Here is a 441,958-nt window from a genome sequence, read left to right as displayed (position 1 = left end):
CTCGGTGCCGACAGCATCGCGGCGCTGGTGGCGCGGCTCGAAGGCGGCGCGGTGTCGGCGCGCGACGTCATGGCGCTGATCGTCGCGGGGCTCCGGGGCGGCGGCTGGCCCGGCCGGGCCGCCGATCTGGTGGCGGCCGAGATCGAGGGCGGGCCGGTCGAGGCGGCGCGCCTTGCCGCGCTCTTGGTGGCGCGCGCCTTCGGGGAGATCGGCTGATGCGGCTCGACTGGGCGGCGATGATGCGGGCGGGGATCGGCGGGCTCGGGCTCAGGCCGTCCGAGTTCTGGGCGCTGACCCCGGCCGAGCTGCGGCTGATGCTGGGCCCGCCCGGGCCCGCGCCGATGGACCGGGCCCGCTTCGAGGCGCTGTGCCGCGAGCATCCTGACGGGGAGAGGACATGACCGAGGACGAGTTCGAGGCGCTGGAACGCGCCATGGAGGAGGCGGGCGGCGTCGCCGAGAGCTTCTCGCGCGAGCTGGAGCGGATGCGCGCCGGGCTGAGCGAGACGACGCGCGATCTCGGCCGGCTGGAGCGCGGCATTTCCGGCGGCATCCGCCGCGCCATCGACGGCGTGCTGTTCGAGGGCCGCTCGGTCGGCGGCGCGCTCAAGGGGCTGGCGGGGAGCATGTCGGGCACCGTCTACGGCAACGCGATGCGGCCCGTGACCGACCGGCTCGGCGGGATGCTGGCGCAGGGGGTGAACGGGCTGGTGGCGGGGCTGATGCCCTTCGCCGAGGGCGGTGCCTTCGCGGGCGGGCGGGTCACGCCATTCGCCCGTGGCGGCGTGGTCTCGGGGCCGGTGGCCTTTCCGATGCGCGGCGGCGCCGGGCTGATGGGCGAGGCGGGGCCGGAGGCGATCCTGCCGCTGGCGCGCGGCGCCGACGGCCGGCTCGGCGTCGCCGCGGGCGGCGGCGGCGGCGGCGGCGCGGCGCAGGTCACGGTCAACATATCCACGCCCGACATCGAGGGGTTCCGCCGCTCGCGCGGGCAGGTGGCGGCGCAGATCGCCCGCGCGGTCGATCGCGGCCGCCGCGACAGGTGAGGGAGGCGAATATGGGGTTCCACGATGTGAGATTTCCCGTGGCGCTGAGCTTCGGTGCCTTCGGCGGGCCGGAGCGGCGCTGCGAGATCGTCACCCTCGCCAATGGTTTCGAGGAGCGCAACAGCCCCTGGGCGCATGCGCGGCGGCGCTACGATGCCGGGCTTGGGCTGCGCGCGCTCGAGGATGTCGAGACGGTGATGGGCTTCTTCGAGGCGCGGCGCGGCCCGCTCTTCGGGTTTCGCTGGAAGGATTGGCTCGACTTCCGCTCGGCCCCGGCGGCGCGGCCGGTCGAACCGCTCGACCAGCAGATCGGCTTCGGCGACGACACCACGACGGCGTTCCAGCTGGTCAAGCGCTATGGCGACGGCCCGAGCCCCTATCTGCGCCCCATCGCCAAGCCGATCGCGGGCAGCGTCCGGGTCGCGGTGGGCGGCGACGAGATCGGCCCGGGCGAGGGGGTCGAGGTGGATCACGCCACGGGGCTGGTGCGCTTCGCGGTGCCGCCCGCCATGGGCGAGATCGTCACCGCCGGGTTCGAGTTCGACGTGCCGGCGCGGTTCGACACCGAGACGCTGTCGGGATCGGTCGCGGGGTTCCGGGCCGGGACGGTGCCGGAGATCCCGGTGGTGGAGATCCGGCTGTGAGCGGGCTCGAGGGCCATCTCGCGAGCGGGGTGACGACGCTCTGCCGCGCCTGGGCGCTCAGGCGCGCCGACGGGCTGGAGCGCGGCTTTACCGATCACGACCGGGCGCTGTCCTTCGAGGGCATCGCGTTCCGCCCCGAGACGGGGATGAGCGCCAGCGCGCTGGTGCAGGGCGCGGGGCTCGCGGCCGATACCGGCGAGGCGCTGGGCGCGATCTCGGATGCGGGGATCACCGAGGCCGAGATCGCCGAAGGCCGGCTCGACGGGGCCGAGCTGCGGCTCTGGCGGGTCAACTGGGCGGCGCCCGAGCAGCGGCTGCTGGAGTTCCGGGGGCGCCTGGGCGAGATCCGCCGCGACGGCACGCTGTTCCGGGCCGAGCTGCGCGGGCTCTCGGACCTGCTGAACCAACCGCTGGGCCGGGTCTACCAGCCGCGCTGCGACGCCTGCCTCGGCGATGCGCGCTGCGGGGTCGATCTCGACCAGCCCGGTGTTTCGGTGGCGCGCCCGCTCGGCGCGGCGGAGGGCGCCCGGCTGCGCCTCGACTGGCCCGACGGGCCGGTGGCGGGCTGGTTCGCCCATGGCCGGGTCGAGGTGCTGGACGGGCCCGGCGCCGGGCTCGCGGCGGCGATCCGCGAGGACCGGATCGAGGCGGGCGCGCGGATCCTCGACCTGTGGCGGCCCGTCGGCGCCGACCTCGCGCCCGGCACGGCGCTGCGCCTCGTCGCGGGCTGCGACAAGCGGGGCGAGACCTGTCGTCTGAAATTCGACAATTTCCTGAATTTCCGAGGCTTCCCGCATCTGCCGGGGGCGGACTGGCTGATGGCGGTGCCACGGGCGGGCGGCGCGTGAGGCGGGTCACTACGAAGGCGTGCGGGGAAGGCGTGCCGAAGGCGTGCGGGGAAGGCGTGCCAGTGGCAGGCGCAGGCGTTTCGCCATGTGCAGAGGTCTTGCCCGGTTCAGGCAGGGAAATCCTGCCGAACGCGCGTAAGAAATCCTCGCCAAGGGCGGGCGCGGGATCGCTGCCGGGGGCGGGCGACCGGATCGTGGCCGCGGCGCGGCTCTGGATCGGCACGCCCTATCTGCACGGGGCCGCGCGGCGCGGCGCGGGTTGCGACTGCCTCGGGCTGGTGCGCGGCGTCTGGGTGGCGCTGGCGGGCGCCGAGCCCGAGCCCGTGCCCGCCTATCCGCGCCACGAGGCGCGGGGCGGCGAGGTGCTGCGCGACGCGGCGCGGCGGCATCTGCGCGAGATCCCGTTCGCCGAGGCCCGGCCCGGCGACCTGCTGCTGTTCCGGCTGCGGGCCGGGATGGCGGCGCGGCATCTGGGGCTGCTCTCGGGGCCGCCCGAGGCCCCGCGCTTCATCCACGCCTATGAGGGGCATGGCGTGGTCGAGAGCCCGCTGACCCCGCCATGGCGGCGGCGCATCGCCGCCGGTTTCGCATTGACGGAAAGGATCGGCTGATGGCGACCATCGTGTTCGGAGCGGCGGGGATGGCCCTTGGCGGCGCCGTCGGCGGCAGCCTCATGGGGTTGTCGGGCGCAGTGCTGGGCCGCGCGGGCGGCGCGGCGCTGGGCCGGGCGATCGACGCGCGGCTCCTGGGATCGGGGGCCGATCCGGTCGAGACCGGGCGGGTCGACCGGTTCCGCCTCACCGGCGCGGGCGAGGGCGAGCCGATCGCCCGGCTCTGGGGCCGGATGCGGATCGGCGGGCAGGTGATCTGGGCCTCTGATTTCGAAGAGCGCCGCGCCAGTTCGGGCGGCGGCAAGGGCGCGCCGCGCCCGGAGGTGGTCGAGTATTCCTATACGGTGAGCCTCGCCATCGGGCTCTGCGAGGGGCCGGTGCGCCGGGTGGCGCGGATCTGGGCCGACGGGGTCGAGCTGGGCCGCGACGAGATCACGTGGCGGCTGCACGAGGGCCGCGAGGACCAGCGGCCGGATGCGAAGATCGAGGCGGTCGAGGGCATCGGCCGCGCGCCCGCCTATCGCGGGCTGGCCTATGTGGTGATCGAGGATCTCGACCTCGCGCGCTTCGGCAACCGGGTGCCGCAGTTCTCCTTCGAGGTGCTGCGCCCCGCCGACGTGTCGGACCCCGCCCGGGCCGAGGACATCGCCCGTCTCGTGCGCGGCGTCGCGGTGATCCCCGGCACCGGCGAATACGCGCGGGCGACGAGCCCGGTGCATGTCGCCTCGGGCTTTGCCGAGCGGAGGCCCGCCAACCTGCACGGGCCCTCGGGGCCGAGCGACGCCGAGGCCGCGCTCGACGATCTGGTCGAGGAGCTGCCCGAATGCCGCGCCGCCTCGCTGGTGGTGTCGTGGTTCGGCGATGACCTGCGCGCCGGGCATTGCACGATCCGCCCCAAGGTCGAGCGCCGCGAGACCGAGGGCGAGGAGATGCCGTGGCGGGTCTCGGGGCTGGACCGCGCGGGCGCGATGGCGGTGCCGCGCGTCGAGGACCGGCCGGTCTATGGCGGCACGCCCTCGGACCTCTCGGTGATCGGGGCGATCCGGGCGATGGCGGCGCGCGGGCTGGAGGTGACCTATTACCCCTTCATCCTGATGGACCAGCTGCCGGGCAACGGCCTGCCCGATCCGTGGGGCGGGACCGAGCAGGCCGCCTTGCCGTGGCGCGGCCGGATCAGCACCGCGCGCGCGCCGGGGCAGCCGGGAACCACCGACCGGACGGCGGCGGCCGAGGCCGAGGTCGCGGCCTTCTTCGGCGCGGCGCGGGCCTCGGATTTCACGATCACGCCGGACGGGCCGGTCTATGAGGGCCCCGAGGATTGGGGGCTCAGGCGCTTCGTGCTGCATCAGGCGCATCTGTGCGCCATGGCGGGCGGGGTCGAGGCGTTCTGCATCGGCTCGGAGCTGGTGGCGCTCACCACGATCCGGGGGGCGGGCGACAGCTACCCCGCCGTGGAGGCGCTGCGCGATCTGGCGGCCGAGCTGCGCGGCATCCTGGGGCGGGACGTGAAGCTCTCCTACGCCGCCGACTGGACCGAATATCACGGCCACCAGCCCGGCGGGGCGACCAAGCGGTTCCACCTCGACCCGCTCTGGGCCGACCCGGAGATCGATTTCATCGGCATCGACAACTACATGCCGCTCTCGGACTGGCGCGACGGCACCGATCACCTCGACGCGGCGCGGCACCGCTCGATCTACGATCTCGACTATCTCGCGGGCAATGTCGCGGGCGGCGAGGGCCATGACTGGTACTACCATTCGCCCGAGGCCCGCGTGGCCCAGATCCGCACGCCGATCACCGATGGCCACGGCGAGCCGTGGGTCTGGCGCTACAAGGACCTCAAGGGCTGGTGGGGCAACCCGCATCACGAGCGGATCGACGGGGTGCGGCAGTCGCAGCCCACCGCGTGGCGGCCGGGATCGAAGCCCATTCGCTTCACCGAGCTGGGCTGCGCCGCCGTGGACCGGGGCAGCAACCAGCCCAACAAGTTCATCGATCCGAAATCCTCCGAATCGGCGCTGCCCTACCATTCGCGCGGCCATCGCGACGAGCGGATCCAGATGCAGTATCTGCGCGCCGTGCATCGGCATTTCGCCGATCCGGGGGCGAACCCGGTCTCGGAGATCTACGGCGCGCCGATGCTCGACACCGACCGGATGCTGGTCTGGGCCTGGGACCTGCGGCCCTATCCCTGGTTTCCGGGGCTGTCGGAGATCTGGAGCGACGGCGCGAACTGGGCGCGCGGCCACTGGATCACCGGGCGCACCGCGCATCGCGACCTCGCCTCGGTGGTGGCGGACATCTGCGCCGAGGCGGGGGTGAGCGAGATCGACACCTCGCGGTTGCACGGGCTGGTGCGCGGCTATCTCGCCCGGAGCCAGCAGAGCGCGCGGGCGATGTTGCAGCCCTTGATGCTGGCGCATGGCTTCGACGCGGTCGAACGCGAGGGGCGGCTGGTGTTCCGCAGCCGCGACGGGCTGGCGGACGCCGCGCTCGATCCCGCGGGGCTGGTGCGCGTGTCGCCGGAGATGCCGGTTCTGGAGATCGCGCGCGAGGCCGGCGCGGCGCTGCCCGACCGGGTGCGGCTGGGCTATGTCGCGGCCGAAACCGGGGCCACGGGCAGCGTCGAGGCGGCGCCGCCGGGCGACGCGGCGCGCCATGTCGAGGCGGCCGAGCTGCCGATGGTTCTGACCCGGGCCGAGGCGCAGGCCATGGCCGCGCGCTGGCTGGCGGAGATGCGGCTCGGGCGCGAGCGCGCCGAGTTCGCGTTGCCGCCCTCGGCGCATGGCCTCGGCCCCGGCGATGTGGTCGAGATCGCGGGCGAGGATGGCGGAGAGGGCGGCGCCTGGCGGATCGAGCGGCTGGAGCGGACGCGTTTTGCCGCGATCGAGGCGGTGCGCACCGCGCCGGGGCTCTACCTGCCGCAGCCCGCCGAGGACGAGGCCGGGGCCCCCGGCGCCCATGTCCCGCCGGTGCCGGTGGAGGGGGTGTTCCTCGACCTGCCGCTGCTCACCGGGGAGGAGGTGCCGCACGCGCCGCATTTCGCGGCCACGGCGCGGCCATGGCCCGGCGCGGTGGCGCTGGTCTCGGGCGTCGAGGATGCCGATCACCGGCTCGACCTGACGCAGCCCCTGGCCGCCACCATCGGCACGACATTGACGCCGCTCGCCGCCGCGCCTGCCGGGCTGTGGGATCGCGGCCCGGCGCTGCGGCTGCGGCTGGCGCAGGGGCAGCTGACCGGGGCCAGCCGGGCGGCGGTGCTGGCGGGGGCCAACCTCATGGCGATCGGCGATGGCGAGAGTGATCACTGGGAGTTGCTGCAATTCCTGCGGGCCGATCCGCTGGAGCCGGGGGTCTTCGAGGTCTCGATGCGGCTCAGGGGGCAGGCGGGGACCGACGCGGTGATGCCCGACATCTGGCCCGCGGGCAGCCGCGTCGTGCTGCTCGACGGCGTGCCGCGCCAAGTCGCGCTGCCGGACGCGGCGCGCGGGCTGACCCGCCATTACCGCTATGGCCCGGCGCGGCGGCCGCTGACCGATCCGAGCTGGCTGCACGCGGCGCGGGCCTTTTCGGGCGTCGGGCTCAGGCCCTGGGCGCCGGTGCATCTGCGGGCGCGGCAAACCGGCGGCGATCTCGCGATCTCTTGGATCCGGCGGGCGCGGATCGGCGGCGATGGCTGGGCGGGGCGCGAGGTGCCGCTGGGCGAGGCGCGCGAGGCCTACCTGCTGCGCATCTCGGCCAATGGCGTGTTGCTGCGCGAGGCGGAGCTCGGCGCGCCGGGCTACGCCTACACGGCGGCGATGCGCATGGCCGACGGCGCGGCCGGGCCGCTCGTGGTGCAGGTGGCGCAGATCTCGGAGGCGTTCGGGCCGGGCCCCTTCGCCGACATCGCGGTGGCGGGATGAGGCCGATCCTGCCGGGATGCCTCGACCGGGCGGTGGCGGCGCTGCTCGCCGCGCCGCCCGAGGGGCGCGCGGGGCTGGCGCTGCGGATCGTGTCGGAGGCGCGCGCCGCCGATGCCTGGCGCAAGCGGCGCGGCCGGGCGCATCCGCTCTGGGGCGACGGTTCGCTGATGTCGGCGGCGCTGCGGCACCCGGCGCGGCCGCTGCCGCCATCGCTGGGCCGCGAGGCGCGGGCGGCGCTGCGGCAGGTGCTCGATGCACTTGACGGCTCCTCCGGCCTTTGATCTTGGCCGGGAGGCCCTATCTGGGCTAGACAGGACGCGGCATCAGGAGGCCATGGCGATGGCGAAACCACAGGCGCAGCTGGCCGAGATCGATCCGGTCTGGAGCCGCATTCGCAGCGAGGCCGAGGAGGCGATCGCGGCCGAGCCGCTGATGGGCGGGCTGATCCATTCGAGCGTGCTGCATCACCAGAGCTTTGCCTGTGCGCTGGCCTACCGGCTGTCGCTGAAGCTCGCCTCGGACGAGATGCCGGCGCAGATCCTGCGCGAGATCATCGACGGCGCCTATGGCGCCGAGCCGGAGCTGGTGGTCTCGGCCCGCGCCGATCTCGTCGCCACATACGAGCGCGACCCGGCCTGCCACCGCTTTTTGCAGCCGCTCTTGTACTTCAAGGGCTACCAGGCGATCCAGGCCTACCGGCTCGGCCATTGGCTCTGGCAGGAGGGACGGCTCGACCTCGCCTATTTCGTGCAGATGCGCGTCTCCGAGACCTTCGGCGTCGACATCCACCCGGCGGCGCGGATCGGGCGCGGCGTGATGATCGATCACGCCCATTCGGTGGTGATCGGCGAGACGGCGGTGGTCGGCGACAACGTGTCGATGCTGCATTCGGTGACGCTTGGCGGCACCGGCAAGGAAGAGCAGGATCGCCACCCCAAGATCGGCAACGGCGTGCTGATCGGCGCGGGCGCCAAGGTGCTGGGCAACATCCGCATCGGCGACTGCTCGCGGATCGCCGCCGGTTCGGTGGTGCTGATCGACATCCCGGCCTGCAAGACCGTGGCGGGCGTGCCCGCGCGGATCGTCGGCGAGGCGGGCTGCGCCCAGCCCTCGGTGTCGATGGACCAGACCTTCAAGGGCGACGAACGGGGCTGAGCGCCATGGGCGGCCTTCGGGGCCGCCCGCCGCCTCAGCCCTCTGAGGGCAGCGGCGCCTGCGGGCGGCGTACCGGCCAGACCTCCAGCACCCCGGCGCAGAGCACCAGCGCCCCGCCCGCGAGCTCCAGCGGCCCCAGATGCTCGCCCGCGAGCCACGCGGCCGATAGCGCGCCGACCAATACTTCGGACATCAAAAGGATGCCGGTGCGCGCCGGTTCCAGCCGGGTGGTGGCCCACATCAGCCCGGCCATGAAGACCCCCCACCACAGCCCGCCGGTGACGCCCGACCACAGGAGGGCCGGGGCGATCTCGACCCCGGGACCGGGAAGCGGCCCGAACAGCGGCGCGATCGCCAGCGCGCCCGCGCTCGCGCCCGTGGCGAAGACGAAGGCGGCCTCGGGCGGCGCCAGCGCCGGGCGCAGCCGGATGCCGGTGGTCGAGACCGACCACATGAGGCCCGAGGCCAGCGCCAGCCATTCGCCGGCACCGCGCGGCAGCGGCCATTCGCCGTCAGCGCCGAGCATCACCGCCAGTCCCGCCAGCCCCGCCGCGATCGCCACAAGCCGCAGCCTCGGCGTGTGCCAGCCAAGCAGGCGGCCGATCAGCGTGCTCCAGACCGGGGTGAGGAAGAACAGCAGGATGATGATCGCGACCCGGCCATAGACGAAGCCCACCGAGTAGAGCATGAAGGCCGCGCCGCCGAGCGCCACCGAGGCCAGGGCCCAGGGGTCGGCATGGCGCAGCCGCCCGCGCGCCAGCGCGGCGGGCGCGAGCAGCACCGTCGCGGCCAGCGTGATCGCGAAGGTGCCCCAGGCGCCCGAGAGGCCGATCTCCTCGAGCCTTCGGACCGGTAGCCAGTAAAAGCCCCAGAGCACGCCCGAGGCGACCACGAGCAGGCTGGCGACGCGGCGGGTGGTCTCATCGGTCAAGGGCGCGGCTCTCCCGGCAGGACGGGATCGGCATCGCGACGGGCGGGTCGGACGCGTTCCGACCGTGGCAGGCGGCCGGATCCGCCCGGCGCGTGCCTTGCGACGGCCATGGGGTCAGTCCTCCAGCATCGGCAGCGCGAAGGTGATCAACTGGTCGCCGACCTGCGGCTTGAGGATCGGGTTGCCGCCGGCGACGAAGCTCACATATTGCCGCCCCTCATGCTCGTAGACCGCCGGGATGGCGACGGCCGGCGCCTCGACCCGCCATTTCCACAGCTCCTCGCCCGAGGCGGCCGAGAGCGCGCGGACATGCGCGTCCATCGAGGCGCCGATGAAGATCACGCCGCCCGCCGTCACCGCCGGGCCGCCCAGCGTCGGGCTGCCCCAATCCTCGGGCGCGTAGAAGCCCCATTGCTGGGTCTGGCCGAAGGGCCGCTCCCAGAGCTGCTCGCCGGTGTCGAGGTCATAGGCGAGGATCGTGCCGAAGGGCGGCTTCCAGCAGGGCAGGCCCAGAGGCGTCAGGAAATTCGTCAACTCGAACCCGTAGGGCACGCCCTCCTGCGGGTAGAAGCCCTGCTCGGCGCCGCTTTCGCCCGCGATCTCCTCGTATTCCTCGCGCGGGATCATCCGCAGGATCTGCGCCACCTTCTGGGTGTTCACGTAGAAGGTGTTGCTCTCGGGATCGAGCGCGCCGCCGCCCCACTGCATGCCGCCCGCCGTGCCCGGATACATCAGCGTGCCCTTGCCTTCGGCGGTGGGCGGCGTGAACAGCCCCTCGTAGCGCAGCTCTTCGAGGGTGCGCGAGCAATAGCCGAAGCTCGCCAGATCGGCGAGCCACCAGATGCCGGGCCATGTGTCGTAGGTATTGGTGGGCTTCGGCACGTCGTAGAAGGGCTGCGTCGGCGCCGCCTCTTCGCCCGGCAGGTCCGAGGCGGGGACGGGCCGTTCCTCCATGCCGAAGACCGGCTCGCCGGTCTCGCGGTTCAGCACGTAGAGCATGCCCTGCTTGGAGGTCTGGATCAGCGCCGGGATGACCTCGCCGTCCCGCTCGATGTCGACGAGGGTGGGGGCGGCGCCTGTGTCGTAATCCCAGATGTCGTGATGCACGAGCTGGCGCGACCAGATGATCTCGCCCGAATTGGTGTCCACCGCGGTCACGCTCGTCGCCAGTGGCAGCTCCTCGGTGCGGTTGCCGCCGTAATAGTTGGGCGAGGGCGAGGAGACCGGCATGTAGATGATGTCGCGCTCGGGATCGACGGTCATGTGGGTCCAGACATTGGCGGTGCCGGTGCGGTCCCAGAGCTCCTTGGGGATGAAGTTCACGGTCCAGTCGAGCTCGCCGGTCTTCGCGTCCACCGCGAAGACGGTGCCCGGAGGGGCCTGCGCGCTTTCCCAGTCCTTGCCGGCCCAGCCGATGAACAGGCGGCCCTCATGGGCCACCGGCGGCTGCAACAGCGACAGCGGCCAGCGGTCGTTGGTGTCGTTCCACTGGTTCACGTCGAGCACGCCGCCCTCGGCGAAGTCCTCGCAGGGCTGGCCGGTATCGGCGTCGACGGCGTGCAGCTTGGCGTCCATCGTGCCGATATAGACGCGCTTGGCGCAGGTGCCGCTGGCGCCCGGCTCCTCCCAATAGGTGACGCCGCGGTTCTTCAGCGCGGGCTGGGTGAGGGCTTCGAGCCGGGCCTGGCTGTCATAGGACCAGAGCTCCTCGCCGGTGGCGGGGTCGAGGGCGAGGATGCGGTAAAAGGGGGTGCCGACATAGAGCGTCTCGTTGGCATAGACCGGGGTGGCGGACCAGACGGTCTGCGGCAGATCGCCCGAGCCGTCAGAGACGTCGCCGGTCTCGACCTCCCAGACCGGCTCCAGCAGGTGCACGTTGGCGGCGGTGATCTCGGTCAGCGGGCTGTACTTGCGCGCCTGCAGGTCGCCGTGAAAGCCGGGCCAGTCCTGCGCGCGCGCCTCGGGCGCATGGGCGAGGGGCAGGGCCAGCAGCACCAGAGCGGCGGTTCGGCGGTCGTGGCCCTTGCGGGAGACGAGGTTCCAGATGGCGCCGATGGTGGCGAGGATCATCGACCACATCGCGATGTCCTGCATCAGGAAATAGGCGGCCAGCGCCGTCAGCGCCGCGCCCAGAAGCGTGAGCCATTTCAGCGTGAGGTTCAGCCAGTAGGGCATCCATTTGAACAGGACCAGCGCCGAGGCCACCGCGACCGCCAGCGCCCCGAACAGCGCCAGCCCGGCGCCGACGCTGCCCGCGACGCCGCTCTCGGGCCGGAAATAGGCGATCGCCAGCGCCACGCTCGCGACGATGGCGGCGATCAGGGTCAGGCCGATGCCCGGCTGCTTGTCACGATAGGTCATTCGGTTCCCTCACTTTTACCTCAGGGAAACGCGAGGTCGGGCGGCGGGTTCCTGCCTGCGCCGAGGGAACGAGGGAACGACGGCGCATCGCCCATGAAGAAGGAAGGTCGCGCCGAAGGAAGGCAACGCGCCGGGGTTCATGATGCTGGACGACTAGGGCGCAGCAACGGCTCCAAGTGCATCGCGCACCAATACGTGGTAGACTCGTGAACAGACTCGCGGAAATTTTCGGCCTTCGCCGAAAACATCTTGGCGACTGGCCCTGATCCGACATCTTCAGAAGCTCATGGGAGGATACGCCATGAAACGCATGATGATGGCCATCGCGGTCGCATGCGCCGGGGGGATGGCCGGCGCACAGGAGGCCCAGGAGGCGATGCCCGACGCATCGGGCGACCAGGGACCCCCGGAATTCTTCCGCAGCATCTATCCCGAACATGCCTTCGACGAGGCGATGGCACTCTACAGTGCCCTTGGCGGCGAGGGGGCGGAACTCGACGCCAAGACCCGCGAGCTTGTCGCGCTCGCGGTCGCCGCGCAGATCCCCTGCGATTACTGCGTCTATGCCCACAAGAAGAATGCGATGAGCGCGGGCGCGACGGAAGCCGAGGTCCGGGAGGCGGTGGCGACCGCCGCCAATGTCCGCATGTGGAGCACGATGCTCAACGGGATGGATTACGACTTCGAGGCGTACAAGGCCGAGCATGACGAGAGGATGCCGCCGACCAACTGAGGCGACCGATCGAACTGGCCGACCGCTGCGACACGGACGCGAAACGCAAAGGGGCCGCACCCTTGTGGTGCGGCCCCTTCGAACGGCGTGACGCGACCTGTCAGGCCAGCATCATCATCGGGTTTTCCAGCGCCTCGGCGATTTGTTTGAGCAGTTCCGCCCCCAGCGCGCCGTCGATCACCCGGTGATCGACCGAGAGCGTCACCGACATCACCGTCGCCACCTCGATCTCGCCCGCGTCGTTGACCACCGGCTTCTTCACGCCGGCGCCGACCGCGAGGATCGCGCCGTGCGGCGGGTTGATGACGGCGTCGAAATTGTCGATGCCGAACATGCCGAGGTTGGAGATCGCGAAGCTGCCGCCCTGATATTCATGCGGCGCGAGCTTCTTGTCGCGGGCCCGCTTGGCGAGGTCCTTCATCTGGCTCGACAGCGACGAGAGCGAGCGGCTTTCGGCGTCGCGCAGCACCGGGGTGAAGAGACCGCCTTCGATCGCCACGGCCACCGCCACGTCGGACGGCTTGAGCTTCAGCACCCGGTCGCCGGCCCAGACGGCGTTGGCGTCCGGCACCGCCTGCAGCGCGAGGGCCGAGGCCTTGATGATGAAGTCGTTGACCGAGAGCTTCACGCCGCGGGCTTCGAGCTGCTTGTTCAGCTGCGAGCGGAATTTCAGCAGCGCGTCGAGCTTGATGTCGCGGCGCAGGTAGAAATGCGGGATGGTCTGCTTGGCCTCGGTGAGACGCGCCGCGATGGTGCGACGCATGCCGTCGAGCTTGACCTCCTCGAACTCGCGATCCGCGTACATCTTGCGGATCTGCTCGGCCTGCACGCCGGGGGCGGCGGGGGCCGCCACCGGGGCCTTGTCGGCCTTGTCGGCCTGCGCGGCGGGGGCCTTTTCGGCCTCGGCCGCGGCGGGCTTCTGGCCGGGCTTGGCGCTTTCGACATCGGCCTTGACGATGCGGCCGTTCGGGCCCGAGCCCTTGATCTGGCTCAGGTCGAGGCCCTTGTCGGCCGCGATCCGCCGCGCCAGCGGCGAGGCGAAGACGCGATCGCCGGAGGCGCCCGACGAGGCCGGGGCGGCGTCGCCACCCTTGGCCTGCTGCGCGGCACCGGCATCGTCGCCATAGCCCTTGGCGGGCGAGGTCTCGGCCTTGGGCGTGGCGGGTTCGGCGTGGCTGTCGGCGTCGCCCTTCTTGGGTTCGGTCGAGGCGTCGATGTCGTCGGCGCTCTCGCCATCCTCGAGCAGCACGGCGATGGGGGTGTTGACCTTCACCCCCTCGGTGCCCTCGGCGATCAGGATCTTGCCGACGACGCCCTCGTCGACGGCCTCGAACTCCATCGTCGCCTTGTCGGTCTCGATCTCGGCCAGAAGGTCGCCGGAGGAGACGTTGTCACCCTCCTTGACCAGCCATTTCGCGAGCGTGCCTTCCTCCATGGTCGGCGACAGCGCGGGCATCAGGATTTCCGTTGGCATGTCTCGCGCCCCTTACTTGTAGGTCACTTTGCGCACCGCCTCGACGACCTCGTCGGTCGTCACCAGCGCGTGCTTCTCGAGGTTGGCCGCATAGGGCATCGGCACGTCCTTGCCGGTGCAGTTGATGACCGGCGCGTCGAGATGGTCGAAGGCCTCCTGCATCAGCACGTTCGAGATGTAGCCGCCGACCGAACCCTGCGGCCAGCCTTCCTCGACGGTGACGCAGCGGTTGGTCTTCTTGACGCTCTCGATGATCGCGTCGGTGTCCATCGGCCGGATCGTGCGCAGGTCGATCACCTCGGCCTCGATCCCGTCCTGGGCCAGCTTCTCGGCCGCCTCCAGCGCATAGGTCATGCCGATGCCGAACGACACGATGGTGACGTCCGTGCCCTCGCGGGCGATGCGCGCCTTGCCCAGCGGAATGGTGAAATCGTCCAGCACCGGCACCTCGAAGGAACGGCCGTAGAGGATCTCGTTCTCGAGGAAGATCACCGGGTTGGGGTCGCGGATCGCGCTCTTGAGCAGGCCCTTCGCGTCGGCGGCGGAGTAGGGCATCACCACCTTGAGGCCGGGGATCTGCATGAACCAGGCGGCGAAGTCCTGGCTGTGCTGCGCGGCGACGCGGGCGGCGGCGCCGTTCGGGCCGCGGAACACCATCGGCGCGCCCATCTGGCCGCCCGACATGTAGAGCGTCTTGGCGGCCGAGTTGATGATCTGGTCCATCGCCTGAAGCGCGAAGTTGAAGGTCATGAACTCGACGATCGGGCGCAGCCCGCCGAAGGCGGCGCCGACCGCGATGCCGGTGAAGCCGTGCTCGGTGATCGGCGTGTCGACCACGCGCTTGGGGCCGAACTCGTCGAGGAGGCCCTGGCTGATCTTGTAGGCGCCCTGGTACTCGCCGACTTCCTCGCCCATCAGGAAGACGTTGTCGGCGCGGCGCATCTCCTCGGCCATCGCGTCGCGCAGCGCTTCGCGGACCGTGGTGGTCTTGGTCTCGGTGCCCTCGGGCCAGTCCGGGGTGCGCGGCGGCTTCGGCGCGGCGGCGGCGGGCGAGGCGGCGGCGGGGGTGTCGGAGGGCAGGGTGTCCTTGGCCTTGGTCTCCTCCTTGACCTGCGTCTTGGCGTCGTCGCCCTTGTTGGCGCCGGCGCTCTCGGCGGCGGAGGCGTCCTCGCCCTCCTCGAGCAGCACCGCGATCGGGGTGTTCACCTTCACGCCCTCGGTGCCCTCGGCGATCAGGATCTTGCCGACGGTGCCCTCGTCGACGGCCTCGAACTCCATCGTGGCCTTGTCGGTCTCGATCTCGGCCAGGATGTCGCCGGAGGAGACGGTGTCGCCCTCCTTCACGAGCCACTTGGCGAGCGTGCCTTCCTCCATGGTCGGGGAGAGGGCGGGCATCAGAATTTCGGTCGCCATGGATCAGGCCTCCTGCGGGGCTTCTTTAGCGTAGATGTCGGTCCAGAGTTCCTCGAGCGCGGGCTCTGGGCTCTCCTTGGAGAACTCGGCGGACTCGTTGACGATCTCCTTGATCTCCTTGTCGATCGCCTTGAGGTCGTCCTCGGTCGCGTGCTGGCCCGAGAGCAGCACCTGCCGGATCTGCTCGATCGGGTCGCGCTCGTCGCGCATCTTCTGCACTTCCTCGCGCGAGCGGTACTTCGCGGGGTCGGACATCGAGTGGCCGCGGTAGCGGTAGGTCTTGATCTCGAGGATGTAGGGACCCTTGCCCTCGCGGCAGTGGCCCACGGCGCGCTCGCCGGCTTCCTTCACCGCCAGCACGTCCATGCCGTCGACTTCCTCGCCCTTGATGCCGTAGGCGGCGCCGCGCTCCCACAGGGAGGGGGACTTGGTCGAGCGCTGGACGCTCGTGCCCATCGCGTACTGGTTGTTCTCGATCACGAAGACGACCGGAAGCTCCCACAGCTGCGCCATGTTGTAGGTCTCGTAGACCTGGCCCTGGTTCGCAGCGCCGTCGCCGAAATAGGCGAAGGTCACGCGGCCGTTCTCGAGATACTTGTCGGCGAAGGCGAGGCCGGCGCCGATCGGCACCTGCGCGCCGACGATGCCGTGGCCGCCATAGAAGTGCTTTTCCTTCGAGAACATGTGCATGCTCCCGCCCTTGCCCTTCGAGTAGCCGCCCTCGCGGCCCGTGAGCTCGGCCATCACCCCCTTGGGGTCCATGCCGCAGGCCAGCATGTGGCCGTGGTCGCGATACGAGGTGACCCGCTTGTCGCCTTCCTCGGCCGCGGCCTCGAGCCCGACCACCACGGCCTCCTGGCCGATATAGAGGTGGCAGAAGCCGCCGATCAGACCCATGCCGTAGAGCTGGCCCGCCTTCTCCTCGAAGCGCCGGATCAGCAGCATTTCGCGGTAGTAGTGCTTCAGCTCTTCTGCGGGGATGTTGGAGCCCTTGGGGGCAGGATTGGAACCCTTGGCGGGGCCTGTGTCGGAGGTCTTCCGGGTCGCCATGGCGTCTCCCTTCGCGCTGTGACGGATAGTTTAGCCTTGAACTATCACTTACAGAAGTTGGGCCGGATGCAACAGGGCAATTCGGCCATGCGCGGAATGACGGCGGCCGCGCCCGGATTTCCCGGCGCGGCGCAGCAAAACAAGGCAGCCGGGGCTGCCGCAGGGTCAGCGGATGACGATCTCGTCGGCGCGGATCATGCCGAGCACCTCGCGGGCGCGGGCGTCGAGCAGGTCGAGATCGAGATAGCGGTCGGAGAGTCGGCGGGTCAGATTCTCCATCCGCGCCACTTCCTCGCGCAGGCTGGCGAGTTCCTTCTCCAGGCCCCGGGCCTCGGCCTCGACCTCGGCCCGGCGGAACACGCCGTAATCGCCCTGAACGGCGGCAAAGGTGAAGTAGAGACCGATCAGCAGCATGCCGATCAGGTAGAGGGCGGGGCCCAGAGAAGGGGTGCGTTTCAACATCACTCGTGCCTCGTGTGCCACCTCTTGGGTCGGGCGGCTGCGACCAGTATGCCACGAAAAAGGCGGCGGAAACATCGCGTTTCCGCCGCCTTGGCGCCTTATTGCCGGAGACCGTGACCGGATTGCCGCTTTGGCGCAGTCGATCCGGTCAGGCTGTCCCTCAGGCCTTGCCCAGATAGATGTCCTGCAGCTTGCCGAGCATCTCCAGCGCCTCGGCGCGCGGACGCTGGAACGAGTTGCGGCCGATGATCGAGCCGTTGCCGCCGCCGTCGCGGATCGCGCGGGCGTCGTCATAGACCGAATCCGCGCCCTTCTTGGCGCCGCCCGAGAACACCATCAGACGGCGGCCGCCGAAGGCCGACTGCACGCAGTGGCGTACCCGCGTCGCCTGGGTCGAGATGTCGATGTTCTCGGCCTCGTAGACCTTCTTGGCCTCGGGCAGCGACAGGTGATCGGTCGAGAGCTTGATCTTGATGACATGGGCGCCGATCAGCGCCGCGATCTGCGCGGCATAGGCGGCGATGTCGATCGCAGTCTCGCCGTCCTTGTCGAGCGCCTCGCCGCGCGGGTAGGACCAGATCACGGTGGCCACGCCCTTGGCGGCGGCCTCCTTGCGCATCTCGACGATCTCCTCGAACATCTCGAGCGCGCAGTCCGAGCCCGGGTAGATCGTGAAGCCGATCGCCGAGCAGCCCAGCCGCAGCGCGTCATCGACCGAGGCGGTGACGGCCTGGTTCTTGCCGGCGGTGCCGGACATCAGCGAGTTGGCGCTGTTGCATTTCAGGATGGTCGGGATCTGGCCGGCGAAGCTGTCGGCGCCCGCCTCGATCATGCCCAGGGGCGCGGCATAGGCGTTGAGCCCGGCATCGATGGCGAGCTGGTAGTGGTAATGCGGGTCGTAGCCCTCGGGGTTGGGCGCGAAGCTGCGGGCCGGGCCGTGCTCGAAGCCCTGATCGACCGGCAGGATGATCATCTTGCCGGTGCCGCCCAGCTTGCCCGCCATCAGCATCCGGGCGAGGTTGGCCTTCACGCCGGGGGTCTCGCCCTCGTAGTTGCGAAGGATGTCGCGGACGGTTTCGGTGGTCTGCATGGGGAGCCTTTCGGTTTGCGGTTGCGGCAAACCTAGGGCTCCGCCCGGCGGCTCACAATCCTGTTAGCGCCACCGGGCGGCACTGTTAGCGCCACCAAACCCCCGTGATCGCACGGGGTTTCGGGATCAGCCCCGGCCGTAGGCGCGGCCCGCGATCCGCGCGGTCAGGCCGCGCGGCAGCACCCGCCCGGCAAGCGCCGCGATCCGCGTCATGCCGCCGGGAACCACGGTCTGGCGCCCCGCCAGCATCGCCTCCCAGCCGGCCTGCGCCACGTCGCGGGCCCGCGCCGGGCGCATCGGGCCCGAGGGACCGCCCGCCGCCATGCCGGCCGCCTCGAAGAAGCCGGTATCGACCGGGCCGGGGCAGAGCGCGGTGACCGTGACGTCGATCTCCTCGCCCGAGAGCTCGCTCGACACGGCGTCCGAGAGCGACAGCAGGTAGGCCTTGGTGGCGTGGTAGACCGCCATGCCGGGGCCGGGGATGAAGGCCGCGACCGAGGCCACGTTCATGATGTGGCCGGCGCCCTCCTTGCGCATATGCGCGACGGCGGCCTGCATCAGCACGGTGGCGGCCGAGACGTTGACCGCGACGAGGGTCTCGACCTCCTCGGTGCCGCCATCGCCGAAGCGGCGCTGCAGCCCGAGGCCCGCATTGTTGACGAGGATCTCGATGCGACGGCCCTCGGAGGCCTCGCGCCACAGCCGCTCGGCGGCGCCGGGGCGGGCGAGATCGGCGGGGATCACCACCACCTCGACGCGCTCGCGCAGTTCGGTGGCCAGCGTCTCGAGCTTGTCCTCGGAGCGGGCCGAGAGGATCAGCCGGCGGCCGCCGCGCGCGGCGATGCGGGCGAATTCGACGCCGAGACCGGAGGAGGCGCCGGTGATCAGCGTCCAGCCGCGGCTTTGCGGGACCAGGTCGGTGCGGGCGTGGTTCATCTGCGTGCTCCCGCTCATGCGCCCAGCGCCTTCACGCCCGGAAGCACCTTGCCTTCCATCCATTCGAGGAAGGCGCCGCCCGCCGTCGAGACGTAGGAGAAGTCCTGCGCCACCCCCGCGGCGTTGAGCGCGGCCACGGTGTCGCCGCCGCCCGCGACCGAGACCAGCTTGCCGGCCTTGGTCAGCTCGGCCGCCTTCTTCGCCGCCGCGACGGTGCCGCGGTCGAAGGGCTCGATCTCGAAGGCGCCCAGCGGCCCGTTCCAGACCAGCGTCTTGGCGTTCTCGAGCGCCATCTCGACATGCGCGACGCTGTCGGGGCCGGCGTCGAGGATCATCGCGTCGGCGGGCGTGTCCTCGGCCTTGACCGTCTCGCTCGCGGCGCCGGCCTTGAACTCGCGCGCCACCACGACATCGCGCGGCAGCAGGATGGTGCAGCCCTTGTCGGCGGCCTTCTGCGCGATCTCCTTCGCGGTCCCGGTCAGGTCGTGCTCGCACAGCGACTTGCCGACATCGAGCCCCTGGGCCGCGAGGAAGGTGTTGGCCATGCCGCCGCCGATCACCAGCGTGTCGACCTTCTCGACGAGGTTCGACAGCAGGTCGAGCTTGGTCGAGACCTTGGCGCCGCCGACCACGGCGACGACGGGGCGTTCGGGGTTGCCCAGCGCCTTGTCGAGCGCGGAAAGCTCCTCGGCCATCAGCCGGCCGGCGCAGGCGGGCAGCAGCCGCGCCAGCGCCTCGGTCGAGGCATGGGCGCGATGCGCCGCCGAGAAGGCGTCGTTGACGTAGAGATCGCCCAGATGCGCGAGCTTCTCGGCGAATTCCAGCTCGTTCTTTTCCTCGCCGGGGTGGAAGCGGGTGTTCTCGAGCAGCAGCACCTCGCCGTCGCTCAGCGCGTCGACCGCCGCCTGCGCCGCGTCGCCCACGCAATCCTCGGCGAAGGCGACCTTGCGGCCGAGCTTTTCCTCGAGCGTCGGCACGATCTGCTTCAGGGACATCTCGGGCACCACGCGGCCCTTGGGCCGGTCGAAATGCGCCAGCAGGATCACCCGGCCGCCCTTGTCCGCGATGTCGTTCACGGTGGGCAGGATGCGCTCGATCCGGGTCGCGTCGGTGACGCGGCCCGCTTCGACCGGCACGTTCACGTCCACCCTCACGAGGGCCCGCTTGCCCGCGAGGTCCATCTCGTCGATCGTCTTCCAGCCCATGCGGCGTCCTTTCCGTTTCGCGTTGGCGAATAGGTAGCGCCGGGGGCCCGGGCTCTCAAGCCATTGGCTTAGTCGTCGCACGGCCTTATGTCGGGAGCAAAGCAGCAGGAGGACCGGCGATGGCCGAGATCAAGGACCCCGAGAACACCATCATCATCGAGCTGAAGGACGGCCGCGTGGTGATCGAGCTTCTGCCCGACGTGGCGCCGAAGCACGCCGAGCGCATGAAGGAGCTGGCCCGCGCCGGCGCCTATGACAACGTCGCCTTCCACCGCGTGATCGACGGCTTCATGGCGCAGACCGGCGACGTGCAGCACGCCAACATGGAAAAGGACTACAACCCGCGCCGCGCCGGCACCGGCGGCTCGGACAAGCCGGACCTGCCGGCCGAATTCTCCAAGCTGCCGCATGACCGCGGCACGCTGGGCGCGGCGCGCTCGGCCAACCCGAACTCGGCCAACTCGCAGTTCTTCATCAACTTCAAGGACAACCACTTCCTCAACGGCCAGTACACCGTCTATGGCCGGGTGATCGAGGGGATGGAGCATGTCGACGCCATCACCAAGGGCGAGCCGCCGGCGAATCCCGACCGGATGATCAGCGTGAAGGTGGCCGCCGATGCGTAAGCTCGCCGTTCTGCTGGCGCTCACCGCCGGCCCCGCCGCCGCCACCGGGCTCGAGATCGACGTCGCGGGGCAGGCCAATGGCACGATCAAGATCGACCTGCTCGAAGAGGTCGCGCCGAACCACGTGGAGCAGATCACCGCGCTGGCGCGCGAGGGCGCCTATGACGGGGTGATGTTCCACCGCGTGATCGACGGCTTCATGGCGCAGACCGGCGACGTCGAGTTCGGCGGCGAGGGCGGCGACGCCGCCATGGCCGGCATGGGCGGCTCCGAACGCGACGATCTGGAGGCCGAGTTCTCGGACATCCCGTTCGAGCGCGGCACCGTCGGCATGGCGCGCAGCCAGGACCCGAACTCGGCCAACAGCCAGTTCTTCATCATGTTCGCCCCGGGCGATTTCCTCAACGGCCAGTACACGGTCGTGGGGCAGGTCACCGAAGGTCTCGAGGTGCTCGACGCGATCAAGCGCGGCGAGGGTCCGAACGGCGCGGTGATCGGCGAGCCCGACGTGATGCGCGAGGTGCGCGTCACCGAGTGACGCGCGCCGGCGTCGCGGCCCCATGCGCGGGCCGCGGCGCTTCGCTAGTCGTGAGGCAGCAGCCGCGGTGCCGGAAAGCGCACCTCGATCGCGGTGCCGCCCGCGCCGCTTTCGCGGCGGATCTCGCCGTTGATCCGGGCCACCGAGGCATCGATGATCTGCCGGCCGAGGCCACTGCCGCCCCCGGGTTCGGCCCGCAGGCTGTCGCTGCCGACGCCGTCATCGGCAACCGTGAGCCGACCCATCGCCCCGTTCAGCTCAAGCGTCACCGTGATCCGTCCCGCGCGCGCCTGCGGAAAGGCGTGCTTGGCGGCGTTGGTGATCGCTTCGCTGACCAGCAGCGCCAGCGAGGTCGCGACCTCGGAGCGCACCAGCATCGGCACGAGGCTGTGCGAGATCACCACGTTGTCGGGCAGGCTGTTGTCGAGATGGCGGAAGATGTCGGGCAGGAACTGGTGCAGCGCGATCTCGTTGCGGGCCGAGACCTTGTGCAGCTCGGCATGCAGGAGCGCGATCGCCGAAAGCCGGTCGATCGTCACCGCGAGCGCGTCGCGGGTCTCGTCGCTCTGCGCCTGCGCGCGCTGGATCCGCACCATTGCGGTGACCATCTGCAGCGAATTCTTGACCCGGTGGTCGACCTCGTTGGCCAGCGTCTCCTGCACCGCCAGCGCCCGGCGCAGCTCCATGCGCCGCGTCACCTGACGGGCGAGGATCACCAGCAGGCGCTTGGTCTCATCGGACAGGCGGCGCGGCTTGCGGTCGAGGATGCACAGGGCGCCGATCGGCGTGACGTCGTTCAGCTTGAGGATGGCGCCGCCATAGTAGCGGATCGCCTCGGGGCCGGTGACCAGCGGGTTGTCGCAGGTGCGCGGATCGGTGGCGGTGTCCTCGATCTCGAGGAAATCGGGCCCGGTGAGGCCGTGCGAGCAGATCGACTCGTCCATGCTGTAGTCGCGCTGCTCGGTGCCGAAGGCGGATTTCGCCCATTGCCGGTCGGTGCTCACCAGCGTGACCAGCGAGATCGGCGCGCCGCAGATCTCGGCCGCATAGGCGGTGATCTCGTCGAAATCCGCCTCGTCCTCGCTGTCCATGATCCCGAGCGAGCGGATCGCGTCCGCCCGCCGCTCGGCCGAGTGATCGGAAACGTCTTTCACAGGCGGCCTCTTGGTCGGGACCGGCATGGATCGGCGGGTCCTGTCGGAAAAATGGCGAATGATCCGGTCGCTTTTACGTGCCACAGAAAGTTTTGTCGACCTTTTCGTGTTCCTGCGGTGGCGCTACGTAACGTTCCGCCAGCGCCGGATCCGGGTCGAATGGCCGGGTCACGACACCCAGCATTTCGTGGAACGGAGCGTGATCGCCGGCCATGGCGGCGGTGATCGCGGCCTCGATCCGGTGCAGACGCGGCACGACCACCGGGTTGGCAGCGGCCGCGATGCCGAAATCGGGCCCGCGCGCGCGCCACCGGGCGATCCACTCGGGGGAGGCGCCGGTACGTTCCGGCGCATCCTCGGCCAGTGCCCGGAAGCCATTGGTGAAATCGGTCTCGGCGCCGGTCATGGCCGTGAGCAGCCCCTCGATCAGAGGGCGATCCTCGGGGCGCGGGTCCGGCAGGCCGAGCTTGGCCCCGAACCGGGCAATCCACGCCTCCTGGTAGAGATCCGCGAAGCGGTTGATGATCGCGGTGAAGTCGTCGACAGCGCGTTGCTGGTCCGGCATCAGCGGCACCAACGCGGTGGCGAACTGCGCGATGTTCCACAGCGCCACCTGCGGCTGATTGCCGTAGGCATAGCGGCCATAGGCGTCGATCGAGGAAAAGACGCGGCCCGGGTGGTAGGCATCCATGAAGGCGCAGGGGCCGTAATCGATGGTCTCGCCGGCGACCGAGCAGTTGTCGGTGTTCATCACGCCGTGGATGAAGCCGAGGCTCATCCACTGCGCGATCAGATCGGCCTGCCGCGCCACCATCTGCGCCAGCATCTCGGGCACCGAACCCGCCTCGGGGTAATGCCGCGCCATGGCGTGATCGGCCAGCGCGCGCAGCCCCTCCAGATCGCCGCGCGCCGTGAGGATCTGGAAGGTGCCGACACGGATATGGCTTTGCGCCACGCGGGTCAGCACCGCGCCGGGCAGGGCGGTTTCCCGGATCACCTCCTCGCCGGTGGTGACGGCGGCGAGCGCGCGGGTGGTCGGCACGCCGAGCGCGTGCATCGCCTCGCTCATCAGATATTCGCGGATCACCGGGCCGATCCAGGCACGGCCGTCGCCCATGCGGGAATAGGGCGTGCGCCCCGATCCCTTGAGCGCGATGTCGCGGCGGATGCCGTCCGGGCCCACCACCTCGCCCAGAAGGATCGCGCGCCCGTCGCCCAGCTGCGGGTTCCAGTTGCCGAACTGGTGCCCGGCATAGAGCTGGGCCAGCGGCGCCGCGCCCTCGGGCACGGCGTTGCCCGAGAACATCGCCAACCCTTCCTCGGAACGCAGCGCGTCCGCATCGAGCCCGAGCTCGCGAGCGAGCCCGTCATTGAGGGCGATCCAGCCCGGTGCCGCCACGGGGACCGGCGCCTGCCGCGTGAACAGGCGGTCGGGCAGGCGGTCATAGGAATTGTCGAAGGCGATGTGCAGGCTCATGCACCCGATCTATGCCGTCGCGCCGCCGAACCAAGCGGAGCGCCGCCGATTTTGGCGTCGCGGGCCACTTTGTTCCTCAAATACGCATGGCGGCCGGGTGGTGGCAGGCGCGCCAGAGGTCGGTCAGAGCCGCCCGATCCGCTCGGTCAACAGTTCGAAGAAGCCGTCGCGATCGACATCGCCGATGAACAGCGCGTTCGCGGGCCGGTCGGTGACGCCCCACCAATCGGCCACGGTCATGCCCAGCGTCAGCTCCGAGCCGGTCTCGATCTCGACATTGATCTCGCGGCCCTTGAAGAGCTCGGGGCGCAGCAGCCAGGCGATGACGCAGGGGTCGTGCAGCGGCGCGCCCTCCGAGCCGTATTTCGCCACGTCGAAACGTTCGAAGAAATTGGTCCAGCTCGCCACCACCTCTCCGATCCGGCCCATGCCGCGCATCGTGGCGATCCAGTCTCTGGAGGTCAGCGCCTTGTGCGTCGCATCGAGCGGCAGCACGGTGATGGGGCGGCCGCAGCCGAAGACGATCTTCGCGGCTTCGGGGTCGACATAGATGTTGAACTCGGCCGCGGGGGTGATGTTGCCGCCCTCGAAACAGCCGCCGCCCATCAGCACGATGCGCCGTACCCGCTCAACGATGTCGGGCGCGCGTTGGAACGCCGTGGCGATGTTGGTGAGCGGCCCGAGCGGGCAGAGCGTGACGCTGTCCGGGGCCTCGCGGCGCAGCGTCTCGATGATGAAATCGACGCCGTGCTGCGCTTGCAGGGGCAGGGTCGGCTCGGGCAGGGCGATGCCGTCGAGGCCGGTCTTGCCATGCACGTGCTCGGCGGTGACGAGAGGGCGCGCGAGCGGTGCGTCGCATCCGGCGAAGACGGGGGTGTCGCGGCCCGCGAGCTCCACCACCTGCCGCGCGTTGCGCTGGGTCAGGTCGAGCGGCACGTTGCCGGCGACGGCGGTGATCCCCAGCAGGTCGATCTCGGGCGAGGCCAGCGCCAGCAGGATTGCCACGGCGTCGTCCTGGCCGGGATCGGTGTCGATGATGATCTTCTGCGCCATGCGGTCCTCCGTCGCTCAGGCCCACAGCAAGGCAGGAACGCCGCGCGGGGGCAAGCCTCGCGCGGCGTCAGCGTGTCCGCGCAGGTTTCAGACGCGCGCCTCGGGGCCGCGCGACAGGGCGGCGACGCCGGTGCGGGCCAGCTCGGTGAGGCCCAGGGGCCGCATCAGATCGGCGAAGGCGTCGATCTTGTCCGGGGTGCCGGTGATCTCGAAGACGAAGCTTTCGAGCGTTGAGTCGACCACGTTGGCGCGGAAGATGTCGGCGAGGCGCAGCGCCTCGACCCGGTGCTCGCCCTCGCCGCGCACCTTGAACAGCGCCAGCTCGCGCTCGACCGTGGGGCCCTCGACGGTGAGGTCGTGCACCTCGTGCACCGGCACGATGCGCCCCAGCTGCGCCTTGATCTGTTCGATTACCTGCGGCGTGCCGGAGGTGACGAGGGTGATCCGCGACATGTGACCGGTATGGTCGATCTCGGCCACGGTGAGGCTTTCGATGTTGTAGCCGCGGCCCGAGAACAGGCCGATCACGCGGGCCAGCACGCCGGGCTCGTTCTCGACGATCACCGCAAGGGTGTGGCGCTCCTCAACGTCGGAGAAGGTGGAGCGCAGATTGTAGGCGGAGTGGCTGGTCGAGCCTTCCTTGATGTTCAGCATGGCATTAAGTGCCTTTCGTTTTATTGATCAAACTAGCGATAAATATCCCTAGAAGAACGTATCCACTCAGAGCGGAAATAACGGATAAGTGGCGACACCATCCAACCGGCACCACATCGCCGTATACCAATGTCGTAAAAGAAGAATAGGAGAAGTATATGATGTCCCAAGGCGAAACCATCGTTCCTGCCTTAAAGCACGACCCATACAAGTCCATCGTCAGATACAAGTGACAGAAGCTCATGGGTGCAGCTACTAGAGCCGTAGCTGCAAGAATTATTGGTGTGCCATCGCCAGTGTCCTCACGCATCAGGGTTACGCTCCCGAGAACGCAAAACCCCAATGCTAAAAGACTAAGCAGCCCCGCAGGCCAGTCAATCCATGGTGATATTCTTCCGTTTGCGGCATCGTTAGCAAACCGAAAGTAATTCGCAAACGAAAGAAAAACCAAGGACAGCGCGAAATACTTTGCGATACGAGGGTCGCTCAAGTCCATTTTACACCAGCACCGCGCCGCCGGCTTCGATGGCGTGGGCGGTGGACACCTCGCCCATCAGCATCTCGTTATGAGCCTTGCCTGAGGGGATCATCGGGAAGCAGTTCTCGTGCTTCTCGACAAGGCAGTCGAAGATGACCGGGCCGTCATGATCGAGCATCTCCATGATCGCGTCGTCGAGATCGGCGGGATCCTTGCACAGGATGCCCTTGGCGCCGAAGGCCTCGGCGAGCTTGACGAAATCGGGCAGCGCCTCGGACCAGCTCTGGGAATAGCGCTCGCCATGCAGCAGCTCCTGCCACTGGCGCACCATGCCCAGACGCTCGTTGTTGAGGATGAACTGCTTGACCGGCAGGCGATACTGCACCGCGGTGCCCATCTCCTGCATGTTCATCAGCCATGACGCCTCGCCGGCGACGTTGATGACGAGGCTGTCGGGATGCGCCATCTGCACGCCGACCGAGGCCGGGAAGCCGTAGCCCATCGTGCCGAGGCCACCAGAGGTCATCCAGCGGTTCGGATCCTCGAAGCCCAGATATTGCGCGGCCCACATCTGGTGCTGGCCGACCTCGGTGGTGATGTAGCGGTCGCGGTCCTTGGTCAGCGCCTCGAGCCGCTGCAAAGCGTATTGCGGCTTGATCACCTTGTCGGAGTTGCGGAAGGCGAGGCAGTCCTTGGATCGCCATTCGCCGATCTGCGCCTGCCATTGCGCCAGCGCCTCGCGATCGGTCTTGCGGCCGCCCGCCGACCACGCCTCGAGCAGATCCTTCAGCACGTGGGCGACGTCGCCGATGATCGGGATGTCGGTGCGGATCACCTTGTTGAGCGAGGAGGGGTCGATGTCGATATGGGCGCGGATCGAGTTCGGCGAGAAGGCGTCGATGCGGCCGGTGATCCGGTCGTCGAAGCGTGCGCCGATGCAGATCAGCAGGTCGCAGCCATGCATCGCCATGTTGGCCTCGTAGAGACCGTGCATGCCGAGCATGCCGAGCCACTGCTCGCCCGAGGCCGGGTAGGCGCCGAGACCCATCAGGGTCGAGGTGATCGGGAAGCCGGTCGCCGCGACCAGCTCGCGCAGCAGCTTCGAGGCCTCGGGCCCGGAGTTGATGACGCCGCCGCCGGTGTAGAAGACCGGGCGTTTGGCGGTCTCCATGGCCCGCGCCAGCGCCTCGATCGCGGCGCGGTCGCCCTTGACGGCGGGCGCGTAGCGGGTCGAGCGGGTTTCCTTGCCGCCATAGCTGCCGGTGGCGAACTGCACGTCCTTGGGGATGTCGACCAGCACCGGGCCGGGACGGCCGGCGGTGGCGACGTGGAACGCTTCGTGCAGCGTTTGGCCCAGCCGGTCGGTCTCCTTCACCAGCCAGTTGTGCTTGGTGCAGGGGCGGGTGATGCCGACCGTGTCGGCCTCCTGGAACGCGTCTGAGCCGATCATGAAGGTCGGGACCTGGCCCGACAGCACGACGATCGGGATCGAATCCAAGAGCGCGTCGGTCAGGCCGGTGACGGCGTTGGTGGCGCCGGGGCCGGAGGTGACGATCGCGACGCCGGGCTTGCCGGTCGAGCGGGCATAGCCTTCGGCGGCGTGGATCGCGCCCTGTTCGTGGCGCACCAGCACGTGGCGGATGTCGTTTTGCTGGAACAGCTCGTCATAGATCGGCAGCACCGCGCCGCCGGGATAGCCGAACACCGTGTCGACGCCCTGATCCTTCAGCGCCTGCACGACCATCTTCGCGCCCGTCATCTGCCTGCCGGTCTGCGCCGATTGCGTCTGCCCTGTCATCGTGCCGTTTCCCTGTCTGTCTGTCGCGCCCTGCGCACAAAAAAGCCCCCGGTGATCCGGGGGCGCATGGTCGACCGTCATGGTCCCTGCCGTTACCGGCCCACGCGCCCTGCCTCACCGATTACAAGAAGGAGATCCATCTTCTCCGGTCCTTTCCGTTCCGCCCGCGCAGATATGCACGGGCGGGCGCGGGGGTCAACCGCAAACGGCGGAGAAAATGTCGCGGACCGCACAGCGCGAGAAACTTTCTTAACGCTTCGCGGTCATTCAGGGTCGATCCGCAAAGGATTCAGCTCTGCGCGGCGGGTTTTCCGGCCTCGGCCTTGGCATCTTCCATGAGGGGGTCGTTCCTGGCGTCCTCGGGCTGCGGGTCGTGCTTGGCCTGACGCTCCATCTCGCTGTCGAACTCGGCGCCCATCAGCACGATGAAGGAGGACAGCCAGAGCCACATCAGCAGCACGATCACCCCGCCCAGCGCGCCGAACGTCTCGTTGTAGCCGCCGAAGTTGCGGACGTAGAAGGCGAAGCCCAGCGATCCCACCAGCCACAGCAGGCAGGCCAGCGCGGCGCCCGGCGTGATCCAGCGCCATTTCTTCTCGCCCCGGTCGGGGCCGTAGCGGTAGAGGATGGCCAGCCCCAGCGCCACGAAGACCAGCAGCACGGGCCAGCGCACGATGTTGATGATCAGCTCGGTCGTGGCGCCCCAGGGCAGCACGCCCAGCACGGCGGGCAGCAGCGCGGCCACCGCGACGATCAGCAGGAAGCCGAGGATCATGCCCAGCGTCAGCGCCAGCTTCACGAGGTTGAACTTCACCAGCCCGCGGCTCTCCTCGGCCTCGAAGGCGACGTTGAGCCCCTCCATCAGCGACTGCACGCCCTTGGAGGCCGAATAGATCGCGACGAGGATGCCGAAGACCGCGGCGAGGCCGAGACCGCCTTCCTCGGAGCCCGCGACCTCCTGCGCCTGACCCAGCACGATCTCGGCGGCCTGCTGCGGCAGGAATCCGGAGAGGCTTTCGAGCTGGTTCACCACGGTCGAGGGTTCGAAGAACAGCCCGGCGATGGCCATGGCGGCGACGATGCCGGGAAAGATCGCGAGCAGGCCGTAGAAGGCGCAGCCGGCGGCGATCAGGCTGACATGGTCGTCGCCGATCTCGGAATAGACCCGCTTGAGGGTGGCGAACCAGCCCGGCTTGTTGATGTCGCCCGGATGGGCATCTGGGTTCTTCGCGTGCGCCATGTCGGGCCTCCGATGATGTCTGTCGACACGTCAACGTGAAAGCACCGGGGCCGTTCCCGCGGGTTCCCGCCGAAACCGACCTTGATACAAAACTCTCACAAAACCGTCGCATCCCCTTCAAGGCCGGGCACTAGCAGGGCGGCACAAGCCGTCCGGCAACAAGGGGACATGCCATGAAGCGCTTCAACATCAACAAGATTAGCTGGGACGAGCTCGACGAGCTGCGCCGGCCGACGCCCGAGACCACCGATTTCGACCGCGTCGTCGCGGGCGCGGTGTCGCGTCGCGGCTTCCTGTCGGGTCTGGTGGCCTTCGGCTCGGGTGCCGCCGTGATGGGCTCGGGCATGCTCAGGGGATCGACGGCGCTGGCGCAGGGGGGCTCGCGCTTCGCCTTCACCCCGATCGCGGCGCAGACCGATTTCACCATCCACGTCCCCGAGGGCTACGAGTGGAAGACCGTGGCGAGCTGGGGCGACCCGCTGTTCTCGGACGCGCCCGCCTTCGACCCGCAGACCGGCACCACGGTCGAGGGCCAGGCCCGCGCCTTCGGCGAGAACACCGACGGCATGGAGCTGTTCTCGATCGATGGCCGCGAGGTGATCGCGGTGAACCACGAATACGCCAATCTCGACATCAACCTGCCGCAGAACGACGAGGGCGCGCCGGTCTCCGCCGATGACGTGCGCAAGATCCAGGACGCGCAGGGCGTGGCGGTGTTCGAGGTGGCCGAGGGCGAGAACGGCTGGGAGATCGTGGTCGACAGCCCCTACAACCGCCGCATCACCCACAACACGCCGATGCGCATCGCGGGCCCCGCCGCCGGTCACGACCTGCTCAAGACCGAGGCCGATCCCACGGGCACCGAGGCGCTGGGGACTTTCAACAACTGCGGCGCCGGCCGCACGCCCTGGGGCACCTACCTGACCTGCGAAGAGAACTTCAACGGCTATTTCGGCTCGACCGATGCGGCGTTCGAGCGCCCCGAGGGCTTCGACCGCTACGGCATCGAGCTGGAATCGGGCTACGACTACGAGATGTTCGACGCCCGCTTCGACATCTCGAAGACCCCCAACGAGCCGAACCGCGCCGGCTACGTGGTCGAGATCGACCCCGCCGACGCCAGCTCGACCCCGGTGAAGCGCACCGCGCTGGGCCGCTTCAAGCACGAGAACGCCGAGGTGACGCTGGCCGCCGACAACCGCGTGGTGGTCTATCTGGGCGATGACGAGCGCGGCGAGTTCCTCTACCGCTACGTCTCGAACGGCACCTACGAGGAGGGCGGCGACACCTCGACGCTGCTCGATGACGGCCAGCTCTACGTGGCCCGGTTCCACGAGGACGGCACCGGCGAATGGCTGGCGCTGACCCCCGAGGCCACCCGCATGGATCGCGCGATGATCCACATCCACACCCGTCAGGCCGCCTCGGCCGTGGGGGCCACCACCATGGACCGCCCCGAATGGGTCGCGGTGAACCCGGCGAAGGCCGAGGCCTACTGCGCGCTCACCAACAACAAGAACCGCGCCGTGAAGCCCAATGCGGGCGGCGACGAGACCCCGGCCACCGGGCCGAACCCGCGGGCCGAGAACAATTACGGCCAGATCGTCCGCTGGCGCCCGACCGGTGAGGATCACGCCGCCGATGGCTTCGACTGGGATCTCTACGTGATGGCCGGCAACCCCGAGGTGCATGACGACGCCTATGCGGGCTCGGACAACGTCACGCCGGGCAACATGTTCAATTCGCCCGACGGGATGAAGTTCGACAGCAAGGGCATGCTGTGGATCCAGACCGACGGCGACGACAGCAACGAGGGCGACTTTGCCGGCATGGGCAACAACCAGATGCTCTGCGGCGACCCGGAGACGGGCGAGATCGCGCGCTTCATGACCGGGCCGAACGGCTCCGAGGTCACCGGCGCGACCTTCTCCACCGACCGGAAGACCATGTTCGTGGGCATCCAGCACCCGATGAACTTCCCCGACCCCGAGGCGCTGCCGCGCTCCTCGATCGTCGCGATCCGCCGCACCGACGGCGCCGTGATCGGCTGATCGATCCGCCGATCGGCGAGGTGGGGGCGGCCCGGAGCGATCCGGGCCGCCCTTTTCGCAGCCGCTCTCGCCGGGGCGGGCGCGCGGCCTAACTGGCGTGGAAAGGGAGGCCGCGATGATCGACCTGTGGTACAAGAACGCCGTGATCTACTGTCTCGATGTCGAGACCTTCATGGATGCCAATGGCGACGGCATCGGCGATTTCAGGGGCCTGGCCGACCGGCTCGATCATATCGAGGGCCTGGGCGCCACGGCGATCTGGCTCAACCCGTTCTACCCGACGCCGAACCGCGACAACGGCTACGACATCACCGATTTCTACGGCATCGATCCGCGATCGGGCAATGCGGGCGACTTCGTGGGCTTCGCCCGCGCCGCCGCCGATCGCGGGCTCAAGGTGATCGTCGATCTGGTGGTCAACCACTGCTCGATCGATCACCCGTGGTTCCAGTCGGCCCGCTCCGACCCCGACAGCCCCTATCGCGACTGGTTCGTCTGGTCCGAGGAGAAGCCCGAGGACATCACCGACGGCATCATCTTTCCCGGTGTGCAGGAGGCGGTCTGGACCTGGGACGAGCAGGCCGGGGCGTGGTACCTGCACCGCTTCTACGAGCATCAGGCCGATTTCAACATCGCCAACCCGGCGGTGCGCGAGGAGATCCTGAAGATCATGGGCTACTGGCTCGAGCTGGGGGTCTGGGGCTTCCGGATCGACGCGGTGCCGTTCCTGGTCGAGTACAAGGGTCTTGAAGAGGAGCCTGACCGCGACCCGCTGCTGCTATTGTCGGAGATGCGCGACTTCCTGTCATGGCGGCGCGCCGGGGCGATCATGCTGGCCGAGGCCAACATCACCCGCGACAAGGCGCCCGAGTATTTCGGCGGCCGCGAGTTCGGCACCGACGAGCGGATGCACCTGATCCTCGACTTTCCGCTGAACCAGGCGCTGTTCCTGGCGCTGGCCCGGTCGCAGGCGGCGCCAATCGTCGAGGCGCTGGGCTCGCGCCCCAAAGAGGCGCCCGATCAGGCGCAATGGGCCACCTTCCTGCGCAACCACGACGAGCTGTCGCTCGACAAGCTCTCGGAGGCGGAACGGCAGGAGGTGTTCGACGCCTTCGGCCCCGACGAGGAGATGCAGCTCTATGGGCGCGGGCTGCGGCGCCGCCTCGCGCCGATGCTGGGCGACATCGACCGGGTGGCGCTGGCGCAGTCGCTCCTGTTCGCGCTGCCGGGCACGCCGGTGATGTGGTATGGCGACGAGATCGGGCAGGGCGAGGACCTGTCGCTGTCCGAGCGCAACGCCGTGCGCACGCCGATGCAATGGGCCGACGAGCATCGGGCCGGGTTCTCGCGCGCGGATTGCGACCCGGTGCGGCCGCTGGTCGAGGACGGGCCGTTCGGCTTTCACGAGACCTCGGTCGCGGCGCAGCGCGGTCGCCCCGGCAGCCTGCTGACCCGGGTGCAGCAGCTGGTGCGCTGCCGTCGCGCCTGTCCCGAGATCGGCTGGGGCGACACGGCGGTCATCGACGGCCTGCCCGAGGCGGTGCTGGGGCTGGTGTCGTCCTGGCGCGGCTCGCGGGTGCTGACGCTGCACAACCTGTCGGATGAGGCCGTGACCTGCGCTCCGAAGATCGAGGGGGCGAGCCATCTCGTGGCGCTGCTCGGCGGGCCGGACGAGGCGACCGGCGACCCGCTCGCGCCCGGTGACGAGATCGCGCTGCCGGGCCATGGCTATCGCTGGTTCAGGATCGACGGCGAGCGGGCCTGAGGCCCCGTCCGCCGAGCGGGCCCAAGGCCCCGCCCGCGACGCGGCAGTTCAGCCGCTGGTGACCGGGCGGGTGTCGGGCAGGGTGATGCGCGCCACCTGCTCGGAGATCGGCGCCACCGAGAGCGGATGCGTCTCGGCGGAATAATCGTCGCGGTCGCCCATCGGCTGCCAGCGGCCGCCCCGGTAGAGTTCCAGCGCCGCGAAGCGCGCCTTGTAATCCATCTTCGGGCTGCCGGGCACCCAGTAGCCGAGATAGACGTAGGGCAGCCCCATCTCCTGGGCGATGCGCACGTGGTCGAGGATCACATGGGTGCCGAGCGAGCGGCGGTCCTCGGCCGGGTCGAAGAAGGAATACACCATCGACAGCCCGTCATCGAGGATGTCGGTCAGGCAGACCGCGCGCAGCCCGTGGCGCGCGTCATGCGCGGCCTCGGGATCGGTGTATTCCACCAGCCGCGAGCGCACCGGCGTCTCCTCGACCATCGCGGCGAATTCGAACATGTCCATGTCGGCCATGCCGCCGGTCGCGTGGCGGCTGTCGAGATAGTCGCGAAACAGCGCGTATTGCTCCTCGGTGGCCCAGGGCGAGGTGGCGCGGCGCGCGAGGTCGCGGTTGCGCTTGAGCACGCGGCTCTGGCTGCGCGACGGGGTGAAGCGGTTCACGTCGATCCGGGCCGAGAGGCAGGCGGTGCATTCGGCGCAGGAGGGGCGGTAGAGCACGTTCTGGCTGCGCCGGAAGCCCTGCTTCGACAGCGCGTCGTTGAGCTTCTCGGCCTGCTCGCCTTGCAGCGCGGTGAACAGCTTCCGTTCCATCCTGTCCGCCAGATAGGGGCAGGGCTGTGGGGCCGTCACGTAGAACTGCGGCGCGAAGGGCAGTGAATGGCGCATAAAAAGGGCTCGGGCTCCTTGTCCCGAGCAAAGCTAGCGCCCGACCGGGCACCTGCCAAGTCCCCGAAGGGACATGACGCGCGGTTGCCCGCACGGCTTGTCCGGCCGGGTTGTCCGGCCGGACCCCGTGATGTCAGCGGCGGCGGCGCAGCGCCGTGGTGGCCAGCACGCTGTCGGACAGGCCCTGACCATGCGGCGTCAGCAGCATCATCGCCATCGAGACCAGCTGCAGCGGGAACACCATCATCGACACGGCATAACCGGTGGTGTGCAGGAAGGCCTGCGTGGTGTCGAGCGGTCGGTCGTCGCCGTCGCGCAGTTCGATCGCCATCAGCCGCATGCCCCAGGTGGCCGAGCCCGAGGCGATCGTGGCGACCCGATAGACGAAGCCCACCACCATCATCATCAGCGGAAAGAAGAACAGCCCGACAAAGGCGGTGAGCGGCACCAGAAGCGCGGAGATCACCGCGATCACGGTAACGTCGACGAGCCAGGCGATGCCGCGCTTGAGCGCGACGCCGTCATAGCATTCGGGGCTCGTCTCGGGGTCGGGCAGGCCGCGCAGTCGGGCGGCGAATGTCGGGGTGGCGGTCATGTCGCGATCCTCTCATGCGGGGCGGGTCGGTGGCAAGGGTGGCGGCCCCCGAAGGGGCCGCGCGGGGCTGGCGTCGCGGTCAGGCCGCGTCCTTGTCGCCATTGCCGTTCTCGTCGTCCTCGCGGGCGGTTCGGGCCTTGGCGGCGCGGTCTTCCATGAACTGGTCGAACTCGGCCTTGTCCTTGGCCTCGCGCAGCCGCTCGAGGAAGCTCTCGAAGGCGCGCTGCTCCTCTTCGAGCCGGCGCAGCGTCTCGGCCTTGTAGGCGTCGAAGGCGGTGTTGCCCGAGGAGCGCATGGCGGTGAAGGGCGAGACGCGGGCACCGCGGCTGCGGCAGGTTTTGCTGAACATGCGTTTGCTCCAGATCATGTAGGCGAGGATGGCGAGGCCCAGGGGCCAGAAGGCGATGAAGCCAAGCACCATGGCGGCGATCCAGGCGGGCTTGCCACGGGCGTCGAGCCAGTTCTCGGCGCGGACGAGCCAGTCCTTGAACCCGGGGCGCCCGACGTGGCGTGACAGGGGCATGTCGGTCGTGGACATCGAGGAACTCCTTCGTGGAAGGGGCCCGTCTGCCGGGCCGGTGGAATGTGAATGTGCTTCACATTACCGCAGATGGGCGGGGCGAAGCGCCACTTCAAGGGGTGATGTGAACAAGATTAACATTTTTCGCGCGGGCCCGGCGCGGCTGGCCGATTGACGGCCCCCGCGCGGCGCGCCACGGTCCGGTCATGACCGATCTCGCCTCGCGCCTGCGCCGCGCCCCGCGCCCCTTCGATTCCGACATGGCCGCCGAGGCCCGGCAGCAATGCGGCTGGGCCGACCCGGCCACGGCCGAGCTGATCGGCGGCACCGCCGGGTGCAGCCCCTATCTCGCCGGGCTGATCTCGCGCGAGGCGGGCTGGCTCGAGGCCGCCTGCGCCGATCCCGAAGCGGCGGTGGCGGCCGAGCTGGCCGATCTCGGGGGCCGCGACGCCACGGCGCTTGGGCCGAGGCTGCGGCAGGCGAAGCGGCGCGTGGCGCTGATCGCGGCGCTGGCCGATCTCGGCGGTGCCTGGCCGCTCGAAGAGGTGACCGGCAGCCTGACCCGGCTTGCCGACGCGGCGCTGCAGGCCGGGCTCGAGGCGCTGATCGCGCCCGAGATCGCGCGCGGCAAGCTGCCCGGCATGGGCGAGGCCGATATCGAGAGCGGCGCCGGCATGGCGCTCTTCGCGATGGGCAAGATGGGCGCGTTCGAGCTGAACTATTCCTCGGATATCGACCTGATCTGCCTTTACGACGAGACCCGCTACGAGGGCAGCGACCAGCACGAGGCGCGTGCCGTTCTGGTGCGGGTGACGCGCAAGCTCGCGGCGCTGATCGGCGACATCACCGGTGAGGGCTACGTGTTCCGCACCGACCTGCGGCTGCGTCCCGACGCGGCGGTCACGCCGGTCTGCCTGTCGATGGCCGCGGCCGAGCAGTATTACGAGAGCGTCGGCCGGACTTGGGAGCGCGCCGCCTGGATCAAGGCCCGGCCCTGCGCCGGCGATCTCTCGGCGGGGGCCGGTTTCGTCGAGACGCTGCGCCCCTTCGTCTGGCGTCGGCATCTCGATTTCCACGCGATCCGCGACGCGCATGACATGCGGCTGAAGATACGCGATCACAAGGGGTTGGGCGGCGCTCTGAGCCTGCCGGGCCACGACATGAAGCTCGGGCGCGGCGGCATTCGCGAGATCGAGTTCTTCACCCAGACGCGACAGCTGATCTCGGGCGGGCGCGATCCGAGCCTACGGGTGCGCGGCACCGTCGAGGGGCTCGACCGGCTGGCCGCGGCGGGCTGGATCGAGCGCGACACGGCCGAGGCCCTGACCCGTCATTACCGCTTTCACCGCGAGATCGAGCATCGGGTGCAGATGGTGGGCGACCAGCAGACCCACATGCTGCCCGCCTCCGAGGAGGGCTTCGCGCGGCTCGCGGCCTTCATGGACCGCGATCTCGACGATCTGCAATCCGACCTGACCGAGCGGCTGGAGCAGGTCCACGCGCTGACCGAGGATTTCTTCGCCCCCGGTCATGCCAGCTCGGAGGTGCCCGATTTCGGGCAGGAGGTGACGGCGCGCTGGCCCGGCTACCCGGCGCTGCGCTCGGACCGGGCAGTCGAGATCTTCGACCGGCTGCGCCCCGAGATCCTCAAGACCCTGTCGGAGGCCGCCCGTCCCGAGGAGGCGCTGGCGCAGTTCGACGCGTTTCTGGCGGGGCTGCCCGCCGGCGTGCAGCTGTTCTCGCTGTTCGAGGCCAACCCGCAGCTGACCCGACTTCTGGTGGACATCTGCGCCACCGCGCCGGGGCTGGCGCAGTACCTGTCGCGCAATTCGGGCGTGCTCGACGCGGTGATCGGCGGCGGGTTCTTCGCCGACTGGCCCGGCACCGAGGCGCTGCGCTCGGAGCTGGCCGACCGGCTGGCGCGCCAGCCCGACCACGAGGCGCGGCTGGGCGCGGCGCGGATCTGGGCCAAGGAGATCCATTTCCGGATCGGCGTGCACCATCTGCGCGGGCTGATCGACGCGGAGCGGGCGGGGCGCGAATATGCCGAGCTGGCCGAGGCGGTGGTCGCGGCGCTGGTGCCCGTGGTGATCGACGAGATCTCGCGCCGCCACGGCCCGCCGCCCGGGCGCGGCCTCTCGGTGCTGGCGATGGGTTCGCTCGGCGCCGGGCGGCTGGGATCGTCATCGGATCTCGACCTGATCGTGATCTACGACGCCGAGGGGGTCGAGTCCTCGGACGGCCCGCGCCCGCTCGCGGCGCGGACATGGTATGCGCGTTTCACCCAGGGGCTGATCACCGCGCTCACCGCGCCGATGCCCGACGGCAAGCTCTACGAGGTCGACATGCGGCTGCGCCCCTCGGGGCGGCAGGGCCCGGTGGCGACGGCGTTGCCGGCATTCAAATCCTACCAGCAGGACGAGGCCTGGACCTGGGAGCATCTGGCGCTGACCCGGGCGCGCCCGGTGGCGGGAGAGCCCAGCCTCGGCGCGGAGATCGAGGCGTTCCGGCGCGAGCTGATCGCGGCCAAGGCCGGGGGCGAGACCGTGCTCGCCGATCTCGCGGCGATGCGGGCGCGGCTGGCCGAGGCGCGGCCCGCCAGCGGTGGCTGGAACCTGCGCGACGGGGCGGGGCAGCTGCAGGATGTCGAGCTCTTCGCCCAGAGCCTCGCGCTGCGCGCCGGCTCGCCCGCGCGCGAGGTGCAGGCGCAGATCGCCGCCGGGCGCGATGCCGGGCTGATCGACGAGGAGGCCGAGGCGGTGCTGCGCGAGACCGCCGGGCTGCTGCGGCGGGTGCAATGCGTGGCGCGGCTGCTCACCGGCGGCGGCACGCTGCCCGAGGAGCCGGCCGAGGGCGGCGCGCGGCTGTTGCTGCGCGAAAGCGGCTGCGAGGATCTGGCGGATCTCAAGCGCGCCCTTGACGCGGCCGCCGCGCGGGCAGAGGGGGTGATCTCGGAAGCCCTGAAGGGCGTGGAGCCGGGAGAGGCGCGATGACGGACGGGATCGACCCCAAGGGGCTGGTGCGCGAGGCCTACAGGATCGAGGGCATCAGCATCGAGGAATGCCGCTCGATCTTTCTCGACTGGGCGCTGTCGCTGCCCGAGGGGCAGGAGAGCGGCATGGCGATCCGGCGGCTGCTGGAGCGCCACGCCACCGCGCCCGAGGGGCACCCGATGACCCGGGTGCTGACCGAGGGGCTCGACGTTTCGCCCGAACCGCGCAGGCGCGGCGGGCGCGCGGGCCGCGCGGCGGGCTGAGCCGCCGCGCGTCGGGCGTCTCAGCGGGCGAGCTGCGCCGCCTCGGCGGCGAGCCGGGTGATCCCGGCCCAGTCGCCGGAATTGACCATGTCCTTGGGCGCGACCCAGCTGCCGCCGACGCAGAGCGTGTTGGGCAGCGCGAGGTATTCGGGCGCGTTCTTCAGGCTGACGCCGCCGGTGGGGCAGAACTTGACCTGCGGGATCGGCGCGCCGATCGCCTTGAGCGCGGGCACGCCGCCATTCACCTCGGCCGGGAAGAACTTCTGCACGCTGTAGCCGCGATCGAGCAGGCGCAGCACCTCGGACGCCGTGGCGGCGGCGGGCAGCAGCGGCAGGTCGTTGGCCTCGCAGGCGTCGAGGATGCGGTCGGTGGCGCCGGGGCAGACGCCGAAGGTGGCGCCGGCGTCCTTGGCCGCCTCGACATCCTTCGGCGACAGCAGCGTGCCGGCGCCGACGACGCCGCCCTCGACCGAGGCCATCTCGCGGATCACGTCGAGCGCCGAGGGGGTGCGCAGCGTCACCTCGAGCGCGGGCAGCCCGCCCTCGACCAGCGCCCGGGCGAGATCGGCGGCGCGGCCGGCATCCTCGACCACCAGCACCGGGATCACCGGGGCGAGGGCGCAGACCTTGGCGGTCAGTTCGGAGGCATGTTCGGGAGTCATGATGCGGTCCTATCGCTTTTAGGATGAATTCGAATGAATCTGTTCGCCGTTAACGTGTGGTTAACCCTTTGGCGGCAGACTGGGGTGGCTGGAGGAGGAAGGCAATGGCGCGCGGCGGTTTGAGGGGTCTTGCGGGTGCCCTCACGAGCGCCATCACTCTTGCCGGATGCGGCGGCGGCGGGTCCGAGGCACACCTGCCGTCGTCGCAGTTCGATCGTGCGGCCTTCGGCCGCCTGTCGGCGCTGCCCTCCGCCACCGACCTGCCGCAGAGCGGCAGCGCGCGCTACGATGGCGGCTTCGTCGCCGATATCCGGCAGGGCGACGTCACACCCAGCGGACGGATCGAGGGCGGCGTGACGATCACGCTCGACTTTGCCGAAGCGCCCGCGACGTTGCCGATCCGTGGGGAATTGCACGACATCACCGGCAGTTTCCTCGGAGAAGACCTGCGGATCGACGCGCTGGGGATGGTGCCGGGCGGCGGCCGCCTGATGCTGGAACGGCAGGGCGGGGCGGTCGCGGCGGGGTTCGGCGCGGAGCTGCCGCTCGCGGGCGCGGCGCGCCGCCTCGACATCGGCCTCGAAAGCCCGCTGCGCGGTGCGCGCGGCCGGGTGCTGGCGGGGCCGGTGTCGGGCACGATCCTCACCGCGCCCTTCACCGATCAGCCGCATGTCCTGACGGGCCAGTTCCATGCGACCACCGATTGATCAGACCACCACCGCGGCGCCGTAAGCCGCGCCGCCCACGTTCTTGCGGAAGGTCTCGAACAGCTCGCGGCCGACGCCGTTGCCATTGCCGGCCAGATCGGCCGGGGCGGGCTCGCGGCCATCGAGGCTGTCGAGCACTTCGAGCGTGCCCGCCGGCGCGTCGAGCCGGACCATGTCGCCGTCGCGGATCAGCGCGATCGCACCGCCATCGGCGGCCTCCGGCGTGACGTGGATCGCCGCCGGCACCTTGCCGCTCGCACCCGACATCCGGCCATCGGTGACCAGCGCCACCTTGAGCCCGCGATCCTGCAGCACCGCGAGGGTCGGGGTCAGGTTGTGCAGCTCGGGCATGCCGTTCGATTTCGGGCCCTGGTAGCGGACAACGACGATCGTGTCCTCCTTGAACTCGTCGTTGCGGAACGCCTCCTTGACCGCCGCCTGATCGTGGAAGACGCGGGCGCGGGCCTCGATCACATGGCGCTCCGGCGACACGGCCGAGGTCTTGATCACGGCGCGGCCGATATTGCCGGTCAGCTGGCGCAGCCCGCCGGTCTTCTGGAACGGGTCAGAGACCGGGCGCAGGATCTTGTCGTTGAGCGTCTCGCGGGTGCCCGGCGCATAGGCGACGCGGCCCTCCTGCAGCTTCGGCTCCTGCGTGTAGAGTTCGAGCCCTTCGCCCGCGACGGTGCGGGTGTCGGGATGCAGCAGCCCGGCGTTCAAGAGTTCGCCGATCATGTAGCCAAGCCCGCCGGCGGCGTGGAAATGGTTCACGTCCGCGAGCCCGTTGGGGTAGACCTTGGCCATCAGCGGGGTGATCGCCGAAAGCTCGGCGAAATCCTCGAGATCGAGGATCACGCCCGCCGCCTTGGCCATGGCGGGCAGGTGCAGCACGAGGTTGGTCGAGCCGCCCGTCGCCATCAGCCCAACGATGCCGTTCACGAAGGCGCGCTCGTCGAGCACGTCCGAGACCGGCGTGAACTCGTTGCCGAGCGCGGTGATCTGCGCCGCCCGCTCGGTGCCGGCGACGGTCAGCGCGTCGCGCAGTGGCGTGTTCGGGTTGACGAAGCTGGCGCCGGGCAGGTGCAGCCCCATGAACTCCATCAGCATCTGGTTCGAGTTGGCGGTGCCGTAGAAGGTGCAGGTGCCCGGCCCGTGATAGGAGGCCATCTCGGCCGCCATCAGCGCGTCGCGGCCGACCTCGCCGGAGGCGAATTGCTGGCGCACCCGCGCCTTCTCGTCATTGGGCAGGCCCGAGGTCATCGGGCCGGCGGGCAGGAACACCGCCGGGATATAGCCGAAGGTCGCGGCGGCCATCACGAGGCCCGGCACGATCTTGTCGCAGACGCCCAGATAGACCGAGCTGTCGAACACGTTGTGCGACATGCCCACCGCCGCGGCGAGCGCGATCACGTCGCGCGAGAACAGCGACAGCTCCATCCCGGTCTGGCCTTGGGTCACGCCGTCGCACATCGCCGGCACGCCGCCCGCGACCTGCGCCGTGGCGCCGGCCTTGCGCGCCGCCTCGCGGATCAGCGCCGGGTAGGTCTCGAAGGGCTGATGCGCCGAGAGCATGTCGTTATATGCGGTGATGATGCCGATATTGGGTACCCGTCCCTCGGCCAGCGCGTCCTTGTCGGGGCCGGTGGCGGCATAGGCATGGGCCTGGTTGCCGCAGGTCAGATGCGCGCGGCGCGGGCCTTCGGCGGCGGCGGCGGCCATGGTGTCGAGATAGGTCCGGCGCGGGCCTTCGCTGCGGGCACGGATGCGGTCGGTGACGGCTTCGAGCGTGCGGTTGAGGGCCATCTGGCAGCTCCTGTCGGTAATCGGGTTGCCGCGCAGTTAGCACGGATCGTTAGCGCTAACAACCTGTCCCGCTGGTCTGGTCCAGCGGGACCGGCGGCGCCTGAAGGAAAAACCCGCCCATGGGCGGCCCGGTTTCGTGCGGTGCGGCTTTTCGTGGACCGGCGCTCGGGGTAGGAGAGCGCATGACACCCTTTCCGCACCTCCCGCCCTATCCCACCGTCCGGCTGATGCCCAAGGCCGATGCCCGCGCGATCCGCCACGGCTTTCCTTGGGTCTTCGCCAACGAAATGGTTCTCGACCGCCGCACCAAGGCGCTCGCCCCCGGCGCGCTGGCGATCCTCGAGGATGCCGAGCGCCGGCCGATGGCCGTGGTCACGGTCAATCCCGGCTCCAAGATCGCGGCCCGCGTGCTGGACCGCGACCCGGAGGCGGTGATCGACGGCGACTGGATCGCCGCCAAGCTGGTGCGCGCGCTGCGCCACCGCGAGGCGCTGTTCGATCAGCCTTTCTACCGGCTGGTCCATGCCGAGGCCGACGGGCTGCCGGGCGTGGTGATCGACCGCTTCGGCGACATCGCTGTGCTGCAGCCCAATGCGGCCTGGGCCGATACCGGGGCCGAGACCATCGCCGACGCGCTTCTGGCCGCGACCGGCATCCGCCGCGTCGTGCTCAACGGTTCGGGCCGGGCGCGCGGGCTCGAGGGACTGGGCGAGGAACTACGGATGCTGCGCGGCGAGGCGCCCGAGGGGCCGGTCGAGGTGCCGATGAACGGCGCCACCTACATGGCCGATCTGATGGGTGGCCAGAAGACCGGGCTGTTCTACGACCAGCGCCCGAACCACGCCTTCACCGCCGGGCTGTCCAAGGATGCGCGCGTGCTCGACGTGTTCAGCCATGTCGGCGGCTTCGGCCTCGCGGCGCTGGCGCAGGGCGCGGCCTCGGCGCTGGCCGTGGACGGCTCGGCCCCGGCGCTGGACCTGGCACGCAAGGGGGCGGAGGCCTCGGGCGTGGCCGAGCGGTTCGAGACCCGGCAGGGCGACGCCTTCGACACGCTGGCGGCGCTCGACAAGGAGGGCCGCCGCTTCGAGGTGGTGGTCTGCGACCCGCCCGCCTTCGCGCCGTCGAAGCAGGCCTTGGAGCCGGGGCTTCGGGCCTATGAGCGGATCGCCCGGCTCGCGGCGCCGCTGGTCGAGGAGGGCGGCTACCTCGTGCTGTGCTCGTGTTCCCACGCGGCCGACCTGTCGAAGTTCCGCGCCGCCTCGGCGCGCGGCATCGGCAAGGCGGGCCGGAAGGGCGCGATCTGCTACACCGGTTTCGCCGGAGCCGACCACCCGGTGCTGCCGCAACTGGCCGAGGGCGGCTATCTCAAGGCGCTCGTGTTCCGGCTGTGAGGGTCCTGCTCGACGCCTGCGTCCTGTATCCCACGGTGATGCGCGAACTGCTGCTCGGCTGCGCCGGGCGGGGGCTCTACGAGCCGCGCTGGAGCGCGCGGATCTCGGAGGAATGGGCGCGGGCGGCGGCGCGGCTGGGGCCGGGGGGCGAGGCGATCGCGCGCGGCGAGATCGCGCTGCTGGGCGCGCGGTTCCCGCGCGCCGAGGTCGCCGTGGCCACGGATCTGGAGCGCCGGCTCTGGCTGCCCGACCCGGACGACGTCCACGTGCTGGCCAGCGCGGTCGCAGGGCATTGCGACGTGATCGTCACCATGAACGCCAAGGATTTCCCGCGCGACGTCCTCGCCGAGGAAGGGCTGTCGCGCGCCGATCCGGACAATTTCCTGCTGGGGCTGTTCGAGGCGAACCCGGGCCCGGTGGGCGAGGTGGTGGCCGGCGTGGTGTCCGAGGCGAGCCGCCTCTCGGGCGAGGAATGGACGCCGCGCCGCCTGTTGAAGAAGGCGCGGCTGAACCGGTTCGGCAAGTCTGTCGAGGCGGCGGGCTAAGCGCCGAGCCACTTCGCCTCGTTGGTCTCGATCGCCTTCAGCCGCGCCTCGGTCTTGGGGTGGCTCATCAGCCAGGCCGGGGTGGCGCCGCCGGCGCCCGCCAGCCTGTCGAGCTTGGACAGCAACGATTTCTGCGGTCCGGTGCCGAAGCCCGCCTTGATCATCAGCGCCGAGGCGTAGGCGTCGGCTTCGTATTCGTCGACCCGGCTGATCCGCGCCGCCACGAGCCGCGCCAGACCGCTGGCGATCAGGCCGCCGATACCGGGAATGATGCGCGACAGGAGCGCCGCAAGCGCGGTGCGCAGCGCGTTCTGCGCCGAGAAATCGACCATGCGACGACGCGAGTGACCCAGCGCCACGTGGCCCAACTCATGCGCGATGACCGAGGCGATCTCCTCGGCGGTGACCTCGCCCGCGGTGAATTTCTGCAGAAAGCCGCGGGTCAGGAAAATCCGCCCGTCCGGCGCGGCCAGCCCGTTGACCGGCGCGATCTCGTAGACATGCACCTTGATCCGGGGCAGCTCGAGCGCGCGGGCCAGCTTCTCGCATGCCGCGCGCAGCCGCGGTTCGGCCAGCTCGGTCGATTGGCTGTCGAGCGCACGGCGGGTGCGCCAGACCGAAACCTGGTAGACGGCGAACCCGTAGAGCAGGGCCAAGATGAGCGGCGAGAGCTTCAGCATCTGGCGAATATGGTGGTGGGAACGAGGCGCCGCAAGCACCGTCTCTTGCGGATCACATGCGGCTGATACGCCACAGATTGCGTCAAGTGTGATTAACCCTTCGGGAACCAAATCCGGGCTAATGCTATTGTCACCATGTCAGGGGGGTTGTCCAACTGAACGAGGCAACCATGAATTTCGAGCAATTCGACCAGAAGATACGCGACGCGGCGTTGCAGCGGGCCTTTCCGCTCGAACAGGACGTCCCCGATCGCCTGAGCCAGCTGCTTCGGCAGTTGCAGGCGCGCGGCCAGGGGCAGGACAAGCGCCGCGAGGACCGGGCCGGCTGATCCCCGGCACGATCCCGTGTGTCTCAGCCGGCGAGCCGGCTCACGAGCAGAAGCAGGAACAGCCCCACGACGCCGAGCGCGACACCATGCGCGGCTCCCCATTGCGCCATGTCGGCGGCGCCGCCGCCATGACGGCGCGCGCGCCATGCGCCGAGGATGGCGCCGATCACGAGGCCGGTCAGGGGAAGGATCATCGCAAGCTCTCCGCGCGGGACGCGGCCGGACCTGACCGCGACGCCGTCCCTAGCCTGCGCAAGAGGCGCCTGTCCAGCACCCGCGCCGCGTCGCAGCGTCGCGGCGAGCTGCCGTATCGTCATTTTCATCCCACGGATGAGACACGTTATGTTGCAAACAAGTAACACGGGCAGGGTGTTTTGGCATGACGAATTTGTGAAACGCCTGATTTTAAAGCCGCAGTCGCCGTTGCCGCCGCGACACGGCGGTGCAGAAACAGGGGTGACAGGAGGTGACGCAGGGAGTAGGACGGCGGCATAAGGGGTACGCCGGTAGCGGGGTGATTGGGGACCCGGCGCTGGCCCTTCAACGGGAGCAGACATGAAAGCCGAGTCCTTTCTTTCCGACACCTACCGGCCCGCCGAGGACGAGCCGTTCATGAACGAGCGGCAGCTCGAATATTTCCGTCGCAAACTCTTGGCATGGAAGGCAGAACTGCTGTCGGACAGCCGCGACACCATCGAGGGGATGAAGGACGCGACGCGTAACATTCCCGACATCGCCGACCGCGCCAGCGAAGAGACCGACCGGGCTCTGGAGCTGCGTACCCGGGATCGTCAGCGCAAGCTGGTCTCGAAGATCGACGCCGCGCTGCGGCGGATCGACGAGGGCGAGTACGGCTACTGCGAGATCACCGGGGAGCCGATCTCGCTGCGCCGCCTCGACGCTCGTCCGATCGCCACGATGAGCCTTGAGGCGCAGGAGCGCCACGAACGCCGCGAGCGCGTGCACCGCGACGATTGATCCGGTGAATCCCGGCCCCTCCCGGCGGATCGCCGTCGCGGGCGCCGGGATCGGCGGCCTGACCGCCGCGCTTTGCCTCGCGCGCGCGGGGCATGAAGTCGACATCTTCGAACGCGCACCGGCGCTGCGAGAGATCGGCGCCGGGTTGCAGATCACGCCCAACGGCGCCGCGGTGCTCGAGCGGCTGGGCCTCGGTCCGGCGCTCGATGCCGCCTCGGCCCGCGCCGAGGCGGTGCAGCCCATGGATGGCCGTTCCGGTCGCGCCATTGCCCGCTTCGCGCTCGATCGTGGCGCATATCCCTATCGTTTCCTGCATCGCGCCGCGCTCGTCGATCTCTTGGCCGAGGCCGCACGTCAGGCCGGTATCCGCATTATCACCGGACGGACGGTCACGGGGGCCGAGCCGCATGCGGGGCAGCTTCATTTCGAACAGGGGGCTTCGACCGCGGCCGATCTGATCGTCGCGGCCGACGGGCTGCGTTCGGCGCTGCGGCCCCTCGTCGCTCCCGGCAGCGAGGCCGTCTTCACCGGCCAAGTGGCATGGCGCATGGTGATCGACGCGCCAGGCGCGGCCCCGCTGGCACGGATCTGGATGCTGCCGGGGCGGCACGTGGTGACCTATCCCTTGCCCGGCGGGCGGCTCAACATGGTGGCGGTACGCGAACAGCCGGGCTGGGCGCCCGAGGGCTGGGACCATGAGGACGATCCGGCGCGGCTGCGCGCCATTTTCTCGGACGCCGCGCCGGAGCTGCGGGCACTGCTGGAGCGGGTCGAGGCGGTGCGGCTCTGGGGGCTGTTCCGGCACCCGGTGCCCGAGCGCTGGCATAGTGGCCGGCTGGTGCTCTTGGGCGACGCGGCGCATCCGACGCTGCCTTTTCTCGCGCAGGGTGCCAATCTGGCAATCGAGGATGGCTGGGTGCTGGCCCGCGCGCTCGAGGCGGAGACCGATCTCGACGCGGCGTTGGATCTCTATGCCAAGACGCGGGGGCCACGGGTGCGGCGCGCCATCGCGGCGGCCGAGGCCAATGCGCGCAACTATCATCTTTCGGGTCCCGCGCGGTGGCTGGCCCATGCGGGGCTCGGCGCGATCGGTCGGCTGGCGCCGGATCGGTTCACCGCGCGGATGGCATGGCTCCATGCGCATGACGTGACACGGGAAAGGCCCGCCATCGCGTAGATGACGGGCCCGTTCTCCACTGGAGCAGAGAAGGGGGCTTGGCGCCCCCGAAGCGCGATCAGTTCTGAACGCGCAGTTCGCGCGTCGCGGTGACCTGGCCGTCGGCGTCGTAGAGGACGGCGATCACGTTGTCGCGGTAGGGGCGGTGGATCAGCTGCACGCGCACGTCGGTCTCGAGCCCGGCGCGGACATCTTCGGAGCCCAGCAGCACGCCGGTCTCGATGCTGGAACCGTCGAGGATCTCGACATAGCCGCCGGTGGCGCTGGTCACGCGGTCAAGCTCGACATGGCCGGCATCGGCGACGGCACGCTGGGCGCCGAGGTTGTCGGTCAGGGCGGCGGCGGGCAGGGCGGCAGTCAGGGCAGCAGCGACGGCGGCGGCGAAGGTCAGGGTTTTCATGGTGTCTTCCTTTCGAAATGCCCCGGGGAGGTGGGGCGATGATGTGTACCGGTGGCGACCGCGGATTGCGGCGCGCCTTGCAAGTTCGGATATCGCGCCCCTGGCGGCGCATGACCAACACGGCTTTGTCGCGAGCTGTCGCAGGCGGCGGTGCCGTTACAGGCGGCGACAAACTCGGGCTGAAAGCTCTCGTCTGCCTCGCGGAATGTCCTTTTCGGATCATGCCGCGCGCCTTGGTCTTGGTGTCGTTCGGGGTGTCTCCAGTGTCTTGCGATGAGGGAGAGATAGGGCTTCCATCCTGTAAACTGAACAGTTTAGTATGTGCATTCGTGAAGTTCTCTTTGTGCGGCAGGGCGGCATTGTCTTCGCGCTGCCGATGCGGGGAGGGGGCGCCGATATGCGAAAGGGGCGCGCGGCTTTCACCGCGCGCCCCCTTTGCGTGTTGTGGTTCGGGGTCAGGCGTCGAGTTCGACCCAGACCGGGACATGGTCCGAGGGCTTGTCACGGCCCCGCACCTCGCGGTCGATCCAGGCGTCGCGCAGCAGATCCGCCGCCTGCGGCGACAGCAGCAGGTGGTCGATGCGGATGCCGTTGTTCCGTTCCCAGGAATTGGCCTGGTAGTCCCAGAAGGAATAGTGCCCGGCGCCGCGCACCCGGGCGCGGAACGCGTCGGTGAAGCCCAGCGTCTCGATCCGGCGATAGGCGGCGCGGGTCTCGGGGCGGAACAGCGCGTCCTCGACCCAGGCCTCCGGCCGGGCCGCGTCCTCGGCCTGCGGGATCACGTTCCAGTCGCCGGCGAGCAGCGCCGGCTCCTCGAGCGCCAGCAGCGCCCGGGCGCGGTCCCGCAGCCGTTCCATCCAAGCCAGCTTGTAGTCGTATTTCGGCCCCGGCGCCGGGTTGCCGTTGGGCAGGTAGAGGCAGCCCATCCGCACCGGCCGCGTCTCGCCGATCACCGTCGCCTCGATGTAGCGCGCCTGCTCGTCGGTCTCGTCCCCCGGCAGGCCGCGGCTGATGTCCTCGAGCGGCAGCCGCGACAGGATCGCCACCCCGTTGAACCCCTTCTGGCCATGGGTCTCGACGGTGTAGCCCATCTCCTCGAAATGCTGTCGCGGAAACTGCTCGTCGACGGATTTGATCTCCTGCAGCAGCGCCACGTCGGGCTTTTGCTCCTGCAGCCAGTCCGAAAGCGCGCCGATCCGCGCCTTGACGCCGTTGATGTTGAAGGTGGCGAGTTTCATGCGGGCATCCTTTGGCGGGGTCCCGGGGCTTGTAGCAGGCGGGGCCGGGCGGGCAAGGCTAGCGGGTGCAGAGCTTGCGCGGGCCGGAATAGGGCTGGAAGGTGCAGTCCGAGGCGCGGAACGAGCGGTAGGCCCGCGAACAGGCGCGCACGTCGCATTGCGGCTGGCCCTGCGCCGCCGCCCGCCGCCGCAGCCGGTCGGCGCGGGTGGTTTCGACCTGTGTGCCGCGGCGTACCCGCACCGGCGTCTGGCTCTCGGCGCTGGGCGCCTGCGCCGCGCTCGCGCCGCCCGCCGCCTGCACCACCTCGCGCCAGATCTCGGCCGGAAGGCTGCCGCCGGTGAGCTGGTCCATCGGCGAGTTGTCGTCATTGCCGATCCAGACGCCGACCACCAGCTTGTCGGTGAAGCCGATGAACCAGGCGTCGCGGCTGTTCTGGCTGGTGCCGGTCTTGCCGGCGGCAAAGCCGGGGATCTGCGCCCGCTTGCCGGTGCCGTCGGTGACCACGGCGCGCAGCATCGACAGCATCGGGTCGCGGGTGCGGTTGAGCTGCACCGCGTTGGGGTCCGAGCCCGAGACCGACAGGGCGACGCCGGTATCGCCCAGCTTCAGGCTGGCGATGCCGGTGGCCTTGATCGGCGCGCGCCCGGCGAGGATCGCGGCATAGGCCTCGGTCATGTCGAGCAGGGATACCTCGGAGGTGCCCAGCGCGAGGCTCGGCGTCGGTGTCAGCTCGCCCTCGATGCCGAGTTGGCGCGATACCTCGATCACCTGGTCGATGCCGACCTCCTGGGCCAGCCGCACCGTGGCGGCGTTGAGCGAGCGTGCGAAGGCCTCGCGCAGCGTCACCACACCGGCATACTGGCCGTTGAAGTTCTCGGGCTTGTAGCCGTTGATGTCGATCGGCTCGTCCGGCAGGCGGGTCTCGGGGTCGGCACCCATGACGAGGGCTGCGAGGAACACCGGCAGCTTGAAGGTCGAGCCGGGCTGGCGCAGCGCGTCGGTGGCGCGGTTGAACTGGCTTTCGCCGTAATCGACGCCGCCGACCATGGCGCGGACCCGCCCGTCTGGGGTCATGGCGACGATCGCGCCCTGGCTCGCACCGGCCTGCGCGCCGGGGCCGGACATGGCGTTGCGCAGGATCTCCTCGGCCTTGGCCTGCAACTCCATGTCGAGCGTCGCGGTAACGGTGAGCGGGCCGTCGACGGCGCCCGACAGCTCCTGCGCCTCGCCCAGCACCCAGTCGGCAAAGTAGCTGCCGGCGCGGGCGGGGGGCGGCGAGGGCTCGATCGTGGCCATCTCGGCGCTGGCGGTCTCGAAGGCGGCATCGTCGATGCGGCCGAGATCGCGCATCACCGACAGCACCACCAGACCGCGCTCGCGGGCGCGCTCCAGATCGGCCTCGGGGTTGATCACCGAGGGCGCGCGGATCGTCGCGGCGAGGATCGCGGACTGCGCGAGGCTCAGCTCCTGCACCGGCTTGTCGAAATAGAGCTGCGCCGCGGCGGGCATGCCCCAGGCACCGGCGCCGAGATAGGTGGAGTTCAGGTAGAGCTCCATGATCCGGTCCTTGCCGAGCTGGCGCTCCAGCCCCAGCGCGAGGACCATCTCCTGCAGCTTGCGTTTGTAGGTGCGGTCGGGGTCGAGATAGAGCACCTTCACGAGCTGCTGGGTGATGGTCGAGCCGCCCTCGACCACGCCACCGGAGGAGAAATTGCGCCACATCGCCCGGCCGATGCCCTCGATGTCGACGCCCGGATGATCCCAGAAGCGCCGGTCCTCGATCGCCGAGACCGCCTGCGGCAGGTGCTCCGGCATCTGGTCGAGCGGCACGTAGCCCGCGCGATAGGCGCCGCGGGTGAACAGCGTGTCCCCCGCCTCGTCCTGCACGGTGAGCGTGGGCTCCTCGAGCGGCGGCAGCATGTCGGCCAGCGGCAGGTCCCGCACCGCCCAGACCAGCACGCCGCCCGCCAGCACGATGCCGAGCAGCAGCAGGAAGGCGAGGCCGAAGACGGTGCGCCAGATCCAGCGCGTCGCCCGCACCGTGGCGGCCGGGTGCAGCTTGCGCTCGTCGAGCCGGGCACGGCGGCGCGCCGAGGCGTCGCGCCAGCCCTGCGCCGCGCGGGCGGCGAGCGAACGGCGCGGCGCGGCCTCGGTGTCCGGCGCGGTCGGGCCGGTGTCCGTATTGGAGGCGGTCCGAGGTTCGGGTCGGTCACGACGGGCGCGCAGCCGTTCCGCCGCGACGGCACCGCCCTGCGCCGCCTTGGCCGAGAGGCCGCTCAGGGCCTTGTTCCCATGGCCGATCCCGGCGGTCGCCGCGCGGCCGAGGCCACGCCCGCCGCGCCCCAGCGCCCGCATCAGCGCGGCCCAGAAGGCGCGCGCGGCCTGCGCGAGATCGGTCTCGGGCGGGGTCCCGGGCGCGTGCGCGCGCGGTTCGGCAAGAGGCTCCGGGCCAGTCCCCTCAGCGGCATGTTCGGGGCGGTCGGGCATCTTGTCGTCTGTCATGATCTTGAAATTCCGGTGCTGTCAGTCCCGGAGGGTAGGCGAGGGCCGGGCCGCGTCAAGCGGCCGCGGCCCGCCCGAAAGCGATCAGATGGAAAAGCTGGTGCCGCAGCCGCAGGAGCTGGTGGCGTTGGGGTTCTCGATCACGAAGCGCGCGCCGATCAGCTCGTCGGCGAAATCGATCACCGCGTCGGCGAGGAAGGGCAGCGACACGCTGTCGACCACGACCTTTTCGCCCGCGCCTTCGAGCACGAGGTCGTCCTCCTTGGGCTCGTCGAGCGCGATCTCGTATTGAAAGCCCGAACAGCCGCCGCCCTCGACCGCGACGCGCAGCGCCTTGCCCTGGGCCTGCGCGCCGATCTCGGCGAGGCGTTCCCAGGCGCGGGGGGTGACCTTGGGGGGCAGCGTCAGCATGTGGAACCTATCCATGGGCAGGGTCATTGACCGGGTCCGGGCGCGGGAATCCGTGCGAATTCCCTGTCCGGGCGGCTTCCCGACCCATATAGGTAAGGTGAATAGTGACGACAAGCTGGCGGATCAGATGACGGCTCCCTACGCCTCCGACCCGCGCGACACGCGCGGCAGGCTCCACCCCGAGGAAGAGAGCGCCTTCCGCTCGCCATTCCAGCGCGACCGCGACCGCATCATCCATGCGAGCGCGTTCCGGCGCCTGAAGCACAAGACGCAGGTCTTCATCGAGCACGAGGGCGATTATTTCCGCACCCGGCTGACCCACTCGATCGAGGTGGCTCAGGTGGCGCGGACCATATCCGGCGTGCTCGGGCTCAACACCGAGCTGACCGAAGCGGTGGCGCTGGCGCATGACCTCGGCCACCCGCCCTTCGGCCATACCGGCGAGGACGCGCTGAACGCGCTGATGGCGCCCTATGGCGGTTTCGATCACAACGCGCAGGCGATCCGCATCGTCACCTCGCTGGAGCGGCACTACGCCGATTTCGACGGGCTGAACCTGACATGGGAGACGCTGGAGGGCATCGCCAAGCACAACGGGCCGGTGACCGGCGACATCCCTTACGCGCTGGCCGACTACGTGGCACTGCACGACCTGGAGCTGCATACCCATGCCAGCGCCGAGGCGCAGGTCGCGGCGCTGGCCGACGACATCGCCTACAGCCATCACGACCTGCATGACGGGCTCAGGGCCGAGCTGTTCTCGACCGACGAGCTGGCCGAGCTGCCGATCCTCGACGCCTGCTTCTCGGAGGTCGACCGGCTCTATCCGGGGCTGAACTACTACCGCCGCCGCCACGAGGCGCTGCGCCGTTTCTTCGGGGTGCTGGTCGAGGACGTGATCGGCGTGGCGCGGGCCAATCTCGCAGAGGCCAACCCGAAATCGGCGCGTGAGGTGCGCGAGGCGGGGCGGATGATGGTCCGCTTCACGCCCGGTCTCTGGTCCGATCTGAAGGTGCTGCGCAAGTTCCTGTTCCATCGCATGTACCGCGCCCCCGAGGTGGTGGTGATGCGCGAGCGGGTGACCGGCGTGATCCACGACCTGTTCCCGCTGTTCATGGCGCATCCCGAGAACCTGCCGAAGCAATGGCGCAAGGATGTGGCCGAGGCTTCGGACGAAACCGCCTTGGCACGGATCGTGGCGGACTACATTGCCGGGATGACCGACCGTTTCGCGCTGCAGGAACATGCGCGGCTGACCGGCTCGGACATCCTTGAGAAGACGAACGTTGCGGGGGCCTGGAGTGGAAATTGAAATGACGGCAGAACATGCCGCCGGGTTGACCCCGATCATGGCCTTCGCATTGGTGGGGGCCATCGGCGTCGGCTCGCAATGGCTGGCATGGCGGCTGCGGCTGCCGGCGATCGTGCTGATGCTGGCGGCGGGCCTCGTCATCGGACCGGGCCTCGGCTGGTTCGTGCCGGCGCGCGACATCGGCGATCTGGTCAAGCCGATGATCTCGATCGCGGTGGCGATCATCCTGTTCGAGGGCGGCCTGACGCTTAACTTCCGCAGCTTGCGCGACGAGGCCAAGGGGGTGAGCCGGCTGGTCTTCATCGGCGCGCCGCTGGGCTGGCTGTTCTCGACGCTGGCGCTGCGCTACGGCGCGGGGCTGAGCTGGGAAAGCTCGGCGGTGTTCGGCGGCATCATGATCGTCACCGGTCCCACGGTGATCGCGCCGCTCTTGCGCACCGCGCGGCTGGCGCGCCGCCCGGCCTCGCTCCTGCAATGGGAGGCGATCGTCAACGACCCGATCGGGGCGCTGGCCGCGGTGCTGGCCTTCGAGGTGGTGCTGGTGCTGCGCACCGCGGTCACCGTCGGCAGCGCCGTGTGGGAGCTGGCGCTGGGCATCGTCGTGGCGCTGGCGCTGGGCGCGGCCGGCGCGGCGGTGGTGGCCTGGGGCTTCCGCAAGGGGCGGGTGCCGGAATACATGAAGGTGCCGGTGCTGTTCTCGCTGCTGCTGGCGGTCTTCGCGGTCTCCGACACGGTGCTGCACGAGAGCGGCCTGCTGGCGGTGACGGTGATGGGCATCGGCATCGCCAATGCCGATCTGCCCTCCTATGCCGAGCTGCGCCGCTTCAAGGAGCACGCGACGATCCTGCTGGTCTCGGGGGTGTTCATCCTGCTCGCCGCCGCGATCGAGTTCGAGACGCTGGCCGCGCTCGACTGGCGCGCGGTGGTCTTCGTGCTGGCGGTGGTGCTGGTGGTGCGGCCCCTGACCGTCTGGCTGTCGCTGCTGGGCGCCGGCGTGCCGTGGCGCGAGCAGCTTCTGGTGGCGCTGACCGGACCGCGCGGCGTCGTGCTCGTCGCGGTCGCGGGTCTCTTCGGCGAACGACTTGCCGATCTCGGCGTGCCGGACGGCCATGTCGTGGCGCCGCTGGCCTTCGTTCTGGTGGCATTCACGGTGGTGGTGCACGGCTTCACGCTGGTGCCCTTCGCGCGGGCGCTCGGCCTGTCGGGCGGCGCCGTGCCGGGCGTGCTGCTGATCGGCGGCTCGCGCTTCACCCGCGGTCTGGCCGAGGCGCTTCGCAAGATCGAGGTGCCGGTGCTGATGGCCGATCCGAACCACAACAACCTGCGCGCCGCGCGCTCGGAGGGCATCCCGACCTATTCCGGCGACATCCTGTCGGAATCGGCCGAGCATTTCCTCGAGCTGGTGAGCTACGACGTGGTCGTCGCCGCGACCGAGAACGACGCCTACAACACGCTGGTCGCCACCGATCTCGGCCCGGAATTCGGCCGCGACAACGTCTACCAGATCACCCGGCAGAAGAACGAGAGCGCGCGGCACGCGCTGTCCTCCAGCCTGACGGGCCGCGAATTCGGCCCCGAGGAGGGCTATAACGGGCTCGAGAAGCTGATGCAGGAGGGCTGGAGCTTCCGCGTCACCCGGCTGACCGAGGAATACGGTCTCGAGGAGTGGCGCGCCAAGCGGCCGCACGCCAAGGTCGTGGCCCGGGTCGGACCGCAGGGCACCACCGAGTTCATCCGCGAGGACGAGGACATCCGCCCCGCGCCCGACGTGCGGATCATCTCGCTGCTGCCGCCGGGCGAGGAGAAGGGCACCGATCCCGAGGCCGGACACGAGATCGCCAAGCAGGCCGCGAAGAACCACGGCAAGGGCAATGGCAAGCCCCCGGGCAAGAGCGGCAGCATGGCCGGCGTCAAGGCATGGGGCCCGAAACCCGGCAGCCTGTGGCGGCCCGGCGGCGCAAAGCCCGGCGCCAAGCCGCGCAAACCGGATGGCAAGCCGCCTCGCGCGGCATGAGGCGCGGCATGACGCGCGGCGGCTGAGACCGGTCCGATACGGCGCGCGCCGCGTTGACGCGCGGCGCCGCCGTGGTAAAGGGTCGCGGGCCGATCTCGCGGCACGACTGGCCGAAAGGACTGCGCATGAACCTCTTCACCGACATCCGGGCGCTTGTGCTCGACACGCTGGACGCGATGGCGCGCGACGGTGCGATCCCCGAGGGGATGCAGACCGGCGCCGTGACGGTGGAGCCGCCGCGCGACGCGGCGCATGGGGACATGGCGACCAACGCCGCGATGGTGCTGGCCAAGCCCGCGGGCAAGAAGCCGCGCGACATCGCGGTGGATCTGGCCGAGCGGCTCGGCGCCGACGACCGCATCGCCTCCGCCGAGGTGGCGGGGCCGGGCTTCATCAACCTCCGCCTCGCGCCGTCGCTGTGGCAGGGCATCGTGCGCGCCGCCCTGACCGAAGAGGGCTTCGGCCGCTCGACCATGGGGCAGGGCGAGAAGGTCAACGTCGAATACGTCTCGGCCAACCCCACCGGGCCGATGCATGTGGGCCACGCCCGTGGCGCGGTGTTCGGCGACGCGCTGGCGCGGCTGCTGGACTATGCGGGCCACGACGTGACCAAGGAATACTACGTCAATGACGGCGGCGCGCAGGTCGACGTGCTGGCGCGCTCGTCCTTCGAGCGCTACCGCGAGGCCTGCGGCATGACGCCCGAGATCGGCGAGGGGCTCTATCCGGGCGACTACCTCGTGCCGGTGGGCGAGAAGCTCAAGGAGGTCTGGGGCGAGGGCAAGCTCAACGCCCCCGAGGAGGACTGGCTCGAGGAGGCGCGCGAGATCGCCACCGAGGCGATGATGGAGATGATCCGCGCCGACCTCGCGGCGCTGGGCGTCACCATGGACGTGTTCTTCTCCGAGAAGTCGCTCTACGGCACCGGCCGGATCGAGGAGGCGATCGAGAGCCTGCGCGCCAAGGGGCTGATCTATCGCGGCACGCTGGAGCCGCCCAAGGGCAAGACCCCCGAGGACTGGGAGCCGCGCGAGCAGACGCTGTTCCGCTCCACCGCGCATGGCGACGACGTCGACCGGCCGATCATGAAATCGGACGGCGCCTGGACCTATTTCGCGCCCGACATCGCCTATCACCACGACAAGGTGGCGCGCGGCTTCACCCAGCTGATCGACGTGTTCGGCGCCGATCACGGCGGCTACGTCAAGCGGATGAAGGCGGCTGTCTCTGCGCTCTCCGAGGGCAAGGTGCCGCTCGACGTCAAGCTGATCCAGCTGGTCAAGCTGTGGAAGAACGGCGAGCCGTTCAAGATGTCCAAGCGCGCCGGCAACTTCGTGACGCTGCGCGATCTGGTCGATCAGGTCGGCCCGGACGCGGTGCGGTTCCACATGCTGACGCGCAAGAACGACGCGCCGCTCGATTTCGACTTCGACAAGGTGCTCGAGCAGAGCCGCGAGAACCCGGTCTTCTACGTGCAATACGCCAATGCGCGGATCAACTCGGTGCTGCGCAAGGCCGATGCCATGGGCATCGCCGTGGATGACGCGACGCTGGCCGAGGCCGATCTCTCGGCGCTCGACCACGAGGCGGAGCTGTCGCTGATGCGCGCGCTCGCCGAGTGGCCGCGGCTGGTGGAGATCGCCGCCAAGGGCCACGAGCCGCACCGCGTCGCCTTCTACCTCTATGATCTCGCCTCGGCCTTCCACGCGCTGTGGAACCGTGGCAATGACGAGCCCGCGCTGCGCTTCGTGCAGGAGGGCGAGACGGCCACGACCCAGGGCAAGATTTCGCTCGCCCGCGCCGTCGGCGTTGTGATCGGGGAAGGGCTTGGTATCCTTGGCGTCACCCCGGTCGAAGAGATGCGCTGAGCGCGATCGGGCGGTCGGACAAGGCCACGGGGACGCGCGATCCCCGAGACAAATCGAGCGGCAGAGAGGCTGAGATGGCACAACCGAGCGATCCGCAGGGGCCGGGCCGGCTGGCGGCGGTGACGGCATTGGCGTTCCGCTACGCGGGGGCGATCCTGTCGCTGACGCTGGTGCTGGGCCTCGCGATCTGGGGCTACAAGCTGTGGATGCGCGACGTCACCGGCATCCCGGTGGTGCGCGCCATGCAGGGGCCGATGCGCGAGGCGCCGAAGAATCCGGGCGGCGAGATCGCGCTGCATACCGGTCTCGCGGTGAACGACATCGCCGCGATGGGCGAGGCGGCCGGTCCCGAGGAACGGCTGGTGCTGGCGCCGCAGGGGCCGGGCCTGACCGAGGAGGACCTGATGGTCCAGCCCACCGCCGAGGCGGGCGAGCTGCGGCCCGGCGAGGATCTCGCCGGCGCGGCGCCGGTCTTCGACCCGAACCGGCCGATGTCGGTGGACGACGTCGCCGATCTCGCCGACCGCATCGTCGCCGGCACGGTGCCGCTGGCCACCGCCGAGGCGCCCGCCCCGGGCACCGTGGCCGGTCCCGACCCTTCGGTGATCGCCGCCGCGGATCCGGCGCTCGCGGCACCCGGTGCCGCCGCCGGGCCGGTGCCGCCGGCGCGCCCGGCGCTGCGGCCCACCGCGCTGCGCCCGGCCACCGCCATGGCCGCCGCCGCCGCATCCGCGCCCGAGCCCGAGATCGCCCCGGTGGCGGTCAACACGCGCGAGATCGCGCCCGGCACCAGCCTCGTGCAGCTCGGCGCCTTCGAAAGCCCCGAGGTCGCGGGGCAGGAATGGGCGCGCCTCACCTCCCGCTTCGGCGAACTGCTGTCGGGCCGCGAGCGGCTGGTGCAGGAGGCGATGAGCGGCGGGCGCACCTTCTTCCGGCTGCGCGCCACCGGTTTCGCCAATCTGGCCGAGGCGCGGCGCTTCTGCTCGGCGCTGGTAGCCGAGGACGCGGCCTGCATCCCGGTGGTGGTGCGATGACCTCCGCGTCGATTCTCGGCCCCGAAGCCGCGCGTCTGGACCGCGACGAGGCGGCGTTCTTCCGCGACGCCGATCCGTGGGGCTTCATCCTCTTCGCCCGCAACGTCGAGAACCCGGCGCAGCTGCGCCGCCTCACCGCCGAATTGCGTGACGCGGTGGGCCGCGAGGCGCCGATCCTGATCGATCAGGAGGGCGGGCGCGTGCAGCGGATGCGGCCGCCGCATTGGCATGCCTACCTGCCGGCGCTGGACCAGATGCGCCGCGCCAGCGACCCGCTGCGCGCGCAATGGCTGCGGCATCGGCTGATCGCGGCCGAGCTGCACGAGGTCGGCATCGACGTGAACTGCGCGCCGCTGGCCGATCTGGTGGAGCCGCAGACGCATCACATCCTGCGCAACCGGCTCTATGGCGACACGGTCGATGGCGTGGTCGCCGCCGCCCGCGCCGCCGCCGACGGGCTTCTCGCGGGCGGCGTGCTGCCGGTGCTCAAGCACATCCCCGGCTATGGCCGCGCCAGCGTCGACAGCCACAAGGCGCTGCCGCGCGTCTCGGTGCCGCTTGGCGATCTGCGCGACCGCGACTTCGCGCCCTTCGTGGCGCTCAACGACATGGTGATGGGCATGACCGCGCATATCGTGCTCGACGCCGTCGACCCCGAGCGGCCCGCCACCACCTCGTCCAAGGCGATGCGGATGATCCGCGAGGAGATCGGCTTCGACGGGCTGGTGATGACCGACGACCTGTCGATGGAGGCGCTTTCGGGCGAGATCGACGCGCGCGCCGCCGCCAGCATCGCGGCGGGCTGCGACGTGGTGCTGCATTGCAACGGCGATCGCGACGAGATGGAAGCGGTGGTCGCGGCCTGCGGCGCGATGGGCGCGGAGACGATCCGCCGTGCCGAGGCGGCGCTGGCGCAGCGCCGTGCGCCCGAAGAGGCCGATCTCGAGGCGCTGCGCGACGAGCTCGGCGCGCTCACCGGGGAAGACGCCTGATGGATGGCGGGCAGGATTTCGCGGCCCGGCAGGGCCATGCCTCGGTCGAGGAGCGCCGCGCCGCCGAGGCGCTGATCGTCGACGTGGCGGGCTTCGAGGGGCCGCTCGACCTGCTTCTGGTGCTGTCGCGCACCCAGAAGGTCGATCTGCGGCAGATCTCGATCCTCGCCTTGGCCGAGCAGTATCTCGGCTTCGTCGAGAAGGCGCGCGAGCTGCGCATCGAGCTGGCCGCCGATTACCTCGTCATGGCGGCGTGGCTCGCCTTCCTGAAGTCGCGGCTGCTGCTGCCGCCCGACCCGCAGGGCGAGGAGCCCTCGGGCGAGGATCTCGCGGCGCATCTGGCGTTCCAGCTGGAGCGGCTGCAGGCAATGCGCGAGGCCTCGGCGCAGCTGATGGCGCGGCCGCGGCTGGGTCGCGAGGTCTTCGCGCGCGGCGCCGCCGAGGCGGTGACGGTGCATCGCTCGACCGTGCACCACGCCTCGCTGCTCGACCTCATGCAGGCCTATGCCCGGGTCAAGACGCGCGACGAGTTCCGCCCCTTCGTGATGGACCGGCGCGACCTGATGACCATGGAGCAGGCGCTCGACCGGCTGCGCGCCATGGTCGGCGAGGCCGCCGACTGGGCCGACATCTCGGCCTATTTTCCCGAGGATTGGCGCGCCGCGCCCAAGCGCCGCCGCTCCGCCACCGCCGCGACCTTCGCGGCCTCGCTCGAACTGGCCAAGGAGGGCCGGATCGAGATCCGTCAGGGCGAGAGCTTCGCCCCCATCGAGATTCGCCGGAAGGACCGCGCATGACCGAGATCCCCGAGACCGCCCAGTTCGACGCGCCGTCGCGTGAAGAGGCCGAGCGGATGCTCGAGGCGATGCTGTTCGCCAGCGCCGAGCCGCTGGCCTCAGCCGAGATGGCGCGGCGGCTGCCGGAGGGCACCGACGTGGCGGGCGCGCTCGAGGCGCTGCGGGCCCGATACGAGGGGCGCGGCGTCGAGCTGCGCCGGACCGGCGATGCCTGGGCGTTTCGCACCGCCGCCGATCTCGGCCACCTGCTTGAGCGCCACGCGGTCGAAACCCGCAAGCTCAGCCGTGCCGCCACCGAGACGCTGGCGATCATCGCCTATCACCAGCCGGTGACCCGCGCCGAGATCGAGGAGGTGCGCGGCGTGACGGTGAGCCGCGGCACCATCGACCAGCTGATCGATATGGGCTGGGTGCGACTGGGGCGGCGCAAGATGACCCCGGGCCGGCCGGTGACCTTCGTGGTGACCGAGGGCTTCCTCGATCATTTCGGCCTGCAAAGCGCCCGCGACCTGCCGGGGCTGCGCGAGCTGCGCGCCGCGGGCCTGCTCGACAACCGGCCGCCGCCGGGCGCGGGCGGCGAGGACGAGGGGACCGCGGACGAGGCGCAGGACAGCCTGTTCGGCACCTGACGGCCGCTGGCCCCGCGCGAGGGTCAGGCCACGCGCGCCTCGCATCGACCGCCCGGAGGCTGTCAGGGCGCGCGGAACTGCTTCGACAGCTTGAGCCCCTGACCCTGGTAGTTCGAGGCGATGCCCGCGCCGTAGAGCTGGTCCGGGATCTCGGCCATCCGCTCATAGACCAGACGGCCCACCACCTGCCCGTGCTCGAGCACGAAGGGCGCCTCGTGGCAGCGCACCTCGAGCACCCCGCGCGAGCCCTTGCCCTGCGCCGCCGCGTGGCCGAAGCCCGGATCGAAGAAGCCCGCGTAATGCACCCGGAACTCGCCCGCCATGGCGAGGTAGGGCGCCATTTCGGCGGCATAGGCTGGCGGTATGGTCACCGCCTCGCGGCTGACAAGGATATAGAAGGCACCGGGGTCGAGGATGATGCTGCCGCGCGGGCTGGGCACCACCTCCCAGAACTCGGCCGGGTCGTAATGGCCGATCCGGTCGAGATCGATCACCCCGGCATGGGGCTTGGCGCGAAAGCCCGCGCAGGCGGCCAAGGCGGGCGAGAGATCGACCGAGAAGCCCAGACCCTCGGAGATCAGCGCCTCGCCATCGACCAGCGGCTCCTGCACGTGCAGTGCCGTCAGGGCGGCGTCGTCGAGCACCGCTTGCCCGGCGCGGAACCGGATCTGGTTCAGCCGCATCCCCGGGCGCACCAGCACCGAGAAGCTGCGCGGGCAGATCTCGGCATAGAGCGGCCCGTCATGGCCCGGCGCGATGCGGTCGAACTCGGTGCCGCCATCGGCGATCAGCCGGGTCAGCAGGTCGAGCCGGCCCGTGGAACTCTTGGCGTTGGCCACGGCCTGGATGCCGTCGGGCAGGGCGAGCCGTTCCATCAGCGGCACCACGTAGACGCAGCCCTTTTCCAGCACCGCGCCCTGGTCGAGATCGATGCGATGCATCTCGAACTCGGCCAGCCGATCCTCGACCCTGCGACCGTCGCCGGCGAGGAAGGAGGCGCGCACCCGATAGGCGACGCGGCCAAGCCTGAGATCGAGGCTGGCGGGCTGGATCTGCTCGGAAGCGATGGGTTGATTGGCGGTGATCGCACCGCTCTCGATCAGCTGGGCGATGCCCTGACGGGGCAGAACTCCGATCACTCTTTAGCCTCCTGCTGACATGACGACGCCCGCCGCTTTGGAGCGGCGGGCGGTCATGATTGGTCGGGCTAGCAGGACTCGAACCTGCGACCTTCCGTCCCCCAGACGGACGCGCTACCAGGCTGCGCTATAGCCCGACTGAGGCTGCTAATGCCCGAACTGGCGGGCGGGGGCAAGCCGATTTGCGGAAAAAATTCGCCCGATCAGCGCTTGCCGTCGCGGGCGGCGACCATGCGGCCGCGCAGGCTTTCGAGCCGCGCGACGAGCGGTGCGATGCGGGCGGCGCGGGTCTCGAGGAAGGCGGGTCCGGCGGCGTGCAGCAGCGCCAGCGGCGCGCATGACGCGGTCTCGGCGGGGGCCGGGGGGGCGCTGCGGCGTTGCAGCAGCTGCGCCAGATCGGTGACGGGGTCGAGCACGAGGACCGCGTCCTCGGCCTGCGACGAATCCGGCCGGGTCCGGCGCTCCGGCGCGCTGCGCGCTTCCGGTTCGGCGACCAGATCGCGGCCCTGATCGGCCACGTGACGCACGCCCTTTTCGCGCAGCAGCTTCTGGACGCCCTTGATGGTCATGCCCTGATCGTGCAGCAGCGCCTTGATGCCGCCGAGCAGGTCGAGATCCTCGGGGCGGTAATAGCGCCGCCCGCCGGCGCGCTTCACCGGGCGCACCTGCGCGAATTTGCTTTCCCAGAATCGCAACACGTGCGCGGGCGTATTCAACGCCTCGGACACCTCGCCGATCGTGCGGAACGCGTGAGCCGATTTCGCCATCAGGCCCGCCTCAGCTTCTGTTGCCCGAGGCGACCTTGTCCTTCATCAGGTGCGAAGAGCGGAAGGTCAGGACCCGCCGCGGATGAATCGGCACCTCTTCACCGGTCTTGGGATTGCGGCCGATCCGCGCCGCCTTGTCGCGCACCGAGAAGGTGCCGAAGGAGCTGATCTTGACCTGCTCACCGGCGACGAGCGCATCGGAGATATGCCCCAATACCGCCTCGACCAGCTCGGCGCTGTCGTTGCGGGAGAGTCCCAGCTCCTCATGCACAGCCTCGGCGAGATCCATCCGCGTCAATGTCTTGTCCGCCATCTTGATCTCCCTGCTCTGTCGCAACCTTAAGGGCAGCGGCAATTTCAAGTCAATCTCAAGAAGATGGATGGCACAGTTGCAGCGCGGACACTGGCCTACCAGCGCAGGACCACGGAGCCCCAGGCGAGGCCGCCGCCGATCGCTTCGGTGACCACGAGGTCGCCTTCGCGAATCTGGCCGTTGGCGCGCCCGACCGAGAGCGCCAGCGGAATCGAGGCGGCCGAGGTGTTGCCGTGGTCCTGAACCGTGGTCACCACCTTGTCCATCGGCAGGCCCAGCTTCTTGGCGGTGCCCTGGATGATCCGGATATTGGCCTGGTGCGGCACCACCCAGTCGACGTCCTCGGCGGTGAGGCCCGCCTTCTCGAGCGACAGATGCGCGGTCTGGGCCAGCTTCTCGACCGCGTGGCGGAACACCTCGCGGCCTTCCATGCGCAGATGGCCGGTGGTCCCGGTCGAGACGCCGCCATCGACGTGCAGGATGTCCTTGTGGCGCCCATCCGAGTTAAGATCCGCCGCGAGGATGCCGCGATCCGAGGACCGCCCTTCGCCTTCGGCCGCCTCGAGCACAAGCGCGCCGGCGCCGTCGCCGAACAGCACGCAGGTGGCGCGGTCGGTCCAGTCGATGATCCGGCTGAAGGTCTCGGCGCCGATCACCAGCACCCGCTTGGCCTGACCGGTCAGGATCATCGCGTTGGCGGTGGTCAGGGCATAGATGAAACCGGCGCAGACCGCCTGGACGTCGAAGGCGAAGCCATGCGTCATGCCCAGTTCGCGCTGCACCATGGTCGCGGCGGAGGGGAAGGTGAAATCGGGGGTCGAGGTGGCGAGGATGATCGCGTCGATCCCCCCGGGCTCGATCCCGGCATCGGCCAGCGCGGCGCGGGCGGCGCGGGTGGCGAGATCCGAGGTGGTCTGGCCTTCGGCGGCGATATGGCGCCTCTCGATGCCGGAACGGGTGCGGATCCATTCGTCGGAGGTGTCGACGAGCGCCTCGAACTCCACGTTCTCCATCACCCGTTCGGGAAGGTAGTGGCCCACGCCCCTGACGACCGCGCGAATGGTCATGCCTTGATCTCCTTGGGTGCGTCCTGATGCAGGGCCGAGACGCCGGCGATGCGATGCGCCAGCCGTTCGGAAAAATCGGAGCGCGCGAGGCGCGCGGCGAGGCTGAGCGCGGCGCAGACGCCGGTGGCATCGGCCGAGCCGTGGCTTTTCACCACAAGGCCGCCCAGCCCGAGAAACACGCCGCCATTGACCTGGCGCGGATCGATCCGGGCCTTGAGCCCGGCCATGGCGCCGCGCGTCAGCAGCGCCGCGATCTTCGAGGCGATCGAGGAGAGGAAGGCCTCGCGCATGAGCCCCGAGATCAGCGTGGCGGTGCCTTCGCCGGTCTTCAGGGCGACATTGCCGGTGAAGCCGTCGGTGACGATGACATCGACCCGGTCCGAGGGGATGTCGCCGCCCTCGACGAAGCCGACATAGTCGAAATCGCCCTTGTCGGCGGCGGCGCCGATCATCTCGGCCGCGACCTTCAGCTCGGCGCGGCCCTTGTGTTCCTCGGTGCCGACATTGAGCAGCCCGACGCGCGGGCGCGCCAGCCCGAGCCCGTTGCGCGCATAGGAGGCGCCCATCATCGCATAGGCGAGCAGGTCGTCCTGATCGGCGCGGATATCGGCGCCGACATCGAGCATGACGTTGAAGCCCTGCGGGTTGCGCGAGGGCCAGAGGCAGGCGATGGCGGGGCGGTTGACGCCCTCGGCCTTGCGCAGCCGGATCATCGACACCGCCATCAGGGCGCCGGTGTTGCCGCAGCTCACGCAGGCATCGGCGCGGCGATCGCGCAGCGCATCCACGGCCGACCACATCGAGGTCGACTTGCCGCCGCGCATCACGTGGCTGGGCTTGTCGGTCATCGCGACCACGCCCTCGGCATGGATGATCTCGAGGCGGTCGGCCAGAACCGAGCCCGAGAAGATCGGCTCGAGCTTGTCGCGCTGGCCGTGCAGCAGCACGCGCGCGGTCGGATCGGACTGGAGAAAGCGTTTCACGCCGGCGGCCACGACGGCCGGGCCCTGATCGCCGCCCATGGCGTCGACGGAAAGCGTGATGGATCTGTCTTGGGACAAGCCCGTCATCGCGGCCCCGATGCTTGGGCGCGGTCGTCTGACGCGCGCCGGTCTCGCTGCGGCAGACATCCGGGCTCGCCCCGAGGGGCGGCGCGGTCCGGGACCATGCCCGTCCCGCGCCAAAGCCCGGTCACGGACTTACGCCGCGTCGTCGTCCAGATCGGTCTCGGCGGCACGCGCGATCACTTCGCGATCGGCGTAGTTGCCACAGGACGGGCAGACGTGGTGCGGGCGCTTGAGCTCCCCGCAGCTGGGGCATTCATTGGGGTTCGCGCCGGTCAGGCCGTCATGGGCCCGACGCTGGTTGCGGCGCGACTTGGAGATCTTGTTCTGCGGAACGGCCATGTCACAACCTCGAAGTAATACTGGCTCTAGTCTCAATGGGCGCGGAACGGGTCCGGCCCGGCTGGCGGGTGGGCGCATGGCCCCGGTCAGGGGATCCATCCCGCGACGTCCGGCCGCTCTTAGGCGATAAGAACCGGGCTGTCGAGCCGTGGAATGGAAAGAGGCCGCGAAAATACTGCGGTCGCGGCGAAAAGCAAGAGGAAGGTGCTATTCCTCGCCGTCTTCGTCGCCTTTCAGGCGCTCGCGCAGCCCCTTGAGGGCGGAAAACGGCTTCACGTCCTCGTCGGTGAGCGGCTCGGCCCCGGGCTCGGTCACGCTGACGTCACCGGTTCCGGCCCCCTCGGCGCGCGGATAGTCGGGCAGCGCCAACGCCAGCGCCTCGATCATCACCGCGGCGAGGTCCAGCGCCGAGGGCAGCGGCTCGATCGTGTCGTCCTCGGGCATCTCGACCTCGGCGCCCTCGGGTTCCGTCACGTCGGCGAGGTAGCGCCGCATCACCGTCTCGTCGATCCGCGTCACCACCGGTTCGAGCGTCACCACGCAATCCTGCACCACGGTGGCGCCGAGATCGCCATCGAGCCGCCAGCCATCGCGGCCCTCTGGCGACAGGCGCGCGCGAAAGCGCAGCTTGCGCACGCCGCGGATATCGAGCGCCTCCGCCACGGCGGCGCGTCCGGCGGCGTCGGGTTCGATCACCATCTCGGTGGCGCGGCGCTGCGACAGATCGCCCAGGCGGATCACCTGTCGCGGGAGAGGGGTCGCGTCGACCATGGTCCGCTTCCTTCCTTGAAGATATGCATGGGGTTGTTGTAAGCGGCTTTAGAAGCCGCAAGGGCTTGAGGCAAGAGCAGGGGCAGTCGCAGATGGGCATGGAAACCGGCCGTGACAGGACCGGCCGCGGGGTTCGCCGCGGCGCAGCCATTCTGGGACTCGCGGGGCTGGCGGCCTGCAGTCCGACCGAGCGGTTCCACGGCTACGTGCCGGCCGAGGCGGTGCTGTCGACGATCTCGCTCGGCGAGGACCGCGCCTCGGTGATCGAGAAGGCCGGTCCGCCGACCACCAGCGGGGTGCTCGGCGAGAACGACATCTTCTACATCCGCTCGGTGTTCCGCCATTACGGGTTCTTCGCCCCCGAGGAGGTGAGCCGCGAGGTGGTCGCGATCAGCTTTGCTCCCAGTGGCGGCGTCAGCAATGTCGAGCGCTTCGATCTCAGCGATGGCCGCATCGTGCCGCTGACCCGCCGGGTCACCGAGGACAGCGTCCAGAACGGCACCTTCCTGCGGCAACTGGCGGGGGCTGCGGGCAATTTCGACCCGAGCATGTTGATCGACGACGAATGAGCCCGGTTTCAGGCCGCGCTCTCGTCGGAGGTCGCCGGTTTGAACTCGAGCGCCACGCCGTTCATGCAGTAGCGCAGGCCCGTCGGGGCCGGCCCGTCCGGAAAGACGTGGCCAAGATGCGATTCGCAGGCCGCGCAATGCACCTCGGTGCGCTTCATGAAGAAGCTGCGATCGGTCTTCTCGCCCACCGCCTCATCGCTGATCGGGGCGTAGAAGCTGGGCCAGCCGGTGCCGCTGTCGAACTTGGTCTCGGCCGAGAACAGCGGTCGGCCGCAGCCCTTGCAGGCGAAGGTGCCGGGCTCTTTCGGAAAATCGTCATGGGTGAAGGCGCGCTCGGTACCGTGCTTGCGCATCACCTTGTATTCGAGCTCGGACAGCTCCTCGCGCCACTGCGCGTCGGTCTTGGTGATCTTGTCCATTGGGTCCTCCGTGATCTCGTCCACCTATGTAGTCAGCACCGCGCCGGATGCCAGCGGGGCCCGGCATGGGCGTGATCCTGCGGCGTGGCCGGCTGGTCGCGCGTACGGCGCAGGGCGAAGCGCTGGCTCGCGCGATGGCGCTGCGCGCGCGCTGCTTCGTCGATCTGGGCGGGGCGCTGCGCGACGCCGACGGGCATGACGCGCGGGCCCGGCACCTGCTGGTCGAGGACGCGACGGGCCGAGCGCTCTGCACGCTGCGCTGGCGCGTCCTCGCGCCCGGCGAGATCGGGCAGGCCGCGAGCGCCGAGAGCTACGATCTCGGTCCGCTGGCGGCGCGGCCGGGGCGGGCGATGGAGATCGGCCGCTTCTGCACCGCGCCCGAGGCCCGCGACGGCGAGGCGCTCAGGCTGGCGCTGGGGGCGCTGACCCGGCTGGTGCTGCGCGAAAGGGTCGAGCTGCTGTTCGGCTGCGCCTCGTTTCCCGGCACCGACCCGCGCCCGCACCGCGCGGCGCTGTCCTGGCTCGGCGCGCGGCACGCCGCCCCTACCGGGCTGCGGCCCGGACGACGCGGGGCGGTGGAGGTGCTGGATCTCGCCGGGCCGGTCGGTGCGCCCGACGCCGCGCCGGCGGGGCTGCCGCCGCTGCTGCGCAGCTATCTCGGCATGGGCGCCGTGGTCAGCGACCACGCGGTGGTGGATCGGGTGATGAACACCATCCACGTGCTGTGCATGCTCGATGTCGCGGCGATCCCGGCGGCCCGCGCCCGGGCGCTGCGCGCCCTCGCATTCGGCCCTTGATAAGCCGCGCGGCGCCCTCTAGCTGGCGATCATGGCACGCGCACCCCTTCTCCAGCTCACCGATATTTCCCTCACCTTCGGCGGCGATCCCGTCTTCGACGGGCTGTCGCTCGCGGTCCAGCAGGGCGACCGCGTCGCCCTCGTGGGCCGCAACGGCTCCGGCAAGTCCACCTTGATGAAGGTGATGGCCGGCCTCGTCGAGCCCGATCGCGGCACCCGCGCGGTGCCCCCCGCGACCTCCGTGGGCTACATGGAGCAGGACCCCGATTTCTCAGGCTTCGCGACCTTGGGCGAATGGGCGGCGCAAAACCTCGACATGGGCGAGGAATACAAGCTCGACGTGGTGGCCGAGGGGCTCAAGTTCGATCCGCATCGTGACCCGGCGACCGCCTCGGGCGGCGAACGGCGCCGCGCGGCGCTGGCGCGGCTGATGGCCGAGGCGCCGGAGCTGATGCTGCTCGACGAGCCCACGAACCACCTCGACATCGAGGCGATCGCCTGGCTCGAAGCGGAGCTGCGCCAGACCCGCGCGGCCTTCGTGCTGATTTCCCACGACCGCGCCTTTCTCAAGGCGCTGACCCGCGCGACGCTGTGGATCGACCGCGGCGCTGTGCGCCGCCAGGAAACCGGCTTCGAGGGCTTCGAGGCCTGGCGCGACAAGACGTGGGAAGACGAGGACATGGCGCGCCACAAGCTCGATCGCAAGATCAAGTCCGAGGCGCGTTGGGCGGTCGAGGGGATCTCGGCCCGCCGCAAGCGCAACCAGGGCCGGGTGCGGGCGTTGCAGGATCTGCGCGCCGAACGGGCGAACCAGATCCGCCGCCAGGGCACCGCGGCGATGGCGCTTGGCGAGGGTCCGACCTCGGGCAAGAAGGTCATCGAGGCCTTTGGTTTGAGCAAGGAATACGCCGGCAAGCGCATCGTCTCGGGCTTCGACCTGACGGTGATGCGCGGCGACCGGATCGCCTTCGTCGGCCCGAACGGCGTCGGAAAGACCACGCTGATCAAGATGTTGCTGGGCGAAGTTGAACCTGACGAGGGCAGCGTCAAGCATGGCACCAACCTCGAGATCGCGGTGTTCGACCAGGCACGCGCCCGGCTCGATCCCGAGGCGACGCTCTGGGACAGCCTGACCAACGACCCGCTGATGGCGGTCTCGGGCAGCTCGGACCAGGTGATGGTGCGCGGCACCCCCAAGCACGTGGTGGGCTATCTCAAGGAATTCCTGTTCGACGAGGGGCAGGCCCGCGCGCCGGTCAAGTCGCTCTCGGGGGGCGAGAAGGCGCGGCTCCTGCTGGCGCGGATCATGGCGCAGACCTCGAACGTGCTGGTGCTCGACGAACCGACCAACGATCTCGACATCGAGACGCTGGACCTGCTGCAGGACCTGCTGGGCGATTACGATGGCACGGTGCTGCTGGTGAGCCACGACCGCGATTTCCTCGACCGGGTGGCGAGCACGACCATCGCCATGGAGGGCGACGGCCGCGCGACGCTCTATGCCGGCGGCTGGAGCGACTACCAGAGCCAGCGGAAATTCAACGAGACGCCAGCGCCGGCGCAGGCCCCCGCGCCGCGGGGAAGCGCGCCGAGCCCGACGCCGAGCGCGCCGAAGCCGAAACCCGCCGCGCCGAAACCCGGCCTCAGCTTCACCGAGAAACACCGGCTGGAGGAATTGCCGAAGGTGATCGACCGGCTCACCGCCGAGATCGCCAAGCTCGAGGAGCTGCTCGCCGATCCCGAGCTGTTCACCCGAGAACCGGTGAAGTTCCGCAAGGCGACCGAGGCGATGGCGGAGCGTCAGGCGGCGCTCGACGCGGCCGAAACCGAGTGGCTGGAACTCGAGGAGAAGGCCGGGGCCTGAATTTCAAGCCACTGTTCGAAAACAAAAAAGCCCGCCTTCGGAACGAAGGCGGGCTTTTCTTTCGCTCTGGGCGAGATCAGCCGTCGAAGTTCACTTCTTCCATGATCCGCAGCGCGGTGGCGCGGTGGTCGGCGATGGTCGGCAGGTCGGTCTCGTCGGCGGTGAACTCACCCCAGCCCTTGACCAGTTCCGAGGCTTCGGCACCTTCGAGCACCGGGTATTCGTAGTTCGCCTCGGCATAGATTTCCTGCGCCTCGGGCGAGACGAGGTACTCCATGAACTGAACCGCCTCTTCCTTGTTCGGCGCGGCCTGGGTCAGCGCGACGCCGGAGACGTTCACATGGGTGCCGCCATTCTCGAAGGTCGGGAAGACGATGCGCACGGACTCGGCCCATTCGGTCTGCTCGGGATCCTCGAGCATCTTGCCCATGTAGTAGGTGTTGCCGAGCGAGATGTCGCATTCACCGGCCCAGATCGCCTTGACCTGCGCGCGGTCGTTGCCCTCGGGCTTGCGCGCGAGGTTGTCCTTCACGCCCTGCGCCCATTCCTTGGCGTATTCTTCGCCGTGATGCGCGACGATCGCCGAGACGAGGGCGAGGTTGTAGTTGTGCAGGCCCGAACGGGTGCAGATCCGGCCTTCCCACTTGTCCGAGGCGAGATCCTCGTAGGTGGTGACTTCACCGTCCTCGACCCGCTCCTGGCTGGCATAGACGATGCGGGCGCGGGTGGTGACGCCGAACCACTCGCCGTTCTCGCCGCGCAGGTTGGCGGGCACGGCTTCCATCAGCACGTCGCTTTCGACCGGCTGGGTGACGCCGGCATCGACGATCTGGCGCAGGTTGGCGATGTCGACGGTCATCACGAGATCGGCGGGCGAGCGCTGCGCCTCGGCCTCGAGCCGCTCGACGATGCCGTCCTCGACGAAGGCGAGGTTGACGGCGATGCCGGTCTCTTCGGTGAAGGCATCGACCACCGGCTGGATCAGCTCGGGCTGACGGGTGGTGTAGACGTTGACGTCGGCCAGAGCGGAGGTGCCGGCCAGCGCGGCGGCGATGGTGAGGACAGGGCGAAGGGTCATGTAGCGCTCCAAATCAGCGTTTTCGTTGGTGGCGCTTAAATCCGAGCAATTTGCTCAGGTCAATACCCGACTTTTTCAGTCGACGTTTTTTTCCGCTCTTCGGATCTCGTTCCACAAAGCATCCATCTCGGTCAGGTCGCTTTCGACCGGACGCTTGCCGCGCTTGTGAAGTTCGTCCTCTATGTACTTGAATCGACGTGCGAACTTGTCGTTGGAGCGGCGCAGGGCCACCTCGGGGTCGACACCGAGATGCCGCGACAGGTTGGCCATGACGAACAGGAGGTCGCCCATCTCGGCCTCGATCTCGTCGGGGCTCAGACGGTCGCGCGCCTCGACCAGCTCATGTGCCTCCTCGACCAGCTTGTCGAGAACCTGCGCCGTTTGCGGCCAATCGAATCCCACCCGCGCGGCGCGCTTCTGCAGCTTGGCCGCGCGCATCAGCGCCGGCAGGCCGAGCGCGACGCCGTCGAGCACGCCGGTTTCGGCACGGCCCGCGCGTTCGGCCGCCTTGATCGCCTCCCAGGCGTGGGTCTGCTCTTCGGCGGTGCGGTCGCGATCCTCTTCGCCGAAGACATGCGGGTGACGCGCGATCATCTTGTCCGAGATCGCGCGCGCCACCGCCGCGAGATCGAAATGCCCGGCCTCGCGCGCCATCTGCGCGTGGTAGACCGATTGCAGCAGCAGGTCGCCCAGCTCGCCCCGAAGCTCTGGCCAGTCCTCGCGGGCGATGGCATCGGCCACCTCGTAGGCTTCCTCGATCGTGTAGGGGGCGATCGAGGCGAAGTCCTGCTCGATATCCCATGGGCAGCCGTGATCGGGATCGCGCAGCGCCCGCATGATCGCGGACAGCCGCGCGATCTCGCGGGCGGCGTCCAGGTCGGTGTCGCGGATCTCGGGCTCGGTCTGGGGCATTGCGCAGGGCTCCTGTCGATGGCAAGCCGCAGGCTAGGATTTCAAAGCCCGGAGCGCCAGACATGCCCGTCATCAACCGCATCGCCGATTTCGCCGAGGAGATGAAGGGCTGGCGTCACCAGCTTCACGCCGCGCCCGAGATCGGCTTCGACTGCCACGAAACGGCCGGCTTCATCACGGCGCGGCTGCGCGAATTCGGCGTCGACGAGATCCACGAGGGCATCGCGACATCCGGGGTGGTGGCGCTGATCCGGGGCCGGGGCGAGGGCCCGGTAATCGGCCTGCGCGCCGACATGGATGCGCTGCCGATGGACGAGCAGACCGGGCTGCCGCATGCCTCGGCGAACAAGGGCCGGATGCATGCCTGCGGACATGACGGCCACACCACGATGCTGCTGGGGGCCGCGAAATACCTCGCCGAGACGCGCAATTTCGCGGGCACCGTGGCGCTGATCTTCCAGCCCGCCGAAGAGGGCGGCGGCGGTGCCGGTGTGATGGTCGAGGAAGGGGTGATGGAGCGGTTCGGCATCGATGAGGTCTTTGCCCTGCACAACGAGCCGGGTCTGCCGGTGGGGCGGTTCCGCACCGCGCCGGGACCGATCATGGCGGCGGTGGATGATTTCACCATCACCGTGACCGGCAAGGGCGGGCATGGCGCGATGCCGCATGATGCGACCGATCCGGTGGTCGCGGCCTGTGGCATCGTCACCGCGATCCAGACCATCGTCAGTCGCAACCACGACGCGCGGCAGGATCTGGTGATCTCGGTCACGCAGATTCATACCGGCAGCGCCGACAACGTGATCCCGGCCACCGCCTGGATCAACGGCACGGTGCGCAGCTTCGACAAGAATGTGCAGGCAATGGTGATGCGGCGGATGCGCGAGATCTGCGAGGGGCAGGCCATGGCCTACGGCGTGCGCGCCGATCTCGACTACAATCTCGGTTACCCGGCCACGGTGAACGACGCCGGGAAGGCCGGATTCGCCGCTGGCGTGGCCGAGGAGGTCGGGCTCGGCTGCGATGCCGACAGCCCGCGCGCCATGGGGGCCGAGGATTTCTCCTTCATGCTCGAGGCGCGCCCCGGCGCCTATCTGTTCATCGGCAACGGCGAGACGGCGGGCGTGCACCACCCCGAATACGACTTCAACGACGAGACGGCGCCCTATGGCGCGTCGTTTTTCGCCCGGCTGGTCGAACGCGCGCAGCCCGCGCGCGGTTGAACCTGAGGCGAAGTTGAAAAAACAGCGGTCAGGTATTTGAAAAAGATGGGAATAATGGCCCTGGCGACCGCGGCATCTTTGGCGGTGCCACTGGTCTGGATACGTGTCGCGCCGGCGGATGTGGCGCGCTGGCACGTCGATCCCATGGAGGTCGAACGGGTGCCGCAGGCGCCGCGCCGTGGCGGCTGGCTGCTGCGCACGGGGCCTGCCAATGCCGCGCCGCCGGTCTTCGACACCGACCCGGCCACGCTGCTCTCGGCCTTCGACGAGATCGCGCGGGCGACGCCGCGCACCCGGGTCCTGTTCGAAAGCCCGGCCGAGGGGCGCGTGACCTATGTCAGCCGCTCGGCCGTCCTCGGCTTTCCCGACTATACCAGCGTCAAGGCGGTCCCCGAGGCCGGCGGCGCCGCCTTGATGATCTGGGCGCGGCAGCGTTTCGGGGTCGCCGACATGGGCGTGAACCGCAAGCGGGTCGAGGCGTGGATGGCGGCGCTCGAAGATCGGCTGCCGCGCCGCTGAGCGTCACTTGACGCCTAAGTGGCGATGGAGGATGGGTGATCCATGATCGCACAGGACAAGATCGACCAGATCACCGCCCGCTTCGAGTTTCTCGAGGCGAAGATGTCGTCGGGCGCCTCGGGGGGCGAGATCGCCGAGCTGGGCCGCGAATACGCGGAACTCAAGCCGGTGGTCGAGACCGCCGCCCAGCATGCCCGCCTCGAAGCCGAGATCGCCGAGGCGCAGGCGATGCTGCGCGACCCCGAGATGCGTGATCTCGCCGAGGAAGAGCTGCCCGGCCTGCGGGAACGGCTGGAGGCCGCCGAAACGGCGCTGCGCCTCGCGCTGTTGCCCAAGGACGCCGCCGATGCGCGTCCGGCGATGATCGAGATCCGGCCCGGCACCGGGGGCGACGAGGCCGCGCTCTTCGCGGCCGACCTGCTGCGCATGTACATGCGCTATGCCGATGCGCGCGGCTGGCGCTTCGAGATCATCGAGGAGCAGGCGACCGAGCTGGGCGGCATCAAGGAGGTCGTGGCGCGGATCGAGGGCGAGGGCGTCTTCGCCCGGATGAAATACGAATCCGGCGTGCACCGGGTGCAGCGCGTGCCCGAGACCGAGAGCGGCGGCCGCATCCACACCTCGGCGGCCACCGTGGCGGTGCTGCCCGAGGCCGAGGCAGTGGACGTGAAGATCGACCCCGCCGATATCCGCATCGACACGATGCGGGCGAGCGGCGCCGGCGGCCAGCACGTCAACACCACCGACTCGGCGGTGCGGATCACCCATATCCCGAGCGGCATCGTCGTCACGTCGAGCCAGAAATCGCAGCACCGCAACCGCGAATTGGCGATGGAGGTGCTGCGCTCGCGGCTCTTCGACGCCGAGCGGATGCGGGTCGAGGGCGCGCGCTCGGCCGACCGTCGCGCGCAGGTGGGATCGGGCGACCGGTCCGAGCGCATCCGCACCTACAACTTCCCGCAGGGACGCCTGACCGATCACCGCATCAACCTGACGCTCTACAAGCTCGACGCTGTGATGGGCGGCGATCTCGACGAGATCATCGACGCGTTGACGGCGGAGGCGCAGGCGGCGCTGCTGGCGGAGATGGAGGCATGAGCCCGCTGCCATCAGGTCCGCTGACCGGCGCCGCGGCACTGGTCTCGGCCACGCGCCTGCTGGCCGAGGCGGGGGTGCCCGATCCGGGCCGCGACGCGCGGCGGCTGTTCAGCCACGCGATCGGCGTCGATCCGGGGCGGTTGACGCTGGTGCTGCCCGAGCCGGTCGATGGCGGGAAACTGGCCGAGTTCGAGGCGCTGATCGAACGGCGCGCGGCGCGCGAACCCGTGTCGCACCTGACCGGCAGCCGTGCCTTCTATGGGCGCCGCTTCAAGGTGACGCGCGACGTGCTCGACCCGCGCCCCGAGACCGAGATGCTGGTCGAGGCGGCCCTGTCCGAACCGTTCGGCCACGTGCTCGATCTTGGCGTCGGTTCGGGCTGCATCCTGCTGACGCTGCTGGCGGAAATGCCGGATGCGCGCGGCGTCGGCGTCGACCTGTCGGAGGCCGCCTGCGCCGTGGCGCGCGAGAACGCCGTGACGCTGGGGCTTGCCGACCGGGTGCATATCCAGGTGTCCGATTGGGTCAGCCGGGTCGAGGGGATGTTCGACCTCGTGGTGTCGAACCCGCCCTATATCGCGCGCGCCGAAATGGAAGGGCTCGCCCCGGAAGTGCGCGACTGGGAGCCCGCGGGCGCGCTGACCGACGGCGCCGACGGGCTGTCGTGCTACCGCGCGATCCTCGACGGGGCGACCGAGGTTCTGGCGCCGGGCGGGCGGCTGGTGATGGAGCTGGGCGTGGGGCAGGCCGAGGCGGTGGGAAGCCTCGCCGTGGCCCGCGGCTTCGCCCCCGTCGCGCTCATTCCCGATCTCGACGGGCGCGACCGGGTGATCGTGCTGGGACTGCCGCAATCGGGCTTCTGAGCGCGAAAAACACCGCTCTTTCGGCCAGGATCGCAGTTTCCGCTTGTCACCGGGCGGTCCGCATGGTTAGTCCTTGGCATCGGACGGAGGAAGGCGCACGCGCCCTCCCGCCCCGACACGCTGCCAGATCATCGCAGGCCCCGACGTCGCAGCAGCGCGCATCGCGCGCGCAGACCGGGTCAAAGCGCAACGCCTGAGCCAGGCCGGAACCGAAGAATCACATGAGATCATCGAAGTCACGCTCGCGCGGCAACAAGAACCGCAACAACAACCGTCCTTCGGGCGGCAACATCGTCAATCGCGTGTTCGACAGCTCGGGCCCCGATGGCAAGGTGCGCGGTACGCCCCAGCAGATCATCGAGAAATACACCCAGCTGCACCGTGACGCCCAGCTTTCGGGCGACCGGGTCGCGGCCGAGAACTTCGCCCAGCACGCCGAGCATTACCTGAGAATGCTGGCCGAGGCGCAGAAGGAAATCGAGGCCAAGCGCGAGGAAGCCGAGGCCCAGAACCGCGAGCGTCAGGCCGAGCGCGACCGCCAGGCCGAGCGCGACCGCGAGCGCGCGGCCCGCCTGCGGGCGCAGGAAGAGGCGGCAGCGGCGCAGCACCAGCAGCCCGAACCGCAGCGCGAGCCCCGTCACGAGGAGCGGCACGAGGCGCGGCAGGCCGAGGAGCCCGCCAGCGATCTGGTCGAGACCCCGGAGAACCGCGAGCCCGCGCGCGAGATCCCGGCGCAGCCCGCGGAGGCCCAGCCCGGCGCCGAGGCGCCCAAGGCCGAGGACAAGCCCAAGCGGCCGCGCAAGCCGCGCGTGAAGCGCGACACGCCCGAGGGCGAAAAGCCCGCGCCGCGTCCGCGCCGCGCCAAGCCCGCCGCCAAGGCGGAGAGCGGATCGGCCGAAGCGGCCGAGTAGGCCCGCTCCGACAGGATGAAGAAAAGGCGGCGCCCGTATCCGGGCGCCGCCTTTTTCGTCACTGCGCTGCGGCCACCGACCGGGCCAGCGCGCACCACGCCTCGAGCCCGACCTGCTCGGCCCGCTCGGTCGGCGGGATGCCGGCGGCGGCGAGGTGATCCTCGATCCCCGGCGCCACCCCCTTGAGCGAGGCGCGCAGCATCTTGCGTCGCTGGTTGAACCCGGCCGCCACGACGCGGCTCAGCACCGCCGGATCGGCCGGAAAGCGCGGCGCGGGCAGGGCGGTGAGATGGACCACCGCCGAGGACACCTTGGGCGCGGGCACGAAGGCCTGCGGCGGCAGGTCGAGCACGATGCGCGCGCTGGCGCGCCACTGCGCGAGGATCGCGAGCCGGCCATAGGCCTTGGAGCCCGGCGCGGCGACGATCCGCTCGGCCACCTCGCGCTGGAACATCAGCGTCAGGCTCTCCCAGAAGGGCGGCCACTCTTTCGGCGTCAGCCAGCGCACCAGAAGCTCGGTGCCGACATTGTAGGGCAGGTTCGCCGCGACCCGGATCGGCGGCGTCAGATGCGTCAGCGGATCGATCTCGAGCGCGTCGCCCTCGATCACCTGCAACCGACCGGGATAGCGCGCGGCGATCTCCTCGAGCGCGGGCATGCAGCGCGCGTCCTTCTCGATCGCGAGGACCCTGCGCGCGCCCTCGGCCAGCAGGCCGCGCGTCAGCCCGCCCGGGCCCGGCCCGATCTCGAGAATGTCCGATCCCGCCAGGTCGCCCGCCGCCCGCGCGATCCGCGCGGTGAGGTTGAGGTCGAGCAGGAAGTTCTGGCCCAGCGTCTTCTTGGCGCGCAGGCCGTGGGTCTCGATCACCTCGCGCAGGGGCGGCAGATCGTCGATAGCGGCCATGGGGGCGATCCCTCGTTCATCTTTCCGAAAATACGCATGGCGCTCCGCCGGGGACCGCCGCGCCGTTCCCTTAGCGCGCGCCGCGCGCCTGCGCCATATCGGCGGCCATGCGGATCGCGGCGATCATCGAGGACGGGTCCGCGAGCCCCTGTCCGGCGATGCCGAAGGCGGTGCCGTGATCGGGCGAGGTGCGGATGAAGGGCAGGCCGAGCGTGACGTTGACCCCGCCCGAGAAATCGATGGTCTTGATCGGGATCAGCGCCTGGTCGTGATACATGCAGATCGCCGCGTCGTAGCCCGCGCGCGCACCCGCATGGAACATCGTGTCGGCCGACATCGGTCCGCGCAAATCGAAGCCCTCGTCGCCCAGCCGCGCCATCAGCGGTGCGATCATGGCGATCTCCTCGTGGCCCATCTTGCCGTCCTCGCCCGCATGCGGATTCAGCCCGGCGACGGCGATGCGCGGCGCCTCGATCCCGAAATCGCGGATCAGCGCGTCGCGGGTGATGCGGATCGTGGCCTCGAGCAATTCTGGCGTGAGCCGCTCGGGCACCTGCGACAGCGGGATGTGGATGGTGGCGGGCACGACGCGCAGCGCGTCGCAGGCAAGCATCATCACGACCTCGTCCACGCCCGCCAGCGCCGCGAGATACTCGGTATGGCCCGGATAGGCGAAACTCGCGCCGTCGATCAGCGCGGCCTTGTGGATCGGCGCGGTGCACAGCGCCGAACAGGCCCCCGAGCGCACGAGGTCGACGCCGTCGCGGATCGCGTCGATCACGCCCTGCGCATGGGCCGGATCGGGTCGTCCCGGTACGGCCGGCGGGCCGAAATCTCGCGCCAGCACCGGCAGCGCGGTTCCGCTCAGATCCGCCGCCTCGGAGGCCCCGCTCACCGTCTGCCATGGCAGCGCCTCGGGCAGGTGGCGCGGATCTCCGAGCCAGAGGAGCGGGATCTCGCCGCGCAGCTTCTCCCAGGCGCGGGCCGCGATCTCCGGGCCGATGCCCGCGGGCTCTCCGCAGGAGATCGCGACCGGCTTCACTGGCCGATACGCGCCTGTGCGCGCAGCTCGGCGAGCAGGATGTCGGCGCGGGCCGAGAGCTTCTGGCTCAGGAGCCTGTTTCGCACGGACTCGCGATCGACGCCCTCGGCCGCCACGGGCGTGCGCGAGCACAGCATGGTGAAGAACAGCGTGCCGTCCTGGCTCAGGTTCCACGAGGCCTCATTGGGGTCGAGCCGCGCCAGTTCCAGCCCGAGATCCTGCGGCAGCGCCGCGGGCGCGACGCTCTGGCGCACCAGTCGCTCCTCGGGCAGGCCCTTGGCGACGCCGTAGAGATCGTCGCAGGTGTCGACGAGACCGTCGATCCGCGCCGCCTCGGCCAGCGCCTGCGCCTGCGCGGTGCCGGCGCCGGGGATCGCGAATTGCGCGTAGTCGATCTCGGCGATCGCGGCCGGGGCCTGCGGCGCCTCGCGGATGTCGCGCAGCTGGAACAGCGCGACGCCGTTGCGGATCGGGATCGGCGGCGTCACCTCGCCCGGCTCGAGCGACAGAAGCAGCCCGTGCAGCCCGGCCGGGTAATCGCTCAGCGCGGCCCAGTCGAGACGGCCCCCCTGGGCGCGCGAGGGCAGGGCCGAAACCGCGCGGGCCTCGGCCTCGAAGGCGGCGGTGGAGCGCAGCTTCGAGATCGCCTCGGCGCGGGCCATCGCCGCGGCGGCGCGCGGCGGCGGCGCCGGGATGATGATCTCGGAGAGCAGCAGCTCGACCGATTCCGGCCCGCCGGTCCGCGCCAGCGCCGCATCGATCTCGGCCTCGGAGACATCGACGCCCGAGCCGTAGCGGCGGCGGATATAGTCGCGCCACGAGGCGTTGACCCGCACGAAATCGCGCAGCGTCTCGCGCGCCACGCCCTGCGTGGCGAGCTGCGCGAGAAAGGCGTCGAGCGACAGGTTCGCGCGTTGCGCGAACTCGGCCATCGCGGCCTCGAGACCTTCCTCGGTGAGCTGCATCCCGGCGCTGTTCAGCTCCTGGAGCTTGAGCTTTTCCTCGACCAGCTGCTTGCGGGCCTCCGCGCCGAGATCGCCCGGCGTGTTGAACGCGGCCAGCAGCTTGGCGCGCTGGTCGAGTTCGTAATTGGTGACGGCGCTGCCGTTCACCGTGACCGCCGGGGCGAACAGCCCCTGCGCGGCGGCGCCCACCGGCGCGGCCAGGGCGGTGGCGAGCGCCACGGCCTTTACGACATCAAAAGCCCGCATTCCGGCTCCCATCCTCGTCCGATCGTTCCGTCTCAGCCCTCGCAGCTCCGCGCCGCGGGCAGGGCCGTCTGACCGGTTGAAAAACCGGCAAGATTGACCGAGAGCCCGAAGCTCGTGGAGGGGTCCACGTCATCGGTATCGGTGTAGCGGCGCGATGCCGAAAGGTCCACCGTGACGCATTCGTTGCGCCAGCCGGCGCCGATCTCGGCGCGCACCGGTTCGTCGGCGGCGATGTCGTAGCGCGCCTCGGCCGAGAGGCTCCAGCGCGGGCCCAGATTCAGCACCGTGTCGAACGCGATCTCGGAGATCCGGGGCTGGTCCTCGGCCGGTCCCTCCTCGAGCCACAGATAGGCGGCGGTGAAATCGAAGCTCTCGCGGTCGAAACCGAGCCGCGCCTCGGCGGTGGAGATGCCGAAATCGTCATCGAAGGTGGTCGATGCCTCGAGCCCGAGATCCTGTCCGAGATCGAGCCTCGTCGAGATCAGCCAGTCGGAGCGGGTCGAGGTCAGCCCGGTGATGTCGTCGATTCCCTGCAGCGCCTCGTCGCGCAGCAGCCGCCCGCCCAGCACCGACAGGCTCCGACCATCGGCGCCGAGCAGGCTCCAGCGCAGGCCGAGACCGGCGTTGAGACCGGTTTCCTGCAGATCCTCGCCCGGCAGCCGGTCGAGCGCGAAGAGCGAGGCCGCGTCGAACTCGGCCAGCCGCGAATCCTCGTTGGGCACGTCGCCGCCCTGCGTCGCCACGCCGGCGAGGCTCGCCACCGGCTCGATGATCTGGGCGGTGCCGTCATCACCGCGCCGCAGCAGCGGCCAGCGCAGGGTCACCCCGGCCGATTGCGCCGCCCGCAGGACCGTGTCGTCGAATTCGGGGTCGTCGTCGATGGCATAGGCGTCGAGCCGGCCGCGCAGCTCGGTGGTGAACTGCAGGCCGGGGCCGAAGATGAGATCCCCGTACCAATCGCCCGAGACGCCGCCGCGGGTGACGTCGCGCGTCGCCTCCGGGTCGCCCGGGTCGCCGTCGCGCCAAAGCGCGTCGGCGTCGGCGCGCAGGCGCAGCCGGCCGCCCAGCGGAGCCGGGCGCAGCACCGCCTCGCGCTCGATCCGGGCCACCAGCGGCGGCAGCGAGGCGCTGGATTCGTCCTCCCGCAGGCTTTCGTAATAGGCGATCTCGGCCAGCGCGTATCCGTCGTCGCGCAGCCGGTAGGCGCGCAGGCTGCTGTCGAGCCGATCCTGGTCGGAGAGGTCGTAATCGAGCAGGAAGGCCTCGTCCGACACGGCTTCGAGATCGAATTCGAGCCGGATGTCGCGCGGCAGCGCGAAGGCGCCCTCGGCGAAGAGCGCGTAGCGCAGCGAGACCGCGCCGTCATCCTCGGCGAGATGCGTCTCGATCTGGGTCCAGCCGCTGCGGAAGGCCTGCCGGTAGCGCAGTTCGAGATTGCGCGCCCCGGTGGCGATCCACGGCGTCACGGTCAGGTCGCGGCGGCCGCCGAGGCGGATGAAATAGGGCAGCTTCAGCCCGAAGCCGAGCGCATCCGAGGAGAAGAGCTGCGGCACCAAGAGCCCCGAGGCGCGCTCCAGCGTCGGGTCCGGAAGGCGCATCCGCGGCAGCCAGAACACCGGCACGCCGGCGACGCGAAAGCTCGCATCGTCGAAATAGAGCTGCTGGCCGATCTCGTCATGCACGACCCGCGCGGCGCGGATCTCCCAAAGCGGCGTCTCGTCGCCGCAGACCCGGCACGAGGTCGCCGCCGTGCGGGTGAGCGCGGTCAGCCCGGTGCCGGTGCGGTCGATCCGCGCCGCCGAGACCTGAAGCTGCCGATCCAGCACCAGCCGCGCGCCGCGCAGCAGCCCGGCTTCGAGCCGCGGATCGATCTCGGCGGCCTCGGCGGTGAACACCTCGCCATCGGGGGTGGTGATCAGGATCGGCCCGGCGACGGTAAGCCGGTCGGCGGCGCGGTCATAGGTAATCGCGGAGGCGCTGAGCCGGGTGCCGTCGTAGAAGGCCTCGACATTGCCGCGCGCCACCAGCACCTCCTGCGCGGTGACGGTGACGCTGTCGGCCACGAGCTGGGCGAGACCCTGCGCGGCGAGGGGCAGCGGCGTCATGGCGGGCATCAGCCCCAGCAGGGCCGCGAGCAGGCGTCGGGTCATCCATCCTCCAGATGTAGCAGCAGACCGAGCGACGACAGGATCGCCGCGACGGGCGGGGCCCAGGCCGCGAGCGCGGGCGGGATCTGTCCGTTCTCGCCCAGGATCTGCGCGAAGTTGCGCAGGAAGTACACGCCGAAGCTCAGCAAAATCGCGCCCAGCACCATGACGCCGACCCGGCCGCCGCGCTGGTGGCGCATGGTGAAGCCGGCGCCGATCAGCAGCATCGCGGTCAGGAAAGCGGGCTGCGCCAGCTCGGTCTGCAGGAACACCTGGTGGCGCCGCGCGGTGAAGCCCGCGGCCTGCAGCCGGTCGATGAAGCCCGGCAGCTTCCACACCGAGATCGCCGCGGGATCGCCGAAGCTGTCGCGGATCTGGGTGGCGGTGAGCGACGAGGCCAGCGTCATCTGCGGCAGCCGCTCGGCGGCGGTCTCGGGGTTCTCGGCCGAGAGCGGCCAGCGCTTGACCCCGCGCAGCAGCCAGTGGCCGGTCTGCAGCTCGGCCAGGCTCGCCTCGACCCGCTCGCGCGGGCGGCCCTCGGTGTCGAAGGTCAGGAAGCTCGCCTCGCGCAGCACGGTGCCGTCGAGATTGCTGCTCTTGGCGCGGATCACCGTCTGCGCCTCGCTGTCGCCCTGACGCAGCCAGAGCCCATCATCGGATAGGGTGATCACCCGTTCCTCGCCCTTGAGGCTGTCGGTGCGGGCCTCGTAGGCGCGGGTGGTCGCGGCGACCAGCGGGTTGATCAGTGCCACGGCGGCGACGCCGAGGAGCAGCGTCACCACGACCGGAGCGATCAGCGCCGCGAGCGCCGAGCGGCCGGCGGCGCGGGTGACCACCAGCTCCGAGGAGCGGGCAAGGCCGAGAAACAGCGCGATGCCCGAGATGATCACGATCAGCGGCAGGATCTCGTAGAGCTGGGCCGGGGCGTTGAGCATGCTCACGGCCAGAAGTTCGCCGATGCCGGTGGTGCCGCCGAAGCGCCGCGCCTGCTCGACGAAATCGATCATCGTCAGCATCGCGAAGAAGATGCCGAGCGTGCCGAGAAACGCCATGATGTAGCGGCGGGCGAAATAGCGGTGCAGGATCATGCCGGGACGCCCCTTCGGTACTTGCGGCGCGGCCGGCCCGCCAGCACCAGCTCGACGGCGACGATGGCCAGGGCCGCGATGGCGGGAACATAGACCAGCGGCCAGCGCGAGGGATCGCCGCGCAGCGCCGAGGCGACCACGGATTCCAGCGACTGCACGAGGATGATCAGCCCGATCGCGCCGAGGATCTGGCGCCAGACGCCAAAGCGCGAGAAGCCCCCGATCAGCAGGGTGGCGAAGCCGATCAGCGGCGCCGCCACCGACAGGAGCGCCGCCGCGACGCGGTCATGCGCCTCCACCGCGAGCTGCGCCGCGTTGCGGTCGGTCGCCTCAAGGGTCTCGGGCGTCGGACGCAGCAGCTCCAGCGTCGAGACCTCGCGGGTGCGCCTGCGACCGCTGTCGGAGGCGCGGGTCAGCGGCTCCAGATCATAGGCGAAATCCTCGAAGCGGGTGGTCGAAAGCCGCGCCGCCTCGGGCTGCAGCACCTGCACCAGCCCGTCGATCATCACCAGCTGCGGCGCCGTCGCGGTTTCCACCAGATAGGCGCTGGAGGCGGTGTAGGTCACGGTCTCCTTAGGGTCGCGGCTGTCGGATATCAGCAGGTCGCGCAGCTCGCCCTCGGGGGTGATGTCGCGGATGTAGAGGGTGATGCCCGAGATCGGCGAGAGGAACTCGCCCTCCTGCAGCAGCCGTGCCGTGGCGCTGCGCGCGATCTCGGCCTGCCGGTCGGCGAGCCTCGCATTGGCGAGCGGGTTGATCACCAAGGTCAGCGCGCCGGTGAGCAGCCCGGCCACGATGCCGAAGGCCAGCACCGGCCGCGCCAGCCGGAACGGCGAGAAGCCGGTGGCCTGCATCACGGTGAGCTCGCTGTCCGAGCTCAGCCGGTTGGTGACGTAGAGCGCCGCGGCAAAGCCCGCGATCGGCAGCACCAGCCGGATCAGCGAGGGCAGAGTGAGCATGGTGAGTTCGAGGAAGACCGAGAGGTTCTGCCCGTCGGCCACCAGCTGGTCGAACAGCTGCACGGCGCTGTTGACCCAGTAGACCAGCACCAGCACCAGCGCGAAAAAGCCGAACAGCATCATCAGCTGCGACAGCATGTACCTGTCGAATCGCGCCACCGGTCCCTCGTCCATCCATGGCCGCCGAGGTGGCCGCCCGTCTTCGCGCATCCTAGCCGAGGGTGCGGGCAGGTTGAACCGTGATCTGGCCTTTGCCGGTCTCGGCGGCTAGGCTCCGCCGCCAGAGCCAATGATCCCCGACAACGACCCAAGGAGCCGGCATGTCCCGCACCCCCCGCATCGATTTCCTTCCCCATGACGCGCAGGATCTCACCGCCGCGCAGGGCCGAGTCGCGGTCTTCATGGGCCCCGACGGTCCCGAGACCGAGGCGGTGCGCGCGCTCGACGAGGCGATGAGCGGGGCGCTGGCGCGGCTGGCCGGGGGCCGGCGCTGGAGCCGGGCCGGGACCGGCGAGGTGGTCGAGATCGCCGTGCCCGCGGGCCTCGCCGCCGAGGCGGTGCTGGTGGTGAAGCACGATGCCGATACCGACCGGCTCGCGATGCGCCGCGCCGGTGGTGCCATCGCCGCCAAGGCCGGGCGCGGCGACCTGACGGTGCTGGCCTCGGGCCTGCGCCATGCCGGAGAGGTGGCGCTGGGCCTCGCGCTGCGCGCCTACCGCTTCGATGCGCATCAGAAGCAGGACCCCGATGCCGAGCCGGATGGGCGCGTGCGGTTCATCTCCGAGGATGCCGAGGCGCTGGGGCGCGAGGCCGGCCCGATGGCCGCCATTGCCGAGGGCGTGGCCTTCACTCGCGATCTCGTCAACGAGCCCGCCAACGTGCTAACCACCGACGATTTCGCGGCACGTCTCGCGGCGATGCAGGAGCTGGGGCTCGAGGTCGAGATTCTGGAGGAGGACGAGCTGAAGCGTCTTGGCATGGGCGCTCTTCTGGCCGTGGGCCAGGGCTCCGAAAGCCCCTCCAAGGTGGTGGTGATGCGCTGGCAGGGCGGCGGCGACGAGGCCCCGCTGGCGCTCGTGGGCAAGGGCGTGGTGTTCGACACCGGCGGCATCTCCCTCAAGCCCGCCGCTGGCATGGAGGACATGACCATGGACATGGGCGGCGCGGGCACCGTCGCCGGCACGATGCGGGCGCTGGCGCTGCGCCGCGCCAAGGCCAATGTCGTGGGCCTCGTGGGGCTCGTGGAGAACATGCCCTCGGGCAACGCCACCCGCCCCGGCGACGTGGTGCGCTCGATGAAGGGCGACACGATCGAGGTGATCAACACCGATGCCGAGGGCCGGCTCGTGCTGGCCGACGTGATGTGGTACGCGCAGGAGCGGTTCAAACCCTCTGGCATGATCGATCTCGCGACGCTGACCGGTGCCATCATCGTGGCGCTGGGCCACGAGAATGCGGGGGTCTTCTCGAACGAGGACGGCTTTGCCGAGGCGCTTCTGGCGGCGGCGCAGGCCGAGGGCGAAGGCGCGTGGCGGCTGCCGATGGGCGAGGCCTATGACAAGGTCCTGAAGAGCCGGGTCGCCGACATGCGCAACGTTGGCACTGGCCGCGAGGGCGGATCGATCACCGCGGCGCAGTTCCTCAAGCGCTTCGTGCAGGACGGCACGCCCTGGATCCATCTCGACATCGCCGGGACCGCGTCGCTCAAGTCGGATTCGGCGCTTGGCCCCAGGGGCGCGACCGGTTGGGGCGTGATGGCGCTCAACCGCCTCGTGGCCGACCGCTACGAGGGCTGAGACGATGGGCGCGGCCTTCTTCTACCACCTTACCGAAGGACCGGCCGAGGAGCTGCTGCCGCAGCTTCTCGGGCTTGCGGGCAAGCAGGGCTGGCGGGTGGAGATCAGGGGCCGCGCCGCCCGCGCCATGGACCGGCTCGACGCGGCGCTGTGGCGCATGGGACCGCCCGAGAGCTTTCTCGCGCATGGGCGCGCCGGCGGGCCGCATGACGGGGCGCAGCCGATCCTTCTCACCGCCGAGGGCGAGGCGGCGCCGAAGCTGCCTTGCGTGATCTGTCTCGACGGCGCCGAGATCGCGCCCGAGGAGGTGCAGGCGGCCGAGCGCGCCTGCATCCTGTTCGACGGCTTCGACGAGGCGGCGGTTCAGGCGGCGCGCGGCCAGTGGAAGCGGCTGACAGGCGCGGGCTGCGCGGCGCAGTACTGGGCGCAGGAGGGCGGGCGCTGGACCAAGAAGGCCGAGGGGTGACGCTCCGGGGCGGGCCGGGGATTTGCGTATTTCGGGAACAAAGTCACGAAGCTCAGCGCGTCAGGACCAGCGTGCCGTTCTCGATCTCGATGCGGCCGAAGAGCCGCAGGTAGCCCATGCCAAGGAGCGATCCGGCGAGGTCGCCATCGGTGACCACGGCGCTCAGCCCCGCATCCTCGATCGGGCCCAGCGCGACGCTGTCGAGCCGCACCCGCGCGGTGCGCACCGTGCCGTTGGCGGTCACCGCGGAGCCCAGATAGGTCAGCTCCTCGGGGTCGATTCCGGCACGGCGCGCATCCTCGCGGCCCAGCACCATGTCGGTGGCGCCGGTGTCGACCACGAAGTTGATCGGCGCGCCGTTGACCTCGAGCGTCAGGTAGTAATGCCCGTCGCGCGCCTGCGGTACCTCGATGCCCTCGGCGCCGATCATGGTCTGGCGCGGCATCGCATCCTCGCGGATGTCAGACCACAGCCCGGCGGCGGCGATGGCGCCGATGAAGATCAGCGTCCAGACGGCGGCCTGCTGCGCGACCTGTCCCAGCCGGTCGCGATTCTGCACGAAGAACCAGCCGGCGATGGCGGCGCCGAGGAGGCCGAGATAGGCGAGGCTGGCAAGGTTGTCTGGGTTCATCGCCCTAATATGGTATCAATTTTCGGCAGGGAAAGGCAGACCGAAACCGGAACCGTGCAGACCGTCGATGATGAACTGCACCGCGAGCGCGGCGAGCAGCATGCCGAGCACCCGCGTCACCACGTTGAGCCCCACCGAGCCCAGCACCCGCGCCAGCGGATCGGCCAGCGCGAAGGCGATCCAGACGGTCGCCAGAACCGATAGGGCCACGCCGTAGATCGCGGCATAGCCGAGCGGGCCGGTGGCCTCGGCAGTCAGCAGGATCAGCGTGGTGATCGCGCCGGGGCCGACGATCAGCGGCAGCGCCAGCGGAAAGATCGAAGGATCCTGATCGGGTTCGGCCCCTTCCTCGGCATTGTCGCGGCGCCGCGCCTGCCGCCTCTCGAACAGCATGTCGAGCGCGGTCAGGAACAGCAGCACGCCGCCGGCGATGCGGAAGGCCGGGACCGAGATGCCGATGAAGCGCAGCACCGCGTCGCCCAGCACCAGGAACAGCAGCATCAGCACGGCGGAGGTCGAGAGCGCCCGGAAGGTCACGCCGCGCCGCTGCGCCGGAGTCATCCCCGCCGTCATCGCCACGTAAAGCGGCGCGAGACCGATCGGATCGACGATCACGAACAGCGTGGTGAAAGCGGTGACAAGGGTGGCGATTTCGATCACGGTCGGGTCCTCGGGCCTGTCGGCGGGCCGAACCCGCGTTCCTGTCGCACCGTGCCGGGCGGCGCTCATGGGGGCAAGTCCGCGCCGGAAATGACGCGGCACCGCCCATGACTTTGTTCTTCAAATACGCCGGGGGAGGGCCGCAGGCCCGGGGGCAGCGCCCCCGAAACCCGGTCAGGCCGCCTCGGCCCGCTCCAGCTTCTCGAGCGCTGCCATCCACATCGCCTCGGCCCGGCCCAACGCCTCCATGGCCTCGGCGTATTTCTTGTTCCAGGTCTCGAGCTCGCCCTTGCGGCCATCCTCGTAGAGCGCGGGATCGGCGAGCTTCTTGGCGAGCTTGTCGCGCATCTCGTTGATCTTGTTCACCCGCTCCTCGCATTTGCGGGCCTCGGAGCGCAGCGCCAGGATCGTCTCGCGAGAGGGTTTCTCGACCTTGGGCTTCTCGGCTTTCGGCTTCTCGGCGGGCTTGTCGCCGCTGAGCAGCATCTTGCGATAGGCCTGCAGGTCTTCCTCATAGGCCGAGACGCGCCCGTCCTTCACCAGCCAGAGCCGGTCGGCGACCATCGACAGGAGATGCATGTCGTGGCTGACGAGGATCACCGCGCCGGAATAGGCGGTGAGCGCCTCGACCAGCGCTTCGCGGCTCTCGATGTCGAGGTGGTTGGTCGGCTCGTCGAGGATCAGCAGATGCGGCGCGTCGATAGTGGCGAGCAGCAGCGACAACCGTGCCTTCTGACCGCCCGAGAGCCGGCCCACCTCGGTCTCGGCCTGCGCCGCGCCGAGGCCGAAGCCCGCGAGCCGGGCCCGCAGCTTGGGCGGCGCCACGTCGGGCAGCGCGCGCTGGATGTGCTGCAATGGCGTCTCCTCGACGCGCAACTCGTCGACCTGGTGCTGGGCAAAGAAGCCGATGCGCAGCTTGTTCGAGCGCACGATCTTGCCGCCCATCGGGGCGAGCCGATCCGAAAGCAGCTTCGACAGCGTCGACTTGCCCTCGCCGTTGCGGCCCAGAAGCGCGATCCGGTCGTCCTGATCGATCCTGAGATCGAGCTTCGAGAGCACGACCTTGTCGTCATAGCCGACCGAGACACCCTCGGTGGCGATGATCGGCGGCGACAGCTCCTCGGGCTCGGGGAAGGTGAAGACGGTGCGGGCCGCGTCCTCGGGCACCCGGATCGTCTCCATCTTCTCGAGCATCTTCACCCGGCTCTGGGCCTGCTTGGCCTTGGACGCCTTGGCCTTGAAGCGATCGACGAAGCTTTGCAGATGGGCGCGCTGCGCCTCCTGCTTCTTCGAGGCCGCCATCAGCACGGCGCGCTGCGCGGCGCGGGCCTTGGCGAACTGGTCGTAATTGCCGGACCAGTAGGTCAGCTGGCGGTTTTCCAGATGCAGGATGCCGCCGACCGAGCGGTTCAGTAGCTCGCGGTCGTGTGAGACGATCAGCACCGTGTGCGGGTAGCGCACGAGGTAGCTTTCGAGCCAGAGCGCGCCTTCGAGGTCGAGATAGTTGGTCGGCTCGTCGAGCAGCAGCAGGTCGGGCTCGGAGAAGAGCACCGCCGCCAGCGCCACGCGCATCCGCCAGCCGCCCGAGAAGGCGGAGCAGGGCATGAGCTGCTCGTCATGGGTGAAGCCCAGACCCTTGAGGATCGTCGCGGCGCGCGCCTCGGCGGACCAGGCGTCGATATCGGCGAGCCTGGTCTGGATCTCGGCGATCCGCGACGGGTCGCTCGACTGCTCGGCCATCAGGCTGGCGCGCTCGGTATCGGCAGCCAGCACGGTATCGATCAGCGAGACCTCGTTGCCCGGCACCTCCTGGGCGACGCCGCCGATGCGGGCGCCGCGCGGCAGCTCGATCTCGCCGGTGTCGAGCGTCAGCTCGCCGCGGATCAGCTTGAACAGCGTGGATTTGCCGGTGCCGTTGCGGCCCACGACGCCGACCTTGTGGCCGGCCGGGATCACGGCGGAGGTATGTTCGAGAAGCGGACGGCCCTCGACGGAATAGGAGATGTCTGTGATGCGCAACATGGACGGGCCTTGCCCGATGCCGGGCGCGAGGTCAACGGGGCCGGTCCCGAGCGGCTCGGGGGCGCCATGCGCATTTGGAGAAAGATGAACGGGGGCGGTGCTTCCTCCGGTTCATCTTCTCGCAAATACGCGGATCCCGAAGGCGGACTAGGAGACGCCGCCTGAACCCCATGCACATCCGGCGTCTTTTCACCTCGCCCGGCTCGTGCTAGGGCGCGCGGCGACCGGAGGCGCATATCCGCGCCCCCTGCTGCAACCCGTTCAAATGAGGGACATCATGGCCACCGAACGCACGCTCTCGATCATCAAGCCCGACGCCACCAAGCGCAACCTGACCGGCAAGATCAACGCCAAGTTCGAAGATGCGGGCCTGCGCATCATCGCCCAGAAGCGGATCCAGCTGACCCAGGACCAGGCCGGTCAGTTCTACGCCGTTCACAAGGAGCGTCCCTTCTTCGGTGAGCTGACCGAATTCATGGCCTCCGGCCCGGTCGTCGTGCAGGTGCTCGAAGGCGAAGGCGCGATCGCCAAGAACCGCGAAGTGATGGGCGCGACCAACCCCGCCGACGCCGCCGCCGGCACCATCCGCGCCGAGTTCGCCGAGAGCGTCGGCGAGAACTCGGTGCACGGCTCGGACGCCCCCGAGACCGCCAAGGAAGAGATCGCCTTCTTCTTCTCGGGCCTCGAACTGGTCGGCTAAGGCCACCTCGTTTCGCAACGACCGAAGGGCCCGCCATTGCGCGGGCCCTTTTTCGTAAACGCCTACGGGTGAACGAGAAGACAGGCAGCGGTGGAAATCGTCAACGCGTCGCCGGCCCTCTGCTACGACGCCGCAGGCCACTGCGGTCAGTCGTGGTCGCCTTCCCGCACCGCCAAAAGCGTCCAGCTTTCCCGGCGAACCGGTTCTGGCGGCTCAGGTGCCAGCGCGGATGGCGGTCCAGATCGTGTGCCGGGCCCCGCGCTTGGTGCGGCCGGCGCGAACCGTCTTCGCATCCACCTCGAAGCCGCTCAGGGACAGCCTCTCCGAGAATTTCCTGTCCGGCGCGGCGGACCAGACGGCCAGAAACTCGCCGGGGGTCAGGGCGCGGTGCGCGGCGCGCAGCCCGGCCTTGCCGTAAAGCGCGTCGTTTCCCTCGCGCGTCAGCCCGTCCGGGCCATTGTCGACGTCGAGCAGGATCGCGTCGTAGGCCTCTGACGCCGCGCGGATCTCCTGACCCACATCGCCGAGCCGGATCTCGACCCGCGGGTCCGACAGGCAGCCACCGAAGACCGACCCCATGTGGCGAGACGCCCAATCGACCAGCTCCGGCACGATTTCCGAGACGATCAGCCGCGCGTCGGGTGGCGCGATCGCCTGCGCCGCCCGCAAGGTGAAGCCCATCCCCAATCCCCCGATCAGGACACGCGGGGCGGGGCGACCGGCCAGACGGTCGAAGGCGAAGCTAGCGAGCGCTTCCTCGGACCCGCTGAGGCGGCTGCTCATCAGCTCGTTCCCGTCGCCGAGACGGATCGAGAACTCCTCGCCCCGCCGCAGCAGCCTGAGCGTGTCCCCTTGCGGAGCCGTAGCCGTCGCCAGATGAATCCACGGGAGCATTGCCGTCCTCGATCCTAGTCATTCGAACCGGCACAGGCCCTATCCGATCACCCGGCACATTTGAAGGACGCGCGCTTCAGCGGGCGATCGTCTGAACCTCGTCTCGGAACTGCCGGGCTTCCACATGCGGGGGCTGCGCCGCAGCATCGGTGATGCGATCATGTCCGCGTGCCTTGATTGGGGATGTGCGACCTATCCGACCACGCTCAATTCGAGGCGAAGACCGACCAGCCGGTGCGATCCGCCAGCATTTCCAGCGCCATCGAGGCGAGCTGCGAATTGCCGACCGCGTTCAGCCCCGGGGACCAGCAACCGATCGCGGCGCGGCCCGGCGCCACCGCGAGGATGCCGCCGCCGACGCCGCTCTTGCCCGGCAGGCCCACGCGAAAGGCGAATTCGCCCGAGCCGTCGTAATGGCCGCATGTCAGCATCAGCGCGTTGATCTGGCGCGCCATGCGCGGCGCGATGGCGCGCGGCCCGCCCGGATGCAGCGCGCCGTCGAAGGCGAGAAAGCGTCCGGCCTGCGCCAGCTGGCGCGGTGTCATCGCGATGGCGCAATGGTGGAAATAGGTGCCGATCACCTTTTCGGGGTGGCGCTGGATCGTCCCGAAATCGCGCATGAAATTGGCCAGCGCCGCGTTGCGCCAGCCGGTCTCGGTCTCGGATTTGGCAACTGCCGGATCGATGGCGATGTCGTCGTCATCGGCGAGAAAGCGGACGAATTGCAGGATCTGGCCCAGCGCCTCTCGTGGTTCCGAGCGCGACAGGATCGCGTCGGTCACCGCGATGGCGCCGGCATTGATGAAGGGATTGCGGGGGATGCCGCGCTCGTGCTCGAGCTGGACGATGGAGTTGAACGGATCGCCCGATGGCTCGCGGCCCACCCGGGTCCAGAGCTGATCGCCGATCCGGCCCAGCGCCACCGCGAGCGCGAAGACCTTGGAGATCGACTGGATCGAAAAGCGGGTATCGGCATCGCCACCGGCGATCACGTTGCCTTCGGCGGTCGACAGCACCAGCGCGAAGCGGCCGGGATCGATCTTGGCCAGTTCGGGGATGTAGTCGGCGACGCGGCCGCGCTCGGTCTCGCCCGCCATGCGCTCGCAGATCTCGTCGACGATCTCGCGCAGCCGTACCGGGTCCGAAACGCTCACCGGCTCAGCACTTCACTTCGCTGTCGCGCAGGCCGGTCTCGACCAGCAGGCAGCGATCGCGCGCTTCGTAATAGTAGCCCCGGCTGTACCATTTCACTGCCGCGTCGCGGTTGCGGTTGCCGACGATCCAGGCGCCGCGCAGGTATTTCACCGCGTAGCGCAGGTTGGTGGCCGGATCGAGCAATTCGGAGGCGGGGCCGCGATGGCCCATGGTGCGCGCCGTCTCGGGACTGATCTGCATCAGCCCGTAATAGGACCCGTTGCGCGCGCGCGGATTGTAGGAGCTTTCGCGCTGCACCACCCGGTGCACCAGATCGCGCGGTACCTTGTAGGCATCGGCATAGGCGTTGATCAGTCGCCTGATCTGGGGCGATTCGTTGGGGTAGAGCTCGGCGGGCTCGGGCTGCCGTCGGCCACAGGCGGCGAGGGCAGCCAGTGAGAGGCCAAGGGCGGCGCGGCGGCTGTAACGCATCGGAAAACTCCGTCCAGGAAGCGGTCCGACCGTTCTAGCCCGCCGCGCCGCGCCGCGAAAGCGCGGCTTGGCCGGGGCCCGCGGCTCAGATCGCCGCGAAGTCCCGGAACATCGGCTTTGCGGGGGGCTTCTGACCCTTGCGGGGCTGCGCTGGGGCGTCTTTGGACGTGGTGTTGCTCGGCATGTCGCGTTCCTTGTCTGCGGCCTTCGCTCAGGCCGCCTCATGCGGTGCCGCTACACTCCGGCGGTAGCGATTCTTCAAGGCTGCACGCGCATGGCGACAGCCGCCGGGCGAAAAAGCGGCACCCCGTGGGCGACCTTTCGCCAACCTAACGGGGACGCCGCTGCGGAGGTCCCTCAACAGGGCGTGAGGTGCAGCGTCCCGCCCGCTTCTGTGCCGAATTCGCGACAGCTCCCGTCGGCGCAGAGCGTCCAGCCGGCACCGGTCGCGCCGGAGGCCGCGAGGGCGAGCGAGGGCACGGCGAGGCCGGGCGACCAGACCCACCAGCCATCCCTCAGCACGGCCCCGGGCCCGGGCTCCATTCCCGCGCCCGATCCGCGTACGCGCGCCTCGACCAAGTGCAGCGCATCGCCATCGACACGCCAGCTTTCGCGCCATTCCACCTTTTCGACGGAATGGGTCCAGCTCAGGTCGAAATCGCCGGTGGCGAGGCCGAGCGCCGTGGCGCCGATCATCAGGCAGGCGCTCATGCCGTCGCCGCGACCGGGCGGCGAACGATCAGGACGGCGGTGAGCGCGGCGAGGCCGAGCCCGATCCAGTCGGTGATCGGCCATGCCGCCACCAGCGTGAAGGCCGCGATCATCGCCAGCACCCGGAGCCATGCGGGCAGGGGCCGCCCGACCCAGCCGATCACGGCCGCGCCCCACAGCCCGATCGAGAAGACCGATTTGGTGATGATCCAGGCCACGGCGGGCCAGTAGCCGATCGCCTCGGCCAGCGGTCCGCCCGCCTGAAGCATCAGCGCCGGCGAATAGACAGCCATGAAGGGGATCACGAAGCCCGCGGCCGCCACCTTGATCGCCTCGATCGAGATCTTCAGCCCGTTCTCCCGCGCGATGGGGGCGGCGGCGAAGCAGGCCAGCGCCACCGGGGGCGTGAGATCCGCGAGGATGCCGAAATAGAACACGAACATGTGGCTGACGATCAGCGGCACGCCCAGCGCCAGAAGCGCGGGCCCCGCGATCGATGACGTGATGATGTAGTTGGGGATGGTCGGGATGCCCATGCCCAGAAGCAGGCAGGTCACCATGGTCAGCACGAGGCTCAGGAACAGGTTGTTCTGGCCCACCGCGACGATGAACTGACCGAAGGTGTTGGCCGCCCCCGTCAGGGTCATCGCGCCGATGATCACACCTACCAGCGCGCAGGCCACGCCCACGGGCAGCGCGGTGCGCGCCCCGTCCGCGAGGCTGTCGCGACACAGAAGCAGCGTCTCGCGTCCGCCCTTGAAGAACAGGCAGACCGCAATCAGCACGAGGATCGCCGCGACCAGCACCTCGATGCCCCATTGCAGGAACGCCGCCGCCACGAGGCCGAGGCCGACCCAGATGATCGCGCGCAGCACCGCGCTGGGCAGGCCGAGCGCGATCGAGCCGCCGAGGATCAGCAGCACGGTCAGGCCGAGGCCCACGGTCCCCGCGAAGAGCGGCGTGTAGCCCGCGAAGAGCAGGTAGACGAGGATGCCCAAGGGGACGATCAGCATCCAGTTTTCCTTGAGCGCGCCCAGCGCCGAGGGCAGCTCGGCCTTGGAGAGCCCGCGCAGCCCGTGCTTGCCCGCCTCCAGATGCACCATCCAGAAGGCCGAGAGGAAATAGAGCAGGGCCGGGACGATCGCCGCCTTGACCACCTCGACATATTCGACGCCCAGCGTCTCGGCCATGATGAAGGCGACCGCGCCCATCACCGGCGGCATGATCTGCCCGCCCATCGAGGCGGTGCTCTCGACCCCGCCCGCGAAGGCGGCGCGGTAGCCGAAACGCTTCATCAGCGGAATGGTGAACTGGCCGGTGGTGACGACGTTGGCGACGCCCGAGCCCGAGATCGTGCCCATGAGGCCCGAGGAGACCACGGCCACCTTGGCCGCGCCGCCCTGACGGTGGCCGAAGAGCCCGAGCGCCACGTCGGTGAAGAGCCGGATCATCCCGGCCTTTTCGAGAAAGGCGCCGAACAGGATGAACAGGAAGATGTAGGTCGAGGAGACGTAGATCGGAATGCCGTAGATGCCCTCGGTGCCGAAGGCCATGTGGTCGATCACCTGCTCGAAATCATAGCCGCGATGGATGAGCGGCGGCGGCAAAAGCTGTCCGAACAGCGTGTAGGCGAGGAAGACACCCGAGATGATCGGCAGCGCCGGGCCCATCAGCACCAGCGCCGCGCCGAAGACGGTGACGAGCGCCACGACGCCGATCACCAGATCTATCGGCAACGGCCGCCCCGCGCGCATGATCAGCGGCTCGTACTGCCACCACTGGTAGAGGGCCACGGCCACGCCCGCGAGCGCGAAGGCCCAGGCCACCGTCTTGAGCCACGCGCCGCGGCCCCGCGCCGCGGCCACGAGCGGGAAGGTCATCAGCATCAGGAACCCGACATGCAGGGCGCGGGTGACCTGGCTCGGCAGATCGACGAGATGCGCCGCCGTCACGATCTGGAAGCTGGAGAAGACCACGGCGATCCAGAACAGGAGCCGTCCGGTCGCGCCGGGGGGAAAGCCCGAGATGTGGTGGTCGGGGCCGCCCGCCTCGGCGGGGATGTCGGTGAGCGGATCGGGCGTTGCGGTCATGCGGCGTGCCTTCGGTCTGGTGCGAAAAGCCCCGTCATCCGGGGGGATGGCGGGGCGGGATCGGGATCGGGGTCCGGACGCCGCCGTCTCGGGGCGTCCGGGCGGGTCTGGCCGATCAGTCGATCATGCCCTGCTCGCGGTAATAGCGCTCGGCGCCCGGATGCAGCGGGATCGGCATGCCTTCGAGCGCGTTCTCGATCTTGATGTCGGCGGCGGCCATGTGGTTCGCCTCGAGCGTGTCGAGATTTTCGTAGAGCAGCTTGGTCATCTGGTAGGCGAGGTCGTCCGAGACGCCGGCATGGGTGACGAGGTAGTTCGACACGGCGACGGTGGAGACGTCCTCCTCCTGCCCGTCATAGGTGCCGGCGGGGATGGTCGCGGCGATATAGGGCGCACCGAGGCTCTCGGCGGTCTCGGTCGGGATCGCCACCACGTTGATGTCGATCGAAGAGGCGAGATCGCGGATCGAGGCCACGCCCAATCCGGCGGATTGCAGCGTCGCGTCGAGCTGGCGGTTCTTGATCAGCTCCACCGACTCCGCGAAGGGCAGGTACTCGGTCTTGCCGAGATCGTCATAGCTCATCCCCATGGCGCCGAAGATCGCGCGGGCATTGAGTTCGGTGCCCGAGGCCGGCGCGCCGACCGAGAGACCCTTGCCCGCGAGGTCGGCGAATTCGGTGATGCCGCTCTCGGCCGAGGCCACGACCTGGATGTAGTTGGGGTAGATCGCCGCGATGCCGCGGATCTGGTCGAGCGGCGCGGTGAAGCCCGCATCGGCGTTGCCTTCCCAGGCCATCGCCACCGTGTCGCCCAGCGCGAAGGCCAGTTCGCCGCGACCGTCCTGCAGCAGGTTCATGTTCTCGACCGAGGCCTTGGTCGACTGCACCTGCGTGCGCGCGCCCTCGATGTTCTCGCCGTAGATGTTCGAGAGACCGACGCCGAGCGGGTAGTACACGCCCGAGGTGCCGCCCGTCAGGATGTTGATGAACTCCTGCGCGTTGGCGGCGAGCGGCGTGGCGACGAGCGCGGTGGCTGCGGCGGCGCCTTTGAGAATGGTGCTGATGGTCATGAATTCCTCCCGTTGCGGCGACCCTCCCCGGTCGCCCTGCTGGGCAGGAGACTGCATGAGGGGGGCGGGTCTGGCAAGCGCGTTGGTCATGTTTCCTGACCGCCTCGCAGGGGGGATCGGCTGGCGCGACGCTTTGCCGCCGATCCCGGCCCGAGACCCGTTTCCCAAGCCGCGCCAAGGCTGTATCGCAGGGCCATGGACATCATCATCGCCACCGTCATCCTCGCCACCTTCTTCTTGCTGATCGGTCTGGGGGAGCCTCTCGCCGCGCGATTGCGGCTGCCCTACAACGTGATCCTCGCGGGGTTCGGTCTGGCGGCTGGTGCCGGCGCGACCTTCTTCCTGACCACCCAGTTCACCGATGCGCTGAACCCGGTGGCCGAGGCGATCCTGAACCTGCCGATCCGCTCGAACGTGTTCCTCTACGTGTTCCTGCCGACGCTGCTGTTCCAGGTGACGCTGGGGGTGAACCTGCGGCGGATGCTCGATGACTGGGTGCCGATTCTGACGCTCGCGGTGGTCGCGGTAGTGGTGGCGACGCTCTCTGTGGGCTACGCGCTGTTCCTCACCGGCGTGCTGCCGCTGATGGCCTGCCTGCTGATCGGCTCGATCGTCTCGACCACCGATCCCTCGGCGGTGGTCTCGATCTTTCGCAACCTCGCGGCCCCGCGCCGGCTGAGCCGGATCATCGAGGGCGAGAGCCTGCTGAACGACGCCGCTGCGATCGCGCTGTTCGGCCTGTTCATGGGCTTCGTGATGCGGGGCGTGCCGAACCCGGAGATGCTGCAGGGGCTGGCGCAGTTTCCCTATCTTCTTGGCGCCGGCGGCCTCACCGGCTGGGTCATGGCGCAGGTCGCGGTGCGGCTGATGCGCTGGCTCGGGCGGTTCCCTCTGGCGCAGATCTCGATCTCGGTGGCGCTGCCCTATCTGGCCTATGTCGCGGCCGAGAAGCTGGTCGGTGCCTCCGGTGTGATCGGCGTGGTCGGCGCCGGGCTCACGCTCAACCTCGCGGCGCCGGGGCGGCTGTCGCCGATGGCATGGACCAACATGCGCGAGGTGTGGGACCTGCTGGCGCATTGGGCCGGGGCCTTCATTTTTCTGCTCGCGGCGCTGTTGATCCCGCGCCTCCTGGACGGGGTGCGGCCGGTGGACTTCGCCCTCGTCGCCGTGGTCATCGTGGCGGCGCTGGGCGCCCGTGCGGCGATCCTGTGGGGGCTGCTGCCGCTGCTGAGCCTGCTGAAGCTGTCGCCCCCGGTGGAGCGGCCTTACCGCACCGCGATCCTCTGGGGCGGCCTGCGCGGCGCGATCACGCTGGCGCTGGCGCTGGCGGTGACCGAGAGTCTCCGCGTGCCGGAAGATGTGCGGCGCCTCACCGGCATCCTCGCCACCGGCTTCACGCTGTTCACGCTGATCGTGCAGGGCGTGACGCTGCGCCCGCTGATCAAGCGGCTGGGGCTGGAGAAGCTGTCGCCGCTGGACGCCGCGCTGGCCCGGCAGGTGGTCGCCGTGGCGCTGCAAAGCGTGCGGGAGGCCGTGAGCGAAGCGGCCGAGAATTACGGCCTGACCCGCGAGACGGTGCGTTCCGAGGCCAAGCTCTTTGCCGAGCGGCTCGATCGGGCGGTCGAGAGGGCCGAGGAGGGAGAGGCGATCCTGGATCGCGACCGGATCACGCTGGGACTGATCGCGCTGGCCGGTGCCGAGCGCGAGCATGTTCTTCAATTGTTCCGGGATCGGGCGATTTCCAACCGGCAGGCCGAGCGGGCGCTGTCGGAGGCCGACCGGCTAATCGAGACGACCCGCACCGGCGGACGCGCGGGCTATCGGCGCGCGGCGCGCGAAAGCCTCGGGCAGGGCGGGCAGGTCCGCATGGCCGCCTTCCTGCACAACCGGCTGCATATCTCGGGGCCCTTGGCGCGGCTCACCGCCGACCGCTTCGAGCTGTTGCTGACCCAAGGCCTGGTGCTGCGCGACCTCGACGGGTTCATCGACAGCCGGATCCGCCGCATCCATGGCCGTCGCGTGGCCGAGCTTCTGCACGAGCTTATCGGACGGAGGGCCGAGCAGGTGGCGCAGGCGCTCGACGGCCTCAGGCTCCAGTATCCGGGTTATGCCGAGGAGCTGGAACGCCGGTTCATCCGTCGCACCGCGCTCAGGATCGAGGAGCGCGAATACGCGGCGCTGCGCGAGGACGGGCTGATCGGGCCGGAGCTGCACGCGACGCTGCTGGCGCAGATCGAGGCGCAGCGCGGCGAGGCCGAGGCACGGCCCAAGCTCGACCTCGCGGTGCAGAAGGCGGTGCTGGTGCAGCAGTTCCCGCTCTTCGCCGATCTCGATCAGGCGGTGCGGCAGCGGCTGGCCAAGGCGCTGGTGACCCGCTTCGTGGCCGCGGGCGAGGTGCTTCAGGCGCGCGACGCGCCGGCCCGTTCGGTGAGCTTCATCGCCTCGGGTGCCGTGGAGATCGAGACCGCCGGACAGAAGATCCGGCTCGGCCGTGGCGAGATGTTCGGCCAGCTGGCGCTACTCACTCCGAAGCGGCGCCGCGCCGAGGTGCGGGCGCTCAGCCACGGGGTGCTGCTGGAGCTGGACGAGGCGCGGTTCCTGCGGCTTCTGCGGCGCAGCCCGGCGCTGCGCGAGGCGGTGCATGAAAGCGCGATCAAGCGCGGCATGGATCCCGAGCGGGCTGCGGCGCTGGGCGCGGCGCTGAGCGGAGAGAGCGAGTCCGCCGCCTAGGCGCGCGCCTGTTCCCAGACCGTGAACTCGGCCGCGCGTTTGCGGCGCAGCTTCGAGGCGACGTGCTCCGGCAGATCCATCGGATGCTCGGGCGAGACGTTGACCCGGGGCAGGTCGATCCGCGTCGCGAGCCGCTCCTCGAGAAAGCCCACCAGAAGCTCCATCGACTCGTAGCGGAACAGGTGATCGACCGCGACGTTGCCCTCGCCATCGCCGACGAAGCGCGCCTGGCTGCCCACGGCGGCATAAGGGGCGGGCTTGCCGCGCGCGAACTGGTCGACGAAGTCGTCGAAGCCCACGCCGCGCGTCGAATTGACATGCCCCGCGAGATCGTCGCGCTGGCGATAGCGCCACCAGCTGCCGAGCCAATCCACCGGCTCGCGCACCGCCGCCACGGTCTCGAATCCCGAACCGCCCGCCGCCTCGATCAGCGGCACCACGAAGCGCCGGGCGCGGTAGAGCGGCGCGTGCTTGATCTGCGGCGGGTCGCGCAGCACGAATTGCGCGCGCGGCGCCAGCGCCCCCTCGAGCGCGGTGGTGCCGGTCTTGGGCACCGCCAGAAGGATCAGCCGCTCTTTCCAGAATACCAGCATCGAGCTCTCCATGACGTGATCGGCTCAACCTTACATTAACCGCTCTCGAGGGAAACTGGCGGCAGGTTTCACTTGCAATGTTCCCATTATGGTCTCATATGGCGGGGAGTGAACAAGACATGAACGACGCAATGATTGCCGCCATGTGGCGGGTGTGGGATAAGGATTGCGGACAATGGCAATGGCAGATCTTCTCCAGATGAGCGACAAGCGCACGGCAGACCGGCAGAAGGCGCTCGACAGCGCCCTGGCCCAGATCGAACGGCAGTTCGGCAAGGGCTCCATCATGAAGCTGGGAGGCGAAAACCAGTTTCCCGACATCGAGGCGACCTCGACCGGTTCGCTCGGTCTCGACATCGCGCTGGGCATCGGTGGCCTGCCCAAGGGCCGGATCATCGAGATCTACGGCCCTGAAAGCTCGGGCAAGACGACGCTGACGCTGCACGCGGTGGCCGAGGAACAGAAGAAGGGCGGCGTCTGCGCCTTCGTCGACGCCGAGCACGCGCTCGACCCGCAATACGCCAAGAAGGTCGGGGTGAACCTCGACGAGCTGCTGATCTCGCAGCCCGACACCGGCGAGCAGGCGCTCGAGATCGTCGACACGCTGGTGCGCTCCGGCGCGGTGTCGATGGTCGTGGTCGACTCGGTCGCGGCGCTGACCCCGAAATCCGAGCTCGAGGGCGACATGGGCGACAGCTCGGTTGGCGTGCATGCCCGCCTGATGTCTCAGGCGATGCGCAAGCTCACCGGCTCGATCTCGCGCTCCAACTGCATGGTCATCTTCATCAACCAGATCCGGATGAAGATCGGCGTCATGTTCGGCTCGCCCGAGACGACCACCGGCGGCAACGCGCTCAAGTTCTACGCCTCCGTGCGCCTCGACATCCGCCGCATCGGCGCGATCAAGGATCGCGACGAGGTGGTCGGCAACTCGACCCGCGTGAAGGTCGTCAAGAACAAGGTCGCGCCGCCGTTCAAGCAGGTCGAGTTCGACATCATGTATGGCGAGGGCATCTCCAAGACCGGCGAACTACTCGACCTCGGCGTCAAGGCGGGCGTGGTCGACAAGTCCGGCTCTTGGTTCTCCTATGGCGATCAGCGGATCGGCCAGGGTCGCGAGAACGCCAAGACCTTCCTCAAGGAAAACCCCGCCGTCGCGACCGAGATCGAGGACAAGATCCGTGCCGCGCATGGGCTGGAATTCCTGATGTCCGACGATGATGGCGGCAGCGGCGACGACGATCTCGTCGACATGTGACGCCACCCTCTCGGGGTGACACGGAACGACAGGAAGGGGCCGGGGCGCAAGCTTCGGCCCCTCGCCTTTGGGTGCCCCTCATGCGCGCGGGACTTTACGCGATGCATGGGCGGGGATAGGACGTGGACGCCGCGACCCGAAGGAGACGACATGACCAGCCTCGCCGATATCCGCTCCACCTTCCTGGACTTCTACCGGCGGCAGGGCCACGCCGTGGTGCCCAGCTCGCCGCTGGTGCCGCGCAACGACCCGACGCTGATGTTCACCAATTCGGGCATGGTGCAGTTCAAGAACCTGTTCACCGGGGTCGAGACGCGCGACTACAGCCGCGCCACCACGGCGCAGAAATGCGTGCGCGCCGGCGGCAAGCACAACGATCTCGACAATGTGGGCTATACCGCGCGGCACCACACCTTCTTCGAGATGATGGGCAACTTCTCCTTCGGCGACTACTTCAAGGAAGAGGCGATCCGCTATTCCTGGGAGCTGCTGACCCGCGATTTCGGCCTGAACCCCGACAAGCTCTTGGTCACGGTGTTCCACACCGACGACGAGGCGGCGAACCTGTGGAAGAAGATCGCCGGATTGCCGGACGAGCGGATCATCCGCATCTCGACCTCGGACAATTTCTGGATGATGGGGCCCACGGGGCCCTGCGGACCCTGCTCCGAGATCTTCTACGATCACGGCCCGTCGATCTGGGGCGGCCCTCCGGGCTCGCCCGAGGAAGACGGCGACCGGTTCATCGAGATCTGGAACATCGTCTTCATGCAGTACGAGCAGTTCGAGGACGGCACCCGCCGCGATCTCGACGCGCAGTCGATCGACACCGGCATGGGGCTGGAGCGGATCGGCGCGCTGCTGCAGGGCAAGCACGACAACTACGACACCGACCTGATGCGGTCGCTGATCGAGGCCTCGGCGCACGCAACCTCGTCCGATCCGGATGGTGACGGCCGCGTCCATCACCGCGTGGTCGCCGACCACCTGCGTTCGACCTCCTTCCTGATCGCCGATGGCGTCATGCCCTCGAACGAGGGGCGCGGCTACGTGCTGCGCCGGATCATGCGCCGCGCCATGCGCCACGCGCATCTGCTGGGCGCGCAGGATCCGCTGATGCACCGGCTGGTGCCGGCGCTGGTGCAGGAGATGGGCGCGGCCTATCCCGAGCTGGGGCAAGCCCGCGCGCTGATCGAGGAGACGCTGCGCGCCGAGGAGACTCGGTTCCGCCAGACGCTCGATCGCGGTCTGCGGCTTCTCGACGACGAGCTGTCGAACCTGCCCGAAGGCGCGGCGCTGCCGGGCCAGGCGGCGTTCAAGCTCTACGACACCTATGGCTTCCCGCTCGACCTGACGCAGGACGCGCTGCGCGAAAAGGGCCGGACCGTCGACACCGACGGCTTCGACGCCGCCATGGCCGAGCAGAAGGCCAAGGCGCGCGCCGCCTGGGCCGGTTCGGGCGAGGTGGCCGATGCGAGCCATTGGTACGATCTCGCCGATACGCACGGCGCCAGCGAGTTCCTCGGCTATGACACCGAGGAGGCCGAGGGCCAGATCCTCGCCGTGCTCGACGGCGCCGAGCAGGTCGAGAAGGCCGAGGCCGGTCGCAAGGTGCAGGTCGTCCTCAACCAGACGCCGTTCTACGCCGAAAGCGGCGGCCAGGTCGGCGACACCGGCACGATCCGCACCGAGACCGGCCTCGTGCGCGTCTCGGACTGCCGCCGCATCGCCGGGCTCTTCGTCCATGTCGGCGAGGTGACCGAGGGCCATGTCGATCGCGGGCAGGGCGCCGAGCTGAAGGTCGATCACGACCGTCGCACCGGCATCCGCGCCAATCACTCGGCCACGCACCTCCTGAACGAGGCGCTGCGCCGCGCGCTCGGCGATCACGTCGCGCAGCGCGGCTCGCTCAACGCGCATGACCGTCTTCGCTTCGACTTCAGCCATAGCGCCGCCCTGACCCCGGCCGAGATCGAGAAGATCGAGGACGAGGTCAACGAGATGATCCGGCAGAACTCCACCGTCGAGACGCGGGTGATGACCCCGGACGAGGCGCGGGGCCTCGGCGCGCAGGCGCTGTTCGGCGAGAAATACGGCGACGAGGTCCGCGTCGTGTCGATGGGCAAGCTCGACGGTTCGGGCAAGGGCACCGACCAGGCGACCTATTCGATCGAGCTCTGCGGCGGCACCCATGTGCGCCAGACCGGCGACATCGGCGCCTTCGTGCTGCTGTCGGACAGCGCGTCCTCCTCGGGCGTGCGCCGGGTCGAGGCGCTGACCGGCCGCGAGGCGCTGAAGCATCTCGCGCAGCAAGGCCAGACCCTCACCGAGGTGGCGCAGATCCTCAAGACGCCGGTGGCCGAGGTGCTCGACCGGGTGAAGGCGCTGGCCGATGAGCGTCGACGCCTCGCCAACGAGATCGCCCAGCTCAAGCGCGAGATGGCGATGGGTGGCAGCGCCGGCGGCGCCGGCGCCCAGCCGGTCGAGGTCGGCGGCGTGAAGTTCCAGGGTCAGGTGCTCAAGGGCGTGACCGGCAAGGATCTCCCGGCGCTGATCGACCAGCTCAAGGCGCAGATCGGCTCCGGCGCTGTGCTGCTCATCGCCGATACCGGCGGCAAGGCGGCGGTGGCGGCGGGCGTCACCGACGATCTCAAGGACCGCGTCTCGGCGGTCGAGCTTCTGCGGGCGGCGGTGGCCGAGCTTGGCGGCAAGGGCGGCGGCGGCCGTCCCGACATGGCGCAGGGCGGTGCGGCGAGCGCCGACAACGCCGAGGCCGCGATCAAGGCCGCCGAGGCGGTTCTGGCGCAGGCAGCGGAGGGCGTGGCATGAGCGCGCTCTGGATCGCCCATGTGAAGGTCACCGACGAGGCGGCCTACAAGGAATACGCCACGCGCGCCACTGGGGCGATCGCCGATCACGGCGGCGTCTTCCTCGCGCGTGGCGGCGCCTATGAGCAGCTCGAGGGAAAGGACCGCCCGCGCAACGTCGTGGCGCGGTTTCCGAGCCTGCAGGCGGCGCATGACTGCTACCATTCCGCGGCCTATCAGGAGGCGCTGAGCTTTGCCCGCAATGCGGCCGAACGCGACCTCGTGATCGTCGAGGAGGTCTGAGGCTGGAGACGGTCGCAAGCCTGACCGCGCGGTTTCCGCGCCCCGGTCGAATCGAATGGATCGGATTGAGGCCCGCGCGACGCGCGGGCCTTCTCCATGTCGAGAGCGCAGAAATGACCGAGACCGGGCTGGCGGGCGATCACGCGCGCCCCGGCAAGCGGGCGGTAACGCTGATTCAGGCCGAGCATCTGCCGGTCATCGCCGCCCTGTCGGGACATGACGCCCTCGCGCCGGAAACCCTACGCCGCAACATCGTCGTCTCAGGGCTGAACCTCACCGCGGCGCGGCACCGGCTTCTGCGCGTCGGGACCGCCTTGTTGCGGTTCACGGTGCCCTGCGCGCCTTGCTCGCGGATGGAGGTGGCGCTCGGTGAGGGCGGCTACAACGCGATGCGCGGCCATGGCGGCTGGTGCTGCGAGGTGGTCGAGCCGGGGCGACTGGAGCGGGGCGGCACCGTCATCCCGGTATGAAATCCGGCGAAACGGAACGAAAAACGCCCGGTCTTTCGACCGGGCGTTCTCATGTCTGATATCCTAGCGATCAGCTGGCGCGGGCCTGACGCTTGCGCTCGTGCGGATCGAGGAACCGCTTGCGCAGGCGCACCGCGTTCGGGGTGACCTCCACCAGCTCGTCATCGTCGATATAGGCGATGGCCTGCTCGAGGCTCATCTCGACCGGGGGCGTCAGACGCACCGCCTCGTCGGTGCCCGAAGCCCGCACGTTTGTAAGCTTCTTGCCCTTGAGCGGGTTCACCTCGAGATCGTTGTCGCGGCTGTGCTCGCCAATGATCATGCCCTCGTAGACCGGGGCCTGCGGATGCACGAACATCTTGCCGCGATCCTCGAGGTTCCACAGCGCATAGGCCACGGCGGTGCCGTTCTCCATCGAGATCAGCACGCCCTGGCGGCGGCCTTGGATCGGGCCCTTGTGCGGGGTCCAGCCGTGGAAGATCCGGTTGAGCACGCCCGAGCCGCGCGTGTCGGTTAGGAACTCGCCGTGATAGCCGATCAGGCCGCGCGAGGGGACATGCGCGATGATCCGGGTCTTGCCGGCACCGGCGGGCTTCATCTCGACGAGATCGCCCTTGCGCGCGCCGGTCAGCTTTTCGACCACGGCGCCGGTGTACTCGTCATCGACATCGATGGTGACTTCCTCGACCGGCTCCATGCGGACGCCGTTCTCCTCGCGGAAGATCACCTGCGGACGCGAGATCGACAGCTCGAAGCCCTCGCGGCGCATGTTCTCGATCAGCACGCCCATCTGCAATTCGCCACGGCCCGACACCTCGAAGGCCTCGCCGCCCGGCGTGTCGTCGATGCGGATCGCGACGTTCGACTCGGCTTCCTTGTGAAGGCGCTCGCGGATCACGCGGGACTGAACCTTCTTGCCGTCGCGGCCCGCGAGAGGGCTGTCATTGATGCCGAAGGTCACGGTGATGGTCGGCGGATCGATCGGCTGGGCCGGGATCGCCTCCTCGACCGAAAGGTCGCAGATCGTGTCGGCCACGGTGGCCTTGGACATGCCCGCGAGCGTCACGATGTCGCCGGCCTCGGCAACCTCGATCGGCTGCTGGCCGAGGCCGCGGAAGGCGAGGATCTTGGAGACGCGGAACTGCTCGATCTTGTCGCCCTTGCGCGACAGCGCCTTGACGGTCTCGTTGGCGCGCAGCGTGCCGCTCTCGACTCGGCCCGTCAGGATCCGGCCCAGGAACGGGTCGGCCGAGAGGGTGGTGGCGAGCATGCGGAACGGCTCGGACTTGGCGGCCTGCTGCTTCGGCGCGGGGACGTGCTTGACGATCAGGTCGAACAGCGCCGTCAGGTCCTTGCGCGGCCCGTCGAGCTCCATGTCGGCCCAGCCGGAACGGCCCGAGGCGTACATCGCCGGGAAGTCGAGCTGCTCGTCATCGGCGCCGAGATTGGCGAAGAGATCGAAGCATTCGTCGAGCGCGCGGTCGGGCTCGGCGTCCTGCTTGTCGACCTTGTTGAGCACGACGATCGGGCGCAGGCCCAGAGCCAGCGCCTTGGAGGTCACGAACTTGGTCTGCGGCATCGGGCCTTCGGCGGCGTCGACCAGCAGCACCACGCCATCGACCATCGACAGGATCCGCTCGACCTCGCCGCCGAAATCGGCGTGACCGGGGGTGTCGACGATGTTGATCCGGGTGTTGCCCCATTCGACCGAGGTCGCCTTGGCGAGAATGGTGATCCCGCGCTCGCGCTCGATGTCGTTGCTGTCCATGGCGCGCTCGGAGACGGCCTGGTTCTCGCGGAAGGCGCCGGACTGTTTCAGGAGCTCGTCCACCAGCGTCGTTTTGCCATGGTCAACGTGCGCGATGATCGCGATGTTGCGGATATCCATTCAATTCACTCTTTCAGGGGTCAGCGCGCCTTTACAGCAAAAGGCCGCCGCTGGCTAGTCTTGTCGCCGCGTTGCGGCATCAAGGCGGGTTTGCGCGCAGCGGGCGGCGCTCAATGCGGGTTGGCGCCGGAAAATACGTTGATCACGACGATGCCCGACAGGATCAGCGACATGCCGATCACCGCTGCCGCATCGAGCTTCTGGCCGAACAGGCTCCAGCCGATCGCGGCGATCAGCACGATGCCCAGCCCCGCCCAGATCGCGTAGGCGATGCCCACCGGGATCGCCTTCAGGGCCAGCGACAGCAGGTAGAAGGACAGGCAGTAGCCCAGCACCGCCACGAGGGCCGGGCCGATGCGGGTGAACTGCTGGCTGGCATGCAGCGCCGTGGTGGCGATGGTTTCGCTGGCGATGGCGAACAGCAGGACGATCCAAGGCATGGGCGGCACCTCAGGTGGCGATGTAACGGTCGCGGCGATGGTTGAAGGCGATCACGGTGTTGAGGATCACGGCCCCCAGAAGCGACCACAGAACCGTCGCCGCGTCAAACAGCGCCAGCGCGGTGGCAAAGATCGCCGCATCCGCCGCGAGCTGCACGTAGCCCGCCCGAAAGCCGTAGCGGTCCTGTACGATCAGCGCCACGATGCCCAAACCGCCGAGGCTGCCATTGTGGCGGAACACGCCTAGAAGGCCGAGACCGGTCAGCGTGCCGAAGATGATGGCGCCGAGCCAAGTGTCGAGCCGCACGATCTCGAAATGCGCGGGAAGCAGCTCGGTCAGGAGCGACAACAGCGTCACCGACACGATCGATTTTAGCGTGAATTGGGGGCCGAGCCGGAACCATGCCAAAACGTAGAAGGGTAGGTTGATCACGAAGAACACCGCGCCGAAGGACCAGCTCGTCAGATAGGAGATGATCACCGCGACGCCCGCGGTCTGGCCGGTGATGAGTCCCACCTGGGTAAGCACGTGCAGCCCGATCGAGCAGGCGAAGATGCCGATGCCGAGACCTTGGAGGTCTTCGAGGGCGGAGTGGCGGGTGGGTGTGGAGGCGCGGCGCATGCGCGCCATCTAGGGCAGGAATGCTGACCTGTCCAGTGGGCTCAGTCGCCCTTGAGACGCGGCGGCAGTTCGCAGCCCCAGACCGTGGCACCGGGAATGAAGCGATGCGGCAGCTGCGCGGGCAGGGTCGGGATCTCGCAGGCGTGGTAGGGCGGCTCGGCGTCTCGCGGCAGGGTCCGGCCCGGTGGCAGCCAGATCCGGCGCCCGGTGGCCATGTCGCCGGCCTGCACCACGAGATCGGCATCGCAGCGATTGGTACGCACCGCGGAGATGCAGTCATCGGCCACGGGCAGACGTTCGGGGCCGAGCCGGTCCTGGGCCACGGGAAGGAGAACGGCGGCCCCGAGAAGGGCCGCCGCAGTCCATTTCAGCTTGCGCATCAGGCGCATCGCGCTCAGGCGAGCGACTTGTTGAGGTACTCGTCGATCTTCTCGAGGAAGCCCATGGTGGTGAGCCACTTCTGGTCGGGGCCGACCAGCAGCGCGAGGTCCTTGGTCATGTGGCCGTCCTCGACCGCCTGCACGGTGACCTTCTCGAGCGTCTGCGCGAAGTTCAGGAGCTGGTCGTTGCCGTCGAGCTTGGCGCGGTGCTTGAGACCGCCGGTCCAGGCGTAGATCGAGGCGATCGAGTTCGTAGAGGTCTGCTCGCCGCGCTGGTGCTGGCGGAAGTGACGGGTCACGGTGCCGTGCGCCGCCTCGGCCTCGACGATCTTGCCGTCCGGGGTCATCAGCTGCGAGGTCATCAGGCCCAAGCTACCGAAGCCCTGCGCCACGGTGTCGGACTGCACGTCGCCGTCGTAGTTCTTGCAAGCCCAGACATAGCCGCCCGACCACTTCATCGCCGCCGCGACCATGTCGTCGATCAGGCGGTGCTCGTAGGCGATGCCCTTCTTCTTGAACTCCTCGGCGAACTCGTTGTCGAAGACCTCCTGGAACAGGTCCTTGAAGCGGCCGTCATAGGCCTTGAGGATCGTGTTCTTGGTCGACAGGTAGACCGGCCAGCCGCGGGCGAGGCCGTAGTTCATCGAGGCGCGGGCGAAGTCGCGGATCGAATCGTCGAGGTTGTACATCGCCATGGTGACGCCGGCGCCGGGCGCCTGGAACACCTCGTGCTCGATGGTCTCGCCATCCTCGCCGACGAACTTGATCGTCAGCTTGCCCTTGCCGGGGAAGCGGAAGTCGGTGGCGCGGTACTGGTCGCCGAAGGCGTGACGGCCGACGACGATCGGCTGGGTCCAGCCCGGCACGAGGCGCGGCACGTTGCGGCAGATGATCGGCTCGCGGAAGATCACGCCGCCGAGGATGTTGCGGATCGTGCCGTTGGGCGAGCGGTACATCCGCTTAAGGCCGAACTCCTCGACGCGGGCCTCGTCGGGCGTGATGGTCGCGCATTTGACGCCGACACCGTACTGCTTGATCGCCTCGGCGGCGTCGACCGTGATCTGGTCGTCGGTCTCGTCGCGGGCCTCGATGCCGAGGTCATAGTATTTCAGGTCGATGTCGAGATAGGGCAGGATCAGCTTCTGCTTGATGAAGTCCCAGATGATCCGGGTCATCTCGTCGCCGTCGAGCTCGACGACCGGATTTTCGACTTTGATCTTGGTCACGGGGGCCTCCGCGGTTGTTGGACTGTCTCGCGCCGGGGCATAACGCGTCTCGCGGCGCTTTGGAAGACGGCATACACTCGTATACGGTCGAACTTCGCCCGGTTTCGCGGGTTGGGGGACGAAAGGAGCCCGATCATGCCCAAGGATACCACCGGAGCGATCCGCCACGCCGAGGAACTGGCCCGGCTCGACCGTCTCGCGCATCTGATGGATGCGCGGTTCAAGCTGTTCGGCTTTCGCTTCGGCTATGACAGCCTGCTCGGGCTGATCCCGGGCATCGGCGACACTATTTCGCTGGCGCCCTCGGCCTGGCTGGTCTGGCGCGCGCATCAGCTCGGCGTGCCGAAGCGCAAGATCGGCCGGATGGCGGTGAATACCGGGGTCGATTACGTGGTGGGCTCGATCCCGGTGATCGGCGACCTCGTCGATTTCGGCTTCAAGGCGAACCTGCGCAACGCGGCGATCCTGCGCGAGCATCTGGAGCGCGAGGCCGGGGCGGGGATGCGCGACGTGACGCCGCGTAGCTGAGCCCGGCCGTGAAGTTCGAGTTTTTACAAGACGGTATGGAGGCGTTCAGCGCCCGTCGAACCAGGCGTCGATGCGGGATCTGAGCCCGGTCCAGATCGCCGGCGCGCCACGCGTGACCTTGCTGCCGACGCGTGTTTCCAACTGTTCCGGCGTGACGTTGTATTCGGGCCATGTGCCGCCATCGGTGGCGAGGTTCGACAGCACCGGCTGCACCCGGTCGATCGACTTGGCGAAGATCGCGTCGTCGGTCTCGGCGGCTTCGAACTCTTCCCAGATCGCGCGCATCTCGGCGCGCTGATCCTCGGGCAAAAGCCCGAAAATCCGCTCGGCCGCGGCCTGTTCGAGCGCTTCCTGCCGTGCCGGGTCGTGGTCGCCATGGATCGGCGCGTCGCCCGCGTCGATCTCGACCAGATCATGCAGGAGCAGCATCGTCATGACCCGCGACACGTCGACGGGGCGCGCGGCGTGCTCGGACAGCACCAGCGCGTGCAGCATCACGTGCCAGCTGTGCTCGGCCGAGTTCTCGCGACGCGAGCGGTCGTGCAGGCTGGTGGCGCGCAGCACCGATTTCAGCCGGTCGGCCTCCGCGAGGAAGGCCAGCTGCGCGTCGAGGCGGCTCATGCGCGGGGGCCGCGGCGCAGCCGTTCGTCGAGATGTCGCCGCGCCCTCTGTTCGGCGAGGCGCACGCGCACCGCCGTCAGGAACGCCTCCTGCACCGTGGTGGAGGAGGCGCCCAGCTCGTCGGAAACCTCGGAAATCACCTTGTCGTCGCCGAGCCTCTCGGCGGCGGCGATGGCATCGCGCGCCAGCGCGTCGGCGAGATCCTCGGTGATGCCCATCAGCGGGTATTCTCGGTCAGCCGCCGCCCGACATAGCCCTTCACCGAGCCGATGAGGGTGTCCATATGCGGGTCCTCGAAGAAGTGCCCGGCACCCTCGATCACCTCGTGGGTGATGGTGATGCCCTTCTGGTCGTGCAGCTTGTTGACGAGGCCCACCGTGTCGGCGGGCGGGGCCACGCGGTCTGCCGAGCCGTTGATGATCAGCCCCGATGAGGGGCAGGGCGCCAGGAACGAGAAATCGTACATGTTGGCTAGCGGCGCCACCGACACGAAGCCGGTGATCTCTGGGCGGCGCATCAGCAGCTGCATGCCGATCCAGGCCCCGAAGGAGAAGCCCGCGACCCAGCAATGCTTGGCGTTGTTGTTCATCGACTGCAGGTAGTCGAGCGCCGAGGCGGCATCGGAGAGTTCGCCCACGCCCTGGTCGTATTCGCCCTGGCTGCGGCCGACGCCACGGAAATTGAAGCGCAGCACCGTGAAGCCCATCTCGTAGAAGGCATAGTGCAGGTTGTACACGACCCGGTTGTTCATCGTGCCGCCGAACTGCGGATGCGGATGCAACACGATGGCGATCGGCGCATCGCGGTCTTTCTGCGGGTGGTAGCGGCCTTCGAGCCGGCCCTCGGGGCCGGGGAAGATGACTTCGGGCATGGACGTCCCTTGCGGCTGCGGTGCCTGTGACAGTTTCTTGACAGAAACCATCGGGCACCTTAGAACGGTTCTAACTCCGAAAGCGGTTGCGTCGGAGCGGCTGTTGGGAGTTAACCAGACCCCCCAGCGGCGTCAATGAGAATGCCCTTTCCAGAGGGTGAGAATGCCCCGACGGGGGGTGGCAATGCCCCAGCGGGTGTCGGAACGGAGCGGTACGCGATGAAGCTGTCGACCAAGGGGCGCTATGCCATGGTGGCGCTGGCCGACATGGCTCTCCAGCCTGCGGGCACGCTGATCACGCTCGGAGAGATCTCCAAGCGTCAGGACATCTCGCTCCCCTATCTCGAACAGCTTTTCGTCAAGCTGCGGCGCGACGGTCTGGTCGAGTCGGTGCGCGGGCCGGGTGGCGGCTATCGTCTGGCGCGGCCGTCTTCCGAGATCCGCGTGGTCGAGATCCTCGCCGCGGTCGACGAGACGGTGAGTGCCATGCACAAGGGCGCGGGCGCCTCCGGCGGCGCCTCTGGCAGCCGCGCCCAATCCCTGACCAACCGGTTGTGGGAGGGGCTGTCGGCGCATGTCTACGTGTTCCTGCACCAGACCCGGCTTTCGGACGTGACCTGCAACGGTCTCGCGCCTTGTCCCGCCGTGCCGAACCTGTTCCAGGTGGTGGACGGATGAGCCGGATCTATCTCGATCACAACGCCACCGCGCCGCTGCGGGCGGAAGCGCGCGAGGCGATGCTCGCGGCGATGGAGGTCACGGGCAACCCGTCCTCGGTGCATGCCGAGGGCCGCGCCGCGAAGGCGATCGTCGAACGCGCCCGCGCCGAGATCGCCGAGGCGGCGGGCGCCGCCGCGGCCGATATCGTCTTCGTTTCCGGCGCCACCGAGGCGGCGGCTCTGGCGCTCGAGGGGCGCGATCTCGACGGTGCGGCGGTCGAGCATGATGCCGTCGCGGCATGGGTCTCGGACGCGCTGCCGGTGGACCGGCAGGGCCATGTCGAGGTGGCCGAGCCCGGCCGCGCGGTGCTGCAGCTTGCCAATTCCGAGACCGGCGTGCTGCAGGATCTGCCCCGGGGCCTCGCCTTGTCGGACATCACGCAGGGCTTCGGCCGCGTGCCCTTCGCCTTTGACTGGTCGGGGCTCGACATGGCGATCCTTTCGGCCCACAAGTTCGGCGGCCCCAAGGGGATCGGCGTGCTGATCCTCAGGCGCGGCACCGATCTGGCGGCGCGGATCAGAGGCGGCGGGCAGGAGATGGGCCGCCGCGCCGGCACCGAGAACGTGATCGGCATCGCCGGCATGGCGGCGGCGGCCAAGGCCGCGCAGCGCGATCTCGAAACCGGTGTCTGGGACAGGGTTTCAACCCTGCGCGACAAGTTGGAAGGGGCGGTGGAAAACGCCGCGCCCGATCTTATCTTTGCGGGCAGAGGCGCCGCGCGTCTGCCCAATACGAGCTGCTTCGCGGCCCGGGGCTGGAAGGGCGAGACCCAGGTGATGGCGATGGACCTCGCCGGGATCGCGATCTCCGCCGGATCGGCCTGTTCGAGCGGCAAGGTGCGCGCCAGCCGGGTGCTCACCGCAATGGGATACGACAGCGAGCTGGCAGGATCGGCGATCCGCGTCTCGCTCGGAGTGGAAACGACCGAGGACGAGGTTTCGCGTTTCGCGGAGGCCTGGAGCTCGGCCTACAGGAAAATGCGCGCCCGCGCGGCGTGAGATGGAAAAGGAGACCGTCATGGCGATCCTCGAGCAGGACATGACCAAGGAAGCCAAGGAAGGCGTCGACCAGGAGACCGTCGATGCCGTGGCCAAGCTCTCGGGCACCTACAAGCACGGCTGGAACACCGAGATCGAGATGGATTACGCCCCAAAGGGCGTGAATCCCGACATCGTGCGGCTGATCTCGGAGAAGAACGAAGAGCCCGAGTGGATGACCGAATGGCGTCTGCAGGCCTTCGCGCGCTGGGAAAAGCTCGACGAGCCGAACTGGGCGATGGTCAACTACCCCAAGATCGATTTCCAGGACATCTTCTACTACGCGCGCCCCAAGAGCATGGAGGTGAAGCCGAAATCGCTCGACGAGGTCGATCCCAAGCTGCTCGAGACCTACAAGAAGCTCGGCATCCCGCTGAAGGAACAGATGATCCTCGCCGGCGTCGAGGGCGCCGAGAACGCCGCCCCCGCCGATGGCGAGCGCAAGGTCGCCGTCGACGCGGTGTTCGACAGCGTCTCGGTCGGCACGACCTTCCAGAAGGAGCTGGAAAAGGCGGGCGTGATCTTCTGCTCGATCTCCGAGGCGATCCGCGAGCATCCCGAGCTGGTGAAGAAGTATCTCGGCACCGTGGTGCCGCAGTCCGACAACTTCTACGCGACGCTGAACTCGGCCGTGTTCTCGGACGGCTCCTTCGTCTACGTGCCGCCGGGCGTGCGCTGCCCGATGGAGCTCTCGACCTATTTCCGCATCAATGCCGAAAACACCGGCCAGTTCGAGCGGACGCTGATCATCGCCGACAAGGGCTCCTACGTGTCCTACCTCGAAGGCTGCACCGCGCCCAAGCGTGACACCGCGCAGCTGCACGCGGCCGTGGTGGAGATCATCGTCGAAGAAGACGCCGAGGTGAAATACTCCACGGTGCAGAACTGGTATCCGGGCGACGAGGACGGCAAGGGCGGCATCTACAACTTCGTCACCAAGCGCGCCGATTGCCGTGGCGACCGGGCCAAGGTGATGTGGACGCAGGTGGAAACCGGCTCCGCCGTGACCTGGAAGTACCCGTCCTGCATCCTGCGCGGCGATGACAGCCAAGGCGAATTCTACTCGATCGCCATCGCCAACAACCACCAGCAGGCCGATACCGGCACCAAGATGGTCCATCTGGGCAAGCGCACCAAGTCGCGCATCGTCTCCAAGGGCATCTCGGCCGGTCAGGCGCAGAACACCTATCGCGGCCTCGTCTCGATGCACCCCAAGGCCAAGGAAAGCCGCAACTACACCCAGTGCGACAGCCTTCTGATCGGCGACAAGTGCGGGGCGCACACCGTCCCCTATATCGAGGTCAAGAACAACTCGTCCCGCGTCGAACACGAGGCGACCACCTCGAAGGTCGATGACGAGCAGCTGTTCTACTGTCGCCAGCGCGGTATGGACGAGGAGGAGGCGGTGGCCCTCGTGGTCAACGGCTTCTGCAAGGAGGTGCTGCAGGCGCTGCCGATGGAATTCGCCATGGAAGCGCAGAGCCTCGTCGCGATCTCGCTGGAAGGCTCGGTCGGCTGATGGATCTGGTCGCGCCCCCGGACTTCGCCTTTCCGGAGGCGGAGGCCCGCGCCCTTGGCGCGGCTTATGAGGGTGCGACCGCGATCCTCGAATACGGCTCGGGCGGCTCGACCGCGATGGCGGCGCTGCTGCCGGGACGGACCGTCTTCGCCGTCGAGAGCGACCGCGCCTATATCGCGGAGCTGAACCGCTGGTTCGAGGCCAGCCCGCCGGAGGCCACGGTGCATCTGCATCACGGCGATATCGGCCCCACGGGCAAGTGGGGCCAGCCGGCGGACGAGGCCGCGACCTGGCGGCGGTTCCACCGCTACCCGACCACGGTCTGGGATCGCGACGATTTCGTCCATCCCGACGTGGTGCTGGTCGACGGGCGGTTTCGCGCGGCCTGTTTCCTGACCACGCTGTTCCGGATCACCCGTCCGGTGCGGCTGTTCTTCGACGATTATGCCGAGCGACCGATCTATCACGAGGTCGAACGTTACGGCGCCCCGGTGGCGATGCATGGCCGGATGGCCGAGTTCGCCCTCGACCCCACACCGATCCCGGCGGACGACCTGACCTGGATCCTTGAGACATTCACCCGCAGGAAGTGATGCGGAAGGAGAAATAAATGCTGAAGATCAAAGACCTGAAGGTCAAACTTGAAGAAGAGGACAAGCAGATCCTGAAGGGCGTCGACCTCGAGGTCGGCGCGGGTCAGGTACATGCGATCATGGGGCCGAACGGCTCGGGCAAGTCGACGCTGTCCTACGTGCTGTCGGGCCGCGATGGCTATGAAGTGACCGAAGGCTCGGCCGAGCTGGAAGGCATCGACCTCCTCGACATGGAGCCCGAGGAGCGCGCTGCCGCCGGTCTCTTCCTCGCGTTCCAGTACCCGGTCGAGATTCCGGGCGTCGGCAACATGACCTTCCTGCGCACCGCCTACAACGCGCAGCGCAAGGCGCGCGGCGAGGAGGAGGCCTCGGCGGCCGAGTTCCTCAAGATCGTGCGCGAGAAGGCCAAGGACCTGAAGATCGACGCCGAGATGCTGAAGCGTCCCGTCAATGTCGGCTTCTCTGGCGGTGAGAAGAAGCGCAACGAGATCCTGCAGATGGCGGTACTCGAGCCGAAGATGTGCATCCTCGACGAGACCGACTCGGGCCTCGACGTCGACGCGATGAAACTCGTCTCCGACGGCGTCAACGCGCTGCGCAACGAGGGCCGCAGCTTCCTCGTGATCACCCACTACCAGCGCCTGCTCGATCACATCACGCCGGATGTCGTCCACATCATGGCGAACGGCCGCATCGTGAAGTCGGGCGGTCCCGAGCTGGCGCTCGAGGTCGAGAAGAACGGCTATGCCGACCTGATGGACGAGGTGCAGTAATGGCGCTCGCACAAGCGAAATCCGACGCCACCGAGGCGCGCCTGTCGGGGATGCAGATCCCCGAGGGCGGCGCGGGCTGGGCGCGCGAAGCGCGGCAGGATGCGCTGGACCGCCTGACCGGCATGGGGCTGCCCCAGCGCCGCGACGAATACTGGCGCTTCACCAACCCGGCGGAGTTCCTGAAGCCCGAGACGCCGCGCGCCGAGATCGCGCTCGACGCGCCGGGCTTCGATGACACGGACGTCCTTCGTGTGGTCTTCACCGATGGCGTGTTCGACGCCGACGCCTCCGACGCGCTGTCGCAGGAAGGTCTGGAGATCGAGCGCTTTGCTGACGCCGTGACCAAGGACATCCATTGGATCAAGGGTTTGCTGGGCGTTCTTGAGACGGCCGGCCAAGATCGCGTCGATCGGCCCTTCGCCACGTTCAACACCGCCTTCGCCGAGGACGGCGTGGTACTGCGCGCCACCGGCAAGGTGTCGAAGCCCGTGCATGTCGAGTATCGCCGTTCGGACGATACGGCCGAGGCGGTGCTGCGGCACATGGTGCGCGTCGAAGACGGCGCCGAACTGACGCTTCTGGAAAGCGGTGTCGGGGCCTCGCGGCTCAACACCGGCATGGAAGTGGACATCGCCGATCGCGGGGTGTTCCACCATGTGCGGATGCAGGGCCGTGACCACGAGCGTCGCGCCGCCACCCATGTCTTCGCGCGGTTGGGCGAAGAGAGCACCTTCAAGAGCTTCACGCTTTCGCTCAATGGCATGATGACCCGCAACGAGGTGATCATCACGCTCAAGGGCGACGACGCGGTGGCGCATGTGGCCGGGGCCGCGCTTGGCGACGGGCGCGATTTCCACCACGACGATACCGTGTTCATCACCCATGACGCGGTGAACTGCGAAAGCCGTCAGGTGTTCAAGAAGGTGCTTCGGAACGGCGCCACCGGCGTGTTCCAGGGCAAGATCCTCGTGCAGCCGGACGCGCAGAAGACCGATGGCTACCAGATCAGCCAGTCGCTGCTGCTGGACGAGGACGCCAACTTCCTCGCCAAGCCGGAGCTGGAGATCTATGCCGACGACGTGCAGTGCAGCCACGGCTCGACCTCGGGTGCGATCGACGAAACGGCGCTGTTCTACCTGAAGTCGCGCGGTATCCCCGAGGACAAGGCGCAGGACCTGCTGGTTCTGGCCTTCGTTGCCGAGGCGCTGGCCGAGATCGAGGACGAGGATCTGGCCGAGACGCTGCGCACGCAGCTCGCGGGCTGGCTCGAGCGGCGCCGCTGAGATGGCGGTGTCCTCGGACATCCTGAGGACCTGGCGCCACCCGCGCCGGGTCGTGGCCGACCTGCTCGACCAGGGGCGGCGCGAGGATCGGGCCATCGCCTTCCTGATGGCGGGCTGCGGGCTGATCTTCGTGGCGCAATGGCCGCGTCTGGCGCGGGTGGCGCATGAGACCGGTGACGAGCTGTCGAAGCTCGTCGCCTACGAGCTTGTGGCCTGGATCTTCTTCTGGCCATTGATGTTCTATGCCATCGCGGGGCTGAGCTTTCTCGCCCTGCGGTTCGCGGGACGCGGGATCTCCGCCTTCTCGGCGCGGCTGGCGCTGTTCTGGGCCTTTCTCGCGGCAACCCCGGCTGGGCTTCTCTACGGGCTGCAGACCGGCCTGAACGGGTTCGGCCCGGGCGCTCAACTCGTGGGTGCGATTTGGATCGCCGCCTTTTTCTGGTTCTGGGCGCAGGGTCTGCGCGCCGCCGTCACGGGGCGGGGCTGAGACCATGTGGAGCTATCTGACGGATCTTTTGCGGCTGAGCCTGCGCGCCCCGGCCGAGGCCGCGGCGCGGCTCCTGCGCGGGTTTCCCGGTTCGACCGCCACCTGGCAGGCCTTGGTGCTCGTCACTTGCGTCAGCGTCGTGGTGACCGCGCTCATCCAGGGCGCGATGCCGGTGATGCCCATGGACACCGAGGGCGCGTTCGGCCTGTCGCCCTTTGGCTATGCCGGGCTTCTCGGGGCGTCTCTGGTGCTGCTCGCCGGCGGCGTGACCGCCACGGGCCGGTTGCTGGGCGGTGTCGGGAGTTTCGGACCCGCCTTGGCGCTCGTGGTCTGGCTCGAGGTGCTGGCCATGGCGTTGCGGCTGGTGCAGGGCGTGCTGATCCTGGTGCTGCCGCCGCTTGCGGGTCTGGTCGGGCTGGCCGGGCTGGTCTGGCTGTTCTGGTGCCTCGCGCGCTTCGTTCAAGTGCTGCACGGTTTTCGCAGCGTCGGCCGCGCCACGGTGGCGCTGTTCCTTGCCTTCATCGCCATCGGCACGGCGCTCGCGCTGCTGCTGGCGCTCACCGGGCTGACCGCCCAGGGAGGACTGACCAATGTATGATGTCGAAGAGATCAGGGCCCAGTTCCCGATCCTCTCGCGCGAGATCAACGGCGTGCCGCTGGTCTATCTCGACAACGGCGCCTCGGCGCAGAAGCCGCAGGTGGTGATCGACGCGATCACCCGCGGCTATGCGCATGAATACTCCAACGTGCATCGCGGGCTGCACACGCTTTCGACCATCTCGACTGAGAGATACGAGGGCACCCGCGACGTGGTGCGCAAGTTTCTCGGCGCGGCGAGCCAGGAGGAGATCATCCTCAACACCGGCACCACCGAGGGCATCAACATGGTCGCCCATGGCTGGGCGATGCCGCGCATGGAGCCCGGCGACGAGATCGTGCTGTCGATCATGGAGCATCACGCCAACATCGTGCCGTGGCACTTCCTGCGCGAGCGGCAGGGCGTGGTGATCAAGTGGGTGGACGTGGATGCCAATGGCGACCTCGACCCGCAGGCGGTGATCGACGCGATCGGGCCGAAGACGAAGCTGGTCGCCATCACCCACATGTCCAATGTGCTGGGCACGGTGGTCGACGTGAAGGCGATCTGCGACGGCGCGCATGCAAAGGGCGTGCCGGTGCTGGTCGACGGCAGCCAGGCGGCGGTGCACATACCGGTCGACGTGCAGGAGATCGGCTGCGATTTCTATGCGATCACCGGTCACAAGCTCTATGGCCCCTCGGGCTCTGGCGCGATCTATGTTCGCCGCGAGCGCATGGCCGAGATGCGCCCCTTCATGGGCGGCGGCGACATGATCGATCAGGTCACGCGCGACACGGTCACCTACAACGTGCCGCCGATGAAGTTTGAGGCCGGCACGCCCTCGATCGTCTCGACCATCGGCATGGGGGTGGCCCTGGACTGGATGATGGGCGTGGGGATGGAGAACATCGCCGCGCATGAGCGGCGCCTGCGCGACCATGCGATCGGCCGGTTCAAGGGGCTGAACTGGCTCGACATCCAGGGCAAATCGGCCGGGAAGGGCGCGATCTTCTCGCTGACCATCGAGGGCGGCGCGCATGCGCACGACATCTCGACCGTTCTGGACAAGAAGGGCATCGCGGTGCGCGCGGGCACCCATTGCGCGATGCCGTTGATGGCGCATCTTGGCCTCGGCGCCACCTGCCGCGCCTCCTTCGGTCTCTACAACACCGAAGCCGAGATCGACCGCCTGGTCGAGGCGCTTGAGCTGTGCCACGAGCTCTTCGCCTGAGCATCGCTTGACGCGGGGGCGGGTGCGAAAAGCCGTTGCGCCCGCTCCCGCTTTCCCCTATCGATCCCGCATCGGCACCCGTAGCTCAGCTGGATAGAGCGCTGCCCTCCGAAGGCAGAGGCCAGAGGTTCGAATCCTCTCGGGTGCGCCATTTTCCCTTTCTGCCGTGAGACAAGCCGCTGCTAAGCGGGTCGATCGTCGAACGCTGTTCGATGCGTCGCGGCCCGGCTGCTTCGGATCTACCTAGGCGTTAGTCGGGCGCCGCGCTTCGGCTCGAATGTTCAGGTAGTTGCCGCCGAGGATCAGCATGGCGCCGATCAGCATCAGCGGGCCGACGGGTTCGCCGTAGAGCACCAGCCCGATCATCGCAATGACAGGCAGGCGAAGGAAGTCGAACGGCATCACCAGCGTCGCGGGAGCGAGGCGCAGCGCGTTGGCGATGCAGAAATGCGCGCCGAGACCAGCCGCGGCGATCACGCCGATCCAGGGCAGAGTCGACTGCGACGGGGCGGCGATGGCGCCATCGACCCCGGCGCAGGCCAAGCCGAGCACCGTCTGGCTCGCGGTCATCCACCATAGGATGCAGGCCACCGGGGCCTCCGCCGTGAGACGCCGGGTCAGCATGTAGGTCAAGGCAAATCCCACGGCGCAGCCCGCCGCGGCCAGAAGCGCGGGGCTGAGCGGCGCGGCGCCGGGACGCGCGACCATCACGATCCCGATAAAGCCGAGGATCGCCGCGATGGCGCGCGGCCGCGTCAGCCTTTCGCCCAGAAGCAGCGGCGACAGCACCAGCACCCAGAGCGGTGCGGTGAATTCGAAGGCGAAGACCTGCGCCAAGGGCAGCGAAGCGAGGGCATAGAACCACAGGTTCTGGGCGCTGAAATGGGCGATGTTGCGTGCCAGATGCAGGCCGGGGCGGCGCGGCGTCATCTCGTGCCAGCGATGCCCGAGGCTCAGGACGAGGGCGACGATCGCCATGCCGATCAGCGACCGCCACGCCATGATCTCGAAGGTGTCGAGCTCGATCGACACGGCCCGGCCGGCAATCGCCATCGAGGTGAAGGCCGCCACGGCGCCCATCATCCAGAGGGCGGCATAGAGCGGCGCGGTGCGCGATGGCCGGGCGATGCTGGGGGTCATCTCCGCGTGCTCCTCAACCGCAGCGTGGGTCCTCGCGCTTCACTAGCGCAGGCCGTAGGGCTTTCCCAGCGCCACCATTACGCGCCACGACGGGCAGGGCGCCGGGGTGCTGCGGGTCGAACCCGTTTGACCCGCAGCACAGGGGGGCCTAGAAGTCGGCAACACTTCCGAGAAGAGCGGGAACTGCCTTGACCGACGCCAGCCCCATCCGCCACGACTGGACCCGCGCCGAGGCGCAGGCGATCTTCGACCAGCCGTTCAACGACCTGCTGTTCCAGGCGCAGACCGTGCATCGGCAGAACTTCGACCCCAACAAGGTTCAGCGCAGCCGGCTGTCGAACATCAAGACCGGCGGTTGCGCCGAGGATTGCGCCTATTGCAGCCAGTCGGCCCGCAACGGCTCGCATCTACCGGCCTCGAAGCTGATCGAGGTCGAGCGCGTGCTCTCCGAGGCGCGCCGCGCCAAGGAGCAGGGCTCGACCCGCTTCTGCATGGGCGCGGCCTGGCGCTCGCCCAAGGAGCGCGACATGGACCAGCTGGTCGCCATGGTCGAGGGCGTGCGCGCCATGGGCATGGAAACCTGCATGACGCTGGGCATGCTGGACGACGACCAAGTGATCCGGCTCAAGGGCGCGGGGCTCGACTACTACAACCACAACATCGACACCTCCGAGCGCTATTACCCCGAGGTGATCACCACCCGGACCTTTGCCGACCGGATCGACACGCTCAACCGCGTGCGCGAGGCCGGGATCAAGGTCTGCTCCGGCGGCATCCTCGGCATGGGCGAGACCGAGATGGACCGGATCGACATGCTGCTGGCCCTCGCCAATCTCGAAGAGCATCCCGACAGCGTACCGATCAACCAGCTGATGCCGATGCCCGACACGCCGCTCGCCGATGCCGAGCCGGTCGACGGGATCGACTTCGTCCGCGTCATCGCGCTGGCGCGCATCCTGATGCCCAAGGCGCATCTGCGGCTCTCGGCCGGGCGCACCGCGATGAGCGAGGAGACGCAGGCGCTGTGCTTCTTCGCGGGCGCCAACTCGATCTTCTCGGGCGACGTGCTGCTCACCGCCGAGAACCCGGGCGAGGACAAGGATTCCGTCCTGTTCGGACGGCTCGGGCTGGAGCCGATGGAACTGGGCGAGACCGGGGCGCGATGAGCGCGGCGGCCTCACGGGGCCGCCCCGGCTTTCCGCGCCACGCCGAGGCGCTCGAAGCGCTCGGCGCGCGCGGCCGCAGGCGGGCGCTGATGCCCCGTGCGGGGCGGGACTTTTCCTCGAACGACTACCTCGGGCTGGCGAGTTCCGAGATGCTGCGCGCGGCGGCGCGCGCGGCGCTGGACCGGGGCGTGGCCACAGGTTCCGGCGGCTCGCGGCTGTTGCGCGGCAACGACGTAGAGCACGCGGCATTGGAGGAAGAGGCGGCGGCGTTCTTCGGAGCGCCGGCGGCGCTCTACATGGGGGCGGGGTTTCCCGGCAACGTGGCGATCTTCTCGAGCCTGCCGATGCAGGGCGATCTCGTGCTGCACGACGCGCTGGTCCATGCCAGCGCCCATGACGGAATGCGTCTCGGCCGGGCCGAGACGCAGAGCTTTGTTCATAACGACGCCGACGCCGCACGCGACGCACTACGGGCTTGGCGCGCCGCCGGCGGTACCGGCCGGGCGTGGATCGCCTGCGAGAGCCTCTATTCGATGGAAGGTGATCTCGCGCCGCTCGATGACCTCGCCGCCGTCGCGGCCGAAGACGGCGCGGTGCTGGTTGTCGACGAGGCGCATGCGACCGGGCTTTACGGCGCGCAGGGGCAGGGCCGGGCGCACGGGCTCGACCCTTCGGTCGATCTGGTCAGCCTGCACACCTGCGGCAAGGCGCTCGGCGGGGCCGGCGGGCTGATCTGCGGCGATCCGGTGCTGATCGACACGCTGGTCAACCGCGCCCGCAACTTCATCTTCTCGACCGCGCCATCGCCGCTCGACGCCGCTGTCATGCGCGCGGCGCTGCGGCTGGTCGCGGAGCGGCCCGAGCTGCGCGAGGCGGCCTGGCGCAGCATCAGCCACGCGCATGAGGCCGCGCGACTCGGTGGCCTCGGCGCATTCGGAACGCAGATCCTGCCGGTGCTGATCGGCGACGATGCCGAGGCGCTGGCGCTGGCCCAAGCCTTGCAGGCGCGCGGCCACGACGTGCGCGCGATCCGCCCGCCCACCGTGCCGCGCGGCACGGCACGGCTGCGCGTCTCGATCACCCCCAATGTCAGCACGGACGAGATCGACGCGCTCTTCGCCGATCTCGCGGACATCCGAAAGGCCGCCGCATGAAACCGATCGTCGTCACCGGCACCGATACCGGCATCGGCAAGACCGTGGTCTCGGCGGGCCTCGTCCAGGCCCTCGGCGCGCATTACTGGAAGCCGGTGCAGTCGGGCCTCGAGGAGGAGACCGACAGCGAGATCGTGGCGCGGCTCGCCGGTGCGCCGGTGCTGCCAGAGGCGGTGCGGCTCGAACTCCCGGCCAGCCCGCATATCTCGGCCGAGGCCGAAGGGGTGCGGATCGACGTCGAGGCGCTGAGGCTGCCCGACACCCCCCGGCCGCTGGTGGTCGAGGGGGCGGGCGGGCTGATGGTGCCGCTCGACGACCGAACCACCTTCCTCGATCTCTTTGCCCGCTGGGGCGCGCCGGTGGTGCTGGTCGCGCGCACAGCGCTCGGGACCATCAACCATTCGCTGCTGTCGCTGGCGGCGCTGCGCGGGGCCGGGGTGCCCGTGGCCGGGGTGATCTTTTCGGGCGAGGCCGCGCCCCGCGTCGAGCGCACCATCGCCGAGATGGGCGAGGTGACGCATCTGGGCCGGGTCGGGCCGCTCGATCCGCTCGATGGCGACGGCCTGCGGGATGCCTTCGCGGCGATCGACATGGCCGCGATCCGCCGCGCGATGGAGGCGGCATGACCGACGCCGATTTCGACCGCCGCCATTTGTGGCATCCCTATACCAACGTCATGGCGCCGGGTCCGACCTACATGGTCGAGCGCGCCGAAGGGGCGTGGATCACGCTCGACGACGGCACGCGGATGATCGATGCCATGTCGTCGTGGTGGTGCGCGATCCACGGCCATCGGCACCCCGCGATCACGGCGGCGATGAAGGCACAGATCGACCGGCTGCCGCATGTGATGTTCGGCGGGCTCACCCATCGCCCGGCGGTCGAGCTGGGGCGCCGCCTGGTCGAGATGACGCCCGAGGGGCTCGACCACGTGTTCTACTGCGACAGCGGCTCGGTCGCGGTCGAGGTGGCGATGAAGATGGCGGTGCAGCACCAGCTCGCCGCCGGAAATCCGGGCCGCACACGCTTTGCCACGCCGCGCGGCGGCTATCACGGCGATACCTGGAAGGCGATGAGCGTCTGCGACCCGGTGAACGGCATGCACCACCTGTTCGAGGGGGCGCTCAACATCCAGTATTTCGTACCGCAGCCGCCGGTGACCATGTCTGAGGACTGGCCCGAGGACGACGAGGCCAACGGCGTCGCGGGCCTGTCGCGGCTGCTGCACGAGCATGGCGACCAGATCGCCGGGCTGATCCTGGAGCCGGTGGTACAGGGGGCGGGGGGCATGCGCTTCTACCACCCCGAGTATCTGCGCCGGGCGCGCAAGCTCTGCGACGAGCTGGGGATCCTGCTGATCTTCGACGAGATCGCCACCGGCTTCGGTCGGACCGGCGCGCTGTTCGCGGCCGATCTGGCCGGGGTCACCCCGGACATCATGTGCCTGGGCAAGGCGCTGACCGGCGGGCACCTGTCCTTTGCCGCGGTGATGGCCTCGGGCGAAGTGGCGCGGCGCATCGGCTCCGGTAAGCCGGGGCTCTTCATGCACGGGCCCACCTTCATGGGCAATCCGCTCGCCTGTGCCGCCGCCTGCGCCAGCCTCGACCTGATGGCGGATGGCGAATGGCGCGACCGCGTGGCGGGCATCGCCTGGCAGATGGAGGCCGAGCTCGCGCCAGCGAGATCGCTTCCGGGCGTCGCGGATGTCCGGGTGCTGGGCGCGATCGCGGTGATCGAGATGGACCACGAGGTCAGCGCCGACCGCGCGCATCCGGTATCGCGCGAAACCGGGGTCTGGCTGCGGCCCTTCGGGCGCAACATCTATGCCATGCCGCCCTACGTCCTGTCGCCGGAAGAGGTCGGGCAGGTGAGTGCCGCGATGATCCGCCTGGCGGAGATCCTCTAGGCCGATGCGTTGGCGCTGGCTCAGCGGATCGGAGCGGGCAGGGCAGGTGGTGGTGCTGTTCGGCGGCTGGGCCGCCGGGGCCGCTGCGTTCCGGCATCTCGGCGATGACCGCGACGTCCTGTTCGTCGAGGATTGGCGCGATCTCGACGCCGAGCTGCCTTCGCTATCGGGCTATGCGCGGCGCAGCCTCGTCGCGTGGTCGTTCGGGGTGGCGGCCTATGCCCATTGGCAGGCCGGGCGCGCGGACCCGTTCCATCGCCGTGTCGCGATCTGCGGCAGCCCGAACCCGGTCGACCGCCGCCTCGGCATCCCGCCCGCGATCTTCGCGCGCACCCGCGATCGCCTGGACGAGACGACGCTCGCGGCGTTTCTCGACCGCGCCGGCGCCCCCCCCGTGGCGGCCCCCGACATCGACGCCCTGCGCGCCGAGTTGGACGTCGTCGCGGCGCGCGGCCCGGCACCGGCTGCGGCATGGGACGCGGCTTTGATCGCGACGCGCGACCATGTCTTTCCGGCCCCCAATCTGCGCCGGGCCTTCGCCGATGTGCCGCTGCGCGAGGTCGAGGCACCACATGCGCCGTTTCGCGGCTGGACGAGCTGGGACGAGGTGCTTTCGTGACCCCGTCCTGCGAGCGTGTCGCCCGGGCGTTTCGCCGAGGGCTGTCGAGCTACCACGCCGAGGCGCGGGTACAGGCCCGTAGCGCCGCGCGCCTGGCCGAGATGCTGGCCGAGCAGGGGGCGGGGCCACGCATCGATCGGGCGTTCGAGTTCGGCTGCGGCACCGGTCTGCTGACCCAGGCGCTGCGCGCCCGCTTCGAGATCGGCGACTATCTGAGCAACGATCTTCTTGCCGAGGCGGCGGCGCATCTGTCGCCCGAATTGCGCCCGGGCTTTCGCGCCGGGCCGGTGGAGCGGCTGGCGCTCGACGGGCGTTTCGGCCTGATCGCCTCCGGCGCCACGATCCAGTGGATCGCCGATCCCCGGGCGCTGCTGTCGCGGCTCTGTGCGCATCTCGCCCCCGGTGGATTCCTGTTGCTCGGGGGCTTCGGGCGCGGTCATTTCGCGGAGATCGCCGCCTTGGGCGCGCCCGCGCCGCTCTCCTATGCAGACCCCGAGGATTGGCCGGAATTGCTGCCGCCCGGCCTGCGGATCGCCGCGATCGAGGCCCGTCGTGAGGTGATGGGTTTCGACGACCTGCCGCAGCTGCTGCGCCATCTGCGCGCCACAGGCGTCACCGGCAACGCCCGCGCCGGCTGGGGGCGGGGCGCCCTGCGCGCCGCAGAGGCGCGCTGGCGCGCCGAGCATGCCTTGCCGGATGGCCGTCTCGGCCTGAGCTATGTCTCGGTGCATCTCGTTGCGTCCCGGCCGGAGTGAACCGGTCGAGCCCCGCGCATCGGGATCGTTCTCGCGCGTCAATCGAGGATGAAGATCTCGGGCTGGGTCAGGAAATGCTCGCGCAGCGGTGGCACGTCGCCATCGATCTCCCCCAGCGGCATCGTCGACAGCAGGCCCAGCGCCCGTCGCTTGGCGGCGAGCGCCGCCGGCGGGGCCGAGAGAAGACGCATGGCGCGCGGCACCGGCGCGGTCGCCTGAAACCGCCCTGCGAGCGGATAGGCCAGCGCCCGATGCGTCTCGCCCATGGCGGCCCGGCCGATGGCATGACCCCTTTGCCGGTCGGGATGCGCCTCCTCGCGCCAAGGCAGCAGTACCGCAGCCTCCTCCGGAAGGCAGGCCGCGACCTTTGCGGCGACGAGGTCGAATGGCCGCCCGCCCGAGGTCAACATCCCCTCCCGCTCGTCAAAGCAATGCAGGACCGCTTTCGGCGCAAGGCCCGACAGAGCGGTCGAGACGTCCTGCAGGGCCGCCACGGCGGTGCCGCGCGTCAAGCAGATGACCCGAACCGGCAGCCCGGCCCGGACCGCGCCGTGGATCAGCGCCGCGCATCCCAGGATCTCGTCGCCCGGATGCGACGCGATCACCACGAGACCGCCCGCGTCGCGCAGCAGTTCACCGGCGGTCGCCGAAAGGGCGAGCCGCGCGCCCCACAGAAGCGGGCTCTCGCCGGTGAAACGGCTTGATCCCCGAGGTCCCCGCATACTACGCCCCACCCATGCGCGTCCTTGAGAACATCATCAGCGATCGTGGTTCGAAATACGCCGTTTCGGGCGCGCCCTGCACCTCCGACGCCGAGGCCAAGCTGCTTCTGAAGGAGCTGCAACGCCGCAAGAAATTCGCCAAGGCCACCCATAACAGCTGGGCCCTGCTGGCGACGGACGGTCCCTTGAAGAACGATGACGGCGAGAGCGGGGCCGGCATGGTGATCCTGCGCATGCTCGAGCGCGAGGGGCTGCACGACCACCTCATCATCGTGACCCGCTGGTATGGCGGCAAGCATCTGGGCGGCGACCGCTTCCGGCACGTGCAGGACGCGGTGCGGATCTATCTCGACGCCCTGGCGGTCGACCGGCAGGGTTGAGCGTCACCATCGGGTAGAGGTCAGACCTGGCCATCTGTCTTGATGTTGATGGTGTTGCCGCAATGCTTGCAATGCACCGCGTCGGCATCGTGCAGGAAAAGCCCGCAGGTCTGGCAGGTCACCCGCACCTTGCTGGGGCGGAACAGCACCTGCGCCAGCCGCAGGAAAAGCGTGACGCCGCAGATCATGATCGCGACCGAGATCATCCGCCCGCCGGTGCCCGCGAGGGTGATGTCGCCGAACCCGGTGGTCGTCAGCGCCGTGACGGTGAAGTAGAGCGCATCGGCATAGTTGCCGATATCGGCGCTGCTACGATGCTGGGTCGCGAAGACGAAGCCCGACATCACGAAGATGAACACGCCGAGATTGGTCGCGGCGACGAGCAGCTGTTCATTGTCCCGGAAGAACCGGAAATCGGCCCTGAGCCGGTCCTTGGTCTGGAACATGTGCAAGAGCCGCAAGGTGCGCAGGATCCGCAGGAAGGCAAAGCCCTCGCCCGCCAGCGGCGCGAAGAAGGAAGCTGCGCTGACGAGATCGGCCAGCGTGGTGGGGTAGCACAGGAACCGCCACCGCCGGGGCGCGATCCACAGCCGCGCCGCAAGATCGGCGAGGATCACCGAGCCGAAGAGCAGGTCGAGCCCCTGCACCCATGGGCCATAGGCGGTAAAGGAGGTGACCACGACGAACAGGATCGCGACGATGTCGAAGCCGAGCAGCCAATAGCGAAAACGATGCGCGCGCGGCGTCGCGCCCCGATAGAGTTCGACCACCCTGTCCTTCATCTTCTCGCGCATCTCCCCGAGGCTCTCATCCGGATCGCGCCGGCTTCGCGCCAACCTTGCACGCGTCGGCGCCACCGTCGACCCGCTCCCCGGCATGACCGTGCAGGGCTCCGAAGCATGCGGCCCCGGACCGGGCCGGTCTCCGGTAGGGCTACGGCTCTGAAGCGTGCCGAAGATCCTGGCCGAAGCACGAAAAGCGCCCCCGTCCGGTGAGCGCCTTTCCGTTTCCTCACCATCATGTTGCCGCATGGCTGCGTCGCTGCACGTTCCCGAACGACGGCGGCGGCGCAAGAGCGCCGCCGCCGTTAGTTTGGCTCGATGGCGACTTATTCGTCGTCGCTGTCCCTCTGCTTGCGCTTGTTGCGGCGTTCAGCCTTCTCGCGCTCACGACGCTCTTTCTTCGCGGCCTTGCGCTTCTCGCGCTTCTCGGCCTTCAGCTCGCGCTTGCTCTTTTTCTCGGCTTTGGCGCCCGAGCCATCAGTGGCGTCCTCGCGGTCGTCCTCATCCTCGTCGCGCTCGTCCTCGTCGTGATCGTCCTCGTCGCGCTCGTCCTCGTCGTGATCGTCCTCGTCGTGATCGTCCTCGTCGCGCTCATCCTCGTCGTGATCGTCCTCGTCGTGGTCGTCCTCCTCGTGGTCGTCTTCGTCCTCGTCACGATCACGTTCCACGTCCTCGGCCTCTTCCTCGAGGTCCCGGATGGCTTCGCGCTGTTCCTTCTTCAATTCACGAAGCCGCTCGCGGAGCTCGGCCCGCGCCTCGTCGTGGTCCTCGTCGATCCCGGCAAGTTCCTCGGTCAGGTCCGCGATGGCCTCGCGCTTCTCGTTCAGGATGCCTTCGCTCTCTTCCTCAAGCTCGGCGAGGGCTTCGGCCTTTTCCGCTTCCAGTTCGCGAAGTTCCTCCTCCACGTCGGCGCGGTCGCCCGGATCGGCGTCCCTCAACTCCTGCTCGAGTTCGCGCAGAGCCTCTGCAAAGTCCCGATCGATGCCTCGGCGTTCGTCCTCCAGCTCGGCCAGAGCCTCGCGCTCCTCCTCCTCGATCTCCGCGAGGGCGTCCTCGAGCTCGCTCCGGGCTTCGTCGTCATCATCACCGACGTCGGCGATCTCGTCCTTCAACTCGCGGATGGCATCCTTGTACTCGTCGCGGATCTCGCGGAGTTCCTCTTCCAGATCGTCCACCGCCTCCGCGTCGTCCTCGCTCTCCACCTTGTCCCGCAGCGCCGCGAGCCGCAGGGTGAGGCGGCTGTCGTCGATGGCTTCGGCGAATTCTTCCTCGGTGATGAAGCGGTCGCCCTGCGACGCCATCCGGAAAATGCGCTTGCTGCGGATTTCGGAAGCTCGGGCCCATTCCTTGCGGGACAACATGCCATCGCCATCGGTGTCATAGGTCTCGAAGGTCACCGATTGGGCGGTGGCCATGCCCGAGGTGGACAGGAGAGCACTTATCGCAAGCGCCGAGGCGGTGGTCAGAAGTTTCATCAGTCGGTCCCATGGCTGCTGTTCAACAGTCAAACTACTGCCCAATCGGGCGACAATAGGGCGCAATTCCTGCTACAAAAAGAGGCATGGCGAAACGCTATGTCCCAATGAGAAAGGGCCGGGACGGAAACGTTCCGAGCGGATGATCACCACTCATGCAGGCGGCACGCATCCGGTTCTCGGGGACATGAGTTATTGCAAGGCCGAAGCGCCGTCTCGGGGTAGAGGTCGATTTCGGCATGGGGTCGACAGCGGTGCGGGCTTTTGCGGCATCGTCGCACGGCAGAGAGGCGCATTCGGCAGCGGCCGGGATCCGGACCGAGCGCGGATTCACGGCCGGTCCTCCATTCAGCAGGGAACGCGGGCTGCGATTGCCTGGGTTGTTGTTTTCGAAAGGGGACGGGCTTCCCTCTTGCCCCGCGTTGCAGTTTCGGCGCGTTCTCGCCCTTTCCCAGCTTCCGACGACGTGTCGGCTTCTCTCTCGCGACCGGGTGCCGTAGCGTGGCGGAGCGCTGAACATGCAGAAGGCATCGTCTCGTATGCTGCTGAGGCAAATCATCGGGTTGTCCCTGTGCTGGCTTCTGCTCCTCGTGGGGCTGGGAGAGGTTGCCGGTCCGGAACATGCCCACGTGGCAGACGGAAACGCGGAGCACGCCTCCGTCGCAGTTCCCGTTCTCTCCGGCCCTGCATCTCAATCCACGGCCTGTCATCCCAGCGTGCGGTGCATCATAGTTCCGGCGGACGAAGGCGCACTTGCCAGTCCGCCGCTGCGGCTGGCCGGCCGGATGACCTTCGGGGTCGCGGGCTCGGAACCGCCTTCGCAACACCCCGACATCGCGCTGCCTCCACCTCGTCGAAAGGTCTGATCTGGACAATCGGACTCAGTCGACGAGGGCAGTATGACAAGAAAGAAGATGGCGATGGCCACGCTGGCGACCTTGGTCGCGGCAGGGGCCGCGCTCGCGCATAGCGGCGCGACGGGCGTGGTGCGCGAACGCATGGAGGGGATGGTCGCGATGCGCGACGCCATGCGCGACGTGACCCCGATGATGCGGGGAGAGGCGCCCTATGACGCGGCGCGCGTGGTCGAGGCCGGTCGCGCGATCGCGGCGCATGCCGGGAGGGAGATGACCCGGCTCTTTCCGGAAGGCAGCACGGACGGGGTCTCCTACGCGAAGGAGGCCATCTGGCAGGAGCCCGAGACGTTCGACGCCTTGGCCGAGGAGTTGCGCCGCCATGCCGAGGGTCTCGTGAAGGCCGCTCCGAACGGACTGACCGCGCCCGATCCCCATGCCGGCATGGCGATGGGCGGTTCCATGGCGGGGCACGAGGGTATGGCGATGCCGGGCCAGACTTCGGGTCGAGCCGGCCCGGGCGCCGGATACACGGTGGCGCAGCTTCTCGGCATCGAACCGCGCAGACGCGCGGAACAGGAGGTGCCGGGGGCCACGGCCGCGAAGGCCGAGGGCAGCTCCACGCCCGGCTACGCGACACTCGCCGCGCCCGACGTCTTCCGCCGGATCGGCGAGACCTGCGCGGCCTGTCATGGCCGCTACCGGGCGGGGAGCTGAGCATGCGTGGTCTGCTCAGAAGCGTCCTGCTGGCAGCCGCCCTGGCCGGAGGCGGCTATGCCGGGCTGCGCGCATGGCCGATCGGCGAGGCGGATGCGAGGATCTCCCTCGATGGGGATGCCCGGCGCGGCGCCTATCTGGCGCGCGCGGCGGGCTGCGTGGCCTGTCACACCGACACGGCAGCCGATGGTCCGGCGCTGGCGGGCGGCGCGCCGCTCGACACGCCATTCGGCAGCTTCGTTCCGCCGAACATCACGCCCGATTTCCAGCACGGCATCGGCAACTGGACCCCGGACGATCTCGCCCGGGCGCTGCGGGAAGGAGTGTCGCCCGAGGGCGAGCCCTATTACCCGGCCTTTCCCTTCGAGTTCTATGCGGGCTTCTCGGATCAGGACATCGCCGATCTCTGGGCCGCGCTGGCGACGGTGCCGGCGGTGGCCGAGACCCGGGCGGAGAGCGACATCGGCTTTCCCTTCAGCGTCCGGGCCGGGCTGAAGCTCTGGCGCGCGGCCGCGCTCAGGCCTTCGGATGTCGCGCCGGTGCTGGGTCGCTCCGAGGCATGGAACCGGGGACGAGAGCTCGTGGAGGGCGCGGCGCATTGCGGCGCATGCCATACCGGCCGGGGCCTCATGGGGGGCCTCGACGCGGCACCCTTCGGCGGCAATGACGACTTGCCGGGCGGATCGGCGGCGCCGTCGATCCGGGCGGAGGCGCTGCGCGAGGGCGGCTGGACCGCCTCGGCGCTCGCCTATGCGCTGGAGACCGGCATCACTCCTTCGGGCGATGTGTTCGGGGGCTCGATGGCCGAGGTGGTGGAGCAGGGCACCGGTTTTCTCGACGAGAGCGACCGCCGCGCCATTGCGGCCTATCTGCTCGACCCCACGCCCCGGCCCGTGACGCCCGCGACCGACGAAGTCGCGCAGCTGCGCTGACCGCACCGAAATTGGCGCGCCGGCGCGTCCGCAGAGCGCGCCGGGCCCACTCCATTCGAAAGACGAAGCGATGAACAAGACGATCATTCTCGGCGCCATGGGCGTCCTCCTTGCCGGCGGCTTGCTCTGGGTCGTATCGAGTCCGGACGCGAGCAACATGGCCGGCCATTCCATGAGCCCGCCCGACACCGATGAGATCCCGCAGGGCGCGGCGATCGTCCGGGTGGCGCTGCCGGCGGAGCTCTCCGAGCAGGCGCAGATGGGCAAGCGCGCCTTCGAGGCGGTTTGCGCCGACTGCCACGGCGAGAATGCCGCCGGGCAGAACGGCGTGGCGCCGCCGCTGGTCCACAAGACCTACGAGCCGAGCCACCATGGCGACTACGCCTTCCTCGCCGCCGTGCGCAACGGCGTGCGGTCGCATCACTGGGACTTCGGGGACATGCCTCCGGTCGAAGGGCTGACCGATGCGGATGTGGCGAACGTCGTCGCCTACGTGCGGGCCTTGCAGCGCGAGAACGGCATCGATTGACGGCCGGAAGGTGATCCCTTGGCGGCGAAGCGCCGCCGCGGCTCCGCCCCGGATGCGAGCCACTTGTATCCGGGCCGGAACCTGCCATTTCTCCTTTCAAGATGCGACGTCGACATGTGATTCCCCGGCTCCTGACGGTCCTCTTCGGAGGGCTGCTGATGCTGTCCGTCGCGCTTTCCGGGGCAAGCGCCGCGACCGCCCTTGGCGAGGGTCAGGGACATGGCGCGTATCATCTCTCGATGCCCGAGCACGGTGACCCGCCTCCGGAAGAGGCCGGATCGACCGAGTGTGCCTTGCTATGCCTTGCCGAACGATTGCGCCCCCTGCGCCCCGAGGGCTATCGTAGCCTGACCCGACGGACAGCGGTCGAGACGGGCTTTGCTCCGATCCTGATGGTGGGCCAGGCACCCATGCCACCCTGGCATCCTCCACAGAACGCCTGAAGTCCCGCGCCACCGCCCCCGATTGATCGGGCGCCCCCGCATCGCGGCCCATGCGCCGCAAGGATTTCAGACATATGACCCATCACCTTTCCCGTCGCGGCTTCCTCGCCACCAGCGCGGCCGCGGCCGCATATGCCACCATGCCCGTCGTCGGGCGCGCACAAGCTCTGGAGCCGCTGCTTCTGCGAGCGATGACGCGCACGCTCGACATCGACGGCCGCGCCGCCACCGTCATGGGGCTGCTCGGTCCGGATGACCGGCCCGGTCTCTCGCTCGATCCAGGCCAGCGCTTCGCGGTGCGGCTCGAGAACCAACTCGATGTCGAGACGCTGATCCATTGGCACGGGCAGATCCCGCCCAATGCCCAGGACGGCGTGCCGAACCTGCCGCTGCCCCCGCTGGCCCCGGGCGAGAGCCGCGACTACGATTTCGCGCCGTTGCCGGGGACCCACTGGATGCACAGCCACCTGCCGCTTCAGGAGCTCGGGCTTCTCGCCGCGCCGCTGATCGTGCGCCGCGCCGAGGACCTTGCCGCCGACCGGCAGGAGGTGGTGATGTTCCTGCACGACTTCTCCTTCAAATCGCCCGAGCAGGTGATGGAGGAGATCACCTCGGGCATGGCGATGCATGGCATGAACCATGGTGGCATGGCCGGGATGGGCGCGACGGGCGGCATGGACCACGGCGCGATGAGCGGCATGCCGGGAATGGATCACGGCGGCATGGCCGGGATGGACCATGGAGCCATGGCCGGAATGGATCATGGCGGCATGGCGATGACCGCCGATCTCAACGACTACGACTTCGATGCCTATCTGGCGAACGACCGCACGCTCTCGGACCCCGAGCTTGTGCAGGTCGAGCCGGGCGGTCGGGTGCTCCTGCGGGTGATCAACGCAGCCGCCGCGACGAGCTTCTGGATCGAGACCGGCGCGGTAGAGGCGCGGCTGGTGGCGGTGGACGGCCATGCCGTGCAGCCGATCTCCGGGCGTCGCTTCGGCGCGGCGATGGCGCAGCGGCTCGACATCGAGATCGATCTGTCCTCGGGCGGGGCCTTCCCGATCCTCGCGCTGCGCGAGGGCGCGCGCGAACGCACCGGGATCGTGTTGGCGAGCTCCGGGGCGCAGGTCGAGAAGATACACGGCACCGCACCTACCGCGGCGCCGGCCTTCGATCTGGATCTCGGGCAGGAGCGATCGCTGCGCGCCACCCAGCCGCTGCCCGAGCGCGCCGCCGAACGGCGGCAGATGGTGATGCTGGGGGGGCAGATGCAGCCCTATGTCTGGACCATCGACGGCAAGACGTGGGCCGAGCGCCAGCCGGTCCCGGCCGTCACCGGCGAAAGGGTCGAACTGACCTTCCACAACATGTCGTCCATGGGTCACCCGATGCATTTGCACGGGCACGTGTTCCAGGTCGTGGAGGCGGGTGGCCAGCGCTTCTCGGGCGCGGTGCGTGACACGGTCTACGTGCCTCCGATGGCTGCGGTCACCGTGGCGCTCGATGCCGGCGAGGCGGCACGCTGGATGCTGCACTGCCACCAGATGCCGCATCTCGCGAGCGGGATGATGACCGAGTTCGCCGTCGCAGCGAACTGAAGCGGGCCCGCTGCGGCCATTCCCTCCGGGTGGCTGCGCTCTCTGCTGTCCGATGCGAGCGGTCGGCCGGCTTGGCCGTGCCAACCGGCATGCGCTGGCACGGGCCGGCCACCGCCCGCAGGACGGCGCCATGCAGAACGATCCCGGTCCCGGCATGCTTGCGGGGACCGAACCAAAACCTCAATCTCAGAGAAAGCTTCGACCAGATGTCGATCAATGCTCAACCGGGCGACGTGACCTTCACCACGCCCTGGAACGTGTTCAAACCCTATTTCTCCTACCTGCTGATGTTCCTCGGCATGGGCCTGATCTCGGGCTCCATCGTGCACGCGGCGCAGGCAGATATGCGGCAGTATGCGCTTGTCCTGATGGCCATCGGCGCGGTGTTGTTCGCCTTCGGCTCCTACCTCAACGAGGTGCTCTTCAAGACAGGCATCCTCGGTGACAGCGTCCTGAAATACGTCTCGGTGTCGCTGCTCCTCGCGCTCGGCATCGGCATGGTCTCCGGGGCCGCGCAGCATTTCTACGATACCCCGATCTTCGCCAGCTACATCGCGCCGATCGGCATCTTCGTATCCTCGCTCGCCTTCGCGATCCGTCAGGGCTATGTCCTGCACCGCCGGAACTGGGTCTTCATGATCCTGCTGGGCGTCGTCTTTGCGACCGTCTTTCACCTCGCCCTGCGCAGCTATGCCAGCAGCCTGCCGGTTGGTGTCGGTCATCACGGCGTCGCGGCGGCGACGATGCACGGCGATGCGCATGATGACGGTCACGACCACGATCATTCGGCGCCGGACCATGGCACAGCGGCAACCACCCTCGGCGCTGCCCATTGATCTGTCGGTAGGTACACGCTGCCATCAGCTGAAGGCCTTCCAAGCCGAAGCCCGAGAATCGAACGGCCGCCCAAGGGCGGCCGTCTTTCTTCTCCTCGCACCGGCAGCCGCGGGTCAGGCGTCGCTCAGCAGCTTCTTGCGTGAGGCGTATTCCTCCGGGTCGATCTCGCCCTTGGCGAAACGCATGTCGAGTTCGGCAAGCGCGCCGGATTTCCGGCCCGGTCCGGCGCCATCATCGAGCCGCCGGACCAGCCAGATCACCCCGGCGACCACGAGGCCAAGTACGATCAGCCAGAGCACCGGGCCGAAGACCATGCCGAAGCCGCTGCCGCTCCAGCCCATCATGTGCCCGTAACCATAGCCCTCCGTATCGGCGGAGGCCGGGCCCGCGATCAGGGCCAGGCCGAATGCAATGCGGTTCATCTTGGTCTCCATGGCTCGTTTCTACCACGAACCATGAGGGGGCAGGGCCAGTGTCGCATTGATCTGCATCAATCGGGGCAGGGCGCTCAGCCGCTGTCGAAGCCATCCTGCTCGCTCGGACGCGCGGGTCGGGCCGCGCGGGCACCTCACCGCTCCGGGATTGTGTCAGCTCGCTTCCAGCTCGACCTCGCCCTTCATGCCGGCTTCGAGATGGCCCGGAACGTTGCAGGCGTAGCCGACCCGGCCGTCCTCGGGAAAGGTCCAAACGATCTCGGCGCTCTCGCCCGGCTCCAGCAGCACGCTGTTGGGGTCGTCATGCGCCATGCCCATCTCCTGCATCTTCTCGTGATCGACGCGGCGCATGCTCATCATGCCCTTGCGCATCATCGCCTGCATCTCGTCCTCATGCGCGGCCCAGCTGTCGGGGGTGCCGAGGTTGAACTCGTGGAACAGCCGGCCTTCGTTGCTCACGACGAAGCGGATCGTTTCGCCAGCGGTGACCTCTAACGAGGCGGGGGTATAGCTCATCTCGTCCATGGCGATCTCGACGATCCGGTCGATCTCCGAAGGATCACCCGGTTCGCCGATGCCTTGGGCGGAGCCGTGGCCCGGCCCGGCGAGGGCGCCACCGGCGAGGGGAACGAGGGCGAGTGCGGTGATCAGGCTCTTCATTGGCGGTCCTTTCGCTCAGATGTCGGCAAAGCGCCGGACCCTGTCAGGTCCGGCGTGATAGCGCAAATGGGGGAAGCGGAGTTCTGCCGGGATCAAGCCGAGCAGTCGAGGAAGCCGCGATAACCCACCCGCAGGCCCTCTTCGAGATGGAATGTCATCTCGGCCTCGGCGCGGCGCAGGCTGCCATCGGTGTCGGTCCAGTCGGCGCCCGGGTCGGGCATGACGGAGACATCGACGCCCTCGGCCGCGAACCGCGCGCCGTCTTCCAGCGTCTCGACGGCGATCGGGCCACCGGCGGCCAGCGGGATCAGCACGCCAGACAGCTTGATCGCGCCGTTCTCGCCTGCCATGGCGAGGACCGGCTCGCCTTCGTTTGTGCGACGGAACTCGCAGGTCGCGTCGCGTTCGAGCGCGGTCTCGATCTCTTCGGGGGTCAATCCCGCCGGGTCGAGGCCGGCCAGTTGCGCGGAGTCCAGCGCCTCCTCGACGGTGCCTTCCTCGGCGGGCGCTTCGGATTCGCCGAGCGCCGGGTCCGTAGCGATGCCGTTCTCCTCGATATCGGCGATCAGGTGGCGCATCTCGCCGATCTCCTTGCGCTGCGCGGCGATGATCTCGTCGGCGAGCTTGCGCACGCGCGGATCCTCGATCTGCGCCCGTTCGGAGGTCATGATCGCGATCGAATGGTGCGGGATCATCGCCGCCATGTAGCTGGTGTCGTCCACCGTCTCTTGACTACGAATGAGCCAGAGCGTCAGGCCGAACACCGCGACGGCGCCCGCGTAGATCGCGACATTGATCGCCTTGCTCGAATACATCGACAGCATGAAGCTGAGCATGATCACCGCCATCGCCGCACCCATCAGGAGCGCCATGTAGGTCCGGGTCTCGCTGAAGAAGACGTGCTCGAAGGCATAGGTGTTGATGTACATCAGCCCGAACATCACCACCGTCGAGGTCGCGATCATCGCGGCAAAGCGCCAGTAGGACATGGAAACTCTCCTTTTACTGCCGGACCGGGGAGGGTCCGTCTACATACGAAGGGGCGCCGCCGGACCGCTGGCCCGGCGGCGCCCCGGTTGGTTCAGTTCGTCTCGAAGCCGACCCGCGCCGCCCGCAGGCGCAACGCGTTGCCAATCACCGAGACCGAGGACAGGCTCATCGCCGCGGCGGCGATGATCGGCGACAGCAGCAGCCCGGTGAACGGGTAGAGCAGGCCTGCCGCCACCGGCACGCCGAGGCCGTTGTAGAGGAAGGCGAAGAGCAGGTTCTGCTTGATGTTGCGGACCGTGGCGCGGCTCAGCCGCCGGGCGGTCACCAGCGCCGTCAGGTCGCCGCGGACAAGCGTGATGCCGGCGCTTTCGACCGCGACGTCGGCGCCGGTGCCCATGGCGATGCCGACATCGGCGGCCGCCAATGCAGGCGCGTCGTTCACCCCGTCGCCGGCCATCGCCACCGTGCGGCCCTCCGATTGCAGCCGCCGGATCGCCGCCTGCTTGTCGGCGGGCAGAACCTCGGCGATCACCTCGTCGATACCGAGATCGGAGGCCACGGCGCGGGCGGTGACCGCGTTGTCGCCGGTCAGCATGACGATCCTGAGCCCTTCCTCGTGCAGCGCCGCGATGGCCTTGGGCGTCGTTTCCTTGATCCTGTCGGCCACCGCGACCAGCCCGGTCGCGCGACCGTCGACGGCCACGAGGATCGCCGTCCGCCCCTTGCGACGCGCGGCATCGGCCCGCTCGGACAGGGATGCCGTGTTGGCGCCCGCTTCCTGCATCATCGCGACATTGCCGATCGCGACGTTGCGGCCCGCGACCCGGCCCGAGATGCCCTTGCCGGTGATGCTGTCGAAGCTTTCGACCTCGGGCAGGGGGATGCCACGCTCGTTCGCGCCCTCGACGATGGCGCGGGCCAGCGGGTGTTCGGACTGCGCCTCGAGCGCGGCGACGAGGCCCAGAAGCTCCTCCTCCGCCATGCCCTCGGTTACCACCTCGACCAGCGCCGGGCGGCCCTCGGTCAGCGTGCCGGTCTTGTCCACTACCAGCGTGTCGACGGCGGCGAAGCGTTCGAGTGCGGCGGCGTTCTTGATCAGCACGCCGTGTCCAGCGCCCTTGCCGACGCCAACCATGATCGACATCGGCGTGGCGAGGCCCAGGGCACAGGGACAGGCGATGATCAGCACCGACACGGCAGAGACCAGCGCGAAGGCCATGGCCGGGTCGGGGCCGAACAGGCTCCACACCACGAAGGCAAGGAGGGCGACGCCGACCACCGCCGGGACGAAGTAACCCGACACCTTGTCGGCGAGCTTCTGGATCGGCGCCTGGCTGCGCTGCGCCTCGGCCACCATGGCGACGATGCGATTGAGCATCGTCTCGGCGCCGACCTTCTCGGCGCGCATCACGAAGCTGCCGGTCTGGTTCAATGCCCCACCAGTGACCGGGTCGCCCTCCGCCTTCTCGACCGGGATCGGCTCGCCGGTGATCATGCTCTCGTCGATCGAGGAGCGACCTTCGACCACCACGCCGTCCACCGGCACGCTTTCGCCCGGCCGCACCCGGAGCCGGTCGCCCGATCGGACCATGTCGAGCGGCACGTCACGCTCGCCCTGCGCGTCGACCAGCCGCGCCGTCTTGGGCGCGAGGTCGAGAAGCGCGCGGATCGCCCCCCCAGTGCGTTCGCGCGCGCGCAGTTCCAGAAGCTGGCCCAGCAGCACCAGCGTAACGATCACCGCCGCCGCCTCGAAATAGACGCCGACCTCGCCCTCGTGACCGCGAAACTGCGGCGGAAACAGCTGTGGCGCGACGGTGGCGACGACCGAGTAGACATAGGCGACGCCGACGCCGAGCGCGATCAGCGTGAACATGTTGAGGCTGCGACGGACGATCGAGGCCCAGCCGCGTTCGAAGAACGGCAACGCCGCCCAGAGCACCACCGGCGTGGCGAGGATCAGCTCGATCCAGTCGAGCATTGGCGCGGAGATGATGGCGAAGGCATGGGGTGCGAAGTGCCGCCCCATCGCGATCACCGCCAGCGGTACGGTCAGCACCGCGCCCAGTACGAAGCGGCGGCGGAAGTCGAGATATTCCTCGCTCGGGCCTTCGGTCATCGGAATGCCCTTGGGCTCGAGCGCCATGCCGCAGATCGGGCAGGAACCGGGACCGACCTGCTCGATCTCGGGATGCATCGGGCAGGTGTAGATCACGTCTTCGCGCTCGGGCGGCGCGGCCTTCAGCGCGGGATCGAGGAAGATCTCGGGCCTTGTGTCGAACCTCTCGCGGCACTTGGCCGAGCAGAAATAGAAGGTCTCGCCCTCGTGCTCGGATACATGCTTCGCGGTCTCGACATCGACCGACATGCCGCAGACCGGATCGGTCGCGGTGCGGTCGCCGGGCAGATCGTGGTGATGCGCATGCGCATGGCAATCGTGGTCCATGGCGCGTCCTCCTTTGCTCCGAAAGCGCCGACTCGGCGCCCCGATGCCTCAGTATACCCCAGTGGGGTATATGTCGTCGAGATACCCACATAGGGTATGTTCGGAACCGGTCGGATGGCGTATGGTTCCATGGGCCGGAGGCAGAAGGCTTGGCTGGAGGCGATGAGCATGCAGGAAAAGCAGAACAAGGCGGCGATCCAGAAGCGGCTGGCGCGGCTCGAGGGTCAGGTCCGGGGGATCTCGCGCATGGTCGAGGAGGACCGCTACTGCGTCGATGTGCTGGCCCAGACCGCGGCGGTGCGTTCAGCGCTGAAGGCGGTCGAGCGGCTGTTGATCGAGGATCACACCAATCACTGCCTCGAAGCCGCGATCCTTTCGGGCAATCCGGACGAGCAGCGCACCAAGTTCCGCGAAATGGTCGCTCTGCTCGAAAAGGCGCGTGACTGATCCGCGATACGATCCGATAAGCCATGCCGTCGAGGTCGCATGATCCTGGCCATCGTGATATCCGCCGTCGTCGTGGCGCTGTGCAGCGCCATTCACTATGTCACGCTCAAGCAGGTCTCGGATGCAATCGCATCCGGCCCGGCCTATGCCCGGGGCCGTCATCTCTCCATGACGATCGGCGCGATCACCGTGGCGCATGTGATCGAGGCGCTGATCTACACCTTCGCCTTTGTCTGGGCGGTGCAGGGATTGCAGATCGGCGACCTGAAGCCTTCCTCACCCGATGCGCCCGACCCGACGCTCATGGACTACTTCTATTTCTCGCTGGTCAATTTCACCACGCTGGGCCGCGGCGATCTGAACCCGGATGGCCATCTGCGCTTCATCACCGGAATCGAGGCGTTCCACGGCTTCCTGACGATCACAGCCTCGGGCTCATTCATGCTCCAGGTGATGGGGGGCAAGGCACCCTTGTCCCACGAGGGCTGACCCGTTCGCACCGATCATCGGAAAGATATCCTTGCGATATCGAACTGGCCGAACCGAATCGGCCCGAATATTCTTGGTCTGTCACAGGCGACCAATCACGAGGCGAGTGGTATGCAGAGAAGACAGTTTCTGACGCGGATGGCGGGGTTCGGTCTAACCGGGACTGCCTTGCCGGGCCTGGCGCAGGCGCATGCGGGGGGCGCGCTGCCCGAAAAGTTCCTGCCACGCGAGGTCGAGATCGCATCGGGCATTCCCGCGGGCGAGATCCACGTGATGCCGGACGAGTTCGCGCTCTACTGGACGCTGTCCGAAGGCCGCGCGATCCGCTACAGCGTCGGCGTCGGGCGCGCGGATCTCTATCACGCCGGCAGCTACGTCGTTCAGGTCAAGAAGGAATGGCCGAGTTGGAAGCCGACCCCGGCCATGGTGCGGCGCGAGCCCGAGAAATACGAGAAATACGCCGAGGATGGCATGCCCGGCGGTCTCGACAACCCGCTCGGGGCACGGGCGCTCTATCTCTTCGTCGACGGCCGGGACACCTATCTGCGCATCCACGGCACCAACCAGCCCTCGACGATCGGTCAGGCGGTTTCGAACGGCTGCGCTCGGCTGGTGAACGACCACATCATCGAGCTTTACGATAAGGTCCCCTTGGGCACGAAGGTCTTCCTCTACCCGAAGGCGGGCAACCCGTACCGGCCGGACCAGCACGGGATGGACCACCACGCCTGAACGAGGTGACAAAGGCAAGACGCCTTCAGGCGCGCCGTCCGAGATGTCGTGCTCAGCCGCTGGCGGCCTCGCCATTCGCCGCGATGCGCTTCTGATGAGCGCGCGCGCATTCAGGCCATTTCTCATGCGGTCGATGAAGGTTCGCCTCGATCTCGAACTTGGCGGGGCGATCCACAAAGCTTGGCCTGTCGCGCTGATTGCCGTTGCTGACCACCGACACCGCGCCAAACAAGGCTGATCTCGCGTGGCACCCGGATGAGCTATCGAGTGGAGTCGATTGGGTCGTTCAGCAAGGTTCGGGCGGCGAGCTCCATTGCCATCGCGCTATCCGCTGCTGCGCGCGTGCGCGCAGCGGAAAGCGCCCTTAGACGACGGGAGGCTTTGGTTGGGCTTCGATGCGGACGCCGCCAATCGATTGTCCTTCGAAACCCACTCGACCTTTTCGCCCTCATCGCGTCCGCGCTTCAGAGCCTGTGTGACATATGCAAAAGAGCTAAGAAGCAGGAGCCAGCGAGCGAATGGCGAGAGGCCCCGCAACGGTGCGGGTAGTGTCAGCGGGGTGAAAAGCGCGATGATCCACAGATACGGTAGGGCCTGTGCCGTGGAGGCCCGGAGATCGGCCTTTAGAAGATGCGCTTGCCAGTGCTCGGCATGTCTTTCATGCCCGTCGATATGCGTTCTGCGGATCGCCGCGTAGGCTGTCACCCTCATCGAGAGAATGGCGAAAACGTTCGACCTCACAAACGCGTCCAAGCCGATATCGCCGACGGCGCGCAGGACGCGCCTGGTGTCGATGCCGATCTGCGGAAAGGCCGCGGCAAGGGCCGATGAAGGCACCCCCGCTTCTACTGGGAAGCCCCCTTGCTTGCGCAGCTTTTCGGCTGGCGCTGCCAAATGCTCAGGGCCCCAAATGCACGGCCCGAACGGGGGCAGTCAGCACCGGTATACTGATGGAAAGACTGCTATCCACACTGCGCCTTTCGTTTTCCCGAGGCAAATTCTTCATGCGCCGTGGCTGTTTCAGCCCTTTCGAATGGTGCTTGGGCTGAAGGATAGGGGACCGGTCTGGTACGATTTGGCCTGTGACAGCAGCCTGAGGGCGGAGTTCCCGCTCGGGCAAGGAGGAGGGGGGAGTCCGGAAGTGAAAAAACGACCCTGTTTAAGGCGTCATTCTCTTGAGCGAGAGCACATCAAGAAGAGGGCAGTCCGGCGTGCCCGCTCCAGTGCAGCTCGAGATCGTTTCAGACAGAATGGTCTCGATGGCCTGAAGATCGCTAATCTTTGCCCGGACCACCTCGAGGTGATGGCGCCCCATCTTTTCGACATGAGCGCAGGTGTGTTCGCCTCGATCAACCAAGGACAGCAGGCCTTGGATTTCTTTCATGGTGAAGCCGAGTTCCCGGGCGCGTATGATGAAACTCAGACGCTCGACATGCATCGCTCCATATTGCCGGTGGCCAGAGGGGCTGCGCGGCGGATCGGGCATCAGCCCGACATTCTCGTAGTAGCGGATGGTCTCGAGATTGCAGCCGGTGTGCTGCGCGAGTTCCGAGCGCTTCAACACAGTCGCATCGCCGTGACCGGATGGCATCGAGAAATCCCTTGATCCTGTAGTGGCTACAGACCCTACATTGCCGGTCACTACGCAGCAATCAAGGGCGCAGCGATGACATCTGGACATGAGAACAGGCAGCGGCAGGCTGGGCAAGTAGGCGCATCCGAAGGACCGGCCCGCCTTATGGCGAAGGCTTGGTCATGAGATCCGAGAATGAGCATCCTGCCTCCGACCCCGCCCGAACCGGCCTCTTGAGGTTCGGCCTGATCGGCACTGTGATCGTGGCGCTGTGCTGCTTCACCCCGATCCTGGTGGTCCTGCTGGGCGCGGTCGGGCTGTCGGCGCTGCTGGGCTGGCTCGACATCGTTCTGCTGCCAGCGCTCGCGGTGTTCATCGGCATCACCCTCTATGCGCTCTGGCGGCGCCAAAGCACCAACTGAGAGAGTCTGCCATGAGAGATTGCTGCACCCCCAAGGGCGGCGCCTACGACCTAGCCGTCATCGGCGCCGGCTCGGCCGGGTTCTCGGCCGCCATCACCGCCGCAGAAACTGGCGCACGGGTCGCCCTGATCGGCGACGGGACCATCGGCGGCACATGCGTCAACGTCGGCTGCGTGCCTTCCAAGGCGCTGATCCGCGCGGTGGAGGGCCTGCACCATGCGCGCGCTGCGACCCGGTTCGACGGCATCGAGGCCGGGGCCGACGTCACCGACTGGGCCGCGACGGTGGTGCAGAAGCAGGCGCTGGTGGAGGAGTTACGGGCGGCGAAATACGCCGACGTGCTGCCCCGGCACGAGAACATCGACTACGTCGAGGGCCGCGCCCGGTTCGATGATGCGGGCGGGCTCACCGTGGGCGGCGATGCCTTCCCGGCGGCGAAGATCGTCATCGCGACCGGCGCCCGCCCGCATGTGCCGGCGATCCCCGGTATCGAGGCGGTCGACGCCCTCGACAGCACCTCGGCGCTGGAGCTGACCAAATTACCCACCTCGATGCTGGTCCTCGGCGCGGGCTATATCGGGGTGGAACTGGCGCAGTTATTCGCCCGTGCCGGTGTCGAAGTGACGCTGGTCAGCCGCCGCGCCGTGCTGCCGGAGGCCGAGCCCGAGGTTTCCGAGGCGCTGGAAGGCTACCTTTCCGAGGAAGGCATCCGCTTGGCGCGGGTCAGTGGCTACGAGAGCATGGCACGCGACAGCGGCGGGGTGCGCCTGACCGCAACAGGCGGAGAGAGCTTCGGAGCCGAGCAACTGCTGCTCGCCACCGGTCGGGTGCCGAACAGCGACGGGCTGAACCTCGACGCGGCCGGGATCGAAATGGATGCACGGGGCGGTATCGTTGTCGACGCGCAGATGCGCACCGCCAACCCGAACGTCTGGGCGGTGGGCGATGTCACCGGGCGGGACCAGTTCGTCTACATGGCGGCTTATGGCGCCAAGCTCGCTGCCCGCAATGCGGTGGCGGGCGAGGCGCGCAGCTATGACAATGGCACGATGCCCTGGGTGGTGTTCTCCGACCCGCAAGTGGCGGGCGTGGGGCTGAGCGAGGCGCAGGCCCGGGCCGCCGGACACGAGGTGGTCACCTCGGTTCTGCCGCTCGACGCCGTGCCGCGCGCGCTGTCCGCCCGCGACACGCGCGGGCTGGTCAAGCTGGTGGCGGATGCCGGGAGCAAGCGGCTCCTGGGCGCGCAGATCCTCGCCCCCGAGGGCGCGGACAGCATCCAGGCGGCTGCGATGGCGCTCAAGGCTGGCATGACCTACGAAGAGCTGGGCGACACCATCATGCCCTATCTCACCACCGTCGAGGGGCTGAAGCTCGCCGCCCAGACCTTCGAGAAGGACGTGGCCGCGCTCAGCTGCTGCGCCGGGTGACCCCATGAGCGAGAGATCGAAGCGCGACCTCCTTGGCTCGGCCCTCAGCGCCGTCCTTGCGTGGTGGCTGCCTATCGGCGCCAAGCTCTTGGCGATCCCGCTGCCCGACGGCCCAAGACCGCGATCTGGGTGCTGGCGCTGGCATGGATGGGTGGCGCCTGCCTTCTCAACATCCGGCGCTGCGGCCGGGTGCATTGCCGCTACACCGGGCCCTTCCTGCTGGCGATGACGCTGCCGGTGCTGGGGCATGGCACCGGGCTGGTGCCGCTGGGCGAGGCTGGCTGGCTATTGCTCGGCCTTTCGATTGGCGCTGGCACAGCGGTGATCTGGGGACTGAGCGAACGACTGCTAGGCCGCTACCGTTGAGACCCAGCACCACAATTGCCCGACCTATGGAAAACGAGGAGCAGAGATGACCGACACGCTCGACCTGATCGTCATCGGCGCCGGCATGGCCGGGATCAACGCCGCGAAGAAATGCAGCAAGGCCGGCTGGTCCACAGCCATCGTCGACGAGCTGCCCTATGGCGGCACCTGCACGCTCAGGGGCTGCGACCCGAAGAAGATGCTGCGCGCCGGGGCCGAGGCGGCCGAGGCCGCCCGGCGACTTTCCGGCAAGGGCATCACCGGCGAGACCCGGATCGACTGGCCGGCGCTGATGAAGCACAAGGAGAGCTTCACCGACCCCGTGCCCGAAAACATGGAAAGCGGCCTGAAGGAGGCCGGGGTGCGGACGCTGCATGGCCGCGCGCGCTTCACGGCCGAGGATCGGCTCGCGATCGACGGTCACGGCGAGATCGCCTTCCGCCACGCGCTGATCGCCACGGGGGCAAAGCCGCGGCTGCTGGATTTCCCCGGCACCGAGAAGCTGATCGACAGCAACGACTTCCTGAACCTCGCCGAACTGCCGCGCCGGATCGTCTTCGTCGGCGGCGGCTACGTCTCCTTTGAGTTCGCGCATATCGCGGCGCGGGCCGGGGCGCAGGTGACGATCCTCGACCGCGGCGCGCGACAGTTGAAGATGTTCGATCCGGATCTCGTCGACATGCTGATCGAGCGCAGCCGCGCCGCCGGGATCGAGATCGTGGCCGAGGCCGTGCCGGAGAGCATCGAGGATGCAGACGGCACGCACCACGTGATCTATCGGAAGGCGGGGGAGAGCCACGCCATCGAGGCCGACCTCGTCGTCCACGGCGCAGGCCGCGTGCCCGCCATCGACCATCTCGACCTCGCCGCTGCCGGGATCGAAATTGAGAATGGCGGCGTGAAGGTCACCCCTTGGCTGCAATCCCCGTCGAACCCGCGCATATATGCCGCCGGCGACGCGGCCGCCTCGCCCGGCAAACCGCTGACCCCGGTGGCAGTGTTCGAGGGCAAGATCGCGGCCTCGAACATGCTGAAGGACAAGCGCACCGAGCCGGACTACACCGGCGTTCCGAGCGTCGTTTTCACCATTCCCGAACTGGCGCGGGTCGGCCTGCTTGAGGAGGAGGCACGAGCAAGGGGCGATGTCGATGTCAGCTTCACCGACACCTCGGGCTGGTTCTCGCAGAAGCGGCTGGGAGAAAGCCATGCGGGCGCGAAGATCATCACCGGCAAGGACGGCAAGATCCTCGGCGCGCACATGTTCGGCCCGGACTATGCCGAGCTGATCAATGTCTTCTCCCTGGCGATCAAGCTGGGGCTGACGGCGGCGCAGGTGAAGGCCATGCCGGCAGCCTACCCGACAGGGGCATCCGACGTCGGGTCGATGTTCTAAAAAGAACAGCGGCCCTTCGCCGCGCGATCCACCAATGTCGGTTAAGGGCCGTTCGCGACGCTTTGGCAGAGCGGGCGGGAAACGGTCGTTCGCTGCTCGCGCCAGGGAGGGCCGCTCTACTGGTCTACCTCTGATGCATACTGACGCTGGAAGGTCCGCTTCGCGCGCGGGATGCAGCAGGAACAGGAAGAGTCCCGGTATCAATGCCCGGATGTGCCTCGCTCCAGATCCTGGGAATATCTCGCAACAGAGTGCTTCGCTCAGCTTGTTCAAGGGCCGCTATTACAGCGGCCAGATCCTCCCCATGTCGAGCCGATGCTCGTCGCCAGATCCTGAGGGCCGACCGAGCGCTCCTGGGCAAGCGGGCTTGGCTCAACCATTGCCGCAAGGCAGGCGGCAGGGCATCGAACTCACGCATCGGGTTGGCCCGGGGCCGTCTGCGCAGGGACGTATTGAGGTTGCGTGCAATCATGCCGGGGTACCGTGAGCAAAGCCGCGCTCGCAACCGATGACTGCGGCGACTTAAGAGTTTGTATTCGGCGCGGAGGCGCCCTTAATGGCCTCGACGAGAGTGAAGCAAGCGGCGCTCAAGCCATGTCCAAGCGGCCCGCTTAGCGTTGCATCTTCTCGCCACGCCTGATTGGGAAGCGCGATTTCGTGCGGATGGGCCCTGAAATCATGGGCGCCGAAACATCGCGTCGCCACCGGGCGACCTTTGCATGGATGCAATAGCTTCAAGACACGGCAGCATGGGTCGGCCATGGGATTCGGTCATGTCCCTGGGCGTGGTGTAGCTGAGGCGGCCATCGGGTTTCTCGGTAGGGTCGGGTTGCGAAAGCCAACCTGAACCGAGGGATGCCCCCGATGACCAAACCCATGATGGACCTGAGAGAGCTCGTCGAGAAGAGCGGTGATGCGGATCTTCTACGCGAGATGATCGGCTTTGCCGCCGAGCGCCTGATGGAGCTCGAGGTCGGCGGCCAGACCGGCGCCGCCTATGGCGAGAAGAGCCCTGAGCGTCGGGCGCAGCGCAACGGCTACCGTGACCGGGACTGGCAGACGCGGGCCGGGAACGTGGAGCTGCGCATTCCCAAGCTGCGGACGGGAAGCTACTTCCCCTCGTTTCTCGAGCCCCGGCGAGCCGTGGAGAAGGCGCTGACGGCGGTCATTCAGGAAGCCTATGTGCATGGCGTCTCGACGCGCGCCATGGACGATCTCGTGCAGGCCATGGGCGGCACCGGCATCTCGAAGAGCCAGGTCAGTCGGCTGTGCGAGGAGATCGACGAGCGGGTCGATGCTTTCCTGACTCGACCGATCGAGGGCGAGTGGCCCTATCTCTGGATCGACGCCACCTACCTGAAAGTCCGCCAAGGCGGCCGCATCGTGTCCGTCGCCGTCACCATCGCCGTGGGTGTGAACACCGATGGCCGTCGCGAGGTGCTTGGCATGGCCATCGGGCCCTCCGAGGCGGAGACGTTCTGGACCGATTTTCTGCGCGATCTCGTGCGCCGAGGGATGTCCGGCGTGAAGCTGGTGGTCAGCGATGCCCACGAAGGCATCAAGGCCGCTACGGCTCGTGTGCTGTCCACGACCTGGCAACGGTGCCGTGTACATTTCCAGCGAAACGCCTTGGCCCATGCCGGCAAGAGCAGCCGGCGCGTGGTCTCGGCCTTCATCGCCACGGCCTTTGCCCAGCCCGACCACAGCGCGGCCAGAACGCAATGGCGCCTCGTGGCCGACCAGATGCGGGGCAAGCTGCCGAAGCTCGCCACCCTCATGGACGGGGCCGAAGAGGATGTCCTTGCCTACATGACCTTTCCTCAGCAGCACCGGGCAAAGTTGCACTCCACGAATCCGATTGAGCGATTGAACGGGGAAATCAAACGGCGCACCGATGTCGTCGGCATCTTCCCCAATGAGGCCGCCATCCGTCGCCTGGTGGGAGCGATCCTGATGGAGCAGACCGAGGAATGGGCCGTGCAGCGCTCCCGCTACATGACGCTGGAAACGCTCGCGCCAGTCTGCGACGATCCCATCGTCAGCCTGCCTGCCGCGCAGACGGACTGATCAGCTCGGCCCGCCGACACCAGTCAGGCCAGCCAAGAGCTACACCACGTCGTGGGACACGATCTTTCGGGCATGGCTTTCGATGCCTTGGCGTCAGGGGTTACCTCGTCGGCGGCGACTTCAATACGGGGCGAGAAACCCGTCCGTGGCGCGTCGTGAGGCTGCTTGGAGGCCGCTGTCGCGATGGTCGACGCGTCGTCCATTGCCGGCATGGCAGGCGGCATGATCGGTGCCGGATGCGCCAGCGGTTCAAGAGGCTGGACGACAGCCGATGGGGTTCCCCCATCGAGTAGGGAGCGAGCTGTCTGGAAGGCCGGTGACGGCCCCCCGAAGTCGCCCTGATCGCGGCGGAGGTTCTCCTGCTCGGCATCGAGCATGACGCGGAGCGCGCGAAACGCGAGCCGCTGCCAGTCGGGATCGGCTTCGTCGAGAGCGATACCGAGACGCAAGGCGACCTCACGGAGCGGCTGGCGGGCCCGCTCACGGTCGCGGCTCGCGATAGCGTGCCGCAGCGTCTCGACGGCAGCATTGGCGCAAGCCAGTTCGTAAGCGGCAACTTCGGGCGTTCGAGATGGGGCCATCTCGCGCGCGACATCGGCCGCTTCGATCAGGAAGCGGCAAAGCTCCACGAGGAGCCTTTCCATGATGTCGGGCGCGATCGCCATCGTTCTCTCCGTCACTCCGGCGAAGGCGATGTCGCTCAGAAGCGCAAGTTTCTGAGCGAGGACCTTCGCGTCGGGAAGGACGTGGGATCGTAGCGGGAAGAGGAGTGCGATCTTTTTCGATGGGGTCCAGATCTTCAGGACACGTCGAGGCCAGCGTCGGCGCCAGTGGACGCCTGACGGCCGGTATTCGAGGTGCGACTGTGCCGAGACTTGGGACCGCATGTCTTCGACTCCTGTGCCAGCGGTTGTGACCGGCGGTGAGACAGGAATCGCATGCAAAAAGAGCTTCTTCGACGCCATGTCGAAAAAGCCCTTCAGAAGCAGTAGCTTAGAATTATTTGGCTCCGGCGGTAGGGATCGAACCTACGACCAATTGATTAACAGTCAACTGCTCTACCGCTGAGCTACGCCGGAACATGTGGGCGATATACAGTTATTGGATCGGGGGTGTCCAGAGGCCGGGGCGGAAAAATTTCGCTCCCCTCACGTCAGCTTGAATCGGGCCTCGGCAAGACCGGGCGTTTCGGCGATCGCGTGGTTTCGCGACATGAGATCAAGGAGATGCGCGAGGACGTTGCGGCGCGCCGCGCCCTGCAACTCGGCCGGGATGTCGACGTAGAGTTGCCGCGTGATTTCACTCGCATCGGCGGGGCCCTTCGAGAGGACGCGGACGATCTGCGCCTCGCGCTCGGCGCGGTGCGACAGCAGCCAGTCGATCCGGGGCGCCGGCCGGTCGACCGGTGCGCCGTGGCCAGGATAGAGCCGCCGGGGCTGCAGCGCCCGCAGCCGCGCGCAGGAGCGGCGGAACTCCGCGAGGTCGCCATCGGGTGGCGAGATCAGGGTGCTGGCCCAGCCCATCACCAGATCGCCCGAGAATACCGCCCCCCGCCAGGCGAAGCACAGATGCCCGGCCATGTGGCCCGGCATGTGCAGCGCGGTGACCGGCGTGCCGCCCGCGCCGATCCGCTCGCCTTCGCGCAGGATCCGATCGGGCCGGAAGGCCGCGTCGAGACCTTCGCCGCCGCCAAGACCGGCCTCGGCCAGCCGCCGCATCAGCGGGCTGCGCCCGGCATGCGCGGTCCCGAACCCGCAGATCGGTGCGCCGGTGGCCTCCGCGAGGGCAGGGGCCAAGGCGGAATGATCGCGATGCGCGTGGGTGACGAGGATCGCCTCGACCGGGCGGGCGTCGATCTCGGCCAGCAATGCCGCGAGATGTCCGTTCTCGGCCGGGCCGGGGTCGATCACGAGGAGCCGGTCGCGGCCCAGTACGTAGCTGTTGGTGCCGGGCCCGGTCATCGGCGAGGGATTGGCCGCGCGGAGCCGCACCAGCCCCGGCTCGAGGCGTGCGCGGGCGTCGTCGCTCATGCTTTTCCTTTCCGGTCCGGGCGGCTAGCTTGCGCCATGACCTTCGACTGGTTGAAACGATGGATGCCGCGCGGTTTGCAGGGCCGCGCCGCGCTGATCCTCCTGCTGCCCGTGGTCACCCTCCAGCTGGTGATCTCGATCAGCTTCGTGCAGCGCCATTTCGAAGGCGTCACGCGGCAGATGACAAGATCCGTGCTGATCGATCTGCGCTATGTGGCCGAAACCGTGAATGCAATGCCGGGGCGCGCCGCCGCGGCCGAGGCGGCGGCCCGGCTGGGCGAGCCGCTCGAACTCGAGACCCGCTTTGCCCCGGCGCCGCCCGGCGGCGATTCGGTCAAGCCGTGGGATCTGTCGGGTCAGCAGGTCATCGCCACGCTACGGTCCGGGCTCGACGACGTGCAGGCGGTCGAGCTGACCGCCGGGCGTCAGGTCTCGGTCTGGGCCGGCACCGATCACGGGACGCTGCAGCTGGGCTTCGACCGGCGCCGGGTGTCGGCCAGCAACCCGCACCAACTGATCGTGCTGATCGTGGTGCTCGGCGCGCTGCTGACGCTGGTGGCCTATCTCTTCATGCGCAACCAGCTGCGGCCGATCACCCGGCTCGCCGCGGCGGCCGCCGCCTATGGCAAGGGACGGCTCGTGCCCTACAGGGCGGGCGGTGCCTCGGAGGTGCGGGCTGCGGGGATGGCCTTTCTCGACATGCGCGCGAGGATCGAGCGGCAGAGCCAGGCCCGGCGGCTGATGCTGTCCGGGATCAGCCACGACCTGCGCACGCCGTTGACGCGGCTCAGGCTCGGCCTGTCGATGCTGCCGGAGGAGGAGGTGGGTCCGCTGGTCGGCGACGTGGACGAGATGCGCCGGCTTCTAGACGCGTTTCTCGATTTCGCGCGGGGCGATGCGGGCGACGAGGTGGAGCGGATCGACCCCGAGGAGCTGACCGCGCGGGTGGTCGAGGATGCGCGGCGCACCGGGCAGGCGGTGGAGATGCGGCCGGTGCAGGGCAGGAGCGAAGCGATGCCGCTGCGACCCACGGCGCTGCGCCGCGCGCTCGAGAACCTGATCGGCAACGCGCTGCGCTATGGCACGCGCTGCGAGGTATCGCTGATCGTGTCGCCGCGCAGCTTGCGGCTTCTGGTCGAGGATGACGGACCCGGCATCCCCGAAGCGCGCCGCGAAGAGGCGATGCGCCCCTTCACCCGGCTCGATCCCGCGCGCAACCAGGATCGCGGCACCGGCGTCGGCCTCGGCCTCGCCATCGTGGCGGATATCGCCCATGCGCATGGCGGCGCGCTGCATCTGGGCGACAGCGAGCGGTTGGGTGGGCTCAGGGCCGAGCTGGTGCTGGCGCGCTGAAGCATCTCTTCAGATGGCAGGCGGAGGTCCGGTCGGATCCGGCCCGGACCCGATCCGTCCATGGGGCGTTGGCCCGCCATCAGCCAAAGGAATCGAGATGACTTACAATTCCATGATGCCGGTCTTCTTCCTGCTCGCGGCCTGCGCCGAGATGCAAGGTGAGACGGGCGTGACGACCCCCGCAGGCGCCGATGGCACCGCATTCAATGATGAAGACCGCGCGGATTATCGGCCCGGCGGCGACCCTGTCTTGCAGACCGGTGGCGGCCTCAACGACGAAGAGGATTGAGTATGTCGATATTCCTGTTCCACCCCTGACGAGTGCGACGAAGCGAGTAGCGGCGGGCATCATCTCGGGCGGACCGGACATTTTTGCGCCGGAAAGCGACAACAATAATTCCGCCGCGCCGCCACTGTTTAGTTAGGCCGGACATTGCGTCGAATTTGGCCCCAAACCCTTGCGAAACATGTCGCATTTGCGTCTTTTTAACGGAGCAAATGTGAGGGGATCGACCATGAAGACTGCCGTGCGACTCGCAACCAGCGCCGCATTCCTTGCCGCCATGGCAACGCCAAGCTTCGCGACATGGCGTTTTTCCTGGCGTGACTGGTACGCCTACAAGAGCAAGCCGCATGCGGTTCCGGAGATCGACGCGTCGAGCGGCTTGCTGGCTGTCGCTGCCGTGGCCGCGATGCTGATCTTCGCGTGGGAGCGGAATAGAAAGCGCGGCTGAGCGGCCCCGCCGTCTTCAGATCAGGGCCCAGTTCCCGCTCGAAACGGCCCACAGGGCAACGACGGCATTGGCCGAGACATGGGCCGCGACGGCATCGCCGACGCGGCCTCGCCGTATCAACAAGGCCGAGAACACCAAGCTCGCCATTCCGGCGGCAAGCCATTGCCCATGCAGAAGGGCGAAGCCCATAGCCGATATGGTAAAGGCCAGAAAGCGAAGACGCATACTGCCATCATCGATCCGGGCGTGCAGGTAGCCTCTGAAGAAAAGCTCTTCGATCATCGGTACCAGAATAATGGTCCCGACGAGCCGGGCCCCGATCCATAGTGCCAGAGCAGCACCACCGATCGGCCCGGCAAGATCGGTGATCGTGGCCTGTGCGCCGCTTGCCACGCCGGCGAAGATCCAGCCGATCCCCACGACTCCGCCCGCGGCAAGAGAGAGCACATCCGGGCGCCATTCCAGCCGCGCGTAGACCTGTGAGAATAGCGCCAGCGACAAGGCCATGGCGATCACCCGCCACGGGTAGCCCGCCTCGGGCGCAGTCCAGAACGCCGAAACGACGATGCCCGAGATCATGAAGACCACGAAGGGCAGGATCCGCGCCGCATCCCAATCTCGCAACAACGGCGTGCGCGCAGATGGAGCGGCGCGGTTTCGGTGCAGCCAGGGCAGGCTTTGGGCCAGGGCCAGGATCAGCAATGCCAGAATGGTGAAGGCGAGCCAGCCGGCATAGCTGTGGAACCCGTTCACCGCGAGGTCCGGGGCGCCACCCACGCCGATCATCACCAGGATGGCGATCCGGATGACGTTGAATACCCAACTCAGGCCAAGTGCCAATGGCCAGAGCACCAGCCAGAGCCGGCGCTGCCGCAGCGTGTCGCGAAATAGGACCGCGTAGAGGCCGACGAAGCCGGTGACCAAGGCCAGCCCCTCGACCCCGGAACAGGCCGCCGCGATCTGCACGAAGAAGTCATTGGCGCCGATGATGTATTCCGAGACATCGACCATGACCGCGAGTCCGCTCATCGACATGATCAGCGCCACAGCCTGGAATGTCGGCCGCGCCAGCCAGTCCCAGTTCCAGAGCATGCCGCTCGTCGTCGCGGCCTCGGGCAGCAGCGCTGCGATCAGGGCGAGCCATACCGGCACCCAGCGCTGGTCGGCGAACCAGACGGCCCAGCCACGCGGCGACACCATCCAGAACGCACCCCCCAGAGCCCCGGCGAGCGCCCCGGCCGCCATGATCGGCAGTGCCGTTTCCAGCCGGTCCTGCAGCAGGGCCGGACCGAAGAGGATCACCGGCGAGAAGATCAGCGCTATCCCCAATGCGTGAATGGCGGGCCAGAGGCCGGACGTCGCGCCGCCGCTCAGGGCCACGAGGGTCTTCCCGGCCTTGGGCCGGGCCACGAAGTAAAGCGACAACGCCGCAATGACGGTGATCCCGCGCCCGAGCGATCCGCGCAGCTGTTGGCACCACAGTTCCGCCGCACTGGCGCGACACTCGACCGACACGCCGAACTGATAGACGGCGACGATCATCAGCGTCTCGACAAAGAAGAGAACGCAGAGCAAGGCCAGACGTGGCTGGGAAAGATAGGTCAAGAAACGGGTCCTGTGGGCAGTCGGTAACGGTTCTTCGAACGCGTGCCTTAATCGAGGATCAAACCATGACGAAGCTCGCGCTCCCTTAAAGCTTTCGCCCCGATTTGGGGCGTCAATTTGCTTTGGCTTGGTCGATTGTTCGACCGATCGTCCGTCTGTTTCCAAGGGGCCAGCGGACCAGCGACTTGGCATGCCGGGTCATGCGGCTGATGGCCGGCGGCGGCCGAGCGAAGCGTCGCGTCCCGGAGCTCATCTCGATGCCTGAAAGAGATTGCCCGGCTCGTCCCAGCCCCGGGAAGATTCATAGGGTGTTGATTTGGGTCCGATGGACAAACGCCTTTGCCCGGAGTGGCTTACGGCCGAATTGTGAACGGCGCCGCCACACTGTTGCCACAATCATCGTTCCTATGGGCAGCAAGAAACTAGTACTTTTGGGTAGCGACCTGACCCACTCACCTCATCGGCTCGTCAGAAGCCGTGGACGTCAGGGGCCTGCACCAGAGACAAAGGGCAGATCTATGAGCATCTCCTATGCGATGCAGACCGGCGTGAGCGGTCTGCGCGCCAATTCCACGGCGGTGGGCCGGATCTCGGAGAACATCGCCAACGCCAACACCGACGGCTACCGGCGCAGCTTCGTGCAGATGGTGACCACCAGCACGCTGAGCGACAATGCCGGGATCGCGCCCTCGGGCGTAAGAGCGGTTCAGGGTTCGGATGTCAGCACAGGCGGCGCCGTGCGAACGACGGCCAGCGCCACCGATCTGGCGATCGGCGGGCAGGGGTTCTTCGTGGTCTCGAAGCAGCCGGGCGAGACCAACGAGGCGAACTTCATGCTGACCCGCGCCGGCTCGTTCCTGCCCGACGAGAACGGCGATCTGCGCAACGCCGCCGGCTACTACCTCGCGGGCTTTCCCTACGACCAGACCGCCTCGATCGGCAATGTCGACCGCAACCAGTTCGGCGACCTGAGGACCGTCAATCTCGGCAGCCTGTCGCAGACCGGCTCGCCCACCGGCGAGATGACCGTCAGCGGCAACATCCCGGCCCAGCAGACCGGGCTGGCCACCCCGGGCGAGCCGTTCCTCAGCTCGGCCGAGTATTACAGCCCGCTGGGCGAGGCCGAGCGGATGCAGTTCTCCTGGCAGCCCAGCGCCACCGCCAGCCAGTGGACGCTGAGCATCTCCGGCGCCGACGGCGCGCAATACGGCGAGGTCACCGTCGACTTCCACGACAGCGGCCCGCTCGCCGGCGCGCCGCGGCTCTATTCGAATGCCACCTCCAACGCCGCGGCGCCGGCGGGCTTCGCCTTCGACGCCGCCACCGGCATCGCGACGCTGACCGTCGACAACGGCGCCGTGCCGCAGACCATCGAGGTCTCGATCGGCGCGCCCGACAGCCACACCGGCATGACCCAGTTCGCCGGCGACTACTCGGCGCTCAAGATCGGCGCCGACGGCGCCGAGAGCGGCGTGCTGGTGCGCACCGAGATCGACGAGCGCGGCGACGTCTACGGCGTGTTCAACAACGGCAGCCGCAAGCCGCTCTACAACATCCCGCTGGCCGAGGTCGCCAACCCCGACGGGCTCCTGGCCGCCGACGGCAACGCCTACGTGCTGTCGCGCAACTCCGGCAAGTTCAGCCTGAACCAGGCCGGCGAGGGCTCGGCCGGCGGGCTGACCGCCGGGGCGCTGGAGAGCTCCAACGTCGAGGTGGCGCAGGAGCTGACCGACCTGATCAGCACCCAGCGCGCCTATTCCTCCAACGCCAAGATCGTCACCACCGTCGACGAAATGCTGCAGGAAACCACCAACCTCAAGCGCTGATCACGGTGAAGTCCAAGGGGCCGCGCCGGATCGGAATGATCCGCGCGGACCTCTGTAGGCGGGTAATGATTCCGCTTCGGGGCATGGCCAACAATTGGTGCCAGTCGGTCCGCCGAAGCGATTCAACTTCCGATGGTGCAGGTCCGATCGCACCGAGCTCCAGGGGAAATCGCCATGAGGGCCTCATGACCCTTCGGGACGCGGAAATTTCGGACATTGCTTCCCGCCAGCCGCTGCAACTCGGCGCCTCGGCGGGTGTCTTGGTAGGCCCGGAGGGATTTGAACCCCCAACCAAACCGTTATGAGCGAGCCGTCTCGCGACTAAGTAACTGAAATATTGCAGATCGCGCTCAGCTATCTCAAAACATTTCTCTCAAATAGCGGTGTTTTGCCATGGTTTCGGTTCGACGAACCCCAAGCCGCCCGTCGTATAGCGAGACATAAAGAATGCACTGTCGCCCGGAAGGAATCGACGCGAAAGCGCTTGGGCGGCCACCCTGCAACACCAAACCCTAAAGATGATACCTACTGAAGCACCTCGAAGCAAAAGAAACTACCGCATCAAACCTTTCCATGATATGATGCATTTTGCTCGGATGTGAAACGCCGAGGAAGATAGTCCAACAACACCGCGCCCTCGGGCGCAGATAACTCGGATCCCGGACGGCAATCTGGGATGAAAGTTAAAGCGGCAGGCTCTTCGAGGCTCGTCGCCGTGTTGGAGGGCTATCGGATGTCTCCATAAAGAATTTTTCAAGCTCCTGTAACGCCTGAACGCTGGCTCTATCGAAAAATTTTTCGATGGGCTTTGGTTTCGCGTGAATTGGCCAATATGAACTCAGGAGCAATTATTCCGCTCTTCTCGCACAGGGCTCCAGTGGAACCTTGCCGCACTTTTGCGCCTGCTATCCATTGGGGAAAACGGCGGGAAAAAGGTGAAGTTACCGAGTCCATAGCCGCAAAGCGCGCAACCGCAAAGGGAGAACCAGTTGGAAAAAATTTTGACGCTGAACCAAGTCGCCGAAAGATGGAACTGCTGCTCGAACACGGTAAGGAACGAAATTAATAGGGGGAAGCTTAGAGCATTCAGAGTCGGAGAAAGAAGATATGGCGTCCCGATTAGTGCGGTTGAGGAATATGAAAGCCGATGGGCCACATGTTAGCGGCTCGGAACCTTCAAAATCGAGGCAAACGACATGGACAGGATGGATTTTAGAATAGGCAAACTAAACGGAAGAAAGATTGTAACCTTCTCCGGCAATGATGGAAAGCGGATAAGGATCCGACTTAACGCCACCACCCCTGAAAAAGCAGCGATCGAAGGATATCAGATATACCTAGAGTATAGAGAAAAAATAGAGAGAGGGCGAAGCTGGACGATCGGTGAGATATGGAATGCATACAAGCTGCATTTGGGCAACCGGCCTTCGGGAAGAAACATGGTTGGCGAAGGGCAATCTATCATCCCGGTCTTTGGCGATCTTAGGCCTAGCGACATCACTGAAGAATTGGTTCAAACATACATAGCATCACGTGTGCACCGATACTCTGGTGGCAAAGTGAGTGATGGGACACTTTGGACCGAACTCGGGCGCCTCCGGGATGCCATAAAGTATGCGGAAAGAAAGCACTGGATAACAGCTAATGATATCAGATACATACCTCGACCGCAAAAGCCAGAGCCACGAGACAGGTGGCTGAATGACGATGAAATCGTCGACCTACTGATAGCAACGTCCAATACACCGCATTTACACCTTGCGATACATATACTGCTCGCCACTGCAGGTAGAGTAGGTGCTGTTCTAGAGCTCACTTGGGACCGCGTCAATTTTGAAGAAGGAACCATAGATCTACGTGTCGCCGTCCCGGGCAGGAAAAAGAAGAGAGCTAAAGTTCCCATGACTGATTCCTTGCGGGGCATACTATTGTCCGCGAAGGCACACGCGACATGTAACCATGTAATAGAGTGGCACGACAGGCCGATTAAGACCATAAAGACCGCTTTTTATAGAGCTGTAGCAGACGCTGGCTTAAAAGATGTATCTCCGCACGTTCTACGTCACACCGCGGCGGTGAGAATGGCCGCGGCTGGGTGTTCAATGGAAAGGATCGCAGCCTATCTGGGGCATTCAGATCCTGCCATCACCCGGAAGGTTTATGCGAAGTTTGCGCCGGATCATCTTAAGGAAGAGGCGAGTGCGGTGGATATAGGTCACCTAATGAAGATTGCGGCGCGTCGCGGCGCTAAGATGAAAAGAACTAGGAGGAATACTTAAAATATCTTCCAATCCCTTAGATAAAAGGGCGCGAGCGGGATTGCAGAATCGAAGAAAGGCTTTGCAGCTGGTGCCAGCTGGTTCCACGCGGAGAAGCACTAGCGCTATCAGCGTCTATAACTGGATCTAAGCACGTCGATCACACAGCTCGAGGCCTAGTATGAGCCGTGGACGTGACACTCATCGAAATGGGTGTTCCCAGCAAAGTGTCATGTGCACGTTTTTCCAGTGATCTAATATCTCGGTGGCGTTGCAGATGACGCCAAAAGATACCTAATCGATTGCCCTCTCTTTGCGCGGCTCTTCTGCATGTGAGCCGCGCAAAGGGTGGTGCATCGCTTCTAAAAATAATAATCGACGTGGGTTCATTCAAGGACCCTGAACGCGCAGCTTGAGCGAGGAAGACGGCTGCTCTTGTGAACCTGTCGCATCCAGCGGCAGGTCTGAATGGGAGAACTGGATGTTCGATACCCCCTACGATGCACGAAGTGTGGTGCACGCTTACGTCTACGAAAACCTAGATGGGCTACAAAACGCAGCTCTACTTCTCGGCGGATATTGCTGGCTTGAACGCACGCAACGCCTAATAGACCAACTTCACCGGTCGCCGACAATTACGCGGCACCTTCAACGCGAACTAATGGAGATACTCGATCTGCTTTTGCTCGAGCATGTTCACGATGAAGATCGTCCAGAATCGGGATACTTTGCAAAGCTCGATCCTGCACAGCCATACGTCGAAGAAATCTGCCTACTCGCAGAGGGATTGGCTGACGCAATCGACCTCGTCTCTAAGGGGACCGAACGCAAGGCGCAGACAGCGACGCTAACTCACAAAGGGGAGATCTGACCATGGATGACCAAGATCGTGTCCCACGACGTGGTGTAGCTCTTGGCTGGCCTGACTGGTGTCGGCGGGCCGAGCTGATCAGTCCGTCTGCGCGGCAGGCAGGCTGACGATGGGATCGTCGCAGACTTGCGCGAGCGTTTCCAGCGTCATGTAGCGGGAGCGCTGCACGGCCCATTCCTCGGTCTGCTCCATCAGGATCGCTCCCACCAGGCGACGGATGGCGGCCTCATTGGGGAAGATGCCGACGACATCGGTGCGCCGTTTGATTTCCCCGTTCAATCGCTCAATCGGATTCGTGGAGTGCAACTTTGCCCGGTGCTGCTGAGGAAAGGTCATGTAGGCAAGGACATCCTCTTCGGCCCCGTCCATGAGGGTGGCGAGCTTCGGCAGCTTGCCCCGCATCTGGTCGGCCACGAGGCGCCATTGCGTTCTGGCCGCGCTGTGGTCGGGCTGGGCAAAGGCCGTGGCGATGAAGGCCGAGACCACGCGCCGGCTGCTCTTGCCGGCATGGGCCAAGGCGTTTCGCTGGAAATGTACACGGCACCGTTGCCAGGTCGTGGACAGCACACGAGCCGTAGCGGCCTTGATGCCTTCGTGGGCATCGCTGACCACCAGCTTCACGCCGGACATCCCTCGGCGCACGAGATCGCGCAGAAAATCGGTCCAGAACGTCTCCGCCTCGGAGGGCCCGATGGCCATGCCAAGCACCTCGCGACGGCCATCGGTGTTCACACCCACGGCGATGGTGACGGCGACGGACACGATGCGGCCGCCTTGGCGGACTTTCAGGTAGGTGGCGTCGATCCAGAGATAGGGCCACTCGCCCTCGATCGGTCGAGTCAGGAAAGCATCGACCCGCTCGTCGATCTCCTCGCACAGCCGACTGACCTGGCTCTTCGAGATGCCGGTGCCGCCCATGGCCTGCACGAGATCGTCCATGGCGCGCGTCGAGACGCCATGCACATAGGCTTCCTGAATGACCGCCGTCAGCGCCTTCTCCACGGCTCGCCGGGGCTCGAGAAACGAGGGGAAGTAGCTTCCCGTCCGCAGCTTGGGAATGCGCAGCTCCACGTTCCCGGCCCGCGTCTGCCAGTCCCGGTCACGGTAGCCGTTGCGCTGCGCCCGACGCTCAGGGCTCTTCTCGCCATAGGCGGCGCCGGTCTGGCCGCCGACCTCGAGCTCCATCAGGCGCTCGGCGGCAAAGCCGATCATCTCGCGTAGAAGATCCGCATCACCGCTCTTCTCGACGAGCTCTCTCAGGTCCATCATGGGTTTGGTCATCGGGGGCATCCCTCGGTTCAGGTTGGCTTTCGCAACCCGACCCTACCGAGAAACCCGATGGCCGCCTCAGCTACACCACGCCCAGGGACATGACCGATGACCAAGATCCTAGCGGCCTCGTAGATGCCATTCTCGACACACTGGAAGCCGCAGCAGGCGCGCGTGAAAGCCTAAGGGCGGGCAGCGCAGGATGGATACCTGATGGACCTCTTAAATACCAGATTGCGGAGCTCGATCCTTGGCTAGACGTGCCGAACCTGTTCTCGGTGCAAGCCAAAGAGCGGATCCGTATGACCTCAGAGGCGCTGTTTCACGCATCAAGACGAGAGTATGTGACCGAGATCATTCACGATGAACACTGCATGTCAGAGGACTGCGAACGGTCCTCATTCACCGAGCGTGGGCGTGCAATCGCGGCAGCGCGTATCGAGCTAGATGGCATTCTGACCGCACTACGGCGCGTCGAAGATACACTCGAGGCAGACAGGCTCTGTATATTACTTAGACAGACCAACTAGGCGTCCGCTACCGCCACTCTTGCCAGAACGCGCAGTATCTCGTTGCAGCCAGCTAGCGGCTGGCTGCGATACTCTCGAGGGCAACAGGCCACTCGTAGATCGGTCGGGACTACAATTGCGCTCCGCACTCGCACCGAGACACATAATTAGCGGTTCTCCCTTCAGAAGGCTTCGTTGCGCAAACAGCGTGAAGCGCACACTTCCCCTTTCCCCGGACGGACTTATCCCACGGGCTCGGTGATCGGTATTCCGAGAGCGGTGTAGCCGTTCAGCACGGCAGCGCGGACCTGGATCTCGGCGGCCTGGCAATCGAAGTCGCGCGGCACGAGGCTTTGCTTAGGCCTTCTTATCGCAGGAACATCTCAATTGTCGAGTTGCGGGACAAGCCATCGCGGGATTGACCGAGTATGACGGTCGCATAGCCGCGAGAGGGCTCTTGACAGCACGAAGTAAAAGGGCTGGGAAAACTACTTCTCCCAACGTCCTCTTGTGAAGTTATTTGGCGCGGACATTCTGTTGAATTCCAGATCATATACGCATAGTCGTGTGCTGTATGAACTTCCACGCCGATCAAACCCAACCTCAACAACGACTGAACCATCTTTCGTCCAGGCATCTGAGCCAAACGCGTCACGACCTCCCAAGTCCCTGTCATCGCTGAACCAGCGCACGCAAGCAGTCTCTGCACGACGCATTTGATCAGCTGAAGCTCCTGTTGCGGTTTGCATGTAAAAAAATCCAGATACACTAAGAACCGCTATCGCGACCGTTCCCAGCAGAACGCGTCGATCATTCACCCTGAAATCCATTAAGCTCAGTCCCTGCTTGTTACTTTAATTTAAACTTATTGCTTTCGATACCATCGTAGATTTTCGTTGTCGCGCCCCTCATCGGCAATGCCATGAAAATCCGCAATCTGGGCGCGAAAGTCTCGCCCGAGTTTCCGGGCTGCGCCGGCATCATTAGGCCATTCATGTCCAAGCAGCTCTCGAAGGTTAAATCGGCTTGCTGGCGCCAGCATTTCCAGCTTTTCTGTTATTAGTTGGCGATAATATTCGTTCATTTTACAACCACTGATCGTTATTTCTGGGTGAAGCTTTTCGAGATTGATACTATTCATAAGACGCTACGAAGCCGCAAGCCATCTTGTCCACAGTTTACCAGCGTGTGGTTGCCGACCACACGAACGATAAGGGCTAGGGGCTGACACCCCCGGACCCCGGCGCCGCTGACGCGCCGCTCGGGAGGCGCTCCGCCCTGCCGAACCCGCCAGTGGCTTTCAGCCGGATTAGAGAACGCGTTGCCCCACTGGACACCCAGGGCAGAGTCATCATTCGCCACTCCCCCTGCACCCCTTGGCGTCTCCCGACGAGCTCGGGTCATCGTTCCGCGCTCCCCGTGGCCCTCTACTGCCGGAGGATGCCGCTCCACGCTCGCCTCCGAACCTCCCCCACTCCCGGAAAGAGCGAGCCGCACCTCTTTCCGGACCCATCTCCGCTCACTTGCCCAGTGAGAAGAAGGCCTTTCGTGATGTAAGCCTCGCACTAGATGAGCTGACTATCGCGCCCCGATCGGGTGTGATCGTCAGCAGGGCGATTGACCGCTTCGAGCCCGAGCTGAACGCGCTAAAGGTGGCGGTTTTTGCAGATCCTTTTCCGCCATGGGTGCCCAAACCTGCGTTTGGCAGCGGGTTCGATCGTAACAGCGCAGTCACCGGCTCCAGCATATGCGAGATCACAATGAGTCCGATGACGGAGGATACTCAATCAAAATTAAGATATCCGCGAAGGCCTGCGATATCTGCGACGTCCGGCATCTTGTGGATCATTCGATGGCAATTTGCACAGAGGACTGCTAGATCAGTAGCCTTCAGGTGACGCGCCTCAAAGTTCTCGGCATACGGCATCTTATGGTGAACCTCGAACTTGGCAGCGCGCACGTTATCCTCATGAGATATTTGACAACATTCGCATTTATTTCCATAATATTTGAGCGCCATTCTCCGGGCCTTTGATGACCTCTCAACCCTTTCCGTCCATCTTCTACGTTTTTTTTCGCTCGCAGTAGGAGCATCGCTTCCTTTAGTGAATTCCTCAAACCAACGGACCCAATCGCTTTTGGCATCCCCGTATAGCACAGGGAATTGACCCTGAGGCCGGGGCTTTACTTTCTCCACCCTTTTTTCGACTGGAATCAAAAAGGCATCTTTAGGGTCAACCTTTACTCTACAGTAAATCTTCGAGTTTCCGGCCATGAGGCGGTCTGGATGCCTCACTGGAGAGCTTAAAACCGTGGCATTCCTGTAATACCCACACAATACGCCGCTGCTGATGAATATTACAGTTACATTCGATACTTCTTCTTCGCCCGACTTCCCTCCCAGCCGCTGTAGGTTACCTCCTCCTTCCTTCGGCAAGTAGCCATATATCAAACCATCAGATGCAATAGTAAAATTATGCATTTCGTGTGGCGCCTCGCCACTCTTGCCGTAGCCCATGACAGGCTTCGCGGACAAGTTCTCCCCCTCGAAGCGAGAGAAATTCTCCACACGCGCCAAAAGATAAGTCATTTCAAACCCCCAAATGAGCTGGTGCTTTGCAAAAAAATATCTCATTTTTGCATTCCTGCCGTTACGATCTAAGCGTGACACCAGAAGATGTCGCTTACAAGATCGAGCAATCACGCAGCCGAACGAAAAGCATGAATCTTGCTTCCGCACTCGCAGCGAAGGTCCGCTTCTTGTTTTTTTTGCCAAGCGGCCTCGTAGGCGCAGCACCTATAGAGCGTCCATAGTGAAGGACGGGAATGTCCACCAAGCGGACCTCTGCCCGGACTGCGGCGAATGCCGGCTCTCCGCCCTTCCATGCTGCGATCGCTCTCGGCCCAGAGTGGACCCTCACCGCCATGCTTCGATGCTGCGGTTGCAGTCTGCACAGCCGACATTGGCGTTGCTAAGTATCTGCGGGCGCAGGAAGAATGTGCGCTATCCCTCATTTTCCTTGACTCCAACCTCGCACATTCGACAGTTTCTGGGCGTGTCAAGAGCACGAGGCAGCGCCCGACCCATGTTCTTCGTCTGCCAACGATAACCGACGCCAGGTCCCTCCGGAAAAGGCCGAGAAACCCTTGCACTGGAGAACAAGATTCCTTTTTCGAACGCACCTGTGGGCGAGCATGACCACCTGTTGGAAATCTATGACGCCGAAGTTGAGGTCGAGTATCGTGGTGAGCGATATCGCGTCCGTAACAACGGCGCGGTCTATCGACTAAACGAGTTCCGGAAACGCGCCCGTCCGCTAGATAAAACATGGTCCTTTGGACGCCAGAGCCTCACGACCGGCTACCGTCTGTTGGCCGGTGTGCCGATCCATCGCATGGTCTGCACCGCCTTCAATGGTCCGCCACCCAGCGATCAACACGTCGTCGATCACATCGACACGAACCGCGCGAACAACAGGCCCGAGAATTTGCGCTGGCTCACAAGGCTGGAAAACGCCCTCCTGAACGAAATAACCGCCCGCCGCATTGAGCTGGCCTATGGGTCGATTGATGTGTTTCTCCAAGATCCCTCCAAGCCCATAAGCGAGGCATCATTTCCCGACGTCTCGTGGATGCGGACCGTGACCAAGGAAGAGGGTGCTAGAACAAAGTCCCGCTTCGAGTCATGGGCGAGGAGCGGATCGGTTCCAAGCGGAGGCGCAATCGGCGAGTGGCTCTACGGCACGCGTGAGCGAGCTGACTTCGAGCCGGAGCCGGAAGAGTATGAAAGCCTGACGCCATCGGCCATCCAGTTAAAATGGAGGGTCCCGACAGAGTTTCCTGGATGTCCGGAGGCGGTATCAGAGGATGGATTGGAGCGATACGCCCAGAACCTCCGGTTCGGTCAGGTCTTCGCCCGGAACAACATATACCAGAGCTTAGTCGTTCAATGCGCGCTCGTAGAAGGTGGTTTGGTCGTTCTTACCCGTGCTGCGGAAGCTGATGCCATTAAGGACTGGGCTGTCGCAATGATCACTATCCGAGGCGAGTTGTTCGTTCACCGCAGCGAGCACCAATATTTTACGCTTCAGGGTGCGTTAAAAACCTACTGCGAGCTGACCGGCGAGAGTTTGGAAGATGGCATCGACGACCTTGCGTGAAGGCGTGCAGCGCTATTGCGTGTAACCGCCGTGCAATACCTGATACCGGTTCCGGCCCAAAGCCGAACTGGGCAACGAAATAGGACGCCGCATCGCCGCTTTCCCGAAACTGCCATTGATGCAGACCGCAACATACTGGGCGGACAAACGTCGGCCATGCGGGACGAAGAGACTGTCCAATTGGTGAATTCTTGTTCGCTTCGGGCGACCAAGCGGCCGTTTGAGATGAGAATGCTGGGTCGTCTACCTGAGGCTGTCAGATCGACCCAAGGTAGTAACCGATGGCTTCCGCCAATTCGGTTTCCTCGTAGCCGAAGTGAGAGCGTATGACCTCCTCCAACTTCCTGAACGTATTGGCGGCCTGAACGAAATTCGCATCGTTCGGGTTGTTCGCCAGAGCATCCGCAGCCTCACCGAGGCGGATGATCAATTCGTGGACGACCTCGTGTTCTGCCTTCAGCTTGGCCACAACCTCACGGAACTTGCCGCCGCCCACCGCTTCGATCCGCGGAAACATGTCGGCGCTTTCGATGTCATGGTGAAACTTCAGAATTTGGCACTCGCGCCCGCAAAAAGATCCGAATGCGCGAAAGTTTTCAGCCATATCCAGCGACAGAACGATCCGCTTGAGGTTCTTGGGAGGACTGTCCCCGGCTTCAATCCGCGCAAGGACCGCAGCGATCTGACCGATTTCTATCAGGTAGTGACGGTGGATCGCCGCCAGCTGCCGCCCTTGACGCCGGTGGCCATCCGTTGCCTCCGGCACCGGCGGCGCTGCCGGTCGGGCGGCCTCGTCGAGGCTCAGTTCATCCAGTGATTGAGTGGAAAGGTCAGGCATGATCGACAAGAAAGCCGTCGCTTAGGCCAAGTCAAGGACGGCTTCGAGCAGCTTCCTATTGTCTCCAACACCACCAGAGCACAGCGGCTCCGAGCACGAAGCTTCCCGCAATGACGAAGAGAGCCACCAGGATCGAAGAGGCACCCACGACTGGCCGACCAACAAGGGCAGATCGTGAACCCTCCAAGATCTCCCTCGGGGAGGCGGTCAGGACTTGGGCACATGTCGGCGCGCTGTCCTTCGGTGGGCCGGCCGGACAGACGCCGTCATGCATCGCATCGTCGTCGACGAGAAGCACTAGATCGGCGGAGGGCGTTTCTTAAGCGCTCTCAACTTCTGTATGCTACCGCCCATCGGCGCCGGAAAGCGTCGTGCCCGTCGACCAGAGGCCGACCATGCACTAACCATTAACCTGGAGCACTCAGGTGGGACCGCTCAGCTTCGCCTCGTTCGACACTTCATCGAGGTAGAGGAATTCGCTGCCAGCTTACGGTGATAAACTTAAACGAACCGTGGCCTATCGCTCTACTAGGCCGCGAAAAAAAGTGCCGATACGAATAGAAGATAGCCGGCAAACACCGGCTGCCTTCGATCACGTTAAGACATTGCTTCCCTTGCCAAAACGCAGTCGCGACGCGCATCCTAGCGCTTCATTGCAGCCGGAGGAGAAGGGACTACGCTACCCCCCGAAGACTTGCGCCAGACCCCTCCAAGTGACAGTGTCCGCACAACCGCAGGTAAGCCTGCGATAGGGCCGCGGAAATTCCGGCACCGCTATAAGAAATGATCGTCTGAGGAAATAAATGAACGGCAAGAACGATATGCGCGGCTCTCTCTGGCGGCGCTGGGATCTGCATATTCACGCGCCTGGAACTAAACTGAATAATGCGTATGGGCGAGTGGATGAAGAAACTTGGGAAAAGTTCATCGACAAGCTAGAGGAATCCCCGGTTAGCGTATTTGGTGTAACTGACTACTTTTCGTGCGACAACTACTATGAGTTTAAACGCCGATACGAAGAAAGATTCCCCCAAACTGAAAAGGTATTCTTTCCGAATATCGAGTTTCGTCTCTCAGAGTCGATTAGCAAAGACGGATCCCACCCTGACATACATGTCATATTCGACAACGACGAAGGCAAGGCCCCGAGAGAAAAAATTGAGAGATTTTTAATAAACTTAGAGATACAAGATGTGGACCATGCGAGCGCCAAAGTTCGCTGCATCGACCTCGAAGGTGAGGCGCAATTTACAGCCGCAACAGTTACTCTAGACGGACTCACCAAAGCACTAGCGGAAACATTTGGCAGTGAGAAGCCCTACTTGCTAGCTTTTCCAGCAAACAATAACGGCCTTCGCTCAACAGACAGCAAATCCCCAAGGAAGATCGCATTAGCTGACAGGATCGACAAATCTTGCCACCTGTTCTTTGGGGGTGCGGGGAACAGGGAATATCTTCTTCGACCGGACCGCTATGAGAAGGGTTCCTCTGATCCAAAGCCAGTTGTTTCAGGCAGCGACGCGCACAGCTTCGACGATCTTGAGCGTCTTTCAGGCGACACAGCTGGCTTTCCCGCAACGTGGATCAAGGCTGACCCTACTTTCCTCGGACTAAAGCAGATCTGTCACGAGCCGGAGAGTAGAATATTTATTGGGGAGACACCCGACGCCGCTACGCGACTGGAGCAGGATGGAACGAAATTTATAGAGTCCCTCAAGATCAACCAGATCGAGGGTTACGAGGAGGAGAATGGGGCTTGGTTCAAAGATGTGACCATCCCAATCAACCCTGAGCTAACTGCGGTAATAGGCAATAAGGGAAGTGGCAAAAGCGCAATCATAGATATCATCGGACTCCTTGGAAACAGCCGTCAGGAAAACTATTTCTCGTTTCTAGCGGATGACACGAAGAGCAAGAAGTTTCGTCGGCGCGGATACTCAGAGAATTTCGTCGCATCGATCACGTGGCATGCAGGGAAAGTCGACGAGAAAAAACTCGATGAAGCATGCGACTTCGATCTCCCTGAAACTGTCGAGTATTTGCCGCAAAATTATTTCGAGCAGCTAACCAATGAAATAGAAATAGAACAGTTCCGGGCGGAAATTGAGGACGTCGTATTCTCTCATGTCGAAGAGACCGAAAGACTAGGGGCGGCGTCATTTTCGGAGCTAGAGATTTCTAAGACTCAGAAGAGTAAGGCAGAGATCGGAGCATTAAAACTCAAACTATCCGCTCTCAATGCAGAAATTTCCGAATTAGAGGAGCAGGTGTCTCCACATTTCCGGAGGAGGATCTGTTCTCAACTGGAGGCCAAGCGTGACGAGATTGCTGCCTTAGAAAAAGCAAAGCCTACCGAAGTTCCAAAGCCTGATACGGAAACTGAGGAGCAAAAGGCTCTTGCAGCCCGAGTTGATCTCCTTGGCCACATGCAGGAGGGTATTAGAGCTGAAGGGTTTCGGCTAACCGCTCGAGCCACCGAACTTAAGAAAAATCTACAGTGGATAAGCACCGCTCAAGAGCAGATTGAGGGACTAAAAAGGCAAGTTGATACCGTTAGGGCGGACATCTCTCCCGGACTGGCTGCCGTCGGGGTGGATCTGGATCAAGTCGTGAAGTTGACGATTGATTTTGCACCGATATTCAATGCAGCCGAGGACATGAGGGACGAGTTAAAACTACTCGAATCCTTAAACGTTACCGATTTCTCGTCTGATTTCGATTTTTCCCAGCTTAGTTCGATACCAGACCTACGTCTGGCATACGACTTTTTGCGCAGAGAGATGGGCTCCGCTATGGAGCAGCTGAGCACTCCTCAACGTCGCTATCAGGCCTATGTAGACCGCCTTGCTTCTTGGAACGCAAAGCGGACGGATATGATAGGTGAAGTGGCTCCGCCCCCAGCTGGAACTCTAAATGCCCTCCAGTCGCAGTTGAACTACATCGACAACGACCTTCGCCGAATCCTCAAGGAAAGATATGATGCTCGAAAGGGGATTGTGGAGGAGATATTCAGAAGCAAAAGTGAAATACTTCAGTTCTACAGGGATCTTAAGGATAGCGTAGACAGCAGACTCAAGATTGTTCGCGACCAAGGGTTTAATATTGCGATCAGCGCCTCCTTCATACTTGATCGAAACTTTCGGAGTGATTTTCTTCATTATGTGGATCAGAGGAAAAAGGGCCCGTTTAGGCCTGCGCATGAAGCGGAAAAGACACTCGGGGCGATGATTGGCAACACTAATTGGGATTTCTTTGAGTCGGTTGCTGAGTTTTGCCAGGGGATCATTTCTCGCATGCAAGAGGAAGGATCTTCAATCTCCGATCAATCCAGAGATATCGGAGAAATGTATGACTATCTGTTTTCTCTCGATTATATATTCCCCCGCTATGAGCTTAGGCTCGACGGCAAGAATCTGAACGAACTGTCTCCCGGCGAGAAGGGCCTTCTACTACTCGTATTTTACCTTCAACTTGACCAAAAAGACACGCCGCTCATCATAGATCAGCCAGAAGACAACCTAGACAATGCCAGCATATTTAGCGTTCTGGCGGGCTGCATTCGCGAGGCGAAGAAGCGTAGACAAGTAGTATTGGTTACTCATAACCCCAATTTGGCGGTGGGAGCGGATGCCGAGCAGATTGTCTATGTTAACCTCGATAAGCCGAAGAACTATAAGTTCACCTACGAAGCTGGTGCCATAGAGAATCCTCGGCTAAATAAAAGGATTATCGATATTCTGGAAGGGTCTCAGCCTGCCTTCGTCAAGCGCAGGCTAAAGTATGGGATCATGTAGGGCCCTGGGGTCTTTCCAGTTTGGATTGCCCTTTACGATATGCGGGCAGACATCTCGGGGCATTTGGCTCGAGTGCGTTTCGGGCCTTTAAAGTATCGTGATACCTGAGAGTGCAAATAGGGGGGGGGCGGTGTATTTTGGCGCGACGCACTACTCCTTCGTAAGTATCCTTCAAGATGACGCGTATATATTCGCCTCAGGGGATTTTCCCCTGAAGCTATCGGCCACATTCACCTGCATATAAGGAGTGCTTAGATTGAATCTTGGAGTAGCGCGAGAATTGCATGTCCGAGCCCACAATGCGCTTGTTCGACATGGCATTTCTAGCTTCGACGGCGACTATGGGGAGCTCATTGTTCATGAGGTTATTGGAGGCAAACTTATGCCTCCGACATGGAAGGACTACGACATTGAACATCCGCACTATGGGCGCGTTCAGGTGAAGACGAGAACGCTTCTAGATCTAGCAAACGGCAGGTCCTGCACGGAAACTCGCGCGGTTCTCAAGACCAATCGAAACTTCGATTGGTTGGCACATCTGATATTAGATAAAAATCTGCATGTGAGGAACTTAATCCTTACTCCACTCCATTCGATAAGAAATATTCTTGATGAAGGTGGCGGTAAGATATCAATTAGAAAATCAAGCGTGGCAGAGGATGCGATTGACTTTTCTTATGACGCTGTCGAGGCGCAGCGAATGATCGACGGTCGGTAAATTAGGAGTCTTCGTTCAGGAGGTTTAAGTGGGCGGAGCTGCGCTCGTTTATTATTTGGTATACTCAAATACCGGCCCATCTTGCTGGACTATCCGGACCCTGCCGTAGGACCGAGGTTGCGCCCCACATGCCATCGGTTCGGTTCAGTGAACCAGCGAGATGGCCGCAGTTTGCGGCCAACTCGTTGATTTCGTGGTAGGCCCGGAGGGATTTGAACCCCCAACCAAACCGTTATGAGCGGTCTGCTCTGACCGTTGAGCTACGGGCCCCCGCGTTCCTCCTAGCAGACCGGAGGGGCGGGTCAAGTTGGCGCTGGCCCTCGCGGGGGGTCTGAGGTATCGCGGCGTCACTTCACAAACCGGCATTCGGGGGACGCGATGCAGAAGGACGGGCTCACTTACGCGCAGGCGGGGGTGGATATCGATGCGGGCAACGCGCTGGTGGAACGGATCAAGCCCGCGGCGAAACGCACCGACCGCCCGGGCACCATGTCCGGCCTGGGCGGCTTCGGCGCGCTGTTCGACCTCAAGGCGGCGGGCTATACCGACCCGGTGCTGGTCGCGGCCACCGACGGCGTCGGCACCAAGCTCAGGATCGCCATCGACACCGGCCATCTCGACGGCGTCGGCATCGACCTCGTGGCGATGTGTGTCAACGACCTCGTCTGTCAGGGCGCCGAGCCGCTGTTCTTCCTCGACTACTTCGCCACCGGGAAGCTGGCGCTCGACGAGGCGGCGCGGGTGATCGAGGGCATCGCCGCGGGCTGCGAGGCCTCCGGCGCCGCGCTGATCGGTGGTGAGACCGCGGAGATGCCCGGCATGTACTCGGCCGGGGATTTCGATCTCGCCGGTTTCGCCGTGGGCGCGATGGAGCGCGGCTCGGCGCTGCCCGATGGCGTGGTTGAGGGCGACGTGCTCCTGGGCCTCGCCTCGGATGGCGTGCATTCGAACGGCTACTCCCTCGTGCGCCGCATCGTCGAGCGCGCGGGGCTGGGCTGGGACGACGAGGCGCCCTTCGCTGGCGGCAGCCTCGGCGCGGCGCTGCTGGCCCCGACCCGGCTCTACGTGAAGCCGGTGCTGGCGGCGATCCGGGCGGGCGGCGTGCATGCGCTGGCCCACATCACCGGCGGCGGCCTGACCGAGAACCTGCCGCGGGTGCTGCCTGAGGGGATGGGCGCCGAGATCGATCTGGACGCATGGTCGCTGCCGCCGGTCTTCGACTGGCTGATGCGCGAAGGCGGGCTGGAGCAGGCCGAGATGCTCAAGACCTTCAATTCCGGCATCGGCATGGTCGTCGTCGTCTCGGCCGAACGCGCCGAGGCGATCGAGGCGCTGCTGGCGGGCGAGGGCGAGACCGTGTACCGGCTCGGCCGGGTGGAGGCCGGGCAGGGGGTTGCCTATACGGGCAAGCTGTCGTGAACGACAAGAAGCGCGTCGCCATCCTGATCTCGGGTGGCGGCTCGAACATGCTCGCCTTGGTCCGGGACATGGGGCCCGACCATCCGTGCCACCCGGTGCTCGTGGCCTCGAACGATCCGGGCGCGGGCGGTCTCGCCCGCGCGGCGGCCTTGGGCATCGACACGGCGGCGGTGGATCACCGGCCCTTCGGCCGCGACCGCGAGGCGTTCGAGGCGGCCCTGACCGAACGGCTGGAGGCGGCGCGGCCCGACATCATCTGCCTCGCGGGCTTCATGCGGATCCTGACGCCCTCCTTCATCGCGCGCTGGGAAGGGCGGATGCTCAACATCCATCCCTCGCTGCTGCCGAAATACCGCGGCCTGCACACCCATGCGCGGGCAATCGAGGCCGGCGATGCCGAGCACGGGGTTTCGGTGCACGAGGTGACCGCCGAGCTCGATGGCGGGCCGGTGCTGGGGCAGGCGCGGGTGCCCGTGCGTCCCGACGACACGCCCGAGCGGCTGGCCGCGCGGGTGCTCGAGAAGGAACATATCCTCTACCCGATGGTGCTGCGCCGCTTCGCCATGGGCGACAGGACGCCGATCCGGCTCTGAGGCTCATGCTTTCCATCCGCGCGCCCATCGCCTAAGAGATCGGGGATCGGCGCCGCGCGCCGCCCCCTTTTCTCCGCAAGCACGGGACGACATGCAGACCATCACCACCACCGAAGACCTCGCCGCCTTCTGCGAGAGGGCCGCAAAGCACGCCTATGTCACGGTGGATACGGAGTTCCTGCGCGAACGGACCTATTATTCCAAGCTCTGCCTGATCCAGCTCGCCCATCCCGGCGAGGACGGCCCCGATGGCGGCGAGGGCAGCGCCGTGCTGGTCGACCCGCTGGCCGGCGAAGGCCTTGACCTTGCGCCGCTCTACACGCTGTTTCGCGATCCGGGCGTGGTCAAGGTGTTCCACGCTGCAAGGCAGGATCTGGAGATCTTCCAGGTCGAGGCCGGTCTGATCCCGGCGCCGCTGTTCGACACGCAGGTCGCGGCGATGGTCTGCGGCTTCGGCGAGCAGGCGGGCTACGAAACGCTGGCGCGCAAGATCGCCAAGGCCGAGATCGACAAATCGTCGCGCTTCACGGACTGGTCGCGTCGGCCGCTGTCAGAGGCGCAGAAGGCCTATGCGTTGGCAGACGTGACGCATCTGCGCGTGATCTACGAATGGCTCGCGGCGCAGCTCAAGAAGTCGGGCCGCGCCCGCTGGGTCGCCGAGGAGATGGCGGTGCTCAACGATCCCTCTACCTACCGCGTCGATCCGGCCGAGGCCTGGCAGCGGGTCAAGACGCGCTCCAACTCGCCGAAATTCATCGCAGCGCTGCGCGAGTTGGCGCAGTTCCGCGAGGCCTATGCGCAAGAGCGCGACGTGCCGCGCTCGCGTGTGTTCAAGGATGATGCGCTGGTCGAGCTGGCCTCGACGCGCCCCGCCTCCGAGAAGGATCTGGGGCGCTCGCGGCTGCTCTTGCGCGAGGCCCGCAAGGGCGAGATCGCCGACGGCATCCTCGCCGCGATCGAGCGCGCCTCCAATCTGCCCGCCGACAAGATGCCCAAGGCCGAGAAGCCGCGCGACCAGCTGCAGGTGAACCCGGCCCTGGCCGACCTGCTGCGGGTGCTGCTCAAGGCCCGCTCGGAAGCCGAAGGCGTGGCGCCGAAGCTGATCGCGAGCTCGGCCGAGCTCGACGCACTGGCGGCGGGCGAGCGCGAGGTGCACGCGCTCTACGGCTGGCGCCGTGAGGTGTTCGGTGAGCAGGCGCTGGCGCTGTGCGAGGGTCGCGTGGCGCTCGCCGCGAAGGGCGCGCAGGTGGTGACGGTCGATCTCTGAGGCCACTTTGTTCCGAAAATACGCCGGGGGGCCGCCAAAGGCGGCGGGGGCAGCGCCCCCTCCCACTGGCAAATCCGGGCGCAGTACTTACCTTTGAGCCACAGCCCGAACCGCAGGAGACGCAGATGGCCCAGCCCGCCTTCGAAGACATTGCCGAGACCTTCGAGTTTCTCGACGACTGGGAGGATCGCTACCGGCACGTGATCGAACTCGGCAAGGCGATGGAGCCTCTCGAGGAGGCCCTGAAGGTGCCCGCGACCAAGGTGCATGGCTGCGCCAGCCAGGTCTGGCTGGTGCCTTCGCCCGAGGGGGGCACCTATCATTTCCGCGGCGACAGCGACGCGATGATCGTGCGCGGCCTGATCGCGGTGCTGCACGCGCTCTATGACGGGGTGCCGGTGGCGCAGGTGCCCAAGATCGACGCGGGCGGCGAGCTGGCGCGGCTCGGGCTCAATGACCATCTTTCGGCACAGCGCTCCAATGGCCTGCGCGCCATGGTCGAGCGGATTCGCGAAACCGCGCTCACCGCGGCCTGACCGCGTCAGGCGCGGGCCAGCGCCCGCTCCAGATCGCCATAGCCGGTCAGCCGCCGCTCGAAGCCGAGCCCCAGCCGCTCGGCATGGGCGCGGGCGAGGGCGGTGAGCCCCGGATCGTCGGTCTGCGCCTGGTAGACCAGCGTCGTGTAATTCCCGAAATACATCTCGCGCAACTCCGGGTGCCGGTCGAGACCGAGCGGCGTCCAGACGAAGGCATCGAACTGCCGCACCAGAAAATCGGTAAGGTAGAAACAGGTGACCTCGCCCTTTTCCACGAAGGCCTCGACGCCCTCGTAGAAGGCGTAGCAATGCGGCCCCTCGACCATGCCGATGCCGAGGCGTTCGCAGGTCCGGGCCAGATCGCCCCCCGTGCCGCAATCGGCATAGACCACGAAGACCCGCTCGTAGCCCGCGCCGCGCGCGGCCACCGCCGCCTCGACCGCGGGCGCGATCCTGTCGGGCCGGTTGTGCAGGATCGCGGGCAGGCAGTGCAGGTCGAGATGATCCCAGCCGTTCCGGCCGATCAGCGCCAGGATCTCGCGCGCCAGGGCGCCGCAGGCGACGAGCAGCACGCGGCCCCGCCCCGAAGGGGCGAGACCGTCGCGCGTCAGCGTCGCGTCATCCGGCTGCATCGTCTCGCTCAGGCGCCCGCCTGCATCTGGTTGTGGCGGCGCGAGATCCAGTCCTTGGCCGTCTCGACCGCGACGGCGGCGTCGCGGCAATACGCGTCGGCGCCGATCGCGCGGCCGAACTCCTCGTTGAGCGGCGCGCCGCCCACCAGCACGATGTAGTCGTCGCGGATGCCCTGCTCCTTCATCGTGTCGATCACCACCTTCATGTAGGGCATGGTGGTGGTCAGCAGCGCCGACATGCCGAGGATGTCGGCCTTCTCGCGCGCCAGCGCCTCGAGATAGCTCTCGACCGCGTTGTTGATGCCGAGATCGACGATCTCGAAGCCCGCGCCCTCCATCATCATCGCCACGAGGTTCTTGCCGATGTCGTGGATGTCGCCCTTGACGGTGCCGATCACCATCTTGCCCATGCGCGGCGCGCCGGTCTCCGCGAGCAGCGGCTTGAGGATCGACATGCCGCCCTTCATGGCATTGGCCGCGAGCAGCACCTCGGGCACGAAGAGGATGCCGTCCCGGAAATCGTTGCCGACGATGGTCATGCCGCCGACCAGAGCCTTGGTCAGCACGTCATAGGGCTGCCAGCCGCGATCGAGCAGGATCTGCGTCGCCTCCATGATCTCGTCCTTGAGACCGTCATAGAGGTCGTCGAACATCTGCGCGACGAGCTCTTCATCGTCGAGTTCGGAGAGGATCAGGTCGTCGTCTTCGTCAGCCATGTCACGGGGCTCCTGGGGCGGGCGATGGGTCTTGGGGCGGATCAACGCCCGGATCGGCGCGCGGGTCGCGGCCGTTTCCGACACTGCCTGCATCGCAACCGACGAGGATGCAAATGAAAAGGACCCACGACGAATATGAGCCCGGCTCAACTGGGGGCTTGCCCCCCATCCGGGCTTGCGGGAGCTTGGGCGCCTGGGGGAGGAGATCGGCATGAAGATGGACCGGGCGGCACTGACCGCATTTCTCGCGCGCGATTTCGCGCAGGTGGCCGCACAATTCGCGGTCGAGAGCGTCGAGGACGGACGTCTGGTGCTGCGGCTCAGGGTGGCCGAGATGCATCTGCGCCCGGGCGGCACGGTGTCGGGGCCCGCGATGTTCGGGCTGGCCGACGTGGCGATCTATCTGGCGATCCTGTCGGAGATCGGCGCGGTGGCGCAGGCGGTCACCACCGGCGCCTCGATCGATTTCCTGCGTCGGCCCGAGGCCGGGGCGGACCTGCTGGCCGAAACCCGGCTTCTGAAGCTCGGGCGCCGCCTCGCGGTCGGCGAGGCGCTGCTGTTCAGCGAAGGGCAGGCGGCGCCGGTGGCGCGGGCCTCGATGACCTATTCGATCCCGCCCGGGGCGGCGCAGGGCGCGGCACCGGCCTGACGACCCGCGAGGCCGCATGAAAAAAGGGGCCGGATCGCTCCGGCCCCCGAGGCATGGTCGGGCCGGGGATCAGCCCTTCCAGAACGGGCGCGCGGCTTCGGCCTGCGCGGCGATGGGGTCGAGCCCGAGATCGCGCAGCGCCCGCGCATCGAGATGCGCCAGCGCGCGGCGGGTGCGGGCGCGCCGCTCCCACAGCGCCACGCGCCGGGCCAGGCCGACGAGAAGCGCGGAAATGGCCCCCTGGTCGAGAGCGGCCTCGAAGGGCGTGGCGGTCGGGGCGAGCGTGGTCATGTCGATCTCTCTTGTATTGGTACAATATAGCTATATGCTGTCCAATAGGCATACAATGCCGGGCAAATGACGTCCACGGAAGTTTTGTCATGGATACAATCTGGTGGCCCAGCCTCGACAAGGGCGGACCGGTCAAGCATCAAGCGCTGAAGCGTTCGATCCAGGAGGCGATCGGTTCGGGGGTGATCGCGCCCGGCTATCGCTTGCCGCCGGTGCGCGAGGTGGCTTGGCGGCTCGGCGTGACGCCCGGCACGGTGGCGCGAGCCTACAAGGATCTCGTCGAACAGGAGGTGCTGCGCGCCGTGGTCGGGCGCGGCACATTCGTGGCCGAGCCGGACCTGCCGGCACCGTTGCCGGCGCTCATCGACGCCAGCGGCACCGGCCAAGATGGCCGCATGCTGAACCTGCGCACCGCGCAGGTGGCCGATGTCGGCCAAGGCAGGATGTTGCATGATTTGCTGAAGAACCTGCCCGATCCGCCGCCGGGCGCCTATGTCAGCTATCCCGGCCCCGAGGCCGACGCCAAGCTGCGCGGGCTTCTGGCGGAATGGTTCGCCGCGCCCGCGCATGGGCCGGTCGATCCCGAGGACGTGGTGCTCACATCCGGGGCGCAGCACGGCATGGTGGTGCTGCTGCAGGCGCTGCTGCACGGCCCGCGCCCGGTGGTGCTCACCGAGGAGCTGGCCTATCCCGGTTTTCGCCACGCCGCGGCGCTGGTACGGGCCGAGATCACCGGGATCGCCTTCGACGGCGAGGGGCTTCTGCCGGAGGCGCTCGACCGGGCCTGCCGGGAGACCGGGGCACAACTGCTTTGTACCAGTGCCGAGGCACACAATCCGACGACGATCCGCACCTCGCCGGAGCGGCGGGCGCAAATTGTATCCATCGCCCGCCAGTACAATCTGCAAATCATCGACGACGACTGCTTCCGGTCGGATGCGGGTGAGGATGCGAGCTATCGCCGCCTCGCGCCGGAACGCTCATGGGTCGTGACCACCTTGTCGAAGACGCTGAGCCCGGATTTGCGGCTCGGCGCGATCCTCGCCGCGCCGGGCCGGGTGACGCTGCCGCGGGTCGCGGCGCAGCAGCAGTTCTTCGGCCTGTCGCGGCCGACCGTGTCCTTGGCCGAGGCGGCGCTGTCGGGCGGGCTTGCCGAGCGGGTACGCGACGCGGTGCTGGAGGTGCAGGGCAGGCGGCTCGCCATCCTGCGCGCGCGCCTCGCGCCTTGGCAACCGCGCACCCGCGAGGGCGTGCCCTTCGCCTGGCTCGACCTGCCGCGCGGCTGGCGGCCTTCGTCGCTGAGCCGTGCCGCCGAGGCCGAGGGCATCCGGCTCAAGCCCGCCGACGAATTCGCCCTGATCGACGGGCGGGCGCCGTCGGCGGTGCGCATCGCCCTGACGGGCCTGCGCGAGGACGCCGCCTTCGAGATGGCGATCGACCGGTTGGCGGCGCTTCTCGCCGCACCGCCGCAGGTGATGGAGGTCTGAAACCGGCAATTCGATGGGGTACTATGATACCTTAATTTCAAGTAACTGATATTGCATGATTATTTAGCGAGATGTGCGCTTGACTGCGCCATCGCTTCGTTTAGAACCCGCCCATCGAATTTGCGCGGGCGGCCCGTACGGGGCGGTGCGCGTTGCAGATCAAGGGCAGAACCATGAAAACCTTTACCGCTACCCCGGCGGATATCGAGAAGAAGTGGATCCTGATCGACGCCGAGGGCGTCGTTCTGGGCCGCCTCGCCTCGATCATCGCCATGCGCCTGCGCGGCAAGCACAAGGCCTCCTTCACCCCGCACATGGACATGGGTGACAACGTCATCGTGATCAACGCGGACAAGGTGCAGATGACCGGCAAGAAGCGCGACGAGCACTTCTACTGGCACACCGGCCACCCGGGCGGCATCAAGTCGCGCACCAAGCAGCAGATCCTCGACGGTGCGCATCCCGAGCGCGTCGTGATGCAGGCCGTCAAGCGGATGCTGCCGGGCAACCGCCTGTCGCGTCAGCAGATGACCCATCTGCGCGTCTTCGCCGGTGCCGAGCACGGCATGGAGGCGCAGAAGCCCGAGGTTCTGGACGTCGCGTCCATGAACAAGAAGAACACGAGGACCGCATAATGGCCGATCAGATCAATTCGCTCGAAGAGCTGGGCTCGGCCGTCTCGACCGAAGGTCAGGTCAACACCGAAGCCCTCGCCCCGCGCGAGCCGGTCCGCGACGAGCTGGGCCGCTCCTACGCCACCGGCAAGCGAAAGGACGCGGTCGCCCGCGTCTGGATCAAGCCGGGCACCGGCAAGGTCGTGGTCAACGGCAAGGACATCGACACCTACTTCGCGCGTCCGGTGCTGCAGATGATCCTGCGCCAGCCGTTCCAGGTGGCCGGCGTCGCCGGTCAGTTCGACGTCTTCGCGACCGTCGCCGGCGGCGGCCTCTCGGGCCAGGCCGGTGCCGTGAAGCACGGCGTCTCCAAGGCGCTGCAGCTCTACGATCCCTCGCTGCGCGGCGCGCTCAAGGCCGCCGGCTTCCTGACCCGCGACAGCCGCGTCGTCGAGCGCAAGAAGTACGGCAAGCGCAAGGCGCGTCGTAGCTTCCAGTTCTCGAAGCGCTGATATCTTCGCAGATCATGCGACAGGAAAGGGCGGTCCCGCGGGGCCGCCCTTTTCGCGTGTGGCGGCGCGATCTCCGGGCGCGCTGACCAATGTGGCCGGATCGCACGAGACCACTTGCGTCGCGCCCGGTTTGCGGCAAAAGGCGCGCGCGCGGTTGATCTTTGCCGCCGCGCGGTCAAGCATCGCGGCGGGGCATCAAGGGGCGGCCATGGGTCTGGGAAGTTTCGCGAAATCCGAAGGCGGTCGCGCGGCCACGCTGCTCGCGCCGCCATTCTTCTACGCGCTGGCGCTGCTGGCGCTGCCGATTCTCGCGGTGGTGCTGTTCAGCTTCTGGACGCAGGACTTCATGACGATCGACACGCGGTTCACGCTGGCCAACTACCGCGAGTTCTTCGACAAGCCGATCTACGGGGTGCTGCTCGGCCGGTCGCTGATGGTGTCGGGCATCGTCACGCTGGTGACCGTGCTGCTGGCCTACCCGGTGGCGTATTTCCTGTCCTTCCACGTGCCCAGCCACCGCAAGTCGCTCTGGCTGTTCCTGATCACTATCCCGTTCTGGACCAGCTATCTGATCCGCGTGTTCCTGTGGAAGGTGATCCTTGGCTATAACGGCGTGATCAATTCCGGCCTCGTCGGCGCCGGGATCATCGACGAGCCGCTGAGCTTCATCCTCTACAACGTCAACGCGGTGATCATCACGCTGGCGCACGCCTTCGCGCCCTTCGCGATCCTGCCGATCTTCGTGGCGCTGGAAAAGATCGACCGCTCGCTGATCGAGGCCAGCCGCGATCTGGGCGAGACCCGCCTCACCACCTTCTTCCGCGTCACCCTGCCGCTCTCGATGCCGGGGCTGGTGGCCGCGGTGCTCATCGTCTTCATCCCGACCATCGGCGACTACGTCACGCCCGAGCTGATGGGCGGCGCCGGCGGAAAGCTCATCGCCAACATGATCCAGACCCAGTTCCTGCAGCTCAACAACGCACCGATGGGCGCGGCCATCGCCATGGTGGCGATGGTCTGCGTCACCGCCATCGCGCTGGTCTTCGTCGCGCTCAACCGCCGCTGGCTCAGGGGGCGAGGATGAGGAGGGCGGGGATGAGAGGCGCGCCGCTCAGGGTCTATGCGATCCTCTACCTGCTTTTCCTCTATGCGCCGATCGCGCTGCTGCCGCTCTTCGCCTTCAACGATGCGACGATCATCGCCTTCCCCTTGTCGGGCTTCACCACCCATTGGTTCACCGATCTCGTGGCCAACACGGCGCTGCGGCAGGCGGTGGGCAACTCGCTCTTCATCGCCGCCATGACCGCGATCTTCGCGACGCTTCTGGGGCTTTGCGCCGCGCGCGCGGGCGCGATGGCGCGGTTTCCGGGCAAGGGCGGCATCATCGGCTTCGTGATGCTGCCCCTGGTGCTGCCCGAGATCATCGTCGCGGTGTCGCTCCTGATCGTGCTGCGGCAGGTACTGGGTCTGAACCTCAACAACTGGACCGTGATCTCCGCGCATGTGCTGATCTGCACGCCGTTCTCCATCGCGATCCTCAACGGCGCGTTCCAGAATCTCGATCCCTCGATCGAGGAGGCGGCGATGGATCTGGGCGAAAGCCGCTTCTCGGCCTTTCGTCTCGTGACGCTGCCGCTGGTGATGCCGGGCATCATCTCCTCGATGCTGATCGCCTTCACGATCAGCCTCGACGAATTCATCATCGCCTTCTTCCTGACCGGCGCGAACCCCACCATGCCAGTCTATATCTGGGGCCTGCTGCGCTTTCCGGCGCAGCTGCCCGTGGTCATGGCGCTCGGCACGATCCTCGTGGCGCTGTCGGTCACGCTTCTCATCATCGCAGAACTGTTCCGCCGCCGCGGTCTCGCGCGTGCCGGGATCAAGGATACCGGAGGCTTCCTGTGACCGCTCTCATCGAACTCAAAGGCGTCGAGAAGCATTACGGCGACTACCACGCGCTGCGCGGCATCGATCTGGAGATCCGCGCCGGCGAGTTCTTCTCGCTCCTGGGTCCCTCGGGCTGCGGCAAGACCACGCTCTTGCGCACCATCGCCGGTCTGGAGGAGGTCTCTTCGGGTTCGATCCGCATCGACGGGCGCGACATGAAGGGCGTCGCCGCCAACCACCGGCCCACCAACATGGTGTTCCAGTCCTATGCCGTGTTCCCGCACCTGACCGTGGCCGAGAATGTCGGCTTCGGCCTGCGCCGCGATCCGCGCGGCAAGACTGAGAAGGCGCGGGCGGTCGAGGAGGCGCTCGATATGGTCGGCCTCGCGGGCTACGGCAAGCGCCGTGCGCACGCGCTTTCGGGCGGGCAGCGACAGCGCGTGGCGCTGGCCCGCGCGCTGATCCTCAAGCCCAAGGTACTGCTTCTGGACGAGCCGCTCTCGGCGCTCGACCGGCTGATGCGCGAGCAGATGCAGCTCGAACTCATTCGTTTGCAGCGACAGGTCGGCATCACCTTCATCCTCGTCACCCATGACCAGGAGGAGGCGCTGGTGATGTCGGACCGCATCGCCGTGATGTTCGAGGGCGAGATTGGCCAACTCGCCGACCCGGAGACGCTCTACCGCCGTCCCGCCACCAAGCGGGTTGCGCAGTTCATCGGCAAGATGAACTTCCTGCCCGGTGCGCTTTCGGCCGATCGCCGCGAGATCGACATCGCCGGTCTGGGGCGCGTCACCACCGCCGATCTTGCCACCTCCGGCGAGATCGGCGGAGCCGTCTCGGTCGGCATCCGCCCCGAGACGCTGGCGATCCTGTTCGAGGGCGAAACCGCGCCGCGCCGCGAGGTTCAGGGCGTGGTGAGCGAGGTCGTCTATTACGGCGACATGACCTATTACGACGTGCGGGTGGAGGGGATCGAGCGGCCGCTCACCGTGTCGATGAAGAACCTGATCGGTCGCCCGGTGCTCGATGTCGGCGCGGCCGCGCGGCTGGCATGGGACGAGCGCGCGCTGGTGCTGCTGCCCGGCTGATCACAGGGGCAGGGCGACGCGCAGCCCGAAGGTCTCCAGCCCCGGATTGGGATCCGACAACTCGGCATTCGAGCGATGATCGAATTGCAGCGACAGCCGCGCGCCGTTGTCGAAGGCATAGCCGACGCCGATCGAGGAGCGGAACTCAATTATGTGGCCCAGGTCCGGGCCGTCGGTCTGCGCGTGAAAGCCCGGCAGCAGCGACAGTTGCACGAAGCTGTCATGCGGCAGCGCCCCGGTCCATTGCAGCCCCGCGCCGACCCAGGTGTCGCCATCCGCGGATACCGAGAGGCCCAGCACCGGTTCCAACCCGCCGAAGCGCCGGGGCAGCATCTGCTGCAGGTACAGCTCGCCCCCCTGTCGTTCGCCCTGATACAGCACCTCGCCATATTGCAGCGCGGTGCGGGTCCGCGTGGTCTCCAGGGCATCGCAGGCATCGAGGCCGCAGCCCCGTGCCCCGAAGGCGAGATCGGCGGCGGCGACGAGGGCGAAAAGCGCGGCGAGTGATCCGTCCATGGAAGCTCCTGCGAAGGTCGTGTGCCGCCATGCAGGAGGGCCGCACCCGCGATCGAGTAGGCTGCGCGATCGCAGGCCGGTCAACCGGTCGGGCGATCTCAGCCCCCCAGCCGTGCCACCAGCGCCACGAGTTCGGCCTGCCGCCGCGTGCCGGTCTTCTCGAACAGGCTGCGGATCTGGTTGCGCACCGTGTTGACGCTGACCTCGCGCATGGCGGCGATCTCGGCCATCGAAAGCCCCTCGCAGAGCCGCCGCAGCACCAGTGTCTCGGCGGGGGTGAGTTCGAAGAGCTTGGTGAGATCCTCGTCCAGCGCGCCGGGCGCACCCGGCTCGATCACCGTCAGCACCGCGATCGCGCGTTCGCCCCGGAACAGGCTCTCGATCGGCGAGGCGGCGAGGGGCCGGGGCAGATGCGACAGCCGCGCCAGCATCCGCTGCGGGGCACTGTCATCGACCACGAAGCTTCCGCCGAGGCGTCCCTCCTGCGCCAGCCGGTCGTCCAGCGCGGCATTCGCCTCCGCATCCGCGAAGCGGAGCCGGCGCTCGTCGCCAAGACACAGCGCATCCCCGCGCTCGAGCAATGCCGCACCGCGCGAATCGCAGGCGACGAGCCGGCCGCGCGAATCGATGGCATAGCAGGCATGCGGCAGGCCGAGCCCGTCGATCAGGCGCGTTCCCGCCTGCAAGGTGCTGTGACCCGCCATCTTCGTCAGATCGAAGGCCCGGCGCAGATGCGGGGCCAGCGTCGCGAGCATCTGGCTGCCGGTCACGCCGACCGCCTCGGCCTCCGAGGGGGCGTAATTGCAGCTCACCACGAGGCTGCCGCTGTCGCCGCGCGTGATGATCGTACCGAAGGTGCGATGGATGTCGCCTTGCGGCCTGAGAAACTCCGTATAGAACTCGCTTCGGAAAAATCCTTTGCGTTGAATGACATGATGGTCATGGATCAGTTGCAATGCGGGCCGTTGCAGCAGCGAGGCGAGCCAGGGATTGAGCGCCGCGTAGCGATCCGGGTAAAGCGCGACCAGCTTGGGATCGAAATTGCAGCCATGCAGATCGGCACGGCGCGGCTGCCCCGGGCGGACCAGCTGCAGGGCCCATGCGCCACCGCCGGCGGCCGCGGCCAGTTGCTCCGGAAGGGCGCCCCAGCGCTCGGGCGAAATCACGCTATGGTAGATTTCGTCGAGCAACCCTGCAATCGCAGCATTATGCGGCAGCGGTGGCATGGGAATCCTCGAAACAATTATAGGTTTAGTTCATTCGCACCATGCACGGTTAGGTGCGGCATGACACTGAGTATTCAGGCGGGTCCTGTCAGTTTTGCCGTTCCCCGAGTTTCCCAAGTATAGGGCAGGGCCCGCCACCAGCTACTCGTCCGGCGCGATCAACCCCAGGCCGCGCAGGTAGACACCGATACCGCTCTCCAGCAGATCCTCCGGCGGAAACGGCGCCCGCGTGCCCGGAGAGCCGCGCGCGAACAGCTCCACCACGCCGTGACTCATCGCCCAGACATGCGCCGCGAACATCTGCGGCGGCGGCCGTCGGCCCTCCGGAATGCGCTCCGACAGCGCCTCGGCGGCCCGCTCCAGCACGCCCAGAGCGCGGCGCGAGGCGGCGGCGAGATCGGGGTTGCGCTGCATCGAGATGCCGCTCTCGAACATCGCGACGTAGTGGCCGGGATGTTTTCGCGCGAAGGCCAGATAGGCGCGCCCGGTCTTTTCGAAGGCCGCGAGCACCGAGGGCCGCCCCTCGTCATAGGCGTATTCCAGAAGATCGGCGAAGATCTCGTAGCCCTGCCGCGCGGCCTCGGCGATCAGGTCCTCGCGCCCCGCGAAATGACGATAGACGGCGGCGGGCGTCACGCCCGCCTCGCGTGCCGCCTCCGACAGGGTGAAGCCCGTCGGCCCCTTTTCCTCGATCAGCTTCAGGCTGGCCTCGACCAGCGCCTGACGCAGATTGCCGTGATGATATCCCTGCTTGGCCACGTCAGTCGCGCGGCCAGAGTTCCGGACCACCCGCGATCCTCGGATCGAGGGCGCAGACGGCCTCCTCGTCCTTGTCGGGATAGTCGAGCCGGGCCAGCACGCTGCGGATCGCGTTGACCCGGGCGCGGCGCTTGTCGTCGCCGCGGATCACCGTCCAGGGCGCGAAGTCGAAATCCGTCCGCGTGAACATGGTGCCGATGCGGTGGGTATAGGCGTCCCATTTGCGCAGTCCCTCGACATCGACCCAGGACAGCTTCCACTGCTTGAGCGGATCGCTCTCGCGCTTGAGAAACCGTTCGAGCTGGGTCGCGCGACCGACATTGATCCACAGCTTGAAGAGCCGGATGCCGTCATCGGCGAGCATCTTCTCGAACGGCTCGACCTGGTCGTAGAACCGGACCACCTGTTCCTCGTCGGCAAAACCGAAGACCGGCTCAACCACGGCGCGGTTGTACCAGGAGCGGTCGAAGAACACGATCTCTCCGGCGGTGGGCAATTCACGCACGTAGCGCTGGAAATACCACTGGCCCGCCTCGACCTCCGAGGGCTTGGCCAGCGCCACGACACGGGCGCCGCGCGGGTTCAAGTTCTCGCGGAACCGGGCGATGGTGCCGCCCTTGCCGGCGGCGTCGCGCCCCTCGAAGATCACCACGACGCGCTGCCCGGTCGCCTTGACCCAGGCCTGCATCTTCACCAGCTCGATCTGCAGATCCGCCATCGCGGCGGCGTAATCCTTGCGCTTCCATTTCGACGGATAGGGAAAGCGCGTGCTGGCGATGCCGTCCTTGCCCGCCTCGTGCAGCATGCGGCGGATCTCCTCGGGCGCCTCCTCGTCGCGAAACCGGCTGATCGCCCCGTCGAACGGCTTATTCATATGTCTCTCCTCAAGCGGCCCCGACCGCGACGGCGTTCAACGCAGGCCGGCGCGCGCCGCGGCCCGGTCGATCGCCGCCACCACCTCGACGGGCACGGTATGGTGCGGCATATGGCCAACGTTTTCCAGCACCGTCAGGTTCGCCCCGGGGATCAGCTCGGCCAGCCGGGCCGAATGCACTTCGAGCGGCACGATGGTGTCGGCGACGCCGTGCACGATCTCGACCGGTACATCGATCGAGGGGTAGCGCGCGCGCATCTCGGTGACCTGCGGCAGCAGCCCGTTCACCTGCCGCGCATTGACCCGCAGGCTGTCGCGGCGGACCGCCAGCCCGGCGCCGACGAAATCGGCATAGCCCTCGGGCACCGGGTTCGGGGCGAAGACCGCCTCGACCGTCTCATCGACCATCCGCTCGGGGGCGAAGGCGGTGATGAGCGGCACCACCGCCGCGCCGCCAAGGGCCGATCCGTTGACCCTGTAGAGCGTGGCTAGCCCGGTATCCCATGGCATCGTCGCGCCGGCAAGATCGACCAGCGCCGCGAGGTTGTCGGGCCGCTCCAGCGCCCAGGCCATGGCCACCGCGCCACCGAAGGAATGGCCCAGCACGATGGGCTTCTCGGCGCCGAGCTCGGCGGCGGCGGCTTGCAGCAGCCGCGCCTGCGCGGCGAGGCTGTCGGCATGGGTCGTGAAGGCGTCGTCGGCGACCGGGTCGATCGGGTCGGAATAGCCGAGCCCGGGGCGGTCGAAGGCGATGACGCGGTAATCGTCGTCGAGCCGGTCGAGTAGATCGAAGGCCATGTCGCGCAGGTTACCGGAGGCGCCGTGGATCAGCACGAGGTCGGGGCCGCTGCCCGAAACCAGTGCATGCACGCGGCGCCCCTCGATCTCGACGAACTGGCCGAGCGGCGGGTGCGCGGCCATGGCCTGAGCCTCGCGCCGCTCGGCGCGGTGATCGACCAACGCGCAGCCCGCCAGCGCGCCGATCGCGAGCACTGCGGCGATCCTAGCGGCCAATGTCGTTCAGATCGTAGGGGGTGGTCTGGTAGATCTCGTTGATCCAGTTGCCATAGAGCAGATGCGCGTGGCTGCGCCAGCGGTTCGAGGGCGGCTTGGTCGGGTCGTCGCCGGGATAGTAGTTCACCGGCACCGAGATCGCTGCGCCCGAAGCCACGTCGCGGTCGTACTCCTCCTTCAGCGTGTGGCTGTCATATTCGAAATGGTTAAAGATATAGAGCGTGCGGCGGCCGGGGTCCTCGACCAGGCAGGGGCCGACCTCGTCCGAGGCCAGAAGCGTCACCAGCTCGGGCCGCGCGTCGATATCCTCCTGCCGGATCTCGGTCCAGCGGCTCACCGGCACGGTGCAATCGTCGGAAAAGCCGCGCAGATAGGGGCTGTCGGGCTTGAGGTTGCGGTGCCGGAAGCAGCCGAAGGCCTTGCTGTCGAGCAGGTGCTTGGCGATGCCGTGCTGATGCGCGATCATCGCCATGCCGCCCCAGCAGACGCCGAAGGTCGAATGCGCATGGGTCTCGGTCCAGTCGAAGAGGCGGCGCAGCTCGTCCCAATAGGTCACCTCGTCGAAATCGAGATGCTCGACCGGCGCGCCGGTGACGAGGAAGCCGTCGAACTTCTGCCCCGACGCCTCGATCTCGGAAAACGAGTGATAGAAGGTCTCCATGTGCTCGGCGGCGGTGTTGCGCGATTCATGATCCGACATGCGGATCAGCGTCAGCTCGATCTGCAGCGGCGTCGCGCCGATCAGCCGCGCGAACTGCGTCTCGGTCTGGATCTTCTTGGGCATCAGGTTGAGCAGGCCGATCCTGAGCGGGCGGATGTCCTGCCGCGCCGCCTGATCCTCCGACATCACCATCACGCCCTCGCGCGTCAGCACGGTGTAGGCGGGGAGGGCTTCGGGGATCTTGATGGGCATGGTTCGACCTTCTTGTAGGGAGGGCTGATCTAGGCTTCTCGACGGTGTTTGCCAAGCCGCGCCTCGAGCGCCTCGGCCACCACGGCGTCGAAATCACGGGCGGATTCAAGGCCCGACAGCGCCTCGGCCGGAATCGCGAGGCCCCAGCGTTCGGCCATCTTCGCATAGCGCGGCTGCCGATGCGCCAGCGCCCGGCCATAGGTCCAGCGGATGAAGGCGTCGGGATCGACGCGCGTCTCTGACAGGCCGGTCTCGGCCAGATAGTCGTTCCAGGCCTGGAGCAGGAAGTCGGGGCTGTAGGCCATCGGCTTGGGCGCGCGGTCGAAGCGGCGGATCAGCTCCTCGGTATGCGCCTCCGAGCCCTCGATCCAGATCATCAGCATCCGCTCGGACAAGAGCGTCATCAGCGGGTCCTGCGGATCGTCGGGATCGACCCATTCGCAGATCGAGCCACCGGTGTCGCAGACGAAATGCGGATAGCCGTAGAGCGCCTCGGCCCGGTCGATGAACCACGGCGTGTCCTCCAGCGCCGCGATCTCGGCGCGGCGGAACTGCTCCTGCCGCTGCCGGTAGGTCTCGAAGGGCAGGCCGCCCTTCTCCGGGTCGCCCGGCTTGCCGAGATAGGTCGAGACCGGGGCGAGATTGTCGAAGGTGATGTTGGAGCCGATATAGATGCTGTCCGAGAGCAGCAGCTCGCGCAGGAACGGCACCTTCATCGCCTCGCGCTTGGCGTTGTCGGCGATCAGCTCGCCCATGTGGCGGGTGCCGATGCGGTAATCGATCGAGTAGTGGAACCAGTCGCCCGAGCGGCGCAGGAGGTTCGACACATGCGTCTTGCCGAGGCCCGACATGCCGAAGAACAGGACGCGTTTGCGCGGGGCGGACAGCCAGTCCGAGGCGGAGGAATGGATCATGGACGCATCGCTAAACAAGCCGTGCGACACGGTCCAGTCTGAACTTCGGCCTCAGAACTTCGGGGCGGGCGCCGCCCCCCGGGCCCGGGCGCGCCGCAGCAGCCGCCCGTCGAGCACCACGAGCCCCGCCGCCAGCGCCGCGAAGCCGGCATAGGCGCGTACCGGCAGCGTCTCGTCCAGCACCACCACGCCCAGGAGGATCGCCACCGGCGCAACCATCAAGGTCACCAGCAGCACGTTGCCGCTCCCGGCGATGGCGATGACCCGGTAGTAGATGATGTAGGCCAGCGCGGTGGAGCCGATCGAGACATAGGCCAGCCCCGCGATGGTCGCCGGGGCGAGGTCGAGCCGCGGCGCGCCTTCGAGCAGCCAGGCCAGCGGCACCATGATCAGCGCCGCGCCGGTGGTCATGCCCGCCGCGGCGGTGAGCGGCGGCAGCCCGCCCATCTTCTTGCGCGCCCAGACCCCGGCCAGCGCATAGGAGATGGTGGCGCCGATCGCCGCGACCTGTCCCAGCGCGCCGGGATCGAAGCCCGACAGCGCCGCCGGGCCGACCACCCAGACCACGCCCGAAAAGCCGAGCGCCACGCCCAGCGCCTTGCGCGCCGAGAGCCGTTCGTCGGCGAAGAAGATCGCGGCGAAGAGCACGCCGAAGATCGCGGTGGCGGCGTTGAGGATCGCGATCAGCCCGGTCTCGACATGCTGCTGGCCCCAGGCCAGAAGCCCGAAGGGAATGGCGTTGTTGAGCGCGCCCATCACAACCAGAACGGCCCAGAGCCGCCAGCTCCGGGGCAGCGGCAGGCGCCGCAGCATCACCACGGGCCACAGCACCAGCGCTGCCCAGACCGCGCGATGGCCGACGATCCACATCGGCCCCACCTCGTCCAGCGCCACGCGCACCGAGAGGAACGAGCCGCCCCAGATCAGGGCGAGCAGGCCGAGCTGGGCCCAGGCGGCGTTGGTCATGGTCTTCTGAACGGTCATGCCCGGCACTGTGCACGCGGCCGGGATCGGCGCAATCCGAAACATGCGCTTTGCATGGAAATGCGAAAGGGGCCGGCCCCGCGGCCGGCCCCTCGCGCGTGACCCCCGACGGGATCAGAAGCGGTAGGCGACGCTCATGCCGATCGCGAGGGCCGAGTTGTCGGAGAACTCCGCCCGGTCGGAGATGCTGCCATCGGAGTTGCGGGTTTCCGGGTTGGCATCGCCCAGCATGGTGTAACGGATGCCACCCGAAAGGGTCACCGTTTCCATGTTGTAGGCGCCGCCCAGGCTGACCCAGCGCTTGCCGTCGGTCGGATCGAGCGGCGAGATGCGCTCGTCGCCCTCCGGCTCGAAGCCCACCGCGACCTGGGCCGCGAACATGTCCGAGAACTTGCGTCCGACGCCGACCTGCACCTGATAATTGTCGTCGATATTGGTCAGGCTGGCGCCGCCGGTGGCGGCGCTGAAGACCTGCGGCGACACCAGAGTGTCCTCGTAGGCGGCGTAGCGGATGTTGGCGAAGGCCAGCGTGTCGGGCGCGATCCCCGTCTGCAGGTCGAGATTCCAGCTTTCGGGCGTCTCGACCGTGGTGGTGCTGGGCACCTGTGCGGGCAGGCTGAGACCGGCCTGCAGCGCGGCGGGGATCGATTCGACCGTGTCGAAGTCGTGCTCGATCGCCGAATTGTAGGTCAGCGCCGCGCGCAGCGCGATCTCGGGGATCTCGTAGGCCACGCCGATGAGGTATCCGGTGGCGTCGTTCTCCTCCAGCGCCACCGAATATCCGTTCAACGGGCCATAGGCCGCACCGGACAGGGTGATGTCCCCCTCGAGGGTCTGGCGCCGGACGCCGGCATGGACGCTGATGTTCTCGTTGAACCGGTAGCGGCCCAGCGCCGTGATCGTGTGGCCGTCGAGCTGCGCCATCGTGCCGCCCAGCGCAAGCGCGGTGGTCGGGTAGTCGATGTCGACGCCGAAAGGCTGGTCGATGATGACGGCACCGGAAAAGCCGTTGCCGAAATCAATCTTCGCGCTGGTCGATACGTTGAGGAAATCCTCGGCGACATTGTCGTATTCGCCACCGCCGAACACGGCGACGTCCTTGCCCGAGATTTCCGGGAACACCTTGCCGAAGCTCAGCTCGAGGACGTTGCCCTCTTCGAAGATCGCGGTGATGTCCTGGTTCGAGCGATCGAGCCCGACGGCTCCCGCGCCGCTGGCCATCAGCGCCGTCGCCAGCGCCAAGGCGCTCGTGGCGCCGTAATGCAGTTTCATGATGTCTCCCTGTCGCATGATGCGTCCTCCGCCCCGCAGGAGAAACAGCACCGCGGCTTCCTACAATCTGTGACGTCGCGGCAGCTTGACGTGGACGTCACGGCGTCACCTCCACGCATCACCGGCGGCGGATATGCGAAGGGCCCCCGAAGGGGCCCGTGGCAGGTCTCGCTCAAATTCCGCCGGGCCGGCGGGTCATTCCCACTCGATGGTTCCCGGCGGCTTCGAGGTCACGTCATAGGTGACGCGGTTGATGCCGCGCACCTCGTTGATGATCCGCGTCGCGGTCTCGCCGAGGAATTCGTGGGTGAACGGGTAGTAGTCGGCGGTCATGCCGTCGACGCTGGTCACCGCGCGCATCGCGCAGGCGTAGTCATAGGTGCGGCCATCGCCCATCACGCCCACGGTGCGCACCGGCAACAGCGCCACGAAGGCCTGCCAGATCTCGTCATAGAGGCCGTGCTTGCGGATCTGGTCGATGAACACCGCGTCGGCGCGGCGCAGGATCGCCAGCTTCTCGCGGGTGATCTCGCCGGGGCAGCGGATCGCGAGGCCGGGCCCGGGGAAGGGGTGGCGGCCGATGAAGCTGTCGGGCAGGCCAAGCTCGCGGCCCAGAGCCCGGACCTCGTCCTTGAACAGCTCGCGCAGCGGCTCGACCAGCTTCAGGCCCATCTTCTCGGGCAGGCCGCCGACATTGTGGTGGCTCTTGATCGTGACGCTCGGTCCGCCCGAGAAGCTGACGCTCTCGATCACGTCCGGATAGAGCGTGCCCTGCGCGAGGAAGGTGGCGCCGCCGACCTCGGAGGCGTGCTTCTGGAACACGTCGATGAACAGCTTGCCGATGGTCTTGCGCTTGACCTCGGGGTCCGAGACGCCTTCCAGCGCATCGAGGAACAGATCCTCTTCCTGCGCGTGGATCAGCGGCATGTTGTAGTGGTCGCGGAACATGGTCACGACCTGTTCGGCCTCGCCCTCGCGCAGCAGGCCGTGATCGACGAAGACGCAGGTGAGCTGGTCGCCGATGGCCTCGTGGATCAGCACAGCGGCGACGGAGGAATCCACACCGCCCGAGAGGCCGCAGATCACCTTCTGGTCGCCGACCTGCTCGCGGATCAGGCGGATCGCCTCCTCGCGATAGGCGCCCATGGTCCAGTCGCCGGTAAAGCCCGCGATGTGCAGGAAGTTCTCGAGGAAGGTCTTGCCATGCGGGGTGTGATGCACCTCCGGGTGGAACTGCACCGCGTAGAAGCGCCGCTCCAGATCGGCGGTGATCGCATAGGGCGCACCGGGCGAGGTGCCGCAGACCTCGAAGCCCGGCGCCAGCTTGCTGACATGGTCGCCATGGCTCATCCAGACCTGCTCGCGGCCCTCGATGAACCAGCCGCGCAGCAGGTCGGTGGCCTCGCCCTCGGGCTCGACATAGGCGCGGCCGAACTCGGCGGTGCCGTCACCGCGCAGCACTTCGCCGCCCAGCATCTGCATCATCACCTGCTGACCGTAGCAGATGCCGAGCACCGGCACCTCCAGCTCGAAGATCCGCATCGGCGGGCGCGGGCTGCCCTCGTCGGGCACGCTGGCGGGACCGCCCGACAGGATCACCGCCTGCGGCTCGAAGCGGTCGAGGAACGCCTCGTCCACCGCGTTGAAGGGATGGATCTCGCAGTAGACATTCAGCTCGCGGAGGCGACGCGCAATAAGCTGCGTCACCTGTGAGCCGAAATCGACGATGAGAAGGCGCTGGTGCTGTTGGCTATGCTCGGTCATGGCCCAGCGAATAGGCCCGCCCGCCCATCCGCGCAAGAGCGACGGGCGCGAAAAATCGCGCCGCTCAGGGCGACATGTCGCTTTCACACCTGAGGCGGCGCAATCCGGCCAAGCGCGCGCGCCGCGCACCGCTATCACGGGGCGCAAGGATGCATCACGGGGAGCGGGCGATGACGGAAGCGGCACAGATGGCCGGAGAGCGGGCAGGGCGGCGCGGCCGGTCCGGCGGAGGTGCCGCGCGACGAGCCGAGCGCACCGCGGTCAGCGTCGAGACCGCGCGTTACATCGAGCGCAACATCCCCGATTTCGAGGTGCTCGACGCCGCCGCCATCGAGGTGATCGAACGCAATGCCGAGACCGTGCTGGAAGAGATCGGCGTGGTGTTTTCCGACAATCCCGGCGCGCTCGACCTCTGGCGGCAGGCCGGGGCCAATGTCGATGGCGACCGGGTACGGATTCCGCGCGGGCTGGCGCGCAAGCTCTGCGCCACCGCGCCCGCGAGCTTCACCCAGCACGCCCGCAACCCCGCACGCAACGTCGAGATCGGCGGCCGCAACCTCGTTCTGGCGCCGGTCTATGGCCCGCCCTTCGTGCGCGACGCCGATGGCGGCCGGCGCTATGCGACGATCGAGGATTTTCGCAACTTCGTGAAGCTCGGCTACATGTCGAAATGGCTGCACCACTCGGGCGGCACGGTCTGCGAGCCCACGGACGTGGCGGTGAACAAGCGCCATCTCGACATGCTGCTGGCGCACATGGTCTATTCCGACAAGCCCTTCATGGGCTCGGTCACCGCACCCGAGCGGGCGCAGGACTGCGTCGAGATGTGCGAGATCCTGTTCGGAAAGGACTTCGTCGCCGAGAACACGGTGATGACCTCGCTGATCAACATCAACTCGCCGCTGACCTTCGACGGCATCATGATGGGCGCGCTCGAGGTCTATGCGAAGGCGAACCAGGCCTGCATCATCTCGCCCTTCATCGTCGGCGGCGCGATGGCGCCTGTCTCGGTCGCGGGCACGCTGACGCAGGTGCTGGCCGAGGCGCTGGCGGGCGTCGCCTACAGCCAGCTCGTGCGCCCCGGCGCGCCGGTGATCGTCGGCGCCTTCGTCACCTCGATCGACATGAATTCGGGCGCGCCGACCTTCGGCACCCCCGAGGCCTCGCTCATCACCTACGGGATGGGCCAGCTGGCGCGGCGGATGGGGCTGCCCTACCGCTCGGCCGGCGGGTTCTGCGGCTCCAAGCTGCCCGACGCGCAGGCCGGCTACGAGAGCGCGAACAGCCTCAACATGGGACTGATGTCCGGCGTCAACTTCATGCTGCATGCCTGCGGCTGGCTCGAGGGCGGACTCGTCGCCTCCTACGAGAAGTTCGTGATGGACGCCGACCAGCTCGGGGCCCTGCACCAGATGGCCAAGGGCGTCGACATCTCCGAGGAGATGCAGGCGCTCGACGCGATCCGCGAGGTCGGCCCCGGAGGACATTATCTCGGCTGCGCGCATACGCAGGCGAACTTCAAGACCGCGTTCTGGCGCAGCGAGCTGTTCGACTACAAGCCGTTCGAGACCTGGGACGAAGAGGGCGCGCGCGACACCCAGGCGCTCGCCTCGGCACGGGTCGCCAAGCTGCTCGACACCTACCGCCAGCCGCCGCTCGACCCCGAGATCGCGCAGCGGCTGAACGACTATGTCGAGGCCAAGAAGGCCTCGATGGCCGACAGCTTCAGCTGAGAGCGGCGGCGCGCATCAGCCGCGCCTCGCCCATCAGGGCCACGATCAACTCGACATGGCGGGCGGGGCGGTAGTCGCCGGTCCCGGCCCGCCGCCGCGCCTCCAGATCGGCCTCGCGCTCGATCAGCGCCATGAGCGCCTGCGCCGGGCCGCGGACCGCCGCCCCGATCAGCCGTGGCAGCGCCGCCGTCCGGTCATAGGCGTCGAGCCCGAACCGCGCGGCCTCGACCAGTAGCGGTGGCCGCCTCAGCGCCGCGAGCCTGCTCAGCGGGTCCTGCATGGCCTGTCCTCCTCGTGACCTGCTTCAATCGCCATAGTTGTCTCACACCCCGCCCCGCGTTGCGTGGGACCGGCGCGCGACGCGCGGTGGCTTCAGCCTTGTTTGGGATTCTTCAATCAAGCTGAACGGGTTCGGGGCAAATTAACGCCTCGCTAACCGGGGCAACTGAGAGTTGAGATCGTGAATCTTGGGGACGTCAGGGAGAGCCGGTCGCGGACGCCATGTCCACCGTCCGGGATCGCGGCACAGGACCGCAACCACGGGCCGGAACCACTGCCCGAATGGGTGCCGCAGGCGGTGCGGCATTATCTCGAACATGTCGAGGGCGGGGCCCCGATCCGGGTGCTGGCACGCCGGTCCGAGGTGCATGCCTCGACCGTGCTGCGCCAGGTCCGCCAGCTGGAAAACCGGCGCGACGATCCGCTGATCGATGCCGCGCTGCGCCGCCTGTCCCGCCGTTTCAAGCCGGCCCCTCCCGAGGAGAATGCGATGAGCTGTCACGACCCGAAGGGCCCGCAACCTGAGACCGGCGCGGAGAACGGCACGGAGAACGGCACGGCCGAGGCGATGCGCGTGCTGCGGCGCATGGCCGAGCCCGGCGCGGTGCTGGCGCTGGCGCCCGGGATGCAGATCGCGGCGGTGCTGCGCGAGGGGCCGCAGGGCGCGACGCAGCGACTGGCGCGGCTCGACCGGGCGCTGGCCGAGACGCTGGCGCTGCGCGGCTGGATCGCCGCGCAGGCGGATACGGGACGCGTGGCGCGCTACCGCATCACCTCGCAGGGCCGCGCCGCCCTCAGGGGCGCCGGGGCCGAAACGCAAGCGGGCTTCGCCGAGGCCGCGACCGGCTTCGAACCGGCCCCCGGCGCCTCCCGCATGGCGCCGTTCGAGGGGCCGTTGACGCTTCTGGCGCGGCGGCGCGACCGCGACGGGCGGCCGTTCCTCGGCCGCGAACTGGTCGCCGCCGGGGAGCGGCTGCGCGAGGATTTCGAGCTGACACAGGTCGGGCCGAGGGTGACGCAGGATTGGTCGCGCTATCTCACCGGCGGCTGCGAGGGCGGCGCGGGGCGCGGGCAGGGCCCGTCCCGGGCGCGCGATCGGCTGGCGGCGGCGCTGGCGGATCTGGGGCCGGGGCTCGGCGACGTGGCGCTGCGCTGCTGCTGCTATCTCGAAGGCATGGAAAGCCTCGAGCGGCGCATGGGCTGGTCGGCCCGATCGGGCAAGATCGTGCTGCGGATCGCGCTGGAACGGCTCAGGCGTCACTACGACGCCAGCGGCGGCGGAGAGATGATCGGCTAGCCCGGCGCGAAGCCGCAGCGCCGGGCGATCGTGTCCGACCAGGCACCGATGGCCGGCAGCGTCTTCGCATGCCGCGCCACCGGCGTGTCCATCGGCCAGCCCAGCATCGGCGCCAGCATGCCGTACATGGTGGCGTCGGCGATGCCGGGGGCGGGGCCTTCGACGAAATCATGCACGCCGAGCCAGAGATCGAGCGCGTCGAGCAGATCGCGTCCACGCGCCGCGATCTTTTCGGGGCCGAGCCGTACCAGCCCGCGCGCATGCAGCTGCCGCCCGAGCGAGCGCCGCGACATCCGGTGCACCAGCGCCGCCAGCGGCGCCGACATCTCGGAGCGCAGCAGTTCGCGGAACCAGGCCGAGCCTTCGGGCAGCATGATCAGCTCCCATTCGAAGATCTGGTGCAGCCCTTCCTCGGCGGCCATCTTCCAGCCGCGACCCGCGGCGGCGGGGGCGGTGTCGGCCATCGGGGGCGGGATGCCGTGGCGACGCGCCAGAAGCGCGATGATCGCGTCGCTGTCGGCCACGGTCTCGCCGTCGATGACGGCCCATGGGCTTTTCTTCAGCGGGCCCTTGGCGGGGTTGTTCTCGACCGCGAACTCGTAGGGCACGCCGTTCAGCGCGCACCAGCACAGCAGCTTGAGCGCGAAGGGGCCGGAGGTCGGCAGGCCGAAGGCCGGCGAAAATCCGTAGATCGTTGCAGGGGTCATGGCGAAAGTCCCGGGACTGGAAACGACATGAGCGCCATGCTGACGCGCTTCGGGGAGTCCCACAACAAAAACGGCGGCGGGTCTCCCCGCCGCCGTCCGAAAGACGTACTGGCCTCAGCCGATCATTCGGCCGCGTGGCTGGTGTCGACGCCCGCGTTCTCGGCGTTCTGGTGCTTGAGCGCCGCGCGGATGCCGTCGCCGTAAGCCTGGTCGACCTTGTCGAAATGCGCCAGCTGGCGATCGATGATCTCCTGCGGCACGCCGGTCATGGCGGTGGCGATGTTCGAGAACAGCCGGCTCTTCTGGCCTTCGTCGAACAGGTTGAACAGCGCGCGCGGCTGGCTGTAGTGATCCGCCTCCGAGCGGAAGTCGTAGCGCCCGACCTCGCCCTCGTAGCGATGCGGCGGTTCGACCACCGACGGATCCTCGACCGGCCCGCCGAAGGAGTTCGGCTCGTAATAGGCATCGGGGTTGGTGCGCAGGCCGAACGGCATGGTGCCGTCGCGATGATAGTGGTGCACCGGGCATTTCGGCTTGTTGACCTCGAGGCTCTCGTAATGCGTGCCGATCCGGTAGCGATGCGCGTCCGGGTAGGAGAACAGGCGACCCTGCAGCATCTTGTCGGGCGAGAAGCCGATGCCCGGCACCACGTTGGAGGGATTGAAGGCCGACTGCTCGATCTCGGTGAAGTAGTTCTCGGCGTTGCGGTTGAGCTCCATCTCGCCGACCTTGATCAGCGGGTAGTCGCCATGCGGCCAGACCTTGGTGAGGTCGAAGGCCGACCAGCCGGTCTTCTTCTCGAACTCGATCGCTTCCATCTCGGGCATCACCTGGATGAACATGTCCCATTTCGGGAAATGGCCATTGGCGATGGTGCCGAATAGCGCCTCCTGGTAGGTCTCGCGGCTCTTGCCGATGACCTGCACCGCCTCGTCATTGGTGAAGTGTTTGTGACCCTGCTGGGTCTTGAAGTGGAACTTCACCCAGAACCGCTCGCCCTGGTCGTTCCACAGCGAGAAGGTGTGCGAGCCGTAGCCGTTCATGTGCATCGGGGTCTGCGGCAGGCCGCGATCCGACATCAGGATCGTCACCTGGTGCAGGCTCTCGGGGCAGAGCGACCAGAAGTCCCACATCGCGGTGGCCGAGCGCAGGTTGGTCTTGGGGTGACGCTTCTGGGTGTGGATGAAGTCCGGGAACTTGTAGGGGTCGGCCACGAAGAACACGGGCGTGTTGTTGCCCACGAGGTCCCAGTTGCCTTCCTCGGTGTAGAATTTCAGCGCGAAGCCGCGCACGTCGCGCTCGGCATCCGCCGCGCCCTGCTCGCCGGCCACGGTCGAGAAGCGCGCGAGCATCTCGGTCTCGGTGCCGGGCTTGAACACGGCGGCGCGGGAATACTTGGTGATGTCCTCGGTCACGCGCAGCGTGCCATAGGCGCCCCAGCCCTTGGCGTGCACGACGCGCTCGGGGATCCGCTCGCGGTTCTGGTGCGCCAGCTTCTCGATCAGCTGGTAATCCTCGAGCAGCACGGGGCCGCGCGGGCCGACGGTCTTGGAGTTCTGGTTGTCGGCGACGGGCGCGCCGGCGGAAGTTGTCAGGCGGGGTCTGTCGGTCATGGCTGTCCTCCGGGGGGTGGCTTCGCGGCGCAATATGACCCGGTCACCCGAGAAGGCAAAATCGGATTTTCTGGCCCTTCTCATAAGGCTGGGTTATGAGTCCGTCATGAATCCATCACTGAAACAGTTGCGCTACTTCGTGGCGCTGGCCGAAACCGGCGGCTTCGGCCGCGCCGCGGAGACCGTTTTCGTATCGCAGCCGGCGCTGAGCCAGCAGATCAAGGAGCTGGAGGCGATCCTCGGGGTCGAGCTGGTCGAGCGGCTGCCGCGCGGCATCCGGCTGACGCGCGCCGGGCGCGAGGTGCTGGAGCGGTCGCGCAGGATCCTCGGCGAGGTGGCCGAGCTGGAGCGCGCGGCGCGGCTGTCGCGCGGGCTCACGGGGCGGCTGCGGTTGGGGGTGATCCCGACCGTCGCGCCCTATCTGCTGCCGATCGCCCTGACGCGGCTGCGGGCGCGCGACCTGACGCTCGACATCCGGGTGCGCGAGGCGCAGACCGAAACGCTGCTCGACGATCTGGAGGCGGGGCGGGTGGATGCGGTGGTGGCGGCGCTGCCGCTGCCGGTGGCCGGTCTCGCGGTCGAGCCGCTGGTCTCGGACCGTTTCGTGCTGGCCGGGACGGCAGCGCGGCTGGCGCGCTGGGTCGGCGATCCCGAGGCGCTGCGGCCGACCTCGCTGGCGCCGGATCAGCTGCTTCTGCTCGACGAGGGGCATTGCCTCGCCGATCAGGCGCTGGAGGTCTGCGGTCTCAGGGGGCGCGGCCGGGTCGATCTGGGGGCCTCGTCGCTGGCCACGCTGTCGGGGCTGGTGGCCGAAGGCTTCGGGCTCACATTGCTGCCCGAGATCGCGCTCCGGGCCGAAACGGCGGCGGCGCCGGGTCTGGCGCTGATGCGCTTTGCGGCGCCCGAGCCCGCGCGCGAGCTGGCGCTGGTGCGGCGGGCCGGGGGCGATGGCGGCTGGGCCGCGCCCTTGGCCGATCTGCTGCGCGAGGCGGGGGCCGAGCTTCTGGGCTCGGCCCGCGCCGTCTGTCCGTAACGCGCGCTCCGCGATCTGGTCCCTAACGCGCGTTCCGCGCGATCCACCCGTGGGGGATCAGGCGGCCTGCTCGCGCGAGGCCTCTTCGAGCCATGCGAGAACGTTTTCCGGCGAGGAGACGCCGTAGGGGTCCTCGGGGTGGTTGTCGCACAGGCCCGGCTCCTCGAACCACGCCTCGACGCGGCCGTCGTTGATCACGGCGGCATAGCGCCACGAGCGCAGCCCGAAGCCGAGATTGTCCTTGCGCACCAGCATGCCGGCGCGGCGGGTGAACTCGCCGGAGCCGTCGGGGATCACCTCGACATTCTCGAGGTTCTGGGCGCGGGCCCACTGGTTCATCACGAAGGCGTCGTTGACCGACATGCAGTAAATCGCGTCGATGCCATGGGCGCGGAACGCCTCGACGTTCTTCTCGAAGCCGGGCAGCTGGTAGGTCGAGCAGGTGGGCGTGAAGGCGCCGGGCAGCGAGAACAGCACCACGCGCTTGCCCGCGAAATAGGAGGCGGTGTCGCGCTCTTCCCAGCGGAACGGGTTGGGGCCTTCGATGCTCTCGTCGCGCACGCGGGTGCGGAAGGTCACGTCGGGAATACGGGCGCCGGGCTGCATGGGCATGCTCCTGTCTGTCGGTTCGGAAAGGTTCGGGGCGTGACTTAGGAAATCGAGCCGGGCTCCGCAATGCTGCGATGCGGCGGATCGGCCATCGCGGCAGGATGCATGGCGGGGTTGCAGCAGCCGCCGGGCCAAGGGGCCGAGCCGCGTTGCGCCCGTACGTCATGGGGCCTATGTATCGACGAGGCCAAGAGGAAAGGCATGACCGTGCGCGACCTGAAGATCCCCGGCGACCGCCACCCCGAAAAGGCGCGCCGCGCCGACAGCGCGCCGCAGCCCAAGAAGCCGGACTGGATCCGGGTCAAGGCGCCGACATCGGAGGGTTACAAGCAGACCCGCGACATCATGCGCGAGCACAAGCTGGTGACGGTCTGCGAGGAGGCGGGTTGCCCCAATGTCGGCGAATGCTGGAGCCAGGGCCACGCCACCATGATGATCATGGGCGAGATCTGCACCCGCGGCTGCACCTTCTGCAACGTGGCGACGGGGCGGCCCGACGCGCTCGACGTGTTCGAACCGGGCCGCGTCGCCGACGCGGTGAAAAAGCTCGGCCTCAACCACGTGGTGATCACCTCCGTCGATCGCGACGACGTCGATGACGGCGGCGCCGCGCATTTCGCGCAGACGATCCGCGCGGTGCGGCGCCAGTCCCCCGGTACCACGATCGAGATCCTGACCCCGGATTTCCTGCGCGCGAAGCCGGGATCTCTGGAGGTGGTGGTCGAGGCGAAGCCGGACGTGTTCAACCACAACCTCGAAACCGTGCCCGGCCTCTACCCGGAGGTGCGGCCCGGCGCGCGCTATTTCCACAGCCTGCGGCTGTTGCAGCGGGTCAAGGAGCTGGACCCGTCGATGTTCACCAAATCGGGCATCATGGTCGGTCTGGGCGAGGACAAGCAGGCCGTGCATCAGGTGATGGACGACATGCGCGCCGTCGACATCGATTTCCTGACCATCGGCCAGTACCTGCAGCCGACGCCCAAGCACCACGCGGTGGACCGCTTCGTCACGCCCGAGGAATTCGCGAGCTACGAGAAGGCGGCGCGCGGCAAGGGCTTCCTGATGGTCTCGGCGACGCCGCTCACCCGGTCGTCCTATCACGCGGGCGAGGATTTCGCGCAGCTGCGCGCGGCGCGGCTGGCCCGTCTGGGCACCTGATTTCGGTCGTATCGAAGAATTCGCCGCCGATCACTCGGCGGCGGGTTCGATCGCCGGCACCGCCTTGAGATAGGCGGCGATGGCCGCGCGATCCTCGTCGGGCAGCTTCGCGAGCTCGGACACCACTGCCGCCATCTCGCCGCCCGCGGTATCGAATTCCGGCGTGAAGCCGGTGCCGAGGTAATAGGCGATCTCGCCCTCGGACCATTTGAGCCCGCCGGGGGTGATGTTCGGAATGCGTCCATCGCCCGAGGGGTTGGGCGCGCCGCCGAGCCACTGCGCGTGATCGAGCCCGCCCAAGGGCCCGCGCGGCGTGTGGCATTCGCCGCAATGGCCCAGCGCCTCGGCGAGGTAGCGGCCGCGCGCGGCGGGCTCCGGCAGATCATCCTCGATCACCCAGCCTTGTCGCAGGTTGAGCGTCTTCCACAGTCCGACGCCGCGTCGGATCGAGAAGGGGAATGGCACCTCGTGCGGCAGGTTTTCCTGCGAGGAGGGTGGCAGGGTCCGCAGATGCGCCACGAGATCGCGCATGTCCTGCGGATCGGCCATGGCATAGGCGGCATAGGGCAGGGCGGGATAGTAATGCGCGCCCGAGGGCGACACCCCGCGCATCACCGCATCCATGATCTCGGCGTCGGACCAGCCCCCCACGCCCTGCGGCGATGGCGAGATGTTAGGCGCATGGAAGGTCCCGAAGGGCGAGACGAAGGCCATGCCACCCGCCAGCACGGGGGCCTCGCCGATATCGGTCTCGGGCGCGACATGGCACGAGGCGCAGCCCGCGGCCGCGAAGACCAGCGCGCCGCGCTCGGGATCGCCCGGCGGCCCTTCGACCGCCGAAGCCGGCAGCGGCTCGGGCGAGGTGAGCATCCAGCCCACCCCGCCCGCCAACAGGATGATGGCGATCGCCGCCCCGAGCGCGCGTCTGATCATTCTTCGGGTTTGCGGTAATCTTCGTGGCAGCTACCGCATGCCTCGCCAAGTGGACCCATGGCCGCCTGCAGGGATGCCAGATCGGTGCCGGCGGCTTCCTCCATCTTCATCGCGGCCTCGTGCAGCGCCTCGGTCTTGGAGTTGAAGTCGTCCATGTTCTCCCAGATGGCGGGAAGGGCGCGGCTCTCCTCGAGATCCTCGCTCGACGAGCCCTCGACCCAGTAGAACCTCTGATCGATGGAGCCGAGCGCGGCGAGGTTGCCGGCGGCGGCGGCGGCCATCTCGGCGTCGTAGGGCTGCTCTTCCTTGGCCATCGCGCCGAGCATGCCGATATTGAGCCCCATGAGCTTCATGTGACCCTCGCGCAGCGATTGCGCGCGCTCGGGGTCGAGCCCCTGGGCCAGCGCCATCGGGGCAAGGGCGGCAATGACGAGGCTGCCGGCGAGAAGACGGAACGAACGTGTCATAACGGTACTCCAAAACTTCCGGTGATCGTGTGCGTTACCGTAGCGTAAGAAAGGCTCACTCCAAAGCTGAATCACGCGCCCGTTATCTGCATTATCGCATGAAAGATGTGCGGCCACCGGGCGTTACGGTCAGCGCCTCGGGCCAGCCCCAGATTCGCTCGATGCCCACCAGCAGCAAACACAGCAGGATCACCCCGGCGATCAGCGCCATCTGGCGCGGCGAGGGGGGATGCCGTGCCCAATGCGCCAGCCGCAACAGCCAATGGATGTTCATCGCGCTCTTTCCCTGTCGTTTCCGGGCCCCAGATCGGTGCCGAGACGAGGTGCCGCATGACCGGCGGGGTTGATCTCCACCACCGCCGGGGCGAGATGGGACCACACAGGAAGGAAAGATCGATGCCGACACATTCCGAGACCCGCACGCTGCCCTACAGTTCGCAGCAGATGTACGACCTGGTCGCGGATGTCGGCAACTATCCCAAGTTCCTGCCATGGACCGCCGCCGCGCGGGTCCGCTCGGTGACGCCGGAGGGCGATCACGAGGTGATGCTCGCCGACATGGTGATCTCCTTCAAGGTATTCCGCGAACGCTTCGGCAGCCGGGTGACGCTCTGGCCCGAGCAGAAGAAGATCCACACAGAATACATCGACGGGCCGTTCCACCACCTCGTCAGCAACTGGAACTTCCGCGATGTCGAAGGTGGCTCCGAGGTGCATTTCGACGTCGATTTCGAGTTCCGCAACAGGCTCTTGCAGGGCGCGGCGGGGCTGTTCTTCAACGAGGCGATGCAGCGCGTGGTGCGCGCCTTCGAACGGCGCGCGCAGGAGCTTTACGGACGCCGCTGAGCCTTGATCGCGCCGATCACCGCCGCGATGGCGTGATCGCGCGCGAGGCTGCGCACCGTGTCGCGGCCGCGTGCCCCGAATTCGACCGTCTCGGTCTCGCAGCCCGAGGCGGTCGCCACCCCGAAACAGACGCGGCCCTCGGGCTTGTGCTCGGAGGCGCCGGGCCCGGCGATGCCGGTGATCGCGACGGCGATGTCGGCGCCCGAGCGTTCCAGCGCGCCGCGCGCCATCTCGTCCGCGACCTGCTCGCTCACCGCGCCATGCGCTTCGAGGCTCTCGGCGCTGACCCCGAGGAGCGCCTGCTTGGCCGCGTTGGAATAGGTGACGACGCCCCAGTCGAAGACGTTCGAGGCGCCCGGCGTCTCGGTGATCGCGGCGGCCACCATGCCGCCGGTGCAGCTCTCGGCGGTGGCGACGCGCAGCCCCGCCTCGCGCGCGCCGTTCACCAGTCTCGCCGTGTCGCCCATGCTCAGCCTCCGAAGATCATGACGCCATGCGCCAGCACCGCGAGCACAACGACGCCGAGCGCCGCGAAGATCCCGGCGACGACGTCGTCCAGCATCAGCCCAGTCACGTCGCCGCGCCGGTCCATGCGGCCGACGAGCCCGGGCTTCCAGATGTCGAACAGCCGGAACAGCACGAAGGCCGCGATCCAGCCGGGCCAGAGATCGAGCACCGGCGCGCCGACATGGGCCGCGCCGAACAGCACCGGCCAGATCGCGATCCACTGGCCCGCCACCTCGTCGATCACGACGTGGGAGGGGTCGTGATCTCCCGACCGGGCGGCTTCGGCGCGGGCGGCGGGAAAGCCGAGCCCCAGCGCCAGGGCGATCATGGCGAGCATCAGCCACGGCCCGCCGATCCAGTGGATCGGCAATGCCGCCGCGAGCGCCGCGAGCGAGCCCCAGGTGCCGGGGGCCGGGCGGATCAGCCCACTGTAGAAGAAGGTAGCGATCAGCCGGCTCATGCCTTCACCAGCGTCGCCGTGGCCATGGCGGCGATGCCCTCTTCGCGGCCCGGAAAGCCTAGCCGCTCGGATGTGGTCGCCTTGACGCTGACCCGGCCCGGCTCGATCTGCATGATCCGCGCCAGCTCCGCGCGCATCGCCTCGGCATGCGGGCCGATCTTGGGCCGCTCGCAGATCAGCGTGACATCGCAATGCGTTATGGCAAAGCCTTCAACCCGCGCGAGATCGGCGGCATGCGCCAGAAATATCTCCGAACGGGCGCCCTTCCACTGGGGGTCGGACGGCGGGAAATGCTGGCCGATATCGCCATGGGCCAGGGCGCCATAGATCGCATCGGTCAGCGCATGCATGCCGACATCGGCGTCGGAATGGCCCTTCAGCCCGCGATCATGCGCGATCTCGACGCCGCAGAGCCAGAGGCTCTCGCCCGCCTCGAAGGCGTGCACGTCGAAACCGTTGCCCGTTCTTACATCCATGTCGCACCCCAATATCCTCTCGGCGCGGATGAAATCCTGCGCATCGGTGATCTTCAGATTGTTCTCGTGGCCCGGCACGACCGTGACCGCAAGCCCGGCGGCGCGGGCCACCGCAACGTCGTCCGCGGCGGGCGGGCCCTCATGTGCCTGATGCGCCTCGAGGATCGCCTCGAAATCGAACCCCTGCGGCGTCTGCGCCCGCACCAGCCCCTCGCGCGAGGGGGCTTCGGCGACCGCACCGTCCTCGACCCGCCACAGCGCGTCGGTGAGCACCAGCCCCGGTGCCGCGGCCGGGCCGTGATCGAGCGCGGCGATCACCGCCTCGATCGTTTCGCGCGGAACCAGCGGCCGCGCGGCGTCGTGGATCAGCACCCGGTCCGGCGCCAGCGGCGCCAGCGCCTCGAGCCCGGCGCGCACCGAATGCGCCCGCTCGGCGCCGCCCGGCACCACGAGCTCGGCCATCGCCTCGACCGCTGGGTAGCGTCCCATCGCCTCGGGGTGCAGCACCAGGCAGATCGGACCGAAACCGGCGAAGGCCTCGATCGTGCGTGCCAGCACCATCCGACCGCCGAGATCACGCCATTGCTTGGGCAGTCCGCCGCCCGCGCGCAGGCCGCGTCCCGCCGCCACGATCACGATGGCCGGGCCTTCGGCCCGGGAAGTTGGTGTCAACGGGGGCACTTTGTCTCCTTCACGCGGCCGCCGGGCTTGTGTAGGGGCTGGCATGAGGCGGTGCAATTCCATCCTTTTCGGCAAACATCTGCATATATTTTGTGCAAACGCGATATGCTGAGGCAGTCTTGTACCCCCTGCGATTGTGGCGCCTCGTGGCGACCCGTAGATCACTCCCAGACGCACAGGTTTTAGGCAAATGACACCCGCCCCGCTTTCCCGTATCGATCTCGGTTCCGGCGTGTCGCTGGACGCACCGGTGGCGCTGGCGCCGCTGGCGGGGATCACCGACCTGCCGTTCCGCAGCCTCGTCGGCTCTTTCGGCGCGGGCTGGGTGGTCTCGGAGATGGTGGCGAGCCAGGAGATGGTGCAGGCCAAACCAGGCGTGCGGGAGCGGGCCGAGCTGGGCTTCGAGCGCGCCGATACCGCCGTGCAGCTTGCCGGTCGCGATCCCTACTGGATCGCCGAGGCCGCCCGCATGGTCGAGGCGAACGGCGCGAAGCTCATCGACATCAACATGGGTTGCCCGGCCAAGAAGGTGACGGGCGGGCTGTCGGGCTCGGCGCTGATGAAGACGCCGGACCATGCGCTGCGGCTGATCGAGGCGGTGGTCGGCGCGGTCTCGGTGCCGGTGACGCTGAAGACCCGGCTGGGCTGGGATGACGACATGCTGAACGCGCCCGAGATCGCGCGGCGCGCCGAAAGCGCAGGCGTGCGGATGGTGACGATCCACGGGCGCACCCGCTGCCAGTTCTACAAGGGATCGGCCGATTGGGCCGCGATCCGAAAGGTGCGCGAGGCGGTGTCGATCCCGGTGATCGCAAATGGCGACATCACCGACGCGGCCACGGCCCGGCAGGCGCTGGCGCAATCCGGCGCATCCGGAGTGATGATCGGCCGCGGCGCGCAGGGACGCCCCTGGCTGCCGGCGCAGGTCATCGCGGCGCTGCGCGGCACGCCGGGCCCGAATGTCCCGCAGGGACGCGACTTCATCGACATGGTTTCAGGACATTACGAGGCGATGCTCGCGTTCTATGGCAGCACGCTCGGCGGCCGTGTCGCGCGCAAGCATCTGGGCTGGTACATGGACGAGGCGGGCACGCCCGAGGCGCTGCGCCGCGAGGTGCTGACCGCCGCGCCGGTACGGGTGCTGGGGCTTCTCGGACTGGCGCTCGATGGCGAAAGGCGGGCGGCATGATCCACGATACCGCGCTGTGGAACTCGTTGCCGGTCCCGGCGCTGCTGCTGGATTCCCGCGACGCCATCTCCGACGCGAATTCGGCGGCCGAGCTGTTCCTCAACCTGTCGCAGCGCAGCCTCGTCGGGGCCCCGGTCTGGGACAAGGTCTCGATCGACGCGCCGCTCGCGGAGGCCTTCGCCCGCGCCCGGTCGCAGAAAAGCTCGCTCTTCGTCAACGACGTCGATGTCGGTTCGGGCGAGCGCCCGGCGATGCAGTGCTCGATCCTGTTCGCACCGCTCACCGGCTCGGACGGCATGATGCTGATGATGATCTCGCCGCGCGAGATGGCCAATCGCCTGACCCAGCACCAGGCCACCGGCAAGGCCGCGAAATCGGCGATCGGCATGGCCGAGATGCTGGCGCATGAGATCAAGAACCCGCTGGCGGGCATCACCGGCGCGGCGCAGCTTCTGTCGATGGGGCTCTCGGCCGAGGATCGCGAGCTGACCGACCTGATCGTCGAGGAAAGCCGCCGCATCGTGAAGCTGCTCGAACAGGTCGAGCAGTTCGGCAATCTGCGCCCGCCCGCGCGTCGGCCGGTCAACGTGCACGACGTGCTCGACCGGGCGCGGCAATCCGCGGCGGTGGGCTTTGGCGCCCACATGGAATTCATCGAGGATTACGACCCCTCGCTGCCGCGCGCGATGGTCGATGGCGACCAGTTGCTGCAGGTGGTGCTGAACCTCGTCAAGAACGCCTGCGAGGCGGGCAAGCGCGGCGGCAAGATCCGCCTGCGCAGCTTCTACGAGCCATCGCTGCGGGTGCGCCAGCCCGACGGCAGCCAGGCGCGACTGCCGTTGCAGATCGAGATCCAGGATGACGGGCCGGGACTGCCGCCCGAGATCGCGGCCGAGGTGTTCGAGCCCTTCGTTTCGGGCCGCGAGAACGGCACGGGGCTCGGCCTCGCTCTGGTTTCCAAGCTCGTGGCCGAGAATGGCGGCTGGATCTCGGTCGATTCCGCGCCCGGCCGGACCGTGTTCCGGATCTCGCTGCCACGCGCCAAAGACGCCTTACCAAGCGGAGAAAACTGATGGACGGAACGATCCTGGTCGCCGATGACGACCGCACCATCCGCACCGTGCTGACCCAGGCGCTGACCCGCGCCGGCTGCAAGGTGCATGCGACCTCTTCGCTGGTCACGCTGATGCGCTGGGTCGAGGAGGGCAAGGGCGATCTGGTGATCTCCGACGTGGTCATGCCGGACGGCAACGGCATCGAGCAGCTGCCGAAGATCTCCGAAGCGCGGCCCGGCCTGCCGGTGATCGTCATCTCGGCGCAGAACACGATCATGACCGCGATCCAGGCCGCCGAGGCCGAGGCCTATGATTATCTGCCCAAGCCTTTCGATCTGCCGGACCTGATGAAACGCGCCTCGCGCGCCCTGGAGGCCAAGCGCCGCGCGCCCGCGCCGCGCGAGACACCGAGCGAGACGGCGGCGGGCGGCGATCTGCCGCTGGTGGGCCGCACCCAGGCGATGCAGGCGCTCTACCGGCTGGTGGCGCGGGTGATGAACACCGCGCTGCCGGTGCTGATCACCGGCGAAAGCGGCACCGGAAAATCGCTGATCGCGCGGGCGATCCACGATTTCTCGGACCGCCGTTCGCTGCCATTCGTCACCGTCTCGGCCAGCGACCTGTCGGGCATGGACGGCCCCGGCGCGGTGCTGAGCCGGGCGCGCGGCGGCTCGATCCTGTTCGACGAGGTCGGCGATCTCGACGGCGACGCGCAGGCCCGGATCGTGCGCATGCTCGACGCGATGGGCGACAGCGCGCCGCGCATCATGGCCAGCTCGCAGGGCGATCTGGCGCGGCGCATCGAGGCGGGCGATTTCCGCGAGGATCTCTATTACCGCCTCGCCGGCGTCACCATCGCCGTGCCGTCGCTGCGCGAGCGGGTCGACGACATTCCGCTTCTGGCCGAGCACTTCCTGCTGCGCGCCGAGCGTGACGGGCTCGGACCGCGCCGCCTGTCGCCCCAGGCCACCGAGATGATCCGCGCCTATTCCTGGCCCGGCAACGTGCGCCAGCTCGAGAACGCGGTGCGCCGACTCGTGGTGACCTCGACCGAGGAGGAAATCACCCGTGCCGACGTCGAGACGGTGCTGGGCGGACAGCCGGCGGCAGAGCCGCTGCGCGGCGGCGGCGAGGGGGAGAAGCTCTCGGCCAGCGTCGAACGGCATCTGCGGCGTTATTTCGACCTGCATGGCGGGCAGCTGCCCCCCGTCGGACTTTATCAGAGGATTCTCAAGGAGATCGAGACGCCGCTGATTGAAATCGCGCTGGATGCGACCGGCGGAAATCAGGCGAAATGCGCCGATCTTCTGGGCATCAATCGCAATACGTTGCGCAAGAAGATCACCGACCTCGATATTCGCGTGACACGACGCCGTAAGTTGATGTAAAACCGCAACAGAACCGTGACCCCCCGGACGCATGGCCGGGGTGAGATCATGGCGATGAGGCGGCGGAACTTGCGTTCCCATCAACGGGGCAGGGTGCTTGAGGCGGTTATCGACCTCCCGATTCTCTCGCGTGACGCGCTGGCGACGCCAGCGGCGGGTGCAGAACGCTGCGACCTTGTCGTTGGTCGTTCTCGGGCCGTTGCTGGCCTTCGCCACCTTCTGGGTGCTGGGACCGCTCGACCAGGGTGCCAGCTCGCCGATGCTGCGCCTCGTGCTTCTGGGCGATCTGGTCTACGCGCTGGTCGTGGCGGCGCTGGTCTCGTTCCGCGTGGCGCGGATGATCTCGGCGCGGCGCGCGCGCTCGGCGGGCTCGCGGCTGCACTTGCGGCTCACCGGCGTGTTCGCGCTGATCGCGCTGATCCCCACGGTGCTGGTCGCCGTGTTCTCGGTGCTCACCATCAATGTCGGCCTCGAGGGCTGGTTCTCGGAGCGGGTGCGCACCGTGCTCGGCGCCTCGCTCACCGCCGCGCAGGCGTATGAGGAAGAGCACCGGCAGGACCTGTCGCGCGACGGGCTCGAACTTGCCGCCTTTCTCGACGCGGAGCGCGAGGCGCAGCCCTTCCTGTCGGATGGCGAGGTGCGCCAGGCGCTCGGCCGGGTTCAGAGCCAGATCGAGCGGGGGCTGACCGAGGCCTTCGTGATCAACGGGGCGGGCGAGATCCGCGCCCGTGGCGCGCGCAGCTACGAGTTCGATTTCGAGCGTCCGGCGCGGGAGATCTTCCGCCGCGCCGATGCGCAGGGCATCGCCATCGTCGAGGACTGGGTCAACAACGAGTTCCGCGCGTTGATCCCGCTCGAGAACTTCACCGACCGCTATCTCTACGTGACGCGCGAGGTCGATGGCGGGATCCTCGCGCTTCTGGACGACACCCAGCAGACGGTCGAGCTGTACCAGCAGCTCGAAGCCGAGCGCGGCCGGCTGCTCTTCGAGTTCGGCCTGCTGTATCTGGGCTTCGCGGTGATCCTGATCCTCGCGGCGATCTGGCTCGGGCTGTGGTTCGCAGAGCGGCTGTCCAAGCCGGTGGGGCGGCTCGTCTCGGCCAGCCAGCGCGTCGGCGCGGGCGATCTCGACGTGCGGGTAATCGAGGAGGAGGGCGATGACGAGATCGCCCAGCTCGGCACCTATTTCAACCAGATGACCACCGAGCTGAAGGCGCAGCGCGACCGGCTGCTCGACAACACGCGCCAGATCGAGGCACGGCGCCGGCTGTTCGACAGCGTGCTGGGCTCGGTGACCTCCGGCGTGATCGGCCTCGACGCCGAGGGCCGCGTGGATTTCGCCAACCGCTCGGCGCTGCGGCTTCTGGGCATCACGGTGCTGCCCGAGGCGGCGACGCTGGCGATGCTGGTGCCCGAGTTCGAGCCGCTGTTCGGATCGTTGCGCGACGAGGGGCGCGACGCGGTGCAGGAACAGCTGCGGCTGGTCCGCGACGGCAGCCAGGAGGTGCTTCTGGTGCGGATGGCGCCACGGCGGGCCGATGACGGCGCGCTCGAAGGCTATGTCGTGGCCTTCGACGATGTCAGCGATCTCGTCTCGGCGCAGCGCATGGCCGCCTGGGGCGACGTGGCGCGGCGTATCGCGCATGAGATCAAGAACCCGCTGACGCCGATCCGGCTTTCGGCCGAGCGGATCCAGCGCAAGTTCGGCCGCCAGCTTGGCGAGGCGGATGCGCAGGCGCTGGCGCAGATGACCGAGGTGATCGTGCGGCAGACCGGCGATCTGCGCCGCATCGTCGACGAGTTCTCGAAATTCGCACGCATGCCCGAGCCCGATCGCAGCCGCAACGACCTGGCCGCGCTCTTGCGCGACGCGGTGACGCTGCAGGAGGCCGGGCAGCCGGAGGTGCGCTTCGAAGTGGATCTACCGACGCAGGCCGTGCCCGCCGAGATCGACGCCACCATGATCACGCAGGCCTTCACGAACCTGATCAAGAACGCCGGTGAAGCCATTGAAAGCGCAATTGAAAAAGGCATGGGGGAGGGGCTTTCCCCGACCATCCGCGTGACGATGCAGACCGATGCCGCCGAAGCGCGCATCAGCATCGCCGACAACGGCATCGGCCTGCCCGAAGACCGGGCCCGGCTGTTCGAGCCTTACGTGACGACCCGCGACAAGGGCACTGGTCTCGGCCTGCCTATCGTGAAGAAGATCATCGAGGAGCATGGCGGCAGCCTGTCCCTCGTCGACGCGCCAGCCTTCGAGGAGGGCGCCCACAAGGGCGCCATGGCGGTCATCACCCTTCCCGTTCTGGGCCAGGGTCATGGCGAATCGGGGGACATCGAGAAGACCGGGAAACCGGCATTGCAGGCAACAGCATGAGGCATGAGATGGGCGACATCCTGATTACCGACGACGAGCGCGACATCCGCGAACTGATCTCGGACATCCTGCGCGACGAGGGCTATTCCACCCGGCTCGCGGGCACCTCCGACGAATGCATGAGCGCGATCGAGGACGAGGTCCCGGCGCTGATGATCCTCGACATCTGGCTCAAGGACAGCCGGATGGACGGGATCGACATCCTCAAGGCGGTGAAGCGCGACCACCCCGGCGTGCCGATCGTCATCATTTCGGGCCATGGCAACATCGAGATCGCGGTGGCCGCGATCAAGCAGGGCGCCTACGACTTCATCGAGAAGCCGTTCAACATCGACCAGCTGCTGGTGGTCATCAAGCGCGCGATGGAGACCTCGCGGTTGCGGCGCGAAAACAGCGAATTGCGGCGTGGCGATACCGCCCCCGCGGAGATGCTGGGCGACAGCGCCGCGTTCCGCTCCCTGCGCTCGCAGCTCGACAAGGTGACGCGCTCGAACGGCCGGGTGATGCTGTCGGGCCATCCCGGCTCCGGCAAGGAGGTCGCCGCGCGCTACATTCACGCCAATTCGAACCGCGCCGACGCACCCTTCGTTACCGTGAACTCGATCACCATCGAGCCGAACCGGATGGAAGAGGTGCTGTTCGGCCGCGAAAGCCCCGAAAAGGGCATCGAGAAGGGTCTTCTCGAACAGGCCAATGGCGGCGTGATCTATTTCGACGAGGTGGCGGACATGCCGCTCGGCACCCAGTCGAAGATCCTGCGGGTGCTGGTCGACCAGTCGTTCCACCGCGTCGGCGGCTCGGAAAAGGTGCAGGTCGATCTGCGGGTGATCTCCTCGACCAACCGCGATCTGCAGGCGGCGATCCAGGGCGGCTCGTTCCGCCAGGAGCTTTACCACCGCCTGAACGTCGTGCCGATCCACGTCCCCGGTCTCGAGGAACGGCGCGAGGACATTCCGCTGCTGGCCGAGCACTTCATCGCCGAGCTGAACAAGAGCCAGGGCCTGCCGCTGCGTCCCCTGGGCGAGGATGCCCGCGCCTTGTTGCAGACCATGCTCTGGCCCGGCAATATCCGCCAGCTGAAGAACGTCATCGAACGCGTTCTTATCCTCGGAGATTCTTCCGGCGAGATCACCGCCAAGGAACTGCCGGGCCTTGAGGATCCGGGTGCCGAGGAAGGGCGCGTGGTGCTGTCGGGCGGGCTCGCGACCCTGCCGCTGCGCGAGGCGCGCGAGCTGTTCGAGCGGGAATACCTGCTGACCCAGATCAACCGCTTCGGCGGCAACATCTCCCGCACCGCGGCCTTCGTCGGCATGGAGCGCTCGGCGCTGCACCGCAAGCTCAAGAGCCTCGGTGTCGTCACCTCGTCCAAGGCGGGCGCGCGCGTGGCGCATGTCGAGGACTGATTGACCGCCCCTTCGGGCTCTGGCACTCCGTGGCGGCATGAGCGCCGCCACGGGCGCGCCCCAAAGGACCGGGAACGAAGATGAAGGTCATCATCTGCGGCGCCGGGCAGGTCGGCTGGCAGATCGCCCGACACCTGTCGGGCGAGCGCAACGACGTCACCGTCGTCGACAGCAACCCCGACCTCGTGCGCCGTGCCACCGACACGCTCGACGTGCAAGGCATCACCGGCTTCGCCAGCTACCCGGACGTGCTCGACCGCGCCGGGGCGCGCGACGCCGACATGATCATCGCCGCCACCCATAGCGACGAGGTCAACATGGTGACCTGCCAGGTGGCGCATTCGGTGTTCTCGATCCAGCGCAAGATCGCGCGGCTCCGGGCGCAATCCTATCTCGACGCGATCTATTCCGATCTCTACCGGCGCGATCACATGCCGATCGACGTGGTGATCTCGCCCGAAAAGGAAGTGGCCGAGGCGGCGTTGCAGCGGCTCGCCGCGCCATCGGCTTTCGACGCGGAAAGCTTTCTCGACGGGCGCGCGCATCTGCTGGGCATCTCGATCGACGAGGATTGCCCGGTCATCAACACGCCGCTGCGGCAGCTCACCGACCTGTTCTCGACGCTGCGCGCCATCGTGGTGGGCATCCGCCGCCGCGGCCGTCTCTTCGCGCCGAGCCCCGAGGACCAGATCTTTCCGGGCGACGCGATCTACGTCTTCACCGACACCTCCGACATGGTCCGCACGCTGGAGATCTTCGGCAAGCGGCCCGCCAAGCAGGAGCGGATCGTGGTGATCGGCGGCGGCAATGTTGGCCTCGGCGTGGCGCGGGCACTGGAAGGCCGCGCCGACCGGCTGCGCGTGAAGATGATCGAGCGCGACCGGCTCGCCGCCGAACGCGCCGCCGACCAGCTCGACCGCACCATCGTGCTCAACGGCGACGGCCTCGACGCGGCGCTGCTCGAAGAGGCGCAGATCGGTACCGCCGACGCCGTGCTGGTGGTCACCGACGACGACAAGACCAACCTTCTGGCCTCGGTGCGCGCCAAGGCGCTCGGCTGCCCGCTGGCGATCTGTCTGGTCAACGACCCGACTCTGGTGCCGCTGATGCAGGCGATGGACATCGACGCCTACATCAACCCGCGCGCCACGACGGTGAGCTCGATCCTGCGCCATATCCGCCACGGGCGGGTGCGCGGCGTCTATTCGATCGGCGACGCCGAGGCCGAGCTGATCGAGGCGCAGGTCCTGGGCACCTCGCCGATCGCGGGCCAGCGTATCCGCGACATCGCCTTCCCGGAGGGCGTGCTGGTCGGCGGCGTGGTCAAGGACGGGCGGATGATGAAGATCCACGGTGCGCTTAGGATCGAGGAGGGCGACATGGTCGCGCTCTTCGCCATGGCCTCGGACGTGCCGGAGGTCGAACGGCTGCTCCAGGTTTCGATCGATTTCTTCTGAGCCGCATGGAGCACCGTCTCACCCGCATCCCGTTCTTCGTGCTGCTGATGGCGATCGGTTCGGCGGCGATGATGCTGCCGGCGGTCCACGCTTTGGTGCGCGAGGAATGGCTGACGTCGCGCACCTTTCTCTACGGCGCGATCCTCGGGCTGATGCTGTCGCTGCTGATCGGCCTCGCCACCGCGAATTACCGGCCCGCCAGCGTGCCGCGCAGCCAGCTTTCGGCGCTGGTCGCGGCCTTCACGGTGCTGCCGGTCATGTTCGCGATCCCGTTCCACGAGGCGCTGGGGACGACCTCCTTCCTCAATGCGTGGTTCGAGATGGTGTCGAGCTTCACCACTACCGGCGCCACGGTCTACGACAACGTGGTGCGGCTCAATGACAGCCTGCATCTGTGGCGCGCCACGGTGGGCTGGCTCGGCGGGCTGCTGATCTGGGTGACCGCGGTGTCGATCCTGGCGCCGATGAACCTCGGCGGCTTCGAGGTGCGCAGCCCGTCGATCATCGGCGAGGGCGGCGCGCGGCTGAGCCAGATCACCCGTATCGCCGATCCCTCCGAACGGCTGGTGCGCTACGCCGCGCGGCTGCTGCCGATCTATGCCGGGCTCACGGGGCTGCTCTGGCTCGGCCTCGTGGCGGCGGGCGACCGGCCCTTCGTGGCGTTCTGCCACGCGATGTCGACCCTCGCCACCAGCGGCATCAGCCCGGTGGGCGGGCTGCGCTACGCCAATTCCGGGCTGCTGGGCGAGATGCTGATCGTGCTGTTCTCGGTCTTCGCGCTGTCGCGGCTCACCTTCGCGCGCAACCTCTTCGGCGATCAGGGCGGCCGGCTGATGCGCGACCCCGAGCTGCGCATGGGCCTCGCGCTGGTGCTGATCGTGCCCGGGCTGCTCTTCATGCGGCATTTCTTCGGCGCGGTCGAGGACCGGGTCGAGGCCGACCTGCCGCAGGCCTTCTCGGCGCTGTGGGGCGCGCTGTTCACCGTCTCGTCCTTTCTCACCACCACCGGCTTCGAAAGCCGGTACTGGCTCGGTGCCGCCGACTGGTCCGGCCTCGAGACGCCGGGGCTGATCCTCGTCGGGCTCGCGCTGATCGGCGGCGGTGTGGCGACCACGGCGGGCGGGGTGAAGCTGCTGCGCGTCTATGCGCTGTGGATGCATGGCAAGCGCGAGCTGGAGCGTCTGGTGCATCCGCATTCGGTCGGCGGCGACGGCGTCGAGGCGCGGCGGATCCGTCGCGAGGGCGCCTTCATCTCGTGGATCTTCTTCATGCTCTTCGCGCTGTCGGTGACGGCGGTGATGCTGGCGCTGTCGCTCACGGGCGTGCAGTTCGAGGTGGCGATGACGCTGACCGTGGCCGCGCTCTCGACCACCGGGCCGCTGGCCGAGATCGGCGCGCAATACCCGATCTCCTATGCCGGCATTCCCGACATGGCCAAGACGATCCTCGCCGCGGCGATGGTGCTGGGCCGGCTCGAGACGCTGGCGATCATCGCGCTTTTGAACCCCTCCAGCTGGCGCAGTTGAGACACGCGCCGCGGCCCTGCGCCTTTGCACCTATTTCCGGGCTGGAAACTCCACCGGCGGCGCGACATACTCCTTTCCAACGAGGGAAAAGGCCGGTACGCGGCCGCAAGAACAAAGGGACCGTGATGGCCGGTGACAAGCAGAACCTTCAGGACGCCTTCCTGAACCATGTGCGCAAGATCAAGGTGCCGGTGACGATCTTCCTGATCAACGGCGTGAAGCTGCAGGGCGTCATCACTTGGTTCGACAATTTCTGCGTGCTGCTGCGCCGCGATGGTCAATCCCAGCTCGTCTACAAGAGCGCGATCTCGACCATCATGCCGTCGCAGCCCGTGAACCTCTATGACGGTGAAGATTGACCGATTATTACATCCCCGAGGCCCCGGACACCCGCGCATGGGTGATCCACCCCGAGATCAAGAACGACAACGACCGGCGTGAGCCCGTGGCCGCGCTGGCCGAGGCCGTGGCGCTCGCCGATGCGCTGCCCGGCCTCGACGTGGTGGGCTCCGAGATCGTGCGCCTGCCCAAGCGCCATCCCGGCATGTTGTTCGGCACCGGCAAGATCGAGGAGCTGAAGCAGCGGCTGAAGGAGAACGAGGTCGAGCTGGTGCTGATCGACGGCCATGTCGGCCCGGTGCAGCAGCGCAATCTCGAAAAGGAATGGAAGGTCAAGATCCTCGATCGGACCGGGCTCATTCTCGAGATCTTCGGCGATCGCGCCGCGACCCGCGAGGGCGTGTTGCAGGTCGAGATGGCGGCGCTGAGCTACCAGCGCACGCGGCTGGTCCGCGCCTGGACCCACCTCGAGCGGCAGCGCGGCGGCTTGGGCTTCGTCGGCGGCCCCGGCGAGACGCAGATCGAGGCGGACCGCCGCGCCATCGACGAACAGCTGGTGCGGCTCAAGCGCCAGCTCGACAAGGTGGTCAAGACCCGGGCGCTGCACCGTGCCTCGCGCGCCAAGGTGCCGTTTCCGATCGTGGCGCTGGTCGGCTACACCAATGCCGGGAAATCGACGCTGTTCAACCGGTTGACCGGCGCCGAGGTCATGGCCAAGGACATGCTCTTCGCCACGCTCGACCCGACGATGCGGCGCGTGGTGCTGCCGACCGGCGACGAGGTGATCCTGTCGGACACGGTGGGCTTCATCTCGGACCTGCCGACAGAGTTGGTCGCGGCGTTCCGCGCCACGCTGGAGGAGGTGCTCGACGCCGATCTGGTGCTGCATGTGCGCGACATCGGCCATGCGCAGACGGTGGAGCAGGCGCGCGAGGTCGAGAGCATCCTGTCGAGCCTCGGCCTTCCCGAGGACACCCCGAAGATCGAGGTCTGGAACAAGATCGACACGCTGGCGTCGGATGCCCATGAGGCGGCGCTGGAGCGGGCGGCGCGCACCGAGAACGTCTCGGCCGTCTCGGCCATCACCGGCGAGGGCATGGATGCGCTCCTGACCGAGGTCTCCGAGGCGCTCGGCGGCGCGAAGCATGTCGAGGCGCTGGTCGTGCCCTTTGCCGCAGGCCGCAAGCGGGCCTGGCTGTTCGAGCAGGGCCTCGTCGAGGAGGACACGCCGACCGAAGAGGGCCACAGGATGCAGGTCCGCTGGTCGGCCGCGCAGAAAGCACGCTTCGAACGGCTCTGATGCCCTGACAGATGCGATGGCCGCGCCCTGTCGGATGGGCGCGGCCATTCGCCCGGCGCAGACTTTCCCCGTGTTCAAGACAGGGAGAGACGCCATGAGACCCGACATCCTGATCCCCGTACTCGCGCTTGCCGCTTCGCCGGTACTGGCGCAGGAGCCCTGCGGCGACATGCCCGCCGAGACGACCGAGATCGCCGAGGCGCGGCTGATCATCGAGTACAACCATACCGATGGCGACATCGGCGTGCATGGCTATGGCGACGATGACGGCTGGAGCGAGCTGTGCGTCTTCGATCCCTCCGGCGCGCTGGTCCTGCATGTCGCCCCTCGGGCGCAGCTCGGCGAGTTGGGCCTCGGCTCGTTCTTCTTCGAGAGCCGCGAGCCGCCGGAGGAGGTCTGGGACTACGCGGCGCTGAAGGCCGCTTTCCCGGAGGGCGATTACGCGGTGCGCGCGAAGCTCCATGACGATACCGGTCGTCGCGGCATCGCGCGCTTCACCACGCTGGTTCCGCAGCCGCCGGTGATCACGGCGCCGGCGCTTGTCGAAGACGAGGATGATGAGGCCCCCGTCGTGCCGCTGGCCGATCTGGAGGTGACATGGGAGCCGGTGACGGCCTCCCTCGACGATCGGATGCCGGAGATCACCGGTTACGAGCTGATCGTCACCGACGAGGAATACGAAGATCCGGACGGGTTCTCGAAGCCGGAACTCGACGTGCATCTGGGGCCGGCGGCCACTGGCTTCACAGTTCCGGCCGCGTTCCTCCGCCCCGACACACTCTACGAGGTCGAGGTGCTGGCGCTTGAGGCCTCCGGCAACCAGACCATCGCCCTGGGTTTCTTCGCCACCGACAACTGAAATCACGGGTGCCACGGAACGAAAACCGTGGCATCCTTCCGTTGTCCGGGAGGGCGCCACTGTCCGGGAGGACGGCCATGTCCCGCATCGTCATATACGCCGCCGCTGCCGCCGGCCTTTTCGGCCTGCTGGTGGTGCTCGAGGTCGTGCAGGCCGACGAGCAGTTCACCTGGGCCACCTTCGCGGTCGATCTGTTCGAGACCGCGCTTCTCGCCGGGGCCGTCGTCTTCACGGCCTTCGGCTCGCAGGCCAGCCGCGAGATGCGGCGCGAAAGGGCGCGGCTACTGGGCGATCTCGACCGTGCCCGGCGCGAGGGCGAGCAATGGCGGCAGGCCAGCCGGGCGCATGTCGACGGGCTGAGCCGCGCGATCGCGGCGCAGTTCGCGGAATGGGGCCTGACCGGGACCGAGAGCGAGATCGCGCTCTTGATGCTCAAGGGGCTCAGCCACAAGGAGATCGCCACGCTGCGCGACTGTTCCAGCGCCACGGTGCGCCAGCACGCCACCGCCGTCTATCGCAAGTCCGGGCTGACCAGTAGGTCGCAGCTCACCGGTTTCTTTCTCGAGGATCTGCTGGCGCCGCTGCAGGCGCGGGGCGGGCTGCATGTCGTCACGTCGTCGCCCGCGCCGGGGGATGACGCGTCGTCCTGATAGCGCTATCAGGGTGCGGCATGACAATCATGGGACGCCGCAGATGATCCTCGACCTCCACCATATCCAGCTTGCCATGCCCGAAGGCGGCGAGGATGCGGCGCGCGGGTTCTATGGTGGCGTCCTGGGCCTCGCGGAGGTGGCCAAGCCCGAGATCCTGGCCGGCCGGGGCGGGGTCTGGTTCGAGGGGCGCAGCCTGCGGCTGCATCTGGGTGTTGAGACGCCCTTCGCGCCCGCGCGCAAGGCGCACCCCGCCTTCCGCGTCGCCGACCTCGCGGCGATGCGCTACCACCTCGACGCGCATGACATCGCAGTGCGCACCGAGACCGAGCTGCCGGGGCTCAGGCGGTTCTACGTGTCGGACCCGTTCGGCAACCGCATCGAAATCTGCGAGACCGTCTGAGGCGTCACTTCAGCGGGTCGTGGCCCCAATTCATCAGCGAATAGCGCCACTTGGAATGCTCCATGTCGTCCTTGGGGCCGCCTTGCGCCTTGTGCCGCTTGATGTAGCCCACGACCTTGGCCATGTGGTCCCACTGGTCCTCCGAGAGATCGGCCTTGTTGGTGCGCTTGATCTCGACGATGCGCTTGCCCGATTTGTGGCCGGTGCTCTCGCCCTCGCCGCCTGTATCGCCGACCGACCTGCTCTCCTCGGTGTCGAGGAAATCCTCGATCTCCTTGGGGGCCATGTTCACCAGGTCGCGGAATTCCTCCCAGACCTGCTCATGCGACTTGCCGCTCATGCGATCCTCCGTGTCGGTTCGGAGGGGCAACCGGCGCGCGGCGCGGCGGTTCCGCCTCAGGGCCGGGCGGGCAGGAGCTGGGTGATGCCCACCGCCGCGCCGCGCGCGAGGCTGGGGTCGAGCGACATCGGGATGTATTCGCCGCGCCGCCACAGCTCGCCCAGATCGTCGTAATGGCGCGACAGCGGGTGGCCCGACTGGCCGGTCGAGATGATGAAGACCGAGCTGTCGGGATCGGCGAAGTCGTAGACGCCGCGATAGCCCGCCGCATGGACGTTGTGGAACGGGTTCGGCGCACGCCCGTCGGTGAGGCCGCGCCTCAGCGTGTTGTCGCCGCCCGAGGTGCTCTGGCGGATATTGACGAACCAGTTGATGAACGGGGCCTGGCCCAGCACCGGGTGATCCTGCCGCGCCTCGTGCGCGTCGCCCCAGCGTAGTGCGTCGAGATTGGCACCATGGGTCTCGGTGATCCAGATCAGCGCGTCGTCGAGCGCCATCCGGGCGATGTCGGCGCAGCTTTCCTCGGCCGCCGACTGGCGGATGTCGCACCAGGCGCTGGCGCCGTCCACATCGCGGAACACCCGGTCGATGAAGAGCGGCCGGACATGGGTATAGGCGTTGGCGAGGGGGCCGAGATCGTCGCGGATCAGCCGCTCCTGCAAGGCCCGCATCCAGGCGGCGTAGATCAGCGGTTCGGGCAGGTGCTCGTTCATCTCGCCGTTCCATTCGCCCAGGAGTTCGAGCGCGCGCTGACGGCGCCGGGCCGGCGTGCCCTCGGGCGCCGGTTCGCCGGTGAACCACAGATCCGCGCCGACGATCGGCAGCAACGCCCGGGCGGTGGGGCTCACCGTGTCGAGCTGCGCCTCGATGAAGCTGTCGCGGGTATGCACCTCGCGCGACTGCATCAGCCCGCGCCAGCGGGCGATCCGCTGGGTGTCGCCCCAATGGTAGGAGACATGCTCGGGAAAGGGCCGGTCGACGGTCTTGTTGTTCGTGTTGCCGACGAGTCCGCCGACCGGCTCGGTGGACTCGGGCAGGTCGACATAGGGCAGCCGGCCCTGCCAGCGGTTCTCGGCAATGTAGCCCAGCGTCGGCAGCCTACCCTTGCTCTGGTGGTCGGGGTCGCGCAGCGGCACCGCGCCCACGGTCTTGAGCGCGACGCGGTTGCGGTCGGCGAGGATCAGGTTCTGGTTCGGCGCGACCTGCAGCCGGCCGGCGCGGATGCCTTCCTCGATCGTGCGGGCCTGCATCAGCCTCAGCCCGGCGGTCATCGAGGTGTCGTTGTCCGACAGCCCCGACCAGGCCAGCGTCATCACGTGGCCGCGCGGGCGGATCGTGTCGAGCGCGAACTGCTCGGGCGGCAGGACCGGCCCGTTGGCGGTGCGTTGCAGCCGCAGCGTGACGGCGGCGGCGTCCTTGATCTCGACGATGCTGTCGCGTGCTTCGAACCGGGCCCAGCCATCCTCCGTGCGGTATTCGCCCGCATTCTTCGGGTTCACCTCTTCGGCATAGAGGTCGAGATCGTCGGCGAAGGAGGCGGTGATGCCCCAGCCGAGATCGTTGCTGCGGCCGGCCAGCACCAGCGGGATGCCGGGGATCGTCGCGCCGATGACGCCGCCCGAGCGCAGTTCCAGCCGCGCCAGGTACCAGATCGAGGGCGCGGTGAGCAGCCGGTGCGGGTCATTGGCCAGAAGCGTCGCGCCGGTGGCCGAGCGCGAGGGTCCGGCGGCCCAGGCGTTCGAGGCGCCCGACAGCGCCGCGGGCAGGCTCGCAGCGAGCGGATCGAAGGGCGCCTCGGCGGCAGCGTGACGCTCGGGGATCTCGGGCATCAGGTCGGCGTAGCGGGGCAGGGCGGTCAGCCCCGGCCCGGGCACGTCGGGCAGGATGTCGCGCAGCCGCTCTTCCTCGAGCAGCAGCGAGCTGCGCGCCCGCAGCACCTCGGCCTGCAGGTGGTCGCTCTGCTGCCAGGCCATCAGCTTGAGGATCGCGATGCTGTCGGCAGGCTGCCACGGCGCCAGCGGCTGGTTGAACAGCCACATCTCGGGCGCGCCGCGGCCCCGCGCCCCGGCATTGACCTCGCCGACCCATGCGTTGACGCCCGCCGCATAGGCTTCGAGCGCCGAACGCGTCTGGCCGTCCTGATCCTCGACCGAGGCGGTGGCGGCGCGGTAGAGGTCGAGCCGCCGCATCAGGATGTCGCTCTCGGCGGTGCGGCGACCGAACAGCTCTGACAGGCGTCCCTGAACGGTGCGGCGCAGCAGGGTCATCTGCCAAAGCCGGTCCTGCGCATGGGCGTAGCCGAGCGCGAAGAACACGTCGCGATCCGCGTCGCCGAAGATGTGCGGCACGTTGGCGTGATCGCGCACGATCTCCACCGGCGCGGAAATCCCCGCGACACGGGCGCGGGCGTCGTAATCGGGCAGGGAGCGCGCGAAGAACCAGTAGACCAGCACCGTCCCGGCAAGGCCGAGGAGGATCACGCCGACGGTCAGGCGCAGGAGCCAGCGAAACAGAGTGGCCATCGATCCTCCGGGGGGCAGTCGCCCGTGCTTGACGGGCCGGTTGGGCATGGTGAGTATCGCGCCTCGGGGGCGAGCGAAAGCCCCGGGAGGCAGGGAGAGCATCATGGCGAAGCTGACGTTTCTGGGACTGGGCGTGATGGGATACCCCATGGCGGGTCATCTGGCGAAGGCCGGGCACGAGGTGACGGTCTACAATCGCACCACCGCCAAGGCCGAGGCCTGGGCCCGCGAGCATGGCGGCCGGCACGCCGCGACACCGCGCGAGGCCGCCAAGGGCGCCGAGATCGTCTTTGCCTGCGTCGGCAATGACGACGATCTGCGCTCGGTCTGCGCGGGCGATGACGGCGGCTTCGCGGGGATGGAGGCGGGCGCGCTCTTCGTCGATCACACCACGGTCAGCGCCGCCGTGACGCGCGAGCTGGCCGCCGCCGCCGATGCGAAGGGCGTCGGTTTCGTCGATGCGCCGGTCTCGGGCGGGCAGGCCGGGGCCGAGAACGGCCAGCTTTCGGTGATGTGCGGCGGCGCGCAGGATCATTTCGACCGGGCCGAACCGGTGATCGATGCCTATGCGAAGATCTGCCGCCGATTGGGCGAAAGCGGCGCCGGGCAGCTGGCCAAGATGGCCAACCAGATCGCCATCGCCGGGCTGGTGCAGGGGCTGTCGGAATCGCTGGCCTTCGCAGAAAAGGCCGGGCTCGACGGCCGCGCGCTCGTGGAGGTGATCAGCCAGGGCGCCGCCGGCAGCTGGCAGATGCTCAACCGCCACTCCACGATGCTCGACGATCATTTCGAGCACGGCTTCGCGGTGGACTGGATGCGCAAGGATCTGGGCATCTGTCTCGACGCGGCCGACGAGCTGTCGGTCAGCCTGCCGGTGACGGCGCTGGTCGACCAGTTCTACAAGGAGGTGCAGCAGATGGGTGGCGGCCGCTGGGATACCTCGTCGCTGATCAAGCGGCTCCGAAAGCCGTGACCTGACCGGTCTTGCCTTTTCAGAGCGGTGGCGCTAAGGGCAGCGCACGATCAATCCCGCAGGCGGGGGCGGGCCTATCGGGGGGAGACATCCCCCGGGGTCCACCGGTTGGGGCAGCCGCCCTGATCCCCCGTCGAGGCAAAACCGGAAAGGTATAGAGACATGGCTCTTCCCGAGTTCTCCATGCGCCAGCTGCTCGAGGCCGGCGTTCACTTCGGCCACCAGACCGCCCGCTGGAACCCGCGGATGTCCGAGTACATCTACGGTGCCCGCAACGGCATCCACATCATGGACCTGACCCAGACCGTCCCGATGCTGGACAAGGCGCTGCAGGTCATCCGTGACACCGTCGCCAAGGGCGGCCGCGTGCTCTTCGTCGGCACCAAGCGTCAGGCCGCCCAGCCGATCGCCGACGCCGCCGAGAAGTCGGCCCAGTTCTACATGAACCACCGCTGGCTCGGTGGCACGCTGACCAACTGGCAGACCGTGTCGCAGTCGATCAACCGCCTGCGCGCCATCGACGAGGCGGCCGAGCAGGGCTTTGCCGGCCTCACCAAGAAAGAGCGTCTCGGCATGGAGCGCGAGCAGATCAAGCTGCAGGCCTCGCTCGGCGGCATCCGTGAAATGGGCGGCGTGCCCGACCTGCTGTTCGTGATCGACGTCAACAAGGAAGACCTGGCGATCTCCGAAGCCAAGAAGCTCGGCATCCCGGTCGTCGCCGTCGTCGACACCAACTGCTCGCCCGAGGGCGTGGACTACGTGATCCCGGGCAACGACGACGCCGCCCGCGCGATCGCGCTCTACTGTGACCTCGCCGCCCGCGCCGCGCTCGACGGCATGAGTGCGCAGCTCGGCGCCGCCGGCGTCGACATGGGTGCGATGGAGCAGTTCACCGAAGAGCAGCTCGCCGCCGACGCCGAAGCCGCCACCGCCGAATAAGGCGCACCGTCACATCACGGTTGCCGGGCGCGGATATGCCGCGCCCGGAATCCATTCAAATTCTAGGAGAGACGCGATGGCGATCACCGCGAGCATGGTCAAGGAACTGCGCGAGAGCACCGGCGCAGGCATGATGGACGCCAAGAAGGCGCTGACCGAAACCGACGGCGACATGGAAGCCGCGGTCGACTGGCTGCGCACCAAGGGCCTAGCCAAGGCCGCCAAGAAATCCGGCCGCACCGCCGCCGAGGGCCTCGTGGCCGTCGCCGTCGAGGGTGGCCGCGGCGTCGCGATCGAGCTGAACTCGGAAACCGACTTCGTCGCCAAGAACGCCGACTTCCAGAACCTCGTCTCGAAGATCGCGAAGGCCGGCGTCAAGGCGTCGAACCTCGAGGAGCTGAAGACCACCGAGGTCGACGGCAAGCCGGTCGACACGCTGATCACCGACGCGATCGCCAAGATCGGCGAGAACATGACGCTGCGCCGGATGGCCGCGATCGAGGGCGAGAAGGTCGTGACCTACGTCCACAACGCTGCTGCCGCCGACATGGGCACCATCGGCGTTCTGGTCGCGCTTTCGGGCGGTGACGAGGCCTTCGGCCGTCAGGTCGCGATGCACATCGCCGCCGCCAACCCCGCCGCGCTCGGCGAGGCCGATCTCGACCCCGCGATCGTCGAGAAGGAAAAGCAGGTCCAGATGGACATCGCCCGCGAGAGCGGCAAGCCCGAGCAGGTCATCGAGAAGATGATCGAAGGCCGCATGAAGAAGTTCATGGCCGAGTCGACCCTGCTGGGTCAGGCGTTCGTCGTGAACCCCGACCTGACCGTCGAAGCCGCCGCGAAAGAGGCCGGCGCCACGATCACCGGTTTCGTGCGTCTCGCCGTGGGCGAAGGCATCGAGAAGGTGGAAGAGGACTTCGCCGCCGAGGTGGCCAAGGTCGCCAAGGGCTGATCCAGCCCCACGATCTCGACGAAGACGCCGTCCGCACCTCGCGGGCGGCGTTTTTCGTTCCGCCGTCGAAGCCGGGCGATTTCGGAAATGAGCGTGATCGCAAAGGGCAGGGGGCGCTACAAAAGAGTGCCGCGCCCGGCGGCGGTGACGGACGCGGCGATCTCATACTGGATACCGACCTGCTGCTGTCGGTTTGATACATGCGCCAGATCAAACACTTCCCAGGGCTGCATCACTTGGCCAAACCGGCCTTCACTCGTCAACATAATGACCATCTCATGGCGCGGGCCGCGTTGGAAGTCTGGTATTCCTGACCCACACAAGTACGAAAACGAACTCAACTGAAAATCTGGTTAAAGAGTGACGCCTTCAACACAGCCTGCGCCGTCGTGGCAACCCCGAGGGTTTCGCGGGCCAGCTTGAGATGCTTGTCGATGGTGGCCGGCGTTAGTTCCAGCTCTTCCGCCATGTGATGCGTGGTATGCCCGCAGGCCACGAGTTCGAGCACCTGTCTCTGACGGGCGGTCAGCTTGTAGGGCCCGAAAGGCAATGTCAGGAACCGCAGGTGGAACACGTGCAACTGCGCCTCGATCTCGGCGGCGCGCTCGCGCCACATCCGGTCGATCCGATGCTGGTCGAAGCCCGGTTTCGCGGTCAGAGAAAGCACGCCCTTGGTGCGTCGCGGCAACGGCGGAAAGCTCACGGTGACGCCGGCGCACACCCGGTAAGCGCGATCCAGTTCCCGAAGCCGGAATTCCGCGGTCGGGTCCTGCGGCGGCAATTCGTCGTACCGGCTCCAGGGCAGGATGCCGGTTTCGGTGAAGGCCCAGTCGGCGATCCGCGTTCCACGCAGCATCCCGCCGCCGCCGAAGAGGCGGCGCGCATAGCCTTCATCATGCGTATGGAGCACGACCCAGCTGGACGGGTCGGCGATGTCGGCATCGAACAAGTGGGTGATCGCATAGACGAGGCGATCGAACCCGTAATCCTTCATCCTCGCGCAGAACAGTTGCCAGAGCTCTTCGCTTTCGCCGCATTGGGCGGCGCGCGACACGAACCTCAAGGCAGGCTGCGGGATTTCCGACAGGTGGGACATGTCCAAACCTATCATTCGAAATCTCGAACCGGCAACGATCCAGTAAATTACATAATCTTCATTATGAGTTAATCGTTATGGGATGTGGGAAGCCATGATATGCGGCTTCCCTTTCGGTCAGATCATCCAAGCGCGTAACCGGCACCGCGCACCGTGCGCAGCGGATCGTCTCCGCCATGGGCGCAGAGCACCTTGCGCAGTCGGCCGATATGCACGTCGACGGTCCGGGTGTCGACATAGACGTCTCGACCCCAGACGCGGTCGAGAAGCTGCTCGCGGCTCCAGACCCGTCCCGGTTTTTCCATGAAGGTCGCGAGCAGCCGGAACTCGGTCGGACCGAGCTTCAGGAGATTGCCGTCGCGATGCACCCGGTGCGTCTCGGCATCGAGGGTGATGTCCTCGTAGCTCAGTGTCTCGCCCACGCCCGCCGGTCGCGACCGGCGCAGCTGGCCCTTCACCCGCGCCATCAGCTCGGTCACCGAATACGGCTTCACGACATAATCATCGGCGCCGGTTTCGAGCCCGCGTACCCGGTCGACCTCTTCGGAGCGCGCCGAGAGCATGATGATCGGCACGTCGCGGGTTTCGGGCCGCGACTTGATCCGCCGGCAGATCTCGATGCCGGTGACGCCGGGCAGCATCCAGTCGAGCACGATCAGGTCCGGAACCTCCTCGGAGACCATCAGGAGCGCCGCATCGCCATCCTCGGCCTCGGAGATGCGAAACCCTTCGGATTCAAGGTTGTAGCTCAGAACCGCGCGCTGCGACGGCTCGTCCTCGACGATCAGGACATGGGGCTGCACCTGGCGCATTCTCTCACTCCGGGCTTGCCACGTAGGAGGTGTTGTCGCCCTTCGGGCGATCTTCGTCGGGCATCTGGCCGGTGATGAGATAGATCACCTGCTCGGCCATGTTGGTGACCAGATCGCCCATCCGCTCGATGTTCTTGGCGATGAAATGCAGGTGCATGCAGGCCGTGATGGCGCGCGGATCCTCCATCATGTGGGTCAGGAACTCGCGGAACAGCGCATTGTACATCTGGTCCACGTCCTGGTCGCGCAGCAGCACCTCATGCGCCAGCGTCGCGTCGCGGTTGACGAAGGCGTCGAGCGTGTCCTTGAGCATGTTCTGCACTTCGCGGGCCATCCGCTTGAGCGCGGCGTCCGAGCCCTCGATCGGGCTCAGCTCGGCCAGAACGCTCGTGCGCTTGGCCATGTTCTTGGCATAGTCGCCGATCCGCTCGAGGCTGGCGGCCAGCCGCAGCACCGACAGGATCACCCGCAGATCGCGGCTCACCGGGGCGCGGATCGCGATGACGCGGGCGGCCTCCTCGTTGAGCTGCTCCTCGAGCGCGTCGATCGCCTTGTCGCCGCGCCGGACCCGCTCGGCGTTCTCGATGTCGCGGTCGGCGAGGCTCTGGGCGCCGTCGATGATCGCCGCCTCGACGAGGCCGCCCATCTTCAGGATCAGCGCCTGGATCGATTCGAGATCGCGGTCGAAGGCCGAGGCGATGTGCTGCTTTTCCTGCATGGTCCTAGCTCCCTTACCCGATCCGGCCCGAGATGTAGCTCTCGGTGCGGCTGTCCTCGGGGTTGGTGAAAATCTTGCCGGTCTCGCCGTATTCGACGAGGTTGCCCAGATGGAAGAAGGCGGTGCGCTGGCTCACCCGCGCGGCCTGCTGCATCGAGTGAGTGACGATCACCACCGAGAAGTTCTGGCGCAGCTCGTCGATCAGCTCCTCGACCTGCGCCGTGGCGATCGGGTCGAGCGCCGAGCACGGCTCGTCCATCAGCAGGATCTCGGGTTCGGTCGCCACGGCACGGGCGATGCAGAGCCGCTGCTGCTGGCCGCCGGAGAGCCCGGTTCCGGGCGCGTGCAGCCGGTCCTTGACCTCGTCCCAGATCGCACCGCGGCGCAGCGCCTTCTCGACGATCTCGTCGAGTTCGGCCTTGTTCTTCGCCAGCCCGTGGATCTTGGGGCCGTAGGCCACGTTGTCGTAGATCGATTTCGGAAACGGGTTCGGCTTCTGGAACACCATGCCGACCTTGGCGCGGAGTTGCACCGGGTCGACGCGCGGGTCGTAGATGTCGGCCTCGTCGATCTTGATCTCGCCGGTGACCACGGCGCCGGGGATCGTGTCGTTCATCCGGTTCAGGCAGCGCAGGAAGGTCGACTTGCCGCAGCCCGACGGCCCGATGAAGGCGGTGACGGTGCGGTCGGCGATGTCCACGTCGACGCCCTTGATCGCGTGGGTGGTGCCGTAATGCACATGCACGTCGCGCGCGGTGATCTTGGTCTCGTTCAACACGGTGTTGTCCATGGTTCGCATGTCGTTCATGTCCGGGCCCCCTGCCCTTTGAGCGCTCACCAGCGCCGCTCGAAGCGGCGGCGCAGGAGCACCGCGATGAGATTCATGGCCAGCAGGAACACCAGCAGCACGATGATGCCGCCCCAGGCGCGCTCGTAGAAGGCCGGATCGGCCCGCTTGGCCCATTCGTAGATCTGCGCCGGCATCGCCGAGTTCGGGGCAAGAAAGCCCTCGGCCACGCCGTCGGGATAGTTGGTCGCGATGTAACCCACCATGCCGATCAGCAAGAGCGGCGCGGTTTCGCCCAAGGCCTGCGCGAGGCCGAGGATGGTGCCGGTGAGAATGCCGGGCATCGCCAGCGGCAGCACGTGATGCGTCACCGCCTGCATCTTCGACGCACCGACGCCGAGCGCCGCGTTGCGGATCGAGGGCGGCACCGCCTTGAGCGCCGCGCGGGTGGAGATGATGATGGTGGGCAGCGTCATCAGCGTCAGCACCAGACCGCCGACCAGCGGCGCGGACTGCGGCAGGTGCATGAACTGGATGAACACCGCGAGGCCGAGGATGCCGAAGACGATCGACGGGACGGCGGCGAGGTTCGAGATGTTGACCTCGATCATGTCGGTGAGCCGGTTCTGCGGCGCGAATTCCTCGAGATAGATCGAGGCCGCGACGCCGATCGGCAGCGACAGGATCAGCACCACCAGCATCATGAACAGCGAGCCCAGCATCGCGACGCCGATGCCCGCCTGCTCTGGGCGCGAATCCGAGGCGTCGGCCCCGGTGATGAAATCCCAGTTGAAGCGCTTTTCGACCAGCCCCGCATCGCGCCATGCGTCGATCAGGTCGAGATGCTCGGCGTCGAGGTTCTTGTCGCGCGCGAGGCTGGCGCGGCTGACGCGGCCCTTGAGATAGCCGTCGACGCGGCTCGAGGCGAGAAGCTCGACCGAGACGGTCTGGCCGATCAGATCCGGGTTGGCGAGCACCCGGTCGCGCAGCTGCGCAGCCGCCGAAGACGACAGGATCTTGGTCAACGCCTTGGGCGCGAGCTCGGTCTCGACCCCGGTCTTCTCGACCAGATCCACCAGCCCCGCCTCGATCAGCGGCGCATAGCCGAAGGTCGATACCTTGGCGATCTTGGCCGGGTCGCGGTCGCCGTCCTTGTCGAGCTTTTCCTCGAGCAGCGGCACGTCGAGCTGCACGTAGCTCTGGGTGAAGGCGGTCAGCCCGTTCGACAGGATCGCCCAGAGCAGCGCCACGAGGAACGCCATGCCAACACCGAGTGCCGCGATGCCGTAGGCCTTGAAGCGGCGCTCGGCGCGGTTGCGTCGCTTCGTGCGCGCATCCGTGACGAGCAGCGAGTCGCCCTTGGGCACGGGACGTTCGACCGGGGTCGCGCCGGGTTGCGGGATATCGGTCATTCGTATTGCTCCCTGTAGCGGCGCACGATCCACAGCGCGACGACGTTCAGCGCCAGCGTGATCACGAAGAGGGTCATGCCGAGGGCGAAGGCGACCAGCGCCTCGGGCGAGGAGAAATCGGCGTCGCCGGTGAGCTGGCTCACGATCTTGGCAGTCACCGTGGTCATCGCATCGAACGGGTTCATCGACAGCCGGGCCGCGGCCCCTGCCCCGAGCACCACGATCATCGTCTCGCCGATGGCGCGGGATGCTGCCAGCAGCACCGCGCCGACGATGCCCGGCAGCGCTGCGGGCAGCACCACCTGACGGATCGTCTCGGAGCGGGTCGCCCCGAGGCCGAGGCTGCCGTCACGCAGGCTTTGCGGCACGGCGTTGATGATGTCGTCCGAGAGAGAGGAGACGAAGGGAATGAGCATGATGCCCATCACCAGACCGGCGGTCATCACCGCCGTGCCGCCCTGCATCCAGCCCAGGCCCAGATAGCCGCCGCGCCCGAAGGCCTCGACCAGCAGCGGGCCGACGGTCAGCAATGCGAACAGGCCGTAGACGATGGTCGGGATGCCGGCGAGCATCTCCAGCATCGGCTTGGCCCAGGACCGCACGTTGCGATGCGCGTATTCGGCAAGGTAGATGGCGGCGAAAAGACCGATCGGCACCGCCACCAGCAGCGCGATGATCGAGATGTAGAGCGTGCCCCAGAGCAGCGGCAGGATGCCCAGCTCGGAGCCGCCGCCGAAGCTCGGGCTCCAGGTGGTGCCGAAGAAGAACTCGGCCGCCGGGTAGAGGCGGAAGAACTCGATGGTGTTGAAGATCAGCGCCAGCACGATGCCGACCGTGGTCAGGATCGCGAGCAGCGCGGCCGAGACCAGCACGCCGCGCATCGCCTGTTCGACCGCGTTGCGGGCGCGGAAATCGGGCCTGGCCCGGGACACGCCCCAGGCCGCCCCCGCCAAGGCGAGACCGATCACCACGATGCCACGCATGAGGTCGCCGGTGCCCGACAGGCGGCGCCAGCGCAGCGCAGCGTCGCGGGTGGCCGGCGTCACCTCGGAGCCGAGCGCCACGCCCTGGGCGGCCATGGCGGCGCGCAGTTCCTCGGGCGGCAGGGCGCGCGCCTCATCGGCGCTCAGGCGCCCGGTCGCGACCGCCGCGTCGAGCCCGGAGGCGAGGCGCTGCACATCGGCCATCATCAGCGACGGCACGGCGTTCTCGCCCGCCTCGGCGGCGAGCACCGGCCAGGTCAGGCTGCGGGTGGCGATGGGTTGGGCCACGAGCCAGATGGCGAGCAGCAGCAGCGCGGGACCGGCGGCATAGATCGCCGCGGTCCAGCCATAGTAATTCGGAAGGGAATGGAGCCTGCGCGCCTCGCGGCGTGCCGCCGCCTGCGCCCTTGCGCGGGCCAGCACGAAGCCGGCGGCGGCGATGGCCAGAACGATCAGGGCGATCCAGGACGGGGTCATGGCAGGGCCTTCAATTGTCGAGGCCCGAAGCGGGGTCGCGTCGGGCCGGGCGGTGTCTGTCTGTCTTGCACCCGGAGGCGCCGGTGGGGGCGGCGCTGACGCCGCCCCGTTCCGATAACGTCTGGGTTACATCGCGTCCATGGTGGTGCCGTTGGCGACGGCCTCTTGCGTCGCGGCAAGCTCGGGATCGGCGACGAGACCGTAGGCCGAGAGCGGGCCGTCGGGGCCGGCGATCTCGTCGGCGACGAAGAACTCGGCGAATTCCTGCAGGCCGGGGATCACGCCCAGATGCGCCTTCTTGATGTAGAAGTAGAGCGGGCGCGACACCGGGTATTCACCGCTGGCGATGGTCTCGGTCGAGGGCTCGACGCCGGACATAGTCGCGACCTGCAGGCTGTCGGTGTTGTTCTCGTAGAAGGACAGGCCGAAGACGCCGATGCCCTGCGGGTTGGCCTCGATGCGGGCCAGGGTCTCGGTGTAGTCGCCATCGATGTCCACGGACACGCCGTCGGTGCGGGTCTCCATGCAGGCCGCCTCGGCCGCATCCTCGTCGCCGCCATTGATCTCGAGGATCTGCTCGTAGGCGCCGGTCTCCTCGCAGCCCGCGAGCAGCACCTTCTCCTCGAACACCTCGCGGGTGCCGTGCTTGGTGCCCGGGATGAAGGCCAGGATCTCCTGATCCGGCAGCTCGGCATTCACGTCGGCCCAGGAGGCGTTCGGGTTGGCGACCATGGCGCCGTCCTGCGGGATCTCGGCGGCCAGCGCCTGATACCAGTCGGCCGGGGTAAAGGCGAAGGTCTCGCCGTCGATGTCGGAGGCGAAGACGATGCCGTCATAGCCGATCCGCACCTCGATGATCTCGTTCACGCCGTTGGCGGCGCAGCTCTCGACCTCGCCCTCGCGGATCGCGCGGGACGCGTTGGCGATGTCGATGGTGTTCTCGCCCACGCCCTCGCAGAAGCGCGCGAGGCCGGCCGAGGAGCCACCCGATTCCACCACCGGGGTCGGGAAGTCGAAGTTCTCGCCAAAGGCCTCGGCCACGATCGAGGCATAGGGCAGCACGGTCGAGGAGCCGGCGACCTGCACGTTGTCGCGGCTCTGGGCCGTGGCGAAGCCGGCGGTGGCGGCAATGAGGGCCGCGCTCGAGGCGGTCAGCTTGACGAAGGACATGGATCGCTCCTGTTATTCATTCCCCCGGAGCCCCTACCGGCGCTCCGTTGCGGCCCAACTAGGCCCCCGGGAACTCGGTTTTGTGACAGTTGTGTAAAACTTTCATGACACCCGGCGATCTAGCTCGGATGACCATGCGGCAAGGGGTCAGGAGGCCGGAAGGATCACGGAGAAGCTGCTGCCCTGCCCCGGCGCGCTCTCGATCCTGAGCCTGCCGCGATGACGATTCACGATATGCTTGACGATGGCGAGGCCCAGACCGGTGCCGCCGACCGCGCGCGAACGGTGCGAGTCGACGCGGTAGAAGCGCTCGGTCAGACGCGGGATATGATGGGGGGCGATGCCCTCGCCCTGGTCGGTGACGCTCAGCCGCACGCCGGGCCCGCGCAGTTCCCGGTGTTGGGCCGGCGCGCCCAGCGACAGCGTCACGTCGCGATCGGCGCCGCCATACTTGATGGCGTTGCCGACGAGGTTGCTCAGCACCTGTCTGAGCTGTTCCTCGTCGCCCGGCACGGCGACCGGCGCCTCGGGCAGTTCCAGACGGATGCGCACGCGGTCGCGCGCCGCGACCGGTTCCAGAAGCGCCGCCACCTGCGCGACCAGCGCCGAGAGATCGACGGTTCCGGTGGGGCGCTGTCGCTCCTCCTGCTCGACCCGGCCGAGCGACAGCAGGTCGGCCACCAGTTGCGACATGCGCCCGGCCTCGCGCTCCATGATCGACAGAAACCGCTCGCGCGCCGCCGGGTCGTCGCGCGCGGCCCCCCGCAGCGTCTCGATGAAGCCGGAGAGCGCGGTGATCGGCGTGCGCAGTTCGTGGCTGACATTGGCGACGAAATCGCGGCGCATCGCCTCGGCCGCCTCGACGGCGGTGATATCCTCGAAGCTCAGAACCGCGCCGCGCCCGTGCGGCAGCGCCACCGCCCCCGCCGTCACGGTCCAGCTGGTGTCGCGGCTGCCCTCGCGCCCCAGATAGCGCGCCTGCCCCGTCACCCCGTCGCGCAGGCAGGCCTCGACCACGTCGAGCACGGCGGGCTGGCGCAGCGCGGTGATGTAGTGCCGACCGACCTGGGCGGCGCCGAAGAGCCGCAGCGCGGGCGGGTTCGCCGCTGCGATCCGCTCGCTCGGGTCGATGAGCAGCACGGGGATCGGCAGGGCGCCTGCAAAAGATTCGAGCAAGGAGGTGTTCATATCGCGGTCGTAGCGCGCGATCGCCATCCGGCACAGTCCCAACCTGTACGAAAAGCCAATTTCCCGTTTCATTTCCCGCCGCACCGCAGTATGCGGGGCTGCGACACCGCGCCACGGGTGCAACGCCCTCCCCGAATTCCGGAATTGCTCGATGCTCGAAATCACCGCCAGACCGAACGATCAGGACCTTGCGATGCTCCTGATCACCGGCGGCAACGGCACGCGACCGATCGGCGGAGCCGGAAGTCCGGCCACCCGCTGCGGCTTCGAAGTGCTGGATTCCGAAATCCTCAGGAAAATGTCTCCGGGCATCGTGCTTTCGGCGCTGAGCGGCCCGGGTTTCGACGCGCTCGAAGTGGCTTGGCGCCTCGTGGAGCTGGGCTATCGCGGCAGCTACCGGATCATCGCCGGCGCCCTGCCCGATCCCGCGATGGTACGAGACGAGATCGCCGCGGCGGTGCCGGAACTCGAGGTGCGGCTGAGCTGCGCGCCGCAGCCCGGCGCTGGACGGATCTAGAGCGCCGCGAGCCCGTCACGGAAGCGCGCGGCGTTGTCGCGGTAGTTCAGCGCCGATTGCCGCAGCTTCTCGATCGCGTCCGCATCAAGCTGCCGGATCACCTTGCCCGGCGCGCCCATCACCAGGCTGCCATCGGGGATCTCCTTGCCCTCGGTGATCAGCGCGCCCGCGCCGATCAGGCAGTCGCGGCCGATCTTCGCGCCGTTGAGCACGGTCGCGCCCATGCCGATCAGGGAGTTCTTGCCGATCGTGCAGCCGTGCAGCATCGCCTTGTGGCCCACCGTGACGCCCGCGCCGATCTCGAGCGGAAAGCCCATGTCGGTGTGCAGCACGCAGTTCTCCTGCACATTGGTGTTCTCGCCCAGCGTGATGCGTTCGTTATCGCCGCGGATCGTGGTGCCGAACCAGACCGAGCTGCCGGGGGCCAGCGTCACCCGGCCGATCACATGCGCGCCGGGCGCGACCCATGCGGTCGCATCGATCTCGGGGGCCTCGCCGTCGAGCGAATACAGGGTCATGATCTCTCCTCGAACTCAGCCTGCAGCGACCGGACATGGTCGAGCAGCCAGGGCTGCTGGCTGCGGCGCAGGCGCTCCGCCTCGATGATGATCTTGAGCCGCGCCTCGGTCGCGTCAAGGTCGTCATTGACCAGCACGTAGTCGTAGCCGTCCCAATGGCTGATCTCGTCCCAGCTCTTGAGCATGCGCCGCTCGATCACCTCGGCGCTGTCCTGCGCCCGGCCGACGAGACGGCGGTGCAGTTCGGCGATCGAGGGCGGCAGGATGAAGATCGACAGCACCTGGTCGGCCATGCGGCTGTTCGATATCTGCTGCGCGCCCTGCCAGTCGACGTCGAACAGCACGTCGCGTCCGGCCTCGGTCGCCTCGGCCACCGGGCCGCGCGGGCTGCCATAATAGTTCTCGAAGACGCGTGCGTGCTCGAGCATCTCGCCCTCGGCCACCAGATGCTTGAACCGCTCCTCGGTGACGAAGTGGTAATCGACGCCGTCGGTTTCGCCGGGACGCGGCGCGCGGGTCGTGGCCGAGACCGAAAAGCCCAGCGTCGGGTCCCAGTCGCGCAGCCGCCGCGCCAGCGTCGACTTCCCGGCGCCGGAGGGCGAGGAAAGGATGATGAGTAGGCCGCGCCTTTGCATGGTGTCCGCTGCTCCCGTGATGTGCCGCTCCGGTCCGTCGGGACTAGGCGGATCGCGCCCGCTGGGCAAGAGCGGCCCCGGCACGCGTTAATCAGTTTACCCGATATTAAGCGCCCAACGGACCGCCGCGCCGTAAGATCATGGCGGAAACGAGGCGAAATCGTGGAGGACTCGGATGGAAATGCGTGACGAGACAGTCCCGACCGGCAATGACGCGGCGGCGCGGTTGACGCAGCTGGAGCGCTACTGGCGCAGCCTCGCGCTTCGCGGCCTGCCGCCATCGCGCGACGAGATCGACCCGGACCGCATCGGCGCGGCGCTTCCCGGTGCCTTCGTGCTCGACCGGATCGCGCCGGGACAGGCCCGGCTGCGGGTGGCTGGACGGGCGCTGTGCGAGGTCGTCGGCACCGAGGCGCGCGGCCTGCCGCTGTCGCGCCTGTTCCGACGCGCCGATCACGTGCGGCTCTCGGCGCTGCTGGAGCGGTGCTTTGCGGAACTGCACCCCTGCCGGGTGCCATTGCTGGCCGACGGCGGGTCCGGCCGGATCGGCGGGCTGGCGCTGCTGCCCCTGCGGCACAGGCTCGGCGCCGCGCCGCAGATGATCGGGGCGCTGTTGCATGACCTGCCGCCCGGGCGGACGCGTCGCTTCGGTCTTGCCGGGCCGGCGCGGATCGGGGCGCCGCCACTGCAAACGCGCGATACGCGAGCGCATCTGCGGCTCGTCGTATCGAACGAGACCTACGACCCCGACCGCTGAAACACCGGCATTCGGCCAAGAAAAAGGGGAGCCCGAGGCTCCCCTTTTCCGAACTCCGGCAGGTGACGTCAGACCGCGGCGGCGGTCTGCATCCCGGCGCGCCGCGCCGACAGCTCCTCGGCCACAAGGAAGGCCAGTTCCAGCGACTGCGAGGCATTGAGGCGGGGATCGCAGGCGGTGTGGTAGCGATCCGAGAGATCCTCGTCGGTGACGGCGCGGACGCCGCCGGTGCACTCGGTCACGTCGGCGCCGGTCATCTCGAAATGCACGCCGCCGGGGATCGTGCCTTCGGCGTTGTGCACGCCGAAGAACTCGCGCACCTCACGCAGGACGCTCTCGAAGGGCCGGGTCTTGTAGCCCGAGGAGGATTTGATCGTGTTGCCGTGCATCGGGTCGCAGGACCAGGTCACCTTGGCGCCCTCTTCCTGCACCGCCTTGATCAGCCGCGGCAGATGCTCGGCCACGTTGCCCGCGCCGAAGCGCGCGATCAGCGTCAACCGCCCTTCCTCGTTGCGCGGGTTCAGCTTGGCCATCAGCGCCTTGAGGTGACCTGTGGTCATCGAGGGGCCGCATTTCAGGCCGATCGGGTTCTGCACGCCGCTGGCGAACTCGACATGCGCGCCGTCGGGCTGGCGGGTGCGGTCGCCGATCCAGATCATGTGGCCCGACCCCGCGAGCCACTTGCCGGAGGTGGAGTCGACGCGGGTCAGCGCCTCCTCGTATTCCAGCAGCAGCGCCTCGTGCGAGGTGAAGAACTCAACCGTCTGCAACGCATGCGCGGCCTCGTCACGGATACCGGCGGCCTCCATGAAGTCGAGCGCGTCGGTGATGCGGTTGGCCATGTCGCGGTACTTCTCGGCCTCGGGCGCGCCGATGAAACCGAGCGTCCAGGCGTGGACCTTGTGCACGTCGGCATAGCCGCCAGTCGAGAAGGCGCGCAGCAGGTTCAGCGTGCCGGCGGCCTGCGTGTAGGCCTGCAGCATCCGCTCGGGCTCGGGGATCCGAGCCTCGGGGGTGAAGTCGAAGCCGTTGATGATGTCGCCGCGGTAGGAGGGCAGCTCGACGCCGTTCACCGTCTCGGTCGGCGCGGAGCGCGGCTTGGCGAACTGGCCGGCCATGCGGCCGACCTTCACCACCTCGACCTTGGCGCCGAAGGTCAGCACCACGGCCATCTGGAGCATCACCTTGAAGGTGTCGCGGATATGGTCGGCGTTGAACGCCGCGAAGCTCTCGGCGCAATCACCGCCCTGCAGCAGGAAAGCTTCGCCGCGCCCGGCGGCGGCCAGCTTGGACTTGAGGCGGCGCGCTTCGCCCGCAAAGACCAGCGGCGGATAGGAGGCAAGACGCGCCTCGACGGCGGAGAGACGCTCCGCGTCGGTATAATCGGGCATCTGCACCCGCGGCTTGGCGCGCCAATCGGCCTTTTTCCACTCGGTCATGGTCTTCGCTCCCATGGAGGCTTCGGGGATCTCGGCGGCCTCTATAGCGCGCATGACGCGCAGGGCCAACGCGAAATGCCGCTTTGCGGCATGTCCTTGGCCCATCCATGACTTGGAACACGCCTCTCACGCGACCGGACCGCGCCTCTTGATGCGGACGAGCAAACCTGTTTCGTTCGAAACGAACGCGGCACGGCGCCGCGGGCTTCGCAGGCGCGCCATGACAGTCGAAATCCAGACAATCCCCCTGCCCTCCGGCGACCAGATCCGGACTCGGCGCTTCGTCTTCGTGCTGCTGCCGAATTTCACCATGCTCTGCTTTGCTTGTGCCGTGGAAGCGCTCAGGATCGCCAACCGCATGGCCGGTCGCGAGATCTACAGCTGGGTTCTGGCCGGCGATGGCGGCGAGACCGCCACCTGCTCCAACGGCACGGTGTTCAAGCTGGACATGGATCTCGACGAGCTGACACGTGACGACATGGTCATGGTCTGCGGCGGCATCGACGTGCAGGCGGCCAGCACCAAGCGGATGTTGAACTGGCTGCGGCGCGAGGCGCGGCGCGGCGCGGTGATGGGCGGGCTGTGCACGGCGGGCTACACGCTGGCCAAGGCCGGGCTGCTCGACGGCAAGCGCGCCACGATCCATTGGGAGAACCAGGACAGCTTTGCCGAGGAGTTCGAGGAGGTGACGCTGACCCGGTCGGTCTTCGTGATCGACGGCAACCGCATCACCACCGCCGGCGGCACCGCCTCGATCGACCTGATGCTCAAGCTGATCGCCGATCATCACGGCGAGGACCTCGCCAACGCAGTGGCCGACCAGCTGATCTATACCGCGATCCGCACCGATCAGGACACGCAGCGCCTCTCGACGCCGACCCGGATCGGCGTGCGTCATCCCAAGCTCGCCCAGGTGATCCAGGCGATGGAGAAGGCGATCGAGGACCCGGTGAGCCCCGCGATCCTCGCCGAGCGGGCGGGCATGTCGACGCGGCAGCTGGAGCGGCTGTTCCGCCGCTACCTGAACCGCAGCCCCAAGCGTTACTATATGGAGTTGCGCCTGAGCCGGGCCCGCAACCTGCTGATGCAGACGGACATGAGCGTGATCAACGTGGCGCTGGCCTGCGGCTTCGCCAGCCCCTCGCATTTCTCGAAATGCTATCGCGCGCATTACCAGACCACGCCCTATCGCGAGCGCGGCAGCCACGGCGCGCGGCCCGCGGCGAGCTGAGTTCCGCCACCGCAAAGCGCAGAAAAGGACGCGGTTTCTCGCACAGCGGGAGTCGGGCCGTGGCAAGCATATCGCAGCCCGGAACGGCGCGTCCTTGGCGCTACGGCAAGTTTGCGCAACCACTTTCTTTTCGCATGAGCGGGGTCTAGCCTGCCTTCATAATAATCAATCGTCAGGGAGACGAAGATGAAGAAACTGCTGCTGGCTTCCGCCGCGACCGCGCTCGTCGCGGGCACTGCCATGGCCGAAAGCCACATGGGTCCGGTCAAGATCGGCATCATCCTGGGCTTCACCGGACCGCTCGAGTCGATCACCCCCGACATGGCGGGCGGCGCCGAGCTCGCGATCAACGAAGTCAATGAATCCGGCGCCTTCATGGATGGCACCCAGATCGAGGCCGTGCGCGCCGACAGCACCTGCATCGACAGCGCCGCCGCCACCGCCGCGGCCGAGCGTCTTGTCACCACCGACGGCGTCGCCGGCATCATGGGCGCGGACTGCTCGGGCGTCACCGGCGCGATCCTACAGAACGTCGCCCGCGCCAACGGCGTGGTGATGATCTCGCCCTCCGCCACCTCGCCCGCGCTCAGCGAGGCCGAGGATGACGGCATGTTCTTCCGCACCGCGCCCTCCGACGCGCGCCAGGGCGAGATCATGTCCCAGGTGATCATGGATCGCGGCATTTCCGAGGTCGCGCTGACCTACACCAACAACGATTACGGCAAGGGTCTCGCCGACAGCTTCCAGAAGGCCTTCGAAGCCGCTGGCGGCACCGTGACCATCTCGGCCGCGCATGAGGATGGCAAGGCCGACTACTCGGCCGAGGTCGCCTCGCTCGCCTCCGCAGGTGGCGAAGTGCTCGTCGTCGCGGGCTACACCGACCAGGGCGGCAAGGGCATCATCCAGGCCTCGCTCGACAGTGGCGCCTTCGACACCTTCGTGCTGCCCGACGGCATGATCGGTCAGCAGATCGTCGACGATCTCGGCGACGGCCTCACCGGCTCGTTCGGCCAGCTGCCGGGCTCCGATAGCGAAGGCTCGGCCATCTTCCAGGAGATGGCGACCGAGGCGGGCATCAACCCGACCGGCATCTATACCGGCGAAAGCTACGACGCCGCGGCGCTGATGATCCTCGCCATGGCCAAGGCCGGCTCGACCTCGGCCGCCGATTACGCGGGCGAGATCATGGACATCGCCAACGCCCCGGGCGAGCAGATCCTGCCGGGCGAACTGGCCAAGGCGCTGGAGCTGATCGAGGCCGGCGAGGAGATCGACTATGTCGGCGCCACCGCCGTCGAGCTGATCGAGCCGGGCGAAAGCGCCGGCACCTTCAAGGAGATCGAGATCCGCGACGGCGCGATCGAGACCGTCGGCTTCCGCTGAGCCCATCGCGCCGCGCGCCTCCAGGCGCGCGGCGCATCCCGTAACAATAACATGGCCCAGACCCCTGAAAAGCAAGGGAAACCGGGCCGATCGGGGACCAATGATCACCGTCGAGAACCTTCACCGCCACTTTGGCGGTTTTCATGCTGTTGATGGGGCGAGCCTCAAGATCGAGACCGGCTCGATCACCGGGCTCATCGGCCCCAACGGCGCCGGAAAGACCACGCTGTTCAACGTGATAGCGGGCAGACTTCCACCGACATCGGGCCGCGTCACCATGGATGGCGAGGACATCACCGGCCTGCCGCCGCACGCGCTGTTCCACAAGGGGCTGCTGCGCACCTTCCAGATCGCGCACGAGTTCTCCTCGATGACGGTGCGCGAGAACCTGATGATGGTCCCCGAGGGCCAGCATGGCGAGACGCTGTGGAACGCGTGGTTCGGTCGCGGCAAGATCGCCGCCCAGGAGCGGGAGCTTGCGAAGAAGGCCGATGAGGTCCTTGAATTCCTGACGATTTCGCATCTTGCGGACGAGCGTGCGGGCAACCTCTCGGGCGGCCAGAAAAAGCTCTTGGAGCTGGGCCGCACGATGATGGTCGACGCCAAGATCGTGTTCCTCGACGAGGTCGGCGCGGGCGTGAACCGGACGCTTCTGAACACCATCGGCGACGCGATCATCCGGCTCAACAAGGAGCGCGGCTATACCTTCTGCGTGATCGAGCACGACATGGATTTCATCGGCCGCCTCTGCGACCCGGTGATCGTCATGGCCGAGGGCAAGGTGCTGGCCCAGGGCTCGGCCGACAGCATCATGAAGAACGAGGCGGTGATCGAGGCCTATCTCGGCACCGGGCTCAAGAACAAGACCGTCGGTGAGACGGCATGAGGGGACGAAATTTGCGTATATACACAATGGTGACGCGCCATGGCTGAGCCGCATCTGATCGGCGAGGCGATGACCGGCGGCTACGGGCGCGGCGCCGACATCCTGCATGGCTGCACGCTCTCGGTCGACAAGGGCCAGATCGCGGTGATCGTCGGCCCCAACGGCGCCGGCAAATCGACCGCGATGAAGGCCGTGTTCGGCATGCTGAACCTACGTTCGGGCTCCGTTCGCATCGGCGGCGAGGACATCACCCATCTGAGCCCGCAGGACCGCGTCGCCAAGGGCATGGCCTTCGTGCCGCAGACCTCGAACATCTTCCCGTCGATGACGGTCGAGGAGAACCTCGAGATGGGCGCCTTCCTGCGCCGCGACGACATCCGCCCGACCATCGAGCAGGTCTACGACCTGTTCCCGATCCTGCGCGACAAGCGCCGGCAGGCGGCGGGCGAGCTGTCCGGCGGCCAGCGCCAGCAGGTCGCGGTAGGTCGGGCACTGATGACCCAGCCCTCGGTGCTGATGCTCGACGAGCCGACGGCGGGCGTGTCGCCCATCGTCATGGACGAGCTGTTCGACCGGATCATCGAGGTCGCCCGCGCCGGGATCACCATCCTGATGGTCGAGCAGAACGCCCGTCAGGCGCTCGAGATCGCCGACACCGGCTACGTGCTGGTGCAGGGGTGCAACGCCTATACCGGCACCGGGGCCGAGCTGATGGCCGATGACGAGGTGCGCCGCACCTTCCTGGGGGGCTGAGACATGACCGATATCCTCAACGCCATCGTCGCGCTCTCGAACTTCGTGCTGATCCCCGGCGCCGCCTATGGCGCGCAGCTGGCGCTCGGCGCCCTCGGCGTGACGCTGATCTACGGCATCCTGCGGTTTTCCAACTTCGCCCATGGCGACACCATGGCCTTCGGCACGATGGCGACGATCCTCGTCACCTGGGGTCTGCAATCGATGGGTATCAGCTTCGGCTTCCTGCCGACCGCGCTGATCGCACTGCCCGTCGGCATCGCCATCACCGGGCTGCTGCTTCTGGGCACCGACCGCGCGGTCTATCGCTTCTATCGCAAGCAGAAGGCCGCGCCGGTGGTGCTGGTGATCGTCTCGATCGGGGTGATGTTCGTGATGAACGGCCTCGTGCGCTTCATCATCGGCGTCGGCGACGTCAACTTCGCCGACGGCGCCCGCTTCGTGATCAACGCGCGCCAGTTCCGGGAGATGACCGGCCTCGACGAGGGCCTCGCGATCCGCTCGACCACGCTGATCACGCTGATCACGGCGGCGATCGCCGTGGCGCTGCTGTTCTGGTTCCTCAACAAGACCCGCACCGGCAAATCGATGCGGGCGTTCTCGGACAACGAGGATCTGGCGCTGCTGTCGGGCATCAACCCCGAGCGCGTCGTCGCCGTCACCTGGCTGATCGTCGCGGCGCTCGCGACCACGGCGGGTGTCCTCTACGGTCTCGACAAGTCGTTCAAGGCCTTCACCTATTTCCAGCTGCTGCTGCCGATCTTCGCCGCCGCCATCGTCGGCGGCCTCGGCAACCCGCTGGGCGCGATCGCCGGGGGCTTCGTGATCGCCTTCTCCGAGGTGCTGGTCACCTACGCCTGGAAGAAGGTGCTGGAATACCTGCTGCCTGAGAACCTCGAGCCTTCTAGCCTCGTGCAGCTTCTCTCCACCGACTACAAATTCGCCGTGAGCTTCGCGATCCTGATCATCGTGCTGCTGTTCAAGCCCACCGGCCTCTTCAAGGGACAGTCCGTATGACCGCGCGTGGCTATCTTCTCTATGCCGGGATGGCGCTGCTGATCGTCCTGACCGGCTTCGTTCAGGGCTGGAACCTGGCGCTGACGATCCTCAACATGGGGCTGATCTCGGCGATCATGTCGCTCGGCGTGAACCTGCAATGGGGCTTTGCCGGGTTGTTCAACGTCGGCGTCATGGGCTTCGTGGCGCTCGGCGGCCTCGCGGCGGTGCTGGTGTCGATGCCGCCCGTGGCCGAGGGCTGGAACGCCGGCGGGCTGCGGCTTCTGGGCGCGCTGGCGCTGGGCGCCGCGATCCTCGTCGCGGCCGTGCAGGTCTGGAAACGCAAGATCGGCGGGCGGATGCGCGCGCTGGTGATGCTGGCGCTGCTGATCGGCGGCTTCTTCCTGTTCCGCGCGTCGCTCGATCCGGCGGTGAACGCGATCGAGGCGATAAACCCCTCGCTCTCGGGCTATCTGGGGGGGCTTGGCCTGCCGATCATCATCGCCTGGCCGGTGGGTGGTCTTCTGGCCGCCGGTGCCGCCTGGATCATCGGCAAGGCGGCCTTGGGCCTGCGTTCGGACTATCTCGCCATCGCGACGCTGGGCATCGCCGAGATCGTGATCGCAGTTCTCAAGAACGAGGACTGGCTGTCGCGCGGCGTCAAGAACGTGGTCGGCCTGCCCCGGCCCGTGCCCTACGAGGTCGATCTGCAGCGCGATCCGGGCTTCGTCGAGGCCGCCGCGGGCTACGGGCTCGACCCGGTCACCGCCTCGACGCTCTGGGTCAAGATCCTCTATTCCGGCCTCTTCGCCGTGGTCCTGATCGCGATCCTGTTCCTCGCCCAGCGGGCGCTGGCCTCACCTTGGGGCCGGATGATGCGCGCGATCCGCGACAACGAGGTCGCCGCTGCTGCCATGGGCAAGAACGTCACCGCGCGGCATCTTCAGGTCTTCATCCTCGGCTCGGCCGTCTGCGGCATCGCCGGCGCGATGATGACCACGCTGGACGGCCAGCTCACCCCCGGCTCCTACCAGCCGCTGCGCTTCACCTTCCTCGTCTGGGTGATGGTGATCGTCGGCGGCTCGGGCAACAATTACGGGGCGGTGCTGGGCGGCTTCCTGATCTGGTGGCTCTGGGTGATGGTCGAACCGCTCGGCCTCTGGGCGATGGAGCTGATCACCTCGGGCATGTCGCCGGACAGCTGGCTCCGGGCGCATCTCACGGATTCGGCGGCGCAGATGCGGCTGATGACCATGGGGATCATCCTGCTGGCAGTGTTGCGCTTCAGTCCCAAGGGCCTGATGCCGGAGCGCTAGGAGGCGCGGTTCGCAAGAACGAGAAAGGGCGGCGACCGGATATGGTCGCCGCCTTTTTTCATGCGCTGACCGCCGGGATCAGAGCATCGTCCGCTCGACCACCCAGTATGCGCCGATCAGGGCGATCGCCGCAGAGGCCGGGATGGCGACGACCTGGCGGTACCAGTCGCGCTTCCAGGCCAGCCCGACCACGAGGAAGGCGATGGCGATCACGGTGAGCTGTCCCAGCTCGACGCCGATGTTGAAACCGATCAGCGCCGGGACGAAGGAGCCCGCGGGCAGGCCGAATTCGCCCAAAACGCTCGCGAAGCCAAGGCCATGCAGCAGGCCGAAGCCGAAGACGACGATCGGCCGCCAGAGGCCGAGGCGCGGGAAGAAGATGTTCTCCAGCGCCACGAAGGCGATCGAGGCGGCGATCAACGGCTCGACGATCGCGGCGGGCACCGAGACGTAGCCCAGAGCCGCGAGCGCCAGCGTCACCGTATGCGCCAGCGTGAAGGCCGAGACTTGCCACAGCAACGGCTTGAGGCGCGCCGCGAGGAAGAACAGCCCCAGCACGAAGAGGATATGATCGAGCCCCTTGGGCAGGATGTGGTCGAAGCCGACCGGGATGTAACGAAGGAAATACTGCCAGCCGCTGGCCTGATCGCCGCCCGACAGGCGGATCGGATCGGACAGCGCGCCGCCTTCCAGGTAACCGTCATAGGGCGCCTCGACCCCCTGCTGGCGCAGCACCAGCGTGCCATAAGCCGCATCCCATCCAATCTGGACCGTCTGCGCTTCCGCCGCCAGCGGCGCGGAAAAGCGCAGCAGCGCCGAGCGCGGCAGCGACACGTCGCCAGGCGCGGGCACCTCGACCGCCTCCAGCTCGGGCGCGACGCGGGCCCCGTCGACGAGGATATCGATCCCTGCGGCCATCTCGGGCCAGAAGGCGCGGAACCGCGCCTCCATCTCCTCGGGGTCGAGCGCGCGCAACGCGTCATAGCTTTCGGCCTCGGCCTCGGGGGCGGCGTCGGTATCGGCCACTTCGCCGAGGTCGATCCCGGCGACGAACCCCTCGAGCGGCGTCTCGACCACGAAGTCGAGCCGATCGCCGCGCCGCTCCATGTCGGCGATGGCGGGCAGCACCTCATGCGCCGTCGCCAAGGCCGCCCAGAATATCGCGATGCTTGACAATACGAGGCCGAGGATCACCCTGCCCTCGAATACCGGGAGGCGTCGAATGCGCGTCATAACTGCCTGCCTTTTCTTGCTGTCCACGCCTGTCGCGGCGCATGAATTCTGGATCGAACCGCTCGAATGGCAGATCGCGGCGGACGATATGGTCAGGGCCGAGCTTGTCAACGGCGACCTCTTCGAGGGCATTCGTTACGCCTACCTGCCGCAGCGCTTCGAAAGCTTCGAGCTGCACATGAACGGCGAGACGCGCCCGGTCGAGGGGCGGCTCGGTGCCCGCCCCGCGCTCGACATGTCCGCCCCCGAGGAAGGGCTGCTGGTCGCGTCCTACGTCTCCAAGCCGAGCATCGTGACATATGACGATCGGGCGGTGTTCGAGCGCTTCGTCGCGCACAAGGATCTCGGGTCGGTCGCGGACGATCACGCCGCGCGGGGCCTGCCAGAGATTGGCTTCAAGGAGGTCTTCACGCGCTACTCCAAGGCCCTGTTCGGCATCGGCGCGGCGGCAGGTGCGGATAGCCGTCTCGGCCTCGCGACCGAGCTGGTGGCGCTGGACAACCCCTATACCGACGACCCCTCCCAGGGGCTGCGGGTCCAGCTCTTCTATGATGACGCGCCCCGCGCCGACGCGCAGGTCGAACTCTTCGCCCGCGATGCCGATGGCGACGTCGAGCTAACGCTGCACCGCACCGATGCAGAGGGCGTGGCGCGGCTTCCAGTCGTGCCGGGGCACGACTATCTCGTCAACGCGGTGGTGCTGCGCGAACCCGACAACGCCATGGCGGTCACCACGGGTGCCGTCTGGGAAAGCCTCTGGGCGGCGCTGACCTTCGCCATCCCCGATTGACCGGGGCGCGGGGCTGCGGCAGACCGGAGCCCATGAACAAGACACCTGACATCCTGTGCATCGGCTCCGTGCTATGGGACGTGATCGGCCGCACCGCGAGCCACATGCGCGTGGGCTCCGACGTCCCCGGCCGCATCCACCGGCTCCCCGGCGGCGTCGCCATGAACATCGCGATGACGCTGGTGCGGTTCGGGCTGCGCCCGTCTCTTCTGAGCGCGCTGGGCCGCGATGCCGAGGGCGATGAGCTGGCCGCCGAGGCGGCGCGCATGGGCATGGAGGTGGATCACCTCTACCGCTCCGACGACCTGCCCACCGACATCTACATGGCGATCGAGGGCGCCAACGGCCTGATCGCCGCCATCGCCGACGCGCATTCGCTCGAACAGGCGGGCGACAAGATTCTGCGCCCGCTGGCGGACGGGCGACTGGGCTCGACCGAGGCGCCATGGACCGGTCTGGTGGCGCTCGATGGCAACCTGACCACCGACCTACTGGCGCAGATCGCCCGGTCGCCGCTCTTCGCCCGCGCCGATCTGCGCGTGGCCCCGGCCAGCCCCGGCAAGGCCGAGCGGCTACTGGCGCTGATGGGCCACCCGACGGCGACGCTCTACGTCAATCTCGAGGAGGCGGGGCTCCTGTGCCACGAGCCATTCGAGACCTCCGAGGCCGCGGCCCGCGCGCTGGTCGCGCGTGGCGCGCATCGCGCCCTCGTCACCGATGGCGGGCGCGCCGCGACCGTGGCCACGGCCGAAGCCATCTTCACCCAAGCCCCGCCCGAGGTGCTCGTCACCCGCGTCACCGGCGCGGGCGATACCTTCATGGCGGCGCATATCGCGTCCGAGGCCGAGGGCATGGCCCCCGAGGCGGCGCTCGCGCGTGCGCTGACCGCCGCCGCCACCTACGTATCCGGAGACAACCCGCTGTGATCGATATCCAATATTCACCCGAGGTTGCCGATGCGCGCGCCGAGGGCCGTCCGCTCGTCGCGCTCGAAAGCACGATCATCACCCACGGCATGCCGTTTCCGCAAAACGTCGAAACGGCACGCCGGGTCGAGGCCGAGATCCGGGCCCATGGTGCTGTACCAGCCACCATCGCGGTGCTGGGTGGTCGCCTGCATGTCGGCCTGACCGACGAGCAGCTCGACCGGCTGGGACAGGCGCGGGACGTGGCCAAGCTGTCGCGCGCCGATTTCGCGGCCTGCCTCGCACGCGGCGGCGACGGCGCGACCACGGTGGCCGCGACGATGATCGCGGCGCGGCTCGCGGGCATCGAGGTCTTCGCGACGGGTGGCATCGGCGGCGTGCATCGCGGCGCCGAGGACAGCTTCGACATCTCGGCCGATCTGCACGAGCTGGCCAAGACCCCGGTGACCGTGGTGGCGGCGGGCGCCAAGGCGATCCTCGACCTGCCCAAGACCTTCGAGGTGCTGGAAACACTCGGCGTGCCGGTGATGGCCTATGGGCAGGACGTGCTGCCGGCCTTCTGGTCCGCGACCTCCGAGATGCCAGCTCCGCTCAGGATGGACAGCGCCGCCGAGATTGCCGACGCCGCTCGGATGCGCGCCGCGATGGGGCTAGAGGGCGGCCAGCTGGTCGCCAACCCGATCCCGTCGGAGGCAGAAATCCCGGCCGAAGAACTGCGTCCGGTGATCGAGCAGGCCCTGTCGGAGGCCGAGGCGCAAGGCATCGCCGCCAAGGCGGTGACGCCGTTCCTGCTGGGCCGGATCTTCGAGTTGACCGACGGCCGTTCGCTCGAGGCGAACATCGCGCTGGTGCTCAACAATGCGCGGCTCGGCGCGGCGATCGCCGTGGCGCTGGGCAAGCGACGGGGTTGAGCCCCGGCCCGCGCGTGCCCCATTGCCGGGACCCGCGCGGGAGCCTAGATAGGCAGCAGCCCCGCGCTATTAGGACGAGCCCCCCGTGACACGCCCGCCGATCCTGCCGCCCAATCCGAACGAACCGCCGCGGCGCCGTCGCCTGATCGGCATCCTGCGCAACAACTTCATCGCCGGTGTCGTCGTCATCGCGCCGATCGGCCTGACCGTCTGGTTGATCTGGGCCGTGGTCGGCTGGATCGACGGCTGGGTGCTGCCCTTCGTGCCCGACCGATTCAACCCTGAGCAGTATATCGGCATCAACCTGCGCGGCGTCGGCGTCATCTTCTTCATCCTATTCACCTTTCTGGTCGGCGCGCTGGCCAAGGGCTTCGTCGGGCGCAGCCTGATCCGCATGGGCGAAAGCCTGGTCGGTCGGATGCCGGTGGTGCGCTCGGTCTATTCGGGGCTCAAGCAGATCGCCGAGACGGTGTTCGCCCAGACCGAGACCAGCTTCGACCAGGCCTGCCTGATCGAGTATCCGCGCAAGGGGCTCTGGGCGCTGGCCTTCATCTCGACCACCGCCAAGGGTGAGGTGGCGCGCAAGCTGCCCACCGATGGCGACATCGTCACGGTGTTCCTGCCGACCACGCCGAACCCGACCTCGGGCTTCCTGCTGTTCCTGCCGCGCGCCGACGTGATCGTGCTCGACATGACGGTCGAGGACGCGGCCAAACTGGTGATCTCGGCGGGCCTCGTCACGCCGACCGATCGCGGCCACCCCGAGGATCTTGAGGAACAGCCGACGCTCCTGACCGGCACGGGCCGCTGAAGCGCGCCGCCCTCAGCTGAACATCGCCCGCAGATCGACCGTCTCACGCGTGCCGATATCCGCCTTGTGCGCGGCGAGAAACTTGTCCATCGCCGCCTCGCCCGCAGCGCGCAGCCGGGCAAGGATCACCGGTGCCGGGATCGTCTTGGTCGCGGTGTTGAGATCGTTCATCAGCGCATCGTCACCGACCATGTGCACCAGCACCCGCTTCATGCTGCCCTCCGGCAACCGGTCGGTCGCGATCAGGCGACGCACGAAATCGATGGCGCGCAGTTCGCGCAGAAGCGACGAGTTGAAGCTGATCTCATTGATGCGGTTCTGGATCGCAAGGCTGTCATCCGGCAGGTCCTCGCGGTAGAGCGGGTTGATGTTCACGATCAGAAGATCGTCCGGCAAACCCTTCTCGAACAACGGAAAAAGCGCAGGGTTACCGGTATATCCACCATCCCAATATGCCTCGCGCCGGCCGGTGACCGGATCGTCCATCTCGACCGCGCGGAACAGCGTCGGCAGGCAGGCCGAGGCCAGCACGGCCTTTGCCGACAACTCCGGCCCCGAGAACACGCGGATCTTGCCCGAACGAACATTGGTGGCGCCGACGAAGATCTGCGGCCCGGTGGCGTCGCGCACATGCTCGAAATGGATCTCCTTGAGGATACGCTCCAGCGGATTGCGCAGCATCGGCCCGTAGGCATAGGGCGAGAGCAGCTTCGTCGCGGCCTCCATGGCGCGGAAGGCCGGTGACCATTCGATCGCGCGGGCCAGCGCCGGGGCCGTCGGCGCCAGCGCCGAGATCCAGTCGGACCAACGCGCATCCGTGACGGCCCCGACGCGGCCCCAGAACCAGGCGAGGTTCTCCCGCGCGCCCTCGCGCCCGCCCCGCACCAGGCCGGCCTTGAGCGCCACCGCGTTCATCGCCCCGGCGGAGGTGCCCGAGATCCCGGCGATCTCGACATCCTCCTCGCAGAGCAGCCGGTCCAGCGCACCCCAGGTGAAGGCGCCATGCGCGCCTCCGCCCTGCAGCGCGAGGCTGATCCGGATCACAGCGCGGTCCAGCCACCATCGACGCTGATGGTGGTGCCGGTGATCTGCGCCGCGGCGTCCGAACACAGGAACACCGCCGTCCCGCCGAGTTGCTCGGTCGTGGCGAACTCCTTGGAGGGCTGGCGTTCCAGCATGACCTTCTCGATCACCTCCTCGCGGTCCATGCCGTATTTCTGCATGGTATCGGGGATCTGCGCCTCGACCAGCGGCGTCAGCACGTAGCCCGGGCAGATCGCGTTGGCAGTGATCGGTTCGCGCGCGGTCTCGAGCGCGGTCACCTTTGTAAAGCCGACGATGCCGTGCTTGGCCGCGACGTAGGCGCCCTTGTAGGGCGATGCGGTGAGACCATGGGCGCTGGCGATGTTGATCACCCGGCCCCATCCCGCCTCGCGCATCATCGGCAATGCGGCGGCGGTGGTATGGAATGCCGAGGTAAGGTTGATCGCGATGATCGCCTCCCACTTGGCAGCGGGGAACTCGTCGATCGGCGCGACGTGCTGGATACCGGCGTTGTTGACGAGGATATCGCAGCGCCCGGCGGTCTCGATCAGCCCCCGCGCGGCGTCGCCATCCGAGAGGTCGGCGGCGATGTAGCGGGCGCTCACGCCGTGAGCATCGGCGATTTCTTGCGCGAGCGCATGGTCCTCATCGCGGTCGGTGAAGGAGTTGAGAACCACGTCGGCGCCGGCGCGTGCCAGCTCCCGGGCGATTCCCAGCCCGATTCCCGAATTCGATCCCGTGACGATCGCTGTCTTGCCCTTGAGCTGCATGATGCTTGTCCTCGCTTCTGGCGTCTGGCCCGGATTGTGCAGCGATGCCTCGGAAAAGCGAGGGGTAATCGATGATAAAGCCTTGATAAAAACGATCTTGCAGGGTACCGCCCGTTGCGCGCTCATCCCCGCATACGCCCGATGCTAGGGCAAAAAAAAACGCCCGCACGAGGCGGGCGCTGAGTTATGAGGCAGGTTTCATACAGGCAAGAAACCTATCGAGCAGTGACTCTCTTATAAGCCTTTCCCCGCGCTCCTCCAAGCTAAAAGTTTGATAAAGATCAGGGGGGGCTATACGGTCTTCTTCAACTATAAGTCTGGTCAGAAAACCGAACCGACAGGGGGCTTCCGTCGAGATGACTTCATCTATTTTTAACAGCTTGCGTAACGGCACGCTTGCATTGCTGCTCGGCACCGGGGCGAGCCTCGCCGAGCCCGCGCATGGCATTGCAATGTATGGCGAACCTGCCCTGCCCGCGGACTTTACATCCCTGCCCTATGCCAACCCTGACGCCCCCACGGGCGGCCGGATGGCGACCGCCGAGGTCGGCGGATTCGATAGCCTGAATCCCTACATCCTGAAGGGCTCGGTGCCGTGGCAGCTGAGCTACCTGATCGGCGAAAGCCTGATGGGACGCACGCTCGACGAGCCCTTCACGCTTTACGGCTTGCTCGCCGAATCGGTAGAGACCGCCGAGGACCGTTCCTGGGTCGAATTCACCCTGCATCCCGAGGCGAAGTTCTCCGATGGCAGCCCGGTCACGGTCGAGGACGTGATCTGGTCCTTCGAGACGCTCGGCACCGAAGGCCACCCACGTTACATCGGCTTCTGGGAAAAGGTCGAAAGCATCGAGGAGACCGGAGAGCGCAAGGTACGCCTGACCTTCAACACGCCGGACCGCGAACTGGCGCTGCTGGCCGGCCTGCGGCCGATCCTCAAGAAGGCGCAATGGGAGGGCGAGGCCTTTGCCGAGAGCGGCCTCGATATCGTCCCGATCACTTCGGCGCCTTACGTGATCGAGGATTTCGAAGCGGGCCGCTACATCTCGCTCAAGCGTGACGAGGATTACTGGGGGGCCGACATCCCGTTCCGGCGCGGTACCAACGTGCTCGACGAGATCCGGCTCGAGTTCTTCGGCGACGAGACCGCCGCCTTTGAAGCCTTCAAGACCGGCGAGACCAATTTCACCCGCGAGTTCAACGTCGCCCGCTGGGAAAGCCAGTACGACTTCCCGCGCGCTCGCGACGGCGAGGTGGTGCTCGAGGAGCTGCCGCATGGCCGTCCCACCGGCATGACCGGCTTCGTAATGAACACCCGTCGTCCGGTCTTCGAGGATTGGCGCGTGCGCCAGGCGATGATCGAGGCGTTCAACTTCGAGTTCATCAACGACGCGATGACCGGCGGCGCGCAGCCGCGCATCACTTCGTATTTCTCGAACTCGCCGCTGGGCATGGAGGAAGGTCCCGCCGAGGGCCGGGTCAGGGAATTCCTGATGCGCTGGGAAGAGGATCTTCTGCCCGGCGCGCTCGAGGGATACGCGCTGCCGGTGGGCGACGGCACCGAGCGCAACCGCGCCGGTACCGCCTCGGCGCTGTCGCTGCTGTCGAGCGCGGGCTGGGTGATCGACAACGGCGTGCTGACCAACGAGGCCACTGGCGAGGCCTTCGCCTTCGAGATCCTGCTCGAACAGGGCAGCTCGGAGAACGCGGCGATCATCGACATGTATGTGCAGGCGCTCGAACGGATCGGCATCACCCCGACCATCTCCACCGTCGACAGTGCCCAGTTCAAGGAACGCACCGACGCCTATGATTTCGACATGACCTATTTCCGGCGCGGGCTGTCGCTCAGCCCCGGCAACGAGCAATACGCCTATTGGGGCTCGGAGGCCGCCGACACGCCGGGCGGGCGCAACGCCATGGGCGTGAAGAGCCCGGCCGTCGACGGTCTGATCGACCTGCTGCTCACCTCCGAGAGCCAAGACGATTTCATCGCCGCCGCCAAGGCGCTGGACCGGGTGCTGACCACCGGGCGCTACGCGATCCCGATCTACCAGTGGAACATCAGCCGCATCGCCTATGACGCCGACCTGCACCACCCCGAGACCATCCCGGTCTTCGGCGACTGGCCGGGCTGGCAGCCCGACGTCTGGTGGTACGAGGAAGTGGTCGAGGGCGAAACGCGGGCCGACGCCGAAGCAGGAGAAGCGCAGGCCGAGCCGGGCGAAACCTCCGAGGAGACCACCCAGTGAGGCGCGCCCTACTGCTTCTTGCGGCGCTGGGCCTGATCGCCGCCTGCACGCCGGTGCGGGTCGTGGGCGACGCCGCTGTGGGCACCGCGCAGCTCGGCCTCGGCGTGGTCGACATGGCGCTCTGAGCAGGCCTTGGCCGTGACGGGCCCGAGGGGGCGGACCGGAACCCGGTCCGCCCCCTTTCCGTTGCCGCTTCAAGACATCGGGCAGTATGAGGAGACCCGCGATGAAATGGAGCCATGTGGCCAAGCACTGGCACGCTTTCGTGCCCAACATCCTGACCCAGTGGCCGGATCTCGACAGCGACGAGGTCGAGGCCACCGAGGGTGAGCTGGGCCCGTTCCTCGACCATCTTTGCGAGGTCACCGGGATGAGCCGCGAGGATGCGCGCGACGAGGTGTCGGAATGGCTCGAAGGGACCGATCCCGCCGATGCGATGATGGACGAGACCCGCGACAACGAGCGCATCATCGCCTCGGCGCGCTCGATGCACCCCTCGGAGGACGTCTACAGCGACGACGCGGCCTTCGGCGACGACGACAGCAAGGACGGGCGCGACGACTGAGCGCGGCTTCCACAGCTTTTCGAAGCCGCCGCCCGGCGATTCACTCCAGCGACGTGACCCACAGGATGGTCGCGTCCTCGGGGCTGGTCGAGATGACGTTGTGACCCATGGCGGCGTCGTAATAGGCGCTGTCGCCGCGCTTCATCTCGACCGGCTCGTAGAACTCGGTCAACAGGCGTATCGTGCCGGTGAGCACGTAGAGGAACTCCTCGCCGTCATGACGTACCCAGCCATCGAACTCCTCGAAGGCGCGCGCCCGGATCCGGGCACGATAGGGCAGCATCTTCTTCGATCTCAGCCCCTCGGCCAAGAGCTCGTGCTCGTATGTGGTGGTGATCTGCCCGGTGCCCTCGCCCGAGCGCGTGGTGACCATCCGGCCCATCACCTGATCGCGGCGCGGCGGCGTGAACAGCTGCGGCACCGAGATGCCCATGCCCTGCGCCAGCTTCTTGAGCGCGTCATAGGTGGGCGACATCTGCCCGTTCTCGATCTTCGACAGCGTCGACCGCGCCAGCCCGGCGCGGCCCGCCGCCTGCTCCAGCGTCCAGCCCTGTGCGCGGCGCAATTCGCGCACGCGTGCGCCCAGATCGAGCGGCGGCGCGGTCTCGGTGGCGCCGTTCTCGCGGGCGATGCGGATCAGGGAGCCGGGACGGGTTTTCGAGGAGGCGGTCATGCCGCTGGACATATACGCGCGCGGCGCGGCCTTGCAACAGCGCGCCCGGGGGGCTAGCTGCGGGGCTGCACAAGGAAGGGGCGCGGCCAATGGTGAAACTCGACATCCTCTCGGACCCGATCTGCCCGTGGTGCTGGATCGGCAAGGCCGGTCTCGACGCGGCGCTCGCGGAGATCCCCGACCACCCCTTCACCATCGAGTGGCACCCGTTCCAGCTTAACCCCGACATGCCGGCCGAGGGCATGGAGCGGCGCGCCTATCTCGAAGCCAAGTTCGGCGGCCGCGACGGCGCGGCGCGGGCCTATGCCCCGATCGTCGAGCGCGCCGAAGAGGCGGGGCTCGCGCTCAATCTCGACCAGATCAAGACCACGCCCAACACGCTCGACGCGCACCGGCTGATCCACTGGGCCGGGATCGAGGGGCGGCAGACCGCCGCCGTCAGCGCCCTGTTCAAGGCCTATTTCACCGATGGCCGCGACATCGGCGACCATGACGTGCTGGCCGACATCGCGGACGGGATCGAGATGGACGCCGCGGTGGTGCGCCGCCTTCTGGGAAGCGACGCCGATCTCGAGGACATCCGCCGGCGCGACGCGCATAGCCGCGAGATGGGCGTGACCGGCGTGCCGACCTTCATCGTGGCGCAGCGCCACGCGGTGCCCGGCGCCCAGACCAAGGAGATGTGGGTCAAGGTGATAGGCGAGATCCGCGAGCAGATCGCGGAGGGCTGAGCCTCACTGGCTGATGGCGAGGCGGAACAGCGCGATCTCGTTCCCATGCGCAATCTCACGACGCCCCTGCGGCGCCGCATCGCGTCCCAGCCGCTGTGCCAAGGCCGTCGCCTCGTCCGCTTCCGAGATCCACAGGCGCGCGCCGTCGCGCTCATCGGCATCGGCCGCGAGCCGAACCTCGCGGCCGGGCAACATCATCGAAAGATTGCCGGCGGCCCACATGCTGTCAGTGATGATCGGCAGGTCCGGGTGCGCCGCCTCGATCTCCTCGGCCCAGACGGGGAAATCGGCGCCCCGATAGCCCGGATCGACCCAGCCGGAGACCGGAAGCAGAGCGAAGGCAAGCGCCCAGAGCCCGCCCAGCCCGATGCCAAACCGCCGTTGTCCCGAGGGGCCGAGCCGGTCGATCGCCCAGAGCGCCGCCACGGGCCCTGCAAAGAGCGCAACCGGCAGCAGCCAGCGATCCTTGACCTCCGTGGCCCCGCCCGCGACCAGCCCCACCGCGAGCAGCGCCGCGCCGGTCAGCATCACCGCGATCATCAGCCGCGCCTGCTCGTCCGGTCGCCAGCGCGGTCGCGCGCGCGTGGCAATCCCGATGCCGATCACCACGAGGATCACGAGGCCGCAAAAGGCCAGCCATGCCGCCGCGAGACTCCCCAGACCCTCGAAAGCGCGCAGCAGCGGTGCCGTCGCCTCGATCCCGAGCTTGTGGAGCGAACCGCTGGCGGTGGCGAGGTTGCCTGCCACCCACCATAGCGGCGCTGCCACGACGGCGGACGCCGCCGCTATCGCGAGGAGCGCGCCAACGGGCGAGATCCGCGCCCGCCATTCGGCCCGTATCAGCGCCGCCACCGCGATCGCCGCCGGCAGCAGCGCCACGTTCCACTTGGAGATCACGCCAAGCCCGGCGGCGATGCCGAAGGCCAGCGAGACACCTAGACCCGCCCGACCCGGACCGCGCAGCACCCGGTCGGCCAGCGCGAGGATCACGAGCGACAGCGAGATCGCCAGCACCGAATGGGTCAGCGCGCGCTGCGCCTCCCACAGCACCTGCGGCAGCAGGCCAAGCGCCATCACGGCGAGCCCGGCCTCGAAGGGCGGGCGCAGACGCCGCAGCATGGCGTAAAGGGCCAGCCCGCCCCCGGCCAGGAGCGCGTTCTTCAAGAGCGCGAGCGCGAAGATGCCGTCGCCCACCACTTGGAACACCGCCCATTGCAGCCAGAAATAGAGTGGCGGCTGCGCGTTGTAGCCAAGCGCCAGATGGCCCGCGTGATAGAAGGCTTCGGCCTCGTCGAGTTCGAGCGAGGGCCCTTGCGCAAATCGCCATGCGACCTGCGCGGCGGCCCAGAGCAGGATCGCCGCGATCCAGTGGCGATCAGCCTTCATGCCCCGGCTCGCCGGCGCGACGCTCGGTCCAGATGAAGTAGATGTTGCGCGCATAGACCACGAGGCCGAAGGCCTGGCCGAGGATGAAGACCGGGTCCTGCCGATAGATCGCATAGGCCAGCAGCATCGCGCCACCCGCCGCCGAGAAGTACCAGAAGGCCTCCGGCACGATCGACTTGCGCACGCGCTCGCTGGCGATCCACTGCACGAGGAACCGGGCCGAGAACATCGCCTGTGCCATGAAGCCGATGGTGAGCCAGACGATCTCGGCCCAGCCGTTCTGGGCGAACCAGTTGGAGAGCATGGTCACGATACCTCCTGCGCGCCCACGGGACGCGCCCGCATCACCAGCCAGCGCACACCCATCAGGTCAGGTACGCCCTGAAGGCCGCGCCGCCAATTGGTATATTTCGACGCGCCGTGCTGCCGGGGCCGATCGCCGATCGGCACATAGGCGGTGACGGCGCCATAGGCGCGGAACAGCGCCGGAAGATAGCGATGCTGGCCGTGGAAGAACGGCAAGGCAAGATGCCGGTCGCGTTCGAACACCTTGAGCCCGCAGCCCGTGTCGGGGCAATCGTCGTGCAGGATACGGCGACGCAGCGCGTTGGCCAGCCGCGACGCGGTGCGCTTGGACCAGGTGTCGCGCCGCTTGGCGCGGACACCGCCCACCAGTTGCGGCCCGGCCGGGTCATAGGCCGCAACCAGCGCCGGAATGTCGCCCGGCGGGTTCTGCCCATCGCCGTCCAGCGTCGCGATCAGCGGATAGCGCGCGGCCGCGACGCCGCTGCGCACGCTGGCGCTCTGCCCGGCATTGACCGCGTGGCGCAGCACCCGAAGCCGCGGCTCGCGCGCGCTCAGCGCCCGCAGACGCGCCACGCCGTCATCGGTGGAGCAATCGTCCACGACGATCACCTCGCCCAGCAGGTCCTCAGGCAGAAGATCGAGCGCCTCCTGCACCAGAACCTCGATGTTTCCAGCCTCATTGAATGCCGGAATAACCAAGCTTATCATACGCTTGATTGACGTATCTAAAGTCACTTCGGCCATCAGACAGCGGCCTTTGCCTTCTTCTTCGCCTTGACCTTCTCGGCGAGGTCGCGGGCGATGCCGAAGGCGCCGCGGATCTTGTCCGCCTCCTTGGTCCAGTCGCGCATGACGACGATCTTGTTGTCTTTCACCTTGGCCTGGCCCTTCTGGTCCTGGATGAACTCGACCAGCCCCTCGGGCGAGACGAACTTGTCATTGTGGAAACGGATGGTCGCGCCCTTGGGCCCGCCATCGAGCTGGCTGATCCCGGCCTTCAGGCACATCGCCTTGATCCGCACCACCAGCAACAGCGTGTTGACCTCCTTGGGCAGCGGCCCGAAGCGGTCGATCAACTCGGCGGCGAAACCCTCGAGCTCGACCTTGGTGGTGAGCTCCGACAGGCGCCGGTAGAGGCCGAGCCGCACGTCGAGATCGGGGACGTATTCCTCGGGGATCAGCACCGGAACGCCGAGACTGATCTGCGGCGCCCACTGGCCCTCTTCCTCGGCCAGTCCTTCGGCCTCGCCGGAGCGGATCTTCGCGATCTGCTCCTCGAGCATCTGCTGGTACAGCTCGAAACCGACCTCGCGCATCTGCCCCGACTGCTCCTCGCCAAGCAAGTTGCCGGCGCCCCGGATGTCGAGATCCTGGCTCGCCAGCGTGAATCCGGCGCCGAGGCTGTCGATGCTGCCCAGCACCCGCAGCCGCTTTTCGGCGCCGGGTGTCAGCGGCGCGCGCGGCTTGGTGGTGAGATAGGCATAGGCGCGGGTCTTGGAGCGGCCGACGCGGCCGCGGATCTGGTAGAGCTGCGCCAGGCCGAACATGTCGGCCCGGTGCACGATCATGGTGTTGGCGGTCGGGATATCGAGACCGCTCTCGACGATGGTGGTCGCCAGCAGCACGTCGTAGCGCCCGTCGTAGAAGGCGTTCATCCGGTCATCGAGTTCGCCCGCCGCCATCTGGCCATGCGCCACGACATAGGAGACCTCGGGCACCTCGGTCTTGAGGAACTCCTCGATCTCCGGCAGGTCGCTGACGCGCGGCACCACGAAGAAGCTCTGCCCGCCCCGGAAGCGCTCGCGCAGGAGCGCTTCGCGCACGGTGACGGTGTCGAACTCGCTGACATAGGTGCGGATCGCGAGACGGTCGACGGGGGGCGTGCCGATGATCGACAGGTCGCGCACCCCGGTGAGCGACATCTGCAGCGTGCGCGGGATCGGCGTCGCGGTGAGCGTCAGCACATGCACATCGGTGCGCAGCGATTTCAGCCGTTCCTTGTGGTTCACGCCGAAATGCTGCTCCTCGTCGATGATCAGCAGCCCCAGATCGCGGAACTTCACGCTTTTCGACAGGAGCGCATGGGTGCCGACGACGATGTCGACCTTGCCATCGGCCAGGCCTGCGCGGGTCTCGGAGGCCTCCTTGGCGGAGACGAAGCGCGACAGCGGCCGAACGTTGATCGGAAAGCCGCGGAAACGCTCGGCAAAGTTCTTGTAGTGCTGGCGCGCCAGCAGCGTGGTCGGGGCGATGACGGCCACCTGCACGCCAGACATCGCGGCGACGAAAGCGGCGCGGATCGCCACCTCGGTCTTGCCGAAACCGACATCGCCGCAGATCAGCCGGTCCATCGGATGCCCGGATTCGAGGTCGTTGAGCACGTCCTCGATCGCCTGAAGCTGGTCCTCGGTCTCGTCATAGGGGAAGCGCGCGAGGAACTGCTCCCAGATGCTGTCCTGCGGCTCGAGCCGTGGTGCGGTGCGAAGCGCGCGCTCGGCCGCGATACGGATCAGCCGGTCGGCGGCCTGCCGGATACGCTCCTTCAGCTTGGCCTTCTTTGCCTGCCACGCACCGCCGCCCAACTTGTCGAGCAGGCCCTCTTCATGGCCGAAGCGGCTCAGGAGTTCCACGTTCTCGACCGGCAAATAGAGCTTCGCGTTCTCGGCGTATTCGATCAATAGGCATTCATGCGCAGCGCCTGCCGCCGTCACCACCTCGAGCCCGTGATAGCGACCGACGCCGTGATCGACATGCACGACGAGATCGCCGGCGCTCAGCGACTGCGCCTCGGTGAGGAAATTGTCGGCCCGGCGTTTCTTGCGGGCGCGGCGGATCAACCGTTCTCCCAGCACGTCCTGCTCGGAGATGACCGTGACGTCTTCGGTCTGGAAACCGTGTTCCAGCGGCCAGACCGCGAGATGCAGCCCTCGCTTGCCAACGCCGTTCCAGTCGCGCACATGGATCGTCTCGACCAGCCCCTCATCCTCGATCAACCCCGACAGGCGCTCGCGGGCGCCCTCGGAATAGGAGGCGATGACCACCGGGCCGGCTTTCATGCGATCCTTCACATGGGTGGCCAGCGCGGCAAAGAGACTGATGCTCTCCTGCTGCCGTTCCGGAGAGAAGTTGCGACCGATGCGTCCGCCCGCGTCGATCACCCCGGGGCCCGTGGCCTGCGGCAGCGGTGCAAAGCGCAGCACTCGGCGGCCTTCGGTGGCTTTGATCCAGGCATCGTCGTCGAGATAGAGGAGCTGCGGCGGGCTCGGCTTGTAGACCGAATCCATCCGCCCCTTCTGCGCCAACGCGTGGCGGCGGGTCTCGTAGGCATCGGACACCAGCATCCAGCGCGCGTCGCGCTGCGGCGCGATCTGGTCGTCCAGCGTCACCGGCGCGCCGGGGAGGTAGTCGAACAGCGTCTCAAGATCGTCCTGGAAGAAGCCGAGCCAATGCTCCATCCCGGCCTGCTTGCGCCCGGCCGAGACCGCCTCGTAGAGCGGGTCGTCGGTACCGGCGGCGCCGAATTCGATGCGGTAGGATTGCCGGAACCGGGTGATCGCGTCCTCGTCGAGGATCACCTCAGAGACCGGGGCCAGCTCGACCCGGTCGAGCTTTTCGGTGGTGCGCTGGGTGGCCGGGTCGAAGCGGCGCGCGCCATCGAGCACGTCCCCGAACATGTCGAGCCGCACCGGGCCGCCTTGACCGGGGGCAAAGATGTCGATGATGCCGCCACGGATCGCGTAATCGCCCGGCTCGGTAACGGTCGGGCTCTGGGTGAAGCCCATGCGCACGAGAAAGGCGCGCAGCGCCGCTTCGTCGATCCGGTCGCCGACATGGGCGGTGAAGGCCGCGTCCTTCAGCGTGGCGCGCGCCGGCACCCGCTGGGTCGCGGCGTTGAGCGTGGTGAGCAGCACGAAGCGCTTCGGCCCGCCATGCAGAAGCCCCGCCAGCACCGCCATGCGCGCGGCCGAGATCTCGGCGGCGGGCGAGACCCGGTCATAGGGCAGGCAATCCCAGGCCGGGAAAGTGATCACCGGCATGTCGGGGGCGTAGAACTCGAGCGCGGCGCGCATCGCCGCCATGCGCTTGTCGTCGCGCGCGACATGGATGACCGGGCCACCGGCCTTCTCGGCCTCCTTGAGGACCAGTGTCGCGTCGTAGCCTTCGGGCGCGCCCGAGACCGTGATCCTGCTGCCGTTCGTCTTTGCCATTGCGCTCACCTACCTTTCGGGCGGGCACTGTCAAGCGTCCCGAAGGATCAGAACCCCGGGGCGACCGAAAGGTTCTGATACATGCCGTACATGGCGGTGACGAAGATCGACACCATGCCTAGAAGCTGCACCCAGAACCGGTGACGCGAGAGGTGGCGGCAGAGCGCCTCGGCCTCCGGGCGTTCGACCGCGATGCGCCGCGCGGTGGCGAAGCTCATCGCCGCCACGATGCTGAGCGGCAGCAGGATCAGCACCACCGCCTGGGCGAACTCGATATCGTACCAGAAGGCCAGCAGCGACAGCGAGGACAGGCCGAAGGTCGTGACCCCGATCAGCCAGCTGCCCGCGACATGGCCCAGATGCAGCATCCGGTTGATGTTGATCCGCACCATGTCGATCAGATCGCGCTCGGACTGACCGCCGAAGCGGCGGGCCCGCACCACCATGTCGAAGGGCACGCCGAGCACGCGATGGCTCGCCGCGGACCAGATGAGCGCCAGCATGATCCAGAACCAGAGATTTGAGAAGGATCGCATGTCGATCACTTCGAAGAGCGTCTGGGTCAGGTCCACGTTCGGCAACATCCGGTCTTGCAATCGGGCCGAGCCTAGACGCGGGCCCGGAACTTGCCCAGCCTTGTGGGTCACGGCAAACCGTGCCACCCCCTGATTGTGATATGAAAACCCCGCCCGGGAGACGCCCCATGCAGCCCTTCTCCGCCCCCTACCCGCTCTCGCGTCCGCGCCGGTTGCGTCGGACCACGGCGCTGCGCGCCATGGTGCGCGAAACGGCGATGACGCCCGACAACCTGATTTGGCCGATCTTCCTGCAGGCGGGCCGCGGCGAGGAGAGCGCCATCGCCTCGATGCCCGGCGTGTCGCGGCTCACCGTCGACCGCGCCGTGAGGGCCGCGCGCGAGGCGCATGGCTTGGGCATCCCGGCGATGTGCCTGTTCCCCTATACCGGCCCCGAAAGCCGTACCGAGGACTGCGCCGAGGCGTGGTCGGACGACAACCTCACCAATACCGCGATACGCGCGATCAAGGACGCGGTGCCGGAGATGGCGCTGATGACCGACATCGCGCTCGATCCCTACAACGCCAACGGCCATGACGGTTTCGTGGTCGATGGCGAGATCGTCAACGACCCCACGGTCGAGGCGCTGGTCAAGATGGCACTGGCGCAGGCGCGGGCCGGGGCCGACATACTCGGCCCCTCTGACATGATGGACGGGCGCATCGGTGCGATCCGCGCGGCGCTGGAGGCCGAGGGCCACGGTCAGGTGGCGATCCTGAGCTACGCCGCCAAGTTCGCCTCGGCCTTTTACGGCCCGTTCCGCGACGCGGTGGGCGCCTCCGGCGCGCTCAAGGGCGACAAGAAGACCTACCAGATCGATCCGGCCAACGCCGAGGAGGCGCTGCGCATGGTGGGGCGCGACCTCACCGAGGGGGCGGACATGGTGATGGTCAAGCCGGGCATGAGCTATCTCGATATCTGCCGCCGCGTGAAGGACGCCTACGAGGTGCCGACCTTCGCCTATCAGGTCTCGGGCGAATACGCGATGATCGAGGGCGCGGCGCGTAGTGGCTGGCTCGACGGCGACCGGGTGATGATGGAAAGCCTTCTGGCGTTCCGCCGCGCCGGCTGCGACGGGGTGCTCACCTATTTCGCGCCGCGTGCCGCGCGGATCATGGCTGGCTGAGCCCTGCCGGGCCATCGGCGGATGACAGCGCGGGCGGGCTGGCCTATGGTTCGCCCGACCGCCCGGACACAAGGGCGGCGCGACATCACATGAGGGGCAGCGACATGGACAAGACGACACGGCGCGGGCTGATGCTCGGCCTCGGCGCCACCGGCCTTCTGGCCGCCTGCGGCAACGGCGTGGGCAGCGACGGCGGATCGCGCATCGACGCAAGGGTGCAGAGCACGCTCGATCACATGTATGACCGCTACCCGGGCACCCGCGAGCTGGCGGCCCAGTCCAGGGGCATGCTGGTGATGCCGCTGGTGACCGAGGTCGGTCTCGGTCTCGGTGGCGCCTATGGGCGCGGCGCGCTTCTCGTGGGGCAGAGCGTGGTCGATTACTACTCCGCGACTTCCGCCAGCGCGGGCCTGCAGATCGGTGCGCAGCAGTTCAGCCACGTGCTGTTCTTCATGACCGAGCAGGCGCTGGGCGATTTCCGTCGCGCGCCGGGCTGGGCGGCGGGCGCCGACGTGGAATACGCGATCAACGACCGTGGCGAGATGCTGCGCGCCGAGACCATCACGTCGCTGTCGCCGGTGATCGCGGTGGTCTTCGCGCAGACCGGGCTGCGGGTCGGCGCGACGCTCGAGGGGACCAAGTACAGCCGCATCATCCCCTGACCTCATCGCTGCCGCAGCGCCTCGGGCGCCGTGGCCTCGAGCCGTTCGAGATCCGGCGCGAAACCGATCGCCGCGCGGCCCCGTGCCAGCGCCTCGGCGCTCATGCGGTGCGCGGCATCGGCGATGGTCGGGTCGGGGTGACGCTCCAGCGCGGCCAGTGTCTTGAGCATCGAGATCAGCACCTCGACCTGCCCCGCCCCGTCGCGGGCGATCGAGCCGAAGCCGTCCTGCATCAGATCCGCCGCATCGAGCGGTACGACCCAGAGCCGGTCGTGCAGGGTCTCGTGCACTCCATGGCCGATCTCGTCGCGATAGGAGCCGATCACCCGGCCGATCCGGCCGATCACGTCGATCGCGGTTCCGGGATCGTTGATGCCGGGGCTCAGCGCCTTGGAGCCGATCTCGGACAGCATGATCAGCGAAAAGCGCGGGTCCTGCTCGGAGGTGCGCAGCTCGCCCAGATGGATGTTCGCGCGGGCCGCCTGATCCAGCGCCTCGCCGCCGCCCACCAGATGCGCCAGGGGTTCGCCCCGATGCACGAAGCGACCGATCGGCGCGTCCAGATAAACCCGTCCGTCATGTTCCTCGGCCGCGGCCTGAAGACTTTCCTCGTAGATCGCCTGCACATAGGCGGTGCGCTCGGCGAGCAGCGGCCGGGCATGGGCCGGAATCCCGCCGGGCTCGAGCACATGCCCCCCGAGGCAGGGCCGCTCCATCCGCACCTTGAAGCTGCGCAGCGCCTCGCGCTCGATCCGCGCGGTGGTGTCGACGAGACTGCCAAGCGCTTGCAGATGCAGGATCCAGCGCAGGATCACGAAGACGATCAACACTAGCACCGCCAGCGTGGCGAGATAGAGCGTCACGATCTCCTTCTCGCCGTAATAGGGCGTCGACAGCAGGATGATCGCGGCGAGAGAATAGATATAGGCGCCGACGAAGGTGGCGAGGACGGTCTGGGTCGTGGTGTCGGCGAGCAGCATCCGATGCGCCCGCGGCGTCCATTTCGACGAGGCCGACTGGTGCACCGACACCATCACCGACAGCGAGAAGGTGGTGACCGCGAGCATCGATGTGGAGATGATGTCGAGCAGCCGGTTCAGCGCATCGGCACCGATCACCTCCGACAGCCCGTCCGGGATCATCGGGCCGAACAGCTTGGCCGCGCCGAGCGCCACGAAGGCGAGGCCTGAGATCAGCGCGACGCGCACCCAAAGCCGGCGCGACAGGCGGTGGATCTTGCGCAACAGGGTGGGAAACATGCATTCTTCCGTGTCAGACCGCTTCTGCCTTGATGCGCGCGGCGTCACGGCCCCAACGCCAGCCATCGAAAGGGAGTTGCACGTGTTTCCCCTGTTGATCCTCGCAGCAGGCCGTTCGAGCCGGATGCGCGGCGCCGACAAGCTCGCGCAGGAGATCGACGGCGTGCCGCTGCTGCGCCGTCAGGTGGCGGCGGCGATCGCGGCGGGGGCGCATGCCCATGTGGCGCTGCGCCCCGGCGATCCGCGCGCTACGCTGATCTCAGGTCTCGACGCCGTGATCCTGCCGCTCGAGGAAAGCGCCGAGGGCATGGGCGGCACGCTGCGCGCGGGCGTCGCGCGGCTGCCCCCCGCGCGGCGTTTCGGACTGATGCCCGCCGATCTTCCCGATCTCGACGCGGCGATGATCGCGCGGGTGATCGCTGCCGCGGCGCGCGAGGATGGCGCGCTGGTCTGGCGCGGCGCGACGGCGGCGGGCCGTCCTGGCCACCCGGTGTTCTGCGACGCCGCGCTGAGGCCGCGCTTCGCGGCCCTCTCTGAGGCGCAGGGCGGGCGTGCCGTGCTCGCGCCATATGCTGCGCGGACACGGCTCGTGCCCCTGCCCGGAGAGGCGGCGCTGCGTGACCTAGACACGCCCGAGGACTGGGCCGGATGGCGGGCACGAAAAAGGGCGGAGGAATACGCTCCCCCGCCCGGCACTGGTTAAACTCGGCGGGCGCGTGTCCTGCGCGCCCTTGTGTTCTCAGACCACCATCAAGCGCGCCTCGTGACGCTTGAGCGACTTGCGGGCGGAGCGGTAGCCCTGAAGTCCCTCGCGACCGCGCAGTTCGGGGAACAGCTCGAAGATCTCGTCCCGTTGCTCGGCGCCGATCCCCTTGAGCGAGTGGTCGCCGGGCTGGAAGCTCTCGGTCCAGGCGCCGTTCGACAGCACCACCTCGTGGCGGTCGAACATGAAGTGGATGTAGCTGGTGCGCATCACGTCGATGGCGTGAATGCCCTGCGAGCCGACCAGATGCTTGGCCGCGGCCAGAACCTCGCTGTCCTCGAAGTAGAGCTGGGCCCGGTCACCGGTGAGCAGCAACCGGTGGTTGGGCGAGACCATCATGTCGCGTTCGGGCAGCCCGTTGCCGAGCGCGCCGGCGCGGATCATCACCGGCTTGAGATGCGGGCTGGTCAGGAACTGCGCCGGTCCGACCTGCTTGTGGCCGACCCAGCGGATCTCCTGGATGCCGTTGTCGCGGGTGATGACGCGGTCGCCCTCGCGCAGCTCCTCGACCAGCCGCTCGCCGCGCGGCGTGGCGATCACGGTGCCCGGGGTGAAGCAGGGCACGACGTTCTCGATCTCCTCGAAGCGCAGCGTGGTGCCGTCCTTGAAGTAGACGATACCATCCTCGCGGTCGTCCGAGGTGTATTCGATCCGGTCGATATCCTCGCCGCTCAGGTCGAGCGTGTCGTAGTCGTCGCCGCCCTCGCCGCCGACCACGTGGTCGCCGCCATTGCCGCCGATGAAGCTGTCGCGATCATCCTCGCCCGAGAGGAAATCGTTGCCCTGACCACCGATGATCGTATCGTTGCCCTTGCCGCCAAAGACGGTGTCGTCGTCGATGCCGCCATCGAGCGTGTCATCGCCCAGCCCGCCAAAAAGCGTGTCGTCGTCATCCTGGCCGAGGATGGTGTCGTTGCCCTTGCCGCCATGGAGTTCGTCCCGGCCGTTGTCGGTGACGAGATCGCCCTGATCGTCGCGGATGTTCAGGCTGTCGGGGAACTTGGGATCGAGGCCGCCGCGGATCACGTCGTCGCCGTCGCCACCGAAGATGGTGTCGTTGCCCTCGCCGCCGGTCAGCTGGTCGTTGCCCTTGTTGCCATAGACGAGGTCGTCATCGATGCCGGCATCGACGATGTCGTTGCCCTCGCCGCCATGGATCGTGTCCTGATCGTCGCCGGTCGTGATCGTGTCGTTGCCCTTGCCGCCGAAGACCAGGTCGCGGTCGTCATAGGGGTCGGGATCGGCCTTGAGATCGGGATAGGGGTTGTCGAAGCGATCGAGATCGGCCTGACGGTCGCCATCGCTCGTGTCGATCACGTCGTCGCCGTCGCCGCCATGGATCTCGTCATTGCCAGCGCCGCCGAAAAGCGTGTCGTTGCCGGCGCCGCCGAAGATGGTGTCGTCGCCCGCCTCGCCATAGACGGTGTCATGGCCGGCGCCTGCGTGGACGATGTCGTCCCCAAGGCCGGCGCGCACCGTGTCGTCGCCGCCATAGGCCTCGATCCGGTCGTCGTTGGGAGCGTCGTCGCCGAGGATCGCATCCTCGTTGTCGACCCGGTCGCCATCCGGATCACCGGTATAGGCGAGGTCGATCATGTCGTTGCCAGCGGTGCCCTCGACGATGCCGTCGGGAACCTTGGGGCAGCTCACGTTGAGCGCGACCTCGGCCGTGTCGGTGCCGCCGCGGTCATCGGTGATGGTATACTCGATTACCACGTCGCCGGCGAAACCCGGCTCGGGGGTGTAATGCAGCGAGCCGTCATCCTGGATGACCACCTCGCCGCGGCTGGCGCGCGCGCCGGTGACGCGCAGCGGATCACCGTCCGGGTCGCTGTCGTTGGCGAGCACGTCGATGGTGACGGCCATGCCCTGGCTGGTGCTGGCGCTGTCGTTCTGGGCGTCGGGCGCGTGGTTGCCCTGCGGGTCCTTCTTGAAGTGCTCGATGTTGTAGAAATCGAGCCGCTCGCCGGTCGGCTGCATGTGCTCGTCGAGGAACTGGATCCAGCCGCTCGAGCCGTTGCCGTCGCCATCGGGGACGATGTCCTTGGCATAGACGTTGCCCATGCCGCGCAGGTCGAGCGTATCGAAATCGTCCGCCTCGCCCGCGCCGCCGCCATACACGGCACCGCCGCGCCCGGAGGTGAAAGTGTCGGCGCCGTCGCCACCATACAGCGTGTCATGCGCGTCCCCGGACAGGTGATCATCGCCCGTATCGCCATAAACTTCGTCTGCCCCGGCGCCGCCGTCGATCCGATCGTTGCCCGCGCCGCCATAAATCGCGTCGTCGCCGGCCCCGCCATACAGCGTGTCGTCACCCGGGGTTCCGTCGATCCGATCGTTCGCCATTCCTCGTCTCCTTCATCGGGACACCGTCCCTGCCCGCACTCGCTCGGATCCTCGCCGCCTGCCCGCCAATGGGCGCACCGGTGGACTCCGGCAACGGCTCGGGCGGCTGCCCATATGGAGGTCTGCCGTCTCCCCCCAGGGTCACGTGCAGAACTTCGGGTCTCCGCCAGTTTCGGGACGGAGCGTCCTTTCCAAGCTCGAAACACAAATATTACGCAGGACCCGGCCGACAAAGGAAAAATTGCCCAAAACATGGCGCCAAAGGGTCATCTATCGGGAGAAGAGAGGGCCTTCATGGAAGCAGCGGCGGCAGATTGGCCGACTTGAGGAAACAGAAGCCTTCGCCAAACCGCCACAATTCCATCGAAAACAGGCTACTGGCGATTGTCGGTCATTTTATTGTCGCCAGAACCCGAACGACCGGCGCCACAATCCATGCGTCACCGACCTATACCTTTGCCTCATTACCGCCACTATTCTTCGTTGCCGGATCGCGGCTAGTGGCGCAGCTTCGGGGCGATTATCCGCACGGAGCAGGGAAACGCGGCGAAGGCGACGGCTCAGCCGCCGAAGCTGCGTAGACCGCCGCCAGTGCGCGCCGCGCCGAAGCCGCCCGTGCGGGCCACGGTGGCGCGGGTCATCGGCGCCGCGGTGCGGGTCACCGGCCCGGCCTTGAAGGCATTGGGAGACAGCGAGGTGCTGCCACGCGCCTGATTCAACACCGTACCGCCGGGGGTGGCGAAGCCGCCGGATGAACGCCCATAGAAGGGCTGCGCCATCGCGCCGCGCCCGCCGAGCATGTTGCCCAGAAGGTAGCCCGCCATCAGTGGCAGGAACACCGAGCCACCGCCGCCCGGTCGTTCCTCGACCATGCACTCGCCGCCATGTTCGGCCTCGCAGAGTGCCTCGTCGTCGTAGCGCGGCGCGGTTTCGACATGCGCCTCGAGCGCTTCGCCGAAGCCCTGCTCGCAGCTTTCTTCGGTAACCCAGGTGCCCGGCCCGGCCGCGGCTTCGAGGCAGGCATCGAGCGTCGGGAAGGCTGCGGAAGGCACCTCCTCCTCGCGGCAGGCGGCCAAGCTGAAGGCGGCGGCGCCCAGAAGCGCGATGCGCACGTGGCGCGAGCGCTTGCGCGGGGTGGCGGCGGGATGGCTGGCGATGGTCATGGCGGTCTCCTCCTCGCGCGCGGTCAGGCGCGGATGAAATGCGGCTTGAAACGGCTCAGGTCGCGCGTGATGCGGCCGCGATCCTCGCGCAGCCCCATCGCCACGCAAGTCTCGCCGACGATCCAGGCGCCGACCACCGGGTGCATGCCGTCGAAGACCGGCAGCGGATGGTAGGCCTGCAGGATCGCCGGATGACCGTCATAGCTGCGATCCGGCGCACGCTCCCTGCCCTGCGGCGTCACGATATCTATGCTCGATCCCTCGCGGGAGAAGAGGGGTTTGCGTACATGGCCGTCCGACAGCGCCGTGCGGGCGGCGGGCTGGGTCGCCTCATCCTCGAAATAGGCGGGAAGCAGGTTCGGATGCCCCTCGAACAGCCGCCACAGCACCGGCAGGATGCCCTTGTTCGACAGGATCGCCTTCCAGGGCGGCTCCAGGAACTGACAGCGGGCCTGCGGCAACGCCTCGGCGAAGTCGTCGCGCAGCATGTCCTCCCAAGGGTAAAGCTTGAACATCGCGCCGATCACCCGGCCCTCACCATCGGCGAACTGGCCCGCCTCGGTCAGGCCGATCTCGGGGATCGGCACGAAATGCGCGCCGAGGCCCGCCTCGCGTGCGGCCCACGCCATGTATTCCGTTGTGGCGTAATCTTCGGGGTCATCGGGAAAACAGGCGAAATGCAGATCGGTATCGGGCGCGAATATCTCCGCCAGCCGCGCCACCAAAGCCTCGTGGAGCCCGTTGAACTGGTCCGAACCCTCGGGCAGCGCTCCCGCCCCGACCATGTCCTCGAGCCACTGCCACTGGAAGGCCGCGCTCTCGTAGAGGGCGGTCGGCGTGTCGGCGTTGTATTCGAGCAGCTTCGCGGGGCCCTCGCCGTCATGGGCCAAGTCGAAACGCCCGTAGAGTTCAGGCTCGCCCGCTTCCCAGGACGCCGCGATCATCGGCCGGGCCGCTTCGGGGATCGCGAGACGGTCCATCAGGTCGTCGGAGCGTAGCACGTGGTCCACGGCCTCGCGGCACATGCCATGCAGCTCGGTAGCCGGGTCCTCGATCATCGTCTCGACCTCGTCGAGATCGAAGGCGTAGACGGTGTCCTCGTCCCAATAGGGCTCGCCATGCATGTGATGAAAGGTAAAGCCGGCCTCGCGGGCCTTTTCCTCGAAATCCGGGCGGGCGCCCGTGGCGATGCGCTGCATGATCGGTCCTCCCGCGCGCAACCTGCGCGCCAATCGGACCTATCGCGAGCACGCGGCGCGAGCCAGCCCCAAGAGCGGCCTCGCATCAAAACGTGAGGAAAGCTGGTGCCGGTGGGGGGACTCGAACCCCCACGCCTTGTGGGCGGCGGATTTTGAATCCGCTGCGTCTACCATTCCGCCACACCGGCCAGCCCGACCCGCATAGACCGGCCCGGCGATCCCGTCAACGCGCCTCAGATGCGATCCGTGGCGAAGGTGTCGCAGGCCTCGAGACTGCCCTGCTCATAGCCAGTCGCGAACCAGCGCTGGCGTTGCTCGGAGGTGCCATGGGTGAAACTGTCGGGCCGCACCGTGCGCCCCGCCTCGCGCTGCAAGGTGTCGTCTCCAATCTGAGCCGCGGCATTCATCGCCTCCTCGATGTCGCCCGGCTCGAGCGAGCCGAACATCGCCTCGGCCCGGCGCGCCCAGATGCCCGAGAAGCAGTCGGCCTGAAGCTCGATGCGCACCGACAGAGCGTTCGAAGTGGCCTCGTCGCTGCGCTGGCGCACGGCGTTGACCTCGCCCAGCACGCCCAGCTCGTTCTGTACGTGGTGCGCAACTTCGTGTGCCACGACATAGGCGGCGGCGAAATCGCCGCCCGCGCCGAGCCGCCGGTCAAGTGTGGTGAAGAAATCGGTGTCGAGGAAGATCCGCTCCTCGGGCGGGCAGTAGAACGGACCGGTGGCAGCCGAAGCGCCGCCGCAGGCCGATTGCGTCGCCCCCTTGAACAGCACCAGCTCGGCCGGCTCATAGGCCCTTCCAACCTCGTTGGCGAATATGTCGGCCCAGATTTCCTCGGTATCGGCGAGGGTGACGGACACGAACTGCGCCGCTTCCTCGTCGGCGGCGGTGATCTCGCCGCCACCGCCCCCCTGCATCTGTCCGTCATCCAGAAGCGGCGTCAGGTCCACCCCGAGGAAATAGCCTACGACCACGATGGCTAGGAGCCCGAAGCCGCCCGCTCCGCCGATGGCCACGCCGCGCCCGCCGCCCGAGCGGCGCCTGTCGATGATGTTGCCGCTGCCCCGGCGTCCACGCCATTTCATGTCATCGTTCTCCCCTGCGGGCGATTGCCCGGTTGACCCCGCGCCGGGGCCGTGTTCCTGAACAGGTGACGTTTCAGAGGTGACCCGAGTTCCATGCTGCGCCGTTTCTATGACATGACCATTTCCCTGGCGGGTCACCGTCACGCCCTGCCCGCCCTTGGCGCGGTGAGTTTCGCCGAATCCTCCGTCTTCCCGATTCCGCCGGACGCGCTGATGATCCCGATGATCCTCGCCCGGCCGCGCCGCGCCTGGGTCATCGCGCTGGTCTGCACGCTGGCCTCCGTGGCCGGCGCGCTTCTGGGTTACTGGATCGGCGCGGCGCTGTTCGACAGCCTCGGCCAATGGGTGCTCGACCTCTATGGCAAGGCCGAGAAGTTCGAGGAGTTCCGGCTGCGCTACAATGACTGGGGCGCATGGGCCGTGCTGGTCGCCGGCGTCACGCCGTTTCCCTTCAAGGTGATCACGATCGCGTCGGGGGTGACCGGGCTTTCGCTGCCGGTGTTCATTGTCTCCTCGATCATCGCTCGCGCGGCGCGGTTCTTCCTCGTGGCGGCGATCCTGCGCGTGTTCGGCGACGTCGCGCGGGACTTCATCGAGCGGCGGCTTGGTCTGGTCTTCACCGTCTTCTGCGCCATGCTCTTCGCCGGTTTCTACGCGACGAGGTACTTGTGAGCCGCACCCTGACCATTCTTCTCGCCACGCTCGGCTCGGCCGCGCTGCTGGGCGGGGCCTTCATCTTCCAGGCCTTCGGCTACCCGCCCTGTGCCATGTGCATCTGGCAGCGCTGGCCGCATGGCATCGCCATCGCCATCGGCCTGATCGCGTTGATGCTGCCGGGCCGGGTCCTGCCGCTGCTGGGCGCGCTGGCCGCCGTGACCACGGCCGCCATCGGCGTGTTCCACACCGGGGTCGAGCGCGACTGGTGGGAAGGCCCGGCGAGCTGCACCGGCACCGGCCAGAGCCTCGGCTCGTTGTCGGGTGGCGACCTGCTGTCGATGGACGGCCCGCGCCTGGTGATGTGCGACGTGGTGAGCTGGGAATTGTTCGGCCTGTCGATGGCGAGCTGGAATGCCCTGTTCTCGCTGGTGCTGGTCGGCCTGTGGGTCACCGCGCTGCGCCGCAGCTGAGCGAGGTATCCGCCTTGAGGGCGCTTCACCGGCGTCAGGGCGACCCGAGGATACCCCTTGCCGGCGCACCTATGGGCACGCCATGATCCCGGCATGACAGATTGCATCCTCATCGGCGCCCCGGTGGATTGCGGCAAGCGACGCCGCGGCTGCCTCATGGGCCCCGACGCCTATCGTACCGCAGGTCTCGCAGAGGCGCTCGCCTCGCTGGGCCACGGTGTCACCGACATCGGCAACGTCGCCCCCGACCGGGTCGAGGTCGCACCGCCGCGCAACGGCGCGGTGCACGAACTTGCGCTCAATGTCGGCTGGACCGCGGCCCTGATGCGCGCCGCGCGCGAGCAGGCGCCGAATGGCTTCCCGATCTTCATGGGCGGCGACCATGCGCTGTCGCTCGGCACGGTGGCCGGGATGGCCGCGCATGCCGAGGAGATCGGCCGCCCGCTCTTCGTGCTCTGGCTCGACGCACATAGCGATTTCCATACGCCCGACACCACCACCACCGGCAACCTGCACGGCACGCCGCTGGGCTACGTCACGGGCCGCGAGGGCTTCGACGCCTTTCCGCCGCTGCAGGCGACGGTGCCGGTGAGCCGGGTCGGCATGATCGGGCTCAGGAGCGTCGATCCCGAGGAGCGCGCCGCGCTCGAGGATGGCGACGCGACCCTGGTCGACATGCGAATGATCGACGAGATCGGCATCGCGCGCCCGCTCTCGGAATTCCTCGACCGCGTTCAGGAGGCCGACGGCATCCTGCACGTCTCGCTCGACGTCGACTTCCTTGACCCGGCCGCCGCTCCCGCCGTTGGCACCACGGTGCCCGGCGGCGCGACGGTGCGTGAGGCGCATCTGGCGATGGAGATGCTGTCCGACAGCGGTCTCGTGGCCTCGCTCGACCTCGTCGAGTTGAACCCCTCCCTCGACGAGCGCGGCCGCACCGCGGCGTTGATGGTCGAACTGGCGGCTTCGCTGATGGGTCGCAGGGTGTTCGACCGGCCCACCCCGCGCGGCGCCTGAGCGACTTTGTTCCCGAAATACGCCGGGGGTCCGGGGGCAGCGCCCCCGGGGCTTCCCGACAGCGCCGCGCTCAATGATAATGGAACTCGCCGGTCACGTTGCGCCATTCACCCGGCGAGATCAGCTTTCGGTGCGTGAAACGAACCGAGTGCAGCGGCCCCTCGATCTCATCCTGCCAGAACTCGATGAATTCGAACAATCTAGGATGATCCGGCGCCAGGTCGTAATCCTGCCAGACGAAGCTGTTGAGCACGTGCCAGTAGTCGGGCATGCGATAGAACAGCTCGGCCGTGGTGAGCCCGTAGCCCTTGAGCATCAGTTCGGTTTCCGAGAGGTCCTGCGGCATCGAATGGCTCCTGCGTGGCATGCGGGCTTGACCCCGCCACTCGATTCCAGCATGAAACCACAAAAAGTCAATTATCCCAGTTTGTTAGCCACTGCCCTCAGCGGCTGCCAGCAGGTGGCGGCATCCTCTGTTGCGCCCCATATGGCGCGGGTGCTATAGGTTTGGCTCACAATATATAGCAGTCACAAGACAGCAGGCTTTCCCCCCGTGAGCGACATTCCCGACACACCCGAGACCGACGATTCCATGCCCGAGCGCCCCGCGCCCAGCGGCCCCACGGTCTCCATCGTCGAGGAGATGAAGACCTCCTATCTCGATTACGCGATGAGCGTGATCGTCAGCCGCGCGATCCCGGATCTGCGCGACGGGCTCAAGCCCGTGCACCGGCGTATCCTCTATGCCATGCACGAGACCGGCAACGCGCATGACAAGCCCTATCGCAAGTCGGCCCGCCCCGTGGGCGACGTGATGGGCAAGTATCACCCCCACGGCGATTCAGCCATCTACGACGCGCTGGTGCGGATGGCGCAGGACTTCTCGATGTCGCTGCCGCTTCTGGACGGCCAGGGCAACTTCGGCTCCATGGACGGCGACAACGCGGCGGCCATGCGCTACACCGAGGTCCGCATGGACCGCCCGGCGGCGTTCCTGTTGTCTGACATCGACAAGGACACGGTCGATTTCCAGGACAACTACGACGGCAAGGACCGCGAACCCACGGTCCTGCCGGCCCGTTTTCCGAACATGCTGGTCAACGGCGCGGGCGGCATCGCCGTCGGCATGGCGACCAACATCCCGCCGCACAATCTCGGCGAAGTCATCGACGCCTGTCTCGCGCTGATCGACGACCCGGACCTCTCCTCTGAGGGGCTGATGGAGTTCGTCCCCGGCCCCGATTTCCCGACGGGCGGGCTGATGCTGGGCCGTTCCGGCGCGCGCAAGGCCTATCTGGAGGGCCGCGGTTCGGTGATCATCCGCGCCAAGACCCATGTCGAGGAGCTGCGCAAGGATCGCTACGCCATCGTCGTCGACGAGATCCCCTATCAGGTGAACAAGGCCTCGATGATCGATCGCATCGCCGAGGCCGCGCGCGACAAGCGGATCGAGGGGATCGCCCATGTGCAGGACGAGAGCGACCGCTCCGGCGTGCGCGTCGTCGTCGAACTCAAGCGCGACGCCACGCCCGAGGTGGTGCTGAACCAGCTGTTCCGCTTCACGCCGATGCAGACCTCGTTCGGCTGCAACATGCTGGCGCTGAACGGCGGCCGCCCCGAAACCCTGACCCTGCGCGGTTTCTTGACCGCCTTCCTCGACTTCCGCGAAGACGCGATCGCGCGGCGCACCGCGTTCTTGCTGCGCAAGGCGCGCGAGCGCAGCCACATCCTGTGCGGCCTCGCCGTGGCGGTGTCGAATGTCGACGAGGTCGTGGCCACGATCCGGTCCTCGGCCGATGCAGCCGATGCGCGCGAAAAGCTGATGACGCGTGCATGGCCCGCGCATGAGATCATCGAATACATCAAGCTGATCGACGACCCGCTCCATCCGGTGAACGATGACGGCACCTACAACCTGTCCGAGGCGCAGGCCCGCGCGATCCTCGAACTGCGACTGCAGCGTCTGACCCAGATCGGCGTGCAGGAAGTCACCGACGAGCTGCAGGAGCTGGCCGCGAAGATCCGCGACTATCTCGACATCCTGTCCTCGCGCGAGCGGATCCTGACGATTATCCGCGAGGAACTGCGCGAAGTGCGCGATCTCTTCGCGGTGCCGCGCCGGACCGAGATCGTCGACTGGGCTGGCGACATGGAGGACGAGGACCTCATCGAGCGCGAGGACATGGTCGTCACCGTGACCCAGGGCGGCTACATCAAGCGCACGCCGCTGGCCGAGTTCCGCTCCCAGCGGCGCGGCGGCAAGGGCCTGGGCTCGATGCAGACCAAGGAGGACGATGTCGTCACCTCGCTCTTCGTCGCGAACACGCATGACCAGATGCTGTTCTTCACCACCGAAGGCATGGTCTACAAGCTGAAGTGCTGGCGCCTGCCGCTCGGCAGCCGCACCGCGCGCGGCAAGGCGATCGTGAACATCCTGCCGATCCCCACGGGCGTCTCGATCGCGGCGATCATGCCGGTCGACCGCCCCGAGGAGGACTGGTCCGACCTGCAGATCGTGTTCGCGACCTCCGCGGGTGACGTGCGCCGCAACGCGCTGTCGGACTTCACCAACGTCATGCGCAACGGCAAGATCGCGATGAAGCTGCCCGAGAATGTCAGCCTCGTGAACGCGCGCATCGCGTCAGAGGATGACGACGTGATGCTGGTCACGGATTCCGGCCGGGCGATCCGCTTCCGCACCACCGATGTGCGGGTGTTCCAGGGCCGCTCCTCGACCGGCGTGCGCGGTATCCGTCTGTCGGATGATGACCACGTGGTGTCGATGGCTGTGATCCCGCATTTCGAGGCCGAGGCCTCTGAGCGGGTGGCCTATCTCAAGATGCGCCGCGCCATGGCGGGGATCGCCGACGATGCTGAGGCCGAGGATGATGACGAGGGCGTCGTCGCCGGGGCGCTGTCGCCCGAGCGCTATGCCGAGATGTCGGCTTCCGAGACGTTGATCCTGACAATCTCCGCCCGCGGCACCGGCAAGCTGTCGTCGAGCCATGACTATCCGGTTCGCGGTCGCGGCGGCATGGGCGTCAATGCCACCGACAAGGGGATGCGCGGCGGTCCGATCGTTTCGGCCTTCCCGGTCGAGACCGGGGACCAGATCATGCTGGTGACCTCGGCCGGCCAATCGATCCGGGTACCGGTGGACGGGATCTCGTTCCGCTCGCGTTCGGCCGGCGGCGTGAAGGTGTTCGACACCGGGCGTGGCGAAGAGGTCGTCTCGGTGGCGCGGATCGCCGATCAGGGCGACGCGGTGGACGCGGTCGAGGCCGCGGCCCCGGAGGACGGCACCGAGTGAGACAGCGCCCCGTCCGGTTCGCCGGACGGGGCTTTTCTTTGGCCGCCGCTGCGCCTATCTGGGCGCCATGACAGAACCTCTTCACATCGTCGGCGGTGGCATGGCCGGCTCCGAAGCCGCCTGGCAGGCCGCCAATGCCGGCATTCCCGTCATCCTGCACGAGATGCGCCCCAAGACCGGCACCTTCGCGCACCGCACCGGCGACCTCGCCGAGATGGTCTGCTCCAACTCGTTCCGCTCGGACGATGACGAGCAGAACGCGGTGGGCCTGCTGCATTGGGAGATGCGCGCCGCGAACGGGCTCATCATGTCGACCGCCGACCGGCACCGCCTGCCGGCCGGGGGCGCGCTGGCCGTCGACCGCGATCCCTTCGCCGCCGATGTCACGGCCCAGCTCAAGGCGCATCCCAACGTCACGGTCAGCTACGAGGAGATCACCGATCTGCCCGAGACCGGGCACTGGATCTTCGCCACCGGGCCGCTGACCTCACCGGCCTTGGCCGAGGCCATCTCGTCGGTGACCGGCACCGGCGCGCTGGCATTCTTCGACGCCATCGCCCCCATCGTCTATGCCGAGAGCATCGACATGTCGAAGGCCTGGCTGCAATCGCGCTATGACAAGGGCGAGACCGAAGAAGAGCGTACCGCCTACATCAACTGCCCGATGACGAAGGACCAGCACGAAGCCTTCATCGACGCGCTTCTGGCTGCCGACAAGACCGAGTTCCACGAGGGCGAAACTGCGGGCTATTTTGACGGCTGCCTGCCGATCGAGGTGATGGCCGAGCGCGGGCGCGAGACGTTGCGCCACGGACCGATGAAGCCCGTGGGGCTGACCAACCCGCATGATCCGGAGAACAAGCCTTACGCCGTGGTGCAACTGCGCCGCGACAACAAGCTGGGCACGCTCTACAACATCGTGGGCTTCCAGACCAAGATGAAGTACGGCGCGCAAACCGATGTTTTCCGTATGATTTCCGGACTTGAGAACGCACGTTTCGCGCGGCTGGGCGGGATTCATCGCAACACGTTCCTCAACAGCCCGACGCTGCTGGATGCGGAAATGCGGCTCAAGGCCCGGCCGAACATCAGGTTCGCGGGCCAAGTGACCGGGGTCGAAGGATATGTCGAAAGCGCGGCCATGGGGCTGCTGGCGGGTCGGCTCGCCGCTGCCGAGATCCTCGGCGGCTCGGTGCCCGCGGTGCCGCAAACCACGGCGATGGGTGCGCTCGTCACCCATATCACCGGCGGTGCCGAGGCGAAGACGTTCCAGCCGATGAACGTGAATTTCGGGCTGTTCCCGCCGCTGGACGGCGTGCGTGGCGGGCGGCGCGGGCGCAAGGACCGCTACAAGGGCTATACCGACCGTGCCAAGGAGGATTGGCGGGGCTGGCTCGCGGCGCAGGAAACCTCCGTGGAGGCCGCTGGCGCCTGAGCCCTTGCCGCGCGGCCCCCGGGACCACATCTCGGGGGCAGACAACGAATGGACGATTGATGCTCTATATCCTCGCGCTGCTGCTACCGCCCGTCGCCATCATGCTCACCGGTCGGGTGATCCTCGGCATGGTGGTGCTGGTGATCTGGTTCCCGGCGATCCTGATCTCCGGCGGTCTGGGCCACCCGATCTTCATCCTGCTGGCATGGCTGATCATTCACCAAAGCGCGGTGAAGCGCGGCTGAATGCGCGTCACCCGCTTCGCGCCATCGCCCACCGGGCCCCTGCATCTGGGCCACGCCTTTTCGGCGCTGACGGCCCATGCGCGGGCCGAGGGCGGGACCTTCCTGCTTCGGATCGAGGATATCGACCGTCAGCGGTCGAAGCCCGAATGGGAGCGTCGGATCCATGACGATCTGCATTGGCTCGGTCTTGAGTGGCCCGAGCCGGTGATGCGGCAGTCGGAGCGGATCTCCGTCTATCGCGAATCCCTCCAATACCTCTGGGCCGAGGGCCTTCTATACCCCTGCAGCTGCAACCGGCGCGACATATTGGAGGCGGCCTCGGCCCCCCAGGAAGGCGGGCCGCGTTTCGGGCCCGACGGCATGATCTACCCCGGCACCTGCCGCAGCCATGATCGATCGGGGCCGTTGCCCGAGAACATGCCGCTGCGGCTCGACTTGCGGCATGCAATGAGCCGGATCGACGGCCCTCTGCGCTGGACCGAGACCGGCACCGATCCCGGCCCGCGCGAGATCGACCCCGCCGCCTTGATCGAAAGCGTCGGCGATCCGGTGCTCGCGCGGCGCGACATGGGCACCTCCTACCATCTTGCGGTGGTGATCGACGATGCGGATCAGGGTGTGACGGAGGTGGTGCGCGGCCGCGATCTGCTCGAGGCCACGCCGCTGCATGTGGCGCTGCAAAGGCTCATGGATCTACCGGTCCCCGATTACCACCACCATCGCCTGATCCGCGACGAAACCGGCCGTCGTCTCGCCAAGCGCGACGACGCGCGGGCCATCGGCCTCTACCGCGCCGAAGGGGCAAGCCCGGCCGATATCCGGAAGATGATCGGCTTCTAGGCTACTTTGTTCTTCAAATACGCAGATCCGACGCCGGCAGCCTCACGCCATCGGCCGGGTCAACTCGACCTCCTCACCCTCGCGGATCGCGGTATAGAAGCAGTTGCGCCGGCCGGTATGGCAAGCCGGGCCGGATTGTTCGACCTGCAACAATAGGCAGTCGCGGTCGCAATCGACGCGCATCTCGACCAGCACCTGCTGGTTGCCCGAGGTCGCGCCCTTTTCCCAGAACTCCTGCCGCGAGCGTGACCAGTAGGTGACGCGACCCGAGGCGAGCGTCTTCTCGATCGAGGCCGCGTTCATCCAGGCCATCATCAGCACCTCGCCCGTGGAGGCCTCCTGCGCGATGGCGGGGATCAACCCGTTGGCGTCGTAGCGAAGCGTCTTGGGGTCGAACATCGGCACAAACCTTTTGCATCCCGGGGCGTCGTGCCTATCTAGAGGCACGACTGACGAGAGGCAAACATGACCGAGCGCGCCAGCGGCGAGACCGACCTGATCAAGCTCTATTCGCAGCGCATCCTCGCGTTGACGACGGAAATGCCGCTGACCGAGCGGCTGGATGCGCCCGACGCCACGGTGAGGCGGCGCGCGCCATTGTGCGGCTCGACCGTGACGGTCGATGTGACGGTCGAGGATGGCCGGGTGAGCGGATACGGACAGGACGTCAAGGCCTGCGCGCTGGGTCAGGCAGCGGCGGCGATCGTCGGCGGTGCCGTGATCGGGCGCGATCATGGCGAGCTGGCCCACGCCCGCGACCAGCTGCGCGCCATGTTGACCGAAAACGGTCAGGTGCCCGAGGCCCCCTTCGACGGGTTCGAGGTGCTTCTGCCTGCGCGGGAGTACCGCAACCGGCATGCCTCGATCCTGCTGGCGATCGAGGCGGTGACGCAGGCGGTGGAGGAAGCCGAAGCACGCCGACGCGCCGCAGTCTGACAGCACGGAAAAAAAGCCGCCGCGCATCCTTCGGGATGGCGGCGGCGAAGGCGGGACCCTTCGGGGCTCCGGCCGCGCGCCGAAGCATGGCTTCGAGGCGACGGATGGGCGATCCGCCGCGATTGCCCCGCGGGATCAGGGCTGCGGCGACCGGCAAAGGGTCCGGGCAGATCAGATCAGGCCGGGCAGCCACAATCCGACGAACAACAGGATCATCAGAGACGCCGCGCCCAGCGCGTCGGCGACGAGGGTGTCGCGAGAGCGGTTCACTGCAAGTTTGAGTTCCTGGGCCATCCGCGTCTCCTCTCTCCAAGCTCCTGTTGCCGCTTTGTTCCCATACAGGGCGGCCCCTGTAAAGAACTTTATGAGAACATTGCAGCCGAGCCGAGGTAATGAGTTGTAATAAGTAAGAATTTTTCAACCGACGGAGATCAGCCGTATGGCCCGGTCCTGCTCCATGAGCCAAAGGAGAACACGTGCGGAACGTCCGCGTTCTCCTTCCAAAGCGGGATCGATGGTCAGCAGCGTGCGCGCATCGCTCTGCGCCAAGGCCATCAGTCCGGCGTGGCGCTCCAGATCAGCGATGCGGAATCGCGGCAGGCCGGATTGCGCGGTACCGATCACGTCGCCCGCGCCACGCATCGAGAGGTCCTCCTCGGAAATGCGAAAGCCGTCCTCGGTCTCGCGCATGATCTCCAGCCTGCGTCGCGCGGTCTCGCCAAGGGGCGGCTGATACATCAGCAGGCAGGTGGACTTGGCGCTGCCGCGCCCCACCCGACCGCGAAGCTGGTGCAACTGCGCGAGACCGAAATTCTCGGCACGCTCGATCACCATGATCGAGGCGGCAGGCACGTTGACACCCACCTCGATCACCGTGGTGGCGACGAGCACCTTGGTTTCACCCGCGACGAAGCGCGCCATCGCGGCATCCTTGTCGGCGGGGGGCAGCTGTCCGTGCACCAGCCCCACCACGCCCTCGCCCAGCGCGGCGCGCAGATGCTTGAACCGTTCCTCGGCCGCCGTCATGTCGGAGACCTCGCTCTCCTCGACCAGCGGGCAGACCCAGTAGGCCTGTCGCCCCTCCGCCACGGCGGCACGCAGCTTCTCGACCACCTCACCCAGCCGCTCGGTCGAGACCAGCGCCGTTGTGACGGGCGTGCGCCCGGGCGGCTTCTCGTCGAGCACGCTGACATCCATGTCGCCGTATTGGGTAAGCGCGAGGCTGCGCGGGATCGGCGTGGCGGTCATCACCAGGACGTCGACGCCGCGCCCCTTGGCGCCAAGCTCCATCCGCTGCGCCACGCCAAAGCGGTGCTGTTCGTCGATCACGGCGAGGCGCAGGTCGCGGAACTCCACGTCCTTCTGGAACACCGCATGGGTGCCCACGAGGATCTGGATACGCCCTCCTACCAAGGCCTCGAGCTTGCGGCGCCGTTCCGCCCCCTTGTCCCGTCCGGTAAGCAACTCGATCACCACGCCCGCGCTTTCGGCCAAGGGCTGCAGGCCTTCGAGGTGCTGACGGGCGAGGATCTCGGTGGGGGCCATCATCACGCCCTGCCCGCCTGCTTCGACCGCAACGAGCAGCGCCATCAGCGCCACGAGCGTCTTGCCCGACCCGACATCGCCCTGAAGCAGCCGGTTCATCCGGCTCTCCGCGCCCATGTCGCGGGCGATCTCGTCCACCGCACGGGCCTGTGCCCCCGTAGGCGCATAGGGCAGCGCCGCGAGGACGCGCCTGCGATGCCGCCTGTCGCCGATACTGGATCGTCCCGGCGCCCGGCGCGCGGTGGCGCGGGCCAGCGCAAGGGTGATCTGGTGCGCCAGCAGCTCGTCATAGGCAAGGCGCAGCCGCGCGGGATGGGTGGGCGAGAGATCGGCCGCCCCTTGGGGTTCATGCGCCCGACCCAGCGCCTCGCGCCAGGATGGCCAGCCCTCGCGCTGCAGGAGGCCCGGATCGATCCATTCGGCCAGGTCGGGAGCGAGGCCCAGCGCCGATTGCGCAGCGCGCGCCATCTGTTTCTGGGTGATCCCGTTCGATAGCGGATAGACCGGCTCGAAGGCGAGGATCTCGTCCTCCTTCTCGACCGGCAGCACGTGGTCGGGATGCACCATCTGCGCCAGCCCGTCGAATAGCTCAAGTTTGCCGGAAACGACGCGGCGCGCCCCGATGGGCAGCAACCGTGGCACGTAATCGCCCTTGGCATGGAAAAAGACGAGCTGGAACGCGGTTTCGCTATCCTCCACCGTGACCCGCCAGGGCCGCCCCTTGGCCGCGGGCGCATGGTGGCGCACCACCTCGACCTCTACCGTCACCACGGCGGGCGGCACCACCTCGCGGATGCTGCCCTTGCGGGCCCGGTCGATGCCCGAATGCGGCAGGGTCAGCAGGACGTCGCGCGGCCGCGTCAGACCTGCCGCCTCGAAGGCGGGCACGCTCTTGGGGCCGATGCCCTTGAGCTTCTGGATGTCCCCGAAAAGCGGAAACAGGATCTCGGGGCGGCCCTTGACGCTCATGCGTCGCCGATCAGCGCGAGCCAGCCATCCTCGTCGAGCACCTCCACGCCCAAAGCTTCGGCCTTGGCCGCCTTGGAGCCGGCGCCGGGTCCCGCGATCAGCAGGTCGGTCTTGCCCGACACCGAACCCGCGACCTTGGCGCCGAGCTGTTCGGCGCGGGCCTTGGCCTCGGCCCGGGTCATCTTCTCGAGCGTGCCGGTGAACACCACGGTCTTGCCCGCCACGGGGCTGTTCTCGGTGCGCGGCTTTTCGGCGGGCCGGATCTCGAGCTGCGCCACCAGCCGGTCGACCGAGGCGCGCTCCGCCTCCTGGCTCAGCGCGGTCACGAGGCTCACCGCCACGGTAAAGCCGATACCGTCGATACCCGTGATTTCGGCCCAGTTCGGACTGTCGGGAAGGGCCACCTTGCGCGCCTTGTCGTCCTCGGCCTGCGCCGCGGGCTCATTGGCGGCGGCATCGATGGCGGTGATCAGCGCGTCCCATGTTCCGAAATGCCGGGCAAGAACATTGGCGGCCACTTCCCCCACATGCGCGATCCCCAAGCCGAACAGCATCCGTCCCAGCGGCACCTTGCGGGCGGTATCGATCGCGTCGAACAACGCAGCGGCGGATTTCTCGCCCCAGCCCTCGCGATTCTTGAGCTGCTGCATCCCCGTACCGTAGCGCTCGCGAAGCATGAAGATGTCGGCGGGCTCCTTGATCCAGCCATCGCGGTAGAACTGTTCCACCTGCTTGGCGCCCATGCCGTCGATGTCGAAGGCGGCACGGCTCACGAGATGGCGCAGCTTCTCGACCGCCTGAGCCGGGCAGATCAGTCCACCGGTGCAGCGACGGACGGCATCGCCCTCCTCCCGCGGCGCGGCGGAGCCGCATTCGGGGCAATGATCCGGGAACACATAAGGAACACTGTCCTTGGGACGGCGTCCGAGATCGACATCGGCGATCTTCGGGATCACGTCGCCGGCACGGTAGACCTGCACCCGATCGCCTTCACGGATGTCGCGTCCCTCGCGAATCTCCATCCCCTTGGAATCGCGGCCCCTGATGTAATCCTCGTTGTGCAGCGTGGCATTAGAGACGACGACGCCCCCCACCGTCACCGGCTTGAGCCGCGCCACCGGCGATAGCGCGCCGGTACGGCCCACCTGAATCTCGATCTTCTCCAACGTGGTCCAAGCCAGCTCGGCGGGGAACTTGTGCGCCAGTGCCCAGCGCGGCGTGGTCGAGCGCATGCCGAGGCGGCGCTGAAACGCCAAGTCATCTACCTTGTAGACCACGCCGTCGATATCATAGCCCAGATCGGCGCGCTTGGCCTCGATCTCGCGATACGCCTCGACCATCTTCTCCGGTGTATCGCAGCGCCGGGTCAGCGGGTTGGTGCAGAACCCCAGTTCCTGAAGTCGAACGATGGCGTCGTATTGATGCGTGGCCAGCGGCGCGGACAGCTCGCCCCAGGCATAGGCAAAGAAGCGCAGCGGCCTGAGCCTCGTGATTTCCGGGTCGAGCTGACGCAGGGATCCGGCGGCGGCGTTGCGCGGATTGGCGAATGTCTTCGAACCGCGCTCGGCGTGCCGGGCATTGAGAGCGGCGAAATCGGCGTGGCTCATATAGACTTCGCCGCGCACCTCGAGCACGTCGGGTGCATCTTCCAGCGTGTCGGGGATGTCGTCGATGGTCCGGGCATTGGCGGTGACGTCCTCGCCCACGGCACCGTCGCCGCGCGTGGCGGCGCGCACCAGACGCCCCTGCTCGTAGCGCAGCGATAGAGACAACCCGTCGATCTTGGGCTCGGCCGTGAAATCGAGCGGCGCGTCCTCGGCGAGGCCGAGGAATTTACGCACCCGCATCGCGAACTCGGTCACCTCCTCGTCGGTGAAGGCATTGGAGAGCGACAGCATCCGCACCGCGTGGGGCACCTTGCCGAAACCTTCGGCGGGTGCCGCGCCCACCTGCTCGGAGGGACTGTCGACGCGCTTGAGCGCCGGGAAGCGCGCCTCGATCTCGGCATTTCGCGCGCGCAGGGCATCATAGGCGGCGTCGCTGATCTCGGGGGCATCCTCGACGTGATAGGCCGTGTTGGCCGCGCCGATCTCGGCGGCGAGCCTTTCGAGCTCCTCTTTCGCCTGCGCCTCGGTAAGCGTCGCGACCTCGATCGCCCGCAGATCCTGTTCCGCCGTCAAAGCCATCTCCCGGTCCCCGTCACGGGCCGAGCCGCCCGCGCGGCGAACTTAGAAGCCCGGCGGGGGAGCGTCCAGATGCCGGGGCGGTTCAGGCGCCGATGGCCAGCGGCGGCACCTCTCGCGCCGGTTCCGGATCGCGAAGCACGTAACCGCGCCCCCAGACCGTCTCGATGTAATGCGCCCCCCCGGTGGCCTGGGCCAGCTTCTTGCGCAGTTTGCAGATGAACACGTCGATGATCTTCAGTTCGGGCTCGTCCATGCCGCCATAGAGGTGGTTGAGGAACATCTCCTTGGTGAGCGTCGTGCCCTTGCGAAGGCTCAGCAACTCCAGCATCTGGTATTCCTTGCCGGTGAGATGCACCGACTGCCCAGCCGCCTCCACCGTCTTGGCGTCGAGATTGATCGCGACCTCCCCGGTGACGATCACCGATTGCGCGTGCCCCTTGGAACGACGGATGATGGCATGGATGCGCGCCACCAGCTCGTCGCGGTGGAACGGTTTCGTCAGGTAATCATCCGCCCCGAAGCCGAACCCCTTGAGCTTGCTCTCGGTGTCGTCGTCCCCCGACAGGATCAGGATCGGCGTCGAGACCCGGTGCAGCCGGAGCTGACGCAGCACCTCGTGGCCGGTCATGTCCGGCAGGTGCAGATCAAGGAGGATCAGGTCGTAGTCATAGAGCTTCGCCAGGTCGATCCCCTCCTCCCCCATATCGGTTGCATAGACGTTCAGGTTGGCATGGGTGAGCATCAACTCGATGCTCTTCGACGTGGTCGGGTCGTCCTCAACCAGCAAGACGCGCATTCCTTACCCTCCGTGCTCCGGGTTCAACCATCGCCGGCGAGTAAGCCACCGGACGGTTAACACCGTATTACCTTGGGTCAACCATGCCACTGCATCTCACGGTTGTCTATACTTCTGTATAGTCGTTACGCGCAGCCCCTCAGGACCATGACGTCTTGCCAATTTTTCCCAGCTCTGCAGCTCTTCCTCGGACAGACCGTAGGTCTCGATCGCATAGTCCCGTGAAACGAGGCCCACGGTGATCGCCAGCAGCAATCGCGCCTTGCGCGAGGCGACCCAGCGCTCCGTATCCGGGCTCGGCAGATCGGCGCGCGTCAGGATGCGCCCGTCGGGCAGCGTCACCGCCCGCGGTCCCTCGACCTTTCGTAGATACATTTTCACCCTCCTCTCACCCCGGCTCCGACCCTGCGCGCGTCAGGGCTAAGGAGCGGTGAAGCCGGGGGGTTGGAAATGGGGGGCATTTTCCTATATTGCGGCCCGATCGCCGCTTCGCGCGCGCTTCCACCCTGCGCCAAGGATCGCCCCATGCCGCTCGACAGCTTCGCCACCACCGGGCTCAATTCGTTGGGCTTCGCCAAGCCCGCTTCGCAGACCCGTGTCGTCGTGGCGATGTCGGGTGGCGTCGACAGCTCCGTTGTCGCCGCCCAGCTCAAGGAGGAAGGCTACGACGTGGTGGGCGTGACGCTGCAGCTCTACGATCACGGCGCGGCGCTGGCCAAGAAGGGCGCCTGCTGCGCCGGGCGCGACATCCATGATGCGCGGCGCGTGGCCGAGGCGATGGGCTTTCCGCACTACGTGCTCGATTACGAGAACACTTTCCGCGAAGCGGTGATCGACGAGTTCGCCGACAGCTATCTCGCCGGCGCGACGCCGGTGCCCTGCATCCGCTGCAACGAGCGGGTGAAGTTCAAGGACCTGCTGGCCACCGCCAAGGATCTCGACGCCGATTGCATGGCGACCGGCCACTACATCCGCCGCGAGATGGGCGCCGCGGGCGCCGAACTCCATTCGGCCGCCGACGCGAACCGCGACCAGAGCTACTTCCTGTTCTCGACCACGCAGGAACAGCTCGACTACCTGCGGTTTCCGCTGGGCGGGCTCGCGTCGAAGGCCGAAACCAGGGCCCTGGCCGCACGCTACGGGCTTTCAGTCGCCGACAAGCCGGACAGCCAAGACATCTGCTTCGTGCCCAATGGCAACTACGCTGCCGTGATCGAGAAACTGCGCCCCGGTGCTGCGGAGCCGGGCGAGATCGTGCATGTCGACGGGCGAGTACTGGGCGAGCATCGGGGACTGATCCACTATACGGTGGGCCAGCGCCGGGGGCTGGGCATTGGCGGTCTCGACGAGCCGCTCTACGTCGTGAAGCTCGACGTGGAGGCGCGACGCGTCGTCGTCGGACCCAAGGAGATGCTGGCGACGCGGCGCGTACCGCTCAGGGAAATCAACTGGATTGGCGGCGGTAGCTTCACCGATTCCAAGGAACGTGAAGTGCTCGTGCGCGTCCGCTCGACCCGACCGTCGGCCCCGGCGGTGATCCGTCCGATCAATGAGACGGAGGCCGAGGTCGAGTTGCTCTCGCCCGAACAGGGCGTCTCTCCCGGCCAGGCCTGCGTGTTCTATGCCACCGAAGGCAGCCGCGTGCTCGGCGGTGGCTGGATCTGGAAGGGCCGCTGAGGCGGGACCAAAACTCTTCGAAGAGTTTTGGCAAATTTCTTCGAAGAAGTTTGTCAGCGCATCCGATCGAGGATGGCGCGTGCCGCCCGCAGGCCGGGCGGCTCACCCCCGGCACCCAACCGCCGCATGGTCTCGGCCAGCGCGTGGCGCTGGGCTTCGGATCGCTCCAAAAGCCGCAGCAATGCCCGACCGATCGGCTCGGGACGGCAATCCCTGCCAATGAATTCCGGAACGGTGCGGGTCTCGCTCACGAGGTTCACCAGTGTCACCGTATCGGTCAGCAACATCCGCCCGATGATGGCGCGCGAGATCCAACCCATATCATAGGCCACGACCATCGGCGTGCCCGCCGCGGCCAGTTCGAGCGACACCGTACCCGACGCCGCAAGCGCCACGTCGGCGGCCCGAAACGCGGCGCGCTTTTCGGCACCATCCGGGTCCTGCGCGGGATCGATCAGCAGCGGTGCAACCGACCAAGTCCTTGCCTCGGCGCGCACCAGATCGGCGACGGGCGCGGCGCAGGGCAATACGACGCGGGCTTCCGGCAGGGCCGCCTGCACACGTGCCAACGCACCCCCGAAGGTCTCCGAGAGCCGCTGCACCTCGCCACGCCGCGAACCGGGTAGCGCCAGCACCAGAGGTGCATCGCCGATTCCGTGGCGGGCTCTGAAGGCATCCGCCTCCTTGGGGCTCGCCTGCGGGTCGGTCACGACGGGGTGGCCGACGAAATCGCATTCCATCCCGGCAGCTTCCATGTAGGGAGGCTCGAACGGCAAAAGCGCCAGCACTTGGTCGATGCTGCGCGCCATCTTCGCCGCCCGGCCGGGTCGCCAGGCCCAGACACTGGGCGCCACATAATGCACGCAGCGCACCGGCGCACCGGCCGCCTTGACCCGCCGCGCCACGCGCAGGCAGAAGTCGGGACTGTCGATGGTGAGCAGGATGTCCGGCCGGCTCTCGATCACCGCACGCGCCGTCTCGTCGAGCCGCCGCATGAGATGCCGGTAACGCGGCAGGATCTCGGCAACGCCCATGACCGACAATTCGTCCATCGGAAAGCGGCTTCTGAGCCCTTCGGCCGCCATGCCCGGCCCGCCGATGCCGTCGAAGCGGATATCCGGGGCGAGGCTCTTCAGCCCCGCCATCACGGCGCGGCCCAGCCGATCGCCGGAGAGCTCTCCCGCGATGACGAAGATCTTCATGCCTGCACCATCAGCGCGATGCCGTGGCGATCGGCGGCGGCGATGGTCGCCGCGCGCTCCAGCACCATCACGCCACCCGCTTCGATCGCGATGGCCCCGAGACCCGCGCGCGCCGCGCCCGCGATCGTGCCGGGACCGATGACCGGCAGATCGGCCCGCCGGTCCTGCCCCGGCTTCGGCGCCTTGTAGAGCAGCCCGCCCTTCGCCTCGCCACCCGCAAGGCTGGCCAGCATCCAGTCGGTGCCCGGCAGCGCCTCGACCGCGATGCAGAGCCCGTCCCGCACCACGCAGGCCTGACCGATATCGGCCTCGGCCATGGCGCGGTGCACCGCCGATGCGCGTCGCGCATCGGCCGCATGGGCTTCGGTGAAGGGCACGACACCCATCAGGCCGGCACCGGGGAGCAGCGTGGGCGCGATCTCATGCGCCGCGCGCAGGGCAAAGCCCTGCTCTTCCAGAAGCGCCATCACGGCGCGCAGCGTCGCGTCGTCGCCTTGCCCCATGGCGGCCATCAACCGCGGCACGAGAGGGGCGGTGGCGGCATCGATCCGTGACGGATCGACCTGCGGACGTGTCATCGCACCGGCAAGACAGATCTCGGTCACGCCCCGTGCCCGTAAATCCGCGAGCAGCGTGCCGAGCGTCTCGATCCGGTAGCCGAGGCGCTCGGTGCCCTCCGGTGCCGTCACCGGCACGCCCGCCATCTCGCAGACCAGCGCACCGGGGCGCTCCGCGAGTATCGCGCCCGGCAGCGTACCGGTCCCGGCAAGAAGCGCCAGCATCGGATCAGCCCTGCGGCGTCAGGAACTGGCGGTCACTCTGCGCCGAAACGAACTCCGACAGTTCCCGAACGAGGTCGCTTTCCCCGGATCCGAGCGCTGCGGCCCGCTCGTGGAACGTGCCCTCGCCGTCCTTCAGGGCGCGGAACGCGGCGCGCAGCGCACCGATCTCCTCGCGCGAGGTGCCGCGCCGCTTGAGGCCGACGAGGTTGAGCCCGTCGAGCCGGCCGCGCGGCCCCTGGACCAGACCGAATGGGATCACGTCGTTGGTCACCATCGTGACCGCGCCGATGATCGCGCCGCGACCGATGCGGACCCATTGATGAATGCCGCAAAGCCCGCCGACGATCACGTCATCGCCGATCTCGCAATGGCCCGCGACCGCGGCGTGGTTCACGAGGATCACCCGATCGCCCACCCGCACGTCATGCGCGACGTGACAGCCCGCCATCAGCAGGCAGTCGTCACCCACCCGCGTCTCGCCGCCGCCACCCGCGGTACCGGTGTTGATCGTCACATGCTCGCGGATGCGGTTGCGCGCGCCGATGCGCAGCCGCGTATGCTCGCCGCCGAACTTCAGATCCTGAGGGATCTCGCCGATCACCGAGAAGGGGAACACCACCGTCTCCGCGCCGATCGCTGTGTCGCCGGTGACGACCACGTGGCTCTTGAGCTCGACGCCATCGCCCAGCACGACCTGGTCGCCGACATGGCAGAATGGCCCGATCCGGCAGTTCTCGCCGATCCGCGCGCCCTCCTCGATCACCGCGGAAGGGTGAATCCGCGCCATCAGCCCTTCAGGTCCATCATCGCGGTGAACTCGGCTTCGGCCGCCATCTCGCCATCGACCGTCGCCACGCCCTTGAAGCGCCAGACCTTGCCGCCCGGCTTGCCGCGCGTGGTCTCGACCTTCATCAGCAGCTGGTCGCCCGGGACCACCTTGCGGCGGAACTTGGTGGCGTCGATGCCCATGAAGTAGATCAGCATGTTGCCGTCCACGAGGTTCATCGTGGTGCCGACCATCACGGCCGCCGTCTGGGCCATCGCCTCGATGATCGTGACGCCGGGCATGATCGGATTGCCGGGGAAATGCCCCTGGAAATGCGGCTCGTTCATCGTCACGTTCTTGATGCCCGTGGCGCTCGAGGTGCCATCGATGTCGATCACGCGGTCCACCAGCAGGAACGGGTAGCGATGCGGCAGGATGCGTTGGATCAGCTGGATGTCTGCGGTGGTCGGCGTGCCCGTCTCGGGGGTGTCGGTCATGTCGGTGCGGTCCTTCCGTCGCGGGGCTATTCGCGATCTGAGTAGCAACTCGCCCCCCGAGCGGCAAGGCAGGCGCGGTCAGGGATCGGCGGGCTCGGCGGGTTCCGGATCGGCGGAGAGGGTCGCGCCGTTGCCGATCGCCGCGTCGACCGCCGCGAGCGCGGCATCGGTGACATCGACCGCGCTGGTGGACAGAAAGACCGCGCGCCGGTCGAGAATGATCGAGGCGCCGCGCTCCAGCATCACCTGACCCAGCGCCGGACCCGCGGCGGCCAGGAAGATCTCGCGCCCGGAGGCCGCCTCCTGCTGCAGGGCGCGCTCCTTGGCGTCGCGCTCGCGGCGGATTTCCTGAACCCTGGCGTCGAAGGCCTCGGCCTCGGCCCGGAACGCCTCCGGCGTCATCGACGGGCGCCGGCGTGTCAGATCCTGCTCCTCGGCGGTGAGCTCTGCCTCGATCCGGCGGTTCTCCTCGACCAGCGCTTCGGTCTGCGCCTGCAGATCGGCTGACAGACGCCGTCCGAACAGGCTTTCCGAGAAAAGCCGATCGGTGTCGAGCACGACGATGCCACCCGCGGCGGCCGGGGTTTGGGCTGGCGCCGGCGCGGCGGGATCGGCCACGCGCTGCGCGAGCGCCGGCCCGCCGAGCGCGAGCATCAGGCCGAGGACCGCCGCCGCGCGCCGCATCAGAACCGCGAGGAGATCGTCAGGTCGAAGCCACGGGTCTCGTCGAACTCCTCGGCCTCCAGCGCCTCGGTGAAGTTGAAGCGCAGCGGACCAAGCGGCGTGTCCCAGAACACCGAGGCGCCGACCACGGCGCGCGGCGTGAACTCGTCATAGAGCACGGTCGCACCGGTGCCGCGGGTCGAACCCACATCCCAGACCGAGCCGTAATCCACGAAGGCGCCGCCGGAGATGCCGTAATCCTCGGGCAGGCCCAGCGGGAACTCGGCCTCGAGCCGGGTGACGGCGTATTTGTTGCCGCCCAGTGCGTCATCGGTATCGGCGTCGCGCGGGCCGATACCGCCGGATTCGAAGCCGCGCATGATCCGGCTGCCCATGAAGAAGCGGTCGGTGACGCGGGTCGTGCCGTCGGAATGGTTGATGATCCCGCCTTCGACGGTGGCGCGCAGCAGCACGTCCTCGCCCAGCACCAGCGTTTCGGCCGAGGCCAGCGCCGTGGTCTTGACGAAGGACTCGTCGCCGACGCCGAACTCCTGCCCGAAGCGCAGCAGGATGCCGGTATCGGGATCGAGCCCGGAGCGGCGCGTGTCGTAGCTGTAGCTATAGCCGAGCGAATTGGTCCAGACGCCGTCCTCCGCCTGCTCGGCGATGATGATGTCGCTGGCATCCGGGTCGACATCGGTGATGTCGTTGTACTCGGCCGCGTAATAGGTCTGCAGCCGGCCGTTCTCGCTCACCGGGAAGGTGAAGGAGGGCGAGATGCGGAAGGTGTCGGTGTCGTAGAGCGCCGAGTCGTTGTCGGTCGAGCGGTAATCCACGCCGAAGCCGAAGCGCAGGTCACGCCCGAGGAAGGCGGGCTCGGCGAAATCGAAGGAGATGACGCGGTTGTTCTCGCTGGTCGAGAGATCGAGGCTGAACAGCTGGCCCCGGCCGAGGAAGTTGCGCTCGGCGAAACCCGCGACGAGGCCGAAGCCGTCATCTGTGGAATAGTTGGCGCCGAAGGAGAGCGAGCCGGTGGGCTGTTCCTCAACATCGACGTCGATCACGACCGAGCCCGGCTCGGTGCCCGGGCGGGCATTGACCTGCGCATCGGCGAAATAACCGAGCGCGCGGATCCGCTCGGCGCTTTCGCGCACGGCGCGCGGGTTGAAGGGATCGCCCTCGACGGTGCGGAACTGCTGACGAACCACCCGGTCGAGCGTGGTCGAGTTGCCCTCGATGTCGATGCGCTCGACGAAGATCCGCTCGCCCCGGCTCAGCACATAGGTCACCTCGAGCGACAGGTCGCGCGGGTTGCGGGTGATGCGCGGCTCGATCCGCAGGAAATCGATGCCGTCGCGGATCGCGATGCGCTCCATCCGCGCGATGTCGTCCTCGACCGCCGTGGGCGAGTAGTAATCGCCGCGATCGAGACGGATCGCCTCGTCGAAGCGCATGGTCGAAAGGCCGGGAATCTCGCTGGCGATATTCACGTTGTTGACCTGGTAGCGCTGGCCCTCGCGAACGTTGAACGTCAGCAGATAGGCGTCGCGGGCGCGGGTCAGCTCGGCATCGACGTCGAGGATCTCGAAATCCACATAGCCGCGCGAACGATAGAAGTCGGTGAGCATCTGCCGGTCGAAGGCGATGCGGTCGGCCACGAAGGTGTCGCTCTTGATGAGCTGGCGCAGGGGGCCGGCCTGGCTGGTGGCCAGCACGCCGCGCAGGCGACGGTCGGAGAAGGCGCGGTTGCCGGTGAAGGAAATGCGCTCGATCTCGGTCACGCCGCCCTCGGTGATCTGGTAGACCAGATCGACACGGTTGTCGGAGCGCTCGATCAGTGCCGGGCGCACGACGGCATTAATCCGGCCGCGCTCGGCATAGGCGGTGGCGATGGCGTCCGCATCGGTCTGGGCCTGCGCGGGGTTGTAGACGCGGCGCTCGGTCGCGGTGACCAGCTGCGCCAGCTCCGCGTCGTCGATCTTGGCGTTGCCCTCGAAGCCGATGCGGTTGATCGTCGGGAATTCGGTCACCTCGATGACGAGGCGGCCGCCCTCCGGCCGGATCTCGACCGAGCGGAACAGCCCGGTCTCGCGGATCCGCTGGCCCGCATCGTTCAGCGCGGCGGCGCTGACGGTCTCGCCGCGCGAGATGCCGGCATAGGTCAGGATGGTGCCGGTCTCGATCCGGCGGTTGCCCTCGACCGAAACCTCCTCGAAGCGGAAATCCTGCGCCAATGCCGGCGCCACGGCGCTGATCGCCGCGATCAGCGCAGCCGCGCTCGCGGCACCTGTCAACCTACGCGCCAAGGCGCCCCTGCTTCGAGCCGTCATCGTCACCATCCCTGCCACGCGTCGTTTCTTGACTAGGGAGTTACCGACCCCGGGAAGCGTTGTCAAAAGCTCCGGTGCTTTCGGAGCATGTTCATGGCGCGGCGATCCGTATCGCCACAGTCAGGGCCAGCACCAGCGCGGCCGGCAGCAGCAGCCGGCCCATGTGGAGCTCGACCAGCAGGCCCAGACCGACATCATCCTTCAGAATCGTGTTCATGCCTCGTCTCCCGAATGCGAGGCTCGAACACTAGGTGGCAAATCCGGCGGAAATTCGACCAAGCGGTGGCCCTGCCGCAGCCACGACGCGGCTTCAGGGGCAGAGAAACAGGTCGTTGAGCACCGCGAAAACCGTCATGGTCAGGATCAGCGACAGCCCCAGCGCCATCAGCACGCGCAGCGCCTTGTCGCCCGGCTGGCGGCCGGTGATCGCCTCGTAGCCGAAGAAGACGAGATGTCCGCCGTCGAGCACCGGGATCGGAAACAGGTTCAGAAGGCCCACCGCGGTCGAGAGCACCGCGACGAACCAGATGAAGCTGGTGGCGCCCTGTTCGGCCATGGCGCCGGAGGCTTGGGCGATGCCGACGGGGCCCGACAGGTTGCACGACGAAATCGCGCCGGTGATCATGTGGCCCAGCCCCGAGAGCGAGGACGTGATGATGTTCCAGACCTGCGCCACGGCGTCGACCAGTGCGGTACCGAGGCCCGGGGTCTCGGTCGCGGCCTCGAAGAACAGCCCCGACGAGATGCCCAGAAGCCAGCGCGTCTCGAAGCCGCCCTCGGGGCGCGGCAGATCGACCCGGCGCGGCGTCAGCGACAGCTCGCGCGTCTCGCCATTGCGCCAGATCGTCAGATCGAGCGTGCGGCCCTCCGAGGCGGTGACGATCTCGATCAGCTGGGCGAAGGCGAAGACCTCTCGCCCCTCCAGTTCGAGGATCACGTCACCGGCGCGCAGACCGGCCGCGTCCGCAGCCGAACGCGGCGACACGCCGCCCACCAGTGGCGGCTGCGGATAGGGGCCGCGCACCAGCATCTCGCGCTCGTCGCGGCGCACCCTGTAATCGAGAACCGGCTCGGCCGGGTAACCCTCGGCCAGCCGCGCCAAGCCATCCTCGCCGGGCAGCTCAGAGCCGCCGATGGCGAGGATCTCGTCCCCCGCCCGCAGCTCGTTCACATAGGTGGCGGGCAGCGGCAGCATCCGCTCGATCGTCAACGGATCGGCGGCGCGGCCCTGGGTGAGGATCACCGCCGCGAAGATCAGGATCGACAGGATGAAGTTGAAGATCGGTCCCGCCGCCACGGTGGCCGCGCGGGCCCAGAGCGGCGCGCCCAGCATGGTGTGGCGCAGCTTGGCCGGATCGGTGCCAGCCGCCTGCCCGACCGAGGCGGCGTTGGCGTCACCGAGGAACTTCACGTAGCCGCCGAAGGGCAGCGCCGCGATCTGCCAGAGTGTGCCGTGCTTGTCGCGGCGCGACACCAGCACCGGGCCGAAGCCGAGGCTGAACACCTCGGCATGGATGCCCGACCAACGGCCGACGATGTAGTGGCCGTATTCGTGGATCGCCACGATCACCGAGAGTGCCACGACGAAGGCCGCGAGGGTGAAGGCGACGTTGCCGAACTGCGGCAGGATCTGGGTCGGGTCCAAGGGGTCGTCCTATGTGGTCTGGAGATCGGTCCGGGCGATGCGCGCGGCGCGCTCCCGCGCCTCAGCATCGGCCCCAAGGACCGCGTCGAGGCCCGGGATGTCAACCCGCAGGGCGCCCGCGCGCGACATCGTGTCCAGCACCCGCTCGACCACCTGCGCCATCTGCAAAAAGCCGATGCGCCGGTCGAGGAAGGAGTCGAGCGCGGCCTCCTTGGCGGCGTTGAAGGCCGCCCCGGCGAGGCCGCCCTCGTCCATCACCCGCCGCGCCAGTCGCAGCGCCGGGTAGCGCGCCTCGTCCGGCGCCCGGAAGGTCATGGAACCGGTGGCAGCGAGGTCGAGCCGCGCCACAGGCAGGTCGCGTCGCTCGGGCCAGTTCAGCGCGTAGCCGATGGCATGACGCATGTCGGGCGCGCCCATATGGGCCATCAGCGCGCCGTCGTTGAAGCCCACAAGCGCGTGGATCAGGCTTTCGGGATGGATCACCACCTCGACCTGATCGGGGGAGAGGCCGAACAGCTCGCGCGCCTCGATGACCTCCAGCGCCTTGTTGAACATCGAGGCGCTGTCGATGGTGATGCGCTGCCCCATCGACCAGTTGGGATGCGTCGCCGCCTGTTCGGGCGTGGCCGCGGCCAGCCGCTCCAGCGGCCAGTCGCGGAAGGCGCCACCCGAGGCAGTGAGGATCACCCGTTCGACCGCGGCGCGGTCCTCGCCCACGAGCGCCTGGAACACGGCGGAATGCTCGCTGTCCACGGGCAGCAAGGTCGCGCCGTGGGCACGCGCCGCCTCGAGCACCAGAGGCCCGGCGGCGACCATGGTTTCCTTGTTCGCAAGCGCCAGCGTCGCGCCCTGCCGGATCGCCGCGAGGCCCGGCACGAGACCCGCCGCGCCGACGATCGCGGACATCACCCAGTCCGCCTGCATCCGCGCCGCCTCGGCCACGGCGGCGTCGCCCGCGGCCACCTCGATGCCGGTGCCCGAGAGCCGCTCGGCCAGCTCGGCCCGGCAGTCATCATGGCAGGTGACGGCGAGACCGGGGCGCAGGCGCTTCGCCTGTTCGGCCAGAAGCGCGACGTTGCGCCCGCCCGTGAGGGCGACCACCTCGAAGCGCTCGGGCGCGGCCTCGATCAATTCGACGGTCTGGCAGCCGATCGAGCCGGTGGCGCCGAGAATGCTGACGCGTTTCAAAAATGCACCCCGGGAATGAAGCCCAGAGCCGCGACCAGCAGCATGAAGAGCGAGGCCCCGAGCATCGCGTCGAAGCGATCGAAGAGACCGCCATGGCCGGGGATCAGCGCCGAGCTATCCTTGACCTTCATGCGCCGCTTCAGCGCGCTTTCGGCGATGTCACCCATCTGCGAGGCGAAGCTCAGCAGCATCGAGATCCAGATCAGGTGCCACGGGCTGTGGGTCATCAACGCGAAGCCGAAGCCGACGAGACCGGCCGCGAGCCAGCCCGCGGACGTGCCCGACCAGGTCTTCTTGGGGCTGACCTTGGGCCAGAATTTCGGCCCGCCCAGCGCCCGGCCGGCGACGTAGCCGAACACGTCGGTGAAGATCACCACGAGGATCAGCCAGAGCAGCCACTGGAACCCGTATTCGGCCCGGAACGTGACGAGACCCCAGCCCGCCACCTCGATGCCCAGCGCGAAGGCGAAGAAGGTGCCACGTTCGCGGCGCAGCATCGCCGCCCCGGCGATCGGCGCCACCAGAAACAGCAGCAGCACCCAGTTGCCATCGCCCGAGAGCTGACCCGACAGCACCGAGGCGCAGAGCGCCGCGAGCAGCATGCCGGGCGTCGGCTTGCCCGGCTCGATCATCATCCAGAGTTCCCAGACCATCACCGCCGTGACGAAGACGGTCAGCATCTGGAACCATACGCCGCCCATCATCACCGCAAGCGCGCCCAGCACCGCCATGCCGGCGCCGGAGGCCATCCGCACGCCCAGATCGCTCCAGCGGCCCGGATCGGCCAGCGCCGCCGTCACCGCGACGCCCTCCTTGTCCCCCCCCTCGGCCATGTCAGGCCTTGACGGCGCCGAAGCGGCGGTCGCGATGGGCGTAGCTCGCGCAGACCCGCGCGAACTCCTCAGGCGTGAAATCGGGCCAGAGCGTGTCGACGAACTCGTATTCCGCATATGCCGACTGCCACAGCAGGAAGTTCGATATCCGGGCCTCGCCGGAGGTACGGATCACGAGATCGGGGTCGGGCAGCACATGGGTGTCGAGAAAGCGCGACAGAGTCTCGGCGTCGACATCCTTGTGAGTGAGCCGCCCCTGTTCGATCTCGTAGGCGAGCCGCTTGGCGGCGCGGGTCACCTCGTCGCGGCCGCCATAGTTCAGCGCCACTGTAAGATGCACGAGATCGTTGTGACTGGTGATCAGCTCCAGCTCGTCCATCATCGCGACAAGCTTTTCGTCGAGACGAATCCGGTCACCGATGAAGCGCACCCTCACGCCCTGGCTCAGAAGCGCCCGCGCCTCGCGCACGATGTAACGCCGGAACAGCGCCATCAGCCCCGAGACCTCGGTCTGGGTGCGCTTCCAGTTCTCGGTCGAGAAGGCGAAGATCGTCAGATACTTGACCCCTAGATCGGGGCAGGCCTCGACGATGTCGCGGACCCGGCGTGCCCCGGCCTGATGGCCGAACAGCCGCGGTCGGCCACGGCTCTGGGCCCAGCGCCCATTGCCGTCCATGATGATCGCGACATGCTCGGGGCCGCCCTTCGGTGTCTTGTCTTGCGCGTCGGCAGCCATGACGGCCTCCCTGCAACTGGTGAGGCGCGAGCCTCAGACCTGCATGATCTCGGCCTGCTTGGTCTCGAGCTGCTGGTCGACCAGCTTGATGTAGCGATCGGTCAGTTCCTGGACCTCCTGCTCCCAGAACTTCTGGTCATCCTCGGAGAGGCCGTCGTTCTTGGCCTTCTTGATCTGGTCCATGCCGTCGCGGCGCAGGTTGCGGATCGCGACGCGGGCATGCTCGGCATACTGGCCGGCCACCTTGGTCAGCTGGGTCCGGCGCTCCTCGTTCAGCTCGGGGATCGGCAGCATGATGATGGTGCCGTTGAGCTGCGGGTTGATGCCGAGCCCGCTTTCGCGGATCGCCTTTTCGACCTTGCCCACGAGCGCCTTGTCCCAGACGTTGATCGTCACCATCCGCGGCTCGGGCACGTTGACGGTGCCGACCTGGTTGATCGGGGTCATGCTGCCATAGGCATCGACCATCACCGGCTCGAGCATCGAGGCCGAGGCACGGCCCGTCCTGAGCGAGGCGAATTCGGTGCGCAGCGAGGCGATCGCGCCGTCCATGCGGCGCTGGAGGTCGTCGGTATCGAGTTCGAAATCGTCTGCCATCGGTCTCTTCTTGTCTTTTGAGGGCGAGCTGTTGGCGCCGGTGATAGCGTCAACAGCCTGCGCATTCCAGAACACTTTGCCCGGTGCTAGCCGCGTCCCGTGTCAGTCACGGGGCGGAACCGGGAAGAGTTTCGCTCAGCCATGCACCCGGGTCGAGGTCCCCTCGCCCGCGAGAATGCCACGGAAGCCGCCGGGCTCATCGAGCGAAAAGACGATGATCGGCAGGCTGTTGTCGCGCGCCAGCGCGATGGCGCTCGCATCCATCACCCCCAGATGCTTCTGCAGCACCTCGTCATAGGTGATGGTTTCGTAGCGCTTGGCATCGTCGAATTTCTTGGGGTCCTTGTCATAGACGCCGTCCACCTTGGTGCCCTTGAAGATGGCCTCGCAGCTCATCTCGTTGGCCCGCAGCGTCGCCGCGGTATCGGTGGTGAAATAGGGGTTGCCGGTGCCGGCGGCAAAGATGCAGACGCGCTTCTTCTCGAGATGCCGCACGGCGCGGCGCCGGATATAGGGTTCGCAGACCTGGTCCATCGGGATCGCCGAGATCACCCGGGTAAATACGCCCAGCTCCTCGAGCGCCGACTGCATCGCCAGCGCGTTCATCACCGTGGCGAGCATGCCCATGTAGTCGGCGGTGGTCCGCTCCATCCCCTGCGCCGAGCCGGACAGCCCGCGAAAGATGTTGCCGCCGCCGATCACCATGCAGATCTCGACGCCGAGATCATGCACCGACTTGACCTCGCGCGCGATGCGTTCGACGGTCGGCGGATGCAGACCGAACGCCGTGTTCCCCATCAGTGCCTCCCCCGAGATCTTCAGCATCACCCTGCGGAAGGCAGGCTTTTGGGTATCGGTCATGGGGGCTCCGTGCGTGTTTCGGGGGAAATCGGGTCGCGGCGCAAGATGGACGAAAGCAGGTCCATGTTCAATGCCATGCGGGCGGCTTCGGCGACCGGCAGCCGGGGGTGAGCGACTGGCACGAGATCGCGCGCGGCCTCGATCCCGCGCGCCCGGTGCTGATCGCCGGTCCCACCGCCTCCGGCAAGTCGGCGCTGGCGCTCGCGGTGGCGGAGACGGGGGGCGGCGTCGTCGTCAATGCCGACGCGCTGCAGGTCTATGGCGACTGGCGCGTGCTCACGGCGCGCCCCTCGCCGGATGAGGAGGCCCGCGCCCCTCATGCACTCTACGGCCATGTCAGGCGCGACCAGACCTATTCGGTCGGGCACTGGCTGCGCGACGTGGCGCCGATGCTGGGCAGAGCGCGGCCGATCATCACCGGCGGCACCGGGCTCTACTTCTCGGCGCTGACCGAGGGGCTGGCCGAGATCCCCGCGACGCCTGCCGAAATCCGGACCGAGGCGAACGCCATCCCCCTGCCCGACCTCGTGGCCGGGCTCGATGCGGCCAGCGCCGCGCGGATCGACCTTCTGAACCGTGCCCGGGTTCAGCGCGCATGGGAGGTGCTGCGCGCCACCGGGCGCGGCATCGCCGAGTGGCAGGCCGACACGCCGGCACCCTTGCTCCCGCTCGATCAGGCCCAGCCGCTGGTGCTGCGTCCCGAGCCGGCATGGCTGAATGCCCGTATCGCACGGCGCTTCGACGCGATGCTCGAGGCGGGCGCGCTCGACGAAGCGCGGGCGGCGCTGCCCCATTGGACCCCGGAGGCGCCTTGGGCGCGGGCCATCGGCGCGCCGGAGCTGATCGCGCATCTGCGGGGCGAGACCGGCCTCGCCACCGCGCGGGAGGCCGCCATCATCGCGTCTCGGCAATACGCGAAGCGGCAGCGCAGCTGGTTTCGCAACCGCATGCGGGAGTGGCGCGAAATCGACCCCGCGACACCGACCGGGTGACGCCGCCGCCACCCGCTGCGCCCCATTCCTGCGACGAAGCCATCAGCGCCATACCCGATCCTCCGTTCCGGCTCATGGAGCCGTGATTTACGCGAAGGTCGCATTGACGCTTCAACCCGGCCACCCAGATCCATCTGCAAGTCTCGTCGCCCGAGCGACGCGAAAGCCGGGTCCGGAAGGGACCCGCGACTGCGGCCGTCGACGCGCCGCTCAAGAGGGAGACGCAGATGACGATCCACCACAACCCGCGGGGCACGGTGCATCCCGCCGCCAAGATGTACGCCGCCGAGCACGAGGCGGGGCAACTGTCGCGCCGCGAATTCATGACCCGCGCCACCGCGCTGGGCCTCAGCTCCTCCGCCGCCTTCGGCCTGATCGGCCTGCCGGTTCCCGCCCGCGCCGAAAGCCACGCCCAGATGGGCGGCACGCTGCGCATGGAGATGGAAACCAAGGCGATGAAGGATCCGCGCCTCGCGGATTGGGGCGAAATCCACAATTTCTACCGCGGTTGGCTCGACTATCTCGCTCAATACGAGGCCGATGGCTCGATCACGCCGATGCTGCTCGAAAGCTGGGAGGCGAATGACGACGCCACGCAGTTCACGCTCAAGGTCCGGCCCGGCGTGATCTGGAACAACGGCGATCCGTTCACCGCCGAGGACGTGGCCCGTAACATCGCCTTGTGGTGCGACGGCACGGTCGAGGGCAACTCCATGGCCAGCCGCATGGTCCAGCTGGTGGACCCCGAGACCAACATGGCTCGCGAAGGCGCGATCGAGGTGATCGACGACCTCACGGTCCGGCTCAACCTCGCGGCGCCCGACATCACCGTAATCGTCTCGATGGCCGACTACCCGGCAGCCATCGTGCATTCGAGCTTCGACGGCGGCGACCCGTCCGCGAACCCGATCGGCACGGGTGCCTATCTGCCCGTGGTCAACGAGGTCGGGGTGCGGCAGGTGCTGGAGCGCAACCCTGACCATACGTGGTGGGGCACCGAGGTGTTCGGTGGCCCCTATCTCGACCGGATCGAATACATCGACTACGGCACCGACCCCGCAGCCAAGGTCGCGGCGGCTGAATCGGGCGAGATCGACATCACCTACGAGACGACGGGCGATTTCATCGACATCTTCGACGCGATCGGCTGGCAGAAATCCGAGGTGGTGACGGCCTCGACGATCGTGGTGCGCTTCAACCAGGACAGCCCGCCCTTCGACAATCGCGACGTGCGCCGCGCCCTGCAGATGGCGGTCGACAACGAGATCGTGCTGGAACTTGGCTATAGCGGGCGCGGCGAGGTGGCCGAGAACCACCATGTCTGCCCGATCCACCCCGAATACGCGCAGGTCGACGGACCGGCATACGACCCTGCGGCCGCCAAGGCGATGCTGGACGAGGCCGGCTTCGGCGACGAGACCTTCGAGCTGATCTCGCTCGACGACGCCTGGCAGGCATCGACCTGCGACGCGGTGGCGGCGCAGCTGCGCGATGCCGGCATCGACGTGCAGCGCCGGGTGATGCCCGGCTCGACCTTCTGGAACGGCTGGCTGGAATATCCCTTTTCGGCGACCGACTGGGCGATGCGACCGCTGGGCGTGCAGGTGCTGGCGCTGGCCTACAAGTCCGGCGTGCCGTGGAACGAGACCGCCTATTCCAGCGAAGAGTTCGACGCGCTGCTGGCCGAGGCGATGTCGCTCGCCGATGTCGAGGCGCGGCGCGAGGTCATGGCCAGGATCGAGACCCTGCTGCAGGAGGACGGCGTGGTGATCCAGCCCTACTGGCGTTCGATCTTCCGCCATTACACGGACAGGGTGCAGGGCGCCGAAATGCACCCGTCCTTCGAGCACCACCATTACAGATGGTGGATCAAGGCCTGATCCCGACCTTCGGGCCGGGGCGGCACGACGCCGCCTCGGCCCACGACCCTCCGAACGGTCTTGGTCCTGCCATGGCGGCTGACCGGGAACGTCCTCTGGCCGGCGGATGTGACGCAACGGTGAATCCCCGTTTCGAATCCTCGCGTTGACACCACCACCCCTTTGCGACACCTAATGTCGCATTCAGGCCTCGGAACAGCGGTTTTGCGCAATTGTCGCGTTGACGCCGCGACCTCGCCGCACAGATGCTCATGCGAGTACCGTTGCGCAGATGACGAGGCCGGGCCCGCAAGAGGCCCGTGAAGGCGGCCATGACGCGCCGTCCAACAGGGAGATGACCATGACGATCCACGACCCCCGCCGGGCCGGACTCCACCCCGCCGCGGAGATGTATGCCGCCGAGCACCGCGCCGGCCGGTTGTCGCGCCGCGAGTTCCTGACCCGCGCCACCGCGCTGGGCGTCGGTTCCTCCGCCGCCTTCGGCCTGATCGGCCTGCCCGCCCCCGCCCGCGCCGAAAACCACATGCCGATGGGCGGCACGCTGCGCATGGAGATGGAAACCAAGGCGCTCAAGGACCCGCGCCTCGCGGATTGGAGCCAGATCGCCAACTTCTATCGCGGCTGGCTCGATTACCTCGTGCAGTACGAGGCCGATGGCTCGATCACGCCGATGCTTCTCGAAAGCTGGGAAGCCAACGAGGACGCCACGCAGTTCACGCTCAAGGTGCGCCAGGGCGTGACGTGGAACAACGGCGATCCCTTCACCGCGGCCGACGTGGTGCGCAACATCACCCGCTGGTGCGATGGGACCGTCGAGGGCAACTCCATGGCCGGGCGGATGAGCCAGCTGGTCGATGCCGAGACCAACATGGCGCGCGAGGGTGCCATCGAAGAGCTCGACGAGATGACCGTGCGGCTCAACCTCGCGGCCCCGGACATCACGGTGATCGTGTCGATGGCCGATTACCCGGCCGCCATCGTGCATTCGAGCTACGAGAGCGGCGACCCGTCAGAGAACCCGATCGGCACCGGCCCCTACCTGCCCGAGGTCAACGAAGTCGGCGTGCGCCAGGTTCTGGTGCGCAACCCGGATCACCAGTGGTGGGGCACCGAGGTGTTCGGCGGGCCCTATCTCGATCGGATCGAATACATCGACTACGGCACCGACCCCGCGGCCAAGCTGGCGGCGGCGGAATCGGGCGAAATCGACATTACCTACCAGACCACCGGCGATTTCATCGACATCTTCGACGCGATCGGCTGGCAGAAGTCCGAGGTGGTGACCGCGGCGACGCTGGCGGTGCGGTTCAACCAGGACAGCGCGCCCTACGACAACAAGGACGTGCGCAACGCGCTGCAGATGGCGGTCGACAACGCGATCGTGCTGGAGCTCGGCTATAACGGGCGCGGCACGGTGGCCGAGAACCACCATGTCTGCCCGATCCATCCCGAATACGCGCAGATCGATCCGCCCGTGCATGATCCCGCCGCCGCGAAGGCGCTGCTCGACGAGGCCGGCTTCGGCAACGAGACCTTCCAGTTGATCTCGATCGACGACGCCTGGCAGGCGGCGAGCTGCGACGCGGTCGCGGCGCAGCTACGTGACGCGGGCATCCAGGTCGAGCGGCAGGTGCTGCCCGGCTCGACCTTCTGGAACGACTGGCTGGAATATCCCTTCTCGGCCACCGAGTGGAACATGCGTCCGCTCGGCGTGCAGATCCTCGGGCTCGCCTACAAGTCCGGCGTGCCGTGGAACGAGACCGCCTATTCCAGCGAGGAGTTCGACACGCTCTTGGCCGAGGCGATGTCGCTCGCCGATGTCGAGGCGCGGCGCGAGGTCATGGCCAAGATGGAGAAGCTTCTGCAGGATGACGGCGTGCTGATCCAGCCCTACTGGCGTTCGCTCTATCGCCATTACACCGACAAGGTGCAGGGCGCCGAGATGCATCCGACCTTCGAGCATCACCACTACAAGTGGGCGATCGCTTCGTGACCCGATACAGGTGCGCCCCGGCATTGGGCCGGGGCGGCCTCCCGACATTCCACCTCATGCGTACCGGACCCATGCCCGAATGATCCGATTTCTCCTGTCGCGTCTTCTGACGTTGCTGGTCACGGCCTTTGCCCTGACCTTCATCGTCTTCTTCCTGACCAATCTGGAGCCCAGCCTCGAGAAGATCGCGAAATCCGAAATCGGGACCCGCGTCTCCGATGCGGAGGTCGAGAGCTGGCTGGACCGCAACGGTTACGGCGAGCCGATGCTGGTACGCTATGGCGAATGGCTCGGCGTGGTGCCGGGCTGGACCCATACGGTCGATGGCGAGGTGGTGGCCGGGCGCTGTGAGGTGCCGGGCGGCACGGTCGAGGCCAGCGCTTTCTGCGGCATCCTGCAGGGCGATTGGGGCTGGTCGACCGTGTTTCGCCGCGACGTGGCCGAGATCATCGGCCGCAGCCTCGCGCTGACCGGCAAGCTGATGTTCTGGGTGATGATGGTGATGGTCCCCGGCGCGCTGATCCTCGGCGTGCTGGCGGGGATGCGCGAGGGCTCAAAGCTCGACCGTTCGCTCTCGACCGTGTCGATCCTGACCACCGCGACGCCGGAATACGTCTCGGGCGTGGTGTTCATCGCCGTCTTCGCTTCCACGGCGGTTGGCCTACGATGGTTCAACGGCTCGGCCACCTCCGCGATGGAGGACGCCACCTTCGAGAACTTCACCCTGCCGGTGCTGACCATCGCGCTTTACGGCATGGGCTACATCGCCCGGATGACGCGGGCCTCGATGACCGAGGTGATGACGGCGCAATACATTCGCACCGCCCGGCTCAAGGGCGTCTCGTTCCCCAAGATCGTGCTGCGTCACGCGCTCAGGAACGCGCTGATCGCGCCCTTCACGGTGATCATGCTGCAATTCCCGTGGCTGCTGAACGGGGTGGTGATCGTCGAAACCCTGTTCAACTACAAGGGCTTCGGCTGGACGCTGGTGCAGGCGGCCGGCAACAACGACATCGAGCTGCTGCTCGGCGTCTCGGTCGTCTCGGTGGTGGTGGTGCTTCTGACGCAGCTCATCTCCGACATCGGCTATGTCTATCTCAACCCGCGCATCCGCGTCTCGTAAGGAGGTCGGCCCATGGAACCGCTAAGCTGGACCGGCCCTTGGGGCGCCTGGTTGAATCCGCTGCTGGGACTGTCGGTCGCGGGGCTCGTGGCCGCATCGCTCCTGTCGCTCGTGCTGTCGCTGGTCAGCGCGCCGGTGCGGCGCCAGAGCCTGCCCGATGGCACGCTCGCAGCGCGCGCCGGCCTGCACGGATTGGCCGATCTCGCCGGCCGCGCCTTCTTGTGGCTCACCGCGCTGGTGCTGGCGCTCTACCTGCTGTTGCCGCTGCTTCTGCCCTATGGCGCCCTGGGCATTCTCGGCGAGATGTCGCAGCGCTTCCTGCCGGTCTGGATCGCGCTAGGCCTGACCTTCGGCCTGTCGATCACTTTCAAACGGCGCCTCGGTCTTTATGGCAAGCTGTTCGACAGCACGATCGGCATGGCAGGATTCGCATTGGTGATGTTCTGGGTCTTCACCGCGCTCTTCGCGGGGCTGTTCGACCTGATCGCCACGCACGACCCGCTGACCGCGCTGTCGGGCATGAAGAACAAGGTTCCCGGCACGCCGCTGGCGATGGCGGGCGACGGCGTCTACCCGCATTACCTTCTGGGCGGCGACAACCTCGCGCGCGACGTATTCTCGCGCATGGTTCATGGCTCGTGGATCGTGGTGCAGATCGCGCCGCTGGCGACGATCTTCGCCTTTCTCGTCGGCATCACGCTTGGTCTTCCGGCAGGCTTCTACGCGGGCCGCCTCGACACGGTACTGTCGTTCCTCGCCAACCTGATCCTCGCCTTCCCGGTGATCTTGCTGTTCTACCTGCTGGTCACGCCCGAAATGGTGCAGACCGGCGTGCCGGCCTACATGGCGATGGTGCTGTTCCTGTTTCCGATCGCCTTCTTCGGGGTACTGCTGAACGCGCGGCTCGCGCCGCGCCCGATGCTGCGCCTCGTCGTGCTGGCCATGCTGCTGCTGTTCGGCGGCTGGCTCTACCTCTCGATGGTGAGCCAGGACGGCACGCCGGTCGATTTCTGGCCTGACGCGCTCGACCTGTTCGATGTGCCCGGCGGCATTCTCGTGGTCTTCGTCAGCGTCGTCTTCGTCAACGCGCCCACGGTGTTCCGCATCGTCCGCGGCCTGACCATGGACATCAAGACCCGCGACTACGTCGCCGCGGCCCAGACCCGCGGCGAGAGCCCTTGGTACATCATGCTGTGGGAGATCCTGCCCAATGCGCGGGGTCCGCTGATCGTCGATTTCTGCCTGCGCATCGGCTACACGACGATCCTTCTGGGCACGCTCGGCTTCTTCGGTCTCGGCCTGCCGCCGGACAGCCCCGACTGGGGCTCGACCATCAATCTTGGTCGCCGGCTGCTGTCGATCTACCCGCATGCCGCGATGGTGCCGGCGCTGGCGCTCTTGAGCCTCGTCCTTGGCCTGAACCTTCTGGCGGACGGTCTGCGCGAGGAGAGCCTGAAGGACTGATGGCCGACTTTGTTCCCGAAATACGCCACGGGGGTCCGGGGGTGTGACACCCCCGGTCCCGCAGTTTCCGCCCGCGCGCCGGATCAGGAGTGCAAGATGACCGATACCGTGACAGATCCAGCCCTCGAGGTCGCTCCCGGCGAGCCGATCCTCGAGATCCGCAACCTGTCCATTTCCTTCTTCACCCGCACGCGCGAGATTCCGGCGGTGATGGACTTCTCCGCCACCGTCCGTGCCGGAGAGGCGCTGGGCCTCGTCGGGGAATCCGGCTGCGGCAAATCCACCGTGGCATTGGGCGTGATGCAGGATCTCGGCGTCAACGGCCGGATCACCGGCGGCTCGATCAAGTTTCGCGGCGAGGAACTGACCACGATGTCGCCCGCGCGGCTACGCGAGATCCGGGGCCGCGACATCGCGATGATCTACCAGGAACCGATGGCCTCGCTGAACCCGGCGCTCAAGATCGACCGGCAGCTCATGGAGGTGCCGATGATCCACGAGGGGATCTCGGCCGAGGAGGCGCGCGCCCGCGCGCTCGAGGTGGTGCGCGACGTGCGCCTGCCCGACCCCGAGCGCATCCTCGACAGCTACCCGCACCAGCTCTCGGGCGGCCAGCAGCAGCGCATCGTCATCGCCATGGCGCTGATGTCCAAGCCCGCGCTGCTGATCCTCGACGAGCCGACCACCGCGCTCGACGTCACCGTCGAGGCGGCGGTGATCGATCTGGTGCGCGAGTTGGGCGAGAAATACGGCACCTCGATGCTGTTCATCAGCCACAATCTCGGGCTGGTGCTGGAGACCTGCGACCGGATCTGCGTGATGTATTCGGGCGAGGCGGTCGAGCGCGGCCGTATCGGCGAGGTCTTCGACGAGATGCGCCACCCCTATACTCAGGCGCTGTTCCGGGCGATCCCCCTGCCCGGCGCCGACAAGGCGACGCGGCCGCTGATCGCCATTCCCGGCAACTTCCCCCTGCCCGACGAGCGCCCGCCGGGCTGCAATTTCGGCCCGCGCTGCGACTATTTCCAAGAGGGCCGCTGCGACGCGCAGCCGATCCCGATGGTCGAGGTGCCCGGCGACGGTCACGAAGCCCGCTGCATCCGCACCGAGGAGATCGACTGGGATGCGCCGCCGGAGGTTTCAGATCACCGCGAGAGCACGGAGATCGGCGAGGTGGTCCTCAAGGTCGATGGGCTGCAGAAATATTACCAGGTGTCGCGCCCCGGTCTTCTGGGTGGCGGCGAGGCACAGGTGGTCAAGGCCAACGAGACGCTGAGCTTCGAGGCGCATGAAAGCGAAACGCTGGCCATCGTCGGCGAATCCGGCTGCGGCAAGTCCACCTTGGCCAAGGTGCTGATGGGGCTGGAGACGGCAACGGCGGGCGGCGTCGAACTTGATGGCCGCGCCGTGGGCGACGTGCCGATCGAAAAGCGCGACACGCGCACCGTTGCCGATGTGCAGATGGTGTTCCAGAACCCGTTCGACACCCTGAACCCGTCGATGACGGTGGGGCGGCAGATCATCCGTGCGCTGGAGATCTTCGGCGTGGGCGACAGCCCGCGCGACCGCAAGCGACGGATGCTGGAGCTTCTCGATCTCGTGAAGCTGCCACGCGAATTCGCGACCCGGATGCCGCGCCAGCTCTCTGGCGGGCAGAAGCAGCGCGTCGGCATCGCCCGCGCCTTTGCAGGCGGCGCCCGGATCGTCGTGGCCGACGAGCCGGTCTCGGCGCTCGACGTTTCGGTACAGGCCGCCGTCACCGACCTGTTAATGGAGATCCAGCGCGAGCAGAAGACGACGCTGTTGTTCATCAGCCACGACCTGTCGATCGTGCGCTACCTCGCCGACCGGGTGATGGTGATGTATCTCGGCCACGTGGTCGAGATCGGCACGGCGCGCGAGGTCTTCTCGCCGCCCTACCACCCCTATACCGAGGCGCTGCTCTCGGCGGTTCCGATCGCAGACACCCATGTCGAGAAGAAGCACATCGTGCTGGAGGGCGACGTGCCCTCGGCGATGAATCCACCTTCGGGCTGCCCGTTCCAGACGCGTTGCCGCTGGAAGTCTCGGGTGCCGGGCGACCTGTGCGAACGCGAAGTGCCGCCGATGGTCGAGTTCGCGCCGGGTCACAAGGTGAAGTGCCACCTGAGCCAAGAGGAATTCGCCTCGATGGAGCCGGTGATCACGCTCGCCGAAAACTAGGTGGCGCCAATGGAACAAGCGGGCCCTGCACCCGCTTGTCCGGGCATGACACAGCAGAATCTCCAATGGGCAGTGCCCGTCATGCGCGCCGGCTATGCCGGTCGCGGTCTCATTTACCTCGTCGTGGCGGTGCTCTCGCTTCTGGCGATCTGGCGCGGATCGACGCCGGGGGGCACCGGCGAGGCTATGGCGTCGCTGGAGCGGGCCTGGTGGGGCATCGCGCTGCTGGCACTGATCGCCATCGGTCTGGCGGCCTACGGTATCTGGCGCCTCGTCGCCGCCTTCTGGGATCTCGAGGCGCATGGCAGCGAGGCCAAGGGGATCATCGCTCGGATCGGCCAGGTGGTGACCGGCTTGATCCATCTCGGCCTCGCCTTCACGGCGGCAGCGATCCTGATGCCGTCCTCCTCCGGCTCGAACGGCGGCTCCAGCCTCGACAAGTGGACCGCCAAGATCATGCAGATGCCCTTCGGCCAGTGGATCGTCGGCATCGCCGGGCTGATCGGCCTCGGCGCGGGCATCTATTACATCTGGAAGGGCGTCTCGCACAAATACATGGAGAACCTGCGTGCCAAGCCGATGACGCTGAAGCTGCAACCGGCGCTGACCACCGGTCTTGTCGCGAATGGCGCGGTGATCGCCATCGTCGGCTTCCTGCTGGCCTATGCGGCATGGACGCTGAACCCCAGCGAGGCCGGCGGCCTGGCCGAGGCCTTCGACTGGCTGCGCGAGAAGCCTTACGGAACGGTGCTCGTGACCGCTCTCGCGGTGGGTCTTCTAGGCTTTTCGCTGTTCTGCTTCGTCAACGCCGCCTACCGGATCGTGCCGAAGCTGAAGACCGATGACATGGAGACGCTGGCGCGCCGTCTCGCCTCTTAACGGCCCAGAATCGCCTTCACATAATGCTGCGTCTCGGCATAGGGCGGGACGCCGCCATATTTCTGCACGGCGCCGGGCCCGGCGTTATAGGCCGCGAGCGCGAGGCGCCAATCGCCGAAGGCGTCGTGCTGCATCCTGAGATAGCGCGCGCCGCCTTCGAGATTCTGGCGTGGATCCATCGGATCGACGCGCAAAAGCCGCGCCGTGTCGGGCATCAGCTGCGCGAGGCCCAGCGCGCCCACCCGGCTTACCGCACCGGCGTTCCAGCCGCTTTCCTGCTGCACGAGGCGCAGGAACAAGTCCTCGGGGATGCGATGCTTACGGGCCGCGTCGCGGGCCAGCGTGAGATAAGGCCCGGCATAGCGGCCGGTAAAGGCCGGAGCCGCCGCGACCTGCAACTCCTGCGGTATCTCCGCACGGGGCGGCTGCAGCCGCGACGAGCTCGCATATTGCGAAGCGGCCCGGCCGTCGAGCACGTTGAGTTGCGAGGCGAAGAGGCCCGGGGCCGAGCTGGTCGAGACCCGGTCGGCCAAGGCCGGTGTTGCGCAAAAAAGGCCCAGCGCCGCCAGCGCGGCGCCCGTCAGGTAATGGTACATCGCGTCCCTCCGTTCCACCGGCTGGTTCCGGCGCTGGTGCGTTCGCTGCGCTCACGCTAGCCGGGATCGTGGCGGAAAGGGAAGCGGGAACCGGCGTTTCCCCTGTCATCCGATGCGCGCGACGCATATTGTCGGCGCAACGAAATACGAGATTCGACAAGGCAGGAGGCGTTATGGCCGGTTCCGTGAACAAGGTGATCCTCATCGGCAATCTGGGCCGCGACCCGGAGGTGCGGACCTTCCAGAATGGCGGCAAGGTGGTGAACCTGCGTGTCGCCACCTCCGAGACCTGGAAGGACCGCAACACCGGCGAGCGTCGCGAGCGCACCGAGTGGCATTCGGTGGCGATCTTCAACGAGCCGCTGGGCCGGATCGCCGAGCAGTATCTGCGCAAGGGCTCGACCGTCTATCTCGAAGGTCAGCTGGAAACCCGCAAGTGGCAGGACCAGCAGGGCAACGACCGCTATTCCACCGAAGTGGTGCTGCGGCCCTTCACCGGCAACCTGACCCTGCTCGGCGGCCGCGGCGATGGCGGTTCGGGCGGCGGATATGGCGGCGATGACCGGGGCGGATATGGCGGCGGCTCGGGCGGCTATGACGACCGCGGTGGTTATGGCGACGGCAATCAGGGCGGCAGCGGCGGTGGCAGCCGCGACATCGACGACGAGATCCCGTTCTGAGATCTACCCCTAGCGACGATCAGGCGCCGCCCCCTTCGGGGCGGTGTCTTTCGTTTCAGCCCAGCGCCACCGCGAGTTCGCCGGGACGGCTCAGCGTGCCGCCGCCCACCGCCGCGCGCACGCCGGTGGTGCCCGGAGCCGAGGTCGGCAACCCGCGCGCCACGCGCACGGCGAGATAGGCGAAGGCCTGCGCCTCCAGCATGTCGCCGTCGAGACCCACCGCCTCGACCGGTGCGACCGGGCAGTCGCAGCCTGCCGCGATCATCTCCATCATCACCGGGTTATGGCGCCCGCCGCCCGTCGCCAGCAGCCGTTCGGGTGGTGCCGGGCACAGTTCCATGCCGCGCATCACGCCGGCGGCGACGCAGGCGGTCAGCGTGGCCGCCGCATCCGCATCCGACAGGTTGGTCACCTCGCGCGACAACCCGGCGAAGGCATCGCGGTCGAGCGATTTCGGGACCATGCGGAAGAAATGCGGGTGCTGCAGGAAACGCTCCACGATGGCGTCCTTCACCTCGCCCTTGGCGGCCAGCGCCCCGCCCTCGTCCAAGGCCCAGCCCAGCCGCGATCGCACGAGATCGTTGATCGGCGCGTTTGCCGGGCCGGTATCGAAGGCCAGCAGCGCGCCCTCGGCCTCGGGGCGGGCGAAGCCCGGATCGGCAAAGGTCAGATTGCCGACACCGCCGAGATTGAGAAATGCCAGCGGCGCCTCGGCCCCCACGAATTTCGCCAGCGCGAAGTGATAGAACGGCGCCAGCGGCGCGCCCTCGCCGCCGAAGCGCACATCCGAGCTGCGGAAATCCCAGACCACGGGCACGCCCAGCGCCTCGGCGAGGATCGCGCCCGAACCGGCCTGATGCGTGCCGCGTCCCTTGGGATCATGCGCCAGCGTCTGGCCATGAAACCCGATCAGATCGACGCCATCGAAGCCGGACAGGATCTCGGCATGGGCGGTCTCGACCACCTCCGCCGCCGCCTCGACCGCCTCGCCTTCCCACAGGCCCAGAGCGGCGCGCAGCACCTCGCGCTCGGCCTCCGAATAGGGCCGGTAGGCGCTCTCGCCGAAGCCGAAGACGGTTTCGCCATCGGTTTCGATGATGGCGGCGTCGACCCCGTCGAGAGAGGTGCCCGACATCGCGCCCAAGGCCCTGATCCTGTCGCCTGTCCCGATCCGCCGCATCGCGCTTTCCCTCGCCCCGCTTGATGCCTATAGAGTGGCGCGACCAAGAGAGGGGCACAAGACATGACCTACCACCCCAAGAGCGACTTCATGTCCGTGATGATCGAGCGCGGCTATCTTGCCGACTGCACCGATTACCAGGGCCTGGACGAGGCGCTGTCGAAGGGGGTCGTGCCCGCCTATATCGGCTATGACGCCACCGCGGCGTCGCTGCATGTGGGCCACCTGCTCAACGTGATGATGCTGCGCTGGCTGCAGAAGACCGGGCACAAGCCGATCACCCTGATGGGCGGCGGTACTACGAAGGTGGGCGATCCAAGCTTCCGCTCGGACGAACGGCCACTGCTGGGTCCGGACCAGATCGCCTCGAACATCGCCGGTATGCAGAAGGTCTTCGCGCGCTACCTCTCCTATGGCGAGGGCCCGACCGACGCGCTCATGCTCGACAACGCCGAGTGGCTCGACAACCTCAACTACCTCGAGTTCCTGCGCGACATCGGGCGGCATTTCTCGGTCAACAGGATGCTGAGCTTCGAGAGCGTGAAGTCGAGGATCGACCGCGAGCAGTCGCTGTCCTTCCTCGAATTCAACTACATGATCCTGCAGGCCTACGACTTCCTCGAGCTGAACCGCCGCTATGGCTGCGTGCTGCAGATGGGCGGCTCGGACCAGTGGGGCAACATCGTCAACGGCATCGACCTGACCCGTCGCGTACTCGACCACGAGATCTACGGTCTGACCTCGCCGCTGCTGACGACCTCGGACGGCCGCAAGATGGGCAAGAGTGCCGGTGGCGCGGTCTGGCTGAACGAGGAGATGCTGAGCCCTTACGAGTTCTGGCAGTTCTGGCGCAACACCACGGATGCCGATGTCGGCCGCTTCCTCAAGCTCTACACCGAACTGCCGGTGGCGGAGTGCGAGCGCCTCGGCGCATTGTCGGGCTCCGAGATCAACGAGGCCAAGATCGTGCTGGCCGACGAGGTCACGGCGCTGCTGCATGGCCGCGACGCGGCCGAAACCGCGAAGGCCACGGCGCGCGAGGTGTTCGAGAAGGGCGGCGTGGGTGACGACCTGCCGACGCTCACCCTGACCGAGGCCGAGGTGGCCGAGGGCATCTCGGTGGTGCAACTGATCGTGCGCGCCGGGCTCGCCGCCTCGGGCAAGGAAGCCAAGCGGCTGATCTCGGACAACGGGGCGAGGCTCGACGACGCGCCGCTGACCGATGCCGGTCTGATGATCGACCGCGCGGCGCTGACCGCGCCGATCAAGCTTTCGGCGGGCAAGAAGCGTCACGCGCTGGTACGGCTGGGCTAAGACGACAGATCCAACATGGTGATGGCGAGGGCGGCGAAAGCCGCCCTTTCCTTTTGGACCAACCCGGTCCGCTGCAAGGAACCATGCCATCCCCCTCCCGTTGGCCCGCTATCAGGGAGAGTTTTCATGAAGGATGCGCTCGGACAACCGATCGATGCGGAGCGGCCCTACCTGCTGCTGCTGCTCGCCGGGCTCGGCTTTTTCGGCTGCGCCTCGCTCGTCGGCGGCACCATCGCCGCGCAGATCGTCGTGCCGGGGCATGACTGGATCGCCGACACGATCAGCGATCTCGGCGCAGGCGAATGGGAGATCATCATGGATGTCGCGCTCTACGGTTTTGCCGCGGGGCTCTTCGCCATGGCGCTGGCGGCGTCGCATGTGCATCTGGGCGGCATTGGCTGGTCGGCGGGCGTCGTGTCGCTCGCGATACTCGCGGCGCTGGTCGTGGTGGTCGGCGCCCGCAACGAATACGGCGATGGCGATAGTGATGGCGTCGTCATCCACATCTATCTCGTCTACGGGCTCGGTGCGCTGTTCCTCGCGACGCCGCTCAGCATGGCGGCGGGGTTCGGACGCGACCATCCATGGGCCCGCTTGGCCCTGATCGGTCTCGCGATCGCATGGGCGGTCGGCGCGCCGCTGTTCCTGATGGCGCCCACGACGATCGACGGTCTGGCGGAGCGTATCCTCGGCCTCATCGCCTGCGCCATCCTCGCGGTGATGGCCTATGTGTTCTGGCGCCGTGGGCTCGATGCCCGCAAGGGCCGGCACTAACCGCCGAGCATCCATTCCCCGTCTGGCCAGAAGGCGTGAAAGGCAAAGGCGAAGAGCACGTCGTGGGGAAGGTCCTGGCCCTGCGCGTCGCGCACCCGCACATTGCCCACGTCGCGGCCCTGCGCGACCTGCGCCGCATCGAGCGGACTGGCCTGCCCGGCCTCCCAGGTGATCGTGACGCCCGCCTCCGAAACGGTGCCCGCCTCCCGCAGCCTTGAGAACGGCCAGGCGCGGTCCCCGACTCGCACCACCCGCATCAGGGGCGCGATGCCATGCGGCGGCATCTCGCCCGCGTAGAGGAATGGTCGCGAGGCGCTGTCATAGCTTACATAGGGGTTGCGCCCATAGGCCCGGCTCCAATCCGGCTCGTCCATCACCAGCCCGTCCGGATAGGCCGTTCTGAACCGCTCCCAGCTATCCATCCAGGCGGGCAGCAGTTCCAGTTCGGCCCCGGTCATTTCGCCGACGATGCCGGTGCCGATGGCCTGCTGCCACCAGCTTTCGGTCTGGCGGTCATACATCACCATGTCCGAGGCGCGCAGCATGCCCGAGACCCCGAAGGACAGCGTCTGCCCCGCGACCCGGCGGTCGAACACCATGCCGGAATTGCACAGCGGGCAATAGGTGACGGCCACCGGCACCCCGCCGGCCGCGTCGTTGACGATCTCGTGCCACAGCAGGTAGCGGATCGGATAGGCCCGGGCCGGACCGCCGGGGGCCGGCCAGACCATGACCGGCTCTGTCGCCCCCAGCCGCGTCTCAGAGGCCGCGGGGATCATCCGCGGCTCGTCGATCGCCGGAATGCCGTCCTTGGGTGGGCCGCCGGACATGATCTCGGTCCAGTCGGAAATGCTTGTCTGAGTGAAATCGGTGTTCGGCCATTGGCCTTGCCAGCGTGCCGGCTCGGCGCTGGCCGCCCCGGCCAGAGCGATGGCGGCGATGATCGTCCAGATGCGCATGTCGCGTCCTCCCCCGGGGCCAGCCTGCCCGACGCCCGGCGCCGCCGTCACCCTGCCTCACCGCAAGGTGACGGCGCGCGAGTCGGCGTGTGCCGTCAGGGTGGCGCCGCCGTAACGAACCGGCTAGACGGACCGCGAGAAATGCTACGGACCACGCCCATGCCCAAGACCATCCTGAAGCGCTGCGAGCAGAACGGCCTGCGCCTGACCGAACAGCGCCGGGTGATCGCGCAGGTGCTCGAGGCGGCGGACGACCACCCCGATGTCGAGGAGCTGCACGCCCGCGCCGCCGCCGAGGATGCACGGATCTCGCTGGCCACGGTCTATCGCACGGTAAAGCTGTTCGAGGAGGCGGGCATTCTCGAAAAGCACGAGTTCGGCGACGGGCGTGCCCGCTACGAGACCACCGACCGCGAGCATCACGACCACCTGATCGACATGCATTCTGGCGAGGTGATCGAGTTCGTCGATGACGAGATCGAGGCGCTGCAGGAGCGCATCGCCGAGCGGCTCGGCTACAAGCTGATCGGGCACAGGCTCGAACTCTACGGCGTACCCGCCAAGAAAGAGAGCTGAGATGGAGAACCTGCGCGGCAGTCTTCTAATGGTCGCGGCGATGCTCGGCTTCGCGCTCGAGGACATGTTCATCAAGCTCCTTGCCGGCGCGCTGCCGGTGGGACAGATCCTGATGCTGCTCGGCCTCGGCGGCGGGCTGGCCTTCGCGCTGATGGCCCGCGCGCGGGACGAGGCACTGTGGTCGCCCGATTTCCTGCACCCTGCCGTGATGGCGCGCAATCTCGGCGAGGTGATCGGAACGGGAAGCTTCATCACCGCCGTCGCGCTCTCGCCCCTCGCCACGGCCACCGCGATCGCGCAGTCGATCCCGCTTCTCGTGACGCTGGGCGCGGCGCTGTTCTTCTTGGAGCCGGTCGGCTGGCGGCGCTGGAGCGCGATCTGTGCGGGCCTGGTCGGCGTGCTGCTGGTGATCCGCCCCGGCGTCGACGGCTTCACCCCGATGTCGCTCTTCGCGCTCCTGGGCGCGATCGGTCTGGCGGGCCGCGACCTCGCCTCGCGCCGGGTGCCGCGCGCGATCTCTTCCACCAAGCTGTCGGTCTATGCCTTCCTGATCCTCGTGCCGGTGGGCTACGCGATGGTCCTCGTCGCCGGAGAGCGGCTGGTCCAACCAAACCCGACCCAGTTGGCGATGCTGGCGGGCGGCGTGGTGATCGGCGTGGCGGCCTATTACATGCTGACCGCCGCGACGCGGATGGGCGAAGTCTCGGTGATCGCGCCCTACCGCTATACCCGCCTTATCTTCGCGTTGGTGATCGCCGTCTCGGTCTTCGGGGAACGGCCCGACGCGCTCACCTATCTCGGCGCCGCGATCATCGTCGGCTCGGGGATCTACACGCTTCTTCGCGAGGCCCGGCTCAGGCGCGCTTCACGCCGGGTCACGCCCGCGTTATAGAGCCCACGAACCTTCCCACAGGAGACTTCCATGAGCACGATCATCGACATTCACGCCCGCGAAATTCTCGATAGCCGGGGCAACCCGACGGTCGAGGTGGACGTGATCCTCGAAGACGGCACGATGGGCCGCGCCGCCGTGCCCTCCGGCGCCTCCACCGGCGCCTACGAGGCGGTCGAGAAGCGCGACGGCGACAAGTCCCGCTACATGGGCAAGGGCGTGCTCGAGGCGGTCGCGGCGGTGAATGGCGAGATCGCCGAGGCGATCCTCGGCATGGACGCGACCGAGCAGGTCGAGATCGACCAGACCATGATCGAGCTCGACGGCACCGACAACAAGGGCCGCCTCGGCGCCAACGCGATCCTCGGCGTGTCGATGGCGGTCGCCAAGGCCGCGGCCGAGTTCACCACCCAACCGCTGTTCCGCTATGTCGGCGGCATGTCGGCCCGCGTGCTTCCGGTGCCGATGATGAACATCATCAATGGCGGCGAGCATGCCGACAACCCGATCGACATCCAGGAATTCATGATCATGCCGGTCTCCGCGACCAGCATCCGTGAAGCCGTTCGCATGGGCTCGGAGGTGTTCCACACCCTCAAGAAGGAGCTTTCGGCGGCTGGCATGTCCACCGGTCTCGGCGACGAGGGCGGCTTTGCCCCCGAGCTTGGTGGCACCCGCGAGGCGCTCGACTTCATCCTCCGCTCGATCGAAAAGGCTGGCTACAAGCCCGGCGAGGACATCTACCTCGCGCTCGATTGCGCCGCGACCGAGTATTACAAGGGCGGCAAGTACGAGATGAAGGGCGAGGGCAAGTCGCTGAGCTCGGCCGAGAACGTCGCCTACCTGCAGGCGCTGGTGAACGACTACCCGATCATCTCGATCGAGGACGGCATGTCCGAGGACGACTGGGATGGCTGGAAGATGCTCACAGACGCCATCGGCGACAAGGTGCAACTGGTGGGCGACGACCTCTTCGTCACCAACCCTGACCGCCTCAAGGACGGCATCGAGAAGGGTTCGGCCAACTCGCTGCTGGTGAAGGTCAACCAGATCGGCACGCTGACCGAGACGATGCAGGCCGTGGAAATGGCGCAGCGCGCGCGTTTCACCTGCGTGATGTCGCATCGCTCAGGCGAAACCGAGGACGCGACCATCGCCGACCTCGCCGTCGCCACCAACTGCGGCCAGATCAAGACCGGCTCGCTCGCGCGCTCCGACCGGCTCGCCAAGTACAACCAGCTGATCCGCATCGAGGAGATGCTGGGCGAAACCGCGATCTACGCCGGACGCTCGATCCTGCGCGGCTGAGTTCGCGACCGGTAGAGAATGAAAGGGCCGCGGCATATGCCGCGGCCCTTTGCTCGTCTCCGGGGGGTCAGGCCCCGAGTGGCATCAGTTCCACCAGTTGTAGTAGCCCTCATTGGCCTCCGGCAGCGCTTCGAGCTGCTCCTGGCTCATCCGCGTGACCAGCGAGAAGTCACCGCCGACATAGTCCCCGGCCAGACGCACCTCGCTGAAGTCGAGCACGACCTCCTCATCGCCGATGTCCAGCCAACCGCCGGTTTCGATCACGAGGCCGATCATCTGGCCGTCGGCGGAGATCACGATGTCCTCGACCTCGCCGATCTCTTCCCATTCGGCATCGACTTCCTCGTAATAGGGCGTGTCGACCCAGACGGTCTCGTCATACTCCGCCTCGAGCGTGTAAATGTTCGAGCCGATCAGGCTTTCGGCGCGGATCGTGTTCGACAGGTTGTCGGCGGTCAGGCGACCCGAGCCCATGCCCATCTCGGTATGGGCTTCGGCAAGAGCGCCGCCGGCAGCCAAGGTGAGGCCGAGAGCGAGAGCGGTGGTGTTCATCATGCGGGTCATGGCGTTTCCTTCTTCTTGCGTTTTCACGTTCGGCGGGTCAACGATGCCCGCCGCCACCAGTTCCAAGACGAGGCCGATCCCTTGACCGTGACACCGCTTTCTCCCGGCCCAAGGCATTACGATGCCCGCGGGCTCATCTGCCCGCTGCCAGTGCTCAAGGCGCGCAAGATCCTCGCCGGGATGGCGCAAGGCGAAGTCCTCGAGATTATCTGCGATGATCCCGTGGCGCGGATCGACCTGCCCCATTTCTGCGCCGAGGCGGGGCATGAGCACCTGGGGCTGGTCGAGGAGGATGGCGCGCAGCGGCATCGCATCCGGCACGGCTAGCGAACGAAAGCGGCGGTTTCGTTCCGCTGCGGCGGTAGCTTCAGGCAGTGTTGAAAAGGAAAGGGCCGGGCAGGTTTCCCTGCCCGGCCTTCTTGTCTCTGCTCGGCCAGCCCGGCTCAGCGGCCGATCGACCACCAGCCACGGCGACGCGGCTTCTTGCCGTCGTCTTCGGCCCCGGCATCCACCGTCTCGCGCGGGGCCTCGGCCTCGGGCTCGGGTGCCTTGCGGGTTTCGGCGACCGTCTCAGCCACCTGTTCGGCCACTTCCGGCATCACTTCCGGCGTATTGGAAGCCGGGGCCTGCTCCGGCTTGCCGCCGCCTTGGGTTTCAGCGGCCCCGGCAGCTGCCGGCTCGGCCTCGGCCGGAACCGGCGCGGTCTCGGCGACCTCCTCGGGCTTCGGCTCGGCCTTCTTGCGACGCGTGCGCTTGGGCTTCGGCGCGGGCTCGGCCTCACCGGCAGGAGCGGCCTCGGCCTCGGTCGGCTCGGCCTTCTTGCGACGCGTGCGCTTGGGCTTCGGTGCCTCTTCGGCAACGGGCGCGTCGGCCTCGGCAGGCGCGGCGGGCGTTGAGTCCTCGGCCGTTTCCTTCTTGCGGGTCCGGGTACGGGTCCGCTTCAGCTTGGCTTCCGGCTCGGGTGCCGCTTCGGCCGCTGCCGCAGGCGCGGGTTCTGCAGTCTCGGGCTCCACTGTCGCTTCGACCTCGGCCTCGACGGCCGGCGCGGCCGTCGGCTCGGCAACCACCTCGGGAGCTTCGGCGGGCGCCTCGTCCGCTTCGGCTCCGGTCACGTTCCGATCCTCGGACTGTTCCTCGCCCTGCGTCTCGGCCCCTTCGCCGTTGCCGCCGCGACGACGACGACGACGACGACGCTTCTTGCGCGGCTTGTCGTCCTCGTCCGTCGCCGCGCGCGGCTCGTCCTGAGATGCGCTCTCGGTCGCGGCCTCGGTGCTCTCCTCGTCTTCCTCGTCCTCTTCCTCGATATCGAGGTCGATCTCGGCGTCGAGTTCCTCCATCAGGGCGGCGGTCGAGACGACGGGTGCGGCTTCGGGCACGGTCCGGGTGGCGGTCTTGAACTTCTCGACCACGAAGTCGGGCGACACCAGCGTCGGATCCCCCTCGACCCGCACGGCCATGCCGTAACGCTGCTCAATGGCGGCCACGTGCTCGCGCTTGTGGTTCATCAGGAAGTTCATGATGGCGTAGGGCACGCGCACCAGCACCTCCTTGGTACGACCCCGAACGCCCTCTTCCTCAAGCTGGCGCAGGATCGCCAGGGCGACGTTCTCGTCGGAGCGCAGCAGGCCGGTGCCGTGGCAATGCGGGCAAGGCTGGGTGGTCGCCTCGAGCATGCCGGGGCGCAGGCGCTGGCGGCTCATCTCCAGCAGGCCGAAGCCCGAGATGCGTCCGACCTGGATCCGCGCGCGGTCGGTCTTCAGCTTGTCCTTGAAGCGCTTTTCGACCGCGGTGTTGTTGCGCCGCTCGTCCATGTCGATGAAGTCGATCACGATCAGACCGGCGAGATCGCGCAGACGCAGCTGGCGCGCCACCTCGTCCGCCGCTTCGAGGTTGGTCTTGAGCGCGGTCTGCTCGATCGAGCCTTCCTTTGTGGCGCGGCCCGAGTTGACGTCGATGGCGACCAGCGCCTCGGTGACGCCGATCACGATGTAGCCGCCGGAGGGAAGCTGCACGGTCGGGTTGAACATGCCCGCGAGGTAGCTCTCGACCTGATAGCGCGCGAAGAGCGGCAGGCTATCGGTATAGGGTTTCACGTTTTTCGCATGCGACGGCATGATCATCTTCATGAAGTCGCGCGCGATCCGGAAGCCCTCGACACCCTCGACGATCACCTCGTCGATATCCTTGGAGTAGAGATCGCGAATCGACCGCTTGATGAGGTCGCCTTCCTCGTAGATCTTGGCGGGCGCGATTGACTTGAGCGTCAGCTCGCGGATCTGCTCCCACAGGCGCTGGAGGTATTCGTAATCGCGCTTGATCTCGGACTTGGTGCGCTGCGACCCGGCGGTACGGATGATCAGCCCCGCGCCTTCCGGCACATCCATTTCGGCCGCGATCTCCTTGAGTTTCTTGCGATCGGCGGCATTGGTGATCTTGCGAGAGATGCCGCCACCACGGGCGGTATTGGGCATCAACACGCAGTAGCGACCCGCGAGAGACAGGTAGGTCGTCAGCGCCGCGCCCTTGTTGCCGCGCTCTTCCTTGACGACCTGGACCAGCATGATCTGCCGGACCTTGATCACTTCCTGGATCTTGTAGCGCTTGGGACGCGGCTTGCGCGCCGGGCGCACATCTTCGCTGTCATCCTCGTCGGCGACGCTTTCGATGTCCTCGTCCTTGGTGGCGGCGTCGGCCTCGTCCTCGTCGTCGCCCTCAGGATCGATGGTTTCCATGCCGGAGACGGCGTCGCTGTCCTGGCTGGCGACGGCGTCGGTGTTGGCATCGGACGCGCGGCGGCGCGAGCGCGAGCGGCGGCGGCGCGGGCGGTCGCCCTCCTCACCATCGGTCTCGCTCTCGTCCTCCTCAGCCTCCGCGGACGCCGCTTCGGCCTCGGCCTTCAGGCTCTCGGCATAGGCCTTCTCTTCCGCGAGCAGCGCTTCGCGGTCGGCCACGGGAATCTGATAATAGTCGGGGTGAATCTCGGAGAATGCGAGAAATCCGTGCCGGTTGCCGCCGTAATCGACGAAGGCCGCCTGCAGCGACGGCTCTACGCGCGTGACCTTGGCGAGGTAGATGTTTCCGGCGAGCTGACGGCGGCTCTGGCTTTCGAAGTCGAATTCCTCGACCTTGTTTCCGTCACAGACCACGACGCGGGTTTCCTCCGCGTGCGTGGCGTCGATGAGCATTTTCTTTGCCATGTTATCCATTCGCATGATGCACCGGGCGGCGCCCCCGGGGGGAGGCCTGTCGGGCGTTCATGTCCGATTGTGGCGATCAAGCGCGTATCGGCCTCCGCGCGGCCCCTCGGGGCCGTCATCGGGTCGCCTGCATGCTGCGCGCGTTGCATCGCGGTTCTTCCTCGCCCCCTCGGGGGCCGTTCATGCCCGTCGGCCACCTCCGCGGAGGCAGGTCGACCGGGGTCAGGTATGCGGTCCCTCTCGGGGCCGGTCTCGTCCGCCGCCGGTGCCGGGGTACCCCGTCGCAAAGGTGGCGGAAAATCCGTCCGGGCCGGGGCGCCAAGCGCCCGCCCGTTCCGACCTTCATAGCGGCACTTGTCCACATGACACAATGACGAATGTGAAAGACCGCCCCGAAGGGCGGCCCGATCCATGACAGATGCCGTTGGATTTCAGAGATAATCGGAGCGCTGCAGCCCGTATTTGGCCATCTTCTCGTTCAGCGTCCGGCGCGGCAGGCACAGCTCGTCCATCACCGCGACGATCGAGCCCTTGTGGCGCCGCATCGTGTTGTCGATCAGCATCCGCTCGAAGGCCTCGACGAACTCCTTGAGCGGCTTGCCTTCGGTGGTCATCGCCTGATCGCTCTGCTCGTCGCCATCGCTCATCAGCAAGGAGGCGATCGAGCCGGAGCCGCGACGGTTCTGCAGCACCGCGCGTTCGGCCACGTTGATCAGTTGACGCACGTTGCCGGGCCAGGGCGCCTGCAGCAGCTGCGCCGCCTCCTGCGCGCTGACCTCGGGGGCGTCGCAGCCATACTCGTCGGCGAACTGCTCCGACAGCCGAGTGAAGAGCGACAGGATATCCTCGCCGCGCTGCCGAAGCGGCGGCACGACGATCCTGAGCGCTGCGAGCCGGTAGTAAAGGTCCGGGCGCAGCACGCTCTCGCAGGTCTTGCCCTCGTCCTGCAGGTTGCAGATCGCGACGATGCGGGTCTCGGCGGGCGTACCCTGATCGTTGATCGCGGTCAGGAGCCGCGCCTGCATTGCGCTCGACAGCGCCTCGATGTCCTCGAGCACCAGCGTGCCGCCGCGCGCCTCCTCGAGCGCCGGGATCGGCTCGTCCTCGGCCGCGGGGCCGAACAGCCGCGCCGCGAGCCGCTCCTCGTCATAGGCGGAGCAGGAGATCAGCACGAACTTCTTCGAACCTCGGGAACCCACGGCGTGCAGCGCATGCGCCACCAACGTCTTGCCGGTGCCGGTCTCGCCCTCGATCAGCACGTGGCCATCGGCCTGGCCGAGATCGAGGATGTCCTCCTTGAGGCGCTCCATCACCGGCGAGGAGCCGATCAGCTTGTTCATCAGCGCCGAGCCGTCCGACAGTTCCCGCCGGAGCGCCCGATTGTCGAGCACCAGCCGGCGCGCGTTGCTAGCCTTCTTGGCCAGTTCGGTCATCCGGTCCGGGTTGAACGGTTTCTCGAGAAAATCGAACGCCCCGAGCCGCATCGCCTCGACTGCCATCGGCACGTCGCCATGGCCGGTGATCATGATCACCGGCAGCGTGCTGTCGACGCTCTTGAGCTTGCGCAGGAACTGCATGCCATCCATGCCGGGCATGCGAATGTCGCTCACCACGATCCCGGGGTAATCGGCGGTCAGCCCCTTGAGCGCCTCCTCGGCGCTGGCAAAGCTCTCCGTGTCAAACCCCGACAGCGCCAGCCACTGACTGATCGACTGGCGCATGTCCTTTTCGTCGTCGACGATGGCGACCTTCATGGTCTTGCTCATTCGAGCCCCCTATTCCGCCGCAGCCATACCTTCTTCCAAGATAGGCAGTTGCACTTCGAAAACAGCCCCGCCGCCGGATGCGTTCCGCGCGGTCAGCCGTCCACCGAGATCGTTGACGATCCCCGATGAGATCGCGAGCCCCAGACCGACACCGTCGCCGGGCTGCTTGGTTGTATAGAACGGCTCGAACAGCGCATCGAGATTCTCGATGCCCGGGCCGTTGTCATGCACGGTCAGAACGACGGCATCCTCGACCGTGAGCGTGATGTCGATGCGCGGGTCGCGCACCTCCTTGGTCGCGTCAAGCGCGTTGCGAAGCAGGTTGATGATCACCTGTTCGAAGCGCAGCCGATCCCCGAGGATCATCGCCGGCCCCGAAGGCAGCGTGCGGTTGATCGCGACCGACCGGGTCTTGAGCTGCGGCTCCATCATTGCGAGCGCCGAGGACAGCGCGGCCCGGGCATCCACCGGCTCGAAGGCCTGATTGCCCTTGCGGGCATAAGATTTGAGCTGACGGGTGATCGCGCCCATCCGGTCGATCAGGTCGTCGATGCGCTGGAACGAGGACAGCGCCTCCTCCGGGCGGCGGCGCTGCAGCAAGAGCCGCGCCCCGGCGAGATAGGTCTTCATCGCCGCCAGCGGCTGGTTCAACTCGTGGCTGACGCTGGCCGACATCTCGCCCAGCACCGCGAGCTTCGAGGATTGCGCGATGGTCTGCTCGGCGCTCTCGAGGTTGCGCTCGACTTGCTGGCGCTGCGCGATCTCGCGCTGCAGCCGCATGTTGAGCCGCCGCAGCTGGTCGCTTTCCCGGCGTACCAGCAGGAGCCGCGAGGCCGATTTGCGCGAGCTGAGCCAGAAGGCGAAGGCCAGGAGCATCGCGAAGCCCATGATCTCGAGCGCCAGCACGCCGTTCACCTTCTCGCGGACGCTGCTATAGGCGGTGAAGGTGACCATCTTCCAGCCCTGGAACGGCACCCGCAATTCGCGACGCATCACCGCCTCGCCGCGCAGATATGCGTCGATCGGCAGGGCGGTCCAGTCGGTGGCAAGGAAAGCGCGCTCAATCGCCGAGGGCGCGCTCTGACGCTCCAGCGCCTCGCTCTCGGGCAGGCCGCGCCAGCGCGGCTCGGTCGAAAGGATGATCTCGCCCGAACTGTCGGTGACCAGAACAGCGTCCGAGGTCCCGGCCCAGCTGCGTTCGAGCTTGGCGAGGTCGACCTCGACCGAGATCACGCCGAGCGTCGCGCCGTTGCTGTCGACCTTGCGCGAATAGAGGAAGGCATAGCCGCCGGTTTCGCGCCGGAAGATGGTGAAGACCGTGGAATTGGCGCGCATCGCATCGACGAAATAGGGCGCCGCCCGATGCGTCTCGCCAAGCCGGTTGCGATCGGTCGCCGCCACGATGCGGCCGTCGCGATCGTAGAGCACGAGGCTCGCCGCGCCGATCTCGTCGACGAAGGAGAGCAGCCTCTGGGTCGAGCGCGAGAAGTCCGACGAGGACAGCGCGCCGATCAGCTCGGGGTCACGCGCGAGCAGCTGCGGCACGATGGAGTTGCGCTGCAGCTCGGAAATCAGGTTGCCGACATAGAGGGTGAGCCGGACCTCGGCGCGATTGCGCGTGGCCTCGGTGAAGCGCTCGGTCAGCAGCACGTTGGTGATCCAGATCACCGCCATCGCGGCGAGGCAGAACAGGGCCAGCGCGATGCGCGGGCCCCAGCTGCGCCTCGGCCTGGGCGGTCTGGGTATCTGGGTCGACATGCCGAAGGGTTTACGCGGCCCCGCGCCTCGCGGCAAGCGGGGCCCGATCACGCCGCCTTCTGGCGGGCGTGAGGCGGATCGAGGTCAGGCCGAGACCAGCGCGCCCACGAGGCCGTCGAACAGGCCGCGCCCGTCGGTGCCGCCATGCCGGGCATCTACCGCCCGCTCGGGATGCGGCATCATGCCGAGCACGCGGCGGTTCTCGGAAAGGACGCCGGCGATGTCGCCGGTCGAGCCGTTGGGGTTGTCGCCATAGGTGAAGGCGATCCGGTCCTCGGCCCGCAGTCGCTCCAGCGTCGGCTGGTCGACGAAGTAGTTGCCGTCGTGATGCGCGACCGGGATCTGCAGCGACGCGCCCTTGGCGTAGCCACGGGTGAAGTCGCTGTCCGCGGTCGCCACTTCGAGCGGCACGGTCTTGCACACGAAGCGAATGCCGGCATTGCGCATCAGCGCACCCGGCAGCAGCCCAGTCTCGGTCAGCACCTGAAAGCCGTTGCAGACGCCGAGCGCATAGCCGCCCTTGTGGACGTGATCGATCACGGCGCGGCAGACAGGCGACTGCGCGGCGATGGCGCCGCAGCGCAGGTAATCGCCGAAGGAAAAGCCGCCCGGCACGGCGACCAGATCGATGCCGCGCGGCAGACCGTCATCCTTGTGCCAGACCATCTCGACATCGGCGCCAGCGGCGCGCAGGGCGACGGCCATGTCGCGGTCGCAGTTGGAGCCGGGGAATACGATGACGGCAGCCTTCATGGCGGGCATCCTTCGGGATCTGGGGCGGCAGCGCCGCGAAAGGGAAATCGGGGCGAGGGGCGGCGACGCCCCTGCTCGGGAAGTCAGGTCGGCGGTGGCGCCCTCCCCTGCAACCACCGCCGCATCGCTCCCGGTGCTCAGGCCCCCCAGAAAGGAAGCCGAGCGGTGCCCGAAAGCGAAACCTGGTCCGAAGACGCGAACGCCGCCCCGAGAGGCGGCGTGCGACCTCAGCTCAGGTCGATCTTGTAGCTCTCGATCACCGTGTTGGCGAGAAGTTTCTCGCACATCTCGGTCACTTGGGCCTCGGCCGACGCCGCGTCGGTCTCCGCGAGGTCCAACTCGATCACCTTGCCCTGCCGGACGCCCTCGACGCCGTCGAAGCCCAGGGCGCCCAGCGCGTGGCGGATCGCCTCGCCTTGGGGGTCGAGAACTCCGGTCTTCAGCATCACCTGCACGCGAGCCTTCATGCGCGCCGCTCCTTCTTGTCGATCTGGCTTGTCGGTCTGGTCTCGCCCGCGGCGTCAGTTGATCAGCGTCGGACGGGGGCGATGGGTCACGTTGGAGGGCAGCACGCCCAACCGCCGCGCCACCTCGGTATAGGCGTCGGTGAGGCTGCCGAGATCCTTGCGGAACACGTCCTTGTCGAGCTTCTGACCGGTCTCGATGTCCCACAGCCGGCAGCTGTCGGGCGAGATCTCGTCGGCCACGACGAGGCGCTGGAAGTCGTTGTCCCAGATCCGGCCGATCTCGATCTTGAAATCCACCAGCTTGATGCCGACGCCGTGCATGACGCCCGACATGAAGTCGTTGACCCGCAGCGCCAGCGCCACGATGTCGTCGAGATCCTGCTGGGAGGCCCAGCCGAAGGCGATGATGTACTCCTCGGGCACCAGCGGATCGCCGAGCTTGTCATCCTTGTAGGAGAACTCGATGATCGGACGCGGTAGCGGCGCGCCCTCCTCCAGACCCAGCCGCTTGGCCATGGAGCCGGCGGCGAAGTTGCGCACGATGACCTCGAGCGGAATGATTTCCACCTGACGAATCAACTGCTCGCGCATGTTCAGCCGCTTGATGAAGTGCGTCGGCACGCCAATCGACTGCAAACCGGTCATGAAGAACTCGGACAGGCGGTTGTTGAGCACGCCCTTGCCCTCGATCACTGCCTTCTTCTCGGCGTTGAAGGCGGTCGCGTCATCCTTGAAATACTGGACCAGCGTTCCCGGCTCGGGGCCTTCGTAGAGGATCTTCGCCTTGCCCTCGTAAATCTTCTTGCGACGTGCCATGCGCTCTCCACGGGGTTTCGCGCGCCAGAACCCCGGATGTCGGGGCGACGCAACGTTTCCGTGACAGGATTGCTGCGTGACGCGGCCTTGGCCGCCTCATAGTGCAAGCCCCCCTTGCGGGCAAGGTGTCCCGGGACGTATCCTTGTGGCCTAGGACGGAAGCGTGGAAAGGCAAGTCACATGACACTTTTCGATGAACGCGAGCACGCTTTCGAGGCGAAGTTCGCCCATGACGCCGAGATGAAGTTCCGCGCCGAGGCGCGGCGCAACCGCAAGCTCGGTTTCTGGGCCGCCGGCCTACTGGGCAAGGAGGGCGACGAAGCCGCCGCTTATGCCCGCGAGGTCATCAAGGCCGAATTCGAGGAGGCGGGGCAGGACGACGTGTTCCGCAAGCTCCGCCGCGACATCGGACACCTGCTCAGCGACGCCGAAATCCATGAGAAGATGGCAGCCTTCAACGCGGAGGCGAAGGCCGAGCTCGTCGAGGAAAACTGAACCATCTTAACCAAGCGCTGCTGGTGGCGCCGCGCGCCCTGATGGCGCGCGCTTAAATCCCCTTTCACCCCTGACCGATACCGTCCGGCGGAGCGCCGCGGCAGTATCCCTGCCTGCCATTGCTCAGGAGACGCCATGACCGCCTCGCCCGGCCCGCAACTTGCCTCCCGCCTTGGCCGCCTCGCGCTTCGGCTGCTGCCGCTTGCTGCCTTGGCGTTGGGTGGGCTGCTGCTTGCCCGGCGACTGGAGACGGTCGATCTGGGCGCGGTCGTACCGGCGCTTGGAGCCTTGCCGCCGGTGCAATGGATCGGCGCCTTGCTCTGCACCGGGCTGAGCCTCTGGGCGCTGGGTCAATACGACGTGGTCTTGCACCGCGCCATGGGCACCGGCGTGGAACCCCGCCGCGCCCGGGCCGCCGGCATCCGCGCCATGGCCATCGCGCAGACTGTCGGCTTCGGCAGCCTCACGGGGGCTTTGGTGCGCTGGCGCAGCCTGCCGGAATGCGACCTGTGGCTGGTCACGCGCCTGTCGCTCTGGGTCTCGATCTCCTTCATGGGCGCGCTTGCGATGCTCGGCGGGCTGTCGCTCCTGCTGCTCGACGGGCGGGTGCTGCTGGCAGCGGTGCTGGCGCTTGCGGTGATCGTGCTGGCGCCGAGGCTGCCACGGCTGCCCGGGCTGCCACAGATGCGCGCGGGCACCCTGCCCCGGCTGATCGGCTGGACCGCGATCGACACCTGTGCCGCCGGCGCGGTGATCTGGCTGCTGCTGCCACAAGGGGTGGACGTGCCGGTTTCGGCGGTGGTCTTCGCCTATCTGGCGGCGCTGGGCGCAGGTCTCGCAAGCCAGAGCCCCGGCGGCGTCGGGGCCTTCGAGCTGTGCCTGCTGGCGCTGCTGCCGCAGATCGCCGAGACGGACCTCGTCGCGGCGATGCTCGGCTACCGGCTGATCTATCACGCGATCCCGGCCATCGTGGCGCTGGCGCTGCTGGTGCGGCCGGTGGCCCCGGTCGATCGTCCGGCCTTGCTGCTGGCAACCGGTGCGGCGCGGCATCAGGCCATGGCGCGTGCGCCGCAGGCGGAATGGGGCCTCGCGCATCAGGGTGCGGCGATCCTGCTGTCGCGCAGCCTCGAGCATGGCTGGCTGGTGCGCCGCGCCGGCGGCACCCTGACCGCGATCGGTGAACCGCTGGGCCGGCCCTGCCTGGCCGAACTGCGCGCCCATGCGCAGCGCGCCGGGCTTGGCGTCGCGCTGTACAAGGGTGGCGCCCGGCTTGCCGTGCAGGCCCGCCGCGCCGGCTGGGCGGTGGAGCGCATCGCCACCGAGGCGGTGATCGACCTCGCCCGCTGGAGCCCGGACCGGCCTGCCTGCCGCAACCTGCGTCGCAAGCTCAAGGCGGCCACGAAGGCCGGCGTGCGAACCGAACTGGCTACCGGGCCTCTGCCGCTCGCGGACATGGAGGCCGTGCATGGTGACTGGACCTTGCGCAGCGGCGGCGAGCGCGGCTTTTCGATGGGGCGGTTCTGCCCGGAATTGCTGGGCCAGCAGATGGTTGTGCTGGCCTGGCAGGGTGAACGCCTGCTGGGTTTCGCGAGCTTTCATGGCGGCCGCGAGGAATGGACGCTCGACCTGATGCGTCAATCGGCCGGGGCGCCGGACGGCACGATGATGGCGGCGATCTCGACCGCGATCGAGGCCGCCCGCGCGGCCGGCATGGCGCGGGTATCGCTCGCCGCCCTGCCCGAGCTGCCGGGCTGGCTTCCCGGTTGGGCCCGCGCCCGGATCGCGGTGCGGCCCGGTTGCGCCGGCCTGGAGCAATTCAAGCGCGGCTTCGGCCCCGACTGGCGCCCGCTCTACATCGCCGCGCCGCACCGCGCGGGGCTCTTGCGGGCGGTGATCGAGATCGCCCGTGCCGTGCATGATCCCGCCCCGCTCGGTGCCGAGCCGCCCATCGCCGACATTGAAATCGGGGGCCGTCCGGTGCAGAAGGACCCGGACACCGCCCGGCGGCCGATCCGGCTTCCGGTCCTTCGCGGCGCCGCGCCGCGCTTCACTGACCAGACAGGCCCCGTTCATGACCGACGCGCTTACACGACTTCTCGAAACCCGTGACTGGCTGCTGGCCGACGGGGCGACCGGGACCAACCTGTTCAACATGGGGCTGAGCTCGGGCGACGCGCCGGAGCTGTGGAACACCGATCAGCCCGAGAAGATCCGCAAGCTCTATTCCATGGCGGTCGAGGCCGGCTCCGACCTGTTCCTCACCAACAGCTTCGGCGGCAACGCCTCGCGGCTCAAGCTGCACCAGGCTCAGGACCGGGTATTCGAGCTGAACAAGGCCGCGGCCGAGCTGGGCCGCGAGGTCGCCGACAAGGCGGGCCGCCCGGTGATCGTCGCGGGATCGGTCGGACCGACCGGGGACATCATGGCACCGATGGGCAGCCTCACCCATGAGCTCGCGGTCGAGATGTTCCACGAGCAGGCCGAGGGCCTCAAGGCCGGTGGCGCCGACGTGCTCTGGGTCGAGACGATCTCGGCCGGCGAGGAATTCCGCGCCGCGGCCGAGGCCTTTGCCAAGGCCGACATGCCCTGGTGCGGCACCATGAGCTTCGACACGGCGGGGCGCACGATGATGGGGCTGACCAGCGCCGACATGGTCAAGATGGTCGGCAAGATCCCCAACACCCCCGTCGCCTTCGGCGCCAATTGCGGCACCGGCGCCTCGGACCTGATGCGCACCGTGCTGGGCTTTACCGCCGCCGGGGCCGAGCAGCCGATCATCGCCAAGGGCAATGCGGGCATCCCCAAATATCAGGACGGTCATATCCACTACGACGGCACGCCCGAGCTGATGGCCGATTACGCCTGCCTCGCCCGGGACGCCGGTGCGACGATCATCGGCGGTTGCTGCGGCACCATGCCGGACCACCTGCGCGCCATGCGCGAGGCGCTGGAGACACGGTCCGTGGGCGAGCGCCCGACGCTTGAGACCATCGTCGAGAAGCTGGGCGGCTTCTCCTCGGCCTCTGACGGCACCGATGGCGCGGGCCCCGAACGCGCGGCACGGCGCGGCCGCCGCCGGAGCTGAGGCCAAGAGAAAAAAGCCCCCGCGACCATCCGGTCGCGGGGGCCTTTCATCGGCCGCCGGCAGATCAGAGATCGTAGAGCGCGCCAAACTTGGTTTCGAGATAGTCGAGCAGCGGCGCTTCGGAGGGCACAGCACCGCAGGCCGCTTGGATCGTCTCGCGTGGCGACATCAGCGCCCCGTGGCGCTGCACCTTGTCGCGCAGCCATGCCGTGGCACCGGACAGGTCGCCGCGCGCCAGTTCCGCGTCGAGCCCCGGACGGTCGGCCCGCAGCGCGGCGTGCAGGCAGCCTGCATAGACATTGCCAAGGCTGTAGGTCGGAAAATACCCCATCAGCCCCACCGACCAATGCACGTCCTGCAGGCACCCGTTGGAGGGCTTGTCGACGGCAAAGCCGAAATCGGCAGCGAAGCGGTCGTTCCAAGCCGCCTCCAAATCGCCCACGTCGAGGTCGCCGGACATCAGCGCCCGCTCGAGATCGAAGCGCATCAGCACATGCAGATTGTACTGCACCTCGTCCGCCTCGGTGCGGATATAGCCGTTCGAGACCCGGTTGAGGGCGCGGGCGAACTCCATCGGGTCGTCGATGCCGATATCGCCGAAGCTGTCGCGCATGCGTCCCAGCAGCCAGCCGGCGAAGGCCGGCGAACGGGCAAGCTGGTTCTCGTAGATCCGGCTCTGGCTCTCATGCACGCCCATCGACACGCCGCGTCCGATCGGCGTCAGCAGGTAGTCGGGCTCGACATTCTGCTCGTAGCTGGCGTGACCCACCTCGTGGATCGTCGAGTAGAGACAATTGAAGGGATCGGCCGGATCGGTGCGGGTGGTAACGCGCACGTCGTTGCCAGAGCCCGAGCAGAATGGATGCACCGCCTTGTCGATGCGCCCGCGCGCGAAGTCATAGCCGAACAGCTCCGCCAGTTCGCGCGTGAGCGCCAGCTGCGCCGTCTCGTCGAAGCGACCCGAGAGCGCGGCGGGCTGCGGCTTGTCCAGTATCGCCGCACGCAGCGCAACAAGGCGCGGCCGCAGGGCGCCGAACATCTCGTCGAGTTCGGCGGCACGCGCGCCCGGCTCGTAGTCGTCGAGCAGCGCGTCATAGACGTCGCCGCCCTGCGCCAAGGCCTGCCCCTCCTCCTGCCTGAGCGCCACCACGCGCCGCAGGGTCGGCAGGAAGGCCGCGACATCCTCGGTGGCGCGCGCCTCGGCCCAGACGCCCTGCGCCACCGAGGTGACGCGGGCAATCTCGGCGGCGAGTTTGGCAGGCACCTTGTTCGCGCGCTCGTAAGCCCGCCGGACTTCGCGCAGATTGGCCTCGGCCACCGCGTCGGTCGCCTGCGCGGCGGCGAGCCAGTTCCCGATGCGCGGATCGGTGCGGCGGGCGTGCAGAACGCCCTCCATCGCCGCGCTCTCCTCGCCGCGCTGGGCAGCGGCGCCGCGCGGCATCACCGTCTCCTGGTCCCAGCCGAGCCGTCCCGCGACCTGCGCCAGCGCCTCGGTCTCGCGCGCATGCGCCATCAGTTCATCGTAAGCGGTCATTTGCTGAGCTTCCTGAGCGACTGGACATGAGGATAGCGGGCGAGGAAGCGGGCGCGCAGGATCAGCACCCACAGCAGCACCGCGCCGAGCTGGTGCGTGATCGCGGCGTGCAGCGGCGCGGCATAGAGCGCCGTGACGATTCCGAGTACCATCTGCACCACCAGCATCGCCAGCACCGCATTGACTGCGAAGCGGGTCGCGCGGTGCGGCGAGCGGCTGCCGCGGAACCACACGACGATCCCGAGGACCAGCAGCAGGTAGCCCGCCATGCGGTGGATGAACTGCACCAGACCCGCATCCTCGAAGAAGTTGCGCCATAGCGGCTCGAGCTGGAACGGATCGGGCGGAAAGAAGCTGTCGCCCATCAGCGGCCATGTGGGAAAGGCCCGTCCGGCGTCGATCCCGGCCACCAGCGCGCCGAGGATGATCTGGACGAAGCCCAGATGCATCAACCCGGTCATGCCGCCCCAGAGCTTGCGCTCGGCAGAGCGGCGCGCCTGCAGCAGGTCGACTTCACGGCGCCCCAGCTTGAGCATGTACCAGGTGATCAGCCCGAGGATCGCGAAGGCGAGGCCGAGATGAACAGCAAGGCGGTACGAGGCGACGCTGATCATGCCGTCCTGCAGCCCGCTATGGACCATCCACCAGCCGACCGCGCCCTGCAGGCCGATCAGCACGCCGAGGCCGAGAAAACGGCTGGACCAGCCGGCCGGAACCCGGCGCGCCAGAAGGAAGCCGGCGAAGCCCAGCGCCCAGACGAGACCGATGGTCCGACCGAGCTGCCTGTGTCCCCATTCCCACCAGAAGATCGGCTTGAACTCGGCCAGCGTCATGCCCCGGTTTATCAACTCGTATTGCGGGCTGGCCTGGTAGTTGGCGAACTCGACCTCCCAATCCTCGGCCGAGAGCGGGGGGATCGCGCCGGAGACCGGGGCCCATTCGGTGATCGACAGCCCGCTGTCGGTAAGCCGGGTCATGCCGCCGACGAAGACGATGCACACGACCAGCGCGAACAGCAGGCCGAGCCAGATCCGCAGCCCGCGGCGCGCATCGGCGCGGCCCCGGTCGATGCCGCCGGGGGTGGCGACCGACTTGCGGGTCGTGCCGACCTCCTCGAAGATGGAGCGGGGCCGTTTGTCCGCCTGTTTCGCCATGTGGATGCCTCCGGTCTGATCGGCGCGCAGCCTAGGCGCGCACCCTTCGGGCGGCAACACCCGCCCCGTCAACGGCTTGGAACGCGGGAGGGCTACGCCCTCAGCCACGCTCCTTCCAGCGGACCATCTGTCGCATCACCCCGTGCAGCGTCTGCACGTCCGATCGGGTCAGCGGCATCCGGCTCCACAGGTTGCGCATGGTCTGCTTCATATGCGCGGCCTTGTGCGCGGGAAAGAAGAACCCGGCCTCGTCGAGCCGCTCCTCGTAATGCTCGGCCAGCTTCTCGACCTCGTGCGCCTGCGCCCATTCGGCCCCCGCCATCTCGATCCTCCGATCGGCGGTCTCGGTGCTGGCGCGGCGCCACTCATAGGCCAGCAGCAGCACGCATTGCCCGAGGTTGAGCGAGGCGAATTCGGGGTTCACCGGCACCGAGACGATGGCATTGGCGCGGGCGATGTCGTCGTTCTCCATGCCCGCCCGCTCGGGCCCGAACATCACCGCGACCTTCTGGCCCTGGGCGATCCGTTCGGCGGCGTCGCGCATCGCGGCCTCCGGCGTCATCACCTCCTTGGTGAGGCCCCGTGGCCGCGCCGTGGTGGCATAGACGAAGGTGCAATCGGACACCGCCTCGGCGGTGTCACCCGCCAGCATCGCCTCGTCGAGCAGCCGGCCCGCGCCCGAAGCGAGCGCCACCGCGCGCTCCTGAGGCCAGCCGTCGCGCGGCGCCACGACGCGCATCCGATCGAGGCCGAAATTCCACATCGCGCGGGCGGCCGCGCCGATATTCTCGCCCATCTGCGGGCGGATCAGGACGAATGCGGGTTGCGGCGAATGCTCGGTCATGGCGGTCCGGTCTGTGCGAGGGATGCCGCGCGGTGTAGCCTCGGGGGACGGCCGAGACAAGGAGTGGACCCATGGCGTATGACCAAGGACTGGCGGCGCTGCTGCGCGACGACCTCGACGGGCGGCCCGGTATATCGGAGCGGGAGATGTTCGGCGGGCTGGCCTTCATGCTGTTCGGCAACATGCTGTGCGGGGTGACCTCGCAGGGCGCCATGTTCCGGGTGGGCAAGGACCGCCAGGCCGAAGCCATGGAAATACCCGGCACCGGGCCGATGGAATTCACCGGCAAACCCATGGGCGGCATGGTTTCGGCCAGCGACGAGGCCATGGCCGACGAAGAGGCGCGCGGCACGCTGCTGGCCCTGGCTCTGGCGCATGCCGAGGATCTGCCTGCGAAGTAGCCAAGCGTCGCGAAGCCGGATATAGGGCGGCCTCGAAGTGCAGGAGGCCCACATGAGCGACCAAGACGACGCGCCGCAGATCTATCTCGTCACCCCGCCCGAATTCGAACTGTCGGAGTTTCCCGACCGGCTCGCCGCCTGCCTCGACGCGACGCCCGTCGCCTGCGTGCGGCTCGGGCTCGCGACGCGCGACGAGGACCGGATCTCCCGCGCCGCCGACGCGCTGCGCGAGGTCACGATCGCCCGCGACGTCGCCCTGGTGATCGACAGCCATGCCCGGCTCGTGACCCGGCTCGGGCTCGACGGGGTGCACCTGACCGATGGCGCCCGCTCGGTGCGCGCCACCCGCAAGGAGCTTGGCGAGGACGCGATCGTCGGCGCCTTTTGCGGCAATTCCCGCCATGACGGGATGACGGCGGGCGAGCTTGGCGCCGACTACATCTCGTTCGGCCCGGCCGGTGCGACCGATCTCGGCACCACGCCGCAGGCCGAGGCCGAGCTGTTCGAATGGTGGTCGATGATGATCGAGGTACCGGTGGTGGCCGAAGGGGCGCTCGACCCCGAACTTGTGCGCCGCCTCGCGCCGCATGCCGATTTCTTCGGCATCGGCGAGGAGATCTGGCGCGAGGAGGACGCGGCCGAAGCGCTGCGCCGCTACGCCTCGGCGATGGCCGGCTGAGATAGGCTCAGCGCGCCGGCGGCATCGAGCCCGGCGCGCACCTGCCCCTCCAGGGTCCGCGCCAGCGCCTTGCGATCCGGGTGATCGGCCACGCGCAACGCCGGGTGGTAGACCACCTCGATCACCCCGTGCCGCCGCGTCGACAGCATCCGCAGCATGTGCGGCCCGAAATCCATGTCGCCCCACCAGCCATAGAAGCGCACTTCCGCCGTCTCCGGCGCGCGGTAGACGAGGCTCACCGGCTGGATCTCCAGATCCGGCTGGTCCGGCGACAGGAAGGCCGCGAAGAGCGTCGGCTTGAACGGCAGCACCCTTCGCCCATCGGTCGAGGTGCCCTCCGGGAAGAACACCAGCCTATGGCCATGCGCCAGGCGTTCGCGCAGCAGCCGCACCTGCGCCGTGGCCTCGCGCCGGTCGCGACGGATGAACACCGTGCCCGTCGCCCGCGCCAGCCAGCCGATACCGGGCCAGTCGGCGACCTCGGCCTTGGACACGAAATAGACCGAGGCCCGGGCGTTGAGCGCGAAGATGTCGAGCCACGAGGAATGATTGGCGACCATCGCACCGTGCCCGGCCATCGGTTCGCCTCTGACACGCAGGCGCGGCCCAAGGATCGCAAGGCCCGCGCGGCAGGCGGCGCGGGTGATGCGCGAGGTGAGCGGGCGCTCCAGCCCCCAGATCCGCCGCTCGAACGGGCGCAGGGCCAGCAGGACGATCAGCGCGCCGAGCATGGTCAGGACCAGCAATGGCCCGCGCCATGCTACCCGAAGCCAACCCCGCAGGTCGGGTCCGTCCCATGGCGTCGGATCGGCGCCGTGCCAGGTCAGGCGCTGGGGCGTGTCGTTCATCCGCGCACCCCGTAGCGCGCCCGTTGACCGGCATGCGCCGTGTCCATGTCGAGAATCATGCAGACATCCGTGGTGTTGAAGGCCCGGTCGGCATAGACCCCCTGCCCGACCCGGCCGCCCAGCCTGAGATAGGCCTTGATCAGTGGCGGCATCGCCCGCATCGCGGCAGCCCGGTCGAGCTCCGCCAGGGCGGGCATCTCCACATGCTCCGGTTGACGGCTCGTGACCCGTAGTTCCGGCGCCGCGAGGTGATCGCATCCAAGCAGCGACAGCGGCCCGGCATGCATCACGGGGTCCGCGCCGCGAAAAGAGGCCGTACCGAACAGGATCTCGATGCCGCGCGCCTCGATATGGGCCGCCAGCCCCTGCCAGAGCCGGAACATCGCCGTACCACCACGATAATCGCGATGCAGGCAGGAGCGCCCCAGCTCAAGTAGCCGTCGCCCCGAGGCCTTGAGTGGATCGAGATCGAACTCGTCCTCGGTGTAGAACTGCCCCATGCGAGCCGCCCCCGCATCGTCGAGGAGCCGGTACAGGCCGACGATACGCGCGCCCTCGGGCCGGGCCTCGTCGATCAGCAGGAGCTGCTCGGCCACCGCATCGAAACGGTCGCGTTCCCGACCGGCGGCATGATCGACCATGTCACCGTCACCGCCCAGCTCGCGCACGAACACCTCGTAGCGGAGGCGCTCGGCTTCGGCACGCTCGGCCGCATCGCGGGCGAGCCGGACCGATAAAATAGGGGAGGAAGCGATCATCGGCGTCGGATCGGGCTCGGCTCGGTCGCCATGCGGTCGGTCTCCGGACGGGGGTTGCAGGCGGGTTCTAGGCGTGACGGGAGAGCTTGGCAACAAAACGATCGCCAAGACTACCTAGGTTGACCAATTTACAGTATCATCTACTCTAGGTTGAATTCAGTCGCTCGCCGATACCAGTATGAGGGCAACCTTTGACCCATCGAGCACCACCTTGCCCTCCTCTCGGAAATTCACGGTGATGCGCCCGCCGATGTTCGACTGCACCTGTCCCTCTCCCCATTCCGGGCGGTTGGGATGGCGCACGATCATGCCGGGCGTGATGATGGAGTTCAGATCGGCCATCGCAGCCTCCTGCTACTTGGGGGAGAAGTCATGACCGACGAGCCGGATCTCGGCGCGCTGATCGCCTCGCGCATTTGCCACGACCTTATCAGCCCGCTGGGCGCGATCAGCAATGGGGTCGAACTGCTGGCGATGACCGCGCCGCCCGGGCCGGAACTTTCGCTGATATCGGAAAGCGTGGAGAACGCGATGGCGCGAATCCGGTTCTTCCGCCTCGCCTTCGGTGCCAGTTCTCCCACCCATGTCGTGGGTCGACCCGAGATCCTGTCGATGCTCGACGCGGTCTCGCGCGGTGGTCGGCTGCGATATGACTGGGACGTGGCCGAAGACATGCCACGCGCCACGTTGAAGCTGGTCCTGCTGCTGACGGCCTGCATCGAGACGGCATTGCCGCAGGGCGGCCGGATCACCGTGTCGGGGGAGCCGGAAGCGCTGCGCCTCCAGGGGCATGGCCCGCGCATAAAGATCGCCGTCGAAGCCTGGGACCGTTTGCGTTGCGGGATGATCGCCCCGGATGCCCGTGCGGCCGAAGCGCAGTTCGCCGTCGCCGCAGCGGAACTGCGCGAGCGCGCCCGCCCGGTCTCGATCGAGACGGGCGAGCACGGCATCGAGATCCGGCTCTGATCAGCTCCGGACCGCGCCGTCGCCGACCACGAGGTATTTGAAGCTGGTCAGCTGCTCGGCCCCGACGGGACCGCGCGCATGCATCTTGCCGGTGGCGATACCGATCTCGGCCCCCATGCCGAACTCGCCCCCATCGGCGAATTGGGTCGAAGCGTTATGCACGAGGATCGCACTGTCGACCCGCTCGAAGAAGCGCTCGGCCGCAGCCTTGTCCTCGGTCAGGATGCCGTCGGTGTGGTTCGAGCTGTAGGCACGGATGTGCTCGATCGCCCCGTCTACATCGCGCACCGTCTTGGCGGCGATATCCATGTCGAGATACTCGCGCCCCCAATCTTCGTTGGTGGCGGGAGTGGTGCCTTCTACCGATTGGAATTCCGGCGCGGCATGGACGTTGACGCCCGCCTTGACCAGCGCGGCGACGATCTCGCGGCCGAGGCCGTCCTTCAGATCCTCGTGCACCAGCAGGCATTCGGCCGCACCGCAAATGCCGGTCCGGCGCGTCTTGGCATTGAGCACGACCTCGAGCGCCTTCTTGGGGTCGGCCGCCTTGTCGACATAGATGTGCACGATGCCTTCGAGATGGGCGAAAACAGGCACGCGGGCCTCGCGCTGCACGAGGCCGACCAATCCCTTGCCACCGCGCGGAACGATGACGTCGATGTAATCCGTGGCCTTGAGCATTTCGGACACGGCGGCGCGATCGCGCGTCGGCACCAGCTGGATCGCGTCTGTCGGCAGGCCGGCCTTCTCCAGCCCGGTCTTCAGGCATTCGGTCAGGATCGAGGAGGAATTGAGTCCTTCGGAGCCACCGCGCAGGATCACCGCGTTGCCGGATTTCAGGCAGAGCGCACCGGCATCGGCGGTCACGTTGGGGCGGCTTTCATAGATCACGCCGACCACGCCAAGCGGCGTGCGCACGCGGCGGATGTTGAGGCCGGACGGCATGTCCCACTCGGTCAGCACCGCGCCCACCGGATCGTCCTGGGCGGCGATGGCGCGCAGCCCGTCGACGATCGACTGGATCCGGTCGTCATCGAGCTTGAGGCGGTCCATCATCGCGGGGCTGATGCCCTTCTCGGTCGCGAAGTCCTGGTCCTTGGCGTTGGCGGCCTTGATCTCGTCGCGGCGCCGCAGCACTTCCTCGGCGGCGGCCTCGAGCGCGGCTTTCTTGGCCTCGGGCTTGGCGAAGGCCAGTTCGGCGGCGGCAGCGCGGGCACGCTCGCCGATATCCTTCATCAGGGCGGGAATGTCGGTGTGATCGGTCATGCGGGGCTCCTTTCGGAAGCTGATTTCGGTTTTGGCGAAGCGAACGGCCTCAGACGACCATGTCGTCGCGATGCACGAGCGAAGCGCGGCCCTTGTAGCCGAGCACCTTCTCGATCTCGTCGCTCTGATGACCGCGCAGCTTGCGTGTCTCCTCGGCGGTGTATCGCGTCAGGCCGAAGCCCACGCGAATGCCGTCCGGCCCGGTGATCGCGACCGGATCGCCGCGACCGAAACGGCCCGAGACACCGGTGACGCCGGCCGGCAGCAGCGAATTGCCTTCGGCAAGCGCCTTGGCGGCACCGGCATCGACGCGGATCTCGCCCTTGGGCTTCATCGCGGAGATCCAGTTCTTGCGCGCCGAATGCGGGTCGGTCTGCGCTTTGAACCAGGTTGAATTGCAGCCATTCATCAGCTGCTTCAAGGGGTTCAGAGGCGAACCTAGAGTGATCGCCATGTCGCAGCCCGCCTCGGAAGCAACCTTGGCGGCGAGCAGCTTGGTGATCATGCCACCCTTGGAAAGGCCGGAGACACCGAGACCTGCCATTGCCTGGATCTCGGGGGTGATCTCTTCCACCTCTTCGAACCGCTTCGCGTTCGGATCGACATGGGGATTGCCGTTGTAGAAGCCGTCGACATCCGACAGCAGGATCAACTGGTCGGCCCCCACGGTCACCGCGACTTGCGCTGCCAGACGGTCGTTGTCGCCATAGCGGATCTCATCGGTGGCGATGGTATCGTTCTCGTTCACGATCGGGATCGCGCCGAGGCTCAGCAGCGTATCCAGCGTCGCCCGGCTGTTGAGATAGCGGCGTCGGTTCGTGGAATCGTCAAGAGTGACAAGCACTTGCGCAGTGATCTTGCCATGAGGAGTAAAGACATCCTCGTAAGCACGGGCCAGACGGATCGAGCCGACGGCGGCGGCGGCCTGGCTTTGCTCGACCGGCAGTTCGCCTTCGGGCAGGTGCAGAACCCGACGGCCTAGCGCGATCGAGCCCGAGGACACCAGCGTGACCTCGGTGCCGTTGTCGCGCAGCATCGCCACGTCTTCGGCCAAGCTGCGCAGCCAGTCGGATTTGAGCTGTCCGGTCTCCCGGTCCACCAGCAGGGCCGAACCGATCTTTACGACCAGCCGCTTGGCGTCCGTCAGGGTTGCCATGTCTTGTCTTCCTCTTCCGGTATTTCCTTTTGGCGCAGGCGGTCCGCATCGATGCGAGCACGTAGCGCGCGCAGAACCTCGGTCACGCCTTCACCGGTGGCACCGGACATGAGCATCACGTCCCCGCCGCTTTCGGCGGCGAGTTCATCGGCCAAGAAGGCCCGCTCTTCTTCATCCAGCGCGTCGATCTTGTTCAGGACGGTGATCCTCGGCTTTTCAGCCAAACCCCCACCATAGGCTTCGAGTTCACCGATGATGGTACGATAATCGACCATCGGATCTCCAGAGGTCCCGTCGACGAGATGGAGAAGCACCGCGCAACGCTCGACATGGCCCAGGAACATGTCGCCCAAGCCCCGCCCTTCGGAGGCGCCCTCGATCAGGCCGGGAATGTCGGCCACGACGAATTCGACATTGTCGACGCCCACGACGCCGAGATTGGGCGCCAGCGTGGTGAAGGGATAATCCGCGATCTTGGGACGCGCGTTGGAGGTGGCGGCAAGGAAAGTCGATTTGCCGGCATTCGGCAGGCCGAGAAGACCGGCATCGGCAATCAGCTTGAGCCGGAGCCAGATCATCCGCTCGACCCCCGACTGGCCGGGATTGGCGCGGCGCGGGCTCTGGTTCGTCGCCGATTTGAAGTGCAGGTTGCCCCATCCGCCATTGCCGCCGCGCGCCAGCACCACGCGCTGGCCGACCTCGGTGAGGTCGGCGATCACCGTCTCCTCGTCCTCGTCGATGATCTCGGTACCGACCGGTACGCGCAGGATGATGTCATCGCCGTCGGCACCGGTCTTCTGGCTGCCTTGGCCCGCGCGACCGTTCTGGGCGAAGAAGTGCTGCTGATAGCGAAAGTCGATCAGCGTGTTGAGCCCGTCGACGGCCTCGGCGATGACATCACCGCCATTGCCGCCATCGCCCCCGTTGGGGCCGCCATATTCGATGAATTTCTCGCGGCGAAACGAGACACAGCCATTGCCGCCCGAGCCTGAACGGATGGTGACCTTTGCGAGATCGAGAAATTTCATGGGTCGGCGCCTCTTGCGGATAGGCGCTTGAGGTAGCCGATCAAGCCGCCCTTCTCAAGGGCGCGTGCGGGCGGCCACCATCCGGTGGCCGCCCGCACGTATCACGCCGCGGCGCGGCGCTCCGCCGCGACCAGCGCCTCCCAGCGAGCACGCGTCAACCGCGTCCGCTGCCCCGGCACGTCGTGGCCGAGCACCATCGAGGGCAGCATCTGCGGGCCCACCCGCTCGAAGCCCAGCTTGGCCAGCACCCGGCCGGACCCCGCATTGTCGTCGTAATAGCCCGCCTCGACCGCCTCGGCGGAGGTGGTCTCGAAATGCATCGCCAGCAGCGCGCGCCCGGCCTCAGTCGCGTAGCCCCGGCCCCAACGGTCGCGCGCGAACCAGTAGCCCAGCGTCGGATCGATCGCGATCACTCCGGCAAAGCCCTCGGCGTCGATCACGGCATAGGCCGGGATGCGACCGGCCTCGACCTCGCCCGCGAACCACTCGGCATCGGCACGGCCATAGGGATAGGGCACGCGGCTGAGCCAGCGCGCGATCTCGATATCCTGGAGCGTGGTGTGGATCGCCTCGACGTCTTCCATGCGCACCGGCCGGAGCCGGAGGCGTTCAGTCTTCATTTCTTGGGTCATCACTCGATCTTCAATGCATAGGTCCAGGTCGGCGCGGTCGCGCCGCGGGCCACGGAATAGGCTTCCGCGTCGCCCAGATATTCGAAGCCGCAATTGGTCAGGACCCGCGCCGAGACGGCGTTGTCCTGAAACACTTCGGCGAAGATCTGCGCCGAGCCATGCGGGTTGGCGGCGATCAACGCGCGTAGCGCCTCGGAGGCGAAGCCGGTGTTCCAGAAAGCGGGCGCGACCCAGTAATGTACCTCGGATTGGTCGCGATCCATGCGGGTCAGCGTCACGAGGCCAAGCACCTCGGCCAGAGCGTTCTCGGAGCCATCGATGACCCAGACATCCTCGGTGCGGTCAGGCCGCTGCGCGCGTTCGATCAGCTGCGTCACGGTGCCCGGCGGCAGCGGGTGCGGAATCCGGCGGGTGCCACGCGCAACACGGGGATCGGCGGCGTAATGCGCGATCAAGCCCTCGTCGGAGCGACGCAGCGGCCGCAGCACGAAACGCTCCGCCGTGATCACTGGCTGGCCGTCGCTCACCTTGATGTCGTTGCTTCTCATGGGTCGCCTCCTCCGCTTCCCTGCTGCTCTGCGCCCGGTTCTGCGCCGGGTCGTTCTCCGCCTCATAGGCGAATCTTGTGTCCACAATGCGAACGGGGGATCGGCTTGTCACCGATCCCCCGCGCTTTGGTCTTCAGCTGAAGGGCCGGCGGTTACTCCGCGGCCTCTGCAACCGGGAGCACCGAGATGAAGGTGCGGCCCTTGAGACCCTTGTGGAAGGTCACGCGGCCCTCTTCGGTCGCGAAGATGGTGTGGTCGCGGCCCATGCCGACACCGGCGCCCGGCCACATCTTCGTGCCGCGCTGGCGCATGATGATGTTGCCCGGGATCACGGTCTCGCCGCCGAACTTCTTGACGCCGAGGCGGCGTCCGGCGCTGTCGCGCCCGTTGCGGGAGGAGCCGCCTGCTTTTTTATGTGCCATGTGTCTCTCTCCTTAGGCCTTGAGGTCTTGGGACTGGGCAACCCAGCCCTCTTTCTCGATCTTGCCCTTGAGGCCGAGCTCTTCGTCATAGCGGGCGATGTCCGCGTCCGACCAGCCGGCGATCTGGGCGAAGCTGGTGATGCCAGCTGCGTTCAGCTTCTTCTCGAGCGCCGGACCGACACCCGACAGCTTCTTGAGGTCGTCACCCGACGCGGCGGCCTTCGGGGCCTTCGCGGCAGGGGCGGCCTCAGCCGAACGCGGCGCGGAACCGGCGCCGATCGCGGCCTTGACGCCCGACTTGTCGGCGCCTTCGGCCAGCAGGTCGGTGACGCGGATCAGCGTCAGCTGCTGACGGTGGCCCTTGGTGCGCTTGGAGGAGTGCTTCCGGCGACGGCGCACGAAGTGGATAACCTTCTCGCCCTTGATCTGGTCGATCACCTCGGCCTGCACGCCGGCACCCGCGACGAAGGGCGCGCCGATCGCATCGCCGATCATCAGAATGTCGTTGAACTGGACGGTGTCACCCGCCTCCGCGGCCAGCTTTTCGACCCGGAGCACATCGCCCGAGGCCACTTTGTACTGCTTGCCGCCGGTCTTGAGAACCGCAAACATGTGTCGTTCCTTCATATCCCGCGTCACTTGGGTCCCCCATGCGGGGCGTTCAAGGGCTCATGGCCCCACCGTCGGACAGCGCGCCCCAATCGGGGCGATCGTTGAAATTCGCGGTCCACCTTGCGGATGACCGCGCATCCCGCAACAAGGGGTCTTGCCGGGATGCGGGCTTATCGGCGAGGCGGTATCCCAAGTCAACCCCCGCGAAAGGACCGCCATGCGCCCGCTCTTTCTCATAATGCTCGTCGCCCTGCCCGCCTGCGCACCCGGCGCGCTGCCCGGCCTGCGTTCCACGATCATGCCGGTCTCGGCGCAGGACAACGCCCGGCGTGGCGCGGTGGAGATCGCGGTGAAGGGCGGGTTCCCGGCGCTGCTGTCGGATATCGAGGCGGGCGGCGGCCCATCGCTCGAGCGCGCCTTCGATGCGGCAGGCGTGCCCATCGGCGACCGTCCGGCGCGGCGGCTCCAGCTGTCGGGCGATCTTGCGCTTTACGAGAGCAATCCCGGGGCGCTCGTCACCTCCCTGCTGCTCTGGGGCGGCTGATCAGATCTCCTGCCCGGCCATCAGCCGGGCGGCGCTGGCGCCCAGATCGCGCGAAATCTCGGTGAGCATCTCGTCATAGGCGGCGAAGAGCGCCCGGTTCAGGTCCCGTCCCGCGGGGCTTTTGGAGAACGCGACATATTCCTGCATCTCCGTCTCCGTGGCGGGGGCGTAGGCGAGCATGAGGAAGGCATAGAGCCACTCGGTGGTGTCTTGCCGGATCTGCGGCTCCTGCGCCCAGACATCGCCGAGAATTTCCGCCTCGCTCACCGCACCGCCGAAGGCGCCGCCGTCGAGCAGAGCGCGGGAGAACGCGAGATTGGCATTGAGCGCGCCGGCGACGTTGGCCTCGATCAGGTCGTTGGCCTCGACGAAGGCATCGACCAAGACGAAGCGCGGGGTTTCGTCGCGCATCGCCAGGGCGGCAACCTCCTCGGCCCCCGCCTCGACATCGGGCGCCAGCATGGCACGGCGCGCCGAGGCCTCGAGGCGGGCGAAACGGGCGCCCGGCCCGGTTTCGAAGAATTCGAGCACGGGGGGCAGCTGCGCTCCAACGAGCCCCGCTTCGAGCCCCTCCGCCAATGCATCGCGCATCGCGTCGGCATCGTAGATGCGTGCCACCTCCCGGCCCCAGGCGCCAGTGCCCTCGGGGAAAAGTTCGCGCCCGAGCTCGGTGCCATAAGTCAGCCCCTCCTCACGCATCACCGCGACGATCTCGTCGAGGGCAAGCGCATCGACCAGCCGGTCGATCCCCTGGCCCGGCACGGCCATTGCAGGCAGCGGCGCGAAAGCAGGCAATGCCCCAAGGGTGAAGATGGCGATGGAGCGGGCGATGTTCCGCATGGCTGGCTCTCCCGGATGCATGCACCGTTGATATGCGCTCCGCCGCCCCATTCCAACAGCCGCCGCGCCGCTGACGCGACGGCGGGCAGTTTCTCGCGACATTCTGGACGATTGGGCCTTGCACCCGCCCGCCCCACTGGCTAAACGCCCCTCAGACCGCGGAGAGGTGCCGGAGTGGTCGAACGGGGCGGTCTCGAAAACCGTTGAGCCTGCAAGGGTTCCCAGGGTTCGAATCCCTGTCTCTCCGCCACTACCCCCCCTTGATGTCTTTAGATATCTACTTGAACTGCTCAGACGGGCAGGTCGCGGGGTGATGGCCAATCTCGGCATAGATTGACGACTTTTCGCACTGCTGGCTGCGTCGACCATGCCAAGAGGTCCGCGCCTCTGCAGCCGGAGACGACCATTCGGCTGCCTAGAGAAGACGAAGCCCCACCGGGCTGGGCGCGGCTCGTGGCCGTGGCCGTGGTTGGCTTTCAGCACCAGAGACTGAATAGCTCCATACTTTGCTCATGCAGCACCTCGATCTGCCGCAGATTCAGCACCATTCCCTCGTGCTTTTCGGGCTTCCCACTCGTCGCCTCAACCTTCCCACGACGGCATAATCCATCTCGACTGTTAGGTCATTTCAATGGCGGCATTCCAAGAGGAAACCCCTCGAACCGTTACAAAATCGAAGGTGGTCACTAATGCCCTGCATGAATGATGGGTCATATCACCCATCGAGCATCGACAGCATCGTTGACTTCTGACCTTGTTTCACGATCCTGAAGGCATGGCCCTCTGTATTTCAGAAACACCCGTAGATACAGCAAACTAAACAGCAAGGGCCACGCGACGACAGTCTGTCGTTAGTTCATCCGCCATTGACTGCAAGCATATTTCATACACGACCAACATTGGGGTTCGCCGCTGGCACTCCCCGTTTGTCAAACTACGGAAGACAAATAGATGAAAAGAAATGGGAGGATACTTTAGATGTAGGTAGCGCTGCAAATCGGCCCCTTGCCGCTCGAGCGCTCGCACATTGCCTTAATAAAATCAATTGTCGGGAATCCAATGATGATATTGTGGCGGCTTATAGCCAAAGCCGCCCGAACCCCGACCTATGGTGGAGCGAAGGATGGGGTTGAATTTTCGCCTGATGGTTTGCGTTTCCAATCTACTGATCGCAGTTCTCGTATATCTCTCGAGCACTGGAATTGCGACTGCACAGGACGGCAAACCGGTTTTTCCGAGTTTCACTGACCCTATAGCGACGGACGATCTTTTGGGACGGGTCGTGAGTTCGCGAGACCTCCCGGTCACGGATGCTACGGTATACCTCGTGCCGACCACTATGATTGACATGACGCCGATAACAGCCTCGGCGGTGTTCGATGAACCATATGCGGCCGATGCGTATGACGAACCCCTGGAAGATGCGATTGCGAGGCATCGCGACCAGCTCCCTAGCGGGAAAACAGACCAGCAGGGACATTTCCGGATATTCGACATCCCGGATGGCCGGTTCTTCGTCTATGTCGCAATCGCCGACGGCGACGTCGAGCACCTGCCCGGCGGCGACAAGAGCCGCGCTTCCTATGATGCGCAGGAGCTTCGCGGGCATGAAAAGAGGATTCAGCTATCGAGCCGCCCGCCGCCCCATGCCGAGTACATCGGCAGTACCCAATGCCTGGAATGTCACGAGGAGCAGGCGGCCTGGAAGCAGACAGGACACAAGCTCGCATGGTCCCGCCCCGGCAATCCGGGACCGCACCAGGATTTTTCGCAGTTCCCGGACTTCTTCGAGGCGCTCGATTCGTGGATCGAGGCTGAATCGTATGAGGGCGGCACCCGTCTCGAGATCGGCGACTACAACCCGGAGGCCCGCGGCAACGTGAAGTTCAAGATCCGCCTCGCCGATGATGAAAGGGTGGAGATCGAGAAGATCTACGCGGACATCTATTTCTGGAAGAGCGCGGAGGACGGCGAATACTATATCTCGGTCGAGAACCGCCTGAACGAATCCGATCCTGCCAGCCCGGCCCATCTGAAGATCGAGATGGTCTATGGGGGCGCGGTCCTGCGTCAGAGATACATGGTCTCGGTCCCGGAATCGTTGGGGGATCGGCAGGGCATATATACGCTGCTGCAGTTCCACCCGAACGGAGACGATCGTCGGCTCACCCATAATCGGCGCGTCTGGCGGGACTACAAGTTCAACTATTGGTGGAGCAAGGGCGAGGACGGCGAATACGGGACCCCCGACGACCGGATCACGGCGCCCGCAGTGAACGAGAACACGATCCAAGCGATGTGCGCCGCCTGCCATGTCACTGGGTACGAACGGTACATGGACGAGGAGACGGGTCAGGCGCTTGTGCGCGGGGTCAACGATCCGAACGGCGCGTTCAACATCGACGATGATCCCGAGATGGACGAGGTCAATGTCGGATGCGAGACCTGCCATGGCCCCGGCTCCGAGCATGCGGCGTTCGCCGGGCTAGGAGAAAACTTCCCGTCCCACATGGTCAATCCCGCCTACCTGTCCGTCGAACGGGAAACGGCGGTCTGCGGCCGCTGTCACGACCGCCGGCAGGGGCCGGGCGGCCCCACCCTCGGCTATACCCAGCCGATCAACGAGGACGGCGAGATGATGCCGCCGGGGCTGAGCCGCCACACCATGATCACCGAGTACAGCGTGACGCGCGGCCCCATCCCCGGCCGTCACATCTGGGTCGACGACATCCACTCCCGCAATCCGCACCAGCAATACGCGGATTACATGAAATCGGGCATGTACAGGAACGACCGGCGTATGGTCGGATGCAGCGACTGTCACGACATGCATGGCGGCACCGGCTTTCGGCGCTCACTCGTCGGCGATCCGGACGACGCGTCGTCGCCGCTCTGCCAGAACTGTCATGCCGTCGATATCAACGCGCATATGCAGCACCAGCTCGGCAGCGAGATGAAGGGCGCAGCAGGAACGCGCTGCGTCGACTGCCACATGCCCGGAACGGCCATCCATGGAGGCGACTCGGGACGCTTCGGACGCATGGTCAGCGCGCCACCCTACTACGACGCACTCACCGAAGAGATAAACGCCTACTTGCAGGGGGATATCAACTCCCACGTGTTCGACGTCCCGCGCACGACGACCGTCGGCGTTCAAGGCGAATTGCCGGGCAACGCGATGCCGATCCCTTACACCTCGGCCTGCGGCACCTGCCACGACGTTTCCGAAATTCAGCACAAGTGAGATGTCCTTATGCTGCGTCGATTTCTTGCTGCGGTGACCCTAAGCGCATTGATCGCCATGCCAGGCAGCCACGCCAGTGCGAATAGCGACAGCGTCATCGAGTATCGTCAGCACCTGATGCGGGCGATCGGCGGCCATATGGCTGCGGTCGCGGCCATCGTGAAGGGGCGTCTGCCGCTGACCGAGCACATAGCGGAACACGCGGAGCTCATCGAGAATGCGGCGGAACTCGTTCCCGCCGCATTCGAAGAACAGGTGAGCGACGGATTGACGGACGTGCAGCCCGAGATCTGGAGCAGGATGGACGAGTTCGTCGAATTGAATGCGGAGATGTCCAAAGCCAGCGCGGCGCTTGCCAAAGCGGCCGAAGAGGGCGACATGCGCGATATCGCGATGGCGATGCAAAGCCTCGGCAAATCCTGCGGATCCTGCCACCAGCCCTTCCGCAAACCAAAGGAAGAAAGCTACAAGCAACCGAGATAGGCGAACCCGTCCGATGTTAGTTATCCGAACGTCAAAAATGACCAAGCCTATTATCTGGCTATTCGGCATAAGCGCCGCTGCCGCGGCATTCGGCTACGCCTTCATTCTTCCGGGCTTGGGACAAACAGCAAAGAACGTTGATCTGAGCGCCTACTCCGCCGATGCAGAGCGCGGGGAATACGTGTTGCGAATGGGTGGCTGCGTCGTCTGCCATACCGATATCGACAACGATGGAATTTTTCTGGCCGGCGGTGCCGGGCTGGAAACACCGTTCGGGACATTCTACGCCCCCAACATTACGCCGGATACGGAACACGGCATCGGTGCGATGTCGCTCGAGGATTTCTACATTGCCATGACCGCAGGTGTGACTCCGGATGGCGAACATTATTTTCCCAGCTTCCCCTATACCAGCTACGGGCGCGTCAAGACCGAAGATATCGTCGATCTCAAGGCCTACCTGGATACGGTCGAGCCGGTGGCCAGGCCGAACCGGCCGCACGAATTAATTTGGCCCTTCTCGAACCGACAACTCGTGGGGGTCTGGAAAAGCCTTTATCACACTCCCGAACCGTTCGTTCCCAATGACGCGGAGTCAGCAATCTGGAACCGTGGCGCATATCTCGTGAACGGCCCTGGCCACTGCGGCGAGTGCCATACTGCAAGGAATCTCATCGGCGGGATCAGCGCCAATGCATTAGAGGGCGCGGGCAAGAGCTCGTTCTCATCTGGCGCCCCAGCCATTGCAGGCAGCCGATCCACGATACGCGATTGGAGCCTCAACGACCTTGTGTTCTACCTCCAGCTCGGGCTGACACCGGATGGCGACGTATCCGGCGGCAAGATGATCGATGTGATCGAGCATGGCACAAGTCATTTGACGGGAGAAGATCTCGAGGCCATCGCTGCTTATTTGAAAAGCCTCTAGCAGCATTAGGCCTTTCCGAGCGTGGAAAGAGCTCCGCAGTTGACCAGTGCGGCTGCGGCGCTCCCCGGCACCCTCAGAGCAAGGCAGGATCGAGCGTCGGCACAAGGTTGATGAACCGCATACTGTTCTCGAACAGCCATCTCTGTGCAGGCGGCGAACAGTCAATAGTTTGAGTCTTTCAGGGCCTTCACCTGTCAATGCTGTTTCATGCCGTCTCGCGGGTCGTGTCGGACATGCTCTTTCCACCGTTTCGCCAGGGCCTTCATCTGGGCATCCACATGCTTCGGCAATCGGATCGATAGCCGGACATACTGGTCGCCTGCCGGCCGCTTCGCTCGGCGGATGCCCTTGCCCTTGAGACGGACCCGCTGACCCGAAGAAGCACCTTCAGGCAGCTTCATCGCGACCGGCCCCCAGATCGTCGGCACCTCGATCCGGTCCCCAAGTACCGCCTCGTCGAAGCTGATGGGCAGTTCGATCTCGATGTCGTCGCCATTGCGAGAAAACAGCGGATGCGGGCGGATTCGCGCTTCCACATAGGCATCGCCCGAGGGGCCACCATGCAGGCCGGGAGCGCCCTTCCCCTTCAAGCGGAGCACCTGACCGTCGCGCAGTCCGGCAGGTATCCGCAGTTCGATCGCGCGGCCGTCCGGCATGGTAACGTCTCGCGTCGCACCACGGGCCGCATCGAGGAAATCGACCTCTATGTTGTAGCGAAGATCCGCACCCGGTACGCCAAAGGGCGCCGAACGGCGGCCACGCGTGACCCGCCCGCCGAACAGATCGGCGAAGATGTCGGAGACGTCTTCGAAGGCGCCGAAGGAGGCGTCGTCCGGGCCGGTTCCCCCCGTCGCGGCGCCGGCATAGCTCCAGCGAGGGTCCGGGCGCGCCCGCTCCTGCCCGTTCGCGTCGATCTCGCCCGCGTCGAAGCGGCGCCGCTTCTCCGGATCACCGAGGATGTCGTAGGCCGCGCCGACGCGCTGGAACTCCGCCTGCGTGCTCGCGTCACCCTGCGACAGGTCCGGGTGCAGCTTCTTCGCGAGCCTGCGGTAGGCCTTCTTGATCTCGGCCTGCGAGGCGTCACGTTTGACGCCAAGGATCTCATAGGGATCGTGTGTCATCCTTCATCACTCCGAACGGCCCGTACCGGCCGAACACTTCACAAAAACCGTAGCGGTCTTCCCCCTCCCGGGCGGGCGGCGACCTGCCGGTCGGGCGCGCGCAGCGCCGCGATCCGGGCCTCAAGCGGCGGATGGCTGGCGAATAGCGCCTGCACCCGACCTGCGTCGAAGGCCATGGCCCGCATTTCGTCGGGCATGGGCGGGGCATGCCGCAGGCCCCGAAGCCGCTCCAGCGCGGCGATCATGTTGTGGCGCCCGGCCAGCGCGGCCCCACCGGCATCTGCCCGGAACTCGCGCCAGCGCGAGAACCACATGACGATCGCCGTCGCCAGCACTCCCAGTACCATCTCGGTCACCAGCGAGACGATCCAGTAGCCCGGCCCATGGCCGCGCTCGACCCGAAGCAGCAGCCGGTCGACCAGGAACCCCGCCAGCCGCGACAGGAACACCACGAAAGTGTTCACCACGCCCTGGATCAGCGCCAGCGTCACCATGTCGCCATTCGCGGCATGGGCAATCTCGTGGCCGAGCACCGCCTCGACCTCCTCCCGCCGCATGTTCGCGAGCAGGCCGGTGCTCACCGCGATCAGCGCCTCGTCGCGTCGCCAGCCGGTTGCAAAGGCATTGGGCGACGGATGATCGAAGATACCGACCTCGGGCATGCCGATCCCGGCCCGTCGCGCCTGATCCCGCACGGTCTGAAGCAGCCAGCGCTCCGCCCCGTTGCGCGGGGTCTCGATCACCCGCACGCGCATCGCGGCCTTGGCCATCGGCTTCGACAGGACCAGCGAAACGAGCGAGCCGCCGAAGCCGATTACCGCGGCGAATATCAGCAGCGCCGTCAGGTCGAGATCGACGCCGTTCGCCGCGAGCAGCCCCTCGATTCCCAGCACCCGAAACGCCAGGGACAGCACGACAAGCACCGCGAGGTTCGTGCCGAAGAACAGCGCCAGCCGCAGCATGGCTCAGCCCTCCCGCGGCTCCGGCGCGGCGCTGACAGTCACCCGGGCGGGGCGTATCAGCCGCCGGCCGATGGCATAGCCCGGGCGGTGCAGCACGAGCACCCTACCCCCCTCGACGCCCTCCCTGACCTGCGTGTCGATCGCCTCGTGATGGGCCGGGTCGAAGGCGGCGTCATCGGGCGCGATTATCCGCACGTCGAGCGCCTTCATCGCGGTGTCGAAGCAACTCCGGATCCGCTCTAGCCCCTCCAGGTGCTGGGCGACGCGTTTGTCTTTCGCATCCGGTCCCGACCGGGCCGCCTCGATACCGAGCGCCAGCGCGTCGAAGCCGGGCGCCAGTGCCTCGATGGCCAGAGCGATGCCATGGTCCCGGCCCTCGATGCGGGCGCCCTCAGCACGCTTGCGGGCGTTCTCGGCTTCGGCCATCGCGCGCTTCCAGCGATCGGTCAGCTCCGCGATCCTCGCGTCATGCGTCGCATGGCCCTTGCCGCCATTGCTAGTCTCCGGCTGTGACGCGGTCGTGGACTCGGGTTCGAGCGTGTCGCTTTCTAATTCGTTCTTCCTGTCCTCGAAATCTTCCATCTCTTACCTCCTTTCCTTCGCTGCGCTTCAGCGCATCACCAGAAAGATCCGGGCCGTGCCGCGCTGTACGGTCAGTGCGAGGGCCCCTTTGGCCCCCGCCAGTTGCCGGCGCAGCTCGACCAGCGATCCGATCGGGGCACGGTTCACCGCGAGGATCACGTCGCCAGCCATCAACCCCGACCTCGCCGCGCGGCTGCCGGGATCGACCCGCGCCACCAGCACCCCCGGTTCGCCCCCGAACATCGGATCACCCGGCTCCAGGTCACGCAGCTCCGCGCCCGCCAGCCGATCCATCGCCCGATCATCCGTGAGAGAGGCGACCAGCCCGCCCTCGCGCAACTCGGCCTCGATCGTTACCGCGTCACCGTCGCGGATCACCTCCAGCTCGACCGGGCTGCCGATCCGCTTCAGGCCGATCTGGCTGCGCAGGTCGGCCGAGCCCGCGACCGGGCGTCCATCGACCGAGACGATCAGGTCGCCGGGCTCCAGCCCTGCCTCCTCGGCTGCGCTGCCGGGATCCACCTGCGTCACCACCGCGCCGAGCCCGGCCTCGATCCCCAGCGCTTCGGCGAGGTCCGGTGTGAAATCCTGGATCATCACGCCGAGCTGGCCGCGCCGCACCTCGCCGAACTCGGCCAGTTGATCCATCACCGCTTGGGCCATGTTGGCCGGAACGGCGAATCCGATGCCGACATTGCCGCCCGACGGCGCGATGATCGCGGTGTTGATGCCGACGAGCCGCCCGTCGAGCGTCACCAGCGCCCCGCCCGAGTTGCCCGGGTTGATCGAGGCATCGGTCTGGATGAAGTCCTCGTAGCCGTCGACGTTGAGACCGCTGCGGCCCAGCGCGCTGACGATGCCCGATGTGACGGTCTGGCCAAGCCCGAACGGGTTGCCGATGGCGAGCACGTAGTCCCCCACCTCCAGCCGGTCGCTGTCGCCGAGTTCCAGCTCGGCGACATCCTCGGCTTCGATCTGCAAGAGCGCGATGTCGGTACCGGGATCGCTGCCGACCAGCTCCGCCTCGAAGCGGCGGCGGTCCTTCAGCGTCACCACGATCCTGTCGCCCTCCGCGACCACATGATGGTTGGTGAGCACGTAGCCCTCCTCGGCGTCGACGATGACGCCCGAACCCGCGCTCATCTGCTGGCGTGGCGAGGGCTGGGGCATCGGCGGCAGGTCGAAGTAGCGCCGGAAGAAGGGGTCGGCGAAGAGCGGGTTGCTCTCCACGTCCTGTCGCGTCTCGACCGAGATGTTGACGACGGCGGGCGTCACCTCGGCCAAGACCGGCGCAAGGGTCGGCAGGCCGTCATCGTTCAGGAACAGCGGGCGGTCGGGCGTCTGGGCCGCCACGGGGTTGGCGGCCAGCAAAGCCACGCAGAGTGCCGCCAGCCAGCGACGCAGAACGATCCAGGGGCCGGGCACGGGACCGGGCATCGTCTCCTCCTTGACTGATGAAGCGAGCTGGGCGCCCGGTCGCCACCGGCCGCCCGAACGGGCTCAGGCGGCCTTTACGGGGATGCGCTTGACGCGCGCTTGCGCCTCGGCGGTCTTCGGGAGGCTGACCTTGAGCACGCCTTTTTCGAAGCGCGCCTCGGCCTTGTCGGCATCGACCCCCGGAGGCAGCGGAATGGTGCGCGCGAAGGCACCAAAGGAGCGCTCGGACAGGTAAACGCCCTTGCGCTTTTCCTCGTGCTCGACCTTCTTCTCGCCACGGATCGTCATCACGTCGCCGGAGAGCGAGATGTCGACATCCTCGACGCTCATGCCGGGTAGTTCGACCGCCACCTCGATGCCGTTATCGGTCTCGGTGACGTCGGCGCTGGGACCGAACAGGCCGATCGGGCCGCGCTGGCCGTTCCGACCGTTATCGACCTTGTGCCAGAACTCCTCGAAGACGTGGTTGATGTCGTGTTGGAGCATGGCGAGCGGGCTGGCAATGCCGCCATCGCCATTGGCCGGGGTCTTGGGTTTCTCACGACCCCACGGAATGAGATCGCTGATATGCATGTCGTTTTTCCTCCTTGGTTCGGGTCGGGACGTCAGTTCGCCCTGACCTTGATCTTCTTCGGCTTGGCCTCGGGCGCGCGTGGCAATTCGAGCCGCAGCACGCCGTGCTTGAATTCGGCCTTGATCTTCGACTGGTCGACCTCGTCAGACAGGGTGAAGACCCGGACGTAGTCGCCCTCGCGATACTCGGTCGAAAGCCGCCGGTAGCCCTCGGGGGCATGCGGCCGCACCTTGCCCTGAAGCGTCAGCACCTGCCGCTCCAGCGTCACGTCGACATCCTCGGGCGCGACGCCCGGCATGTCGGCCATGATCACGGTGGTGCCGTTCGTCTCGAATATGTCGACCGCCGGGGTGAAGCTCATCGCCATGCGGTCCTTGCCGGTCTCGGTCATCTCGCGTCCTTCCTGACGCGCAACTTCCTGTGCCATGTTCTCCTCCTTTCTCCTGCGATGTCAGGACGACTTGATCTCGATGCGCTTGGGCTTGTCCTCTTCCGGGCGCTGCATCTCCACCGTCAGCACCCCGTTCGTGAACCGGGCCTCGACCCGGTCGGGGGCGATGCGGAACGGAAGTTCGATGCTGCGGGAGAAACGCCCCTGCGGGCGCTCGCGGCGATGCCATGTCGCCTCCTCGCCGGTCTGCGGCTCGGGATAGTGGCCCGACAGCGTGACGATGCCGTCCTTCACGGTGAGTTCGATATCCTCCTGCGACAGGCCCGGAAGCTCGGCGGTCAGTACGATGCTGTCCTGCCCGGCCCAGAAGTTGATCGCGGGCTGGCCGTCGCGCGGCGCCGTGCCGAAACCCTCGAACATGCGGTTCATGTCGCGCTGCATCCGCCGCATGTCGGCAAAGGGATCCGGCATGCCGTAGGGCGCGAAGGATGTCTGTAGCATTGGTTTCCTCCTTTCCTGTGGCGTCCATCCGTCGGATCGCGGGGCCGCGGCGGCAGGCGCCGCGGCGGCGCACGATCGATCGATGCGAGGATGTCCCGGAAAGGCAGGTTGCAGGGCGGCACACTGCTGTCGGCCGGCGCGCCTCATGGCACCGCCGCCGGATCGGCAGCCGACGGGAAGGCCGCGAAGCGCCGAACCTCCGTCTGTCCACTACCCGGGGACCCGCCTCCGGCATCCCCGAGGCGCATGTGGGAATCGCGAATTCCACTGTCAAGCCCGGATCTGGAAAATCGGCGGGGCATCGCCCACATGCCGACCGAACACGGGATCTGGTCGGGGAAGGAGGACAAGATGGACCAGAAGAACAAGATCAATCTATGGTATCTCGTGCTGGCCCTCTTCGGGGTCGTGCTGCTGCATGATCTGTGGGTCGGTGCGCAGCGGATCGAGTCGATCCCCTATAGCCGCTTCGAGCAGCTGGTCGATGACGGGCTCGTCGATCAGGTGGTGATCGGCTCCGACAGGATCACCGGCAGCTTCGCCGTCCCGCAGAACGGCAGGACCGAATTCGTGACGACGCGGGTCGAGCCCGGGCTTGCGGAGCGGCTGCGCGACAGCGGTGTGACCTTCACTGGCGCGGTCGAGAACACATGGCTCGGCACGGTCCTGTCATGGGTGGTGCCGGCGGCGGTCTTCGTCGGGCTCTGGGTCCTGGTGATCCGGAAGTTCGCCGAGAAACAGGGCTTCGGCGGCATGATGTCGATCGGCAAGAGCCGGGCCAAGGTCTATGTCGAGACCGATACAAAGACCCGGTTCGAGGACGTCGCCGGGGTCGACGAGGCGAAGGCCGAGTTGCAGGAGATCGTCGAGTTCCTGAAGGACCCCGAGTGCTACGGTGCGCTTGGGGCGCGGATGCCCAAGGGCGTGCTGCTGGTGGGTCCGCCGGGCACCGGCAAGACGATGCTGGCGCGGGCCGTGGCGGGCGAGGCCGGGGTGCCGTTTTTCTCGATCTCGGGCTCGGAGTTCGTGGAGATGTTCGTGGGCGTCGGCGCCGCCCGGGTGCGCGACCTGTTCGAGCAGGCTCGTGCCAAGGCCCCGGCGATCATCTTCGTCGATGAACTCGACGCCCTGGGCCGCGCCCGCGGCAGCATGCCGGGGGTCGGCGGCCATGACGAACGCGAGCAGACGCTGAACCAGCTCCTCACCGAACTCGACGGCTTCGACCCCTCGAGCGGGCTGGTACTGCTTGCGGCGACCAACCGCCCCGAGATCCTCGACCCGGCCCTGCTTCGCGCGGGCCGCTTCGACCGTCAAGTGCTGGTCGATCGCCCCGACCGCCCGGGCCGCGAGGCGATCCTGAAGGTCCACATGGGGAAGATCCGCGTCGGGCCTGATGTCGAGATCAGCCAGCTGGCAGGCCTCACTACCGGCTTTTCGGGCGCGAACCTCGTGAACGAAGCGGCGCTGCTGGCCACCCGCAGACATGCCGAGCGTGTAGCGATGGAGGACTTTACCAACGCGATCGAACGGATCGTGGCGGGGCTGGAAAAGCGCAACCGGCTCCTGAACCCGCGCGAGCGTGAGATCGTCGCCTATCACGAGATGGGCCACGCGCTGACGGCGATGGCACTGCCGGCGGTGGACGAGGTGCACAAGGTCTCGATCATCCCGCGCGGCATCGGCGCGCTCGGCTACACGATCCAGCGGCCCACCGAGGATCGCTTCCTGATGACCCGCGAGGAGCTGGAGAACAAGATCGCGGTACTGCTCGGCGGTCGGGCCGCGGAGCTTCTGGCCTTCGATCATCTCTCCACCGGCGCGGCGGACGATCTGGCCCGCGCGACCGACATCGCCCGTGCCATGGCGACCCGCTACGGCATGGTCGATGATCTGGGCTTTGTCAGCTACGAGGCCCCGCAGCGCGATTTTCTCGGCCAGCGCCCCGGCGCGACGGAGGCGCGCTATGGCCCCGAAACCGCCGAGCGGATCGACGCCGCGGTGCGCGACATCATCGCCCACGTCCATGACCGGGTGCTGGCTCTGCTCGAGGCCAATCGCGGGTTGCTCGAGCGCTCCGCCGCCGAACTTCTGGAGCAAGAGACCCTGCCGGAGCAGGAACTGGCCCGCTACCGCGATGAACTGCAACGCGAGCCGGAGCCAATACCCGTGACCGCCTGATCAGGCGGCCCCGTCCTCGCTGCGCGAAGGCAGGCCGATACGGCCCGCCCAAAGCGGCGGCGGATCGCTGGCCGCGAAGTTGCCGACAAGCGCCCCGTCAAGCGACACGATCCTGCCCCGACTATCGTCAGCTCGGGCCTCGTGGCCGGGCCCGGATCTCGACTTCCGCTCGCTAATGAAACGCTCCACGTAGCTCCTCAAGACCGGCTCATGCTCCTGCGCCGGCAACACGATCGGCTGCCAGCCGCGCTGCCTGCAATAACGAAGCCCGGCTTCGCGGCTTGGAAACCGCAATTCGATCTGTCGGTCCGGATCGGTATCGCTGATCCAGCCCATCAACGGCTCCCGCAAATTCGGGTGTCGCGGATCGATGCGAAGAACCCAGTGAAGGGGTGCCGGCCCGGATTGGGTCGGCATGCGGGATGGCCGATAAAGAATGACGGCAGGCGCTTCGAATGACGCGGGGCCAGCAGTCTCGCCGCGACCCGCTGCATTGGTGGCCGCAGAGCCTCTTAGCGACATCTGGGCGAGCGGTACGAGACGGGATGACCTTTCCATGTTTCCCTCCACGTTCAAAGAGATAGTTCGTCAGCCACATAAGGCTCGGTCCAGACCGCGCGAAGACCTCGGGACCCCGAAATCACAGGTCGAACACTCCAGCATGGCCGGTGCGGCGTCTATAGCAGGCATCACCGTTCCTCCCGTGGCTGCGCAGTCGATGATCCACCCAGCCTCCAATGCTCGTTCATCCATGAATGCGCCAACTGCCGCTGCCCGCCCCGGGCGCAGGGAACGAGCGGACGCGTCAGCTCGTTTCTCGGCATCGCGGGCATGGTGCCCGCAACTGACGAGGTTCACCATGAAGACGCTGAACGACGCATTCGAACATACGCTGCAAGACATCTACTACGCCGAAAACGCACTGACCAAGGCGCTGCCGAAAATGGCCAAGGCCGCGGGTGCCGCCCATCTACAGGAGGCCCTGAAGACGCACCTGACCGAGACCAAGGAGCAGATCAAGCTGCTCGACCGGGTCTTCGAGGCGATCGGCAAGAAGGCCGAGGGCGAGAAGTGCGATGCCATTGAAGGGCTGATCAAGGAGACCGAGAGTATCATCGAGGAAGCCGAAGGCGCGGCCCTCGACGCGATGCTGATCGGCGCGGCCCAGGCGGTCGAGCACTATGAGATCGCCCGTTACGGCACGCTCCGGGAATGGGCGCGGCAGCTCGGTCAGGACGAAGCCCATGACCTGCTGACGCAGATCCTAGATCAGGAGAAGGCGACGAACGCCAAGCTGACCGCACTCGCCGTGGGCGAAGTCAACGCAGCGAAACCACGAAAGGCGACCGCCAAGGCCTGATAGCGGACAGTGGCCAGAGGGCCGCGTACGCGCTCTCGCAGGGAACTGCGAGAGCGCTCCGCATGAGATATGCGTCTCGCTGGAGCCGTTGGCAACGGCTCGGAAATTCGGTCGCTCAGCAGACCGCAAGCCGGAACCGATAGAAGGTGCTATGAACCGGTCGGCGCGATATCGAGGTCGCGGTCTGGGGCTCCCGACCGGGCATGTCGTGGCCGATCCACCCTCAAGATCGACTACACCCGCCTTGATAAAGGCAAACGGACTCTAACCGCCGATCAATATTGATCGGGCAGGAAGCTTTCCTTTGCGGCCACAGACCCGCTGTCGCATCGCTGACGGAGTGCCCCGGGGTCGGCATGACCGACCGCGAGGCAAGGCTGCATCAATGCGCCGGCGCCTTCGATGTGAAGGCGCTCATCACCGCGACGATCACGCCACCTACCGCGAGGCCCACGATCCCCATCATCGTCGCACCAGTCAGCCAGCCCAAGGCCGCGGGCAGGATCGGCGCATGCGCGGCGACGAAATGGGTTGCGACCTCGATGAGATGTTCGGGCTGTGAGATGTGGTAGGTCTCAAGCCCGTGGATCAGGATGCCGCCGCTGACCCAGAGCATCGCGGCGGTACCAACGAAGGAGAGCAGCTTCAGCACGTAGGGCATGCCCTTGACCAGCATCCTGCCGAAAGCCGGCAGCAAGCCGCCCGGCCCTCGCGCCGCCAAGGCAACCCCGAGGTCATCGGCCTTCACGATGATCGCGACGGCGCCGTAGACGATGAAGGTGATGAAAACACCGACCAGCCCCAGCACCACGGCCTGCGTCACGAAAGGCTGGTCGGCCACGGTCGAAAGCGTCAGCGCCATGATCTCGGCGGAGAGGATGAAATCGGTGCGGATCGCGCCCTTGACCGTGGTCGCCTCGTCGAGCGGCACCTTTTCGGCCGTCCCGTGGCCGTGGCCCAGAAGCACCTCGGCGATCTTCTCGGCGCCCTCATAGGCAAGGTAGAGACCGCCCAGCATCAATAGCGGCGTGATCGCCCACGGCGCGAGAAAGCTCAGCGCCAGCGCGGCAGGCAGCAGCACCAGCAGCTTGTTGCGCAGCGAGCCGATGCCGATCTTGCGGATGATCGGTAGTTCGCGATCGGCCGCGAAGCCCAGCACGTATTTCGGAGTGACGGCCGCGTCGTCGATCACCACACCCGCGGATTTGGAGCCGGCCTTGAGCGTGGCGGCAGCGACATCGTCGAGCGACGCCGCCGCGGCTCTGGCGATCAGGGCGACGTCATCGAGAAGGGCGAACAATCCGGAACTCATGGGCCTGCCATTGATGTGAAAATGCGATTCTGGTCGAGACTAACCCGGTTCAACGGCCGATGCCGCGTTTGGGTCGGCACGTACCGGGAATTTTTCGCTCATGCAGCGGGATCGTGTGGTCGCGTGCCGCGTCGCATCCCCTGCCCGGGCCGATGCCCGGAACGCATTGCCGTCTTGGCAGCGGCGCCGATCCACACCACTCTGCGCGCCAAGGTGGGGCTGGCACGCAAGGCGTGTCTGCCCCGTGACATCCATCGAGGACGCAGATGACACTGACCGCCGAAACCACCGCTGCCCTGCGCGGGGTGACCACCGCGACGCTGACCACGATCCTTCTCAAGAAGGGCCTGCGCAATGTCTGGATCCGCGGCGCCATGCCGATGCGCGAGGGCGAGGACCGCGTCGTCGGTCCCGCCTTCACTTTCCGCTTCGTGCCGGCGCGCGAGGATCTGGCCACCCCGGCCTCGTGGGGCAGCCCGGTCTCGACCCGCGCCGCGATCGAGGAAATGCCCGAGGGCGCGATCGCGGTGATCGACGCCATGGGCATCACAGATGCCGGGGTGTTCGGGGACATCCTCTGTGCGCGGATGGTCAAGCGCGGCGCTGCCGGGCTGATCACCGACGGGGTGATCCGCGACCGCGCGGGCGTGATGCAGACCGGCCTGCCCATCTGGGCGCGCGGCGCCGCAGCGCCGCCCTCGGTCGCCGGGCTGACCTTTACCGGCTGGCAGGAGACGGTGGGCTGCGGTGGCGTCTGCGTGGTGCCGGGCGACGTGGTCGTCGCCGATGCCGACGGCGCAGTGGTGATCCCCGCAGCCATGGTCGAGGAAGTGACGGCCGAGGCGATCGAGCAGGAGCGCATGGAGGGCTGGATCGTCGAGGAGGTCGAGCGCGGCGAGAAGCTGCCCGGCCTCTACCCGATGAACGACGCGACCCGCGCCCGTTACGCCGCCTGGAAAGAGGGTCAGCGATGATCTCCGCCAAGACGCGCGGCGTCTTCGCCATCGCTCCCACCCCATTCCTGCCCGGCGGCGCGCTCGATGTGGCCTCGCTCGGCCGGATGACCGAACGCTACGCAGGCTGCGGCGTCGACGGGCTGACGATCCTCGGGATCATGGGCGAGGCGCAGAAACTGGAGCCGGAGGAGAGCCTTGCCGTCATGCGCGAGGTCATCGCGCATGCGGGCGGCCTGCCCATCGTGGTCGGCGTCTCGGCGCCGGGTTTTGCCGCGATGAAGCGGCTGTCGAACGCAGCCATGGAGATGGGGGCTGCGGGCGTCATGATGACTCCGCCCGCGGCGATGCGGACCGACGACCAGATCGCGGGATGGTTCGCTCAGGCCGTGGCGCAGATCGGGACGGACGTGCCTTTCGTGCTGCAGGACCATCCCACCGCGACGGGCGTGGTGATGTCGACGAAGGTGATCCGCCGCGTGGTCGAGGAGAACCCCTCCTGCGTGATGCTCAAGCACGAGGACTGGCCCGGGCTCGAAAAGATTTCGGCGATCCGGAACTGGCAGGATCGAGGCGAGATGCGCGACCTGTCGATCCTGTGCGGCAACGGTGCGCTGTTTCTGGACCTGGAGATGGGCCGCGGCGCGGATGGCGCTATGACCGGTTACGCCTTTCCCGAGATGCTGCGCCGGGTGGTGGACCTCGCCCCCCGGGACCGCGACGCCGCGCAGGACATCTTCGACGCGCATCTGCCGCTTCTGCGGTACGAGCACCAGCCGGGTGTCGGCCTCGCGGTGCGCAAGCGCATCCTGGCGCGGCGCGGCTTCATCGCGCATGCCGATCTGCGTGCGCCGGGCGCATCTTGCAGCGAGGCCGCCTGCGCCGAGATCGACTACCTGCTGGAGCGCTTGACGGCCCGCGACCCGGACTGCGGGCTCTAGGTCTCGCTATCGTCGTCGCGGCCCTTGTAGCCGGTCGCGACGACGAATTTTTCCGAGCTGTCGGATCGCGAGGCCGGCGGCTTCACGTTCTGCACCTTCTCGAACTTCTGCTTGAGCAGTTGCTGCAGGCTACCTTCGGCGCCGCCCGCCAGCACCTTGGCGACGAAGGTGCCGCCCGGGCTCAGCACGTCGAAGGCGAAATGGGCCGCCGCCTCGCAAAGCGCGATGATCCGGAGGTGGTCGGTCTGCTTGTGGCCGGAGGCCGCGGCGGCCATGTCGGACATCACCACGTCGGCGCCGCCGCCCAGCCATTCCTTGACCTTGAGATCGGCGTCATCCTCCATGAAGTCGAGTTGGTGGATCTCGGCCCCGGCGATCGGCTCGACCTCCTGCAGGTCGACGCCCAGCACCGAACCCACCGATTTCCCCGATTTCGCGCCGAGGGAGTTCACCCGCGCCACCGCGACCTGACACCAGCCGCCGGGGGCACAGCCCAGATCGACCACCCGCGCGCCGGGCACGAGAAAGCGGAACTTGTCGTCGAGTTCGATGATCTTGTAGGCGGCGCGACCGCGATAGCCTTCGGCCTTGGCGCGCTTGACATAGGGGTCGTTGAGCTGGCGTTCCAGCCAGAGCTTGGAGCTCATCTTGCGGCCGCGTGCGGTCTTGACCTTGACGGTCAGGTCGCGCTGTCCGCGCCCGGAGGTGTTGCCGGTGCCCGCGCCGGGCTTCTTGGGTGTCTTGGCCATGCGGGGCACTCCTGATCAGAGGCCCCGACTATGCCAAGCATGGGTGACGGGGCAAGCCCCGCCCCGTCAACAATGCGCAAAACGCGGCACGGGCATGGAATACCAGACCCCTGCCCTCGAAGCTCAGGCCCGGCGGCGGCGACGCCCGCCATCGCGACCGCCACGCCCCTCGCCCGGCACGCCCGGCGGTCGGTTGAAGCGGATCCACTCCGCGCCCGACGGATCGTTGTTGGTCAGGAAGTTCGCGGCCCGGATCGCGCTCATCTCGCCACCCGGCTGCGCCTCGCGGCTGCCGATGCCCATGAGGCGGCAGAAGGTCTCGTCGTCCATCTCCTCGGGGACCACGATGCCCGCGGCCTCCAGCTCGGCCTTCTTCTCGGCGATCTTCGAAAGCGGCGTCGGCAGCGCGCAGGGATTCATGATCGCGCTGGTCATGCCCGAGGCCATCGCCATCGGCAGGAAGGCGTTGTTGATGCCATGCCGGTTCGGCAGGCCGAAGGAGATGTTCGAGGCGCCGCAGGTGGTGTTGACGCCCAACTCGTCGCGCAGGCGGCGCACCAGCGCGAACACCTGCAGACCGGCGGTCGCCATCGCACCGATCGGCATCACCAGCGGATCGACCACGATGTCATGCGCGGGAATGCCGAAATCGGCGGCGCGCTCGACGATCTTCTTGGCCACTGCGAACCGCACGTCGGGGTCCTCGGAAATGCCGGTGTCGTCGTTCGAGATCGCCACCACCGGCACGTTGTATTTCTTGACCAGCGGCAGAACGAGTTCGAGCCGGTCCTCTTCGCCGGTGACCGAGTTCAGCAAGGGTCGCCCCTGCGCCGCCGCGAGACCGGCCTCGAGCGCCGCCGGAACCGAGCTGTCGATGCACAGCGGCACGTCGACGAGGCCTTGCACCAGCTCGATCATCTTCGTCATGAGCGGCGGCTCGGTCTCGTTGGGGTTGGGGTTGGAGTTGTAGACCACCCCGGCATTGACATCGAGCATGGTGGCGCCGCAGGCGACCTGCGCGACGGCGTCCTTTTCGACGGTCGAGAAATCGCCCGCCTCAAGCTCGGCAGCGAGCTTCTTGCGCCCGGTGGGGTTGATCCTTTCGCCGATCACGCAGAACGGCTGGTCGAAGCCGATGATCGCGGTTTTCGTTTTCGATTCAACGATCGTACGGGTCATTCTTCTTCCTTGTCATCGGGCATGGGCCCCCTGAATTCTCAACGTGCGACGCTGGCCTGCGCCGGCTGCCGGGCCGCCAGCCACTCCGCGCTCGCGGCGATGCCGCCCAGCGGGAAGAGATGCGCCTGCTCCAGCCCGAGAGCGGGCTCGGCCAGGCGGGCGCGCTCCAGCTCGGCCGCGATCTCGTCGGGCGCATAGGGCACGAGCAGCTTGCTGACGTCCATCGCGCGTTTCTGCAAGACCTTGAGCGAGGGACCGACCCCGCAGGCCATGGCGTATTTGATCAGTGTCTGCAACTTCGCCGGTCCGGCGAGCCCGACGTGCACCGGCAGGTCGATCCCCGCCTCGCGGATGGTTCGGGCCCACCCGATCACCGGTTCGGCGTCGAAGACGAACTGGGTGACCAGCGCCATCCGCGCATTGCTGCGGTTCGCGAAGTCCTGCTTCCAGCGCAGCGCGTCGCGCACCACCGCGTCACCGCCGTTGGGATCGATGTCACGGTTGCCCTCCGGGTGGCCGGCCACGTGCAGGCGGGTAAAGCCGGCGCGGTCGAATTCGCCCGTCTCCAGAAGCTGCATCGAGGAATGGAAGGCTCCGCGTGGGTTCGCGATGCCGCCCGCAAGCACCAACGCTTCGGTGACGCCGGCCTCGCCTTGATAGCGGGCGATCCAGTCGGAAAGCTGCGCCCGGCTTTCGATGCTGCGCGCCGGGAAATGCGGCATGACGGCAAAGCCTTCGCCCGCGATGCGCGCCGCCGTCGCCACCATCTCATCGATCGGCGTGCCGTCGATATGGGCGATGTAGACGCGGGTGCCTGCGGGCAAGAGCGCCTTGAAGCTGTCGACCTTCGCCGCGGTCCGGGGCATCACCTCGATCGAGGCGCGGGCGATGAAATCGCCGCCCGTCTGGGGCGCGGATTTCGCGCGGCGGAAGGTCAACAGGGACATCAGCACCTCCTTGAGGGCACGCGTCATTCGCGCCCGTTATTGTCGATAAGCGCCTTGAGGCGCGCCTTGTCGTACTCGGCCTCGATCCGCTCCACAGCCGCGCGGGCGGCGTCCTCGGCCTCGCCCTCGATCTCGCCCCAAGGCGCCTTGCGCCATTCGGCGAGGTAGTCGTCGGTCCCCGCCGCGCCCGATTTCATCGCAGCGCGGTCGATCGCCTGTTCGAACCGCTCGGACAGCTGGATCTTGGTGCCGCGGCGGCCACGGCCGACGATCACCTGGGCCGGCATGTCGCGCCATAATACGAGCGTGATCTCGGGCATTCGGGGTCCTTTCCTCGCCTTCGCTGATAGCGTGCCGCACCGCCTGACCGGGGTCGGATTTCGACACCTTGGCCGCGTGCTGCGACGCCGCCTCTTGTCGCAAGCTCGGCGCGGCACGGCCAGAGGGTCGAATCGTCAAAAACCCCAAGATCGTGATGAGTCACGTTGCGACCCGCCCTCTCGCGGTGCTTGCGCCGTCCCCGTCCAAGCCCTACCCTTGAGACAACTCGATATTGGAGGGCGTATTCATGGCGCCCATGCGTCCCGACGGTGCGGGCGCGTTCCCGAAAGCGGTGAGATCCCCCGCGCCAGGCCCGGATCAGGCGACACTCTATGCCGCGCTTGATCTCGGTACCAACAGCTGTCGGATGCTGATTGCCCAGCCCAAGGGCAGCCAGTTCCACGTGGTCGACAGCTTCTCGAAGACGGTCCAGCTGGGCCACGGGCTCGAACAGACGGGCCGGCTTTCGCGTGCCTCGATGAATCGTACCATCGGCGCGATTCGAATCTGCCGCCAGAAGCTGCAGAAGCACGGCGTGACGCGGATGCGGCTTGTCGCGACCGAAGCGTGTCGCCGGGCCAAGAACGGCCGTGCCTTTCTGGCGCAGGTACAACGCGACACCGGGCTCCGGCTCGACGTGATCCGCCCCGAGGAGGAGGCGCGGCTCGCGGTGATCTCCTGCGCGCCACTGGTTTCGACCAAGACCGAGCAGCTGCTCGTCGTCGATATCGGCGGCGGCTCGACCGAGCTGGTATGGATCGACCTGACGAACGTGCCCAGGCGGGAACGGCCGCGCGCGATCATGCGGCTGCATTCCGGCTTCCAGCAGGATCCCGGCCCCTTCGCCGCCGCCAAGGTGGTGGACTGGATCTCGGTACCTCTGGGCGTGGCGACGCTGCGGGACCAGTTCCACGACGTCGAGGACGATGCAGCGCGCTTCGCGCTGATGAGCTGGTTTTTCGAGGAGAACCTCGCGGGCTTCGCGCCCTCGGCCTCGGAGCAGGCGCGCGAGGGGTTCCAGATCATCGGCACCTCGGGCACAGTCACCACCGTCGCGGCGAGCCATCTCGGTCTGAGGCGCTACGACCGCAACAAGGTCGATGGGCTGCGCATGACCTCGGACCAGATCGACGCGGTGATCCGCGACTACCTCGCGCTCGGGCCCGAGGGGCGGCGCGACGATCCGCGCATCGGCCGCGACCGGCAGGCGCTGATCATGTCGGGCTCGGCGATCCTGCAGGCGCTGATGCGGCTATGGCCGACCGATCGGCTTTCGGTCGCGGATCGGGGGCTGCGCGAGGGGCTGCTCTACGCGCAGATGAGCGCCGATGGCGTGCTGGAGGACGGGCCCTACTGAGCCCGCCCCCGATCTCTCAGCGGTAATGGAGCGACCGGCCGTCGCGGAAGACCTGCACCTTTTCGGGCGCGACGGTCATGTGCACGTGGCGACCGCGCAGATCGCCATGGATACCGGGCAGCTTGGCGATCACCGGGTCGGCGCCGTTCACCTTCTCGAAGTAGAGGATCGTCACCTCGCCCAGCGATTCGGTGAAGTCGACCTTGCCCTCGAACAGGTAGTCACCCCCGGCCTCGACCTCGGTCATGTCCTCGGGCCGCACGCCGACATTGACCGACGCTCCCATGTCGGCCTCGGTCGAGGGCGCGTTCGACACAGCCACGCCGCCGCCATCGAGCTTCACGGAGGTCTGCGCGCCGGTGCCGGTGATCTTGCCCGGCAGCAGGTTCATTGCCGGCGAGCCGATGAACTGCGCCACGAACTCGTTCTCGGGCCGCTCGTAAAGTTCGAGCGGCGTGCCGACCTGCGCGATACCCTTGTTGGCGAGAACGACGATCCGGGTCGCGAGCGTCATCGCTTCGACCTGATCATGGGTGACGTAGATCATGGTGCTGTCAGGCATCGACTCCTTGAGCTGGGCGATCTCGATCCGGGTCGCCACGCGCAGCGCCGCGTCGAGGTTCGAGAGCGGCTCGTCGAAGAGATAGACCTTGGGATCGCGCACGATCGAGCGGCCAATCGCGACCCGCTGCCGCTGCCCGCCCGAGAGCGCCTTGGGTAGGCGGTCGAGATAGGGTTCCAGCTGCAGGATGCGGGCGGCGTTGGAGATCGCGGCGTCGATCTCCTCCTTCGATTTCTTGGCCAGCTTCAGCGCGAAGGCCATGTTGTCGCGCACCGTCATGTGCGGGTAGAGCGCGTAGGACTGGAACACCATGGCGATGCCGCGCTGCGCGGGCGGCACGTCGTTGACGACCTGACCATCGATCTCAAGCGTGCCGCTGGAGATTTCCTCGAGCCCGGCGATCATCCGCAGAAGCGTGGACTTGCCGCAGCCCGAGGGCCCGACGAAGACCACGAGCTCGCCCTTGCCGATCTCGAGATCGATGTTCTTCAGGACCTCGACCGACCCGCCATAGGTCTTGGCCACGTCCTTCAGCTTCAGTTCCGCCATGGGTTCCTCCCTGCTCCGTCCTCAGTCCGCCGGTCGCCGGAGCGCCAGACAGCATTGCCATGGGCCGAGATGGATCAGCCCGTTCTCGGCCTTTGTCACGGTGCCCAGATCGGTGCCGATCGGGGCCCATGCGCCTTCGGGGAGCGGCACTTCTGCGGGCTCCTCCCCGAGATTGAAGGCGCAGAAAATCGTCTCGTTCGCGTCGAAACGCACGAAATGCACGACGTCGCCACGCGAATGCACGCCGTCATGCTCCCCGGTGGCCAGCACCGGGTGGTCGTGGCGCAGCGCGATGGCGCGGCGATAATGATGAAGTATCGCCTCCGGATCGGCCTCCTGCTCCGCCACGGCGCGCGGCAGATGCTTGGGCGACACCGGCAGCCAGGGCTTGCCCTCGGAAAACCCTCCATTGGGCGCGCTGCCATCCCAGGCGATCGGGGTGCGGCAGCCGTCGCGGCCCTTGTATTCGGGCCAGAACTCGATCCCGTAGGGGTCCTGCAGGTCCTCGAAGGCGACCTCGGCCTCCGGCAGACCGAGTTCCTCGCCTTGATACAGACAGACCGAGCCGCGGAAGCACATCAGCATGGTGGTATAGACGCGGGTCGCCTCCGTCGAAAGCTTCCAGCGCGTGGGATGCCGCTCCACGTCGTGGTTGGAATAGGACCAGCACGGCCAGGCGTCGGGGGCGGCGTGGCTCAGCCGGTAGAAGGTGTCGGCCGCCGCGGCGGCGGTGAGACGCGGCGGCTGCAGCATCTCGAACGGGTAGCACATCTGCACCTTGTCGCCGCCCGAGGTGTACTCGGCCATGATCTCGAGACCGCGCTGCGCGTCGCCCACCTCGCCCACGGCGGCGGCGCCGTAATGCTCCAGCTCGGCGCGGAACCGCTTCAGAAAGTCGAGATTCTCAGGCTGGTTCTTGGAGTAGAGATGCTCCTGCCAGTTATAGGGGTTCACGCCCGGCGCGATGGAATCGTTGCGCCGCTCGGGCGGCAGCGCCGGGTTGTCGCGCAGCTGCGCGTCGGCGAAGTAGAAGTTAATCGTGTCGAGGCGGAAGCCATCGACCCCGCGCTTGAGCCAGAACCGCTCCACGTCAAGGAGCGCCTCCTGGACCTCCGCGTTGTGGAAGTTCAGGTCCGGCTGGCTGGTGAGGAAGTTGTGCAGGTAATACTGCATCCGCCGCCCGTCCCACTGCCAGGCCGAGCCGCCGAAGATCGACAGCCAGTTGTTGGGCGGCGTGCCGTCGGGCTTGGCATCGGCCCAGACATACCAGTCGGATTTCGGATTGTCGCGGCTTGACCGGCTCTCGACGAACCAGGGATGCGCCTCGGCGGTATGCGACAGCACCAGGTCAATCATCACCCGGATGCCCAGGGAATGCGCCGTCTCGACCACCGCGTCGAAATCGGCCAGCGTGCCGAACATCGGATCGACGTCGCAATAGTCCGAGACGTCGTAGCCGAAATCCTTCATCGGCGAGGTGAAGAAGGGCGAGATCCAGATCGCGTCCACCCCCAGCGAGGCGATATGCGGCAGGCGCTTCACGATGCCGCGCAGATCGCCGATCCCGTCCCCGTCCGTATCCTGGTAGCTGCGCGGATAGATCTGGTAGATCACCGCGCCGCGCCACCAGTTGGGATCCTTCGGCATGCGGGAGACGGCGGCCGGGGCCGAAGCGGAGACGGGGGTGTTCATCGGAAGGCAGTCCTCATTTCACGGAGCCCGCAAGCAGGCCGCGCACGAGGTATTTCTGCATCGCGAAAAACACAACAAGCGGAACCGCGATCGAGACGAAAGCCGCCGTTGCGAGGATCTCCCAATTGCCGCCGCGCGTGCCCAGAAGCTCGATGATCTGCTTGGTCATCACCGTGGTCTCGCCGCTCGCATCGATCAGGAACACGATCGCGACCAGCAGGTCGTTCCAAGTCCACAGGAACTGGAAGATCGCGAAGGAGGCCAGCGCCGGAAAGCTCAGCGGCAGGATGATCTTGGTGAAGATCTGGAAATCCGTGGCGCCATCGACCTTTGCGTTCTCAATGATGTCGCGTGGCAGCCCGACCATGTAATTGCGCAGGATGTAGATCGCGAGTGGCAGGCCAAAGCCGGTATGGGCAAGCCACACACCCAAGTAGCCCTTGCCGATGCCGATCTCGTTGTGGAACTTCAGAAGCGGAATCAGCGCCAGTTGCAGCGGCACCACCAGCAGACCCACAATCGCCGCGATCAATAGCGCCCGCCCCGGGAAATCCATCCAGGCCAGCGCGTAGGCCGCGAAGGCCGCCACGAGAATCGGGATGATCGTCGCGGGGATCGAGACGGTGAGCGTGTTGAAGAAGGCCTTGGACATGCCTTCGATGTTGTTCGGGTTGAACAGCATGTTGTCGTAGTTCTCGAGCGTGAACTCCGGCGCAACTTTCGCGGTGACGAAGACACGCTGACCACGGCCCGACATCTCCTCGACCGAGGTATAGACGTAGTCGCCGGTCTCCCCGACCATGATGATCTCGCCATCGCCCATATCGACCGTCTCGCCCGGGGTGTAGGCGCCGACATCGCGCGACGAGGTGCCGAAGGCCGAGATGTTCAAGGGCTCGCGCCCCTCATGTGCGAAGAGGTTGCCGGAGACGGTGTAGAGCCCGTCAACCAGCTCGGCCTCGTCGCCGCCGGCGGTCCTGAGCGTCAGGTTCTGCTCCGTGGGCAGCATCGAGCGCCACCAGCCGGACGAGGCGATCTGGTCGCCGGTGCGGAAGGACGAGACCAGCAGGCCCACCGTCGGGAAGACCCAGAGCGCCACCAGTGCCACCACCGCGATGTTCACCGCCCAGGTCAGCGCGGATTTCTTGCCAGCGATGTTGTCCATCAGCGCATCTCCCTGCGGGCGTTGTAGACGTTCCAGATCAGGATCGGCGTAACCATCAGCATGATGACCATGGCGCCAGCGGAGCCGACGCCCCAGTCATTGGCGCGGAACAGCTTGTCGTACATGTAGTTGGCCAGCACCTGCGTTTCCCACTGGCCGTTGGTCATCGCGAAGACGATGTCGAACACCTTGAGCACGATGATGGTGATGGTGGTCCAGACCACGACGATGGTGCCGACGATCTGCGGCATCTTGATCTTGAAGAAGATCTGCCACGGGTTGGCGCCGTCGACGATCGCCGCCTCGACCGTCTCCTCCGGGATGCCCCTGAGCGCCGCCGAGAGCAGCACCATGGCAAAGCCGGTCTGGATCCAGATCAGCACGATCATCAGGAAGAAGTTGTTCCAGAACGGTATGGTGAGCCAGGTCTGCGGTTGGCCATAGGGCAGATCGGCCACGAAGACCGCGATGGTCTGGCGCAGCATCAGATAGACGAGGAGGGCCATCAGCACCGCGCCGAGGATGCGCAGCGCGCCGAAGATCAGCCCGGGGCTGCGGCCTTCGCGACCCAGCACCGGCTTCATCAGCGACCAGCCCAGCGCGCCGGCCCCGGCGGCGAGCGCCAGAAGCAGCAGCGCCGGCACCAGCCGCAGCCAGATGAACGAGCCGATCCCGCCGTCGAAGCCGAGCCAGACGGCGTTGAGCACGCCGATCTGCTCCTGCCCCGCGGGCCGTGTATCGTAGATCAGCTTGAAGATCACCGCGGCGCCCACGAAGGAGATCGCCATCGGCATGAAGATCAGCGATTTCGCGATGCTGCCCCACTTGATCCGGTCGGTAAGCTGGGCGGCCAGCAGGCCGAAGGCGGTCGAGGCGGCGGGCACCACGATCAGCCACAGCAGGTTGTTGTTGAAGCCTTCCCAGAATTTCGGCTCGCGCAGCATCTGCTGGTAATTGGCGAGGCCCACGAACTCGTAGCCGCCACCGCGCACCCTCTGGGTCAACGACAGGCGCAGCGTCTCGAACACCGGATAGGCAAGATAGAGGCCCAGCGCGATCAGCGCGGGCGCAAGGAACAGCCAGGGACGGATGACGTTGGCGCGGTTGATGTTGCGCCCGGCATTGGGACCACGGGGCGGGAACAGCACCTTGTCGAGCAGAATGTTCGAAAAATAGAAATAGGCGACGCAGCCGCCGACGCCGATCACGATGGTCAGCAAGCCCTGTAGTGCCGGATTCATCGCGCCCTCCCCGAGCCTTGATGCAAAGAGGCGGCCACGACGCGAGTCGCGGCCGCCAAGTCTTATGGTTACACGCTTATTTCAGCGCGTCCCAAGAATCCTGGATCTCGGAGGCCACGCTCTCGGCGCTTTCGCCGCCGACATAATCGACCATGCCGGTCCAGAACGAACCCGCGCCGACGCCGCCGGGCATCAGGTCCGAGCCGTCGAAGCGGAAGGTGGTCGCATCGAGCAGGATGTCGTTCATCTTCTTCAGCGTCGGGTCGCCGAACACCTCGGTGTTGACCGTGGTCAGCGGCGTCAGGAAACCGGTCTGCGCCATCCAGATCTCGTGTGCGATCGGGGTCTGCAGCCACTGCATGAACACGTTCGCCGCGTCGGAGGCCTCGGTGATGCCGAACATCGTGCCCGCGCCGAGCACCGGCTGGCCGAGATCCTTTTCCTCATAGGCCGGGAAGTAGAAGAAGTCGGCATCGACACCGATCTCCGTGCCCTCGGGGAAGAAGGTCGGGATGAAGGAGGCCTGGCGGTGCAGGTAGCACTGCGGCGGGCTGTCGAAGAGGCCCTTGGGGCTGTCGCGGAAATCGGTCGAGGCGACCGCGGCCTTGCCGCCGGCTACGTAGTCGTCCGAGACGAACCAGCCGAATTCCTCGATCGCGCCGACCACCGCCGGGTCGTCGAACGGGATCTCGTTGGCGACCCACTGGTCGTAGACCTCCGGCGCCTGGGTGCGCAGCATCATGTCCTCGACCCAGTCGGTCGCCGGCCAGCCGGTGGCGCCGCCCGAGCCGATGCCGATGCACCAGGGCGTCTCTCCATCCTCGACCATCTGCTCGGTGAGCGCCTTGAGCTCCTCCATGCTCTCCGGCACCTCGTAGCCCGCATCCTCGAAGTTCTCGGGCACGTACCACACGAGGCTCTTCACGTCGGCCTTGTAGAAGAAACCGTAGAGGTTCTCATTGCCCTCGGGGCCTTCGAAGGTGGCCAGATCGACCCAGGATTGGCCAGCGGCATAGTTCTCGGCGACCCAGTCACCAGTGCCCTCGGGCATCGGTTCGAGATAGCCCAGGGACGCGAGATCGCGCGCAAGGCCCGGCTGCGGGAAGACGGCGATATTCGGGGCAGAGCCCGCCTCGGTATCGATGCGGATCTGGGTCTCGAAGCCATCAGACCCGGTGTATTGCACGTCGGCGCCGGTGGCCTCCTCGAAATAGGCGAGCATCGACTCGAACAGCGTCTGGTCGCCGCTCAGCCAGGGGCCGAAGACGGTCAGGGTCTCGCCCGACAGGTCATGGCTCTCGGCGAACTCGTTGTAGCTGTCCCAGTTGAAATCGCCCTCCCCGATCGGGAATTTCAGATCCTGCGCCGATGCGGCCGAAGCCAGCGCGATGCCGGCCACCCCCGCGAAAAGAATGGTCTTCATATGTTACCCTCCCGTAACCACGGCCCCTTCCCCGAGGCCGCGTGATGGACTGCCTTGCGCGCGGACAGGCGCGAGCCGTGCCAAAGCGCTTTGGACATCGCCAACCTGTCGGAGCCGTTCAAGCCTGTCAATGGTGGATGCCGCGAGAGGGTCGAGGAAAAATCCGGCAACGGCATTTCGATGTGACCGAAAACTGCGCTTTGACCTGCGCCGGGTCGCGACGTAGGGTAGCGGCTGTTACAAAAGCGCTTTGGACAGGACCCGGGAATGAATCTCAAGCAGCTCTCCGAACTGCTCGGGCTGAGCCAGACAACGGTGAGCCGTGCGCTCAATGGCTATACCGATGTCAGCGAGGCGACCCGGGCGCGCGTGCGGGCCGCGGCCGAGGCGCATGACTACCGTCCCAACACCCGCGCCCGCGCCCTCGCCACCGGGCGCAGCCGCGTGATCGGCCACGTGATCCCCAAGATCAGCTCCCATGCCATGGTCAACCCGATCTTTGCCGATTTCATCGCCGGTGCTGGCGAAACCTATTCCAGCGCGGGTTACGAGATGCTGATCTCGGTGGTCGATCTGGCGCAGGAGGAAAAGGCCTATCTGTCGATGAAACGGCGCGGCCTGGTCGACGGGCTGATCGTCTCGGCCCCACGCATGAACGATCCGCGCATCGCGCTGCTCGACGGGATCGGCCTGCCCTACGCGGTGCATGGCCGCGCCACCGGTACCGACCGGCAATATAGCTGGCTCGACGTCAACAACCGCCGCGCCTTCACGCGTGCCACCGACTTCCTGATGGATCTCGGCCATCGCCGGATCGGACTGGTCAACGGTCTGGAAACCATGGATTTCGCGCATCGCAGGCGGCAGGGATACGAAGAGGCCCTGCGCGCGCGGGGCATCGCCATCGACCCGAACCTCATGCGTCAGGACGAGATGACCGAAGGCTATGGATGGCGCGCCGCGCGCGACATGCTGGCCCAGCCAGACCCGCCGACCGCCTTTCTCGTCTCCTCGGTGATCTGCATGCTCGGCGTCCGCCGCGCCATCGAAGAGGCCGGGTTGGTGCTGGGGCGCGACGTCTCGGCCGTCACCCATGACGATCAGCTGTCCTACCTGCGCGACGACGGGGCGGTTCCCGCCTTTACCGCGACCCGGTCCTCGGTGCGCGAGGCTGGACAGCGGCTGGCACGGATGGTCATAGACCGGATAGACAACCCGGAGGGCCCGCATGTGCAGGAACTCCTCGAGGCCGAGCTGATCATCGGCCGCTCCACGGGCCCGGCGCCGCGCTGAGGCCCCAGACAAGGCGAAGAGCATGGATTTTTCTCGCAAGGACTTTCCCGAGGGCTTTCTCTTCGGCGCGGCCACCGCGGCCTACCAGATCGAGGGCCATGGATTCGGCGGCGCCGGCCCGACCCATTGGGACAGCTTCGCCAAGGGTCCCGGAAACGTGGTGCGCGCCGAGGACGGTGCCGTGGCCTGCGACCACTACCATCGCTACGCGGAGGATCTCGACCTGCTGCGCGATGGCGGCTTCGACGCCTACCGTTTCTCGACCTCCTGGGCGCGGGTCATGCCGGACGGCCGCACCGTGAACCCCGAGGGACTCGACTTCTACGACCGGCTGGTCGATGCGACGCTCGAACGCGGGCTGAAGCCGTTCCAGACCCTCTACCACTGGGACCTGCCCTCGGCGCTGGCCGACCGCGGCGGCTGGGCCAACCGCGACACGGCGATGGCCTTTGCCGATTACGCCGCGACGATCAGCGCCCGGATCGGCGACCGCGTCGCCTCGACCGCGACGATCAACGAACCTTGGTGCGTGGCCTGGTTGTCGCATTTCCTTGGCCATCATGCACCCGGCCTGCGCGACATCCGCGCCGCCGCCCGGGCCATGCATCACATCCTGCTCGCACACGGGTTCGCGGTGGAGCGGCTTCGCGGCATGGGGCGCGCCGAACTGGGGATCGTGCTGAACTTCGAGCGCGCCCTGCCCGCCAGCGACAGCGCCGCCGACCACGCCGCGGCCGACCTGCAGGATCAGATCTACAATCGCTGGTTCATCGAAGCGATCGCAAATGGCCGCTATCCCGAGGGAGCGCTCGCCGGTCTGGCGCCACATATGCCTGACGGCTGGCAGGACGACATGGCGCTGATCTCGCAGCCCTTGGACTGGCTCGGCGTCAACTATTACACACGCGCCATGATCGCGGCGGCGCCGGACGCCCCCTGGCCCGGCCTCACCGCAGTCGAAGGACCGCTTCCCAAGACCCAGATGGGCTGGGAGATTTATCCCGAGGGGCTGCATCATTTCCTGTGCCGCGCCCGCGACATTCTAGGCCTGCCGATCCATGTCACCGAGAACGGCATGGCCTGGGCCGACCGGGTCGAGAACGGCGCGGTCGAGGATGCCGAGCGGCAGCGCTTCATCGCCGCGCATGTCGACGCCATGCGCCGCGCCATCGCCGATGGTGTCGATCTGCGCAGCTTTTTCTACTGGTCGCTGCTCGACAACTACGAATGGGCCTTCGGCTATGAAAAGCGCTTCGGCCTCGTCCATGTCGACTTCGACACTCTGGAGCGCACACCCAAGGCGTCGTATCACGCCCTCAAATCCGCCCTCTCCCGCTGAGCCCCGAGGAGCCGCCATGTCGCATCCCACCAACGCCTATTCACTGGTCGCCGATATCGGTGGCACCAATACCCGCGTGGCGCTGGCGCGCGGCCTAGAGATTCGCGAGGATACGATCCGGCGCTATTCCAACGCCGATTACGCGGGCCTCGAATCCGTGCTCAAGCGTTATATCGCCGAAGAAGGCAACGTTGACTGCATCGGCGCGTGCGTCGCCGTGGCGGGGCCGGTGCGCGACGCCCGCGCCACGATGACCAATCTCGACTGGACCATCGACAAGACCACGCTGAGCCGCGCCACCGGCGCCGAAACCGTGGCGATCCTCAACGACCTTCAGGCGCAGGGCCATGCGCTGGGCCATGTCGCGCCGGGCAACATCCGCGAAATCATCGCCTTCCCCGAGGCTTCGCCCCATGCCGCCAAGCTGGTGATCGGCGTCGGCACCGGTTTCAACGCCACGCCGGTCTTCGACACCGAGGATGGGCGCTACGTGACTCCGTCCGAATCCGGGCATGTGAACCTACCGGTCAACAGCGAGGCGGATCTGCGGCTGGCGCAATACGTCTCCACGGCGCATGGTTTCCCAGCGGTCGAGGACGTGCTCTCGGGGCGCGGGCTCGAGCGCGTCTATGCATGGCTCAGCGCCGAGGCCGGCGCGCCGCTCGAGAAGACCGCCGCCGAAATCATGCAGGGCTGCGCCGACCGCAGCGATGCGCGTGCGGTCGAAGCGGCGCGGGTCTTCGCGCGCTTTCTGGGCGTCGTCGCGGGCAATCTGGCGCTGATTCAGCTGCCCTTTGGCGGCGTCTATCTGGTAGGCGGCGTCTCGCGCGCCATTGCGCCCTATCTGCGCGAGTTCGGTTTCGCCGATGCGTTCCGCGACAAGGGTCGCTTCGCGGGCTTCATGGGCAATTTCGGTGTCGCGGTGATCGAGGACGACTACGCCGCTCTGATCGGCTGCGCGGCACATCTCAATGGCTTGATGCTCCCCGGCACGGCCAGTTGAGCGGCCCTCGGCGGAGGGTCCCGGTCACGGGCTTCTCCGCCGAGAGGCGATCTGCCCAGCGCTTGCTGACCGAACGCTCGCGCACCACGAACCTATTTAGCAAGCGATACGCGTCTGCACCGCCGCGGCAAGCTCGGTAAGCGAGAATGGCTTCGGCAAGAAGACCGAGTTCGGAATCCGGGTCTGCTGCTCGGCGAATGTGTCCTCGGCATAGCCGGAGACGAAGACCACCTGCGTGTCGGGGCGATCCTTCAGCGCCTCGCGCACCCAAGTCGGGCCATCCTTGCCCGGCATGATCACGTCGGTGACGAAGATGTCCACCTGCAACCCGGCATCGGCCAGGATCTCGAGGGCCGCCTCGGCATCCTCGGCCTCGATCACGGTCAGTCCGCGCAGCCGCAGCGCCCGTGCAGCGAAAGCCCTGACCGGGGCCTCGTCCTCCACCAGAAGCACCACCCCCTCGGCGTGCCGGGCCATGCTTGCCGGCGCAACGTTCGGCGCAGGGCACGGTGCTGGAACGGAAGCAGAGCGACTGGGCAACAGCAGGGTGAAGCAGCTGCCCTCGCCGGGCGTACTTTCGACGAAGATGTAACCCCCGCTCTGCTTCACGATACCATAGGCGGTGGAAAGACCGAGACCGGTGCCTTCGCCGACCCGCTTGGTGGTGTAGAACGGCTCGAAGATTTTGGGCAGTTTCTCCGCCGGAATGCCGCTGCCCTGATCCTGCACCCGGATTCGCACCCATGGGCCCGCGGGCACCAGCGCCCGATCCCGTTCCATCGGAGCGTCGAGCACGTAATTGTCTGTCTCGACCTGGATCTCACCGCCGTCGGGCATCGCGTCGCGGGCATTGACCACGAGGTTCATCAGCACCTGTTCGAGCTGTCGCCGGTCGGCCCTGACCTGCCGCAGATCGGGGTCGTGGTTGAGCGTCAGCGTCACCTTTTCCCCGACCAGCCGGTTCAGCAGATGCGTCAGATCCGACAACGTATCGCGCAGATCGAGCTGTTCGAGCATCAGGTTCTGCTTGCGCGAATAGGCCAGGAGCTGACCCACGAGGCTGGCGGCGCGGTTGGCGTTCTGGTGGATCTGGATCAGGTCGCTGTAATCCTGGTCCTCCTTCTCGTGCCGCAGGAGCAACAGGTCGCAATGCCCTGAAATCGCGGTGAGCAGGTTGTTGAAGTCATGCGCGACGCCCCCGGCGAGCTGGCCGATCGCCTGCATCTTCTGCGCCTGCACGAACTGCGCCTCGAGCGATTTGTGCTCGGTCGCGTCGTACAGGACGGCCACAAGCGCCCCTTCTTCGTCGACGTCGCCAAGCGCGACCTGCAGCACGGTGTCGTTGCGGGCGCCGCGTCCCTTCAGGAATTGCGGCCCCGGTACCGCCCTGCCCTCCACCGCCTCGGCAAGCCAATCCGCAACCGGTCGGCCCAGCCCTTCGAGGATGTCCGAGACGCGTGTCCCGGGCTCGGTGGCATTTGGCAGCAGGGCCCGAGCGGCCCGGTTGGCGCCGAGTATCGCGCCACGGCGATCGAGCCGCAGCAGTGACACGGGCAGGCTCTCGGCCTCGTGCCAATCGCCGGCGCTGGCAATCCGCCGGGGTCCGACCGGCGGCAGCAGGTAGATCTCGCTGCGCCCGCCCGCCGCCGCGATCTCGGCCACCAGCGCGTCGACCGGACCGGCCTCTCCCTGCACCCGCTGGATCTGACCGGGTCGAAGGGGTAGCTCCTCGAAAATCGCATCGAGCCGTCTGGCCCGTTCTCCAACAAGAGCCCGGCAGGCTTCGTTCATGTAGAGGATCGTGCCGGACGGGCCCGCCGTCAGCATCGGCAGGCCCAGCGCATCCGCAGCACGGCCGGTCCCCTGCCGCTCGGACAGATCCTCGATCCGCCACAGAAAGGTGCCCGCCCCGAGCCCTGTCACGACGATTCGAAGATGCCCGCGGCGGGTTGCGACCATGTCCTGCGCCGATCCGTCGCGAAGCGCGCGTTGACGCAGCCGCGTCAGAGCCGTCGCGGGCGTCGCGAAATGCTGCGCCAGCGCCGCCGACAGGCTGCCACTACGGCCCCCGAACCGTTGCGAGGCCGCCGCGTTGCAATCGAGGATCGTGCCCTGCGCATCGCTCAGGAAGCCGGGAACCGGGTCAGCTCCGAGCATTCGTCCGCACAGGCGGAGCATGGCCCGGCGATGGCGGGTGTGGCGCAGTCGCTTGAGGCCGAACAGCGCCGCGACGAAGCCCAGCGTCGAGCCCACAAGCAACAGCGCCAGCGCCGCATGACCGTCAGGCACGAGCGCCGCCCCGGCCAGCGCCAGCGAAGCGGCCCCGAGTATGGCCGAAAGCTGCGCCGCGCCGGGAAGCGCCGCGTCGTCATCGGCCACCATGGCCGGCACATCGATTTCGACCACCTCCGCCTCCCAGGATATCCACGCATCCAGTGAAGGCTAAAATGGCTAATGGTCGGTAAACGATTACGCGTCGCCGCGCTGAAAACGCGCCAGAAAGAAGCCGTCGCCATCCGGTCCGGGCAGCCTCTGCATCCTGTCGCGCTGCACCCAGCCGGGACAACGCGCGAGGAAGGCCGCGACCTGCGCGTCGTTTTCCTCCGACAGCACCGAACAGGTGGCATAGGCAAGGCTGCCGCCGGGTGCGACATGCCGCGCCGCCTGATCCAACAACTCCGCCTGAAGCCGCGCCAGATCGGCGAGCCGTTCGGGCGTCAGGCGCCATTTGCCGTCCGGGTCACGCCGCCAGGTGCCGCTGCCCGAACAGGGGGCATCGACCAGCACGAGATCGGCCTTCAGCCCCTCCAGGCGCTCCGCCAGCTCGATCCTGACGCCGGCGCGCGCGGCGCGGGCCGGTATGTCGCGCATCCGTGCCGCGCTGATGTCATGCGCGGTCACGCCGATCTTGGCCCGCGCGGCCAAGGCCAGCGCCTTGCCGCCACCACCGGCACAGTAGTCGAGCACGCTTTGACCGTCCTGCAGCGGCAGGCGCAGCATCGCCGCCTGCGACGCGGCATCCTGCAGTTCAACCAGCCCCTCGGAATAGGCCTCGCCCCGCGACACCGCGCGCTCGCCCGACACGACCCGCAACGCTCCGGCGACCTCGTCATGCGCGACCGCCTCGACGCCGTCCCGGGCCAATGCGTCCATGGCCGCGTCGATATCGCCGCGTCGCGGGTTGACCCTCAGGAACACCGGCGCCCGGTCGCGCAGCGCCTGAGCGGATGTCTCGGCATCGGCACCCAGATCACGCGAGAACCGCTCCCACAACCAGTCCGGTAGGTCGTGGCGTATCGCCGCCGCTGCCTCTCCCGGAAGTTGCGTCTCCTCCGACGTAAGCAGTGCCGGAGCGTGATTCAGACCGGTGAAGATCGCGGCGGGATCGGTGTCATGCTGGCGCAGCCAGCCGATCATGATGCCACGCCCGGTTTCGGCCCCGCCCGCATGCGCGGCCGACCGCCTTCGGCGCCAGCCGCCGAAGACGAGGTCGCGCACCGCCGCGCGGTCCTTGGAGCCCGCAAAGCGGCTGGCGCGCGACCAGCGCAGCAACGCCTTCTCGACAGGCATGCCGCCCAGGCAGTCATCGAGCACGCCGATCGCGGCCGCCACACGCGCGGCCGGGGTCATCGGGTCGCTCCCGTGAAGCGCTGTGTATGTCCGGGAGAGGCACACAAATGGATCATCCGTGCCCGCCGGGTCTGCATTCGCGGCTCTGTCTGGTTCATCGATCCTGCCCCGCAGTCCTGCCCGGCCACTTCCGGACAATGCCCATCTACAGGTCGTAGCCATGGGTTTGAAGGCGCGGGGTCGGTACTGGCGTGACGATATACGGCGCGATTGCGAGCACGTCCTAGTTCTCGCGGAATGCCCTCGTCATGCTGTCCTTGATAGGCTTGGCGATGTACTGCACGAAGGTGCGCGAGGCTGTCTGGATCATGATCTCGGTCGGCATGCCCGGGGTCGGCGAGAAATTCGGCACGCGTCCGAGTTGCTGCGCATCGAGCGAGATCCGTGCCAGATAGACCTCTCGCATCTCGTCGCCCGACCCGTCGGTGATCGCGTCTGCGGAGACGTAATAGACCTCGCCGTCGAGCACCGGCGTCGTACGCTGGTTGAGCGCGGTGAGCCGGACGGTGGCGGGCTGACCGCGCCTTACGCTGTCGATCTCGACCCGCGGGATCTGCACCTCGATGATCAATGGCTCGTCCACCGGCAGGATTTCGAGGATCGGACGTCCGCTTTCGATCACGCCTCCCGGCGTGTGGAAGTAAAGCCGGACCACGGTGCCCGCGACCGGCGCCACCAGATCGACCCGCTCATGGATCGAGCGCGCCGTCCGAGACTTCTCGCGGATGCTCTCGAGCTCCGCCTGCACGCCCTGCAACTCATCGAGCGCCTTTTCGCGATAGCGATCGATCTCCTGTGCGATCTGCGCCCGGTGCTTCAACACCACCTCCTCGATCTCGGCAATCTCCGCCTCGAGCCGTCCGATCTGACCCTCGGCCTCCAGTTGAGCGCGCTCGATGGCCAGCAGCTCGGGACGCCGCAACAAGCCGCGTTCGAACAGAGTGACCTTGTCCGCGTGTTCCGCCAGCAAAAGCGCGAGCTGGCCCCGATGCGTCTCGAGCTGAGTCTGGTAGCCACGTGCCCGGATCTCCAGGGCCTGCAAGCTGCGTTCGAGCAGGGCGAGGTCATTCTCGAGCGCATCGCGCGACACACGGAAGCTCAGCTCCTGTCCCTCCAGGATGTCGGCCACGGCGAGGTCCTCTCGCGCGGCTTCGAGCGCGGGGGAGAAGCGCAGTTCCCCCCGGCGTTCTTCCTCGGCCATGAGCCGCGCCTGCGTCGCCTCGAGCCTTATCTGACGCAAATACAATTCGCGCTCGGTCGCGGCCGCCTGGGTGCCGTCGAGCTTCAGCAGCAATTGACCCGCCTCGACCCGGTCGCCTTCGCTCACGAGGATTTCCTTGATTATCCCGCCCTCGAAATGCTGCACGATCTTGTTCTGCCCGGTGGCCACGAAGCTGCCCTGCGCGATCACGGCGGCCGCGAGCGGTGCCCGAAACGCCCAGGCGCCAAAGCCGCCGAAGCTCAGCACCAGGATCACGAGGCCGACAATCGTATGCCGGCGCACCGACCGAGGCACCTCGGCGAACCATTCCCCCGCATCGGCCGGATGCTGTGTCATGCTCATGTCCCGCCCTCCGAGCCGGCTCGGGGCACGCGTGCCACCTTGTCGCCGGCGAGTTTTTTCAGCACCTCCATGCGTTCGCCGAACATCTGGATCGTGCCGTCGCCCAGCAGCATGATTTTGTCCACAGCGGTGAGAAGCGATGGCTTCTGGGTCACGACCACGACGGTGATCCGGTTCTTCTTGGCATGCTGGATCGCACGGGCCAGCGCCTTGTCGCCAGCGCTGTCGAGGTTGGAGTTGGGCTCGTCGAGCACGACGAAACGCGGCTCACCGAAGAAGGCCCGCGCAAGCGCGATGCGCTGCTTTTGCCCGCCCGAAAGAGGCGCGCCATCCGCGGCCACCACCGTCTCATAGCCTTGCGGCAAGTTGGCGATCATCTCGTGCACGTCGGCAAGCGCCGCCGCCTCGTAGATCTGCGCATCGGTCGCATCGTCGCGCATTCGGCCAATATTGTCCTTGATGGTGCCGGGAAACAGCTGCACGTCCTGCGGCAGGTAGCCGATGTTCTCGCCAAGTTGGCGCGGGTCCCAATTGCGCAGATCCATAAGGTCGAGCCGAACATTGCCCGACGTCGGCAGGATCGACCCGACCAGCATCTTGCCGAGCGTCGTCTTGCCTGCCCCGGAATTGCCGATGATCGCCAGCGTGTCGCCGGGGCTGAGCGAAAAGCTGATGCCGTTCAACACGACCTGCTTGGTCCCGCCCGGCACGTAGAGCAGCCGCTCCACATCCAGACGGCCTTCGGGACGCGGCAGGTTCAGCCGTTCGAACTGGAGCCGCGAATTGGTGAGCAGGGCCGAAATCCGGCCATAGGCGGCGCGCGACAGCGCATAGGCGCTCCAGCCTTCGATGGCCCCTTCGATCGGGGCCAGCGCTCTGCCGGCAATGATCGAGGCGGCGATCACCATGCCGCCGGTGATTTCGCCGCCAATGGCGAGATAGGCACCCCAGCCCAGCATGGCGATCTGCGTCAGCAAGCGCACCGCCCGGCTGATGGCCGAGGCGGCGATGTTGCGGTCCTGTGCATGTACCTGCGCCGTGAGCGAAGTCGCGGTGTCGCGCCCCCAGATCCGGACGGCTTCCGGGATCATCGCCAAGGCGTTGATGATCTGGCTGTTGCGCGCCATCGACTCGAGATGCAGGTTGGCGCGGCTCTGGGCCGCGTTGGCCTCGGCGAAGGGTCGCGCGGTGAGCTTCTGGTTGATCAACGTGATCACCAAGAGGGCGAGCGCCGTGCTGACCACGATCATCCCCAGATGCGGGTGGATCAGGAAGATCGCGAGTATGAACAGCGGCGCGAAGGGCACGTCGAGGAATGACAGCAACGTGCCCGAGACGATGAAGCCGCGCAGTTGCTGCAGATCGCCCAGCGTCTGGTATTCGCGGCCAGAGCCATGCAGCGCCGCAGCCGAGGCCGCGCTCAGGATGGGTGCACCGAGCCGGGCCGCGACCTCCACCGCCGTGCGCATCAGCATGAAGCGGCGGATCGCATCGAAGACCGCCTGCAGGATCACCGCGCCCACGATGACGATGGTGAGCATCACCAAGGTGTCCACCGAGCGGCTGGTCAGCACCCGGTCCGATATCTGGAACAGGTAGATTGGGATCGCGAGGATCAGCAGATTGGTGGCGCAGGTCAAAACCATCACCATGACGAAGTTGCGCCGCACCGCGCGCAGACCGAGCTTCAGCGCCAGCCCGTAGTTCTCCGGACCTACCCGCTTGTGGAACTTGGGCGGCACCCCACCGCCACCGCCGCCTCCCTTGCCCGGCTCTCTTCCGGCACCTTTCCCCTCGCCACCTTCGGGGCGCGGGGCGTCCGGCCGCCGGCGGATCGGCCCGCGATCGGCCTCGATGACCGGTCCGGGCAGCGGCCCCTCCTCGGGCCCGCGCGCTTGCGGAACGGTTTCGATCTTGCAGGCCGGTTCAGCCGGTTCGCAATCTGGTAGAGCGCTTGGCGCGGATACGGGGTTCTTCTGGGGATCACGCGCTTCCGGCGGAGCCGACCTCGACACCGGAGCAGGAATGCGATCGGGAACCTCCCCCGCGGACCGTTGCGAACCTTTTCCGGGCACGGGGGCGGCGCCCCGCGCCTCCGGGACCGGATTGGCCCGCTTGGGCTCGACGGTGGCATCGGCTCGCGAATGCTCGTCGGATGTCACTGATCGCGCGCCGCGTTCCGCCTTGCAGGCGGCATCATCCGCGGGACCACCATGGTTACGGGCGGGGGTTGCGTCGGGCGCGGCACCGTCCGCCCCGCCCCGCAAGGCCCGGTTCAGGAAACGCGGCAGTCGCGCCGGGCGTGAACCAGGGGATGAAGGGATATCGGGACGGATCGGCTGGGCGTAGTCCTTGACGCGCATATCGCTCCCCATCAGCTCAGCATGGTCTGCATGAGATCGGCCTGGCTTGCCGACATGGCCGCGAGTTCCGCTTTCGCCTCCGCCTGCGCGGCCTCCAGATCGGCCATTCCCGCTTCGATCATGCCATCGGCGAGAAATGCGACCGCTTCCGATGCCAGCGCTGCCGGCCCATCGGCACCGATCGGCGCGCCGTCCTCGACAAGGCCTGCCTGATGGAGCAACGCGTCGCTGTAGAGCTCGCCCTTCGCCATGAGCTGCGTATCCATGCCCCGATCGACGATTGTCGCGATGTTGGCCAAGAGGTTCGAGCCGGTCACCATCTGCGCGCCCGGCAGCGCTGCAATCGCCTCCTGAAGCAGCTCCACCCTGTCCGAGTCGCCAAGGACATTGATCTGGTCGATCCAGTTGATGGTGGTGAAATCACCCTCGATCAGCAGCACCTTGAGTAGCTCGACACCCTCGAACAGATCGAGACCCAGGATCTCCTGCTCAAGGGTCTCTGCGCCCTTCACCAGCGCAGCGCTGGCCTCGGCGAGTGCTGCCGGAAGCTTGGTGGCGAGATCCTGTCCCTCGGTCTGGATGCGCGCCTCGTTGTAAGCGAGGTTTTCCGGAGCGGGGACGGCGGCCGACTTCGCCAAGGGTTTCACCGCCGCGGCTTGGTCATCGGCCCCTCCATCGATCTTTGCCGGCTCGGCCTTGATCGAGAGAGGTTTGGCAGCGCTCGGAGCATGCGCGGCCGGCTCAGCGGCTGCCACGGGCTTCGATCCCGCATCATCGCTGCCGGCTATTGCCGCGTCAGGATCGGTTTTTCCGGAGTTGGGCGAGGTGGTAGGCCCCGCATTCGACGATGGACCGGCCACGGGCTCGGGCGAAGTGGTCGGGGATACGGATTTTGCCGGGACCGAAACATGTTCAGAGGTGCTGGTGGCTTTGGCCGTCGGTGCCGTTTGCTGGATGTTCTCGGAGACAGGCTCCTTCGCTTGCGCCTTGCCCGGTTGAGCATCGCCGTTAATGGCGAGATGCTGTTCCGTGCCGGCCCCACCCTTGAGTTCCGTGGCAGCCACCGTTGAGACATTCGAAGGAGCGGTGGGGACCGGCTCCGCGTCGGGCTCGCTGGATATCGGCTTCCCTCCTACCTCACCGTTTTTTCCGGTCGCATGCTGCACCGGCGCGGGGCTATTCAGCGTCGGAAGCGGCTGCGACTCGGGCTTCGTCGCCGTCGAGATCGGCTGTTCGATCGTGTCGTCATCGACCAACAGGTTCACCTGGCGGATCAGGTTCATGTCGATCATCTGACCGCCGACAACGATCAGGTCGAAAACCCAGCCGAACTGGTTCAGCACTGCAAGATTGTCGAGCTGGTTTTCGCCCAGCCCGAGATGCAGACCGCCCGAACCTATTTCGATGCGTGCGACGTCTGAATCATTTGCGAAATTATACTGCTGGAGGCCGTTGATCTGGACCAGATCGCCGGTGATCCGGGCAATCGCCCAGCCGGACGGCTGCTGTCCCACCGTGGTCTCGGCGGGGTCCGGATCGGAAGTGGTGGTGATCGAAGCGGCGTTCTGAGCCAGCGACGGCGTGCCTGCCGCTGACGCGCCCTGGTCGCGGTCGAACACCATGTTCAGCTGCGAAACGGCATCGAAACGATGCACGTCGCCCTCCACGGTGATGACCGGCGCATCGAGCCAATCGGACGTGATCGTGACCTCGTTGACGAGCTTGTTCGCACCGGTGACGACGAGCGGCCCCGCCGGTTCGGCGGCATCGGAGGTGGGCTTCATCCCCTCCGCGAGCCCCTCCAGCGCCCGGTCCCAGCCGGTTACGAAGTCCGGAACGATCTCGCCGCTCTCCTTCCCATCATCGCCGCTTGGCTCGTCCTTCCGCTTGGCCGGGCCGCCCTCGGTCTCCTCCCCACCCTGCGCCGCGGCCTCGCGGGTCAGGACATCCGGCCAGAGCGCTTGCCAGTCCGGCAGCGTATCGACCGCGACGCCGTCGACATATGGCCCCTCGGCCTCCGGTCCGAGCAGAACGACGGCGTCGAGCATGCCACCGGCAAGTTGTTCGGCGGCCTCGATGATGGCGGGTGTCGTCGTGGCCCAGTCCAGAGCGCCAGCGGTCCCCTCCGCCAAGAGAGGCAGTGGCGCCGAAAGGGGCGACAGCGCGAGAACCTGCTCTGTCAGCGTATGCATCAGCTGAGGCAGACCCGACATCTGGGCCATCAGCGCGGGATCGACGTCGCCGAACCAATCCGTGTCATCGAGCCTGTTGGCCATGTGGAACAGTGCCACGACGCTCGACGGCGGCGGCAACTCATAGGGCAGCACGAGGCGGGGCCCCGCGCTATCCGTGCCGGTGCCGGGCGCGTCCGGCAGCGCCGGCTCGGGCATGACGATCACGATCTCGGGCTGCGGCGCATCCGCCGGTCGGGGCGGCATAGCGAGGATCCAGAATGGTGTGGGCGGCAGCGGCTGATAGGCGATCTGGGGTTCCAGATCCTCCAGCGGATGCTCGGGTTCGAGATGCAGCCCCTTGAACGCGATATCCCCCAGATCCTCATCCGGGGGGCGCTGCGCCGCGATCTTGTCGTATTGCGCCCTGAGGCGACCACTCTCTTCCGCCAGTTCGAACGTGCCAATGAAATGCGCAATGGATTCGGTGAAACGGTCCATCGACATGCTGCGCTCCTTGCCCCGGGGCCATGATGCCCGCCTCTGCTGTGGCGGGCTTCCGGCTCGTTTGCGCCGCCATCGCGGCGCGGATCCGGGGCCGGATCGCTCCGGCCCCGGGATTGCGAGGGATTACATCCCGTCGCCGTCCTCACCGACGTAGTGGGAGCTGAAGGATCCCCCGACCACGTTCATGTCCACCGTGTTGCCGAGCACGTTCGCGCCCATCACGATGTCCTGGTTGAAGGCGGAGGTGTCGACCTGGGCGGCGGCGGAAGCGTAGGATTCTCCCGTCACGTATCCGTCGTCGCCATTCGACGACCCCCAGGTACCGGCATCGCCAGCAGCGCCGCCATCGCCCGCATAGGCAGCCCCGGCATGTCCGCCTGTTCCGGCCCCGCCCATCGAGCTTCCGCCCATGGCCTCGCCGCCCGCGGCCAGGCCGCTGGCCGCGCCGGTGGTCGTCATCGCACCGGTGGCGCCACCTGCACCACTCATCGCCGAGACCTCGCCCATTGAGGTATTGGCCGCCTCGACCATGTTGCCAGCATCGGCCATGCCGCCGTCACCGGTATCGATGTCCGAGTCGTTGTCGGCCATCGACTCCGCCAGCGCTTCGGCGGCGAGATCCGACATCCCGCCATAGCCGCTGGTGCCGTCGGCATAGCCGTCGGCCATGCTGTCGGAAGTGGCGTCGGTATCCGAGTTGGTCGCGCCTCCGGCGCCGCCGGTCCCGTCCGCTTCGGCACGGCCATCGGCCATGCCGGAAGCGTCGCTGGTCGCCGCAGCGTCCGCATTGCCGCCCGTTGCGGTGCTGCCGCCGGTACCGCTGCCGGTCGCGTCGGCATCATTGCTGGCAGCGGCGTCGCCGCCGTAGCCACTCTCGGAGTCCGTCGAGCCGGTACCGTTCACCTCCGCGTCGTCATCGGTCTCGGCGTGACCGGCCCCGCCCATGCCGCCAGCGCCGTCCGCTGCCGCATCACCGGAAACGGCTCCCGACACCATGCCGGTCGTGAGCGTGCCCGCACCACCGGCACCGCTGGCATTGCCGTCGGAGCTGGAGCGGTTGTCGGCCATGGCGTCGTTGTCGGTGGAACCACCGCCGCCATCGCCGCTGTCGGAGTCGATGCTGCCCATGGCATCGGCCATGGCATCGTTATCGGCCGAGGCCGGGCCGCCCGCGACATCTCCGGACACGGCGTCGTTCCGCGCATCGCCGGAGCCGTCACTGGCCGAGGTGCCGCCGTCACCCATGGATGCGCCGCCAGCGCCACCGTCGTTGTCGGTGGCCGCGTCGCCCCGGGCCTCGGCCATATGCGCAGCATCCGCCGCACCGCCATCGCCCGACTCTGAGTCGGTCGAGTTGCCGGTGCTGGCCATGGCGCTGTCGGTGTTGGTAGCGTCGCCGCCAGGTCCATTTCCGCCATCGCCATCGCTGCGGGCATCGCCGGAGACATCGCTACCGGCCATGCCTGCCGTAGCATCGGAGGCGCCGCCAGTGCTGGTGCCGCCCGTGCCCGGGCCATCGCCGGTGCCGTTCGCATTGGCCGGGCCGGCATCGCCGGTATTGTTTCCGCCGGCGCTTCCACGTGCGTTGTCGGCGCTGGCATCGGCCGGATCTCCGGTGGCCCGCGCCATCGGCGCGGTATCCCCGGAGCCGTCGGCGCTCTGGTCTACCGTGTTGTAGGCCTCACCGCCCTCGCCTTTGCCGTAGCCGGTACCGTCGGCATTGCCTGCGGCGCCCGCCGTCGAAGCGGCATCGGATGTGGCTGCGCCATCTGCATCGCTGTCGGCATCGTTGTCGGTGTCCCCGCCCTCGCCGTCGCCGGCTTCGGCCGTACCCTGGGTCCGGGCGTCGCTGTCGCCCTCGACGTCGCCGTCGATGTATCCGGCATCGCCGGCATCGGCATCGCCATAGGCAGCGGCATCAACGGTGCCATCGGCGTCGCCATATCCGTCACCACCGTCACCCGTATCATGCGTGGCATCGGCATAGGCCTCCGACTGGCCGGTACCGGCGGCATCCTGGTCGTTATCGCCGCTATTGCCGGCATGGCTATCGGCATCGCCATCAGTAGTGCCATCTGCCGCGGCATCGACCTGACCGTCGATATAGCCACCGTCACCGCCATCGCCATCGCCATCGGCGTGGGCATCCGCCGTGCCGTCAACATGGGTATCGACATAGCCGCTTTCGGCACCTTCGGCGTTTGCATCGGCCGTCGTTTCGCCGTCGGCATGTCCAGTTGCGTCGGTCGTGGCTTCGCCACCATCGCCACCATCCCCGGAGGCGTCGCTGTCGGTCGTGCTGTCACCATGCACATCGACATCGCCGTCGATGTCACCGCCGCGCCCACCATCGGCCTCGGCGGTCGAGGTGCTATCGGCCGTACCGGTGCCGTTGCCCTCGCTATCGGCTGTTCCGCCGGTACCGCCATCGGCTGCGTTGTCGCTCCAGACCGAACCGTCGGAATACTGGTGAGCCCAGGCATCGCCATCACCGCCATCGCCGCCATCGTCATCGGAGGTCGCTTGGGCGTCGCTTTGGGAATCGACATGGCTCTCGGTATCGACGCTACCGCTGTCGCCGCCCTCGCCCTCGGCCTTCTGGTCAATGGTGTTGTCGGCGGTCGAGTCGTTGGTCGAGTCGTTATCGCCGCCGCGACCGCCCAGGGCGTCGGACTGCGTGTCGATCTTGCCGCTTATGGTGTCGTGGCCTTGCGCATAGGCATAACCGCTGTCGCCACCATTGCCGCCAGTGGCCGTGGTATCGCCGGTATCGCCGCTTCTGCCGCCTTCGGCATCCGCGTTGGCATCACCGGCATGACCTCCTTCGCCATTGCCCCCCGTGGAGTAGGCGTCGTCGCCGCCCTTGCCGCCTTCGCTCCCGGCCTCGATGCCCTCTTCGGCATGCGCGGTTCCGCCATGGGCGCTGCCGTTCTGCTCGAACGTGCCGTCATTCGACAGATGCACGTCCGACAGCATGTCGTTGTCATCGAGATCGTTGCTGAGCACGTTGAGGAAGCCGGCGTCGTTGCCCTCCCCGTTGAGCGAGTGGTTCAGGATGTTCTCGAGATCGAAATCATCGCCGGGGTTGTAGTCGATATCACCTTTCGCGGTGAGGATGTTCCCGATCTCCGAATGGTCGATGTCGATATCGGCGAGGTCATTGTCCTCGTGGCCGGCGCCTTCGAGGTCGAGGCCCACGCCCACATCGACCCTCACGTCGACATCCACGTCGGAGTCGTTCGTGTTCTCGTTGACGTTGCTGTTGTCGCTATCCGCATTCGCCTCGGCTTTGCTACGCGCCGATGCCTCATTCTCGTTGTGGTTTCGATTCACGTTGCTGTCGTGGTTCTCGTTCTCGTTCTGGTTCTTGTTGACGTTGTAGGACTTGCCGGCATGGTGGCCGTCATGGTCCTTGTCGCCCCTGTCGTGATCCCCCTTTCCTTTCCCGTAGTGCACTTCCTTGCTTGTGGTTTCCGCGGCCGATGCGGCTTCAGCCGTCTCGACGGCCTCCCCCTGCGGGGCGGTACCGTCGCCCCAGCCGATGATCATGTTGTTGTTGCGTGTAGCCATGGTCCTGTCTCCGGACAAAAAGCTATCGCCGCACCGCCAGTCATTTCAAAAGCGGTGATCTGCGATGGCATGTCAGTGATTTGGGATCGATGAGCATTCCGGATCTACATTCCGAATGCGAGAAAACTCCGCCTGATCGGCGGCACGAATTAACCTCCCCTTGCGAAACGAGCAGCTTCGCCAGCCGCAGGAGATACCGGAAGACGCGGCATACAGTTTCCGCCTCATCGCGAAGCGCATACGCCTGCTACGACCGGTTGCAGCCGACGCCCAAATGTTGCGCAGGATGCAGAATTCTATCAGCCCGGAAAATGGTACTAATACCCATCTGGCCAAATGGGGGATAGCGTAGGGACACATTCACGAAAAGTTCCGGATCTTTACAATTTTCAACAAAACGTGATCAAGAATTTGCGTGAGATGCCGATTTAGGCAAGACTGTAGAAACAGTCATCGCTCCGGTCGTAATGCTCTGTTAAGGCATTCGCTTTTGGCTCCTTCGCCCTTGCGTTCACACGCGCCGGAGGAACCATCTACTCGGCAGTTCTTGCACCTAACCGATCGGTATATGGGTTAGCCCTGCCATTGGCCGTATTGTTCAGGCACACCGATATCGAAGTCGTGTCAGTCCAATTTTATCGGGTGATTTATGTTAAATCGTGAAAGAATATTTCAGGTTCAGGATCTGACAGAAGCCAATCCCCGAGGCCGCACGTCCATTCCTATTCTTGGGAGCGAGTTCTGCTTTCCCGAAGATTTGTTAAAGACACTCGCGGCGGAATTCGACAGCGTCGACTTCATGCGCACCGACAACCTCTCCACCATTTCCAAGCTTCGTGACGAGCGCGGCAACCCGCGGCTCATGCTGATCGACGCTCAGAGGGTGACGACCCGCGACGAGGTACTCGTCGCCGCCGAGGCTGCAGGAACCGATATGCTGGTTCTGGCCTATGGGGGGCGTGTCCCGGATCGAGACCTTCTGCTGAAGGGGTTGAACCAGGCCGAGCCGCCACGGCTCGGGCTCCTACCGCTCAACGTTCGGATCGACGTGCTTCTGGCGATGATGCGCCTGCTGCTCTGCGGCGAGATCCTCGTCCCCGAGGCCGTGCTGAAAGTGCTGTTGGAAAATGGACAACACGTGCCACTTGATGCTGCTGAGGAAAGCGCGGAACTGGTCGGATCGGACCTGACGCGCCGGGAATGGGAGGTGCTGTCGCTCTTGGCCGAGGGCAAGCAAAACAAGATCGTAGCCGCAGAATTGGGACTGTCCGAGCATACGGTGAAGCTCCATATCCACCACCTCATTCACAAGCTGGGCGTCTCGAACCGCACCGGCGCCGCGATCTGGTACCTCGCCCGGGGGGAGGCAGCCGATATTCCATCTGACAAGTCATGACGACCGGCGAAGCCAGCACCTCCACGTCTGCCGAGGCTGGCCTCAGCCCGTTCGATCAACTGCTTCTGCTGGTGGGCCGGATGAATTACAGCTGGACCAACACCGAAAGCCTTCTGATCCATCTGATCGCCGGGCTGGCCGGCACGACCAAGCAGTCCGCCGTCATCATCTACCTGACGCTGAATACCACGCGGGCACGGCTCGACCTCGTCGAGCGCCTCGCCAAATCGGGCGGCATCACCGACGCGACCCGAAGCCGGATCCTCGCGGCCACGGCGCAGATCCGCAAGCACCAGTCCCTGCGAAACCGCTACAGCCATTCGATCTATTCCTTCGACACCGAAACCGGTACGGCCCGCACGATCACCATGCGGATCGCGGATCGAAAGAATGCCCTCAAGATGGGCCAGAGCGACGCGATCGACGCCAGCGCTCTCGATAGAATCCGCGACACGATCGAGGCGCTGAAACAACTCAACCGCGAGATCTGGGCCCTCGTCGTCGAGGAGGGCTACCCTGTCTGAGAGGGCCGTTCCCTTGGGAGGAAGCGCCCTGCGGCCTTGCCCGTGGCGTCTCGATTGTTACCGGATTGGAAAGAGCCGGGCCCAACAGCGGGTCCGGCTCGATTACTCGATGAGATGAAATACTCAGGGAGGCCGGCGTCCTCAGCCGATCCGGTAGTTCGGGCTTTCCCGCGTGATCTGCACGTCGTGCACGTGGCTCTCCTTGAGGCCCGCGCCGGTGATCTTCACGAAGTTGCAGTTGCCCCGCATCGCGGCAACGGTCGGGTGGCCGGTATAGCCCATCGCGGCGCGCAAGCCCCCGACGAGCTGATGGATCACCGCCGTCGCCGTGCCCTTGTACGGCACCTGGCCCTCGATACCCTCGGGCACCAACTTGTCGGAAGCCGCATCCTTCTGGAAGTAGCGGTCGGCCGATCCACGTGCCATTGCGCCCAGGGAGCCCATGCCGCGATAGGATTTGAAGGTCCGGCCCTGATAGAGGATCACCTCGCCCGGGCTCTCGTCGGTGCCTGCGATCATGCTGCCGACCATGGCGCAGCTGGCGCCCGCGGCGATCGCCTTGGCGAAGTCGCCCGAGAACTTGATGCCGCCATCGGCGATCACCGGCACGTCGCCGGCTGCCTCGGCGCAATCCATGATCGCGGTGAGCTGCGGCACGCCGACGCCCGCCACCATCCGCGTGGTGCAGATCGAGCCCGGCCCGATGCCGACCTTGATCGCGTCGGCGCCAGCATCGATCAGCGCGCGCGTGGCGTCGCCCGTGGCGACGTTGCCGGCCATGATCTGCACGTCCCCCGCCTCGCGCTTGAGACGGCGCACTGCCTCGGCGACCCCTTCGGAATGCCCATGCGCGGTGTCGATCACGACGATGTCGACCCCAGCCTCGACCAATGCCATCGAGCGTTCGAACCCGGCATCACCGACGGTCGAGGCCGCGGCGACGCGCAGACGGCCGAGGCGGTCCTTGCAGGCCGAAGGGTTCAGCACCGCCTGTTCGCTGTCCTTGAGCGTCAGGAGGCCGGTCAGGCGGCCTTCGGCGTCGGTGACGAGCAGCTTCTCGATCCGCCGCTCCTTCATCAGGTTGCGCGCCTCGTCGAGATCGGCCGGCTCGGTCAGCATGGCGAGGTTGTCGGCGGTCATCATCGCCTTGACCGGTGTGCGGTCATCGGCGGCGAAGCGCATGTCACGGTTGGTGACGATGCCGACGACGCGGCCGCCCTCGCCCACCACCGGAAAACCGGTGACGCTGTACTGCTCCATCAACCGCCGGGCATCCGCGAGCGTCTGATCGGGCGTCAGGGTGATCGGGTTGTAGACGATGCCCGAAACGAAGCGTTTGACCTGGCGGATCTGGTCGGCCTGCTCCTGGACGCCGAGATTGCGGTGCACCACGCCGATGCCGCCGGACTGCGCCATGCAGATCGCCATGCGCGCCTCGGTCACGGTATCCATCGCGCTCGACAGGAGCGGGATGTTCATCGCGATGTCGCGCGTCACCTTTGTGCGGGTATCGGCCGTGGACGGCATGACGCTCGAGGCGGCGGGAACCAGCAGAACGTCATCGAAGGTCAGAGCCTCGCGAATCTCCATCGGGACCACTCCTTTGGGATGCTTCGTTTGGCACGTCCCTATCGCACCGATCTTCCCGAGGGGAAAGGGCGAAACGGCCGCGTCGCTTTGACCGCATGATCTGCCGCCCGGATGCCCTTTTCCTCCGGGCGCAATCGCCTATGGTCCGCGCAAACGACCCCGCCGCCCCGAAAGGCCCGCCATGACCCAGGATCCGCTCGTCATCTTCACCCCGTCGGGCAAACGCGGCCGCGTGGCCCAGGGCACCACGGTGCTGAGTGCCGCACGGCGGCTCGGCGTCGATCTCGACAGCGTCTGCGGCGGCCGGGGCATCTGCTCCAAGTGCCAGGTCAGCCCGGGGCGCGGCCAGTTCTCCAAGCATGGCGTGACGGTCGCCGAGGACGCGCTGAGCGAGATCAACGCGGTCGAGGAACGCTACGACCGGATCCGTGGCCTGAAGCCCGGCCGCCGCCTCGGCTGCCAGGCGCAGATCCTTTCGGACGTGGTGCTCGACGTGCCGCCCGAGAGCCAGGTGCACCGGCAGGTGGTGCGCAAGAACGCCGATGCCCGGCCCATCGTCATGGACCCGGCAACGCGCAAGTATTTCGTGACGGTGTCCGAGCCCGACATGCACGAGCCAAAGGGCGATCTCGAACGTCTTGCCGAGGCGCTGCGCGGCCAGTGGCGCATCGACGAGGTGATTGCCGCCCCGCCGGTGCTGGCCAAGTTGCAGCAGGCGCTTCGGAAGGGCGAATGGGAGGTGACCGTCGCGCTGCACCGTGCCGACGAGAACGGGCCGCACCATATCATCGACCTCTGGCCGGGCTTTCGCGCAGAGCCGCTTTGGGGACTGGCCATCGATCTCGGCTCGACCACCGTCGCGGCGCATCTGACCTCGCTCGAGGACGGTCATGTCGAGGCCTCCGCCGGGGTGATGAACCCGCAGATCCGTTTCGGCGAGGACCTGATGAGCCGGGTCAGCTATTCGATGATGAACGAGGGCGGCGCGGCGGAGATGACCTCCGCCGTGCGGCTCGCGATCGACGATCTGGCGCGAGAGCTGGCCGCCGAGGCCGGGATCGAGCCGCGTGACATCGTCGAGACGGTCTTCGTCTGCAACCCGGTGATGCACCACCTGCTTCTGGGCATCGATCCGGTCGAGCTCGGACAGGCCCCCTTCGCGCTCGCCACCTCCGACGCCGTGGCCCTGCCCGCCCGCGATCTGGACCTCTCGGCGCTGAATCCCGGCGCGCAGGTCTACGTGCTGCCCTGCATCGCAGGCCATGTCGGTGCCGACGCCGCCGCCGTGGCGCTGTCCGAGCGGCCCGACCAATCGGACGATCTCGTGCTCATCGTCGATGTCGGCACCAATGCCGAACTGCTCCTTGGCGACCGGGCACGGGTGCTGGCCTGCTCATCGCCCACCGGCCCGGCCTTCGAGGGTGCGCAAATCAGCTCCGGCCAGCGCGCGGCGCCAGGCGCGATCGAGGCGATCCGCATCGACCCCGAGACCAAGGCGCCGCGCTTCCGCGTCATCGGCTGCGAGACATGGTCCGACGAGCCGGGGTTCTGGGACGAGGTCGGCCCGGGTGGCGTCACGGGCATATGCGGATCGGGCATCATCGAGGCGGTGGCCGAGATGCGCATCGCCGGGCTAGTCGACGCCAAGGGGCTGATCGGCTCGGCCGAGCAGACCGGCACCGACCGTATGATCGCCGAGGGCCGTACCCATGCCTATCTGATCCATGACGGCTCGGAGGCGGGAGGGCCGCGCATTACCGTGACGCAGGGCGACATCCGCGCGATCCAGCTCGCCAAATCGGCGCTCTACGCGGGCGCGCGCCTGCTGATGGATGAGCGCGAGGTCGAGGCGGTGGACCGGGTGGTGCTCGCTGGCGCCTTCGGCGCGCATATCAGCCCCAAGCACGCCTTGGTGCTGGGCATGATCCCCGACGTCGCGGTCGAGAAAGTGACGAGCGCCGGCAACGCGGCGGGTACCGGTGCGCGGATCGCGCTGTGTTCGGTCGCGGCACGGCGCGAGGCGGAGGCGCTGGTCCGGCAGATCACCAAGGTCGAAACCGCGATCGAACCGCGGTTCCAAGAGCACTTCGTCGCCGCGAACGCGATCCCGCACGCCACGGCCCCCTTTGCGGGGCTGCGCGAGACGCAGCCATTGCCGGAGCCAAGCTTCAATCAGGGCGGTAGCGGCGAAGGTGGCGCACGGCGCCGTCGGCGGGCCCGCGACTGAACCGTTCCGGGCCGCGAAACCGGCTTGACGATACCCGCGGGCTTGGCTACCTCGGGGCCTGAGCGCGCGGGTATGGTGAAAAGGTATCACGAAAGCTTCCCAAGCTTCAGTTACGGGTTCGATTCCCGTTACCCGCTCCATCCACTCCCGCCGGTCGTCACCACAGGGAGCCTTCCATGACAGACATCACCCGCTTCGAATCCAACGGCCGCATGAGCCAGGTCGTCGTGCATAACGGCATCGCCTATCTGGCGGGCCAGGTCGAAGCCCCCGGCGCCGATGCCGGTGAGCAGACCCGCGCCACGCTGGCCGAGATCGACCGTCTCCTGGCGTTGGCCGGCACCGACAAGACCCGCATCCTGACCGCGCAGATCTGGCTCGCCGACATCGCCGATTTCGCCGCGATGAATGAGGTCTGGGACGGCTGGGTCCCCAAGGAGCACGCCCCGGCGCGCTATACTGGAGAATCCAAGCTCGCCTCGCCCGACTACCGCGTCGAGATCATCGTCACCGCCGCCGTCTGAAGACGGCGCTGGCAAAGCGTAGCGCTTGCAGATCCGCAGAAACGACAAGGGGCGGTCGCGATGGCGACCGCCCCTTTCATTCAGCGAAGCCGGACCTCAGAGGCCGTTGGCGCGCAGGAATCCCACGAGCTGTGCCGTGGAGCCATCCTTGCTATCGGGGCTCTCCTCGCCATCGACGATCGGTTGCAGCGCCGTGGCGAGCTCCTTGCCCAGTTCCACGCCCCACTGGTCGTAGGAGTTGATGCCGAGCACGACGCCCTCGACGAAGACCCGGTGTTCGTAGAGCGCGATGATCTTGCCCAGTGTCTCGGGATCGAGCTTCGGGTAGGCCAGCGTGGTCGAGGGGCGGTTGCCCGGGAACACCCGGTGCTTTGCCTGGCGCTCCAGCTCGTCGCCCTCGAACTTGCCGGCGACCTTGCCGCGCGCCTCGTCGAGATCGCGCCCCTTCATCAGCGCCTCGGACTGCGCGAGGCAGTTGGCGACCAGCAGCCGGTGCTGGTGCTCCAGCCCCTCCTCGTGGCCCTCGGCGGCGACGAGGAACTCGCACGGAACCACCCGGGTACCCTGGTGGATCAGTTGGTAAAACGCGTGCTGGCCATTGGTGCCGGGCTCGCCCCAGACCACCGGGCCGCTGTGGAAGGACAGCGTCTCGCCATCCATCGAGACCCGCTTGCCGTTGCTCTCCATCTCCAGCTGCTGGAGATAGGCGGGCAGCCGGGCGAGGCGGTTGTCGTAAGGCAGCACGGCACGGGTGGCATGACCCAACACCTGGTTGTGCCACAGCCCCACCAGCGCCAGCATCGCCGGCAGGTTCTCGTGCCACGCGGCGGCACGGAAATGCCGGTCCATCGCCTCGCCGCCACGCAGGAAGGCGCGGAACGCCTCCGGCCCGATGGCGATCATCAGCGACAGCCCGATCGGCCCCCACATGGAGTAGCGCCCGCCGACCCAGTCCTCGAAACCGAACACCCGTTCGGGCGCGATGCCGAAATCGGCGGTCTTGTCGGCGGCCGTGGAGAGCGCGGCGAACTGTGCGCCGGTATCCGAGACCGCCTGCCCCATCCACGCCTTGGCGGTGCGGGCATTGGTCATGGTCTCGATGGTGGTGAAGGTTTTGGACGCGACGATCACCAGCGTCGTCGTCGGATCGCAGGCCGCGAGCACGTCGGCGATGTCGGCCGGATCGACGTTCGAAACGAAGTGGCAGCGTGGGCCGTCATGATAGGGCGCGAGCGCGCGGGCCGCCATTGCGGGCCCGAGATCCGAACCGCCGATGCCGATATTGACCACGTCGGTGATGGTGCCGCCCTGTCCCTTGAACTCGCCCGAGCGCACAGCACAGGCAAAGCCCTCCATCCGCCCCAGCGTATCGAGCACTTCGGGCATCACATCCTTGCCCTCGACCGTCACGGGCGCGCCGTCGAGGTTGCGCAGCGCCGTGTGCAGCACCGCCCGCCCCTCGGTCTCGTTGATCGCCGCGCCGGAGAACATCGCCTCGCGTCGGGCCGCCAGATCGGCCTTGTCGAGCAGGGCGATCAGCGCCTCGCGCGTCTCGGCGTCGATATTGGTCTTGGCATAATCGAACAGCATACCCAGCGCGCTGACCGAAAAGTCGCGCGCCCGGTCGGGATCCTCGAACAGCGTCTCGATGCGCCGGTCGGCAGTGGCCTCGGCCTTGGTCTTCAGCTCGTTCCACATCTTTCAGCTCTCCGCCCAATGCACGGTCGCGCCCTTGAGGATCGCCGCCACCGGCGCCTCATCCGGGCTCAGCCCCTGCGCTTTCTCTAACGCGGCGCGCTTTTCGGCGCCGATGATCACGATGTGGCGGCGCATCGCGTCGTTCAGCACCTTCGCCGAAAGCGTGATGCGCGGCTCCGGCGCACCCGGTGCGCGCATCGCCACCAGCGCCTCGTCGCCATGCAGCGCCGCGTCGAGCCGGTCGGCGCCCGGGAAGATCGAGGCCGTGTGCATGTCGGCGCCCATGCCGAGCAGCACCACCGAGAGCGGCAGATGCGGCGCTAGCGTCTCTTGCAGCGCGTCGAGCTTTTCCTCTGGGCGCTCGGCCTCGGCATAGAGCGGCAGGTAATGCGCCGCCGCCGCCTCGCCGGTGAAGAGACGCCGCTTCAGCAGCCCGGTGTTCGAGCGCTCGGAGCTCTCCGGCACCCAGCGCTCGTCGGTGAGCATCACATGAACCTTGTCCCAGTCGAGCTTGATCGCCGAGAGCGTGTCGAAGACAGGGCCCGGCGTGGTGCCGCCGGGCACCGCGAGGCTGGCGCGGCCATCGGCGGCGATCGCCGCGCGCAGCTCGCTCGCCAGCCGGTCGGCGAGGTCGATCATCATCATCTCGGAATCGGCGTATTCGACGAATTCCATGCCGTGTTTCCTTTCGGTTTCGTATCGGTGGCACGGCGGAGCCGCGGCACCCGAGCCCTTCAGCTCTTGATCTCGCGCCAGCGGCGGCCGTCACGATGCATCAGCATCATCGCGTCCTCGGGCCCGGCGGTTCCGGCGTCGTAGAGCTTGGGCACGTCGTTGCGTGCCTCCCAGCCCTTGATGATCGGATCGGTCCAGGCCCAAGCGGCCTCGACCTCGTCGCCGCGCATGAACAGCGTCTGGTTGCCACGGATCACGTCCATGATCAGCCGCTCATAGGCGTCGGGGGCGTCCTGATCGGGGCCCAGCGCATCGGCGAAGCTCATGTCGAGCGGCACGTCGACGAGCCGCATGCCGCCAGGGCCCGGCTCCTTGATCGTCACCTGCAGGTCCATCCCCTCGTTCGGCTGCAGCCGGATCGACAGGATGTTGCGGTGCCGCGCCGTGTCGCCCTCGAAGATGGTATGGCCGAGATCCTTGAAGACGACGGCGATCTCGGAGGAGCGCGCTTTCATGCGCTTGCCGGTGCGGATGTAGAACGGCACCTTGGCCCAGCGCCAGTTGGCGATATGGCACTTGAGCGCGAGAAAGCTCTCGGTGAAGCTGCGCGGGTTCTCGGCATCCTCGCGGTAGGACGGCCCCTCGGCGGAGGCCTCGTACTGGCCGCGCACGATCTGATGCGGCTCGACTGGCTGCAGCGCCCGGATCACCTTGAGCTTCTCGTCGCGCACCGTGTCGGCATCGTAGACCGAGGGCGGCTCCATGGCGATCAGGCACAGAAGCTGCATCAGGTGGTTCTGCACCATGTCGCGCATCGCGCCCGACTTGTCGTAGTAGCTGCCGCGACCGGTGACGCCCACGGTTTCCGCCACGGTGATCTGGATATGGTCGATGTAATGCGAATTCCACAGCGGCTCGAACAGCACGTTGCCGAAGCGCACCGCCATCAGGTTCTGGACCGTTTCCTTCCCGAGATAATGGTCGATCCTGTAGATCTGGCTCTCGTCGAAATGCTCGGCCAAGGTCGCGTTCAGCGCCTTCGCGGTGTCGAGATCGCGGCCGAAGGGCTTTTCCACGACGATCCGGCTCGTGTCGTCGGCGATGCCGTGCTGGTGCAGCCGCTCGGCAAGGGCGCCGAACAGCGAGGGGGCGACCGAGAAATAGAAGGCGCGGATCACGCCCTCGCGCATCAGGTCGCGCAGCTGGTGCCAGCCGCCCTCCCCGGTGGCGTCGATCGCCACGTAGTGCAAACGCTCGATGAACTCGTCGATGCCGGCGGCATCGTTCTTCTCGTCCGAGCCGAACTCGGCGATCGCGTCGCGGATCATCTGCCGGTAGCCCGCATCGTCCATCTCCGAGCGCGCGGCCCCGATGATCCGCGCCTCGGCGGGCATCTGACCCGAGCGGAAGCGGCGGAACAGTCCCGGCAGGATCTTGCGCCGGGCGAGATCGCCGGTGCCGCCGAAGATGACGAGGTCGAAGCTGTCGACCGGGATGACGCGCGATACCATGGCTGTCTCCGTCTGGGCGGCCTGCATAGGCCGTGCAGTTAGCGCTAACGCCGCCCTCTTAGCGGCCCGTGCGCGCGCAGTCTAGGCATCGGCGACCAAGCCGCAACCCGATCGCCCGACATTGCGGCCCAACGCGCGATCAGGCTTCCAGTTCTGCGTCCCAGTACAGGTAGTCGACCCAGCTTTCATGCAGGTGGTTCGGCGGAAAGCGGCGCCCGGTATCGCGCAATTCCTCGGCGCCGGGGCGGCGCGGCGGGCGCTGCAGGCTCATCCCCGACTGGCGCAGGCTCTTCGAGCCCTTGCGCAGGTTGCAGCGCGCGCAGGCCGCGACCACGTTCTCCCAGCTCGTGACGCCGCCGCGGGCGCGGGGGATCACGTGGTCGAAGGTAAGGTCGCCCTTCGATCCGCAATACTGGCAGCGGAAACCGTCCCTCAGGAAAAGATTGAAGCGCGTGAAGGCCACGCGCTTCTGGGGTTTGACGTAATCTCTGAGGACGACGACCGAGGGTATTCGGATCACCGTGGAGGGGCTGTGCACCACCGCCTCGTACTCCGCGACGATGTCGACCCGGTCGAGAAACACCGCCTTGATCGCCTCCTGCCAGGGCCAGAGCGAAAGCGGATAATAGGAGAGCGGACGGTAATCCGCGTTGAGCACCAGCGCCGGATGCTGCCGGAGCGCCACCGGATCGCGCACGAACTCGGTCCTGAAATCGCCTTGCATCGTGAGTCCGTCCTCGCTCTCGCTGCCCATTCGGACGACCAGAGCGGGAGCCCCGCTCCTGCCGTTATTCGACTATATCTGGCGGCAGGAAGCTGGCAAGTCTCAAGGTCGTGTCACCGCCGCAACCTTGATGCCAGCGGCGAATGACAGCGAAGTGACAGGGTGTGGAGGATTTCGCCCGAATGTCAGGCGATACCGAGACGTTCGCGCATGAAGGCCAGCGCCACCTCGAGCCCGTCGGGCGCGATTCCATGGGCGGTGCCCTTCATCACATGGGCATAGAGGTCGGTCCAGCCGGCCTCCTGCAGCGCCTGCGCCGCTTCGGGCAGCGACTGCGGCGGCACCACCTCGTCCATGTCGCCATGCACGAGAAGGATCGGGAGCCGGTTCTGCACCTCGTCGGGCAGAAGCTCGGGCTCGAGCAGCCGACCCGAGAAGGCCACCAGCCCGGCGATCGGATCCTCGCGGCGCGGCAGCACGTGCAGCGCCATCATGGTACCTTGGGAAAAGCCCACGACCATCACCTGCTCGGGCAGCAGGTCCTCGTCGACCATGACGCCATCGAGAAACGCGTTGAGATCCTCGGCGGCGCGGGCAAGGCCTTGGCGGCTCTCTTCCTCGCTCGACCCGTCGATCCAGGGGATCGGGAACCACTGGAAGCCCATCGGCGCACCGATGCAGGCCTCCGGCGCGTCCGGGGCAAGGAACAGCGTGTCCGGCATGTGCTCGGCCAGCGGCTCGGCGAGGCCCAGAAGATCGGCGCCGTTGGCGCCGTAGCCATGCAGGAAGATCACGGCGGAGCGCATCTCGCCGCTGAGCGGCTCCACCCGGCCCGATTGCAATGCGCGCGTCATAGGATTCCTTCCCTGCCCTTCACGTGGTGGTAGTATTCCCACAGCCCGCGCGCCGCAACCGCACGCCATGGCGACCATTGCTGAGCGATCTCGCGCAATGCCCGTTCCCGGGGCCGCTCGTTCAGCCCCAGCAGGTGCCGCGCTCCCTCCTGCAGTGCCAGGTCGCCCGGCGCGAAGACATCGGCCCGACCCAGCGCGAACATCGCATAGATCTCGGCGGTCCAGACGCCGATGCCGGTCACGGCGGTGAGGGTCGAGACGACCTCCTTCGTGGGGGCGGTGCGCAGCGCGTCGAAATCGATGCCCGAAGCGGCCAAGGCCCGCAGGTAGCGCATCTTCTGCCGCGACAGCCCGCAGCCGCGCAGCGCCTCCTCGTCGGCGGCGGCGATGGTTTCGGGCCGCAGCAGGTCAGCCGCCTCCAACCGCCCCCGGATCGCCCGCGCCGAGGCGGTCGAGACCTGCTGGCTGACGATGGCGGAGCAAAGCTGCGCGAAGCCGTCCGGCGTCCGGCGCAGCGGCAGCGGCCCGGTGATCTCGAGCAACCGTCCGAAATGATCGGTGTTGGCGGCGAGCCATGCCGCCCCTTCGGCCACGTGATCCTCGTGGGTGATGATGCGTTCGGTCACAGTCCCTCCGCCCAATGCAGCGCCTCTTCCACCGTCTCGACCACGCGCGCGCCCTCGGGCAGGCGCGGCCGGTCAAGAAGCACGACCCGAAGCCCCAGCGCGCGCGCCGCCTCGAGCTTGGCCCGGCCGTCCTCGCCGCCCGAATCCTTGGTCGCCAGCACGTCCACGCCCAAGAGCGCGAATAGCGCCGTTTCGTCCTCGACCGAAAATGGCGGGCGCGAGACCACCCAATCGCCGTTCTCATACGGGAACGGCCCCGGGGCCGGATCGATCCGACGACACAGAACCCGGCGGCCCTCGAGCCCGGTGAATGCCTCGAGCCGCTGCGGCCCGGTGGCAAGGAACACCGACGCACCGCGTGGTACATGCGCGGCCAGATCGGCCTCGCGCACGATACGTGTCCAGTCATCACCGGGTTGCGGCTGCCAGCCCGGCCTGCGGAGGATCAGATGCGGCAGCCCGTCCTCGCGGCAGAGGCGCGCGGTGCGCGCGGTAATTTTCTCGGCGAAAGGATGCGTCGCGTCGATCACCGCCGTGATGCCCTGCGCCGCCACGGTATCGCGAAAGCCCTGCGCGCCGCCGAAACCACCCGTCCGCAGCGGCACCCCCGGCTCCAGCGGCCGGCGGGTCCGCCCCGCCAGCGACGCCAGCACCGGGATCGCGCGCGCGGCCAGACCCGCCGCGATCTCGCGCCCCTCCCGCGTTCCGGCAAGGACGAGAACCGTCATGAAGCCCGGCCCAGAACCGCACCGCCCCGGTCGATCACCACCACGTCGAAGGCGATACGGCTGCCGTCAGCGGCGTTTCCGAACCGTTCCGATAGCCGGGCCAGCGCCGCCTCGGCCACGCGCTGGCCAAGATCGGGCGCCAGGCGCGCGGCCTCCAACGCCGTATTGGCCCCGGCGATGTCGGCCACGCCACTCAGCGTCGCCAGCGCCGCGAAATCGACCTGGCTGCGGGCGGAATGCAGATCGACCGCCCCTTGGGCGAGCTTGGTGATCTTGCCGATGCCGCCGCCGATCGTGACGCGCGGGACCGGGTGTTTCACGAGGTATTTCAGCAGCCCGCCGGCGAAATCGCCCATGTCGAGCATCGCGTGATCCGGCAGGCGATGCAGCGCCTGCACCACCCGCTCGGAGGTCGCGCCGGTGCAGCCCGCAACGTGGGAGAGCCCCGCCGCGCGCGCCACGTCGACGCCGCGATGGATCGAGGCGATCCAGGCGGCACAGGAAAACGGCCGCACGATGCCGGTGGTGCCGAGGATCGAGATGCCCCCCGTGATCCCCAGCCTCGGGTTCCAGGTCCTTTCGGCCAGGGCCGCCCCGCCGGGAACCGATATGGTGATCTCGACATCGGGCGCGCGGGCGAGATCGGCGGCGATCTCGACCACCGCCTCCTCCATCATCGCGCGCGGCACCGGGTTGATCGCCGGCTCTCCGGGCGGCACCGGCAGGCCGGGCTTGGTCACCATGCCCACCCCCTCGCCCGCGCGGAAGCTCACGCCGCCCGCCGCTTCGCGCACCCGGGCCACGATCAGCGCGCCATGCGTCACATCCGGATCGTCGCCGGCATCCTTGACGATCCCGGCCTCGGCCCAGCCCGGTCCTTCGGCGCGATGCGCCACGGCGAAAACCGGCCTCTCGCCGCGCGGCAGGGTGATCGACACCGTCTCGGGCCAGTCACCGCCCCAGAGCCGCAACAGCGCCGCCCGCGTCGCCGCGGTTGCGCAGGCGCCGGTGGTCCAGCCGCGGCGAAGAGGGGCAGGCGTGCTCATGCGCGCGACATTAGGCGCGTGGAAGGCGGGAGGAAAGCGCGGCCGGGGCTTCCCTCGCGCCGGTCGCGGGGCAATAACGCTGGCATGACCGACTCGATCTCCCTCCCCGCCCATCACTGGCCCATTCTCGAACCCGGCTGGGTCTGGCTCTGTGGCGCGGGTCCGGGCGATCCGGGCCTCTTGACCCTGCATGCGCTCAACGCGCTGCGGCAAGCCGACGCCATCGTCTATGACGCGCTGGTCGACGAGCGCATCCTCGACTGGGCGCCGGAGGCCGAAAAGATCTATGCCGGCAAGCGCGGTGGCAAACCCTCGGCCAAGCAGCGCGACATCTCGCTCAGGCTGGTCGAGTTGGCCCGCGCCGGACGGCGGGTGCTGCGGCTCAAGGGCGGCGACCCCTTCGTCTTCGGTCGCGGCGGGGAGGAAGCGCAAACGCTGGTGCAGCACGGGGTGCAGCTGCGCATCATTCCCGGCATCAGCGCCGGCATCGGCGGGCTGGCCTATGCCGGCATCCCGGTGACGCATCGCGACGTGAACCAGTCGGTGACCTTCGTCACGGGGCACGACCAGTCCGGCTCCGCGCCCTCCTCGATCGATTGGGGCGCCATCTCGCGCGGCAGCCAGGTCATCGTGATCTACATGGGGATCAAGCACGCTGCACAGATCGCGCAGGCGCTGCTGGGCGCCGGGCGCGACCCGGCCGAGCCCGTGGCGGTGGTGGCGGGCGCCACGACCCCGTCGCAGAAGGTGCTCGAAACTCGGCTCGACCGGATGGCCGAGGACATCGCCCATACCCGGCTCGAGCCCCCGGCCATCATCTGCATCGGCCGCGCCGCGCTGATGCGGCAGGTGCTCGACTGGCAGGGGCAGATCGCGGGCGAAACGCCGCGCGACCTCGACCCGCTGGGACGCGGACGGCCCGCCGAGCAGGGCTGATGCCCGGCCTGCTGATCGCCGCGCCGTCCTCCGGCTCGGGCAAGACCACGGTGACCCTCGGGCTGCTGCGGGCGCTGTGGCGGCGCGGTGTGCCAGTCAGAGTCGCAAAATCAGGGCCCGATTACATCGATCCGCGTTTTCACGAGGCGGCCTGCGGTGCGCAGTGCTTCAATCTCGATGCATGGGCCATGGGCGAGCAGCGACTGCGCGCGCTGGCCGGCGACCGCGACCTGCTGCTGGTCGAGGGCGCCATGGGGCTGTTCGATGGCGCTCCCCCGGATGGGCGCGGCGCCAGCGCCGATCTGGCGCGGCTCTTCGATCTGCCGGTCGTTCTGGTGATCGACGCGGCGCGCATGGCGCAATCCGTGGCTCCTCTCGTGGCGGGCTTTGCGGGATTCGATCCTAGGTTGCGGATCGGCGGCGTGATCCTGAACCGGGTGGGATCCGCTCGGCATGAGGCGATGCTGCGCAGGGCGCTGACGCCGACCTTGATACCAGTGCTGGGCGCGCTGCCGCGTGATACGGCTCTGGCGCATCCATCGCGACACCTGGGTCTGGTGCAGGCGCATGAGCGCCCCGATCTCGAGAATTTCCTCGACATGGCGGCGGGGATGGTCGAGCGGCATCTCGATATCGATGCGCTGCTCGCGCTGTCCGAGACGGCCGCACCGCGCCCGCAGGTATCCGCCCCCTCCGTGGCACCGCCCGCGCAGCGCATCGCGGTGGCGCGGGATGCCGCCTTCGCCTTCGCCTACCCGCATCTCCTGGAGGACTGGCGGGCGGCCGGGGCAGAGATCCTACCGTTCTCACCGCTCGCCGACGAAGCGGTGCCCGAGGCGGATCTCGTCGTGTTGCCCGGTGGTTACCCGGAGCTTCACGCCGGTCGATTGGCGGCTGCCCAGAACTTCATGCAGAGCCTTCGCATCGCATCTCATGATACTGATATATATGGAGAATGCGGCGGCTACATGGCGCTTGGCCAAGGACTGACAGACGCCGAGGGCACGCTGCACCGCATGGCCGGGCTGCTCGATCTATCGACCTCCTTCGCACAGCGGCGGCTGCATCTGGGGTACAGGAACGTCACCGCGGATCGGGGGCCATTCGCCGGCGATTGGTCGGCGCACGAGTTTCACTACGCCACCACGCTCGCCGCCCGGGGTGACGCCCTTTTCACTGCCCGCGACGCCGAGGGAACGGTCCTGCCGCCGATGGGGCTTCGCGCAGGGCGGGTCTGCGGCTCCTTCGCGCATCTGATCGATCGCAGGTGACAGGAGCGCCGGTGACCGCTACCGGTAATGCATGACAAACGCACCCATCACCGACGACCGCCGCGCCAAGCGCAACACCGCGATCCTTGCCGCCGCGCAGGCAGTGTTGGGCGCGCAGATGCCGATCCTCTTCGTGATCGGCGGGCTGGTGGGGGCAGAGCTGTCGCCCAACCCCTGCCTCGCGACGCTGCCGATCTCGCTGATCGTATTCGGCTCGATGACCACCGCACCATGGATTTCGCCGCTGATGCAGCGACGCGGCCGTCGTGCGGGCTTCGTGATCGGCGGGCTTGCCGGTGCGCTTGGCGCCGCGCTGGGCGCGCTGGGCCTTCTGATGGGCTCCTTCGCGGTGCTGCTGCTCGGCTCCTACGTCACCGGCATCTACATGTCTGCGCAGGGCTTCTACCGCTTTGCCGCCGCTGATTCGGCCTCGGAGAGCTTTCGGCCGAAGGCGATTTCCTGGGTCATGGCGGGCGGGCTTGGCGCCGCGATCATCGGCCCGCAACTCAACAAGGTCGTGCTCGACGCCCTCGCGGTGCCGTTCCTGGGCAGCTACCTCGCGGTCGTGGCGCTCAACCTCGTGGGGCTGACACTGTTTCTCGGGCTCGACCTGCCGCGCGGCACGACATCGGACCCGACGGTCGCTCCGACCCCTGCCCGGTCCCGTCGGACGCTGCTGCGCGAACCCGGTATTCTGGTGGCGATCCTGTGCGGCATGATGGCGTTCGGGCTCATGAACCTCGTGATGACCTCGACGCCGCTGGCGGTGGTCGGCACCGGGCACGGGCGCGACCACGCCAACGACATCGTCTCGGCGCATGTGCTGGCGATGTATCTCCCCTCCTTCTTCACGGGCCACCTGATCGCCCGCTTCGGCGCGGCGAACGTCGTCGGGACCGGGCTGGCGCTTCTTGGGCTTGCCGGGCTGACCGGGCTGGCCGGCACCGGCCTGCCGATGTTCTACGGTGACCTGATCCTGTTGGGGCTGGGCTGGAATTTCGGCTTCATCGGCGCGACGGCGATGCTGACCGCAGAGCACCGGCCCGAAGAGCGCGGGCTAGTTCAGGGCCTCAACGACACGATGGTCTTCGGCTTCGTCACCTTCGCCTCGCTCTCCTCGGGCGGGCTGATGAACTGCTCGGGCGGGCTCCCCGCCCAGGGCTGGCTTTCGGTCAACACGGCGATGTTCCCGGGGCTGGCGCTGGCGGGCGGCGCGCTCGTCTGGCTGCGCTGGCGTCGCCGCGCGGTCACCAGCGCCCCGTAGCCGCCTTCAACGCCAGCGCCGCCGCGCTTGCCGCAGGCCCGGGGACCAGAGCGCCGCGGGCCGCGCGCCCGGGATCGGCCGCCGCCCGCCGAAGGATGCCTTCGGCCTGCCACGCCGCGCGCAGCGCCGGGATCGCCGGTTTCGTCAAGCGCGCGCCTCGGGCCTCGCGCAGGGCGTCTAGTCCACGCCGGGCGAATTGCGCCACCGCCTCCGGCCGCCCGTCGACGAGCGGACGCTTGCCGCGCTCCTCGAAGCCCGGGATCGCGACGAGCCACAGCGCGACGCCGTGACCGAAGCCCAAGCGACGGATCGCGGCCTCTTCCTCAGCCTTCGCGCCCAGCGCCTTGGCCGAGAGCCACATCAGCGCCCCGGCAGTGGCATCGAGATGCGCATCAAGCTCGGCCTGATCCTCGAACGGATCGGCATAGATGTCCCAGCGCCGGGCCGCGACAAGCCTGTCAAGCGCGGCCTCCGGCAGATCCGCCTGCCGCGCCACCTGTGCCAGAGGCGTCGCCACCTCATGCGCGCGCACCGGCCCGCCACCGGCGATCTGCTCGACCACATCGCGCCACCATTGCAGCCGCATCTCGGCGATCATCGGCTCCTTGGTCACGAAGGGTGCGCGCGCCACTTCGAGGTTGAAGGCATAGAGCGGAAACAGCTTTTCGCGCGCAGCCACGGGAGCGGCCATGGCGGCGCGAAACCGCTCGGGATCGCCGCGTTCGACCAGCCGCGCGCAGGCTTCGAGGCTCATGCGATTCCCCTGTTCATCTTTCCTGAAATACGCGGTCACGACCTCAGCGCCGCGCGACCGGCTCGGCCTTGTCGCGCACCAGCTTCCATCGGATGGCGTCGACCAGCGCGTCGAAGCTGGCATCGACGATGTTGGCCGAGACGCCGACCGTGGACCAGCGGTTGCCGTCGCCATCCTCGCTGTCGATGATGACGCGGGTGACCGCCTCGGTGCCGCCATCGGTGATGCGCACCTTGAAGTCCACCAGATGCACGTCGTCGATCACCGATTGGTAGGGGCCGAGATCCTTGCCCAGCGCCCGGCTGAGCGCGTTGACCGGGCCGCGATCCGAACCGTCCGGCCCGGCGCTTTCCGACACGCTCATCACCTTCTCGCCGTCGATCTTCACCACGACGACCGCCTCCGAGAGCGACACCATCTTGCCGCGCTTGTTGCGGCGGCGCTCGACGGTCACGCGATAGCGCTTGACCTCGAAGAAGTCCGGCAGGCGCCCCAGCTCGTCCAGCGCCAGAAGCTCGAAGCTGGCCTGCGCGGTGTCGTAGGAATAGCCGCGCGATTCCTGTTCCTTGATCCGGTCGAGGATGCGGGCCAGCGCCGGGTCGCCCTTTTCCACCTCGATGCCCGCGCGGACGAGACGTTCGCGCAGGTTCGACTGCCCGGCCTGGTTCGACATCGGCACGATGCGGCTGTTGCCGACCAGCGAGGGTTCGACATGCTCATAGGTCGAAGGGTTCTTGGCGATGGCCGAGGCGTGCAGCCCCGCCTTGTGCGCGAAGGCCGAGGCGCCGACATATGGCGCCTGCTTCATCGGCACCCGGTTGAGAATGTCGTCGAGCAGCCGCGAGGCATGGCGCAGCCCCTTCAACGCCTCGAAGCTCACCCCAGTCTCATAGGCCGAGGCGTAGGGTTCCTTGAGCAGCAGCGTCGGGATCAGCGTGGTCAGATTGGCATTGCCGCAGCGCTCACCAAGCCCGTTGAGCGTGCCCTGGATCTGCCGGGCGCCCGCTTCGACGGCGGCGAGCGAGCAGGCCACGGCCTGACCGGTATCGTCGTGGCAATGGATGCCGAGATGGTCTCCGGGGATGCCGGCCGCGATTACCTCTCGGGTGATGGTGGCGATCTCGTGCGGCATCGAGCCGCCATTGGTATCGCATAGCACGACCCAGCGGGCCCCGGCCTCGTAGGCGGCGCGGATCGCGGCGAGGCTGTAATCCGGGTTCGCCTTCCAGCCGTCGAAGAAATGCTCGGCGTCGAACAGCGCCTCGCGCCCCTGCGCCACGATATGGGCGATGGAGTCGCGGATATTGGCGAGGTTCTCGTCGAGCGTGATGCCGAGCGCCGTGGTGACGTGGAAATCATGCGCCTTGCCGACGATACAGACCGACGGCGTGTTGGCGTTCAGCACCGCGGCCAGCACCTCGTCATTGGCGGCCGAGCGTCCGGCGCGCTTGGTCATGCCAAAGGCGGTCATCGGCGCGCGCGTCGCCGGAGCGGTTTCGAAGAACTCGCTGTCCGTGGGATTGGCGCCGGGCCAGCCGCCCTCGATCTGGTCGATGCCGAGCGCGTCGAGCGCCTCGGCGATCTGGATCTTTTCGCGGGTCGAGAACTGGACCCCTTGTGTCTGCTGCCCATCGCGGAGCGTCGTGTCGTAGAGATAGAGCCGGTCGGTCACGATTGTTCCCCCAGCTTGGCGGCGTCGAAGCCGGGCCCGGGCTGCCAGCTCGCCTGCCCACCCATGTCGGTGACCTGCACGCCGGCGGCGTTGAGGATATCGCGGATGCGGTCGGCCTCGGCCCAGTTCTTGGCGGCGCGCGCCTGCGCTCGCTGCGCGAGAAGCGCGGTCACGGCGGCATCGACCTCGGGCGCGACCTCGGGCCCGGCATCAGCGCCCGCCAGCTCGGCCAACGCGTCCCAATCCTCGATCAGCCCCATCAGTTCGAGCGCGACGGCGAAGGGCACTAGCTTGGCAGGCGTCCGGGCCTGCGCGAGCACGTGCATCCGGGCGATCGCACCGGGGGTGTTGAGATCGTTCGCAAGTACGCCGAGGAACTCATCGTCCATGGCCCAGTCGCCCGAGGCCTTGAGATCACGCACCATCTTCGCGGTGAAGCCATGCGCGTGCAGGACCCCGTACCACTTGGCCAGCGTTGCCTCGGCCTCGGCGCGTTTTTCCTCGGTCCAATCCATCGGCTTGCGGTAATGCGTGCCCAGCGTGACGAGGCGGATCACCTCGCCCGCGATGCCCCGATCCAACAGGTCGCGCACGGTGAAGAAGTTGCCCAGCGACTTGGACATCTTCTTGCCCTCGACCTGCAGCATCTCGTTATGCATCCAGATCCGCGCGAAGTCGCCCTCGGGATGGGCGCAGGCGGATTGCGCGATCTCGTTCTCGTGGTGCGGAAACTGCAGGTCGATGCCGCCGCCGTGGATGTCGAAGCTTTCGCCGAAGAGCTGGTACGACATGGCCGAGCATTCGATATGCCATCCCGGCCGGCCGCGCCCGACGCTCTGGCCCTCGATCACCGGGCCGTCCCAGCCCGGCTCGTCGCCGGTCGAGGGCTTCCACAGCACGAAATCCATCGGATCGCGCTTGTAGGGCGCGACCTCGACCCGGGCCCCGGCGATCATGTCCTCGACATCGCGTCCCGAGAGGCGGCCATATTCGGCATAGCTCGCCACCGAGAACATCACATGGCCTTCGGCGGTATAGGCGTGGCCCGACAGCGCGAGGCGTTCGATCATCGCGACCATCTGGCCGATATAATCGGTGGCGCGCGGCTCGTGATCGGGGCGCAGCGCACCGAGCGCGTCCATGTCCTGATGGTACCAGAGCACCGTTTCCTCGGTGATCTCGCGGATCGGGCGGCCGATGGCCGCGGCGCGGGCGTTTATCTTGTCGTCGACGTCGGTAAAGTTGCGCGCATAGGTCACGTGGTCGCGGCCATAGACCTCGCGCAGCAGCCGGTAGAGCAGATCGAACACCAGCACCGGGCGGGCATTGCCCAGATGCGCCCGGTCATAGACCGTCGGCCCGCAGACATAGAGCCGGACGTTGTCCGGATCGATCGGCGTGAACTCCACCTTGCGGCGGGTCTTGGTGTCGTGCAGGCGGATCGTCGTCATGTGGGCCTCGCAGGCGGTGACGCCGGCGGGCTGATCCTGTGTTCCATCGGGGAAACGTGAGAGCGGCCCGCGTGACGCAAGTCAGCAGGAAATGATGCAGCCGATGATGTTGCTCGTGCTCGTCATGGCATGCGATCTAGCAGCCGGGCCGCGCCGCGTCCAGCGTCTCGGGCGATTGACAGCACCGCATCCGCACGGCCTTTTGGGCGCCATGACAGTTTCGCATCGCATCACGCATATCACCGGCGGCGGCTCGGATGGCTGGGACCTTTTCCGCAAGGCCCGCCGGATGATCGCCCAAGGCCGCCCCGTCATCGAGCTGACCATCGGCGAGCATGACATCCGCACCGATCCGCGGATCCTCGACGCCATGGATGCGGCGGCCCGCGGCGGTCATACCGGCTATGCCGCTGTACCTGGCATTCCCGATCTGCGCGCCGAGATCGCGGCGCGCGTGACGGTTCAGAGCGGCATCGAGACCACCCCCGAGGAGGTGCTCGTCGTGCCCGGCGGGCAGGCCGGGTTGTTCATGGCGCACCACGCGACCTGCGATGTCGGCGACGGCGCGCTCTACATCGACCCCTACTACGCCACCTATCCCGGCACGATCCGCGGCGCGGGCGCGGTGGCGCTCCCGGTCGAAGCGCGCGCGCGCGACGGCTTCGTGCCGCGCACGGCCGATATCGAGGCCGCGATCGAGGGCTTCGACGGGCGGGTGCGCTCGTTGCTTCTCAACACACCCAACAACCCCACCGGCGCCGTCTATGGGCGCGAGGCGCTGGCCGAGATCGCGGAACTCTGTACGCGGCGTGACCTGTGGCTGATCTCGGACGAGGTCTATGAGGGTCAGGTCTGGGAAGGCGAGCATATCAGCCCGCGCGCCCTGCCCGGCATGGCCAAGCGCACCCTGGTCGTGGGATCGATGTCCAAGGGCCATGCGATGACCGGAAGCCGGGTCGGCTGGATCGTCGGACCCGGCGAGGCGGTCGCGGCGCTCGAGGACCTTGCCACTCACATGTCCTACGGCATCCCCGGCTTCATCCAAGACGCGGCGCTGGAGGCGCTGCGGATGGGCGTGGGGTTCGAGACGGAGGTGGCCGCGCCGTTCCGGCGACGGCGTGACATCGCGGCGCGGCTGCTGGCGGCGCAGCAGGTGGTGCGCGCGGTGCCGATGCAGGGCGCGATGTACGCCTTTCTCGACATCCGCGCGACCGGCCTCGACGGCGAGGGATTTGCCGATCGGCTGCTTGAGGAGCGGCAAATCGCCGTGATGCCGGGCGAAAGCTTCGGACGGGCGGCGGCGGGCCATGTGCGGGTCGCGCTCACCGTCGACGATGCACGGCTCGAGCATGCCTTGGGAGAACTGCTGGCTCTCGCGGCGCAGCTGGCACGAAAAAGGGGGTCGGAACCGACCCCCCGGACCGCCTGAACGGTCATGTTCCGATCGAAGCCGGCCCGGCATGACGCCGGGCCGGTTCCGGATCAGAACTGGTAGGACACGCGCGCGGCGGCGGTGGTCGCGTCGAGATCGTTGTCGGTTTCGCCCAGATCCTCGAACTCGTGCTGGAGGATCTCGCCGCCCACCACGATGTTCTCGGTGACCTTGTAGTCCACGCCGGCACCATAGACGTAGCCGTCGAACTGGTCGTCGCCGGCGACTTCGTCGGCGGTGTAGGCGCTGGCGTAGCCGGCGGTCACGTAGGGCATGAAGGCGCCCGCGTCGTAACCGGCGCGCAGCTTGGCAGCGGCAACGCCGTCGATCTCGGCGCCGGCGTCCTCGTCACCGATCTCGGTGCCGACATAGGAGAGTTCGCCACCCATCACGAAGCGGCCGAAATCGTAGTTGTAGCCGACCTGGCCACCATAGACGGCGCCATCTTCGTCGAAGCCGAGGTCATCGGACTCGGACTGGCCGTAGCCGAGCTGGCCACCGGCGTAGAAGCCGGTCCAGTCGGCGCTGGGCGCGACGACGGGGGCGACGGCCACGGGGGCCGCGGGGGCGACGGGGTCGGCGACGGGCATGGCCAGACCGCCGGCAAAGGCGGGGGCAGCTGCGAGGCCGAGAACAACGGCGAGGGAGGAAGTCGAGAATTTCATTTGTAGCTCCTGTTCCTTCTGTCCCCGGACGCACGTGTTTGGGAGGTGGCGTCCAAGGCGAACGGCCGGAAAATGTCCGGCGCGTCCGGCCTAGAACACATGAACGAAGCGGAAGTTCGAGCCCATTGCAGAAAAATGCACAGCCCTGTCGCAGCCGATCGGCGGAACCCTGCTGAGGTTCTGGGCGGATCAGTGCCGGGCGCTGTCGCGCAGTACCCCGAGCACTGCCTCAGGTTGCACGTCGGAGGTGACGAAGGCTTGACCGATACCGCGCGCCAACACGAAGCGCAGCTTGCCGTCCCGCACCTTCTTGTCCTGCCGCATCAGCCCGAGCAGCGCTTCGGCCGGTGGCAGATCGCCGGGAATCGCCCTGAGATCGGCGCGCATGCCCATTTCTGCCAGATGCGCGCGGACCCGGGACGGGTCTTCCTGCGCGCAGAGCCCGAGCCGGGCGGACAGGTCGAAGGCCAGCGCGCAGCCGATCGCCACGCCTTCGCCATGCCGGAGCCGGTCGGAATAGCCCGTCGCCGCCTCGAGCGCGTGGCAGAAGGTATGGCCGAGATTGAGCAGCGCCCGGTCCCCCTGCTCGGTTTCGTCGCGCATCACGATCTCGGCCTTCATCTTGCAGGACCGGCGCACCGCCTCGAGCCGTGCCGCGGCGTCACCGTCGCGCAGGCTGGCACCATTGGCCTCCAGCCATTCGAAGAAGGCCGCGTCGCCCAGCAGGCCGTATTTCACCACTTCGCCATAGCCCGAGAGGAATTCGCGCTCGGGCAACGTGTCGAGAAGGGAGATGTCGGCGAGCACCATGACCGGCTGATGAAAGGCCCCGGCAAGGTTCTTGCCCTGCGCTGTGTTGATGCCGGTCTTGCCACCGACCGAGCTGTCGACCTGCGCCAGCAGGGTGGTCGGGATCTGCGCGAAGCGGATGCCGCGCCGGGTGATGGCCGCGGCGAAGCCCGCGAGATCACCGATCACGCCGCCACCGAAGGCCACGACCAGATCGCCGCGTTCGACCCGCTCCTCGATCAGCCATTCGGTGGCACGGGCCAGCCCTTCCCAGGACTTGGTGCCCTCGCCCGGCGGCAGCGCGAGACTGACCGACTCGATTCCCTCGACCGCGAGCCCCGCCTCAAGCGCGCCCAGATGCCCCCGCGCCACGGTTTCGTCGGTGATGATCGCGACCCGCCGGCGCCGCAGCAGCGGCTTGAACCGTTGCCCGGCCTGCGCCACGAGCCCGGCCCCGACATGGATGTCATAGGCACGGCCCGGCAGATCGACGCGAACCGTGGCGATGCGCGAGGCGGTGGCGAAAGCGGTCATGGGCGGGTCTCCAGTATATCGGGCCGCTGCGCGAGCGTCTCGATCACACGGTCGGTCGTGACCTCGATCGAATCGCCGGGCCGGGCGACGAGGCGCATTGGCGCCTCGGCATAGATCGGGCGCCGCTCGTCGAGCAGCCGGGACAGCGTGCCGCGCGGGTCGGGGGTGCGCAGCAGCGGCCGGGTGGATTTGTGACGGACCCGCTCCCAGAGCAGGTCGAGATCCGCGTCGAGCCAGAGCGCGGCGCCCCGCGCCGCGATCGCGTCGCGATTGCGTGGAGCAAGAAACGCACCGCCGCCGGTCGAAACGACGCGTGGTCCGGCCTCGAGCAACCGTTCCAGCACCTCGCTCTCGCGGGCCCGAAAGAACGCTTCGCCGTCGCGCGCGAAGATTTCGGCGATGGAGCACTTGGCGGCCTCTTCGATGGCCGTGTCGCTGTCGACGAAGCCGCAGCCGAGCCGGGCCGAGAGGGCGCGGCCGATCGCGGTCTTGCCGGAGCCCATCATGCCGACCAGCACCACCGGCCGGCGCAAACGCATCGCGCTGCCGTCACCGCTCCTGCGCGCCTTTCCTGCCGCCATAATGCCCCCGTCGCGGCCCGACCTGCGGGCCCTCGCAAATTCCTGCCCTGAATGACGTGATCTCGGCCGAAAGACCAGTTATGAATCGCTCGTAAGAGGCGGCGCGCGGCCGCCCGTGACCCGGGGCAAGAGGACGAGCGGGATGTTGAGACGACTGATCTGGGCGCTGGTGAAGGCGGCGTTGATCCTCGTGGTGCTGGCGGCTCTGGGCCTGCTGGCCTACGCCTATGTGGGGCCGATGCTGTTCCCCGCCGATTTCGCGGCCCCTGTGTCGGAGGTGGTGAAGCCCGTCACCATCGAGATCGGGCGGTGAGGAAGGCGGGCCTCCTTCTCGCGCTGGTTCTGGGTCAGCCGCTGCTGGCACAGGATGCCGAGACCGGCGGAGAACCGCTGTCGGCGATCGACTGGCTGTCGCGTTCCGTCGCCCCCAATCCGCCCCCCGCTCCGACGGTCGAGCCGCCCGTGGCCGAAAGCGCGGCCGCGCCGCAGGTCTCGGTGCAGCCGCTCGATTCGCGTTCGCCGGACTCGGTCGGCCTCGTCGCGCCACGCATTTCGGGGCTGCCGCGCGGGCTGTGGTCGGCCAGCGAGCAGGAGCGACTGGCGGCGCTGATCGCCGCGCAGAAGCTCGACACCCTGCCCGCCATCGAACAGCTCATGCGGCTCCTGATGGTCGCCGAGGCCGACCCGCCCGTGGATGCCGATGCCCGCGGCACCCTGTTCCTCGCCCGGATCGACCGGCTGCTCGAAATGGGCGCTCTCGAACCTGCGGCAGAGATGCTGGTCGAGGCCGGTCCCGACGATCCGGACCGCTTCCGGCGCTGGTTCGACACCGCGCTGCTCACAGGCGAGGAAACCCAAGCCTGCCACGCGATGCGCAACAAGCCGACCATCGCCCCCACCCGCCCCGCGCAGATCTTCTGTCTTGCCCGTGACGGCGACTGGCAGGCGGCGGCCCTGACGCTGAACTCCGCCCGCGCGCTGGGCGAGGTGACCGATGCCGAGGACGCGATGCTGTCGCGTTTTCTCGACCCCGATCTCTATGAGGGCGAGCCGCCGCTGGCAGAGCCCGAACGTGTGACGCCGCTGGTCTATCGTCTGCGCGAAGCGGTCGGCGAGGCGATGCCCTCCGGCTCCCTGCCCCGCGCCTTCAGCCACGCGGATCTGCGTCAGACCAAGGCGTGGCGCGCTCAGATCGAGGCGGCGGAGCGGCTGGCGCGGCACGGTGCCATCGAGCCGGCGCGGCTGTTCGGCATCTATACCGACCGGGTGCCGGCCGCATCCGGCGGAATCTGGGACCGCGCGAGCGCCGTCCAGGCCTTTGACGCCGCGCTGCGAAAGGCCGACGCGATGGCCGTAGCCGAGAAATTGCCGGAGGTCTGGGAGATCATGCGCGAGGCGCGCCTCGGCACGGCCTTCGCCCAGCATTTCGGCCCGCAGATCGCCGAGTTGGACCTGCCAAAGGACGTTGCCGAAACCGCCTTCACCATCGGCCTGCTCGGTCCTGACTACGAGGCCGTGGCGTTGGAACACGAGGCGCGCGACGCGGAGGAGGAGATGCTCGTCGCCTTGGCACGCGGCCTGCCCGAAGGGACGCGATCCGACCTCGCCCCCGAGGACGACCCGATCGCGCTGGCGCTTTTGAACGGGTTCGAGGCGGAGCAGCCGTCCGAGGCGCTGGTGCAGATGATCGATGAAGGCCGGGTCGGCGAGGTGATCCTGCGGGCGATCTCCTTGATCGACGAGGGCCGGGCCGGCGACACCGGCGCGCTGAGCGAGGGCCTGGCGGCGCTGCGCGCGGTCGGGCTCGAGGACCCGGCGCGCCGCATCGCACTGCAGATGCTCATCCTGGAGCGCGACGCGTGAGCGATGCGGCGTCTATGCCGATGGCCCATTGGATCTCCGCCTTTCTGGAGGCGCAGGCCGCCGAGCTAGACGCCGCCCGCAACACGCTTCTCGCCTATGGCCGCGACCTGTCGGATTTCTCGGGCTGGCTGGCGTATCGCGACGCGCATTTCGCCACGGCCACGCAGGCGATGGTCGAGGACTACCTCGTTTCCTGCGAGGCCGAGGGGCTTTCGGCCGCGACCCGGGCGAGACGGCTCTCATCGATCCGACAGCTCTACCGTTTCGCCTTCGAGGAAGGCTGGCGCGAGGACAATCCGGCGATCCGTCTCAAGGGGCCGGGGCGCAGCCGCCGCCTGCCCGGCACGCTGTCGCGCGAGGAGGTGGAGGCGCTGCTCCTGGCCGCCCGCGACCACCCGCGCGATCCGTTGCGCGCCACTTGCCTGATGGAGCTGCTATACGCCACGGGCCTGCGCGTCTCCGAACTCGTGAGCCTGCCGGTGGCGTCTCTGCGCGGCGATCCCGAGATGCTGCTGGTGCGCGGCAAGGGCGGGCGCGAGCGCATGGTGCCGCTGTCCCGCCCCGCCCGCGCCGCCGTCGCGGCCTGGCTGGCCCGGCGCGACGAAGCCGAGGCGGCGGCCAGCGCCGCTGGCAAGCCCGCTTCGAAATTCCTGTTTCCGGCGCGCGGCCGCAACGGGCACCTGACGCGCCAGAGCTTTTTCGTGATGGTCAAGGAACTGGCGATCGCCGCCGGTCTTTCGCCCGATCAGGTGACGCCGCACGTGCTGCGCCATGCCTTTGCCAGCCATTTGCTGGCGGGCGGTGCCGATCTGCGGGCGATCCAAGCGTTGCTTGGCCACGCGGATCTGTCCACCACCGAGATCTACACACATGTCCAAAGCGAGCGATTGAGCGCGCTGGTGCACGAACACCACCCCCTGGCCCGGGCCGCTCCGCGACAAGTCCCGCCCGGCAAGGGTTGAACAAGCGCCCCTCTCGTCCATAACTCAGGGGATCAATCATTTCGCGAAGGACCCCATGGACACCGCCCTAGACGCCGCTTTCTGGATCACCAGCGTCGCGATCCTTCTCCTGCTGGTGGCCTCGGCCTTTTTCTCGGGCTCGGAGACCGCACTCACCGCCGCTTCGCGCGGCAAGCTGCGCTCCGCCGCAGACCGCGGTTCCAAGGGCGCGGCGCAGGCGCTGCATGTCACCGAGGATAACGAGCGGCTGATCGGCTCGGTGCTCCTTGGCAACAATGTCGTCAACATCCTCGCCACCTCGCTGGCCACCGCCCTTCTCACCCGCGTCTTCGGCGATAGCGGCGTCGCGGCGGCCACATTGGTCATGACGCTTCTGGTGCTGATCTTCGCCGAAGTGCTGCCCAAGACCTACGCGATCACCAACGCCGAAACCTTCGCGAGCCGTGTCGCCCGACCGATCGGCCTCGTGATCCTGATCTTCGCGCCCGTCGTCTCGGCGGTGCAGGTGCTCGTCCGCGCGCTCCTGCGGATGTTCGGGGTGCGCACCGACCCCGACACCAAGGTGTTGGCGGTACGCGAGGAAATCGCCGGCGCGCTGTCGCTCGGCCATGAAGAGGGGGTGGTCGACCGCGAGGATCGCGACCGCATCCTCGGTGCGCTGGATCTCGGCGAGCGCACGGTCGAGGAGGTGATGCTGCATCGCTCCAACATCGCGATGATCGACGCCAACCTGCCCGCCACCGAGATCCTCACGCTCTGTCTGGAGAGCCCGCATACGCGACTGCCGCTCTATCGCGACGAGCCGGAGAACATCGTCGGCATCCTGCACGCCAAGGACCTGCTGCGCGCCATGCACAAGATGATGGCCGACGGGGCGGTGGACACCGCAGAGCTAGAGAGCTTCGACATCATGGATGTCGCGATGACGCCCTATTTCATCCCCGAGACCACCACGCTCGACGATCAGATGCGCCAGTTCCTCAAGCGGCACACGCATTTCGCCCTCGTGGTGGACGAGTATGGCGCGCTGCGCGGGCTGATCACCCTGGAGGATATCCTCGAAGAGATCGTCGGCGAGATCTCGGACGAATTCGACGCCGAGCGCGAAGAGCCGATCGCGATGACCGAGGATGGCGCCTACGTGATCGACGGCTCGATGACGATCCGCGACCTGAACCGGCGACAGGACTGGAACCTGCCCGACGAGGAGGCCAACACCATCGCGGGACTGGTGATCCACGAGGCGCAGATGATCCCGACCGAAGGCCAGGTGTTCAGCTTCCACGGGTTCCGCTTCGAGGTGATCGCGAAGGAGGAGAACCGCCTCGCGACGCTCAAGATCCGGCCACTCGACGCCGCCTGAGCCGAAAAGGATAAGGCCAGCTCGCGAATGCGAGCCGGCCTCGAAGTTCGGGCTTCGGAAAAGATCCCTTACGCGGCCCCAAGATGCGCGACGACGCGCGTGGGGCGCTTGAGAACGGACACCTTACCCTTCGTATCATCAACATCGAGCGGCTCGCGCTCGTGGGAAAGCCTCAACCAGGTGCCGTCATCGTCGAGATAGGTGGACGCGCAGCTGGCGCGCAGCGGTTCGGGGCAGCAATCGCGCCAAGCCACCACGCGGTAGCTCAGGAGAACGGTTTCGCCGTGCCGGGTGACGCTCTGGTCATGCAGCTCCACTGCCTCCCACTGCCGGGCCGGGCACTGACCGCTCAGCGCGGCGACACGGTCCTGAAGCCCCGACGGATAGGGAATGACCATCGCGGCATCGGGGGCAAGCTGGCGTTCGTAGAACTCGGCGCCATCGAGCCAGCGCCGCTTTTCCAAAGCCCAGAGTTCCTCGACCTTCGAATCCATGCGGTACCTCCCATTATGAAAAACCTCACTCCCGTGGCGCAAACGTTACACTATTGTTTCCGTTCCGTCAGCACTGCTACCTTTCCAGTTTTGTATTATTCCGTACGCGCCACTCAGAGATGCAAGACGACCGGTTTCGACCCCGAGGACACAGCCGTCGCGCCGATCCATCTCATGCCACGATTCTCGTAAAGCGCCGGTAACCATTCCGTGGCATGATGTAGGTGTCGGGCATGTCGCCCGACGTCCTCCCTGTCAGACTTGCCGCGCCTTCGGGCGCGGTTTTTTTGCGCCCCGCCCGGGGGTTGCGCTGCGATACCGGTTGACGTCGGGATCGCCTTCTCGTAGCGTCCCGGCAATTAGTCGGCCAAGTCCGACAGGGAGAACATGGGAAGGGGGTCGCGTCGCGGCCCCTTTTTCATCTTGGCGGAAACCCGCATGATTCCCGACCCTTTCCCGCCTGACAGTCGCGCCACGCCATGCTAAGCCCCCGCGGACACTGACAAACGGGATCGCGACATGCCGAACCGACTGACACTTCTGGCCAGCGCCGCGCTGCTGGCCCTTTCCACGCCGCTGGCCGCGCAGGACGAAACCGCGACGGCGAACACCCGGACCACCACCACCGAGGCGCCAGCCGAGACCTCGACCGAGGCTCCCGCGGCGCCGGAAGCGCCCGCGACTCCGGCCGCGCCCGCCGAGACCGAGGCCCCCGCGCAGGCCGAGTCGCCAGCCGCGCCGGCGGACCCGCAGGCCCCCGCCGCCCCGGCCGAAGCCGGGACCGAGCGCCCCGGCCAGCCCTACGTGGCCGAGACCCATGGCGACTGGTCGCTGCGCTGCATGCGCGTCGCCGAGGGCGAGGCCGAGCCCTGCCAGCTCTACCAGCTGCTCGAGGATGGTGACGGTAATGCCGTGGCCGAAGTCACCGTGCTGCCGCTGGCCGCCGAGGCGCAGGCCGCAGCAGGCGTCACCGTCGTGGTGCCGCTGGAAACCCTTCTCACCGAGCAGCTCTCGCTCACGGTCGATAGCGGCCAGACCGCGCGTTACCCGTTCAGCTTCTGCAACCGCGCGGGCTGCGTCGCCCGCTTCGGCCTGTCGGACCAGCAGCTCGGCGCCTTCAAGGGCGGTCGCGCCGGCACGCTGCGCATCGTCCCCGCCGCCGCGCCGGATCAGGAGGTGCGTCTCGACATGTCGCTGTCCGGCTTCACCGCGGGCTTCGGAGCCGTCACTGCCCGGGCGCAGTAACGCAAGAAGGGCAACGAATATGGAAAGGGCGCGGTCTCCCGGAGGCCGCGCCCTTTCCTCTTTTCGATGGCAGGGTTCAGGCCGCGCGCAGCGCCAGCACCGCGTTAAGACCGCCGAAGGCGAAGGCATTGGACAACACCGCACTCACCTTCGCCTCGCGCGCCGTGTTCGGCACCACGTCGAGCGCGCATTCCGGATCGGGCTCTTCGTAACCGATGGTTGGCGCGATGACGCCGTCGCGCAGCGCCATGATGCAGGCCAGGAGCTCCACCGCACCGGTGCCGCCGATCAGGTGGCCATGCATCGACTTGGTCGAGGAGATCATCAGCCGGTCGGCCGCTGGCCCGAAGACATGCGAGACCGAAGCGCATTCACTCTTGTCGTTCGCCGCCGTGCCGGTGCCATGCGCGTTGATGTAACCGATCTGCTCGGGCGCCAGCCCGGCCTCGCGCATTGCGCCCCGCATTGCCCGCTCGGCGCCCTGGGCCGAGGGCATGACGATATCGGCCGCATCCGCGGTCATGCCAAAGCCCGCCACCTCGCACAGGATCTCGGCACCGCGCGCGCGGGCATGCTCATATTCCTCGAACACGAACACCGCCGCGCCCTCGCCCTGCACCATTCCGTTGCGGTTGGCGCTGAACGGGCGGCAGGCATCCTTGGACATCACCCTGAGCCCTTCCCATGCCTTCACGCCGCCAAAGCACAGCATCGCCTCGGAGCCGCCTGTCAGCATCGCGCGGCACATGCCCGACCGGATCATCTGGAAGGCCAGGCCCATCGCATGGTTCGAACTGGAACAGGCCGTGGCCACGGTGAAGCTCGGGCCGCGCAGGTTGTACTCCATGCTGACATGGCTTGCGGCCGCGTTGTTCATCAGCTTCGGCACGACGAAGGGGTGGACCCGGTTCTTTCCTTCTTCATAGACGGTGCGGTAGTTCTCGTCCCAGGTGTTGACGCCGCCGCCTGCGGTGCCGAGCACCACGCCGGACATCTCGCTCTCCTCGTCGGAGAAGTTGATGCCGGACTGCGCCATCGCCTGCCGCGCGGCGAGCAGCGTGAACTGGGTGAAGCGGTCGTAGAGGGCGATCTGCTGACGGTTGAAATGGGCCTGCTCGTCATAGCCCTTTACCTGTCCGCCGATCTGGACCGACAGCCGCTCGACGTCCCGCAGATCGAGCGGACCGATGCCGCAGCGACCCTCGCGCATCGCCTCCAAGGTCGAGGGCACATCGTGGCCGAGACTGTTGATGGTTCCGGCGCCGGTGATGACGACGCGTCGGGCGCCGCCGGTCATGCGCTGGCGTGCTGCTTTTGAACGAGACGCTCCACAGCCGCGACGATGGCGGCGACCGAGGAAATGTCGAACTCGCTTTCCTCGGGCGCATTGGCGTTGAACGGCACCGAGATGTCGAAGGTCTCCTCGATCGCGAAGATGCTCTCCACCAGACCGAGGCTGTCGATTCCGAGATCGGCCGGGCTGTTGTCGAGCGATACGTCGCCCGGCTCGAGCATTGCCTGCTCGGCGATGATCGCAATCACCTTGTCGCGCAATTCCATCCGACCCGCATCCCCTACAGTGCTTCTCCTCACCCCGATCTAATCGCTGCGACGCCGCATTGAAACCATGAAGCGCCGGTATCAGCCCTTGCGAGATGCCGCGAGATCACGCATCAGCCGCGGCAGTCGGCGCAGCGCCTTGTAGCTTTCGACCTGGCTGTCGATCTTGGTGGCGGGATAGCCCATCATCACACGCCCGGCGGGCACGTTCGACAATACGATCGAACCGCCGGTGAGCACGACGTCGGCTCCGATATTGAGATTGTCGGACACGCCCACCTTGCCACCGAGCACCGACCGGTCGCCGATGTTCACCGAGCCGGCAAGTCCGACGTGACCGCATAGCAGACAGTGGTCGCCGATCACGCAGTTGTGGCCGACCTGCACGAGGTTGTCGATCTTGGAGCCATTGCCCACGCGGGTCGGGCGGATCGTACCCGCATCGATCGTGGCACAGGCGCCGATCTCGACATCGTCGCCGAGGATCACCGAGCCGAGGCTGTGGATCCGATGCCAGGTCGGATCGGCCTCTTGTGAAACCTTGCCCTGTCCCAGCTCGGCACGCGCGGATTCGACGTGGCTTTCGCTTTCGGTGACGAAGGAGAACCCGTCGCCACCGATCACCGCATTCGGCTGCACGATGAGCCGGTCGCCCGCCACCACGTTGCGCCCCAGCCGTGCGCCCGAATGGATGAGTGCGCCCTGCCCCAGCCGCACACCGGGCCCGATCGACGCCTGTGCCATGATCCGGCAGTTCGGGCCGATCACTGCGCCCGCGCCGATCACCGTCAGCGGACCGACGAAGACCCCTTCGCCGATCTCGGCGGAAGCGTCGACCACCGCGGAAGGATGAATGCCGGTCTCGGCCCCGGGGGCATCGAGAAGCTGGGTCAGGCCCGCCATGGCGAGACGGCCACGCGGGGCGACGATGGCGCCCGCCAACCCCATCTCGCGCCAGTCGGCCCCGGGCCAGACCAGCGCGGCACGCGCGCGTCCCTGTTGCAGCGCCTCGGCCCATTTGGGTGACATCGCCAGCGCGAGGTCGTCCTCGCCCGCCTGTCCGGGTTCGGCGGCACCGGTGACACGCAGGCTGCCATCGCCCTGAAGCTCGGCGTTCAGCGCGGTGGCGATCTCGCTCAGCGTAAAATCCATGACGGTCCCCTCGGGTTTTCGAGGGATCTAGCTTGCGGGGCGCGAGATCGCCACCCCTTCGCGGGCCAGCGCCGTCCAGATCGCGGCGTCCCGCTCGTAGACGTCGCGGCGGAAATGCAGCCGCCCCTCCTCGTCGGTAAAGGCCGTGCGGTAGATCAGATGCACTGGCACCGGCGCCTCGAGGTCTACCCGCGTCTCGCGCCCCGTGGCGAGGCGAGACTGGAAGAAGCCGACCGGATCCTCCTCCTGCGCGGCCAGCAGCGCATAGGCGAAATCGAACGGTTCGCTCAGCCGCACGCAGCCATGGCTGAAGGCGCGGCGCTCGCGCCCGAACAGCGACTTGGCCGGCGTGTCGTGCAGGTAGATGTTGTAGCGGTTGGGAAACAGGAATTTCACCAGTCCCAGCGCATTCGAATTGGAGGGGGGCTGGCGCATCGAGAAGGGAAAATTGCGCTCGTTGTAGCGCGAGAAATCGATCGAATTGCGGCTGATTTCCCGACCCGACCGGTCGGTGATCAGGATCTGGCTCGCGGCGTGGCGGTTGCGCTTGAGCTGCGGCAGGTATTCGCCCACCACGATGGAGCGCGGCACGTACCAGCTCGGATTGATCACCATGTATTCCATGACGTCCGAGAATTCTGGCGTTTGGCGGTCGGGCACTTCCGCGCCGATCACCGAGGCCGTGCGGAAGGTTTCGCGGCCGTCGTCGATGATGGTAGCGCTGAAATCGGTGAGGTTCACCAGCACATGGCGTTCCCCGCGCTCCATGTTGGTCCAGCGCTCGCGCTCCATCGCGACCAGCACGGACTGCAACCGTTCCTCGACCGAGCGGTTGAGTTCGGCGCGTGTCCCCGGCCCGACGACGCCATCGACCAGGAGGCCGTTGCGGCTCTGGAAATCCCGGACCGCCGCGACGAGCGTCTCGTCCATGACCGCGCTGCTCGTAGTAGCCAGATGGCCCATGGCGATCAGCCGGTCGCGCAGTGCCACGACATCGGCGCCACTGTCACCGGCCTCGATCTTGGCCTCGGAGAGCCGCGCGCCCCAGCCACCTGCGTCCAAGGCGCGCTGCAGTTCGGCGCGGGCCCGCATCAAACGGCCATATTCCGGCGATGCCGGCGCAAGGTCTCGCAGGAAGGCCACGGGATCGGCTTCGAGAAAGCTCGCCAGCGTCTCTGCAGGATCACGCAGCGGCACCTCGCGGCGGATCAGCTCGACCACGCGACCGGGCTCGAGCATGCCGCTTTGCACATCCCGCGCGTACCGCAGGAAGACCCGGGTCAGCTCGACATCCATCGCGGCGCGGTCCTCGGCGCTTCGTGCGGCGCGGAGCTTGCGGATCAGACCTTCCGGATCATAGCGCGACGCCGGCAGGCCATGCGCGTCGGCATCGGACAGTACCGCCAGCAAGGCGTTGCGCCGGGCGATCGCGGCGGCATCGGCACCGGTCCAGATGCCCGTAAAGCCACGCGCCCTGTAGCTGGACGCGAGATCGGACTGGCCGGCGACACTCTCGGCTACGGCCTGCCGGAACACGCTGACCTGGGCCTGTCCGGCAGTGGGCTGCATGACACTCAACGTGATACCGATGGGCAGGATCAGGTGGCGCAGACGGGTCACGAAGGAGGGGCGGGACAGGGGCAACATTAGACACCGTGGGTTCGGGACGGATCCGGACAGGACCTCTGGGAAGACATAGGCACCGGCATTCTGTCCGGCCATCGGTTCGTCGATAAGAGCCCTGCGGCGTGGCAAAAGCGCAGCAAATCGACCGAACCGGGGCTCAACCGAGCGGCATTTGCGCAAGTTCCCGCCGATTGGGGCTTTCTTCACCATGTTATCCGATAACCACACTTGGTCGAGTCGTCCTCCCGTGCGATAGAGGGCCTGCATCTGGGGATGGATGGCAAAAAAATGTCCGTGAAAATGCGGGCCCACAGGTAAGCGACGGGACAGGCGCTCACATGATTGATAAAATTCGCTCGGCGGGCATGACCCGCCGCGGTCTCCTTGGCGCGTTCGCGGCCACGGCAGTCACCGCAGCACCCACCTACTCGAATGCGGCCGGCTTTCTGAGGCGCGCGGGCGATGTGCGCAGGCTTTCGATGTATTCGGAGCGGACCGGCGAAAAGATCGACACGATCTACTGGATCGAGGGCGAGTACATCGCCGAGGCGATCCGCGAGATCAACGTCTTCATGCGCGACTGGCGCAACAACCAGATGATGGATATCGACACCCGGACCGTCGACATCATGGCCGCCAGCCACAGCCTTCTCGAAGTCAACGAACCCTACATGCTGCTGTCGGGCTACCGCTCGCCGGCCACCAACGCGATGCTGCGCAGCCGCTCCTCCGGCGTCGCCAAGAACTCGCTTCACCTCAAGGGCCAGGCGGCCGACCTGCGGCTCTCGGGCCGTTCGGTGAGCCAGATGGCGCGCGCGGCAGCCGCCTGCAAGGCGGGCGGCGTCGGCAAGTATTCCGGCTCGAACTTCGTCCACATGGACTGCGGCCCGGTCCGCAGCTGGGGCAGCTGAGCCAACTCGAGTTTCTGGACCTGCTGCACAGGTTTGAAGGGGCGTCCCGTTCGGGGCGCCTTCTTCGTTTCAGCCCTCCGCGGCTTCGAGCCGCGCCGCGACCTCGGTGACCAGCTTGGCGACCCGTTCGACCCGGGCCGGCAACTCCCGGCCCCGGCGGCGCAGCAGCCACAGATCGCGATGTCGCGGGCGGTCCAGTTCCGCCACGGCGATGCGGTCGCGATCAACGAATGCCTCGTACCCGCTGCGCGGCAGCAAGGTATAGCCGACACCCTGCGCGACCGGCGCCGGGATCTGACCGATCTGGTTGAGGAAAGCCCGCACGGCAAGCTGTTCGGCACCCCGGAACTCCGTAGGGTAATTCAGGGAAAACAGCTCTTCGGCATAAAGCCATCCATCGGGATGGGCGATGAATCCCAGCTCCTCCAATGCCCCGAAACGGGTATCTGTGACCCCGGCAGGCAACAGGAGGCACAACGCCTCGCGGCCGATCCGCTCAGCCTCCAGCCGGGGATCGCCGGGCTCGTGATCGACTACGCCGAGATCGAACCGTCCCTCGGCGACGCCGTCGATCACGCCCCGCTGCGGCATGGCCTCGAGCCGCAGGCGAAGTTGCGGCGCGGCGCTCAGCAGCGACCAGAAGGCGGGCTGCAGAGCCATGGCAAAGCTGCCGGAACAGGCCACCGCCACCTCGCCCGCCTCCGGATCATCGGCGCGGATGGCTTCGCGCAGCTGGCGCTCCTCCTCGCGCCGCGCGCGGGCCATGTCGAACACCGCCTCCCCGGCGGGTGTCAGCGTGAACCCCTTTCCATGTCGGCTCAACAAGGGCCGCCCGATCTGGGCTTCGAGCTTGCGAAGATGCTGCGACACACCCGGCTGGGTCATGTTCAGCCGGGCGGCGGCACGGGTGAAATGCCCGGTCTCGGCCAATATGGCGAAGGTCTCCAGCCAAAGCGCATTCAGCATGCATCATCACTATGTGTTATCAAAATCATCTCGAATGATAATTTTTAAAGCGCTCTGGACAAGCCTAACTACCTTTCATGCCTTTCGATGGAGAGATGAATGACGCCCTATCCCAGAAGCTTTTCGCATATCGGCTTGTCGGTGCCGGATCTCGACGCCGCGCTGACCTTCTACCGTGATGTACTCGGCCTTTACGTGATCATGGAGCCGACCGAAGTGGTCGAGGATGACAGCGATATCGGCCGCATGTGCACGGACGTGTTCGGGCCCGGCTGGAATCGGCTGCGGATCGCACATATGGCCACGGCCGACCGGATCGGGCTCGAGCTGTTCGAAATGGATGGCAACCGCGCCCCCGATGACAATCTCGATTTCCGCCGTCACGGCACCTTTCACTTCGCGATCCAGGACCCGGATGTCGAAGGCTTGGTCGAACGGATCGTCGCCGCCGGCGGCAAGCAGCGGATGCCGATCCGCGAATACTTCCCGGGCGAAAAGCCCTACCGCATGTGCTACGTCGAGGATCCGTTCGGCATCGTGTTCGAGGTCTACAGCCACAGCTACGAGCTGACCTACTCGGCCGGCGCCTATAGCTGAGGCGCCCGGCATCGGGCGCGGAAACGGCAAGGGCCGCCCCCATGGGGCGGCCCTTTTCTAGTCCGGGTCCGATCGAGAGACTTAGGCCTCGTCGTCGAGCGCCTCGACGGCCTTTTGCAGATCGTCCTTGGAGACTTCTTTCTCCTCGACCTTGGCCTGCTCGAAGATATGGTCGATGACCTTGTCCTCGAAGATCGGGGCCTGGATCTGCTGGCGCATCTGCGGGTTGTTCTGCACGAATTCGAAGAACTGCCGCTCCTGGCCACGATACTGGCGCGCCTGGTTGAGGATCGCCTGCGTCAGCTCCTGATCGGTGACCTTCACATCGGCCTTCTGGCCGATCTCGGCCAGCAACAGGCCAAGCTTCACGCGACGCTCGGCGAGCTTTGTGTGCTCTTCGGTCGGCTCGATCTTGCCGTGGTCGTGGCCGTGATCCTCGGGGTGCTCCTCGTGGTAGAGCTGATGCGCGATCTGGTTCGCCTCGGCCTCGACGAGCGACGGCGGCAGGTCGAACGAGACCTTCTCGTCGAGGATGTCGAGCAGCTTGCGCTTGGCGACAGCACGCGAGGCACCCGAATACTCGGCCTCGAGACGCTCGGCGATCTGCGCCTTCAGCGCGGCGAGATCCTCGGCGCCGAACTTCTTCGCGAGCTCGTCGTCGATCTCGGCCTTCTGCGGGGCCTTCACCGCCTTGACCTTGCACTCGAACACCGCGGCTTTGCCGGCGAGATTCTGGGCCTGGTAGTCCTCGGGGAAGTTGACCTCGACGTTCTTCTCGTCGCCGGCCTTCACGCCCTTGAGGCCATCCTCGAAGCCGGGGATGAAGGAGTTCGAGCCGAGCACCAGCGGATAGTCCTCGGCAGCGCCGCCCTCGAAGGCTTCGCCGTCGATCTTGCCGGTGAAGTCGATCACGACCTGATCGCCCTCTTCGGCCGCGCCGTCCTTGTCCTCGAAGTTCTGCGCGGTCTCGGCGAGGTTGCCCAGCGCCTCGTCGATCGCGGCATCGTCGGCCGAGACCTTCAGCCGCTCGATCGAGATGTCGGAGAAATCGGTCTCGGGGATCTCGGGCAGCTTCTCGTAGGAGACGGTGACTTCGACGTCGTCGCCTTCCTTCCAGTCGTCATTGGCCATCTTCACCTCGGGCTGCATCGCCGGGCGATCGCCGCTTTCCTCGAGGTGGTTCGACAGCGCACCGTCGATGCTCTCCTGCATGGCTTCGCCGAGCACCCGCGGGCCGAACTGCTTTTTCAGCAGCGACAGCGGCACCTTGCCCTTGCGGAAGCCCTTCATGGCGACCTCGGGCTGGGCTTCGACCAGCTTTTCCTGGACCTTGGCGTCCAGTTCGGCGGCGGGCAGCGTGATCTTGTAGCCGCGCTTGAGGCCGTCGTTGAGGGTCTCGGTGACCTGCATCTGTCGTCCTTTTCTCAGTCGTGTTTCTTGGTGCGGGTGAAGGGCACCCCCTCGGTGTCGCATACGGCCGCACTTTGACGCGCACTTGCCATATCGGCCGAATAAATTAAAGCGGAAACTGTCGCACGGCGGCGCGGTCGGAAGCAGGGCAGCGCGAGGTCGAGTGGGGGACTAGTTGGGGGACTGAGATGCAGCGGAAGTTGACGGCCGTGGCGATCAAGCGCGCCGGTCCAGGCAAGATGCAGGACGGCGGTGGCCTCAGGCTCGACAAGAGCATCGACACTGGAAAGTGGGTCTACCGATACTCTCACCTCGGGCGCCGCCGCGAAATGGGGCTGGGCAGCTGGCCGACTGTCAGCCTTGCCGACGCGCGCAAGGAACGCGACCGGTGGGCGGCTGTGCTGGCAGGCGGACAGGACCCGATCGAGGAACGCGATGCCCAGCGCGAAGCCGAGCTCGCCGAGCGGAGCCGCACGGACCCTACCTTCGCTGAAATGGTAGCGATCGTTTTCGAAGCGCGGCGCGCCGGACTGCGCGGCGACGGAAAGCGCGGCCGGTGGCTATCGCCCCTCGAGGGATACATCATCCCGGCAATCGGCCGCATCCGCATGTCCGAGATCCGGCAGACGGACGTCCACCGCGCCCTAGCGCCCATCTGGCGCACCAAACACCCAACCGCGATCAAGGCGGTCCACCGGACGAAACGCGTCTTCACCGAAGCGCGGCTGATGGGCTACGAGTGCGACCCGTTCGCCGTCGACCAAGCGAAGTACCGGCTGGGCGAAGTCATCCACAAAGAGACGCCGATCGTCTCGACGCCTTGGCAGGACATCCCGGCGCTATGGGAACGACTCCATAAGGGCGCCGTCAGCGACGCGTGCCTCCGGTTCATGCTCCTGACGCTGGTCCGCCTCGACGGATGTGCCGGCGCCCGGGTCGATGAGATCGAGGACGGTATCTGGACGGTACCGGCTGAGCGCATGAAAGGCCGCGAGGGACGGGTCGAGGAATTCCGCGTGCCTCTATCGGATGCCGCGATGGCGATCGTCCGCGAGGCCGAGCCCTTCGCCGATAACGGTCTGCTGTTCCCAGGCGCGAGAGGCACACCGATCTCGTCCACCGCGCTTGAGAAGCGCCTTACGCATGTCGGCGAAGCCGGGCGCCCGCACGGCTTCCGGTCCAGCTTCCGCAGCTGGGTTCAGGACACGGATGCCTGCAGCTGGGAGGTCTCCGAGAAGATCCTTGCCCACACGATCGGGAACAAAGTCGAGCGCGCATACGCTCGATCAGACTTGCTTGAGCGCCGTCGGCCAGTGATGCAGGCATGGGCCGATTACGTCACAGGGGTCACGGTTGAGAATGTGGTCCCGCTCCGCGGATGCCACTGAGCGGTCAAAGATGCAGCTGCACCGCCCTCATCGTGACAAAGTGGCTGCGAGCATCCCCCACAGGTCGAGCCTCACTCGCATCAGGACGTTGTTCAGGCCTACACCCGACGCGCAACGTAGCGTAAGGCATGCATATCTATACACAATTGCCTCCCGTGGTACTGACGAGCGTGCAATAAGCGGTAGCTTAATCCTACACTAATTCGGAGCCACTCCCATGCCTCATCCCGTCGACAAGATTGTTGGCAGCCGGATCCGCCAAGCACGCTGGTTTAAGGGCATGACGCAATCGCAGTTGGGTGAGGTCGCCGGCTGCAAATTCCAGCAGATCCAGAAATACGAAACAGCCGCGAACCGGGTCAGCGCGTCTCGGTTGTGGGAAATCGCCCGAGCACTCGATAGACCCCTGAGCTACTTCTTCGAAAGCGAGAACCTGCCCGAGGCACCCGCATCCCCATCAATAGATCGCATGACTGCTGAAATGCTGCATGTATTTTCGACGTTAACAGAAGCCGAACAAAAAGCAATACTGAGCCTTGCGCGGAGCATGTCGAGATAGAGATCGAAGCGCTGCCCCAGTTCAGTCTCGCATTTTTTCACATAAGTACCGCCCGCCGGGATGACCAGCGGGCGGTAGCAAGGGTGAGTGATAGACTGGTACTCCCGGCTGCTCCCTAGACTAAGCAGGCATTCGCCATACGCCCATCAACTTTCCGGGTAGTGTTTGTAAGCAGCAATCAAGCGAAGGATGTTTTACTCAGCATCCACCGGTTTCAGTCTTCACCTACTCATATTGGGGTGCTGATTGAACTTCGATGTTGCAACATCAACTTGTGTCGAAGCGCACTCACGCCCAAGTTGTCCGAGCGCCAAAATACAACCATTTGACGAACTTGTGCCTACTAATTCAACCAAAAATGAACATAATTGCGCAAAATCGCTTTTTGACATGACTGTCACGTAGGGTAACACCAGTCAACGAAGAAACCTCTGGTAACAGTTACTTACCGCAGCCCGGCACTAGATCTGCCGTCTATGGGAGCATGTCAAATACTGCCAACGAAATTGGTTCACAAGCCGAGCTCGCTGATCAGGCAGACCAACCACAACATGTGTTGTCGGCTAAGATTGGAAGATTGATGGCATTGATTATGATAGTTGAAGACGAAATTCTTATAGCGATAGATCTCCATGAGCACCTCGAGGAACTTGGTCATGATATACATGGTCCCTACTCAAGCGTCGCTCAAGCCACACGTGCGCTGGGAACTGTACCGCCGGACCTCGCGGTTCTGGATGTATCTCTAGGCGACGCAGAGATCGACCCCTTGGCTGCGACGCTCCAAAGCATGGGAGTTCCAGTTGTGTTTCACTCAGGCCATCCCGACAAAGTCGGCTACGAGCAAAGATTTCCTGGCTCCATCTTCTGCCCAAAACCGTCGAGTCCCCAAGAAATCAGGAATGCTATTCTAAAACAGATCAGCCTATCCCTCTGAATAGGGTATACTTGCCCCCAGGTAAACTTTAGATTAATACTTGTACTAGTGCGAAGTGTCTAAGACGAAGACACGGTTTTTCATCAGTAGGGCCAGAGCTTAGCTCTGGCCTAACTACCTCTTAAATATAGATTTTGAAGCTGAGGCACTGCATAAATCACGTCTATGGTTAGTTGCCTATCGTTTCCCCTGTCACCGAGCATCGGTAGCCGCTAGCATCGAGCCAGTGCTGCACCCGGGCGATGAGCCACTCCCCATCAACATAGGACCGGAAGCCGGACAGCTGCACCCTGCCTTCGGCGATGAGGTCCGGGTTGCCCGGCAGATCGAGCTCGAGGCCACGCTCGGATCGGACCGCGCGGCGGTACTCGGCATCGGCCGCTGCCTGCGCAGCCGCCCTGCTCGGATAGCGATGGCGCAGCCGCCGAACCGGCTTCCCGGTTCCCGCCTTGCACGCGAACGCATCCCCCGCCTCCCGATCGCCATAGGTGGTGATAACCGTCCCCGGCCGATCCCGCAGATTGCGCCCAGCGCGCCATGACGAGACGTCCTGCGGTGTCAGGGCGATCACGGGCATGGGCTTGCCCGCGACGGTGAGGCTTTCGCCGCGCTTGGCGAACACGATCTGTCCATCGCCGGGTTTCACCAGGGCATCGAGATCCCGCGACACGCGCGAGAGCAGGTTGATGTCGCTCTCATCGACCTGGTCGAGATGCGGCAACGGGATCGAGGCGAGGCTGCTCGAAACGGCGGGCTTCATGCCGTGCTCCGATGCGACGGTAGAAACCAGGTCGGATACGGTCGTGCCCTCCGGCCAAGAGCGCGACCGCTGCTCGGTCAGGGCGGACTTGCCGCCCGAGCTCTCGCCGGTGGGTGAGGCTCCGGCGGTGATGACCATCTCATCAGGCGCGCCGCCGACCTCGACCTGCTCGGCGATGAACAGCCCCATGTACTTGGCCGAGAGGCCGTAGCCGAGCCAGACCCTGATCTCGGCGCCGAAGGATGGCTCCTGAAGTCGTGCCAACGGCAGCGCATCCGAAAGCCGCACCCGCAACCGGTCCGCCTCGACGCCGGCGCCATCGGTCAGCGACAGGTCGATCAGGCGCGAGGCGAACAGCGACGTCACATCCTTACCATCGACCGTCAGGCGGAAAGCGGGGCGCGAGTTGATCATCCCCAGAGCCTCACGGTCTCGATCTCGCCGGGGCCCGGGTCCTCGATCATCACCACCTCGATACCGGCCGGCAGGATCGGACCCTGCGCGGCCAGCCCGGGGTTCACCTCGAGCACGCGCTCGACCAGGCGGCCGTCGAGCCGGCCGTAGTGCCGCCAGACCAGCAGGTCGACGGTATCGCCCTCAGAAGAGCGATAGGACCTGACGCCATCCGCCATCATACCTCCGAAGCCTCATGTCGAATTCCTGGCGCTGGGGGGCGCCCCCCGCCGCGAAGACCTGCTGGCCCTCGCGGATGCTCTCGATCACCCACAGCCCGAGCACCGAGCCGGTGCCGGTGACCAGCGGCAGCGGGACGCCGACCGACGCCTGCAGCCGCATCCGGTTCAGCTGGCCGAGCCCGCCCCGGTGGAAGGGATAGATCACGCCGCGCAGCTCGATCGATTCGGCGCGCGTCCCGGTGAACTGCAGCGCGTCATGGGCTCCGAGCCGCTCCTGCGCGGCCCAGCGATACTCGCTCTCCCGCGTGAGTTCCTGGAACGCGGCGCTATCGACCGAGAACTGGAAGGCCCCCAGCTGCAGCATCGGCTCGCTCATGCGAAGCCCCTCCCGTACTGGCCGAAGTCAGTGACACCGTCATAGAGCGCCCCCGACGCGGCATCGCGCCGCCGGCATTCGAGCTCGGCGACCAGGCGCTCGACCGACATCCCTGCCGCATTGATGGTGATGTGCTGCGTCACCGGAGCGGCCGAGGCCCGCTCGGCCGCGGCCGGCACCGAGCGCTCCACCGGCTGAAGTCCCGGCAGGTCCGCCACTCGATCAAGCGCGGCGAAGGCTCGATCGGCGATGGCGGCGAGCCCCTGCCCTGCCGGCGCCGGGCGATCGGCGGCCGGACGGATGGAGCGCATGAGCGCGCCGGGCAGCTTCGGACGATCGGCCATGCGCGCTGCCTGGGAGCCGGCAGGAACATCCGGCGCCTTGCCCCGCGTCGCATACCCCGGCAGCGCCGACAAGCGACGCAGCGCCGCGAGGATGCCGCCCGCGACGGGGGATTGATGTGCGGGCGCGGGCGCCCCGTCCTCGGCCACGCCGTCGAACGCCCCACCCATGGCAGCGCGCGCCCGTTCCAGAAGCCCGGCGAGCCCCCGCGTCTCCCGGGCCGTGGCGATGAAGCCGGTCCGCGACATGAACTCGAGCTCGGGGCCCTCCTCGCCAACCAGGCGCCAGCCTTTGCCGAACGGGCCGCCGCGCGCCCGACGCTGCACCTCGTCCCCCGGCTCAGGCCGGGATGTGGGCCGGCCGGGCGCCGGGCGTGTCGCGGGGCGCATCGGCGCGGGCGGCGTCGGCCCGAAGCTCGGTGCCGGCGGCTCGGACGGAGCCGCGTCATCCGGGCCATGAACCCACTCGACCACGTTATCGAAGCCGCGCATCATGCTGCCGATCACCGGCGCGTTGCGCAGGCCCTCCTCGGTCGAGGCCCGGCGGTTCTGGATATGCTGGCCGAGCCCTTCCGGCGTATCCGGCAAGTTTAGTGCAGCAATCCCGAGGTTCGCCGCGAGTAGCGCTCCACGAATGTTGAGGGCTCGCCGCATACGAGCACCGGCAGCTTCGGCGGCGGCGGCAGATGTACCGACTTCAGTCACAATCGTTTCGCGCAACTTGCTAAACGCCGTGCGAGCCACCCCGGTTACGCCGGTCAGGCCCAGAACTGCGAGCCCGAGTTTGCCGACCGCGAAGATCACGCCGCCGATCTTCAAGGCAACGTGCGCTCCAAAGGTGGCGCCGATAACGATACCAAGCTTCTCCCATCCGCCGATCAGCTCGGCCACTGTCCCGACGGCCGTCAGGGTCTTGTCTGCGAGCCAGCCCGCTCCGGAGGCGAGCTCGAGAAAAGCCGGGAGAGCCCGCCCGACGCGGTCGACCAACGTCTCGGAGAAGGCCGCAACTTCATCCCGGTTCTCGATCAGGAGATCTCCGAAGCGCTCGAGCCCGCCGGTCAGGCCCGGCATGACAGCGATACCGACCGTGCGCTGCAGCCCGATCAGGATCTGCCCAACCCGATCGTAGCGCCGCTCGAACTCCCTTGCGATGACCCCGTTCGCGCTGCTGATCTCGGCCCCGGCCCGGCGAGACTCTTGCTTCAGAGCCACGTACTCTTCCTGTGCGATCGTCAGGAACTCGATCATCTGCTCGGCGGCCGTGCCTCCCAGGAGTTCGTCCACAATCCGCTGACGAGCGCCGGCATTGTCGACCTCTTCGAGCTTCTTCTTCACCGCGTCGAACAGCGCCTCGGTGTCCGAGCTGAGCGCCTTGATCTCCTTGCGACTGAAGCCGAGACGCGTAAACGCCTCCTCGGCCGAGCCCTTGCCGGTCTTCGCGAACTCGTCCGCGCGCAGCGACAGCTCCTTGAGGCCGTCGATCACCGCGTCGTTCTCGGCGCCGAACTGGCCCGCGGCATAGCTGAGGTTCGACAGGAACTCGGTCGAGACGCCCAGGCGCTTCGACCAGTTCTGCTGCTCGGTCATGTTGGACGCGACATTGCGCGTCATCGCGGCCGCGGCACCGGCGGCGAAGGTCAGACCCACGCCACCGATACGGGCCGCCCGGCCTATTTCGGAGGCGGTGGAGCGGAAACGCTCACCCACGCGGTTGGAGGCGACAGCCGCACGTTCCCAGCGCTCCTGCTTGCGGCGCAGCGCATCGAGGGTCCGCCCAAGATCCTCGTACTCGCGATCGAGCGCCTCGACCGATCGGCCCTGCCGCTCATAGACGCCGCGCTGCTTCGAGAGCTCCTTCTGGCGCCCGGTGACCTGCTTGATCTCGTCGCCGACGCCCTCGAGGCCACCGCGCAGGCCGCGCAGCGCCTTGCCCACCGAAGTGGACAAGGCGCCACCGATCGTGATCGTCGCGTTAAGGCGTTGGTTTGCCATTCTTTAGCCCCTCGATCCACCAGACGAAGCGGGAGGTGCGCATGCCCAGGATCGACGCCTCGGACCAGCCCGTCCGGCTCGCCAGGCGGAGCGCCCCGCGGCGCACCGCCTCAGGCGTCAGCCATAAAAAAAACCGAGCGCTTCCTGCAGCCGCCCGTAGTCCCGCATCTTCGCGCGGCGGAGCTCCTCGGGTGTGACCTCGGCCAGGTTGGCGATCAGCGCCACCTCGAGCTCGGCCTCGCTGGCATTGCCCTTCTGGGCTGCCAGCTGGTCGTTCAGCGTCGGCTCGCGCAGCGTCAGCGATTTGACCTTGGCGCCCGCGATCTCGATGCCGCGCAGCAGGTCGACCGAGAGGGCGCCGTCCTCCCCCTCGGTGATGTAGTCGGGCAGTTTCCGAGACATCCCCTGCCCTCCTTACAGGCCGAGCGCGGCGCGGCGCGCGGCGAGCTGGTCGACGCCATCGATGCGCCGGACCATGTTGGGAATATCGATCTCGTGCAGCTGCCGACCGCTATGCTCCTCGGCATAGTACTCGAGGCGCATCGTTACGGTGAGCGGCGCCTGCTGGCCCGCCTGCCAGGTGCCGCGGGCCAGCGAGGTGATCTTGCCGCGCAGGCGATGCACGGCCGGTTTCACGGTGCCGTCATAGCTCTCCACCGCGCCGCGCGCCGTGCAGTTGATCGACTGACCCTCGGCCACCCCCCACAGCGCCAGCACGTCCGCGTCGTAGGCGGTGAGCACGAAGGACGCCTCGAGCGCCTCCATGCCCATGTCGAGCGCGATCGGCGCGTCCATGCCGCCGGCCCGGAAATCCTCCGTCGCGATCGACAGGTTGGGCGGCGAGTATTCCGAGACGTTGCCGGCAAAGCCCCGGCCGTCCACGAACAGGTTGAAGTTTCGCAGGATGTCGCGCGCAGCCATCAGCCCAGAGCCTCCGTGATGTAGTCGTCAACCAGGTGCGAGCGGAAGGTGATGTGCTCGGCCGGGTACGGCGGCGTGAACCGCAGATTGAAATAGACCTTGCCCTCTTGGATCGAGGCCGAGGTGTTGAGATCGGGATCCGCGTAGCACTCGCCCCCCAGGAGGGCGCCGCGCTCGATCAGCGTGCGGATATAGCCGTTCACGCCATCCGCCACGTCCTCGAGATACGTCTTGGTGATGTTGCGATCGACGGCCCAGAGATGCGCCCGCTGGATGCTCTCATGCATCGCGTCGGCGATGCGGCGGACCGAGATGAACTGCCACTTCGGATCGGCGGTCGGCACCCGGTTGCCCCAGAGGCGGAAGCCGTCCTGGCGAATGATGGTGGCGACGTTGTTCTCGTTCAGCAGGTTCGCGCGGCTTGCCGCGTCGCCCAACTTGAAGTCGACCGGACGCGCGGTGCCCATGATCCCGAACACGCCCTTGTTCGAGGGCGATACCCAGAAGCCCCGATCGGCATCGGTCCGCGCGATCACACCCGCGACCCGTGCCGAGGCCGGCTCGAAGACGACATTACTCGAACCGTCTAGCACGCTCACCCACGGATCGACCACGTAGACGCGGCCCGAGGTGCCCCAATCGCTGGCATAGGTCTGCGCGTCGTCATCGGTGGTGCTGGGGCCGTCCGCGACGATGATCGCGCGCAGGCGATCCGCGATGCCCTCGAGCTCGGCCACCACCGGGTTCGCGAGATCGGTCGGGCGCTGGTGGGTCCAGCCCGGCGCGCACAGGATCTTGGGCGCGAAGCCGACCACCGCCTCGGCCGCCATCAGCGCGTGCACGCCCTCGAACTGACCGGTGGTCGCGTTCACGCCGCCGGTGACATTGGCGAGAGTGCCGGCTTCATCGATACCCTCATCGACCCGCACCACGATCATCACGGCGCCGATCTGGTCGAGGATGCCGTCGAGCGCCGCCGGCAGAGTGCCACCGCCGGTGCCGTCGACCGTCGCGTCGAGCTTCGCCGCATCCGCGCGCGAGCCTGCGATCAGAACCGGCGTATTCAGTGGGAACTTGGAGGCATCGGCCCCCGGCGCCGTGCCGACGATGCCGATCACGCCAGTGCGAACGGTCCGGATGGGCCGTGCGCCGCTGTCGACCTCGAGCACCTCGACGCCATGCAGAAAAGTCATCTTTCGCCCTCGCGTACTAAACCTCTCCCGAGGACGATGGCGAAGGCGCCGCGCGGTTTCCTCTGGCGGGTTCCCCGCTCAGTTGCGGCGGCGCTGCCGATCGAGGACGCCGAGGTTGTGCCAGACAACCCATGCCATCGCGCCGTTCACGATCCAGACGAACGCAGGCACCGACGAGAGCGCGAAGCCGACGAGCCCGGCTGTGGTCACCGCGACCTTGACCACCGGCCAGAACGGGCCCGCGACCTCGATCAGCGCGGCCACGACCGCGTTACTCTCACGGCCGCCCGGCAGGCGCAGGACGAGCAGCGTCGAGAGCACGTCGAGCAGCTGCAGCGCGACCCCGATCAGCACGGCCGGGGTATGATAGGCCGCGACGATGGCGGACCAGAGATCGATGGGCATGGGCTCCTCCTGTTATCAGCGCCACTTGTAGAGGCTGACGGCCAGCCACATGACCAGGCGCAGCGGGCTCGGCACCCGATCGGCCCGCAGAGCCTCGGCGAAGACCGCGCCGGCCGTGAGACGGTCCCAGCCCTGGGCGAGCAGGTGGTCATGCAACGCGGCCGCCTTCATGAAGCGCTGGTCATGCGGGCTGACCAGCCAGCGCAGGCCGGGCGGGGTCGAGACGTTGAACAGGGTTCGCTCGGGCACCGACACCCGGAGCCCCGAACTCCGGCACCCGACCTCCCACTCGATCGGGAACAACGTGCGGTAGTAGTTGCAGAGCGGCCCGCGACAGCCCTGCGGCTCGAACAGCGGCAAGCTCGCGGTGTAGCGGCTCATGGCCAGTACGCGTCCGCCGCATAGTCGGCCGGGATGGGCGGGTTGTCCTTCAGCGCCCACGCGGCCGCATAGATCTCGGCGGCCGCCGCCTTGCCCTTGTTGGCGAGGTCGATCATTTGCGCCGGCGTCAGGATATGCAGCACGTTCGCCCCGTCGCGGAATTCGATCGAGGGATCGGTGATCCCGGCCGCGACCAGGTCGCGCGCGCCGTCCTTGAGCGCGAGCAGGTTGATCTGGTCCGCCTGGCGACCCTGCACCGGGACCGGGCCGTAGCCCTCGACTTGAACCGTCAGACCGAGCGCGAGGCGCCGATCGCGCTCGGCGTCGACATGCGCCCCCTCCGGCTGGAATGCCGGCGCTTCTTCAGGCACGAGCGGCAGTCCCTCGGCCGAGAGATCGAGGCGCTTGTCGAAGCGGTTCTCCCACTCCGCATCCGAAAGCTCGCGGCGCGGCTCCGGGATTTCCGCATGGATGGCGTCGTCATAGAAGCCGATGATCCGCCCATCGGCTGGGTCATAATTCGCGTAGCGTGCCATTCAGTCAGTACCCCAAGGCGATGAAGAAGTAGTCGGTGCCGCCGCTACTCGGCGCTCCGTTGTTGTTGTAGGGACGGAAGGTGAAGCCGGTTTTGGTCAGGTTCGCGTAGCTCAAGACGTCAGCATTTGCGGTGGTGTCGGGGCCGTTTACGTCGCCAAAGGCGACCCCAAAGCAAGCATTCGGGAACGCGATGGGGAAGGTCAGCAAGGAATTGTGGCCGTTCGCACCGGCGCGCCATTGGAGGATCAGGCCGCTAGGAAGCATCTGATATCCGCTAGACGCGAGAGAGGCGGCCGCGCGCCCGGCGTGCCAGATTTCTTGCCACGCCCCCCAGCCCCCGAGAAGCGTCGGGTCTTCGACCGATCGGAAATACATCTTTTGCGAGTTCTTGTTCGCTCCGATCTGAAAGTGCCGATGCAAACTGTCTTTTACCGATAGAGAGGTAAAGTAATTTTCGGGATGACCAATAGCGGTATCGCCTGCCCGATATGTCAGGCCATCCCTGAAGGATTGGCCTGCCGCGTTGCCCGGGTTATGGGGAACGATTGTCGCGAATGCCGTCAGAGATCCGTTCATTCCGTCGCTGACATCAGAGCGAAGGAACTGCCAACTATCCAGCCCGTCGAATCTGTCGGCGTCCAAGCCCGAACCGGCGCCGTCGTTCCCGGCGTGCCAGACGGTGTAGCCATTGCGCTGCAGGTCGCTGCCGCCATTGATGGTGATAACGCCCGCGCCGCTCTGAACCAACTGCATGTTGCCATCGGTACCCCCGTACCGAATGAGGCGGGCGCTATAATCAACGGCATCGGATGCATGCATATCGAGGTAGGCACCACGGTCGCCCGACAGGCCGCGCGCGAGTTCAATGGCGTTGCGGTTTTCTAGATCCTGCTGGAAATAGGACAGGTGTTGCCCGTCTAATTTATCCGCGTCCAGCCCCGAGCCCGAGCCATGATTGCCGGCGTTCCAGACGATATTGCCGTCGACGAAAAGGCGAAGCGCGTTCGTCTCAGACGTGTTTTTCTGAAGATACCAAGCGCCATCCCGGACATATGATCGAATTCCGGTGTTTGCGCCGAAGCCGTCGTCATAGTCCCTTAGATAGATATACTTCCCTAGGCTAAGGCCGGACGCGACCCCGTTGTCATAGGAAACGAAGTCACCGCTGTTCTTGCCGTCTAGAAGGTCAGCGTCGAGACCGGAACCGGAACCGTCATTGCCCGCATGCCAAGCGGTGCTTCCATTGATCTTAACAACCCCGCCGCTGTCGATCTCGATGCGGCCGCTAAGCGTTGCGCCGTCGGGTGCGTAGCGGCGAAGCTCGATCTCGTCGGTCAGCCGATTCCAAAACAGAAGGGCGCGCGCCTTGTCCGTTTCATCGCGCAGGTAAAAAAACGCATTGCCGGAACTATTGGCAGCGTCGACGTAAAGTCCGCCCCCGTTGATCGTCAGAGCCCCGCTCGTGACATCGTTAACGTCTTTCCGCAAGAAACTGCTGGAATGCAGGCCGTCGACCGTGTCCGCGTTCAGTCCCGAATTGTTCGCGTTCAGCCATGCGACGAAGCCGGCTGCGGTGACAAGGCGAACATAGTTATCAGTCGTCGCATCGATCCGCATCGCGATGGTTGCCCCGTTGGGGATCGTCGACTGGTTCGCATAGTCCGAGCGAAGAAGGCGCGCGTGAATGTCTCTTTGGAAGTCGCGCCGGGCAATCGTATTGGCGTCGGCGCTCGTCGAGGGGGCGTAGCCGTCGAGAAGGTCCGCGTCGAGCCCCGAGCCCGCTCCGTCGACGGTCTTCAGCCCGGCCAGGATCGCGGCCGGCGCGGTACGGCTTTCCAATTCGGTCTTCAGCCATTTCGTTCGGTCGGCGAGTTGCTGTGCCTGCACGTTCGACATGCCCTCGCCGGTGGCGAGATTGGGCGGACCACCGACAACCGGGTCGGTCTGCTCGAGCTGGTAGATGCCAGCGGGATAGGTTGCGGACTCGGGCAGGTCTGCCATCAGACAACTCCATGCGTGAAGGCGCCGTCATAGGTGATGACGTCGTTGTAAAGGTGGGTGGCCTCGGTGAAGTCGATCGCGGCGAGGCGACAGCGCACCGGAGCAATCGAGGACAGGATGTCGCGTAGGGTCGCCGCTTGCTCGGCCGAGATCGGCCGCGTGATGGTGATGCGGTACTCGGCCCAATGATCGTCCGGCGTGTTGGCGTCCCCCCAGCCGAAGCGCTCGACCAGCGTCGAGTCGCCGTAGCCGGCCGCGCGCAGCGCTTCCTTGACCGCGCCTGGCGTCCCCTTGCGACGATGCACGTCATAGGACGCCCGGATCACTGCCCGCTTTGCATCAGGCGACCACTTCGGATCCCAGTCATCCACCGACATAGCCCAGGCAAGCCAG

At 67.3% G+C, this 441,958-nt stretch carries 427 protein-coding genes, 7 tRNA genes and 1 pseudogene (2 of these 435 running past the window's edge); 198 read left to right on the top strand and 237 right to left on the bottom strand.

What is annotated here, in order from left to right:
- The 9 genes from ACRAQ3_RS08660 to cysE all read left to right on the top strand — a co-directional run.
- On the top strand, nt 1–216 hold the 3' portion of the coding sequence (locus ACRAQ3_RS08660) for a gene transfer agent family protein (RefSeq protein WP_432254332.1). Its footprint begins 99 nt before the window's first position; only the last 216 of its 315 coding nucleotides appear in the window; its start codon lies beyond the left edge, outside the window; it ends in the stop codon at nt 214–216.
- Nucleotides 216–401, top strand: coding sequence for a rcc01693 family protein (locus ACRAQ3_RS08655; RefSeq protein WP_269397156.1), 186 nt, complete (start codon nt 216–218; stop codon nt 399–401). Before ACRAQ3_RS08660 ends, ACRAQ3_RS08655 begins: the two co-directional genes overlap by 1 nt.
- Nucleotides 398–1,042 (top strand): phage tail tape measure protein, encoded by a 645-nt coding sequence (locus ACRAQ3_RS08650; protein ID WP_432254331.1) that lies wholly within the window; start codon nt 398–400, stop codon nt 1,040–1,042. Before ACRAQ3_RS08655 ends, ACRAQ3_RS08650 begins: the two co-directional genes overlap by 4 nt.
- Nucleotides 1,043–1,053: 11 nt before the next feature.
- Nucleotides 1,054–1,686: a phage distal tail protein, Rcc01695 family gene (locus ACRAQ3_RS08645; RefSeq protein ID WP_432254330.1), complete on the top strand. Its 633-nt coding sequence runs from the start codon at nt 1,054–1,056 to the stop codon at nt 1,684–1,686.
- Nucleotides 1,683–2,534, top strand: a complete 852-nt coding sequence (locus ACRAQ3_RS08640) for a DUF2163 domain-containing protein (RefSeq protein WP_432254329.1) — start codon at nt 1,683–1,685, stop codon at nt 2,532–2,534. The genes ACRAQ3_RS08645 and ACRAQ3_RS08640 overlap by 4 nt, the downstream gene beginning before the upstream one ends.
- A 170-nt stretch (nt 2,535–2,704) precedes the next feature.
- Entirely contained in the window at nt 2,705–3,145 is a 441-nt protein-coding gene (locus ACRAQ3_RS08635) for an NlpC/P60 family protein (protein WP_432256272.1), read from the top strand.
- Nucleotides 3,145–7,053 (top strand): baseplate multidomain protein megatron, encoded by a 3,909-nt coding sequence (locus tag ACRAQ3_RS08630; protein ID WP_432254328.1) that lies wholly within the window; start codon nt 3,145–3,147, stop codon nt 7,051–7,053. Before ACRAQ3_RS08635 ends, ACRAQ3_RS08630 begins: the two co-directional genes overlap by 1 nt.
- Nucleotides 7,050–7,334 (top strand): hypothetical protein, encoded by a 285-nt coding sequence (locus ACRAQ3_RS08625; protein WP_085897334.1) that lies wholly within the window; start codon nt 7,050–7,052, stop codon nt 7,332–7,334. Before ACRAQ3_RS08630 ends, ACRAQ3_RS08625 begins: the two co-directional genes overlap by 4 nt.
- 58 nt (nt 7,335–7,392) lie before the next feature.
- Nucleotides 7,393–8,208 (top strand): serine O-acetyltransferase, encoded by an 816-nt coding sequence (gene cysE, locus ACRAQ3_RS08620; protein ID WP_269397161.1) that lies wholly within the window; start codon nt 7,393–7,395, stop codon nt 8,206–8,208.
- Between the two features lie 34 nt (nt 8,209–8,242).
- Here cysE and ACRAQ3_RS08615 read toward each other — a convergent pair whose 3' ends face one another.
- Together ACRAQ3_RS08615 and ACRAQ3_RS08610 are read right to left on the bottom strand one after the other, a co-directional pair.
- Nucleotides 8,243–9,139 carry a DMT family transporter gene (locus tag ACRAQ3_RS08615; protein ID WP_432254327.1) on the bottom strand — a complete coding sequence of 299 codons (897 nt, stop codon included), beginning with the start codon at nt 9,137–9,139 and terminating at the stop codon, nt 8,243–8,245.
- A gap of 114 nt (nt 9,140–9,253) precedes the next feature.
- On the bottom strand, nt 9,254–11,500 hold the full coding sequence (locus tag ACRAQ3_RS08610; RefSeq protein WP_432254326.1) for a pyrroloquinoline quinone-dependent dehydrogenase: 2,247 nt from the start codon (nt 11,498–11,500) through the stop codon (nt 9,254–9,256).
- A gap of 301 nt (nt 11,501–11,801) precedes the next feature.
- Here ACRAQ3_RS08610 and ACRAQ3_RS08605 point away from each other — a divergent pair, with 301 nt between their 5' ends.
- Nucleotides 11,802–12,233 carry a carboxymuconolactone decarboxylase family protein gene (locus tag ACRAQ3_RS08605; protein ID WP_432254325.1) on the top strand — a complete coding sequence of 144 codons (432 nt, stop codon included), beginning with the start codon at nt 11,802–11,804 and terminating at the stop codon, nt 12,231–12,233.
- Nucleotides 12,234–12,333: 100 nt separating this feature from the next.
- Here ACRAQ3_RS08605 and ACRAQ3_RS08600 read toward each other — a convergent pair whose 3' ends face one another.
- From ACRAQ3_RS08600 to ACRAQ3_RS08570, 7 genes are all read right to left on the bottom strand, one after another.
- Nucleotides 12,334–13,707 carry a pyruvate dehydrogenase complex dihydrolipoamide acetyltransferase gene (locus ACRAQ3_RS08600; protein ID WP_432254324.1) on the bottom strand — a complete coding sequence of 458 codons (1,374 nt, stop codon included), beginning with the start codon at nt 13,705–13,707 and terminating at the stop codon, nt 12,334–12,336.
- Nucleotides 13,708–13,719: 12 nt separating this feature from the next.
- Nucleotides 13,720–15,120 carry a pyruvate dehydrogenase complex E1 component subunit beta gene (locus ACRAQ3_RS08595; RefSeq protein WP_432254323.1) on the bottom strand — a complete coding sequence of 467 codons (1,401 nt, stop codon included), beginning with the start codon at nt 15,118–15,120 and terminating at the stop codon, nt 13,720–13,722.
- Nucleotides 15,121–15,123: 3 nt separating this feature from the next.
- Nucleotides 15,124–16,170, bottom strand: a complete 1,047-nt coding sequence (gene pdhA, locus ACRAQ3_RS08590) for a pyruvate dehydrogenase (acetyl-transferring) E1 component subunit alpha (protein WP_269397167.1) — start codon at nt 16,168–16,170, stop codon at nt 15,124–15,126.
- A gap of 165 nt (nt 16,171–16,335) precedes the next feature.
- On the bottom strand, nt 16,336–16,632 hold the full coding sequence (locus ACRAQ3_RS08585) for an FtsB family cell division protein (RefSeq protein ID WP_085897328.1): 297 nt from the start codon (nt 16,630–16,632) through the stop codon (nt 16,336–16,338).
- A 160-nt stretch (nt 16,633–16,792) separates the two neighbouring features.
- Nucleotides 16,793–17,722: a class I fructose-bisphosphate aldolase gene (locus ACRAQ3_RS08580; RefSeq protein ID WP_432254322.1), complete on the bottom strand. Its 930-nt coding sequence runs from the start codon at nt 17,720–17,722 to the stop codon at nt 16,793–16,795.
- Nucleotides 17,723–17,848: 126 nt separating this feature from the next.
- On the bottom strand, nt 17,849–18,676 hold the full coding sequence (locus tag ACRAQ3_RS08575; RefSeq protein ID WP_432254321.1) for an SDR family NAD(P)-dependent oxidoreductase: 828 nt from the start codon (nt 18,674–18,676) through the stop codon (nt 17,849–17,851).
- On the bottom strand, nt 18,673–19,863 hold the full coding sequence (locus tag ACRAQ3_RS08570; RefSeq protein WP_432254320.1) for a phosphoglycerate kinase: 1,191 nt from the start codon (nt 19,861–19,863) through the stop codon (nt 18,673–18,675). The genes ACRAQ3_RS08575 and ACRAQ3_RS08570 overlap by 4 nt, the downstream gene beginning before the upstream one ends.
- Nucleotides 19,864–19,982: 119 nt before the next feature.
- Here ACRAQ3_RS08570 and ACRAQ3_RS08565 point away from each other — a divergent pair, with 119 nt between their 5' ends.
- Nucleotides 19,983–20,489, top strand: a complete 507-nt coding sequence (locus ACRAQ3_RS08565) for a peptidylprolyl isomerase (RefSeq protein ID WP_085897324.1) — start codon at nt 19,983–19,985, stop codon at nt 20,487–20,489.
- Nucleotides 20,482–21,027 carry a peptidylprolyl isomerase gene (locus tag ACRAQ3_RS08560; RefSeq protein WP_432254319.1) on the top strand — a complete coding sequence of 182 codons (546 nt, stop codon included), beginning with the start codon at nt 20,482–20,484 and terminating at the stop codon, nt 21,025–21,027. The genes ACRAQ3_RS08565 and ACRAQ3_RS08560 overlap by 8 nt, the downstream gene beginning before the upstream one ends.
- Before the next feature lie 44 nt (nt 21,028–21,071).
- Here ACRAQ3_RS08560 and ACRAQ3_RS08555 read toward each other — a convergent pair whose 3' ends face one another.
- The 7 genes from ACRAQ3_RS08555 to ACRAQ3_RS08525 all read right to left on the bottom strand — a co-directional run bounded on the left by ACRAQ3_RS08555 (nt 21,072) and on the right by ACRAQ3_RS08525 (nt 28,881).
- A complete protein-coding gene (locus ACRAQ3_RS08555) occupies nt 21,072–22,181 on the bottom strand; it encodes a sensor histidine kinase (protein WP_432254318.1) in 1,110 nt (369 codons plus the stop codon).
- Between the two features lie 73 nt (nt 22,182–22,254).
- Nucleotides 22,255–23,658, bottom strand: coding sequence for a protein adenylyltransferase SelO (locus ACRAQ3_RS08550; protein WP_432254317.1), 1,404 nt, complete (start codon nt 23,656–23,658; stop codon nt 22,255–22,257).
- A 123-nt stretch (nt 23,659–23,781) separates the two neighbouring features.
- Nucleotides 23,782–24,711, bottom strand: coding sequence for a nucleoside hydrolase (locus ACRAQ3_RS08545; RefSeq protein WP_432254316.1), 930 nt, complete (start codon nt 24,709–24,711; stop codon nt 23,782–23,784).
- 87 nt (nt 24,712–24,798) lie between these two features.
- A complete protein-coding gene (ilvN, locus tag ACRAQ3_RS08540; protein WP_085897319.1) occupies nt 24,799–25,365 on the bottom strand; it encodes an acetolactate synthase small subunit in 567 nt (188 codons plus the stop codon).
- Between the two features lie 4 nt (nt 25,366–25,369).
- A complete protein-coding gene (locus tag ACRAQ3_RS08535) occupies nt 25,370–25,582 on the bottom strand; it encodes an ion channel (protein ID WP_432256271.1) in 213 nt (70 codons plus the stop codon).
- A gap of 280 nt (nt 25,583–25,862) precedes the next feature.
- Entirely contained in the window at nt 25,863–27,641 is a 1,779-nt protein-coding gene (locus ACRAQ3_RS08530; RefSeq protein WP_432254315.1) for an acetolactate synthase 3 large subunit, read from the bottom strand.
- Nucleotides 27,642–27,930: 289 nt separating this feature from the next.
- Nucleotides 27,931–28,881 (bottom strand): YihY/virulence factor BrkB family protein, encoded by a 951-nt coding sequence (locus ACRAQ3_RS08525; RefSeq protein WP_269397176.1) that lies wholly within the window; start codon nt 28,879–28,881, stop codon nt 27,931–27,933.
- Between the two features lie 173 nt (nt 28,882–29,054).
- Here ACRAQ3_RS08525 and ACRAQ3_RS08520 point away from each other — a divergent pair, with 173 nt between their 5' ends.
- Nucleotides 29,055–30,932 carry a PhoX family protein gene (locus ACRAQ3_RS08520; RefSeq protein ID WP_432254314.1) on the top strand — a complete coding sequence of 626 codons (1,878 nt, stop codon included), beginning with the start codon at nt 29,055–29,057 and terminating at the stop codon, nt 30,930–30,932.
- A gap of 115 nt (nt 30,933–31,047) precedes the next feature.
- Nucleotides 31,048–32,697, top strand: a complete 1,650-nt coding sequence (locus ACRAQ3_RS08515; RefSeq protein ID WP_432254313.1) for an alpha-amylase family protein — start codon at nt 31,048–31,050, stop codon at nt 32,695–32,697.
- Nucleotides 32,698–32,745: 48 nt separating this feature from the next.
- On the opposite strand, the gene ACRAQ3_RS08510 is transcribed toward ACRAQ3_RS08515, so the two are convergent.
- The 3 genes from ACRAQ3_RS08510 to ACRAQ3_RS08500 all read right to left on the bottom strand — a co-directional run bounded on the left by ACRAQ3_RS08510 (nt 32,746) and on the right by ACRAQ3_RS08500 (nt 34,718).
- Nucleotides 32,746–33,585, bottom strand: a complete 840-nt coding sequence (locus ACRAQ3_RS08510; RefSeq protein ID WP_269397179.1) for an arginyltransferase — start codon at nt 33,583–33,585, stop codon at nt 32,746–32,748.
- A gap of 133 nt (nt 33,586–33,718) precedes the next feature.
- On the bottom strand, nt 33,719–34,180 hold the full coding sequence (locus ACRAQ3_RS08505; protein WP_432254312.1) for an RDD family protein: 462 nt from the start codon (nt 34,178–34,180) through the stop codon (nt 33,719–33,721).
- A gap of 79 nt (nt 34,181–34,259) precedes the next feature.
- Nucleotides 34,260–34,718, bottom strand: coding sequence for a DUF2852 domain-containing protein (locus ACRAQ3_RS08500; RefSeq protein WP_432254311.1), 459 nt, complete (start codon nt 34,716–34,718; stop codon nt 34,260–34,262).
- 188 nt (nt 34,719–34,906) lie between these two features.
- On the opposite strand from ACRAQ3_RS08500, the gene ACRAQ3_RS08495 reads away from it, so the two are divergent.
- Nucleotides 34,907–37,693, top strand: coding sequence for a glutamine-synthetase adenylyltransferase (locus ACRAQ3_RS08495; RefSeq protein ID WP_432254310.1), 2,787 nt, complete (start codon nt 34,907–34,909; stop codon nt 37,691–37,693).
- Nucleotides 37,690–37,956: a hypothetical protein gene (locus ACRAQ3_RS08490; protein ID WP_269397182.1), complete on the top strand. Its 267-nt coding sequence runs from the start codon at nt 37,690–37,692 to the stop codon at nt 37,954–37,956. Before ACRAQ3_RS08495 ends, ACRAQ3_RS08490 begins: the two co-directional genes overlap by 4 nt.
- 20 nt (nt 37,957–37,976) lie before the next feature.
- On the opposite strand, the gene eda is transcribed toward ACRAQ3_RS08490, so the two are convergent.
- Nucleotides 37,977–38,618 carry a bifunctional 4-hydroxy-2-oxoglutarate aldolase/2-dehydro-3-deoxy-phosphogluconate aldolase gene (gene eda, locus ACRAQ3_RS08485; RefSeq protein WP_432254309.1) on the bottom strand — a complete coding sequence of 214 codons (642 nt, stop codon included), beginning with the start codon at nt 38,616–38,618 and terminating at the stop codon, nt 37,977–37,979.
- A gap of 104 nt (nt 38,619–38,722) precedes the next feature.
- Between eda and ACRAQ3_RS08480 the strand changes: the two genes are divergently transcribed.
- A complete protein-coding gene (locus ACRAQ3_RS08480; RefSeq protein ID WP_432254308.1) occupies nt 38,723–39,325 on the top strand; it encodes a hypothetical protein in 603 nt (200 codons plus the stop codon).
- On the opposite strand, the gene edd is transcribed toward ACRAQ3_RS08480, so the two are convergent.
- Nucleotides 39,326–41,128 carry a phosphogluconate dehydratase gene (gene edd, locus ACRAQ3_RS08475; protein WP_269397185.1) on the bottom strand — a complete coding sequence of 601 codons (1,803 nt, stop codon included), beginning with the start codon at nt 41,126–41,128 and terminating at the stop codon, nt 39,326–39,328. It lies immediately after the preceding gene.
- Between the two features lie 182 nt (nt 41,129–41,310).
- Between edd and ACRAQ3_RS08470 the strand changes: the two genes are divergently transcribed.
- Together ACRAQ3_RS08470 and ACRAQ3_RS08465 are read left to right on the top strand one after the other, a co-directional pair.
- Nucleotides 41,311–42,519, top strand: coding sequence for an RSP_2647 family RNA methyltransferase (locus tag ACRAQ3_RS08470; RefSeq protein ID WP_432254307.1), 1,209 nt, complete (start codon nt 41,311–41,313; stop codon nt 42,517–42,519).
- Nucleotides 42,516–43,064: an RSP_2648 family PIN domain-containing protein gene (locus tag ACRAQ3_RS08465; protein ID WP_432254306.1), complete on the top strand. Its 549-nt coding sequence runs from the start codon at nt 42,516–42,518 to the stop codon at nt 43,062–43,064. The genes ACRAQ3_RS08470 and ACRAQ3_RS08465 overlap by 4 nt, the downstream gene beginning before the upstream one ends.
- Here ACRAQ3_RS08465 and ACRAQ3_RS08460 read toward each other — a convergent pair.
- On the bottom strand, nt 43,061–43,744 hold the full coding sequence (locus ACRAQ3_RS08460; protein ID WP_269397188.1) for a M48 family metallopeptidase: 684 nt from the start codon (nt 43,742–43,744) through the stop codon (nt 43,061–43,063). The two genes, ACRAQ3_RS08465 and ACRAQ3_RS08460, sit on opposite strands and share 4 nt — an antisense overlap.
- 170 nt (nt 43,745–43,914) lie before the next feature.
- Here ACRAQ3_RS08460 and ACRAQ3_RS08455 point away from each other — a divergent pair, with 170 nt between their 5' ends.
- On the top strand, nt 43,915–44,073 hold the full coding sequence (locus ACRAQ3_RS08455) for a hypothetical protein (protein WP_269397189.1): 159 nt from the start codon (nt 43,915–43,917) through the stop codon (nt 44,071–44,073).
- 23 nt (nt 44,074–44,096) lie between these two features.
- On the opposite strand, the gene ACRAQ3_RS08450 is transcribed toward ACRAQ3_RS08455, so the two are convergent.
- A complete protein-coding gene (locus ACRAQ3_RS08450; protein ID WP_269397190.1) occupies nt 44,097–44,267 on the bottom strand; it encodes a hypothetical protein in 171 nt (56 codons plus the stop codon).
- A 361-nt stretch (nt 44,268–44,628) separates the two neighbouring features.
- Between ACRAQ3_RS08450 and dksA the strand changes: the two genes are divergently transcribed.
- Together dksA and ACRAQ3_RS08440 are read left to right on the top strand one after the other, a co-directional pair.
- The gene (gene dksA, locus ACRAQ3_RS08445) at nt 44,629–45,051 is read left to right on the top strand and encodes an RNA polymerase-binding protein DksA (protein WP_085897299.1); all 423 of its coding nucleotides are present in this window, start codon (nt 44,629–44,631) and stop codon (nt 45,049–45,051) included.
- Between the two features lie 4 nt (nt 45,052–45,055).
- Nucleotides 45,056–46,228 carry an FAD-dependent oxidoreductase gene (locus tag ACRAQ3_RS08440; RefSeq protein ID WP_432254305.1) on the top strand — a complete coding sequence of 391 codons (1,173 nt, stop codon included), beginning with the start codon at nt 45,056–45,058 and terminating at the stop codon, nt 46,226–46,228.
- Nucleotides 46,229–46,286: 58 nt separating this feature from the next.
- On the opposite strand, the gene ACRAQ3_RS08435 is transcribed toward ACRAQ3_RS08440, so the two are convergent.
- The 4 genes from ACRAQ3_RS08435 to ACRAQ3_RS08420 all read right to left on the bottom strand — a co-directional run bounded on the left by ACRAQ3_RS08435 (nt 46,287) and on the right by ACRAQ3_RS08420 (nt 50,780).
- Nucleotides 46,287–46,628, bottom strand: coding sequence for a DUF7282 domain-containing protein (locus ACRAQ3_RS08435; RefSeq protein ID WP_432254304.1), 342 nt, complete (start codon nt 46,626–46,628; stop codon nt 46,287–46,289).
- A gap of 455 nt (nt 46,629–47,083) precedes the next feature.
- Complete coding sequence (gene xth, locus ACRAQ3_RS08430) at nt 47,084–47,866, bottom strand: exodeoxyribonuclease III (protein WP_432254303.1); 783 nt, start codon at nt 47,864–47,866, stop codon at nt 47,084–47,086.
- A 58-nt stretch (nt 47,867–47,924) separates the two neighbouring features.
- Nucleotides 47,925–50,369, bottom strand: a complete 2,445-nt coding sequence (locus tag ACRAQ3_RS08425) for a PBP1A family penicillin-binding protein (protein WP_432254302.1) — start codon at nt 50,367–50,369, stop codon at nt 47,925–47,927.
- A gap of 84 nt (nt 50,370–50,453) precedes the next feature.
- Nucleotides 50,454–50,780 carry a HesB/IscA family protein gene (locus ACRAQ3_RS08420; RefSeq protein ID WP_085897387.1) on the bottom strand — a complete coding sequence of 109 codons (327 nt, stop codon included), beginning with the start codon at nt 50,778–50,780 and terminating at the stop codon, nt 50,454–50,456.
- A 127-nt stretch (nt 50,781–50,907) separates the two neighbouring features.
- Between ACRAQ3_RS08420 and ACRAQ3_RS08415 the strand changes: the two genes are divergently transcribed.
- The 7 genes from ACRAQ3_RS08415 to scpB all read left to right on the top strand — a co-directional run bounded on the left by ACRAQ3_RS08415 (nt 50,908) and on the right by scpB (nt 59,426).
- Complete coding sequence (locus ACRAQ3_RS08415; protein ID WP_269397195.1) at nt 50,908–52,092, top strand: deoxyguanosinetriphosphate triphosphohydrolase; 1,185 nt, start codon at nt 50,908–50,910, stop codon at nt 52,090–52,092.
- A 1-nt stretch (nt 52,093) separates the two neighbouring features.
- On the top strand, nt 52,094–54,106 hold the full coding sequence (locus ACRAQ3_RS08410) for a cation:proton antiporter (RefSeq protein WP_269397196.1): 2,013 nt from the start codon (nt 52,094–52,096) through the stop codon (nt 54,104–54,106).
- A gap of 125 nt (nt 54,107–54,231) precedes the next feature.
- On the top strand, nt 54,232–55,974 hold the full coding sequence (gene argS / locus ACRAQ3_RS08405) for an arginine--tRNA ligase (protein ID WP_432254301.1): 1,743 nt from the start codon (nt 54,232–54,234) through the stop codon (nt 55,972–55,974).
- A gap of 74 nt (nt 55,975–56,048) precedes the next feature.
- On the top strand, nt 56,049–57,008 hold the full coding sequence (locus ACRAQ3_RS08400; RefSeq protein ID WP_432254300.1) for an SPOR domain-containing protein: 960 nt from the start codon (nt 56,049–56,051) through the stop codon (nt 57,006–57,008).
- On the top strand, nt 57,005–58,000 hold the full coding sequence (locus ACRAQ3_RS08395; RefSeq protein WP_432254299.1) for a glycoside hydrolase family 3 N-terminal domain-containing protein: 996 nt from the start codon (nt 57,005–57,007) through the stop codon (nt 57,998–58,000). The genes ACRAQ3_RS08400 and ACRAQ3_RS08395 overlap by 4 nt, the downstream gene beginning before the upstream one ends.
- Nucleotides 58,000–58,797 carry a segregation and condensation protein A gene (locus ACRAQ3_RS08390; RefSeq protein WP_269397200.1) on the top strand — a complete coding sequence of 266 codons (798 nt, stop codon included), beginning with the start codon at nt 58,000–58,002 and terminating at the stop codon, nt 58,795–58,797. Before ACRAQ3_RS08395 ends, ACRAQ3_RS08390 begins: the two co-directional genes overlap by 1 nt.
- Nucleotides 58,794–59,426 carry an SMC-Scp complex subunit ScpB gene (gene scpB / locus ACRAQ3_RS08385; RefSeq protein ID WP_432254298.1) on the top strand — a complete coding sequence of 211 codons (633 nt, stop codon included), beginning with the start codon at nt 58,794–58,796 and terminating at the stop codon, nt 59,424–59,426. The genes ACRAQ3_RS08390 and scpB overlap by 4 nt, the downstream gene beginning before the upstream one ends.
- Before the next feature lie 62 nt (nt 59,427–59,488).
- Here the strand turns inward: scpB and ACRAQ3_RS08380 are convergent, their stop codons facing one another.
- The 8 genes from ACRAQ3_RS08380 to ACRAQ3_RS08345 all read right to left on the bottom strand — a co-directional run bounded on the left by ACRAQ3_RS08380 (nt 59,489) and on the right by ACRAQ3_RS08345 (nt 64,889).
- Nucleotides 59,489–60,565, bottom strand: a complete 1,077-nt coding sequence (locus ACRAQ3_RS08380) for a 2'-deoxycytidine 5'-triphosphate deaminase (RefSeq protein ID WP_432254297.1) — start codon at nt 60,563–60,565, stop codon at nt 59,489–59,491.
- A 60-nt stretch (nt 60,566–60,625) separates the two neighbouring features.
- Nucleotides 60,626–60,702: transfer RNA gene (locus tag ACRAQ3_RS08375), tRNA-Pro, on the bottom strand.
- Between the two features lie 66 nt (nt 60,703–60,768).
- A complete protein-coding gene (locus ACRAQ3_RS08370) occupies nt 60,769–61,332 on the bottom strand; it encodes a MerR family transcriptional regulator (protein WP_432254296.1) in 564 nt (187 codons plus the stop codon).
- Nucleotides 61,333–61,342: 10 nt separating this feature from the next.
- On the bottom strand, nt 61,343–61,645 hold the full coding sequence (ihfA, locus tag ACRAQ3_RS08365) for an integration host factor subunit alpha (RefSeq protein ID WP_085897282.1): 303 nt from the start codon (nt 61,643–61,645) through the stop codon (nt 61,343–61,345).
- A 95-nt stretch (nt 61,646–61,740) separates the two neighbouring features.
- Complete coding sequence (locus ACRAQ3_RS08360) at nt 61,741–62,712, bottom strand: beta-ketoacyl-ACP synthase III (protein ID WP_432254295.1); 972 nt, start codon at nt 62,710–62,712, stop codon at nt 61,741–61,743.
- Complete coding sequence (plsX, locus tag ACRAQ3_RS08355; RefSeq protein WP_269397205.1) at nt 62,709–63,782, bottom strand: phosphate acyltransferase PlsX; 1,074 nt, start codon at nt 63,780–63,782, stop codon at nt 62,709–62,711. Before plsX ends, ACRAQ3_RS08360 begins: the two co-directional genes overlap by 4 nt.
- A 129-nt stretch (nt 63,783–63,911) precedes the next feature.
- Complete coding sequence (gene rpmF / locus ACRAQ3_RS08350; protein WP_085897279.1) at nt 63,912–64,118, bottom strand: 50S ribosomal protein L32; 207 nt, start codon at nt 64,116–64,118, stop codon at nt 63,912–63,914.
- A gap of 207 nt (nt 64,119–64,325) precedes the next feature.
- Nucleotides 64,326–64,889 carry a YceD family protein gene (locus ACRAQ3_RS08345; protein WP_432254294.1) on the bottom strand — a complete coding sequence of 188 codons (564 nt, stop codon included), beginning with the start codon at nt 64,887–64,889 and terminating at the stop codon, nt 64,326–64,328.
- Between the two features lie 65 nt (nt 64,890–64,954).
- Between ACRAQ3_RS08345 and ACRAQ3_RS08340 the strand changes: the two genes are divergently transcribed.
- Nucleotides 64,955–65,458: an outer membrane protein assembly factor BamE gene (locus ACRAQ3_RS08340; RefSeq protein WP_269397207.1), complete on the top strand. Its 504-nt coding sequence runs from the start codon at nt 64,955–64,957 to the stop codon at nt 65,456–65,458.
- 8 nt (nt 65,459–65,466) lie between these two features.
- On the opposite strand, the gene msrB is transcribed toward ACRAQ3_RS08340, so the two are convergent.
- Nucleotides 65,467–65,877 (bottom strand): peptide-methionine (R)-S-oxide reductase MsrB, encoded by a 411-nt coding sequence (gene msrB, locus ACRAQ3_RS08335; protein WP_269397208.1) that lies wholly within the window; start codon nt 65,875–65,877, stop codon nt 65,467–65,469.
- Between the two features lie 65 nt (nt 65,878–65,942).
- On the opposite strand from msrB, the gene ACRAQ3_RS08330 reads away from it, so the two are divergent.
- Nucleotides 65,943–66,674, top strand: coding sequence for a GNAT family N-acetyltransferase (locus tag ACRAQ3_RS08330; RefSeq protein WP_432254293.1), 732 nt, complete (start codon nt 65,943–65,945; stop codon nt 66,672–66,674).
- Between the two features lie 31 nt (nt 66,675–66,705).
- Complete coding sequence (locus ACRAQ3_RS08325) at nt 66,706–68,538, top strand: ABC-F family ATP-binding cassette domain-containing protein (protein ID WP_432254292.1); 1,833 nt, start codon at nt 66,706–66,708, stop codon at nt 68,536–68,538.
- A gap of 76 nt (nt 68,539–68,614) precedes the next feature.
- Here the strand turns inward: ACRAQ3_RS08325 and ACRAQ3_RS08320 are convergent, their stop codons facing one another.
- Nucleotides 68,615–69,616 (bottom strand): Fe(3+) ABC transporter substrate-binding protein, encoded by a 1,002-nt coding sequence (locus tag ACRAQ3_RS08320; RefSeq protein ID WP_269397211.1) that lies wholly within the window; start codon nt 69,614–69,616, stop codon nt 68,615–68,617.
- 75 nt (nt 69,617–69,691) lie between these two features.
- Complete coding sequence (gene mazG, locus ACRAQ3_RS08315) at nt 69,692–70,528, bottom strand: nucleoside triphosphate pyrophosphohydrolase (protein ID WP_432254291.1); 837 nt, start codon at nt 70,526–70,528, stop codon at nt 69,692–69,694.
- Nucleotides 70,529–70,590: 62 nt separating this feature from the next.
- Between mazG and ACRAQ3_RS08310 the strand changes: the two genes are divergently transcribed.
- From ACRAQ3_RS08310 to ACRAQ3_RS08290, 5 genes are all read left to right on the top strand, one after another.
- Nucleotides 70,591–71,751: a M20 aminoacylase family protein gene (locus tag ACRAQ3_RS08310; RefSeq protein WP_432254290.1), complete on the top strand. Its 1,161-nt coding sequence runs from the start codon at nt 70,591–70,593 to the stop codon at nt 71,749–71,751.
- A 54-nt stretch (nt 71,752–71,805) separates the two neighbouring features.
- Nucleotides 71,806–72,270 (top strand): DUF1499 domain-containing protein, encoded by a 465-nt coding sequence (locus ACRAQ3_RS08305; protein ID WP_432254289.1) that lies wholly within the window; start codon nt 71,806–71,808, stop codon nt 72,268–72,270.
- A 42-nt stretch (nt 72,271–72,312) separates the two neighbouring features.
- The gene (gene prfA / locus ACRAQ3_RS08300; protein WP_432254288.1) at nt 72,313–73,368 is read left to right on the top strand and encodes a peptide chain release factor 1; all 1,056 of its coding nucleotides are present in this window, start codon (nt 72,313–72,315) and stop codon (nt 73,366–73,368) included.
- The gene (gene prmC / locus ACRAQ3_RS08295) at nt 73,365–74,231 is read left to right on the top strand and encodes a peptide chain release factor N(5)-glutamine methyltransferase (RefSeq protein WP_432254287.1); all 867 of its coding nucleotides are present in this window, start codon (nt 73,365–73,367) and stop codon (nt 74,229–74,231) included. The genes prfA and prmC overlap by 4 nt, the downstream gene beginning before the upstream one ends.
- A gap of 221 nt (nt 74,232–74,452) precedes the next feature.
- Entirely contained in the window at nt 74,453–75,142 is a 690-nt protein-coding gene (locus ACRAQ3_RS08290; RefSeq protein WP_085897267.1) for a DUF4167 domain-containing protein, read from the top strand.
- Between the two features lie 58 nt (nt 75,143–75,200).
- Here ACRAQ3_RS08290 and rsmA read toward each other — a convergent pair whose 3' ends face one another.
- From rsmA to lptF, 6 genes are all read right to left on the bottom strand, one after another.
- A complete protein-coding gene (rsmA, locus tag ACRAQ3_RS08285) occupies nt 75,201–76,046 on the bottom strand; it encodes a 16S rRNA (adenine(1518)-N(6)/adenine(1519)-N(6))-dimethyltransferase RsmA (protein ID WP_432254286.1) in 846 nt (281 codons plus the stop codon).
- Between the two features lie 70 nt (nt 76,047–76,116).
- Nucleotides 76,117–77,088 carry a 4-hydroxythreonine-4-phosphate dehydrogenase PdxA gene (gene pdxA, locus ACRAQ3_RS08280; RefSeq protein ID WP_432254285.1) on the bottom strand — a complete coding sequence of 324 codons (972 nt, stop codon included), beginning with the start codon at nt 77,086–77,088 and terminating at the stop codon, nt 76,117–76,119.
- Nucleotides 77,085–78,299, bottom strand: a complete 1,215-nt coding sequence (locus ACRAQ3_RS08275; protein ID WP_432254284.1) for a peptidylprolyl isomerase — start codon at nt 78,297–78,299, stop codon at nt 77,085–77,087. Before ACRAQ3_RS08275 ends, pdxA begins: the two co-directional genes overlap by 4 nt.
- 32 nt (nt 78,300–78,331) lie before the next feature.
- The gene (locus tag ACRAQ3_RS08270) at nt 78,332–80,449 is read right to left on the bottom strand and encodes an LPS-assembly protein LptD (protein ID WP_432254283.1); all 2,118 of its coding nucleotides are present in this window, start codon (nt 80,447–80,449) and stop codon (nt 78,332–78,334) included.
- A complete protein-coding gene (gene lptG, locus ACRAQ3_RS08265; protein WP_432254282.1) occupies nt 80,446–81,534 on the bottom strand; it encodes an LPS export ABC transporter permease LptG in 1,089 nt (362 codons plus the stop codon). The genes ACRAQ3_RS08270 and lptG overlap by 4 nt, the downstream gene beginning before the upstream one ends.
- Nucleotides 81,531–82,631 carry an LPS export ABC transporter permease LptF gene (lptF, locus tag ACRAQ3_RS08260; protein ID WP_432254281.1) on the bottom strand — a complete coding sequence of 367 codons (1,101 nt, stop codon included), beginning with the start codon at nt 82,629–82,631 and terminating at the stop codon, nt 81,531–81,533. Before lptF ends, lptG begins: the two co-directional genes overlap by 4 nt.
- 182 nt (nt 82,632–82,813) lie before the next feature.
- On the opposite strand from lptF, the gene ACRAQ3_RS08255 reads away from it, so the two are divergent.
- The gene (locus ACRAQ3_RS08255; RefSeq protein WP_432254280.1) at nt 82,814–84,289 is read left to right on the top strand and encodes a leucyl aminopeptidase; all 1,476 of its coding nucleotides are present in this window, start codon (nt 82,814–82,816) and stop codon (nt 84,287–84,289) included.
- A gap of 4 nt (nt 84,290–84,293) precedes the next feature.
- A complete protein-coding gene (locus tag ACRAQ3_RS08250; RefSeq protein WP_432254279.1) occupies nt 84,294–84,755 on the top strand; it encodes a DNA polymerase III subunit chi in 462 nt (153 codons plus the stop codon).
- A gap of 52 nt (nt 84,756–84,807) precedes the next feature.
- On the opposite strand, the gene ACRAQ3_RS08245 is transcribed toward ACRAQ3_RS08250, so the two are convergent.
- The 3 genes from ACRAQ3_RS08245 to ACRAQ3_RS08235 form a co-directional block, all read right to left on the bottom strand.
- Nucleotides 84,808–85,386 (bottom strand): retropepsin-like aspartic protease family protein, encoded by a 579-nt coding sequence (locus tag ACRAQ3_RS08245; protein WP_432254278.1) that lies wholly within the window; start codon nt 85,384–85,386, stop codon nt 84,808–84,810.
- Between the two features lie 15 nt (nt 85,387–85,401).
- A complete protein-coding gene (locus ACRAQ3_RS08240) occupies nt 85,402–86,046 on the bottom strand; it encodes a MarC family protein (protein ID WP_269397227.1) in 645 nt (214 codons plus the stop codon).
- A gap of 174 nt (nt 86,047–86,220) precedes the next feature.
- On the bottom strand, nt 86,221–88,068 hold the full coding sequence (locus ACRAQ3_RS08235; RefSeq protein ID WP_432254277.1) for an ABC-F family ATP-binding cassette domain-containing protein: 1,848 nt from the start codon (nt 88,066–88,068) through the stop codon (nt 86,221–86,223).
- 277 nt (nt 88,069–88,345) lie between these two features.
- Here ACRAQ3_RS08235 and ndk point away from each other — a divergent pair, with 277 nt between their 5' ends.
- Entirely contained in the window at nt 88,346–88,768 is a 423-nt protein-coding gene (ndk, locus tag ACRAQ3_RS08230) for a nucleoside-diphosphate kinase (RefSeq protein ID WP_085897253.1), read from the top strand.
- 213 nt (nt 88,769–88,981) lie between these two features.
- On the opposite strand, the gene ACRAQ3_RS08225 is transcribed toward ndk, so the two are convergent.
- The 6 genes from ACRAQ3_RS08225 to ACRAQ3_RS08200 form a co-directional block, all read right to left on the bottom strand.
- On the bottom strand, nt 88,982–89,662 hold the full coding sequence (locus tag ACRAQ3_RS08225) for a spermidine synthase (protein WP_432254276.1): 681 nt from the start codon (nt 89,660–89,662) through the stop codon (nt 88,982–88,984).
- Between the two features lie 206 nt (nt 89,663–89,868).
- Nucleotides 89,869–90,816, bottom strand: coding sequence for a glutaminase (locus ACRAQ3_RS08220; RefSeq protein WP_370162334.1), 948 nt, complete (start codon nt 90,814–90,816; stop codon nt 89,869–89,871).
- Between the two features lie 4 nt (nt 90,817–90,820).
- Nucleotides 90,821–91,288 (bottom strand): lytic transglycosylase domain-containing protein, encoded by a 468-nt coding sequence (locus ACRAQ3_RS08215; protein WP_085897250.1) that lies wholly within the window; start codon nt 91,286–91,288, stop codon nt 90,821–90,823.
- Nucleotides 91,289–91,645: 357 nt separating this feature from the next.
- Complete coding sequence (locus ACRAQ3_RS08210) at nt 91,646–91,999, bottom strand: DUF1850 domain-containing protein (protein ID WP_269397231.1); 354 nt, start codon at nt 91,997–91,999, stop codon at nt 91,646–91,648.
- Nucleotides 91,996–94,089, bottom strand: a complete 2,094-nt coding sequence (locus ACRAQ3_RS08205; protein WP_432254275.1) for a TRAP transporter permease — start codon at nt 94,087–94,089, stop codon at nt 91,996–91,998. The genes ACRAQ3_RS08210 and ACRAQ3_RS08205 overlap by 4 nt, the downstream gene beginning before the upstream one ends.
- Nucleotides 94,090–94,204: 115 nt before the next feature.
- The gene (locus ACRAQ3_RS08200) at nt 94,205–95,158 is read right to left on the bottom strand and encodes a TAXI family TRAP transporter solute-binding subunit (protein WP_085897246.1); all 954 of its coding nucleotides are present in this window, start codon (nt 95,156–95,158) and stop codon (nt 94,205–94,207) included.
- A gap of 195 nt (nt 95,159–95,353) precedes the next feature.
- Between ACRAQ3_RS08200 and ACRAQ3_RS08195 the strand changes: the two genes are divergently transcribed.
- Nucleotides 95,354–97,888 (top strand): cation:proton antiporter, encoded by a 2,535-nt coding sequence (locus ACRAQ3_RS08195; protein ID WP_432254274.1) that lies wholly within the window; start codon nt 95,354–95,356, stop codon nt 97,886–97,888.
- Here the strand turns inward: ACRAQ3_RS08195 and ACRAQ3_RS08190 are convergent.
- Nucleotides 97,885–98,481, bottom strand: coding sequence for a gamma-glutamyl kinase (locus tag ACRAQ3_RS08190; protein WP_269397235.1), 597 nt, complete (start codon nt 98,479–98,481; stop codon nt 97,885–97,887). The two genes, ACRAQ3_RS08195 and ACRAQ3_RS08190, sit on opposite strands and share 4 nt — an antisense overlap.
- A 175-nt stretch (nt 98,482–98,656) precedes the next feature.
- Here ACRAQ3_RS08190 and recA point away from each other — a divergent pair, with 175 nt between their 5' ends.
- The 4 genes from recA (at nt 98,657) to ACRAQ3_RS08170 (ending at nt 103,319) form a co-directional block, all read left to right on the top strand.
- Nucleotides 98,657–99,739, top strand: a complete 1,083-nt coding sequence (gene recA / locus ACRAQ3_RS08185; protein ID WP_269397236.1) for a recombinase RecA — start codon at nt 98,657–98,659, stop codon at nt 99,737–99,739.
- A 150-nt stretch (nt 99,740–99,889) separates the two neighbouring features.
- Nucleotides 99,890–102,568 (top strand): alanine--tRNA ligase, encoded by a 2,679-nt coding sequence (gene alaS, locus ACRAQ3_RS08180; protein WP_432254273.1) that lies wholly within the window; start codon nt 99,890–99,892, stop codon nt 102,566–102,568.
- Nucleotides 102,565–102,849, top strand: coding sequence for a DUF1330 domain-containing protein (locus ACRAQ3_RS08175; protein ID WP_432254272.1), 285 nt, complete (start codon nt 102,565–102,567; stop codon nt 102,847–102,849). The genes alaS and ACRAQ3_RS08175 overlap by 4 nt, the downstream gene beginning before the upstream one ends.
- Before the next feature lie 113 nt (nt 102,850–102,962).
- A complete protein-coding gene (locus ACRAQ3_RS08170; RefSeq protein WP_432254271.1) occupies nt 102,963–103,319 on the top strand; it encodes an MOSC domain-containing protein in 357 nt (118 codons plus the stop codon).
- Between the two features lie 70 nt (nt 103,320–103,389).
- On the opposite strand, the gene typA is transcribed toward ACRAQ3_RS08170, so the two are convergent.
- The 5 genes from typA to ACRAQ3_RS08145 all read right to left on the bottom strand — a co-directional run bounded on the left by typA (nt 103,390) and on the right by ACRAQ3_RS08145 (nt 107,875).
- Nucleotides 103,390–105,207, bottom strand: coding sequence for a translational GTPase TypA (gene typA / locus ACRAQ3_RS08165; protein ID WP_269397239.1), 1,818 nt, complete (start codon nt 105,205–105,207; stop codon nt 103,390–103,392).
- A gap of 110 nt (nt 105,208–105,317) precedes the next feature.
- Nucleotides 105,318–105,647, bottom strand: coding sequence for a DMT family transporter (locus ACRAQ3_RS08160; protein WP_085897239.1), 330 nt, complete (start codon nt 105,645–105,647; stop codon nt 105,318–105,320).
- 10 nt (nt 105,648–105,657) lie between these two features.
- Nucleotides 105,658–106,269 (bottom strand): YitT family protein, encoded by a 612-nt coding sequence (locus tag ACRAQ3_RS08155; protein WP_432254270.1) that lies wholly within the window; start codon nt 106,267–106,269, stop codon nt 105,658–105,660.
- A 41-nt stretch (nt 106,270–106,310) separates the two neighbouring features.
- The gene (locus tag ACRAQ3_RS08150) at nt 106,311–106,649 is read right to left on the bottom strand and encodes a hypothetical protein (protein WP_269397241.1); all 339 of its coding nucleotides are present in this window, start codon (nt 106,647–106,649) and stop codon (nt 106,311–106,313) included.
- A 14-nt stretch (nt 106,650–106,663) separates the two neighbouring features.
- Entirely contained in the window at nt 106,664–107,875 is a 1,212-nt protein-coding gene (locus ACRAQ3_RS08145; protein WP_432254269.1) for an NADP-dependent isocitrate dehydrogenase, read from the bottom strand.
- A gap of 135 nt (nt 107,876–108,010) precedes the next feature.
- Between ACRAQ3_RS08145 and ACRAQ3_RS08140 the strand changes: the two genes are divergently transcribed.
- Complete coding sequence (locus tag ACRAQ3_RS08140) at nt 108,011–108,403, top strand: DUF4112 domain-containing protein (protein WP_432254268.1); 393 nt, start codon at nt 108,011–108,013, stop codon at nt 108,401–108,403.
- A 45-nt stretch (nt 108,404–108,448) separates the two neighbouring features.
- On the opposite strand, the gene ACRAQ3_RS08135 is transcribed toward ACRAQ3_RS08140, so the two are convergent.
- The 3 genes from ACRAQ3_RS08135 to ACRAQ3_RS08125 are packed head-to-tail and all read right to left on the bottom strand — an operon-like array spanning nt 108,449 to nt 109,895.
- Nucleotides 108,449–109,024: an HD domain-containing protein gene (locus ACRAQ3_RS08135; RefSeq protein WP_432254267.1), complete on the bottom strand. Its 576-nt coding sequence runs from the start codon at nt 109,022–109,024 to the stop codon at nt 108,449–108,451.
- Nucleotides 109,021–109,242 carry a hypothetical protein gene (locus ACRAQ3_RS08130; RefSeq protein ID WP_269397245.1) on the bottom strand — a complete coding sequence of 74 codons (222 nt, stop codon included), beginning with the start codon at nt 109,240–109,242 and terminating at the stop codon, nt 109,021–109,023. Before ACRAQ3_RS08130 ends, ACRAQ3_RS08135 begins: the two co-directional genes overlap by 4 nt.
- On the bottom strand, nt 109,242–109,895 hold the full coding sequence (locus ACRAQ3_RS08125; RefSeq protein ID WP_269397246.1) for an alpha/beta hydrolase: 654 nt from the start codon (nt 109,893–109,895) through the stop codon (nt 109,242–109,244). Before ACRAQ3_RS08125 ends, ACRAQ3_RS08130 begins: the two co-directional genes overlap by 1 nt.
- 219 nt (nt 109,896–110,114) lie before the next feature.
- On the opposite strand from ACRAQ3_RS08125, the gene ACRAQ3_RS08120 reads away from it, so the two are divergent.
- The 10 genes from ACRAQ3_RS08120 (at nt 110,115) to ACRAQ3_RS08075 (ending at nt 118,269) form a co-directional block, all read left to right on the top strand.
- Nucleotides 110,115–110,573: an Rrf2 family transcriptional regulator gene (locus tag ACRAQ3_RS08120; RefSeq protein ID WP_085897232.1), complete on the top strand. Its 459-nt coding sequence runs from the start codon at nt 110,115–110,117 to the stop codon at nt 110,571–110,573.
- Nucleotides 110,570–111,613 (top strand): cysteine desulfurase family protein, encoded by a 1,044-nt coding sequence (locus tag ACRAQ3_RS08115; RefSeq protein ID WP_432254266.1) that lies wholly within the window; start codon nt 110,570–110,572, stop codon nt 111,611–111,613. The genes ACRAQ3_RS08120 and ACRAQ3_RS08115 overlap by 4 nt, the downstream gene beginning before the upstream one ends.
- A gap of 19 nt (nt 111,614–111,632) precedes the next feature.
- Nucleotides 111,633–113,171, top strand: a complete 1,539-nt coding sequence (gene sufB / locus ACRAQ3_RS08110; RefSeq protein WP_269397248.1) for a Fe-S cluster assembly protein SufB — start codon at nt 111,633–111,635, stop codon at nt 113,169–113,171.
- Entirely contained in the window at nt 113,171–113,764 is a 594-nt protein-coding gene (locus ACRAQ3_RS08105) for a hypothetical protein (RefSeq protein WP_432254265.1), read from the top strand. The genes sufB and ACRAQ3_RS08105 overlap by 1 nt, the downstream gene beginning before the upstream one ends.
- A gap of 17 nt (nt 113,765–113,781) precedes the next feature.
- Entirely contained in the window at nt 113,782–114,537 is a 756-nt protein-coding gene (gene sufC / locus ACRAQ3_RS08100) for a Fe-S cluster assembly ATPase SufC (RefSeq protein ID WP_269397250.1), read from the top strand.
- A complete protein-coding gene (gene sufD / locus ACRAQ3_RS08095; RefSeq protein ID WP_432254264.1) occupies nt 114,537–115,820 on the top strand; it encodes a Fe-S cluster assembly protein SufD in 1,284 nt (427 codons plus the stop codon). The genes sufC and sufD overlap by 1 nt, the downstream gene beginning before the upstream one ends.
- 1 nt (nt 115,821) lies before the next feature.
- Nucleotides 115,822–116,307, top strand: a complete 486-nt coding sequence (locus tag ACRAQ3_RS08090) for a hypothetical protein (RefSeq protein WP_432254263.1) — start codon at nt 115,822–115,824, stop codon at nt 116,305–116,307.
- Between the two features lie 4 nt (nt 116,308–116,311).
- Nucleotides 116,312–116,905 carry a YIP1 family protein gene (locus ACRAQ3_RS08085; RefSeq protein ID WP_432254262.1) on the top strand — a complete coding sequence of 198 codons (594 nt, stop codon included), beginning with the start codon at nt 116,312–116,314 and terminating at the stop codon, nt 116,903–116,905.
- Nucleotides 116,898–118,118 (top strand): cysteine desulfurase, encoded by a 1,221-nt coding sequence (locus ACRAQ3_RS08080; RefSeq protein ID WP_432254261.1) that lies wholly within the window; start codon nt 116,898–116,900, stop codon nt 118,116–118,118. The genes ACRAQ3_RS08085 and ACRAQ3_RS08080 overlap by 8 nt, the downstream gene beginning before the upstream one ends.
- Before the next feature lie 74 nt (nt 118,119–118,192).
- Nucleotides 118,193–118,269 (top strand) — tRNA-Arg (locus ACRAQ3_RS08075).
- Nucleotides 118,270–118,361: 92 nt separating this feature from the next.
- Here the strand turns inward: ACRAQ3_RS08075 and ACRAQ3_RS08070 are convergent.
- Nucleotides 118,362–119,258 carry a DMT family transporter gene (locus ACRAQ3_RS08070; protein WP_432254260.1) on the bottom strand — a complete coding sequence of 299 codons (897 nt, stop codon included), beginning with the start codon at nt 119,256–119,258 and terminating at the stop codon, nt 118,362–118,364.
- A 188-nt stretch (nt 119,259–119,446) separates the two neighbouring features.
- Here ACRAQ3_RS08070 and bioB point away from each other — a divergent pair, with 188 nt between their 5' ends.
- Genes bioB through ACRAQ3_RS08040 form a run of 6 tightly spaced genes read left to right on the top strand, consistent with a single transcriptional unit; the run spans nt 119,447 to nt 124,858 of the window.
- Nucleotides 119,447–120,424 carry a biotin synthase BioB gene (gene bioB, locus ACRAQ3_RS08065; protein ID WP_432254259.1) on the top strand — a complete coding sequence of 326 codons (978 nt, stop codon included), beginning with the start codon at nt 119,447–119,449 and terminating at the stop codon, nt 120,422–120,424.
- On the top strand, nt 120,421–121,578 hold the full coding sequence (locus ACRAQ3_RS08060; RefSeq protein WP_432254258.1) for an aminotransferase class I/II-fold pyridoxal phosphate-dependent enzyme: 1,158 nt from the start codon (nt 120,421–120,423) through the stop codon (nt 121,576–121,578). Before bioB ends, ACRAQ3_RS08060 begins: the two co-directional genes overlap by 4 nt.
- Nucleotides 121,575–122,204 (top strand): dethiobiotin synthase, encoded by a 630-nt coding sequence (bioD, locus tag ACRAQ3_RS08055; RefSeq protein WP_432254257.1) that lies wholly within the window; start codon nt 121,575–121,577, stop codon nt 122,202–122,204. The genes ACRAQ3_RS08060 and bioD overlap by 4 nt, the downstream gene beginning before the upstream one ends.
- Complete coding sequence (bioA, locus tag ACRAQ3_RS08050; RefSeq protein WP_432254256.1) at nt 122,201–123,484, top strand: adenosylmethionine--8-amino-7-oxononanoate transaminase; 1,284 nt, start codon at nt 122,201–122,203, stop codon at nt 123,482–123,484. Before bioD ends, bioA begins: the two co-directional genes overlap by 4 nt.
- A gap of 4 nt (nt 123,485–123,488) precedes the next feature.
- Entirely contained in the window at nt 123,489–124,103 is a 615-nt protein-coding gene (locus ACRAQ3_RS08045; RefSeq protein WP_432254255.1) for a pimeloyl-ACP methyl esterase BioG family protein, read from the top strand.
- Nucleotides 124,100–124,858, top strand: coding sequence for a methyltransferase domain-containing protein (locus tag ACRAQ3_RS08040; RefSeq protein WP_432254254.1), 759 nt, complete (start codon nt 124,100–124,102; stop codon nt 124,856–124,858). The genes ACRAQ3_RS08045 and ACRAQ3_RS08040 overlap by 4 nt, the downstream gene beginning before the upstream one ends.
- Before the next feature lie 38 nt (nt 124,859–124,896).
- Here the strand turns inward: ACRAQ3_RS08040 and ACRAQ3_RS08035 are convergent, their stop codons facing one another.
- Complete coding sequence (locus tag ACRAQ3_RS08035) at nt 124,897–125,580, bottom strand: PIG-L deacetylase family protein (protein WP_432254253.1); 684 nt, start codon at nt 125,578–125,580, stop codon at nt 124,897–124,899.
- Between the two features lie 14 nt (nt 125,581–125,594).
- On the opposite strand from ACRAQ3_RS08035, the gene ACRAQ3_RS08030 reads away from it, so the two are divergent.
- Nucleotides 125,595–125,960 (top strand): YigZ family protein, encoded by a 366-nt coding sequence (locus ACRAQ3_RS08030; RefSeq protein WP_269398247.1) that lies wholly within the window; start codon nt 125,595–125,597, stop codon nt 125,958–125,960.
- Between the two features lie 20 nt (nt 125,961–125,980).
- Here ACRAQ3_RS08030 and ACRAQ3_RS08025 read toward each other — a convergent pair whose 3' ends face one another.
- Both ACRAQ3_RS08025 and ACRAQ3_RS08020 read right to left on the bottom strand, forming a co-directional pair.
- Entirely contained in the window at nt 125,981–126,754 is a 774-nt protein-coding gene (locus ACRAQ3_RS08025) for a potassium channel family protein (RefSeq protein WP_432254252.1), read from the bottom strand.
- A 314-nt stretch (nt 126,755–127,068) separates the two neighbouring features.
- Nucleotides 127,069–128,217: a hypothetical protein gene (locus ACRAQ3_RS08020; RefSeq protein ID WP_432254251.1), complete on the bottom strand. Its 1,149-nt coding sequence runs from the start codon at nt 128,215–128,217 to the stop codon at nt 127,069–127,071.
- A gap of 899 nt (nt 128,218–129,116) precedes the next feature.
- Here ACRAQ3_RS08020 and ACRAQ3_RS08015 point away from each other — a divergent pair.
- From ACRAQ3_RS08015 to ACRAQ3_RS07990, 6 genes are all read left to right on the top strand, one after another.
- Nucleotides 129,117–129,788: a c-type cytochrome gene (locus ACRAQ3_RS08015; RefSeq protein ID WP_432254250.1), complete on the top strand. Its 672-nt coding sequence runs from the start codon at nt 129,117–129,119 to the stop codon at nt 129,786–129,788.
- A 2-nt stretch (nt 129,789–129,790) separates the two neighbouring features.
- On the top strand, nt 129,791–130,720 hold the full coding sequence (locus ACRAQ3_RS08010) for a cytochrome C (protein ID WP_432254249.1): 930 nt from the start codon (nt 129,791–129,793) through the stop codon (nt 130,718–130,720).
- Nucleotides 130,721–130,790: 70 nt separating this feature from the next.
- Nucleotides 130,791–131,249, top strand: coding sequence for a c-type cytochrome (locus tag ACRAQ3_RS08005; RefSeq protein WP_432254248.1), 459 nt, complete (start codon nt 130,791–130,793; stop codon nt 131,247–131,249).
- Nucleotides 131,250–131,407: 158 nt separating this feature from the next.
- Nucleotides 131,408–131,692 carry a hypothetical protein gene (locus tag ACRAQ3_RS08000; protein ID WP_432254247.1) on the top strand — a complete coding sequence of 95 codons (285 nt, stop codon included), beginning with the start codon at nt 131,408–131,410 and terminating at the stop codon, nt 131,690–131,692.
- Nucleotides 131,693–131,766: 74 nt separating this feature from the next.
- Nucleotides 131,767–133,290, top strand: coding sequence for a multicopper oxidase family protein (locus tag ACRAQ3_RS07995; protein ID WP_432254246.1), 1,524 nt, complete (start codon nt 131,767–131,769; stop codon nt 133,288–133,290).
- 206 nt (nt 133,291–133,496) lie between these two features.
- A complete protein-coding gene (locus tag ACRAQ3_RS07990) occupies nt 133,497–134,126 on the top strand; it encodes a hypothetical protein (protein WP_432254245.1) in 630 nt (209 codons plus the stop codon).
- 114 nt (nt 134,127–134,240) lie between these two features.
- Here ACRAQ3_RS07990 and ACRAQ3_RS07985 read toward each other — a convergent pair whose 3' ends face one another.
- From ACRAQ3_RS07985 to ACRAQ3_RS07970, 4 genes are all read right to left on the bottom strand, one after another.
- Nucleotides 134,241–134,549 (bottom strand): SHOCT domain-containing protein, encoded by a 309-nt coding sequence (locus ACRAQ3_RS07985; protein ID WP_432254244.1) that lies wholly within the window; start codon nt 134,547–134,549, stop codon nt 134,241–134,243.
- A gap of 165 nt (nt 134,550–134,714) precedes the next feature.
- Nucleotides 134,715–135,221 carry a cupredoxin domain-containing protein gene (locus ACRAQ3_RS07980; protein WP_432254243.1) on the bottom strand — a complete coding sequence of 169 codons (507 nt, stop codon included), beginning with the start codon at nt 135,219–135,221 and terminating at the stop codon, nt 134,715–134,717.
- Between the two features lie 92 nt (nt 135,222–135,313).
- Nucleotides 135,314–136,210, bottom strand: coding sequence for a DUF305 domain-containing protein (locus ACRAQ3_RS07975; RefSeq protein WP_432254242.1), 897 nt, complete (start codon nt 136,208–136,210; stop codon nt 135,314–135,316).
- A 92-nt stretch (nt 136,211–136,302) separates the two neighbouring features.
- The gene (locus ACRAQ3_RS07970) at nt 136,303–138,654 is read right to left on the bottom strand and encodes a heavy metal translocating P-type ATPase (RefSeq protein WP_432254241.1); all 2,352 of its coding nucleotides are present in this window, start codon (nt 138,652–138,654) and stop codon (nt 136,303–136,305) included.
- Nucleotides 138,655–138,822: 168 nt separating this feature from the next.
- Between ACRAQ3_RS07970 and ACRAQ3_RS07965 the strand changes: the two genes are divergently transcribed.
- The 3 genes from ACRAQ3_RS07965 to ACRAQ3_RS07955 all read left to right on the top strand — a co-directional run bounded on the left by ACRAQ3_RS07965 (nt 138,823) and on the right by ACRAQ3_RS07955 (nt 140,322).
- A complete protein-coding gene (locus ACRAQ3_RS07965) occupies nt 138,823–139,101 on the top strand; it encodes a metal-sensitive transcriptional regulator (RefSeq protein ID WP_085897830.1) in 279 nt (92 codons plus the stop codon).
- Nucleotides 139,102–139,140: 39 nt separating this feature from the next.
- Nucleotides 139,141–139,590: an ion channel gene (locus ACRAQ3_RS07960; RefSeq protein WP_432254240.1), complete on the top strand. Its 450-nt coding sequence runs from the start codon at nt 139,141–139,143 to the stop codon at nt 139,588–139,590.
- Between the two features lie 111 nt (nt 139,591–139,701).
- Complete coding sequence (locus ACRAQ3_RS07955; protein WP_432254239.1) at nt 139,702–140,322, top strand: L,D-transpeptidase; 621 nt, start codon at nt 139,702–139,704, stop codon at nt 140,320–140,322.
- 52 nt (nt 140,323–140,374) lie between these two features.
- Here ACRAQ3_RS07955 and ACRAQ3_RS07950 read toward each other — a convergent pair whose 3' ends face one another.
- The 3 genes from ACRAQ3_RS07950 to ACRAQ3_RS07940 form a co-directional block, all read right to left on the bottom strand.
- Nucleotides 140,375–140,554 carry a hypothetical protein gene (locus tag ACRAQ3_RS07950; protein WP_432254238.1) on the bottom strand — a complete coding sequence of 60 codons (180 nt, stop codon included), beginning with the start codon at nt 140,552–140,554 and terminating at the stop codon, nt 140,375–140,377.
- 92 nt (nt 140,555–140,646) lie between these two features.
- Nucleotides 140,647–141,216, bottom strand: coding sequence for a hypothetical protein (locus tag ACRAQ3_RS07945; RefSeq protein ID WP_432254237.1), 570 nt, complete (start codon nt 141,214–141,216; stop codon nt 140,647–140,649).
- A 265-nt stretch (nt 141,217–141,481) separates the two neighbouring features.
- Entirely contained in the window at nt 141,482–141,913 is a 432-nt protein-coding gene (locus ACRAQ3_RS07940) for a MerR family transcriptional regulator (protein ID WP_269398262.1), read from the bottom strand.
- Nucleotides 141,914–142,077: 164 nt separating this feature from the next.
- Between ACRAQ3_RS07940 and merF the strand changes: the two genes are divergently transcribed.
- The 4 genes from merF (at nt 142,078) to ACRAQ3_RS07920 (ending at nt 145,503) form a co-directional block, all read left to right on the top strand.
- Nucleotides 142,078–142,317 carry a mercury resistance system transport protein MerF gene (gene merF / locus ACRAQ3_RS07935; protein ID WP_432254236.1) on the top strand — a complete coding sequence of 80 codons (240 nt, stop codon included), beginning with the start codon at nt 142,078–142,080 and terminating at the stop codon, nt 142,315–142,317.
- A gap of 11 nt (nt 142,318–142,328) precedes the next feature.
- Nucleotides 142,329–143,744, top strand: a complete 1,416-nt coding sequence (gene merA, locus ACRAQ3_RS07930) for a mercury(II) reductase (protein ID WP_432254235.1) — start codon at nt 142,329–142,331, stop codon at nt 143,742–143,744.
- Nucleotides 143,745–143,807: 63 nt separating this feature from the next.
- Nucleotides 143,808–144,110, top strand: coding sequence for a hypothetical protein (locus ACRAQ3_RS07925; protein WP_432254234.1), 303 nt, complete (start codon nt 143,808–143,810; stop codon nt 144,108–144,110).
- A gap of 46 nt (nt 144,111–144,156) precedes the next feature.
- Nucleotides 144,157–145,503: a dihydrolipoyl dehydrogenase family protein gene (locus ACRAQ3_RS07920; protein WP_432254233.1), complete on the top strand. Its 1,347-nt coding sequence runs from the start codon at nt 144,157–144,159 to the stop codon at nt 145,501–145,503.
- 124 nt (nt 145,504–145,627) lie between these two features.
- Here the strand turns inward: ACRAQ3_RS07920 and ACRAQ3_RS07915 are convergent, their stop codons facing one another.
- The gene (locus ACRAQ3_RS07915) at nt 145,628–145,975 is read right to left on the bottom strand and encodes a DUF6525 family protein (RefSeq protein ID WP_432254232.1); all 348 of its coding nucleotides are present in this window, start codon (nt 145,973–145,975) and stop codon (nt 145,628–145,630) included.
- A gap of 392 nt (nt 145,976–146,367) precedes the next feature.
- Between ACRAQ3_RS07915 and ACRAQ3_RS07910 the strand changes: the two genes are divergently transcribed.
- Nucleotides 146,368–147,570, top strand: coding sequence for an IS256 family transposase (locus tag ACRAQ3_RS07910; RefSeq protein WP_432254231.1), 1,203 nt, complete (start codon nt 146,368–146,370; stop codon nt 147,568–147,570).
- A 23-nt stretch (nt 147,571–147,593) separates the two neighbouring features.
- Here ACRAQ3_RS07910 and ACRAQ3_RS07905 read toward each other — a convergent pair whose 3' ends face one another.
- The 3 genes from ACRAQ3_RS07905 to ACRAQ3_RS07895 form a co-directional block, all read right to left on the bottom strand.
- Entirely contained in the window at nt 147,594–148,535 is a 942-nt protein-coding gene (locus ACRAQ3_RS07905) for a hypothetical protein (RefSeq protein WP_432254230.1), read from the bottom strand.
- A gap of 39 nt (nt 148,536–148,574) precedes the next feature.
- Nucleotides 148,575–148,649 (bottom strand) — tRNA-Asn (locus ACRAQ3_RS07900).
- Between the two features lie 69 nt (nt 148,650–148,718).
- The gene (locus ACRAQ3_RS07895; protein WP_432254229.1) at nt 148,719–149,600 is read right to left on the bottom strand and encodes an MBL fold metallo-hydrolase; all 882 of its coding nucleotides are present in this window, start codon (nt 149,598–149,600) and stop codon (nt 148,719–148,721) included.
- A 36-nt stretch (nt 149,601–149,636) separates the two neighbouring features.
- Here ACRAQ3_RS07895 and ACRAQ3_RS07890 point away from each other — a divergent pair, with 36 nt between their 5' ends.
- The 3 genes from ACRAQ3_RS07890 (at nt 149,637) to ACRAQ3_RS07880 (ending at nt 151,687) form a co-directional block, all read left to right on the top strand.
- Nucleotides 149,637–150,953: an ATP-binding protein gene (locus ACRAQ3_RS07890; RefSeq protein ID WP_432254228.1), complete on the top strand. Its 1,317-nt coding sequence runs from the start codon at nt 149,637–149,639 to the stop codon at nt 150,951–150,953.
- A 112-nt stretch (nt 150,954–151,065) separates the two neighbouring features.
- A complete protein-coding gene (locus tag ACRAQ3_RS07885; RefSeq protein WP_269398513.1) occupies nt 151,066–151,242 on the top strand; it encodes a hypothetical protein in 177 nt (58 codons plus the stop codon).
- Between the two features lie 226 nt (nt 151,243–151,468).
- Nucleotides 151,469–151,687: a VPEID-CTERM sorting domain-containing protein gene (locus ACRAQ3_RS07880; RefSeq protein ID WP_432254227.1), complete on the top strand. Its 219-nt coding sequence runs from the start codon at nt 151,469–151,471 to the stop codon at nt 151,685–151,687.
- 15 nt (nt 151,688–151,702) lie between these two features.
- Here the strand turns inward: ACRAQ3_RS07880 and xrtE are convergent, their stop codons facing one another.
- Nucleotides 151,703–153,292, bottom strand: coding sequence for an exosortase E/protease, VPEID-CTERM system (gene xrtE / locus ACRAQ3_RS07875; protein ID WP_432254226.1), 1,590 nt, complete (start codon nt 153,290–153,292; stop codon nt 151,703–151,705).
- Nucleotides 153,293–153,810: 518 nt separating this feature from the next.
- Between xrtE and ACRAQ3_RS07870 the strand changes: the two genes are divergently transcribed.
- From ACRAQ3_RS07870 to ACRAQ3_RS07855, 4 genes are all read left to right on the top strand, one after another.
- Nucleotides 153,811–155,118, top strand: a complete 1,308-nt coding sequence (locus ACRAQ3_RS07870; RefSeq protein WP_432254225.1) for a flagellar hook protein FlgE — start codon at nt 153,811–153,813, stop codon at nt 155,116–155,118.
- A gap of 989 nt (nt 155,119–156,107) precedes the next feature.
- A complete protein-coding gene (locus ACRAQ3_RS07865; RefSeq protein ID WP_432256249.1) occupies nt 156,108–156,281 on the top strand; it encodes a helix-turn-helix domain-containing protein in 174 nt (57 codons plus the stop codon).
- Between the two features lie 33 nt (nt 156,282–156,314).
- The gene (locus ACRAQ3_RS07860) at nt 156,315–157,397 is read left to right on the top strand and encodes a tyrosine-type recombinase/integrase (RefSeq protein ID WP_432256248.1); all 1,083 of its coding nucleotides are present in this window, start codon (nt 156,315–156,317) and stop codon (nt 157,395–157,397) included.
- A gap of 460 nt (nt 157,398–157,857) precedes the next feature.
- Nucleotides 157,858–158,247: a hypothetical protein gene (locus ACRAQ3_RS07855; RefSeq protein ID WP_432256247.1), complete on the top strand. Its 390-nt coding sequence runs from the start codon at nt 157,858–157,860 to the stop codon at nt 158,245–158,247.
- 78 nt (nt 158,248–158,325) lie between these two features.
- On the opposite strand, the gene ACRAQ3_RS07850 is transcribed toward ACRAQ3_RS07855, so the two are convergent.
- The gene (locus tag ACRAQ3_RS07850; RefSeq protein WP_432256246.1) at nt 158,326–159,528 is read right to left on the bottom strand and encodes an IS256 family transposase; all 1,203 of its coding nucleotides are present in this window, start codon (nt 159,526–159,528) and stop codon (nt 158,326–158,328) included.
- Nucleotides 159,529–159,617: 89 nt separating this feature from the next.
- Here ACRAQ3_RS07850 and ACRAQ3_RS07845 point away from each other — a divergent pair, with 89 nt between their 5' ends.
- Nucleotides 159,618–160,046: a hypothetical protein gene (locus tag ACRAQ3_RS07845; protein WP_432256245.1), complete on the top strand. Its 429-nt coding sequence runs from the start codon at nt 159,618–159,620 to the stop codon at nt 160,044–160,046.
- 221 nt (nt 160,047–160,267) lie between these two features.
- On the opposite strand, the pseudogene ACRAQ3_RS07840 reads toward ACRAQ3_RS07845, so the two are convergent.
- The 3 genes and pseudogenes from ACRAQ3_RS07840 to ACRAQ3_RS07830 form a co-directional block, all read right to left on the bottom strand.
- Nucleotides 160,268–160,381: pseudogene (locus ACRAQ3_RS07840) on the bottom strand (IS5/IS1182 family transposase); the annotation flags it as partial.
- Nucleotides 160,382–160,890: 509 nt separating this feature from the next.
- Entirely contained in the window at nt 160,891–161,109 is a 219-nt protein-coding gene (locus ACRAQ3_RS07835; protein ID WP_432256244.1) for a hypothetical protein, read from the bottom strand.
- A gap of 699 nt (nt 161,110–161,808) precedes the next feature.
- Nucleotides 161,809–162,660 (bottom strand): HNH endonuclease, encoded by an 852-nt coding sequence (locus tag ACRAQ3_RS07830; RefSeq protein ID WP_432256243.1) that lies wholly within the window; start codon nt 162,658–162,660, stop codon nt 161,809–161,811.
- 571 nt (nt 162,661–163,231) lie between these two features.
- Between ACRAQ3_RS07830 and ACRAQ3_RS07825 the strand changes: the two genes are divergently transcribed.
- Nucleotides 163,232–164,185: an HNH endonuclease signature motif containing protein gene (locus tag ACRAQ3_RS07825; RefSeq protein WP_432256242.1), complete on the top strand. Its 954-nt coding sequence runs from the start codon at nt 163,232–163,234 to the stop codon at nt 164,183–164,185.
- A gap of 256 nt (nt 164,186–164,441) precedes the next feature.
- On the opposite strand, the gene ACRAQ3_RS07820 is transcribed toward ACRAQ3_RS07825, so the two are convergent.
- Nucleotides 164,442–165,023 carry a hemerythrin domain-containing protein gene (locus ACRAQ3_RS07820; RefSeq protein ID WP_432256241.1) on the bottom strand — a complete coding sequence of 194 codons (582 nt, stop codon included), beginning with the start codon at nt 165,021–165,023 and terminating at the stop codon, nt 164,442–164,444.
- Nucleotides 165,024–165,826: 803 nt separating this feature from the next.
- Between ACRAQ3_RS07820 and ACRAQ3_RS07815 the strand changes: the two genes are divergently transcribed.
- On the top strand, nt 165,827–168,817 hold the full coding sequence (locus ACRAQ3_RS07815; protein WP_432256240.1) for a TrlF family AAA-like ATPase: 2,991 nt from the start codon (nt 165,827–165,829) through the stop codon (nt 168,815–168,817).
- Nucleotides 168,818–169,729: 912 nt separating this feature from the next.
- On the opposite strand, the gene ACRAQ3_RS07810 is transcribed toward ACRAQ3_RS07815, so the two are convergent.
- Nucleotides 169,730–169,805: transfer RNA gene (locus ACRAQ3_RS07810), tRNA-Ile, on the bottom strand.
- Between the two features lie 108 nt (nt 169,806–169,913).
- Between ACRAQ3_RS07810 and purM the strand changes: the two genes are divergently transcribed.
- The 4 genes from purM to ACRAQ3_RS07790 all read left to right on the top strand — a co-directional run bounded on the left by purM (nt 169,914) and on the right by ACRAQ3_RS07790 (nt 173,350).
- Nucleotides 169,914–170,954 carry a phosphoribosylformylglycinamidine cyclo-ligase gene (gene purM / locus ACRAQ3_RS07805; protein ID WP_432256239.1) on the top strand — a complete coding sequence of 347 codons (1,041 nt, stop codon included), beginning with the start codon at nt 169,914–169,916 and terminating at the stop codon, nt 170,952–170,954.
- A 47-nt stretch (nt 170,955–171,001) separates the two neighbouring features.
- Nucleotides 171,002–171,547, top strand: a complete 546-nt coding sequence (gene purN, locus ACRAQ3_RS07800) for a phosphoribosylglycinamide formyltransferase (protein WP_432256270.1) — start codon at nt 171,002–171,004, stop codon at nt 171,545–171,547.
- 91 nt (nt 171,548–171,638) lie between these two features.
- Entirely contained in the window at nt 171,639–172,814 is a 1,176-nt protein-coding gene (rnd, locus tag ACRAQ3_RS07795; RefSeq protein ID WP_432256238.1) for a ribonuclease D, read from the top strand.
- Nucleotides 172,815–172,939: 125 nt separating this feature from the next.
- Nucleotides 172,940–173,350, top strand: a complete 411-nt coding sequence (locus ACRAQ3_RS07790) for a SufE family protein (RefSeq protein ID WP_269396380.1) — start codon at nt 172,940–172,942, stop codon at nt 173,348–173,350.
- A gap of 5 nt (nt 173,351–173,355) precedes the next feature.
- Here ACRAQ3_RS07790 and ACRAQ3_RS07785 read toward each other — a convergent pair whose 3' ends face one another.
- On the bottom strand, nt 173,356–173,982 hold the full coding sequence (locus ACRAQ3_RS07785; protein ID WP_432256237.1) for a DUF1638 domain-containing protein: 627 nt from the start codon (nt 173,980–173,982) through the stop codon (nt 173,356–173,358).
- Between the two features lie 8 nt (nt 173,983–173,990).
- A complete protein-coding gene (locus tag ACRAQ3_RS07780; RefSeq protein ID WP_269396378.1) occupies nt 173,991–174,698 on the bottom strand; it encodes a corrinoid protein in 708 nt (235 codons plus the stop codon).
- 211 nt (nt 174,699–174,909) lie between these two features.
- Between ACRAQ3_RS07780 and ACRAQ3_RS07775 the strand changes: the two genes are divergently transcribed.
- Nucleotides 174,910–175,347, top strand: a complete 438-nt coding sequence (locus tag ACRAQ3_RS07775) for a PaaI family thioesterase (RefSeq protein ID WP_269396377.1) — start codon at nt 174,910–174,912, stop codon at nt 175,345–175,347.
- Nucleotides 175,348–175,416: 69 nt separating this feature from the next.
- Here the strand turns inward: ACRAQ3_RS07775 and ACRAQ3_RS07770 are convergent, their stop codons facing one another.
- Entirely contained in the window at nt 175,417–175,638 is a 222-nt protein-coding gene (locus tag ACRAQ3_RS07770; protein ID WP_085896548.1) for a DUF1127 domain-containing protein, read from the bottom strand.
- A gap of 89 nt (nt 175,639–175,727) precedes the next feature.
- On the opposite strand from ACRAQ3_RS07770, the gene ACRAQ3_RS07765 reads away from it, so the two are divergent.
- From ACRAQ3_RS07765 to ACRAQ3_RS07740, 6 genes are all read left to right on the top strand, one after another.
- Nucleotides 175,728–177,125, top strand: a complete 1,398-nt coding sequence (locus tag ACRAQ3_RS07765) for a PLP-dependent aminotransferase family protein (RefSeq protein ID WP_432256236.1) — start codon at nt 175,728–175,730, stop codon at nt 177,123–177,125.
- Between the two features lie 173 nt (nt 177,126–177,298).
- The gene (gene rplM, locus ACRAQ3_RS07760) at nt 177,299–177,760 is read left to right on the top strand and encodes a 50S ribosomal protein L13 (RefSeq protein WP_269396375.1); all 462 of its coding nucleotides are present in this window, start codon (nt 177,299–177,301) and stop codon (nt 177,758–177,760) included.
- Nucleotides 177,760–178,251, top strand: coding sequence for a 30S ribosomal protein S9 (gene rpsI / locus ACRAQ3_RS07755; RefSeq protein WP_085896551.1), 492 nt, complete (start codon nt 177,760–177,762; stop codon nt 178,249–178,251). The genes rplM and rpsI overlap by 1 nt, the downstream gene beginning before the upstream one ends.
- 208 nt (nt 178,252–178,459) lie before the next feature.
- A complete protein-coding gene (locus ACRAQ3_RS07750) occupies nt 178,460–179,335 on the top strand; it encodes an ABC transporter permease (protein WP_432256235.1) in 876 nt (291 codons plus the stop codon).
- Nucleotides 179,336–179,346: 11 nt separating this feature from the next.
- Entirely contained in the window at nt 179,347–180,156 is an 810-nt protein-coding gene (locus ACRAQ3_RS07745; protein WP_432256234.1) for an ABC transporter permease, read from the top strand.
- Nucleotides 180,153–181,229 carry an ABC transporter ATP-binding protein gene (locus ACRAQ3_RS07740; RefSeq protein WP_432256233.1) on the top strand — a complete coding sequence of 359 codons (1,077 nt, stop codon included), beginning with the start codon at nt 180,153–180,155 and terminating at the stop codon, nt 181,227–181,229. Before ACRAQ3_RS07745 ends, ACRAQ3_RS07740 begins: the two co-directional genes overlap by 4 nt.
- Here ACRAQ3_RS07740 and ACRAQ3_RS07735 read toward each other — a convergent pair whose 3' ends face one another.
- The 10 genes from ACRAQ3_RS07735 to guaA all read right to left on the bottom strand — a co-directional run bounded on the left by ACRAQ3_RS07735 (nt 181,230) and on the right by guaA (nt 191,465).
- Nucleotides 181,230–181,745 carry an acyloxyacyl hydrolase gene (locus ACRAQ3_RS07735; protein ID WP_432256232.1) on the bottom strand — a complete coding sequence of 172 codons (516 nt, stop codon included), beginning with the start codon at nt 181,743–181,745 and terminating at the stop codon, nt 181,230–181,232.
- A 98-nt stretch (nt 181,746–181,843) separates the two neighbouring features.
- Nucleotides 181,844–182,971 (bottom strand): helix-turn-helix transcriptional regulator, encoded by a 1,128-nt coding sequence (locus tag ACRAQ3_RS07730; RefSeq protein WP_269396370.1) that lies wholly within the window; start codon nt 182,969–182,971, stop codon nt 181,844–181,846.
- A gap of 141 nt (nt 182,972–183,112) precedes the next feature.
- A complete protein-coding gene (locus ACRAQ3_RS07725) occupies nt 183,113–183,730 on the bottom strand; it encodes a TetR/AcrR family transcriptional regulator (protein WP_269396369.1) in 618 nt (205 codons plus the stop codon).
- Nucleotide 183,731: 1 nt separating this feature from the next.
- Nucleotides 183,732–184,604, bottom strand: a complete 873-nt coding sequence (gene ppk2 / locus ACRAQ3_RS07720; RefSeq protein ID WP_432256231.1) for a polyphosphate kinase 2 — start codon at nt 184,602–184,604, stop codon at nt 183,732–183,734.
- Nucleotides 184,605–184,640: 36 nt separating this feature from the next.
- On the bottom strand, nt 184,641–185,606 hold the full coding sequence (locus tag ACRAQ3_RS07715) for an alpha/beta fold hydrolase (protein ID WP_432256269.1): 966 nt from the start codon (nt 185,604–185,606) through the stop codon (nt 184,641–184,643).
- Between the two features lies 1 nt (nt 185,607).
- A complete protein-coding gene (metA, locus tag ACRAQ3_RS07710; protein ID WP_432256230.1) occupies nt 185,608–186,531 on the bottom strand; it encodes a homoserine O-acetyltransferase MetA in 924 nt (307 codons plus the stop codon).
- 29 nt (nt 186,532–186,560) lie between these two features.
- Nucleotides 186,561–187,445 carry an ATPase gene (locus ACRAQ3_RS07705; protein ID WP_269396365.1) on the bottom strand — a complete coding sequence of 295 codons (885 nt, stop codon included), beginning with the start codon at nt 187,443–187,445 and terminating at the stop codon, nt 186,561–186,563.
- A gap of 51 nt (nt 187,446–187,496) precedes the next feature.
- Nucleotides 187,497–188,429: a DMT family transporter gene (locus ACRAQ3_RS07700; RefSeq protein WP_207569258.1), complete on the bottom strand. Its 933-nt coding sequence runs from the start codon at nt 188,427–188,429 to the stop codon at nt 187,497–187,499.
- Between the two features lie 114 nt (nt 188,430–188,543).
- The gene (locus ACRAQ3_RS07695; RefSeq protein WP_432256229.1) at nt 188,544–189,701 is read right to left on the bottom strand and encodes an OmpP1/FadL family transporter; all 1,158 of its coding nucleotides are present in this window, start codon (nt 189,699–189,701) and stop codon (nt 188,544–188,546) included.
- A 195-nt stretch (nt 189,702–189,896) separates the two neighbouring features.
- Complete coding sequence (guaA, locus tag ACRAQ3_RS07690; RefSeq protein WP_269396362.1) at nt 189,897–191,465, bottom strand: glutamine-hydrolyzing GMP synthase; 1,569 nt, start codon at nt 191,463–191,465, stop codon at nt 189,897–189,899.
- Between the two features lie 170 nt (nt 191,466–191,635).
- Between guaA and ACRAQ3_RS07685 the strand changes: the two genes are divergently transcribed.
- Complete coding sequence (locus tag ACRAQ3_RS07685) at nt 191,636–193,198, top strand: trimethylamine methyltransferase family protein (protein ID WP_432256228.1); 1,563 nt, start codon at nt 191,636–191,638, stop codon at nt 193,196–193,198.
- On the opposite strand, the gene ACRAQ3_RS07680 is transcribed toward ACRAQ3_RS07685, so the two are convergent.
- Nucleotides 193,191–193,478 carry a DUF6477 family protein gene (locus ACRAQ3_RS07680; protein WP_432256227.1) on the bottom strand — a complete coding sequence of 96 codons (288 nt, stop codon included), beginning with the start codon at nt 193,476–193,478 and terminating at the stop codon, nt 193,191–193,193. The genes ACRAQ3_RS07685 and ACRAQ3_RS07680 overlap by 8 nt on opposite strands.
- A gap of 273 nt (nt 193,479–193,751) precedes the next feature.
- On the opposite strand from ACRAQ3_RS07680, the gene ACRAQ3_RS07675 reads away from it, so the two are divergent.
- Nucleotides 193,752–194,774 carry a DUF6456 domain-containing protein gene (locus ACRAQ3_RS07675; protein ID WP_432256268.1) on the top strand — a complete coding sequence of 341 codons (1,023 nt, stop codon included), beginning with the start codon at nt 193,752–193,754 and terminating at the stop codon, nt 194,772–194,774.
- Here ACRAQ3_RS07675 and ACRAQ3_RS07670 read toward each other — a convergent pair.
- Complete coding sequence (locus ACRAQ3_RS07670) at nt 194,771–195,481, bottom strand: glutathione S-transferase family protein (protein ID WP_432256226.1); 711 nt, start codon at nt 195,479–195,481, stop codon at nt 194,771–194,773. The two genes, ACRAQ3_RS07675 and ACRAQ3_RS07670, sit on opposite strands and share 4 nt — an antisense overlap.
- A gap of 122 nt (nt 195,482–195,603) precedes the next feature.
- Nucleotides 195,604–197,094 carry a catalase gene (locus ACRAQ3_RS07665; RefSeq protein ID WP_432256225.1) on the bottom strand — a complete coding sequence of 497 codons (1,491 nt, stop codon included), beginning with the start codon at nt 197,092–197,094 and terminating at the stop codon, nt 195,604–195,606.
- Between the two features lie 106 nt (nt 197,095–197,200).
- On the opposite strand from ACRAQ3_RS07665, the gene ACRAQ3_RS07660 reads away from it, so the two are divergent.
- On the top strand, nt 197,201–198,127 hold the full coding sequence (locus ACRAQ3_RS07660) for a LysR substrate-binding domain-containing protein (RefSeq protein WP_432256224.1): 927 nt from the start codon (nt 197,201–197,203) through the stop codon (nt 198,125–198,127).
- A 57-nt stretch (nt 198,128–198,184) separates the two neighbouring features.
- Here ACRAQ3_RS07660 and ACRAQ3_RS07655 read toward each other — a convergent pair whose 3' ends face one another.
- Complete coding sequence (locus ACRAQ3_RS07655) at nt 198,185–198,733, bottom strand: peroxiredoxin (RefSeq protein WP_269396356.1); 549 nt, start codon at nt 198,731–198,733, stop codon at nt 198,185–198,187.
- Nucleotides 198,734–198,937: 204 nt separating this feature from the next.
- Between ACRAQ3_RS07655 and lipA the strand changes: the two genes are divergently transcribed.
- Nucleotides 198,938–199,894: a lipoyl synthase gene (gene lipA / locus ACRAQ3_RS07650; protein WP_432256223.1), complete on the top strand. Its 957-nt coding sequence runs from the start codon at nt 198,938–198,940 to the stop codon at nt 199,892–199,894.
- Nucleotides 199,895–199,924: 30 nt separating this feature from the next.
- Here lipA and ACRAQ3_RS07645 read toward each other — a convergent pair whose 3' ends face one another.
- From ACRAQ3_RS07645 to ACRAQ3_RS07635, 3 genes are all read right to left on the bottom strand, one after another.
- Entirely contained in the window at nt 199,925–200,827 is a 903-nt protein-coding gene (locus ACRAQ3_RS07645) for a c-type cytochrome (RefSeq protein ID WP_432256222.1), read from the bottom strand.
- Nucleotides 200,824–201,294, bottom strand: a complete 471-nt coding sequence (locus tag ACRAQ3_RS07640) for a c-type cytochrome (RefSeq protein WP_085896572.1) — start codon at nt 201,292–201,294, stop codon at nt 200,824–200,826. Before ACRAQ3_RS07640 ends, ACRAQ3_RS07645 begins: the two co-directional genes overlap by 4 nt.
- Before the next feature lie 91 nt (nt 201,295–201,385).
- Nucleotides 201,386–201,568, bottom strand: a complete 183-nt coding sequence (locus ACRAQ3_RS07635; RefSeq protein ID WP_269396353.1) for a hypothetical protein — start codon at nt 201,566–201,568, stop codon at nt 201,386–201,388.
- Nucleotides 201,569–201,690: 122 nt separating this feature from the next.
- Here ACRAQ3_RS07635 and ACRAQ3_RS07630 point away from each other — a divergent pair, with 122 nt between their 5' ends.
- Nucleotides 201,691–202,140, top strand: coding sequence for a type II toxin-antitoxin system RatA family toxin (locus tag ACRAQ3_RS07630; protein WP_269396352.1), 450 nt, complete (start codon nt 201,691–201,693; stop codon nt 202,138–202,140).
- On the opposite strand, the gene ACRAQ3_RS07625 is transcribed toward ACRAQ3_RS07630, so the two are convergent.
- Genes ACRAQ3_RS07625 through ACRAQ3_RS07615 form a run of 3 tightly spaced genes read right to left on the bottom strand, consistent with a single transcriptional unit; the run spans nt 202,125 to nt 204,255 of the window.
- Nucleotides 202,125–202,607 (bottom strand): CinA family protein, encoded by a 483-nt coding sequence (locus tag ACRAQ3_RS07625; RefSeq protein ID WP_085896575.1) that lies wholly within the window; start codon nt 202,605–202,607, stop codon nt 202,125–202,127. The two genes, ACRAQ3_RS07630 and ACRAQ3_RS07625, sit on opposite strands and share 16 nt — an antisense overlap.
- 2 nt (nt 202,608–202,609) lie before the next feature.
- Entirely contained in the window at nt 202,610–203,107 is a 498-nt protein-coding gene (locus ACRAQ3_RS07620) for a phosphatidylglycerophosphatase A family protein (protein ID WP_432256221.1), read from the bottom strand.
- Complete coding sequence (locus tag ACRAQ3_RS07615; RefSeq protein ID WP_432256220.1) at nt 203,104–204,255, bottom strand: bifunctional 2-C-methyl-D-erythritol 4-phosphate cytidylyltransferase/2-C-methyl-D-erythritol 2,4-cyclodiphosphate synthase; 1,152 nt, start codon at nt 204,253–204,255, stop codon at nt 203,104–203,106. Before ACRAQ3_RS07615 ends, ACRAQ3_RS07620 begins: the two co-directional genes overlap by 4 nt.
- Before the next feature lie 199 nt (nt 204,256–204,454).
- Between ACRAQ3_RS07615 and dusB the strand changes: the two genes are divergently transcribed.
- The 12 genes from dusB (at nt 204,455) to ACRAQ3_RS07555 (ending at nt 218,213) form a co-directional block, all read left to right on the top strand.
- Nucleotides 204,455–205,453 carry a tRNA dihydrouridine synthase DusB gene (dusB, locus tag ACRAQ3_RS07610; RefSeq protein WP_432256219.1) on the top strand — a complete coding sequence of 333 codons (999 nt, stop codon included), beginning with the start codon at nt 204,455–204,457 and terminating at the stop codon, nt 205,451–205,453.
- Nucleotides 205,450–206,526: a two-component system sensor histidine kinase NtrB gene (locus ACRAQ3_RS07605; protein ID WP_269396348.1), complete on the top strand. Its 1,077-nt coding sequence runs from the start codon at nt 205,450–205,452 to the stop codon at nt 206,524–206,526. The genes dusB and ACRAQ3_RS07605 overlap by 4 nt, the downstream gene beginning before the upstream one ends.
- The gene (locus ACRAQ3_RS07600; protein ID WP_269396347.1) at nt 206,526–207,896 is read left to right on the top strand and encodes a response regulator; all 1,371 of its coding nucleotides are present in this window, start codon (nt 206,526–206,528) and stop codon (nt 207,894–207,896) included. Before ACRAQ3_RS07605 ends, ACRAQ3_RS07600 begins: the two co-directional genes overlap by 1 nt.
- Before the next feature lie 130 nt (nt 207,897–208,026).
- Nucleotides 208,027–210,276, top strand: coding sequence for an ATP-binding protein (locus ACRAQ3_RS07595; protein WP_432256218.1), 2,250 nt, complete (start codon nt 208,027–208,029; stop codon nt 210,274–210,276).
- A gap of 8 nt (nt 210,277–210,284) precedes the next feature.
- Nucleotides 210,285–211,679 (top strand): sigma-54-dependent transcriptional regulator, encoded by a 1,395-nt coding sequence (locus ACRAQ3_RS07590; protein WP_269396387.1) that lies wholly within the window; start codon nt 210,285–210,287, stop codon nt 211,677–211,679.
- 80 nt (nt 211,680–211,759) lie between these two features.
- Nucleotides 211,760–213,136, top strand: coding sequence for a Trk system potassium transporter TrkA (trkA, locus tag ACRAQ3_RS07585; RefSeq protein ID WP_085896582.1), 1,377 nt, complete (start codon nt 211,760–211,762; stop codon nt 213,134–213,136).
- Between the two features lie 5 nt (nt 213,137–213,141).
- Nucleotides 213,142–214,662, top strand: coding sequence for a TrkH family potassium uptake protein (locus ACRAQ3_RS07580; protein ID WP_432256217.1), 1,521 nt, complete (start codon nt 213,142–213,144; stop codon nt 214,660–214,662).
- A 125-nt stretch (nt 214,663–214,787) separates the two neighbouring features.
- On the top strand, nt 214,788–215,021 hold the full coding sequence (hfq, locus tag ACRAQ3_RS07575; protein ID WP_017928544.1) for an RNA chaperone Hfq: 234 nt from the start codon (nt 214,788–214,790) through the stop codon (nt 215,019–215,021).
- On the top strand, nt 215,018–216,301 hold the full coding sequence (gene hflX / locus ACRAQ3_RS07570; protein ID WP_432256216.1) for a GTPase HflX: 1,284 nt from the start codon (nt 215,018–215,020) through the stop codon (nt 216,299–216,301). The genes hfq and hflX overlap by 4 nt, the downstream gene beginning before the upstream one ends.
- A gap of 94 nt (nt 216,302–216,395) precedes the next feature.
- Nucleotides 216,396–217,160, top strand: a complete 765-nt coding sequence (locus tag ACRAQ3_RS07565; RefSeq protein WP_432256215.1) for a hypothetical protein — start codon at nt 216,396–216,398, stop codon at nt 217,158–217,160.
- 77 nt (nt 217,161–217,237) lie between these two features.
- Nucleotides 217,238–217,810 (top strand): helix-turn-helix transcriptional regulator, encoded by a 573-nt coding sequence (locus tag ACRAQ3_RS07560; protein ID WP_432256214.1) that lies wholly within the window; start codon nt 217,238–217,240, stop codon nt 217,808–217,810.
- A 43-nt stretch (nt 217,811–217,853) separates the two neighbouring features.
- A complete protein-coding gene (locus ACRAQ3_RS07555; protein WP_269396341.1) occupies nt 217,854–218,213 on the top strand; it encodes a VOC family protein in 360 nt (119 codons plus the stop codon).
- A gap of 4 nt (nt 218,214–218,217) precedes the next feature.
- Here ACRAQ3_RS07555 and ACRAQ3_RS07550 read toward each other — a convergent pair whose 3' ends face one another.
- Nucleotides 218,218–218,553, bottom strand: coding sequence for a DUF3140 domain-containing protein (locus ACRAQ3_RS07550; protein ID WP_432256213.1), 336 nt, complete (start codon nt 218,551–218,553; stop codon nt 218,218–218,220).
- 56 nt (nt 218,554–218,609) lie between these two features.
- Complete coding sequence (locus ACRAQ3_RS07545) at nt 218,610–221,075, bottom strand: penicillin acylase family protein (RefSeq protein WP_432256212.1); 2,466 nt, start codon at nt 221,073–221,075, stop codon at nt 218,610–218,612.
- A 103-nt stretch (nt 221,076–221,178) separates the two neighbouring features.
- Between ACRAQ3_RS07545 and ACRAQ3_RS07540 the strand changes: the two genes are divergently transcribed.
- The 3 genes from ACRAQ3_RS07540 to tsf all read left to right on the top strand — a co-directional run bounded on the left by ACRAQ3_RS07540 (nt 221,179) and on the right by tsf (nt 223,939).
- Nucleotides 221,179–222,048, top strand: coding sequence for an NAD(P)-dependent oxidoreductase (locus ACRAQ3_RS07540; protein ID WP_432256211.1), 870 nt, complete (start codon nt 221,179–221,181; stop codon nt 222,046–222,048).
- A gap of 162 nt (nt 222,049–222,210) precedes the next feature.
- Nucleotides 222,211–222,987, top strand: coding sequence for a 30S ribosomal protein S2 (gene rpsB / locus ACRAQ3_RS07535; protein ID WP_432256210.1), 777 nt, complete (start codon nt 222,211–222,213; stop codon nt 222,985–222,987).
- A gap of 76 nt (nt 222,988–223,063) precedes the next feature.
- The gene (gene tsf / locus ACRAQ3_RS07530) at nt 223,064–223,939 is read left to right on the top strand and encodes a translation elongation factor Ts (RefSeq protein WP_269396336.1); all 876 of its coding nucleotides are present in this window, start codon (nt 223,064–223,066) and stop codon (nt 223,937–223,939) included.
- A 337-nt stretch (nt 223,940–224,276) separates the two neighbouring features.
- Here the strand turns inward: tsf and ACRAQ3_RS07525 are convergent, their stop codons facing one another.
- The 8 genes from ACRAQ3_RS07525 to ACRAQ3_RS07490 form a co-directional block, all read right to left on the bottom strand.
- The gene (locus tag ACRAQ3_RS07525) at nt 224,277–225,035 is read right to left on the bottom strand and encodes an autoinducer binding domain-containing protein (protein ID WP_432256209.1); all 759 of its coding nucleotides are present in this window, start codon (nt 225,033–225,035) and stop codon (nt 224,277–224,279) included.
- A 122-nt stretch (nt 225,036–225,157) separates the two neighbouring features.
- Nucleotides 225,158–225,847, bottom strand: a complete 690-nt coding sequence (phoB, locus tag ACRAQ3_RS07520) for a phosphate regulon transcriptional regulator PhoB (protein ID WP_269396334.1) — start codon at nt 225,845–225,847, stop codon at nt 225,158–225,160.
- 4 nt (nt 225,848–225,851) lie between these two features.
- Complete coding sequence (phoU, locus tag ACRAQ3_RS07515) at nt 225,852–226,565, bottom strand: phosphate signaling complex protein PhoU (RefSeq protein WP_432256208.1); 714 nt, start codon at nt 226,563–226,565, stop codon at nt 225,852–225,854.
- A gap of 13 nt (nt 226,566–226,578) precedes the next feature.
- Nucleotides 226,579–227,373 (bottom strand): phosphate ABC transporter ATP-binding protein PstB, encoded by a 795-nt coding sequence (gene pstB, locus ACRAQ3_RS07510; protein ID WP_269396332.1) that lies wholly within the window; start codon nt 227,371–227,373, stop codon nt 226,579–226,581.
- 26 nt (nt 227,374–227,399) lie between these two features.
- Entirely contained in the window at nt 227,400–228,764 is a 1,365-nt protein-coding gene (gene pstA, locus ACRAQ3_RS07505) for a phosphate ABC transporter permease PstA (protein WP_432256207.1), read from the bottom strand.
- Nucleotides 228,761–230,224, bottom strand: coding sequence for a phosphate ABC transporter permease subunit PstC (pstC, locus tag ACRAQ3_RS07500; RefSeq protein ID WP_269396330.1), 1,464 nt, complete (start codon nt 230,222–230,224; stop codon nt 228,761–228,763). The genes pstA and pstC overlap by 4 nt, the downstream gene beginning before the upstream one ends.
- Before the next feature lie 126 nt (nt 230,225–230,350).
- Nucleotides 230,351–231,394: a substrate-binding domain-containing protein gene (locus ACRAQ3_RS07495; protein ID WP_269396329.1), complete on the bottom strand. Its 1,044-nt coding sequence runs from the start codon at nt 231,392–231,394 to the stop codon at nt 230,351–230,353.
- 147 nt (nt 231,395–231,541) lie between these two features.
- Nucleotides 231,542–232,609 carry an ATP-binding protein gene (locus ACRAQ3_RS07490; RefSeq protein ID WP_432256206.1) on the bottom strand — a complete coding sequence of 356 codons (1,068 nt, stop codon included), beginning with the start codon at nt 232,607–232,609 and terminating at the stop codon, nt 231,542–231,544.
- A gap of 166 nt (nt 232,610–232,775) precedes the next feature.
- Here ACRAQ3_RS07490 and ACRAQ3_RS07485 point away from each other — a divergent pair, with 166 nt between their 5' ends.
- Nucleotides 232,776–233,099 carry a hypothetical protein gene (locus tag ACRAQ3_RS07485; protein ID WP_432256205.1) on the top strand — a complete coding sequence of 108 codons (324 nt, stop codon included), beginning with the start codon at nt 232,776–232,778 and terminating at the stop codon, nt 233,097–233,099.
- On the opposite strand, the gene ACRAQ3_RS07480 is transcribed toward ACRAQ3_RS07485, so the two are convergent.
- On the bottom strand, nt 233,096–233,617 hold the full coding sequence (locus tag ACRAQ3_RS07480; protein ID WP_432256204.1) for a gamma carbonic anhydrase family protein: 522 nt from the start codon (nt 233,615–233,617) through the stop codon (nt 233,096–233,098). The two genes, ACRAQ3_RS07485 and ACRAQ3_RS07480, sit on opposite strands and share 4 nt — an antisense overlap.
- On the bottom strand, nt 233,614–234,252 hold the full coding sequence (gene gmk / locus ACRAQ3_RS07475) for a guanylate kinase (protein ID WP_269396326.1): 639 nt from the start codon (nt 234,250–234,252) through the stop codon (nt 233,614–233,616). Before gmk ends, ACRAQ3_RS07480 begins: the two co-directional genes overlap by 4 nt.
- A 181-nt stretch (nt 234,253–234,433) precedes the next feature.
- Here gmk and ACRAQ3_RS07470 point away from each other — a divergent pair, with 181 nt between their 5' ends.
- Nucleotides 234,434–235,009: a PAS domain-containing protein gene (locus tag ACRAQ3_RS07470; RefSeq protein ID WP_432256203.1), complete on the top strand. Its 576-nt coding sequence runs from the start codon at nt 234,434–234,436 to the stop codon at nt 235,007–235,009.
- Nucleotides 235,010–235,077: 68 nt separating this feature from the next.
- Here the strand turns inward: ACRAQ3_RS07470 and ACRAQ3_RS07465 are convergent, their stop codons facing one another.
- Nucleotides 235,078–236,448 (bottom strand): class II 3-deoxy-7-phosphoheptulonate synthase, encoded by a 1,371-nt coding sequence (locus tag ACRAQ3_RS07465; RefSeq protein ID WP_269396324.1) that lies wholly within the window; start codon nt 236,446–236,448, stop codon nt 235,078–235,080.
- A 220-nt stretch (nt 236,449–236,668) separates the two neighbouring features.
- On the opposite strand from ACRAQ3_RS07465, the gene ACRAQ3_RS07460 reads away from it, so the two are divergent.
- The 6 genes from ACRAQ3_RS07460 (at nt 236,669) to ACRAQ3_RS07435 (ending at nt 243,013) form a co-directional block, all read left to right on the top strand.
- Nucleotides 236,669–237,679: a GlxA family transcriptional regulator gene (locus ACRAQ3_RS07460; protein WP_269396323.1), complete on the top strand. Its 1,011-nt coding sequence runs from the start codon at nt 236,669–236,671 to the stop codon at nt 237,677–237,679.
- A gap of 186 nt (nt 237,680–237,865) precedes the next feature.
- Nucleotides 237,866–239,062, top strand: a complete 1,197-nt coding sequence (locus tag ACRAQ3_RS07455) for an ABC transporter substrate-binding protein (protein ID WP_269396322.1) — start codon at nt 237,866–237,868, stop codon at nt 239,060–239,062.
- 100 nt (nt 239,063–239,162) lie between these two features.
- Complete coding sequence (locus tag ACRAQ3_RS07450; RefSeq protein WP_432256202.1) at nt 239,163–239,948, top strand: ABC transporter ATP-binding protein; 786 nt, start codon at nt 239,163–239,165, stop codon at nt 239,946–239,948.
- Nucleotides 239,949–239,987: 39 nt separating this feature from the next.
- Complete coding sequence (locus ACRAQ3_RS07445) at nt 239,988–240,701, top strand: ABC transporter ATP-binding protein (protein ID WP_269396320.1); 714 nt, start codon at nt 239,988–239,990, stop codon at nt 240,699–240,701.
- A gap of 3 nt (nt 240,702–240,704) precedes the next feature.
- On the top strand, nt 240,705–241,718 hold the full coding sequence (locus ACRAQ3_RS07440) for a branched-chain amino acid ABC transporter permease (protein ID WP_269396319.1): 1,014 nt from the start codon (nt 240,705–240,707) through the stop codon (nt 241,716–241,718).
- The gene (locus tag ACRAQ3_RS07435; RefSeq protein ID WP_269396318.1) at nt 241,715–243,013 is read left to right on the top strand and encodes a branched-chain amino acid ABC transporter permease; all 1,299 of its coding nucleotides are present in this window, start codon (nt 241,715–241,717) and stop codon (nt 243,011–243,013) included. Before ACRAQ3_RS07440 ends, ACRAQ3_RS07435 begins: the two co-directional genes overlap by 4 nt.
- 78 nt (nt 243,014–243,091) lie before the next feature.
- Here ACRAQ3_RS07435 and ACRAQ3_RS07430 read toward each other — a convergent pair whose 3' ends face one another.
- On the bottom strand, nt 243,092–244,246 hold the full coding sequence (locus ACRAQ3_RS07430; protein ID WP_432256201.1) for a HupE/UreJ family protein: 1,155 nt from the start codon (nt 244,244–244,246) through the stop codon (nt 243,092–243,094).
- 16 nt (nt 244,247–244,262) lie between these two features.
- Between ACRAQ3_RS07430 and ACRAQ3_RS07425 the strand changes: the two genes are divergently transcribed.
- The 4 genes from ACRAQ3_RS07425 (at nt 244,263) to ACRAQ3_RS07410 (ending at nt 247,684) form a co-directional block, all read left to right on the top strand.
- Nucleotides 244,263–245,036: a DUF4198 domain-containing protein gene (locus ACRAQ3_RS07425; protein ID WP_432256200.1), complete on the top strand. Its 774-nt coding sequence runs from the start codon at nt 244,263–244,265 to the stop codon at nt 245,034–245,036.
- Between the two features lie 32 nt (nt 245,037–245,068).
- Entirely contained in the window at nt 245,069–245,962 is an 894-nt protein-coding gene (locus ACRAQ3_RS07420) for a PfkB family carbohydrate kinase (RefSeq protein WP_432256199.1), read from the top strand.
- Complete coding sequence (locus tag ACRAQ3_RS07415; protein WP_432256198.1) at nt 245,959–246,873, top strand: pseudouridine-5'-phosphate glycosidase; 915 nt, start codon at nt 245,959–245,961, stop codon at nt 246,871–246,873. The genes ACRAQ3_RS07420 and ACRAQ3_RS07415 overlap by 4 nt, the downstream gene beginning before the upstream one ends.
- An 85-nt stretch (nt 246,874–246,958) precedes the next feature.
- Nucleotides 246,959–247,684 (top strand): DUF502 domain-containing protein, encoded by a 726-nt coding sequence (locus ACRAQ3_RS07410; protein ID WP_432256197.1) that lies wholly within the window; start codon nt 246,959–246,961, stop codon nt 247,682–247,684.
- A gap of 12 nt (nt 247,685–247,696) precedes the next feature.
- On the opposite strand, the gene ACRAQ3_RS07405 is transcribed toward ACRAQ3_RS07410, so the two are convergent.
- Entirely contained in the window at nt 247,697–248,728 is a 1,032-nt protein-coding gene (locus ACRAQ3_RS07405; protein WP_432256196.1) for a patatin-like phospholipase family protein, read from the bottom strand.
- The gene (locus ACRAQ3_RS07400; RefSeq protein WP_432256195.1) at nt 248,725–249,498 is read right to left on the bottom strand and encodes a 3-hydroxybutyrate dehydrogenase; all 774 of its coding nucleotides are present in this window, start codon (nt 249,496–249,498) and stop codon (nt 248,725–248,727) included. The genes ACRAQ3_RS07405 and ACRAQ3_RS07400 overlap by 4 nt, the downstream gene beginning before the upstream one ends.
- Nucleotides 249,499–249,950: 452 nt before the next feature.
- Here ACRAQ3_RS07400 and ACRAQ3_RS07395 point away from each other — a divergent pair, with 452 nt between their 5' ends.
- The 3 genes from ACRAQ3_RS07395 (at nt 249,951) to ACRAQ3_RS07385 (ending at nt 252,315) form a co-directional block, all read left to right on the top strand.
- Entirely contained in the window at nt 249,951–251,750 is a 1,800-nt protein-coding gene (locus ACRAQ3_RS07395) for an extracellular solute-binding protein (RefSeq protein ID WP_432256267.1), read from the top strand.
- The gene (locus tag ACRAQ3_RS07390; RefSeq protein ID WP_269396310.1) at nt 251,747–251,875 is read left to right on the top strand and encodes a hypothetical protein; all 129 of its coding nucleotides are present in this window, start codon (nt 251,747–251,749) and stop codon (nt 251,873–251,875) included. Before ACRAQ3_RS07395 ends, ACRAQ3_RS07390 begins: the two co-directional genes overlap by 4 nt.
- A gap of 101 nt (nt 251,876–251,976) precedes the next feature.
- Nucleotides 251,977–252,315: a hypothetical protein gene (locus ACRAQ3_RS07385; RefSeq protein ID WP_269396309.1), complete on the top strand. Its 339-nt coding sequence runs from the start codon at nt 251,977–251,979 to the stop codon at nt 252,313–252,315.
- A 40-nt stretch (nt 252,316–252,355) separates the two neighbouring features.
- Here ACRAQ3_RS07385 and ACRAQ3_RS07380 read toward each other — a convergent pair whose 3' ends face one another.
- A complete protein-coding gene (locus tag ACRAQ3_RS07380; protein ID WP_269396308.1) occupies nt 252,356–252,988 on the bottom strand; it encodes a helix-turn-helix domain-containing protein in 633 nt (210 codons plus the stop codon).
- 89 nt (nt 252,989–253,077) lie between these two features.
- Here ACRAQ3_RS07380 and ACRAQ3_RS07375 point away from each other — a divergent pair, with 89 nt between their 5' ends.
- A complete protein-coding gene (locus ACRAQ3_RS07375; RefSeq protein ID WP_432256194.1) occupies nt 253,078–253,719 on the top strand; it encodes a DsbA family oxidoreductase in 642 nt (213 codons plus the stop codon).
- A gap of 3 nt (nt 253,720–253,722) precedes the next feature.
- On the opposite strand, the gene ACRAQ3_RS07370 is transcribed toward ACRAQ3_RS07375, so the two are convergent.
- The 5 genes from ACRAQ3_RS07370 to ACRAQ3_RS07350 are packed head-to-tail and all read right to left on the bottom strand — an operon-like array spanning nt 253,723 to nt 260,203.
- Complete coding sequence (locus ACRAQ3_RS07370; RefSeq protein ID WP_432256193.1) at nt 253,723–255,105, bottom strand: ArnT family glycosyltransferase; 1,383 nt, start codon at nt 255,103–255,105, stop codon at nt 253,723–253,725.
- Nucleotides 255,095–255,409, bottom strand: a complete 315-nt coding sequence (locus ACRAQ3_RS07365) for a lipid-A-disaccharide synthase N-terminal domain-containing protein (protein WP_085896622.1) — start codon at nt 255,407–255,409, stop codon at nt 255,095–255,097. The genes ACRAQ3_RS07370 and ACRAQ3_RS07365 overlap by 11 nt, the downstream gene beginning before the upstream one ends.
- Nucleotides 255,410–255,411: 2 nt before the next feature.
- Nucleotides 255,412–256,119, bottom strand: a complete 708-nt coding sequence (locus ACRAQ3_RS07360) for a glycosyltransferase family 2 protein (RefSeq protein WP_269396305.1) — start codon at nt 256,117–256,119, stop codon at nt 255,412–255,414.
- A gap of 35 nt (nt 256,120–256,154) precedes the next feature.
- Complete coding sequence (gene mfd, locus ACRAQ3_RS07355; protein ID WP_432256192.1) at nt 256,155–259,619, bottom strand: transcription-repair coupling factor; 3,465 nt, start codon at nt 259,617–259,619, stop codon at nt 256,155–256,157.
- Nucleotides 259,620–259,666: 47 nt separating this feature from the next.
- On the bottom strand, nt 259,667–260,203 hold the full coding sequence (locus tag ACRAQ3_RS07350; protein WP_269396303.1) for a component of SufBCD complex: 537 nt from the start codon (nt 260,201–260,203) through the stop codon (nt 259,667–259,669).
- Between the two features lie 119 nt (nt 260,204–260,322).
- On the opposite strand from ACRAQ3_RS07350, the gene hemB reads away from it, so the two are divergent.
- Both hemB and ACRAQ3_RS07340 read left to right on the top strand, forming a co-directional pair.
- Nucleotides 260,323–261,321: a porphobilinogen synthase gene (gene hemB / locus ACRAQ3_RS07345; protein ID WP_432256191.1), complete on the top strand. Its 999-nt coding sequence runs from the start codon at nt 260,323–260,325 to the stop codon at nt 261,319–261,321.
- 104 nt (nt 261,322–261,425) lie between these two features.
- On the top strand, nt 261,426–261,983 hold the full coding sequence (locus tag ACRAQ3_RS07340; protein ID WP_269396301.1) for a YSC84-related protein: 558 nt from the start codon (nt 261,426–261,428) through the stop codon (nt 261,981–261,983).
- 2 nt (nt 261,984–261,985) lie between these two features.
- Here ACRAQ3_RS07340 and ACRAQ3_RS07335 read toward each other — a convergent pair whose 3' ends face one another.
- Complete coding sequence (locus tag ACRAQ3_RS07335; protein ID WP_432256190.1) at nt 261,986–263,242, bottom strand: DUF2254 domain-containing protein; 1,257 nt, start codon at nt 263,240–263,242, stop codon at nt 261,986–261,988.
- An 82-nt stretch (nt 263,243–263,324) separates the two neighbouring features.
- Between ACRAQ3_RS07335 and ACRAQ3_RS07330 the strand changes: the two genes are divergently transcribed.
- Nucleotides 263,325–263,945 (top strand): nucleotidyltransferase family protein, encoded by a 621-nt coding sequence (locus ACRAQ3_RS07330; protein WP_432256189.1) that lies wholly within the window; start codon nt 263,325–263,327, stop codon nt 263,943–263,945.
- 36 nt (nt 263,946–263,981) lie between these two features.
- Here the strand turns inward: ACRAQ3_RS07330 and ACRAQ3_RS07325 are convergent, their stop codons facing one another.
- The 5 genes from ACRAQ3_RS07325 to ypfJ all read right to left on the bottom strand — a co-directional run bounded on the left by ACRAQ3_RS07325 (nt 263,982) and on the right by ypfJ (nt 269,798).
- Complete coding sequence (locus ACRAQ3_RS07325; protein WP_432256188.1) at nt 263,982–266,351, bottom strand: Hint domain-containing protein; 2,370 nt, start codon at nt 266,349–266,351, stop codon at nt 263,982–263,984.
- Between the two features lie 560 nt (nt 266,352–266,911).
- Entirely contained in the window at nt 266,912–267,514 is a 603-nt protein-coding gene (locus ACRAQ3_RS07320; RefSeq protein ID WP_432256187.1) for a DUF1190 domain-containing protein, read from the bottom strand.
- A 23-nt stretch (nt 267,515–267,537) separates the two neighbouring features.
- On the bottom strand, nt 267,538–268,713 hold the full coding sequence (locus ACRAQ3_RS07315; RefSeq protein WP_432256186.1) for a glutathionylspermidine synthase family protein: 1,176 nt from the start codon (nt 268,711–268,713) through the stop codon (nt 267,538–267,540).
- 103 nt (nt 268,714–268,816) lie between these two features.
- Nucleotides 268,817–268,901 (bottom strand) — tRNA-Leu (locus ACRAQ3_RS07310).
- Between the two features lie 45 nt (nt 268,902–268,946).
- The gene (gene ypfJ / locus ACRAQ3_RS07305; protein ID WP_432256185.1) at nt 268,947–269,798 is read right to left on the bottom strand and encodes a KPN_02809 family neutral zinc metallopeptidase; all 852 of its coding nucleotides are present in this window, start codon (nt 269,796–269,798) and stop codon (nt 268,947–268,949) included.
- A 93-nt stretch (nt 269,799–269,891) separates the two neighbouring features.
- On the opposite strand from ypfJ, the gene ACRAQ3_RS07300 reads away from it, so the two are divergent.
- From ACRAQ3_RS07300 to rocF, 3 genes are all read left to right on the top strand, one after another.
- Nucleotides 269,892–270,470, top strand: coding sequence for a YqaA family protein (locus tag ACRAQ3_RS07300; protein WP_269396294.1), 579 nt, complete (start codon nt 269,892–269,894; stop codon nt 270,468–270,470).
- Nucleotides 270,467–270,925, top strand: coding sequence for a disulfide bond formation protein B (locus ACRAQ3_RS07295; RefSeq protein WP_432256184.1), 459 nt, complete (start codon nt 270,467–270,469; stop codon nt 270,923–270,925). Before ACRAQ3_RS07300 ends, ACRAQ3_RS07295 begins: the two co-directional genes overlap by 4 nt.
- 93 nt (nt 270,926–271,018) lie before the next feature.
- Nucleotides 271,019–271,942, top strand: a complete 924-nt coding sequence (rocF, locus tag ACRAQ3_RS07290) for an arginase (protein ID WP_432256183.1) — start codon at nt 271,019–271,021, stop codon at nt 271,940–271,942.
- 70 nt (nt 271,943–272,012) lie between these two features.
- On the opposite strand, the gene ACRAQ3_RS07285 is transcribed toward rocF, so the two are convergent.
- On the bottom strand, nt 272,013–272,288 hold the full coding sequence (locus ACRAQ3_RS07285) for an usg protein (protein ID WP_432256182.1): 276 nt from the start codon (nt 272,286–272,288) through the stop codon (nt 272,013–272,015).
- A gap of 207 nt (nt 272,289–272,495) precedes the next feature.
- Between ACRAQ3_RS07285 and gyrA the strand changes: the two genes are divergently transcribed.
- The 4 genes from gyrA (at nt 272,496) to gluQRS (ending at nt 277,772) form a co-directional block, all read left to right on the top strand.
- On the top strand, nt 272,496–275,252 hold the full coding sequence (gyrA, locus tag ACRAQ3_RS07280) for a DNA gyrase subunit A (protein ID WP_432256181.1): 2,757 nt from the start codon (nt 272,496–272,498) through the stop codon (nt 275,250–275,252).
- A 67-nt stretch (nt 275,253–275,319) separates the two neighbouring features.
- Nucleotides 275,320–276,687 (top strand): methylenetetrahydrofolate--tRNA-(uracil(54)-C(5))-methyltransferase (FADH(2)-oxidizing) TrmFO, encoded by a 1,368-nt coding sequence (gene trmFO, locus ACRAQ3_RS07275; RefSeq protein ID WP_432256180.1) that lies wholly within the window; start codon nt 275,320–275,322, stop codon nt 276,685–276,687.
- Nucleotides 276,688–276,746: 59 nt separating this feature from the next.
- Nucleotides 276,747–276,932: a hypothetical protein gene (locus tag ACRAQ3_RS07270; protein ID WP_085896641.1), complete on the top strand. Its 186-nt coding sequence runs from the start codon at nt 276,747–276,749 to the stop codon at nt 276,930–276,932.
- Nucleotides 276,933–277,772 (top strand): tRNA glutamyl-Q(34) synthetase GluQRS, encoded by an 840-nt coding sequence (gene gluQRS / locus ACRAQ3_RS07265; RefSeq protein ID WP_432256179.1) that lies wholly within the window; start codon nt 276,933–276,935, stop codon nt 277,770–277,772. It begins immediately after the preceding gene.
- Nucleotides 277,773–277,814: 42 nt separating this feature from the next.
- Here gluQRS and hisI read toward each other — a convergent pair whose 3' ends face one another.
- Nucleotides 277,815–278,171 carry a phosphoribosyl-AMP cyclohydrolase gene (gene hisI, locus ACRAQ3_RS07260; RefSeq protein WP_269396287.1) on the bottom strand — a complete coding sequence of 119 codons (357 nt, stop codon included), beginning with the start codon at nt 278,169–278,171 and terminating at the stop codon, nt 277,815–277,817.
- Between the two features lie 66 nt (nt 278,172–278,237).
- Between hisI and ACRAQ3_RS07255 the strand changes: the two genes are divergently transcribed.
- On the top strand, nt 278,238–278,708 hold the full coding sequence (locus ACRAQ3_RS07255) for an iron-sulfur cluster assembly scaffold protein (protein ID WP_432256178.1): 471 nt from the start codon (nt 278,238–278,240) through the stop codon (nt 278,706–278,708).
- A gap of 171 nt (nt 278,709–278,879) precedes the next feature.
- Here the strand turns inward: ACRAQ3_RS07255 and ACRAQ3_RS07250 are convergent, their stop codons facing one another.
- From ACRAQ3_RS07250 to ACRAQ3_RS07230, 5 genes are all read right to left on the bottom strand, one after another.
- Entirely contained in the window at nt 278,880–279,002 is a 123-nt protein-coding gene (locus ACRAQ3_RS07250) for a hypothetical protein (protein ID WP_269396285.1), read from the bottom strand.
- Between the two features lie 123 nt (nt 279,003–279,125).
- Complete coding sequence (recG, locus tag ACRAQ3_RS07245; RefSeq protein ID WP_432256177.1) at nt 279,126–281,222, bottom strand: ATP-dependent DNA helicase RecG; 2,097 nt, start codon at nt 281,220–281,222, stop codon at nt 279,126–279,128.
- Nucleotides 281,219–283,408 (bottom strand): NAD-dependent DNA ligase LigA, encoded by a 2,190-nt coding sequence (gene ligA / locus ACRAQ3_RS07240; RefSeq protein ID WP_432256176.1) that lies wholly within the window; start codon nt 283,406–283,408, stop codon nt 281,219–281,221. The genes recG and ligA overlap by 4 nt, the downstream gene beginning before the upstream one ends.
- An 82-nt stretch (nt 283,409–283,490) precedes the next feature.
- Complete coding sequence (gene ctrA, locus ACRAQ3_RS07235; RefSeq protein WP_432256175.1) at nt 283,491–284,204, bottom strand: response regulator transcription factor CtrA; 714 nt, start codon at nt 284,202–284,204, stop codon at nt 283,491–283,493.
- A gap of 96 nt (nt 284,205–284,300) precedes the next feature.
- Complete coding sequence (locus ACRAQ3_RS07230; RefSeq protein WP_432256174.1) at nt 284,301–284,579, bottom strand: DUF1153 domain-containing protein; 279 nt, start codon at nt 284,577–284,579, stop codon at nt 284,301–284,303.
- Between the two features lie 150 nt (nt 284,580–284,729).
- Between ACRAQ3_RS07230 and mnmA the strand changes: the two genes are divergently transcribed.
- The gene (mnmA, locus tag ACRAQ3_RS07225; protein ID WP_432256173.1) at nt 284,730–285,881 is read left to right on the top strand and encodes a tRNA 2-thiouridine(34) synthase MnmA; all 1,152 of its coding nucleotides are present in this window, start codon (nt 284,730–284,732) and stop codon (nt 285,879–285,881) included.
- A gap of 53 nt (nt 285,882–285,934) precedes the next feature.
- Here mnmA and lpxB read toward each other — a convergent pair whose 3' ends face one another.
- From lpxB to pyrH, 13 genes are all read right to left on the bottom strand, one after another.
- Nucleotides 285,935–287,083, bottom strand: a complete 1,149-nt coding sequence (lpxB, locus tag ACRAQ3_RS07220) for a lipid-A-disaccharide synthase (RefSeq protein ID WP_432256172.1) — start codon at nt 287,081–287,083, stop codon at nt 285,935–285,937.
- On the bottom strand, nt 287,080–287,865 hold the full coding sequence (locus tag ACRAQ3_RS07215) for an LpxI family protein (RefSeq protein WP_432256171.1): 786 nt from the start codon (nt 287,863–287,865) through the stop codon (nt 287,080–287,082). Before ACRAQ3_RS07215 ends, lpxB begins: the two co-directional genes overlap by 4 nt.
- A 4-nt stretch (nt 287,866–287,869) precedes the next feature.
- Nucleotides 287,870–288,652 (bottom strand): acyl-ACP--UDP-N-acetylglucosamine O-acyltransferase, encoded by a 783-nt coding sequence (gene lpxA, locus ACRAQ3_RS07210; protein ID WP_432256170.1) that lies wholly within the window; start codon nt 288,650–288,652, stop codon nt 287,870–287,872.
- Nucleotides 288,652–289,128 carry a 3-hydroxyacyl-ACP dehydratase FabZ gene (fabZ, locus tag ACRAQ3_RS07205; protein ID WP_432256169.1) on the bottom strand — a complete coding sequence of 159 codons (477 nt, stop codon included), beginning with the start codon at nt 289,126–289,128 and terminating at the stop codon, nt 288,652–288,654. The genes lpxA and fabZ overlap by 1 nt, the downstream gene beginning before the upstream one ends.
- Before the next feature lie 78 nt (nt 289,129–289,206).
- Nucleotides 289,207–289,812 carry an OmpH family outer membrane protein gene (locus ACRAQ3_RS07200; RefSeq protein WP_432256168.1) on the bottom strand — a complete coding sequence of 202 codons (606 nt, stop codon included), beginning with the start codon at nt 289,810–289,812 and terminating at the stop codon, nt 289,207–289,209.
- Nucleotides 289,812–292,121 carry an outer membrane protein assembly factor BamA gene (bamA, locus tag ACRAQ3_RS07195; RefSeq protein ID WP_432256167.1) on the bottom strand — a complete coding sequence of 770 codons (2,310 nt, stop codon included), beginning with the start codon at nt 292,119–292,121 and terminating at the stop codon, nt 289,812–289,814. Before bamA ends, ACRAQ3_RS07200 begins: the two co-directional genes overlap by 1 nt.
- Nucleotides 292,122–292,212: 91 nt before the next feature.
- A complete protein-coding gene (locus tag ACRAQ3_RS07190) occupies nt 292,213–292,338 on the bottom strand; it encodes a hypothetical protein (RefSeq protein ID WP_269396275.1) in 126 nt (41 codons plus the stop codon).
- Between the two features lie 93 nt (nt 292,339–292,431).
- Nucleotides 292,432–293,766, bottom strand: a complete 1,335-nt coding sequence (rseP, locus tag ACRAQ3_RS07185) for an RIP metalloprotease RseP (RefSeq protein ID WP_432256166.1) — start codon at nt 293,764–293,766, stop codon at nt 292,432–292,434.
- Between the two features lie 9 nt (nt 293,767–293,775).
- A complete protein-coding gene (gene dxr, locus ACRAQ3_RS07180; protein WP_269396273.1) occupies nt 293,776–294,954 on the bottom strand; it encodes a 1-deoxy-D-xylulose-5-phosphate reductoisomerase in 1,179 nt (392 codons plus the stop codon).
- A complete protein-coding gene (locus tag ACRAQ3_RS07175; protein WP_269396272.1) occupies nt 294,951–295,787 on the bottom strand; it encodes a phosphatidate cytidylyltransferase in 837 nt (278 codons plus the stop codon). The genes dxr and ACRAQ3_RS07175 overlap by 4 nt, the downstream gene beginning before the upstream one ends.
- A 1-nt stretch (nt 295,788) precedes the next feature.
- Nucleotides 295,789–296,523: a polyprenyl diphosphate synthase gene (gene uppS / locus ACRAQ3_RS07170; protein ID WP_085896658.1), complete on the bottom strand. Its 735-nt coding sequence runs from the start codon at nt 296,521–296,523 to the stop codon at nt 295,789–295,791.
- 33 nt (nt 296,524–296,556) lie between these two features.
- Nucleotides 296,557–297,120, bottom strand: coding sequence for a ribosome recycling factor (gene frr, locus ACRAQ3_RS07165; protein WP_085896659.1), 564 nt, complete (start codon nt 297,118–297,120; stop codon nt 296,557–296,559).
- Nucleotides 297,121–297,255: 135 nt separating this feature from the next.
- A complete protein-coding gene (pyrH, locus tag ACRAQ3_RS07160; protein ID WP_085896660.1) occupies nt 297,256–297,981 on the bottom strand; it encodes a UMP kinase in 726 nt (241 codons plus the stop codon).
- A 107-nt stretch (nt 297,982–298,088) separates the two neighbouring features.
- Between pyrH and miaA the strand changes: the two genes are divergently transcribed.
- The 7 genes from miaA (at nt 298,089) to ACRAQ3_RS07125 (ending at nt 308,514) form a co-directional block, all read left to right on the top strand.
- Complete coding sequence (gene miaA / locus ACRAQ3_RS07155; protein WP_432256165.1) at nt 298,089–298,973, top strand: tRNA (adenosine(37)-N6)-dimethylallyltransferase MiaA; 885 nt, start codon at nt 298,089–298,091, stop codon at nt 298,971–298,973.
- 227 nt (nt 298,974–299,200) lie between these two features.
- Complete coding sequence (locus ACRAQ3_RS07150) at nt 299,201–300,853, top strand: ABC transporter substrate-binding protein (RefSeq protein WP_432256164.1); 1,653 nt, start codon at nt 299,201–299,203, stop codon at nt 300,851–300,853.
- A gap of 340 nt (nt 300,854–301,193) precedes the next feature.
- Nucleotides 301,194–302,846: an ABC transporter substrate-binding protein gene (locus tag ACRAQ3_RS07145; protein WP_432256163.1), complete on the top strand. Its 1,653-nt coding sequence runs from the start codon at nt 301,194–301,196 to the stop codon at nt 302,844–302,846.
- Nucleotides 302,847–302,925: 79 nt separating this feature from the next.
- Nucleotides 302,926–303,969 (top strand): ABC transporter permease, encoded by a 1,044-nt coding sequence (locus ACRAQ3_RS07140; protein ID WP_432256162.1) that lies wholly within the window; start codon nt 302,926–302,928, stop codon nt 303,967–303,969.
- A 12-nt stretch (nt 303,970–303,981) separates the two neighbouring features.
- A complete protein-coding gene (locus ACRAQ3_RS07135; protein WP_432256161.1) occupies nt 303,982–305,433 on the top strand; it encodes an ABC transporter permease in 1,452 nt (483 codons plus the stop codon).
- 96 nt (nt 305,434–305,529) lie between these two features.
- Nucleotides 305,530–307,635, top strand: coding sequence for a dipeptide ABC transporter ATP-binding protein (locus tag ACRAQ3_RS07130; protein ID WP_269396266.1), 2,106 nt, complete (start codon nt 305,530–305,532; stop codon nt 307,633–307,635).
- Nucleotides 307,636–307,680: 45 nt separating this feature from the next.
- Nucleotides 307,681–308,514 (top strand): DUF1206 domain-containing protein, encoded by an 834-nt coding sequence (locus ACRAQ3_RS07125; RefSeq protein ID WP_432256160.1) that lies wholly within the window; start codon nt 307,681–307,683, stop codon nt 308,512–308,514.
- On the opposite strand, the gene ACRAQ3_RS07120 is transcribed toward ACRAQ3_RS07125, so the two are convergent.
- The gene (locus ACRAQ3_RS07120; protein ID WP_269396264.1) at nt 308,511–309,110 is read right to left on the bottom strand and encodes a lytic transglycosylase domain-containing protein; all 600 of its coding nucleotides are present in this window, start codon (nt 309,108–309,110) and stop codon (nt 308,511–308,513) included. The genes ACRAQ3_RS07125 and ACRAQ3_RS07120 overlap by 4 nt on opposite strands.
- A gap of 173 nt (nt 309,111–309,283) precedes the next feature.
- Between ACRAQ3_RS07120 and ssb the strand changes: the two genes are divergently transcribed.
- A complete protein-coding gene (ssb, locus tag ACRAQ3_RS07115; protein WP_432256159.1) occupies nt 309,284–309,790 on the top strand; it encodes a single-stranded DNA-binding protein in 507 nt (168 codons plus the stop codon).
- Between the two features lie 55 nt (nt 309,791–309,845).
- On the opposite strand, the gene ACRAQ3_RS07110 is transcribed toward ssb, so the two are convergent.
- Complete coding sequence (locus ACRAQ3_RS07110) at nt 309,846–310,970, bottom strand: anhydro-N-acetylmuramic acid kinase (RefSeq protein ID WP_432256158.1); 1,125 nt, start codon at nt 310,968–310,970, stop codon at nt 309,846–309,848.
- Nucleotides 310,971–311,033: 63 nt separating this feature from the next.
- Here ACRAQ3_RS07110 and tyrS point away from each other — a divergent pair, with 63 nt between their 5' ends.
- Complete coding sequence (tyrS, locus tag ACRAQ3_RS07105; RefSeq protein WP_432256157.1) at nt 311,034–312,284, top strand: tyrosine--tRNA ligase; 1,251 nt, start codon at nt 311,034–311,036, stop codon at nt 312,282–312,284.
- Between the two features lie 126 nt (nt 312,285–312,410).
- A complete protein-coding gene (locus ACRAQ3_RS07100; protein WP_432256156.1) occupies nt 312,411–313,058 on the top strand; it encodes a DUF998 domain-containing protein in 648 nt (215 codons plus the stop codon).
- Here ACRAQ3_RS07100 and ACRAQ3_RS07095 read toward each other — a convergent pair.
- Complete coding sequence (locus tag ACRAQ3_RS07095; RefSeq protein ID WP_432256155.1) at nt 313,055–314,017, bottom strand: DUF3179 domain-containing protein; 963 nt, start codon at nt 314,015–314,017, stop codon at nt 313,055–313,057. The two genes, ACRAQ3_RS07100 and ACRAQ3_RS07095, sit on opposite strands and share 4 nt — an antisense overlap.
- 159 nt (nt 314,018–314,176) lie before the next feature.
- Between ACRAQ3_RS07095 and ACRAQ3_RS07090 the strand changes: the two genes are divergently transcribed.
- From ACRAQ3_RS07090 to eno, 3 genes are read left to right on the top strand one after another with little or no spacing between them, the layout of a single operon-like run.
- A complete protein-coding gene (locus tag ACRAQ3_RS07090) occupies nt 314,177–314,593 on the top strand; it encodes a Fur family transcriptional regulator (protein WP_085896673.1) in 417 nt (138 codons plus the stop codon).
- Nucleotide 314,594: 1 nt separating this feature from the next.
- Nucleotides 314,595–315,485, top strand: a complete 891-nt coding sequence (locus ACRAQ3_RS07085) for a DMT family transporter (protein WP_432256154.1) — start codon at nt 314,595–314,597, stop codon at nt 315,483–315,485.
- Nucleotides 315,486–315,515: 30 nt separating this feature from the next.
- On the top strand, nt 315,516–316,793 hold the full coding sequence (gene eno / locus ACRAQ3_RS07080; RefSeq protein WP_432256153.1) for a phosphopyruvate hydratase: 1,278 nt from the start codon (nt 315,516–315,518) through the stop codon (nt 316,791–316,793).
- Between the two features lie 84 nt (nt 316,794–316,877).
- Here eno and ACRAQ3_RS07075 read toward each other — a convergent pair whose 3' ends face one another.
- Nucleotides 316,878–317,357 carry a PRC-barrel domain-containing protein gene (locus tag ACRAQ3_RS07075; RefSeq protein WP_269396257.1) on the bottom strand — a complete coding sequence of 160 codons (480 nt, stop codon included), beginning with the start codon at nt 317,355–317,357 and terminating at the stop codon, nt 316,878–316,880.
- 15 nt (nt 317,358–317,372) lie between these two features.
- Between ACRAQ3_RS07075 and ACRAQ3_RS07070 the strand changes: the two genes are divergently transcribed.
- Nucleotides 317,373–317,684: a sulfurtransferase TusA family protein gene (locus ACRAQ3_RS07070; RefSeq protein ID WP_373568007.1), complete on the top strand. Its 312-nt coding sequence runs from the start codon at nt 317,373–317,375 to the stop codon at nt 317,682–317,684.
- A 116-nt stretch (nt 317,685–317,800) separates the two neighbouring features.
- Here ACRAQ3_RS07070 and ACRAQ3_RS07065 read toward each other — a convergent pair whose 3' ends face one another.
- From ACRAQ3_RS07065 to purC, 6 genes are all read right to left on the bottom strand, one after another.
- Complete coding sequence (locus tag ACRAQ3_RS07065; RefSeq protein ID WP_432256152.1) at nt 317,801–320,554, bottom strand: Rne/Rng family ribonuclease; 2,754 nt, start codon at nt 320,552–320,554, stop codon at nt 317,801–317,803.
- Between the two features lie 431 nt (nt 320,555–320,985).
- Nucleotides 320,986–322,320 carry a sigma-54-dependent transcriptional regulator gene (locus tag ACRAQ3_RS07060; protein WP_085896678.1) on the bottom strand — a complete coding sequence of 445 codons (1,335 nt, stop codon included), beginning with the start codon at nt 322,318–322,320 and terminating at the stop codon, nt 320,986–320,988.
- 9 nt (nt 322,321–322,329) lie between these two features.
- Nucleotides 322,330–324,078, bottom strand: a complete 1,749-nt coding sequence (locus ACRAQ3_RS07055) for a sensor histidine kinase (protein WP_085896679.1) — start codon at nt 324,076–324,078, stop codon at nt 322,330–322,332.
- An 84-nt stretch (nt 324,079–324,162) separates the two neighbouring features.
- The gene (purQ, locus tag ACRAQ3_RS07050) at nt 324,163–324,831 is read right to left on the bottom strand and encodes a phosphoribosylformylglycinamidine synthase subunit PurQ (protein WP_432256151.1); all 669 of its coding nucleotides are present in this window, start codon (nt 324,829–324,831) and stop codon (nt 324,163–324,165) included.
- A gap of 227 nt (nt 324,832–325,058) precedes the next feature.
- Nucleotides 325,059–325,298 carry a phosphoribosylformylglycinamidine synthase subunit PurS gene (gene purS, locus ACRAQ3_RS07045; protein WP_085896681.1) on the bottom strand — a complete coding sequence of 80 codons (240 nt, stop codon included), beginning with the start codon at nt 325,296–325,298 and terminating at the stop codon, nt 325,059–325,061.
- Between the two features lie 54 nt (nt 325,299–325,352).
- Nucleotides 325,353–326,114: a phosphoribosylaminoimidazolesuccinocarboxamide synthase gene (gene purC / locus ACRAQ3_RS07040; protein WP_085896682.1), complete on the bottom strand. Its 762-nt coding sequence runs from the start codon at nt 326,112–326,114 to the stop codon at nt 325,353–325,355.
- A gap of 180 nt (nt 326,115–326,294) precedes the next feature.
- Between purC and ACRAQ3_RS07035 the strand changes: the two genes are divergently transcribed.
- The 3 genes from ACRAQ3_RS07035 to bmt all read left to right on the top strand — a co-directional run bounded on the left by ACRAQ3_RS07035 (nt 326,295) and on the right by bmt (nt 329,694).
- Nucleotides 326,295–326,609: a DUF1476 domain-containing protein gene (locus ACRAQ3_RS07035; RefSeq protein ID WP_085896683.1), complete on the top strand. Its 315-nt coding sequence runs from the start codon at nt 326,295–326,297 to the stop codon at nt 326,607–326,609.
- Nucleotides 326,610–326,744: 135 nt separating this feature from the next.
- A complete protein-coding gene (locus ACRAQ3_RS07030) occupies nt 326,745–328,718 on the top strand; it encodes a phosphatidylglycerol lysyltransferase domain-containing protein (protein ID WP_432256150.1) in 1,974 nt (657 codons plus the stop codon).
- The gene (gene bmt, locus ACRAQ3_RS07025) at nt 328,681–329,694 is read left to right on the top strand and encodes a betaine--homocysteine S-methyltransferase (RefSeq protein WP_432256149.1); all 1,014 of its coding nucleotides are present in this window, start codon (nt 328,681–328,683) and stop codon (nt 329,692–329,694) included. Before ACRAQ3_RS07030 ends, bmt begins: the two co-directional genes overlap by 38 nt.
- Nucleotides 329,695–329,758: 64 nt before the next feature.
- Here bmt and ACRAQ3_RS07020 read toward each other — a convergent pair whose 3' ends face one another.
- The 3 genes from ACRAQ3_RS07020 to ACRAQ3_RS07010 form a co-directional block, all read right to left on the bottom strand.
- On the bottom strand, nt 329,759–331,228 hold the full coding sequence (locus tag ACRAQ3_RS07020; RefSeq protein WP_432256148.1) for a carboxypeptidase M32: 1,470 nt from the start codon (nt 331,226–331,228) through the stop codon (nt 329,759–329,761).
- Nucleotides 331,225–332,382, bottom strand: coding sequence for a heme A synthase (gene ctaA, locus ACRAQ3_RS07015; RefSeq protein ID WP_432256147.1), 1,158 nt, complete (start codon nt 332,380–332,382; stop codon nt 331,225–331,227). The genes ACRAQ3_RS07020 and ctaA overlap by 4 nt, the downstream gene beginning before the upstream one ends.
- A 100-nt stretch (nt 332,383–332,482) precedes the next feature.
- The gene (locus ACRAQ3_RS07010; protein ID WP_269396249.1) at nt 332,483–333,226 is read right to left on the bottom strand and encodes an RNA methyltransferase; all 744 of its coding nucleotides are present in this window, start codon (nt 333,224–333,226) and stop codon (nt 332,483–332,485) included.
- Between the two features lie 71 nt (nt 333,227–333,297).
- On the opposite strand from ACRAQ3_RS07010, the gene ACRAQ3_RS07005 reads away from it, so the two are divergent.
- Together ACRAQ3_RS07005 and ACRAQ3_RS07000 are read left to right on the top strand one after the other, a co-directional pair.
- Nucleotides 333,298–333,627: a TfoX/Sxy family protein gene (locus ACRAQ3_RS07005; protein ID WP_432256146.1), complete on the top strand. Its 330-nt coding sequence runs from the start codon at nt 333,298–333,300 to the stop codon at nt 333,625–333,627.
- A 52-nt stretch (nt 333,628–333,679) separates the two neighbouring features.
- Nucleotides 333,680–334,306 (top strand): thiamine phosphate synthase, encoded by a 627-nt coding sequence (locus tag ACRAQ3_RS07000; RefSeq protein WP_269396247.1) that lies wholly within the window; start codon nt 333,680–333,682, stop codon nt 334,304–334,306.
- Here the strand turns inward: ACRAQ3_RS07000 and ACRAQ3_RS06995 are convergent.
- From ACRAQ3_RS06995 to ACRAQ3_RS06985, 3 genes are all read right to left on the bottom strand, one after another.
- Complete coding sequence (locus ACRAQ3_RS06995) at nt 334,282–335,154, bottom strand: lysophospholipid acyltransferase family protein (RefSeq protein WP_432256145.1); 873 nt, start codon at nt 335,152–335,154, stop codon at nt 334,282–334,284. The genes ACRAQ3_RS07000 and ACRAQ3_RS06995 overlap by 25 nt on opposite strands.
- Entirely contained in the window at nt 335,151–335,912 is a 762-nt protein-coding gene (locus ACRAQ3_RS06990) for a GNAT family N-acetyltransferase (protein WP_432256144.1), read from the bottom strand. Before ACRAQ3_RS06990 ends, ACRAQ3_RS06995 begins: the two co-directional genes overlap by 4 nt.
- Nucleotides 335,913–336,068: 156 nt before the next feature.
- Nucleotides 336,069–336,254, bottom strand: coding sequence for a DUF3553 domain-containing protein (locus ACRAQ3_RS06985; RefSeq protein WP_085896693.1), 186 nt, complete (start codon nt 336,252–336,254; stop codon nt 336,069–336,071).
- Between the two features lie 30 nt (nt 336,255–336,284).
- Here ACRAQ3_RS06985 and ACRAQ3_RS06980 point away from each other — a divergent pair, with 30 nt between their 5' ends.
- Nucleotides 336,285–336,878, top strand: a complete 594-nt coding sequence (locus ACRAQ3_RS06980) for a histidine phosphotransferase family protein (RefSeq protein ID WP_432256143.1) — start codon at nt 336,285–336,287, stop codon at nt 336,876–336,878.
- Here ACRAQ3_RS06980 and ACRAQ3_RS06975 read toward each other — a convergent pair whose 3' ends face one another.
- The 7 genes from ACRAQ3_RS06975 to ACRAQ3_RS06945 form a co-directional block, all read right to left on the bottom strand.
- Entirely contained in the window at nt 336,879–338,144 is a 1,266-nt protein-coding gene (locus ACRAQ3_RS06975) for a glutamate-5-semialdehyde dehydrogenase (RefSeq protein WP_432256142.1), read from the bottom strand. It lies immediately after the preceding gene.
- 49 nt (nt 338,145–338,193) lie between these two features.
- The gene (gene proB / locus ACRAQ3_RS06970; RefSeq protein WP_085896696.1) at nt 338,194–339,300 is read right to left on the bottom strand and encodes a glutamate 5-kinase; all 1,107 of its coding nucleotides are present in this window, start codon (nt 339,298–339,300) and stop codon (nt 338,194–338,196) included.
- Entirely contained in the window at nt 339,288–340,328 is a 1,041-nt protein-coding gene (obgE, locus tag ACRAQ3_RS06965; RefSeq protein WP_269396241.1) for a GTPase ObgE, read from the bottom strand. The genes proB and obgE overlap by 13 nt, the downstream gene beginning before the upstream one ends.
- Before the next feature lie 101 nt (nt 340,329–340,429).
- Nucleotides 340,430–340,948, bottom strand: a complete 519-nt coding sequence (locus ACRAQ3_RS06960; protein WP_432256141.1) for a GNAT family N-acetyltransferase — start codon at nt 340,946–340,948, stop codon at nt 340,430–340,432.
- A gap of 11 nt (nt 340,949–340,959) precedes the next feature.
- The gene (locus tag ACRAQ3_RS06955; protein ID WP_085896699.1) at nt 340,960–341,508 is read right to left on the bottom strand and encodes a GNAT family N-acetyltransferase; all 549 of its coding nucleotides are present in this window, start codon (nt 341,506–341,508) and stop codon (nt 340,960–340,962) included.
- Nucleotides 341,509–341,660: 152 nt separating this feature from the next.
- Nucleotides 341,661–341,930: a 50S ribosomal protein L27 gene (gene rpmA, locus ACRAQ3_RS06950; RefSeq protein WP_085896700.1), complete on the bottom strand. Its 270-nt coding sequence runs from the start codon at nt 341,928–341,930 to the stop codon at nt 341,661–341,663.
- Nucleotides 341,931–341,942: 12 nt separating this feature from the next.
- The gene (locus tag ACRAQ3_RS06945; RefSeq protein ID WP_269396239.1) at nt 341,943–342,542 is read right to left on the bottom strand and encodes a 50S ribosomal protein L21; all 600 of its coding nucleotides are present in this window, start codon (nt 342,540–342,542) and stop codon (nt 341,943–341,945) included.
- A 217-nt stretch (nt 342,543–342,759) separates the two neighbouring features.
- On the opposite strand from ACRAQ3_RS06945, the gene ACRAQ3_RS06940 reads away from it, so the two are divergent.
- Entirely contained in the window at nt 342,760–343,086 is a 327-nt protein-coding gene (locus tag ACRAQ3_RS06940) for a hypothetical protein (protein WP_432256140.1), read from the top strand.
- Here the strand turns inward: ACRAQ3_RS06940 and ACRAQ3_RS06935 are convergent, their stop codons facing one another.
- Nucleotides 343,087–343,926, bottom strand: coding sequence for a DUF2059 domain-containing protein (locus tag ACRAQ3_RS06935; RefSeq protein WP_432256139.1), 840 nt, complete (start codon nt 343,924–343,926; stop codon nt 343,087–343,089).
- Between the two features lie 160 nt (nt 343,927–344,086).
- Here ACRAQ3_RS06935 and ACRAQ3_RS06930 point away from each other — a divergent pair.
- The 4 genes from ACRAQ3_RS06930 to ACRAQ3_RS06915 all read left to right on the top strand — a co-directional run bounded on the left by ACRAQ3_RS06930 (nt 344,087) and on the right by ACRAQ3_RS06915 (nt 348,581).
- Nucleotides 344,087–344,176 (top strand) — tRNA-Ser (locus ACRAQ3_RS06930).
- Between the two features lie 1,089 nt (nt 344,177–345,265).
- Complete coding sequence (locus ACRAQ3_RS06925) at nt 345,266–347,170, top strand: cytochrome c3 family protein (RefSeq protein WP_432256138.1); 1,905 nt, start codon at nt 345,266–345,268, stop codon at nt 347,168–347,170.
- Between the two features lie 9 nt (nt 347,171–347,179).
- Nucleotides 347,180–347,653, top strand: coding sequence for a c-type cytochrome (locus ACRAQ3_RS06920; RefSeq protein ID WP_432256137.1), 474 nt, complete (start codon nt 347,180–347,182; stop codon nt 347,651–347,653).
- A 37-nt stretch (nt 347,654–347,690) separates the two neighbouring features.
- The gene (locus ACRAQ3_RS06915; RefSeq protein ID WP_432256136.1) at nt 347,691–348,581 is read left to right on the top strand and encodes a c-type cytochrome; all 891 of its coding nucleotides are present in this window, start codon (nt 347,691–347,693) and stop codon (nt 348,579–348,581) included.
- Between the two features lie 194 nt (nt 348,582–348,775).
- On the opposite strand, the gene ACRAQ3_RS06910 is transcribed toward ACRAQ3_RS06915, so the two are convergent.
- The 7 genes from ACRAQ3_RS06910 to ACRAQ3_RS06880 all read right to left on the bottom strand — a co-directional run bounded on the left by ACRAQ3_RS06910 (nt 348,776) and on the right by ACRAQ3_RS06880 (nt 354,149).
- Nucleotides 348,776–349,702, bottom strand: a complete 927-nt coding sequence (locus ACRAQ3_RS06910; protein WP_432256135.1) for a DnaJ C-terminal domain-containing protein — start codon at nt 349,700–349,702, stop codon at nt 348,776–348,778.
- A gap of 38 nt (nt 349,703–349,740) precedes the next feature.
- Nucleotides 349,741–350,664, bottom strand: coding sequence for a protease HtpX (htpX, locus tag ACRAQ3_RS06905; protein WP_269396223.1), 924 nt, complete (start codon nt 350,662–350,664; stop codon nt 349,741–349,743).
- Nucleotides 350,665–350,667: 3 nt separating this feature from the next.
- Nucleotides 350,668–351,246, bottom strand: a complete 579-nt coding sequence (locus tag ACRAQ3_RS06900) for a nucleotide exchange factor GrpE (RefSeq protein WP_432256134.1) — start codon at nt 351,244–351,246, stop codon at nt 350,668–350,670.
- Between the two features lie 27 nt (nt 351,247–351,273).
- Complete coding sequence (locus ACRAQ3_RS06895) at nt 351,274–352,683, bottom strand: DegQ family serine endoprotease (protein WP_432256133.1); 1,410 nt, start codon at nt 352,681–352,683, stop codon at nt 351,274–351,276.
- Between the two features lie 63 nt (nt 352,684–352,746).
- Nucleotides 352,747–353,256, bottom strand: a complete 510-nt coding sequence (locus ACRAQ3_RS06890; protein ID WP_432256132.1) for an Hsp20/alpha crystallin family protein — start codon at nt 353,254–353,256, stop codon at nt 352,747–352,749.
- A 32-nt stretch (nt 353,257–353,288) separates the two neighbouring features.
- On the bottom strand, nt 353,289–353,684 hold the full coding sequence (locus ACRAQ3_RS06885) for an Hsp20/alpha crystallin family protein (RefSeq protein WP_432256131.1): 396 nt from the start codon (nt 353,682–353,684) through the stop codon (nt 353,289–353,291).
- Between the two features lie 24 nt (nt 353,685–353,708).
- Nucleotides 353,709–354,149, bottom strand: coding sequence for an Hsp20/alpha crystallin family protein (locus ACRAQ3_RS06880; RefSeq protein WP_432256130.1), 441 nt, complete (start codon nt 354,147–354,149; stop codon nt 353,709–353,711).
- Between the two features lie 351 nt (nt 354,150–354,500).
- Here ACRAQ3_RS06880 and ftsH point away from each other — a divergent pair, with 351 nt between their 5' ends.
- Entirely contained in the window at nt 354,501–356,327 is a 1,827-nt protein-coding gene (ftsH, locus tag ACRAQ3_RS06875; RefSeq protein WP_432256129.1) for an ATP-dependent zinc metalloprotease FtsH, read from the top strand.
- On the opposite strand, the gene ACRAQ3_RS06870 is transcribed toward ftsH, so the two are convergent.
- Entirely contained in the window at nt 356,328–356,849 is a 522-nt protein-coding gene (locus ACRAQ3_RS06870; RefSeq protein ID WP_432256128.1) for an NADH dehydrogenase ubiquinone Fe-S protein 4, read from the bottom strand.
- A 139-nt stretch (nt 356,850–356,988) separates the two neighbouring features.
- On the opposite strand from ACRAQ3_RS06870, the gene ACRAQ3_RS06865 reads away from it, so the two are divergent.
- Nucleotides 356,989–357,687, top strand: a complete 699-nt coding sequence (locus tag ACRAQ3_RS06865) for a ferritin-like domain-containing protein (RefSeq protein WP_432256127.1) — start codon at nt 356,989–356,991, stop codon at nt 357,685–357,687.
- 382 nt (nt 357,688–358,069) lie between these two features.
- On the opposite strand, the gene ACRAQ3_RS06860 is transcribed toward ACRAQ3_RS06865, so the two are convergent.
- Complete coding sequence (locus ACRAQ3_RS06860; protein ID WP_269396215.1) at nt 358,070–358,999, bottom strand: DUF808 domain-containing protein; 930 nt, start codon at nt 358,997–358,999, stop codon at nt 358,070–358,072.
- A gap of 266 nt (nt 359,000–359,265) precedes the next feature.
- Between ACRAQ3_RS06860 and ACRAQ3_RS06855 the strand changes: the two genes are divergently transcribed.
- Nucleotides 359,266–359,973 carry a ribonuclease activity regulator RraA gene (locus tag ACRAQ3_RS06855; RefSeq protein ID WP_432256126.1) on the top strand — a complete coding sequence of 236 codons (708 nt, stop codon included), beginning with the start codon at nt 359,266–359,268 and terminating at the stop codon, nt 359,971–359,973.
- Nucleotides 359,970–360,893, top strand: a complete 924-nt coding sequence (locus tag ACRAQ3_RS06850) for a dihydrodipicolinate synthase family protein (protein ID WP_432256125.1) — start codon at nt 359,970–359,972, stop codon at nt 360,891–360,893. Before ACRAQ3_RS06855 ends, ACRAQ3_RS06850 begins: the two co-directional genes overlap by 4 nt.
- On the opposite strand, the gene ACRAQ3_RS06845 is transcribed toward ACRAQ3_RS06850, so the two are convergent.
- The 4 genes from ACRAQ3_RS06845 to ACRAQ3_RS06830 form a co-directional block, all read right to left on the bottom strand.
- Nucleotides 360,890–361,642, bottom strand: coding sequence for an RlmE family RNA methyltransferase (locus ACRAQ3_RS06845; protein ID WP_269396212.1), 753 nt, complete (start codon nt 361,640–361,642; stop codon nt 360,890–360,892). The genes ACRAQ3_RS06850 and ACRAQ3_RS06845 overlap by 4 nt on opposite strands.
- A 123-nt stretch (nt 361,643–361,765) precedes the next feature.
- Entirely contained in the window at nt 361,766–362,821 is a 1,056-nt protein-coding gene (locus ACRAQ3_RS06840; protein ID WP_269396211.1) for a methyltetrahydrofolate cobalamin methyltransferase, read from the bottom strand.
- Between the two features lie 38 nt (nt 362,822–362,859).
- Nucleotides 362,860–363,768 carry a methylenetetrahydrofolate reductase gene (locus ACRAQ3_RS06835; protein ID WP_432256124.1) on the bottom strand — a complete coding sequence of 303 codons (909 nt, stop codon included), beginning with the start codon at nt 363,766–363,768 and terminating at the stop codon, nt 362,860–362,862.
- A gap of 23 nt (nt 363,769–363,791) precedes the next feature.
- Nucleotides 363,792–364,088 carry a virulence factor gene (locus ACRAQ3_RS06830; RefSeq protein WP_085897415.1) on the bottom strand — a complete coding sequence of 99 codons (297 nt, stop codon included), beginning with the start codon at nt 364,086–364,088 and terminating at the stop codon, nt 363,792–363,794.
- Nucleotides 364,089–364,336: 248 nt separating this feature from the next.
- Here ACRAQ3_RS06830 and ACRAQ3_RS06825 point away from each other — a divergent pair, with 248 nt between their 5' ends.
- Nucleotides 364,337–365,446, top strand: coding sequence for a Ppx/GppA phosphatase family protein (locus tag ACRAQ3_RS06825; protein WP_085897416.1), 1,110 nt, complete (start codon nt 364,337–364,339; stop codon nt 365,444–365,446).
- 16 nt (nt 365,447–365,462) lie between these two features.
- Here ACRAQ3_RS06825 and ACRAQ3_RS06820 read toward each other — a convergent pair whose 3' ends face one another.
- From ACRAQ3_RS06820 to ACRAQ3_RS06800, 5 genes are all read right to left on the bottom strand, one after another.
- Nucleotides 365,463–366,557 (bottom strand): ABC transporter ATP-binding protein, encoded by a 1,095-nt coding sequence (locus tag ACRAQ3_RS06820; RefSeq protein ID WP_432256123.1) that lies wholly within the window; start codon nt 366,555–366,557, stop codon nt 365,463–365,465.
- Nucleotides 366,558–366,578: 21 nt separating this feature from the next.
- Nucleotides 366,579–368,249 (bottom strand): alpha-amylase family glycosyl hydrolase, encoded by a 1,671-nt coding sequence (locus ACRAQ3_RS06815; protein WP_432256122.1) that lies wholly within the window; start codon nt 368,247–368,249, stop codon nt 366,579–366,581.
- A gap of 13 nt (nt 368,250–368,262) precedes the next feature.
- On the bottom strand, nt 368,263–369,414 hold the full coding sequence (locus tag ACRAQ3_RS06810; protein WP_269396206.1) for a carbohydrate ABC transporter permease: 1,152 nt from the start codon (nt 369,412–369,414) through the stop codon (nt 368,263–368,265).
- Nucleotides 369,414–370,655 (bottom strand): carbohydrate ABC transporter permease, encoded by a 1,242-nt coding sequence (locus ACRAQ3_RS06805; RefSeq protein WP_432256121.1) that lies wholly within the window; start codon nt 370,653–370,655, stop codon nt 369,414–369,416. The genes ACRAQ3_RS06810 and ACRAQ3_RS06805 overlap by 1 nt, the downstream gene beginning before the upstream one ends.
- A 76-nt stretch (nt 370,656–370,731) precedes the next feature.
- Nucleotides 370,732–372,078, bottom strand: coding sequence for an ABC transporter substrate-binding protein (locus ACRAQ3_RS06800; RefSeq protein ID WP_269396204.1), 1,347 nt, complete (start codon nt 372,076–372,078; stop codon nt 370,732–370,734).
- Nucleotides 372,079–372,345: 267 nt separating this feature from the next.
- Between ACRAQ3_RS06800 and ACRAQ3_RS06795 the strand changes: the two genes are divergently transcribed.
- From ACRAQ3_RS06795 to ACRAQ3_RS06785, 3 genes are read left to right on the top strand one after another with little or no spacing between them, the layout of a single operon-like run.
- The gene (locus tag ACRAQ3_RS06795) at nt 372,346–373,371 is read left to right on the top strand and encodes a substrate-binding domain-containing protein (protein ID WP_269396203.1); all 1,026 of its coding nucleotides are present in this window, start codon (nt 372,346–372,348) and stop codon (nt 373,369–373,371) included.
- A gap of 22 nt (nt 373,372–373,393) precedes the next feature.
- Nucleotides 373,394–374,710, top strand: coding sequence for a GH1 family beta-glucosidase (locus ACRAQ3_RS06790; RefSeq protein ID WP_432256120.1), 1,317 nt, complete (start codon nt 373,394–373,396; stop codon nt 374,708–374,710).
- Nucleotides 374,711–374,726: 16 nt separating this feature from the next.
- Nucleotides 374,727–375,713: a glucokinase gene (locus ACRAQ3_RS06785; RefSeq protein ID WP_432256119.1), complete on the top strand. Its 987-nt coding sequence runs from the start codon at nt 374,727–374,729 to the stop codon at nt 375,711–375,713.
- Between the two features lie 96 nt (nt 375,714–375,809).
- Here ACRAQ3_RS06785 and ACRAQ3_RS06780 read toward each other — a convergent pair whose 3' ends face one another.
- The 6 genes from ACRAQ3_RS06780 to ACRAQ3_RS06755 form a co-directional block, all read right to left on the bottom strand.
- Nucleotides 375,810–378,095, bottom strand: a complete 2,286-nt coding sequence (locus ACRAQ3_RS06780; RefSeq protein ID WP_432256266.1) for an ATP-binding response regulator — start codon at nt 378,093–378,095, stop codon at nt 375,810–375,812.
- Between the two features lie 87 nt (nt 378,096–378,182).
- Nucleotides 378,183–379,343 (bottom strand): RsmB/NOP family class I SAM-dependent RNA methyltransferase, encoded by a 1,161-nt coding sequence (locus ACRAQ3_RS06775; protein WP_432256118.1) that lies wholly within the window; start codon nt 379,341–379,343, stop codon nt 378,183–378,185.
- A 223-nt stretch (nt 379,344–379,566) separates the two neighbouring features.
- Nucleotides 379,567–380,907: an HlyD family type I secretion periplasmic adaptor subunit gene (locus ACRAQ3_RS06770; protein WP_269396198.1), complete on the bottom strand. Its 1,341-nt coding sequence runs from the start codon at nt 380,905–380,907 to the stop codon at nt 379,567–379,569.
- Nucleotides 380,904–382,649, bottom strand: a complete 1,746-nt coding sequence (locus ACRAQ3_RS06765) for a type I secretion system permease/ATPase (protein ID WP_269396197.1) — start codon at nt 382,647–382,649, stop codon at nt 380,904–380,906. Before ACRAQ3_RS06765 ends, ACRAQ3_RS06770 begins: the two co-directional genes overlap by 4 nt.
- Nucleotides 382,650–383,281: 632 nt before the next feature.
- Entirely contained in the window at nt 383,282–385,948 is a 2,667-nt protein-coding gene (locus ACRAQ3_RS06760; protein WP_432256117.1) for a hypothetical protein, read from the bottom strand.
- 123 nt (nt 385,949–386,071) lie between these two features.
- Entirely contained in the window at nt 386,072–389,518 is a 3,447-nt protein-coding gene (locus tag ACRAQ3_RS06755) for a beta strand repeat-containing protein (protein ID WP_432256116.1), read from the bottom strand.
- 799 nt (nt 389,519–390,317) lie between these two features.
- Here ACRAQ3_RS06755 and ACRAQ3_RS06750 point away from each other — a divergent pair.
- Together ACRAQ3_RS06750 and ACRAQ3_RS06745 are read left to right on the top strand one after the other, a co-directional pair.
- Nucleotides 390,318–390,914 carry a response regulator transcription factor gene (locus ACRAQ3_RS06750; RefSeq protein ID WP_432256115.1) on the top strand — a complete coding sequence of 199 codons (597 nt, stop codon included), beginning with the start codon at nt 390,318–390,320 and terminating at the stop codon, nt 390,912–390,914.
- Nucleotides 390,911–391,438 carry a hypothetical protein gene (locus ACRAQ3_RS06745; RefSeq protein ID WP_432256114.1) on the top strand — a complete coding sequence of 176 codons (528 nt, stop codon included), beginning with the start codon at nt 390,911–390,913 and terminating at the stop codon, nt 391,436–391,438. Before ACRAQ3_RS06750 ends, ACRAQ3_RS06745 begins: the two co-directional genes overlap by 4 nt.
- Nucleotides 391,439–391,579: 141 nt before the next feature.
- Here the strand turns inward: ACRAQ3_RS06745 and guaB are convergent, their stop codons facing one another.
- Nucleotides 391,580–393,028, bottom strand: coding sequence for an IMP dehydrogenase (gene guaB, locus ACRAQ3_RS06740; protein ID WP_269398135.1), 1,449 nt, complete (start codon nt 393,026–393,028; stop codon nt 391,580–391,582).
- A 181-nt stretch (nt 393,029–393,209) separates the two neighbouring features.
- Between guaB and ACRAQ3_RS06735 the strand changes: the two genes are divergently transcribed.
- From ACRAQ3_RS06735 to ACRAQ3_RS06725, 3 genes are all read left to right on the top strand, one after another.
- Complete coding sequence (locus ACRAQ3_RS06735) at nt 393,210–395,255, top strand: ASKHA domain-containing protein (RefSeq protein ID WP_432256113.1); 2,046 nt, start codon at nt 393,210–393,212, stop codon at nt 395,253–395,255.
- A gap of 66 nt (nt 395,256–395,321) precedes the next feature.
- Nucleotides 395,322–395,395: transfer RNA gene (locus ACRAQ3_RS06730), tRNA-Gly, on the top strand.
- A gap of 36 nt (nt 395,396–395,431) precedes the next feature.
- Nucleotides 395,432–395,779, top strand: coding sequence for a RidA family protein (locus ACRAQ3_RS06725; RefSeq protein ID WP_269398133.1), 348 nt, complete (start codon nt 395,432–395,434; stop codon nt 395,777–395,779).
- Between the two features lie 96 nt (nt 395,780–395,875).
- On the opposite strand, the gene pgi is transcribed toward ACRAQ3_RS06725, so the two are convergent.
- The 8 genes from pgi to ACRAQ3_RS06685 all read right to left on the bottom strand — a co-directional run bounded on the left by pgi (nt 395,876) and on the right by ACRAQ3_RS06685 (nt 403,641).
- Entirely contained in the window at nt 395,876–397,477 is a 1,602-nt protein-coding gene (gene pgi, locus ACRAQ3_RS06720) for a glucose-6-phosphate isomerase (protein ID WP_432256112.1), read from the bottom strand.
- A 3-nt stretch (nt 397,478–397,480) separates the two neighbouring features.
- Entirely contained in the window at nt 397,481–398,152 is a 672-nt protein-coding gene (gene pgl, locus ACRAQ3_RS06715) for a 6-phosphogluconolactonase (RefSeq protein ID WP_432256111.1), read from the bottom strand.
- 59 nt (nt 398,153–398,211) lie between these two features.
- A complete protein-coding gene (gene zwf, locus ACRAQ3_RS06710; protein ID WP_269398130.1) occupies nt 398,212–399,663 on the bottom strand; it encodes a glucose-6-phosphate dehydrogenase in 1,452 nt (483 codons plus the stop codon).
- 139 nt (nt 399,664–399,802) lie between these two features.
- A complete protein-coding gene (locus ACRAQ3_RS06705; RefSeq protein WP_085897506.1) occupies nt 399,803–400,387 on the bottom strand; it encodes an HNH endonuclease in 585 nt (194 codons plus the stop codon).
- 185 nt (nt 400,388–400,572) lie between these two features.
- Complete coding sequence (locus tag ACRAQ3_RS06700; protein WP_432256110.1) at nt 400,573–401,241, bottom strand: alpha/beta hydrolase; 669 nt, start codon at nt 401,239–401,241, stop codon at nt 400,573–400,575.
- Nucleotides 401,238–401,867: a DNA-3-methyladenine glycosylase family protein gene (locus tag ACRAQ3_RS06695; protein ID WP_432256109.1), complete on the bottom strand. Its 630-nt coding sequence runs from the start codon at nt 401,865–401,867 to the stop codon at nt 401,238–401,240. Before ACRAQ3_RS06695 ends, ACRAQ3_RS06700 begins: the two co-directional genes overlap by 4 nt.
- On the bottom strand, nt 401,864–402,595 hold the full coding sequence (locus ACRAQ3_RS06690; RefSeq protein WP_432256108.1) for a cobalt-precorrin-6A reductase: 732 nt from the start codon (nt 402,593–402,595) through the stop codon (nt 401,864–401,866). The genes ACRAQ3_RS06695 and ACRAQ3_RS06690 overlap by 4 nt, the downstream gene beginning before the upstream one ends.
- Nucleotides 402,592–403,641: a cobalt-precorrin-5B (C(1))-methyltransferase gene (locus ACRAQ3_RS06685; protein WP_432256107.1), complete on the bottom strand. Its 1,050-nt coding sequence runs from the start codon at nt 403,639–403,641 to the stop codon at nt 402,592–402,594. Before ACRAQ3_RS06685 ends, ACRAQ3_RS06690 begins: the two co-directional genes overlap by 4 nt.
- An 84-nt stretch (nt 403,642–403,725) precedes the next feature.
- Between ACRAQ3_RS06685 and cobA the strand changes: the two genes are divergently transcribed.
- From cobA to ACRAQ3_RS06670, 3 genes are read left to right on the top strand one after another with little or no spacing between them, the layout of a single operon-like run.
- Nucleotides 403,726–404,577, top strand: a complete 852-nt coding sequence (gene cobA / locus ACRAQ3_RS06680) for a uroporphyrinogen-III C-methyltransferase (RefSeq protein WP_432256106.1) — start codon at nt 403,726–403,728, stop codon at nt 404,575–404,577.
- Entirely contained in the window at nt 404,577–405,848 is a 1,272-nt protein-coding gene (locus ACRAQ3_RS06675) for a cobyrinate a,c-diamide synthase (protein ID WP_432256105.1), read from the top strand. The genes cobA and ACRAQ3_RS06675 overlap by 1 nt, the downstream gene beginning before the upstream one ends.
- Before the next feature lie 31 nt (nt 405,849–405,879).
- A complete protein-coding gene (locus ACRAQ3_RS06670; protein WP_432256104.1) occupies nt 405,880–407,112 on the top strand; it encodes an MFS transporter in 1,233 nt (410 codons plus the stop codon).
- Here ACRAQ3_RS06670 and ACRAQ3_RS06665 read toward each other — a convergent pair.
- Genes ACRAQ3_RS06665 through cysS form a run of 3 tightly spaced genes read right to left on the bottom strand, consistent with a single transcriptional unit; the run spans nt 407,096 to nt 410,989 of the window.
- A complete protein-coding gene (locus ACRAQ3_RS06665; protein ID WP_432256103.1) occupies nt 407,096–407,866 on the bottom strand; it encodes a squalene/phytoene synthase family protein in 771 nt (256 codons plus the stop codon). The two genes, ACRAQ3_RS06670 and ACRAQ3_RS06665, sit on opposite strands and share 17 nt — an antisense overlap.
- Nucleotides 407,867–407,909: 43 nt before the next feature.
- A complete protein-coding gene (gene cimA / locus ACRAQ3_RS06660) occupies nt 407,910–409,538 on the bottom strand; it encodes a citramalate synthase (protein WP_432256102.1) in 1,629 nt (542 codons plus the stop codon).
- Nucleotides 409,535–410,989, bottom strand: a complete 1,455-nt coding sequence (gene cysS / locus ACRAQ3_RS06655) for a cysteine--tRNA ligase (protein ID WP_432256101.1) — start codon at nt 410,987–410,989, stop codon at nt 409,535–409,537. The genes cimA and cysS overlap by 4 nt, the downstream gene beginning before the upstream one ends.
- 211 nt (nt 410,990–411,200) lie before the next feature.
- On the opposite strand from cysS, the gene ACRAQ3_RS06650 reads away from it, so the two are divergent.
- Nucleotides 411,201–412,418, top strand: coding sequence for a pyridoxal phosphate-dependent aminotransferase (locus tag ACRAQ3_RS06650; RefSeq protein ID WP_432256100.1), 1,218 nt, complete (start codon nt 411,201–411,203; stop codon nt 412,416–412,418).
- A gap of 53 nt (nt 412,419–412,471) precedes the next feature.
- On the opposite strand, the gene ACRAQ3_RS06645 is transcribed toward ACRAQ3_RS06650, so the two are convergent.
- The 3 genes from ACRAQ3_RS06645 to ACRAQ3_RS06635 all read right to left on the bottom strand — a co-directional run bounded on the left by ACRAQ3_RS06645 (nt 412,472) and on the right by ACRAQ3_RS06635 (nt 414,990).
- Nucleotides 412,472–413,086 carry an outer membrane protein gene (locus tag ACRAQ3_RS06645; protein WP_269398118.1) on the bottom strand — a complete coding sequence of 205 codons (615 nt, stop codon included), beginning with the start codon at nt 413,084–413,086 and terminating at the stop codon, nt 412,472–412,474.
- Between the two features lie 189 nt (nt 413,087–413,275).
- On the bottom strand, nt 413,276–414,409 hold the full coding sequence (aroB, locus tag ACRAQ3_RS06640; protein WP_432256099.1) for a 3-dehydroquinate synthase: 1,134 nt from the start codon (nt 414,407–414,409) through the stop codon (nt 413,276–413,278).
- Nucleotides 414,406–414,990 (bottom strand): shikimate kinase, encoded by a 585-nt coding sequence (locus ACRAQ3_RS06635; RefSeq protein WP_269398116.1) that lies wholly within the window; start codon nt 414,988–414,990, stop codon nt 414,406–414,408. Before ACRAQ3_RS06635 ends, aroB begins: the two co-directional genes overlap by 4 nt.
- Before the next feature lie 142 nt (nt 414,991–415,132).
- On the opposite strand from ACRAQ3_RS06635, the gene ACRAQ3_RS06630 reads away from it, so the two are divergent.
- Genes ACRAQ3_RS06630 through ACRAQ3_RS06615 form a run of 4 tightly spaced genes read left to right on the top strand, consistent with a single transcriptional unit; the run spans nt 415,133 to nt 419,178 of the window.
- A complete protein-coding gene (locus ACRAQ3_RS06630; RefSeq protein WP_165761491.1) occupies nt 415,133–415,303 on the top strand; it encodes a hypothetical protein in 171 nt (56 codons plus the stop codon).
- Nucleotides 415,300–416,853, top strand: a complete 1,554-nt coding sequence (locus ACRAQ3_RS06625) for a hypothetical protein (protein ID WP_432256098.1) — start codon at nt 415,300–415,302, stop codon at nt 416,851–416,853. Before ACRAQ3_RS06630 ends, ACRAQ3_RS06625 begins: the two co-directional genes overlap by 4 nt.
- A 20-nt stretch (nt 416,854–416,873) precedes the next feature.
- A complete protein-coding gene (locus ACRAQ3_RS06620; RefSeq protein WP_432256097.1) occupies nt 416,874–417,815 on the top strand; it encodes a tyrosine recombinase in 942 nt (313 codons plus the stop codon).
- Between the two features lie 55 nt (nt 417,816–417,870).
- Entirely contained in the window at nt 417,871–419,178 is a 1,308-nt protein-coding gene (locus ACRAQ3_RS06615) for an HlyC/CorC family transporter (RefSeq protein WP_269398114.1), read from the top strand.
- A 68-nt stretch (nt 419,179–419,246) separates the two neighbouring features.
- Here ACRAQ3_RS06615 and ACRAQ3_RS06610 read toward each other — a convergent pair whose 3' ends face one another.
- Nucleotides 419,247–419,672 carry a hypothetical protein gene (locus tag ACRAQ3_RS06610; RefSeq protein WP_269398113.1) on the bottom strand — a complete coding sequence of 142 codons (426 nt, stop codon included), beginning with the start codon at nt 419,670–419,672 and terminating at the stop codon, nt 419,247–419,249.
- Nucleotides 419,673–420,191: 519 nt separating this feature from the next.
- Here ACRAQ3_RS06610 and ACRAQ3_RS06605 point away from each other — a divergent pair.
- The gene (locus tag ACRAQ3_RS06605) at nt 420,192–420,917 is read left to right on the top strand and encodes an invasion associated locus B family protein (RefSeq protein ID WP_432256096.1); all 726 of its coding nucleotides are present in this window, start codon (nt 420,192–420,194) and stop codon (nt 420,915–420,917) included.
- Between the two features lie 76 nt (nt 420,918–420,993).
- On the opposite strand, the gene ACRAQ3_RS06600 is transcribed toward ACRAQ3_RS06605, so the two are convergent.
- The 4 genes from ACRAQ3_RS06600 to ACRAQ3_RS06585 form a co-directional block, all read right to left on the bottom strand.
- On the bottom strand, nt 420,994–422,214 hold the full coding sequence (locus tag ACRAQ3_RS06600; RefSeq protein ID WP_432256095.1) for a beta-ketoacyl-[acyl-carrier-protein] synthase family protein: 1,221 nt from the start codon (nt 422,212–422,214) through the stop codon (nt 420,994–420,996).
- Nucleotides 422,211–422,477 carry an acyl carrier protein gene (locus ACRAQ3_RS06595; RefSeq protein ID WP_085897452.1) on the bottom strand — a complete coding sequence of 89 codons (267 nt, stop codon included), beginning with the start codon at nt 422,475–422,477 and terminating at the stop codon, nt 422,211–422,213. The genes ACRAQ3_RS06600 and ACRAQ3_RS06595 overlap by 4 nt, the downstream gene beginning before the upstream one ends.
- 81 nt (nt 422,478–422,558) lie before the next feature.
- Nucleotides 422,559–423,629 carry a UDP-3-O-(3-hydroxymyristoyl)glucosamine N-acyltransferase gene (locus ACRAQ3_RS06590; RefSeq protein WP_432256094.1) on the bottom strand — a complete coding sequence of 357 codons (1,071 nt, stop codon included), beginning with the start codon at nt 423,627–423,629 and terminating at the stop codon, nt 422,559–422,561.
- A 27-nt stretch (nt 423,630–423,656) separates the two neighbouring features.
- Nucleotides 423,657–425,276 (bottom strand): L,D-transpeptidase family protein, encoded by a 1,620-nt coding sequence (locus tag ACRAQ3_RS06585; protein ID WP_432256093.1) that lies wholly within the window; start codon nt 425,274–425,276, stop codon nt 423,657–423,659.
- A gap of 317 nt (nt 425,277–425,593) precedes the next feature.
- Between ACRAQ3_RS06585 and ACRAQ3_RS06580 the strand changes: the two genes are divergently transcribed.
- Nucleotides 425,594–426,166 carry a YcbK family protein gene (locus tag ACRAQ3_RS06580; protein WP_085897455.1) on the top strand — a complete coding sequence of 191 codons (573 nt, stop codon included), beginning with the start codon at nt 425,594–425,596 and terminating at the stop codon, nt 426,164–426,166.
- A gap of 69 nt (nt 426,167–426,235) precedes the next feature.
- Here the strand turns inward: ACRAQ3_RS06580 and ACRAQ3_RS06575 are convergent, their stop codons facing one another.
- Entirely contained in the window at nt 426,236–427,132 is an 897-nt protein-coding gene (locus tag ACRAQ3_RS06575; RefSeq protein ID WP_432256092.1) for a LysR family transcriptional regulator, read from the bottom strand.
- 99 nt (nt 427,133–427,231) lie between these two features.
- Between ACRAQ3_RS06575 and ACRAQ3_RS06570 the strand changes: the two genes are divergently transcribed.
- Entirely contained in the window at nt 427,232–427,729 is a 498-nt protein-coding gene (locus tag ACRAQ3_RS06570; protein ID WP_269398107.1) for a lactoylglutathione lyase family protein, read from the top strand.
- An 81-nt stretch (nt 427,730–427,810) separates the two neighbouring features.
- Here the strand turns inward: ACRAQ3_RS06570 and tig are convergent, their stop codons facing one another.
- On the bottom strand, nt 427,811–429,139 hold the full coding sequence (gene tig, locus ACRAQ3_RS06565) for a trigger factor (RefSeq protein WP_432256091.1): 1,329 nt from the start codon (nt 429,137–429,139) through the stop codon (nt 427,811–427,813).
- Nucleotides 429,140–429,327: 188 nt separating this feature from the next.
- Here tig and ACRAQ3_RS06560 point away from each other — a divergent pair, with 188 nt between their 5' ends.
- The 3 genes from ACRAQ3_RS06560 (at nt 429,328) to ACRAQ3_RS06550 (ending at nt 432,023) form a co-directional block, all read left to right on the top strand.
- A complete protein-coding gene (locus tag ACRAQ3_RS06560; RefSeq protein ID WP_432256090.1) occupies nt 429,328–430,527 on the top strand; it encodes a tyrosine-type recombinase/integrase in 1,200 nt (399 codons plus the stop codon).
- Between the two features lie 217 nt (nt 430,528–430,744).
- A complete protein-coding gene (locus tag ACRAQ3_RS06555) occupies nt 430,745–431,086 on the top strand; it encodes a helix-turn-helix domain-containing protein (RefSeq protein WP_432256089.1) in 342 nt (113 codons plus the stop codon).
- 484 nt (nt 431,087–431,570) lie between these two features.
- The gene (locus ACRAQ3_RS06550; RefSeq protein WP_432256088.1) at nt 431,571–432,023 is read left to right on the top strand and encodes a response regulator; all 453 of its coding nucleotides are present in this window, start codon (nt 431,571–431,573) and stop codon (nt 432,021–432,023) included.
- A gap of 169 nt (nt 432,024–432,192) precedes the next feature.
- Here the strand turns inward: ACRAQ3_RS06550 and ACRAQ3_RS06545 are convergent, their stop codons facing one another.
- The 12 genes from ACRAQ3_RS06545 to ACRAQ3_RS06490 form a co-directional block, all read right to left on the bottom strand.
- A complete protein-coding gene (locus ACRAQ3_RS06545; protein WP_432256087.1) occupies nt 432,193–433,197 on the bottom strand; it encodes a contractile injection system protein, VgrG/Pvc8 family in 1,005 nt (334 codons plus the stop codon).
- Nucleotides 433,194–433,415: a tail protein X gene (locus ACRAQ3_RS06540; RefSeq protein WP_432256086.1), complete on the bottom strand. Its 222-nt coding sequence runs from the start codon at nt 433,413–433,415 to the stop codon at nt 433,194–433,196. The genes ACRAQ3_RS06545 and ACRAQ3_RS06540 overlap by 4 nt, the downstream gene beginning before the upstream one ends.
- The gene (locus tag ACRAQ3_RS06535; RefSeq protein ID WP_432256085.1) at nt 433,381–433,794 is read right to left on the bottom strand and encodes a phage tail protein; all 414 of its coding nucleotides are present in this window, start codon (nt 433,792–433,794) and stop codon (nt 433,381–433,383) included. Before ACRAQ3_RS06535 ends, ACRAQ3_RS06540 begins: the two co-directional genes overlap by 35 nt.
- Nucleotides 433,791–436,127, bottom strand: a complete 2,337-nt coding sequence (locus ACRAQ3_RS06530; RefSeq protein ID WP_432256084.1) for a hypothetical protein — start codon at nt 436,125–436,127, stop codon at nt 433,791–433,793. The genes ACRAQ3_RS06535 and ACRAQ3_RS06530 overlap by 4 nt, the downstream gene beginning before the upstream one ends.
- Nucleotides 436,128–436,244: 117 nt before the next feature.
- Nucleotides 436,245–436,529, bottom strand: a complete 285-nt coding sequence (locus ACRAQ3_RS06525) for a phage tail assembly protein (RefSeq protein WP_432256083.1) — start codon at nt 436,527–436,529, stop codon at nt 436,245–436,247.
- A gap of 12 nt (nt 436,530–436,541) precedes the next feature.
- Nucleotides 436,542–437,048, bottom strand: coding sequence for a phage major tail tube protein (locus ACRAQ3_RS06520; protein WP_432256082.1), 507 nt, complete (start codon nt 437,046–437,048; stop codon nt 436,542–436,544).
- Nucleotides 437,048–438,241, bottom strand: coding sequence for a phage tail sheath subtilisin-like domain-containing protein (locus ACRAQ3_RS06515; protein ID WP_432256081.1), 1,194 nt, complete (start codon nt 438,239–438,241; stop codon nt 437,048–437,050). Before ACRAQ3_RS06515 ends, ACRAQ3_RS06520 begins: the two co-directional genes overlap by 1 nt.
- Nucleotides 438,242–438,319: 78 nt before the next feature.
- The gene (locus ACRAQ3_RS06510; protein WP_432256080.1) at nt 438,320–438,646 is read right to left on the bottom strand and encodes a DUF5658 family protein; all 327 of its coding nucleotides are present in this window, start codon (nt 438,644–438,646) and stop codon (nt 438,320–438,322) included.
- Between the two features lie 15 nt (nt 438,647–438,661).
- Nucleotides 438,662–439,027, bottom strand: coding sequence for a DUF1353 domain-containing protein (locus ACRAQ3_RS06505; RefSeq protein ID WP_432256079.1), 366 nt, complete (start codon nt 439,025–439,027; stop codon nt 438,662–438,664).
- The gene (locus ACRAQ3_RS06500; RefSeq protein WP_432256078.1) at nt 439,024–439,563 is read right to left on the bottom strand and encodes a hypothetical protein; all 540 of its coding nucleotides are present in this window, start codon (nt 439,561–439,563) and stop codon (nt 439,024–439,026) included. The genes ACRAQ3_RS06505 and ACRAQ3_RS06500 overlap by 4 nt, the downstream gene beginning before the upstream one ends.
- A 4-nt stretch (nt 439,564–439,567) precedes the next feature.
- Complete coding sequence (locus tag ACRAQ3_RS06495; protein WP_432256077.1) at nt 439,568–441,565, bottom strand: gp53-like domain-containing protein; 1,998 nt, start codon at nt 441,563–441,565, stop codon at nt 439,568–439,570.
- A protein-coding gene (locus ACRAQ3_RS06490) for a phage tail protein I (RefSeq protein ID WP_432256076.1) crosses the window boundary here: on the bottom strand, nt 441,565–441,958 show its 3' portion. The gene runs 143 nt beyond the window's last position; 394 of the gene's 537 nt are visible here — the last part of the coding sequence; the start codon falls outside the window, past its right edge — the gene reads right to left on this strand; its stop codon occupies nt 441,565–441,567. Before ACRAQ3_RS06490 ends, ACRAQ3_RS06495 begins: the two co-directional genes overlap by 1 nt.

Source organism: Limimaricola sp. AA108-03 (genome assembly GCF_050847355.1).
Lineage (GTDB): Bacteria > Pseudomonadota > Alphaproteobacteria > Rhodobacterales > Rhodobacteraceae > Limimaricola.
Note: the sequence above shows the minus strand (reverse complement) of the source record. Positions and strands in the feature narration are given on the sequence as shown.

Excerpts from the sequence above, each read along its gene's own strand:
- ACRAQ3_RS08655 (WP_269397156.1), top strand. The coding sequence starts at position 216 with ATGCGGCTCGACTGGGCGGCGATGATGCGGGCGGGGATCGGCGGGCTC.
- ACRAQ3_RS08650 (WP_432254331.1), top strand. The coding sequence starts at position 398 with ATGACCGAGGACGAGTTCGAGGCGCTGGAACGCGCCATGGAGGAGGCG.
- ACRAQ3_RS08645 (WP_432254330.1), top strand. The coding sequence starts at position 1,054 with ATGGGGTTCCACGATGTGAGATTTCCCGTGGCGCTGAGCTTCGGTGCC.
- ACRAQ3_RS08630 (WP_432254328.1), top strand. The coding sequence starts at position 3,145 with ATGGCGACCATCGTGTTCGGAGCGGCGGGGATGGCCCTTGGCGGCGCC.
- ACRAQ3_RS08625 (WP_085897334.1), top strand. The coding sequence starts at position 7,050 with ATGAGGCCGATCCTGCCGGGATGCCTCGACCGGGCGGTGGCGGCGCTG.
- cysE (WP_269397161.1), top strand. The coding sequence starts at position 7,393 with ATGGCGAAACCACAGGCGCAGCTGGCCGAGATCGATCCGGTCTGGAGC.
- ACRAQ3_RS08610 (WP_432254326.1), bottom strand. The coding sequence starts at position 11,500 with ATGACCTATCGTGACAAGCAGCCGGGCATCGGCCTGACCCTGATCGCC.
- ACRAQ3_RS08605 (WP_432254325.1), top strand. The coding sequence starts at position 11,802 with ATGAAACGCATGATGATGGCCATCGCGGTCGCATGCGCCGGGGGGATG.
- ACRAQ3_RS08600 (WP_432254324.1), bottom strand. The coding sequence starts at position 13,707 with ATGCCAACGGAAATCCTGATGCCCGCGCTGTCGCCGACCATGGAGGAA.
- ACRAQ3_RS08595 (WP_432254323.1), bottom strand. The coding sequence starts at position 15,120 with ATGGCGACCGAAATTCTGATGCCCGCCCTCTCCCCGACCATGGAGGAA.
- pdhA (WP_269397167.1), bottom strand. The coding sequence starts at position 16,170 with ATGGCGACCCGGAAGACCTCCGACACAGGCCCCGCCAAGGGTTCCAAT.
- ACRAQ3_RS08585 (WP_085897328.1), bottom strand. The coding sequence starts at position 16,632 with ATGTTGAAACGCACCCCTTCTCTGGGCCCCGCCCTCTACCTGATCGGC.
- ACRAQ3_RS08580 (WP_432254322.1), bottom strand. The coding sequence starts at position 17,722 with ATGCAGACCACCGAAACCGTCCGCGACATCCTTCGCAACTACGAGGGC.
- ACRAQ3_RS08575 (WP_432254321.1), bottom strand. The coding sequence starts at position 18,676 with ATGAGCGGGAGCACGCAGATGAACCACGCCCGCACCGACCTGGTCCCG.
- ACRAQ3_RS08570 (WP_432254320.1), bottom strand. The coding sequence starts at position 19,863 with ATGGGCTGGAAGACGATCGACGAGATGGACCTCGCGGGCAAGCGGGCC.
- ACRAQ3_RS08565 (WP_085897324.1), top strand. The coding sequence starts at position 19,983 with ATGGCCGAGATCAAGGACCCCGAGAACACCATCATCATCGAGCTGAAG.
- ACRAQ3_RS08560 (WP_432254319.1), top strand. The coding sequence starts at position 20,482 with ATGCGTAAGCTCGCCGTTCTGCTGGCGCTCACCGCCGGCCCCGCCGCC.
- ACRAQ3_RS08550 (WP_432254317.1), bottom strand. The coding sequence starts at position 23,658 with ATGAGCCTGCACATCGCCTTCGACAATTCCTATGACCGCCTGCCCGAC.
- ACRAQ3_RS08545 (WP_432254316.1), bottom strand. The coding sequence starts at position 24,711 with ATGGCGCAGAAGATCATCATCGACACCGATCCCGGCCAGGACGACGCC.
- ilvN (WP_085897319.1), bottom strand. The coding sequence starts at position 25,365 with ATGCTGAACATCAAGGAAGGCTCGACCAGCCACTCCGCCTACAATCTG.
- ACRAQ3_RS08535 (WP_432256271.1), bottom strand. The coding sequence starts at position 25,582 with ATGGACTTGTATGGGTCGTGCTTTAAGGCAGGAACGATGGTTTCGCCT.
- ACRAQ3_RS08530 (WP_432254315.1), bottom strand. The coding sequence starts at position 27,641 with ATGACAGGGCAGACGCAATCGGCGCAGACCGGCAGGCAGATGACGGGC.
- ACRAQ3_RS08525 (WP_269397176.1), bottom strand. The coding sequence starts at position 28,881 with ATGGCGCACGCGAAGAACCCAGATGCCCATCCGGGCGACATCAACAAG.
- ACRAQ3_RS08520 (WP_432254314.1), top strand. The coding sequence starts at position 29,055 with ATGAAGCGCTTCAACATCAACAAGATTAGCTGGGACGAGCTCGACGAG.
- ACRAQ3_RS08515 (WP_432254313.1), top strand. The coding sequence starts at position 31,048 with ATGATCGACCTGTGGTACAAGAACGCCGTGATCTACTGTCTCGATGTC.
- ACRAQ3_RS08510 (WP_269397179.1), bottom strand. The coding sequence starts at position 33,585 with ATGCGCCATTCACTGCCCTTCGCGCCGCAGTTCTACGTGACGGCCCCA.
- ACRAQ3_RS08505 (WP_432254312.1), bottom strand. The coding sequence starts at position 34,180 with ATGACCGCCACCCCGACATTCGCCGCCCGACTGCGCGGCCTGCCCGAC.
- ACRAQ3_RS08500 (WP_432254311.1), bottom strand. The coding sequence starts at position 34,718 with ATGTCCACGACCGACATGCCCCTGTCACGCCACGTCGGGCGCCCCGGG.
- ACRAQ3_RS08495 (WP_432254310.1), top strand. The coding sequence starts at position 34,907 with ATGACCGATCTCGCCTCGCGCCTGCGCCGCGCCCCGCGCCCCTTCGAT.
- ACRAQ3_RS08490 (WP_269397182.1), top strand. The coding sequence starts at position 37,690 with ATGACGGACGGGATCGACCCCAAGGGGCTGGTGCGCGAGGCCTACAGG.
- eda (WP_432254309.1), bottom strand. The coding sequence starts at position 38,618 with ATGACTCCCGAACATGCCTCCGAACTGACCGCCAAGGTCTGCGCCCTC.
- ACRAQ3_RS08480 (WP_432254308.1), top strand. The coding sequence starts at position 38,723 with ATGGCGCGCGGCGGTTTGAGGGGTCTTGCGGGTGCCCTCACGAGCGCC.
- edd (WP_269397185.1), bottom strand. The coding sequence starts at position 41,128 with ATGGCCCTCAACCGCACGCTCGAAGCCGTCACCGACCGCATCCGTGCC.
- ACRAQ3_RS08470 (WP_432254307.1), top strand. The coding sequence starts at position 41,311 with ATGACACCCTTTCCGCACCTCCCGCCCTATCCCACCGTCCGGCTGATG.
- ACRAQ3_RS08460 (WP_269397188.1), bottom strand. The coding sequence starts at position 43,744 with ATGCTGAAGCTCTCGCCGCTCATCTTGGCCCTGCTCTACGGGTTCGCC.
- ACRAQ3_RS08455 (WP_269397189.1), top strand. The coding sequence starts at position 43,915 with ATGAATTTCGAGCAATTCGACCAGAAGATACGCGACGCGGCGTTGCAG.
- ACRAQ3_RS08450 (WP_269397190.1), bottom strand. The coding sequence starts at position 44,267 with ATGATCCTTCCCCTGACCGGCCTCGTGATCGGCGCCATCCTCGGCGCA.
- dksA (WP_085897299.1), top strand. The coding sequence starts at position 44,629 with ATGAAAGCCGAGTCCTTTCTTTCCGACACCTACCGGCCCGCCGAGGAC.
- ACRAQ3_RS08435 (WP_432254304.1), bottom strand. The coding sequence starts at position 46,628 with ATGAAAACCCTGACCTTCGCCGCCGCCGTCGCTGCTGCCCTGACTGCC.
- xth (WP_432254303.1), bottom strand. The coding sequence starts at position 47,866 with ATGAAACTCGCCACCTTCAACATCAACGGCGTCAAGGCGCGGATCGGC.
- ACRAQ3_RS08425 (WP_432254302.1), bottom strand. The coding sequence starts at position 50,369 with ATGACAGACGACAAGATGCCCGACCGCCCCGAACATGCCGCTGAGGGG.
- ACRAQ3_RS08420 (WP_085897387.1), bottom strand. The coding sequence starts at position 50,780 with ATGCTGACGCTGCCCCCCAAGGTCACCCCCCGCGCCTGGGAACGCCTC.
- ACRAQ3_RS08415 (WP_269397195.1), top strand. The coding sequence starts at position 50,908 with ATGACGGCTCCCTACGCCTCCGACCCGCGCGACACGCGCGGCAGGCTC.
- ACRAQ3_RS08410 (WP_269397196.1), top strand. The coding sequence starts at position 52,094 with ATGACGGCAGAACATGCCGCCGGGTTGACCCCGATCATGGCCTTCGCA.
- argS (WP_432254301.1), top strand. The coding sequence starts at position 54,232 with ATGAACCTCTTCACCGACATCCGGGCGCTTGTGCTCGACACGCTGGAC.
- ACRAQ3_RS08400 (WP_432254300.1), top strand. The coding sequence starts at position 56,049 with ATGGCACAACCGAGCGATCCGCAGGGGCCGGGCCGGCTGGCGGCGGTG.
- ACRAQ3_RS08395 (WP_432254299.1), top strand. The coding sequence starts at position 57,005 with ATGACCTCCGCGTCGATTCTCGGCCCCGAAGCCGCGCGTCTGGACCGC.
- ACRAQ3_RS08390 (WP_269397200.1), top strand. The coding sequence starts at position 58,000 with ATGGATGGCGGGCAGGATTTCGCGGCCCGGCAGGGCCATGCCTCGGTC.
- scpB (WP_432254298.1), top strand. The coding sequence starts at position 58,794 with ATGACCGAGATCCCCGAGACCGCCCAGTTCGACGCGCCGTCGCGTGAA.
- ACRAQ3_RS08370 (WP_432254296.1), bottom strand. The coding sequence starts at position 61,332 with ATGGCGAAATCGGCTCACGCGTTCCGCACGATCGGCGAGGTGTCCGAG.
- ihfA (WP_085897282.1), bottom strand. The coding sequence starts at position 61,645 with ATGGCGGACAAGACATTGACGCGGATGGATCTCGCCGAGGCTGTGCAT.
- ACRAQ3_RS08360 (WP_432254295.1), bottom strand. The coding sequence starts at position 62,712 with ATGACCATTCGCGCGGTCGTCAGGGGCGTGGGCCACTACCTTCCCGAA.
- plsX (WP_269397205.1), bottom strand. The coding sequence starts at position 63,782 with ATGACGGGCTTGTCCCAAGACAGATCCATCACGCTTTCCGTCGACGCC.
- rpmF (WP_085897279.1), bottom strand. The coding sequence starts at position 64,118 with ATGGCCGTTCCGCAGAACAAGATCTCCAAGTCGCGCCGCAACCAGCGT.
- ACRAQ3_RS08345 (WP_432254294.1), bottom strand. The coding sequence starts at position 64,889 with ATGGTCGACGCGACCCCTCTCCCGCGACAGGTGATCCGCCTGGGCGAT.
- msrB (WP_269397208.1), bottom strand. The coding sequence starts at position 65,877 with ATGGACAAGATCACCAAGACCGACGCGCAGTGGCGCGAGGAGCTGTCC.
- ACRAQ3_RS08330 (WP_432254293.1), top strand. The coding sequence starts at position 65,943 with ATGGGCGTGATCCTGCGGCGTGGCCGGCTGGTCGCGCGTACGGCGCAG.
- ACRAQ3_RS08325 (WP_432254292.1), top strand. The coding sequence starts at position 66,706 with ATGGCACGCGCACCCCTTCTCCAGCTCACCGATATTTCCCTCACCTTC.
- ACRAQ3_RS08320 (WP_269397211.1), bottom strand. The coding sequence starts at position 69,616 with ATGACCCTTCGCCCTGTCCTCACCATCGCCGCCGCGCTGGCCGGCACC.
- mazG (WP_432254291.1), bottom strand. The coding sequence starts at position 70,528 with ATGCCCCAGACCGAGCCCGAGATCCGCGACACCGACCTGGACGCCGCC.
- ACRAQ3_RS08310 (WP_432254290.1), top strand. The coding sequence starts at position 70,591 with ATGCCCGTCATCAACCGCATCGCCGATTTCGCCGAGGAGATGAAGGGC.
- ACRAQ3_RS08305 (WP_432254289.1), top strand. The coding sequence starts at position 71,806 with ATGGCCCTGGCGACCGCGGCATCTTTGGCGGTGCCACTGGTCTGGATA.
- prfA (WP_432254288.1), top strand. The coding sequence starts at position 72,313 with ATGATCGCACAGGACAAGATCGACCAGATCACCGCCCGCTTCGAGTTT.
- prmC (WP_432254287.1), top strand. The coding sequence starts at position 73,365 with ATGAGCCCGCTGCCATCAGGTCCGCTGACCGGCGCCGCGGCACTGGTC.
- ACRAQ3_RS08290 (WP_085897267.1), top strand. The coding sequence starts at position 74,453 with ATGAGATCATCGAAGTCACGCTCGCGCGGCAACAAGAACCGCAACAAC.
- rsmA (WP_432254286.1), bottom strand. The coding sequence starts at position 76,046 with ATGGCCGCTATCGACGATCTGCCGCCCCTGCGCGAGGTGATCGAGACC.
- ACRAQ3_RS08275 (WP_432254284.1), bottom strand. The coding sequence starts at position 78,299 with ATGCGGGCTTTTGATGTCGTAAAGGCCGTGGCGCTCGCCACCGCCCTG.
- ACRAQ3_RS08270 (WP_432254283.1), bottom strand. The coding sequence starts at position 80,449 with ATGACCCGACGCCTGCTCGCGGCCCTGCTGGGGCTGATGCCCGCCATG.
- lptG (WP_432254282.1), bottom strand. The coding sequence starts at position 81,534 with ATGATCCTGCACCGCTATTTCGCCCGCCGCTACATCATGGCGTTTCTC.
- lptF (WP_432254281.1), bottom strand. The coding sequence starts at position 82,631 with ATGCTGTCGCAGCTGATGATGCTGTTCGGCTTTTTCGCGCTGGTGCTG.
- ACRAQ3_RS08255 (WP_432254280.1), top strand. The coding sequence starts at position 82,814 with ATGTCCCGCACCCCCCGCATCGATTTCCTTCCCCATGACGCGCAGGAT.
- ACRAQ3_RS08250 (WP_432254279.1), top strand. The coding sequence starts at position 84,294 with ATGGGCGCGGCCTTCTTCTACCACCTTACCGAAGGACCGGCCGAGGAG.
- ACRAQ3_RS08245 (WP_432254278.1), bottom strand. The coding sequence starts at position 85,386 with ATGAACCCAGACAACCTTGCCAGCCTCGCCTATCTCGGCCTCCTCGGC.
- ACRAQ3_RS08235 (WP_432254277.1), bottom strand. The coding sequence starts at position 88,068 with ATGTTGCGCATCACAGACATCTCCTATTCCGTCGAGGGCCGTCCGCTT.
- ndk (WP_085897253.1), top strand. The coding sequence starts at position 88,346 with ATGGCCACCGAACGCACGCTCTCGATCATCAAGCCCGACGCCACCAAG.
- ACRAQ3_RS08225 (WP_432254276.1), bottom strand. The coding sequence starts at position 89,662 with ATGCTCCCGTGGATTCATCTGGCGACGGCTACGGCTCCGCAAGGGGAC.
- ACRAQ3_RS08215 (WP_085897250.1), bottom strand. The coding sequence starts at position 91,288 with ATGCGTTACAGCCGCCGCGCCGCCCTTGGCCTCTCACTGGCTGCCCTC.
- ACRAQ3_RS08210 (WP_269397231.1), bottom strand. The coding sequence starts at position 91,999 with ATGAGCGCCTGCCTGATGATCGGCGCCACGGCGCTCGGCCTCGCCACC.
- ACRAQ3_RS08205 (WP_432254275.1), bottom strand. The coding sequence starts at position 94,089 with ATGACCGCAACGCCCGATCCGCTCACCGACATCCCCGCCGAGGCGGGC.
- ACRAQ3_RS08200 (WP_085897246.1), bottom strand. The coding sequence starts at position 95,158 with ATGACCATCAGCACCATTCTCAAAGGCGCCGCCGCAGCCACCGCGCTC.
- ACRAQ3_RS08195 (WP_432254274.1), top strand. The coding sequence starts at position 95,354 with ATGGACATCATCATCGCCACCGTCATCCTCGCCACCTTCTTCTTGCTG.
- ACRAQ3_RS08190 (WP_269397235.1), bottom strand. The coding sequence starts at position 98,481 with ATGCTGGTATTCTGGAAAGAGCGGCTGATCCTTCTGGCGGTGCCCAAG.
- recA (WP_269397236.1), top strand. The coding sequence starts at position 98,657 with ATGGCAATGGCAGATCTTCTCCAGATGAGCGACAAGCGCACGGCAGAC.
- alaS (WP_432254273.1), top strand. The coding sequence starts at position 99,890 with ATGACCAGCCTCGCCGATATCCGCTCCACCTTCCTGGACTTCTACCGG.
- ACRAQ3_RS08175 (WP_432254272.1), top strand. The coding sequence starts at position 102,565 with ATGAGCGCGCTCTGGATCGCCCATGTGAAGGTCACCGACGAGGCGGCC.
- ACRAQ3_RS08170 (WP_432254271.1), top strand. The coding sequence starts at position 102,963 with ATGACCGAGACCGGGCTGGCGGGCGATCACGCGCGCCCCGGCAAGCGG.
- typA (WP_269397239.1), bottom strand. The coding sequence starts at position 105,207 with ATGGATATCCGCAACATCGCGATCATCGCGCACGTTGACCATGGCAAA.
- ACRAQ3_RS08160 (WP_085897239.1), bottom strand. The coding sequence starts at position 105,647 with ATGCCTTGGATCGTCCTGCTGTTCGCCATCGCCAGCGAAACCATCGCC.
- ACRAQ3_RS08155 (WP_432254270.1), bottom strand. The coding sequence starts at position 106,269 with ATGCGCCGCGCCTCCACACCCACCCGCCACTCCGCCCTCGAAGACCTC.
- ACRAQ3_RS08150 (WP_269397241.1), bottom strand. The coding sequence starts at position 106,649 with ATGCGCAAGCTGAAATGGACTGCGGCGGCCCTTCTCGGGGCCGCCGTT.
- ACRAQ3_RS08140 (WP_432254268.1), top strand. The coding sequence starts at position 108,011 with ATGCCCAAGGATACCACCGGAGCGATCCGCCACGCCGAGGAACTGGCC.
- ACRAQ3_RS08135 (WP_432254267.1), bottom strand. The coding sequence starts at position 109,024 with ATGAGCCGCCTCGACGCGCAGCTGGCCTTCCTCGCGGAGGCCGACCGG.
- ACRAQ3_RS08130 (WP_269397245.1), bottom strand. The coding sequence starts at position 109,242 with ATGGGCATCACCGAGGATCTCGCCGACGCGCTGGCGCGCGATGCCATC.
- ACRAQ3_RS08125 (WP_269397246.1), bottom strand. The coding sequence starts at position 109,895 with ATGCCCGAAGTCATCTTCCCCGGCCCCGAGGGCCGGCTCGAAGGCCGC.
- ACRAQ3_RS08120 (WP_085897232.1), top strand. The coding sequence starts at position 110,115 with ATGAAGCTGTCGACCAAGGGGCGCTATGCCATGGTGGCGCTGGCCGAC.
- ACRAQ3_RS08115 (WP_432254266.1), top strand. The coding sequence starts at position 110,570 with ATGAGCCGGATCTATCTCGATCACAACGCCACCGCGCCGCTGCGGGCG.
- sufB (WP_269397248.1), top strand. The coding sequence starts at position 111,633 with ATGGCGATCCTCGAGCAGGACATGACCAAGGAAGCCAAGGAAGGCGTC.
- ACRAQ3_RS08105 (WP_432254265.1), top strand. The coding sequence starts at position 113,171 with ATGGATCTGGTCGCGCCCCCGGACTTCGCCTTTCCGGAGGCGGAGGCC.
- sufC (WP_269397250.1), top strand. The coding sequence starts at position 113,782 with ATGCTGAAGATCAAAGACCTGAAGGTCAAACTTGAAGAAGAGGACAAG.
- sufD (WP_432254264.1), top strand. The coding sequence starts at position 114,537 with ATGGCGCTCGCACAAGCGAAATCCGACGCCACCGAGGCGCGCCTGTCG.
- ACRAQ3_RS08090 (WP_432254263.1), top strand. The coding sequence starts at position 115,822 with ATGGCGGTGTCCTCGGACATCCTGAGGACCTGGCGCCACCCGCGCCGG.
- ACRAQ3_RS08085 (WP_432254262.1), top strand. The coding sequence starts at position 116,312 with ATGTGGAGCTATCTGACGGATCTTTTGCGGCTGAGCCTGCGCGCCCCG.
- ACRAQ3_RS08080 (WP_432254261.1), top strand. The coding sequence starts at position 116,898 with ATGTATGATGTCGAAGAGATCAGGGCCCAGTTCCCGATCCTCTCGCGC.
- ACRAQ3_RS08070 (WP_432254260.1), bottom strand. The coding sequence starts at position 119,258 with ATGACCCCCAGCATCGCCCGGCCATCGCGCACCGCGCCGCTCTATGCC.
- ACRAQ3_RS08060 (WP_432254258.1), top strand. The coding sequence starts at position 120,421 with ATGAGCGCGGCGGCCTCACGGGGCCGCCCCGGCTTTCCGCGCCACGCC.
- bioD (WP_432254257.1), top strand. The coding sequence starts at position 121,575 with ATGAAACCGATCGTCGTCACCGGCACCGATACCGGCATCGGCAAGACC.
- bioA (WP_432254256.1), top strand. The coding sequence starts at position 122,201 with ATGACCGACGCCGATTTCGACCGCCGCCATTTGTGGCATCCCTATACC.
- ACRAQ3_RS08045 (WP_432254255.1), top strand. The coding sequence starts at position 123,489 with ATGCGTTGGCGCTGGCTCAGCGGATCGGAGCGGGCAGGGCAGGTGGTG.
- ACRAQ3_RS08035 (WP_432254253.1), bottom strand. The coding sequence starts at position 125,580 with ATGCGGGGACCTCGGGGATCAAGCCGTTTCACCGGCGAGAGCCCGCTT.
- ACRAQ3_RS08030 (WP_269398247.1), top strand. The coding sequence starts at position 125,595 with ATGCGCGTCCTTGAGAACATCATCAGCGATCGTGGTTCGAAATACGCC.
- ACRAQ3_RS08025 (WP_432254252.1), bottom strand. The coding sequence starts at position 126,754 with ATGCGCGAGAAGATGAAGGACAGGGTGGTCGAACTCTATCGGGGCGCG.
- ACRAQ3_RS08020 (WP_432254251.1), bottom strand. The coding sequence starts at position 128,217 with ATGAAACTTCTGACCACCGCCTCGGCGCTTGCGATAAGTGCTCTCCTG.
- ACRAQ3_RS08015 (WP_432254250.1), top strand. The coding sequence starts at position 129,117 with ATGACAAGAAAGAAGATGGCGATGGCCACGCTGGCGACCTTGGTCGCG.
- ACRAQ3_RS08010 (WP_432254249.1), top strand. The coding sequence starts at position 129,791 with ATGCGTGGTCTGCTCAGAAGCGTCCTGCTGGCAGCCGCCCTGGCCGGA.
- ACRAQ3_RS08005 (WP_432254248.1), top strand. The coding sequence starts at position 130,791 with ATGAACAAGACGATCATTCTCGGCGCCATGGGCGTCCTCCTTGCCGGC.
- ACRAQ3_RS08000 (WP_432254247.1), top strand. The coding sequence starts at position 131,408 with ATGCTGTCCGTCGCGCTTTCCGGGGCAAGCGCCGCGACCGCCCTTGGC.
- ACRAQ3_RS07995 (WP_432254246.1), top strand. The coding sequence starts at position 131,767 with ATGACCCATCACCTTTCCCGTCGCGGCTTCCTCGCCACCAGCGCGGCC.
- ACRAQ3_RS07990 (WP_432254245.1), top strand. The coding sequence starts at position 133,497 with ATGTCGATCAATGCTCAACCGGGCGACGTGACCTTCACCACGCCCTGG.
- ACRAQ3_RS07985 (WP_432254244.1), bottom strand. The coding sequence starts at position 134,549 with ATGAACCGCATTGCATTCGGCCTGGCCCTGATCGCGGGCCCGGCCTCC.
- ACRAQ3_RS07980 (WP_432254243.1), bottom strand. The coding sequence starts at position 135,221 with ATGAAGAGCCTGATCACCGCACTCGCCCTCGTTCCCCTCGCCGGTGGC.
- ACRAQ3_RS07975 (WP_432254242.1), bottom strand. The coding sequence starts at position 136,210 with ATGTCCTACTGGCGCTTTGCCGCGATGATCGCGACCTCGACGGTGGTG.
- ACRAQ3_RS07970 (WP_432254241.1), bottom strand. The coding sequence starts at position 138,654 with ATGGACCACGATTGCCATGCGCATGCGCATCACCACGATCTGCCCGGC.
- ACRAQ3_RS07965 (WP_085897830.1), top strand. The coding sequence starts at position 138,823 with ATGCAGGAAAAGCAGAACAAGGCGGCGATCCAGAAGCGGCTGGCGCGG.
- ACRAQ3_RS07960 (WP_432254240.1), top strand. The coding sequence starts at position 139,141 with ATGATCCTGGCCATCGTGATATCCGCCGTCGTCGTGGCGCTGTGCAGC.
- ACRAQ3_RS07955 (WP_432254239.1), top strand. The coding sequence starts at position 139,702 with ATGCAGAGAAGACAGTTTCTGACGCGGATGGCGGGGTTCGGTCTAACC.
- ACRAQ3_RS07940 (WP_269398262.1), bottom strand. The coding sequence starts at position 141,913 with ATGCCATCCGGTCACGGCGATGCGACTGTGTTGAAGCGCTCGGAACTC.
- merF (WP_432254236.1), top strand. The coding sequence starts at position 142,078 with ATGAGATCCGAGAATGAGCATCCTGCCTCCGACCCCGCCCGAACCGGC.
- merA (WP_432254235.1), top strand. The coding sequence starts at position 142,329 with ATGAGAGATTGCTGCACCCCCAAGGGCGGCGCCTACGACCTAGCCGTC.
- ACRAQ3_RS07920 (WP_432254233.1), top strand. The coding sequence starts at position 144,157 with ATGACCGACACGCTCGACCTGATCGTCATCGGCGCCGGCATGGCCGGG.
- ACRAQ3_RS07915 (WP_432254232.1), bottom strand. The coding sequence starts at position 145,975 with ATGATTGCACGCAACCTCAATACGTCCCTGCGCAGACGGCCCCGGGCC.
- ACRAQ3_RS07910 (WP_432254231.1), top strand. The coding sequence starts at position 146,368 with ATGACCAAACCCATGATGGACCTGAGAGAGCTCGTCGAGAAGAGCGGT.
- ACRAQ3_RS07905 (WP_432254230.1), bottom strand. The coding sequence starts at position 148,535 with ATGGCGTCGAAGAAGCTCTTTTTGCATGCGATTCCTGTCTCACCGCCG.
- ACRAQ3_RS07895 (WP_432254229.1), bottom strand. The coding sequence starts at position 149,600 with ATGAGCGACGACGCCCGCGCACGCCTCGAGCCGGGGCTGGTGCGGCTC.
- ACRAQ3_RS07890 (WP_432254228.1), top strand. The coding sequence starts at position 149,637 with ATGACCTTCGACTGGTTGAAACGATGGATGCCGCGCGGTTTGCAGGGC.
- ACRAQ3_RS07885 (WP_269398513.1), top strand. The coding sequence starts at position 151,066 with ATGATGCCGGTCTTCTTCCTGCTCGCGGCCTGCGCCGAGATGCAAGGT.
- ACRAQ3_RS07880 (WP_432254227.1), top strand. The coding sequence starts at position 151,469 with ATGAAGACTGCCGTGCGACTCGCAACCAGCGCCGCATTCCTTGCCGCC.
- ACRAQ3_RS07870 (WP_432254225.1), top strand. The coding sequence starts at position 153,811 with ATGAGCATCTCCTATGCGATGCAGACCGGCGTGAGCGGTCTGCGCGCC.
- ACRAQ3_RS07860 (WP_432256248.1), top strand. The coding sequence starts at position 156,315 with ATGGACAGGATGGATTTTAGAATAGGCAAACTAAACGGAAGAAAGATT.
- ACRAQ3_RS07855 (WP_432256247.1), top strand. The coding sequence starts at position 157,858 with ATGTTCGATACCCCCTACGATGCACGAAGTGTGGTGCACGCTTACGTC.
- ACRAQ3_RS07850 (WP_432256246.1), bottom strand. The coding sequence starts at position 159,528 with ATGACCAAACCCATGATGGACCTGAGAGAGCTCGTCGAGAAGAGCGGT.
- ACRAQ3_RS07845 (WP_432256245.1), top strand. The coding sequence starts at position 159,618 with ATGACCGATGACCAAGATCCTAGCGGCCTCGTAGATGCCATTCTCGAC.
- ACRAQ3_RS07835 (WP_432256244.1), bottom strand. The coding sequence starts at position 161,109 with ATGAACGAATATTATCGCCAACTAATAACAGAAAAGCTGGAAATGCTG.
- ACRAQ3_RS07830 (WP_432256243.1), bottom strand. The coding sequence starts at position 162,660 with ATGAGATATTTTTTTGCAAAGCACCAGCTCATTTGGGGGTTTGAAATG.
- ACRAQ3_RS07820 (WP_432256241.1), bottom strand. The coding sequence starts at position 165,023 with ATGCCTGACCTTTCCACTCAATCACTGGATGAACTGAGCCTCGACGAG.
- ACRAQ3_RS07815 (WP_432256240.1), top strand. The coding sequence starts at position 165,827 with ATGAACGGCAAGAACGATATGCGCGGCTCTCTCTGGCGGCGCTGGGAT.
- purM (WP_432256239.1), top strand. The coding sequence starts at position 169,914 with ATGCAGAAGGACGGGCTCACTTACGCGCAGGCGGGGGTGGATATCGAT.
- purN (WP_432256270.1), top strand. The coding sequence starts at position 171,002 with ATGCTCGCCTTGGTCCGGGACATGGGGCCCGACCATCCGTGCCACCCG.
- rnd (WP_432256238.1), top strand. The coding sequence starts at position 171,639 with ATGCAGACCATCACCACCACCGAAGACCTCGCCGCCTTCTGCGAGAGG.
- ACRAQ3_RS07790 (WP_269396380.1), top strand. The coding sequence starts at position 172,940 with ATGGCCCAGCCCGCCTTCGAAGACATTGCCGAGACCTTCGAGTTTCTC.
- ACRAQ3_RS07785 (WP_432256237.1), bottom strand. The coding sequence starts at position 173,982 with ATGCAGCCGGATGACGCGACGCTGACGCGCGACGGTCTCGCCCCTTCG.
- ACRAQ3_RS07780 (WP_269396378.1), bottom strand. The coding sequence starts at position 174,698 with ATGGCTGACGAAGACGACGACCTGATCCTCTCCGAACTCGACGATGAA.
- ACRAQ3_RS07775 (WP_269396377.1), top strand. The coding sequence starts at position 174,910 with ATGAAGATGGACCGGGCGGCACTGACCGCATTTCTCGCGCGCGATTTC.
- ACRAQ3_RS07770 (WP_085896548.1), bottom strand. The coding sequence starts at position 175,638 with ATGACCACGCTCGCCCCGACCGCCACGCCCTTCGAGGCCGCTCTCGAC.
- ACRAQ3_RS07765 (WP_432256236.1), top strand. The coding sequence starts at position 175,728 with ATGGATACAATCTGGTGGCCCAGCCTCGACAAGGGCGGACCGGTCAAG.
- rplM (WP_269396375.1), top strand. The coding sequence starts at position 177,299 with ATGAAAACCTTTACCGCTACCCCGGCGGATATCGAGAAGAAGTGGATC.
- rpsI (WP_085896551.1), top strand. The coding sequence starts at position 177,760 with ATGGCCGATCAGATCAATTCGCTCGAAGAGCTGGGCTCGGCCGTCTCG.
- ACRAQ3_RS07750 (WP_432256235.1), top strand. The coding sequence starts at position 178,460 with ATGGGTCTGGGAAGTTTCGCGAAATCCGAAGGCGGTCGCGCGGCCACG.
- ACRAQ3_RS07745 (WP_432256234.1), top strand. The coding sequence starts at position 179,347 with ATGAGAGGCGCGCCGCTCAGGGTCTATGCGATCCTCTACCTGCTTTTC.
- ACRAQ3_RS07735 (WP_432256232.1), bottom strand. The coding sequence starts at position 181,745 with ATGGACGGATCACTCGCCGCGCTTTTCGCCCTCGTCGCCGCCGCCGAT.
- ACRAQ3_RS07730 (WP_269396370.1), bottom strand. The coding sequence starts at position 182,971 with ATGCCACCGCTGCCGCATAATGCTGCGATTGCAGGGTTGCTCGACGAA.
- ppk2 (WP_432256231.1), bottom strand. The coding sequence starts at position 184,604 with ATGAATAAGCCGTTCGACGGGGCGATCAGCCGGTTTCGCGACGAGGAG.
- metA (WP_432256230.1), bottom strand. The coding sequence starts at position 186,531 with ATGCCCATCAAGATCCCCGAAGCCCTCCCCGCCTACACCGTGCTGACG.
- ACRAQ3_RS07705 (WP_269396365.1), bottom strand. The coding sequence starts at position 187,445 with ATGATCCATTCCTCCGCCTCGGACTGGCTGTCCGCCCCGCGCAAACGC.
- ACRAQ3_RS07700 (WP_207569258.1), bottom strand. The coding sequence starts at position 188,429 with ATGACCGTTCAGAAGACCATGACCAACGCCGCCTGGGCCCAGCTCGGC.
- ACRAQ3_RS07695 (WP_432256229.1), bottom strand. The coding sequence starts at position 189,701 with ATGAAACTGCATTACGGCGCCACGAGCGCCTTGGCGCTGGCGACGGCG.
- guaA (WP_269396362.1), bottom strand. The coding sequence starts at position 191,465 with ATGACCGAGCATAGCCAACAGCACCAGCGCCTTCTCATCGTCGATTTC.
- ACRAQ3_RS07685 (WP_432256228.1), top strand. The coding sequence starts at position 191,636 with ATGACGGAAGCGGCACAGATGGCCGGAGAGCGGGCAGGGCGGCGCGGC.
- ACRAQ3_RS07680 (WP_432256227.1), bottom strand. The coding sequence starts at position 193,478 with ATGCAGGACCCGCTGAGCAGGCTCGCGGCGCTGAGGCGGCCACCGCTA.
- ACRAQ3_RS07670 (WP_432256226.1), bottom strand. The coding sequence starts at position 195,481 with ATGACCCCTGCAACGATCTACGGATTTTCGCCGGCCTTCGGCCTGCCG.
- ACRAQ3_RS07665 (WP_432256225.1), bottom strand. The coding sequence starts at position 197,094 with ATGACCGACAGACCCCGCCTGACAACTTCCGCCGGCGCGCCCGTCGCC.
- ACRAQ3_RS07660 (WP_432256224.1), top strand. The coding sequence starts at position 197,201 with ATGAATCCATCACTGAAACAGTTGCGCTACTTCGTGGCGCTGGCCGAA.
- ACRAQ3_RS07655 (WP_269396356.1), bottom strand. The coding sequence starts at position 198,733 with ATGCAGCCCGGCGCCCGTATTCCCGACGTGACCTTCCGCACCCGCGTG.
- lipA (WP_432256223.1), top strand. The coding sequence starts at position 198,938 with ATGACCGTGCGCGACCTGAAGATCCCCGGCGACCGCCACCCCGAAAAG.
- ACRAQ3_RS07645 (WP_432256222.1), bottom strand. The coding sequence starts at position 200,827 with ATGATCAGACGCGCGCTCGGGGCGGCGATCGCCATCATCCTGTTGGCG.
- ACRAQ3_RS07640 (WP_085896572.1), bottom strand. The coding sequence starts at position 201,294 with ATGACACGTTCGTTCCGTCTTCTCGCCGGCAGCCTCGTCATTGCCGCC.
- ACRAQ3_RS07635 (WP_269396353.1), bottom strand. The coding sequence starts at position 201,568 with ATGAACATCCATTGGCTGTTGCGGCTGGCGCATTGGGCACGGCATCCC.
- ACRAQ3_RS07630 (WP_269396352.1), top strand. The coding sequence starts at position 201,691 with ATGCCGACACATTCCGAGACCCGCACGCTGCCCTACAGTTCGCAGCAG.
- ACRAQ3_RS07625 (WP_085896575.1), bottom strand. The coding sequence starts at position 202,607 with ATGGGCGACACGGCGAGACTGGTGAACGGCGCGCGCGAGGCGGGGCTG.
- ACRAQ3_RS07620 (WP_432256221.1), bottom strand. The coding sequence starts at position 203,107 with ATGAGCCGGCTGATCGCTACCTTCTTCTACAGTGGGCTGATCCGCCCG.
- dusB (WP_432256219.1), top strand. The coding sequence starts at position 204,455 with ATGACACCCGCCCCGCTTTCCCGTATCGATCTCGGTTCCGGCGTGTCG.
- ACRAQ3_RS07605 (WP_269396348.1), top strand. The coding sequence starts at position 205,450 with ATGATCCACGATACCGCGCTGTGGAACTCGTTGCCGGTCCCGGCGCTG.
- ACRAQ3_RS07600 (WP_269396347.1), top strand. The coding sequence starts at position 206,526 with ATGGACGGAACGATCCTGGTCGCCGATGACGACCGCACCATCCGCACC.
- ACRAQ3_RS07590 (WP_269396387.1), top strand. The coding sequence starts at position 210,285 with ATGGGCGACATCCTGATTACCGACGACGAGCGCGACATCCGCGAACTG.
- trkA (WP_085896582.1), top strand. The coding sequence starts at position 211,760 with ATGAAGGTCATCATCTGCGGCGCCGGGCAGGTCGGCTGGCAGATCGCC.
- ACRAQ3_RS07580 (WP_432256217.1), top strand. The coding sequence starts at position 213,142 with ATGGAGCACCGTCTCACCCGCATCCCGTTCTTCGTGCTGCTGATGGCG.
- hfq (WP_017928544.1), top strand. The coding sequence starts at position 214,788 with ATGGCCGGTGACAAGCAGAACCTTCAGGACGCCTTCCTGAACCATGTG.
- ACRAQ3_RS07565 (WP_432256215.1), top strand. The coding sequence starts at position 216,396 with ATGAGACCCGACATCCTGATCCCCGTACTCGCGCTTGCCGCTTCGCCG.
- ACRAQ3_RS07560 (WP_432256214.1), top strand. The coding sequence starts at position 217,238 with ATGTCCCGCATCGTCATATACGCCGCCGCTGCCGCCGGCCTTTTCGGC.
- ACRAQ3_RS07555 (WP_269396341.1), top strand. The coding sequence starts at position 217,854 with ATGATCCTCGACCTCCACCATATCCAGCTTGCCATGCCCGAAGGCGGC.
- ACRAQ3_RS07550 (WP_432256213.1), bottom strand. The coding sequence starts at position 218,553 with ATGAGCGGCAAGTCGCATGAGCAGGTCTGGGAGGAATTCCGCGACCTG.
- ACRAQ3_RS07545 (WP_432256212.1), bottom strand. The coding sequence starts at position 221,075 with ATGGCCACTCTGTTTCGCTGGCTCCTGCGCCTGACCGTCGGCGTGATC.
- ACRAQ3_RS07540 (WP_432256211.1), top strand. The coding sequence starts at position 221,179 with ATGGCGAAGCTGACGTTTCTGGGACTGGGCGTGATGGGATACCCCATG.
- rpsB (WP_432256210.1), top strand. The coding sequence starts at position 222,211 with ATGGCTCTTCCCGAGTTCTCCATGCGCCAGCTGCTCGAGGCCGGCGTT.
- tsf (WP_269396336.1), top strand. The coding sequence starts at position 223,064 with ATGGCGATCACCGCGAGCATGGTCAAGGAACTGCGCGAGAGCACCGGC.
- ACRAQ3_RS07525 (WP_432256209.1), bottom strand. The coding sequence starts at position 225,035 with ATGTCCCACCTGTCGGAAATCCCGCAGCCTGCCTTGAGGTTCGTGTCG.
- phoB (WP_269396334.1), bottom strand. The coding sequence starts at position 225,847 with ATGCGCCAGGTGCAGCCCCATGTCCTGATCGTCGAGGACGAGCCGTCG.
- phoU (WP_432256208.1), bottom strand. The coding sequence starts at position 226,565 with ATGCAGGAAAAGCAGCACATCGCCTCGGCCTTCGACCGCGATCTCGAA.
- pstB (WP_269396332.1), bottom strand. The coding sequence starts at position 227,373 with ATGAACGACATGCGAACCATGGACAACACCGTGTTGAACGAGACCAAG.
- pstA (WP_432256207.1), bottom strand. The coding sequence starts at position 228,764 with ATGACCGATATCCCGCAACCCGGCGCGACCCCGGTCGAACGTCCCGTG.
- pstC (WP_269396330.1), bottom strand. The coding sequence starts at position 230,224 with ATGACCCCGTCCTGGATCGCCCTGATCGTTCTGGCCATCGCCGCCGCC.
- ACRAQ3_RS07495 (WP_269396329.1), bottom strand. The coding sequence starts at position 231,394 with ATGTCCTTCGTCAAGCTGACCGCCTCGAGCGCGGCCCTCATTGCCGCC.
- ACRAQ3_RS07490 (WP_432256206.1), bottom strand. The coding sequence starts at position 232,609 with ATGGCGATCGCGCGCTACGACCGCGATATGAACACCTCCTTGCTCGAA.
- ACRAQ3_RS07485 (WP_432256205.1), top strand. The coding sequence starts at position 232,776 with ATGCTCCTGATCACCGGCGGCAACGGCACGCGACCGATCGGCGGAGCC.
- ACRAQ3_RS07480 (WP_432256204.1), bottom strand. The coding sequence starts at position 233,617 with ATGACCCTGTATTCGCTCGACGGCGAGGCCCCCGAGATCGATGCGACC.
- gmk (WP_269396326.1), bottom strand. The coding sequence starts at position 234,252 with ATGCAAAGGCGCGGCCTACTCATCATCCTTTCCTCGCCCTCCGGCGCC.
- ACRAQ3_RS07470 (WP_432256203.1), top strand. The coding sequence starts at position 234,434 with ATGCGTGACGAGACAGTCCCGACCGGCAATGACGCGGCGGCGCGGTTG.
- ACRAQ3_RS07465 (WP_269396324.1), bottom strand. The coding sequence starts at position 236,448 with ATGACCGAGTGGAAAAAGGCCGATTGGCGCGCCAAGCCGCGGGTGCAG.
- ACRAQ3_RS07460 (WP_269396323.1), top strand. The coding sequence starts at position 236,669 with ATGACAGTCGAAATCCAGACAATCCCCCTGCCCTCCGGCGACCAGATC.
- ACRAQ3_RS07455 (WP_269396322.1), top strand. The coding sequence starts at position 237,866 with ATGAAGAAACTGCTGCTGGCTTCCGCCGCGACCGCGCTCGTCGCGGGC.
- ACRAQ3_RS07450 (WP_432256202.1), top strand. The coding sequence starts at position 239,163 with ATGATCACCGTCGAGAACCTTCACCGCCACTTTGGCGGTTTTCATGCT.
- ACRAQ3_RS07445 (WP_269396320.1), top strand. The coding sequence starts at position 239,988 with ATGGCTGAGCCGCATCTGATCGGCGAGGCGATGACCGGCGGCTACGGG.
- ACRAQ3_RS07440 (WP_269396319.1), top strand. The coding sequence starts at position 240,705 with ATGACCGATATCCTCAACGCCATCGTCGCGCTCTCGAACTTCGTGCTG.
- ACRAQ3_RS07435 (WP_269396318.1), top strand. The coding sequence starts at position 241,715 with ATGACCGCGCGTGGCTATCTTCTCTATGCCGGGATGGCGCTGCTGATC.
- ACRAQ3_RS07430 (WP_432256201.1), bottom strand. The coding sequence starts at position 244,246 with ATGACGCGCATTCGACGCCTCCCGGTATTCGAGGGCAGGGTGATCCTC.
- ACRAQ3_RS07420 (WP_432256199.1), top strand. The coding sequence starts at position 245,069 with ATGAACAAGACACCTGACATCCTGTGCATCGGCTCCGTGCTATGGGAC.
- ACRAQ3_RS07400 (WP_432256195.1), bottom strand. The coding sequence starts at position 249,498 with ATGCAGCTCAAGGGCAAGACAGCGATCGTCACGGGATCGAATTCGGGA.
- ACRAQ3_RS07395 (WP_432256267.1), top strand. The coding sequence starts at position 249,951 with ATGTATGGCGAACCTGCCCTGCCCGCGGACTTTACATCCCTGCCCTAT.
- ACRAQ3_RS07385 (WP_269396309.1), top strand. The coding sequence starts at position 251,977 with ATGAAATGGAGCCATGTGGCCAAGCACTGGCACGCTTTCGTGCCCAAC.
- ACRAQ3_RS07380 (WP_269396308.1), bottom strand. The coding sequence starts at position 252,988 with ATGACCGCCTCCTCGAAAACCCGTCCCGGCTCCCTGATCCGCATCGCC.
- ACRAQ3_RS07375 (WP_432256194.1), top strand. The coding sequence starts at position 253,078 with ATGGTGAAACTCGACATCCTCTCGGACCCGATCTGCCCGTGGTGCTGG.
- ACRAQ3_RS07370 (WP_432256193.1), bottom strand. The coding sequence starts at position 255,105 with ATGAAGGCTGATCGCCACTGGATCGCGGCGATCCTGCTCTGGGCCGCC.
- ACRAQ3_RS07365 (WP_085896622.1), bottom strand. The coding sequence starts at position 255,409 with ATGCTCTCCAACTGGTTCGCCCAGAACGGCTGGGCCGAGATCGTCTGG.
- ACRAQ3_RS07360 (WP_269396305.1), bottom strand. The coding sequence starts at position 256,119 with ATGATAAGCTTGGTTATTCCGGCATTCAATGAGGCTGGAAACATCGAG.
- mfd (WP_432256192.1), bottom strand. The coding sequence starts at position 259,619 with ATGGCAAAGACGAACGGCAGCAGGATCACGGTCTCGGGCGCGCCCGAA.
- ACRAQ3_RS07350 (WP_269396303.1), bottom strand. The coding sequence starts at position 260,203 with ATGTTGCCGAACGTGGACCTGACCCAGACGCTCTTCGAAGTGATCGAC.
- hemB (WP_432256191.1), top strand. The coding sequence starts at position 260,323 with ATGCAGCCCTTCTCCGCCCCCTACCCGCTCTCGCGTCCGCGCCGGTTG.
- ACRAQ3_RS07340 (WP_269396301.1), top strand. The coding sequence starts at position 261,426 with ATGGACAAGACGACACGGCGCGGGCTGATGCTCGGCCTCGGCGCCACC.
- ACRAQ3_RS07335 (WP_432256190.1), bottom strand. The coding sequence starts at position 263,242 with ATGTTTCCCACCCTGTTGCGCAAGATCCACCGCCTGTCGCGCCGGCTT.
- ACRAQ3_RS07325 (WP_432256188.1), bottom strand. The coding sequence starts at position 266,351 with ATGGCGAACGATCGGATCGACGGAACCCCGGGTGACGACACGCTGTAT.
- ACRAQ3_RS07320 (WP_432256187.1), bottom strand. The coding sequence starts at position 267,514 with ATGACCATCGCCAGCCATCCCGCCGCCACCCCGCGCAAGCGCTCGCGC.
- ACRAQ3_RS07315 (WP_432256186.1), bottom strand. The coding sequence starts at position 268,713 with ATGCAGCGCATCGCCACGGGCGCCCGCCCGGATTTCGAGGAAAAGGCC.
- ypfJ (WP_432256185.1), bottom strand. The coding sequence starts at position 269,798 with ATGAAATGGCGTGGACGCCGGGGCAGCGGCAACATCATCGACAGGCGC.
- ACRAQ3_RS07300 (WP_269396294.1), top strand. The coding sequence starts at position 269,892 with ATGCTGCGCCGTTTCTATGACATGACCATTTCCCTGGCGGGTCACCGT.
- rocF (WP_432256183.1), top strand. The coding sequence starts at position 271,019 with ATGACAGATTGCATCCTCATCGGCGCCCCGGTGGATTGCGGCAAGCGA.
- ACRAQ3_RS07285 (WP_432256182.1), bottom strand. The coding sequence starts at position 272,288 with ATGCCGCAGGACCTCTCGGAAACCGAACTGATGCTCAAGGGCTACGGG.
- trmFO (WP_432256180.1), top strand. The coding sequence starts at position 275,320 with ATGACAGAACCTCTTCACATCGTCGGCGGTGGCATGGCCGGCTCCGAA.
- ACRAQ3_RS07270 (WP_085896641.1), top strand. The coding sequence starts at position 276,747 with ATGCTCTATATCCTCGCGCTGCTGCTACCGCCCGTCGCCATCATGCTC.
- gluQRS (WP_432256179.1), top strand. The coding sequence starts at position 276,933 with ATGCGCGTCACCCGCTTCGCGCCATCGCCCACCGGGCCCCTGCATCTG.
- hisI (WP_269396287.1), bottom strand. The coding sequence starts at position 278,171 with ATGTTCGACCCCAAGACGCTTCGCTACGACGCCAACGGGTTGATCCCC.
- ACRAQ3_RS07255 (WP_432256178.1), top strand. The coding sequence starts at position 278,238 with ATGACCGAGCGCGCCAGCGGCGAGACCGACCTGATCAAGCTCTATTCG.
- ACRAQ3_RS07250 (WP_269396285.1), bottom strand. The coding sequence starts at position 279,002 with ATGGCCCAGGAACTCAAACTTGCAGTGAACCGCTCTCGCGACACCCTC.
- recG (WP_432256177.1), bottom strand. The coding sequence starts at position 281,222 with ATGAGCGTCAAGGGCCGCCCCGAGATCCTGTTTCCGCTTTTCGGGGAC.
- ligA (WP_432256176.1), bottom strand. The coding sequence starts at position 283,408 with ATGGCTTTGACGGCGGAACAGGATCTGCGGGCGATCGAGGTCGCGACG.
- ctrA (WP_432256175.1), bottom strand. The coding sequence starts at position 284,204 with ATGCGCGTCTTGCTGGTTGAGGACGACCCGACCACGTCGAAGAGCATC.
- ACRAQ3_RS07230 (WP_432256174.1), bottom strand. The coding sequence starts at position 284,579 with ATGTATCTACGAAAGGTCGAGGGACCGCGGGCGGTGACGCTGCCCGAC.
- mnmA (WP_432256173.1), top strand. The coding sequence starts at position 284,730 with ATGCCGCTCGACAGCTTCGCCACCACCGGGCTCAATTCGTTGGGCTTC.
- lpxB (WP_432256172.1), bottom strand. The coding sequence starts at position 287,083 with ATGAAGATCTTCGTCATCGCGGGAGAGCTCTCCGGCGATCGGCTGGGC.
- ACRAQ3_RS07215 (WP_432256171.1), bottom strand. The coding sequence starts at position 287,865 with ATGCTGGCGCTTCTTGCCGGGACCGGTACGCTGCCGGGCGCGATACTC.
- lpxA (WP_432256170.1), bottom strand. The coding sequence starts at position 288,652 with ATGGCGCGGATTCACCCTTCCGCGGTGATCGAGGAGGGCGCGCGGATC.
- fabZ (WP_432256169.1), bottom strand. The coding sequence starts at position 289,128 with ATGACCGACACCCCCGAGACGGGCACGCCGACCACCGCAGACATCCAG.
- ACRAQ3_RS07200 (WP_432256168.1), bottom strand. The coding sequence starts at position 289,812 with ATGCGGCGCGCGGCGGCGGTCCTCGGCCTGATGCTCGCGCTCGGCGGG.
- bamA (WP_432256167.1), bottom strand. The coding sequence starts at position 292,121 with ATGACGGCTCGAAGCAGGGGCGCCTTGGCGCGTAGGTTGACAGGTGCC.
- ACRAQ3_RS07190 (WP_269396275.1), bottom strand. The coding sequence starts at position 292,338 with ATGAACACGATTCTGAAGGATGATGTCGGTCTGGGCCTGCTGGTCGAG.
- ACRAQ3_RS07175 (WP_269396272.1), bottom strand. The coding sequence starts at position 295,787 with ATGGCCGAGGGGGGGGACAAGGAGGGCGTCGCGGTGACGGCGGCGCTG.
- uppS (WP_085896658.1), bottom strand. The coding sequence starts at position 296,523 with ATGGCTGCCGACGCGCAAGACAAGACACCGAAGGGCGGCCCCGAGCAT.
- frr (WP_085896659.1), bottom strand. The coding sequence starts at position 297,120 with ATGGCAGACGATTTCGAACTCGATACCGACGACCTCCAGCGCCGCATG.
- pyrH (WP_085896660.1), bottom strand. The coding sequence starts at position 297,981 with ATGACCGATACCCAAAAGCCTGCCTTCCGCAGGGTGATGCTGAAGATC.
- ACRAQ3_RS07150 (WP_432256164.1), top strand. The coding sequence starts at position 299,201 with ATGACGATCCACCACAACCCGCGGGGCACGGTGCATCCCGCCGCCAAG.
- ACRAQ3_RS07145 (WP_432256163.1), top strand. The coding sequence starts at position 301,194 with ATGACGATCCACGACCCCCGCCGGGCCGGACTCCACCCCGCCGCGGAG.
- ACRAQ3_RS07140 (WP_432256162.1), top strand. The coding sequence starts at position 302,926 with ATGATCCGATTTCTCCTGTCGCGTCTTCTGACGTTGCTGGTCACGGCC.
- ACRAQ3_RS07135 (WP_432256161.1), top strand. The coding sequence starts at position 303,982 with ATGGAACCGCTAAGCTGGACCGGCCCTTGGGGCGCCTGGTTGAATCCG.
- ACRAQ3_RS07130 (WP_269396266.1), top strand. The coding sequence starts at position 305,530 with ATGACCGATACCGTGACAGATCCAGCCCTCGAGGTCGCTCCCGGCGAG.
- ACRAQ3_RS07125 (WP_432256160.1), top strand. The coding sequence starts at position 307,681 with ATGACACAGCAGAATCTCCAATGGGCAGTGCCCGTCATGCGCGCCGGC.
- ACRAQ3_RS07120 (WP_269396264.1), bottom strand. The coding sequence starts at position 309,110 with ATGTACCATTACCTGACGGGCGCCGCGCTGGCGGCGCTGGGCCTTTTT.
- ssb (WP_432256159.1), top strand. The coding sequence starts at position 309,284 with ATGGCCGGTTCCGTGAACAAGGTGATCCTCATCGGCAATCTGGGCCGC.
- ACRAQ3_RS07110 (WP_432256158.1), bottom strand. The coding sequence starts at position 310,970 with ATGCGGCGGATCGGGACAGGCGACAGGATCAGGGCCTTGGGCGCGATG.
- tyrS (WP_432256157.1), top strand. The coding sequence starts at position 311,034 with ATGACCTACCACCCCAAGAGCGACTTCATGTCCGTGATGATCGAGCGC.
- ACRAQ3_RS07100 (WP_432256156.1), top strand. The coding sequence starts at position 312,411 with ATGAAGGATGCGCTCGGACAACCGATCGATGCGGAGCGGCCCTACCTG.
- ACRAQ3_RS07095 (WP_432256155.1), bottom strand. The coding sequence starts at position 314,017 with ATGCGCATCTGGACGATCATCGCCGCCATCGCTCTGGCCGGGGCGGCC.
- ACRAQ3_RS07090 (WP_085896673.1), top strand. The coding sequence starts at position 314,177 with ATGCCCAAGACCATCCTGAAGCGCTGCGAGCAGAACGGCCTGCGCCTG.
- ACRAQ3_RS07085 (WP_432256154.1), top strand. The coding sequence starts at position 314,595 with ATGGAGAACCTGCGCGGCAGTCTTCTAATGGTCGCGGCGATGCTCGGC.
- eno (WP_432256153.1), top strand. The coding sequence starts at position 315,516 with ATGAGCACGATCATCGACATTCACGCCCGCGAAATTCTCGATAGCCGG.
- ACRAQ3_RS07075 (WP_269396257.1), bottom strand. The coding sequence starts at position 317,357 with ATGACCCGCATGATGAACACCACCGCTCTCGCTCTCGGCCTCACCTTG.
- ACRAQ3_RS07065 (WP_432256152.1), bottom strand. The coding sequence starts at position 320,554 with ATGGCAAAGAAAATGCTCATCGACGCCACGCACGCGGAGGAAACCCGC.
- ACRAQ3_RS07060 (WP_085896678.1), bottom strand. The coding sequence starts at position 322,320 with ATGAGCAAGACCATGAAGGTCGCCATCGTCGACGACGAAAAGGACATG.
- ACRAQ3_RS07055 (WP_085896679.1), bottom strand. The coding sequence starts at position 324,078 with ATGTCGACCCAGATACCCAGACCGCCCAGGCCGAGGCGCAGCTGGGGC.
- purQ (WP_432256151.1), bottom strand. The coding sequence starts at position 324,831 with ATGAAGGCTGCCGTCATCGTATTCCCCGGCTCCAACTGCGACCGCGAC.
- purS (WP_085896681.1), bottom strand. The coding sequence starts at position 325,298 with ATGAAGGCTCGCGTGCAGGTGATGCTGAAGACCGGAGTTCTCGACCCC.
- purC (WP_085896682.1), bottom strand. The coding sequence starts at position 326,114 with ATGGCACGTCGCAAGAAGATTTACGAGGGCAAGGCGAAGATCCTCTAC.
- ACRAQ3_RS07035 (WP_085896683.1), top strand. The coding sequence starts at position 326,295 with ATGACACTTTTCGATGAACGCGAGCACGCTTTCGAGGCGAAGTTCGCC.
- ACRAQ3_RS07030 (WP_432256150.1), top strand. The coding sequence starts at position 326,745 with ATGACCGCCTCGCCCGGCCCGCAACTTGCCTCCCGCCTTGGCCGCCTC.
- bmt (WP_432256149.1), top strand. The coding sequence starts at position 328,681 with ATGACCGACGCGCTTACACGACTTCTCGAAACCCGTGACTGGCTGCTG.
- ACRAQ3_RS07020 (WP_432256148.1), bottom strand. The coding sequence starts at position 331,228 with ATGACCGCTTACGATGAACTGATGGCGCATGCGCGCGAGACCGAGGCG.
- ctaA (WP_432256147.1), bottom strand. The coding sequence starts at position 332,382 with ATGGCGAAACAGGCGGACAAACGGCCCCGCTCCATCTTCGAGGAGGTC.
- ACRAQ3_RS07010 (WP_269396249.1), bottom strand. The coding sequence starts at position 333,226 with ATGACCGAGCATTCGCCGCAACCCGCATTCGTCCTGATCCGCCCGCAG.
- ACRAQ3_RS07005 (WP_432256146.1), top strand. The coding sequence starts at position 333,298 with ATGGCGTATGACCAAGGACTGGCGGCGCTGCTGCGCGACGACCTCGAC.
- ACRAQ3_RS07000 (WP_269396247.1), top strand. The coding sequence starts at position 333,680 with ATGAGCGACCAAGACGACGCGCCGCAGATCTATCTCGTCACCCCGCCC.
- ACRAQ3_RS06995 (WP_432256145.1), bottom strand. The coding sequence starts at position 335,154 with ATGAACGACACGCCCCAGCGCCTGACCTGGCACGGCGCCGATCCGACG.
- ACRAQ3_RS06990 (WP_432256144.1), bottom strand. The coding sequence starts at position 335,912 with ATGATCGCTTCCTCCCCTATTTTATCGGTCCGGCTCGCCCGCGATGCG.
- ACRAQ3_RS06985 (WP_085896693.1), bottom strand. The coding sequence starts at position 336,254 with ATGGCCGATCTGAACTCCATCATCACGCCCGGCATGATCGTGCGCCAT.
- ACRAQ3_RS06980 (WP_432256143.1), top strand. The coding sequence starts at position 336,285 with ATGACCGACGAGCCGGATCTCGGCGCGCTGATCGCCTCGCGCATTTGC.
- ACRAQ3_RS06975 (WP_432256142.1), bottom strand. The coding sequence starts at position 338,144 with ATGACCGATCACACCGACATTCCCGCCCTGATGAAGGATATCGGCGAG.
- proB (WP_085896696.1), bottom strand. The coding sequence starts at position 339,300 with ATGGCAACCCTGACGGACGCCAAGCGGCTGGTCGTAAAGATCGGTTCG.
- obgE (WP_269396241.1), bottom strand. The coding sequence starts at position 340,328 with ATGAAATTTCTCGATCTCGCAAAGGTCACCATCCGTTCAGGCTCGGGC.
- ACRAQ3_RS06960 (WP_432256141.1), bottom strand. The coding sequence starts at position 340,948 with ATGAAGACTGAACGCCTCCGGCTCCGGCCGGTGCGCATGGAAGACGTC.
- ACRAQ3_RS06955 (WP_085896699.1), bottom strand. The coding sequence starts at position 341,508 with ATGAGAAGCAACGACATCAAGGTGAGCGACGGCCAGCCAGTGATCACG.
- rpmA (WP_085896700.1), bottom strand. The coding sequence starts at position 341,930 with ATGGCACATAAAAAAGCAGGCGGCTCCTCCCGCAACGGGCGCGACAGC.
- ACRAQ3_RS06945 (WP_269396239.1), bottom strand. The coding sequence starts at position 342,542 with ATGTTTGCGGTTCTCAAGACCGGCGGCAAGCAGTACAAAGTGGCCTCG.
- ACRAQ3_RS06940 (WP_432256140.1), top strand. The coding sequence starts at position 342,760 with ATGCGCCCGCTCTTTCTCATAATGCTCGTCGCCCTGCCCGCCTGCGCA.
- ACRAQ3_RS06935 (WP_432256139.1), bottom strand. The coding sequence starts at position 343,926 with ATGCGGAACATCGCCCGCTCCATCGCCATCTTCACCCTTGGGGCATTG.
- ACRAQ3_RS06925 (WP_432256138.1), top strand. The coding sequence starts at position 345,266 with ATGATTGACATGACGCCGATAACAGCCTCGGCGGTGTTCGATGAACCA.
- ACRAQ3_RS06920 (WP_432256137.1), top strand. The coding sequence starts at position 347,180 with ATGCTGCGTCGATTTCTTGCTGCGGTGACCCTAAGCGCATTGATCGCC.
- ACRAQ3_RS06915 (WP_432256136.1), top strand. The coding sequence starts at position 347,691 with ATGACCAAGCCTATTATCTGGCTATTCGGCATAAGCGCCGCTGCCGCG.
- ACRAQ3_RS06910 (WP_432256135.1), bottom strand. The coding sequence starts at position 349,702 with ATGACACACGATCCCTATGAGATCCTTGGCGTCAAACGTGACGCCTCG.
- htpX (WP_269396223.1), bottom strand. The coding sequence starts at position 350,664 with ATGCTGCGGCTGGCGCTGTTCTTCGGCACGAACCTCGCGGTGCTTGTC.
- ACRAQ3_RS06900 (WP_432256134.1), bottom strand. The coding sequence starts at position 351,246 with ATGGAAGATTTCGAGGACAGGAAGAACGAATTAGAAAGCGACACGCTC.
- ACRAQ3_RS06895 (WP_432256133.1), bottom strand. The coding sequence starts at position 352,683 with ATGCCCGGTCCCGTGCCCGGCCCCTGGATCGTTCTGCGTCGCTGGCTG.
- ACRAQ3_RS06890 (WP_432256132.1), bottom strand. The coding sequence starts at position 353,256 with ATGCATATCAGCGATCTCATTCCGTGGGGTCGTGAGAAACCCAAGACC.
- ACRAQ3_RS06885 (WP_432256131.1), bottom strand. The coding sequence starts at position 353,684 with ATGGCACAGGAAGTTGCGCGTCAGGAAGGACGCGAGATGACCGAGACC.
- ACRAQ3_RS06880 (WP_432256130.1), bottom strand. The coding sequence starts at position 354,149 with ATGCTACAGACATCCTTCGCGCCCTACGGCATGCCGGATCCCTTTGCC.
- ftsH (WP_432256129.1), top strand. The coding sequence starts at position 354,501 with ATGGACCAGAAGAACAAGATCAATCTATGGTATCTCGTGCTGGCCCTC.
- ACRAQ3_RS06870 (WP_432256128.1), bottom strand. The coding sequence starts at position 356,849 with ATGTCGCTAAGAGGCTCTGCGGCCACCAATGCAGCGGGTCGCGGCGAG.
- ACRAQ3_RS06865 (WP_432256127.1), top strand. The coding sequence starts at position 356,989 with ATGGCCGGTGCGGCGTCTATAGCAGGCATCACCGTTCCTCCCGTGGCT.
- ACRAQ3_RS06860 (WP_269396215.1), bottom strand. The coding sequence starts at position 358,999 with ATGAGTTCCGGATTGTTCGCCCTTCTCGATGACGTCGCCCTGATCGCC.
- ACRAQ3_RS06855 (WP_432256126.1), top strand. The coding sequence starts at position 359,266 with ATGACACTGACCGCCGAAACCACCGCTGCCCTGCGCGGGGTGACCACC.
- ACRAQ3_RS06850 (WP_432256125.1), top strand. The coding sequence starts at position 359,970 with ATGATCTCCGCCAAGACGCGCGGCGTCTTCGCCATCGCTCCCACCCCA.
- ACRAQ3_RS06845 (WP_269396212.1), bottom strand. The coding sequence starts at position 361,642 with ATGGCCAAGACACCCAAGAAGCCCGGCGCGGGCACCGGCAACACCTCC.
- ACRAQ3_RS06840 (WP_269396211.1), bottom strand. The coding sequence starts at position 362,821 with ATGACCCGTACGATCGTTGAATCGAAAACGAAAACCGCGATCATCGGC.
- ACRAQ3_RS06835 (WP_432256124.1), bottom strand. The coding sequence starts at position 363,768 with ATGTCCCTGTTGACCTTCCGCCGCGCGAAATCCGCGCCCCAGACGGGC.
- ACRAQ3_RS06830 (WP_085897415.1), bottom strand. The coding sequence starts at position 364,088 with ATGCCCGAGATCACGCTCGTATTATGGCGCGACATGCCGGCCCAGGTG.
- ACRAQ3_RS06825 (WP_085897416.1), top strand. The coding sequence starts at position 364,337 with ATGGCGCCCATGCGTCCCGACGGTGCGGGCGCGTTCCCGAAAGCGGTG.
- ACRAQ3_RS06820 (WP_432256123.1), bottom strand. The coding sequence starts at position 366,557 with ATGGCGGAACTGAAGCTGAAGGACGTGGCCAAGACCTATGGCGGGTCG.
- ACRAQ3_RS06815 (WP_432256122.1), bottom strand. The coding sequence starts at position 368,249 with ATGAACACCCCCGTCTCCGCTTCGGCCCCGGCCGCCGTCTCCCGCATG.
- ACRAQ3_RS06810 (WP_269396206.1), bottom strand. The coding sequence starts at position 369,414 with ATGGACAACATCGCTGGCAAGAAATCCGCGCTGACCTGGGCGGTGAAC.
- ACRAQ3_RS06805 (WP_432256121.1), bottom strand. The coding sequence starts at position 370,655 with ATGAATCCGGCACTACAGGGCTTGCTGACCATCGTGATCGGCGTCGGC.
- ACRAQ3_RS06800 (WP_269396204.1), bottom strand. The coding sequence starts at position 372,078 with ATGAAGACCATTCTTTTCGCGGGGGTGGCCGGCATCGCGCTGGCTTCG.
- ACRAQ3_RS06795 (WP_269396203.1), top strand. The coding sequence starts at position 372,346 with ATGAATCTCAAGCAGCTCTCCGAACTGCTCGGGCTGAGCCAGACAACG.
- ACRAQ3_RS06790 (WP_432256120.1), top strand. The coding sequence starts at position 373,394 with ATGGATTTTTCTCGCAAGGACTTTCCCGAGGGCTTTCTCTTCGGCGCG.
- ACRAQ3_RS06785 (WP_432256119.1), top strand. The coding sequence starts at position 374,727 with ATGTCGCATCCCACCAACGCCTATTCACTGGTCGCCGATATCGGTGGC.
- ACRAQ3_RS06780 (WP_432256266.1), bottom strand. The coding sequence starts at position 378,095 with ATGGTGGCCGATGACGACGCGGCGCTTCCCGGCGCGGCGCAGCTTTCG.
- ACRAQ3_RS06775 (WP_432256118.1), bottom strand. The coding sequence starts at position 379,343 with ATGACCCCGGCCGCGCGTGTGGCGGCCGCGATCGGCGTGCTCGATGAC.
- ACRAQ3_RS06770 (WP_269396198.1), bottom strand. The coding sequence starts at position 380,907 with ATGAGCATGACACAGCATCCGGCCGATGCGGGGGAATGGTTCGCCGAG.
- ACRAQ3_RS06760 (WP_432256117.1), bottom strand. The coding sequence starts at position 385,948 with ATGTCGATGGACCGTTTCACCGAATCCATTGCGCATTTCATTGGCACG.
- ACRAQ3_RS06755 (WP_432256116.1), bottom strand. The coding sequence starts at position 389,518 with ATGGCTACACGCAACAACAACATGATCATCGGCTGGGGCGACGGTACC.
- ACRAQ3_RS06750 (WP_432256115.1), top strand. The coding sequence starts at position 390,318 with ATGCGCACCGACAACCTCTCCACCATTTCCAAGCTTCGTGACGAGCGC.
- ACRAQ3_RS06745 (WP_432256114.1), top strand. The coding sequence starts at position 390,911 with ATGACGACCGGCGAAGCCAGCACCTCCACGTCTGCCGAGGCTGGCCTC.
- guaB (WP_269398135.1), bottom strand. The coding sequence starts at position 393,028 with ATGGAGATTCGCGAGGCTCTGACCTTCGATGACGTTCTGCTGGTTCCC.
- ACRAQ3_RS06735 (WP_432256113.1), top strand. The coding sequence starts at position 393,210 with ATGACCCAGGATCCGCTCGTCATCTTCACCCCGTCGGGCAAACGCGGC.
- ACRAQ3_RS06725 (WP_269398133.1), top strand. The coding sequence starts at position 395,432 with ATGACAGACATCACCCGCTTCGAATCCAACGGCCGCATGAGCCAGGTC.
- pgi (WP_432256112.1), bottom strand. The coding sequence starts at position 397,477 with ATGTGGAACGAGCTGAAGACCAAGGCCGAGGCCACTGCCGACCGGCGC.
- pgl (WP_432256111.1), bottom strand. The coding sequence starts at position 398,152 with ATGGAATTCGTCGAATACGCCGATTCCGAGATGATGATGATCGACCTC.
- zwf (WP_269398130.1), bottom strand. The coding sequence starts at position 399,663 with ATGGTATCGCGCGTCATCCCGGTCGACAGCTTCGACCTCGTCATCTTC.
- ACRAQ3_RS06705 (WP_085897506.1), bottom strand. The coding sequence starts at position 400,387 with ATGCAAGGCGATTTCAGGACCGAGTTCGTGCGCGATCCGGTGGCGCTC.
- ACRAQ3_RS06700 (WP_432256110.1), bottom strand. The coding sequence starts at position 401,241 with ATGACGCGCGCATTGCAATCGGGCCGGGTGGAGCCGCTCAGCGGCGAG.
- ACRAQ3_RS06690 (WP_432256108.1), bottom strand. The coding sequence starts at position 402,595 with ATGACGGTTCTCGTCCTTGCCGGAACGCGGGAGGGGCGCGAGATCGCG.
- ACRAQ3_RS06685 (WP_432256107.1), bottom strand. The coding sequence starts at position 403,641 with ATGAGCACGCCTGCCCCTCTTCGCCGCGGCTGGACCACCGGCGCCTGC.
- cobA (WP_432256106.1), top strand. The coding sequence starts at position 403,726 with ATGACCGACTCGATCTCCCTCCCCGCCCATCACTGGCCCATTCTCGAA.
- ACRAQ3_RS06675 (WP_432256105.1), top strand. The coding sequence starts at position 404,577 with ATGCCCGGCCTGCTGATCGCCGCGCCGTCCTCCGGCTCGGGCAAGACC.
- ACRAQ3_RS06670 (WP_432256104.1), top strand. The coding sequence starts at position 405,880 with ATGACAAACGCACCCATCACCGACGACCGCCGCGCCAAGCGCAACACC.
- ACRAQ3_RS06665 (WP_432256103.1), bottom strand. The coding sequence starts at position 407,866 with ATGAGCCTCGAAGCCTGCGCGCGGCTGGTCGAACGCGGCGATCCCGAG.
- cysS (WP_432256101.1), bottom strand. The coding sequence starts at position 410,989 with ATGACGACGATCCGCCTGCACGACACCAAGACCCGCCGCAAGGTGGAG.
- ACRAQ3_RS06650 (WP_432256100.1), top strand. The coding sequence starts at position 411,201 with ATGACAGTTTCGCATCGCATCACGCATATCACCGGCGGCGGCTCGGAT.
- ACRAQ3_RS06645 (WP_269398118.1), bottom strand. The coding sequence starts at position 413,086 with ATGAAATTCTCGACTTCCTCCCTCGCCGTTGTTCTCGGCCTCGCAGCT.
- aroB (WP_432256099.1), bottom strand. The coding sequence starts at position 414,409 with ATGACCGCTTTCGCCACCGCCTCGCGCATCGCCACGGTTCGCGTCGAT.
- ACRAQ3_RS06635 (WP_269398116.1), bottom strand. The coding sequence starts at position 414,990 with ATGGCGGCAGGAAAGGCGCGCAGGAGCGGTGACGGCAGCGCGATGCGT.
- ACRAQ3_RS06630 (WP_165761491.1), top strand. The coding sequence starts at position 415,133 with ATGTTGAGACGACTGATCTGGGCGCTGGTGAAGGCGGCGTTGATCCTC.
- ACRAQ3_RS06620 (WP_432256097.1), top strand. The coding sequence starts at position 416,874 with ATGGCCCATTGGATCTCCGCCTTTCTGGAGGCGCAGGCCGCCGAGCTA.
- ACRAQ3_RS06615 (WP_269398114.1), top strand. The coding sequence starts at position 417,871 with ATGGACACCGCCCTAGACGCCGCTTTCTGGATCACCAGCGTCGCGATC.
- ACRAQ3_RS06610 (WP_269398113.1), bottom strand. The coding sequence starts at position 419,672 with ATGGATTCGAAGGTCGAGGAACTCTGGGCTTTGGAAAAGCGGCGCTGG.
- ACRAQ3_RS06605 (WP_432256096.1), top strand. The coding sequence starts at position 420,192 with ATGCCGAACCGACTGACACTTCTGGCCAGCGCCGCGCTGCTGGCCCTT.
- ACRAQ3_RS06600 (WP_432256095.1), bottom strand. The coding sequence starts at position 422,214 with ATGACCGGCGGCGCCCGACGCGTCGTCATCACCGGCGCCGGAACCATC.
- ACRAQ3_RS06595 (WP_085897452.1), bottom strand. The coding sequence starts at position 422,477 with ATGGAATTGCGCGACAAGGTGATTGCGATCATCGCCGAGCAGGCAATG.
- ACRAQ3_RS06590 (WP_432256094.1), bottom strand. The coding sequence starts at position 423,629 with ATGGATTTTACGCTGAGCGAGATCGCCACCGCGCTGAACGCCGAGCTT.
- ACRAQ3_RS06585 (WP_432256093.1), bottom strand. The coding sequence starts at position 425,276 with ATGTTGCCCCTGTCCCGCCCCTCCTTCGTGACCCGTCTGCGCCACCTG.
- ACRAQ3_RS06580 (WP_085897455.1), top strand. The coding sequence starts at position 425,594 with ATGATTGATAAAATTCGCTCGGCGGGCATGACCCGCCGCGGTCTCCTT.
- ACRAQ3_RS06575 (WP_432256092.1), bottom strand. The coding sequence starts at position 427,132 with ATGCTGAATGCGCTTTGGCTGGAGACCTTCGCCATATTGGCCGAGACC.
- ACRAQ3_RS06570 (WP_269398107.1), top strand. The coding sequence starts at position 427,232 with ATGACGCCCTATCCCAGAAGCTTTTCGCATATCGGCTTGTCGGTGCCG.
- tig (WP_432256091.1), bottom strand. The coding sequence starts at position 429,139 with ATGCAGGTCACCGAGACCCTCAACGACGGCCTCAAGCGCGGCTACAAG.
- ACRAQ3_RS06560 (WP_432256090.1), top strand. The coding sequence starts at position 429,328 with ATGCAGCGGAAGTTGACGGCCGTGGCGATCAAGCGCGCCGGTCCAGGC.
- ACRAQ3_RS06555 (WP_432256089.1), top strand. The coding sequence starts at position 430,745 with ATGCCTCATCCCGTCGACAAGATTGTTGGCAGCCGGATCCGCCAAGCA.
- ACRAQ3_RS06550 (WP_432256088.1), top strand. The coding sequence starts at position 431,571 with ATGTCAAATACTGCCAACGAAATTGGTTCACAAGCCGAGCTCGCTGAT.
- ACRAQ3_RS06545 (WP_432256087.1), bottom strand. The coding sequence starts at position 433,197 with ATGATCAACTCGCGCCCCGCTTTCCGCCTGACGGTCGATGGTAAGGAT.
- ACRAQ3_RS06540 (WP_432256086.1), bottom strand. The coding sequence starts at position 433,415 with ATGGCGGATGGCGTCAGGTCCTATCGCTCTTCTGAGGGCGATACCGTC.
- ACRAQ3_RS06535 (WP_432256085.1), bottom strand. The coding sequence starts at position 433,794 with ATGAGCGAGCCGATGCTGCAGCTGGGGGCCTTCCAGTTCTCGGTCGAT.
- ACRAQ3_RS06530 (WP_432256084.1), bottom strand. The coding sequence starts at position 436,127 with ATGGCAAACCAACGCCTTAACGCGACGATCACGATCGGTGGCGCCTTG.
- ACRAQ3_RS06525 (WP_432256083.1), bottom strand. The coding sequence starts at position 436,529 with ATGTCTCGGAAACTGCCCGACTACATCACCGAGGGGGAGGACGGCGCC.
- ACRAQ3_RS06520 (WP_432256082.1), bottom strand. The coding sequence starts at position 437,048 with ATGGCTGCGCGCGACATCCTGCGAAACTTCAACCTGTTCGTGGACGGC.
- ACRAQ3_RS06515 (WP_432256081.1), bottom strand. The coding sequence starts at position 438,241 with ATGACTTTTCTGCATGGCGTCGAGGTGCTCGAGGTCGACAGCGGCGCA.
- ACRAQ3_RS06510 (WP_432256080.1), bottom strand. The coding sequence starts at position 438,646 with ATGCCCATCGATCTCTGGTCCGCCATCGTCGCGGCCTATCATACCCCG.
- ACRAQ3_RS06505 (WP_432256079.1), bottom strand. The coding sequence starts at position 439,027 with ATGAGCCGCTACACCGCGAGCTTGCCGCTGTTCGAGCCGCAGGGCTGT.
- ACRAQ3_RS06500 (WP_432256078.1), bottom strand. The coding sequence starts at position 439,563 with ATGGCACGCTACGCGAATTATGACCCAGCCGATGGGCGGATCATCGGC.
- ACRAQ3_RS06495 (WP_432256077.1), bottom strand. The coding sequence starts at position 441,565 with ATGGCAGACCTGCCCGAGTCCGCAACCTATCCCGCTGGCATCTACCAG.